At 64.7% G+C, this 447,051-nt stretch carries 439 protein-coding genes, 5 tRNA genes, 1 other RNA gene, 14 pseudogenes and 2 riboswitches (2 of these 461 cut by a window edge); of the genes and pseudogenes, 286 read left to right on the top strand and 173 right to left on the bottom strand.

The features are described from left to right. Window positions 1-743: the final stretch of a TonB-dependent receptor domain-containing protein gene (locus NUH86_RS13590; RefSeq protein WP_267249989.1), read on the top strand. It extends 1,927 nt beyond the left edge of the window; the window shows 743 of its 2,670 coding nt (coding positions 1,928-2,670); the start codon falls outside the window, past its left edge; its stop codon occupies window positions 741-743. 106 nt (window positions 744-849) lie between these two features. On the opposite strand, the gene NUH86_RS13585 is transcribed toward NUH86_RS13590, so the two are convergent. Then, complete coding sequence (locus NUH86_RS13585) at window positions 850-1,497, bottom strand: prolyl hydroxylase family protein (RefSeq protein WP_267249988.1); 648 nt, start codon at window positions 1,495-1,497, stop codon at window positions 850-852. A 296-nt stretch (window positions 1,498-1,793) separates the two neighbouring features. Here NUH86_RS13585 and NUH86_RS13580 point away from each other — a divergent pair. The 3 genes and pseudogenes from NUH86_RS13580 to NUH86_RS13570 form a co-directional block, all read left to right on the top strand. Next, window positions 1,794-1,925, top strand: a pseudogene (locus NUH86_RS13580) (IS5/IS1182 family transposase); the annotation flags it as partial. Then, entirely contained in the window at window positions 1,906-2,319 is a 414-nt protein-coding gene (locus NUH86_RS13575) for a hypothetical protein (protein WP_267249987.1), read from the top strand. The pseudogene NUH86_RS13580 and the gene NUH86_RS13575, both read left to right, overlap by 20 nt. A 512-nt stretch (window positions 2,320-2,831) precedes the next feature. After that, entirely contained in the window at window positions 2,832-4,082 is a 1,251-nt protein-coding gene (locus NUH86_RS13570) for a Fic family protein (RefSeq protein ID WP_267249986.1), read from the top strand. A 200-nt stretch (window positions 4,083-4,282) separates the two neighbouring features. Here NUH86_RS13570 and NUH86_RS13565 read toward each other — a convergent pair. From NUH86_RS13565 to NUH86_RS13550, 4 genes and pseudogenes are all read right to left on the bottom strand, one after another. Continuing rightward, a pseudogene (locus NUH86_RS13565) lies at window positions 4,283-4,429 on the bottom strand (nicotinate phosphoribosyltransferase); the annotation flags it as partial. Window positions 4,430-4,460: 31 nt separating this feature from the next. Then, window positions 4,461-4,595, bottom strand: a pseudogene (locus tag NUH86_RS13560) (integrase); the annotation flags it as partial. 30 nt (window positions 4,596-4,625) lie between these two features. Beyond that, the gene (locus tag NUH86_RS13555) at window positions 4,626-5,009 is read right to left on the bottom strand and encodes an ArsR/SmtB family transcription factor (RefSeq protein ID WP_267249985.1); all 384 of its coding nucleotides are present in this window, start codon (window positions 5,007-5,009) and stop codon (window positions 4,626-4,628) included. Then, window positions 5,006-5,629, bottom strand: coding sequence for a peroxiredoxin (locus tag NUH86_RS13550; RefSeq protein WP_267249984.1), 624 nt, complete (start codon window positions 5,627-5,629; stop codon window positions 5,006-5,008). The genes NUH86_RS13555 and NUH86_RS13550 overlap by 4 nt, the downstream gene beginning before the upstream one ends. A 101-nt stretch (window positions 5,630-5,730) precedes the next feature. On the opposite strand from NUH86_RS13550, the gene NUH86_RS13545 reads away from it, so the two are divergent. From NUH86_RS13545 to NUH86_RS13505, 9 genes and pseudogenes are all read left to right on the top strand, one after another. Further along, on the top strand, window positions 5,731-6,648 hold the full coding sequence (locus NUH86_RS13545) for an MBL fold metallo-hydrolase (RefSeq protein ID WP_267249983.1): 918 nt from the start codon (window positions 5,731-5,733) through the stop codon (window positions 6,646-6,648). Beyond that, the gene (locus NUH86_RS13540) at window positions 6,645-7,082 is read left to right on the top strand and encodes a YeeE/YedE family protein (protein ID WP_267249982.1); all 438 of its coding nucleotides are present in this window, start codon (window positions 6,645-6,647) and stop codon (window positions 7,080-7,082) included. The genes NUH86_RS13545 and NUH86_RS13540 overlap by 4 nt, the downstream gene beginning before the upstream one ends. Further along, window positions 7,082-7,492, top strand: coding sequence for a DUF6691 family protein (locus NUH86_RS13535; RefSeq protein ID WP_267249981.1), 411 nt, complete (start codon window positions 7,082-7,084; stop codon window positions 7,490-7,492). Before NUH86_RS13540 ends, NUH86_RS13535 begins: the two co-directional genes overlap by 1 nt. Before the next feature lie 31 nt (window positions 7,493-7,523). Continuing rightward, window positions 7,524-9,101 carry a bifunctional protein tyrosine phosphatase family protein/NAD(P)/FAD-dependent oxidoreductase gene (locus NUH86_RS13530; RefSeq protein ID WP_267249980.1) on the top strand — a complete coding sequence of 526 codons (1,578 nt, stop codon included), beginning with the start codon at window positions 7,524-7,526 and terminating at the stop codon, window positions 9,099-9,101. After that, window positions 9,098-9,895: a sulfite exporter TauE/SafE family protein gene (locus NUH86_RS13525; protein WP_267249979.1), complete on the top strand. Its 798-nt coding sequence runs from the start codon at window positions 9,098-9,100 to the stop codon at window positions 9,893-9,895. Before NUH86_RS13530 ends, NUH86_RS13525 begins: the two co-directional genes overlap by 4 nt. 54 nt (window positions 9,896-9,949) lie before the next feature. Continuing rightward, window positions 9,950-11,355 (top strand): annotated as a pseudogene (locus tag NUH86_RS13520) (cytochrome ubiquinol oxidase subunit I). Continuing rightward, window positions 11,352-12,350 carry a cytochrome d ubiquinol oxidase subunit II gene (gene cydB / locus NUH86_RS13515; RefSeq protein ID WP_267249978.1) on the top strand — a complete coding sequence of 333 codons (999 nt, stop codon included), beginning with the start codon at window positions 11,352-11,354 and terminating at the stop codon, window positions 12,348-12,350. The pseudogene NUH86_RS13520 and the gene cydB overlap by 4 nt, the downstream one beginning before the upstream one ends. Further along, complete coding sequence (locus NUH86_RS13510) at window positions 12,350-12,454, top strand: DUF2474 family protein (protein WP_267249977.1); 105 nt, start codon at window positions 12,350-12,352, stop codon at window positions 12,452-12,454. The genes cydB and NUH86_RS13510 overlap by 1 nt, the downstream gene beginning before the upstream one ends. Before the next feature lie 164 nt (window positions 12,455-12,618). Next, window positions 12,619-13,119: a hypothetical protein gene (locus NUH86_RS13505; protein ID WP_267249976.1), complete on the top strand. Its 501-nt coding sequence runs from the start codon at window positions 12,619-12,621 to the stop codon at window positions 13,117-13,119. A 466-nt stretch (window positions 13,120-13,585) separates the two neighbouring features. Here NUH86_RS13505 and NUH86_RS13500 read toward each other — a convergent pair whose 3' ends face one another. Beyond that, window positions 13,586-14,785: an MFS transporter gene (locus tag NUH86_RS13500; RefSeq protein WP_267249975.1), complete on the bottom strand. Its 1,200-nt coding sequence runs from the start codon at window positions 14,783-14,785 to the stop codon at window positions 13,586-13,588. Between the two features lie 108 nt (window positions 14,786-14,893). On the opposite strand from NUH86_RS13500, the gene NUH86_RS13495 reads away from it, so the two are divergent. Next, on the top strand, window positions 14,894-15,778 hold the full coding sequence (locus NUH86_RS13495) for a LysR family transcriptional regulator (RefSeq protein ID WP_267249974.1): 885 nt from the start codon (window positions 14,894-14,896) through the stop codon (window positions 15,776-15,778). Window positions 15,779-16,316: 538 nt separating this feature from the next. Here NUH86_RS13495 and istB read toward each other — a convergent pair. Further along, a complete protein-coding gene (gene istB, locus NUH86_RS13490) occupies window positions 16,317-17,051 on the bottom strand; it encodes an IS21-like element helper ATPase IstB (protein WP_267249973.1) in 735 nt (244 codons plus the stop codon). After that, on the bottom strand, window positions 17,038-18,549 hold the full coding sequence (gene istA, locus NUH86_RS13485) for an IS21 family transposase (protein WP_267249972.1): 1,512 nt from the start codon (window positions 18,547-18,549) through the stop codon (window positions 17,038-17,040). The genes istB and istA overlap by 14 nt, the downstream gene beginning before the upstream one ends. Window positions 18,550-18,680: 131 nt before the next feature. Here istA and NUH86_RS13480 point away from each other — a divergent pair, with 131 nt between their 5' ends. Genes NUH86_RS13480 through NUH86_RS13455 form a run of 6 tightly spaced genes read left to right on the top strand, consistent with a single transcriptional unit; the run spans window position 18,681 to window position 22,738 of the window. Continuing rightward, entirely contained in the window at window positions 18,681-18,992 is a 312-nt protein-coding gene (locus tag NUH86_RS13480) for a hypothetical protein (RefSeq protein WP_267249971.1), read from the top strand. A gap of 6 nt (window positions 18,993-18,998) precedes the next feature. Next, complete coding sequence (gene trbF / locus NUH86_RS13475) at window positions 18,999-19,847, top strand: conjugal transfer protein TrbF (RefSeq protein ID WP_267249970.1); 849 nt, start codon at window positions 18,999-19,001, stop codon at window positions 19,845-19,847. Then, a complete protein-coding gene (trbG, locus tag NUH86_RS13470) occupies window positions 19,844-20,812 on the top strand; it encodes a P-type conjugative transfer protein TrbG (protein ID WP_267249969.1) in 969 nt (322 codons plus the stop codon). The genes trbF and trbG overlap by 4 nt, the downstream gene beginning before the upstream one ends. Next, entirely contained in the window at window positions 20,809-22,122 is a 1,314-nt protein-coding gene (locus NUH86_RS13465; protein WP_267249968.1) for a TrbI/VirB10 family protein, read from the top strand. Before trbG ends, NUH86_RS13465 begins: the two co-directional genes overlap by 4 nt. A gap of 14 nt (window positions 22,123-22,136) precedes the next feature. Further along, the gene (locus NUH86_RS13460) at window positions 22,137-22,355 is read left to right on the top strand and encodes a DUF2274 domain-containing protein (RefSeq protein WP_267249967.1); all 219 of its coding nucleotides are present in this window, start codon (window positions 22,137-22,139) and stop codon (window positions 22,353-22,355) included. A 2-nt stretch (window positions 22,356-22,357) separates the two neighbouring features. After that, entirely contained in the window at window positions 22,358-22,738 is a 381-nt protein-coding gene (locus NUH86_RS13455) for a DUF736 domain-containing protein (protein WP_323748989.1), read from the top strand. A 446-nt stretch (window positions 22,739-23,184) separates the two neighbouring features. Here NUH86_RS13455 and NUH86_RS13450 read toward each other — a convergent pair whose 3' ends face one another. From NUH86_RS13450 to NUH86_RS13440, 3 genes are all read right to left on the bottom strand, one after another. Further along, window positions 23,185-23,937, bottom strand: coding sequence for an SIMPL domain-containing protein (locus NUH86_RS13450; protein WP_267249966.1), 753 nt, complete (start codon window positions 23,935-23,937; stop codon window positions 23,185-23,187). A 70-nt stretch (window positions 23,938-24,007) separates the two neighbouring features. Further along, on the bottom strand, window positions 24,008-26,170 hold the full coding sequence (locus NUH86_RS13445) for a TonB-dependent receptor (protein WP_267249965.1): 2,163 nt from the start codon (window positions 26,168-26,170) through the stop codon (window positions 24,008-24,010). Between the two features lie 36 nt (window positions 26,171-26,206). Then, entirely contained in the window at window positions 26,207-28,252 is a 2,046-nt protein-coding gene (locus tag NUH86_RS13440; RefSeq protein WP_267249964.1) for a TonB-dependent receptor, read from the bottom strand. Window positions 28,253-28,439: 187 nt separating this feature from the next. Here NUH86_RS13440 and NUH86_RS24855 point away from each other — a divergent pair. Further along, window positions 28,440-28,735, top strand: a pseudogene (locus NUH86_RS24855) (recombinase family protein). Beyond that, window positions 28,735-28,884, top strand: coding sequence for a hypothetical protein (locus NUH86_RS13430; RefSeq protein ID WP_267249962.1), 150 nt, complete (start codon window positions 28,735-28,737; stop codon window positions 28,882-28,884). The pseudogene NUH86_RS24855 and the gene NUH86_RS13430 overlap by 1 nt, the downstream one beginning before the upstream one ends. Before the next feature lie 160 nt (window positions 28,885-29,044). On the opposite strand, the gene NUH86_RS13425 is transcribed toward NUH86_RS13430, so the two are convergent. Beyond that, window positions 29,045-29,131, bottom strand: a tRNA-Leu gene (locus NUH86_RS13425). 142 nt (window positions 29,132-29,273) lie between these two features. Here NUH86_RS13425 and NUH86_RS13420 point away from each other — a divergent pair. The 5 genes from NUH86_RS13420 (at window position 29,274) to NUH86_RS13400 (ending at window position 32,632) form a co-directional block, all read left to right on the top strand. Continuing rightward, a complete protein-coding gene (locus NUH86_RS13420; protein WP_267249961.1) occupies window positions 29,274-30,029 on the top strand; it encodes an alpha/beta fold hydrolase in 756 nt (251 codons plus the stop codon). Beyond that, window positions 30,029-30,889, top strand: coding sequence for a hypothetical protein (locus NUH86_RS13415; protein WP_267249960.1), 861 nt, complete (start codon window positions 30,029-30,031; stop codon window positions 30,887-30,889). Before NUH86_RS13420 ends, NUH86_RS13415 begins: the two co-directional genes overlap by 1 nt. A gap of 112 nt (window positions 30,890-31,001) precedes the next feature. After that, on the top strand, window positions 31,002-31,436 hold the full coding sequence (locus NUH86_RS13410) for a VOC family protein (protein WP_267249959.1): 435 nt from the start codon (window positions 31,002-31,004) through the stop codon (window positions 31,434-31,436). Between the two features lie 2 nt (window positions 31,437-31,438). Beyond that, window positions 31,439-32,161 carry a hydroxyacylglutathione hydrolase gene (gene gloB / locus NUH86_RS13405; protein WP_267252142.1) on the top strand — a complete coding sequence of 241 codons (723 nt, stop codon included), beginning with the start codon at window positions 31,439-31,441 and terminating at the stop codon, window positions 32,159-32,161. A gap of 54 nt (window positions 32,162-32,215) precedes the next feature. After that, entirely contained in the window at window positions 32,216-32,632 is a 417-nt protein-coding gene (locus NUH86_RS13400; RefSeq protein ID WP_267249958.1) for a hypothetical protein, read from the top strand. 4 nt (window positions 32,633-32,636) lie between these two features. Here the strand turns inward: NUH86_RS13400 and NUH86_RS13395 are convergent, their stop codons facing one another. The 3 genes from NUH86_RS13395 to ruvA all read right to left on the bottom strand — a co-directional run bounded on the left by NUH86_RS13395 (window position 32,637) and on the right by ruvA (window position 36,238). Continuing rightward, window positions 32,637-34,406: an AMP-dependent synthetase/ligase gene (locus tag NUH86_RS13395; protein ID WP_267252141.1), complete on the bottom strand. Its 1,770-nt coding sequence runs from the start codon at window positions 34,404-34,406 to the stop codon at window positions 32,637-32,639. Between the two features lie 207 nt (window positions 34,407-34,613). Further along, complete coding sequence (gene ruvB / locus NUH86_RS13390; protein ID WP_267249957.1) at window positions 34,614-35,633, bottom strand: Holliday junction branch migration DNA helicase RuvB; 1,020 nt, start codon at window positions 35,631-35,633, stop codon at window positions 34,614-34,616. After that, entirely contained in the window at window positions 35,630-36,238 is a 609-nt protein-coding gene (gene ruvA / locus NUH86_RS13385) for a Holliday junction branch migration protein RuvA (RefSeq protein WP_267249956.1), read from the bottom strand. The genes ruvB and ruvA overlap by 4 nt, the downstream gene beginning before the upstream one ends. A 137-nt stretch (window positions 36,239-36,375) precedes the next feature. On the opposite strand from ruvA, the gene NUH86_RS13380 reads away from it, so the two are divergent. The 3 genes from NUH86_RS13380 to NUH86_RS13370 all read left to right on the top strand — a co-directional run bounded on the left by NUH86_RS13380 (window position 36,376) and on the right by NUH86_RS13370 (window position 39,035). Beyond that, a complete protein-coding gene (locus NUH86_RS13380) occupies window positions 36,376-36,951 on the top strand; it encodes a peptidase S14 (RefSeq protein ID WP_267249955.1) in 576 nt (191 codons plus the stop codon). A 42-nt stretch (window positions 36,952-36,993) separates the two neighbouring features. Further along, the gene (locus NUH86_RS13375; protein ID WP_267249954.1) at window positions 36,994-37,620 is read left to right on the top strand and encodes a DUF1345 domain-containing protein; all 627 of its coding nucleotides are present in this window, start codon (window positions 36,994-36,996) and stop codon (window positions 37,618-37,620) included. A gap of 122 nt (window positions 37,621-37,742) precedes the next feature. Continuing rightward, window positions 37,743-39,035, top strand: coding sequence for a methyltransferase family protein (locus NUH86_RS13370; protein ID WP_267249953.1), 1,293 nt, complete (start codon window positions 37,743-37,745; stop codon window positions 39,033-39,035). 39 nt (window positions 39,036-39,074) lie between these two features. On the opposite strand, the gene NUH86_RS13365 is transcribed toward NUH86_RS13370, so the two are convergent. Next, window positions 39,075-40,448 carry a glutamate--cysteine ligase gene (locus NUH86_RS13365; RefSeq protein WP_267249952.1) on the bottom strand — a complete coding sequence of 458 codons (1,374 nt, stop codon included), beginning with the start codon at window positions 40,446-40,448 and terminating at the stop codon, window positions 39,075-39,077. A 127-nt stretch (window positions 40,449-40,575) separates the two neighbouring features. Next, window positions 40,576-41,322: a 16S rRNA (uracil(1498)-N(3))-methyltransferase gene (locus tag NUH86_RS13360; protein ID WP_267249951.1), complete on the bottom strand. Its 747-nt coding sequence runs from the start codon at window positions 41,320-41,322 to the stop codon at window positions 40,576-40,578. 100 nt (window positions 41,323-41,422) lie between these two features. On the opposite strand from NUH86_RS13360, the gene ubiA reads away from it, so the two are divergent. Beyond that, window positions 41,423-42,337 (top strand): 4-hydroxybenzoate octaprenyltransferase, encoded by a 915-nt coding sequence (gene ubiA / locus NUH86_RS13355; RefSeq protein ID WP_267249950.1) that lies wholly within the window; start codon window positions 41,423-41,425, stop codon window positions 42,335-42,337. Continuing rightward, entirely contained in the window at window positions 42,334-43,791 is a 1,458-nt protein-coding gene (locus NUH86_RS13350; protein ID WP_267249949.1) for a phospholipase D-like domain-containing protein, read from the top strand. The genes ubiA and NUH86_RS13350 overlap by 4 nt, the downstream gene beginning before the upstream one ends. Window positions 43,792-43,808: 17 nt before the next feature. On the opposite strand, the gene smc is transcribed toward NUH86_RS13350, so the two are convergent. From smc to NUH86_RS13330, 4 genes are all read right to left on the bottom strand, one after another. Then, window positions 43,809-47,252: a chromosome segregation protein SMC gene (gene smc / locus NUH86_RS13345; RefSeq protein ID WP_267249948.1), complete on the bottom strand. Its 3,444-nt coding sequence runs from the start codon at window positions 47,250-47,252 to the stop codon at window positions 43,809-43,811. A 97-nt stretch (window positions 47,253-47,349) separates the two neighbouring features. Continuing rightward, window positions 47,350-48,084: a thioredoxin domain-containing protein gene (locus NUH86_RS13340; RefSeq protein ID WP_267249947.1), complete on the bottom strand. Its 735-nt coding sequence runs from the start codon at window positions 48,082-48,084 to the stop codon at window positions 47,350-47,352. A 45-nt stretch (window positions 48,085-48,129) separates the two neighbouring features. After that, a complete protein-coding gene (locus NUH86_RS13335; protein ID WP_267249946.1) occupies window positions 48,130-48,789 on the bottom strand; it encodes a thioredoxin domain-containing protein in 660 nt (219 codons plus the stop codon). 266 nt (window positions 48,790-49,055) lie between these two features. Then, window positions 49,056-49,616 (bottom strand): DUF721 domain-containing protein, encoded by a 561-nt coding sequence (locus NUH86_RS13330; protein ID WP_416365327.1) that lies wholly within the window; start codon window positions 49,614-49,616, stop codon window positions 49,056-49,058. A 26-nt stretch (window positions 49,617-49,642) separates the two neighbouring features. Between NUH86_RS13330 and NUH86_RS13325 the strand changes: the two genes are divergently transcribed. Genes NUH86_RS13325 through NUH86_RS13310 form a run of 4 tightly spaced genes read left to right on the top strand, consistent with a single transcriptional unit; the run spans window position 49,643 to window position 53,820 of the window. Further along, on the top strand, window positions 49,643-50,713 hold the full coding sequence (locus NUH86_RS13325) for an A/G-specific adenine glycosylase (protein ID WP_267249944.1): 1,071 nt from the start codon (window positions 49,643-49,645) through the stop codon (window positions 50,711-50,713). Next, window positions 50,700-51,641 carry an NAD(+) diphosphatase gene (nudC, locus tag NUH86_RS13320; protein WP_267249943.1) on the top strand — a complete coding sequence of 314 codons (942 nt, stop codon included), beginning with the start codon at window positions 50,700-50,702 and terminating at the stop codon, window positions 51,639-51,641. Before NUH86_RS13325 ends, nudC begins: the two co-directional genes overlap by 14 nt. A 48-nt stretch (window positions 51,642-51,689) precedes the next feature. Next, window positions 51,690-53,036, top strand: a complete 1,347-nt coding sequence (locus NUH86_RS13315) for a TldD/PmbA family protein (protein ID WP_267249942.1) — start codon at window positions 51,690-51,692, stop codon at window positions 53,034-53,036. Further along, complete coding sequence (locus tag NUH86_RS13310; protein ID WP_267249941.1) at window positions 53,023-53,820, top strand: inositol monophosphatase family protein; 798 nt, start codon at window positions 53,023-53,025, stop codon at window positions 53,818-53,820. The genes NUH86_RS13315 and NUH86_RS13310 overlap by 14 nt, the downstream gene beginning before the upstream one ends. A 132-nt stretch (window positions 53,821-53,952) precedes the next feature. On the opposite strand, the gene NUH86_RS13305 is transcribed toward NUH86_RS13310, so the two are convergent. Next, window positions 53,953-54,480: a hypothetical protein gene (locus NUH86_RS13305; RefSeq protein ID WP_267249940.1), complete on the bottom strand. Its 528-nt coding sequence runs from the start codon at window positions 54,478-54,480 to the stop codon at window positions 53,953-53,955. A 78-nt stretch (window positions 54,481-54,558) separates the two neighbouring features. Further along, window positions 54,559-55,842, bottom strand: coding sequence for a phosphoribosylamine--glycine ligase (purD, locus tag NUH86_RS13300; RefSeq protein WP_267249939.1), 1,284 nt, complete (start codon window positions 55,840-55,842; stop codon window positions 54,559-54,561). A gap of 7 nt (window positions 55,843-55,849) precedes the next feature. Between purD and xseA the strand changes: the two genes are divergently transcribed. The 4 genes from xseA to NUH86_RS13280 all read left to right on the top strand — a co-directional run bounded on the left by xseA (window position 55,850) and on the right by NUH86_RS13280 (window position 61,603). Continuing rightward, window positions 55,850-57,349, top strand: coding sequence for an exodeoxyribonuclease VII large subunit (gene xseA, locus NUH86_RS13295; protein WP_267249938.1), 1,500 nt, complete (start codon window positions 55,850-55,852; stop codon window positions 57,347-57,349). Between the two features lie 31 nt (window positions 57,350-57,380). Then, the gene (locus NUH86_RS13290; RefSeq protein WP_013848005.1) at window positions 57,381-57,590 is read left to right on the top strand and encodes a DUF2093 domain-containing protein; all 210 of its coding nucleotides are present in this window, start codon (window positions 57,381-57,383) and stop codon (window positions 57,588-57,590) included. A 16-nt stretch (window positions 57,591-57,606) separates the two neighbouring features. Next, window positions 57,607-58,440, top strand: coding sequence for a M23 family metallopeptidase (locus NUH86_RS13285; protein WP_267249937.1), 834 nt, complete (start codon window positions 57,607-57,609; stop codon window positions 58,438-58,440). 322 nt (window positions 58,441-58,762) lie between these two features. After that, a complete protein-coding gene (locus tag NUH86_RS13280; protein WP_267249936.1) occupies window positions 58,763-61,603 on the top strand; it encodes a TonB-dependent receptor in 2,841 nt (946 codons plus the stop codon). Window positions 61,604-61,818: 215 nt separating this feature from the next. Here NUH86_RS13280 and clpB read toward each other — a convergent pair whose 3' ends face one another. Next, entirely contained in the window at window positions 61,819-64,398 is a 2,580-nt protein-coding gene (gene clpB / locus NUH86_RS13275; RefSeq protein WP_267252140.1) for an ATP-dependent chaperone ClpB, read from the bottom strand. A 103-nt stretch (window positions 64,399-64,501) separates the two neighbouring features. Then, complete coding sequence (locus NUH86_RS13270) at window positions 64,502-66,136, bottom strand: M28 family metallopeptidase (RefSeq protein WP_267249935.1); 1,635 nt, start codon at window positions 66,134-66,136, stop codon at window positions 64,502-64,504. 135 nt (window positions 66,137-66,271) lie between these two features. Here NUH86_RS13270 and NUH86_RS13265 point away from each other — a divergent pair, with 135 nt between their 5' ends. Further along, window positions 66,272-69,139 (top strand): M16 family metallopeptidase, encoded by a 2,868-nt coding sequence (locus NUH86_RS13265; RefSeq protein WP_267249934.1) that lies wholly within the window; start codon window positions 66,272-66,274, stop codon window positions 69,137-69,139. Between the two features lie 23 nt (window positions 69,140-69,162). Then, window positions 69,163-69,465 (top strand): hypothetical protein, encoded by a 303-nt coding sequence (locus tag NUH86_RS13260; RefSeq protein ID WP_267249933.1) that lies wholly within the window; start codon window positions 69,163-69,165, stop codon window positions 69,463-69,465. Window positions 69,466-69,580: 115 nt separating this feature from the next. Here the strand turns inward: NUH86_RS13260 and pal are convergent, their stop codons facing one another. The 6 genes from pal to NUH86_RS13230 form a co-directional block, all read right to left on the bottom strand. Next, window positions 69,581-70,090: a peptidoglycan-associated lipoprotein Pal gene (gene pal, locus NUH86_RS13255; RefSeq protein WP_267249932.1), complete on the bottom strand. Its 510-nt coding sequence runs from the start codon at window positions 70,088-70,090 to the stop codon at window positions 69,581-69,583. 238 nt (window positions 70,091-70,328) lie between these two features. Further along, window positions 70,329-71,678, bottom strand: coding sequence for a Tol-Pal system beta propeller repeat protein TolB (gene tolB / locus NUH86_RS13250; RefSeq protein ID WP_267249931.1), 1,350 nt, complete (start codon window positions 71,676-71,678; stop codon window positions 70,329-70,331). Beyond that, window positions 71,675-72,583 carry a cell envelope biogenesis protein TolA gene (locus NUH86_RS13245; RefSeq protein ID WP_267252139.1) on the bottom strand — a complete coding sequence of 303 codons (909 nt, stop codon included), beginning with the start codon at window positions 72,581-72,583 and terminating at the stop codon, window positions 71,675-71,677. Before NUH86_RS13245 ends, tolB begins: the two co-directional genes overlap by 4 nt. Before the next feature lie 18 nt (window positions 72,584-72,601). Then, entirely contained in the window at window positions 72,602-73,066 is a 465-nt protein-coding gene (gene tolR, locus NUH86_RS13240) for a protein TolR (RefSeq protein WP_267249930.1), read from the bottom strand. A gap of 148 nt (window positions 73,067-73,214) precedes the next feature. Next, a complete protein-coding gene (gene tolQ, locus NUH86_RS13235; protein WP_267249929.1) occupies window positions 73,215-73,934 on the bottom strand; it encodes a protein TolQ in 720 nt (239 codons plus the stop codon). Beyond that, on the bottom strand, window positions 73,931-74,401 hold the full coding sequence (locus NUH86_RS13230; protein WP_267249928.1) for a YbgC/FadM family acyl-CoA thioesterase: 471 nt from the start codon (window positions 74,399-74,401) through the stop codon (window positions 73,931-73,933). Before NUH86_RS13230 ends, tolQ begins: the two co-directional genes overlap by 4 nt. Window positions 74,402-74,583: 182 nt before the next feature. On the opposite strand from NUH86_RS13230, the gene NUH86_RS13225 reads away from it, so the two are divergent. Continuing rightward, complete coding sequence (locus NUH86_RS13225) at window positions 74,584-75,462, top strand: 3-hydroxybutyryl-CoA dehydrogenase (RefSeq protein WP_267249927.1); 879 nt, start codon at window positions 74,584-74,586, stop codon at window positions 75,460-75,462. A gap of 38 nt (window positions 75,463-75,500) precedes the next feature. On the opposite strand, the gene pspF is transcribed toward NUH86_RS13225, so the two are convergent. Beyond that, window positions 75,501-76,517 carry a phage shock protein operon transcriptional activator gene (gene pspF, locus NUH86_RS13220; RefSeq protein WP_267249926.1) on the bottom strand — a complete coding sequence of 339 codons (1,017 nt, stop codon included), beginning with the start codon at window positions 76,515-76,517 and terminating at the stop codon, window positions 75,501-75,503. A gap of 149 nt (window positions 76,518-76,666) precedes the next feature. Here pspF and NUH86_RS13215 point away from each other — a divergent pair, with 149 nt between their 5' ends. The 8 genes from NUH86_RS13215 to NUH86_RS13180 all read left to right on the top strand — a co-directional run bounded on the left by NUH86_RS13215 (window position 76,667) and on the right by NUH86_RS13180 (window position 79,960). Next, on the top strand, window positions 76,667-76,858 hold the full coding sequence (locus NUH86_RS13215; protein ID WP_267252201.1) for a hypothetical protein: 192 nt from the start codon (window positions 76,667-76,669) through the stop codon (window positions 76,856-76,858). Between the two features lie 38 nt (window positions 76,859-76,896). Next, complete coding sequence (pspA, locus tag NUH86_RS13210) at window positions 76,897-77,565, top strand: phage shock protein PspA (RefSeq protein WP_267249925.1); 669 nt, start codon at window positions 76,897-76,899, stop codon at window positions 77,563-77,565. Window positions 77,566-77,568: 3 nt separating this feature from the next. Continuing rightward, window positions 77,569-77,835 carry an envelope stress response membrane protein PspB gene (gene pspB, locus NUH86_RS13205; RefSeq protein WP_267249924.1) on the top strand — a complete coding sequence of 89 codons (267 nt, stop codon included), beginning with the start codon at window positions 77,569-77,571 and terminating at the stop codon, window positions 77,833-77,835. A 1-nt stretch (window position 77,836) separates the two neighbouring features. Then, window positions 77,837-78,217 (top strand): envelope stress response membrane protein PspC, encoded by a 381-nt coding sequence (pspC, locus tag NUH86_RS13200; RefSeq protein WP_267249923.1) that lies wholly within the window; start codon window positions 77,837-77,839, stop codon window positions 78,215-78,217. Window positions 78,218-78,358: 141 nt separating this feature from the next. Beyond that, complete coding sequence (locus NUH86_RS13195) at window positions 78,359-78,610, top strand: hypothetical protein (RefSeq protein ID WP_267249922.1); 252 nt, start codon at window positions 78,359-78,361, stop codon at window positions 78,608-78,610. 24 nt (window positions 78,611-78,634) lie between these two features. Further along, entirely contained in the window at window positions 78,635-78,868 is a 234-nt protein-coding gene (locus tag NUH86_RS13190; RefSeq protein ID WP_267249921.1) for a hypothetical protein, read from the top strand. 107 nt (window positions 78,869-78,975) lie between these two features. Continuing rightward, a complete protein-coding gene (locus tag NUH86_RS13185) occupies window positions 78,976-79,398 on the top strand; it encodes a SufE family protein (RefSeq protein WP_416365369.1) in 423 nt (140 codons plus the stop codon). Between the two features lie 67 nt (window positions 79,399-79,465). Next, window positions 79,466-79,960, top strand: a complete 495-nt coding sequence (locus tag NUH86_RS13180) for a hypothetical protein (protein WP_267249919.1) — start codon at window positions 79,466-79,468, stop codon at window positions 79,958-79,960. A gap of 34 nt (window positions 79,961-79,994) precedes the next feature. Here the strand turns inward: NUH86_RS13180 and ggt are convergent, their stop codons facing one another. Further along, the gene (gene ggt / locus NUH86_RS13175; protein ID WP_267249918.1) at window positions 79,995-81,695 is read right to left on the bottom strand and encodes a gamma-glutamyltransferase; all 1,701 of its coding nucleotides are present in this window, start codon (window positions 81,693-81,695) and stop codon (window positions 79,995-79,997) included. A gap of 48 nt (window positions 81,696-81,743) precedes the next feature. Further along, on the bottom strand, window positions 81,744-82,793 hold the full coding sequence (locus NUH86_RS13170; RefSeq protein WP_267252137.1) for a quinone-dependent dihydroorotate dehydrogenase: 1,050 nt from the start codon (window positions 82,791-82,793) through the stop codon (window positions 81,744-81,746). Window positions 82,794-83,258: 465 nt separating this feature from the next. On the opposite strand from NUH86_RS13170, the gene NUH86_RS13165 reads away from it, so the two are divergent. The 11 genes from NUH86_RS13165 to NUH86_RS13115 all read left to right on the top strand — a co-directional run bounded on the left by NUH86_RS13165 (window position 83,259) and on the right by NUH86_RS13115 (window position 91,248). Beyond that, a complete protein-coding gene (locus NUH86_RS13165) occupies window positions 83,259-84,089 on the top strand; it encodes a helix-turn-helix domain-containing protein (protein ID WP_267252136.1) in 831 nt (276 codons plus the stop codon). Between the two features lie 106 nt (window positions 84,090-84,195). Then, window positions 84,196-84,606, top strand: coding sequence for an RrF2 family transcriptional regulator (locus tag NUH86_RS13160; RefSeq protein WP_267249917.1), 411 nt, complete (start codon window positions 84,196-84,198; stop codon window positions 84,604-84,606). 13 nt (window positions 84,607-84,619) lie between these two features. Beyond that, entirely contained in the window at window positions 84,620-86,104 is a 1,485-nt protein-coding gene (sufB, locus tag NUH86_RS13155; protein ID WP_267249916.1) for a Fe-S cluster assembly protein SufB, read from the top strand. 58 nt (window positions 86,105-86,162) lie between these two features. Further along, complete coding sequence (locus tag NUH86_RS13150) at window positions 86,163-86,618, top strand: hypothetical protein (RefSeq protein WP_267249915.1); 456 nt, start codon at window positions 86,163-86,165, stop codon at window positions 86,616-86,618. A 3-nt stretch (window positions 86,619-86,621) separates the two neighbouring features. Beyond that, window positions 86,622-87,383 carry a Fe-S cluster assembly ATPase SufC gene (gene sufC, locus NUH86_RS13145; protein WP_267249914.1) on the top strand — a complete coding sequence of 254 codons (762 nt, stop codon included), beginning with the start codon at window positions 86,622-86,624 and terminating at the stop codon, window positions 87,381-87,383. After that, entirely contained in the window at window positions 87,380-88,147 is a 768-nt protein-coding gene (locus NUH86_RS13140) for a SufD family Fe-S cluster assembly protein (RefSeq protein WP_267249913.1), read from the top strand. The genes sufC and NUH86_RS13140 overlap by 4 nt, the downstream gene beginning before the upstream one ends. Beyond that, window positions 88,144-89,373 (top strand): cysteine desulfurase, encoded by a 1,230-nt coding sequence (locus tag NUH86_RS13135; protein WP_267249912.1) that lies wholly within the window; start codon window positions 88,144-88,146, stop codon window positions 89,371-89,373. The genes NUH86_RS13140 and NUH86_RS13135 overlap by 4 nt, the downstream gene beginning before the upstream one ends. Beyond that, complete coding sequence (locus NUH86_RS13130; RefSeq protein ID WP_267249911.1) at window positions 89,366-89,830, top strand: SUF system Fe-S cluster assembly protein; 465 nt, start codon at window positions 89,366-89,368, stop codon at window positions 89,828-89,830. The genes NUH86_RS13135 and NUH86_RS13130 overlap by 8 nt, the downstream gene beginning before the upstream one ends. Then, the gene (locus NUH86_RS13125; protein ID WP_267249910.1) at window positions 89,830-90,189 is read left to right on the top strand and encodes a HesB/IscA family protein; all 360 of its coding nucleotides are present in this window, start codon (window positions 89,830-89,832) and stop codon (window positions 90,187-90,189) included. Before NUH86_RS13130 ends, NUH86_RS13125 begins: the two co-directional genes overlap by 1 nt. Before the next feature lie 14 nt (window positions 90,190-90,203). Next, a complete protein-coding gene (locus tag NUH86_RS13120) occupies window positions 90,204-91,001 on the top strand; it encodes an SDR family NAD(P)-dependent oxidoreductase (protein ID WP_267249909.1) in 798 nt (265 codons plus the stop codon). A gap of 91 nt (window positions 91,002-91,092) precedes the next feature. Beyond that, entirely contained in the window at window positions 91,093-91,248 is a 156-nt protein-coding gene (locus NUH86_RS13115; RefSeq protein ID WP_267249908.1) for a hypothetical protein, read from the top strand. Window positions 91,249-91,262: 14 nt separating this feature from the next. Here the strand turns inward: NUH86_RS13115 and NUH86_RS13110 are convergent. The 7 genes and pseudogenes from NUH86_RS13110 to NUH86_RS13080 all read right to left on the bottom strand — a co-directional run bounded on the left by NUH86_RS13110 (window position 91,263) and on the right by NUH86_RS13080 (window position 99,514). After that, window positions 91,263-92,191, bottom strand: a pseudogene (locus NUH86_RS13110) (IS110 family transposase). A gap of 579 nt (window positions 92,192-92,770) precedes the next feature. Beyond that, entirely contained in the window at window positions 92,771-93,754 is a 984-nt protein-coding gene (locus tag NUH86_RS13105; protein ID WP_267249907.1) for a TerC family protein, read from the bottom strand. Window positions 93,755-93,992: 238 nt separating this feature from the next. After that, the gene (locus NUH86_RS13100; RefSeq protein ID WP_267252135.1) at window positions 93,993-95,852 is read right to left on the bottom strand and encodes an ABCB family ABC transporter ATP-binding protein/permease; all 1,860 of its coding nucleotides are present in this window, start codon (window positions 95,850-95,852) and stop codon (window positions 93,993-93,995) included. A gap of 182 nt (window positions 95,853-96,034) precedes the next feature. Further along, on the bottom strand, window positions 96,035-96,886 hold the full coding sequence (gene dapD, locus NUH86_RS13095; RefSeq protein ID WP_267249906.1) for a 2,3,4,5-tetrahydropyridine-2,6-dicarboxylate N-succinyltransferase: 852 nt from the start codon (window positions 96,884-96,886) through the stop codon (window positions 96,035-96,037). Beyond that, the gene (locus NUH86_RS13090; protein ID WP_267249905.1) at window positions 96,883-97,554 is read right to left on the bottom strand and encodes a pyrimidine 5'-nucleotidase; all 672 of its coding nucleotides are present in this window, start codon (window positions 97,552-97,554) and stop codon (window positions 96,883-96,885) included. Before NUH86_RS13090 ends, dapD begins: the two co-directional genes overlap by 4 nt. 344 nt (window positions 97,555-97,898) lie before the next feature. Then, on the bottom strand, window positions 97,899-98,777 hold the full coding sequence (locus NUH86_RS13085) for a TIGR00730 family Rossman fold protein (protein WP_267249904.1): 879 nt from the start codon (window positions 98,775-98,777) through the stop codon (window positions 97,899-97,901). 41 nt (window positions 98,778-98,818) lie between these two features. Beyond that, window positions 98,819-99,514, bottom strand: coding sequence for an extensin family protein (locus NUH86_RS13080; RefSeq protein WP_267249903.1), 696 nt, complete (start codon window positions 99,512-99,514; stop codon window positions 98,819-98,821). A 161-nt stretch (window positions 99,515-99,675) separates the two neighbouring features. Here NUH86_RS13080 and NUH86_RS13075 point away from each other — a divergent pair, with 161 nt between their 5' ends. The 5 genes from NUH86_RS13075 (at window position 99,676) to NUH86_RS13055 (ending at window position 105,337) form a co-directional block, all read left to right on the top strand. Beyond that, window positions 99,676-100,833, top strand: coding sequence for a phosphoserine transaminase (locus NUH86_RS13075; protein WP_267249902.1), 1,158 nt, complete (start codon window positions 99,676-99,678; stop codon window positions 100,831-100,833). A gap of 123 nt (window positions 100,834-100,956) precedes the next feature. Next, window positions 100,957-102,537, top strand: a complete 1,581-nt coding sequence (gene serA / locus NUH86_RS13070) for a phosphoglycerate dehydrogenase (protein ID WP_267249901.1) — start codon at window positions 100,957-100,959, stop codon at window positions 102,535-102,537. Window positions 102,538-102,598: 61 nt separating this feature from the next. After that, complete coding sequence (locus tag NUH86_RS13065; RefSeq protein ID WP_267249900.1) at window positions 102,599-103,729, top strand: ATP phosphoribosyltransferase regulatory subunit; 1,131 nt, start codon at window positions 102,599-102,601, stop codon at window positions 103,727-103,729. 130 nt (window positions 103,730-103,859) lie between these two features. After that, window positions 103,860-105,149, top strand: a complete 1,290-nt coding sequence (locus NUH86_RS13060; RefSeq protein ID WP_267249899.1) for an adenylosuccinate synthase — start codon at window positions 103,860-103,862, stop codon at window positions 105,147-105,149. A 5-nt stretch (window positions 105,150-105,154) separates the two neighbouring features. Next, a complete protein-coding gene (locus NUH86_RS13055) occupies window positions 105,155-105,337 on the top strand; it encodes a hypothetical protein (RefSeq protein ID WP_267249898.1) in 183 nt (60 codons plus the stop codon). Here the strand turns inward: NUH86_RS13055 and NUH86_RS13050 are convergent. The 3 genes from NUH86_RS13050 to pdxH all read right to left on the bottom strand — a co-directional run bounded on the left by NUH86_RS13050 (window position 105,330) and on the right by pdxH (window position 108,779). Continuing rightward, window positions 105,330-106,637 carry a dicarboxylate/amino acid:cation symporter gene (locus NUH86_RS13050; RefSeq protein ID WP_267249897.1) on the bottom strand — a complete coding sequence of 436 codons (1,308 nt, stop codon included), beginning with the start codon at window positions 106,635-106,637 and terminating at the stop codon, window positions 105,330-105,332. The two genes, NUH86_RS13055 and NUH86_RS13050, sit on opposite strands and share 8 nt — an antisense overlap. A 93-nt stretch (window positions 106,638-106,730) precedes the next feature. Next, window positions 106,731-108,059, bottom strand: a complete 1,329-nt coding sequence (locus NUH86_RS13045) for a dicarboxylate/amino acid:cation symporter (RefSeq protein ID WP_267249896.1) — start codon at window positions 108,057-108,059, stop codon at window positions 106,731-106,733. Between the two features lie 144 nt (window positions 108,060-108,203). Then, window positions 108,204-108,779, bottom strand: a complete 576-nt coding sequence (pdxH, locus tag NUH86_RS13040) for a pyridoxamine 5'-phosphate oxidase (protein ID WP_037448375.1) — start codon at window positions 108,777-108,779, stop codon at window positions 108,204-108,206. 125 nt (window positions 108,780-108,904) lie between these two features. On the opposite strand from pdxH, the gene NUH86_RS13035 reads away from it, so the two are divergent. The 5 genes from NUH86_RS13035 to NUH86_RS13015 all read left to right on the top strand — a co-directional run bounded on the left by NUH86_RS13035 (window position 108,905) and on the right by NUH86_RS13015 (window position 113,908). Then, window positions 108,905-109,825 (top strand): DnaJ C-terminal domain-containing protein, encoded by a 921-nt coding sequence (locus NUH86_RS13035; RefSeq protein ID WP_267249895.1) that lies wholly within the window; start codon window positions 108,905-108,907, stop codon window positions 109,823-109,825. 15 nt (window positions 109,826-109,840) lie between these two features. Continuing rightward, window positions 109,841-110,809, top strand: a complete 969-nt coding sequence (locus NUH86_RS13030) for a YihY/virulence factor BrkB family protein (RefSeq protein WP_267249894.1) — start codon at window positions 109,841-109,843, stop codon at window positions 110,807-110,809. Beyond that, the gene (gene fabI / locus NUH86_RS13025) at window positions 110,806-111,612 is read left to right on the top strand and encodes an enoyl-ACP reductase FabI (RefSeq protein ID WP_267249893.1); all 807 of its coding nucleotides are present in this window, start codon (window positions 110,806-110,808) and stop codon (window positions 111,610-111,612) included. Before NUH86_RS13030 ends, fabI begins: the two co-directional genes overlap by 4 nt. 89 nt (window positions 111,613-111,701) lie before the next feature. Next, window positions 111,702-112,790 carry a chorismate synthase gene (gene aroC / locus NUH86_RS13020; RefSeq protein WP_267249892.1) on the top strand — a complete coding sequence of 363 codons (1,089 nt, stop codon included), beginning with the start codon at window positions 111,702-111,704 and terminating at the stop codon, window positions 112,788-112,790. A gap of 329 nt (window positions 112,791-113,119) precedes the next feature. Further along, the gene (locus NUH86_RS13015) at window positions 113,120-113,908 is read left to right on the top strand and encodes a PhzF family phenazine biosynthesis protein (protein ID WP_267249891.1); all 789 of its coding nucleotides are present in this window, start codon (window positions 113,120-113,122) and stop codon (window positions 113,906-113,908) included. A 93-nt stretch (window positions 113,909-114,001) separates the two neighbouring features. Here the strand turns inward: NUH86_RS13015 and NUH86_RS13010 are convergent, their stop codons facing one another. Beyond that, complete coding sequence (locus NUH86_RS13010) at window positions 114,002-115,123, bottom strand: serine hydrolase domain-containing protein (protein WP_267249890.1); 1,122 nt, start codon at window positions 115,121-115,123, stop codon at window positions 114,002-114,004. Between the two features lie 37 nt (window positions 115,124-115,160). On the opposite strand from NUH86_RS13010, the gene NUH86_RS13005 reads away from it, so the two are divergent. The 4 genes from NUH86_RS13005 (at window position 115,161) to NUH86_RS12990 (ending at window position 118,991) form a co-directional block, all read left to right on the top strand. Beyond that, entirely contained in the window at window positions 115,161-115,475 is a 315-nt protein-coding gene (locus NUH86_RS13005) for a hypothetical protein (RefSeq protein ID WP_267249889.1), read from the top strand. A 56-nt stretch (window positions 115,476-115,531) separates the two neighbouring features. Further along, entirely contained in the window at window positions 115,532-117,304 is a 1,773-nt protein-coding gene (gene recQ, locus NUH86_RS13000) for a DNA helicase RecQ (protein WP_267249888.1), read from the top strand. 74 nt (window positions 117,305-117,378) lie between these two features. Next, window positions 117,379-117,807, top strand: a complete 429-nt coding sequence (locus NUH86_RS12995; RefSeq protein ID WP_267249887.1) for a TIGR01244 family sulfur transferase — start codon at window positions 117,379-117,381, stop codon at window positions 117,805-117,807. Then, window positions 117,807-118,991: an NAD(P)/FAD-dependent oxidoreductase gene (locus NUH86_RS12990; RefSeq protein ID WP_267249886.1), complete on the top strand. Its 1,185-nt coding sequence runs from the start codon at window positions 117,807-117,809 to the stop codon at window positions 118,989-118,991. Before NUH86_RS12995 ends, NUH86_RS12990 begins: the two co-directional genes overlap by 1 nt. Before the next feature lie 222 nt (window positions 118,992-119,213). Here NUH86_RS12990 and NUH86_RS12985 read toward each other — a convergent pair whose 3' ends face one another. From NUH86_RS12985 to NUH86_RS12975, 3 genes are all read right to left on the bottom strand, one after another. Continuing rightward, complete coding sequence (locus NUH86_RS12985) at window positions 119,214-119,369, bottom strand: hypothetical protein (protein WP_267249885.1); 156 nt, start codon at window positions 119,367-119,369, stop codon at window positions 119,214-119,216. A gap of 207 nt (window positions 119,370-119,576) precedes the next feature. Next, window positions 119,577-120,563, bottom strand: coding sequence for a CDF family Co(II)/Ni(II) efflux transporter DmeF (gene dmeF, locus NUH86_RS12980; RefSeq protein WP_267249884.1), 987 nt, complete (start codon window positions 120,561-120,563; stop codon window positions 119,577-119,579). Next, a complete protein-coding gene (locus NUH86_RS12975) occupies window positions 120,560-120,832 on the bottom strand; it encodes a metal/formaldehyde-sensitive transcriptional repressor (protein WP_267249883.1) in 273 nt (90 codons plus the stop codon). The genes dmeF and NUH86_RS12975 overlap by 4 nt, the downstream gene beginning before the upstream one ends. A 75-nt stretch (window positions 120,833-120,907) precedes the next feature. Between NUH86_RS12975 and crtY the strand changes: the two genes are divergently transcribed. The 4 genes from crtY (at window position 120,908) to NUH86_RS12955 (ending at window position 125,166) form a co-directional block, all read left to right on the top strand. After that, complete coding sequence (gene crtY, locus NUH86_RS12970) at window positions 120,908-122,071, top strand: lycopene beta-cyclase CrtY (protein WP_267249882.1); 1,164 nt, start codon at window positions 120,908-120,910, stop codon at window positions 122,069-122,071. 10 nt (window positions 122,072-122,081) lie between these two features. After that, window positions 122,082-123,563: a phytoene desaturase gene (locus tag NUH86_RS12965; RefSeq protein WP_267249881.1), complete on the top strand. Its 1,482-nt coding sequence runs from the start codon at window positions 122,082-122,084 to the stop codon at window positions 123,561-123,563. Window positions 123,564-123,569: 6 nt separating this feature from the next. Continuing rightward, window positions 123,570-124,151: a TIGR00730 family Rossman fold protein gene (locus NUH86_RS12960; protein WP_267249880.1), complete on the top strand. Its 582-nt coding sequence runs from the start codon at window positions 123,570-123,572 to the stop codon at window positions 124,149-124,151. A gap of 94 nt (window positions 124,152-124,245) precedes the next feature. After that, window positions 124,246-125,166 carry a phytoene/squalene synthase family protein gene (locus NUH86_RS12955; protein WP_267252134.1) on the top strand — a complete coding sequence of 307 codons (921 nt, stop codon included), beginning with the start codon at window positions 124,246-124,248 and terminating at the stop codon, window positions 125,164-125,166. A 101-nt stretch (window positions 125,167-125,267) separates the two neighbouring features. Here NUH86_RS12955 and NUH86_RS12950 read toward each other — a convergent pair whose 3' ends face one another. The 11 genes from NUH86_RS12950 to lptB form a co-directional block, all read right to left on the bottom strand. Next, on the bottom strand, window positions 125,268-126,692 hold the full coding sequence (locus NUH86_RS12950) for an ammonium transporter (protein WP_267249879.1): 1,425 nt from the start codon (window positions 126,690-126,692) through the stop codon (window positions 125,268-125,270). A 13-nt stretch (window positions 126,693-126,705) separates the two neighbouring features. Then, on the bottom strand, window positions 126,706-127,044 hold the full coding sequence (locus tag NUH86_RS12945) for a P-II family nitrogen regulator (protein ID WP_267249878.1): 339 nt from the start codon (window positions 127,042-127,044) through the stop codon (window positions 126,706-126,708). Between the two features lie 152 nt (window positions 127,045-127,196). Continuing rightward, entirely contained in the window at window positions 127,197-127,772 is a 576-nt protein-coding gene (locus NUH86_RS12940; RefSeq protein ID WP_267252133.1) for a DUF924 family protein, read from the bottom strand. Window positions 127,773-127,826: 54 nt separating this feature from the next. Beyond that, complete coding sequence (gene tldD, locus NUH86_RS12935; RefSeq protein ID WP_267249877.1) at window positions 127,827-129,269, bottom strand: metalloprotease TldD; 1,443 nt, start codon at window positions 129,267-129,269, stop codon at window positions 127,827-127,829. Window positions 129,270-129,357: 88 nt separating this feature from the next. After that, complete coding sequence (locus NUH86_RS12930) at window positions 129,358-129,585, bottom strand: zinc-finger domain-containing protein (protein ID WP_013847861.1); 228 nt, start codon at window positions 129,583-129,585, stop codon at window positions 129,358-129,360. A gap of 56 nt (window positions 129,586-129,641) precedes the next feature. Continuing rightward, complete coding sequence (locus NUH86_RS12925) at window positions 129,642-129,815, bottom strand: hypothetical protein (RefSeq protein WP_267249876.1); 174 nt, start codon at window positions 129,813-129,815, stop codon at window positions 129,642-129,644. An 88-nt stretch (window positions 129,816-129,903) separates the two neighbouring features. Next, a tRNA-Val gene (locus NUH86_RS12920) sits at window positions 129,904-129,979 on the bottom strand. Window positions 129,980-130,064: 85 nt separating this feature from the next. After that, window positions 130,065-131,069, bottom strand: coding sequence for a MarR family transcriptional regulator (locus tag NUH86_RS12915; protein WP_267249875.1), 1,005 nt, complete (start codon window positions 131,067-131,069; stop codon window positions 130,065-130,067). 256 nt (window positions 131,070-131,325) lie between these two features. Beyond that, window positions 131,326-132,177 carry a D-amino-acid transaminase gene (locus tag NUH86_RS12910; protein ID WP_267249874.1) on the bottom strand — a complete coding sequence of 284 codons (852 nt, stop codon included), beginning with the start codon at window positions 132,175-132,177 and terminating at the stop codon, window positions 131,326-131,328. A 290-nt stretch (window positions 132,178-132,467) separates the two neighbouring features. Next, complete coding sequence (gene rpoN, locus NUH86_RS12905) at window positions 132,468-133,979, bottom strand: RNA polymerase factor sigma-54 (protein WP_267249873.1); 1,512 nt, start codon at window positions 133,977-133,979, stop codon at window positions 132,468-132,470. Between the two features lie 48 nt (window positions 133,980-134,027). Further along, window positions 134,028-134,813, bottom strand: a complete 786-nt coding sequence (gene lptB, locus NUH86_RS12900) for an LPS export ABC transporter ATP-binding protein (protein ID WP_013847841.1) — start codon at window positions 134,811-134,813, stop codon at window positions 134,028-134,030. Window positions 134,814-135,046: 233 nt separating this feature from the next. Between lptB and rmuC the strand changes: the two genes are divergently transcribed. From rmuC to gltB, 16 genes are all read left to right on the top strand, one after another. Further along, window positions 135,047-136,468 (top strand): DNA recombination protein RmuC, encoded by a 1,422-nt coding sequence (gene rmuC, locus NUH86_RS12895; protein WP_267249872.1) that lies wholly within the window; start codon window positions 135,047-135,049, stop codon window positions 136,466-136,468. A gap of 283 nt (window positions 136,469-136,751) precedes the next feature. Beyond that, a complete protein-coding gene (locus tag NUH86_RS12890) occupies window positions 136,752-137,381 on the top strand; it encodes a nicotinate-nucleotide adenylyltransferase (protein ID WP_267249871.1) in 630 nt (209 codons plus the stop codon). Between the two features lie 12 nt (window positions 137,382-137,393). After that, entirely contained in the window at window positions 137,394-137,783 is a 390-nt protein-coding gene (gene rsfS, locus NUH86_RS12885; protein ID WP_267249870.1) for a ribosome silencing factor, read from the top strand. A gap of 43 nt (window positions 137,784-137,826) precedes the next feature. Beyond that, the gene (locus NUH86_RS12880) at window positions 137,827-138,249 is read left to right on the top strand and encodes a 23S rRNA (pseudouridine(1915)-N(3))-methyltransferase RlmH (protein ID WP_267249869.1); all 423 of its coding nucleotides are present in this window, start codon (window positions 137,827-137,829) and stop codon (window positions 138,247-138,249) included. A gap of 75 nt (window positions 138,250-138,324) precedes the next feature. Further along, entirely contained in the window at window positions 138,325-139,560 is a 1,236-nt protein-coding gene (locus tag NUH86_RS12875) for a murein hydrolase activator EnvC family protein (RefSeq protein ID WP_267249868.1), read from the top strand. Window positions 139,561-139,648: 88 nt separating this feature from the next. Then, window positions 139,649-140,998 carry a S41 family peptidase gene (locus NUH86_RS12870; protein ID WP_267249867.1) on the top strand — a complete coding sequence of 450 codons (1,350 nt, stop codon included), beginning with the start codon at window positions 139,649-139,651 and terminating at the stop codon, window positions 140,996-140,998. Window positions 140,999-141,265: 267 nt separating this feature from the next. Further along, a complete protein-coding gene (locus NUH86_RS12865; RefSeq protein ID WP_267249866.1) occupies window positions 141,266-141,751 on the top strand; it encodes a disulfide bond formation protein B in 486 nt (161 codons plus the stop codon). Then, complete coding sequence (locus NUH86_RS12860; RefSeq protein WP_267249865.1) at window positions 141,748-142,314, top strand: demethoxyubiquinone hydroxylase family protein; 567 nt, start codon at window positions 141,748-141,750, stop codon at window positions 142,312-142,314. The genes NUH86_RS12865 and NUH86_RS12860 overlap by 4 nt, the downstream gene beginning before the upstream one ends. Window positions 142,315-142,322: 8 nt before the next feature. Continuing rightward, complete coding sequence (locus NUH86_RS12855; protein ID WP_267249864.1) at window positions 142,323-142,886, top strand: hypothetical protein; 564 nt, start codon at window positions 142,323-142,325, stop codon at window positions 142,884-142,886. 90 nt (window positions 142,887-142,976) lie between these two features. Then, window positions 142,977-143,366 carry a hypothetical protein gene (locus NUH86_RS12850; protein ID WP_267249863.1) on the top strand — a complete coding sequence of 130 codons (390 nt, stop codon included), beginning with the start codon at window positions 142,977-142,979 and terminating at the stop codon, window positions 143,364-143,366. 123 nt (window positions 143,367-143,489) lie between these two features. Continuing rightward, window positions 143,490-143,600, top strand: a riboswitch (yybP-ykoY riboswitch). A gap of 96 nt (window positions 143,601-143,696) precedes the next feature. Beyond that, window positions 143,697-144,275, top strand: coding sequence for a TMEM165/GDT1 family protein (locus NUH86_RS12845; RefSeq protein WP_267249862.1), 579 nt, complete (start codon window positions 143,697-143,699; stop codon window positions 144,273-144,275). Between the two features lie 75 nt (window positions 144,276-144,350). Then, the gene (locus NUH86_RS12840; RefSeq protein WP_267249861.1) at window positions 144,351-145,289 is read left to right on the top strand and encodes a complex I NDUFA9 subunit family protein; all 939 of its coding nucleotides are present in this window, start codon (window positions 144,351-144,353) and stop codon (window positions 145,287-145,289) included. Between the two features lie 150 nt (window positions 145,290-145,439). Then, window positions 145,440-146,249, top strand: a complete 810-nt coding sequence (locus tag NUH86_RS12835; protein WP_267249860.1) for an undecaprenyl-diphosphate phosphatase — start codon at window positions 145,440-145,442, stop codon at window positions 146,247-146,249. Window positions 146,250-146,414: 165 nt separating this feature from the next. Beyond that, entirely contained in the window at window positions 146,415-147,866 is a 1,452-nt protein-coding gene (locus NUH86_RS12830) for an NAD(P)-dependent oxidoreductase (protein ID WP_267249859.1), read from the top strand. Further along, window positions 147,866-148,597, top strand: a complete 732-nt coding sequence (locus tag NUH86_RS12825; RefSeq protein WP_267249858.1) for a DUF2059 domain-containing protein — start codon at window positions 147,866-147,868, stop codon at window positions 148,595-148,597. Before NUH86_RS12830 ends, NUH86_RS12825 begins: the two co-directional genes overlap by 1 nt. Beyond that, window positions 148,597-153,147 (top strand): glutamate synthase large subunit, encoded by a 4,551-nt coding sequence (gene gltB / locus NUH86_RS12820; RefSeq protein WP_267249857.1) that lies wholly within the window; start codon window positions 148,597-148,599, stop codon window positions 153,145-153,147. The genes NUH86_RS12825 and gltB overlap by 1 nt, the downstream gene beginning before the upstream one ends. 9 nt (window positions 153,148-153,156) lie before the next feature. Here the strand turns inward: gltB and NUH86_RS12815 are convergent, their stop codons facing one another. Then, on the bottom strand, window positions 153,157-153,627 hold the full coding sequence (locus NUH86_RS12815; protein ID WP_267249856.1) for a hypothetical protein: 471 nt from the start codon (window positions 153,625-153,627) through the stop codon (window positions 153,157-153,159). Between the two features lie 148 nt (window positions 153,628-153,775). Between NUH86_RS12815 and NUH86_RS12810 the strand changes: the two genes are divergently transcribed. Continuing rightward, window positions 153,776-153,862, top strand: a tRNA-Leu gene (locus tag NUH86_RS12810). 425 nt (window positions 153,863-154,287) lie between these two features. Here NUH86_RS12810 and NUH86_RS12805 read toward each other — a convergent pair. Then, on the bottom strand, window positions 154,288-155,733 hold the full coding sequence (locus NUH86_RS12805) for an MFS transporter (protein ID WP_267249855.1): 1,446 nt from the start codon (window positions 155,731-155,733) through the stop codon (window positions 154,288-154,290). Between the two features lie 114 nt (window positions 155,734-155,847). Here NUH86_RS12805 and NUH86_RS12800 point away from each other — a divergent pair, with 114 nt between their 5' ends. From NUH86_RS12800 to NUH86_RS12790, 3 genes are all read left to right on the top strand, one after another. Continuing rightward, a complete protein-coding gene (locus NUH86_RS12800; RefSeq protein ID WP_267249854.1) occupies window positions 155,848-157,020 on the top strand; it encodes a serine hydrolase domain-containing protein in 1,173 nt (390 codons plus the stop codon). Between the two features lie 3 nt (window positions 157,021-157,023). After that, window positions 157,024-157,980 carry an alpha/beta hydrolase gene (locus NUH86_RS12795; RefSeq protein WP_267249853.1) on the top strand — a complete coding sequence of 319 codons (957 nt, stop codon included), beginning with the start codon at window positions 157,024-157,026 and terminating at the stop codon, window positions 157,978-157,980. A gap of 155 nt (window positions 157,981-158,135) precedes the next feature. Further along, on the top strand, window positions 158,136-159,107 hold the full coding sequence (locus NUH86_RS12790; protein ID WP_267249852.1) for a LacI family DNA-binding transcriptional regulator: 972 nt from the start codon (window positions 158,136-158,138) through the stop codon (window positions 159,105-159,107). Window positions 159,108-159,166: 59 nt separating this feature from the next. Here NUH86_RS12790 and NUH86_RS12785 read toward each other — a convergent pair whose 3' ends face one another. Beyond that, window positions 159,167-160,108 (bottom strand): ROK family protein, encoded by a 942-nt coding sequence (locus NUH86_RS12785; RefSeq protein ID WP_267249851.1) that lies wholly within the window; start codon window positions 160,106-160,108, stop codon window positions 159,167-159,169. After that, window positions 160,098-161,291, bottom strand: a complete 1,194-nt coding sequence (locus NUH86_RS12780) for a glycoside hydrolase family 68 protein (protein ID WP_267249850.1) — start codon at window positions 161,289-161,291, stop codon at window positions 160,098-160,100. The genes NUH86_RS12785 and NUH86_RS12780 overlap by 11 nt, the downstream gene beginning before the upstream one ends. A gap of 16 nt (window positions 161,292-161,307) precedes the next feature. Between NUH86_RS12780 and NUH86_RS12775 the strand changes: the two genes are divergently transcribed. The 8 genes and pseudogenes from NUH86_RS12775 (at window position 161,308) to tnpC (ending at window position 168,745) form a co-directional block, all read left to right on the top strand. Further along, a complete protein-coding gene (locus NUH86_RS12775; protein WP_267249849.1) occupies window positions 161,308-163,599 on the top strand; it encodes a TonB-dependent receptor in 2,292 nt (763 codons plus the stop codon). A 106-nt stretch (window positions 163,600-163,705) separates the two neighbouring features. Then, a complete protein-coding gene (locus tag NUH86_RS12770; RefSeq protein WP_267249848.1) occupies window positions 163,706-163,828 on the top strand; it encodes a hypothetical protein in 123 nt (40 codons plus the stop codon). A 275-nt stretch (window positions 163,829-164,103) separates the two neighbouring features. Further along, on the top strand, window positions 164,104-164,400 hold the full coding sequence (locus NUH86_RS12765; RefSeq protein WP_267249847.1) for a hypothetical protein: 297 nt from the start codon (window positions 164,104-164,106) through the stop codon (window positions 164,398-164,400). Beyond that, complete coding sequence (locus tag NUH86_RS12760; RefSeq protein ID WP_267249846.1) at window positions 164,397-166,028, top strand: AMP-binding protein; 1,632 nt, start codon at window positions 164,397-164,399, stop codon at window positions 166,026-166,028. Before NUH86_RS12765 ends, NUH86_RS12760 begins: the two co-directional genes overlap by 4 nt. Before the next feature lie 83 nt (window positions 166,029-166,111). Then, a pseudogene (locus NUH86_RS12755) lies at window positions 166,112-166,264 on the top strand (IS6 family transposase); the annotation flags it as partial. An 81-nt stretch (window positions 166,265-166,345) separates the two neighbouring features. Further along, on the top strand, window positions 166,346-166,768 hold the full coding sequence (gene tnpA / locus NUH86_RS12750) for an IS66-like element accessory protein TnpA (RefSeq protein ID WP_267249845.1): 423 nt from the start codon (window positions 166,346-166,348) through the stop codon (window positions 166,766-166,768). Next, window positions 166,765-167,118, top strand: coding sequence for an IS66 family insertion sequence element accessory protein TnpB (gene tnpB, locus NUH86_RS12745; protein ID WP_253345114.1), 354 nt, complete (start codon window positions 166,765-166,767; stop codon window positions 167,116-167,118). Before tnpA ends, tnpB begins: the two co-directional genes overlap by 4 nt. Window positions 167,119-167,185: 67 nt before the next feature. Continuing rightward, on the top strand, window positions 167,186-168,745 hold the full coding sequence (gene tnpC, locus NUH86_RS12740) for an IS66 family transposase (protein WP_267249844.1): 1,560 nt from the start codon (window positions 167,186-167,188) through the stop codon (window positions 168,743-168,745). Window positions 168,746-169,118: 373 nt separating this feature from the next. Here tnpC and NUH86_RS12735 read toward each other — a convergent pair whose 3' ends face one another. After that, a complete protein-coding gene (locus NUH86_RS12735) occupies window positions 169,119-169,388 on the bottom strand; it encodes a DNA -binding domain-containing protein (RefSeq protein WP_323749022.1) in 270 nt (89 codons plus the stop codon). An 84-nt stretch (window positions 169,389-169,472) separates the two neighbouring features. On the opposite strand from NUH86_RS12735, the gene NUH86_RS12730 reads away from it, so the two are divergent. The 3 genes from NUH86_RS12730 to NUH86_RS12720 are packed head-to-tail and all read left to right on the top strand — an operon-like array spanning window position 169,473 to window position 173,814. Further along, a complete protein-coding gene (locus NUH86_RS12730; RefSeq protein WP_267249842.1) occupies window positions 169,473-171,734 on the top strand; it encodes a TonB-dependent receptor in 2,262 nt (753 codons plus the stop codon). 23 nt (window positions 171,735-171,757) lie between these two features. Further along, the gene (locus NUH86_RS12725; protein WP_267249841.1) at window positions 171,758-172,309 is read left to right on the top strand and encodes a hypothetical protein; all 552 of its coding nucleotides are present in this window, start codon (window positions 171,758-171,760) and stop codon (window positions 172,307-172,309) included. Continuing rightward, window positions 172,306-173,814, top strand: coding sequence for a PepSY-associated TM helix domain-containing protein (locus NUH86_RS12720; RefSeq protein WP_267249840.1), 1,509 nt, complete (start codon window positions 172,306-172,308; stop codon window positions 173,812-173,814). Before NUH86_RS12725 ends, NUH86_RS12720 begins: the two co-directional genes overlap by 4 nt. 69 nt (window positions 173,815-173,883) lie before the next feature. Here NUH86_RS12720 and NUH86_RS12715 read toward each other — a convergent pair whose 3' ends face one another. Next, the gene (locus NUH86_RS12715; RefSeq protein WP_267249839.1) at window positions 173,884-174,393 is read right to left on the bottom strand and encodes a site-specific integrase; all 510 of its coding nucleotides are present in this window, start codon (window positions 174,391-174,393) and stop codon (window positions 173,884-173,886) included. Between the two features lie 470 nt (window positions 174,394-174,863). Continuing rightward, entirely contained in the window at window positions 174,864-176,051 is a 1,188-nt protein-coding gene (locus NUH86_RS12710; protein WP_267249838.1) for an aminotransferase, read from the bottom strand. A 111-nt stretch (window positions 176,052-176,162) separates the two neighbouring features. Between NUH86_RS12710 and NUH86_RS12705 the strand changes: the two genes are divergently transcribed. Beyond that, the gene (locus NUH86_RS12705) at window positions 176,163-176,324 is read left to right on the top strand and encodes a DUF6356 family protein (protein WP_267252132.1); all 162 of its coding nucleotides are present in this window, start codon (window positions 176,163-176,165) and stop codon (window positions 176,322-176,324) included. 551 nt (window positions 176,325-176,875) lie between these two features. Here the strand turns inward: NUH86_RS12705 and NUH86_RS12700 are convergent. The 10 genes and pseudogenes from NUH86_RS12700 to rpsM all read right to left on the bottom strand — a co-directional run bounded on the left by NUH86_RS12700 (window position 176,876) and on the right by rpsM (window position 187,106). After that, window positions 176,876-178,066, bottom strand: coding sequence for a type II toxin-antitoxin system HipA family toxin (locus tag NUH86_RS12700; protein WP_267252131.1), 1,191 nt, complete (start codon window positions 178,064-178,066; stop codon window positions 176,876-176,878). A 41-nt stretch (window positions 178,067-178,107) separates the two neighbouring features. Continuing rightward, the gene (locus tag NUH86_RS12695) at window positions 178,108-178,485 is read right to left on the bottom strand and encodes a helix-turn-helix domain-containing protein (RefSeq protein ID WP_267249837.1); all 378 of its coding nucleotides are present in this window, start codon (window positions 178,483-178,485) and stop codon (window positions 178,108-178,110) included. A gap of 185 nt (window positions 178,486-178,670) precedes the next feature. Next, window positions 178,671-179,489: pseudogene (locus tag NUH86_RS12690) on the bottom strand (tyrosine-type recombinase/integrase); the annotation flags it as partial. 294 nt (window positions 179,490-179,783) lie between these two features. Then, window positions 179,784-181,343, bottom strand: a complete 1,560-nt coding sequence (gene guaA / locus NUH86_RS12685; protein WP_267249836.1) for a glutamine-hydrolyzing GMP synthase — start codon at window positions 181,341-181,343, stop codon at window positions 179,784-179,786. 247 nt (window positions 181,344-181,590) lie between these two features. After that, complete coding sequence (locus NUH86_RS12680) at window positions 181,591-182,127, bottom strand: hypothetical protein (protein WP_267249835.1); 537 nt, start codon at window positions 182,125-182,127, stop codon at window positions 181,591-181,593. Window positions 182,128-182,215: 88 nt separating this feature from the next. Further along, entirely contained in the window at window positions 182,216-184,399 is a 2,184-nt protein-coding gene (locus tag NUH86_RS12675) for a prolyl oligopeptidase family serine peptidase (RefSeq protein ID WP_267249834.1), read from the bottom strand. 113 nt (window positions 184,400-184,512) lie between these two features. After that, entirely contained in the window at window positions 184,513-184,938 is a 426-nt protein-coding gene (gene rplQ / locus NUH86_RS12670; RefSeq protein ID WP_066553334.1) for a 50S ribosomal protein L17, read from the bottom strand. 122 nt (window positions 184,939-185,060) lie between these two features. Further along, a complete protein-coding gene (locus NUH86_RS12665) occupies window positions 185,061-186,125 on the bottom strand; it encodes a DNA-directed RNA polymerase subunit alpha (RefSeq protein WP_267249833.1) in 1,065 nt (354 codons plus the stop codon). Window positions 186,126-186,246: 121 nt separating this feature from the next. Further along, entirely contained in the window at window positions 186,247-186,636 is a 390-nt protein-coding gene (gene rpsK, locus NUH86_RS12660; protein WP_004208752.1) for a 30S ribosomal protein S11, read from the bottom strand. 101 nt (window positions 186,637-186,737) lie between these two features. Beyond that, window positions 186,738-187,106, bottom strand: coding sequence for a 30S ribosomal protein S13 (gene rpsM, locus NUH86_RS12655; RefSeq protein ID WP_021244175.1), 369 nt, complete (start codon window positions 187,104-187,106; stop codon window positions 186,738-186,740). A gap of 335 nt (window positions 187,107-187,441) precedes the next feature. Between rpsM and NUH86_RS12650 the strand changes: the two genes are divergently transcribed. Then, window positions 187,442-187,978 (top strand): hypothetical protein, encoded by a 537-nt coding sequence (locus NUH86_RS12650; protein WP_267249832.1) that lies wholly within the window; start codon window positions 187,442-187,444, stop codon window positions 187,976-187,978. A gap of 574 nt (window positions 187,979-188,552) precedes the next feature. Here the strand turns inward: NUH86_RS12650 and NUH86_RS12645 are convergent. The 3 genes from NUH86_RS12645 to NUH86_RS24850 all read right to left on the bottom strand — a co-directional run bounded on the left by NUH86_RS12645 (window position 188,553) and on the right by NUH86_RS24850 (window position 189,792). Then, window positions 188,553-188,813: a 3TM-type holin gene (locus NUH86_RS12645; RefSeq protein ID WP_267249831.1), complete on the bottom strand. Its 261-nt coding sequence runs from the start codon at window positions 188,811-188,813 to the stop codon at window positions 188,553-188,555. A 13-nt stretch (window positions 188,814-188,826) separates the two neighbouring features. Next, window positions 188,827-189,366, bottom strand: coding sequence for a glycoside hydrolase family 108 protein (locus NUH86_RS12640; protein ID WP_267249830.1), 540 nt, complete (start codon window positions 189,364-189,366; stop codon window positions 188,827-188,829). A gap of 216 nt (window positions 189,367-189,582) precedes the next feature. Then, window positions 189,583-189,792, bottom strand: coding sequence for a hypothetical protein (locus NUH86_RS24850; protein ID WP_416365326.1), 210 nt, complete (start codon window positions 189,790-189,792; stop codon window positions 189,583-189,585). 89 nt (window positions 189,793-189,881) lie between these two features. Here NUH86_RS24850 and NUH86_RS24845 point away from each other — a divergent pair. Continuing rightward, a pseudogene (locus tag NUH86_RS24845) lies at window positions 189,882-189,968 on the top strand (hypothetical protein); the annotation flags it as partial. Between the two features lie 301 nt (window positions 189,969-190,269). After that, a pseudogene (locus tag NUH86_RS12630) lies at window positions 190,270-190,584 on the top strand (integrase core domain-containing protein); the annotation flags it as partial. Window positions 190,585-190,718: 134 nt separating this feature from the next. Here the strand turns inward: NUH86_RS12630 and NUH86_RS12625 are convergent. From NUH86_RS12625 to iolG, 3 genes are all read right to left on the bottom strand, one after another. After that, the gene (locus NUH86_RS12625; RefSeq protein WP_267249828.1) at window positions 190,719-192,452 is read right to left on the bottom strand and encodes a CocE/NonD family hydrolase; all 1,734 of its coding nucleotides are present in this window, start codon (window positions 192,450-192,452) and stop codon (window positions 190,719-190,721) included. Between the two features lie 138 nt (window positions 192,453-192,590). Continuing rightward, complete coding sequence (locus tag NUH86_RS12620; RefSeq protein ID WP_267249827.1) at window positions 192,591-194,939, bottom strand: TonB-dependent receptor; 2,349 nt, start codon at window positions 194,937-194,939, stop codon at window positions 192,591-192,593. A gap of 304 nt (window positions 194,940-195,243) precedes the next feature. Continuing rightward, entirely contained in the window at window positions 195,244-196,227 is a 984-nt protein-coding gene (gene iolG / locus NUH86_RS12615) for an inositol 2-dehydrogenase (RefSeq protein ID WP_267249826.1), read from the bottom strand. A gap of 182 nt (window positions 196,228-196,409) precedes the next feature. On the opposite strand from iolG, the gene NUH86_RS12610 reads away from it, so the two are divergent. The 11 genes from NUH86_RS12610 to NUH86_RS12560 all read left to right on the top strand — a co-directional run bounded on the left by NUH86_RS12610 (window position 196,410) and on the right by NUH86_RS12560 (window position 208,464). Further along, complete coding sequence (locus NUH86_RS12610) at window positions 196,410-197,264, top strand: MurR/RpiR family transcriptional regulator (protein ID WP_267249825.1); 855 nt, start codon at window positions 196,410-196,412, stop codon at window positions 197,262-197,264. Between the two features lie 90 nt (window positions 197,265-197,354). Further along, window positions 197,355-198,641 carry a serine hydrolase domain-containing protein gene (locus NUH86_RS12605; protein ID WP_323748987.1) on the top strand — a complete coding sequence of 429 codons (1,287 nt, stop codon included), beginning with the start codon at window positions 197,355-197,357 and terminating at the stop codon, window positions 198,639-198,641. Next, entirely contained in the window at window positions 198,638-198,874 is a 237-nt protein-coding gene (locus tag NUH86_RS12600; RefSeq protein WP_267249823.1) for a hypothetical protein, read from the top strand. The genes NUH86_RS12605 and NUH86_RS12600 overlap by 4 nt, the downstream gene beginning before the upstream one ends. 69 nt (window positions 198,875-198,943) lie before the next feature. Further along, window positions 198,944-200,875, top strand: a complete 1,932-nt coding sequence (locus NUH86_RS12595; RefSeq protein ID WP_267249822.1) for a bifunctional 5-dehydro-2-deoxygluconokinase/5-dehydro-2-deoxyphosphogluconate aldolase — start codon at window positions 198,944-198,946, stop codon at window positions 200,873-200,875. After that, window positions 200,872-202,707: a 3D-(3,5/4)-trihydroxycyclohexane-1,2-dione acylhydrolase (decyclizing) gene (gene iolD / locus NUH86_RS12590; protein WP_267249821.1), complete on the top strand. Its 1,836-nt coding sequence runs from the start codon at window positions 200,872-200,874 to the stop codon at window positions 202,705-202,707. The genes NUH86_RS12595 and iolD overlap by 4 nt, the downstream gene beginning before the upstream one ends. Further along, window positions 202,704-203,597, top strand: a complete 894-nt coding sequence (gene iolE / locus NUH86_RS12585) for a myo-inosose-2 dehydratase (RefSeq protein WP_267249820.1) — start codon at window positions 202,704-202,706, stop codon at window positions 203,595-203,597. The genes iolD and iolE overlap by 4 nt, the downstream gene beginning before the upstream one ends. Beyond that, a complete protein-coding gene (gene iolB, locus NUH86_RS12580; protein ID WP_267249819.1) occupies window positions 203,594-204,421 on the top strand; it encodes a 5-deoxy-glucuronate isomerase in 828 nt (275 codons plus the stop codon). Before iolE ends, iolB begins: the two co-directional genes overlap by 4 nt. Next, entirely contained in the window at window positions 204,357-205,370 is a 1,014-nt protein-coding gene (locus NUH86_RS12575; protein ID WP_267249818.1) for an alpha/beta hydrolase, read from the top strand. Before iolB ends, NUH86_RS12575 begins: the two co-directional genes overlap by 65 nt. Before the next feature lie 10 nt (window positions 205,371-205,380). Next, complete coding sequence (locus NUH86_RS12570) at window positions 205,381-205,974, top strand: TonB-dependent receptor (protein WP_267249817.1); 594 nt, start codon at window positions 205,381-205,383, stop codon at window positions 205,972-205,974. Between the two features lie 167 nt (window positions 205,975-206,141). Next, window positions 206,142-207,818, top strand: a complete 1,677-nt coding sequence (locus tag NUH86_RS12565) for an AMP-binding protein (RefSeq protein WP_267249816.1) — start codon at window positions 206,142-206,144, stop codon at window positions 207,816-207,818. A 10-nt stretch (window positions 207,819-207,828) separates the two neighbouring features. Further along, window positions 207,829-208,464, top strand: coding sequence for a glutathione S-transferase family protein (locus NUH86_RS12560; protein ID WP_267249815.1), 636 nt, complete (start codon window positions 207,829-207,831; stop codon window positions 208,462-208,464). A 377-nt stretch (window positions 208,465-208,841) separates the two neighbouring features. Here the strand turns inward: NUH86_RS12560 and NUH86_RS12555 are convergent. Next, window positions 208,842-208,918: transfer RNA gene (locus tag NUH86_RS12555), tRNA-Pro, on the bottom strand. A 183-nt stretch (window positions 208,919-209,101) separates the two neighbouring features. On the opposite strand from NUH86_RS12555, the gene yajC reads away from it, so the two are divergent. The 7 genes and pseudogenes from yajC (at window position 209,102) to NUH86_RS12520 (ending at window position 216,081) form a co-directional block, all read left to right on the top strand. Next, on the top strand, window positions 209,102-209,437 hold the full coding sequence (gene yajC, locus NUH86_RS12550) for a preprotein translocase subunit YajC (RefSeq protein WP_267249814.1): 336 nt from the start codon (window positions 209,102-209,104) through the stop codon (window positions 209,435-209,437). Between the two features lie 8 nt (window positions 209,438-209,445). Then, a complete protein-coding gene (secD, locus tag NUH86_RS12545) occupies window positions 209,446-211,047 on the top strand; it encodes a protein translocase subunit SecD (protein WP_267249813.1) in 1,602 nt (533 codons plus the stop codon). 132 nt (window positions 211,048-211,179) lie between these two features. Continuing rightward, a complete protein-coding gene (secF, locus tag NUH86_RS12540) occupies window positions 211,180-212,169 on the top strand; it encodes a protein translocase subunit SecF (protein WP_267249812.1) in 990 nt (329 codons plus the stop codon). Between the two features lie 53 nt (window positions 212,170-212,222). Next, window positions 212,223-212,567, top strand: a complete 345-nt coding sequence (locus tag NUH86_RS12535; protein ID WP_323749021.1) for an MTH938/NDUFAF3 family protein — start codon at window positions 212,223-212,225, stop codon at window positions 212,565-212,567. Between the two features lie 101 nt (window positions 212,568-212,668). Then, the gene (locus NUH86_RS12530; RefSeq protein WP_267249811.1) at window positions 212,669-213,787 is read left to right on the top strand and encodes a Ppx/GppA phosphatase family protein; all 1,119 of its coding nucleotides are present in this window, start codon (window positions 212,669-212,671) and stop codon (window positions 213,785-213,787) included. Window positions 213,788-213,797: 10 nt separating this feature from the next. Beyond that, window positions 213,798-214,469 carry an RlmE family RNA methyltransferase gene (locus NUH86_RS12525; RefSeq protein WP_013847772.1) on the top strand — a complete coding sequence of 224 codons (672 nt, stop codon included), beginning with the start codon at window positions 213,798-213,800 and terminating at the stop codon, window positions 214,467-214,469. Between the two features lie 103 nt (window positions 214,470-214,572). Continuing rightward, window positions 214,573-216,081: pseudogene (locus NUH86_RS12520) on the top strand (YifB family Mg chelatase-like AAA ATPase). A 159-nt stretch (window positions 216,082-216,240) separates the two neighbouring features. Here the strand turns inward: NUH86_RS12520 and NUH86_RS12515 are convergent. After that, window positions 216,241-216,627: a bactofilin family protein gene (locus NUH86_RS12515; protein ID WP_267249810.1), complete on the bottom strand. Its 387-nt coding sequence runs from the start codon at window positions 216,625-216,627 to the stop codon at window positions 216,241-216,243. Continuing rightward, the gene (locus NUH86_RS12510; protein ID WP_267249809.1) at window positions 216,608-217,783 is read right to left on the bottom strand and encodes a M23 family metallopeptidase; all 1,176 of its coding nucleotides are present in this window, start codon (window positions 217,781-217,783) and stop codon (window positions 216,608-216,610) included. The genes NUH86_RS12515 and NUH86_RS12510 overlap by 20 nt, the downstream gene beginning before the upstream one ends. Window positions 217,784-218,220: 437 nt before the next feature. Between NUH86_RS12510 and rpsL the strand changes: the two genes are divergently transcribed. The 29 genes from rpsL (at window position 218,221) to NUH86_RS12365 (ending at window position 237,071) form a co-directional block, all read left to right on the top strand. After that, window positions 218,221-218,592, top strand: a complete 372-nt coding sequence (gene rpsL, locus NUH86_RS12505) for a 30S ribosomal protein S12 (protein WP_007686591.1) — start codon at window positions 218,221-218,223, stop codon at window positions 218,590-218,592. A 13-nt stretch (window positions 218,593-218,605) separates the two neighbouring features. Further along, window positions 218,606-219,076: a 30S ribosomal protein S7 gene (gene rpsG / locus NUH86_RS12500; protein WP_066560556.1), complete on the top strand. Its 471-nt coding sequence runs from the start codon at window positions 218,606-218,608 to the stop codon at window positions 219,074-219,076. A gap of 151 nt (window positions 219,077-219,227) precedes the next feature. Further along, a complete protein-coding gene (gene fusA / locus NUH86_RS12495; RefSeq protein WP_267249808.1) occupies window positions 219,228-221,300 on the top strand; it encodes an elongation factor G in 2,073 nt (690 codons plus the stop codon). A gap of 134 nt (window positions 221,301-221,434) precedes the next feature. Beyond that, on the top strand, window positions 221,435-222,625 hold the full coding sequence (gene tuf / locus NUH86_RS12490; RefSeq protein WP_267249807.1) for an elongation factor Tu: 1,191 nt from the start codon (window positions 221,435-221,437) through the stop codon (window positions 222,623-222,625). 208 nt (window positions 222,626-222,833) lie between these two features. Then, window positions 222,834-223,142: a 30S ribosomal protein S10 gene (gene rpsJ, locus NUH86_RS12485; protein WP_007686587.1), complete on the top strand. Its 309-nt coding sequence runs from the start codon at window positions 222,834-222,836 to the stop codon at window positions 223,140-223,142. A 273-nt stretch (window positions 223,143-223,415) separates the two neighbouring features. Then, a complete protein-coding gene (gene rplC, locus NUH86_RS12480; RefSeq protein ID WP_150291263.1) occupies window positions 223,416-224,171 on the top strand; it encodes a 50S ribosomal protein L3 in 756 nt (251 codons plus the stop codon). Between the two features lie 2 nt (window positions 224,172-224,173). Further along, the gene (gene rplD / locus NUH86_RS12475; RefSeq protein WP_267249806.1) at window positions 224,174-224,797 is read left to right on the top strand and encodes a 50S ribosomal protein L4; all 624 of its coding nucleotides are present in this window, start codon (window positions 224,174-224,176) and stop codon (window positions 224,795-224,797) included. Beyond that, window positions 224,790-225,107, top strand: coding sequence for a 50S ribosomal protein L23 (locus tag NUH86_RS12470; protein ID WP_267249805.1), 318 nt, complete (start codon window positions 224,790-224,792; stop codon window positions 225,105-225,107). The genes rplD and NUH86_RS12470 overlap by 8 nt, the downstream gene beginning before the upstream one ends. A gap of 2 nt (window positions 225,108-225,109) precedes the next feature. After that, the gene (gene rplB / locus NUH86_RS12465; protein ID WP_021239761.1) at window positions 225,110-225,946 is read left to right on the top strand and encodes a 50S ribosomal protein L2; all 837 of its coding nucleotides are present in this window, start codon (window positions 225,110-225,112) and stop codon (window positions 225,944-225,946) included. Between the two features lie 5 nt (window positions 225,947-225,951). Beyond that, window positions 225,952-226,230 (top strand): 30S ribosomal protein S19, encoded by a 279-nt coding sequence (rpsS, locus tag NUH86_RS12460; RefSeq protein ID WP_007686576.1) that lies wholly within the window; start codon window positions 225,952-225,954, stop codon window positions 226,228-226,230. Further along, window positions 226,230-226,616, top strand: coding sequence for a 50S ribosomal protein L22 (gene rplV, locus NUH86_RS12455; protein WP_013847761.1), 387 nt, complete (start codon window positions 226,230-226,232; stop codon window positions 226,614-226,616). The genes rpsS and rplV overlap by 1 nt, the downstream gene beginning before the upstream one ends. 4 nt (window positions 226,617-226,620) lie before the next feature. Beyond that, window positions 226,621-227,316 carry a 30S ribosomal protein S3 gene (gene rpsC, locus NUH86_RS12450; protein ID WP_267249804.1) on the top strand — a complete coding sequence of 232 codons (696 nt, stop codon included), beginning with the start codon at window positions 226,621-226,623 and terminating at the stop codon, window positions 227,314-227,316. A gap of 35 nt (window positions 227,317-227,351) precedes the next feature. Continuing rightward, the gene (gene rplP / locus NUH86_RS12445; protein ID WP_267249803.1) at window positions 227,352-227,783 is read left to right on the top strand and encodes a 50S ribosomal protein L16; all 432 of its coding nucleotides are present in this window, start codon (window positions 227,352-227,354) and stop codon (window positions 227,781-227,783) included. A gap of 3 nt (window positions 227,784-227,786) precedes the next feature. Further along, window positions 227,787-227,990, top strand: a complete 204-nt coding sequence (gene rpmC, locus NUH86_RS12440; protein WP_267249802.1) for a 50S ribosomal protein L29 — start codon at window positions 227,787-227,789, stop codon at window positions 227,988-227,990. Between the two features lie 14 nt (window positions 227,991-228,004). Continuing rightward, window positions 228,005-228,268 (top strand): 30S ribosomal protein S17, encoded by a 264-nt coding sequence (gene rpsQ / locus NUH86_RS12435; protein ID WP_006960320.1) that lies wholly within the window; start codon window positions 228,005-228,007, stop codon window positions 228,266-228,268. Between the two features lie 179 nt (window positions 228,269-228,447). Then, window positions 228,448-228,816 (top strand): 50S ribosomal protein L14, encoded by a 369-nt coding sequence (gene rplN / locus NUH86_RS12430; RefSeq protein ID WP_007686569.1) that lies wholly within the window; start codon window positions 228,448-228,450, stop codon window positions 228,814-228,816. Beyond that, complete coding sequence (gene rplX / locus NUH86_RS12425) at window positions 228,816-229,127, top strand: 50S ribosomal protein L24 (RefSeq protein ID WP_267249801.1); 312 nt, start codon at window positions 228,816-228,818, stop codon at window positions 229,125-229,127. The genes rplN and rplX overlap by 1 nt, the downstream gene beginning before the upstream one ends. Then, window positions 229,127-229,699 (top strand): 50S ribosomal protein L5, encoded by a 573-nt coding sequence (gene rplE / locus NUH86_RS12420; protein ID WP_267249800.1) that lies wholly within the window; start codon window positions 229,127-229,129, stop codon window positions 229,697-229,699. The genes rplX and rplE overlap by 1 nt, the downstream gene beginning before the upstream one ends. A 52-nt stretch (window positions 229,700-229,751) precedes the next feature. Next, on the top strand, window positions 229,752-230,057 hold the full coding sequence (rpsN, locus tag NUH86_RS12415) for a 30S ribosomal protein S14 (RefSeq protein ID WP_007707881.1): 306 nt from the start codon (window positions 229,752-229,754) through the stop codon (window positions 230,055-230,057). 12 nt (window positions 230,058-230,069) lie between these two features. Continuing rightward, window positions 230,070-230,465 (top strand): 30S ribosomal protein S8, encoded by a 396-nt coding sequence (gene rpsH, locus NUH86_RS12410; protein ID WP_013847757.1) that lies wholly within the window; start codon window positions 230,070-230,072, stop codon window positions 230,463-230,465. Further along, window positions 230,465-230,998, top strand: coding sequence for a 50S ribosomal protein L6 (rplF, locus tag NUH86_RS12405; protein ID WP_013847756.1), 534 nt, complete (start codon window positions 230,465-230,467; stop codon window positions 230,996-230,998). The genes rpsH and rplF overlap by 1 nt, the downstream gene beginning before the upstream one ends. A 1-nt stretch (window position 230,999) precedes the next feature. Then, window positions 231,000-231,353, top strand: a complete 354-nt coding sequence (gene rplR, locus NUH86_RS12400; protein WP_013847755.1) for a 50S ribosomal protein L18 — start codon at window positions 231,000-231,002, stop codon at window positions 231,351-231,353. 2 nt (window positions 231,354-231,355) lie between these two features. After that, on the top strand, window positions 231,356-232,066 hold the full coding sequence (rpsE, locus tag NUH86_RS12395; RefSeq protein WP_013847754.1) for a 30S ribosomal protein S5: 711 nt from the start codon (window positions 231,356-231,358) through the stop codon (window positions 232,064-232,066). 5 nt (window positions 232,067-232,071) lie between these two features. Next, the gene (gene rpmD, locus NUH86_RS12390) at window positions 232,072-232,251 is read left to right on the top strand and encodes a 50S ribosomal protein L30 (RefSeq protein WP_267249797.1); all 180 of its coding nucleotides are present in this window, start codon (window positions 232,072-232,074) and stop codon (window positions 232,249-232,251) included. Window positions 232,252-232,515: 264 nt separating this feature from the next. Next, window positions 232,516-233,052 (top strand): 50S ribosomal protein L15, encoded by a 537-nt coding sequence (gene rplO, locus NUH86_RS12385; RefSeq protein WP_267249795.1) that lies wholly within the window; start codon window positions 232,516-232,518, stop codon window positions 233,050-233,052. A gap of 189 nt (window positions 233,053-233,241) precedes the next feature. Beyond that, window positions 233,242-234,606 (top strand): preprotein translocase subunit SecY, encoded by a 1,365-nt coding sequence (secY, locus tag NUH86_RS12380; protein WP_267249793.1) that lies wholly within the window; start codon window positions 233,242-233,244, stop codon window positions 234,604-234,606. 46 nt (window positions 234,607-234,652) lie between these two features. Beyond that, window positions 234,653-235,309, top strand: coding sequence for an adenylate kinase (locus NUH86_RS12375; protein WP_267252129.1), 657 nt, complete (start codon window positions 234,653-234,655; stop codon window positions 235,307-235,309). Between the two features lie 88 nt (window positions 235,310-235,397). Continuing rightward, window positions 235,398-235,937, top strand: a complete 540-nt coding sequence (locus tag NUH86_RS12370; RefSeq protein WP_267249792.1) for an SRPBCC family protein — start codon at window positions 235,398-235,400, stop codon at window positions 235,935-235,937. 93 nt (window positions 235,938-236,030) lie between these two features. Continuing rightward, window positions 236,031-237,071, top strand: coding sequence for an acyltransferase family protein (locus NUH86_RS12365; protein WP_267249791.1), 1,041 nt, complete (start codon window positions 236,031-236,033; stop codon window positions 237,069-237,071). A gap of 307 nt (window positions 237,072-237,378) precedes the next feature. Here NUH86_RS12365 and NUH86_RS12360 read toward each other — a convergent pair whose 3' ends face one another. Continuing rightward, window positions 237,379-238,149 carry a CsgG/HfaB family protein gene (locus tag NUH86_RS12360; protein WP_267249790.1) on the bottom strand — a complete coding sequence of 257 codons (771 nt, stop codon included), beginning with the start codon at window positions 238,147-238,149 and terminating at the stop codon, window positions 237,379-237,381. A gap of 187 nt (window positions 238,150-238,336) precedes the next feature. Between NUH86_RS12360 and lepA the strand changes: the two genes are divergently transcribed. The 3 genes from lepA to NUH86_RS12345 all read left to right on the top strand — a co-directional run bounded on the left by lepA (window position 238,337) and on the right by NUH86_RS12345 (window position 241,567). Further along, window positions 238,337-240,142, top strand: a complete 1,806-nt coding sequence (gene lepA / locus NUH86_RS12355) for a translation elongation factor 4 (protein ID WP_267249789.1) — start codon at window positions 238,337-238,339, stop codon at window positions 240,140-240,142. Window positions 240,143-240,324: 182 nt separating this feature from the next. After that, entirely contained in the window at window positions 240,325-240,711 is a 387-nt protein-coding gene (locus NUH86_RS12350) for a PH domain-containing protein (RefSeq protein ID WP_267249788.1), read from the top strand. 172 nt (window positions 240,712-240,883) lie between these two features. Beyond that, entirely contained in the window at window positions 240,884-241,567 is a 684-nt protein-coding gene (locus tag NUH86_RS12345; protein ID WP_267252128.1) for a hypothetical protein, read from the top strand. Between the two features lie 68 nt (window positions 241,568-241,635). Here NUH86_RS12345 and NUH86_RS12340 read toward each other — a convergent pair whose 3' ends face one another. Continuing rightward, complete coding sequence (locus tag NUH86_RS12340) at window positions 241,636-241,929, bottom strand: I78 family peptidase inhibitor (protein WP_267249787.1); 294 nt, start codon at window positions 241,927-241,929, stop codon at window positions 241,636-241,638. A gap of 12 nt (window positions 241,930-241,941) precedes the next feature. Next, window positions 241,942-243,108 carry a ribonuclease D gene (rnd, locus tag NUH86_RS12335; protein WP_267252127.1) on the bottom strand — a complete coding sequence of 389 codons (1,167 nt, stop codon included), beginning with the start codon at window positions 243,106-243,108 and terminating at the stop codon, window positions 241,942-241,944. 127 nt (window positions 243,109-243,235) lie between these two features. On the opposite strand from rnd, the gene aspS reads away from it, so the two are divergent. The 4 genes from aspS to NUH86_RS12315 all read left to right on the top strand — a co-directional run bounded on the left by aspS (window position 243,236) and on the right by NUH86_RS12315 (window position 247,540). After that, window positions 243,236-245,020, top strand: coding sequence for an aspartate--tRNA ligase (aspS, locus tag NUH86_RS12330; protein WP_267249786.1), 1,785 nt, complete (start codon window positions 243,236-243,238; stop codon window positions 245,018-245,020). A 79-nt stretch (window positions 245,021-245,099) separates the two neighbouring features. After that, window positions 245,100-245,885 carry a polyphosphate kinase 2 family protein gene (locus tag NUH86_RS12325; protein WP_267249785.1) on the top strand — a complete coding sequence of 262 codons (786 nt, stop codon included), beginning with the start codon at window positions 245,100-245,102 and terminating at the stop codon, window positions 245,883-245,885. Window positions 245,886-245,973: 88 nt separating this feature from the next. Beyond that, a complete protein-coding gene (locus tag NUH86_RS12320) occupies window positions 245,974-247,287 on the top strand; it encodes a methyl-accepting chemotaxis protein (protein ID WP_267249784.1) in 1,314 nt (437 codons plus the stop codon). Between the two features lie 67 nt (window positions 247,288-247,354). Beyond that, the gene (locus tag NUH86_RS12315) at window positions 247,355-247,540 is read left to right on the top strand and encodes a hypothetical protein (RefSeq protein ID WP_267249782.1); all 186 of its coding nucleotides are present in this window, start codon (window positions 247,355-247,357) and stop codon (window positions 247,538-247,540) included. Between the two features lie 84 nt (window positions 247,541-247,624). On the opposite strand, the gene greB is transcribed toward NUH86_RS12315, so the two are convergent. Continuing rightward, window positions 247,625-248,110, bottom strand: a complete 486-nt coding sequence (greB, locus tag NUH86_RS12310; RefSeq protein ID WP_267249781.1) for a transcription elongation factor GreB — start codon at window positions 248,108-248,110, stop codon at window positions 247,625-247,627. A gap of 20 nt (window positions 248,111-248,130) precedes the next feature. Next, complete coding sequence (locus tag NUH86_RS12305) at window positions 248,131-250,167, bottom strand: transglycosylase SLT domain-containing protein (protein ID WP_416365368.1); 2,037 nt, start codon at window positions 250,165-250,167, stop codon at window positions 248,131-248,133. Window positions 250,168-250,326: 159 nt separating this feature from the next. On the opposite strand from NUH86_RS12305, the gene dapA reads away from it, so the two are divergent. The 6 genes from dapA to recA all read left to right on the top strand — a co-directional run bounded on the left by dapA (window position 250,327) and on the right by recA (window position 256,476). Next, on the top strand, window positions 250,327-251,205 hold the full coding sequence (gene dapA, locus NUH86_RS12300) for a 4-hydroxy-tetrahydrodipicolinate synthase (RefSeq protein ID WP_267249778.1): 879 nt from the start codon (window positions 250,327-250,329) through the stop codon (window positions 251,203-251,205). A gap of 115 nt (window positions 251,206-251,320) precedes the next feature. Next, entirely contained in the window at window positions 251,321-251,803 is a 483-nt protein-coding gene (gene smpB / locus NUH86_RS12295; protein WP_267249777.1) for an SsrA-binding protein SmpB, read from the top strand. Beyond that, entirely contained in the window at window positions 251,803-252,396 is a 594-nt protein-coding gene (locus tag NUH86_RS12290; RefSeq protein WP_267249776.1) for a DUF2062 domain-containing protein, read from the top strand. The genes smpB and NUH86_RS12290 overlap by 1 nt, the downstream gene beginning before the upstream one ends. Before the next feature lie 27 nt (window positions 252,397-252,423). Further along, a complete protein-coding gene (locus tag NUH86_RS12285; RefSeq protein ID WP_267249774.1) occupies window positions 252,424-254,853 on the top strand; it encodes a PAS domain-containing sensor histidine kinase in 2,430 nt (809 codons plus the stop codon). 90 nt (window positions 254,854-254,943) lie between these two features. Next, the gene (locus NUH86_RS12280) at window positions 254,944-255,303 is read left to right on the top strand and encodes a response regulator (RefSeq protein ID WP_267249773.1); all 360 of its coding nucleotides are present in this window, start codon (window positions 254,944-254,946) and stop codon (window positions 255,301-255,303) included. 99 nt (window positions 255,304-255,402) lie between these two features. Continuing rightward, entirely contained in the window at window positions 255,403-256,476 is a 1,074-nt protein-coding gene (gene recA, locus NUH86_RS12275; protein ID WP_323748986.1) for a recombinase RecA, read from the top strand. 197 nt (window positions 256,477-256,673) lie between these two features. On the opposite strand, the pseudogene NUH86_RS12270 reads toward recA, so the two are convergent. Next, window positions 256,674-256,898: pseudogene (locus NUH86_RS12270) on the bottom strand (IS481 family transposase); the annotation flags it as partial. Between the two features lie 108 nt (window positions 256,899-257,006). Here NUH86_RS12270 and NUH86_RS12265 point away from each other — a divergent pair. Continuing rightward, a pseudogene (locus tag NUH86_RS12265) lies at window positions 257,007-257,343 on the top strand (IS481 family transposase); the annotation flags it as partial. Here the strand turns inward: NUH86_RS12265 and NUH86_RS12260 are convergent. The 5 genes from NUH86_RS12260 to aroQ form a co-directional block, all read right to left on the bottom strand. After that, window positions 257,331-257,813, bottom strand: coding sequence for a hypothetical protein (locus NUH86_RS12260; RefSeq protein WP_267252200.1), 483 nt, complete (start codon window positions 257,811-257,813; stop codon window positions 257,331-257,333). The pseudogene NUH86_RS12265 and the gene NUH86_RS12260 sit on opposite strands and share 13 nt — an antisense overlap. Before the next feature lie 174 nt (window positions 257,814-257,987). Then, the gene (gene arsC, locus NUH86_RS12255; protein WP_267249771.1) at window positions 257,988-258,332 is read right to left on the bottom strand and encodes an arsenate reductase (glutaredoxin); all 345 of its coding nucleotides are present in this window, start codon (window positions 258,330-258,332) and stop codon (window positions 257,988-257,990) included. Further along, the gene (gene accC, locus NUH86_RS12250; protein WP_267249770.1) at window positions 258,329-259,681 is read right to left on the bottom strand and encodes an acetyl-CoA carboxylase biotin carboxylase subunit; all 1,353 of its coding nucleotides are present in this window, start codon (window positions 259,679-259,681) and stop codon (window positions 258,329-258,331) included. The genes arsC (NUH86_RS12255) and accC overlap by 4 nt, the downstream gene beginning before the upstream one ends. A gap of 14 nt (window positions 259,682-259,695) precedes the next feature. Continuing rightward, a complete protein-coding gene (gene accB / locus NUH86_RS12245; RefSeq protein ID WP_267249769.1) occupies window positions 259,696-260,175 on the bottom strand; it encodes an acetyl-CoA carboxylase biotin carboxyl carrier protein in 480 nt (159 codons plus the stop codon). An 83-nt stretch (window positions 260,176-260,258) separates the two neighbouring features. Further along, the gene (aroQ, locus tag NUH86_RS12240; RefSeq protein ID WP_267249768.1) at window positions 260,259-260,699 is read right to left on the bottom strand and encodes a type II 3-dehydroquinate dehydratase; all 441 of its coding nucleotides are present in this window, start codon (window positions 260,697-260,699) and stop codon (window positions 260,259-260,261) included. Between the two features lie 111 nt (window positions 260,700-260,810). Here aroQ and thiS point away from each other — a divergent pair, with 111 nt between their 5' ends. The 6 genes from thiS (at window position 260,811) to NUH86_RS12210 (ending at window position 267,798) form a co-directional block, all read left to right on the top strand. Beyond that, window positions 260,811-261,809 carry a sulfur carrier protein ThiS gene (thiS, locus tag NUH86_RS12235; protein ID WP_267249767.1) on the top strand — a complete coding sequence of 333 codons (999 nt, stop codon included), beginning with the start codon at window positions 260,811-260,813 and terminating at the stop codon, window positions 261,807-261,809. A gap of 341 nt (window positions 261,810-262,150) precedes the next feature. Beyond that, complete coding sequence (locus tag NUH86_RS12230; RefSeq protein ID WP_267249766.1) at window positions 262,151-262,591, top strand: HIT family protein; 441 nt, start codon at window positions 262,151-262,153, stop codon at window positions 262,589-262,591. A gap of 30 nt (window positions 262,592-262,621) precedes the next feature. Then, on the top strand, window positions 262,622-263,920 hold the full coding sequence (locus tag NUH86_RS12225) for a glycosyltransferase family 4 protein (protein WP_267249765.1): 1,299 nt from the start codon (window positions 262,622-262,624) through the stop codon (window positions 263,918-263,920). A 108-nt stretch (window positions 263,921-264,028) separates the two neighbouring features. Continuing rightward, window positions 264,029-265,675: a beta-3-deoxy-D-manno-oct-2-ulosonic acid transferase gene (locus tag NUH86_RS12220; protein ID WP_267249764.1), complete on the top strand. Its 1,647-nt coding sequence runs from the start codon at window positions 264,029-264,031 to the stop codon at window positions 265,673-265,675. Continuing rightward, window positions 265,668-266,951, top strand: coding sequence for a capsule biosynthesis protein (locus NUH86_RS12215; RefSeq protein WP_267249763.1), 1,284 nt, complete (start codon window positions 265,668-265,670; stop codon window positions 266,949-266,951). The genes NUH86_RS12220 and NUH86_RS12215 overlap by 8 nt, the downstream gene beginning before the upstream one ends. 1 nt (window position 266,952) lies before the next feature. Continuing rightward, a complete protein-coding gene (locus NUH86_RS12210) occupies window positions 266,953-267,798 on the top strand; it encodes a phosphotransferase family protein (RefSeq protein ID WP_267249762.1) in 846 nt (281 codons plus the stop codon). Here the strand turns inward: NUH86_RS12210 and NUH86_RS12205 are convergent. Both NUH86_RS12205 and modB read right to left on the bottom strand, forming a co-directional pair. Then, window positions 267,780-268,388 carry an ATP-binding cassette domain-containing protein gene (locus NUH86_RS12205; protein ID WP_267249761.1) on the bottom strand — a complete coding sequence of 203 codons (609 nt, stop codon included), beginning with the start codon at window positions 268,386-268,388 and terminating at the stop codon, window positions 267,780-267,782. The genes NUH86_RS12210 and NUH86_RS12205 overlap by 19 nt on opposite strands. Beyond that, window positions 268,378-269,076, bottom strand: coding sequence for a molybdate ABC transporter permease subunit (modB, locus tag NUH86_RS12200; protein ID WP_267249760.1), 699 nt, complete (start codon window positions 269,074-269,076; stop codon window positions 268,378-268,380). Before modB ends, NUH86_RS12205 begins: the two co-directional genes overlap by 11 nt. A gap of 110 nt (window positions 269,077-269,186) precedes the next feature. On the opposite strand from modB, the gene NUH86_RS12195 reads away from it, so the two are divergent. Then, window positions 269,187-269,933, top strand: coding sequence for an HAD-IIB family hydrolase (locus NUH86_RS12195; protein WP_267249759.1), 747 nt, complete (start codon window positions 269,187-269,189; stop codon window positions 269,931-269,933). A gap of 3 nt (window positions 269,934-269,936) precedes the next feature. On the opposite strand, the gene modA is transcribed toward NUH86_RS12195, so the two are convergent. Then, window positions 269,937-270,710 (bottom strand): molybdate ABC transporter substrate-binding protein, encoded by a 774-nt coding sequence (modA, locus tag NUH86_RS12190; RefSeq protein WP_267249758.1) that lies wholly within the window; start codon window positions 270,708-270,710, stop codon window positions 269,937-269,939. Window positions 270,711-270,815: 105 nt separating this feature from the next. Here modA and NUH86_RS12185 point away from each other — a divergent pair, with 105 nt between their 5' ends. Continuing rightward, entirely contained in the window at window positions 270,816-272,468 is a 1,653-nt protein-coding gene (locus NUH86_RS12185; RefSeq protein ID WP_267249757.1) for a molybdopterin oxidoreductase family protein, read from the top strand. Here NUH86_RS12185 and NUH86_RS12180 read toward each other — a convergent pair. Both NUH86_RS12180 and NUH86_RS12175 read right to left on the bottom strand, forming a co-directional pair. Further along, on the bottom strand, window positions 272,456-273,631 hold the full coding sequence (locus tag NUH86_RS12180; RefSeq protein WP_267249756.1) for a glycosyltransferase: 1,176 nt from the start codon (window positions 273,629-273,631) through the stop codon (window positions 272,456-272,458). The genes NUH86_RS12185 and NUH86_RS12180 overlap by 13 nt on opposite strands. Before the next feature lie 70 nt (window positions 273,632-273,701). Beyond that, window positions 273,702-274,265, bottom strand: coding sequence for a helix-turn-helix domain-containing protein (locus tag NUH86_RS12175; protein WP_267249755.1), 564 nt, complete (start codon window positions 274,263-274,265; stop codon window positions 273,702-273,704). Between the two features lie 98 nt (window positions 274,266-274,363). Between NUH86_RS12175 and NUH86_RS12170 the strand changes: the two genes are divergently transcribed. Next, window positions 274,364-274,819, top strand: coding sequence for a DUF6456 domain-containing protein (locus tag NUH86_RS12170; RefSeq protein ID WP_267249754.1), 456 nt, complete (start codon window positions 274,364-274,366; stop codon window positions 274,817-274,819). 300 nt (window positions 274,820-275,119) lie between these two features. Here NUH86_RS12170 and NUH86_RS12165 read toward each other — a convergent pair whose 3' ends face one another. From NUH86_RS12165 to NUH86_RS12150, 4 genes are read right to left on the bottom strand one after another with little or no spacing between them, the layout of a single operon-like run. Further along, window positions 275,120-275,662: an NUDIX hydrolase gene (locus NUH86_RS12165; RefSeq protein ID WP_267249753.1), complete on the bottom strand. Its 543-nt coding sequence runs from the start codon at window positions 275,660-275,662 to the stop codon at window positions 275,120-275,122. Next, window positions 275,659-276,336, bottom strand: a complete 678-nt coding sequence (locus NUH86_RS12160; RefSeq protein ID WP_267249752.1) for a TPM domain-containing protein — start codon at window positions 276,334-276,336, stop codon at window positions 275,659-275,661. Before NUH86_RS12160 ends, NUH86_RS12165 begins: the two co-directional genes overlap by 4 nt. Beyond that, window positions 276,336-277,142, bottom strand: a complete 807-nt coding sequence (locus tag NUH86_RS12155; protein WP_267252126.1) for a TPM domain-containing protein — start codon at window positions 277,140-277,142, stop codon at window positions 276,336-276,338. The genes NUH86_RS12160 and NUH86_RS12155 overlap by 1 nt, the downstream gene beginning before the upstream one ends. Window positions 277,143-277,149: 7 nt before the next feature. After that, window positions 277,150-277,752 carry a LemA family protein gene (locus tag NUH86_RS12150; RefSeq protein ID WP_267249751.1) on the bottom strand — a complete coding sequence of 201 codons (603 nt, stop codon included), beginning with the start codon at window positions 277,750-277,752 and terminating at the stop codon, window positions 277,150-277,152. 101 nt (window positions 277,753-277,853) lie between these two features. Here NUH86_RS12150 and mscL point away from each other — a divergent pair, with 101 nt between their 5' ends. From mscL to NUH86_RS12095, 11 genes are all read left to right on the top strand, one after another. Continuing rightward, window positions 277,854-278,282 carry a large conductance mechanosensitive channel protein MscL gene (gene mscL, locus NUH86_RS12145; RefSeq protein WP_267249750.1) on the top strand — a complete coding sequence of 143 codons (429 nt, stop codon included), beginning with the start codon at window positions 277,854-277,856 and terminating at the stop codon, window positions 278,280-278,282. A gap of 135 nt (window positions 278,283-278,417) precedes the next feature. Continuing rightward, complete coding sequence (locus NUH86_RS12140; RefSeq protein ID WP_267252125.1) at window positions 278,418-278,693, top strand: hypothetical protein; 276 nt, start codon at window positions 278,418-278,420, stop codon at window positions 278,691-278,693. Window positions 278,694-278,829: 136 nt separating this feature from the next. Continuing rightward, window positions 278,830-281,199: a chemotaxis protein CheA gene (locus NUH86_RS12135; protein WP_267249749.1), complete on the top strand. Its 2,370-nt coding sequence runs from the start codon at window positions 278,830-278,832 to the stop codon at window positions 281,197-281,199. Between the two features lie 13 nt (window positions 281,200-281,212). After that, the gene (locus NUH86_RS12130) at window positions 281,213-281,650 is read left to right on the top strand and encodes a chemotaxis protein CheW (protein WP_267249748.1); all 438 of its coding nucleotides are present in this window, start codon (window positions 281,213-281,215) and stop codon (window positions 281,648-281,650) included. A gap of 82 nt (window positions 281,651-281,732) precedes the next feature. After that, a complete protein-coding gene (locus NUH86_RS12125; RefSeq protein WP_267249747.1) occupies window positions 281,733-282,098 on the top strand; it encodes a response regulator in 366 nt (121 codons plus the stop codon). 67 nt (window positions 282,099-282,165) lie between these two features. Then, entirely contained in the window at window positions 282,166-283,239 is a 1,074-nt protein-coding gene (locus NUH86_RS12120; RefSeq protein WP_267249746.1) for a chemotaxis protein CheB, read from the top strand. Next, a complete protein-coding gene (locus NUH86_RS12115; RefSeq protein WP_267249745.1) occupies window positions 283,239-284,138 on the top strand; it encodes a CheR family methyltransferase in 900 nt (299 codons plus the stop codon). The genes NUH86_RS12120 and NUH86_RS12115 overlap by 1 nt, the downstream gene beginning before the upstream one ends. Before the next feature lie 114 nt (window positions 284,139-284,252). Then, window positions 284,253-284,951, top strand: a complete 699-nt coding sequence (locus NUH86_RS12110; RefSeq protein WP_267249744.1) for an N-acetylmuramoyl-L-alanine amidase — start codon at window positions 284,253-284,255, stop codon at window positions 284,949-284,951. 43 nt (window positions 284,952-284,994) lie between these two features. After that, window positions 284,995-285,381, top strand: an RNA gene (gene rnpB, locus NUH86_RS12105) — RNase P RNA component class A. Window positions 285,382-285,671: 290 nt separating this feature from the next. Then, entirely contained in the window at window positions 285,672-286,220 is a 549-nt protein-coding gene (locus NUH86_RS12100) for a J domain-containing protein (RefSeq protein WP_267249743.1), read from the top strand. Then, entirely contained in the window at window positions 286,193-286,534 is a 342-nt protein-coding gene (locus NUH86_RS12095) for a (2Fe-2S) ferredoxin domain-containing protein (RefSeq protein WP_267249742.1), read from the top strand. The genes NUH86_RS12100 and NUH86_RS12095 overlap by 28 nt, the downstream gene beginning before the upstream one ends. A gap of 96 nt (window positions 286,535-286,630) precedes the next feature. On the opposite strand, the gene NUH86_RS12090 is transcribed toward NUH86_RS12095, so the two are convergent. Further along, window positions 286,631-287,245, bottom strand: a complete 615-nt coding sequence (locus NUH86_RS12090; protein WP_267249741.1) for a superoxide dismutase — start codon at window positions 287,243-287,245, stop codon at window positions 286,631-286,633. A 214-nt stretch (window positions 287,246-287,459) separates the two neighbouring features. Here NUH86_RS12090 and NUH86_RS12085 point away from each other — a divergent pair, with 214 nt between their 5' ends. Then, complete coding sequence (locus NUH86_RS12085; RefSeq protein ID WP_267249740.1) at window positions 287,460-288,017, top strand: urate hydroxylase PuuD; 558 nt, start codon at window positions 287,460-287,462, stop codon at window positions 288,015-288,017. Between the two features lie 34 nt (window positions 288,018-288,051). Here NUH86_RS12085 and ispZ read toward each other — a convergent pair whose 3' ends face one another. Genes ispZ through NUH86_RS12060 form a run of 5 tightly spaced genes read right to left on the bottom strand, consistent with a single transcriptional unit; the run spans window position 288,052 to window position 293,244 of the window. Then, window positions 288,052-288,702: a septation protein IspZ gene (gene ispZ / locus NUH86_RS12080; protein ID WP_267249739.1), complete on the bottom strand. Its 651-nt coding sequence runs from the start codon at window positions 288,700-288,702 to the stop codon at window positions 288,052-288,054. 37 nt (window positions 288,703-288,739) lie between these two features. Then, window positions 288,740-289,678, bottom strand: coding sequence for a signal recognition particle-docking protein FtsY (gene ftsY, locus NUH86_RS12075; RefSeq protein ID WP_267249738.1), 939 nt, complete (start codon window positions 289,676-289,678; stop codon window positions 288,740-288,742). Beyond that, window positions 289,675-291,003 (bottom strand): tRNA (N(6)-L-threonylcarbamoyladenosine(37)-C(2))-methylthiotransferase MtaB, encoded by a 1,329-nt coding sequence (gene mtaB / locus NUH86_RS12070; protein WP_267249737.1) that lies wholly within the window; start codon window positions 291,001-291,003, stop codon window positions 289,675-289,677. The genes ftsY and mtaB overlap by 4 nt, the downstream gene beginning before the upstream one ends. Next, window positions 291,003-291,803 (bottom strand): diaminopimelate epimerase, encoded by an 801-nt coding sequence (gene dapF, locus NUH86_RS12065; protein ID WP_267249736.1) that lies wholly within the window; start codon window positions 291,801-291,803, stop codon window positions 291,003-291,005. The genes mtaB and dapF overlap by 1 nt, the downstream gene beginning before the upstream one ends. Before the next feature lie 40 nt (window positions 291,804-291,843). Beyond that, the gene (locus NUH86_RS12060) at window positions 291,844-293,244 is read right to left on the bottom strand and encodes an amino acid permease (protein WP_267249735.1); all 1,401 of its coding nucleotides are present in this window, start codon (window positions 293,242-293,244) and stop codon (window positions 291,844-291,846) included. A gap of 195 nt (window positions 293,245-293,439) precedes the next feature. Here NUH86_RS12060 and NUH86_RS12055 point away from each other — a divergent pair, with 195 nt between their 5' ends. The 9 genes from NUH86_RS12055 to NUH86_RS12015 all read left to right on the top strand — a co-directional run bounded on the left by NUH86_RS12055 (window position 293,440) and on the right by NUH86_RS12015 (window position 301,923). Then, on the top strand, window positions 293,440-294,159 hold the full coding sequence (locus NUH86_RS12055) for a hypothetical protein (RefSeq protein WP_267249734.1): 720 nt from the start codon (window positions 293,440-293,442) through the stop codon (window positions 294,157-294,159). A gap of 202 nt (window positions 294,160-294,361) precedes the next feature. After that, the gene (ffh, locus tag NUH86_RS12050; protein WP_267249733.1) at window positions 294,362-295,813 is read left to right on the top strand and encodes a signal recognition particle protein; all 1,452 of its coding nucleotides are present in this window, start codon (window positions 294,362-294,364) and stop codon (window positions 295,811-295,813) included. 42 nt (window positions 295,814-295,855) lie between these two features. Continuing rightward, the gene (gene rpsP / locus NUH86_RS12045) at window positions 295,856-296,302 is read left to right on the top strand and encodes a 30S ribosomal protein S16 (RefSeq protein ID WP_267249732.1); all 447 of its coding nucleotides are present in this window, start codon (window positions 295,856-295,858) and stop codon (window positions 296,300-296,302) included. A gap of 5 nt (window positions 296,303-296,307) precedes the next feature. After that, window positions 296,308-296,802: a ribosome maturation factor RimM gene (gene rimM / locus NUH86_RS12040; protein WP_267249731.1), complete on the top strand. Its 495-nt coding sequence runs from the start codon at window positions 296,308-296,310 to the stop codon at window positions 296,800-296,802. A gap of 129 nt (window positions 296,803-296,931) precedes the next feature. Beyond that, window positions 296,932-297,204 carry a hypothetical protein gene (locus tag NUH86_RS12035; RefSeq protein ID WP_267249730.1) on the top strand — a complete coding sequence of 91 codons (273 nt, stop codon included), beginning with the start codon at window positions 296,932-296,934 and terminating at the stop codon, window positions 297,202-297,204. Beyond that, window positions 297,201-297,932 carry a tRNA (guanosine(37)-N1)-methyltransferase TrmD gene (gene trmD / locus NUH86_RS12030; protein WP_267249729.1) on the top strand — a complete coding sequence of 244 codons (732 nt, stop codon included), beginning with the start codon at window positions 297,201-297,203 and terminating at the stop codon, window positions 297,930-297,932. The genes NUH86_RS12035 and trmD overlap by 4 nt, the downstream gene beginning before the upstream one ends. A gap of 10 nt (window positions 297,933-297,942) precedes the next feature. Next, complete coding sequence (gene rplS / locus NUH86_RS12025; RefSeq protein WP_013847582.1) at window positions 297,943-298,311, top strand: 50S ribosomal protein L19; 369 nt, start codon at window positions 297,943-297,945, stop codon at window positions 298,309-298,311. A gap of 344 nt (window positions 298,312-298,655) precedes the next feature. Then, window positions 298,656-301,283, top strand: coding sequence for a TonB-dependent receptor plug domain-containing protein (locus NUH86_RS12020; protein ID WP_267249728.1), 2,628 nt, complete (start codon window positions 298,656-298,658; stop codon window positions 301,281-301,283). A 103-nt stretch (window positions 301,284-301,386) separates the two neighbouring features. Then, window positions 301,387-301,923, top strand: a complete 537-nt coding sequence (locus tag NUH86_RS12015; protein WP_267249727.1) for a GNAT family N-acetyltransferase — start codon at window positions 301,387-301,389, stop codon at window positions 301,921-301,923. Here the strand turns inward: NUH86_RS12015 and NUH86_RS12010 are convergent. The 9 genes from NUH86_RS12010 to NUH86_RS11970 form a co-directional block, all read right to left on the bottom strand. Then, window positions 301,895-303,214 (bottom strand): MFS transporter, encoded by a 1,320-nt coding sequence (locus NUH86_RS12010; RefSeq protein ID WP_267252124.1) that lies wholly within the window; start codon window positions 303,212-303,214, stop codon window positions 301,895-301,897. The two genes, NUH86_RS12015 and NUH86_RS12010, sit on opposite strands and share 29 nt — an antisense overlap. Beyond that, window positions 303,214-304,011, bottom strand: a complete 798-nt coding sequence (locus NUH86_RS12005; RefSeq protein ID WP_267249725.1) for a TrmH family RNA methyltransferase — start codon at window positions 304,009-304,011, stop codon at window positions 303,214-303,216. The genes NUH86_RS12010 and NUH86_RS12005 overlap by 1 nt, the downstream gene beginning before the upstream one ends. 322 nt (window positions 304,012-304,333) lie before the next feature. After that, window positions 304,334-305,329 (bottom strand): sensor domain-containing diguanylate cyclase, encoded by a 996-nt coding sequence (locus NUH86_RS12000; RefSeq protein ID WP_267249724.1) that lies wholly within the window; start codon window positions 305,327-305,329, stop codon window positions 304,334-304,336. Between the two features lie 117 nt (window positions 305,330-305,446). Continuing rightward, the gene (locus NUH86_RS11995; RefSeq protein ID WP_267249723.1) at window positions 305,447-305,719 is read right to left on the bottom strand and encodes an HPr family phosphocarrier protein; all 273 of its coding nucleotides are present in this window, start codon (window positions 305,717-305,719) and stop codon (window positions 305,447-305,449) included. Continuing rightward, window positions 305,716-306,120 carry a PTS sugar transporter subunit IIA gene (locus NUH86_RS11990; protein ID WP_013847575.1) on the bottom strand — a complete coding sequence of 135 codons (405 nt, stop codon included), beginning with the start codon at window positions 306,118-306,120 and terminating at the stop codon, window positions 305,716-305,718. The genes NUH86_RS11995 and NUH86_RS11990 overlap by 4 nt, the downstream gene beginning before the upstream one ends. Window positions 306,121-306,152: 32 nt before the next feature. Further along, window positions 306,153-307,085 (bottom strand): RNase adapter RapZ, encoded by a 933-nt coding sequence (gene rapZ, locus NUH86_RS11985; RefSeq protein ID WP_267249722.1) that lies wholly within the window; start codon window positions 307,083-307,085, stop codon window positions 306,153-306,155. Further along, complete coding sequence (locus NUH86_RS11980) at window positions 307,082-307,531, bottom strand: HPr kinase/phosphorylase (RefSeq protein WP_267249721.1); 450 nt, start codon at window positions 307,529-307,531, stop codon at window positions 307,082-307,084. Before NUH86_RS11980 ends, rapZ begins: the two co-directional genes overlap by 4 nt. 151 nt (window positions 307,532-307,682) lie before the next feature. Further along, the gene (locus NUH86_RS11975; RefSeq protein ID WP_267249720.1) at window positions 307,683-309,278 is read right to left on the bottom strand and encodes a stimulus-sensing domain-containing protein; all 1,596 of its coding nucleotides are present in this window, start codon (window positions 309,276-309,278) and stop codon (window positions 307,683-307,685) included. Beyond that, on the bottom strand, window positions 309,244-309,951 hold the full coding sequence (locus NUH86_RS11970; RefSeq protein WP_267249719.1) for a response regulator transcription factor: 708 nt from the start codon (window positions 309,949-309,951) through the stop codon (window positions 309,244-309,246). Before NUH86_RS11970 ends, NUH86_RS11975 begins: the two co-directional genes overlap by 35 nt. Before the next feature lie 293 nt (window positions 309,952-310,244). Between NUH86_RS11970 and NUH86_RS11965 the strand changes: the two genes are divergently transcribed. The 3 genes from NUH86_RS11965 (at window position 310,245) to NUH86_RS11955 (ending at window position 313,262) form a co-directional block, all read left to right on the top strand. Then, window positions 310,245-311,840, top strand: coding sequence for a phosphoenolpyruvate carboxykinase (locus NUH86_RS11965; protein WP_267249718.1), 1,596 nt, complete (start codon window positions 310,245-310,247; stop codon window positions 311,838-311,840). 114 nt (window positions 311,841-311,954) lie between these two features. After that, on the top strand, window positions 311,955-312,272 hold the full coding sequence (locus NUH86_RS11960) for a hypothetical protein (protein ID WP_267249717.1): 318 nt from the start codon (window positions 311,955-311,957) through the stop codon (window positions 312,270-312,272). A 174-nt stretch (window positions 312,273-312,446) separates the two neighbouring features. Then, complete coding sequence (locus NUH86_RS11955; RefSeq protein WP_267249716.1) at window positions 312,447-313,262, top strand: ferredoxin--NADP reductase; 816 nt, start codon at window positions 312,447-312,449, stop codon at window positions 313,260-313,262. A 147-nt stretch (window positions 313,263-313,409) separates the two neighbouring features. Here NUH86_RS11955 and NUH86_RS11950 read toward each other — a convergent pair whose 3' ends face one another. Further along, entirely contained in the window at window positions 313,410-317,603 is a 4,194-nt protein-coding gene (locus NUH86_RS11950; protein WP_267249715.1) for a translocation/assembly module TamB domain-containing protein, read from the bottom strand. After that, complete coding sequence (locus tag NUH86_RS11945) at window positions 317,603-319,693, bottom strand: autotransporter assembly complex protein TamA (protein ID WP_267249714.1); 2,091 nt, start codon at window positions 319,691-319,693, stop codon at window positions 317,603-317,605. Before NUH86_RS11945 ends, NUH86_RS11950 begins: the two co-directional genes overlap by 1 nt. 139 nt (window positions 319,694-319,832) lie before the next feature. On the opposite strand from NUH86_RS11945, the gene recJ reads away from it, so the two are divergent. The 4 genes from recJ (at window position 319,833) to NUH86_RS11925 (ending at window position 323,321) form a co-directional block, all read left to right on the top strand. Next, window positions 319,833-321,599: a single-stranded-DNA-specific exonuclease RecJ gene (gene recJ / locus NUH86_RS11940; RefSeq protein ID WP_267249712.1), complete on the top strand. Its 1,767-nt coding sequence runs from the start codon at window positions 319,833-319,835 to the stop codon at window positions 321,597-321,599. Window positions 321,600-321,720: 121 nt separating this feature from the next. After that, window positions 321,721-321,795 (top strand) — tRNA-Glu (locus tag NUH86_RS11935). 111 nt (window positions 321,796-321,906) lie between these two features. Beyond that, the gene (locus NUH86_RS11930) at window positions 321,907-322,572 is read left to right on the top strand and encodes a peptidylprolyl isomerase (protein ID WP_267249711.1); all 666 of its coding nucleotides are present in this window, start codon (window positions 321,907-321,909) and stop codon (window positions 322,570-322,572) included. An 8-nt stretch (window positions 322,573-322,580) separates the two neighbouring features. Next, window positions 322,581-323,321 (top strand): DUF72 domain-containing protein, encoded by a 741-nt coding sequence (locus NUH86_RS11925; RefSeq protein ID WP_267249710.1) that lies wholly within the window; start codon window positions 322,581-322,583, stop codon window positions 323,319-323,321. 305 nt (window positions 323,322-323,626) lie between these two features. Here the strand turns inward: NUH86_RS11925 and NUH86_RS11920 are convergent, their stop codons facing one another. Next, window positions 323,627-323,812 carry a PspC domain-containing protein gene (locus NUH86_RS11920; RefSeq protein WP_267249709.1) on the bottom strand — a complete coding sequence of 62 codons (186 nt, stop codon included), beginning with the start codon at window positions 323,810-323,812 and terminating at the stop codon, window positions 323,627-323,629. Between the two features lie 312 nt (window positions 323,813-324,124). Here NUH86_RS11920 and NUH86_RS11915 point away from each other — a divergent pair, with 312 nt between their 5' ends. Both NUH86_RS11915 and NUH86_RS11910 read left to right on the top strand, forming a co-directional pair. Further along, window positions 324,125-324,511, top strand: coding sequence for a gamma-glutamylcyclotransferase family protein (locus NUH86_RS11915; RefSeq protein WP_267252123.1), 387 nt, complete (start codon window positions 324,125-324,127; stop codon window positions 324,509-324,511). Between the two features lie 64 nt (window positions 324,512-324,575). After that, window positions 324,576-325,472, top strand: coding sequence for a dienelactone hydrolase family protein (locus NUH86_RS11910; RefSeq protein WP_267249707.1), 897 nt, complete (start codon window positions 324,576-324,578; stop codon window positions 325,470-325,472). Here the strand turns inward: NUH86_RS11910 and NUH86_RS11905 are convergent, their stop codons facing one another. After that, window positions 325,473-326,009: a peroxiredoxin gene (locus tag NUH86_RS11905; RefSeq protein ID WP_416365325.1), complete on the bottom strand. Its 537-nt coding sequence runs from the start codon at window positions 326,007-326,009 to the stop codon at window positions 325,473-325,475. It lies immediately after the preceding gene. A gap of 11 nt (window positions 326,010-326,020) precedes the next feature. Next, window positions 326,021-326,401 (bottom strand): VOC family protein, encoded by a 381-nt coding sequence (locus NUH86_RS11900; RefSeq protein WP_267249705.1) that lies wholly within the window; start codon window positions 326,399-326,401, stop codon window positions 326,021-326,023. Between the two features lie 36 nt (window positions 326,402-326,437). On the opposite strand from NUH86_RS11900, the gene NUH86_RS11895 reads away from it, so the two are divergent. The 4 genes from NUH86_RS11895 to NUH86_RS11880 all read left to right on the top strand — a co-directional run bounded on the left by NUH86_RS11895 (window position 326,438) and on the right by NUH86_RS11880 (window position 329,473). Then, window positions 326,438-326,980, top strand: coding sequence for a hypothetical protein (locus tag NUH86_RS11895; RefSeq protein WP_267249704.1), 543 nt, complete (start codon window positions 326,438-326,440; stop codon window positions 326,978-326,980). Between the two features lie 40 nt (window positions 326,981-327,020). Further along, window positions 327,021-328,091, top strand: coding sequence for a DNA replication/repair protein RecF (recF, locus tag NUH86_RS11890; RefSeq protein WP_267249703.1), 1,071 nt, complete (start codon window positions 327,021-327,023; stop codon window positions 328,089-328,091). Window positions 328,092-328,199: 108 nt separating this feature from the next. Next, entirely contained in the window at window positions 328,200-328,715 is a 516-nt protein-coding gene (locus NUH86_RS11885; RefSeq protein WP_267249702.1) for a CHAP domain-containing protein, read from the top strand. Window positions 328,716-328,789: 74 nt separating this feature from the next. Continuing rightward, entirely contained in the window at window positions 328,790-329,473 is a 684-nt protein-coding gene (locus NUH86_RS11880) for a CHAP domain-containing protein (RefSeq protein ID WP_267249701.1), read from the top strand. A gap of 133 nt (window positions 329,474-329,606) precedes the next feature. On the opposite strand, the gene NUH86_RS11875 is transcribed toward NUH86_RS11880, so the two are convergent. The 7 genes from NUH86_RS11875 to NUH86_RS11845 form a co-directional block, all read right to left on the bottom strand. Continuing rightward, window positions 329,607-329,882 (bottom strand): DUF3297 family protein, encoded by a 276-nt coding sequence (locus tag NUH86_RS11875; RefSeq protein WP_267249700.1) that lies wholly within the window; start codon window positions 329,880-329,882, stop codon window positions 329,607-329,609. Between the two features lie 31 nt (window positions 329,883-329,913). After that, complete coding sequence (locus NUH86_RS11870) at window positions 329,914-330,771, bottom strand: S1 family peptidase (protein ID WP_267249699.1); 858 nt, start codon at window positions 330,769-330,771, stop codon at window positions 329,914-329,916. A gap of 4 nt (window positions 330,772-330,775) precedes the next feature. After that, complete coding sequence (locus NUH86_RS11865) at window positions 330,776-331,198, bottom strand: DUF350 domain-containing protein (protein ID WP_267249698.1); 423 nt, start codon at window positions 331,196-331,198, stop codon at window positions 330,776-330,778. Window positions 331,199-331,331: 133 nt separating this feature from the next. Beyond that, window positions 331,332-331,628: a hypothetical protein gene (locus NUH86_RS11860; RefSeq protein ID WP_267249697.1), complete on the bottom strand. Its 297-nt coding sequence runs from the start codon at window positions 331,626-331,628 to the stop codon at window positions 331,332-331,334. 108 nt (window positions 331,629-331,736) lie between these two features. Then, window positions 331,737-332,978 (bottom strand): SAM-dependent methyltransferase, encoded by a 1,242-nt coding sequence (locus NUH86_RS11855; protein ID WP_267249696.1) that lies wholly within the window; start codon window positions 332,976-332,978, stop codon window positions 331,737-331,739. A gap of 31 nt (window positions 332,979-333,009) precedes the next feature. Continuing rightward, entirely contained in the window at window positions 333,010-333,762 is a 753-nt protein-coding gene (locus NUH86_RS11850; protein ID WP_267249695.1) for a molybdopterin-binding protein, read from the bottom strand. Next, the gene (locus NUH86_RS11845; RefSeq protein WP_267249694.1) at window positions 333,759-334,475 is read right to left on the bottom strand and encodes a cytochrome b/b6 domain-containing protein; all 717 of its coding nucleotides are present in this window, start codon (window positions 334,473-334,475) and stop codon (window positions 333,759-333,761) included. The genes NUH86_RS11850 and NUH86_RS11845 overlap by 4 nt, the downstream gene beginning before the upstream one ends. Before the next feature lie 399 nt (window positions 334,476-334,874). On the opposite strand from NUH86_RS11845, the gene NUH86_RS11840 reads away from it, so the two are divergent. Beyond that, the gene (locus NUH86_RS11840; RefSeq protein WP_267249693.1) at window positions 334,875-335,378 is read left to right on the top strand and encodes an outer membrane protein; all 504 of its coding nucleotides are present in this window, start codon (window positions 334,875-334,877) and stop codon (window positions 335,376-335,378) included. 52 nt (window positions 335,379-335,430) lie between these two features. On the opposite strand, the gene NUH86_RS11835 is transcribed toward NUH86_RS11840, so the two are convergent. The 3 genes from NUH86_RS11835 to NUH86_RS11825 form a co-directional block, all read right to left on the bottom strand. Beyond that, window positions 335,431-335,856: a hypothetical protein gene (locus NUH86_RS11835; protein ID WP_267249692.1), complete on the bottom strand. Its 426-nt coding sequence runs from the start codon at window positions 335,854-335,856 to the stop codon at window positions 335,431-335,433. Between the two features lie 106 nt (window positions 335,857-335,962). Then, complete coding sequence (rlmN, locus tag NUH86_RS11830; RefSeq protein WP_267249691.1) at window positions 335,963-337,222, bottom strand: 23S rRNA (adenine(2503)-C(2))-methyltransferase RlmN; 1,260 nt, start codon at window positions 337,220-337,222, stop codon at window positions 335,963-335,965. 60 nt (window positions 337,223-337,282) lie between these two features. Beyond that, window positions 337,283-337,762, bottom strand: a complete 480-nt coding sequence (locus tag NUH86_RS11825) for a hypothetical protein (protein WP_267249690.1) — start codon at window positions 337,760-337,762, stop codon at window positions 337,283-337,285. 169 nt (window positions 337,763-337,931) lie between these two features. Between NUH86_RS11825 and dnaN the strand changes: the two genes are divergently transcribed. Beyond that, window positions 337,932-339,044 carry a DNA polymerase III subunit beta gene (gene dnaN / locus NUH86_RS11820; RefSeq protein ID WP_267249689.1) on the top strand — a complete coding sequence of 371 codons (1,113 nt, stop codon included), beginning with the start codon at window positions 337,932-337,934 and terminating at the stop codon, window positions 339,042-339,044. A gap of 340 nt (window positions 339,045-339,384) precedes the next feature. On the opposite strand, the gene NUH86_RS11815 is transcribed toward dnaN, so the two are convergent. Then, window positions 339,385-342,072, bottom strand: a complete 2,688-nt coding sequence (locus tag NUH86_RS11815) for a TonB-dependent receptor (RefSeq protein ID WP_267249688.1) — start codon at window positions 342,070-342,072, stop codon at window positions 339,385-339,387. 164 nt (window positions 342,073-342,236) lie between these two features. Here NUH86_RS11815 and pip point away from each other — a divergent pair, with 164 nt between their 5' ends. From pip to NUH86_RS11800, 3 genes are all read left to right on the top strand, one after another. Beyond that, window positions 342,237-343,190: a prolyl aminopeptidase gene (pip, locus tag NUH86_RS11810; protein ID WP_267249687.1), complete on the top strand. Its 954-nt coding sequence runs from the start codon at window positions 342,237-342,239 to the stop codon at window positions 343,188-343,190. A 2-nt stretch (window positions 343,191-343,192) separates the two neighbouring features. Then, complete coding sequence (locus NUH86_RS11805; RefSeq protein ID WP_267249686.1) at window positions 343,193-343,519, top strand: hypothetical protein; 327 nt, start codon at window positions 343,193-343,195, stop codon at window positions 343,517-343,519. A gap of 87 nt (window positions 343,520-343,606) precedes the next feature. Further along, window positions 343,607-344,827 carry an MBL fold metallo-hydrolase gene (locus NUH86_RS11800; protein WP_267252121.1) on the top strand — a complete coding sequence of 407 codons (1,221 nt, stop codon included), beginning with the start codon at window positions 343,607-343,609 and terminating at the stop codon, window positions 344,825-344,827. Window positions 344,828-345,011: 184 nt separating this feature from the next. On the opposite strand, the gene uvrB is transcribed toward NUH86_RS11800, so the two are convergent. Further along, window positions 345,012-347,195, bottom strand: coding sequence for an excinuclease ABC subunit UvrB (gene uvrB, locus NUH86_RS11795; protein ID WP_267249685.1), 2,184 nt, complete (start codon window positions 347,193-347,195; stop codon window positions 345,012-345,014). 52 nt (window positions 347,196-347,247) lie between these two features. Between uvrB and NUH86_RS11790 the strand changes: the two genes are divergently transcribed. Continuing rightward, entirely contained in the window at window positions 347,248-347,784 is a 537-nt protein-coding gene (locus NUH86_RS11790; RefSeq protein WP_267249684.1) for a DUF3617 domain-containing protein, read from the top strand. Window positions 347,785-347,965: 181 nt separating this feature from the next. Next, window positions 347,966-348,463 (top strand): DUF3617 domain-containing protein, encoded by a 498-nt coding sequence (locus tag NUH86_RS11785; RefSeq protein ID WP_267249683.1) that lies wholly within the window; start codon window positions 347,966-347,968, stop codon window positions 348,461-348,463. A gap of 115 nt (window positions 348,464-348,578) precedes the next feature. Here NUH86_RS11785 and NUH86_RS11780 read toward each other — a convergent pair whose 3' ends face one another. Together NUH86_RS11780 and gltX are read right to left on the bottom strand one after the other, a co-directional pair. Further along, the gene (locus NUH86_RS11780; RefSeq protein WP_267249682.1) at window positions 348,579-349,865 is read right to left on the bottom strand and encodes a citrate synthase; all 1,287 of its coding nucleotides are present in this window, start codon (window positions 349,863-349,865) and stop codon (window positions 348,579-348,581) included. 17 nt (window positions 349,866-349,882) lie between these two features. Continuing rightward, complete coding sequence (gene gltX, locus NUH86_RS11775) at window positions 349,883-351,337, bottom strand: glutamate--tRNA ligase (RefSeq protein WP_267249681.1); 1,455 nt, start codon at window positions 351,335-351,337, stop codon at window positions 349,883-349,885. Window positions 351,338-351,384: 47 nt separating this feature from the next. Between gltX and NUH86_RS11770 the strand changes: the two genes are divergently transcribed. Next, on the top strand, window positions 351,385-353,529 hold the full coding sequence (locus tag NUH86_RS11770; RefSeq protein WP_416365367.1) for a ComEC/Rec2 family competence protein: 2,145 nt from the start codon (window positions 351,385-351,387) through the stop codon (window positions 353,527-353,529). Here the strand turns inward: NUH86_RS11770 and lexA are convergent. Beyond that, window positions 353,520-354,206: a transcriptional repressor LexA gene (gene lexA / locus NUH86_RS11765; protein ID WP_267249679.1), complete on the bottom strand. Its 687-nt coding sequence runs from the start codon at window positions 354,204-354,206 to the stop codon at window positions 353,520-353,522. The two genes, NUH86_RS11770 and lexA, sit on opposite strands and share 10 nt — an antisense overlap. A gap of 154 nt (window positions 354,207-354,360) precedes the next feature. On the opposite strand from lexA, the gene NUH86_RS11760 reads away from it, so the two are divergent. Next, entirely contained in the window at window positions 354,361-354,519 is a 159-nt protein-coding gene (locus NUH86_RS11760; protein ID WP_267249678.1) for a hypothetical protein, read from the top strand. 88 nt (window positions 354,520-354,607) lie between these two features. Here the strand turns inward: NUH86_RS11760 and NUH86_RS11755 are convergent, their stop codons facing one another. The 8 genes from NUH86_RS11755 to NUH86_RS11720 form a co-directional block, all read right to left on the bottom strand. Beyond that, entirely contained in the window at window positions 354,608-355,789 is a 1,182-nt protein-coding gene (locus NUH86_RS11755) for a molybdopterin molybdotransferase MoeA (protein WP_267249677.1), read from the bottom strand. Beyond that, entirely contained in the window at window positions 355,786-356,286 is a 501-nt protein-coding gene (moaC, locus tag NUH86_RS11750) for a cyclic pyranopterin monophosphate synthase MoaC (RefSeq protein WP_267249676.1), read from the bottom strand. The genes NUH86_RS11755 and moaC overlap by 4 nt, the downstream gene beginning before the upstream one ends. Then, on the bottom strand, window positions 356,283-357,074 hold the full coding sequence (gene trpC / locus NUH86_RS11745) for an indole-3-glycerol phosphate synthase TrpC (RefSeq protein WP_267249675.1): 792 nt from the start codon (window positions 357,072-357,074) through the stop codon (window positions 356,283-356,285). The genes moaC and trpC overlap by 4 nt, the downstream gene beginning before the upstream one ends. Further along, complete coding sequence (gene trpD / locus NUH86_RS11740) at window positions 357,071-358,063, bottom strand: anthranilate phosphoribosyltransferase (RefSeq protein WP_267249674.1); 993 nt, start codon at window positions 358,061-358,063, stop codon at window positions 357,071-357,073. The genes trpC and trpD overlap by 4 nt, the downstream gene beginning before the upstream one ends. 77 nt (window positions 358,064-358,140) lie before the next feature. Next, complete coding sequence (locus tag NUH86_RS11735) at window positions 358,141-358,731, bottom strand: anthranilate synthase component II (RefSeq protein WP_267249673.1); 591 nt, start codon at window positions 358,729-358,731, stop codon at window positions 358,141-358,143. Window positions 358,732-358,859: 128 nt separating this feature from the next. Then, the gene (locus tag NUH86_RS11730) at window positions 358,860-359,264 is read right to left on the bottom strand and encodes a RidA family protein (RefSeq protein WP_267249672.1); all 405 of its coding nucleotides are present in this window, start codon (window positions 359,262-359,264) and stop codon (window positions 358,860-358,862) included. Between the two features lie 64 nt (window positions 359,265-359,328). Then, the gene (locus NUH86_RS11725) at window positions 359,329-361,893 is read right to left on the bottom strand and encodes a TonB-dependent receptor plug domain-containing protein (protein WP_267249671.1); all 2,565 of its coding nucleotides are present in this window, start codon (window positions 361,891-361,893) and stop codon (window positions 359,329-359,331) included. A gap of 278 nt (window positions 361,894-362,171) precedes the next feature. Further along, the gene (locus tag NUH86_RS11720) at window positions 362,172-362,759 is read right to left on the bottom strand and encodes a TlpA family protein disulfide reductase (RefSeq protein ID WP_267249670.1); all 588 of its coding nucleotides are present in this window, start codon (window positions 362,757-362,759) and stop codon (window positions 362,172-362,174) included. Window positions 362,760-362,814: 55 nt separating this feature from the next. Between NUH86_RS11720 and argH the strand changes: the two genes are divergently transcribed. From argH to NUH86_RS11695, 5 genes are read left to right on the top strand one after another with little or no spacing between them, the layout of a single operon-like run. Continuing rightward, window positions 362,815-364,194 (top strand): argininosuccinate lyase, encoded by a 1,380-nt coding sequence (argH, locus tag NUH86_RS11715; protein ID WP_267249669.1) that lies wholly within the window; start codon window positions 362,815-362,817, stop codon window positions 364,192-364,194. Beyond that, the gene (locus tag NUH86_RS11710; protein WP_267249668.1) at window positions 364,194-364,457 is read left to right on the top strand and encodes a hypothetical protein; all 264 of its coding nucleotides are present in this window, start codon (window positions 364,194-364,196) and stop codon (window positions 364,455-364,457) included. Before argH ends, NUH86_RS11710 begins: the two co-directional genes overlap by 1 nt. Before the next feature lie 34 nt (window positions 364,458-364,491). After that, window positions 364,492-365,772 carry a diaminopimelate decarboxylase gene (lysA, locus tag NUH86_RS11705; RefSeq protein WP_267249667.1) on the top strand — a complete coding sequence of 427 codons (1,281 nt, stop codon included), beginning with the start codon at window positions 364,492-364,494 and terminating at the stop codon, window positions 365,770-365,772. Next, entirely contained in the window at window positions 365,772-366,530 is a 759-nt protein-coding gene (locus NUH86_RS11700; protein ID WP_267249666.1) for a precorrin-2 dehydrogenase/sirohydrochlorin ferrochelatase family protein, read from the top strand. The genes lysA and NUH86_RS11700 overlap by 1 nt, the downstream gene beginning before the upstream one ends. Continuing rightward, complete coding sequence (locus NUH86_RS11695) at window positions 366,527-367,480, top strand: zinc transporter ZntB (protein ID WP_267252120.1); 954 nt, start codon at window positions 366,527-366,529, stop codon at window positions 367,478-367,480. The genes NUH86_RS11700 and NUH86_RS11695 overlap by 4 nt, the downstream gene beginning before the upstream one ends. Window positions 367,481-367,501: 21 nt before the next feature. Here the strand turns inward: NUH86_RS11695 and NUH86_RS11690 are convergent, their stop codons facing one another. Beyond that, window positions 367,502-368,125: a response regulator transcription factor gene (locus NUH86_RS11690; protein WP_267249665.1), complete on the bottom strand. Its 624-nt coding sequence runs from the start codon at window positions 368,123-368,125 to the stop codon at window positions 367,502-367,504. Between the two features lie 49 nt (window positions 368,126-368,174). Next, a complete protein-coding gene (locus NUH86_RS11685; RefSeq protein WP_267249664.1) occupies window positions 368,175-368,816 on the bottom strand; it encodes a TetR/AcrR family transcriptional regulator in 642 nt (213 codons plus the stop codon). Between the two features lie 89 nt (window positions 368,817-368,905). On the opposite strand from NUH86_RS11685, the gene NUH86_RS11680 reads away from it, so the two are divergent. The 10 genes from NUH86_RS11680 (at window position 368,906) to cobA (ending at window position 383,366) form a co-directional block, all read left to right on the top strand. Further along, complete coding sequence (locus NUH86_RS11680; protein ID WP_267249663.1) at window positions 368,906-370,441, top strand: efflux transporter outer membrane subunit; 1,536 nt, start codon at window positions 368,906-368,908, stop codon at window positions 370,439-370,441. Continuing rightward, window positions 370,434-371,585, top strand: coding sequence for an EmrA/EmrK family multidrug efflux transporter periplasmic adaptor subunit (locus tag NUH86_RS11675; protein WP_267249662.1), 1,152 nt, complete (start codon window positions 370,434-370,436; stop codon window positions 371,583-371,585). Before NUH86_RS11680 ends, NUH86_RS11675 begins: the two co-directional genes overlap by 8 nt. A gap of 11 nt (window positions 371,586-371,596) precedes the next feature. Beyond that, on the top strand, window positions 371,597-373,126 hold the full coding sequence (locus NUH86_RS11670) for a DHA2 family efflux MFS transporter permease subunit (RefSeq protein WP_267249661.1): 1,530 nt from the start codon (window positions 371,597-371,599) through the stop codon (window positions 373,124-373,126). Between the two features lie 105 nt (window positions 373,127-373,231). After that, on the top strand, window positions 373,232-373,810 hold the full coding sequence (locus NUH86_RS11665; protein WP_267249660.1) for an ANTAR domain-containing response regulator: 579 nt from the start codon (window positions 373,232-373,234) through the stop codon (window positions 373,808-373,810). Next, entirely contained in the window at window positions 373,810-375,012 is a 1,203-nt protein-coding gene (locus NUH86_RS11660) for an ABC transporter substrate-binding protein (protein WP_267249659.1), read from the top strand. The genes NUH86_RS11665 and NUH86_RS11660 overlap by 1 nt, the downstream gene beginning before the upstream one ends. A 446-nt stretch (window positions 375,013-375,458) precedes the next feature. Continuing rightward, window positions 375,459-376,721, top strand: coding sequence for a nitrate/nitrite transporter (locus NUH86_RS11655; RefSeq protein ID WP_267249658.1), 1,263 nt, complete (start codon window positions 375,459-375,461; stop codon window positions 376,719-376,721). A 299-nt stretch (window positions 376,722-377,020) separates the two neighbouring features. Then, window positions 377,021-379,537, top strand: coding sequence for a nitrite reductase large subunit NirB (gene nirB, locus NUH86_RS11650; protein WP_267249657.1), 2,517 nt, complete (start codon window positions 377,021-377,023; stop codon window positions 379,535-379,537). A 5-nt stretch (window positions 379,538-379,542) separates the two neighbouring features. Then, a complete protein-coding gene (gene nirD / locus NUH86_RS11645) occupies window positions 379,543-379,878 on the top strand; it encodes a nitrite reductase small subunit NirD (RefSeq protein WP_267249656.1) in 336 nt (111 codons plus the stop codon). 109 nt (window positions 379,879-379,987) lie between these two features. Beyond that, entirely contained in the window at window positions 379,988-382,597 is a 2,610-nt protein-coding gene (locus NUH86_RS11640; RefSeq protein ID WP_267249655.1) for a nitrate reductase, read from the top strand. Then, on the top strand, window positions 382,584-383,366 hold the full coding sequence (gene cobA, locus NUH86_RS11635; RefSeq protein WP_267249654.1) for a uroporphyrinogen-III C-methyltransferase: 783 nt from the start codon (window positions 382,584-382,586) through the stop codon (window positions 383,364-383,366). The genes NUH86_RS11640 and cobA overlap by 14 nt, the downstream gene beginning before the upstream one ends. A 2-nt stretch (window positions 383,367-383,368) precedes the next feature. On the opposite strand, the gene mobA is transcribed toward cobA, so the two are convergent. Continuing rightward, window positions 383,369-383,908, bottom strand: coding sequence for a molybdenum cofactor guanylyltransferase (gene mobA / locus NUH86_RS11630; RefSeq protein ID WP_267249653.1), 540 nt, complete (start codon window positions 383,906-383,908; stop codon window positions 383,369-383,371). A gap of 80 nt (window positions 383,909-383,988) precedes the next feature. Next, window positions 383,989-384,203, top strand: a riboswitch (cobalamin riboswitch). Between the two features lie 170 nt (window positions 384,204-384,373). Between mobA and NUH86_RS11625 the strand changes: the two genes are divergently transcribed. Next, window positions 384,374-386,188, top strand: a complete 1,815-nt coding sequence (locus NUH86_RS11625) for a TonB-dependent receptor plug domain-containing protein (RefSeq protein ID WP_267249652.1) — start codon at window positions 384,374-384,376, stop codon at window positions 386,186-386,188. Between the two features lie 7 nt (window positions 386,189-386,195). Here the strand turns inward: NUH86_RS11625 and NUH86_RS11620 are convergent, their stop codons facing one another. Then, window positions 386,196-387,005 carry an ABC transporter substrate-binding protein gene (locus NUH86_RS11620; RefSeq protein ID WP_267249651.1) on the bottom strand — a complete coding sequence of 270 codons (810 nt, stop codon included), beginning with the start codon at window positions 387,003-387,005 and terminating at the stop codon, window positions 386,196-386,198. A 38-nt stretch (window positions 387,006-387,043) separates the two neighbouring features. Here NUH86_RS11620 and NUH86_RS11615 point away from each other — a divergent pair, with 38 nt between their 5' ends. Continuing rightward, the gene (locus NUH86_RS11615; RefSeq protein WP_267249650.1) at window positions 387,044-388,039 is read left to right on the top strand and encodes a FecCD family ABC transporter permease; all 996 of its coding nucleotides are present in this window, start codon (window positions 387,044-387,046) and stop codon (window positions 388,037-388,039) included. Further along, window positions 388,033-388,812: an ABC transporter ATP-binding protein gene (locus tag NUH86_RS11610; RefSeq protein WP_267249649.1), complete on the top strand. Its 780-nt coding sequence runs from the start codon at window positions 388,033-388,035 to the stop codon at window positions 388,810-388,812. Before NUH86_RS11615 ends, NUH86_RS11610 begins: the two co-directional genes overlap by 7 nt. 9 nt (window positions 388,813-388,821) lie before the next feature. On the opposite strand, the gene NUH86_RS11605 is transcribed toward NUH86_RS11610, so the two are convergent. Next, window positions 388,822-390,021: a penicillin-binding protein activator gene (locus NUH86_RS11605; RefSeq protein WP_416365324.1), complete on the bottom strand. Its 1,200-nt coding sequence runs from the start codon at window positions 390,019-390,021 to the stop codon at window positions 388,822-388,824. A 23-nt stretch (window positions 390,022-390,044) separates the two neighbouring features. Between NUH86_RS11605 and rsmI the strand changes: the two genes are divergently transcribed. The 4 genes from rsmI to NUH86_RS11585 all read left to right on the top strand — a co-directional run bounded on the left by rsmI (window position 390,045) and on the right by NUH86_RS11585 (window position 392,965). Then, window positions 390,045-390,887, top strand: coding sequence for a 16S rRNA (cytidine(1402)-2'-O)-methyltransferase (gene rsmI / locus NUH86_RS11600; RefSeq protein ID WP_416365323.1), 843 nt, complete (start codon window positions 390,045-390,047; stop codon window positions 390,885-390,887). Beyond that, entirely contained in the window at window positions 390,884-391,237 is a 354-nt protein-coding gene (locus tag NUH86_RS11595) for a YraN family protein (RefSeq protein ID WP_267249647.1), read from the top strand. The genes rsmI and NUH86_RS11595 overlap by 4 nt, the downstream gene beginning before the upstream one ends. Window positions 391,238-391,371: 134 nt before the next feature. Further along, a complete protein-coding gene (gshB, locus tag NUH86_RS11590; protein ID WP_267249646.1) occupies window positions 391,372-392,349 on the top strand; it encodes a glutathione synthase in 978 nt (325 codons plus the stop codon). Window positions 392,350-392,365: 16 nt separating this feature from the next. Then, entirely contained in the window at window positions 392,366-392,965 is a 600-nt protein-coding gene (locus tag NUH86_RS11585; protein ID WP_267249645.1) for a DedA family protein, read from the top strand. Here the strand turns inward: NUH86_RS11585 and NUH86_RS11580 are convergent. After that, window positions 392,962-393,858 (bottom strand): tyrosine recombinase XerC, encoded by an 897-nt coding sequence (locus NUH86_RS11580; protein ID WP_267252118.1) that lies wholly within the window; start codon window positions 393,856-393,858, stop codon window positions 392,962-392,964. The genes NUH86_RS11585 and NUH86_RS11580 overlap by 4 nt on opposite strands. A gap of 66 nt (window positions 393,859-393,924) precedes the next feature. On the opposite strand from NUH86_RS11580, the gene NUH86_RS11575 reads away from it, so the two are divergent. From NUH86_RS11575 to nadC, 4 genes are all read left to right on the top strand, one after another. Next, window positions 393,925-394,803, top strand: coding sequence for an MBL fold metallo-hydrolase (locus NUH86_RS11575; protein WP_267249644.1), 879 nt, complete (start codon window positions 393,925-393,927; stop codon window positions 394,801-394,803). A 99-nt stretch (window positions 394,804-394,902) separates the two neighbouring features. After that, window positions 394,903-395,889: a quinolinate synthase NadA gene (gene nadA / locus NUH86_RS11570; RefSeq protein WP_267249643.1), complete on the top strand. Its 987-nt coding sequence runs from the start codon at window positions 394,903-394,905 to the stop codon at window positions 395,887-395,889. Beyond that, entirely contained in the window at window positions 395,889-396,074 is a 186-nt protein-coding gene (locus tag NUH86_RS11565; RefSeq protein WP_267249642.1) for a hypothetical protein, read from the top strand. The genes nadA and NUH86_RS11565 overlap by 1 nt, the downstream gene beginning before the upstream one ends. Beyond that, on the top strand, window positions 396,071-396,919 hold the full coding sequence (nadC, locus tag NUH86_RS11560) for a carboxylating nicotinate-nucleotide diphosphorylase (protein ID WP_267249641.1): 849 nt from the start codon (window positions 396,071-396,073) through the stop codon (window positions 396,917-396,919). The genes NUH86_RS11565 and nadC overlap by 4 nt, the downstream gene beginning before the upstream one ends. A 47-nt stretch (window positions 396,920-396,966) precedes the next feature. On the opposite strand, the gene NUH86_RS11555 is transcribed toward nadC, so the two are convergent. The 3 genes from NUH86_RS11555 to NUH86_RS11545 all read right to left on the bottom strand — a co-directional run bounded on the left by NUH86_RS11555 (window position 396,967) and on the right by NUH86_RS11545 (window position 400,253). After that, window positions 396,967-397,686, bottom strand: coding sequence for a dienelactone hydrolase family protein (locus NUH86_RS11555; protein ID WP_267249640.1), 720 nt, complete (start codon window positions 397,684-397,686; stop codon window positions 396,967-396,969). A gap of 79 nt (window positions 397,687-397,765) precedes the next feature. Beyond that, on the bottom strand, window positions 397,766-398,782 hold the full coding sequence (locus NUH86_RS11550) for a 50S ribosomal protein L11 methyltransferase (protein WP_267249639.1): 1,017 nt from the start codon (window positions 398,780-398,782) through the stop codon (window positions 397,766-397,768). 139 nt (window positions 398,783-398,921) lie between these two features. Continuing rightward, entirely contained in the window at window positions 398,922-400,253 is a 1,332-nt protein-coding gene (locus NUH86_RS11545) for a methyl-accepting chemotaxis protein (protein WP_267249638.1), read from the bottom strand. 254 nt (window positions 400,254-400,507) lie between these two features. Here NUH86_RS11545 and sdhC point away from each other — a divergent pair, with 254 nt between their 5' ends. The 7 genes from sdhC to aat all read left to right on the top strand — a co-directional run bounded on the left by sdhC (window position 400,508) and on the right by aat (window position 405,530). Next, window positions 400,508-400,840 (top strand): succinate dehydrogenase, cytochrome b556 subunit, encoded by a 333-nt coding sequence (gene sdhC, locus NUH86_RS11540; RefSeq protein ID WP_416365322.1) that lies wholly within the window; start codon window positions 400,508-400,510, stop codon window positions 400,838-400,840. Further along, on the top strand, window positions 400,840-401,229 hold the full coding sequence (gene sdhD, locus NUH86_RS11535) for a succinate dehydrogenase, hydrophobic membrane anchor protein (RefSeq protein WP_267249636.1): 390 nt from the start codon (window positions 400,840-400,842) through the stop codon (window positions 401,227-401,229). Before sdhC ends, sdhD begins: the two co-directional genes overlap by 1 nt. Further along, on the top strand, window positions 401,229-403,031 hold the full coding sequence (sdhA, locus tag NUH86_RS11530; protein WP_267249635.1) for a succinate dehydrogenase flavoprotein subunit: 1,803 nt from the start codon (window positions 401,229-401,231) through the stop codon (window positions 403,029-403,031). The genes sdhD and sdhA overlap by 1 nt, the downstream gene beginning before the upstream one ends. Window positions 403,032-403,094: 63 nt before the next feature. Then, window positions 403,095-403,568 carry a metalloregulator ArsR/SmtB family transcription factor gene (locus NUH86_RS11525; RefSeq protein ID WP_323748985.1) on the top strand — a complete coding sequence of 158 codons (474 nt, stop codon included), beginning with the start codon at window positions 403,095-403,097 and terminating at the stop codon, window positions 403,566-403,568. After that, window positions 403,565-404,260 (top strand): aquaporin, encoded by a 696-nt coding sequence (locus tag NUH86_RS11520; RefSeq protein WP_267249634.1) that lies wholly within the window; start codon window positions 403,565-403,567, stop codon window positions 404,258-404,260. Before NUH86_RS11525 ends, NUH86_RS11520 begins: the two co-directional genes overlap by 4 nt. Next, entirely contained in the window at window positions 404,226-404,633 is a 408-nt protein-coding gene (arsC, locus tag NUH86_RS11515; protein WP_267249633.1) for an arsenate reductase (glutaredoxin), read from the top strand. The genes NUH86_RS11520 and arsC (NUH86_RS11515) overlap by 35 nt, the downstream gene beginning before the upstream one ends. Window positions 404,634-404,765: 132 nt before the next feature. Next, window positions 404,766-405,530 carry a leucyl/phenylalanyl-tRNA--protein transferase gene (gene aat, locus NUH86_RS11510; protein ID WP_323748984.1) on the top strand — a complete coding sequence of 255 codons (765 nt, stop codon included), beginning with the start codon at window positions 404,766-404,768 and terminating at the stop codon, window positions 405,528-405,530. Between the two features lie 35 nt (window positions 405,531-405,565). Here the strand turns inward: aat and NUH86_RS24725 are convergent. From NUH86_RS24725 to NUH86_RS11490, 4 genes and pseudogenes are all read right to left on the bottom strand, one after another. Beyond that, window positions 405,566-405,736: pseudogene (locus NUH86_RS24725) on the bottom strand (DUF2155 domain-containing protein); the annotation flags it as partial. 227 nt (window positions 405,737-405,963) lie between these two features. Continuing rightward, window positions 405,964-406,362: an NADH:ubiquinone oxidoreductase subunit NDUFA12 gene (locus tag NUH86_RS11500; protein WP_267249631.1), complete on the bottom strand. Its 399-nt coding sequence runs from the start codon at window positions 406,360-406,362 to the stop codon at window positions 405,964-405,966. Window positions 406,363-406,407: 45 nt separating this feature from the next. Further along, a complete protein-coding gene (locus tag NUH86_RS11495) occupies window positions 406,408-406,917 on the bottom strand; it encodes a DUF192 domain-containing protein (RefSeq protein ID WP_267249630.1) in 510 nt (169 codons plus the stop codon). A gap of 78 nt (window positions 406,918-406,995) precedes the next feature. Beyond that, entirely contained in the window at window positions 406,996-407,520 is a 525-nt protein-coding gene (locus NUH86_RS11490; RefSeq protein ID WP_267249629.1) for a regulatory protein RecX, read from the bottom strand. Between the two features lie 150 nt (window positions 407,521-407,670). On the opposite strand from NUH86_RS11490, the gene NUH86_RS11485 reads away from it, so the two are divergent. Next, window positions 407,671-409,431 (top strand): fatty acyl-AMP ligase, encoded by a 1,761-nt coding sequence (locus NUH86_RS11485; protein ID WP_267249628.1) that lies wholly within the window; start codon window positions 407,671-407,673, stop codon window positions 409,429-409,431. A gap of 387 nt (window positions 409,432-409,818) precedes the next feature. Here the strand turns inward: NUH86_RS11485 and NUH86_RS11480 are convergent, their stop codons facing one another. The 4 genes from NUH86_RS11480 to cysS form a co-directional block, all read right to left on the bottom strand. After that, complete coding sequence (locus NUH86_RS11480) at window positions 409,819-410,568, bottom strand: ParA family protein (RefSeq protein WP_267249627.1); 750 nt, start codon at window positions 410,566-410,568, stop codon at window positions 409,819-409,821. 123 nt (window positions 410,569-410,691) lie between these two features. Next, window positions 410,692-412,062 carry a class II 3-deoxy-7-phosphoheptulonate synthase gene (locus NUH86_RS11475; protein ID WP_267249626.1) on the bottom strand — a complete coding sequence of 457 codons (1,371 nt, stop codon included), beginning with the start codon at window positions 412,060-412,062 and terminating at the stop codon, window positions 410,692-410,694. Window positions 412,063-412,162: 100 nt separating this feature from the next. Then, window positions 412,163-412,480 (bottom strand): Rap1a/Tai family immunity protein, encoded by a 318-nt coding sequence (locus NUH86_RS11470; protein ID WP_323749020.1) that lies wholly within the window; start codon window positions 412,478-412,480, stop codon window positions 412,163-412,165. A 188-nt stretch (window positions 412,481-412,668) separates the two neighbouring features. Continuing rightward, entirely contained in the window at window positions 412,669-414,186 is a 1,518-nt protein-coding gene (gene cysS / locus NUH86_RS11465; RefSeq protein WP_267249624.1) for a cysteine--tRNA ligase, read from the bottom strand. Window positions 414,187-414,779: 593 nt separating this feature from the next. On the opposite strand from cysS, the gene NUH86_RS11460 reads away from it, so the two are divergent. The 3 genes from NUH86_RS11460 to NUH86_RS11450 all read left to right on the top strand — a co-directional run bounded on the left by NUH86_RS11460 (window position 414,780) and on the right by NUH86_RS11450 (window position 417,321). Further along, window positions 414,780-415,472 (top strand): Bax inhibitor-1/YccA family protein, encoded by a 693-nt coding sequence (locus NUH86_RS11460; RefSeq protein WP_267252116.1) that lies wholly within the window; start codon window positions 414,780-414,782, stop codon window positions 415,470-415,472. Window positions 415,473-415,477: 5 nt separating this feature from the next. Further along, the gene (locus NUH86_RS11455; protein ID WP_267249623.1) at window positions 415,478-415,750 is read left to right on the top strand and encodes a zf-TFIIB domain-containing protein; all 273 of its coding nucleotides are present in this window, start codon (window positions 415,478-415,480) and stop codon (window positions 415,748-415,750) included. A gap of 110 nt (window positions 415,751-415,860) precedes the next feature. Continuing rightward, entirely contained in the window at window positions 415,861-417,321 is a 1,461-nt protein-coding gene (locus tag NUH86_RS11450) for a mannose-1-phosphate guanylyltransferase/mannose-6-phosphate isomerase (RefSeq protein ID WP_267249622.1), read from the top strand. Window positions 417,322-417,424: 103 nt separating this feature from the next. On the opposite strand, the gene polA is transcribed toward NUH86_RS11450, so the two are convergent. From polA to NUH86_RS11435, 3 genes are all read right to left on the bottom strand, one after another. Continuing rightward, window positions 417,425-420,211 (bottom strand): DNA polymerase I, encoded by a 2,787-nt coding sequence (gene polA, locus NUH86_RS11445; protein WP_267249621.1) that lies wholly within the window; start codon window positions 420,209-420,211, stop codon window positions 417,425-417,427. Window positions 420,212-420,906: 695 nt separating this feature from the next. Beyond that, entirely contained in the window at window positions 420,907-421,365 is a 459-nt protein-coding gene (locus NUH86_RS11440; protein ID WP_267252115.1) for an NfeD family protein, read from the bottom strand. Then, a complete protein-coding gene (locus NUH86_RS11435) occupies window positions 421,365-422,333 on the bottom strand; it encodes an SPFH domain-containing protein (RefSeq protein ID WP_267249620.1) in 969 nt (322 codons plus the stop codon). The genes NUH86_RS11440 and NUH86_RS11435 overlap by 1 nt, the downstream gene beginning before the upstream one ends. A 79-nt stretch (window positions 422,334-422,412) precedes the next feature. Between NUH86_RS11435 and NUH86_RS11430 the strand changes: the two genes are divergently transcribed. Continuing rightward, entirely contained in the window at window positions 422,413-423,228 is an 816-nt protein-coding gene (locus tag NUH86_RS11430) for an HpcH/HpaI aldolase/citrate lyase family protein (RefSeq protein WP_267249619.1), read from the top strand. A gap of 148 nt (window positions 423,229-423,376) precedes the next feature. On the opposite strand, the gene NUH86_RS11425 is transcribed toward NUH86_RS11430, so the two are convergent. Beyond that, complete coding sequence (locus NUH86_RS11425) at window positions 423,377-423,769, bottom strand: hypothetical protein (protein WP_267249618.1); 393 nt, start codon at window positions 423,767-423,769, stop codon at window positions 423,377-423,379. Between the two features lie 18 nt (window positions 423,770-423,787). Here NUH86_RS11425 and NUH86_RS11420 point away from each other — a divergent pair, with 18 nt between their 5' ends. After that, window positions 423,788-424,141 (top strand): hypothetical protein, encoded by a 354-nt coding sequence (locus NUH86_RS11420; protein WP_267249617.1) that lies wholly within the window; start codon window positions 423,788-423,790, stop codon window positions 424,139-424,141. 132 nt (window positions 424,142-424,273) lie between these two features. Here NUH86_RS11420 and ubiG read toward each other — a convergent pair whose 3' ends face one another. After that, window positions 424,274-425,011 carry a bifunctional 2-polyprenyl-6-hydroxyphenol methylase/3-demethylubiquinol 3-O-methyltransferase UbiG gene (gene ubiG, locus NUH86_RS11415; RefSeq protein ID WP_267249616.1) on the bottom strand — a complete coding sequence of 246 codons (738 nt, stop codon included), beginning with the start codon at window positions 425,009-425,011 and terminating at the stop codon, window positions 424,274-424,276. Between the two features lie 162 nt (window positions 425,012-425,173). Between ubiG and NUH86_RS11410 the strand changes: the two genes are divergently transcribed. From NUH86_RS11410 to NUH86_RS11400, 3 genes are all read left to right on the top strand, one after another. Continuing rightward, window positions 425,174-426,439: an aspartate kinase gene (locus NUH86_RS11410; RefSeq protein WP_267249615.1), complete on the top strand. Its 1,266-nt coding sequence runs from the start codon at window positions 425,174-425,176 to the stop codon at window positions 426,437-426,439. Window positions 426,440-426,594: 155 nt separating this feature from the next. Then, the gene (locus NUH86_RS11405) at window positions 426,595-427,620 is read left to right on the top strand and encodes an NAD(P)H-dependent flavin oxidoreductase (RefSeq protein WP_267249614.1); all 1,026 of its coding nucleotides are present in this window, start codon (window positions 426,595-426,597) and stop codon (window positions 427,618-427,620) included. A 113-nt stretch (window positions 427,621-427,733) separates the two neighbouring features. Then, on the top strand, window positions 427,734-428,573 hold the full coding sequence (locus NUH86_RS11400; protein WP_267249613.1) for a hypothetical protein: 840 nt from the start codon (window positions 427,734-427,736) through the stop codon (window positions 428,571-428,573). Between the two features lie 3 nt (window positions 428,574-428,576). Here NUH86_RS11400 and NUH86_RS11395 read toward each other — a convergent pair whose 3' ends face one another. Then, window positions 428,577-429,011 carry a winged helix-turn-helix transcriptional regulator gene (locus tag NUH86_RS11395; protein WP_267249612.1) on the bottom strand — a complete coding sequence of 145 codons (435 nt, stop codon included), beginning with the start codon at window positions 429,009-429,011 and terminating at the stop codon, window positions 428,577-428,579. 102 nt (window positions 429,012-429,113) lie between these two features. On the opposite strand from NUH86_RS11395, the gene NUH86_RS11390 reads away from it, so the two are divergent. The 5 genes from NUH86_RS11390 to NUH86_RS11370 all read left to right on the top strand — a co-directional run bounded on the left by NUH86_RS11390 (window position 429,114) and on the right by NUH86_RS11370 (window position 432,211). Then, entirely contained in the window at window positions 429,114-429,854 is a 741-nt protein-coding gene (locus tag NUH86_RS11390) for an SDR family oxidoreductase (RefSeq protein ID WP_267249611.1), read from the top strand. Window positions 429,855-430,077: 223 nt separating this feature from the next. Then, a complete protein-coding gene (locus NUH86_RS11385) occupies window positions 430,078-430,440 on the top strand; it encodes a DUF1428 domain-containing protein (protein WP_267249610.1) in 363 nt (120 codons plus the stop codon). 12 nt (window positions 430,441-430,452) lie between these two features. Beyond that, window positions 430,453-431,247 carry a VOC family protein gene (locus NUH86_RS11380; RefSeq protein WP_267252114.1) on the top strand — a complete coding sequence of 265 codons (795 nt, stop codon included), beginning with the start codon at window positions 430,453-430,455 and terminating at the stop codon, window positions 431,245-431,247. Window positions 431,248-431,258: 11 nt separating this feature from the next. Continuing rightward, the gene (locus tag NUH86_RS11375; RefSeq protein ID WP_267249609.1) at window positions 431,259-431,750 is read left to right on the top strand and encodes a VOC family protein; all 492 of its coding nucleotides are present in this window, start codon (window positions 431,259-431,261) and stop codon (window positions 431,748-431,750) included. Further along, window positions 431,747-432,211 (top strand): SRPBCC family protein, encoded by a 465-nt coding sequence (locus tag NUH86_RS11370; protein WP_267249608.1) that lies wholly within the window; start codon window positions 431,747-431,749, stop codon window positions 432,209-432,211. The genes NUH86_RS11375 and NUH86_RS11370 overlap by 4 nt, the downstream gene beginning before the upstream one ends. A 123-nt stretch (window positions 432,212-432,334) precedes the next feature. On the opposite strand, the gene NUH86_RS11365 is transcribed toward NUH86_RS11370, so the two are convergent. Both NUH86_RS11365 and NUH86_RS11360 read right to left on the bottom strand, forming a co-directional pair. Then, window positions 432,335-433,504 carry a pyridoxal phosphate-dependent aminotransferase gene (locus NUH86_RS11365; protein ID WP_267249607.1) on the bottom strand — a complete coding sequence of 390 codons (1,170 nt, stop codon included), beginning with the start codon at window positions 433,502-433,504 and terminating at the stop codon, window positions 432,335-432,337. Between the two features lie 121 nt (window positions 433,505-433,625). After that, the gene (locus NUH86_RS11360; RefSeq protein ID WP_267249606.1) at window positions 433,626-434,783 is read right to left on the bottom strand and encodes a pyridoxal phosphate-dependent aminotransferase; all 1,158 of its coding nucleotides are present in this window, start codon (window positions 434,781-434,783) and stop codon (window positions 433,626-433,628) included. A gap of 143 nt (window positions 434,784-434,926) precedes the next feature. Between NUH86_RS11360 and ptsP the strand changes: the two genes are divergently transcribed. From ptsP to thrS, 11 genes are all read left to right on the top strand, one after another. Continuing rightward, complete coding sequence (gene ptsP / locus NUH86_RS11355) at window positions 434,927-437,203, top strand: phosphoenolpyruvate--protein phosphotransferase (protein ID WP_267249605.1); 2,277 nt, start codon at window positions 434,927-434,929, stop codon at window positions 437,201-437,203. A gap of 91 nt (window positions 437,204-437,294) precedes the next feature. After that, the gene (locus NUH86_RS11350; protein WP_267249604.1) at window positions 437,295-438,188 is read left to right on the top strand and encodes a helix-turn-helix domain-containing protein; all 894 of its coding nucleotides are present in this window, start codon (window positions 437,295-437,297) and stop codon (window positions 438,186-438,188) included. A gap of 99 nt (window positions 438,189-438,287) precedes the next feature. Next, a complete protein-coding gene (locus NUH86_RS11345) occupies window positions 438,288-439,193 on the top strand; it encodes a tetratricopeptide repeat protein (RefSeq protein ID WP_267249603.1) in 906 nt (301 codons plus the stop codon). Window positions 439,194-439,200: 7 nt separating this feature from the next. Then, window positions 439,201-440,145 (top strand): tRNA lysidine(34) synthetase TilS, encoded by a 945-nt coding sequence (gene tilS, locus NUH86_RS11340; protein WP_267249602.1) that lies wholly within the window; start codon window positions 439,201-439,203, stop codon window positions 440,143-440,145. 130 nt (window positions 440,146-440,275) lie between these two features. Next, on the top strand, window positions 440,276-440,467 hold the full coding sequence (locus NUH86_RS11335) for a hypothetical protein (RefSeq protein WP_267249601.1): 192 nt from the start codon (window positions 440,276-440,278) through the stop codon (window positions 440,465-440,467). Between the two features lie 64 nt (window positions 440,468-440,531). After that, window positions 440,532-442,481, top strand: a complete 1,950-nt coding sequence (ftsH, locus tag NUH86_RS11330; protein WP_267249600.1) for an ATP-dependent zinc metalloprotease FtsH — start codon at window positions 440,532-440,534, stop codon at window positions 442,479-442,481. 497 nt (window positions 442,482-442,978) lie between these two features. Beyond that, window positions 442,979-444,223, top strand: coding sequence for a bifunctional phosphopantothenoylcysteine decarboxylase/phosphopantothenate--cysteine ligase CoaBC (gene coaBC / locus NUH86_RS11325; RefSeq protein ID WP_267249599.1), 1,245 nt, complete (start codon window positions 442,979-442,981; stop codon window positions 444,221-444,223). After that, on the top strand, window positions 444,198-444,656 hold the full coding sequence (gene dut, locus NUH86_RS11320; protein ID WP_267249598.1) for a dUTP diphosphatase: 459 nt from the start codon (window positions 444,198-444,200) through the stop codon (window positions 444,654-444,656). The genes coaBC and dut overlap by 26 nt, the downstream gene beginning before the upstream one ends. Window positions 444,657-444,658: 2 nt before the next feature. Then, on the top strand, window positions 444,659-445,420 hold the full coding sequence (locus NUH86_RS11315; RefSeq protein ID WP_416365321.1) for a HesA/MoeB/ThiF family protein: 762 nt from the start codon (window positions 444,659-444,661) through the stop codon (window positions 445,418-445,420). Next, window positions 445,408-445,773: a DsrE family protein gene (locus NUH86_RS11310; protein WP_267249597.1), complete on the top strand. Its 366-nt coding sequence runs from the start codon at window positions 445,408-445,410 to the stop codon at window positions 445,771-445,773. The genes NUH86_RS11315 and NUH86_RS11310 overlap by 13 nt, the downstream gene beginning before the upstream one ends. A 240-nt stretch (window positions 445,774-446,013) precedes the next feature. Then, on the top strand, window positions 446,014-447,051 hold the 5' portion of the coding sequence (thrS, locus tag NUH86_RS11305; RefSeq protein WP_267252112.1) for a threonine--tRNA ligase. The gene runs 945 nt beyond the window's last position; 1,038 of the gene's 1,983 nt are visible here — the first part of the coding sequence; its start codon is at window positions 446,014-446,016; the stop codon falls past the right edge of the window.

Raw genomic sequence — 447,051 nt, 5'->3', positions numbered from 1 at the left:
GCAATCCCTTCCTGCAGGACAGTGAACTGTGGAACGGCGATATCCGTGCGGAATGGTATATGGGGCGTGACGAGCGGCTGACGGCGGCGGCCTTCTACAAGAAGATCAAGAACCCGATCGAAACCTTCACCACCATTACCGACACCTATGCGGTGACGACCAGCTTCGCCAACGCTCCCGAAGCGCAGTTGTACGGCGTCGAGTTCGAAGCGCAGAAATATATACCGCTCGACGGCTGGAACAGCGACTTCTTCCAGAGCAGGCGGATCGTATTGATCGGCAACTATACCTACACCCAGTCGGAACTGAAGGTGAGCGCCGGGGACACGACCGTCCCCTACAGCTATACGACCGGGCCGTTGCCCGCCGCGTCAGACTATTTCGTGGACGGCGCGCCGCTGACCGGCCAGTCGGACCATCTCGTCAATTTTCAGATCGGTCTGGAGGACACGGACAAGCTCTCGCAACAGACGCTGCTTGTCACCTATTCCAGCCCGCGCGTGACCAGCCGCGGTCCGAACCTGCAACCGGACATCAAGGAAAAGCCCGGCCTGACACTGGACTTCGTCGCGCGCCAGGCCGTGAAGCTGCCCGGCGGCGTCAACAGCGAGCTGAAGTTCGAGGCCCGCAACATCACCGGGCGGAAATATCAGGAGTTCCAGGAAGCAGGCGGGAACAAGGTGTTCTACAATCGCTACAAGATCGGCACGACAATCGCCGCTTCGCTGACCGTAGCCTTCTGATCGTCTTATCCGGGGAATGACCGGCCGGTCCGCCATGCGGGCCGGCCGTTTCATGGGGGCCAATGTCATTCCGCATCCGCAAGGACGGCAGGACTCGCGCCGGCGGCTAACCCCAGGCGCGTTCGCGATACCATTTGGTGATGATATATTTGACGCCGCTGCGCACCTTCATGCCGTGGTGCAGGCTGGCGTCATTATATCTGCCCGGCCCGAGGCGATTGTTCCAGGCGAGCAGCTTGCCTGTTTCCGGTTGCACCGTCTTGCCGATCTTGACGAAACGGGTGGCGCCGCCCGCGGCGGGCACGTTGAGATAAACCATCAGCGTCCATGTTCGATTGCCTGCGATCGAGCAGAAGCGCGCAAAGTCCGCGCCATGGGGATCGAAGAAATCGGTATGCGGTTTGAATTGCTGGCCGACATCGTAGCGTTGGCCCTGAATGGGTTCGCCAAAGGCGGGATCGATGCCCGCAAAGGCCGCGAGCCTGTCGTCAACTGCGGCGATCAGGGGATCGGCAGGGTCTAGGTCGCAGGTTTCGCTCGTGCGGAAGGTGGTGTCGCCATTGGCGTCGGCTATCGTGGACGGGCGGCGGATCGCGTCGATGCGGGCGATCAGTTGCGCGCACTCCGCCTCGCTGAGGAAGCCGCGCTGCATGAAAAGAACCAGGTCACGGCTGGGAACCCGCTGAACGCGCGGATGCGCGGCGATCCGCGCGGGATCGGCGTCACCGGTAGCAGCGGCGGAAAGGTTCAACATGGCAAGCCCCGGTCGAGACGCGCTCGATAGCTCGATAAACGCTAAAATGGCAAGCATCTTCGCGTCGGGATAAACGGTCATGAAAGAGGCTTATCGAACCAGGAAAAAAAGGCGGGTGGAAGAGCGGAATTGTCGCTGCGGACGCCGCGCCTATCGGCCGCTTCGCAGCGATCCCGCACGGTTTATCCTCTGAGTGTCTGATCGGAAATTAAGTTGATTGGTATCAGCAGGTTAGCTTGACGGCTTGGCCTGTCGTTGATTCAGGGGTTTCGCCAAAAACTACCGTGGATTCAACGATGTGGACTGATACCACTCGCGCCCTTCATGCGCGAAGCGGGCTGACTTTGCCAAGTGATATGACCGATGCCGAGTGGGCGGTTCTGGAGCCACTGCTGCCACCCGCGTCGCATGTTGGGCGACCTCGCAAATGACCGAGCGGCGGGATCATCTCGACTATCTGCAACGCCGTTTCTCACGGTTTGTGCGCAATCTCGTCGTTCTGCGGGGAGGCTGTCGGCGACCGAACGCAAGGCTTCGCAAGCCGCGTTGCGCGTATCGGACGATGAGGAGCGTCTGATTCTGGCAACCGGACGTTACATCGGAGAGGGATTTGACGACCAGCGGCTCGACACGCTTTTCCTGACGATGCCCATCTCATGGAAAGGCACTTTGGCTCAATATGTCGAACGACTGCACCGTCAGCATGCCGGCAAGACGGAAGTTCTCGTTGTCGATTATGTCGACGAAACGGTTCCGATGCTGGCCCGTATGGCGGCAAAGCGGCGAACCGGATATCGAGCACTCGGTTATACGATCGAATAATATAGATCTTGGGTGAACGACCAAGGCACGCATCGCAACCTTGCAAATCCGGAATCACGTTCCGCAAATGCGGGGATGATCGGAGGCGTTTCCTGCTGATTTTTGAGTGATACCCACGCCGATGCCCTGGCAATTTTTTGGGCCCAAGTTCGAGTCCCTTTAGGCCGTAGAAATGCCTTTCCGCCGGGCGATTCGACTTGCGGCCGTGGTGCCTCGGCAAGAGCTCGAAGAGATGGTGCGGGGCGATTAGCGGGATCAATTGCCGCAAGGCATGCGTTCAAATACAGCCTGCCATGAACGAGAAGGTTGGTCCGTCTTCGGCAGGAGCACAGAGAATCTTGCCACCAAACTTGTCGCTGTCTGCCATCGGCAGGGGTTGTCGTGCTCAATCTCCGGTTGAAGGCTTCCAGGTTGACGTATCGCTGCCGTTCACAAGGATCGGCCAAAGGATCGGCCAAATTTAGTTATGCATTGAGCAAAACATAAGATATTCGGCGATTATTCCACCTCAGATGATCGGCCAAAGCATGAATTCAGAGGCGCCTGACACGATAGAGCCCGCGCGTATAGACGCACCCGATGGCGAACTTCCCGACCTTATCGCCGAGGTGGCCGCAAAGGGCGAGGCGCTGGGGCAAAAACTGCATCCGCGAACGGCGGAAAATCTCGCCGGTTTGGTGCGCATCATGAACACCTACTACAGCAACCTCATAGAGGGTCATAATACGCGGCCGCGCGACATCGAACGCGCCTTGGCCCGGATCGATGAGGAAGATGAGAAGCGCGATCTTCTTATCGAGGCGGTCGCTCATGTTCGCCTTCAGGCTCGGATCGATGCGCTGGCTTCCGCAGGGTGCCTGCCCGACCCGGCGGCTCCCGATTTCCTGCGGCAACTCCACCATGATTTCTATGAGGGGGCGACCAAAGAGATGCTGGCCATCAAGGGCCGGGGCCGATCCTTTCAGATGATCCCCGGGGAGTGGCGCAAGGGCGAGGAGCAGGACGTCGAGATTGGCCGCCATCTTCCGCCGCCGAGTGACCGCGTTCCCGATTTCATGAACTACTTTTACCGGCGATTTGCCTTTGAACCCACTGACAACCTGTTGCTGGCTGTCGGCCCCGGGAAGGGCAAACGCATTCTCGCGATGGCGACGGCGCATCACCGCTTCAACTACATTCACCCGTTTCCGGATGGCAACGGGCGCGTCAGTCGCTTGATGAGCCATGCAATGGCACACAAAGCCGGGATCGGAGCGCGTGGTCTTTGGTCGATATCGCGCGGGCTCGCCCGCGGATTGTCGGACGGTCCCGAGGGCCGGTTGGAATACAAGCAGCACATGGCGTGGGCCGATGAACAGCGACAGGGTGATCGCGACGGCAGGGGCAACCTGTCACTCAAGGGGCTCAGCGTATTCGCTACATGGTTCCTCAAGGTTACCCTCGACCAGCTCGAATTCATGACGCAACTGTTCGACCTCGATACGCTCGCCAAGCGCATCGAGCGCTTGGTTACGCGGCAAGAAAAATTCGCTCCGGAGGCCGTTTACCTGCTCCTTGAGGCACTTCGGCGCGGTGAGTTCGAGCGTGGGGAAGCGGCGCGTCTTACCGGTATGCCGGAGCGAAGTGCGCGCAGAGTGCTCAAGGACCTGACTGAAGCGGGCCTGCTCGCATCTTCGACCGAGAAAGGGCCCGTCTCGCTGCGCTTTCCAAGTCATACCCTGGAGACGCTGTTTCCGAAACTGTATCCTGATGCAATGGTTTAGGAGGGCGGGAAATGACGGCAGGATCGGCCAAGGGATCGGCCAAATCATTCTGTCGTCGTGCGTAATAGACGATATTACTTGATTTTTTCAAAGATCAAAAGCGGCCAGATGAGCGTTCGCCCGGCAAAATTCCGATTCTCTTCCTCAAGAATCGCGGCATTCAACGCGGCTTGACGTAAACACCGTGGAGCTTTCCCTGTTCACACCGCAACAGCGGACGCTGTGCGACCGGCAGAACCCAACACTCTCAAATAGCGCTCGATTTCCTTCGGATCGCCAGTCGCCTTGGCGGGATTGTCGGACAGCTTCACCGCCGGGCGGCCGTTGGCCGATGTCACTTTGCACACCGCGCAGTTGCGCGGAGCCAGGCCGACATTGGATTTCTGTGCCTTCTGCCAACGTCAAAGCGTCCTCTACATCAACTCCGAGATATCGGACCGTGCTTTCAATTTTCGTGTGTCCAAGCAGAAGCTTGACCGCCCGGAGATTCCTGGTCGCCTTATAGATCAAACTGAACCGGCCGCCCGGTCTTTAATTCTGCAGTCAAAGGACGCGGGCAAAACCTGCGACGCCGCGGGCTGGTGGCAACTGTGAAGCTGGCTTTGCCGCTGGCGGCAATACAGGGTTACCCTCGCTGCCAAAGATCGCCTCTATATTGCGGACACACAGCGCTACGTTGTCGTCTGCCAGCATATACCAAACCAGTTTGGCTTCCTTGCGCGTCTGGACGAGATCCGCGCGGCGCAATTCGGCCAATTGCTGGCTCAGCGCGGGCTGGCCGATGCCGGTGACATCCGCGATCTCGCCCACATTGCGTTCGCCGCGCAGCAGGCAGGACAGGATCATTAGCCGCTGCGGCTGGGCGAAAATCTTGATCTTTTCGGCGGCAACAGTGGCGGCTTCGCGATTCTCATGAAGCGCGCTCATGGCTGAAACTCCAGCCGACAGAACCAGTCGGATGCTGCGTCGGCGCTTTCTGCGGCAGGCAGCAGTGTGGGTTGACCCGGTACCCATCCTTCAGGTGTCAGGCTGCTCCCGCCATCGACCCGTTGCAGCGCGTGCAGCAGGCGGAGCATCTCCTCGACCGACCGGCCGACATTATGGGGATAGGCGGTCGTGGCTCGGACGACGCCCTGCGGGTCGATGAAGAAGGTCGAACGCATGGTCATGCTGTTGGTCGCATCCTCATCAATCATGCCATAGGCACGGCCCACGGCCATGCTGGGATCTTCGATGATCGGGAAGCCGACCTGCACGTCGAACAGATCGTTCAGCGCCCGAACCCAGGCGATATGGGCGTAGAGGCTGTCCACTGACAGGCCGACCAACCGGCAGTTGAGCGCGTCAAAATCCGCCTGCCGCCGCGAAAGGGCCGCGAATTCAGTGCTGCATACCGGTGTGAAGTCAGCCGGATGGGAAAAGAAAATCACCCAATGGCCGCGCAGCGCTGACAGCTGAAAATCGCCCATGGTGGAACGCGCCCGAAAATCAGGCGCTGGGGAGCCGATACGGAGCGGGGTCGAGCGGGCGGTCGTAATCTCGTTCATGGCGCTGTCCTGCAATCGTCAGAGGAATGTGGCAAGCCCTTGACGGTTGAAAATTATATAAATACATGATACATGTAAATATGAAATCAAAGGAAAGTCGCGTGGCCGACCCTGCACTTGAGAAAGCGTATGTCCAAGTCTCTGTCGCCAGGAGCGGCGTACCCGTCGTCAAGGCTTTCTTCGACGCACCGACCTTCACCGTGACCTATGTGGTGCATGATGCGGAAACCCGTCGCGCCGCGGTGATCGACAGCGTGCTGACCTATGACCCCGCCGCCGGTCGCACCGGGCATGAAGCAGCCGATCCCGTCATCGCCTATGTGGAAGAGCAGGGGCTGAGTGTCGACTGGCACCTGGAAACCCACGCCCATGCGGATCATCTGTCGGCTGCACCCCATCTTCAGCAGAAGCTGGGCGGAAAGATCGCGATCGGCGCGCATATCTGTGAGGTGCAGCAGACCTTCGGCACGCTGTTCAACGCAGGCCCAGATTTTCAGCGCGACGGATCGGACTTCGACCATCTCTGGGCTGATGGCGACCAGTTCATGATCGGCACTCTGGCCGTGACGGTGCTGCACGTGCCGGGCCATACTCCCGCCTGCGTCGCTTATGTCATCGGAGACGCGGTGTTCGTGGGCGACACTATGTTCATGCCAGATTATGGCACGGCCCGCGCCGACTTCCCCGGCGGCGACGCGCGCACCCTGTTCCGGTCGCTCCGCCGACTACTGGAATTGCCGTCCGAAACCCGGTTGTTCCTATGCCACGACTATCTGCCTGAAGGGCGCGATCATTATGTCTGGGAAACCACGGTCGCAGAGCAGCGCCGTGCCAACATCCATGCTCATGACGGGGTGAGCGAGGATGATTTCGTCGCCATGCGCGAGGCGCGCGACGCCACGCTGGCGATGCCGCGGCTGATCCTGCCGTCGGTGCAGGTCAATATGCGCGCGGGCCATATGCCGCCGCCCGACGACAATGGCGTCACCTACCTTAAGATTCCGGTCAACCAGCTATGATCCCCGACTTTCCAGAGGTGCAGCCGGTTGCAGGCCTCATCGGTGGGCTGATGATCGGGCTGGCGGCGGCGATCATGCTGTTGGGGCTGGGGCGGATCGCGGGGGTTAGCGGGCTTACAGCGCGGGCCACCGGCCTGTCGACAAGTGGCACGCCGCGCGGCGTGGCGATAGCGTTCGTCGTCGGACTGCCATTGGGCGCGTTCCTGGTGGCGCTGCTGGCAGGCGGTGTTCCCGCGACCTTTCCCGCTCCCGGACTGATGATCGGCGCTGGCCTGATCGTTGGCTATGGCACCCGGCTGGGATCGGGGTGCACCAGCGGCCATGGCGTGTGCGGCCTGTCGCGCCTGTCGCCCCGCTCGATCATGGCGACGGCCTTGTTCATAGGCAGCGGTTTTGCGACCGTGGCGCTGATGCGCCTGACCGGAATGGTTTGATGCGGATCATGATCGCCTTATTGTCGGGTGTGCTGTTCGGTGCCGGACTTGCCATTTCGGGCATGGCTGATCCTATGCGGGTGCGTGCCTTCCTTGACCTGCTGGGGACATGGGACCCGACGCTCGCCTTCGTCATGGGCGGGGCGATCATCCCGATGGCGCTGGCCTGGGTAGCGCAGAAACGGCTTGATCAACCCCTTGCCGGCAGTGATTTCGCCTTGCCCGAAACGCGCGCGATTGATGGCAGGCTGGCGGTGGGCGCTATCCTGTTCGGCGTTGGCTGGGGCATTGGCGGGCTATGCCCCGGTCCCGCGATTGCCAGCCTTGCGCTGTCCCCGGCGGCCGTCGCGCCCTTCGTGCTCGCCATGCTGGGCGGCATGGCGATCCATCGCTTCACCACTCAATCATAACCGGCTCCGTGCCGGACCGAGAAGGTTCATCATGGCCATCAAGCAACTGACCCCGACGCTGAGTGTCACCGCGCAGCTCATGCCAGCCGATGTGGCGCAAGCAGGGGCGGCAGGCTTTCGTGCGATCCTCTGCAACCGGCCTGATGGCGAAGGCGCGGAGCAGCCGACGGCGGCCCAGATTGGCGCAGCGGCGCGTGCCGCGGGACTTGGCTTTGCCTATGTCCCGGCGGTGGCAAGGTCGCTAACCGATGCCGATGCCACCGCCATGCGTGTGGCGCTCGACAGCCTGCCGGGTCCGGTACTCGCTTATTGTCGGTCAGGTGCGCGGGCGGAACAGCTTGCGAAGATGGCAGGGGCATTGAACAGCAAGGATGCCGCCCATTATGATATTCTGATCGTTGGCGGTGGCAGCGCCGGTATCGCCACCGCCGCCAGCATCCTCAAGCGGCGGCGTAATATCCGCCTCGCGATTATCGAACCCAGTGACGCGCATTATTACCAGCCCGGCTGGACCATGGTTGGCGCAGGCGTGTTCGAGAGCCGCTTAACCCGGCGGGGCGAGGCCGGGCTGATCCCGCGCGGCGCTGAATGGATCAAGGCGTCGGCAAGCGCCTTCCTGCCCGACGACAAGATCGTGATGCTCGATGACGGCCGACGGATCGGCTATGGCGTTCTGGTCGTATGTCCTGGCATCGCGCTGGACTGGAACGCCATCCCCGGCCTGTCCGACGCATTGGGGCACGATGGGGTGACGTCCAACTATCTCTATGACCTGGCCCCCTATACCAACCGGCTGGTCAAGCAGTTCAAGGGCGGTCGCGTACTGTTCACCCAGCCGCCCATGCCGATCAAATGCGCGGGCGCGCCGCAAAAGGCGATGTATCTGTCCTGCCACCGCTGGGAAAAATCCGGCGTGCTGGCGCAGAGCGTTGTGCAGTTTCATACTGCCGGAGCTGTACTGTTCGGCGTCCCGGCCTATGTCCCGGCACTGATGGACTATGTCGATCGCTATGGCATCCATCTCAACTTCGGATCGAAGCTGGTCGAGATCGACGGCGCTGCCAAGACCGCAATTTTCGAGCAGGCAGATGGCAACGGGGTGAAGCGCGTCGCAGAGCGGTTCGACATGATTCATGTCGTGCCGCCGCAGGTCGCGCCCGACTTCATCCGCGCCAGCCCGCTGGCTGCGGCGTCGGGCTTTGTCGAGGTGGACGAAGCCACGCTGCGGCATCCGCTCTATCCCGACATTTTCGCGCTAGGCGACGCCTGTTCGACCTCCAATGCCAAGACGATGGCGGCTGCGCGCAAGCAGGCTCCCATCGTGGCGATCAACGCGCTGGCGGCACTGGAAGGCCAGCCGCCGGTCGCGACCTATGACGGCTATGGCAGCTGCCCGCTAACGGTTGAGGCGGGCAAGATCGTGCTGGCCGAGTTCGGCTATGGAGGAAGGTTGATGCCCAGCTTCCCCAACTGGCTGATCGACGGCACCCGGCCTTCACGCCTGTCCTGGTTGCTCAAGGATACGATCCTCCCGCCAATCTATTGGCACGGGATGCTCAAGGGGCGGGAGTGGATGGTCAAGCCGCAGATGATCGACGCGCGGCCATGATGACGGCCGCACAATATCTGCTGGGTGGCGTGTCCGGCGGGCTTGTCGGCTTCGTACTCGGCCTGGTCGGCGGGGGTGGTTCCATTCTTGCCGTGCCGTTGATGGTCTATCTCGTCGGCGTACCCAACGCCCATGTCGCCATCGGCACCAGTGCGCTCGCGGTCGCGGCCAATGCAGCGGCGGGTCTGGCGAGCCATGCCCGCGCCCATCATGTCAAATGGCGCTGCGGTGGCATCTATGCCGCAGCGGGCATCGTTGGCGCGCTGGCTGGATCGAGCTTCGGCAAAATGGTCGATGGCGACAAATTGCTGGCGCTGTTTGCACTGGTGATGCTGCTGGTCGGCGCGCTGATGTTGAGGGGGCGCGGCAATCCAGGCAATCCGGGGGCTGAGTGCAATCGGGAGAAAGCGCCCAAGGTCGTCGCCTATGGGTTGGGATCGGGATTATTCTCCGGTTTTTTCGGCATCGGTGGCGGCTTCCTGATCGTGCCGGGCCTGGTCGCTTCGACGGGCATGCCGATACTCATGGCGGTCGGGACCTCGCTGGTCGCGGTGACTGCATTCGGCCTGACGACCGCAGCGAACTATGCCTTCTCCGGGCTGATCGACTGGCCGCTGGCTGCGGTGTTCGTCGTCGGCGGCATCGCGGGCAGCGTCGGCGGCACGCGGCTGGCAGAGACAATGGGCGGAAAGACCGGCCGGTTGACCACCTTGTTCGCCATGCTGATCTTCGTCGTCGCGCTCTACATGCTCTGGCGCAGCGCCGCTGCCTTTCTGCCCGGCATGACAATCTGACCAATCCCGCTCACCCCGCACGCCTGCTACAAGGGCGCGCGAAAGGACATGTCCATGTTCGATTCCCTTGACGCCCTGCTTCTCGCTCGCGCGCAATTCGCCTTCACCGTCAGTTTCCATTTCCTGTTTCCGGCTTTTTCGATCGGCCTTGCCAGTTACTTGACGGTGCTGGAAGGAATTTGGCTGGCCACAGGTAAGGGCGTCTATGCCAATCTGTTCCGCTACTGGCTCAAGATCTTCGCGGTCGTGTTTGCCATGGGCGTGGTGTCGGGTATCGTCATGTCCTACCAGTTCGGCACCAACTGGTCGGTCTTTTCCGACAAGGCCGGGCCGGTCATCGGCCCGCTGATGGCCTATGAAGTGCTGACCGCTTTCTTCCTGGAGGCCGGGTTCCTGGGTGTCATGCTGTTCGGCATCAACAAGGTCGGGCGCAAGCTGCATTTCACCGCAACCTGCGCGGTGGCGGTCGGCACCTTCATTTCCGCCTTTTGGATATTATCGGTCAACAGCTGGATGCAGACCCCGACAGGCTATGAGATGGCCGCGAATGGCCAGTTCCTGCCCGGTCCCAGCTGGATGGCGATCATCTTCAACCCCAGCTTCCCCTATCGGCTGGTCCATACCGTGCTGGCGGCTTACCTGACCACGGCCTTTGCCGTCGGCGGCGTGGGAGCATGGCACCTGCTCAAGGACCGGACCAATCCGGGCGCACGCACCATGTTCTCGATGGCGATGTGGATGGCGGCGATCGTCGCACCGATCCAGATTTTCGCGGGCGACATGCACGGCCTCAACACGTTGGAGCATCAGCCGGTCAAGGTGATGGCGATGGAAGGCCATTATGAAAGCCATCCCGACGGTGCGCCGCTGATCCTGTTCGGCATCCCTGACAGTGCCAACAAGCGGGTCGATTATGCCATCTCAATTCCAAAGGCGTCTTCGCTGATCCTCAAGCATGATCTCAATGCGCCAATGAAGGGGCTGGATAGCGTGCCAGACGGCGACAAGCCGCCGGTCGGCATCGTCTTCTGGGCGTTTCGGGTGATGGTGGGGATTGGCTTTGCGATGCTGGGCCTTGGCCTGTGGAGCCTGATCGCGCGCGCGCGTGCGGCAAATTGCATGAATGGCCATGGCTGCACCGCGCCGCCTTGGTCATGGGGCCAGCGGGGTTCATTGCCGTCCTTGCGGGTTGGGTCGTGACAGAGGTGGGTCGGCAGCCCTTCACTATCTATGGCCTGCTCCGCACCGCCAACAGCGCATCGCCCCTTGACGCACCTGCGGTCGCGGCATCGCTGCTGGCGTTCGCGCTGGTCTATTTCAGCGTGTTCGGCATGGGCATCTGGTATCTGTTGCACCTGATGAAGAAGCCACCGGAAGCGCATGAAAGCGCGCTGGACGGCGCGCCGATCCGCACCGCAGGCATCACGCCCGCGCCCGCCATCGAAGGAGGCAAAGGATGATTGACCTGACTGTCATCTGGGCCGGAATCATCGGCTTTGCGATTGTCGCCTATGTTGTGTTGGACGGGTTTGACCTGGGCATCGGTATCCTGTTCCCGCTGTTCAAGGTGGGCAAGGACCGCGACACCGCGATGAACAGCATCGCGCCGGTATGGGACGGCAATGAAACCTGGCTGGTGCTGGGCGGCGGGGGGCTGCTGGCGGCCTTTCCGCTCGCCTATGCCATCATTCTGCCCGCACTCTACGCCCCGTTGATCGCGATGCTGCTGGGCCTTGTCCTGCGCGGCGTCGCGTTCGAGTTTCGCTGGCGCGACCCGGCACACCGCGCGATATGGGACCGTGCCTTTACGGGCGGATCGGCGGTCGCGACCTTTGCGCAAGGTGTCGCGCTGGGCGCGCTGTTGCAGGGCATCAGCGTGAAAGGACGCGCCTATTCCGGCGGCTGGTGGGAATGGCTGTCGCCTTTCTCGCTACTGACCGGGGTGGCGCTGATGGTCGGCTACGCCCTGCTGGGGGCCTGCTGGCTCAACTGGAAGACCGAAGGCGGATTGCAGCGGCAGGTTGTGACCTATGCCGGACGGCTGGGCGTCGCGCTGCTCATCCTGATCGGCGCGGTCAGCTTGGCCACGCTCACGCTGGAGGCGAGCTACCAGAGCCGCTGGCTCTCCTGGCCCGGCGTGCTTGCTACGGCGCAGGTGCCGCTCGCGACGGTCATCGTCACCGCGCTTTTCTATCGCAGCCTGTCACAGCGCAAGGATGCCCAGCCCTTCCTCTGGGCGCTGGCGCTATTCGGCCTGTGCCTGCTGGGGCTGGGCATATCGATCTGGCCCTATGTCATCCCTGCGCGCGTCACTATCTGGGCAGCGGCCGCGCCATACCGCAGCCAACTGTTCATGCTGGTCGGCGGCGCGGTGCTCGTGCCGGTGATCCTGGCTTACACCGCCTGGGCCTATTGGGTGTTCCGGGGCAAGGTCGGCAGTGAGGGCTATCATTGATGCGCGGGCGGATGACCCGGCTTGGCTGGTTCGTGGGGATATGGACCGCAAGCGTGGTGGCGCTGCTGCTCGTGTCGCTGGGAATACGCTATTGGCTGGTGTGACGCTTGTTTGCGCCAACTTCCGCGGTTAACTTGAAATACCCTTTCGACGCATAAATAATTCTGGCCGGGCGTTTGCAGGATCGACCCATTCCGGCCGCTCAGGGCCCGATTTTTCCATTCCAGTTAGCCGACGTTCCGCTTGTCCGGCAGCTCGACAACGCCAGTTGGCGCACATTGCTTATTGTCCTAGTGGAGTTGAGGCGCTGGCTGCGGCGGCATTCGCGGATGTTTACCTTGCGGTCTATGACGATGCCCTGAGCAAGAATGCCAAGGGTGCCCTCGGCGCGTTCCAGAAGAATGCGACCGGATTGCCCGAAAGCGCCTTTGACGCCGCATCGATCAAGAATGCTTGGGGCTATCAGTTTGGGCGGATGCCGGAACCGGCTTGGCTGATCGATGTCTCGTGTAAGGGCGAGGCCCCCAAATATGGCGGTACGGCGCGATCGCTGGGGATGAGGATCGCAGTCGTCGACGACGATGGTTACCCTGAGAACGACCTCGTCCCAGCGCTTCGCGGCCCGATCGTCGTTGGTGGAAAATCGTTCCGCCCCGACAAAGATGAACGGGCTTTACTGGAACGGCATGGCAAGGCTTTGCTCAAGCGATCCAAGGACGCGCCACTACCGATCGCGAAGGTGGTCGCGTTCATTGACAAATGGTCGTGATCCGACGCGACCGGTCATTCCCGCCCCAAGGGTGGGATCAGCAGAATTGCGCTAGATTCCGCCGATCCTCTTCCCGGACGCTCAGCTCCAAGATTTCGCTTCCAAGGTGCAGACCTTCCGCTTTCCGGCGGCTGGCGACCAGACCCGGTCGTTCGATTGACGACTCGCGTATGGTGGGAATCGACGAAACCGGCCTTTCGCTCAAGGTGGCAAAAGCATAAGCTGACCACACCGTGTAGCTTTGCGCCTTCCTAAGAGACCTACCGGATTTGACTATCATCTGTCTGCAAAGACTGACAAACTGTTCACGATAGGCCGGCAAATGCGCCTTCCGGCTTGATGCAAAACACGCAGGTTTCGCAGCATGCCCACCATATGGGGTCGCGGGTCAGGTTCCACCTCCGTTGAATCCTTCATACAAGTGGCAAAAGCGATCACGGCCCCGTCGCTATAGCGGTCAATCAGCTTAGCTATCGTAATCCCTATTGGGGGAGACAGCGAGCTGAAGCAGCACACCTGCCATCGACAACGCCGCACCCAGGATCACTACAGCGGTCCAGCCGTTCGCATTCCACGCCCAGGTCGCCGCAGCAGAGCCGGCTGCGCCGCCGAGGAACATCGCTCCCATGAATATAGTGTTGAGACGAGCACGCGCCTCCGGTCGCAGCGCATAGACGACGTGCTGGTTCGAAACCAAGGCGCTCTGCACTCCCAAGTCGAGCAAGATTACGCCTGCTGCAAGACCGGCGATTGAACCCCAAAGACCGAAGATGAGCCACGAAAACAGGGTTAGCGCGGCACCGAGAAGAATGACAAGGCGCGGGCCATGGCTGTCTGCAATACGTCCAGCCACGGGGGCGGCGAGAATACCGACGGCGCCGATCACGCCGAACAGTCCCGCAACGTCAGGCCCCAGACCGAAGCGCGGCTGCTGCAACCGCAGCGCCAGGATTGTCCAGAATATGCTGAAAGCCCCGAACAACAGAGCCTGGGTGATCGCCGCCTTGCGGAGCGCGCTGAACTCGGTCCAAAGTCCGCCTAGCGAGCGGATCAGCTCGCCATAGCTTGGACCGGCGACAGGCGCACTCCTTGGAAGGCGTACCGCCATTATTGCACCAGCGCCGAGCGCCATCGGCACGCCGAGCCAGAACATTTCGCGCCAACCGGCGTGCGTCGCGACGAACCCGGCCAGCGTACGGCTGAGCAGGATGCCGCCTAGCAGGCCCGCCATAACTGTGCCGACCGCCGCGCCTCGCTTCTTCGGTGTCGCCAGATGCGCAGCGAAGGGTACGATCTGCTGCGCGACGGTGGACAGGATTCCCACGAGCAGAGACGCGGCGATGACCATGCCGGCCCCAGGTGCGACGGCGGCGATGGCGAGGGCAATCGCAAGACCGACGAACTGGACGACAATGAGGCGTCTGCGATCAATCCGATCGCCGAGCGGCACCAGCAGAAACAGCCCGGCTGCGTAGCCGAGCTGCGTGGCCGTAGGCACCAGCGACGTCAAAGGTCCGGGCAGATCGCGTTCGATGATACCCAGCATCGGTTGGTTGTAATAGATGTTGGCGACCGCCACGCCGGCCGCTGCCGACATCGCAAATGTCAGCCCTCGTCCCAACTGACCTTTCGCCATTGTGCCTGTATCGTACGCCACCGTTGTCATTCGAACCTCCTGCGTCAACATTGCTGCAGATTGGTATGAGCCTATTCGCCGTGACGCATAAGTGGCGCAATTTGTGAAGTCGGCTTATCAGTTTCGGATATGATAGAATTGAAAGACCTGTTGGTGCTCGTCGAAGCCGTTCGGGAAGGCAGTCTCTCCGCCGCCGGACGCAGCCTTGGCCTGACACCCGTGGCTGCGTCGCGACGCCTGGCCGCGCTGGAAGCGAAATTGAATACGCGGTTGATCCATCGCACCACCCGTTCGCTGTCATTGACACCGGAAGGTGAAGCCTTTCTTCCCCATGCCGAAGCCATGCTCGCACAAGCAGAGGAGGGCATAGCCGCCGTGACGCCCGGCATCGCTGGTGCGACAGGTTTGCTCAGGATCACCGCGTCAGTACCGTTTGGACGCAAGGTGATTACGCCCATGCTGGCCGACTTTCTGGCCGCCAACCCTCATACTCGCGTCGAATTGCGATTGAGCGATGCAGTGGTCGACATAGCCGCGCAAGGCATCGACATCGCGTTGCGGCTGAGTGAATTGCGGGACAATTCACTGATCGCTCGTCGATTGGGTGCAAACCCTCGTGCGCTCTATGCATCACCCGATTATCTAGCCCGCTGCGGCTGGCCGGCAACGCTTTCCGATCTGGGTAATCACGAATGCCTGACTGTTCCCGGCACGACACATTGGTCATTCGATTATGGCGGCCGAGCGGTACGGCAAGCTGTCGGCGGCCGTTTCGTAGCGGACAGCCTGGAAGTCCTGCATCAGGCAGCGATCGAAGGACTTGGTATCGTCTCTTTATCCGAATGGAATGTAAGAGCGGACGTGACCGCCGGTCGGTTGGTGCCGGTGCACATCGAGGGGGCGATCGTGCCCGACAGGGGAATCTGGGCCGTTCAGCCCACCCGTCGCTTCACGCCGCCCAAAGTGCGTCTGTTCCTTGATGCTTTCGCCGAATACATATCCCAGTTACCGACGCGAATTTGATGGGCAGTGGCCAAAGCGTCGCTAAAGCGGCTTCGCCGGGATTGCTCTGCATCAAGTTTCTCGCAGATTCCCAGCCCTCTCTGTCGATACATCGGTTCGCGTGGCAATGAACCTCCACCGCGCGGTCCGGTTTGAGCGCGCGCTCTGCGCCACCTGTCAGGCCAGTGGACTGTTCGTACCCAAACATGGCCCATCATTCGATAAAATAGAACGATGGGCCATGTTTTATAGGACTGCGCAGGAGTAATGCGGGCCGCTACAACTCCAATCACACCGGAACGAACCGAGTGTACGACATTCGATTGGAGACCGACATGACCATCAAAGCGACCCCGACCCCCGGCAAATCCCTCATTAACGCGAATGATCACACCCTGGTGATGATCGACTGTCAATCGGCCCCGGATATTCACCCCTGATAAGCGCCCAACATTGACCCCCTGATAGTGCGCCAGGATCGTCGGCATGGGGGTGAGGCGGCGGAGGGCGTAGCCCGGAGCCGGCTCACCCCCATGCCGATGGCGTTTCTCCTGGGCTATCAGGCAGCTTCGCGGTTCTTGAAGCGCCAGCTCTCGTTGCCGGTTTCGATGATATCGCAATGGTGCGTCAGCCGGTCGAGCAGCGCGGTGGTCATCTTGGCGTCGCCGAACACCGAGGGCCATTCGCCGAACGCGAGGTTGGTGGTTACCATGATCGAGGTCTGCTCGTAGAGCCGGCTGACCAGGTGGAACAGCAACTGACCGCCAGACAGCGCGAACGGCAGATAGCCCAGTTCGTCGAGGATCACCAGGTCGAGCCGGGACAGATGATCGGCAATGCGCCCCGCTTTTCCTGCGCGGGTTTCAGCTTCGAGCCGGTTCACCAGGTCGATGGTGTTGTAATATCTGACCCTGGCGCCGGTGCGCACACAGGAGCGTCCGATCGCAATGGCAAGGTGGGTTTTTCCGGTCCCGGTCCCTCCGACCAGCACGGCATTGCGCTGGTTGGCCAGGAAGGCGCCGGTGGCCAGATCGCGCACCAGCCCTTCGTTGATTGGCGTTTCGGCAAAGTCGAACGCCGTAATTTCCTTGGCCAGCGGCAGCTTGGCGATCGTCATCTGATATTTGATCGAGCGCGCCTGCTTTTCGTCGATCTCGGCCTTCAGCAGATCACCGACCACGCGGCTTGGGCTATGTTGTCGCTTCACCGCATCGGCGATCACCTCATCATAGGCGTGCCGCATGCCCGCGAGCTTGAGCGTCCCCATCATCTCCAGTATCTCATGGCGTTCCATAGAACCTCCTCAGGCTATCGTAACGGGCGCAGTCGGCGACGGGCTCGTGACGGAGCCGGAGCGCCTCGGGCGTGGCGATGGTCAGCGGCGCCGATGGCTGGCGCTGACGGGTCAGGATATTGAGCACGACATCGCGGCTGACGGTGCCGCCGATCAGCGCCTCGGCGCACGCTGCCTCGACCGCATCAAGCCCATCGCTCAGGACCGCCGTCAGGATGCCGACCATCTGGCGGTCGCCATCAGAATGGCCACTCAGGCGGCGACGTACCCGCTCGATTGCGGGTGGAAGCGCCCAGTCCTTGAACGGTGCGCCGTTGCGCAGCGCGCCGGGCTTTCTCGCCAGGACAGGGACGTAATGCCAGGGATCATAGATCGTCTGGTCACGGCCGAACCGGCGGTCATGTTCGCCGACTATCTCGCCTTCCTGCCGGATGACGATGCGGTGGGCATAGGCGTGGATATCCACCGGCCGCCCCGCTGCCGCCGCATGTACCGAGTATTTATTATAGTCGAACCGCACCAACAGCGTCTTCGATACCGACGCGGGCAAAGCGTGGAAGCCGTCGAAGGGTCCGCGATAGGCGATCAGGGCGGGACGGTCCGCGGTCTCGAACACCTCCCAGACCGTCCGGTCCTTCAACTCGGGATGCGCCGCGTGCTTCGCCCGCGTGACACAGCGATCCTCCAGCCATGCGTTCATCTCGGCGTAGCTCTTGAACCGCAACCGGGGTGTGAAGAAGCGTTCGCGCACCAGGCCCACCTGATTCTCGACCTGGCCTTTTTCCCACCCCGACGCCGGCGTGCAGGCAACCGGCTCGACCAGATAATGCCCGCACATCTGTTGGAAGCGGCGGTTATACTGGCGCTCGCGACCGGCAAAGATCGCGTCGACCGCCGTCTTCATGTTGTCGTAAATACCGCGCTGGCAGGCGCCACCGAAGAAGGCGAACGCCTTGTCATGAGCATCGAAGACCATCTCCTGGCTCTCACGCGGATAAGCCCGCACGTAGAACATCCGGCTATGGCAAAGCCGCATGTGCGCGACCTTCACCGTGGTCGTCGCCCCGGCAATGACGACGATCTCATGGCTCCAGTCGAACTGGTAGGCTTCACCAGGTGCGAAGCTCAGCGGCACATAGGCCGCCGCTGTCACCGCTGAGCGCTCTCGATGCCAGTTTGCCGCATACCGTCGGACCGCGTCATAGCCGCCACGATAGCCAAGACCCTGCAACTCCTCGAACACCCTGACCATCGTCAGCCGCTCGCGCCGGACCTTGTGGTCGTTCGCCTCCAGCAGCTTGTTCAGATCGGAGGCCCAAGGCCCCAACTTCGGCAAGGGCTGCACGCTGCGTTCGTATGTGAAAGCCGTCTCGCCCGAGCGCAGCACCTTGCGAACCGTGTTCCGCGAAACGCCAAGGTCCCGCACGATCTCCTTGATCGACTTGCCCTTGACGAAAAACTCGCGCCGGATGCGCGCCACCGTCTCCACGATCAGCATCTCCCACCCGCTCCCGCAGCAAAGTGCAAGAGCCTGAACCGCAACCGTTCAGGGGGTCAACTTTGGACGCCCATCACCCCAAAACTGGGGTCAACATTGCAGGCTTATTCACAGGCGCCGGCCTTGGCGGCATGGCGAGCGCAGCGGGCGGCGCGGCGATGCAGGGCGCGCGGTCATTCGCATCCCGCGTGGCGACACCTTTCCGGGAAAGCGCTGAACGCGGACAGCAGGCGGCATGGAATGCCGGACGGACTTCCCCAGCACCCGCTGCTTCCGCCGCTTCAGGCTCCGGCGCGGGCGCGCCGGATAGTGCGCCCGCCTGGGCGCGCAGCCTGCGTGCGCAGCAGACCGCCCGTCATCACCGCCACATGGCGATGCAGACCATCAAGGACGGCGATCGTCCCGGTTCCGCCGCCAATCCCAACCTCAGCGACAAGGAGTAAGTGTCCATGATCTTCAAACGAGCCATCCAGCGTTATGGGCACAGCCCGCAGCCTGAAACCCCCTACCAACGCGCGGGCCAGCTCTGGGACGAGCGCATCGGTTCCGCCCGCGTGCAGGCAAAGAACTGGCGGCTCGTCGCCTTCGGATGCTTGGGCCTGACCGGGGTGTTGATCGGCTCCAACGTCTGGCAGTCGATGCAAAGCCGCGTCGCGCCCTATGTCGTGGAGGTCGATCGGCTCGGAGAGGCGCGTTCAGTCGCGCCCGCGATCCAGAACTACCAGCCCACCGACGGGCAGGTCGCATGGCATCTCGGCCGGCTCATATCGAACGTGCGGTCCGTTTCCACCGACCCGGTATTGGTCAAGCGCAATTGGCTCGACGCCTACGACTTCGCGAGCGATCGCGCGGCGATCTTCCTCAACGAATATGCCCGCAGCAATGACCCGTTCGCCGGGATCGGCCAGCGCAGCGTATCGGTGCAGGTAACGAGCGTGGTGCGTGCATCCGACACCAGCTTTCAGGTCAAATGGACCGAGAGCATCTACGAGCGGGGCAGCCTGGCAAAGACCGAGCGCTGGACCGCCATGCTGACCGTGATGCTCCGACCGCCAAAGACCGCCGATGCGCTGCGCAAGAACCCGCTAGGCCTGTTCGTCAATGCGATCGACTGGGCTCGCGAACTGGAAGGGCAGCCCTCATCGTCGGGCCAGAACGGGCCACGGCCTCAGGTGGGTGCTATGCCCGCAGCGCCCACACCTGCGCAGCCAACACCGACCGCGCCGGCCATCCCGGAGGCCGCGCCGCTCCCGGCCGCGCCCGCCATCCCCACCCATGAAGGAGAACCCGAACAATGACCCGGACCATGTTCCTGTGCGCCTCGACGCTGGCGCTTGCCGCCTGTGCGGGCAAGACCCCGCCGCCCGCGATCAGCTATGACGCGGCCGAGTTCCGGCCCGCCGCAATCGAGGCCGAACCGCCCCGGCCCGTCGAGATCGTCGAACAGCCGGTGCCGCTTCCGCTTCCCGGCCAGCTTCAGCCCCCGCCATCGGTGAAGGGCGAGACGCGCGCGCCCATCGCGCGGATAGAAGCCGCGAACCGGGCCTCGACGCGCGAGCCATCGAGCGCCGGCTACATCAACGCCGTGCAGGTCTATCCCTGGGCCGAAGGCGCGCTGTACCGGCTTTACACCGCCCCTGAGCGGGTCAGCGACATCGCCTTGCAGGCCGGTGAGAAGCTGGTAGCGGTGTCGGCCGGCGATACGGTCCGCTGGATCATCGGCGATACGACCAGCGGCGCGGGCGATGCGGCGCGCGTGCATGTCCTGGTGAAGCCCTTCGCCGCCGGCCTTGTCACGAACATGGTCATCACGACCGACCGCCGCGCCTATCACCTCGCGCTCGAAAGCACCGACGCCACCGCGATGGCGGCGATAAGCTGGACCTATCCGCAGGACCGGCTGATGGCCTTGCGCGGCCAGAATGCCCGTGCCGAGCAGGCGCGGCCGGTCGCGGAGAATATCGCGCTCACCAGTCTCAGGTTCCGCTATGAGATCAGTGGCGACAGTCCGCCTTGGCGGCCGGTGCGTGCATGGGACGACGGCGCGAAGGTCTATATCGAGTTTCCGGGACGGCTCGATCAGGGCGAGGCGCCGCCGCTGTTCGTCGTCGGGCCACTGGGTGACACGCAACTGGTCAACTACCGCGTCAGCGGCAACCACTACATCGTCGATCGCCTGTTCGCGGCGGCGGAGCTTCGCCTTGGCGAGAAGCCGCAGCAGGTCGTGCGGATCGCCCGCACGGACGGGAGGGCCCGCAAATGAGCGCCGCCCCGAACCCGCCCGTCGATCCCGACGCGCCCGAACCCACGGCACCCACCGCGCCGGTGCCGGAATCTGCGCCGCAATCCAAGGCCCCGCCAGAAACCCTCATGCTGCGCGCGGCCCCGCGCCGCGTCGTCCGCTTCCGGCGCGGCGTCATCATCGGCGGGGCCGCCGCCAGTTCGCTCGCCATCGCAGGCGTTGCATGGATGGCGCTGGGGCCGAAGACGCTTCATATCGTCAACGCCGCCGATGAGCGCGCCATCAGCGACCGCAAGACACCTGCCGATGCGGTTGCCAACCTTCCCGGCAATTACGGCGAGGTCGCGCCCGGAATCCCGATCCTGGGAGCGCCGCTCCCCGGTGATCTCGGGCGGCCGATCCTCGAACGCCAGCGCCAGCTTGAGGCAGGCGGCGGGTTACCCGGCGATAGCGCGATGCCGCCAAGCATGACGCCGCAGGAACAGGCGGCCGAAGCCGAGCGCCAGCGCATCGCGGCGCAGGCGGCACAGGCGCGCGAAGCCGGCGTCATGGTGCAATCGTCCGGCCGCGCGGTGGCAGCGGTCTCCGCCCCAGCGGAAGCAGAAGCAGCGGGCGCAACCCCGATGGCAGGCGAACCAGCTCAAACAGACCGGCTGGCGCTGGACCCCGAGCGCGACCAGAACAACCAGCAGCGCAAGCTGGATTTTGTCGGGCAATCGGCATCGGGCGGCATTTACAACGCCCATGCGCTCCAGACTCCGGCCTCGCCCTATCAGGTGATGGCCGGCAGCGTGATCGCCGCCAGCCTTCTCACCGGCCTCAACTCGGACCTCCCCGGCATGGTCGTCGCGCAGGTGACGGAGAATGTGTTCGATACCGTGACGGGCCGCACGCTGCTGATTCCGCAAGGCTCCCGACTGATCGGCAGCTACGACAGCGTGGTGGCGTTCGGGCAGAGCCGCGCGCTGCTCGTCTGGCAGCGGATTATCCTGCCCGATGGCAGTTCGATCCAGATCGACAATCTGCCCGCCACCGACGCGGCAGGCTATGCCGGCCTGTCCGACAAGGTGGATCACCACACCTGGCGCTTGCTCAAGGGCGTGGCGCTATCGACGCTGCTCGGCGTCGGCACCGAATTGTCGATCGGGGACGATGAGAGCGACCTTGTACGGGCGCTCCGCCAGTCCACTCAGCAGTCCGCCAATCAGGCGGTCCAGCAGATCGTCTCGAAGAACCTCGACATCCATCCCACCATCACCGTCCGTCCCGGATGGCCGCTCCGCGTGATCGTTCACAAGGATCTGGTCCTCCGGGAATGGGGCGGGCGCTGACAGGAGACGCCCCCATGCTCAAAATCGCCAAGCTCCCCGACCGCACGCCGGTCAAAATCGGGATCACCGTCACGCCCGACCTCGACGCCGACTTGCGCGCCTATCTAGCCCTCTACCGCACCACCTATGAGGATAAGGCAGCGACGGTCGCCGACCTGATCCCCGCGATGCTCGAATCCTTCCTCGCCAGTGACCGCGCGTTCGCCAAGGCGCGCAAGGTGGCAGAGGCCTGAACATGATGAGACGGAGGATCATCGGTCGATTTAAACGGTCTAAGCAGGATGGTTGGGAGGGCGAAATTCACACCCTCACGATTCAGCGCAAAGTCCGTCTGGTCCCGAGTGACAATCGCGTGACTGATAGCGATCCGGCGTTCCGGGTCATGATGGGTTGGCAAGCGATTGGGGACGCTTGGGAGCGGCAGTCGCGCACCGAACCTCCGCGCGATTACCTGCGCGTTCTGATCGACGATCCGCTTTGCCCGATCAGTGCTGCGCTATTTCCCGACCCCGAAGGGATATCAGCACAACTGGTTATGACTTTCGGTGAGCCCTGCCGGCCGCAGAGAAAACAGCGGGATCATCAAGCGAGAAACCTTGGTGATGGAAGACGATAGGCTCTGGACGCCCAGGGAGCTATCGAAGTTCTTGGGCTATTCTGAAAGCACCATCTGCCGGATGGTATCGCAATGTCCTGAAAAACTGCCACCGCGCGTTGCTGCGCTGGCAAGGCCTCGTTGGCTCCCAGAGATTGCTCGCGAGTGGGCGCGCATGAGCAGCGATCCCCCGATTCAGCGGGGCGGCCGTCCTCGGCACATCCGCTAGCGTCTGGTAGCTCGTGTCGCGATTTCAGATGCCGTCCAAACCTTCAGAATCTCAGCGACACTATGTGACGGGGCGTGGGAGAAAACGGTCGTTCCGTGGACGGACCTACAACCTCCGCTTTCGGCACAGCCCGCCTCTGCCCGCGCTGACTGAAGCTGCGGATGCCCGCGTGGTGCTAAAACCAGCGTTTTCGGACGCGGAGAAACGACGGCTTCTGACATGCCGGGTGCGGGTAACGTCAGGGTTGAATTGCGTAGACCACTTGTACTTTCACCTGCGTTTCGATCGCGCGGGGCTTCAGTCCGATTGCGACCGGCGGCGGCGGTGGAGGCGGGGGCGGCGCGCTGACCCGCTGCGCTGTGACGGCGATCTCATCATACGGGCCTGGGCCGTTGAAACTGAGGTTGGAGACGCTGAGGACGCCGCCCAGCTTAACGCCGGAGGCGCGCGCAATAGCTTCCGCCTGAAGCCTCGCTTCGGCCAGCGCCTCCGTGACCCCGCGCCGCCGTATCTCCTTGTCCTCGGCGAGGAAGAAGCGATCGATGCGGGGGTTAGTCGCGCCGAGACGTCCCGCCAGCGACACCATCGTGCCGGCCTCGTTCACCGCTGCGGTGCGTATCTCCATCTGGAGATCGGCTGTATGGCCAATGATTGCGCATTCGCCGGTCGAGAGGCGCGGATTGCCGTAGATGTTGCGATTGCAGTCAGGCCCACGCACCTCGGCGATCCCTATCTGCGCGGCGCGTATGTCGGGCCGGCCGAACACGCCTGCCAATCCCTTCTCGATCGCGTCCCGTTTCGTGACGAGGGCGCGCACGGCCTCGTCACTGGTTGCACCCTCGCCGTGGACGGAGAAACTGATCACGGCACGGTCGGGCGAACTCGGAATCGTAGACGCACTGGTGACAACGATCCTGGGGCGGGCATCATCGGATTGCGCGATAGCGGCGGATGGTATGAGGATCGGAATAAGGGCGGCAATGCGGTGCATACATGTCTCCAATTATGGTGCAGGCAGTGTGGGCGGCCTAAGATAAGTTACCTATGCCATTCATTGTCCGTTACAGCTCTACAGCAGCGGAAAATGAAAGTGTTCTCGGATTGCCTTGAAAAAATGTTCCGAAGGAAGCAACGCCGGTCCAGTATTTGTTGTTCGTCACATTGCTTACGTTCGCTCTTAAAGTAATATCACGCTGCCCAACCGGAGCAACATATCCCAACCCGACATCCATCCTGGCCCAGGCTGGTAAGGCATGGCGGTTAGCGGTGTCGATGAATTGCCGCCCAGTCCAGATGATCGAACTATTCACTGAAAACCGCTGCCATGGCTTCCAGTCCGCGCCCATGTTGACCTGCAATTTGGGCACGCCAATAGGCCGATTTCCGATGTTGGTCGTGAGAGCTGTCTTGCTGAGGCTGGCGTCGAGAACCGTTGCCCCGCCTATTACAGACAAGCGTGAAGTCAGATTGCCATATACACTGGCTTCAACACCCCTGACGCGCTGTTCACCTGTCTGGGCATAGATTCGGGGCGAATTGGCGTCGCCAGAACTGAGTTCCCCGATCGGCCGAGTTATGCGGAAAAGGCTGATTGCGCCGCCAAACTGGCCAAAGTCGAACTTGACTCCGGCTTCTATCTGTTTGGCAACATAGGGAGCCAGAATCTCTCCCGAATTTGCTGCCAAAGCTGGCGCAACGTCTCCCCGGCTCAATCCTTGGACGTAGTTGCCGTAGAGGGAGATTTGCTCATTTGGGCGGACAACCAGGCCAACCACCGGCGTCGTGGCGCTTCGATCGTAGGATGCGGCAAGCGTCCCGACATTGGCTAAGAAATTTTGTGCCTTGATGTTCTGGCGGCGCAATCCGATTGTCAGGAGAATACGCTCATCCATTGCCATCATGGTATCAGCAATGGTGAACCCCTCCAGCCTGCTGTCCGACAGGCGCGGCCTAAGGCCAATATCGGCGGGCGCAATGTAGGGGGCGCGACCGGGCAAATAAATGTTTGACCGATAGGGGGTGGTTGTTGGTGATAGGTACCGATGGAAAACGTCGTCATACAAAGAATATTGCGCGGCCAGCTTGTGCCGGATGATACCTGTTGCGATCTCTGCCCGGATGCCAGTTTCGACCGCGTAGGACTTGATGTTGCCGACATAGAGGCCGGGGGCCGTAATCGTATCCCCCTGGGCGTTGAGGATCGAGCGCGACGAAGCGAAATAGCGGTTCACGTCCGATCGCTTGCCGCCGAAATTGGCGAATATGGTCACGGCCCGACTAAGATCATATTCGGCTTTGAACAGGCCGCCGCGATCATCGATTTTCGAAAATTCCCAACGCTGGGTCAGATTGGTGCGCCCACTCGGTGCCTGAGGTATAGAAGCACCAGTGGCCAGGGAATAGGGCCGCAAGGGTGCAGTAATATGATCGATCTGCCCATATACGGACAGCGATGCGCGTAAACGACGTCCCTGATGGTCGAGCGTCAGCATGGTGACTGCGCTTCTCTCCGCCTGACGGCGGAATGCGGTATCGCCGTCTGCGATGCTAGCGACGATCCGGACGCCCCATTGGCGTTGGTCGCCAAAGCGCCGCCCGACGTCTAGCTTAGTGCCTAAGCGCAGGGCCGATGTGTAATTGACGGTGGCTCTTGTCAGATCGTCTTCGGCCCGCTTGGGCACGACATTGACGACACCGCCAATCCCCCCATTCGGTGAAGCGCCGGTCAAAGCGGCCGATGGTCCCTTGAGCACTTCGATCCGCTCCACATAATCGGTGAAAATGCGAAAGCTGGGGCCGACGCCGAATACGCCGTCATAGGCGAGCTCGCCGCTCGTCCCTTCGTTGATGGGAAAGCCTCGAATGTAGAAGGTATCGAAAGGCGAGCCGGCCCCTTGCGTCGTGCGGATTGACGGGTCCAGTTCCAATGCCTTGGAAACCGTGTTGGATTGGCGATCAAGGATCAACTGCTCAGTATAGCTCGCAACGCTGAAGGGAGACTTTTTCGTTTCGACGTCGCCCAACAGACCAAGCCTTGCGCCTGTCGCGACCTGCCCTCCAGCATAGGGCTTTACGATCTCATTAGAGCGACCGGTTACGATGATGTCGCCGCGATCCGCGCTGGACGGCTCGCTTACGTCCTCTACGCGGCGATGCTGTTCGCCTTGATCCCGAACGCTCTGCGCGTGCGACGGGGCAGTGACCCCTACGATGGTCGCAGCCATTATGTACGCGCGGATCATAGACACCTCTGGATCAAGTCAGAAACTGAAACGGGCCGTGCCGATGACCGAGCGCGGCGCTCCCGGAAGGTTTAGGATCGGCGAGGTGCCGTGGCCTGCGATGATGTACTGCTTGTTGGTCAGGTTGTAGGCGTTGAGTTGAAGCCGCACAGGACCGAGCTGCGCCCAGGCAAGGGCGTCGAACGTCACGTAGGATGGGAGGACCGTCGTATTGGCTGGGTCGGCCCAGCGGTCGCCGACATAATTGACCCCGCCGCCCAGGCCATAGCGGGCAGCGATTGTCTTGGTAACGAACAGGTTCGCGGAATTAAGCGGCGTCAGCGTGGCGCGCTTGCCCACGAGGCTGGGGGGCGCGGACTCCGTGACGCGTGTGTCGAGATGGGCATAGCCCGCGATCGCGCGGATGTTCTCCGGCAGGTCGAGCGCTGCGGACAACTCGATACCGCGCGTCCGCTGCGTGCCGATCGGGACGATACGCTGCGTGACCGGATCGGTACCCTTGATCCCTGTTCGCCGGAGGATGAAGGCGGCCGCCTGCACCGACAGCCGGCCTCCGAACAGCGTGTATTTCGCGCCGACTTCCTTGTTGGTGGTCTGTTCCGGTTCGATATCGGTGTTGTTGGCCGCCAGTGCGAAGGTCTCGGCCGAAGGCTGGAAGCTGCGGCTCCACGAGACATAATAAGATTGGGCCGTATCGGGCTGGAATAGCAGTCCGGCGCGCGGACTCCAGTTGCGATCCGTTCGGGCCAGGTCGGTTTGGCCCGGCAGACGCCTGTCGGTCTTCTGGATGAACCAGTCGTGCCGTAGGCCCAGCATCGCCTTGATGCCATGCCCGAAGTCGATCAGATCCTGCACATAGAGGCCGCGCGTATCGAGGCGCGTGACGCTGTTATCGGTGAATGTGTTGAAGCTGTCATTATCGACCACTGGCAGGACGGGATCGAAGATCGACGTGACCGCGACCGTTCGGCCGGCGAAGCGCAGACTGCCCTTGTTCTGATGCGCAATCTCGAAGCCATAGAGGATGGTATGCGCCGTGCCGAGGAGGTTGAGCTTCTGGGTAAGCTCGGTCTGATTGGACCAGCCTTCCTCGTCGCGGTCGAAGCGGCTATGTTCCAGCGTCACCGTCAGCGCTGCGGCATTTACCGCCGAAGGGATCGTGCTTTGCCGGTCCAGCGTGTAGCGATAATGGTTAAAGCCGTTCCGCAGGCTGAGCGTGTCGGAAAAACGGTGGGTGACGGCCACCCGCTGCGATAGCACTTCCGAATGCGCGAGATCGGCGTCACGGGCATTGGCCGCCCCATAATAGGTAGAACGCGGCACATCGACGGGGCGGCCATTCAGGGCCGGTATACCAAGATCCATCAAACGGCGATCGTTCACATAGTCGGCCTGGATCAGGATGGCGGTATCCTGGCCGGCGCCGATCAGCACCGATGGCGCGAGAGCAAAGCGCTTGAGGAACTGTTGCTCACGGAAACTGCCATTGTCCTCAAGCGCACCGGTCAGCCGAAAGCCGACATGCGACGTCTGATCCAAGCGACCGATATCGACTTCACCTCGGTAACTTTCGAACGAGTCCGCCGAGAGGACGAAGGCGATGATGTCGCCATCGGGTTTCTTGGTCACGCGATTGATGAGACCGCCCGACGATCCCCGGCCATACAGCACTGCCGCCGGCCCCTTGATGACCTCGACCCGATCCACGTTCGACAGGTCGCGATAATAGAGGGCATCGTCCCGGAAGCCGTCGACGAATTGGTCGGCGATCGCCGTGAAGCCGCGTATCCGGAACTCGTCACGCTGTCCGTCGCCCGATGCGAGGGTGACGCCGGGCACATTCCTGACGGCATCCTGTAGCGAGAGTGCCCGCTGGTCGCGCAGCACCTCGGCAGGCACCACCGCAATGGACTGGGGGATGTCACGGAGCGGGAGCGCCACCTTCGCGGCGGAGCTGTCCTGCGGCACGTAGCCGTCCCGCAGCCCTGTAACGATAATGTCGGTGCGCTGTTGGTCTTCGCTGGGCTCGTTGGCGTGAGCCGCCACCCCTATCGTTATTGCCATGAGGACGCACGAAATGTGCAGACCTTGCCGAAACTTCATATGCCCCCCGCACTTGACCAACCTACATTAACCCGCCCTTAGTGCGAATGATTATCAGACGCAAGTATTCGTGTGGGACTGGGAACCCTTGTTGTTGGACGATCTCGAATGACCGTTGATGCTAGTCACCCCAACATAGGAGGCGAGTATGATTATCAACGAAGCAGGCAGCGCCGGCATTCGGATCGGCTATGCGCATGTCTCGACAAACGACCAGAACCCAGCCCTTCAACTGGATGCGCTGGCACGGGCAGGCTGCGAAACAATCTACGAAGAATATGCGAGTGGGAAGCGTGACGATAGCGCCGAGCTTGCCCATGCCCAGAAGGCCTGCGCCCCGGCGACAGCCTTGTGGTCTGGCGTCTCGATCGACTTGGCGGATCACTGCCGCATCTTGTGAGCATCGTTTCCGAACTCAAGGCGACAGCCAGTTCGAGAGCCTGATGGAAAAACTGGATACCGCCAGCGCAGTGGAAAAACTGACATTTCATATTTTCGCCAGCCTCGTAGCGCATCAGCGAACGGACAAAGGCGGGTTTGGCGGCGGCCCGCGCGCCGCGACGCTGTATGGTTCGAAGCTCGTCGAAAACTGACGAACCAGTAGGCAGCGATTCTTGGCGCATCCGCCAACTCATCTGAGGGCTGCGACCTCTGCTGATCGCAATTTTGAAACGGCCTGAGGCGTCCACCGAGGGGGTCAGTGTGCCAAATTGTGCCAAACCCCCGGGAAAATCCTTGTTTTTCAAGGGGATATGGTGCCCAGAAGAGGACTCGAACCTCCACGACCTTGCGATCGCCAGCACCTGAAGCTGGTGCGTCTACCAATTCCGCCATCTGGGCACGGGGTAGGAGCGCGCAACTAGCCGCTGGCCGGAGGGCTGTCAATCACGGCGGGCGCATTATTTTTGATTTTTCTGGTTTCCCGGCCAAGAGCTTTTTACGGCCCTTTTTTCAGGCCAATGCCGCTGAACTGGAGAATAGCATGGATCGCCCCGACGCCGCGCCGCCCGCCTTTTTCGCTTGCCCGAATGGCCTGCGGCTTGCCTATCGTCAGCGGACCGGCACCGGCCCCACGATCGTCTTCCTGCCCGGCTACATGTCCGACATGGATGGCGGAAAGGCGGTCGCGCTGGATGGCTGGGCGCAGAGCCAGGGCCGGGCGATGCTGCGGCTCGACTATGCGGGCAATGGCGCGAGCGAGGGCCGGTTCGAGGACGGGACATTGGCGAGCTGGCGCGACGATGCGCTGCTGCTGATCGATTCGCTGACTCAGGGGCCGGTCGTGCTGGTCGGGTCTTCCATGGGCGGGTGGCTGGCGCTGCTGATCGCGCTCGCCCGGCCGGATCGGGTGGTGGGGCTGGTCGGCATCGCCGCGGCGCCAGACTTCACCCAATGGGGCTTTACCGATGCGGACAAGGCGCTGCTGGCGACGGAGGGACGGATCGTGGAGCCGACCTCCTATGGCGACGATCCCTATGTCACTACCCTGGCCTTCTGGGAATCCGGCCAGTCGCTCCGGCTGCTGGAGGGGGAGATCGCGATCGACTGCCCGGTGCGGCTGCTGCACGGGCAGGAAGACCCCGACGTGCCCTGGCGGACGGCGCTGCGGATCGCGGAGCGGCTGCGTTCATCCGATGTGCAGACGCTGCTGATTAAGGATGGCGACCATCGTCTTTCCCGCGACCCGGACATCGCCCTGTTGATCCGCACCGTCGCCAGCCTGTTGGACAGCCTCTGATGCCCTTTCTGCTCCCGTTGCTGCTGCTGGCGCCGCAAGCCTATGATCCGGAGATCGAGGCGGTGATGAACCGCAAGCGAAAGGAAAGGGCGGAAGCGGCGGCTTCGGCCTCCGCTGCTCCGGCGACGACCGCGCCAAGCGACGGCCGCATCCCCGTGCCGGCCAAATATGCCGCGAAGTTCCAGGCCTGCCTGGACCAGGCGGTAGAGGCGCCGGACAAGGGCATCGCCTTCGCGCAGCAATGGCGGATCGATGGCGGCGGCTTCTATGCGCGCAACTGCATGGGCTTTGCCTATGCCCGCGCCGAACGTTGGGCGCCTGCCATCGTCGCCTTCGAACAGGGGGCTGACGAGGCTGAACGCAACGGCGAAATGATGCAGAGCGGCCGGCTCTGGGCGCAGGCGGGCAATGCCGCGCTGGCCGGTGGCGATGCCGCCAAGGCGCGGGACGATTTCGACGCGGCGCTGGCGCGGGGTCTGCCCGACGGCGTGGAGAAGGGGGAGGTCCATCTGGACCGCGCCCGCGCCCTGGTGGCGTTGAACGATGCCAAGGGCGCCCGCGATTCGCTCGATGTCGCGCTGGAGCAGGTGCCGCGGGATCCGCTGGCCTGGCTGCTCTCGGCCACTTTGGCCCGCCGTGCCGGGGAAATGAAGCTGGCGCAGGCGCATATTGCGCGGGCGGTGCAATTGTCGCCGGACGACGCCTCCGTCGCGCTGGAGGAGGGCAATATCGCCATCCTCACCGATCAGGAGGATATCGCCCGCTCCGCCTGGCAGCGCGCCGTGAAGCTGGCGGCGCCATCGCCCGCGGGCAAGGCGGCGGCCGACAATCTGTCCCGCCTGCCACCCCCCGCCAGATAATCGCCGCGAACCACATCCCCCTTTCTTCCCCGCCCCTCGCATCTTATCTTGGGGGCGTTCCTGAGTTTACAGTGAAGACCCGTCGCTTCGCGGCGACGAATGGAGTGAGGCCTTGCCCAAATATCTGCATACGATGATTCGCGTGACCGACATCGACCGGACGGTCGACTTTTTCCGGCTGCTCGGCCTGAAGGAGCAGAAGCGTGTCGACAATGCGCAGGGGCGCTTCACCCTGGTTTTTCTCGCCGCACCGGGGGATGAAGAGGCGCAGGTCGAACTGACCTACAACTGGCCCGCCGAGGACGGCGCGCCGCCCGAAATCTATGGCGGCGGACGCAATTTCGGGCATCTGGCCTATCGGGTCGAGAATATCTACGAAACCTGCCAGCGGCTGATGGATGCGGGCATCACGATCAACCGCCCGCCGCGCGAAGGCCATATGGCCTTCGTGCGCACGCCCGACAATATCTCGGTCGAACTGTTGCAGGACGGGCATCTGGACCCGGCGGAACCCTGGGCCTCCATGCCCAATGTGGGAGTTTGGTGAGCATGCTGGAAGTCGTCCGCATCCCGGTGCTGAGCGACAATTATGTCTGGCTGCTGCACGACGACGCCAGTGGGGAGACCGTGGTGGTCGATCCCGCCGTGGCGGAACCGGTGCTGGAGGCCGCCAGCCGGAGAGGCTGGAAGATCGGCCAGATCTGGAACACGCATTGGCATGGCGACCATGTCGGCGGCAATGCGGCGATCAAGGCCGCGACCGGCTGCATCATCACCGGCCCCGCGGCGGAGGCGGAGAAGATCGGCACGCTGGACCGCATAGTGCGGGAAGGGGACAGCGTCCGGATCGGCGATCATCAGGCCGCCGTGCTGGAGGTGCCCGCCCATACCGCCGGCCATATCGCCTATCATCTGACGCAGGATCGACTGCTGTTCGTGGGCGACACCCTTTTCGCCATGGGCTGCGGCCGTTTGTTCGAAGGGACGGCGGCCCAGATGTTCGCCAATATGCAGCGTTTCGCCGCCATGCCGGACGATACGACCGTCTATTGCGCGCATGAATATACCCAATCCAACGGCCGTTTCGCGCTGACGGTGGAACCCGACAATGCCGCCTTGCGCACCCGCATGGCGGCGGTCGACGCGGCGCGGGCGCGGGGGGAAGCCACGGTGCCGACCAGCATCGGGCTGGAGCGCGCGACCAATATCTTCATGCGGGCGCGCGACGTTGCGCAACTGGCCGAACGGCGCGCCGCCAAGGACGCGGCGTGACGGTTTTCGCGCCGGGTCTGCGTCTTTTCAGCGGGGCGAATGAGGAGAGGTGTCATGCGTCGATGGATGTCGCGTTCCGGATTATGTCTCGCCCCGCTGTTGCTGGCCGGATGTTCGGGCAGCCATGAACCGCCCAGGCTGACGGAAAAGCAGACCAGCGAACTGGAACGCGCCCTGGCCGGCAAGGTCGCGGGCGAAAAGACCAGTTGCGTCAATCGCGTGTCCCAGGCCAATCTGACGGCGATCAGCAACAACGTGCTGCTCTACCGGGTCAGCCGGCGGCTGGTCTATCGCAACGACCTGATCGGCAGTTGTTCCGGCCTGTCGCGGGGCGACACGCTGATCATCAGGACCTGGGGATCGCAATATTGCCGTGGCGATATGGCGACCAGCGCGGACCTCATGACCGGCATGGTGACGGGAAGTTGCGCGCTGGGCGATTTCACGCCCTACCGCTCGCCGGGGAAATAGGGCGCTACCCTTTATACAGCGCGTCCAGCCGTTCCTGATAGCGGGCGCGGATGACATGGCGGCGGATCTTCATCGATGGCGTCATTTCGCTATTCTCGATGGTGAAGGGCTCGTCCGCCAGGATGAAGCGCCGCACCCGTTCCATCACCGACAGATCGTCATTCACCCGGTCGACCGCTGCGCGCAATGCAGCCTGATAGGCGGGGTCGGCGTCAATTCCCTCGACCGTCCGCCCCTGCGCCTCTGCCCATTCCCGCGTCCATTCGGCATCCGGCACCAACAGCCCCACCAGATGCGGGCGGCGGTCGCCATGGACCATCGCCTGCCCGATCTCCGGCTGCAGCGTCAGCATCCCTTCCACCTTCTGGGGCGAGACATTGTCGCCTTTGTCGTTGACGATCAGATCCTTCTTGCGGTCGGTGATGCGGATGCGGCCGCGCGCGTCGATCTCCCCGATGTCGCCGGTGTGCAGCCAGCCATTTTGCAGCGCCTTCTCCGTTTCCGCCGGATTGCGCCAATAGCCGTGCATCACCAGTTCGCCGCGCACCAGAATCTCGCCATCCTCCGCGATCCGGACTTCCACCCCGTCCAGCGGCGGGCCGACCGTATCCATGGCGATCCCCGCGCGCGGGCGATTGCAACTGATCACCGGTCCCGCCTCCGTCTGGCCATAGCCCTGCAGCAGCGTCAGCCCCATCGCGTCGAAGAACAGGCCGACATCGGGGTTGAGCGGCGCGCCCCCGGATACCAGCGCCTTCATGCGCCCGCCGAAGCGCGCCGCGATCTTGGGCTTCAGCGTGCGCGCCAGCAGAGCCTTCATCGGCAGGTCGAGCAGCGATTTGCGCCCCCGCTGTTCCTTCGCCGCGATGCGCAGCGCCTGGTTCAGCAGATAGGCGGGGAATTTGCCCTGCTTCTCGATCGACTTGATGATGCGCGCGCGCAGCACTTCGAACAGGCGGGGGACGACGACCATGATTGTCGGCCGCGCTTCCTCTATATTGCTGGCGAGCTTTTCCAGCCCCTCCGCATAATAGATCTGCCCCGCGATCATGATCGGCAGGAACTGGCCGCCGCTATGTTCATAGGCGTGGGACAGCGGCAGGAAGGACAGGAACACTTCCTGGCCCCGTCCGAAATCCTCCTCCAGCAATTGATTGGCGCCCTCGATATTGCAGAGGATGGAGCCATGATGCTGCATCACCCCGCGCGGCGCGCCGCCGGTGCCGCTGGTGTAGATGATGCAGGCCAGATCGTCGCGTCCCGCCTTCTGGCTGGCGGCGCAAGCGTCGATGTCGGTGGGATAATGGGCGATCAGGTCGCTCCACAGATGGCAGGCGACATGGCTTTGCATGCCGCGCAACGGCTCCATGCCGATCACCAGGCTGGCCTGGGACCGCAGCACGGCGGGCATCAGATTCTGCGCCAGCTTCGCGGTGGAGACGATGACGGCGCGGGCGCCGCTGTCGGTCAGGATATGCTGGTGGTCGCGGGTGGTGTTGGTGGTATAGGTCGGCACCGTGACGCATCCCGCCGCCATGATGGCAAGGTCCGCGATGCAGAATTCCGGCCGGTTCTCGCTGACCAGCATCACCGGGTCGCCCGGTTTCAGCCCCTGGGCCTGCAACGCGCTGGCGAGCGCGGCGACCTCATGGGCGACCTCGGTCCAGCTCAGCGATTGCCACTGGCCGGCGGCCTTGCGCCAGAGGAAAGGGGCGTCGCCCATCGCCTTGGCGTTGGCGAAGAACATGGTCACCAGATTGGGAAAACGCTCCATCGCCTTCAAAACGGCATCTCCTCACTCGCGGCGCGTCTCCGGCGCTGTTCGGCAGGCTATAACCCCGCCATGCCGTAACGGCCATGATTTTTAGCGGATTTCCTGAGATTCGCTTTGGGCGGGGCGGACATCATTTCCGTCATCCCCGCGAAAGCCGGGATGACCGCTTTCAACGCCCCCCATTGGCCAACTGCAACCGCCCCAACCCTAATCGAACAGCCCATCCTGCACATTGGACGGCGGGTTCAGCCCCAGATGCTTCCAGCCCGGCCCATTGAGGCAGCGCCCCCGCGCCGTGCGGGCGATCAGGCCGAGCTGGATCAGATAAGGCTCTATCACTTCCTCGATCGTGTCGCGGGCTTCGGAAAGGCCCGCCGCCAGCGTCTCGACCCCCACCGGCCCGCCGCGATAAATGTCCGCGATCATGGTCAGATAGCGCCGGTCCATCAGGTCCAGGCCCAGATGGTCGACCTCCAGCCGCGTGAGCGCCGCGTCGGCCACCTTGGCGTCCACCGCCGGCGCGCCCGCCACATTGGCGAAATCGCGCACCCGCCGCAGCAGCCGCCCGGAAATGCGCGGCGTGCCCCGCGACCGCCGGGCGATCTCGACCGCCCCGTCAGGGGTGATGGCCAGGTCCAGCAGCCGCGCGGCGCGCCGCACGACCAGTTCCAGTTCATCGACGGTGTAGAATTGCAGCCGCACCGGAATGCCGAAGCGGTCGCGCAGGGGCGTCGTCAGCAGCCCCTGCCGCGTGGTCGCGCCGACCAGGGTAAAGGGCGGCAGGTCGATCCGCACCGACCGGGCGGAGGGGCCTTCCCCGATCATCAGGTCGAGCGCCCGGTCCTCCATGGCGGGGTAGAGCACTTCCTCGACGGCGGGGTTCAGGCGATGAATCTCGTCCACGAAGAGGATATCGCCCTCGTCCAGATTGGTGAGCAGCGCGGCCAGGTCGCCCGATTTGGCGATGACCGGGCCGGATGTGGCGCGAAACCCCACGCCCATTTCGCGGGCGACGATCTGCGCCAGCGTCGTCTTGCCCAGGCCGGGGGGGCCGAAGAAAAGCACATGGTCCAGCGCTTCGCCGCGTCCCTTGGCGGCCTCGATGAAGATACGCAGATTTTCCCGCGCCGCCTGCTGGCCGATGAATTCGGCAAGCGACTTGGGGCGCAGCGCGACGTCGGCATCCTCGATGCGGCGGGTGGAGGAGATCAGGCGATCCTCGCTCATTTCGCCGCCTTCCTGAGAGCGAGGCGGACCAGAGCGTCCAGCGACGCATCCTCACCCAGTTCCTCTTCGGCGGCGGCGACGGCGCTGCTGGCTTCGGCGGGCTTGAAGCCCAGATTTTGCAGTGCGGAGATCGCATCGGCGCCATGGCCACCGGTCGGGACGACCGCGAATCCGCCGCCGACCGCACCGGTGGGCATGGGCACTGCGCCGATCTTGTCCTTCAATTCATTGGCGATGCGCTGGGCGAGCTTGGGACCGACGCCATTCGCCCGCGCGATCATCGCCTTGTCGCCGGTCGCCACGGCGCGGTGCAGTTCCGCCGGCTCCAGCGCGGACAGGATGGCCAGCGCCACCCGCGAACCCACGCCCTGCACGCCGGTCAACAGGCGGAACCAGTCGCGTTCCTCCGCCCGGGCGAAGCCGACCAGGCGGATCGCATCGTCCGACACCAGCATTTCGGTGTGGATCGTCACCGCTTCCCCCACCGGACCCAGCGCCGCGAGCGTGCGGGAGGATGCGCCGACCAGATAGCCGACCCCGCCCACATCGATGATGGCATGGTCCAGGCCCGTGCTGTCCAGCCGTCCCTTGAGTTTCGCGATCATGCGCCCCGCCCTTTGGTCATGATCTGTTCCTTAAGGGTCTCTCCCGCGCGGCGCCAGTCAAAAGCGATGGGGACGGCACCATTTGCCGGCCCATGCGTAGAGCAGCGGCGGGGATATGCCAAAAGGAGCCGTTTTTCATGTCGATGCAGGCGCCGCTGCTGGGCCCCAAGGATTTCGAATATCCCGCGATCATGCTGTCGGGCATTGTCGATCACGGCATGTATCTGCATTTCCGCAACTGCCTGTCGACTGCGCCGCAGCAGGGGCTGGTGGTGGTGGAGATCGCAACCCTGGGCGGCGATCCGGAAATTGCGCGGATGATGGGGGAGGATATCCGTTTCCATTCCGACCTTTATCCGGACCGGCGGCTGGTGTTCCTGGGCAAGACGGCGGTCTATTCGGCGGGCGTGACCTTCATGGGATTCTTCGCGGCGGAAAACCGCTATCTGGCGCGGGGAACGCGGCTGATGATCCATGAACGGATCATCATGCGGGACATCCATCTGGAAGGGCCGCTGTCGACCTGCATCGCATCCCTCAAGGCGACGCTGCATGAGATCGAGGCGTCGATCGCGATCCAGAATGAAGGTTTCGCGAACCTGATCCTGGGATCGCAGGTGTCGCTGGAAGACCTGCTGAAGCGCGCGCCGGAGAATTGGTATCTGGAGGCGAATGAGGCGCAGGCGCTCGGGCTGATCGCGGCGGTGATATAAAGCGGCTTGTGCGGGGCGCCGATAATGCCTTTGATGCGCGGCATGATCCGGTCGCAAATCTTTCCCTGGCGCTACGGCATGTTCCTGGCCCTGCTGATCAGCATGGCGCCGCTGGGTTTTCTGCTGCCCTGGCATGAGGCGGTGATGGCGGGTTTCGACGTTGCGGCCCTGGCTTTCATCCTGTCGGTCTGGCCGTTGATCGACGCCGATCCGGATTCGATGCGGCGCAAGGCGGCGGAGAATGACGCGAACCGGCAATTGATGCTGCTGCTGACCGCGATCGTTTCGGTGGTGATCCTGATCGCCGTGGGTGTCGCCGTCAGTCAACATGGCGGGCTGAGCGCGGCGGCGATCGCGCTGGTGCTGGGGACGCTGGCGCTGGCCTGGCTGTTTTCCAACCTCGTCTATGCGATGCATTATGCGCATATCTTCTATCGGGGCGATGGGAAGGGCCAGGATAGCGGCGGGCTGGAATTTCCCGATACGCGGGAGCCGGGCTATTGGGATTTCCTCTATTTCGCCTTCACGCTGGGGATGACGTTCCAGACGTCCGACGTGGCGGTGACGAATGGGGGAATGCGGCAGACAGCGCTGTTCCATTGTCTGGCGGCGTTCCTGTTCAACCTGGGGATATTGGCGTTCACGATCAATGTGCTGGGTGGGGGCTGATGAAGGGGAGCCTATTGGCCATGAGCGGACGCTAATAATATCGGGATGACGGAAATGATGTCCGCCTTCCCCTCGATCCGCACCTTCGGGGGTTGTTTACCAATTTCCGCTAGGGCCACGGCATGAGCGATAATGCCGATCCCTGTCCGAAATCCGCCGTCAGCCATGGCGTTGGCATGGCCGGGTTGGCGGGGTTGGGGCTTTGGACGCTGGTGGCGCGGCACTATGGGATGGACGGGCCGAATGCGGGCTTTGCCGCCGTGGTGGCCTGCGGCGTGCCGATGCTGCTGTGGTCGCTGCTGGTCGACAAGGTGCATCGGCGCGCATCGACCGGGATCGACTGGACCGGGCCGGCGCGGCCCTGGCGGTCGGTGCTGGACGTCAGCATCGTCAAGATCGCGGGCCTTTGGGCGACATGGCTGGCCATCGCGGTCTTCTATTGCATCGCGCGCTGGTATTGGAGCGGGGATTATCGCTTTTCCATGAACCTGTTCATGGGCGCGGCGCCCTGGTTGCTGGTGGCGTCGGTGCCTTATGTGATCTGGCTGGACCGGCGGCTGGTCGAACCCAGGGATGCAAGCTACGCCTTCGGCCAGTGGGTGATCGGCGGGGCGGCGGATCGCGCGGAGGTGGCGCATCATGCACGGGCCTGGGCGGTGAAGGGCTTTTTCCTGGCCTTCATGTTGTCGATCGTGCCGGGCAATTTCGCCAGCGTGGTGGCATGGCGGGTCGAGGATGCGTTCAGCCATCCGGTGGCGCTGGCCAGTTTCCTGATCGCCGTCATGTTCATGATCGACGTCTGCATGGCGACGGTGGGCTATATATTGACGTTGAAGCCGCTGGATTCGCATATCCGCACGGCCAATCCGCTGCTGGCCGGATGGGTGGCGGCGTTGATCTGCTATCCCCCCTTCGTGCTGATGGGGAATGGCGGGCCGCTCGACTATCATGCGGGCGGGGCGGAGTGGGATGTCTGGACGCGGGGGCATGGCGTCCTGCAATGGCTGTTGGGCGGGTGGCTGGTGCTGCTGACGGCGGTTTATGCCTGGGCGACGGTGGCCTTTGGCTTGCGCTTTTCCAACCTGACGCACCGGGGGATTTTGACCCACGGCCCTTATCGCTGGACGCGGCATCCGGCCTATTTGTCGAAAAATCTGTTCTGGTGGTTTTCGGCGCTGCCGTTCCTGAGCGTGTCGGGAAGCTTGACCGACGTCGTGCGGAACTGCGCGCTGCTGGGGGTGACCAATGCGGTCTATTATTGGCGCGCCAGGACGGAGGAGGCGCATTTGAGCGCCGACGCGGATTACCGGGCCTATAGCGACTGGATGGAGCGGAACGGCGTGGTGCCGCGCTTCTTCGGGTGGGTCGTGGGCCGGAAGGCCCGGCAGGAGGGCGGGGTTCAGCCTGCTGAGTAAGCGTTTTATCCTTCTCCCATCGAGGGAGAAGGATATATTTCAGAAGCTTTCTTCGGCGTAGATTTTGCTGAGGTCGCCCTTCCACTCCTCATGGTAGCGGGCGAGCAGGCGTTCGGCATGGGTCTGGCCCGACGCCACGATCTCATCCAGCGGAGCGAGATAGCCGGTTTCATTGTCACCCGACGCATTGAGCCGGGCGCGGGCTGAAAGACCGCTACGGGCAATGTCAAGGACTTCGCCCGCTATGTCGCGCAGCTTGCGCCCGCCTGCGATGGGCGCGTCCAACGCCAGTTTCGGCACGGAATCGCGCAGGATCTGCCGTTCCTCCATGCTCCAGCCCTTCACCAGATCCCAGGCGGCGTCGAGCGCGCCTTGGTCGTAGAGCAGCCCGACCCACAGCGCCGGAAGCGCGCAGATGCGGTTCCACGGCCCGCCGTCCGCGCCGCGCATCTCCAGGAAGCTCTTCATCCGCACTTCCGGGAAGGCGGTGGAAAGATGGTCCTCCCAATCCTTCTCCGTCGGCTTCTCGCCGGGAAGCACGGCCAGCTTGCCTTCGAGGAAGTCGCGGAAACTGTGCCCCGCCGCATCGATATAGCGGCCCTCGCGATAGACGAAATACATCGGCACATCGAGCGCATAGTCGGCATAGCGTTCATAGCCGAAGCCGTCCTCGAACACGAAGGGCAGCATGCCGGTGCGGCCGGGGTCGGTGTCCGACCAGATATGGCTGCGATAGGACAGGAAACCGTTGGGCTTGCCCTCCGTGAAGGGCGAATTGGCGAACAGCGCGGTCGCCAGCGGCTGTAGGGCGAGGGAGACGCGGAACTTCTGCACCATGTCCGCCTCGCTGCCATAATCCAGGTTGGTCTGGATGGTGCAGGTGCGCAGCATCATGTCCAGTCCCAGCGACCCTACGCGGGGCATATGGCGCAGCATGATGTCGTAGCGGCCCTTGGGCATGATGGGCAGCTCTTCGCGGCTCTTGTCCGGCCACATGCCCAGGCCCAGGAAGCCCAGGCCCAGCATGTCGCCGACATATTTCACCTGTTCCAGATGGCGGCTGGTTTCCGCGCAGGTCTGGTGCAGATTTTCCAGCGGCGCGCCGGACAGTTCCAGTTGTCCCGCCGGTTCCAGGCTGATGGTGCCGTCCGCGCCGGACAGGGCGATGATATTCTCCCCCTCGAACACCGGATTCCAGCCATAGCGGGTCAACCCGATCAACAGCGTGTGGATGCCGCCGCGCTCGTCATAGCTGGGGGCGTGATGATCCTTGCGGCTGTAGACGAATTTTTCGTGTTCCGTGCCGATGCGCCATCGGTCCTTGGGCTTGGCGCCCTTGGCGAAGGCCGCGATCAGTTGCTCGCGGCTCTCGATGATGGGATCGATCCCTCCTGAGTCTGTTCTGGTGCTCATGCCCCGCCTTAATCTTTCCCCCGGTCGCGTCAAAGGCGCAACGTTCCGCGCTCAAATAAGCTGCGTTGATGACAGCTTCAATCCCATTGCGGAATGAAACGATATTTGGCGACGCCATGTGGCGCCTTCATCGCCAGTCACCGTTGATCGTCATCCACGCGGCGGTCGCGGCGATGGCGGCGGTTTCGGCGCGTAAAATGCGCGGCCCCAGCGAAACCGGGACGGCTTTCGCCACCCCGCGAATGGCCTCTCGTTCGGCAGGATCGAAGCCGCCTTCGGGACCGATCAGGAAGGCCGCGGGTCCGGGATGGGCCTTCAGCGTATCGGCCAGCGGCTCTCCGCCCGTCTCATCCGCAAAGAAAAGCCAGCGATTGTCCGGCCAGTCCCGGATCAGCGCGTCCAGCTTCACCATGTCGCTGAGGTCGGGCAGGGCGGTGCGGCCGCATTGTTCGGCCGCCTCGACCAGATGGGCGTGCAGCCGGTCGAAATTCAGCTTGTCCACCACGGCGCGCCGCGTGAGCACGGGCTGGAGCTTCGCCACGCCCAGTTCGCAGGCCTTTTCCGCGATCAGGTCGATCCGCCCCTTCTTGATCGGCGCGCAGCAGAGCCAGAAATCGGGCACGTTCTCCGGCGCTTTGGTCTGGCTGACGACCTCCAGCACCAGATCGCGCTTGCGGATGTCGCGGGCTTTTGCGGCCCACTCGCCGGAGCGGCCGTCGAACAGCAGGACGATATCGTCGGGCTTCACCCGCATGACGCTGATCAGATAATGCGCCGGATTGCCGTCGACGGGCACGGCGACGCCCTCGCCCAGCAGGGTCTCGACATGCAGGCGTGGCGCGCTTTGCGGCGGCCAGGCGGGGGTTGCGGTCATCAAAAAATCCATCATCCGTTCGGGCTGAGCCTGTCGAAGCCCTTTTTTTCCTTCTAGAGAAGAACGGTCCTTCGACAAGATCAGGACGAACGGAGTAAATGTGGCAAGTAGCATCGTTCCCGACAGCGAAGCGCGCGGTCTGGTCGCGCGCCTGCCGGATGTCCCGCGCGCCCTGGCCTTGCTGGCGCGATTCGACCGGCCCATCGGCTGGTGGCTGCTGTTCTGGCCGGGGGCCTGGGCGGTGGCGCTGGCGGGCGGGGCAGGGCAGCACTGGCCGCTGATCCTGTGGCTGCTGCTGGGCAGCGTCGCCATGCGCGGGGCGGGATGCGTGTTCAACGATATCGTCGACCGCGACCTGGACCGGCAGGTGGCGCGGACGGCTTCGCGGCCCCTGGCGAGCGGGGCGGTTTCGGTGAAGACCGCCTGGGTCTGGCTGCTCGCCCTCTGCCTGATCGGGCTGGTGGTTCTGCTGCAACTCCACCTCTACGCGCAGGCCGTTTCGCTGGGGTCGCTGGCGCTGGTGGCTGCTTACCCCTTCATGAAGCGGATCACCGGCTGGCCGCAAATCTGGCTGGGTCTGGTCTTTTCCTGGGCGGCGCTGGTCGGGTGGAGCGAAGTTGCGGGGTCGCTCACCCTCTCGGCATTGGGGCCGGGCCTGCTGCTCTATGGCGGCTGCATCTTCTGGGTGGTAGGCTATGACACCATCTACGCCTTGCAGGACCGGGAGGATGACGCGCTGATCGGCATCGGGTCGAGCGCCCTGTCCATGGGGCGGCACGTGCGCGGCGGGGTGACGCTCTGCTATGCGCTGGCGCTGGCGCTTTGGGCGGGCGCGATCTGGCAGGTCCGGCCGCAGGGGCTGGCGCTGGCGGCGCTGCTGCCGATGGCGGTGCATCTGGGCTGGCAGGTGGCGACCTTGAAGGAGGACGGGGTCGATCCCTTGACGAAATTCCGGTCCAACCGCTTTGCCGGACTGCTCATGTTCCTGGGTTGCCTGGTGGTGGGCAGCGCATGAGCGGCCCGCGCGAGGGCGAGGATTGCTGGCGTATCGAGCGCGCCCTGAAGGCGAGCGTGATCGTCGATGCGGATGCCTATTTCCAACATGCCCGCGCCGCGATGATGAAGGCGAAGAAGCGGATCATGCTGGTCGGCTGGGACTTCGACGCCGCGATCAGCCTGATCCGGGAGGATGAGGCGGCCGATGGCGCGCCGGTGGTGATCGGCGACTTCATAAGCTGGCTGGTGGAACGGACGCCGGAGCTGGAAATCTATCTGCTGCGCTGGGACGTGGGGGCGATGAAATCGATGGTGCGGCCATCGAACCTGTTCACCACGGTCCGCTGGATGGCCCATTCGCGCATCACGGTAAAGCTGGACAGCCATCATCCCACGGCCGCCTCCCACCATCAGAAGATCGTGGTGATCGACGATTGCTTCGCCTTTTGCGGCGGGATCGACATGACGAGGGATCGTTGGGACACCCGGCATCATCGCGATGACGATCCGGGGCGGCGGCATCCGGACGGGTCGGCCTATGGGCCGTGGCACGATGCGACGACGGCCTTGCAGGGGCCGGTCGCGGCGGCCCTGGGCGAACATGCCCGGAACCGGTGGAAGGGGGCTGGCGGAGGGGCGCTGGAGCCGGTCGGGCGCGTGGACGATTGCTGGCCCGACGCGCTGCCGGTGCAGTTCGAGGATGTGGACGTCGCCATATCCCGCTCCGCGCCGGAGATGGAGGATCAGGAGCCGCTGGTCGAGATCGAGCGGCTTTTCGTGAACCAGATCGCGTCGGCCCGGCGATATATTTACGCGGAGAGCCAATATTTCGCGTCCCGCCGCATTGCCGAGGCCATCGCCGCCCGGCTGGGCGAGGAAGACGGGCCGCAGATCGTCATCGTCAATCCGGAGCAGGCCGATGGCTGGCTGGAGCAGCAGGCGATGGATACCGCGCGTGCGCGCCTGTTCGAGGCGTTGAAGGCGCGGGATGCGCATGGGCGGCTGCGATTATACCATCCCTTCACCGCGCGCGGGGCGCCGATCTATGTCCATGCCAAGATATTGATCGTCGATGACCGGGTGTTGCGGGTCGGGTCGTCCAACATGAACAACCGGTCGATGCGGCTGGATACCGAATGCGACGTGACGATCGATGCGGCGCTGGCGGCCAATGCAGGGCGGGAGGATATGATCCGGGCGATTCGCGACGATCTGGTCGCCGAGCATCTGGACCTGCCGGTCGAACGGGTGGCGGCGGTGATCGCGGAGCGCGGACTGATCGGCGCGATCGACCAGTTGCGGGAAAAGGCGGGGCGGACCCTGCGGCCCTATGTGACGCCGGACTTGAACGATGTTCAGGCCTGGCTGGCGGATAATGAGGCGCTCGATCCCGAAGGGCCGGGCGAAATGCTGGAGCCTGTCGCGGAGCGGGGCCTGTTCCGGCGGATGCGGGGGTGGATGGACCGGGATTGAACTTCAGGAGCCGCGCTTCATTCGGCGGCCAGAAGCGCCTCCGCGCCGCCCAGGTTGACGGAGACGAGGCGGCTCACCCCCTGCTCCACCATCGTCACGCCGAACAGGCGGTGCATGCGGGCCATGGTCACGGCATTGTGGCTGACGATCAGGTAACGGGTGTCGGTCTGTCCCACCATCGCGTCGAGCAGGTCGCAGAAGCGTTCGACATTGGCGTCGTCCAGCGGGGCGTCGACCTCGTCCAGCACGCAGATCGGCGCGGGATTCGTCAGGAACAGCCCGAAGATCAGCGCCACGGCGGTCAGCGCCTGTTCGCCCCCTGAAAGCAGCGTCAGGGCGGCGAGCTTCTTGCCCGGCGGCTGGGCCATGATCTCCAGGCCCGCCTCCAGCGGATCGTCGCTATCGATCAGTTCCAGATGCGCCTGGCCGCCGTTGAACAGGGTGGTGAACAGGCGGCGGAAATGGCCGTCCACCGCCTCGAACGCGGCGAGCAGGCGCTGGCGGCCTTCGCGGTTGAGGCTGCCGATGGAACCGCGCAGGCGGTTGATCGCCTGGCTCAACTCCTCGCTTTCGGCGCGGCTGTTGGCCTGGGTGGTTTCCAGTTCCTCCAGTTCCTGCGCGGCGACCAGGTTGACCGGGCCGATGCGCTCGCGCTCCGCTGCCAGGCGGTCATGCTCGGCCTGTTCGGACTGGGCGATGCGGATGTCGGCGCTGGCGAAGCCCAGTTTTTCCGGCAGGACCGGGGGCGGGCATTCGAAGCGTTCGCCCGAGAGGCGGTTGGTTTCGACGCGCTTTTCGTCGGCGGCTTCGGCGCGGGCGACGGCGGTGGCGCGGGCCTCCCGGCATCCGGCGAGGGTTTCGCCAGCCTGAGCGGCGCGCTGTTCGGCGGTGCGCAGGGCGGCTTCGGCCTCGCTTTCCTCGCGGCGGGCGGCGTCGGCGGCTTGGGTCAGCGCATCGCCCTGTTCGCTGAGCGTGGCGATGGTGGCGGCAAGCTGGTCGGGCTGGTCCGCGATTTCGGCGCGTTCCCGGGCGATGGCGTCGTTGCGTTCGACCATGGCGGCGATGCGCTTGGCGGCTTCCCCTGCGCGGGCGCGCCAGCCCCTGGCTTCGGCGTCCGCGGCGGCCATGCGTTCGCGGTCGCTGGCGAGCGCGCGGTCGGCCAGCGCCTGATCGGCCTGAAGCTGGCTGACGGCAAGGCGGGCCTTTTCGCTGGCCTGTTGCAGCGTGGTGACGAGGGTGCGGGTTTCCTCGCCATCGGGCATGGCCGTGCGGGCGGTTTGCGCCTTGTCATGTTCGGCCTGTGCGGAGGCAAGGTCGGCGCGGGCTTCGGCGAGGCGTTCTTCAATCGCCTCGCGGCGGTCGGTCAGGCGTTCCAGCGCGGCGGCGGCTTCGTCGGCGGCGCGCAGGGCGGTGCGCAGGCGCTGGTCCGAATTGCCAAGTTGCGTGCGGCCGGTGGCGAGCGTCTGGGCGGCGTCGCGCTCGCGGGCGGCGGCAGCGTCCTGCGCTGTGCGGGCGGTCTCGACTTCGGCCTCGGCGGCGGGGCGAGCGGCGGCGATGGCGTCCAGGCGGTTGAGGCGGATCAGGCGTTCGGCGGCGGCCGCGCCCCCTTCCGCCGCGACATAGCCGTCCCAGCGGCGAAGCTGGCCATCCCTGGTGACGAGGCGCTGGCCGACGGCCAGGGGCTGGTTTTCGTCGCTCTCCGCCACCGCGACCTGGGCAAGGCGGCGGGCCAGTTCGGGCGGGGCGGTGACGTGGGTGGACAGCGCCGTGCAGCCCGCGGGCAGAGCGGGGTCGCTGTCGAGTGCCGTTGCGCCTGCCCAGCGGCGTTTGCCCTCGGCGGCGATAGGGGCCTCCAGATCGTCGCCCAGCGCGGCGGCAAGGGCGCGTTCATAGCCGGGGGCGGCCTTCAACCGGTCGAGTGCGCGGCTGCGGTTGCCGGTGCCATTTTCCACCGCGCGTTTCAGGGCAGCGGCTTCGCTGTCCAGCGCGGCGAGGGTGGCGCGGGCGGAAGAGAGTGCGGTTTCGGCGGTGGCGCGCTGCTCGGCGGCTTGCGCGCGGCTGGCTTCGGCGGTGCGGATCGCGGCTTCGGCAGAATCGCGGTCGGCGCTGGCCTGTTGCTGGGCAGCAAGGGCTTCGGCGCGTTTGGCCTCCAGCGGGGCGGCGTCGGGCAGGGCGGCGGCTTCGGATTCGAGCCTTTGCGCCTCGCGGGCAGCGCGGTCGAGGCGGCTGCGGGCGGCGGCGAGAGCGGCCTCCGCCACGCGCAGCTCGGCCTGCTCGCCCGCCTGTTTCGCCATCGCCTTGGCAAGGTCGAGTTCGGCGTCGCGGGCGGCATCGTCGGCGCGGGCGATGCGGCCGGCGAAATCGGGGCGCATCGCTTCGGTTTCGGTGATGCGGGCCTTGAGCGCGGCGATTTCGTCGGTGAGGCGGGCGATCGCCTCCGCCGCGTCATTGGCCAGCGTGCCTTCGCGGTCCCGGTCTTCCTCCAGCCGGTCCGCCTGCTGGGCCAGGTCGTGGAGGCGGCGAACCACGCCGTCGCGTTCGGTGCGCAGCGCCGTGAGCCTGTGTCCTGCCTCGCTGGCCGCGTCGCGGGCAGCCTGGGCGGCGGCGCGTTTTTGCGCCAGCGCTTCGACGGCGGCATTGGCGTGGACGGCGGCGGCCTGCTGGGCTTCCTGCGCGGCGGCGACGGCGGTTTCGGCCTGTTTCGCCTCGGCACGGGCGGCGTCGGCGGACGCGGCAGCTTCGCGCCAGCGGGCGAAGATCACGCGGCCCTCGGCAATGCGGATCTGTTCGGACAGGCGGATATAGCGTTCCGCCGCCTTGGCCTGACGGCGCAGGCTGTTGGCGCGCGCCTCCATGTCGGAAAGGATTTCGTCCAGCCGCATGAGATTGGCTTCGGCGGCGCGCAGCTTCTGCTCGGCATCCTTGCGGCGGACGTGGAGGCCGGAAATGCCCGCCGCTTCCTCCAGCATGGCGCGGCGTTCCTGCGGGCGGGCGGCGATGACGGCGGCGATGCGGCCCTGGCTGACCAGAGCCGGGCTGTGCGGCCCGGTGGCGGCGTCGGCGAAGATCAGCGCGATGTCCTTGGCCCGGACGTCGCGGCCATTGGCGCGATAGGCGCTGCCCGCGCCGCGTTCGATGCGGCGGGTGACTTCCAGTTCGCCGTCGGCGGCGACTTCTACCGCGTTGAACAGTTCGCCCTGTTCCTGCACGGTCATCAGCGAGACTTCGGCAAAATCCCGCTGGGGGCGGGTGGCGGTGCCCGCGAAGATCACATCCTCCATGCCGCCGCCGCGCATCGACTTGGCGCTGGATTCGCCCATGACCCAACGGATCGCTTCCAGCAGGTTCGACTTGCCGCAGCCATTGGGACCGACAATGCCGGTCAGGCCGGGTTCGATGCGCAACTCCGTCGGGTCGACGAAGCTCTTGAAGCCGGAAAGTTTGAGACGCTTTATCTGCATCGGACAAGATCAGGGCAGCGCAAAGCCGCCCCGCCCCCAGCGGGACGCCGCATCGATGTCGTCATCCCCCTCTTGTCCAATCCCAAATCCCTGATTTTTAGAGTCCCGCTTCCTTGAGCTTGGTGCGCAGCGCCGGCCAGGCGGCGGTATTCTCCACCATCACGCCGTTCAGGATGAAGCTCGGCGTGCCCTCGATCTTATATTGGGCGTTCGCCTCTTCCACGCCCTTGGCCAGCTTTTCGGCGGCGGCGGTGTCGGCCAGGCACTGTTTTGCCTGATCTTCCGCTATGCCGCGCTGCTTGGCGAAGTCGACCAGGCCGATCGCCTGGGCAAGCTGGCCGAAACGCTCGGCCGGGGGGGCGCTCATCAGCGCCTTGTATTTCTCGTCGCCCAGCGCCTGCGCCTTTTCGAACATCGCGTTCTGGTTGGCGAAGAACTGGTCGGACAGGGGATAGAATATGTCCTTGCCGCCGCAGCGCGCTAGCAGCGCGGTCGAAATGTCGATGGGATCGCGCACATAGTTGCGGAATTCGAAGCTCATCTTGCCGCTGTCGACGATCTGCTTGATCTCCTCGGCCGATTCAGCGGCGAAATCGCGGCAGTGCGAACAGGTGTAGGAACCATATTCGATCAGCTTCACCTTCGCATTGGGGTTGCCCATGATGAAATGGCCCTCGGGCGTGGTGGCGACGGTTTCGGACCATGTCGTGCCCGCAGGCGCGGCAACGGCGGCGACCGGTTCGGCTGAAGTGGTGCCCCCCGCATCCTTCTTGCCGCAGGCGGCGACGGTCAGGCAAAGGGCGATGAGGGCAAGTCCGGAAAGGGCTTTCACGTTATTCAGGCTCCGTTTGTCGGGCGTTATCCTGCACGGTTTAGATCAGGGCAATGCCGCCTGCAACCGCGTCCAGTCAGACCCCTGGACCAGCGTGCCGTTCACCGTGAAGGAAGGCGTGCCGCCAATCCGCACCTTGTTCCACGCTTCGTCGGTCATGGCCAGGATCTGCTTCATGGAGGCGGGATCGTTGATGCAGGCGTCCAACTGCGCGGGCTTGAAGCCGCGTTTCGCCATCAGGGCATAAAGGCCGGTCTTCTGCCCGATGTCGCGCAGGGCGGCGTTCTGATCGGCCGGCTTGGCCGCGTCCTTTTCATAGGCGATCAGCTTTTCCATCCATGCGCCCTGGTTGGCGAACAGGGCCTCATGATTGCCGAAGAAGCGACCAGGGCCGCCGCAACGGGCAAGCAGGGCGGCGGCCAGGTCATATTTGTCGCGCACCGCATTGCGCACCTCTACGCTGAGCTTGCCGCCCTTCACATAATCGGCGCGCAGGGGGGCGCTGGCCTCCGCCACGAAATGGGCGCAGTGGGAGCAGGTGTAGCTCACATATTCGACCAGCTTGGTCGGCGCGGCGGGATTGCCCAGCACATGACCCCCGATCGGGGACAGGGCGACCCGGCTCACCCAATTGGCGGCGGGGGCTGCGATAAGGCCCGCCGGAACGGCGAGCAGGGAGAGGAAAGCCAGGCGAAATTTCGTCATGCGGTGGTCCGTTGATGCGCCGCCCCTGTCACGGCAAAGATGGCTATGATGTATACTTCCTGTCCCCAAGCGCAACGTGCGAAGGCAGGAAATGGCCATGAGCGATCATCATTCCTCCCTACGCGCAGCGTGGGGAGGGGGACCGCCGCCGAAGGCGGTGGTGGAGGGGAAATTCGGAGGTCGTGCCCCGTTCCCCTCCACCATGCTTCGCATGGTCCCCCTCCCCATCTTCCGATGGGGAGGAATAGGATAGGTCCGCAAACACCCTAGCCGATCTTGGGCAAACCCCCGCTATTCGCCAGCCCCTGCGCCAGCGATTCCAGCACCGCCCGCAGTTCGGGGTCGCCAATGTCGCGCAGGGAATCGCCCAGTTCGACCGGAATGGGCTTCAGGTTGCGCGGTGGGGGGCGGCGTTCCGGCTGCCGGGGCTGAACCATGCCCTGCCTCATCGCGACCTTGGCGACGGCGGCATAGCCGAAGAAGCGGTTCACCCGGTCGATAATGTCGGGCAGCACATGCTGGATCATCGGCGCATGGCCGCTCATGACGGTCAGTTGCAGCGTGCCGCCTGCCTTCTTGCCCGCCGGGAAACGGATCGATTCGGGTTCGCTGATCCCGGCATAATGGGCACCCACAATCTCCGCCCAGCGAGTGACGATGCTGGACTGGACGAAGCCGAATTTGCGGAAGGCGGCGGCGCCGATGGCGGGCATCAGGTCCGCGATCCGGCGCGGCGCGCCGATGCGCGGGCGGTCCTGAGCCTGCTCCTTGCGGCTTTTCGTTTTTGGGGTCGCCATTTTTTTAGGGGTTTCTGGGCGTTCCGTCATGGGCTTCTTAATGGCATAGGGTCGCCATGCGCGTCGAGGGAAACATCCGGAAAATAGCATCCGATCTGCTCGCCCATTATGATGTCCATGCGCGCAAGCTGCCCTGGCGCGCCCCGCCGGGCGCCAATGCGGCCGACCCCTACCCCGTCTGGCTGTCGGAGGTGATGCTCCAGCAGACGACAGTGGCGGCGGTCGGACCTTATTTCGCGAAATTCACGCAGCGCTGGCCCGATGTGGCGGCGCTGGCGGCGGCGGCGGATGCGGATGTCATGGCCGCCTGGGCAGGCCTTGGCTATTATGCCCGCGCCCGCAATCTGCTGGCCTGCGCGCGGGCGGTGGCGGGCGACCATGGCGGCGTCTTTCCCGATACGGAGGATGGGCTGCGCGCTTTGCCGGGCGTGGGCGCCTATACGGCGGCGGCGGTAGCGGCGATCGCCTTCGGACGGCGGGCCGTGGTGGTCGACGCCAATGTGGAGCGGGTGGTGGCCCGGCTCTACGCCATCGCCACGCCCCTGCCCGCGGCGCGGGCGGAAATTCGGGCGGCGACCGACGCGATCACGCCCGACCTACGCGCCGGGGACTTTGCGCAGGCGATGATGGATCTGGGCGCGACCATCTGCACGGCGCGCAACCCCGCCTGCGGGATTTGCCCCCTGCGGCAGGATTGCGCGGCTTTCCGGACCGCCGATCCCGCCGCCTTCCCGGTCAAGGCGGCGAAGAAGGCCAGGCCGCACCGGCTGGGCCATGGCTGGTGGATCGAGCGGCCGGACGGACATGTCTGGCTGGTGCGGCGGCCCGACAAGGGGATGCTGGGCGGCATGCGGGCTTTGCCTTCCTCCGAATGGAACGACGCGCCTGACGCGACGCCGCCATTGTCCGCGCCCTGGCGGCGGCTGGCGGAGCCGGTCGCCCATGTTTTTACGCATTTCTCCCTCGCATTGACGGTGCACCATGCCCATGTGGGGCCGGACGTGACGCCGCCCGGCGAGGGTGAGTGGTGGCCGGTGGCCGAAATCGGGAAGGCGGGTCTGCCGACCCTGTTCGCCCGCGCCGCCGAAATGGCGATGAAGGAGAGTAGGAACGATGCACGGCTCTAATATCCCGGAATCGCGGCTTGTGGCCTTTGGCGGGGGACGGCTGGACCGGGTCGACCATGTCCGCAGCAATCCCGCCCTGCTGGCAGAGGCCTTCGCCTCCCCGCTGGCCCGCAGGCTGGTGCTGGACGGGCTGGAGCCGGTGGTCGAGGACGGCCATCTGGTGATGGAGGCGCTGCCGGGCGATGCCTGGATCGAACATCATGCCCTGCTGGGCGTGGACGAGCAGCAACGGCCGATCTTCGCGGAATTGCTGGCCGACGCGCCGCACAGCCTTGTCGCCACGCCGCGCAGCCGAACCTTGCCGGACGAGGTGCCGGGGCATGAGGTCGCCCTCTACGGTGCGGCGCGCAGCCTGTTGGCCTGGCATGCGCGGCACCGCTTCTGTTCGGTGTGCGGGCAGCGCAGCGCCCCCGCCAAGGCGGGCTGGTCGCGGCAATGCGGGTCGTGCAAGGCGGAGCATTTTCCCCGTGTCGATCCGGTCGTGATCATGCTGGCCGAGCATCGCGGGCGGGTGTTGCTGGGGCGGCAGCATAGCTGGCCCGCGGGGCGCTATTCGGCGCTGGCCGGGTTCGTGGAGCCGGGCGAAACGCTGGAGGAAGCGGTCGTCCGGGAGATCAGGGAGGAGGCGGGCATCGCAACCCATAAGGTGCGCTATGTGACCAGCCAGCCCTGGCCCTTCCCGTCATCGCTGATGATCGCCTGCACGGCGCAGGCCGACGACGACGCGCTGAAGATCGACGAAAATGAGATCGAACATGCCTTCTGGTGCGATGAGGAGGGCGTTCGCGCCGCCATGGCCGGGGAGGAGGGCGCACCCTTCCTCGCCCCGCCCCCGATGGCGGTCGCCTGGCATCTGCTCCGGCATTGGCTGGATGAGCGGGAACTGGCCGGGCGCTGGCAGGTTGCCGACCGCGACCCAAGCGCGTAAGGCCGCCCCTTCGCCCTGCACCCCCCGTCACAGGAATCGACAAAGTCCATGCTCAGCCTAGAAGAAGCCCAGTCCCGCGCCCAGGATCTGGTGACGGCGGCGCGCCGGGCGGGGGCTGACGCGGCTGACGCCATCTATGCCTGCAACGCATCGACCAACGTGTCGGTCCGGCTGGGCGCGCTGGAGGATGTGGAACGGTCGGAGGGCGAGGAAATCGGCCTGCGCGTCTTCATCGGCAGCCGCTCCGCCAGCATTTCGGCGTCCGACATGAACCCCGCGACATTGGCGACTCTGGTCGACCGCTGCATCGCCATGGCGGGGCAGGCGCCCGAAGACCCCTATGCGGGCCTCGCGCCTGAAGATCGGCTGCTGAAGGGCGCATTGCCCGCGCTCGACCTGGCCGACCCGTTCGAGCCGGAACCGGCGGACCTGCGCGCCCGCGCCCTGCTGGCCGAGGAAGCGGCGCGGGCCGTGCCCGGCGTCACCAACAGCGAGGGCGGCGGTGCCGCCACCGGACGCAGCCAGATGGCGCTCGCCACCAGCCACGGCTTTGCCGGGGCCTATGCCGGGACCAGCCATTCCACCTGGGCCAGCGTCCTCGCCGGAACCGGCGCGGACATGCAGCGCGACCATGCCAGCCACAGCGTCCGCCATATAGTCGATCTGGACGATGCCGATGCGGTCGGAACCCGCGCCGGACAACGGGCGGTGGCGCGGTTGAACCCGGTGAAGGTCGGCAGCGGCATGATGCCGGTCATTTTCGATCCGCGCATCGGCTCCAGCCTGGTCGGCCATCTGATCGGCGGCATGGTCGGCCCCGCCATTGCGCGCCGGTCGAGTTTCCTGCTGGAATCGCTGGGCGAGGCTTTGTTCGACGCAGGCGTGACGATCATCGACGATCCGCTGCGCCTGCGCGGCTTGCGCTCGCGCCCCTTCGACGGAGAGGGGCTTCCGGTCGGACGGCGCGCCTTGATCGACCGGGGCGTGCTGACCGGCTGGCTGATGGACAGCGCGTCGGCGCGGCAACTGGGGCTGGAGCCGACCGGCCATGCCAGCCGGGGCGGAAGCGGCGCGCCGGGCGCGGGCGTCACCAATGTGCATATGGAGCCGGGCACGCTGTCGCCCGGCGAACTGATGGCGGACGTGAAGCGTGGCCTCTACATCACCGAACTGATCGGCATGGGCGTCAATGGCGTGACCGGCGATTACAGCCGGGGCGCGGCGGGTTTCCTGATCGAAAATGGCGCGGTGGGCCAGGCGGTGTCGGAAATCACCATCGCCAGTAATTTGAAGGACATGTTCCGGGCGCTGGTCCCGGCCAACGACCTGGCCTTCCGCTATGGCATGAACGTGCCGACGATCCGCGTCGACGGGATGACCGTTGCTGGCGGCTGACATCCCCCTGCGCGACGTTGTGGCGGCCGTTTCCGACGCCGCCGACCGCGCCCTGACGCTCTGGGCGGGCGGGGAGACGCGCGTGCGCCAGTGGGAAAAGGTGCCCGGCCATCCGGTGTGCGAGGCCGATCTGGAACTGGACGCGATGCTGCGGGAGCGGCTCTACGCCATCGATCCGTCGGCGGGCTGGCTGTCGGAGGAGACGGCGGATACCGTCCACCGGCTCGGCCTGCCCCGCGTCTGGGTGGTCGATCCTATCGACGGCACGAGGGACTATCTGCGCGGGCGTCCCGGCTGGGCGGTATCGGTGGCGCTGGTGGAACATGGCGCGGTGCGCTTCGGCATATTGGCCGCGCCCGCCCGCAACGAATTGTGGATCGCCCAGTCCGGCGCGGGCGCGACCCGCAACGGACGAACCTTGCAGGCGGGATCGCGTGCCGTTCTGCCCGGTTCGCGGGTGCCCGCCGACCAGCTTCCCCGCTACGACCGCGATCTCGTCACCGTGCACAAGCCCAACAGCATCGCGCTGCGCATGGCGATGGTGGCGGCGGACGAGGCCGATCTGGTCGCGACGGTGCGCTGGGGCAATGAATGGGACGTCGCCGCCGCCGCGCTGATCGCGCAGGAGGCGGGGGCCATCGTCACCGACGCGCTCGGCAACCCCTTTTCCTTCAACCGCCCGCAGCCGACCGCCTTCGGCCTGCTATGCGCCGCGCCGGGCGTCCACGCCGCAGCGACGGAACGGCTGGCCCCGCGAGCGCAGGAAATATTGGGGCGCGCCTAGCCCAATATTCCCTCTCCCAGCGGGAGAGGGAGGGAGCCGTGCACGGCACGGCGGAAGGGTGAGGGCGAAACGGCGCGGATCACTCGCCATCTTCTCCCGCGCTGCTGAAAGCGCCGCTACTGGTCTGATCGCTCAGATCTTGCCATATTTGGCTTCGAATCCGGCCAGGTCGCCCGCGGCCAGATATTTCGCCTGGTCGATCCATTGGTCGCGCACCGGGCGGCCCTTGAAATTGCCCAGCTTCGCATCGATTGCGGCGATGTCGCTGTCGTTCCACCCGGCGATCTGCGCATAGCGGGTGACGCCCAGTTCGATCAGCAACATGTTCAGCTTGGGCCCCACGCCCTTCAGCTTCAACAGGTCGTCCGCACCGCTGGAAAGGGTCGTGACGGCGGGCGAAACCGGGATCGGCTGCGGCGCTGGCGCGACAGGTTCGACCGGAGCAACGGCGGCGGGTTCAGGCACCACCGGCTCGGCGGGAGCGGCGAGGGGGGGCGCGGCGACAGGCGGCGCGGCAACGGGAGCGGCGGCCTTCTTCACCTCCACAGGCACAACAGGCTCGCTCGGCCGATTGCGTCCGGACAGCAGGAAAACGACGCCGATAATGACCAACAGCGCGATCAGCAGCCACAGGCCATAGTCCATGAAAAATTCCTGCATCGCTCGTCCCTCCCCTTAGAATTTGGCCCGTCTGAATTTGGCCTATTTAAGGATGGTTGCGGGCGCGCCGCAAGGGGATCAGCGCGCTGCTTCCTCCCGCGCGACTTCCCGCCAGCCAATATCCCGGCGGCAGAAGCCGGTCGGGAAGCCGATGGCATCCACCGCCTTATAGGCCGCTTCCTGCGCCGCCTTCACCGTGTGGCCGGTCGCGGTGACGTTCAGCACGCGGCCGCCATTGGCGACGATCGCGCCGTCCTTGTCCGCCGTGCCCGCATGGAAAACCCGCGCCCCGCTGGCTTCCGCCGCGTCGATGCCGCTGATCGCGCCGCCCTTTTCCGGTGTGCCGGGATAGCCGTTCGCGGCCATGACGATGGTGAGCGCGGTGCGATCCGCCAGTTGCACCGGCCCCTGTTCGGCCAGCCGCCCCTCCGCCACCGCGAGCAGCAACGCGACCAGATCGCCGTCGAAGCGCATCATCAGCACCTGGCATTCGGGATCGCCGAAACGGGCATTATATTCGATCAGCTTCGGCCCTTCGGCGGTCAGCATCAGCCCCGCATAGAGGACGCCGCTATAGGGCGTGCCCTCGGCAGCCAGCGTGTCGACGGTGGGGCGGACGATCTTCTCGATCACTTCCGCCTCCAGTTCCGGGGTCAGCACGCGGGCCGGGCTATAGGCGCCCATGCCGCCGGTATTGGGACCGGTGTCGCCGTCGCCCACGCGCTTGTGGTCCTGCGCCGATCCGAAGGGCAGGATCGCGCTGCCGTCGGTCAGGGCGAAGAAGCTGGCTTCCTCCCCGGTCATATACTCTTCCAGCACCACTTCCTCGCCCGCCGCGCCGAACGCGCCGGAGAACATGGAATCGAGCGCCTCCAGCGCTTCCTCGCGGGTTTCCGCGATGATCACGCCCTTGCCCGCCGCCAGCCCGTCCGCCTTGATCACCACCGGCAGCGCGAAATCGTCCAGCGCGGCGATCGCGCCGTCCTTGCTGGTGACGCGCTCATAGGCGGCGGTGGGGATGCCCGCCCGCTTGCATAAATCCTTGGTGAAGCCCTTCGATCCTTCCAGTTGCGCCGCCTTCTTGCCGGGGCCGAACACCGGATAGCCCTTGACCCGCAGATTGTCGGCCAGCCCGTCGACCAGCGGCGCTTCCGGCCCGATCACCACCAGCCCGATGCTGTGGCGCAGGCAGAAATCCACGACGGCGCGATGATCCGTGGCATCCAGGTCGACCAACGTCGCATGCTGCGCTATGCCGGGGTTGCCCGGCGCGGCATAAAGGGTGCTGAGGGCGGGCGATTGCGCCAGCTTCCACGCCAGAGCATGTTCGCGGCCGCCGCCGCCCAACAGAAGGATGTTCATTTCGCCCATGTCCCCGGAATATGAAGCTGGATATGATGTCTCGGGGCGCCTGTTAGCCGAGGAACGCGCTGGCGACAACGCGCCGCCGCTCAGCGTGAGCGAATTGTCGGCCCTGCTGAAGCGCACGGTGGAGGACCGTTTCGGCCATGTCCGCCTGCGCGGCGAGATTTCCGGGTTCAAGCGGGCGGGGTCGGGGCATATCTATCTGTGCCTGAAGGACGACAATGCCGTGATCGACGGCGTGATGTGGAAGGGCGGGGCGGCGCGCCTGCCCTTCGCGCCGCAGGACGGGGTGGAGGTGATCGCCACCGGCAAGCTGACCACCTATCCGGGGCGCTCCAAATATCAGATCGTGATCGAGCGGATGGAATTGGCGGGCGAAGGCGCGCTGATGGCCCTGTTGGAAAAATTGAAGCAGAAACTGGCGGCGGAGGGGCTGTTCGACCGATCCGCCAAGCGCCGCCTGCCCTTCATGCCACGGGTGATCGGCGTCGTGACGTCGCCGACCGGCGCGGTGATCCGGGACATATTGCATCGGCTGGCGGATCGCTGCCCGACGCAGGTGCTGCTCTGGCCGGTGCTGGTGCAGGGGCAGGGCGCGGCGGAGCAGGTGGCGCGGGCGGTGCGCGGCTTCAGCGCGATGCAGCCCGGCGGCCCCATCCCCCGGCCCGATCTGGTCATCGTGGCGCGGGGCGGCGGATCGATCGAGGATCTGTGGAGCTTCAACGAGGAGATCGTCGTCCGGGCCGTGGCCGAATGCTCCATCCCGATCATCTCCGCCGTGGGGCATGAGACGGACACGACGCTCTGCGACTATGCCGCCGACATACGCGCGCCCACGCCCACCGCTGCGGCGGAGATGGCGGTGCCGGTGCGGGCGGAACTGCTGGCGATGCTGACGGAGCAGGGGCTGCGCATGGACCGGGCCGTGCGGCGCGGCGCAGCGCAGGCGCGGGAACGGCTGGAGATGCAGGCACGGCTGATGCCGACACCCGACACGCTGCTTGCCCCCCAGCGGCAGAGGCTGGATCAGTTGTCGGACGGCCTGGGCAGCGCCTTGCGGCATCGCATTGCCGATGCGCGTACGCATCTGGGCCAGGCGGGCGGGGCGTTGCGCCCGGCCCTGCTGCGCCAATATGTCAGCCGCGCCGCCGAGCGCGTCGCCCGGCTGCACCTGCGCCCGGATTATCTGGCGCGGGTGTATCAGGACCGGGCGACGGCGTTCGACCGGGTGTCGCGCCTGTTCCTGTCGGTCAATCCCGACCTGCCGCTGCAACGCGGTTTCGCCAGGGTGATGGCAGGCGACCGGCTGGTGAAATCAGTGGCGGATGCGCAGGCGGCGGGCGCCGTCACCCTGCATTTCCGCGACGGCGCGGTGGATGCGACCATCGATGGCGCCGCCCCCCTTGAGAAGCCGCCAACCGAAGCTATATCGAACCCGTCACGCCCCCCGCGCAAACCCCGCGAGGGCAGGGAAACCGGCCAGCAGGACCTGTTTTCCCGATGACGCCGTTGCGCAAGAAAGGCCGAGTTATCCCATGCTGATGTCCAACCGCGACCGCCCGGCCCGGCTGCATTATATGGCCTACAGCTTCCGCGTGCTGCAAACCGGCGACCATGTCGTCTGCGCCGTCAGCGGCCGGAAAATTCCGCTGGACGATCTGCGCTATTGGAGCATCGCCCGGCAGGAACCCTATGCCAGCGCCGAAATCTCCGCCCAGGCCGAATTGAAGGCGCGTGGCCTGTAAGATGCCGGGGTCGTAAATGAAGCGCCGGATCGCCGCCGCCGCTGCGCTGGCGATGGCTGGCATGACGGTTGCCGCAGCGCCGCCCACGACGGAACTGGCGCTGACCGGCGCGCCCGTTCAGGGCGGCGTCCTGCTGGGCACGGCGCCGAAGGGGACGGTCGAACTGCGCTTCAACGGGCAACTGGTGCCGGTCGATGCCGATGGCCGCTTCCTGATCGGCTTCGACCGCGATGCCGCGCCGCAGGCCCGGCTTACCGGACGCCTTGCCGATGGCGCGCTGCTCGACCGCGCCCTCACCGTCGCGCCCCGCGCCTGGCGGATCGAGCAGGTGAACACGCCGCTGCGCCCCACGAAAAGCACGGAAGCCTTCCTCGCTCTGCGCAGGCCGGAACTGGAACGGATCGCCGCCGCGCGCAACATGGTGACGGATGCGCAGGGCTGGCGCCAGCGGTTCATCTGGCCGCGCATCGGACGCATATCCGGCCTGTTCGGTGCGCAGCGCATCTATCAGGGCCAGCCTGGCGCATATCATGGCGGCGTCGACGTCGCTGGCGCACCGGGCGAACCCGTCGTCGCACCGGCTGACGGGGTGGTGATCCTGGCCGCCGACCGCCCCTTCACGCTGGAGGGCAATCTGTTGATGATCGACCATGGCCATGGTCTCAACAGCGCCTTCCTGCATCTGTCGCGGATCGATGTGACGAAGGGGCAGCATGTGGTCCAGGGGCAGCGCATCGGCGCGATCGGGGCCACGGGGCGAGCCACCGGACCGCATCTCCACTGGGGGATGAAGTGGAACGACGCGCGGATCGACCCGCTTTTATTGGCCGGACCCATGCCAGCGGGTTGAATTAATATTTCGCGGAACTATAATTTTCTTTATGTGTTTATGCGCGCCGGAATGCGAAAGTTTTTCCCGGAAACACGGGCCAATAACAAAGTTGTTATACGGGCGTTCAACGACCATTTTGCCCCATTGTGGCATATTTGCTACAGTTTCTGTCAAATGCGATTTTCGACCCCTGACCCTGCTTTACACTGATAAAACGACTGCGCAGAATATCGCGCAGTACGTGTGAAGAGGGTTTGCTGTCGGGCTCTTTCGCCCTCTTCACACGTCCAGAAAAAGCGCGCGGGCCAATCCGCACGCCTCCAGAGCAAGGGACTGGATAGTGAAGACCATAACCAAGATCGGGCTGCGCGGTGGCGCGGCTCTTCAGGCGTTGACTCTCGTCGGCGCCGGCCTCGCGGCTTTCTCCGCACCCGCTTTCGCACAGGACGCGCCCCCTGCCGATGATGACAGCGTCATTATCGTGACTGGCTCGCGTATTGTGCGGCCTGATCTGGAAGCATCCAGCCCAGTCACTACTTTGAGCCAGGAACAGTTCAAGCAGAGCAACTCGCCCACTGTCGAAAAGCTGCTCGCGCAAAATCCACAATTTGTTCCTGCCATCGCCTCCACCGTCAACAACGGCAACCCCGGCGTGGCTACCGTCGACCTGCGCGGTTTGGGTGACAATCGCACGCTCGTGTTGGTGAACGGCAAGCGACAGGTTTCATATGATTCGCAGGGCACTGTCGATGTCAACGCGATCCCTGTCGCACTGATCAAGCGGGTTGACGTACTGACCGGCGGTGCTTCGGCCGTCTATGGATCGGATGCCGTCGCCGGCGTGGTCAACTTCATCCTCAACGATCGCTTCACTGGCCTTCAGGCGGATGCCTCGACCCAGATCACGCAAAGCGGTGATGGCCAAGTCTATGATTTGTCATTGACCGGGGGGTTGGAATTCGGCGGCGGTCGCGGCAACATCGTCCTGTCGGGTGGCTATACCAAGCGTGAAGTTGTCTATCAGGGCCAGCGGTCCTTCGCCAACCCGGCGCGCTTTTCCGACGACCTTTCGCCTGGCGGCAGTTCGACGTCCGTGCCGACTGTAATCGACAATACGTTCGACGATAGCAATACGAATTATTACCAGATCGGCGCGAATAATGATTTCGTCCCATATTACCAACCCTATAATTACGCGCCGCCCAATTATCTGGTCGTCCCGCAGGAGCGCTACACTGCAACTGCGCTGCTCCGCTATGAACTGACGGATGGGATCGAATTTTTCGGCCGCGGCAATTATCTGAGTTCCAAGGTGAACAGCCAGTCGGCGCCTACCGGAACCTTCGGCTATACTTTCGATATCGCTCCCGACAATGCGTTCCTGACCGCTCAGCAGCGTGATCTGCTGTTCAACAGCCCATTGTCCCAGATCAATGCGGACGGCACGACGACCATCGGCATACGTCGGCGCATCGTCGAAAGCGGCGGCCGCACAACGACCTATGACAATGAAGCGTGGCAGTTCGTTGGCGGATTCCGCGGACAGGTCAGCGAGATGAATTGGGAAGTGTTTGCCCAGTACAGCGAGTCCAAGCGCGATATTGCCTATCTTAACGACATCACCTATGCGCGCACCGCGCAGGCACTGGATGCCGTGATGGGCCCCAACGGCATTCAGTGCCGTGACACGTCGAACGGCTGTCAGCCGCTCAATCTTTTCACGACCACCCCGATTTCGGGTAGCGTGCTGGATTTTATCCTGACGAGCGGTCGGCAGAAGGACAAGACCACCCAGTTCGTCGCCGGGGGCTCTCTGTCGGGTGATATTGGCGGTCTCGTCAGTCCTTGGGCCGAAAACCCGGTCGCCTTCGCGGTTGGCGCGGAATATCGGCGTGAAAGCGCGCGGACGGACGTCGATGCAGCCTATGCTTCAGGCGATCTGATCGGTTACGGTCAGGGTTTCAATCTGGCTCCCTATCATTTCGATACCAAGGAAATTTACGGCGAACTTCGCGTTCCTTTGGTCACGGACCGTCCCTTCTTCAATTCGCTCAGCCTGGAATTGGGCTATCGTTATTCGGACTACTCCACCGTGGGTGGCGTGCATGCCTATAAAGCCGGCGGCGACTGGTCGCCGGTCGAGGGCATTCGTTTCCGCGGCCTGTATCAGCGGGCCGTGCGCGCGCCGAATATCTATGAACTGACCGCGCCGCCAGTCTCTACGATTGACAATCTCGCCATAGATCCCTGTGCTGAAGGGGCTCCGGTCGGCAATGCCACGTTGACGGCGCTTTGCCTGGGCACCGGCGCACCGGGTTCGACCTATTCTGTAGCGAATATTCCGGAACCCGTCGCAGGTCAGATCAACGCTTTCAGCGGCGGCAATCTGAACCTGAAAGCCGAAAAATCGGATACCTATACGCTGGGTGTCGTACTGACCCCCGGCCAGGTGCCGGGTCTTTCGGTGTCGGTCGACTGGTTCGATATTACCATCAGCAATGCCATCGATGCGCTGGGCGGATCGCCGCAGAATGTGGTGAACGGCTGCTATCTCGTGGCTCAAGACCTCAATAGTGCCTATTGTCAGGCGATCACCCGCAATGCGCTGACGGGATCGCTCAGCGGCAACATCACCTATGGTGTCGATCAGGCCTATGCGAATAGCGCTTTCATCCAAACCAAAGGCATTGATGTTGGCGTCAATTATGACCACCGCGTCGGGGCCGGGCAAATCAGCTTCACGCTGAACGGCACATGGCTGGACACATATGCCAAGCAGGGCGCGACCTTCGCGCCGGTGACTGAATGCGCAGGTCGTTTTGGCTTTGCCTGTAACCTTGCTCCCATTCCCAAGTGGAAGCACGTCGCTGCGATGACCTATTCCAACGGCGGCGTGACGCTGATGGGCCGCTGGCGTTATTTCGGCAAGGTAAAGCAGGACGTCGGTACGGACATTCTGGTGTCGAGCATCAAGGCCCAGAACTATTTCGATGCGACCCTGTCTTTCAACATCGAAAAATCGTTCACCTTCCGCGTTGGCGCCGAAAATCTTTTCAACAAGCGTCCCCCGATTGTCGGTTCGGAAGCGGGAAGCACCACGCATAATGCGGCCAATACCTTCCCGACGGTTTATGATGTGCTGGGACGGCAGTTCTTCGCGGGCATCACCGCCAAGTTCTGATGCTATCCCGAAGGCAGGAGCATCAAAGCCTGCCAACTGACTTGCCGTCAGAATCGGAAGCCCCCCGATGTTTGATCATCGGGGGGCTTTTTTTGAGTATCGCGCAGAAAAGTGGATCCGATTTTTGCAAAAGCCGATGCGGCAACAAAGCTCTATTCCTTTGTTTTAACGCGATTTCTTAAACATCAGATGATGCCATCTGACTGGAAATCGCTCTAAGCCAGGTCCAGCTTCAACCCCCCATCCCCCTCATCAACCCGCACCGTCGCCCCATCCGGCACCTCCCCGCGCAGGATCAAATCCGCCAACGGGTCCTGCAAATAACGCTGCACCGCCCGTTTCAGCGGCCGTGCGCCATAGACCGGATCGTACCCGACTCTGCCCAGCCACGCCCGCGCGCCGTCTGTCAGGTCGAGCGTCACCTTGCGATCCTTCAACAGCTTCCCGATCCGCGCCACCTGAATGTCGACGATCGGGGCCATATGGCTCGCGCCCAGGCGGTGGAACAGGATCACCTCGTCCAGCCGGTTCAGGAACTCCGGCCGGAAATGCGCCCGCACGATGTCCATCACCTGGTCCTCGACCTTCTCGACCGGCTCGTCGTCGGCCAGGCTGGCGATGAACTGGCTGCCCAGGTTCGACGTCAGCACGATGATCGTGTTGGTGAAGTCCACCGTGCGGCCCTGCCCATCGGTCAGGCGACCGTCATCCAGCACCTGCAGCAGCACGTTGAACACGTCGCTATGGGCTTTCTCCACCTCGTCGAACAGGACGACCTGATAGGGGCGGCGGCGGACGGCTTCGGTCAGCACGCCGCCTTCCTCATAGCCGACATAGCCCGGAGGCGCGCCGATCAGCCGGGCGACCGAGTGCTTCTCCATGAACTCGCTCATGTCGATCCGCACCATCGCGCTATCGTCGTCGAACAGGAATCCGGCCAGCGCCTTGGTCAGCTCCGTCTTGCCGACGCCGGTTGGGCCGAGGAACAGGAACGACCCCAAAGGCCGGTTCGGATCCTGCAACCCCGCCCGCGACCGGCGCACGGCGGTCGACACGGCCTTCACCGCATCGGCCTGCCCGATGACGCGCTTGGCCAGTTCCGCCTCCATGGCGAGCAGCTTCTCCCGCTCACCCTCCAGCATCCTGTCGACAGGGATGCCGGTCCAGCGGGAAACGACCGAGGCGATGTCCTCGCTCGTCACTTCCTCGCGCAGCATCGCGCCCTGCGTGACATTCTGGGCCTCTTCCAGCTTGCGCTCCAGTTCGGGGATGCGGCCATAGGCCAGTTCCCCCGCCTTGGCGAGATCGCCCGCCCGCTGCGCCTGGTCCAGTTCGACCCGCGCCGCGTCCAACTGTTCCTTGAGCTTGCTTTCGCCCGCAATCTTGTCCTTTTCGGCTTGCCAGCGCTGGGTGAGTTCGGCCGACTGCTGCTCCAGATTGGCGAGGTCTTCCTCCAGCGCCGCCAGACGGTCCTGCGAAGCCTTGTCGGTTTCTTTCTTCAACGCCTCCCGCTCGATCTTGAGCTGGATGATCCGCCGGTCGAGCGTCTCGATCTCCTCCGGCTTGGACTCCACCTCCATGCGCAGGCGGCTGGCGGCCTCATCCATCAGGTCGATGGCCTTGTCCGGCAGGAAACGGTCGGTGATGTAGCGGTTGGAAAGCGTCGCCGCCGACACGATCGCGCCATCGGTGATCCGCACGCCATGGTGCAGTTCATATTTCTCCTTGAGGCCGCGCAGGATGGAGATGGTGTCCTCCACCGTCGGCTCGCCCACGAAGATCGGCTGGAACCGCCGCTGGAGCGCCGGGTCTTTCTCCACATATTTGCGATATTCGTCGAGCGTGGTCGCGCCGATGCAATGCAGCTCGCCCCGCGCCAGCGCAGGCTTCAGCAGGTTGCCCGCGTCCATCGCCCCTTCGGATTTGCCCGCACCGATCAGCGTGTGCATCTCGTCGATGAAGAGGACGATCTGGCCTTCCGCGCCCTTCACCTCGTCCAGCACGCCTTTCAGCCGCTCCTCGAACTCGCCGCGATATTTGGCGCCCGCGATCAGCGACCCCATGTCGAGCGCCATCAGCGTGCGGTCCTTCAGCGTGTCGGGCACGTCGCCATTGGCGATGCGCAGCGCCAGCCCCTCGGCGATGGCAGTCTTGCCGACGCCGGGATCGCCGATGAGGACAGGGTTGTTCTTGGTCCGGCGCGCAAGGATCTGGATCGTGCGCCGGATTTCCTCGTCGCGGCCGATCACCGGGTCCAGCTTGCCCGCGCGCGCCGCTTCGGTCAGGTCGCGGGCGAATTTCTTGAGCGCGTCATAGCGATCTTCCGCGCCCGCCGTGTCGGCGGTCCGGCCCCCGCGCAGATTGTTGATCGCGGCGTTCAGCGCCTCCGCCTTCACGCCCGCGGCGCTCAGCGCCTTGCCCGCCGCCGTGGTGGTGGCCAGGGTGAGGGCCAACAGCAGCCGCTCCACCGTGACGAAGCTGTCGCCCGCCTTGGCCGCGACCTGCTCCGCGCTGTCCAGCAGGCGCACGGCGTCATTGTCCAGGCCGGGGGTCTGCTGCGCGCCGCTGCCGGAAACGGACGGCACCTTGGCCAGCGCCGCATCGGTTTCGCGCAGCGCCACGCCCGCATCGCCGCCCGCCGCCTTGATCAGGCCGGACGCCATGCCCTGCTGGTCCTCCAGCAGCGCTTTCAACAGATGCTCCGGGCTGATGCGCTGGTGGCTCATCCGGATCGCGACGGTCTGCGCCGACTGGAGAAAGCCCTTGGCGCGGTCCGTAAATTTTTCGAGGTTCATCATGTTCCCCTTCGTGAAGTTGGATCACGATGTAATGTTGCATAAAAGCCACACAAGAGGCCCTACGCAAATATCCTTATCCTCTCTCAATTCACCAAGTCATTCATGGTTTCACCGCCTTGGGCGCATTCGGCGCAAAGGCATCCCCAAAGAAATCGCCCTTGTACCAGCGCGGCGCCTCCGGCTCATCGGCAATCTCGCGGGCGATGGCGTAGTTCACCTTGGCGAACTTGGCCGCCGCCTCCCAACGGAAGGGCAGGCTCATCTGGTCGGAGAGCTGGTGATAGTCGGTCTTGAGGAAATGTTCGAACGCCTCTTTCCCCGGCCCGGCGAACCCCGTCATCAGGAACACCGCCGGCACCCCCTCCTGCACGAAGCGATAATGATCGGACCGGGTGAACAGTCCCTCCGCGGGCAAGGGGTCGGGTGAGAGCGAGATGCCCTCGGACCTGGCCGCCTTCTCCACGATCGGCCCAAGGGTCGAATGCTCGGCGCCGAAGGCGATCACGTCCCGAAAATCATAGGTCAGGATCGGCATGTCCAGATTGACCACGCCCACCAGCTTTCCACCCGCTGGCAGGACCGGATTCCTGGCGAGATATTGCGAACCGAGCAGCCCGTCCTCCTCCGCCGTCACCGCCGCGAACAGGATGGAGCGTTTCGGCCGCTCCCCGCTTTCCGCAAAGGCCTTCGCCACCGCCAGCATGGTCGCCACGCCCGACGCATTGTCCATCGCGCCATTATAGACCTTGTCCGGCCCCTTGCCGTCTTCCTTGACTCCCAGATGGTCGAGATGCGCCATCAGCAGCACATATTCATGGGCAAGCGCCGGGTCGGAACCGGGCAGCACCGCCAGCACATTGCGGCTGGGCGCGGTCTCGACGGTGCTGGCGCGGTCGATGCGGATGCCGGGCTTGAGCGCGAAGCCCCTGGGCCGCGCGCCCTTCTTCTCCGCCTGCGCCCGGATCGCGGCGATGGTCTTGCCCGATCCGGCCAGCAGCGCGTCGGCGGCGGTCCCGGTCACGGTGGCGGTGCCCCGGATGGCGGGCGTGCGGACATAGGGCTGACCGTCCTTGCCGATCCAGCTTACCGTCGGATGCTGCGCCCGGTCGCGCAGCTTTTCCCAGGGGGTGCGGGCCAGCATCGTGGCGCTGGGAATGGTGATCAGGCCGATGGCGCCCGCCTGTTGCGCGGCCAGCGACTTTTCGGCGGCCAGATGCGCGCCGATCTCGCTCGGCATGCCGAGCGGCGAACCGGACAGCGCCACCGCGAACTTGCCCTTGAGGTCGAGACCGGCATAGTCGTTGATCTTCTCGCGGTCGGATTTCAGGCCATAGCCCACGAACACCGCCTGCGCTTCGATGCTCTGCTTCGGCTCGCGGCCGAAGGCGCCGACTGCGACATCGTCCCCGTTGGCGAACCGCCTGCCGCCGATGCTGACCGACGGAGCGGCGCCTTTGTCGAGCCGCGCCACGGCGAGCGTCATGGGCTGATACCAGCTATCCGGCACGGCCTGTTTCAGCCCCAGAGTCTCGAACCGGGCGGCGACATAGCGGGCGGCGACGTCATAGCCGCGCGTGCCCGCGTCGCGCCCCTCCAGCAGGTCGTCGGCCAGGAAGCCGATGTCGGCGCGAATGCCCTCCCCGGTGATGGCGGGGACGGTATCGGCGGAAGCCGGGCCAGATGCGGCGAGTGCAAGGACGAGGGTGGAGGCAAGGGCGAAGGAGCGAAGGCGCATCGGGCGCGAAACCTTTTTTCATTGGTTGAGGGCAAAGCCTATCGCGCCCGTCCGGCCTGTCCAGCGGAAAGCGTATTGCGCGGCTAAAACGCCCCGCTATGCTGCCCGCCCAACCATGATCATCATGAGGCGCGCATGACCTTCTCCCCTTTTTCCCGCCGGTTCGCCCTGATGCTCGGCCTGTCCTCGCTTGCGCTCCTGCCCCCGATGCAGGCGGTGGCGGCCCCCGCATCCCAGGCGGCCAGCGCGCCCGCGCCGCTTTCCAGCCTGGTGGCGGCGGTGGACATTCCCTATGAGGAATTCACGCTGAAGAACGGCCTGCGCGTCATCGTCCACACCGACCGCAAGGCGCCGGTGGTGGGCGTGTCGATCTGGTATCATGTGGGATCGCGCTTCGAACCGGCGGGCAAGACCGGCTTCGCCCATCTGTTCGAGCATCTGATGTTCTACGGTTCGGAAAATGCCGATGGGCCGTTCTTCGGGCGTCTGGAGGATATCGGCGCGACCGACTGGAACGGCACGACCTGGTTCGACCGCACCAATTATTTCGAGACGGTGCCGACCGGCGCGCTGGACCGGGCGCTGTTCCTGGAATCGGACCGGATGGGGCATCTGCTGGGCGCCGTCACCCAGGCCAAGCTGGATACCCAGCGCGGCGTCGTCCAGAATGAAAAGCGCATGGGCGAAAATGAACCCTATGGCCTGGTCGAATATGCGCAGTTGGCCGCGATGCTGCCGGAGGGGCACCCCTATCGCCACTCGACCATCGGTTCGATGGCGGACCTGAATGCCGCCAGCCTTGCCGACGTGCAGACATGGTTCAAGACCCATTATGGCCCGAACAACGCCGTGCTGGTGCTGGCGGGCGACATCGACGCGCCGACGGCGAAGGCGAAGGTCGAAAAATGGTTCGGCAACATTCCCGCCGGTCCCGCGCCCCAGGATGTGGACGCCACCGTTCCGACGCTTGGCCAGGATGTCGAGAAGGTGATGCACGACAATGTCGCGGCCACGCGGCTTTACCGCAACTGGATCGTGCCGGGGGTGAATTCGGACGATCTGACGCCGCTCAATCTGGCGATGGCGGTGTTCGGCGGGCTCAAATCCTCGCGGCTCGACAATATATTGGTGCGCGACGAGAAGGTGGCGGTCGGCGTCAAGGCCAGCATCCAGCCCTTCGAGAAGCTCTCGCTCGCGGAGATTACCGTGGATGTGAAGCCGGGGCAGGATGCGGCGGCGGTGGGCAAGCGGCTCGACCAGCTTCTGGCCGATTATCTCGCCAAGGGGCCGACCGCCGACGAGGTGCAGCGCGCCGCCACGCAGCAGCTTTCCGGGACCATCGGCGGGCTGGAGAAGGTCGGCGGTTTCAGCGGCAAGGCGGTGACGCTGGCCGAGGGGGCGGTCTATTCCAACGATCCGGCCAAATATAAGAAGGATTTGGCCGCCGCCGCCGCCACGCCGCAATCGGTGAGCGAGGCGGCGCGCAAATGGCTGGGAAGGCCGGTATTCCGCCTGACCGTGGCGCCGGGCGAGCGCTCGGCGGAGGATAATGCGCTGGCGGGCAATGCCACCCATCATCCCGCTTATTTCCGCGATCCCAAGAAGCCCGCGCCGGTGGCCGCGACCCCGCCGCCGCCCACGAAGATCGCGGAACCGGGGATCGAGCCGGTCAAGGATCTGGAATTCCCGGCGGTCGAGCATGCGACCTTGAAGAACGGAATTCCGGTCGTCTTCGCGCGCCGCGCCACGGTGCCGGTGGTGCGGGTATCCGTATCCTTCGACGCGGGCAACGCCGCCGACGACAAGGCGAAGCTGGGCACGGCGGGGCTGACCACGGCGCTGCTGGACGAAGGCACGACGACGCGCAGTTCGGTGCAGATCGCGGAGGAACAGGAGCGGCTGGGCGCCTCGATCAGCGCGGGCAATGGCATGGACGCCACCAATGTCGGCCTCTATGCGCTGAAGCCCAATCTGGATGCTTCGCTGGGCCTGCTGGCGGACGTGATCCGCAACCCGGCCTTCGCGCCGACCGAGGTGGAACGCCTGCGCGGGCAGGTTCTGACCCGGATCGCGGCGGAAAAGACCGAACCCATGCCGATCGCGCAGCGCCTGCTGCCGCCGCTGCTTTACGGGCAGGCGCACCCCTATGGCATCCCCTTCACCGGCTCCGGCACGGAAAGCGGGGTCAAGGCGGTGACACGGGCCGATCTGGTCGCCTTCCATGGCAAATGGCTGCGGCCCGACAATGCGACCATCTTCGTGACCGGCGATACCACGCTGGCCGACGTGATGCCGCTGCTGGAAAAGCGCTTCGGCAACTGGAAAGCGCCCAAGGCCGCCAAAGGGACCAAGCTGTTCCGCATGGACCGCATGATGCGCCCCTCGCGCATCATCCTGGTCGACAAGCCGCAAAGCCCGCAGTCGATGATCCTGGCCGGGCTGCTCACCAACAAGGCGGGCACCGACAATCCGGTGACGCTGCTGACCGCGAATGAAGTGCTGGGCGGCAGTTCGACGTCCCGCCTGATCATGGACCTGCGCGAGACCAAGGGTTGGGCCTATTATGCGGGCAGCGCGCTTCCCGGCGTCAAGGAGACGATCCCGCTGCTCGTCTATGCCCCGGTGCAGACCGACAAGACCGGCGAATCCATCGTCGCCGCCCGCAAGGACATCAGCGATTTCCTGACCGCCAAGGGCACGACCGAGGCGGAGCGGAACCAGACGATCAACAGCCAGATCTTGTCGCTGCCGGGCAGCTTCGAAACCTCGTCCGACCTGCTGGGCGCGATGATGCGGAACCGGATGCTGGGGCGGCCGGACGATTATTATGCCAGCCTGCCGGGCGTCTATCGCGCGATGACGGCGGCCGACCTCGACAAGGCGGCGCGGGAGGCGATCAATCCCGACCGGCTGATCTGGGTCGTGGTGGGCGACGCGAAATTGGTGAAGCCGCAGCTTGACGCGGTCGGCCTTCCGGTAGAAATGGGCACATTGGCGGATTGACGCTAACGTAAAGGAGAAGTGCTATGGCAGCAGTGGACGGCGCCTATGATTGCGTGGCGAAGACCCCGATGGGCGACCAGAACGGCGTGTTCACCGTCATCAGTTCGGGCGACGGCTTTCACGGCACCTTCGCCGGCATGATGGGCTCGCTCGACGTGGCGGAGGGCAAGGTCGACGGCAACAAGCTGAGCTGGAAGATGAACATGACCATCCCGATGCCGATGACGCTGGAATGCGAGGCGGAGGTGAGCGGGGACAGCATCAGCGGCACGATGCAGCTTGGGGCGTTCGGCGCGGCGGGCTTTTCGGGAACGCGCCGGGGCTGATCGGTTCGGCAGGATAGAGGAAGGAGCCGGGAACGGAAGTTCCCGGCTCCTTTTTTATGCCGCATTGATCCTCCCCAAGGCCGATCTGGCGCGACCCCAGGGTTTCGATCAGCCGTCAATATTGGACGGTGACCGTCACCGCGCGGCGGTTCTGCGCCCAGGCGGCCTCGTCCGAACCCAGCGCGGCCGGGCGTTCCTTGCCATAGCTGACGGTAGTGATGCGGCCCGCGTCGATCCCCAGCGAGGCGAGGTAATTCTTCGCCGCATTGGCCCGGCGCTCGCCCAGCGCGATATTATAGTCGCGGGTGCCGCGCTCGTCGGCATGGCCCTCTATGGTCACGCGGACATTGGGGTTCTGCTGCAACCAGGCGGCCTGGCTCTGCAGGATCTGCTGGTCCTGCGCGTCGACATCATATTGGTCGGTGTCGAACAGGATGCGGTCCGACGATACCGACGCGACGAAATCTTCCTGGCTGCCCTTGACCGGGCCGGACGGCGTGGCGGGAGCGGTGGTCTGGGTGGAGGTGTCGGCGGGCGGAGGCGGCAGTTCCTTCGGCGCCTTTTTGGAGCAAGCGGCGAGAGCGACGATGGCGGTCGCCACCAGCAGGGTACGGGAAAGTTTCATCGGGTTGCTCCTCAACACATATTCTAAAGTCGTTACGCAGTCGGGACGTTTCGGTTCCGGATTAATGCGGAACAGGATGTGTGGCCATCCAGCTCAGGGTGGAGCGAAAATGGTGGATTCCGAGAACCTCGAAACGAGGCGCGTGACTCGTTTCGACGCAGCATACTTCAGTACGTGAGCACCGGAAGCGCAGAAAGCCGCCATTTGCAGCCCGCCCTGAGTTGGATGGCCGCACATCCTAGGGCAGCAATGGACCCCAGGCCGGGTCGGACCCGCTGAGCGGCGTCGGAATCCGCCGTTCGTTCACGCCGGTCAGGTCGACCTGCCACACCTGGCTGTTCCCGTCGCGGCCGGGCGTGGTGCGGAAATATTGCAGTACGCGGCCATTGGGCGACCAGCTTGGCTGCTCATCCTGCCAGCCATTGGTCAGGATGCGCTCATTGTCGCCCGTGGGCGTCATCACCGCGATCTTGAAGTCGCCCGAAATCTTGGTGAAGGCGATCAGGTCGCCGCGCGGACTCCATTCCGGCGTCGCATAACGGCCGCCGCCATGGCTGATCCGGCGCTGGCCCGAACCGTCGGCGTTCATCACATAGACCTGCTGGCTGCCCGACCGGTCGCTTTCGAACACGATCTGGCGGCCGTCCGGCGAAAAGCTGCCGCCGACATCGATGCCCGGCGCGGTGGTCAGGCGCATCGGCGCGCCGCCGCTGGCGGAGACGCGATAGACGTCGGTATTGCCCGCGATCGCCATGGAAAAGAGGATGTTGCGGCCATCGGGCGACCAGCGCGGCGCGAAGGTCGGGTTGTTGCTCTCCGTCACCAGCCGCTGCTTGCCCGTGCCGATGTCATAGACATAGATGCGCACCCGGTTGTTCAGATAGCTGACATAGACGATCGACTTGTAATCGGGCGAGAAACGCGGGGTCAGCGCGATCGATTGTCCGTTGGTGATGAAGCGGTGGTTGGCGCCGTCCGAATCCATGATGGCCAGCCGCTTGGTGCGGTTCCCCTTGGGGCCGCTTTCCGCGATATAGGCGATGCGGCTGTCGAAGAAGGGGCTTTCGCCCGACAGGCGCGCATAGATGGCGTCGGCGCATTTATGCGCGGCCCGCCGCCAGTCGCGGGGCGCGACGACATAGCCCTGCCGCGTCAGTTCCTGCTTTAGCGCAACGTCGTAGAGATAGCAGCCGACGGTGATGTCCGCCTCCCCCCCTGTGGTGCGCACGAAGCCCTGCACCAGCGCCTGATAGGCGCCCCATTTGTCATAAGCGGGGCTGGTGACTTCGGGAAAGGCGATGGTGGGGATGCCGCTGGGGCCGGAGGGTTCGAACAGGCCGGAACCCTTGAGGTCCGACGCGATCACTTCGGCGATCTTGCGGCCCAGTTCGGTGGAGCCACCGGCGGGCGTCGAAACTTCCGCCTGCGCGGGCAGCGCGGGGACGACGATCTTGAGATTGGAGGAGGATTCGTCGGTCACGTCGACGCTCAATTGCGCCGAAGCGGCGGGCGCGAACGCCAGCAGCAGCGCCCCCAGCGCGGCCCCAATGGCGGATCGGGCTTTTCCTGTCCTGAAGGATGGGGTCATTGCGATAGCCTCTTGTCGAAGGAGATGCGGAGGGATTTCCAGCCGTCGTAAAGAGCGGGCGGCAGCTTGAAGGGCGCGGCCAGGCGGATCGCCTTGACCGCCAGTTCCTGATGCAGCGTCACCTGCGCGCGGTTGCTGGCGGTGATGCCGGTGGTGTTGAAGACCTGCGGCTGTCCCGCGAGCGATCCGTCGCGGGCGAGCTGCACGTCGACATAGGTGCGAAGCTGCTCGATATCCGCGCCGCTCGGCGATTTCCAATAGGGCTTGAGCTGGCGGCGGATTTCCGCGTCCAGCGCGGCCTTCTGCGCCGGTCCCATGGCCGCGGCGGGCGGCGGCGCGGGTTTGCGCGGCGCGTCGTCCTCCGCATCGATGCCTTTCAGGAAATCCTTGCCCAGCAGCGAACCCTTGGGCTTGTCCGCCTTGCCCTCACCCGAGGCGCGGGCAGGAGAATTGGGCTTGGCAGCGGGCTTCTGCGACGCTTTGGCGGGCACGGCAGCGGCGGCTTTGGGTTTTTCCGGCGCGGGCTTGGGCTTCTGCCTGGCGGCGGGCACGTCCTTTTTCGGCGGCGCGGGCGTCGGCTTGGCGGGCGCGGGCTTTGCCACCGGCTTGGGCGGCGTAGGCTTGGGCGGGGGCGGGGCGGGCGTTGGCGCGGGTTCAGGCTCCGGCGCGGGCGCGGCGTCCTCGGTCGGGCCTTGTTCCGGCGCAACGCTGGGCGGGGGCGGCTGGGTCGACACCCGCGGCGCCATGGATTTCAGCGCCACCTCGTCCACCAGGCTGACGTCCATCGGCGGCGAATGGAGCTTGAGCGGGTTGGGAGTGGCCAGAAAACCGGACGAGAGCAGGCCGAACAGCAGCACATGTCCCGCCGTCGCCACGCCAAGGCCGATTTTCTCCGCGCGATCCATTGCCAAGACCTATGGCCCCTATTCTGAACCGCTGCTTACGGCAGCGTCCTCGGCCCCGGTGCTGACCAGCGCGACCTTGTTCAGGCCCGCCCGGTTCAACTCACCCATGACCAGCATCACACGGCCATAATCCAGCCCCTTGTCGGCGCGCAGGAATATCTGCGGCGGCTCTGCCTTGCCCGCGTTGGCGGACATGATCTCGGCCAGGCGGCCGGGCAGTTCGGCATCGCTGATCTGCGCATCGTCGATGAACACGCCGCCGTCGCGGTCGACGGAGACCACGGTCGGCTTCTGGTCCTGGTCCAGCCCCTTGGCGCGGGTTTCGGGCAGGTTCACCGGCACGCCGGTCACCAGCAGCGGCGCGGTCACCATGAAGATGATCAGCAGCACCAGCATGACGTCGACCAGAGGCGTGACGTTGATGTCCGCCATCGGCGCGCGATGGCGTCCGCGGCGGCCGGATGGAGGACCGGACATGGCCATCAGAAGCGCCCTTCAATATGGCTGGCGCCACCTATCTCCGTTCGGGCTGAGCCTGTCGAAGCCCATGCCTGAACGAAGTGAAGGCGCTTGCCCTGCGGCTCAGCGGTGGCCTTCGACAAGCTCAGGCCGAACGGGAGGGAGATGGCCGTCACCGCTGCGCCTCCAGCTCGCGACTCAGCGTCGAATAGAAATTGTCGGCAAAGCGCGTCAGCCCGGATTCCATCCGGTTGATGCCATGGCTGAAGCGATTATAGGCGATCACCGCAGGGATCGCCGCGAACAGGCCGATGGCGGTGGCGAACAGCGCCTCCGCAATGCCCGGCGCCACGACCGCAAGGCTGCTGTTCTGCTCGGCGGCGATGCTGGTGAAGGCGCGCATGATGCCCCACACCGTGCCGAACAGCCCGACGAACGGCGCGACCGACCCGATGGTGGCCAGGATGTTCAGCCGGTCCGACAGCCGGTCGACCTCCGCGCCGATGGTGCTGGTCATGGCGGTGGACAGGCGGTCGCGGGTGCCGTCGCGGTCGATCACCTTCTGCGCGGTCGACCGGCGCCATTCGGTGACGCCCGCGGCCATCACCTTGGCGGCGGGGAATTCGGACTTGCCCCGCGCCTCGTAGAAGCGGTCGATATCCTCCGCCTTCCAGAAGTCGCGTTCGAAGGCGGCGCTCTGCCTGCTGGCCTTGCGCAGCGTGAAGCTGAAACCGATGATCATCGCCCAGGTCCAGATGCTGGCCAGCAGCAGGCCCAGCATCACCACCTTCACGACGATGTCGGCCTGAAGGAACAGGGCCAGCGGCGAAATGGTGGCGGATTGCGCGGCGGTGCCGACTGCAAGGCCAACGTCGGGCATCGAAAGGCTCATGGGTTGATGTCTTCCCCTCTCATCAAACGGCTGAAAATGTCGATCCAGGGCTTTGGTTGCCGGCGCGGGCGGCCCTGGGGTGTCAGAAAGGCGACGGAAACGTCGCCTTGGGTCAGTATTTCCTCATCGCGCATGACCGTCTGATGAATGGAACATGAAGCGGCGCCGACTTTCGTGACGCGGCTCACCACCATCAGGTCATCGTCCAGCTTCGCCGGGCGGCGATAGTGCAACTGGAGGTCGGTGACGGCATAGACGCCCTCTCCCCCCTCCAGATTGCCGCGCTGGTCGATCCCGGCGATGCGCAGCATGTCCGACCGCGCCCGCTCCATATAGCGCAGATAATTGGCGTGATAGACCAGCCCCGAAAGATCGGTATCCTCGAAATAGACGCGCAACGGAAAGTGATGCGCGGCGTCGATGAACCTTCCGGTTGCCGGCGCGGGCAGCAAGTCTGAAACGGACATGCCGGGGCTTTTAACCATCAAGCAGGCGCGGCGCAAAGCCGGAAATCGCAGAAAGATCAGCGCTCCGCCGACTGTCCGGGGCTTTCCGTCCGCTTTCGCGCCGCGTGGAAGCTCTGGCGGTCCGCCCGCCATCACGCTACGGGGGCAGGCGAAGAGCGATTCAGCGCAGGAGAGTTTCAGCAATGACGGATATTCGGACCGTGGGCGTGATCGGCGCGGGCCAGATGGGCGCGGGCATCGCCCAGGTGGCGGCGCAGGCGGGTTATGATGTGATCCTGTCGGACGTCGACCTGCCCCGCGCGCAAAAGGGCCGGGACGGCATCATCCGCCTGCTCGCCAAGGCGGTGGAAAAGGGCAAGCTGGCGCAGGCCGACGCCGACGCCGCCATCGCCCGCATCACCCCGGTGGGCGAAGTCGCGCCGCTGGCCGCCTGCCAGTTGGTGATCGAGGCCGCGACCGAGCGGGAAGAGATCAAGCGGACCATCTTCGCCAATGTCGGCGCGCTGCTGGCCGATGATGCGATATTGGCGTCGAACACCTCTTCCATCCCGATCACCCGGCTGGCGCAGGCAGCCCCGGATGCGGGCCGCTTCGTGGGCGTGCATTTCTTCAATCCGGTGCCGGTGATGGCGCTGGTGGAGGTCATTCGCGGCCTCGCCACCAGCCCTGAAACCGTCGCGGCGGTGGAGGGCTTCGCCGCCAGCCTGGGCAAGCAGGTGGTCCACGCCTTCGACGCGCCGGGCTTCGTGGTGAACCGCATCCTGCTGCCGATGCTCAACGAAGCGATCTTCGCGCTGGGTGAGGGCGTGGGCAGCGTGGTCGACATCGACAAGGGCGTGATGCTGGGCCTCAACCATCCCATGGGGCCGCTGACGCTGGCGGATTTCGTGGGCCTGGATACCTGCCTGGAGATTTGCAAGGTGCTGCAGGGGACGACGGGCGACCCCAAATATCGCCCCGCGCCGCTGCTGGTGAAATATGTCGAGGCAGGCTGGCTCGGCCGCAAGACGGGCAAGGGCTTCTACGACTATTCCGGCGCGGAACCCGTTCCGACGAGGTAAACAGGAGATAGTTCCCCCTCCCGCTTGCGGGAGGGGAGTTACCCAGCGCTCAACCCATGCTTCTTCATGCAATGGCGAAGCTGGTCATAGGTCAGGCCCAATCCTTTCGCCGTGGCGCGCTGGTTATAGCGATAGCGCTCCAGCGCCGCGCGCACGATGGCGGCCTCATGCGCGTCGACGGCGGATTTAAGGTCGGTGATCGCGTCATGGCCGTTGGCCGCGGGTGCAGCCGAAGGCGGTGTAATGGTCTCGACCTTCGCAGCCATCAGCGGCCTGGGTTTCCACGGCGAGGCGAAGGGATCGAACATGATCGCCGCGATGGGCCGCCCCGGTTCGTTCCAGCGATAGACGGCCCGCTCCACCACGTTGCGCAGTTCGCGCACATTGCCGGGCCAGTCATGCGCCTCCAGCTCCGCCATGCAGGCGGCGGAAAAGCCCGGCCATTGCGGCCAGCCGATCTCCGCCGCCATGCGCCGCCCGAAATGGTCGGCCAGCACCGCGACATCCCCCTCCCGCGCCCGCAGCGGAGGCAAAGTGATCACCTCGAAACTCAGCCGATCCAGCAGGTCGGGCCGAAACCGCCCGGCATCGGCGGCGGCGGGCAGATCCTCATTGGTCGCCGCGACGATGCGCACGTCGACGGTCATGGGCTTCGACGCACCGATCCGCGTCACCTCGCCATATTCGATCACGCGCAGCAGCCGTTCCTGCGCCGCCATGGACAGCGTGCCCAATTCGTCCAGGAACAGCGTGCCGCCATCGGCTTCCTCGAACCGTCCGGCCCGCGTCCGCGCCGCCCCGGTGAACGCGCCCTGCTCATGGCCGAACAGTTCCGCCTCGATCAGCGTTTCCGGAAGCGCCGCGCAGTTCATGACGATCAGCGGTTCGTCCCAGCGGGGCGACAGGTGGTGCAGGCGTTCCGCGATCAGTTCCTTGCCGGTCCCGCGTTCCCCGACCACCAGGATCGGCCGGTTGAGTTCGGCGGCCCGTCCGGCCTGCTCGACCGCGTCCAGAAAGGCCAGCGACTGGCCGACGAACTGGGTGTTTTTCTCCATGCCCAACTTATGGTGAAATTTCCCACCTTTCGGCAAGCGTTATTCTTGTACAATCGGCAAAAAGCGGCACAATTCCGCCATTTCCGGAATTTGGCACGCCTTCTGCAAAGTCGGAATGCGAAGCCGCTGACCTATCAAGCGGCACATCGATGAAGGCCAAGGTTCAGGAGTTCACCATGGAAAAGCAAAGCAACAGCGTTCGCGAAATCGGCCAGTTCCTGTCCGTCGCCATCGCCTCCGTCCTGTTCGGATCGACCCTGATCCTTTCGGCGGTCGGCCCGGCGCGCGCGAGCGAAATGCCCAACCATGATTGCCCCGCGGCCCTGCATTATCTCGCTTAAGGCCGCGTCCCGAAGTTCGTACCAGGAGTGAAGTTCAAATGGGTATTTTCTCCCGCACCCGCGACATCATCGCCGCCAATGTCACCGACCTGCTCGACAAGGCGGAAGACCCGGCGAAGATGATCCGCATGATCATCCTCGAAATGGAGGAGACGCTGGTCGAGGTGCGCGCCTCCGCCGCCCGCACCATCGCCGACCAGAAGGAGATGCGCCGCCACATCGCCAAGCTGGAAGGCCTGCAGCAAAGCTGGACGGAAAAGGCCCAGCTCGCGCTCAGCAAGGATCGCGAGGATCTGGCCAAGGCCGCGCTGGTCGAAAAGCAGAAGGCGACCGACATGGCGGAACAGCTTTCCCACGAGATCGCGGTGCTGGACGAAGCGCTGCACGCCGCCGAGGAGGATATCGCCAAGCTCCAGGCCAAGCTGCGTGAGGCCCGCGCCCGCCAGAACAGCCTTGTGACCCGGATGGAAAGCGCCCAGAATCGCCTGCGCGTCCGCGAAGCCTATGCCGGAGAGAAGGTGAACGACGCCTTCGCCCGCTTCGACATGCTGGAACGCCGGGTGGACATGGCGGAGGGGCGCGCAGACGCCGCAACTCTGGGCCAGCAGCCCAAGACGCTGGAGGAAGAGATTGCCGAGCTGAAGGCGTCCGACAAGGTCGACGCCGAACTCGCCGCGCTCAAGGCCAGCATGAACAAGGGAGAGTGACGCATGGAAGACGTGTTCCTGCCCATCATGATCTGCGGCATGCTGTTCATCGGCATGCCCTGGCTGATCTTCCACTATGTCACCAAGTGGAAACAGGCGCCCAAGATCACCGATGAGGATGAGAAACTGCTGGACGATCTCCACCTGCTCGCCCGGCGGCTGGAGGAGCGGTTGCAGACGGTCGAACGGATCGTCGCCGCCGACAATCCTGATTTCCGTCCCGCCCGTCCGTCGCAGGACGATGGTTATGAATTCGACAGGAGGAACTGAGATGACGGCCCGTCGCACCAAATTCTATCTCGACAAGCAGAACGGCAAATGGATGGGCGTGTGCGCCGGCATTGCCGACTATACCGGGATCGACGTGATCTGGGTTCGGGTCGGCGCCGTGCTGGTGACGCTGATGGGGGCCTTTCCCTGGACGCTGATCGCTTATTTCGTCGTCGCCTATTTTGCGGAGAACAAGCCGCTGGGCCTTTATGCCGACCGCGATGACGAGAAATTCTGGCAGGGCGTGCGCACCAACCCGGCGCGCTCCACCCGCGATGTGCGGTCCAAGTTCCGCGACATCGACCGCCGCCTGGCCGACATCGAAACCTATTATACCAGCCGCAACACGCGCCTGGCCAATGAGATCGACAGCCTGCGGTGAGCCGCACGGGGACGCCGTTCATCGAACCGATAGCGGCGCCGGTCGAAACCAGGCTGCGTCACTTCATGAAAACGAAAAGCTGAAGGTGCCGCGTCGGTTGCCGCCCAGGGCGCGCGAAGGCGGAGCAAGGGAGACAGACAGATGAATCCGTTCGAAATGGTCGTCGCCATCGTCGCGATCGCCGCCATCGCCAGCGTCGTGCGCGCCAAATATGGCATCGTGCGCCGGCACAAGGGCGAAGATTTCATCCAGCGCGGCCCCGATCCGGAATCGGACCGGCTGCGCGCGGAGGTGAAGGCGCTCAAGGATCGGGTCGCCGTGCTGGAACGGCTGGCGACCGACAGTTCCACCGCGCTGGAGCGGGAATTCGACAAGCTTCGGAACCGCGACTGACGCGAGAAGCTTAGGGAGGACATTATGCAAGACCCCCTTATCACTCTGACATTGGCGGTGGCGGGTTTGTCGGGACTTGTCATCGTCGCCATGACCGCCCTGCGCGGCTGGAACGGCTGGCTGGACCTGAAGCGCGCGGAACTGACGCGGCGGACGGATGACACCGCGCCGCCCTCGGCCGCCACGCGGATCGAGGTGGCGGACCTCAAGGAACGCATCCGCAAGCTGGAAGCCATCGCCGCGGGCGTGGATCTGTAAAGGCAAATGCAGCTCCCCCTCCCTTTCCAGGGAGGGGCCGGGCGCGGGTGCGAGCGCAGCGAGCCATCTGCCCTATAGCGGCTTCCCCCGCCCGATTTTCCCCCTATATGGCGGCTATGACCGATCACGCCGCCCTTGCCGATCTTTACGAAGAATATGAATTCCTCGACGCCGACGACCGCTATCGGCTGCTGATCGATCTTGGCCGGGCGCTGGAACCCATGCCCGACGCGCTCAAGACGGACGCGACGCTGGTCAGGGGCTGTTCGGCGGCGGTGTGGGTCTATCCCACCGTCCTGGATGACGGACGGCTGCATTTCCTGGCGGACAGCAATGCGGCCATCACCAAGGGGATCATCGCCCTGGTGCTGCTGACGGTGCAGGATCAGGCGCCCGCCGCCATCGCCGCGACCGACATCGAATCGGCGCTTTCACCCTTCGATCTGCGCAACCAGCTCAGTTCCAACCGGACCCAGGGCATTCCCAACATGATCGCGCTGATCCGGGAAACCGCTTCGCGCTATCGCTGAACCGAGGGAAACCGGGCGGCGCTGATGCGTTCTCCTCCCGTCATGACGACGGGATAGGAGATATGCGATGCGAACCCTCTGGGCACTGGCTGCCATGGGACTGGTCGCGGCCTGCTCCTCGCCGGAGGACAAGGCGCCGACCCAGCGCGACCAGATCGGGCAGGTCTGGAAATATGAGGGCGGCACCGGCGGCAAGGCCAGGCTCGCCTATATCGGCAGCGCCAACAGCGTGCAGACCATGACGGCGGCGGACACTTTCTCCGTCCTGCTGGTCCAGCCGATGGAAACGGGCGCGGCCGACGTCACCGTCAAGCTGGTGGGCGCGCCCTTCGCCTGCGATCTGTCCGATTGCAGCGTCACGGCCACCACGGATGACGGAAAGACCCATGAATGGAAGGGGCGGATGACGGAGAATAAGGACGGCATAGAGGTGCTGCCCGCCGCCAAGGCCTATGATGCGATCAGGAAATCCGGGACGATCAAGGTCGATCTGGTGGTCGGCCCGAACGAGAAGACCTTCCCCTTCCAGTTCAACGTGGCGGGGTTGGATTTGAAGGGCTGATTCCGTCATCCCGGTTCGCTAACGGAGTAAAGATTTACTCCTGCAACGAAACGCCCGGACTGCGCGGATCGGCGCCGCCGACCCAATGGCCGTCGGCCTTCCGCTCCGCCGCATTGGCTTTCAGGCCGAAGCGGTTGATCGACACCTTATGTCCCAGCTTTTCCAGCGGCGCCTTCATCGCCTCCAGCGACGTGCCCTGTTCCAGCACCAGCCCGTCCTTGTCGAAGAATTCGAACCCCAGCGCGATCGAATCCTGCGCGGACAGCCCCCAGTCGAAATGGGCGATCAGCGCCTTGGCGACCTGCATGATGATGGTCTTGCCGCCTGCCGCGCCGATGGTGAAGACGGGCGTCCCCGCCGCGTCATAGACGATGGTGGGCGACATGGACGACAGAGGCCGCTTGCCCGGCTCCACCCGGTTGGCGACCAGCGCGCCGTCCTTTTCGGGCGTGAAGCTGAAATCGGTCAGTTCATTGTTCAGGATCACGCCGTTGGCGATCAACTGGCTGCCGAAGAAGCTTTCGATGGTGGATGTCCAGGCGGCGATGTCGCCATTGCGGTCCACCGCGACGAAATGGCTGGTGCCCGCTTCGGGCTGGGGCAGGGCGGCGGTGCGCTTCTCCGCGCCCGGCGGGGTGCCGGGGCGATAGTCGTTGAGCGCCTTGCCCAAGCTGATGAGGCCTGAGCGCCGCTTGAGATAAGCAGGGTCGATCAGCCCGGCGATCGGCACCTGCACGAACGCGGGATCGCCCAGCCATGTCTCGCGGTCGGCATAGGCGAGCCGCATCGCCTCCCCGATCACATGCCAGGACCGGGGATCGTCCTTGCCCCATTGCGCCAGCGGGAATCGCTCGACCATGCCCAGCACCTGCAACACGGTGATCCCGCCCGCCGATGCCGGCCCCATGCCGCACACCGTATAGACGCGATAAGGGCCGCAGACCGGCTTGCGCGGCCTGGCCTGATAGGCCGCCAGGTCAGCCTCCGTCATCGGCACCGGATTTTTCGGCGCGTTGGTGACGGTCTCCGCAATCATCCTGGCATTGTCGCCCAGATAGAAGGCGTCCGGCCCCTCCGCAGCGATTCGCTTGAACAGGGCGGCCAGCGGCGGATTCTTCAGGATCGTCCCCATCGGCGCGGGCTTGCCGTCGATCCAGAAATATTTCTGGATTTCGGGAAAGTCCGCCCAGACCGGCGCCACCGCCCTCATCGCCGTGTCGAGCCGTTGCCGCACCTCGAACCCCTGTTCGGCATAGCGGATGGCGGGCTGGAACAGCTCCGCCCAGGGCAGCTTGCCCCATTTGCGATGCGCGTCCCATGCCAGCCGCAAATTGCCCGGCACGCCCACGGAATAGCCGCCCGGCCAGGCCTGGCGGAAGGGCAGGGGCTGGCCGTCCGCCCCCATGAAGCGGTCGGGCCGCGCCGCCGCCGGGGCCGTTTCCCGCCCGTCGATCGACTCCAGCACGCCGGTCCGCCCGTCATGGTGCATCAGGAAGCCGCCGCCGCCGATGCCGCTATTATGCGGTTCGACGACATTCAGCGTCAGCATCATGGCGATGGCGGCGTCGGTGGCGCTGCCGCCCTTGCGCAATATCTCCTGCCCCGCCTCGGCGGCGCGGGGATCGGCGGCGGAAACGGTCGCATTGACCGAAACCGGCTCCCGCGCGGCGAGCGGGGCGGGAAGGAGGGCGTAAAGGGCGAGGGGAGCCAACAGGCCGGAAAGGCGAGAAATCATGTCCGGCACCCTAATCGCTGCGTTGCGCTCTGCAACCCATATGACGGATCAGGCGTCGATACCCACTATCTCGCCGATATTCTTAACCCCGTCGCGGACCATCAGCCTTTTCAGCCCCGCGTTGATCCGCCGGGCGAGATAGGGGCCTTCATAGACCAGCGCGCTGTAAAGCTGGATCAGGCTGGCCCCGGCGCGGACGCGGGCATAGGCCTGTTCCGCATTGGCGATGCCGCCCACGCCGATCAGCGGCAGGCGCGTGCCCAGCGCCTTGCGGAAGTCGCGCAGCCTTTGCAGCGCCAGGTCGTGCAACGGCGCGCCCGACAGGCCGCCCGCCTCACCGCCCAGCGCCGACCGCAGCGGAGGCCGGGAAATGGTGGTGTTGGAAACGATCAGCGCGTCGATCCGGTGATCGATGCAGGCGGCGGCGATGTCGTCGACATCGGCCGGTTCCAGATCGGGAGCGACCTTCAGGAAAATGGGGGTGCGATTCGCCCCCCGCGCCGCCATCACCGCGCCCAGCAACTGGTCCAGCGCCGCCCGGTCCTGAAGCGCCCGCAGCCCCGGCGTATTGGGGGAGGAGATGTTGACCGTCAGATAATCGGCCAGCGGCGCCATGCAGGTCACGCCCGTCGCATAATCCGCGATTCGGTCGGTCGCGTCCTTGTTCGCGCCAATATTGATGCCGATCACGGGGGTTTGCCCGTTGCTGGCGGGCCGCTTGCGCTTCGCGATCCGCTCCGCCGCCGCCGCCTGGCCGCCATTGTTGAAGCCCATGCGGTTGATCACCGCCCGGTCCTCCTTCAATCGGAACAGGCGCGGCAGGGGATTGCCCGGCTGCGGCAGCGGGGTCAGCGTCCCCAGTTCGGCAAAGCCGAAACCCAGGCCGTGCATCTTGTGGGCGACCAGCCCTTCCTTGTCATAGCCCGCCGCCAGGCCCACCGGATTGGGAAAGACGATGCCCGCCACCGTCTGCGCCAGCATCGAATCGGGTTCCGGCGCGGAGGAAACCGGCATCAGGCGCAACAATTTGACGGACAGATGATGGGCGCGCTCGGCGTCCAGCGCGAAAAACAGGGGGCGGATCAGGCTGTATGACATGGCCGCGCTATGCCAGTGCGAACGGCGCGCGTCGAGTCGCTGTTGCAACGCGGCAACAGTAGGGGAGGAACGGCATTTCTTAACAAGATTCATTGGGATTCGTCCCGTTTTGGTCCGCCTAATGTCCGATCCATCCAATAAAATTTCCCCGATTCGGACGTAAGAGAGTCCCGCGACCCGAAGGCTCTAAGCCATATGGCTGACGAGACCTTTTCCTGACCCGGCGGTGAAAACCGCCGGGTCATTTTTATGGAAAACGCCTTCCCATCGACTCCATCCGTACGGAAAGAGATATTCCATTAAGCATAGGCCTTGCACCTTTGCCGCGATGGCGCATATTGGGCTTTGGGGTGAGATATGCGGTCGCGTAACGGCGAAGCGCCCGGGGGGGCGCCAAACATTACGGCAACAGATGGGCAGGCGCCATTATCCTATAGCGTCGATGCGGCGCACGGACTGGTACGGTTGCGTTATTTCGCGCCGCCCCGACAACTCAACGCCCATTTCGGATCGCTTTACATCTTCACCGAAACGGCCGATCATTATTCCGACGTGACCCGCGCCGACGTGCCGCAACTTCGCTTCATGCTGGACAATAGCGGCGATTATCATTTTCATGACGGAACGATCGCCCGGACGCCGGAAGTCTGCCTGCTGGGGCCGACCCTGGGCGCGACCCGGTTCGAACTGGACGGCCCTGGCCGGGTGGTCGGCATTTCCCTGCTTCCGGCGGGATGGATCGCGCTGCATGGCGGCGACGCCAGCATATTGACGGACCGGGTGAAGGAAATGGGCCAGATTCCGGAATATCGGGATCTGCTGGACAAGCTGCGCGCCGCCCCCGATGCGGAGGCGATGGCGGCGCTTTGCTGGTCGTTCCTGGCGGAAAAGCTGGTTCCGCTGCCCGAATCGACATGGCGGCTGCTGGAGGCGGTGGACGGATGGCTGATGGGGGAAGGATCCCCGCGGATCGAGACGCTGGCGGACATCACCGGCTTGTCGCCGCGCCAGCTCGCCCGGCTCACCAACAAATATTATGGCTGCCCGCCCAAGCTGCTGGCCCGAAAATATCGGGCGTTGCGGTGCAGCGCGCGGATCGCGCTCGACCATGAAAGCTGGCAGGCGCTGTGCGATGACGGGCGCTTCTACGACCAGTCGCATTTCATTCGGGAGATCAAGCATTTCATCGGCCTGACCCCGCATCAGTTGCAGACCGAACCCAGCGCCGTGGCGCAGCTTACCCTGCTGCGCCGGTCGCTGGGGGGAGACGTGGCCGTGATCAACCGTTTCAGCTAAGCTGCCTTCCCAAGCAAAAATGCCTTGATTCCGCGTGCGTGCGGGACCACATGCGCAATCGGATTGATTCGATCCGATTTGAGAATGGTTCGCAAAGACGCAGGTCATGAGGCTGTCGAGTTTCGCAGATTATGCCGTGGTGCTGATGTCCGCCGCCGCCCGCCATTGCGGCGGGACGCGGATGAACGCGACCACGCTTTCCGCCGAAACCGGCATTCCCCTGCCCACCGCGCAGAAGCTGGTGAGCCGCTTGTCGGCGGCGGGCCTGCTCGAATCGAGCCGGGGGACCGGCGGCGGCGTCCGCCTCAGCCGCCCGCCCGCCGCGATCACCCTGGCCGACGTGGTGGAGGCGGTGGAAGGCCCCATCGCCATGACCGCATGTACGGAAATGGGCGCGCATGACTGCTTGCTGGAGCAGGACTGCCGCGTCCGCCCGCATATGAATGTGGCGAACAACGCGATTCGATCGGCGCTTGCGGGCGTCACGATCGCCAGTTTGACCCAAGAATTGGCCTGACACGAGAAATGGCATGACAGAAGAAGCAACCACCGTTCGCAATCTCGAAGCGCAGGAGGCCGCGGACCGCGCCTCCACCTACGAACATGGCTGGTCCTCCGCCATCGAGCAGGATTTCGCGCCCAAGGGGCTGAACGAGGATACGGTTCGCTTCATTTCCGCCAAGAAAAACGAACCGGAATGGCTGCTGGAATGGCGGCTGAAGGCCTTCGCCATGTGGCAGAAGATGGAATCGCCGGACTGGGCAAAGCTCAACATCCCGCCGATCGACTATCAGGACGCCTATTATTATGCCGAGCCGAAGAAGAAGGCGGAGCTGAATTCGCTGGATGAGGTCGACCCGGAGATATTGGCGACCTATCAGAAACTGGGCATCCCCATCGCCGAGCAGGAAATGCTGGCCGGAGTGAAGGGCAGCCGCAAGGTTGCGGTCGACGCGGTGTTCGATTCCGTGTCCGTCGCCACCACCTTCCGCAAGGAACTGGAGGAGGCGGGCGTCATCTTCCGCTCCATCAGCGAAGCCGTGCGCGAATATCCCGATCTGGTGAAGAAGTGGCTGGGCAAGGTCGTGCCGATGCACGACAATTATTTCGCGACTTTGAATTGCGCGGTCTTTTCCGACGGCACCTTCGTCTACATTCCGAAGGGCGTGCGCTGCCCGATGGAACTCAGCACCTATTTCCGCATCAACGCGGAAAATACGGGGCAGTTCGAACGCACGCTGATCGTCGCGGACGAGGGCAGCTATGTCAGCTATCTTGAAGGCTGCACCGCGCCGATGCGCGACGAGAATCAGCTTCACGCCGCCGTGGTCGAACTGGTCGCGCTGGACGATGCGGAGATCAAATATTCCACCGTCCAGAACTGGTATCCGGGTGACGAGAACGGCAAGGGCGGCATCTATAATTTCGTGACCAAGCGGGCGCTCTGCCAGGGCCGCAACAGCAAGGTGAGCTGGACCCAGGTGGAAACCGGCTCCGCCATCACCTGGAAATATCCCAGTTGCGTGCTGAACGGCGAAAACAGCGTGGGCGAATTCTACTCGGTGGCGTTGACCAACAACATGCAGCAGGCCGACACCGGCACCAAGATGATCCACAATGGCAAGGGGTCGCGCTCGACCATCGTGTCGAAGGGCATCAGCGCCGGGCGTTCGAACAACACCTATCGCGGCCTCGTCCGCGTCGCGCCCGGCGCGGAGGGCGTGCGCAACTTCACCCAATGCGACAGCCTGCTGCTGGGCGACCAGTGCGGCGCGCACACCGTCCCCTATATAGAGGTGCGCAACCCCTCCGCCCAGATCGAGCATGAGGCGACCACCAGCAAGATCAGCGACGACCAGCTTTTCTACGCGATGCAGCGCGGGCTGGATCAGGAAGCGGCGGTCAGCCTGATCGTCAACGGCTTCGCGCGGGAAGTACTGCAACAATTGCCGATGGAGTTCGCCGTAGAGGCGCAGAAGCTGCTGGGCATTTCGCTGGAGGGGTCGGTCGGGTGATCGACAAGGGCCAGCCCTTGAACTCCCCTCTCCTTTCCAACTCTCAAGGACAAGAATTTTGAGCGACGAAGACGATATCCAGGACGCCCTCGCCGATTTCGCGGAGGATGTCGGCAATGGCCAGGCATGGACCGCCGCGATCCGCATCCTGACCGAGGATTATGAACTGGAGGATGGCGAGCTTCAGGCCCGCGCCGCCAAGGATTTCGGCGACCTCGACGCCTATCAGGCCGAATGCCGCGCCGCGCTGGAGAAGGGCGACCTCGCCTTCACCGAGAAGCTGAAATCCGACAAGGCGTTCCACAAGGCGAAGGCCCCCAACCTTGCCCGCATGGGTCCGGTGACCGAATTCGTGACCGGCATATTGGAAAAGGGCGCGCCCGAACCCGGCGCCGACTGGTGGCCCTATATGCCGATCAAGCGCCATATCGACACGCTGTTCCCCGCGCCGGGCGACGTGCGGGACATGGCCTTCTGGACGGCGCGGACGCTCCAGCGCGCGCATAAGGGATAAGAGATGCTGACGATCGACAATCTGACCAATGAAATCGACGGCAAGGCGATCCTGAAGGGCCTGTCGCTCACCATCAAGGCGGGCGAGATCCACGCGATCATGGGGCCGAACGGCGCGGGCAAGTCGACGCTGGCCTATACGCTGGGCGGCCGCCCAGGGTATCAGGTTACCGGCGGCGATGCCTCTTTCGACGGTGTGAACTTGTTCAGCCTGGACCCGCATGAGCGCGCCGCCGCAGGCCTGTTCCTGGGCTTCCAATATCCGGTCGAGATACCCGGCGTCTCCAACCTGCAATTCCTGCGCGAGAGCCTGAATTCGCAGCGCCGCGCGCGGGGCGACAAGGAACTGAACGGCGGCGAATTCATCAAGCTCGCCAAGGAAAAGGCCGCCCTGCTGGGCCTCGACATGGAGATGCTGAAGCGCCCGGTGAATGTCGGCTTTTCGGGCGGAGAGAAGAAGCGCGCCGAAATGGTGCATATGGGCATTCTCGACCCCAAGCTCGCGATCCTGGACGAAACCGACTCCGGGCTGGACATCGACGCGCTCAAGATCGTGGGTGCGGGCATCAACGCCATCATGCGCAAGCCGGACAAGGCGGTGCTGCTGATCACCCATTATCAGCGCCTGCTCGACTATGTGAAGCCGGACTTCGTCCATGTTCTCGCAGCGGGCCGGATCGTGAAGTCGGGCGGCCCCGAACTGGCGCTGGAACTGGAGCGCGAGGGCTATGTCGATGTCGTCGGGGCGGAGGTGGCTGCGGCGTGACCACGCTGACCCTTCCCACGCGCCCCCTCCCTACACGCAGGGCCGAGGAATGGCGCTACAGCGACCTCGACGCGCTGGCCGCCATCTGGCCGACGCCCGCGCCGACGCGCATCGATGTCGCCGCCGGGGAAACCGCGCGCCACCATCTGTTGCAGGATGCGGCCGACGGGGCTGCGGCGGTGCATGATTATGCGATCCACATCGCGGACGGCGCGCGTTGCGATTTCCACGTCCTCAACATCGGCGGGAAGTTCGGCCGCGTGACCTTCACCGTCACGCTGGGCAAGGGTTCGCATTTCGAGCTGAACGGCGCGATCATCGGCGGCGGCGACCAGACGCTGGAAATCATCACCGCCGTCACCCATGCGCAGCCGGACGCGACCAGCGGCCAGACGATCCGATCGATCCTGGGCCAGCACGCCACCGGCAGCTATCTCGGCTCCATCAACGTCGCCCGCGACGCGCAGCGCACCGACGCCTTCCAGTCGGTGAAGGCCATGCTGCTGGACCGCACGGCCACGGCCAATGCCAAGCCGGAACTGGAAATCTACGCCGACGACGTGAAATGCGCCCATGGCGCGACCGTGGGCGAACTGGACCGCCAGGCGTTGTTCTACATGGCCTCGCGCGGCATGGACCCGGCGACGGCCAAGACTCTGTTGCTCAAGGCCTTTGTCGCAGGCGTGTTCGACGATGTGGCCGATGAAGCGGTGAAGGACAGGCTGGAAGCCGCCGCGATCGCCAAGCTGGAGACGCTGGTATGACCGATCCCGCCATTCCTCCGTTGAAGCTTAGAGACGATTTCCCCGGCCTTTTGAATGGAGAAGGGGGCGACTGGCATTATCTCGACAGCGCCGCCACCGCGCAGAAGCCCAATGCCGTGATCGATGCCATCGCCCGCGCCTATGGCCCGGATTATGCGACGGTCCATCGCGGCGTCTATGAGCGCTCGGCAAACATGACGCTCGCCTATGAAGCTGCCCGCCGCAAGGTCGCCGGCTTCATCGGCGCGGCGTCGGACAGCGAGATCGTCTATGTCCGCGGCGCGACGGAGGGCATCAACCTCGTCGCGCAAAGCTGGGCGGGGACGCAGTTGAAGGCGGGCGACCGCATCCTGCTCTCGATGCTGGAACATCACAGCAATATCGTCCCGTGGCAGATCGTGGCCGAGAAAGTCGGCGCGCAGATCGACGTCGTCCCGCTCACCGCCGACGGCAGGATCGACCTGGACGCCATGCAGTCCATGATCACCCCCGCGCACAGGATGGTCGCGCTCGCCCATGTGTCGAACGTGCTGGGCAGCGTCCTCGACGTTCGCCGCGCCGCCGACATCGCGCACAGCGTCGGCGCGAAGATATTGATCGACGGCTGCCAGGCCGTGCCGCGCCTCGCCGTCGATGTGCAGGCGCTGGACTGTGATTTCTACGTCTTTTCCGCGCACAAACTCTACGGCCCGACCGGCATCGGCGCGCTCTGGGGGCGGAAGGAACTGCTGGACGCCATGCCGCCCTATCAGGGGGGCGGGTCGATGATCGACAAGGTGACGTTCGAGAAGACGACCTACGCCCCCGCGCCGACCCGGTTCGAGGCGGGGACGCCCCATATCACCGGCGTCGTCGGCCTGTCGGCGGCGATCGATTATGTGCAGTCCATCGGCCTCGACGCAATCCATGCCCATGAATGCGCGCTGGTCGCAAAGGCGCGGGCCGCGCTGGAAAGCCTGAACAGCGTGCGCGTCTTCGGGCCGGACGACAGCGCGGGAATCCTCTCCTTCGAAGTGGAGGGGGTGCATCCGCACGATGTCGGCACCATATTGGACGAAACGGGCGTGGCGATCCGGGCGGGGCATCACTGCGCGCAGCCGTTGATGCGCCACCTGGGCGTAGAGGCGACCGCGCGGGCCAGCTTCGGCATCTACAGCGACGAGGGCGATGTGGACGCTCTGGTCAAAGGCATTGAACGAGTGAGGAAGATCTTCGGTAATGGCTGAGGAACGGAAGATATTGGTGGAAGAGGTCGAGGCGGTGAATAATCCGCCCAAGGCGCGTGTCGAGGAAGCCGCTGAATCCGGCCCTCGCCAGCGCGACTATCTCGACGGTTTCCTGAGCGCCAAGCCCGCCGAAACGCCGAAGGGCGAGCCGGGCGGCAGCGTCTATGACGGCGTGATCGATGCGCTGAAGGAAATTTACGACCCGGAAATCCCGGTCAATATCTATGATCTCGGCCTGATCTACGGCGTGGACGTCACCGGGGATGGCCATGTCGTCGTCACCATGACGCTGACCACGCCGCATTGCCCGGTGGCGGAATCCATGCCGGGCGAAGTCGAATTGCGCGTCGGCGCGGTGCCGGGCGTGGGCGATGCGCAGGTGAACCTCGTCTGGGATCCGCCATGGGATCCGCAGAAAATGTCGGACGAAGCCAAGCTCGAACTGGGAATGCTCTGATGACTGCTGAAACGAAGATCCGCGCCCGCCCCGCCGCCGTTATCCTGACGCCCAGCGCCGAACGGCGCATCGCCGACCTGATGGCGCAGGCGCCCGAAGGCGCCATCGGCGTCAAGCTGTCGACGCCGCGCCGGGGCTGTTCGGGCCTTGCCTATTCGGTCGACTATGTAAGCGAAGAGGCGAAGTTCGACGAGAAGATCGTAACCCCCGGCGGCACCTTCTACATCGACGGCGCGTCGGTGCTCTATCTAGTCGGATCGACCATGGATTGGGTGGAGGACGACTTCACCGCCGGTTTCGTCTTCAACAACCCCAATGCCAAGGGTAGCTGCGGCTGCGGCGAAAGCTTCACGGTCTGAAGGGGTAGCGGTTCATGCCCCATATGCTCATTCTGGGGCAGGGCTACACCGCTTCCCGCCTGGCCGCCCGCCTGCGCGCCGAAGGCTGGCACATCACCGGCGTCCGCCGCACCGCCGACGCCGAAGCGCTCGCCTTCGATGACGAAAGCGCGGTCCGCGCCGCCATCGCGCAGGCCAGCCACATCCTCTCTTCCGTCCCGCCCGAAGGCGATGCCGACCCCGTCCTCATCCGCTACGGCGCGGCCATCGCCGCCGCGCCCGCGATCTGGACGGGCTATCTCTCCTCCACCGGCGTCTATGGCGATGCGGCGGGCGCATGGGTGGATGAAGCCACCCCCGTCCGCCTTGGCCGCCGCGCCGCCAGGGCGCGGGCCGACGCCGGTTGGGGCGCACTGCGCCCGGACATGCGGCGCTTCCGCCTGCCCGGCATTTACGGTCCCGGCCGTTCCGTGCTCGACCGCGTGCGGGAGGGGCGGGCGCATCGCATCGACCTGCCCGATCAGGTCTTCAGCCGCGCCCATGTGGACGACATCGTCGCGGGCATCGCCGCCTCGCTCCACCGGGGACCGCCGGGCATCTACAATCTTTCGGACGACCTGCCCTGCGCGCAGAACCGGCTGGTCGAAACCGCCTGCGCCATGCTTGGCCAGCCTCTTCCGCCGCTCCTGACGCTGGAGGAAGCCCGGCTCTCACCCATGGCGCAATCCTTCTACGCCGAAAACCGGCGCGTCGCGAACGGGCGGGCGAAGCGCCTGCTGGACTGGTCCCCCCGCTATCCGACCTATCGCGAAGGGCTGCCCGCCTGCCTCTGACTCGGTTCGGCGCAAAGCCCGGATATCGCTAATATCTTCTTAACCATCCGTGCCCGATGGCAGTCCCGTCAGCTTTTCGGGGACTAAAGAGATGGACCGCTTCGACCACGCCTTCACCGCCTTGGGGCAGCGCATCAACGGCCTGACCCTGCCCGAACGGGCCGCATCGGCGCCGGTCCCGCTCGCCAGCCTGATCGACAGGGTGAACGCGGCCAAGCGCCTCTACCGATCGGACGCCCGCCGCTAGAGTATCCGTGATGGTCAACCCTGAGATTGTGCCCAGCACCTATCGGCCTTGAGCAGTGCGTTTGCGGTGACGACGAGCTTTCGCATGACGGCGGTGATCGCGATTTTGGCGGGCTTCCCAGCGTCGACGAGTTGTTGATACTTAGCCTTGAGGTCAGGGTTGTATCGGGCGGCGACGAGTGCCGGCATATAGAGAGCCTGCCTCACGTTGGCGCGTCCGCCACGGATGAAGCTTTTGCCTTTCCATTGTCCGGACTGTCGCGCGACGGGGGCGAGACCAGCAAGCGATGCGGCCTGTTTGTTCTCAAGGCTGCCGAGTTCGGGCATGGTGGCGATGAGCTGGTTGGCGGTCAGCGTTCCCACACCCGCAATGCTGGTCAGGATCTGGTGCCGGCGCGTAAGTACGGCATCGGCGGCGATCAGGTTGGAGATCTCGGTGTCGAGAGCCTCGAGATGCCGATCGATTTGTTCGAGCCGCTGGCGACACTGGCGCTTGAGAAAGGCGATGGTGAGATTTTTCTCGCGATTCTTGAGCGCCGTGCGGTCACGAACCAGGCCGTCGCGGGCATTGATGAGCTCCGCCATGTGGGCCTGCTGTGCGCTTCGAGCGGGTCTGACCGGTGGTTGCAAGGTTGCGGCCATACGAGCCAGCAGGATGGCGTCAATGCGATCGGTCTTGGCCAGCGTGCCAGTCGCCTGGGCGAAGCGCCGGGCAGCTTTACACAGGGCCAGTTGGTCAGCGCCGCCTCCAGTGCGCGATGATAGGTGCCGGTTGCCTCATAGGCGATCCGTTCGACCGGCCATTGTCGTAGCCAGGCGATCAGCGCCTTGTGGCCCCTGGCCGTGTTGGCGAACTGGCGCTCGAAGCCGGCGGGGTAGGCATGGCAATCAAGGCTCGCTTTGGAGATGTCGATGCCGATCGTCTGTGGTAGATTGTCGCTCATCTTTTCCGCTGTCCCATGCTTGTCATCCGGGTCCAAAACCCTGGTATCCGTTCGGGCCTGATGGAAAAGAAAGGGGCGATCCTACTCTAACCCGGTCCCTGAACGACCCGCGGTTTTGCGATCCGTCCCCTTCCGCCCGGGCCGGGGTGGCCACCCCGGCCCGGGCAATCCAGCATGACCCAAACGGATGGCAATGTCATAAGACAAGCGATTTCCAGTCAGATGGCATCATCTGACGTTTAAGAAATCGCGGTAAAACAAAGGAATAGAGCGGTCGATCTGATTCAATCAGATCGAAAACCGCTCTAGGCGGCGGGGATCAATTCGGAACGCCGGGAAATGGCCATTAACGGTCACAAGAAAACCGTTCGGGCTGAGCCCTTCGACTGCCTGCCAGGGCAGGCGCTCAGGATAAACTTGCCTTCGGCAAGTCGAAGCCTTCAGCCGAGCGAAGCGAGGCTCCCTTTGCTTCGCCTCCGCTTAGCAAGGCCCTTCGGCAGGCTCAGGGCGAACGGAAACTGAACGTCCGCCCTCCACCCAAACCGGCCAACCCGCCGATCCCGGAATTTGCCCACACCGCTAGGCGAGCCGCTTCTCCTCTGCCCTCGTCTTCCACAACGACCATCCCACACCCGCGCCGATCAGCGCGAAGGTCACGCCCAGGCTCAGCGCCGGAGGGAATTTCCCTTCATCCAGCAGGAAGTCCGCCACGAAGATCTTCGTCCCGATGAACACAAGGATCGCCGCCAGCGCATATTTCAGATAGTGGAAGCGATGCACCATCGCTGCCAGCGCGAAATACAGCGCCCGCAGGCCCAATATCGCCATCACGTTCGACGTATAGACGATGAACATGTCGGTCGTAATCGCGAAGATGGCGGGCACGCTGTCCACCGCGAATATCAGGTCGGCGAAATTGATCACCACCAGCGCCAGCAGCAGCGGGGTCGCCGCCACGACCGTCTTGCCGGTCTTCGGATCGGTCATGCGCGCCAGGAAATGCTCGCCATGCTGCTCCGGCGTCACCCGCATATGCCTTGAAATGAAGCGGATCAGCGGATTTTTGCCGACATCCATCGGCTCGTCGTCCGCGAACATCATCCTGATGCCGGTGAAGATCAGGAAGGCTGCAAACAGGTACATCACCCAATAGGCCTGATGCAGCAGCATCGCCCCGCCCGCGATCATCAGGCCGCGCAGCACGATCACGCCGATGATGCCCCACAGCAGCGCCCGATACTGATATTTCGCCGGAATCGCGAAATAAGTGAAGATCAGACTGATGACGAAGACATTGTCGATCGACAGCGCCTTCTCGATGAAGAAACCGGTAAAATATTGCATCCCCGGCTCCGGCCCGCGCACGAACCAGACCCAGGCGCCGAAAGCGCAGGCGATGCCGACGTAGAAAATGGAGAGTTTCAGGCTCTCCCTGATGCCGATTTCCTTATTCTCCTTGTGCAGGAAACCGAGGTCGAACGCCGTCAGCGCCACGACGATGGCGAAAAAGGCGAGCCAGAACCAGGCCGGTGTCCCCAGCCAGTCCGTGAAGAGAAATTCCATGCGCTATGCTCCTCTCGTTCAACGACAAAAGTCGATCGGAGAATCCGTTGCGATGGATGGAAAGGGATCAAGCCATGCCGTCAATCGCATCGGATAGTCCGATGCGGTCCGACATCACGCGCTGGGAAAAGCGCGCCAGAGGGGCCCGGTCCGCAAGGGGGAGAATAGACGCAAAAGCGTATAAAATCAACGGAGGTCTAAATCCTGCCCATCTCCCGATGGGAAGGAATTGGACAAGTCACGCCCTGCCGCCGGGCGCTTCCACCACTTCGAACATATCCTCGATCCCCGGCTCGACCGGCATATCGTTCCGCTCGGTTGCCTGCCGCGCCCACATGGCGGCGTATAGCCCATCCGCCCGCACCAGATCGCCGTGCCGCCCGCGCTCGACGATGCGCCCTTTCTCCATGACGATGATCTCGTCCGCGTCGACCACGGTGGACAGCCGATGCGCGACGATCAAGGTCGTCCGCTTGCGCGCTATGCTGCGCAGCACGTCCTGGATTTCCGTCTCCGTCCGGCTGTCGAGCGCGCTGGTCGCCTCGTCCAGCACCAGCACCGGCGGGTCTTTCAGCAAAGTCCGGGCAATAGCCACCCGCTGCTTCTCGCCCCCGGAAAGCTTCAGCCCCCGCTCGCCCACCCGCGTGTCATAGCCCTGCGGCAGGCCCATGATGAAGTCGTGGATGGCCGCCGCCCTGGCCGCCGCCTCAATCTCTTCCTGCGTCGCCCCTTCGCGGCCATAGCCGATATTATAGCCGACCGTATCGTTGAACAGCACCATGTCCTGCGGCACGATCCCGATGGTCGAACGCAACGAAGCCTGGGTCACGCCGGATATGTCCTGCCCGTCGATGCTGATCCGCCCGCCCTGAATGTCGTAGAAGCGGAACAGCAGCCGCGCGATGGTCGATTTGCCCGCGCCCGAAGGCCCGACGATGGCCAATGTCCTGCCCGCCGGCACGGTGAAGCTGACCCCGTGCAATATCTCGCGTTCCGGATCGTAACCGAAATGCACATGGTCGAAACGCACTTCGCCCGCCTCCACATGCAGCATCGGCGCGGCCGGCGCGTCGGCGATCTCCGCCTGCGTATCGATCAGCCTGTACATCGCCTCCATGTCGATCAGCCCCTGCCGGATCGTGCGATAGACCATCCCCAGCAAGTCCAATGGCCGGAAAAGCTGGCTCAGCAGCGTGTTCACCAGCACCACGTCGCCGGTCGAGAACTGTCCCCGGCTCCACCCCCAGACGGTATAGCCCATCGCCCCCGCCATCATCAGGTTGGTGATCAGCGACTGGCCGATATTGAGCCAGGCCAGGCTGTTCTCCGACTTGACCGCCGCATTGGCATAGCGCCGCATCGCCTTGGCATAGCGGGCCGCTTCGCGCTCCTCCGCGCCGAAATATTTGACCGTCTCGAAATTCAGCAGGCTGTCGACGGCATGGGCGACGGCGTTGGTGTCCATGTCCACCATGTCGCGCCGAAGCTGGTTGCGCCATTCGGTGATCATCCGGGTGAACCAGATATAGAGCGCCACCATCGCCAGCGTCGCCGCGACCAGTCCGGGGCCGAATTTCACGAAGAAGATGACGCAGACCGCCGCCAGTTCCAGCACCGTCGGCGCGATGTTGAACAGCAGGAAATAGAGCATCGTGTCGATGCTCTTCGTGCCGCGCTCCACGATCTTGGTGACGGCCCCGGTGCGCCGGTCCAGATGGAAGCGCAGCGACAGCCGGTGCAGGTGGACGAACACGTCATCGGCCAGCCGCCGCCCGGCTTCCTGCCCGACCCGTTCGAAAATGGCGTTGCGCAGATTGTCGAACAGCACGCTGCCGAAGCGCGCGCCCGCATAGGCGACGACCAGCGCGACGGCCAGGCCCGCGCCTGATTCCATGCCCGGCGTCATGCGGTCGATCGCGCCCTTATAGGCGAAGGGCATGGCGAGGCTGACGACCTTCGCAATCAGCACCAGCGCCATGGCGATGGCGACGCGCCGCCGCAGCGCAGGGGCGTCGGCGGGCCAGAGATAGGGGAGGAAACGCCGCATCGTCGCCCAGACGGGCGGAAGGGGGCTATTGTCGGGCGTGGATGGCGGCATGGGGGTTATGTAGGGCGAGCCTGCGCCAAATGCCACTTATAAGCCCCTCCCTTCCAGGGAGGGGGAAGGGGTGGGTGCGGCCGCGAAGCGGTCGCCCGCAACCTCCCGGTCGGCGCAACGCTCGCTCCGCTCGCGACCCACCCCCAACCCCTCCCTTGAAAGGGAGGGGAGCAATCAGCGAGTCAATCCCGCAGCAGTTCGTTGATCCCGGTCTTCGACCGCGTCTGCGCGTCGACCCGCTTCACGATCACCGCGCAATAGAGGCTCGGCCCCGGCGTGCCGTCGGGCAGCGGCTTGCCGGGCAGCGACCCCGGCACGACCACCGAATAGGGCGGCACTTCGCCCATGAAGACTTCGCCGGTGGCGCGGTCGATAATCTTGGTCGACTGGCCGATGAACACGCCCATCGACAGCACCGAACCCTTGCCGATGCGCACGCCTTCCACCACTTCGGAACGGGCGCCGATGAAGCAGTCATCCTCGATGATCACCGGATCGGCCTGCAACGGCTCCAGCACGCCGCCGATGCCGACGCCGCCCGACAGATGGACATTCTTGCCGATCTGCGCGCAGCTACCCACCGTCACCCAGGTATCGACCATCGTGCCTTCATCCACGAACGCGCCGATGTTCACGAAGCTGGGCATCAGGATCACATTCTTCGCGATGTGCGAACCGGCGCGGGCGAAGCTGCCCGGCACGGCGCGGAACCCGGCGGCGCGGAAGGCGGCCTCGTCCCATCCGGCGAACTTGCTCGGCACCTTGTCCCACCAATGGCCCGCGCCCGGCCCATTGTCGATCATGACATTGTCGTTCAGGCGGAAGGACAGCAGCACCGCCTTCTTCGCCCACTGATTGACCTGCCAGCCCCCCGAACCCTCGGCACCGGTCGGTTCGGCCACGCGCAGTTCGCCGCTGTCCAGCATCGACAGCGCCTTGTCGACCGCCTGGCGCACCGCACCCTGCGTCGACAGGTTCACATTGGCCCGGTCCTCCCAGGCGGCGTCGATGGTCGCGATCAGTTCGTTGCTCATGGCTGTTCCCCAAAGATATCCGCCAGAAACGGCGTCAGATGGTCGGTTTCGAAATCGATGAAATCGGGATGATGCTCGTGATCGCCCGCTTCGGAGCCGTTATTGACCCAGATGGTGGTCATGCCGATCGCCTTGGCGGGCTTGAGGTTGCGGGCCATATCCTCGAAAAAGGCGGCGCGGGCCGGATCGACCGCATGCATCCGGCACAGTTCCGCATAGCCCGACGGATCGGGCTTGGGCACATATTGGCAGGCGTGGATGTCGTGGATCAGCTCAAACGCGCCGGTCAGGCCCAGCCTGTCCAGCACTCGCGTCGCATAGGCGCCGTCGCCATTGGTGAAGATCAGCCGCCGCCCCGGCAGCGCCGCGATATGGGCGTTGAGCGCTTCGTCGACCTCCAGCCGGTCCATCGAAATATCGTGGACATAGTCCAGGAAGGCATGCGGCTCGATCCCGTGATGGTGCATCAGGCCTGACAGGGTCGTGCCATGCTCCAGGAAATAGCGCTTCTGCGTTTCCCTGGCGATGACCGGATCGCAGCCGAGCAGGCCCTGGATGAACTCGCCCATCTTCACGTCGATCAGCGCGAACAGGTCCGCCTTCGCCGGGTAGAGCGTATTGTCCAGATCGAAGATCCAGGTATCGACATGGGCAAGGTCGCGACGCATGGCCGCGCCCTAGTCCCGTGCGACGGGGAGGGCAAGGGCAATAGCCCCATCCCCCCGCCGTGCTCCTGCGAAGGCAGGAGCCCAAGTTCAGACGGTCGTGCATTTATCAGACGGCGGAACCAGGTCGCGTGGACAAATTCGAAAATGTCGTGGAATGGCCAGTTGCGGACATTAGATATCCGTTCGCCCTGAGCGAAGTCGAAGGGCTCTGCTGAGCGGAGGCGAAGCATGGAAGCCCTTCGACTTCTCTCAGCCCGAACGGAAACTGAACGTCCGCTCTCCACCCAAATCGGCCAGTCAGGCGAAAGAGGGGGCAGGCTTGGCGTTAAAGGGGCGAGGATGAATTACCCGAACCCCGGCACTTCGCTGTCCTGATAGAAGGCCTGCACCGCCTCCCACGCATCCTCGGCCGTCTCCACCCAGGTCAGCAGGTTGAGGTCGGACGGAGAGATCACGCCTTCGTCGGCCAGCGCCTCGAAATCCACCACCCGCGTCCAGAACTCCTTGCCGAACAGCAGCACCGGGATCGGCTTCATCTTGCCGGTCTGGATCAGGGTCAACAGTTCGAACATCTCGTCGAACGTGCCGAAGCCGCCCGGAAACACCGCCAGCGCCCGCGCCCGCAGCAGGAAATGCATCTTGCGCAGCGCGAAATAGTGGAACTGGAAGCTCAATTCCGGCGTGACGAAGCGATTGGGCGACTGTTCATGCGGCAGGACGATGTTCATGCCGATGGTCGTCTGGCCGACATCCGCCGCGCCGCGATTGGCCGCCTCCATGATGGAGGGGCCACCGCCCGAACAGACGACGAAATGACGGCCTCCCGCCGCGTTCACCGGATATTGCGCCGCGATCCGCGCCAGCTTGCGCGCCTCCTCATAATAGCGCGCCTTGCGACCCAGATTTTCGGCGATGCGCTTCTGCTCCGGCGTGGGGGCGGCGTCGATCCGCACCTGCGCCTGATCGGGTTCGGGGATGCGCGCCGATCCGTAGAAGACGAAGGTCGATTCGATCTTCGCCTCATCCATCAGCAATTGGGGCTTCAACAGTTCCAACTGGAACCGCACTGGCCGCAAATCCTCCCGCAGCAGGAAATCCGTGTCCTGAAAGGCCAGGCGATAGGCGGTGCTGTTGGTCTGCGGGGTTTCCGTCCTCAGCCGGGCGTCGGCTGCTTCCTGTCGGGCGGGGCGGAACTTGCGTTCCTCGATTTCTTTTCTGGTCATTGCCGGAAAGGTAGGATGCCGGGGTGACAAAGCCAAGCCGCTTATCGGCAAAACCCACCTTTTCCGCCCATATCGAAGTGAAAATGATCGTGATGCGCGGCGTTGTAATCCGGGCTGAGCACGGTGCGGAACCGCTTGCAGGCGCTGGCGCGGACGATTTCCAGAAACTGGCGCGTCCGCCTGTCGCCGTTCCAGTCCTTTTCGATGGAAATGCGCCGCCCGTCGCTCAGCACGAAGGCGGACACGTCGACCGCGTTGCTGTGCGCATGTTCGGACAGCTTGCCGCTGCCCGCGATGGGTCGGCAATTATAGGTGCCGAACGTCTCGATCCGCTCGATCTCCGCTCCCAGGATCAGCCGGGCGGCGGGCTGGACCCCATAGCGCGCCCAGGCCGCGAAATTGGCGGCAAGGCCACATGTCATCGCACCCAGATTGGTCGCGGGCACGCCGATATCGATCAGCTTGACGCTGCCCGTCGCGCTGCATCCGCCGCCGAAATTCTGGTCGGGCAGGGGGGTGAAGAGCACCGATTGGGATGTCAGCTTCGCCATGCACTGGCGCAACTCCATCGGCGGCGGCGCGGTGGGGCGCGCCGTCCGGACCGGCTTCGAATGCCGCTCCACGCGCCCGCGCGGCACCAGGTCGCCGCCGCAGCCCGCCAGCGTCAGCGCAGTCGCCGTCAGGGCCGCAAGACCCATGCCGCGAAGGATCGCATTCCCCCAAACCCGCTCGATCATGACGGCATGATTTACCACGTCCGGCTGGCCCAAGGGTTAACGGCGGCAACGTTTCATCGCATCCAGACATTCAGCTTGACTCTTCTTCCGCGATCTTTAGGGCGGCCAGCGGGCCACGCGGTCCCAACGCCGCGCGTGCTCTCTGTAAGGAGACGCATACCATGACTGATATGATTGCCGCAGACGCCACCATTGCGCCTGCGAAGCCCGCGACCAAGCCAGCTCGCCCCTATTTTTCTTCCGGTCCCTGCGCCAAGCCTCCAGGCTGGAGCGCCGACAAGCTGAGCGCTGAATCCCTCGGCCGCTCGCACCGCGCCAAGATCGGCAAGACCCGCCTCGCTTATTGCATCGACCTGATGCGCGAACTGCTGAACCTGCCCGAAACCCACCGCATCGGCATCGTCCCCGGTTCCGATACCGGCGCCTTCGAAATGGCGATGTGGACCATGCTGGGCGCCCGCCCGGTGACGACGCTGGCCTGGGAAAGCTTCGGCGAGGGCTGGGTGACGGACGCCGCCAAGCAGTTGAAGCTCGACCCCACGATCATCCGCGCCGATTACGGCCAGTTGCCCGACCTGGACGGTGTGAACTTCGCCCATGACGTGCTGTTCACCTGGAACGGCACCACCTCCGGCGTGCGCGTGCCGAACGCCGACTGGATCCCCGCCGACCGCGAGGGGCTGACCTTCGCCGACGCCACCAGCGCGGTCTTCGCCTATGACATCGACTGGACCAAGATCGACGTCGCCACCTTCTCCTGGCAGAAGGTGCTGGGCGGGGAGGGCGGCCATGGCGTGCTGATCCTCGGCCCCCGCGCGGTCGAGCGTCTGGAGAATTACACCCCGGCCTGGCCGTTGCCCAAGGTGTTCCGCCTCGTGTCGAAGGGTAAGCTGGCCGAAGGCGTGTTCAAGGGCGAGACGATCAACACCCCGTCCATGCTGGCGGTCGAGGATGCGATCTTCGCGCTGGAATGGGGCAAGTCGATCGGCGGCGCCGCCGGCCTGATTGCGCGCAGCAACGCCAATGCGGCGGCGCTGAACAAGATCGTCGAGGAACGCGACTGGCTCGGCCATCTCGCCGCCGATCCCGCGACCCGCTCCACCACCAGCGTCTGCCTGACCGTCGAGGGCGCGGACGAAGCCTTCATCAAGAGCTTCGCCGCCCTGCTGGAGAAGGAAGGCGCCGCCTATGACGTCGCGGGCTATCGCGACGCCCCGGCGGGCCTGCGCATCTGGTGCGGCGCGACGGTCGAGACCGCCGATATCGAGGCGCTCGGTCCATGGTTCGACTGGGCTTATGCGACCGTGAAGGCTGCTTAACACACATCCCCCATATTCCCGTCATCCCAGCGAAAGCTGGGATCTCGGGCCTCTAGGTCGAACCTGGCTGCCTGAGATCCTGACTTTCGTCAGGATGACGAATTGCAAGAAAGGCAATTCGTCATGCCCAAAGTCCTCATTTCCGACAAGATGGACCCCCGCGCCGCCGCGATCTTCCGTGAACGCGGCGTGGAAGTCGATGAAATCACCGGCAAGACCCCCGAAGAGCTGAAGGCGATCATCGGCCAATATGACGGCCTCGCCATCCGCAGCTCGACCAAGGTGACGAAGGATATCCTCGATCACGCGACCAACCTGAAGGTCATCGGCCGCGCCGGCATCGGCGTCGACAATGTCGACATCCCGGCCGCCTCGTCCAAGGGCGTGATCGTGATGAACACCCCGTTCGGCAACTCGATCACCACCGCCGAACATGCCATCGCGCTGATGTTCGCGCTCGCCCGCCAACTGCCGGAGGCCAACGCCCAGACGCAGCAGGGCCTGTGGCCGAAGAACGGCTTCATGGGCGTGGAAGTCACCGGCAAGACGCTGGGCCTGATCGGCGCGGGCAATATCGGCTCCATCGTCGCCAGCCGCGCATTGGGCCTGAAGATGAAGGTCGTCGCGTTCGACCCCTTCCTGACCCCGGAACGCGCCGTCGAAATGGGCGTGGAAAAGGCCGATCTGGACACGCTGCTGGCGAAGGCGGACTTCATCACGCTGCACACGCCGCTGACCGACCAGACCCGCAACATCCTGTCGAAGGAAAATCTCGCCAAGACCAAGAAGGGCGTGCGCATCATCAACTGCGCCCGCGGCGGCCTGATCGACGAAGCCGCACTCAAGGAAGCGATGGATGCGGGCCATGTCGCGGGCGCCGCGCTCGACGTGTTCGTGCAGGAACCGGCCAAGGAATCGCCGCTGTTCGGCACCCCCAATTTCATCTGCACCCCGCATCTGGGCGCATCGACCGACGAAGCGCAGGTCAATGTGGCGTTGCAGGTGGCCGAACAGCTTAGCGACTATCTGCTCGACGGCGGCATCACCAATGCCCTCAACGTGCCGTCGCTGTCGGCGGAGGAGGCCCCGAAGCTGAAGCCCTATATGGCGCTGGCGGAGGAACTGGGCAGCCTGGTCGGCCAGCTTGAAGGCGACCGCATCCGGAGCGTCTCGGTAGAGGTCGAGGGCCATGCCGCCGAACTGAACCAGAAGCCGATCACCGCCGCGGTGCTGGCGGGCCTGATGCGCGTCTATTCGGACACGGTGAACATGGTCAACGCGCCCTTCCTGGCGAAGGAACGCGGCCTCGATGTTCGTGAGGTCCGTCATGACCGCGAGGGCGACTATCAGACCCTCGTCCGCGTCACCGTGAAGACCGAAAGCGGCGAAAAGTCGGTCGCGGGCACGCTGTTCGGCAATGCGCAGGCGCGCCTCGTCGAACTGTTCGGCATCAAGGTGGAGGCCGACCTTGCCGGGGACATGCTCTACATCGTCAATCAGGACGCGCCGGGTTTCATCGGCCGCCTGGGTTCGACGCTGGGTGAGGCGAACGTCAACATCGGCACCTTCCACCTCGGCCGCCGCAATCAGGGCGGGGAAGCGGTGCTGCTGCTTTCGCTCGACGGCGCGGTCACGGAAACCGTTCTGGCCGACATCTGCAAGCTGGCAGGCGTCAAGACGGTGAAGCTGCTGCGCTTCGCCTGATGGTTCGGGCCTGATATGGTTCGGGCTGGCCTTGCGCGCATAATCCGCTAAAGGCCAGCCCATGACCACGATTCCATCCGGCCTCCTGCCTGAAGGGCTTTCCGACCGCCTGCCGCCGCTGGCGGAGGCCTCCGCCCGGCTTGCGCGCCGTGTGCTCGATACTGTCGCCAGCCATGGCTATGAGCGCGTCATGCCGCCCATCGCGGAGTTTGAGGACACGCTGGTCGGCCGCCTGAAATCGATGAAGGCGCAGGATCTCGTCCGCGCCATCGACCCGGTGTCGCAGCGCAGCCTGGCCCTGCGCCCGGACATGACCGCGCAGGTCGGCCGCATCGCCGCCACGCGCCTGGCCTCCGCCGCGCGCCCGCTGCGCCTTTCCTATGCCGGCCCCGTCATCCGCCTGCGCGCCAACCAGCTCCGGCCGGAGCGGGAACGGTTCCAGGTCGGTGCCGAACTCATCGGCAGCGACAGCGTCGCAGCCGCCGTGGAAATCGTGAACGTCGCCATCGAAGCGCTGCAGGCGGCGGGCGTCACCGGCATCACCATCGACTTCACCCTGCCGGACCTGATCGACGCGCTCGCCGCCGGTCCTCTGCCGCTCGCCCCGGAAGAGATAGAGGCGGTCCGCACCGAACTGGACGCCAAGGATGCGGGCGCGCTCGCGGCCATCGGCCCGGCCGCCGCCGCCTATCTGCCGCTGATCGAGGGCACCGGCCCCTTCCACGCGGCGATGGAACGGCTGGAGGCGCTGAACGCCGACCTTGGCGGCGCCATCGACAGCCGCATCGCGGGCCTGCGCGCCATCGCCAAGCCCATCGGCTGGGACATCACCCTGACGCTCGACCCGACCGAACGCCATGGCTTCGAATATCAGAACTGGTTCGGCTTCTCCATCTTCGCAGAGGGTTTCACCGGCGAAATTGGCCGGGGCGGCAGCTATGCGATCATCCGCGCCGACGGGTCGGAGGAACCGGCCATGGGCTTCTCCCTCTATCCCGATCCGCTGATCGACGCGGGCTTCGGCGGCGAAGCGCCCAGGCGCCTGTTCCTTCCCCTGCATCATGACGCGGATCGCGCCGTCCAGTTGCGGGCGGAAGGCTGGCAGACGGTCGCCGCGCTGACAGGACAGGAAAATGGCGAGGCTCTGCGCTGCTCGCACTGGCTCGACGGCGCGGAACCCCGCGCCTATTGACTTGACGGGACCGGGGCAGCGCGGCTAACGCGCCCCCGCAACAGGGCGACACGCCCATTTGATCCCACCGGCATGCCGAGTCCCGTCGAAGGGCATGGCCGGTCCGCGCGGCGGGCGGAGGACTGTATCTGTGGCAAATGTTACGGTGATCGGCGCCCAATGGGGTGACGAAGGCAAGGGCAAGATCGTCGACTGGCTGTCGGAGCGCGCCGACGTCGTCGCCCGCTTCCAGGGCGGGCACAATGCCGGCCACACGCTGGTCGTGGGTGAGAAGGTGTACAAGCTTTCGCTGCTCCCGTCGGGCATCGTGCGGGGCACGCTGTCGGTGATCGGCAATGGCGTCGTGCTGGACCCCTGGCACTTCCGCGACGAGGTGGCGAAGCTGAAGGGCCAGGGCGTGGAGATCACCCCCGAAAACCTCCAGATCGCGGAAACCTGCCCGCTGATCCTGCCCTTCCACCGCGACCTCGACGGCCTGCGCGAGGATGCGTCGGGCGCGGGCAAGATCGGCACCACCCGCCGCGGCATCGGCCCGGCCTATGAGGATAAGGTCGGCCGCCGCGCCATCCGCGTCTGCGACCTTGCCCATCTGGACGATCTGGGGCCGCAGCTCGACCGGCTGACCGCGCACCATGACGCGCTGCGCGCCGGTTTCAACGAAGCGCCCATCGACCGCGAAGCGCTGATGGCCGAATTGCGCGACATCGCAGGCTTCATCCTGCCCTTCGTCAAGCCCGTCTGGCTGACGCTCAACAAGGCGAAGGCGGAAGGCAAGCGCATCCTGTTCGAAGGCGCGCAGGGAACCCTGCTCGACATCGACCACGGCACCTATCCGTTCGTCACCTCCTCCAACACGGTGGCGGGCACGGCAGCCAGCGGCACCGGCCTTGGCCCGTCGGGCGCGGGCTTCGTGCTGGGCATCGTCAAGGCCTATACCACCCGCGTCGGCTCCGGTCCCTTCCCGACCGAGCAGGAGAATGACGTCGGCCAGCGGCTGGGCGAACGCGGCCATGAATTCGGCACGGTGACGGGCCGCAAGCGCCGCTGCGGCTGGTTCGACGCGGTGCTGGTGCGTCAGTCGGTCGCGGTGTCGGGCGTCACCGGCATCGCGCTCACCAAGCTGGACGTGCTGGACGGTTTCGAGGAATTGAAGATCTGCGTCGGCTACAAGATCGGCGACCAAAGCTTCGACTATCTCCCCGCCCATGCGCAGGATCAGGCGAAGGCGGAGCCGGTCTATGAAAGCATCGAAGGTTGGCAGGACACGACGGCGGGCGCTCGTAGCTGGGCGGAACTCCCGGCGCAGGCGATCAAATATATCCGCCGCATCGAGGAACTGATCGGCTGCCCGGTCACGCTCGTCTCCACCAGCCCCGAGCGCGAGGACACCATCCTCGTCCGCGATCCTTTCGCGGATTGATCGATATGGCGGGCGATCGCTTCGAGCGGCACAAGCAACCCTGGACGGCGGACGAGTTGCAGAAGCTCCACACGCTGGCGAAGAAGGGCATGGCGCTGAAAGCGATCGCCAAGGCCCTGACCCGCAGCGAGGAATCGGTGAAGACCCGCGCCAAGCAGGACGGGCTGAATATCGCCAAGCTCAGATAGCAGGGCGCGCCTCTTCCTCGCCCGCCGCGATCACCGTCGCCGCGACCAGATCGCCGGTGACGTTGATCGCGGTACGGCACATGTCCAGGAAACGGTCGACCCCCAGCACCAGCCCGATCCCCTCCACCGGCACGCCGACCATGCCCAGGATCATCGCCACCACCGGCAGCGATCCCGCGGGCACCCCGGCGGTGCCGACGCCGCCCAATATGCAGACCAGCATCACCATGACCTGCTGCATCAGGGTCAGGTCGACGCCGAAAAATTGCGCCAGGAACAGGACGGTGATGCCTTCGAACATGGCCGTCCCATTCTGGTTGGCGGTCGCGCCGATGGTCAGGACGAAGCGGGCGATGCGGCGCGGCAGGTGCAGATTTTCCTCCGCCACGCGGATAGCGGTGGGCAGGGTCGCGTTGGAGGAAGCGGTGGCGAAGGCCATGACCGTCGCCTCCTGCACCGCCGCGAAGAAGCGCAGGGGCGACCGCTTCGCCAGCAACGCGATCAACAGGGAGAAGACGCCGAACATCTGGATGGCAAGCGCCAGCAGCACCACCCCGACATAGGCCGACAGCCGCGCCAGCAAGTCCCAGCCGAACAGCGCGGCCAGGTTGAACATGAAGCAGGCGATGGCGACCGGCGCCAGGCGGATGACGATGCCGATCAGGCGCATCGTCACCTCGAACAATCCCTCCATCGCCGTCAGCAAGATGCGCGACTGATCGGTCCGCACCAGCACCAGCCCGATGCCGAAGAACAGGGCGAAGACCATGACCGCCAATATGTCGTTGTTGGCCATGGCCGCGACGATATTGTCGGGAATGATGCGCAACAGCGCCTGCATGCCCGTCGGCGTCTCGCCGCTGCGCGCCAGGATCGCCTGCGCGCCCTGACCGGCGTCCGACAGCATCGCCCGCGCCTGGGCGGCGTCGACCCCGCCGCCCGGACGCAGCAGATTGACGAGCAGCAGGCTCAACACGACCGCGATGCCCGATACGACGACCGTATAGGCCAGGGTCCGCACACCGATCCGGCGCAGCGACCGCAACTCCCCCATCTCGGCAATGCCGACGATCAATGCGGACACCAGCAGCGGGATGACCAGCATGAACAGCAGCCGCAGGAATATCTGCCCAATGGGTCGGGTGACATAGGTGGTGACGCCATCGACCCAGGCGGCACCGGGCGCGGTCATATAGACGGCCAGGCCCAGCAACAGCCCAGTCAGGAAACCCGCCAGCATCTGCCACTGGAGGGATAGCGCCGCTGTCTTCCGCTCGGCTTCGGGCGCGTCGCTGGTCATTGGCGTCTCCTGTTGGCCTGACCGCTCAACGGATCGCGCCGCATGCGGTTGCGCGAGGGAGACGCATTCCGCCCGAAGCGGATGGACGAGGCTCTAAGCCTTCGGCTCGTCCACCATGTCCGACGCCAGTTCCAGCCCGGCGCGGCCATGGGATGGCGTATGCGCCGGCGCCTTGGGATGGGGCACATATTCCGGCTCCTCCACCTCCAGCATGCCTTCCCATTTGGTGATGACGGACGTGGCGATGGCGTTGCCCAGCACGTTGGTCGCGGTGCGGCCCATGTCCATGAAATGGTCGACCGCCAGGATGAAGGCCACGCCCTCCACCGGCAGGTCGAACTGCCCCAGCGTCGCGGCCACCACCACCAGCGAAGCGCGGGGAACGGCGGCGATGCCCTTGCTGGTCACCATCAGCACCAGCAATATCGTGATCTGCGTCGCGATCGGCAGGTCGATGCCATAGGCCTGGGCGATGAAGATGGTGGCGAAGGTCGAATACATCATCGACCCGTCCAGATTGAAGCTGTAGCCCAGCGGCAGCACGAAGCTGTATATGCGGCGCGGCACGCCGAACCGGTCGAGCTGCTCCAGCATCTTGGGATAGGCCGCTTCGGACGATGCGGTGGAAAAAGCGATCAGCACCGGTTCGCGCACATAACGGATCAGCGTCACCATCCGCTTGCCCAGGAAGGCCGATCCCGCCGCGAACAGCAGCAGCCAGAGCGCGATCAGCGCCAGGTAGAATTCACCCACCAGTTCGCCGAAGGTCTTGAGCACGCCCAGCCCCTCGGTCGAGATCGCCGACGCCAGCGCGCCGAACACCGCCAGCGGCGCCATGCGCATGACATAGCCGGTCACCTGCAGCATCAGTTCGACCATCGACTCGATCACGGTGACGATGGGCTTCCCCTTCTCGCCGATGGCGGTCAGCGCGACGCCCACGAACAGGGAGAAGACGACGATCTGCAGGATCGAATTTTCCGCCATCGCCCCGACCATGGAGGTCGGGAACACATGCAGGATGAAGTCGCGGAAATTGAGCGCCTCCGTATTCACCCCCGCGTCCGCGCCGGACCGGACCAGATTCAGCCCTTCGCCGGGCGCGAAGAAATTGACGAAGACGAGGCCCAGGGTCAGCGAGATCAGGCTGGCGATGATGAACCAGGCGATGGCGCGACCGCCGATCCGCCCCAGCGCCGCGCTGTCCCCCATGTGCGCGATGCCGGCGACCAGCGTGGAAAAGACCAGCGGCGCGATGATCATCTTGATGAGGTGGAGGAAGATGTCGGCCAGCAGGTGGTAATAACCCGCCACATCCTTCGCCAGGGCCTTGTCGCCGCCCGCCCAGATATTGGTGGCGAAGCCCGCGATCACCCCTAATATCATGCCCGTCAGGATGAACGCCGTCAGTCGATTTCGCATGCAGTTCCTCTAATCGTGCCCAACCGGACACCTAACAGGCGCCCGGCGCCCTCGCAACGGAATGGGTCGGACCCCTTATCTCGCTGAACGAACGAAGCGGCATATTCCGCGAGCGTTTATTTCACGGTGCGGGAACGCGCCGCATCATGGATACAGCAACCCCTCGCGCCAGCCGTCGCCGCTGCGTTCGAACAGGCGGCGTTCATGCAGGCGATGTTCGCGATCCTGCCAGAATTCGATGCGTTCCGGGGTGAGGCGGAATCCCGACCAGTGCGGCGGGCGCGGCACCGGTCCGCCCTCGAACCGCAGGCTGGCTTCGTCGTAGCGGGCCATGAACAGGTCGCGCGATTCCAGCGGGCGGGACTGGTCGGACGCCCAGGCGCCCAACTGGCTATCGCGGCTGCGCGTCGCGAAATAGGCGTCGGCGGTGGCGTCGTCCACCGGACCCACCGGCCCCTCGATCCGGATCTGCCGCCGCAGCGACTTCCAGTGGAACAGCAGCGCGGCATGCGGATTGGCGTGCAGTTCCTCCGCCTTGCGCCCCTCGAAATTGGTGTAGAAGATAAAGCCGTCCGGCCCATGCCCCTTCAGCAGCACCATCCGCAGCGATGGCCGCCCGCGCGCGTCGGCGGTGGCGAGCGCCATGGCGTTGCTGTCGTTGATCTCGGTTTCACGGGCCTCGACATACCAGGCGTCGAACAGGACGAAGGGATCGGTCATGCGCGGTGATGTACCCCCCTCATAAAGCCGTGTCGATAAGGGCTTTACCACGCTTGAACGATCCCGCGCCTTTCGCCACATAGGGCGCGACCGGATTTTTTCTGCAAAAGGATATATTGGCGGCAATGGCTGATCCCTACTCCACCCTGGGCGTCGCGCGCGGCGCGAGCGAGGCAGAGATCAAATCGGCCTATCGTAAGCTGGCCAAGGAACTGCATCCCGACCGGAACCGGGACAATCCGAAGGCGGCGGAGAAATTCTCCGCCGTCACCGGCGCCTATGACCTGCTGTCCGACAAGGACAAGCGCGCCCGTTTCGACCGGGGCGAAATCGACGCAGAGGGCAATCCGACCTCTCCCTTCGGCTTCGGCGGCGGTGGCGGCGGCTTTCGCGGCCATCCCGGCGGCCAGGGCGGCGGTTTCGAATTCAACGGCGGCGGCGGGGACTTCGGCGATATTTTCGAAGGGCTGTTCGGCGGAGCGGGGCGCCGGGGCGGCGGGGGCTTCGGCCGCGGCGCGCCCCCGCAAAAGGGCGCGAACGTCACCTATCGCCTGGCCGTCCAGTTCATCGACGCCGCCACCCTGGCGCCGCAGCGGATCACGCTCCAGGACGGCAAGACCATCGACCTGAAGCTTCCCGCAGGAGTGGAAACCGGCACGCAGATGCGGCTTTCCGGCAAGGGACAGCAGGGTCCGGGCGGCGCGGGCGACGCCATCGTCACGATAGAGGTCAGGCCGCACGCCTTCTTCACCCGCGACGGCGACAATGTGCTGCTGGAACTGCCGATCACCCTGGACGAGGCGGTGAAAGGGGCGAAGGTCAAGGTGCCCACCGTCGACGGCCCGGTGATGCTGGGCGTGCCCGCGGGCACATCCTCCGGCAAGACGCTGCGCCTGCGGGGCAAGGGTTTCACCGGCAAGGACGGCCAGCGCGGCGACCAGCTCGTCACGCTGATGATCGACGTGCCCGCCGACGATCCGGCGATCAAGGCGCTGGTCGAAAGCTGGCAGGACAGACGCGCCGTCCGGACCCATCTGGGCGTCTGAGGGGTTAGGGGGAGAATGCCGCAACCGTCCCCCTTATCTCCCGAATCCCGCCGCAGGCACATCGCGCAAGAAGCCCGCGCCCATTTCAACCGCCATATGGACCGGGTGCGCCCGGGCAGCCATGCCTTTGAAATCGCGAAGCGCGTGGCCGTCGGCACCTATAGCGACGGGTTCATCCATGCGGGGAACCTTGCCTATCTCTCGCTGATGACGCTGTTCCCCTTCTTCATCGTGGCGGCGGCGGTGGCCAGCATCTTCGGCCATTCGCAGGATGGGCTGGCGGCGGTCAGGGCCTTTCTGGAAACCGTGCCCCCCGGCGTGGCGGACGTCGTGCGGCAACCGATCATCGACGTGCTGAACGCCCGCACCGGGCCGCTGCTCTGGCTGGGCGGGCTGGTCGGGCTGTGGACGGTGGGCAGCCTGATAGAAACGATCCGCGACATCCTCCGCCGCGCCTATGGCACGAAGAGCACGCGCTCCTTCTGGCATTATCGGCTGACCGCCATCGGCATCACCCTGGTCAGCGTCTTCGCGGTGATGTTCGCCTTTTCGATGCAGGTCATCATCATCGGCGTCGAACAGTTCCTGCGCCAGATATTGCCCTTTGCCGACCAGGCGATCCAGATCGTCGCCATCACCAAGCTGGCGCCGATGGCGATATTGTGCGTCGCGCTCTATTATCTCTACGTCTCCCTGACCCCCAGCCTGTACAAGGATCCGCGCTTTCCCAAATGGCCCGGCGCCATCGCCACGGCCCTGTGGTGGTATGGCGTCACCCTGCTGCTGCCGGCCACGCTTTCGCTGCTGGGCGGCTATGACTTGACCTATGGCAGTCTGGCCGGCGTGATGATCACCCTCATTTTCTTCTTCCTTGTCGGGCTTGGCGTGGTAATTGGCGCGGAATTGAATGCTGCGCTGGCGGAGTTCCCGGAAGAGGAAGCCGCCGCCGCGCAGGACGACAAAGGGAATGGGACGACGGTATGACAGGCTTGATGGCGGGAAAACGCGGTCTGATCATGGGGCTGGCGAACGACAAGTCGCTGGCCTGGGGCATATCGAAGGCGCTGCATGCGCAGGGTGCGGAACTGGCTTTCTCCTATCAGGGCGAGGCGCTGGCCAAGCGCGTGAAGCCGCTGGCGGAGGAACTGGGTTCCGATTTCCTGATCGACTGCGACGTGTCGGACATGGAGAAGCTCGATACGGCCTTTGAAGAGATCAGGGCGCGTTGGGGCAAGCTGGACTTCGTGGTCCACGCCATCGGTTTTTCCGACAAGAATGAACTGCGCGGCAAATATGTCGACACCAGCCTGGAAAATTTCCTGCTGACGATGAACATCTCCGCCTACAGCTTCGTGGCCGTCGCCAGGCGCGCCCGCCCCCTGATGGCGGAGGGCGGCAGCCTGCTGACGCTCAGCTATTATGGCGCCGAGAAGGTGATTCCGCATTACAACGTCATGGGCGTGGCGAAGGCGGCGCTGGAAACCAGCGTCAAATATCTGGCGATGGACCTGGGGCCGGAAAATATCCGCGTCAACGCCATCTCCGCCGGGCCGATCAAGACGCTGGCGGCCAGCGGCATCGGCGATTTCCGCTACATCATGAAGTGGAACGAACTGAACAGCCCGCTCCGCCGCAACGTGACGATCGAGGATGTGGGCGGCGCGGGCCTGTACCTGCTGTCCGACCTGGCATCGGGCGTGACCGGCGAAGTCCACCATGTCGACGCGGGCTACAACGTCATCGGCATGAAGGCCGAAGACGCGCCCGATATCGCATTGGACAAGTAACAAAACCCCTCTCCCGCCGGGAGAGGGAGGGGCCCGCCGCAAAGCGGCGGGAGGGTGAGGGCGAACCACCTCACCCACGAAAGGCAGATATGAGCTTCAACACCTTCGGCCGCGTCTTCCGCTTCTCGACCTGGGGCGAATCCCATGGTCCCGCCATCGGCGCGATGGTCGACGGCTGCCCTCCCGGCCTGCCCCTGTCCGAAGCCGACATCCAGCCCTTCCTCGACAAGCGCAAACCCGGCACCTCGAAATTCACCACCCAGCGCCGCGAACCGGATGAGGTCCGCATCCTCTCCGGCGTGTTCGAGGGGCGGACCACCGGCACCCCGATCAGCCTGATGATCGAAAATACCGACCAGCGCTCCAAGGATTATAGCGAAGTCGCCAAGGCCTATCGCCCCGGCCATGCCGACTATGCCTATGACGCCAAATATGGCTTTCGCGACTATCGCGGCGGCGGCCGTTCCTCGGCGCGGGAGACGGCGAGCCGCGTGGCGGCGGGCGCGGTCGCCCGGCTCGTCATCCCGGATGTCGACATCTTCGCCTATGTCAGCGAGATTGGCGGCGACCCCATCGACTATGCCCGCTTCGACGCGGGCGAGATCGACAACAACCCCTTTTTCTGCCCCGACCCGGAAGCGGCGAAGCGCTGGGAGAAACTGGTGGACGACGCCCGCAAGGACGGCTCCTCGCTCGGCGCGGTGGTGGAATGCATCGCCAGCGGCGTTCCGGCGGGCTGGGGCGCGCCCCTTTATGCCAAGCTCGACAGCGAACTCGCCGCCGCGATGATGAGCATCAACGCGGTCAAGGGCGTCGAGATCGGCGACGGTTTCGCCGCCGCCCGCCTGCGCGGCGAGCAGAATGCCGATCCGATGCGGCCGAGCAGGGACGGGGGCAAAGACGGCGCGCCTGTCTTCCTCGCCAACCATGCAGGCGGCATCGCGGGCGGCATCTCCACCGGACAGCCGGTCAAGGTCCGCATCGCCTTCAAGCCGACCAGCTCCATCCTGATCCCGGTCGAAACCGTCACTCGCGAAGGCGCTGCGTCGGACATCGTCACCAAGGGCCGCCACGACCCCTGCGTGGGCATTCGCGGCGTGCCGGTGGTGGAGGCGATGATGGCGCTGGTGCTGGCCGACCAGAAACTGCTCCACCGCGCCCAGTGCGGTGAGGGCTGAACGCGCCGAATCGAGGCATAATTCCGGCAAAGCCGCGATTCCCGCGAGACGACTCAGCCAATCTGCGATACCATCCCCGTCACAGATCGCCCGCGGGAGGGCGAGCGGCAGCGCGTAAGCCTGGGGAGCGTCACCATGGTTTCCATGGATTGACGGTCAAAACGTCCCCTTCAGCCGCGAACACGGGCCAGCCATGCTTGCATGGCTGGCCCATTTCCTTTCATCGCCGCCGGAAACGGGGCGTTCCGCCATGACCAGTTCCGCCCGACCGGCCCTGTTCCGGTGCCGGTCGCGACGGCATCATGACGGGAAATGCCAAAGGACCGCCCGTGACCAGCCTGCCCTTCATCCAGGTCGACGCCTTCGCCGACGCTCCCTTTACCGGCAATCCGGCCGCGGTCATGCCGCTGGGCCAATGGCTCGACGACGCCACGCTTCAGGCGATCGCGGCGGAAAATAATCTCTCCGAAACCGCCTTCACCGTGCCCACGCCCGATGATCCGGACGCGGACTATGCGCTGCGCTGGTTCACGCCCGAAGTGGAGGTCAAGCTGTGCGGCCACGCCACGCTGGCCAGCGGCCATGCGCTGATGGGCGGTCGCACCGCCGTTCGCTTCCGCACGACGCATGCGGGCATACTCACCGTGTCGCGCGACCGTGACGGTTATGCGCTCTCGCTCCCCGCCTGGACGACCGAGCCAAGCCCGCTGCCGGACCTTGCCGCGGCCATGGGCGGCGACGTCCTCGAAACCCGTTGGCGCGACGGCGGCTATGCGATCTTCGCCTATCCCGACGACGCCGCGATCCGCGCCCTGCAACCGGATTTCGCGACGCTGAAAAAGGCCGGAAGCATCCTCCTGATCGCCACCGCCCCCGGCGAGGACAGCGACATGGTCAGCCGCGTCTTCGCCCCCGGCGCGGGCATAGACGAAGACCCCGTCACCGGCTCGGCCCATTGCCTGCTCACCCCCTATTGGGCCGGGCGGCTCGATAAGGCGAAACTCACCGCCTATCAGGCATCGCATCGCGGAGGACGCCTGCTATGCCGCCTTTCCGGCGACCGCGTGATCCTGACCGGCGCCTGCCGCACGGTGATAGAAGGCAATTTCCTGCTCTAATAACCTAATCCTCCCCATCGATAGATGGGGAGGGGGACCAGGCGAAGCATGGTGGAGGGGAAAATTCGGAGGTCGCGCCCCATTCCCTACCCCTCAACGCGCATAAAGCCCCACCAGCTTCGCCAATCCGTCCTTCACGACCCCGCGCTGCTCCTTGTCGGGCGACATGCCCAGCCGCACCACGGTCAGCCGCTGCGATGGCGACACCAATATATATTGCCCGCCATGCCCGACGCAGCCGAACAGGCTGCGCGGCGCCCGCCCCGGCATCAGCGCGCTTTCTTCGCTTTCCCGGTTGAGCCACAGATGCGCCCCATAGGCCGCGTTGCGCGGCGAAGGCGCGCGCATATGGTCGATCCACTTTTCCGGCACGATCTGGTGCCCCGCCACCCCGCGCCCATGGTTGCGCAGCAATTCCCCGAAGCGCGCATAATCCCGCGCCGTCATATGCATGAAGCTGCCGCCGATCATCGTGCCCGCCGCATCATATTCGACGGTCAGGCTGTCGAGCCGCGCCGGAATCTTCAGCCGCCCGTCGATGAACATCTGCATCGCCCGCCGCCGCACATCGGGATCGCTACTGTTGGTCAGCATCCGGGCCATCAGGTCGGTCAGGATGATCGTGCTGCCGGTCGAATAGGAAAAGACCGAACCCGGCGCATGGGCGAGCGGCTTGGCCTCCGCAAAGGCGCCCATGTCCTGCGCCCCGTCGGTGAACAGCATCCGCACCGTATCGGCCTCGGCCAGGGGTTCGGCATCCTCGACATGATCCAGGCCGGATGTCATGGCCAGCAACTGCCGCAGGGTGATGCGTCCCCGCGGATCGCCCGGCTGGCCCCAGGCCGCCACCGGCGCGGGCGAATCGAGCGCCAGCCGCCCGTCCGACACCATCAGCCCGATCAGCACCGCCGTCACGCTCTTGGCCGTGGACCAGGATGGCAGCCTGGTCTGCGGCCCATAGCCCGGCGCATAGCGCTCGGCCACGATCTCCCCGTCGTGCATGACGATCAGCGCCCGCGTCTCGCCCGCCTGATCCTCGAACAGCGGATCGATCGCCGCCCTCAGCGCCGCCGCGTCCACATCCGAATCTCCGGCGATATGGACGACCGGCTCCGGCCCGGCGGCGCGCACGGTCCACAGGCCGGCCACCGCCAGCATCGCCAAAATTCCGCCGATCGCGCCAAGGCGCTTTACGCTGTTCCGCTCAACCCTCATAAGCTGCGCCTTAACACGGAGCGCGGGAAAGGGGAGCATGTCCGTCCGCCGGAAATGGATTTATGGAGCGCTGGCAGCGGCCCTGCTGCCGCTCGCCCTGTTCGCCTGGAACTGGAGCGCCCTGCGCGCCCATGCCCAGGTCGGCGCGGGCTTCGGCGCGCGCGTCGCCTGCTCCTGCCGCTATGTCGAGGGCCGCTCGATGGAAAGCTGCAAGGGCGACAAGGAACCCGGCATGTGGGCAGTGTCGCTGAAGGACATGCCCGAATCCCAATCGGTCAACGCGGCGGTCCCCTTGCTCGTCTCCCGCACGGCGCGCTATCGCAAGGGCTGGGGCTGCCTGCTGGAACCGTGAGTCCTCCGATAGAGGGAAGCTGGCCCCACCGCCCTCAAATCGCTACAGCCCCACCCATGCGCCCCGACATCCCGACCCTCCTCCACGATATTTTCGGCTTCCCCGCTTTTCGCGGCGTGCAGGAACAGGTGGTCAGTCGCATCATGGCGGGCCAGCCGACGCTGGCGATCATGCCGACCGGCGCAGGCAAGTCGCTCTGCTACCAACTGCCCGCCGTGGCGCTGGACGGCTGCTGCGTCGTCGTCTCCCCATTGATCGCGCTGATGCACGACCAGCTTCGCGCCGCGCAGGCCGTCGGCATCCGCGCCGCCAGCCTCACCAGCGTCGATACCGACTGGCGCGAGACGCAGGACCGGCTGCGCAACGGTGATCTCGACCTGCTCTACGTCGCCCCCGAACGCGCCAGCGGGGAAGGGTTCCGCAACCTCCTGCGCGCCGCGAAAATCGCCCTCTTCGCCATAGACGAGGCGCATTGCGTATCCGAATGGGGCCATGATTTCCGCCCCGACTATCGCCTGCTGCGCCCGCTGCTGGACGAATTTCCCGACGTTCCCCGCCTGGCGCTGACTGCCACCGCCGACCATCACACCCGCGACGACATCCTCGTCCAGCTCGGCATTCCCCGCGAAGGCCTGATCATCGCGGGCTTCGACCGGCCGAACATCCGCTACGCCGTCCACCCTCGCGACGGCCTGCCGCGCCAGCTTTCCGACCTGATCGCGGGCCAGACCGGCCCCGGCATCGTCTACGCCCCCACCCGCGCCGCGACCGAGAAGCTGGCCGAAACCCTTGGCAAGACCGGCCGCCCGACCCGCGCCTATCATGCCGGGCTGGCCCCCCAGATGCGCGCCGCCAACCAGGCCGCCTTCATCGCCAGCGAGGATATGGTGATGGTCGCCACCATCGCCTTCGGCATGGGCATCGACAAGCCCGACGTCCGCTTCGTCGCCCATGCGGCGCTGCCCAAGTCGATCGAGGGCTATTATCAGGAATCCGGCCGCGCGGGCCGCGACGGCGAACCCGCCGAAGCGCATCTTTTCTGGGGCGCCGATGATTTCGCCCGCGCCCGCCAGCGCATCGGCGAACTCGACCCCCTCCGCCAGCAGGGCGAGCGCGCCCGCATCACGGCGCTGGGCGGACTGGTGGAAACCGGCACCTGCCGCCGCGCCATATTGCTCCGCCATTTCGGGGAAAATCCCCCGCCGGGCTGCGGCAATTGCGACAATTGCCTCAATCCCCCGCCCAGCATCGACGCGACCCAGACCGCCCGCAAATTCCTGTCCGCCGTCTACCGCACCGGCCAGAGCTTCGGCGTCGGCCATATCGAGCAAGTGCTGACCGGCGCCGTCAGCGACAAGATCCGCGAGCGGGGCCATGACAAGATTTCGGTCTACGGCATCGTCGACGGGGAGGAGACGGCGCTGCTGCGCCCCGTCTCCCGCGCATTGCTGGTCCGCGACGCGCTCCAGACGAACGAACATGGCGGCCTGGAATTCGGTCCCAACGCCCGCCCGATCCTGCGCGGCGAGGAAGAGGTCAGCCTGATCCTGCCGCCCCGCAAGGAACGCCGCCGCAAGAGCGCCCGCAGCGGCAGCGCCGAAAATCCCGTGGGCGATCCGCTGTTCGACGCGCTGCGCGCCTGCCGCCGCGAACTGGCGCAGGAGGCGGGCGTGCCGCCCTATGTCATCTTCCACGATTCGACCCTGCGCGAAATGGCGGAGCAGCGCCCGACGAGCCTTGCCGAACTCGGCAACATCAGCGGCGTGGGCCAGCGCAAGCTGGACGCCTATGGCGACGCCTTCCTGGCGGCGATCCGGCCTTATCTGTAAATCATAGACTGGCGCGCTCCCCCTTGAATCCTGCGCCCCACAAGCGCAAGGAGACCCGCAAAGGAGTCCCGCCCATGTTCCGCCAGCTCACCAAGAACCTCTACGTCGCCCCGCAGATCAGCGTCGATCAGGTGGCGGAGGCCAAGGCGCTGGGCGTGACGATGATCGTCAACAACCGCCCCGATGACGAGGAACCGGGCCAGACCAACGGCGCGGAGATAGAGGCCGCCGCCAAGGCCGCAGGCATCGCCTATGCCGCGGTCCCGGTCGCCCATGGCGGCTTTGCTCCATGGCAACTCGACGGCATGGCCGCCGCGCTCGAACAGGCGGGGGAGGGCAAGATACTCGCTTATTGCCGTTCCGGCACGCGCAGCACCCTGCTCTGGGCGCTGACCCGCGCCCGCGCGGGCGACCACCCGGCGGCGCTGACCGAACAGGCCGCATCGGCCGGTTATGACGTCGCGCCCGTCCGCCAGATCATGGACGCGCTAGCCGCCGGTTGATGGCTTCCAAAGCGGAAAATTATGACGCCATCGTCCTGGGCGCTGGCGGCGCCGGCCTCATGTGCGCGGCCATGGCGGGCCAGCGGGGCAGGCGCGTCCTCGTCATCGACCATGCCGACCAGGCCGGGAAGAAAATCCTGATCTCCGGCGGTGGCCGCTGCAATTTCACCAATATCCACACCGCGCCCGACCGTTACCTCTCGGTCAACCCGCATTTCGCCAAATCGGCGCTGGGCCGTTACACGCCGCAGGATTTCCTGGCGCTCGTCGAACGCCATGGCATAGCCTGGCATGAAAAGACGCTGGGCCAGCTTTTCTGCGACCGGAGCGCCCGCCAGATCGTCGCCATGCTGCTGGCCGAATGCGAAGCGGGCGGCGTCACGATCCGGCTCGACCACGCCATTTCCTCCGTCACCCATGCCGATGGTCGGTACAGCGTCACCCATGGCGGCAGGACCGCCACGGCCCCCGCGCTGGTCATCGCCACCGGCGGCCCCGCCATCCCGAAGATCGGCGCGACCGGCATCGCCTACGACCTTGCCCGCCAGTTCGGGCTGAAGGTCGTGGAGCCGCGCCCCGCGCTCGTCCCCCTGACGTTGGGCGGCGAAGACCTGCTGTTCCGCTCGCTCTCCGGCGTCTCGACCGAAGTCGTCGCCCGCCACGGCAAGACCGCCTTCCGCGAAGCCGCATTGCTCACCCACCGGGGGCTGTCCGGCCCGGCGATTTTGCAGATTTCCTCCTATTGGCGGCATGGGGAGGCCATCGCCCTCGATTTCCTGCCCGACCGGCCGCAAGGCTGGCTGATCGACGCGAAACGCAGCAGGCCCCGCGCCACGCTGACGCAATGCCTGCGCGGCCATCTGCCGGATCGTCTGGCCGATGCCCTGGCGGAACGGCTCGCGCTTCCCGGCGACCTCGGCAATATGCCGGACCGCAAGCTCCAGGACGCCGAACGCCGCCTTTCGGCCTGGTCCTTCACCCCCAACGGCACCGAAGGCTTCGCCAAGGCGGAAGTCGCCATCGGCGGCATCTCGACCGCCGGACTATCGTCCCAGACGATGGAGGCGCGCCACCTCCCCGGCCTCTACGCCATAGGCGAAGCGGTCGACGTCACCGGCTGGCTGGGTGGCTATAATTTCCAATGGGCCTGGGCGAGCGGCTGGGTAGCGGCCCAGTTTCTTTGATCCTCAAAAAAAGCAGCCCCGGCGCAAGGGAACGCCGGGGCCACAATGATGGGTGTCCCGGCGGGAGGGGGGGAGAGCCGGGACAAGACGGAAATAGGAAGGCCTATTCCCGTTTCAAGATGCCACTGAGAATTTTCTCATACGCGCCTTGCCTTGCCATAGGCCGCCGCATGACGAATGAGGATGGAGCTGGCGCCAGTCACCCGCCCTAAAATATCGACCTCAGGACGCTTCCATATGCAGCTCCGAAGGCGCCGAACCGAACGCCATCAACGCCGCGTTGATCATCTGCCGGTGCGCGTCGCTTCCCTTGGCGACATCCCGCCAATTCTGCCCCGTCATCGATCCATGGCTGTCCTGCCAGATCTGGGAAGCCACCGAGTCCACTTCCTCGTCGGTGGGTGGACGCTGCTGGGCGAAACATTCCCTCAACAGGGCGTGAAAAATCTTTCCCGCAAAAGGCTTCGCTATAGGCATAAGGCCTCCTCTCCGACGGTATTTTTTTGATTTTCGCAGGGGAAGCTGGATGACCCGCCGAGTCGAGTCAAGTGATCCAGATCAGGTTGGGCCAGCCCTTGCCCGATTCTATCCGCACTCCACCGTCACATGCTCCATGCGCGGCAGGGCGCGGACCTGGCGGCGCACGGCAGCGACGTCCGCGCCGGGGGCCAGGCTGACGATCGCGGCATGGGCATGCGGCCCGATGCGCCAGACGTGCAGGTCGCGGATGGTGGCCCCTTCCGCCTCGGCCAGCCCCTTGATCCGCGCCGTCAGCGCCGGTTCGGCGGTGTCGAGCAGGATCGCGGCGGTATCCCGCATCAGCCCCCAGGCCCAGCGCGCGATCACCACCGCGCCCAGCAGGCCCACCGCGGGGTCCAGCCACCACCAGCCGATAAAGCGCCCCGCCAGCAACGCCACGATCGCCAGCACCGATGTCAGCGCATCGGTCAGCACATGGACATAGGCGGCGCGCAGATTATTGTCGGCATGGCCCTGTTTGGGGTCATGCCCATGCCCATCGTCGCGGCTATGATCATGGCTATGGTCATGCCGCAGCAGCACGGCGCTGATCAGGTTGATGACCAGGCCGGTCACCGCGACCAAAGTCGCTTCGCCAAAGGCCACCTTCACCGGTTCGAACAAGCGCATCACCGATTCGACGGCGATGAACAGGGCGGTGAAGGCCAGGATCAGCGCCGATGCGAAGCCGGACAGATCCCCCACCTTCCCGGTGCCGAAGGTATAGCGCGGATTGCGCGCATGCCTCCGCGCATAGCCATAGGCCGCCGCCGCCACCGCCAGCGCGCCCGCATGGGTCGCCATGTGGAAGCCGTCGGCCAGCAACGCCATCGACCCGGTCAGCCAGCCGAAGACGATCTCCACCACCATGGTCGCCGCAGTCAGCCACACCACCCACATCGTCTTGCGGGCATTTTCGTCATGCCCATGGGTCAGGTAGATATGGTCGAAATAATGGTTTTCCTCGTCCCCGCCGACTGCCGGCAGGGCATGCGCATGATCATGCCCAGGATGCGGGTGGCCGCCATGGTCGTGATCGTCATGCATGCTCACTTCCCGTAGCGCCGGATCAGCGCCAGCATTTCCTCCGCCGCGGCCTGTCGCGTTTCGTCGCTGATATCCGGGCGGGCGACATGTTCCCGCATATGCTGCTCGATCAATTCTTCCATCAGGCTGCCCACGGCCCCCCGGACGGACGCGACCAGTTGCAGCGTTTCCGAACAGCCCGCATCGCCCGACAATTGCCGTTCGACGGCGCCGATCTGCCCGGCGATGCGCCGCACCCGCGCCAACAGCTTGTCCCGGTCCGCCACGATATGCATAGGATACCCCCCTACCCTATAATGGGCCGGAAATCAATCCGTGCATTTCCCCGCATGCGCTCTAACAAGGATGCGATGGCGACCATGACCGATTTCGATCTGGCGATAGTGGGCGGCGGCCTGGCCGGCAGCCTGACGGCGCTTGCCTTCGCGGCGCGCCATCCCGACGCGGCGCTGCTGCTGCTGGAAAGCGGCGACACGCTGGGCGGCAATCATATCTGGTCCTTTTTCGACAGCGATGTGGATGCCGGGGATCGCTGGCTTGTCGACCCGCTGATCGCCCATCGCTGGGCCGAAGGCTATGAGGTTCGCTTCCCCGGTCACAGCCGTCGACTTGCCATGCCCTATAACAGCATCACCTCGACGCGCCTCGACGCCCATGTCCGCCAGGTGCTGGGCGACGCCGTGCTGACCGGCGCGCAGGCCGCCGAATTGACGCCCACCGCCGTCACCCTGTCCGACGGCCGCATCATCCGCGCCAGGGCGGTGCTCGACGCCAGGGGAGGGGGCGATCTGTCCGCCCTGCGCTGCGGCTGGCAGAAATTCGTCGGCCAGACGCTGCGCCTGCGCGCCCCGCACGGCCTGACCCGCCCGGTCATCATGGACGCCACCGTCGATCAACTGGACGGCTATCGCTTCGTCTATCTGCTGCCCTGGGACGACCGCACCCTCTTCGTCGAGGATACCTATTACAGCGACACGCCGGACCTCGACATCCCCGCATTGGAAGCCCGGATCGCCGCCTATGCACAGGCGCGGGGCTGGCAGGTCGAGGGGGTCGTCCACAGCGAAAGCGGCGTCCTGCCGGTCGTCCATGGCGGCGATTTCGACCGTTTCTGGCTGGATGCGGACGCTGTGGCGCGGACGGGGGTGAGGGCCGCGATGTTCCAGCCCATGACCGGCTATTCCCTGCCCGACGCGGTGCGCTTCGCGCTGCGCCTGGCGGACGAATGGCCGATGGAGGGCCGCCTGCTGGCGCATGTGACGCGCGAATGGGCCGCCATCCACTGGCGGCAGGGGCGCTATTACCGGCTGCTCGGCCGCATGCTGTTCGGCGCGGCCCGGCCCGCACAGCGCTGGCGCATCTTCGAGCGTTTCTATCGGCTTGGCCCTGCGCTGATCGGGCGCTTCTATGCCGGGCGCTCGACGCTGGGGGATCGCATCCGCATCTTGTGCGGGCGGCCCCCCGTGCCCATAAGGGACGCCATGCGAACATTGTTGAGCCCACCCGCCCGATGAACAGGCCGCGATGAACCGGAAAGCGATCGTCATCGGCGCGGGCTTTGGCGGCCTCGCGCTCGCCATCCGCCTGCAATCCGCCGGAATCGACACCACGCTGGTCGAGGCGCGGGACCGGCCGGGCGGACGCGCCTATATGTGGGAAAAGGACGGCTTCGTCTTCGACGCCGGACCGACCGTCATCACCGACCCGGATTGCCTGGGCGAACTGTGGCGCCTGTCCGGCCACGACATGGCGGAGGATGTCACCCTCATCCCCGTCTCCCCCTTTTACCGGCTCAACTGGGGCGACGGCACGAATTTCGACTATTCCAACGACGAAACCGCCCTCCGCGCCGAGATCGCCAAGCTCAACCCGGAAGATGTGGCGGGCTATGAGAGCTTCCTGGACTATGCCGACGGCGTGTATCAGGAGGGGTATCGCAAGCTCGGCTCGGTCGCCTTTCTCGACTTCGCCTCGATGGTGCGCGCCGCCCCGGCGTTGATGAAGCATCAGGCGTGGCGGTCCGTCTATTCGGTCGTCTCTTCCCATGTGAAGAATGAGAAGCTGCGCCAGGCGCTTTCCTTCCACACGTTGCTGGTCGGCGGCAATCCGATGCAGACCAGTTCGATCTACGCCCTGATCCACAAGCTGGAGAAGGATGGCGGCGTCTGGTTCGCGAAGGGCGGCACCAACCGCCTCGTCCAGGCGATGGCGACGCATTTCGAACGTCTGGGCGGCACGCTGCGCCTGGCCGATCCGGTGACCAGGATCGAAACCTATGGCGACCGCGCCGTCGCCGTGCGCACCGCTTCGGGCTGGCGGGGGGAGGCGGACGCCGTCGCCTCCAACGCCGACCTGATGCACAGCTATCGCGACCTGATCGGCCACCATCCGCGTGGCCAGAAACAGGCGGAAAAGCTTTCCCGCAAACGCTGGTCGCCCAGCCTGTTCGTGCTGCATTTCGGCATCAAGGGAAGCTGGCCGGGCATCCCGCACCATATGATCCTGTTCGGCCCGCGCTATAGGGGGCTGCTGACCGACATTTACGATTATGGCGTGCTGCCGCAGGATTTCTCGCTCTATCTGCACCACCCGACCGTCACCGATCCCGGCATGGCGCCGGACGGCCATTCGACCTTCTACGCGCTCGCCCCGGTGCCGCATCTGGGCAAGCTGCCGATCGACTGGGAACGGTTCGGGCCGGTCTATGCCGAACGCATACTGGACGAAATCCAGCATCGCCTGATCCCCGACATCCGATCGCGCATCGTGACGCAGTTTCACTACGCCCCGCCCGATTTCCGCCAGGATTTGTCGGCCCATCTCGGCAGCGCCTTCAGCCTGGCGCCGCTGCTCACCCAAAGCGCCTGGTTCCGCGCCCATAATCGCGACGACGTCATTCCCAACCTCTATCTGGTGGGGGCGGGCACGCATCCGGGCGCAGGCATCCCCGGCGTGGTCGGCAGCGCGAAGGCGACCGCCGCGTTGATGCTGGAAGATCTGGTGTAGGGAAAGATGAAGAGACTGGCTGTCTATTGCGGCTCGGCCACCCCGGCGGACCCCGCCTATGTCGAATCCGCCCGCCATGTCGGGCGCACCCTGGCCCAGCGCGGCATCGGCGTCGTCTATGGCGGCGGCCGCCTTGGCCTGATGGGCGCGGTGGCCGACGCGGCGCTGGAAGCGGGCGGCGAAGTGATCGGCATCATCCCCGAAGCGCTGGTCGGCGCCGAAGTCGCCCATCGCGGCTGCACGGAACTGCACGTCGTCCAGACGATGCACCAGCGCAAGCAACTGTTCACCGACCTGTCCGACGGCTTCGTCACCCTGCCGGGCGGCGTCGGCACGATGGACGAATTATGGGAAGCGATCAGTTGGGCGCAGCTTGGCTATCACCAGAAGCCGGTCGGCCTGCTCAACGTCGCGGGTTTCTACGACCAGCTCATCGCCTTCAACCAGCATATGGTGGAGGCTGGCTTCATCCGCGCCCAGCACGCCAATATCCTGATCCACGCCAACGCCATCGAAGCCCTGCTCGACAGGATGGCGGCCTATCAGCCCCACGAAACCATCTTCGCGATGAAGGCGGACCGCCTCTGACTTTTTCGCTCTCCTCCCGCTTGCGGGAGGGGTCGGGGGAGGGCATGTCAGCAATGTGCCCTCTTCCTCTTCTTTTCCCGACCGCGCAACCCTCATCGCCCAGGCCCGCGAGAGCATCGCTCGCGGCTCCAAATCCTTTGCCCTTGCCTCCAAACTCTTCGACCGCCAGACCCGCGAACGGGCCTGGCTGCTCTACGCCTGGTGCCGCAAATGCGACGACATAGCGGACGGGCAGGACCATGGCGGCACGATGCGCGGTGTGGCTGACGGTCAGGCGCGCCTGTCCTCCATTCGCGTCCTCACCGCTGCCGCGCTTCGGGGCGAACCCACAGGCGATCCGGCCTTCGACGGCTTCGGCCTGGTCATGCGCGAATGCGCGATCCCGGAACGCTACGCCCATGACCTGATCGAAGGCTTCGCCCTGGACGCCCGCGAATGGCGCCCCCGCAGCGCAGCGGACATGCTGCGCTATTGCTATCATGTCGCGGGCACGGTCGGCTGCATGATGGCGATCCTGATGGGCGTCGACCCCGATGACGAAGCCACGCTGGACCGTGCCTGCGACCTGGGCCTCGCCTTCCAACTCGCCAATATCGCCCGCGACATCAGCGAGGATGAAGCCGCCGACCGCTGCTACCTGCCGGAGGAATGGCTGGTCGAAATGGACATCCCGCCGGGCGAGCATATGAAGCCCTGGGTCCGCCCGCGCCTGGCGATCCTGGCCCGCCGTCTGGCCGACATGGCCGCCGCCTATGAGGAAAGCGCCCGCCACGGCACCGGCGCCCTGCCGCCGCGCGCCGCCTGGGCGGTGCTGGCCGCCGCGGGCATCTATGGCGACATCGCCCGCGAAGTCGCCCGCCGGGGCGAACATGCCTGGGACCACCGCGTCGCCACCGCGAAGAGCGACAAGATCCGCTGGGTCGTCAGCGCAGGCCTCCAGATTCCAGGCCGCGCCAGCCGCTGGCCCGCCGGAACGCCGCGCCCGAACAGGCTCTGGACCCGTCCCCGCGACTGACAAAAAAAGGGACCGATACTTTCGTACCGGTCCCGAGGCATGTTCGCAGGAGGAACAAGGTGAGGCGGACGGGCCGTTCTTTCCGGCCCGCCCTGCCAATCTCAGTAGTTGTAAGCGCGTTCGCCGTGGCTGGAGAGGTCGAGACCTTCCATTTCGGCTTCCTTGCTCGGACGCAGACCCAGGGTCTTGTCGATGATGAAGTAGAGGATCGCGCTGCCGATGCCGGAGAAGAGCAGGGTGAAGACCACCGCCTTGACCTGGATCCAGACCTGGGTCGGGATGCTGTAGGCTTCCGGATGGAAGGCCGCAGGGAAGACGGTGTAGTCGAACACGCCCTGGCCGCCCAGCGACGGAGCCGCGACGATGCCGGTCGCGATGGCGCCGACGATCCCGCCGATGCAGTGCACGCCAAACACGTCCAGGCTGTCGTCATAGCCGACCTTGCCCTTCACGAACGCCACGAAGATGTAGCATATCGGGGAGACGATGAAGCCGAGCGCGATCGAGGTCATCGGAGCCGCGAAGCCCGCAGCCGGGGTGATCGCGACCAGACCAGCCACCGCACCGGTGACGGCGCCCAGCAGCGAAGCCTTGCCATGGTGGACCTGTTCGACCAGCGACCAGCTCACCGCCGCCGCGCAGGTGGCGACCATGGTGTTGATGAAGGCGACGCCGGTGACGGCATTGGCTTCCAGGTTGGAACCGGCGTTGAAGCCGAACCAGCCGACCCACAGCAGGCTGGCGCCGATCATGGTCATGGTCAGCGAGTGCGGCGGCATGGGTTCCTTGGGGAAGCCGACGCGCTTGCCGATCATCAACGCGCCCACCAGACCGGCGATACCGGCGTTGATGTGCACCACGGTGCCGCCCGCGAAGTCGAGCGCGCCCCAGCCCCAGAGCAGGCCATAGTCGGTAGGCGCATCGACCAGGAAGTCCGGGCCGGCCCAATACCAGACCATGTGGGCCATCGGGAAATAGATCACGGTCAGCCACAGCACGACGAACACGATCAGCGAAGAGAATTTCACACGCTCCGCGAAGGCGCCGACGATCAGCGCCGGGGTGATCATGGCGAAGGTCATCTGGAAGACCACGAACACGAATTCGGGCAGATAGACGTTGTTGCTGAACGTCGCGCCATAGGTCGTGCCGTCGACGCCCATCAGGAAGGCCTTGGACAGGCCGCCGAAGAACGGGTTCGAGCCGCCCGACGTGAAGGCGATGGAATAGCCCCAGCAGCACCAGACCAGGCCGGCGACGGAAACGATCATGAACACCTGCATCAGGATGCTCAGCATGTTCTTGGTACGGACCAGGCCGCCGTAGAACAGGGCCAGGCCCGGCACCGACATCATCAGCACCAGCGCGGCCGAAACCAGCATCCAGGCGACGTCGCCCTTGTTGACCATGGCCGCCATGGCGGCGGCGTCCGGTCCCTTGATCGGCGCGGCCAGCGCCGGTGCGGCTGCGAGCAGGGACAGGCCGACTGCCCCCATCGCGCCGCAAAGCTTCTTGGAAAAGGTCATCAATTCCCCCTTCTTACAGTGCGGTTTCGCCGGTCTCGCCGGTACGGATACGCACCGCCTGCTCGACATCGAGGACGAAGATCTTGCCATCGCCGATGGCGCCCGAATTGGCGGCTGCCTGGATGGCTTCCACCACACGCGGCGCGAGGTCGTCGTCGCAGACCACCTCGATCTTGATCTTCGGAACCATGTTGGTCGAATATTCGGCGCCGCGATAGATTTCGGTCTGCCCCTTCTGGCGGCCGAAGCCCTTCACTTCGCTCACCGTCATGCCGGCGATGCCGAGCGAGGAAAGTGCCTCGCGGACATCGTCAAGCTTGAACGGCTTGATGATAGCCATGACAAGTTTCATGTCGCCCCCTATTACTGGTGTGCGGGGACACACTCAGCAAGAGGCGTGCCAATTCGTAAAAGGCGGGTTAATGCGGGGTTCCGATGCGGTGGGTCAAAAGACGCCGCCGAAAAAACAGGCACGGAACGCCATCTGCCTAAAAATTGAGCAGCCTACCAGCCCGCGCCCCGCGCCGCAGCCTCGGCCTCCTCGGGCAGGGTGGGACGCCCCAGCACGGCGTTGCGATGGGGAAAGCGGCCAAAGCGCTCGATCACGGCATGATGTTCCCGCGCGAAGGCCAGCGATTGCGCGTCGCCCGCCCCTGCGAAAAGGCTGAGCGACAATTTCTGATCCTCCATCGCTTCGCTATGCTGAAAGGGAATATAGAAGAACAGCCGCCCCGCGCCGCCAATCTGTATGTCATAACCATGGGCGATCGCCCCGCGCGCCACGTCGCGGGCCAGCGGATCGGTGGAAAATGCGGTCGCCGAACCCCGGAACATGTTGCGCGGCAACTGGTCGAACAGCAGTACAGCGGCCAGCGCGTCGTCGGCGCGATCCAGAAACGCTTCGGCGGGCAACAGGCGCTTTTCCTCCCACAAGGTCCGGAAGCGCGCCTGGCACGTCCGGTCGAACGCCGGGTCGTGACTCCACCAGCCCTGCTCGCCGGTCTGGTTGAACCAGAAATCCAGCAAGGCGGCCGCCCAGTCCGCGGTCACCGCATCATGGCTGTCGGTCAACATGTTCATGAAGGGATAAAGACGGACCGTGGCGCTGGTTCCTCCGCCCATGGCGTAAGTGGCTCAGGTCGCCGTACCGCCAACCGTAAGGCCCTCCATCAGCAGCGTCGGCTGGCCCACGCCCGCGGGCACGCTCTGTCCGCCCTTGCCGCACATGCCGATGCCTTCGTCCAGCGCCCAGTCGTTGCCGATGCCGATCACCTTGGTCAGCGCCGTCGGCCCATCGCCGATCAGCGTCGCGCCCTTGATCGGATCGCCCAGCTTGCCATTCTCGACCTTATACGCCTCGGTACAGGAAAAGACGAACTTGCCCGACACGATGTCGACCTGCCCGCCGCCGAAGCTTTTCGCGAAAATGCCCGTCTTCATGCGGGACAGAAGCTCTTCCGGATCGTCATTCCCGCCCTTGATGAAGGTGTTGGTCATGCGCGGCATCGGCGCATGGGCATAGCTTTCGCGGCGGCCGTTCCCGGTCGGCTCCACGCCCATCAGCCGGGCGTTCAGCCGGTCCTGCATATAGCCCTTGAGGATGCCGTCCTCGATCAGCACATTTTCCCTCGTCGGCGTGCCCTCGTCATCGATGGAGAGCGAGCCGCGACGGCTCATGATCGATCCGTCATCGACCACCGTGACGCCCGACGCCGCGACCCGCTGACCCACGCGGCCTGAAAAGGCGCTGGTGCCCTTGCGGTTGAAGTCGCCCTCCAGGCCGTGCCCAATGGCCTCATGCACCAGCACGCCGGGCCAGCCCGGCCCCAGCAGCACGGTCATCTCGCCCGCGGGCGCGGCCACGGAGCGCAGATTGACCCGCGCCTGCGCCAGCGCTTCGTCGATGGCTCGGTTCCAGATCGCCGGGTCCATCACCTCATCGTAGAGATAGCGCCCGCCAATCCCGAACACGCCCGTCTCGCGACGGCCATTCTCCTCCAGGATGACGGAGATGTTGAGCCGCACCAGCGGGCGGATGTCGGTCGCGGTGAAGCCGTCTGCGCGCACGATCTCCACCACCGACCAGCTTCCCGCCAGGCTCACCGACACCTGCGCCACACGCGGATCGCGGGCGCGGGCGGCGGCGTCGATGGCCGCGCACAGCGTCACCTTCTCGGCAAAGGGCACGATCTCCAGCGGATTGACGTCGGTGTAGAGATGGCGGTTGGTGTGCTGCGGCGGCGGCGCGGGCTGGCCCTTGGCCGGATCGAGCAGCGTCAGCGTCTCGGCGGCGCGGCGGATCGCCGCTTCGCTGATGTCGTTGGCATGGGCGAAGCCGGTCATCTCGCCCGACACGCCGCGCAGGCCGAAACCCGCGTCGGTCGAATAATCGGCGGTCTTCAGACGCCCATCGTCGAATCCGAAACTCTCGCTCGCCCGATATTGCAGATAAAGCTCGCCATCGTCGCAGCTTTTCAGCGCCTCGGCGGTCAGGCGGCGGGCGCCGTCGGGATCGAGCAGGCCGGGGCGATAAAGCAGGCCACGGGCATCGGTGAACTGGGGAGCGGCATCGGTCATGCCGCCTGATATAGGAGCGGCAGGCGGCAAGCCCAATCAAAAATCGAAGCTACGCCATTCTGACGAGCGACAGCCCATGAAATGAAGATTAAAGGCTGGCGCCCGAAGAAATATCCGGCAGCCCGGCGATTTCCGGCGTATCGGCGACGCCGCCGGCCAGCACGAAGCGGCGGTCGCAATAGCCGCAGTCGACATAGCCATGCTCATCGATCTCAAGGAAGACGCGCGGATGGCCCAGCGCGGCGGGAATTTCGCCCGAACCGTCGCAGGAGACGCGGGACTTGGTGACTCGGATGATTTCAGGCGGCTGGATCATGGCGGCACCGATTAGCAGCGCTGACGCCGCGCCGCAATATCCGTGGCGAAGGGCGTTTACATCAGCAGGAGCGGCGGCTTCTTTTTCGGGCAGGGCTTTTCCACCGCGACGTCGACCGCCTTGGCCGGGGCGTCCCAATCCAGGCAATCGCGGGCGGTCGCCAGCGAAACCGGCGACAGGATCAGCAGGAAAGGCGCTATCGCACCGGCAAGGAGAAGCGTGAGAGACATGATGCCATGCGCCTCGCAAAAGCGTTCGGTGGCGGCGACCCTACGCCACTTCGGTCCAGGCGGGAACAGATTTCTGGAAAGGGGGATATGGTGGGCGATGACGGGCTCGAACCGCCGACATTCTCGGTGTAAACGAGACGCTCTACCAACTGAGCTAATCGCCCGATGCCTTTGTTGACCGCAGGCGTCCGGTGCGCGCCTATCTACGGCAATCGGGACGCCGGTCAAGCGGGGATGACCGGATATTCGTCACGCGCACAGGAAACGGCGGCTGGCGGTGAACCATCGGCTCAACGCCTCTGCCGTATGATCGGCCAGCGCGATGAAGACCCGCCGCCCGTCATGCGGATCGGCCTGGCGGTCGACGAAGCCCTTTTCCGTCAATGTCCTTATCCAGCGCAGCGCCGTGGTCGGCGGCACCGCCGACGCGATGCACAGGCTGGACACGGACACGCGCTCATGCTCCAGCCGCGCCGCCAGCAGGTCCAGCAACATGTCCCAGGCGGGGTCCGCGAACAGATCGGCGGGCAGGAAATCGTCGCGCAGCCGCCGCGCCCGCAGCAGGTCGCGTACCTGCGCCGCATCCACGACGGCGGCATCGCCGGACTTGTCGGCGCTGCCGATCGGCTCCAGCGACGGCATGCCGATATAGTCGCTGGGTTCGTCCGATATGCGCGGCCCCAGTTCGAAGGACGGCGTCGCATGGCGGGGACGCAGCGTCAGCGCCTCCAGCGTGCGGGCCAGGCGGCTCACCTCGTCGCTCAATTGCTGGAGCCGCAGCCCTTCATTGTCCCGGTTGGCCTCATGGAACGCGCCGGAGCCGGTCTGGCGGGCGGCGGCCAGAAGGGCGGCGGCCAGGTCCGTATGCCCCGGCCTGCAAAGCAACTGGGTCCGCTCGCTGCGCAGGCAGGCATAGGCTAGGTCGACGGTCTCCAGGTCCGCCACCAGGATGACGGGCATGTCGTTCTGCAACGCCAATGTCTCGATCTGCACCAGCAGCCGTTCGATCATCGCGTCGGGCGTCGGGCAGAAGCACAGGATGATGTCGCAGCCGATCTGCACGTCCAGCCGGGTCGACGCCTGGTCCAGCGGCACCGTGCCCAGCAGGCGAAGCCCCGCCGCCCGGCTCAGCATCGCGGCGTCGTCCAGATAGACGTCATCCGCCAGGATCAGCAGGCCCGGCCGGTCGTCCCGCGCGCCGAAGGGCTGGTCCAGGGATGCGCCGAAACCGATCTCATCATGATCCAAACCCACGCCGAAACCTCCCATCCTGTTTGGTCCAGCTAAACTTAACGCCGTCGTTACGCAGCCAGGCCATTCTCCATTATGGAGATAAAGGCCGCCCATCGCGTCCATCGACCGCCTTGTAAACGGGTCTTTTCCGGTCCCGCCGTAACGAACCACCAAAATGGAGGCTCGATCCCCGCCGAAATGGGGAATGGCGGCGTTCCGTTCTTTCATCCGAAACGGATCAAGTTTTGCGCGCTCTTTTGCTCAAACGCCCTCTTGCTCAAACGGCCGTGCGCCGGGCAAAGTCGATATAAAGAGCGCGCAGCCGCATCGCGACCGGACCGGGCGTGCCGTCGCCGATGGCCTGACCATCGATCCGCACCACCGACTGGCAGAGCGTCGAGGCGCTGGCGATGAAGGCTTCCTTCGCCGCCAATGCCTCCGCGACGGTGAAGGGGCGGCGGACGATGGCGATGCCGCTTTCCTCCGCCAGCGCGGTCAGCGCCGCGCCCGTGCAACCCGCCAGCACCGCCTGGCTATAGGGCCGGGTGACGATGCCCTCCTCCGTCACGATGAAGGCGGTGGAGGACGCGCCCTCGGTGACGAAGCCGTCCTCCACCATCCACGCCTCCTGCGCGCCCGCTTGCGCGGCGGCACGCTTGGCCATGGCCTGGGCGAGCAGGCCCACGCTCTTGATGTCGCGCCGCGCCCAGCGCAGGTCGGGCATGGTCGCCACCGCGATGCCGTCGCGCGCGGCAGGCACGTCCAGGAAAGGCCTGGCCTGGACGAACATCACCAGCGTCGGCTGGATATCGGGCGAGGGCAGGAAATCGCGAGTCGCGTCGGCGCCCCGCGTGATCTGAAGATAGACCAGCCCTTCCGTCAGCGTATTGCGCGCCACCAGTTCCTTCTGCGCCGCCTCTATCTCCGCAAGGGAGAGGGGTAGGGCGATGCCGATTTCCCCGGTCGACCGTTCCAGCCGGGCGAGATGGGACGCGCTGTCGACCAGCTTGCCGTCGATCACCGCCGCGACCTCGTAAATGCCGTCCGCGAACAGGAAGCCGCGATCCAGCACGGAGACCTGGGCTTCGGCCAATGGCAGAAAACGACCGTTCAGATAGGCGATGGACATGGGGCGGCGACGAAATCCCTTAGGGTGAAGAAATGCCCGATGTCGCCGCTTGTGTCGGTCGGGTCAAGCTTATGAACGGATTTCCGTCCCCTCCTCATCCGTCATGCTGAAACAAGTTTAGCATGACGAAAGTAAGAGAATCCCCGCTAGGACCAATCGCCATTCAGTTCAGGGCGAGCCGAAAATGGTAGTTTTTCGTGACCCGGAGCGCAGCGTACTTAAGTACGTGAGCACCGGAAGCACGGAAAAGTGCCATTTGCAGGCCGCCATGGGCTGAATGGCGATTGGTCCTAAGCCGCCTGCCCCCGCAACGCCTTCTGCCGCCGCCGCTGCACGGAGGAGCCGATCCCCATCGCCTCCCGATATTTGGCCACGGTGCGGCGGGCGATGTCCATGCCCTTGGCGCGCAGCAGGTCGACCAGCGTGTCGTCGGACAATATGGCGTCGGGCGTCTCCGCCGCGATCAGCGCCTTGATATGGCTCTTCACCGCCTCGGCCGACACCGCGCCGTCGCCGCTGGCCGCCGCCACGCCGCTGGTGAAGAAATATTTGAGTTCATACATGCCGCGCGGGCAGGACAGATATTTGTTCGACGTCACCCGGCTGACGGTCGATTCATGCATCTGGATCGCGTCGGCCACGGTCTTCAGCGTCAGCGGCTTCAGATGCTCCACGCCCTTGCGGAAAAAATCCTCCTGCTGGCGGACGATCTCGCTCGCGACCTTGACGATGGTCTTCTGCCGCTGGTCCAGCGCCTTCACCAGCCAGTTGGCGCTGGCCAGGCAATCCGCCAGCCAGGCTTTCGACGTCCTGTCCTGCGGCCCTGAAGCCAGTTCGACATAATAGGTCCGGTTGATCAGCACGCGGGGCAGGGTGGCGCTGTTGACCTCGATCGACCAGCCCTCCCGCGTCGGCCGCACGAACAGGTCGGGCGTCACGGGCGCGGCGCTCTCCGTGGAAAAGCGCAGGCCGGGCTTGGGATCATAGCCGCGCAACTCGCGGATCATGTCCGCCATATCCTCCTCATCCACGCCGCAGATCCGCCGCAACTGCGGCAGCGCCCCCTTGGCGAGCAGGTCCAGATTGGCGAGCAGCTTCGCCATGCAGGGGTCGTACCGGTCCGCCTCCCTGGCCTGCAAAGCCAGGCATTCCGACAGGGACCGCGCCCCGACCCCGGTGGGATCGAAGCCCTGGATCACCGCCAGCACCTGCTCGACCCTGTAGAGCGCCACGCCCATGCCATGGGCGGTTTCCAGCAGATTGGCCTCCAGATAACCGGCCTCGTCTATCTGCCCTATCAACTGGGTCGCTATGGTCAGGTCCATGCCCGACAGGGCGCTGCGGGCCTGATCCATCAGATGTTCCTGAAGGCCCTGTTCCGGATTGGCGAAGCTGTCGAAATCGGGCGCCTCGCCGCTGCCGGACAGAATGTCCATGCCGCCGGAGCCGATGGCGGCGCTCGCCACCCGGTCGCCCGGCCCATCGTCGATGAAGGTTTCCGCGCCATAATCGACATCCAGCGGCGAATCCGCAGCGCCCAGCCCCTGGCCGATCAACCGGTCGGCATCGCCCGTCTCCGCGCGCAGGTCATGCTGTTCCGCGGCCCGGTCCACACCGTCGGCGGGCGGCGCGAAATCATCCGCCCCGCCAGCCTCCAGCAGCGGGTTTTTCTCCAGCTCGCCCGCGACGAACGCCTCGATCTCCAGATTGGACAGCGCCAGCAGCTTGATCGCCTGCTGAAGCTGCGGCGTCATGACGAGCGACTGGCTCTGCCGCAGGTCGAGACGGGGTGCGAGCGCCATCAGCTCTTCCCCTCGCCGCTGTCAGGAAGGGGCTGCTCCTCCATCATGTCAGAGCGAGAAATTCTCGCCCAGATAGAGCCGCCGCACATCGGCATTGGCGACAAGCTCGGTCGGGCTGCCCGCGAACAGCATCTTGCCGTCGTAGATGATGCAGGCGCGATCCACGATCTCCAGCGTCTCGCGGACATTATGGTCAGTGATCAGCACGCCGATGCCGCGGGTCTTCAACTGCTTCACCAGGCCTCGAATATCGGCGATGGACAGCGGATCGATGCCCGCGAAAGGCTCGTCCAGCAGCACGATCGACGGATTGGCCGCCAGGGCGCGGGCGATTTCGCAACGGCGCCGCTCGCCGCCCGACAGCGCCATGGCCGACGAATCGCGCAGCCGGGTCAGGCCGAATTCCTCCAGCAACTGTTCCAGCCGCGCCTGCCGCGCCGCCTTGTCCGGCTCCGCCAGTTCCAGCACCGCGCCGATATTCTGCGCCACCGTCAGCCCGCGAAAAATGGAGGTTTCCTGCGGCAGATAGCCCAGCCCCAATATCGACCGGCGATACATGGGCAGGCCGGTGATATCCTGCCCGTCCAGCACGATGCGGCCATGGTCGGGCCGCACCAGCCCCATCACCGAATAGAAACAGGTCGTCTTGCCCGCGCCATTGGGGCCTAGCAGGCCGACCACCTCGCCCTTGCCGACGGTCAGCGACACATCGGCCAGCACGACGCGCTTGTCATAGCTTTTGGCGATGGAGATGACGGACAGGCCCTCTCCCACTTCCTGCGGGGGAAGGGGCGATGCCGGTGCTGTCCGGTCCTGCATCATCACGTCGTCCATCATTCATCCTTGCTGCCGCATGGTTGATCGCCGGTAAATCCTGCCCCGGCCGCGACAATTGGCAAGCTTTGTGCATGGGATAGCCGCCGGGGCAAGGGGAAAATGCTAGATGGGGCAGGCAGAGCCGCTTTCAATGCCGTCGCGCGGGCCGGTTCCGGCCGTCGGGCGGGATGAGGCTTGCGCCGATGCCGTCACGCCGCTATGTTCACCTTTCGTTCCATAAAGGGGTTTTCATGGACAGTCTGTCCGCCATTTTCGTCATCGTCGCCCTGGCCGTGGGCCTTGGCCTGGGCTGGCTGTTTCGCGGCAGGGCGGCCGCGCCCCTCGCGGCGGAAAAGGCGGAACTGGCGGCGAAGCTCGACATCGCCACGGCGCAGCGCAACGGCGCGATCCAGGAACTGGCGGTGGCGCAGGAACGCGCCGCGCAGGCGGCTGACCTGGCGCAAAAGCTGGAGGGGGAGCGTATGGCGCGGGAACTGGCGGCACGGGAACTGGCGGCGCTCCAGTCCGACACGCAGGCGCGGGCGGAGGCTTTCGAGGCGCAGATCGCCGCGCTCAAGGACGCCAAGGAACAGCTTTCGGCACAATTCAGCGAGATTGGCGGCAAGCTGCTGCATCAGGCGCAGAGCCATTTCCTGGAACGCGCCGACCAGCGCATGACGCAGGCGCATGAGAAGAGCGAGGCGCAACTCAAGCAGTTGCTGCACCCGGTCAATGAGACGATCCAGCGCTACGACCAGAAGATCACCCAGATCGAGCAGCAGCGCACCGAAGCCTATGGCATTTTGCGCGGTGAGATCGAATCGATGAAGAGCGGCCAGGAAGCAGTGCGCGCAGAGGCCCAGCGGCTCGTCGATTCGCTGCGCCACGCCCCCAAGGCGCGGGGCCGCTGGGGCGAACAGCAGTTGCGCAACGTGCTGGAAACCTGCGGCCTGTCCGAACATGTCGATTTCCAGACGGAGGTCAGCGTGGAGGGGGAGGATGGCCGCCTGCGTCCCGACGCCATCCTGCGCGTGCCGGGCGGCCGGGCGCTGGTGATCGACGCCAAAGTGTCATTGAACGCCTATCAGGACGCCTATGGGGCGGAGGGGGATGAGGAAAGGAAACGCCTGCTTTCCGCCCACGCCGCCGCGATGCGCGCCCATGTCGATACGCTGGGGCGGAAAAGCTATGCCGACCAGTTCGATGACGCCCCAGACTATGTGATCATGTTCGTGCCGGGCGAACATTTCCTGTCCGCCGCGCTGGAACATGATCCGCAGCTTTGGGACCATGCCTTCGGAAAGCGCGTGCTGCTGGCGACCCCGACCAACCTCATCGCCATAGCCCGGACCGTGGCGGCGGTCTGGCGGCAGGAAAAGATGGCGGACGAGGCCAAGCGCATCGGCATGCTGGGCAAGGAACTCTATGAACGGCTGGCCGGCGCGGCGGGATCGCTCAAGAAACTCGGCAATCGCCTCACCGGCGCGGTGGGTGACTATAATGCCTTTATCGGCAGCTTCGAAGGCCGGGTATTGGTGACGGGACGCAAGCTGCGCGACCTCAATATCGAAACCGGCGGCAAGGAACTGGAAGAATTGGAACCGGTGGAAGCGCTGGTGCGCGAACCGGCCTCGCCGGAAGCGGTGCGGGCATTGCCGGATGCTGCGGAATAACGGCCCGACCATCTCCCTCTTACGATTCCGCCACGTCCGCATGGGACAAGTTCGAAATGTCGGGAAATGGCCATTATCTGACGTGAGATATTCGTTCGGGCTGAGCGAAGTCGAAGCCATCTGCCGAGCGGGGCGAGGCTTCTATGCTTCGCCTCTGCTCAGCATGGCCCTTCGACTTCGCTCAGCCCGAACGGAAAACTGAACGTCCGCCCTCCACCCAAATCGGTTAATCCCGCAAACCCCGAATTTGCCCGAACCCCGATCAACTGGCATGGGCCGAATCATGAAACGCATCGGCCTTCTGGGCGGCTCCTTCAACCCGGCGCATGGCGGGCACCGCGCCATTTCCCTGTTCGCGGCACAGGCGCTCCGACTGGACGAAGTCTGGTGGCTCGTCTCCCCCGGCAACCCCCTGAAGCCGAAGGCGGGCATGGCGCCTCTCCCCGCCCGCCTCGCCCACGCCCGAAAAGTCGCGCGCCGCGCCCCCATCCGCCCCACCGCGATCGAAGCGCACCTTCGCACCCGCTACACCATCGACACGCTCAAGGCGCTCAGGCCACGCTATCCCCGCCATCGCTTCATCTGGCTGATGGGCGCCGACAATCTGGCCCAGTTCGGCCAGTGGAGGGACTGGCGCGGCATAGCCCGGATAATGCCCATTGCCGTTATCGCCCGGCCCGGCTATGATGAAGCCGCCCATGGCTCACCGGCCATGAGCTGGCTGCGGCGCTTCGTCCGGCCCGCGCGCCAGAGTGCAGACTGGACGGATTGGAGACTTCCGGCGCTCGTGCTTTTGCGCTTTCGCCCTGATCCAAGATCGGCGACCCTGCTGCGGCAGGCGGACCCCCTCTGGCATCGCGAATATAGTGAAATGCGTGCGCGCGACCCGCTCACGCGCCGGATGATCGTCTAGAATGGAGCACTTTTGACCAGACCCAACCCCGCGAACGACACGGCCCATAATGCCGATAGCGTTGCCGCCCTGCATGACCTTGTCCTGAAATCGCTCGACGACGACCAGGCGCAGGAAACCATTTCCATCCCCCTCGAAGGCAAGAGCAGCATTGCCGACCATATGGTGATCGCCAGCGGGCGTTCGTCCCGCCAGGTCGCATCGATGGCGCAGAAGCTGGCCGAGCGGATCAAGCAGTCGACCGGGCGCTCCGCCCGTGTAGAGGGGCTTCCCGTGGCCGACTGGGTGCTGATCGATGCCGGCGACGTGATCGTCCACCTGTTCCGCCCGGAAGTGCGCAGCTTCTACAATCTGGAACGGATGTGGGGCTTCGTGGACGCGCCGGTCGCGGGCACCGCCTAAAGCGCCTTCGACAAGCGCGCGATGAGCCTTTAGGGGGGTAGGCATGCTCCTCCACATCATCGCGCGCGGAAAGATCGGGCGCTCGCCCGAGGCGGAACTGGTCGATCGCTATGCGAAGCGGCTGACCATGCCTTTCAGGATCACCGAAATGCCGGATCGCGGCGGCAGGCTGCCGCCCGCGCCCCCGGGCACCGTCACCGTGATGCTGGACGAAAAGGGCAAGCAGCTCAGCTCGATGGACTTCGCCCGCCGCATCGAGGGCTGGCGCGATTCGGGCAAGCGGGAATGCCGGTTCCTGATCGGCGCGGCGGACGGCTTCGACGATGCGGAGCGGGACGACGCCGACCTGCTGATCGCCTTCGGGGCGATGACCTGGCCGCATATGATGGCCCGCGCCATGCTGGCGGAACAATTATGGCGCGCCTGCTCCATTTTGGCGGGCCATCCCTATCATCGGGAGGGGTGACCCTCTTCCCTTCCACCGGGACAGGGCCTAGTCAGGACCGGTCGGTCCCAACCGGGAACCGGCCGGGGGCCAGGCTTGAAACGGACGGCGATCATCGCGGCATTCCTCGCGGGCGCGGCAGCGCTCGCCGCGTCGCGCCTGCCCGCCGCCGACGGCCAGGCGATCGTCCTGCAGGGTACGGCGGGCACCAGCCTTTCCGAAGAACAATCCGCGCTCAAGACCGCCCGCCGCCAGTCGGACGAAGCGCGCGAACGTTCCGAACGCCTCGAACGGCAGGCCGCCGCCGCCCGCGACGAAGCCGATCAGGCCCGCCGCCGCGCCGCCGCCATGGCGGCCCGCATCCAGCAGGCGGAGGCGGACATCCAGGCCGCACAGGCCCGCATCGCCATCATCGCCCGGCTCCAGCGCGCCCAGGCGGCCCGCCTCGCCGCCAAACAGGAACCCGTCGTCCGCCTGACCGCCGCGCTCCAGATGATGGCGCAACGCCCGCTGGCGCTGGCGCTGGTGCAGCCCGGATCGATCGGCGACGCCATCCATATGCGCGCCGTGCTGGGGCAGGTGCTGCCCGTCATCCGCGAACGCACGGCGGGCCTGCGCGCCGAACTGGACCGCAGCCGCGCCCTGCGTGCTACCGCCGAACAAGCGGCGGCTTCCCTCGCCCAAAGCCAGCAGGACTTGAAACAGCGGCAGGCCGCTCTCCAGACGCTGGAGGCGCAAAAGCGCCTCGCCGCCCGGGATTATCGCGCCAACGCCGATCTGGAAAGCGACCGCGCCCTGGCCCTGGGCGAGCGGGCGCGGGACATAGTCGACCTGATGGACAAGCTGGAGGAAGCGGGCGACCTGCGCGACCGGCTGGCCGCCCTGTCCGGCCCGCTGCCGCGCCCCGCCCGCCCCGACCAGACCCGCGCCCCCGCGCCCGAACGCCCGCGCGGCCCCGGCGCGCCGCCGCCCTATCGCCTGCCTGTCGTCGGGCAGTTGGTGACCGGCATGGGCGAGGTGTCGGAAAGCGGCGTCCGCTCCCGCGGCCTCACCATCATTACCCGGCCGGATGCTCTGGCGGTGGCGCCCACCGCTGGACGCATCGTCTTCGCCGGGCCGTATCGTGGCTATGGGCAGATCGTGATCATCGACCATGGCGGCGGCTGGACGACGCTGATCACCGGCCTGCTGCGCCTGAACGCGGCGGTGGGGGACAGCGTGCGGCAGGGCGATCCCATCGGCAATGCCGGACCGGGGCGCCCCAGCATCACCGTCGAACTGCGCCGCAATGGCCGCCCGGTCGACATCGTGCCGCTGGTGGGACTGGGCTGACGGGATTTTGCGCCACCCCATCCAAGATTTTTGCGTCTGCACGGAAATGCCCTATACTCATCCTTCGATGCCAGGACTCAGGACACGCATGAAATCCAATTTCTTCCGGGGCGCGCTCGCCCTCGGCGCGCTCGCGCTCATTCCCGCCACCACCGCGGCGCTCGCCGACGGGGAAGCGAGCAGCTACAAGGCGCTGGACGAGTTCATGGACGTGTTCCAGAAGGTCCGCAGCGACTATGTCGAGAAGGTCGACGACGAAAAGCTGATCAAGGGCGCCATCGACGGCATGCTCGCCAGCCTGGACCCGCACAGCAGCTTCCTCGACGCCCGCGATTTCCAGAATCTGCGCACCCAGACGGAGGGCAGCTATGGCGGCCTGGGCCTCTCCGTCACGCAGGAGGATGGCGCGGTCAAGGTGATCGCCCCCACGCAGGACACCCCCGCCTGGCGCGCCGGGATCAAGGCGGGCGACTATATCACCCATCTCGACGGGCAGCTCATCTATGGCGGCACGCTGGACGAGGCGGTCGACAAGATGCGCGGCCAGCCCGGCACGCAGATCAAGCTGACCATCGTCCGCCCCGGCCGCGACAAGCCCATCGACCTGACCCTGACCCGTGAGATCATCCAGTTGAAGCCGGTGAAGTGGGAAGTGAAGGACGGCATCGGCGTCATCAACATCGTCAGCTTCTCCGCCAATACCGGCGCCGACGTGCGCCAGGCGATCCGCAGCATCGACAAGTCGCTGGGGCGCAAGCCGACCGGCTATATCCTCGACCTGCGCTCCAACCCCGGCGGCCTGCTGGACGAAGCCGTGTCGGTCAGCGACACCTTCCTGGAACGCGGCGAGATCGTGTCGCAGCGCGGCCGTCAGAAGGGCGATGTCGAACGCTATTACGCCAAGCCGGGCGACGACGCGAAGGGCCTGCCGATGATCGTGCTGGTCGACGCGGGGTCCGCTTCGGCCTCCGAAATCGTCGCGGGCGCGCTCCAGGACCAGCATCGCGCGCTGGTGATGGGCGAACGCAGCTTCGGCAAGGGCAGCGTGCAGACCATGCTCCCCTTGAGCAACACCACCGCGCTCAAGCTGACCACGGCGCGCTATTACACCCCGTCGGGCCGTTCCGTGCAGGAAGGCGGGATCGAACCGGATGTGAGGGTGCCGCAGCTCAGCGACCCCGATTACAAGAACCGGCCCAAATTCCGCGAAAGCGACCTGCGCCGCCACCTGATCAATGAGATCAAGACGGACAATGCCGCGCTGGAAGAGGATAGCAAGGAAGATCCCCGCTTCGCCGCCTCCGCCGAGGAACTGAAGAAGAAGGGGATAGAGGATTTCCAGCTCGACTATGCGCTCAAGACCCTGTCCCGCCTCGCGGCCAAACCCGGCGCGGTGATGGCGCAGGCCCAGCCCGCCCGCAAACCCGCGACGCCCTAGAGCGGTTTTCGATCTGATTGAATCAGATCGACCGCTCTATTCCTTTGTTTTGTCGCGATTTCTTAAACGTCAGATGATGCCATCTGACTGGAAATCGCTCTAGATATTGCAATAGGCTGGAGGTTGCAGGCCAACGCGCTCCTGCGCAGGCAGGAGTCCAGTCCCGCCCTCCGAAAAGCCGGGCAACGTCCGAACGGGCTTCCCGCCTGCGCGGGAACACCGCAAGTTCAGCATGACGAAAGGTCCGGGACGGTCTAAGCGAAGCTCATGAAAAGCCTGCCCCTCGCCCGCGCATTGGCGCTGATCCTTCCCCTCGCCATGTTGGCCGGCGCCTATGCGTTCCAATATCTCGGCGGCCTGCACCCATGCGAGATGTGCTGGTGGCAGCGTTATGCCCATATGGCCGCGATCCCGCTGGCGCTGGCCGCCTATGCGATGCGCGGCAGGGCCTGCGTCAGCGCGCTGTTCACCGGCCTGGCGGGCCTGGCCATCGGCATCAGCGGCGGCATCGGCCTGTTCCACGCCGGGGTCGAATATGGCTGGTGGCAGGGGCTGACCGCCTGCTCCACCAGTCCCACGGGCGGCAGTTCGGCGGATATCCTCAACCAGATCATGGCGACCCCGATCACCCGTTGCGACGTTTCGCCGTGGAACCTGTTCGGCATTTCGATGGCGGGCTATAACGGCCTCTTGTCGGGAGGGGGCGCGCTCCTCATCTTGGCGCTGCTGCTCGGAAAAGGGAGCAAGGCATGAGTGTGAAGCATTTTCCCAGGCCCGATTTTCCCAGGCCTGGCCGCCGCGTCACCGACCGGCAACGCGCCTCCATGCTGCGCGTCGATCAGGCGGGCGAGTTCGGCGCGACCCGCATCTATGCCGGGCAGCTTGCCATGATGGGGGATCGCCATCCCGACTCCCGCCTCATCGCCGGCATGGCCGCGCAGGAGGAACGGCACCGCCAGCATTTCGACGCGATGATCGCCCGCCGGGGCGTGCGGCCGACGGCGTTGCAGCCGATCTGGAAGGTGGCGGGCTTCGCGCTGGGCGCGGTGACGGCGGCCATCGGCCCGCGCGCCGCCATGGCCTGCACCGCCGCGATCGAGACGGAAATCGACCGCCATTATGCCCAGCAGCTTGAACAATTGGGGCAGGACGATCCGGAACTCTCCACCGCCATCGCGGATTTCCAGGCGGAGGAGGTGGAACATCGCGACGCCGCCATCGCCCATGGGGCGGAGCAGGCTCCGGCCTATCCCTTGTTGTCCGGCGCCATCCGGTTGGGCTGTCGCGCCGCCATCGCCCTTTCCAGGCGTATCTGAGGAGAAGCATGATGAAGACCAGTCTGATCGCCGCCATGCTTTTGCTGGGCACGGCTGCGCCCGCGCTGGCGCAGCAGGGCCCCGCGCCGGAACAGCCCGCCGCTGCGGCGCAGCCCGCGTCCGAGCGCGTCAATCTGGTCATCGTCTATGGCGACGATCCCTGCCCGCAGAGCCAGGGCAGCGACATCGTCGTCTGCGCCCGCAAGGGGGAGGAGGAACGCTATCGCATTCCCGAACCGCTGCGCGGCGACCCGAACCAGCCCAGCCACCAGGCCTGGGGGGAACGGGTGAGGTCCATGGAATATGTCGGCCGCAGCGGCACAGAAAGCTGCTCCCCGGTGGGCGGCGGCGGCGCGACCGGCTGCTTCGCGCAACTGGCCCGGCTCGCCAAGGCGGAGCGGCAGGCGGCCGACAATGCAAGCTGGAAGGATCTGGTCGAGGCGGAAAGGACGCGCCGCCTGTCCACCATCGACGCGGAGAGCAAGGCGATCGAAGCCCGCGCCGTGGCCGAGGAAAAGGCCCAGCAAAATGCGCCGCCCGCCCAGCAGCCGACGACGACGCCCCAGCCCTGACGGCTGTTGCCGTCACGCGGCGTCTGAACGACATGGCCGCCGGAACCGGGACATCCGGGCGGCGGAACAGGGGACGAAAGGATATATTCGATGCGTCTCCCTGTTGCCCTGGCCGCTTCGCTGCTGACGCTGCTGTCTGTCGGCGGCGCGGCCGATGCTCAGCCGCCGCAGACAATCTTCAATCTGGTCGTCTATGGCGACGACCCCTGTCCCAAGGCGAAGGACGACGAGATCATCGTCTGCGCCCGCAAGCCCGAATCCGAACGCTATCGCATCCCGAAGAAGCTGCGTGAAAAGCCCGAACCGGCGGGCGGCCCCGGCTGGGGCAGCCAGGTCGCGACGATGGAACAGGCGCAGCGCCAGACCCTGCCGGGCAGTTGTTCGGCCATCGGCAGCAACGGCTTCACCGGCTGCACCGCCAAGGCGCTGGAACAATGGTTCGCCGAACGCCGCATGCAGGAATCCAGGGGCGAACCCTAAATCCTCCCCATCGATAGATGGGGAGGGGGACCGCCGCCAAAGGCGGTGGTGGAGGGGAAGATACGCAGGTCGCGCCTCCTTCCTCCCAAACCCTTGCCATCCTCCCCCTTCTCCCTTAAATCCCCCCTCGTCATCTGGGGAGTAGCCAGCCGTTCCGCATAAGGAACGGGCCGTTCGTCAACATATTTGGCCGAGAGGCCATGGCGGGCGGGATGCGGAAGGATATTCCGCATCGGGCGAGACCAATGGCATCGCCTTCTTCGTCCGGCCGGGCGGGGGAGGGCGGTGGCATTGCGTCTTCAGTCTTCGCCCGGCCCTGGAACGACCCGCATGGAAGCCATCCTCACCTCCACCGCTCTCGTCGCGCTCGCGGAAATGGGCGACAAGACGCAATTGCTGGCGATGCTGCTCGCCACCCGCTTCCGCAAGCCCGCGCCGATCATCCTCGGCATCCTCTTCGCGACGCTCGCCAATCATTTCCTCGCCGCGCTGGTCGGCCATTCGGTCGCGGGCGCGCTGACCCAGCCCTGGTTCCGCTACGCCGTCGCGGCCAGCTTCATCGCCATGGCCGCCTGGACGCTGATCCCCGACAAGCTGGACGAGGACGAACCGCTGAAGGCCCCCTCCAAAGCGGGCGTGTTCATGACCACCCTGATCGCCTTCTTCCTGGTCGAAATGGGCGACAAGACGCAGGTGGCGACGGTGATGCTGGGCGCGCGCTTCGACAATATCCTGGCCGTCACCGCCGGGACGACTCTGGGCATGATGATCGCGAACGTTCCCGCCGTGCTGTTCGGCGACGCGCTGGCGAAGAAGGTGCCGATGCGCGCGCTCCAGATCGGCGCCGCCCTGCTGTTCCTTGGCCTCGGCCTGTGGATGATTGCTGATTTGCGCGGCTGGATCGGGTAAAGCGCCGGTAAAGCAGTTGTCAGCGGGCGGCGGCTGTTGCAAGGGGATGCGCAGAGTCATCCCCTTTAGACAGGCATGGGACGCATGATGAAGGACAGTCTGGTTACGGTGTTCGGCGGCGGCGGCTTTCTGGGCCGGCAGGTCGCGCAGGCGCTGATGGCGCGCGGCGCGCGGGTGCGCGTGGCGCAGCGCGACCTGGCGACCGCCCTGCGCGTCAAGCCGCTGGGCGGCCTGGGCCAGACCCAGTTCGTCGCGGCAGACATCCGCAAGCCGGAAAGCGTCGCCCGCGCCATTTCGGGCAGCGATATCGTCATCAATCTGGTCGGCGTCCTCTCCGGCGATTTCGAAGGGTCGCACCATGACGGCGCGGCCAATGTCGCCAGGGCGGCGGCGGATGCGGGCGTCAAGGCGCTGGTCCACATCTCCGCCATCGGCGCGGACGCGCAAAGCCCCTCCGCCTATGGCCGGTCGAAGGCCGCGGGCGAAGCGGCGGTCAGGGCCGCCTTCCCCGACGCCACCATCATCCGCCCGTCGATCGTCTTCGGCCCGGAGGACCAGTTCCTCAACCGCTTCGCCGAAATCATCCGCCTTGCCCCGGTGGTGCCGGTGATCGGCGCGAACACCAAATTCCAGCCCGTCTATGTCGCCGACGTGGCGCAGGCCATCGCCAACGCCGCCGAAAAACCCGGCGTCCATGGCGGCAAGACCTATGAACTGGGCGGGCCGCAGATTTATTCGATGCTGGAACTCAACGCCTGGATCGCCAAGGCCATCGGCCGCCAGCGCAGCCTGTGCGCGGTTCCCGCTTCGCTCGCCTCGTTGATCGCGATGCTGCCGGGCGGTCCCATCACGCGGGATCAACTGGCCATGCTGGGCAGGGACAATGTCGTCGCCCCCGGCGCGAACGGGCTGGCCGATCTGGGCGTAGCGGCCACGCCGATGGCGGCGGTCGCGGAAAAATGGCTGATCCGCTATCGCAGGCATGGCCGCTTCGCCGGGCGGGTCCAGGCCTGACAGGCTGGACCGGCAACGGACCGCGACCGGCCGTGCGGCAACGGCTTGCCTCACCTCTTCGCACCTGCACAATGGCAGCAAATCCCTCCGCCCTCTCCCGTCCGGGGGAGGGCTTTCCCTTTGCTTGCCCATTAAGGATCTGACCTACCCATGGACCTGCATTATCTGACAGTCATCCTGCTTGGCATCGTGGAGGGGTTGACCGAATTCCTGCCCGTATCCTCGACCGGCCACCTGATCCTGGCCAGCGAGCTGCTGGGTTATGATGCGTCCACCTGGGCGATGTTCAACGTCATCATCCAATTGGGCGCGATCCTGGCGGTGGTGGTGCTTTATTGGCGGACCTTCTGGGCGGTCGGCATGGGCCTGCTGCACAGGGAGCCGACAAGCTGGCGCTTCCTGCGCAATCTGCTGGTCGCCTTCATCCCGGCGGCGGTGATCGGCCTGGCGCTGCATAAATATATAGAGGAACTGCTGGGCGCGCCGAAGGTGGTCGCCTGGGCGCTGATCGCGGGCGGCATCGCGATCCTGGGGATCGAGCGGATGGTGAAGGAAAACCGCTTCCACGGCATCGCGGACATCCCCTTCGTCCGGGTGGTCGGCATCGGTTTCATCCAGTGCCTCGCCATGATTCCGGGCGTCAGCCGGTCGGGCGCGACCATCATGGGCGCGCTGACCCTGGGCGTCGAACGGCGCACGGCGGCGGAATTCAGCTTCTTCCTCGCCATCCCGACCATGTTGGGCGCTACCGTGCTGGAACTGCTGAAAAACGGCGACAAGCTGACCTCCGCCGTGGTCGGCTGGGACAGCATCGCGCTGGGATTCGTCGTTTCCTTCATCGTCGCGGTGCTGGTGATCAAATGGTTCGTCGGGCTGGTGTCGCGCCATGGCTTCACCCCCTTCGCCTGGTATCGAATCATCGCGGGAATCACGGCATTGGCATGGCTTTCCCTCAGGTAAGTCCGAACCGGACCTAATTTGCGCAAGATTATTTCAGGCCCGCCGCATTCTCGCGAAATATCCCCGGAAATTAGGACATAAATACTGACTTAAAGCGCAGAATCCACGTGACTCTGCGGGCTTTTATGCTATGGGGCACCCTGCAATTCATTTCAGGGACTCGCCATGGCTGACAATCCAATGCTGAAATTCGTGGGAACGGGCCAGGCCTATCCTGAGAAGCGTTCGGCCGACGATCGCGCCGACGATTTCCTGGAAATCAGCCGCAGCTTCATCCTCGACAGGGCGGAGGAACAGGCGTCGCGCTGCTCGCAATGCGGCGTGCCCTATTGCTCGACCCATTGCCCTCTGCACAACCATATCCCCGACTGGCTGCGCCTGACCGCCGAAGGCCGCCTGCGGGAGGCTTATGAACTCAGCAACCTGACCAGCACCATGCCGGAAATCTGCGGCCGCATCTGCCCGCAGGATCGGCTGTGCGAGGGCAATTGCGTCATCGAATTTTCCGGCCATGGCTCCGTCACCATCGGATCGGTTGAAAAATTCATCACCGACACCGCCTGGAAGGAAGGCTGGGTCGAACCGCTCGTCCCCGGCGCGCCGCTCGGCCAGTCGGTCGGCGTGATCGGCGCGGGGCCCGCGGGCCTGACGACCGCCGAATATCTGCGGGTCGCGGGCTATGAGGTGCATGTCTACGACCGGCACGACCGCGCCGGCGGGCTGCTGACCTACGGCATTCCCGGCTTCAAGCTGGAAAAGGACGTGGTCATGCGCCGCATCCAGCGCCTGAAGGACGGCGGCATCACCTTCCATGAAAGTTTCGAGGTCGGCCGCGACGCCACCATGGAGGAACTGCGCAGCCGCCACGACGCCATCCTGATCGCGACCGGCGTCTACAAGCCCCGCGACATCAAGGCGCCGGGCGTCGGCGCGCCGGGCGTGGTCAAGGCGCTCGATTTCCTGATCGCCTCCAACAAGGCCGGTTTCGGCGACGCCGTGCCGGAACATGAGGACGGCACGCTGCACGCCAACGGCAAGAAGGTGGTCGTCATCGGCGGCGGCGACACGGCGATGGACTGCGTCCGCACGGCGATCCGCCAGGGCGCGACCTCGGTCAAGTGCCTCTACCGCCGCGACCGCGACAATATGCCCGGCTCGCAGCGCGAAGTCGCCAATGCGGAGGAGGAGGGGGTCGAATTCGTCTGGCTCTCCGCCCCCATCGCCTTTGAGGGCACGGACCATGTCACCGGCGTCAAGGTGACGAAGATGCGCCTCGGCCAGCCCGACGCATCGGGCCGCCGCGCCCCGGAACCCGATCCGGGCACGGAACACACGCTGGAGGCCGATCTGGTCATCAAGGCGCTGGGCTACGATCCGGAGGAACTGCCCAGGCTGTTCGGCGCGGAGGATCTGTCGGTCACCCGCTGGGGCACGCTGCGCGTCGATCACAAGACGATGATGACCAGCATGGACGGCGTGTTCGCCGCTGGCGACATCGTGCGCGGCGCTTCGCTGGTCGTCTGGGCCATCCGCGACGGCCGCGACGTGACCGAACATATGCACCGCTATCTCAGGGCCAAGGCGAAGGCTGCGGCCGGGGAAAGGCAGGCGGCCTGATGCGCGCCCTCCGGTCATCCCTGATCGGGCTGGCGCTGCTGGCCGCGCAGGTCGCGCAGGCGCAAGGCGCGCCCGACGCGGCGCGCATCGCGGCGGCGCGTCCTGTCGTGGACAAGATTTTCCCCGTCGGCACCTATCGCCGGATGATGGACGGCACCCTGTCCAAGATGATGGACGGGATGATGGACGGCGTCATGAAGATGCCGGTCGCCCAACTCGCCCGCATCGGCGGCGTGCCGCAGGGCAAGCTGTCCAGCATGGACGAAACGTCGATGGAGCAGATCAGCGCAATCATCGACCCGAATTTCCGGGAACGCACAAAGCGCGGCATGGACGCGATGATGGCGTCGATGGCCGACCTGATGGACGGCTTCGAACCCAAGGTGCGCGACGCGCTGGCCCGCGCCTATGCGCGCAGGTTCGACGGCGGGCAGCTCTCCGAACTGGCGGCCTTCTTCCGGACGCCGACCGGTGACCTTTATGCCCGCGAGTCCATGATGATGTTCATGGACCCGGAGATCATGAGCGAGATGCAGGCCCTGATGCCTGAGATGATGAAGAAGATGCCCGATATGGCGGCCAAGGCGGAGGCGGCGACGAAGAGCCTGCCGCCGCCGCGCAAGATCGCGGACCTGTCGCAGGAGGAGCGCGGCAGGCTGGCGAAGCTGTTGGGTGTCAAGGCGAGCGACCTGCATGACGGCGCCGCCACGCATGACGAAGGGACGAAGTGATGACTGACCAGACCCTCCAGCAAAGCTATATGGCCAGCCCCGAAGAACGTGCCCGCATCGCGGCCGAGGGCATGTATCATCCGGAGATGGAGGGCGACGCCTGCGGCGTCGGCCTGGTCGCCGCCACCGATGGCCGCCCGTCGCGCCGCGTGGTTGCCTCCGCCATCGACGCGCTCAAGGCCGTGTGGCATCGTGGCGCGGTCGACGCGGACGGCAAGACCGGCGACGGCGCGGGCATCCATGTCGACCTGCCGGTGCGCTTCTTCGACGACGCCATCGCCGATTCCGGCCACAAGCCGCTGCCCAACCGCCTCGCCGTCGGCATGATCTTCCTGCCGCGCACCGACCTCAGCGCGCAGGAAACCTGCCGCACCATCGTCGAGGCGGAGATCATCGACGCGGGCTACACCATCTATGGCTGGCGCCAGGTGCCGGTCGACGTCTCCGTCATCGGGGAAAAGGCGCAGCGCACCCGTCCGGAGATCGAACAGATCATGATCGCCGGTCCCATGCCGGAAGAGCGCGACCAGGCCGAGTTCGAAAAGGATCTCTACCTCATCCGCCGCCGGATCGAGAAGAATGTGATCGCCGCGCAGATCCAGGATTTCTACGTCTGCTCGCTGTCCTGCCGGTCGATCATCTACAAGGGCCTGTTCCTCGCGGAATCGCTGTCGGTCTTCTACCCCGACCTTCAGGACGAACGGTTCGAAAGCCGCGTCGCCATCTTCCACCAGCGCTATTCCACCAACACCTTCCCGCAATGGTGGCTGGCCCAGCCCTTCCGCACGCTGGCGCATAATGGTGAGATCAACACGATCCGCGGCAACAAGAACTGGATGAAGAGCCACGAGATCAAGATGGCCTCCCTCGCCTTCGGCGAGCAGTCGGAGGACATCAAGCCGGTGATCCCGGCGGGCGCGTCCGACACCGCCGCGCTCGACGCCGTGTTCGAGGCGATCTGCCGTTCGGGCCGCGACGCGCCGACCGCGAAGCTGATGCTGGTGCCCGAAGCCTACCAGTCGGCGGACGCCGAACTGCCGCAGGCGCATGTCGACATGTATGAATATCTCGCCTCCGTCATGGAGCCGTGGGACGGCCCCGCCGCCCTCGCCATGACCGATGGCCGCTGGGTCGTCGCGGGCGTGGACCGCAACGCGCTGCGCCCCCTGCGCTACACGCTGACCGGCGACAATCTGCTGATCGTGGGTTCGGAAACCGGCATGGTCGTCGTGCCCGAAACCACCATCGTCAAGAAGGGCCGCATGGGTCCGGGCCAGATGATCGCCGTCGACCTGGCCGAAGGCGTGATCTACGACGATCATGAGATCAAGGACCAGATTGCGGGCGAGCGCCCCTATTCGGAACTGATCAAGGACTTCATGACGGTGGGCGATCTGGCCGACGCCCCCAGCGCGCTGCCCGCCTGGGACAAGGCCGAACTGACCCGCCGTCAGGTCGCCGCCAACATGACGCTGGAGGATATGGAACTGATCCTCGCCCCGATGGTCGAGGATGCGAAGGAAGCCGTCGGCTCCATGGGCGACGACACGCCGCTGGCCGTCATTTCCGACAAGCCGCGCACGGTCAGCCATTTCTTCCGCCAGAATTTCAGCCAGGTCACCAACCCGCCGATCGATCCGTTGCGGGAACGGTACGTCATGAGCCTGAAGACGCGCTTCTCCAACCTCCACAACATCCTGGAGCAGGACGCGCAGAACAGCCATGTGCTGGTGCTGGATTCGCCGGTGCTGACCTCATCGGAATGGGCGAAGCTCAAGGGGCATTTCGGTCCCGCCGTGGCCGAAATCGACTGCACCTTCCCGGCCGAAGGAAGCCAGGAGCAGCTTCGCGCCGCCATCGCCCGCATCCGGGAGGAAGCGGAACAGGCCGTGCGCGAAGGCCGCACCGAAATCTTCCTGACCGACGAGCGGGTGAATGCGGATCGCGTCGCCATCGCCGGGGTGCTGGCGGCGGCGGCGGTGCATACGCATCTCGTCCGCAAGGGGCTGCGCAGCTACGCCTCCATCAACGTGCGCTGCGCCGAAGCGCTCGACACCCATTATTTCGCGGTGCTGATCGGCGTCGGCGCGACCACGGTGAACGCCTATCTGGCCGAAGCCAGCATCGCGGACCGCCATGCACGCGGCCTGTTCGGCGACCTGACGCTCGACCAGTGTTTCGAACGCTACCGCATCGCCATCAACGAAGGCCTGCTGAAGATCATGTCCAAAATGGGCATTGCGGTCATCAGCAGCTATCGCGGCGGCTATAATTTCGAAGCGGTCGGCCTCAGCCGCGCCCTGGTCAACGATCTCTTCCCCGGCATGCCCGCGAAGATTTCGGGCGAGGGCTATGCCTCGCTCCACTACAGCGCGAAGCTGCGCCACGACACCGCCTATGACAGCGCCGTGGTGCGCCTGCCGGTCGGCGGCTTCTACCGCCAGCGCAATGGCGGCGAGACGCACGCCTATTCCGCGCAACTCATGCATCTGTTGCAGACCTCGGTCGCGACCGACAGCTATTCGACCTATCTGCAATTCTCGCGCGGCGTGCGCGATTTGCCGCCGGTCTATCTGCGCGACCTGCTGGAGTTCAACTTCGCCCGCGAAGCCGTACCCATCGACGAGGTCGAGGCGACCACCGAAATCCGCAAGCGTTTCGTGACGCCGGGCATGTCGCTGGGCGCGCTCAGCCCCGAAGCGCATGAGACGCTGGCCATCGCCATGAACCGCATCGGCGCCAAGGCGGTGTCGGGCGAAGGCGGCGAGGATGCGAACCGCTTCAAGCCCTATGAGAATGGCGACAACGCCAATTCGGTGATCAAGCAGATCGCGTCGGGCCGCTTCGGCGTCCATGCCGAATATCTGGGTTCCGCCGAGGAGATCGAGATCAAGGTGGCCCAGGGCGCCAAGCCCGGCGAGGGCGGCCAGCTTCCCGGCTTCAAGGTGACCGAGTTCATCGCCAGGCTGCGCCATGCGACGCCCGGCGTGACGCTGATCTCGCCGCCGCCGCATCACGACATCTATTCGATCGAGGATCTGGCGCAGCTCATCTACGACTGCAAGATGATCAATCCCCGCGCCCGCGTCTGCGTGAAGCTGGTCAGCCAGGCGGGCATCGGCACGGTCGCGGCAGGCGTGGCGAAGGCCCATGCCGACGTCATCCTGGTCGCGGGCCATGTCGGCGGCACCGGCGCCTCGCCCCAGACGTCGGTGAAATACGCAGGCACGCCCTGGGAAATGGGCCTTTCGGAAGCCAATCAGGTGCTGACCCTCAACGGCTTGCGCCATCGCGTCAAGCTGCGCACCGACGGCGGCCTCAAGACCGGGCGCGACATCGTGATCGCGGCGATCCTGGGCGCGGAGGAATATGGCATCGGCACGCTGAGCCTCGTCGCCATGGGCTGCATCATGGTGCGCCAGTGCCACTCGAACACCTGCCCCGTGGGCGTCTGCGTGCAGGATGAACGCCTGCGCCAGAAGTTCACCGGCACGCCGGAGAAGGTCATCAACCTCATGACCTTCATCGCGGAGGAGGTTCGCGAAATCCTCGCCCGCCTGGGCTATCGCAGCCTCGACGAGGTGATCGGGCGGACCGAACTGTTGAAGCAGGTCAATCGCGGCGCCGAGCATCTGGACGATCTCGACCTCAACCCGATCCTGGCCAAGGTGGACGCGCCCGACGATCAGCGCCGCTTTTCGCTGACCGAATGGCGCAACGCGGTGCCCGACAGCCTGGACGCGCAGATGATGCGCGACGCCAAGGCCGTGTTCGAACGCGGCGAGAAGATGCAGCTCACCTACACGGTGCGCAACACGCATCGCGCCGTGGGCACCCGCCTGTCCGCCGCCGTGACCGAACGGTTCGGCATGTCGACGCTGGCGGACGGCCACCTGACCGTGCGCCTGCGCGGCAGCGCGGGCCAATCGCTGGGCGCCTTCCTCTGCAAGGGCATCAAGCTGGAAGTCTTCGGCGACGCCAACGACTATGTGGGCAAGGGCCTGTCGGGCGGCATCATCACCGTGCGCACGACCGTCTCCAGCCCGTTGTCGAGCAAGGACAACACCATCATCGGCAACACCGTCCTCTACGGCGCGACCAGCGGCAAGCTGTTCGCGGCGGGGCAGGCGGGGGAACGCTTCGCCGTCCGCAATTCGGGCGCGCAGGTGGTGGTCGAGGGCTGCGGCGCGAACGGCTGCGAATATATGACCGGCGGCACGGCGGTCATCCTGGGCAAGACCGGCGCGAATTTCGGCGCGGGCATGACCGGCGGCATGGCCTTCATCCTGGATGAGGACGGCAGCTTCCCGACCCGCGCCAACCCGGAAAGCATCGTCTGGCAGCGGCTGGAAAGCAGCCATTGGGAAGCGGAGCTGAAGGCCCTGATCGCCCAGCATGCGGTGGCGACCGACAGCAAATGGTCGAACACCATATTGGACGATTGGGACCGCTGGCGCCGTTATTTCTGGCAGGTCTGCCCGAAGGAGATGGTCAGCCGCCTCGCGCACCCGCTCAGCGACACCCCCGCAGAGGTGGTCGCCGCCGAATAAGCGGTCGGCTCAATAAGGCATGGCAGCGTCCGCCGGGGGTTCCTCGGCGGGCGTTTTGCCGTCCGGGGCCTGGGCGATCCGGACAGGCTGGAAACGGCCCTCGCTCTCCCCCGCCGCGAAGCGTTCGACCGATGCAGGCAGTATCCGCACGTGTGGAGGCGGTTCGGCATAGCCGGTCCGGTCCTCATCCTCCCGCGCCGCATAATCGCGCCATGCCGGATCATCCGCGCCGTCCCATCCCGCCATGTCCGCGGCCATCTGCCGGTCGGCCAGCGTCGGGCCGCACCCTTCGCAGCGGATGGTTGCGGGACCGGTCAGCCCCGCCGGATCATGGCCGGCCTCCTCCGGCACGGCCGCTTCCGGCAGGGGCGTCTCCATCCCGGCCCTGGGTTGGGTCGTGGCGTACAGGCCCAGCCCATAACCCCCGGTCAGCGCCGTCCCTGCGCAAACCAATGAAAATAGCCAGAAGCGCGCCGACATGGGCCGATCCTTCCCTATCCTTCCATCGTTCCCCGACTTTCTCTGCCCAAAACAACGCAGATGCAGATAGGTTGTTGCATGGCCCGAAAGCCTTTGCTAAGGGCCGCCTCCTACCAAGGCACCGGCCCCGCCGGTTCCCGGAAAATGTGCGGTCGTGGCGGAATTGGTAGACGCGCAACGTTGAGGTCGTTGTGGCCGAAAGGCCGTGGAAGTTCGAGTCTTCTCGACCGCACCAATCCCTTGAATTCATCGAAGAAATTCAAGTGGTTAGCGGGGTAGGTAAAATCCAGCCCACCCTCAAGCCCACCCAAAATCATGCGTTGTAGCGGCCCGATATGCGCACCTATGTGCAGCGCGTTTGGCGTCTCCCTCCGATCCTGATAGCGTCACCCCGCCTGGGCATTGTCGTAACCGGGGCATCGCGATGCTCTCTTCATGGGAACACCGTGATGAGGATACTGTCAAAGCGTCAGCACTCACCTCCATGTCAGGATTCCGTACGCAAGCGCCCGAAATCCTTAGACTTACCCGCCGTTCCCTATGGCGGCGGCGCAAGACAGCTCTTGGCAAGAGCGGAGGCTTGGCCACCGCCGTAGAAGGCTTTGATTCAACGAATAATGCTCTTCTTTGCGAGAGAACTGGTGAGCCGTTTCGGCCGGTTCAGGTGGCGCGAGCTGCTCGAAGATGTTCAAGCGACTGCAGCAGTTGCTGATGACGTGCGCGGGTCAGGCGATGGCCGGCAAGGAAGGGGAGCACAAGCAGGAACGCCGCGCCGTGCCCGGCGCCCCAGAGAAGGCCGAGTAGCGTCGCCGATTCCGCAGGGATCCGCGCACTAGCGCCACCCGCCGTCGTGAGGCCGACAGCGGTAAGCACGAGCCCGGCGATCAGCGACCCGATGCCGACAGCGGCTTTCGCGGCGAATACGAGCGAACTGAAGTACAAGCCTTCGCAGCGTTGTCCGAACCTCGCCTCATGCTCGTCGACCGCATCGGCGATCATTGACGAGAATGCGATGAAGAACAGGGAATTGCATCCGCCAAAAATGGCGCTTGCGATCACCAGGATCGTGGTCGCCGTCAGGTTCGGCATATCGCCAAAGAAAGCGTAGGCGAGCAGCACGGACAAGGTCTGGCTCAACGAGATGACAGCGAGCCCACCAATTACGACATCGCGCTTTTCGAAACGGTTCAGCAACAGCGCGGTGGTCGGGATCCCAAGCAGGAGGCCCATCTGGAAGCCGAGCAGTGGGGCCTGGTTCAGGGACGCGGGGAGCTTCCAAAAATAGCTGTACGCATAGAGGTTGAGCGCGTTCATGCTGCCTCCGATGATCAGGGCGGTCAGACTGGCCATGAACAGCCGGATGAAGGAGCCATTCTTCAGCAGGTCTCGCAAGTCGCCCGCGAACGACTTCGCGGTCGCGGCGGGCGGGAGGTGTTCGGCCGGGCTCGCGGCGACGGCACGGCGAACGCCAAGGATGCAGATCAAGCCCATGACCAGCACCACGGCGGACAGCAATCCGCCGAGCTGCAGGTAAGCGTCACGCGAGGCATAGGCCTCCTTGGTGGCGAAGATAATCCCGAATGCCGGAGCGATGGTCACCACCGTGCCGAGGAATCCGAAGATCATCCGGTAGGCGGTCACGCTGGACCGCTCGTCATAATCGCTGGTCAACTCGGCGGTGAGCGCGGCATATGGGAGGGCGTATAGCGACGTCCCGACGCGCAGAAGAATGTTGAGAAGCAGCGCCAGCACCACCGTAAAGCCGGCGCCCCCTGTCAGCGGTATCGAAAACAGTGCGACTGAGGCGACGCAGATGACCGGCAGGCCGACCACCATGAAGGGAAGCCGTCGACCCCACCTCGACCGCGTCCGGTCGGACCAGGAGCCGATGAACGGATCGGCGATGGCGTCGACAACGAGCGACAGGAAGATGATGGTGCCAGCGACCGCCGGAGAGACGCCTGCGACACTGGTCAGATAGAAAAGCAGAAAGGTGTTCGCCACGAAGGTCGCGGAGACTTCAACACCCTGACCGCAGCCGAAAAGCAGCTTCGTCCGGATCGGCAGGCGATCCGCCTCGGAGCGGCGCAGGGTACTGGCGGTCATGCTTTCCTCTCATCCCAGCAGCAATGCCGGGCTCATATTGCAATGCATTGCATAAAGGTTGGATTGTGGTTATGCAAGTCGCATCACCGCACAGGCAGAACTGGGAGTCGAAGCATGATGACGAAAGCGGCGATTGAAGGGAGAGTCGCTCCAGGTTTCGAAGCCTGTGCCGATGCGTTCGAGGCGAATCTCGCAAGTGGCGAGATTGGAGCGGGGTGCGCCATTACCGTCGGCGGCAGGCTCGTGGTGGATATTTGGGGCGGGTTTGCCGATCGCGATCGCGAACGGCCATGGCGGCGGGACACGATCGTGCCTGTCTTCTCGGTTTCCAAGGGCGTCGCGGCGGTCTGTGTTCTCGCACTGGCTACACGGGGACTTATCGACCTGAATGAGCCAATCGCTCAATACTGGCCGGAGTTCGCGCAGCACGGAAAGGATAATGTGACCGTTGCGCAGGCTCTGGGTCACCGCGCGGGTGTCCCCTTCATCGACGGAAAGATCGACTTCGCAGAATTAGGCGACGTCATGCACATGGCAGCTCGACTTGCCGCGCAAGAACCGATCTTCGAACCCGGCAAACACCATATATATCACCCGGTGACGATCGGCTGGATTACGAGCGAACTGGTCCGCAGGGTGACGGGCAAAACGCTGGGCCGCTGGTTCGCGGAACAGGTTGCCGCTCCGCTCGACCTGCCGATGTTTTTCGGTACGCCTATGCACGAGCGCGAACGCGCAGCGCGTCTGATCTACCGTGATCTGGAAGCCGCAAAGGGTATCGAGGCGAGTCTGACGCCCGGTTCCCTCCCTTGGAAAGCGATGACACTGAATGGTGCCCTGTCCTTTGCCAGTGATTGGGGGGAGCATAGTCTGGACGATCCCGCTGTGCAGGCGCTCGAACTTGCTGGCGCGGCACTGCTCACGGATGCCGCTTCGCTCGCGACTTTCTACGCAGCTTGCCTCAACAAAGTCGATGGTGTGCGACTGCTTTCGGATGCTGTGATTGCCGACGCGATACGGCCGGTCTCGACGGGGCCGCAATTCGGACTTGAGGAGGACGGGCCGTCGTGGGGCGCAGGCGTCATGATCCCCTGGAGCGTGCAGCCGATGCTGGGTGGATCGAGCTTCGGCCATGACGGCATGGGCGGCAGCCTGGCCTTCGCCTATCCTGAGCGAAACGTCAGCTTCGCCTATGTCCGCAACGGCCACGTTTCTGGCGGAGTCCGAGATCCCGAGGTCTATGCCGTCGTGGACGCATTGTCCGCCATTCTCGAAAAGGTGACCTGACCCATGACGCTCGACCCTGTGCTCAATGCGCTGTTGCAAGCCGCTCCTGTTGAAGTTGCCCTGCCAGTCGATTGGCCGGCCCAGCGCGCTGCAGCCGCGTCCGTCCTACCGCTCATTCTGGGGTCGGAGCCAGCGACCGAGGTCGCCTCCGTTGAATCTGTGGAGATCGAGGGTATTGGTGGCCCCGTCAGGCTACGCGTCTATCGCCCAACGACACCGACCTCCACGACCCTGCTCTACATTCATGGCGGAGGCTGGACGATCGGCGACCTCGACACGGTCGACCATACGGTCCGTTATCTGTGCGAGGCCCTCCCGGCAGTTGTCGTCTCGACAACATATCGCCTCGCGCCGGAACATCCGGCCCCGGCGGCGTTCGACGATTGCCTAGCCGCAGCGCATTGGACGATCGCGCAGGCCGTGCAGCTTGGCGGCGACGATCGTCGGGTCGCCATCGCTGGCGATAGTGCCGGCGGCAACCTCGCCGCAGCAGTGGCGATCGCGCTTCGCGACGAAGCAACGCAGCGTGGCGATTCCGCCGGGCACCCGCTGAAGGCGCAGCTGTTGTTGTACCCGGCAGTGGATTTGCGACCCGATTCCTGGAACCTTCCGTCGCGCGTGGCGGACGCAGACCCCGGCTTACGCATCGCGGCCATGCGCGCCACCGTTGAGGCCTATCTTGCAGACAGTGATCCGCGCGATTGGCGCATTTCTCCGTTGGCGCATGATGACCTCTCCGACTTGCCAGCCGCGCTGGTGGTCGTGCTCACCGTCGATCCAGTCAGGGACGAAGCGATCGCCTATGCGCGGAAGCTGCAGGAAGCCGGGGTCGAAGCCGAGGTGATGGAGTTCTCGAATCTGACGCATGGGTTCACGCATCTCCGCCGGATCGTGCCGGCCGCCGCGGAGGCGAGCGATCAGATTCTCGCCCGGTTTCAAAAGCTACTTGGCGCGGCGTGATGTCCCCGGCGTCGAAACGAGTTGCCATCAGCCGCGCCCTCTGGTTTTGATCGGACGTGGCAAAGAGCGATCGATCGACGAAAAGTCCTGCCGGGGGCAGTGACCCCGAGGCAGGGCCAGGGAAGGATGAGCAGCGGCCGCGAACATTGCAGGCGATGGCGAAGCTGGCCGGCGTGTCGACAGCGACGGTTTCGCGGGCGCTTGCCAACAGTGAGCTAATATCGGAGACGACGCGGCAGCGTATCCAGGAACTGGCGCGTCAGACAGGCTTCACCGTGAACCCGGCCGCGCGTATGCTACGAACGCGCCAGTCGAACACGATCGCGCTCGTACTGCCGCTCGGTCACGAGAAGGGCCAGCACCTCAGTGATCCCTTCTTCATGGCGATGCTCGCCTATCTCGCCGACGCGGTTTCGCAGCGCGGCTACGACCTCCTGCTCAAGCGCATCGAACCGCACCAGGACACCTGGCTCCGCAAGATCATCGACTCCAGCCGTGTCGACGGCGTGCTCGTAATCGGTCAGTCGGACCAGGCGGCGGTTCTTCAGGATGTGGGCGACAGTTACGAGCCTATGATTGTATGGGGGCAATGGGCGCCCGGCCAGAGCTACATCTCGGTCGGAGCGGACAATGTCGGCGGCGGCCGGCTGGCCGCAGAGCATCTGCTCAGCCGGGGACGACGTACGCTCGGCTTCTTCGGCAATACCGATGCCCCCGAGTTCGCCGCACGGTACGAAGGCTTCAGGAAGGTGCTGCCGCCCGAAGCTCATGACGCTCATGTTCTGGTCCCCGCCCACATGACCTCGCATGACGCCTTTGCGGCAGCCCAGCGGCTGTTTCGCGATCATCCCGACATAGACGGCGTTTTCGCTGGCTCCGACGTTGTCGCCATGAGCGTGATCCGCGCTGCGGTCGCGGTGGGTCGAGCGGTGCCCGAGGACTTGTCCGTGGTGGGATTCGACGACGTCCCGATCGCGGCGCAAAGCAATCCTCCGCTCACGACGATTCGCCAGGATCTCGAACGCGGGTCCACGCTGATGTGCGAACTGCTGTTCAACCGGATGAAGGGTGAACCCTGCTCCTCCATACTGCTTCCGCCCGAGCTCGTCGTCAGGAGCTCGACCTAGAGTTTTCGATCTGATTGAATCAGATCGAAAACTCTATTCCTTTGTTTTACCGCGATTTCTTAAACGTCAGATGATGCCATCTGACTGGAAATCGCTCTAGCCGCCGCTGCAGCCCGCCGAGCGAGCAGGAGAGCGCCTTCCAATCCGGCGACGGATCCCAGGCGAGGCTCCTCGATTTTCGTGCGATTGCCGCCGCTCGAAATGAGATAGTCGCCAGCAACGCGCAGCGCCTGAGCCCGCACGCGGTCCATCAGGCCCGGGGTGGCCATCACTCCCCCGCCGAACACAATGCATTCTGGCGACAGCACGGCAAGAATGGTGGAGGCGAGATGACCCAGATACCAGGCGATGATCTCGTGGGCGGGGTGCCCGTCAGGAAGGTCAGACAGCGGCTTGCCCCAACGCGCCACAATTGCGGGGCCACTGGCAAGGCCTTCGACGCATGATCCATGATAGGGGCAGCAGCCTGCATAATCTGCGTCAAGGGGATGGCGTGGCGGAATCAGATGCCCCATTTCCGGATGGCTGCGTCCATGAATCGCTTGCCCCCGGAAGACAGCGCCGCCCCCGATCCCCGTTCCGACCGTAATGTAGACAAGGCTGTCAATGGACGAGTTCGCTCGCATCTGCGCTTCGGCCAGGGCAGCGGCATTGACGTCCGTATCCAGCGCGATCGGAACTGCAAAGGCCTGCGTGAGAGGCCTGACTAACGATATTCCGCTCCAGCCTGGCTTCGGGGTTGCGAGCAGCGAGCCCCAATGTTCCGAGGCGCGATCGAGCTCGATCGGACCGAAACTGGCAATGCCGATCGCGGCGAGTTCGCCATGTCGCGCTTGACCGCCGGCCAGGAATCGCGTCACCTGACCCAGCGTGGAGACCGGGTCGGTTGTCGGAAACCGCTTCTGTTCCAGCCACTTACCAGAGCTGTCGGCAATGCCGCAGACAAATTTGGTTCCGCCCGCCTCGATACAGCCATAGAGAAGCCTGGGACTATCCTTCACGGTGTGCTCCGCTAGTTGCAAAGATCGGCACGACTGCATCGCCATCGAATTGCAGCCGGAATCGCGGAGCGATTGTGCCGCCAAAACTTCCTCGGCGCTGCTCCAAATCCGTTGGAGGATCGGTTTGCGCAAAGCCCGGATAGTCGACGAAGCTCATCACCTCGCCTTCGCCCGTGACCCACCAGCAATAGGCCTGCATGGGCGAGGCGGGCGGGTTCGCGGCCACCAGGGTCGACCCGTTGATCGGTCGCCAGGGTGCGTCGAGGCTGTCGGCAACCATGCCGTATAGGCCGGAAGGCGCGCCGATCGCGGGAGCGAAGCGCCGCGCATGCGTGGACCAGAACAGATAGTAGCGGCCGTCTTTGATCACGATATGGGGCCGCTCAAGCTCGCTGCTCGTGCCGAGCGCCTCAACGATGGGAGGCTGAAGCTTCCATTCTCCGGCAACGCGCGTCGCCAGCCCTATGACGCCGTCGAGCGTCCGATCTGTCCAGCCCGCTGAGCCCGCGAAAACCAGATGTTCGGCTCCATTCGCTGGATCCTGAAAATATGCCGGATCGCGAAATCCCCATATCCCATGCGCCGGGGCCGTGGCCTGATCGGCAATCTTGTACCAGTTCCCGTCAGCCGCCACCGATTCCAAAGGCATGGTCCAGTCCGAAAGAACCGGCTGATCGCGATCGAGCTGAAAGCGACACTTTGCCTCGAACAGACGTTGTTCGAAGCTGTGGTTGCCGCCCCGGCGGCCTGCGGCAGTGAAATACAATGTCAGCCTGTCACCATCGAGGATAGAGCAGCCAGACCACTCTCGGGTGCCGGGGGTAAGGTGTTCCGGCAGCACCCATCCGTGATCCGTCCATCCCTCGGCCGCCCGGCTCGTCAGGCGGATGCGCGCGACGTCGTGGCGACCTTCGGGATCGCTTTGTCGTGCGGCTGCAAGGAAGAACCAGAAGGTGCGGTCGCCGACCGACACGGTGGACCCATCAGGCCGGGCAAGGTGCCACATGTCCCACGCGTCTAGTCCTGTGACCACCTCCTTCAGCTCGGCCGGATCGATCAGAGGTATACGACTGCCAGGTCGCGCCGCTGCGGCGGCGATGCCCTCGTCCGACCAGTGCGTCGGGACCCGCTCCTGCGCGTTAGAGGTGCCCCCCTCCCCGTTGTCTCCACGCGATGCCGTCATCCTAACCCCATCTGTCTTGTCCGAGCCCTTGATCCAATGTGATCACAAAACCGCTTGCAATGGATTGCATGTAGCACTATTGTGCAATCCATTGCAATGCCGAATTACGGCAGATTCTCAAGGGAGATGTAGGATGCGACTCGCACTGACACTGACAGCTTGTGTGTCTGTGATGGCACTGGCTACGGCGGCGAATGCTGAAACAGAGAGCGCTGCCGACGCCGGGAGCGCGCCGGTTGTGAATACGGGGAGCGGGCAGAAGGAGGCGAATACGGACGCAGCCCAATCCGCGACTGAGAGCATGGATGTCACGGATATCGTCGTCACGGCATCCAAGCAGGGCGCGCAGACTCTGCTGAAGGCACCGCTTGCCATTCAGGCATTCAGCGGCGAAATGCTGAAGGAGAAGGGCGTCGCCGATGTGGGAAATCTGATCTTGGCGATCCCGGGCGCTTCGATCAGTCAGGAGACGGCCGCCGGTATCAAATCATACAGCATCCGGGGGGTGGGTGCGAATGGGACGAATGGCGAAGCGCCGATCGGATATTATCTCGACGACACGCCCTTTGTCGTAACCAATTTCGGGATCGCGCCGCCGATCCGGTTCCTGGACATCGAGCGCGTCGAGGTTCTGCGCGGGCCGCAGGGCACGCTTTATGGGCAGGGTTCCGCTGGCGGAACCATGATCTTTCACACGCGTCAGCCTGACCTCGAATCCGTGCAGGTGATCGGCGAGGCAGCCGTATCCAATACGCGGGATGCTTCCGGCCTGAACTGGGATTTTTCGGGCGCGGTATCGGTCCCGTTGATCAAGGATGTCCTCGCCATTCGGGCCAGCGGAGGAATTTCACGGCAGCAGGGTTATGCCGATGTCTATTATGGCGCCAACGATGGCTCGCCCGACGAGACGAACGTCAACCGCCAGAAGATGACGGACTGGCGGATCGCGGTTCTGTTCAAGCCCGCAAGCAACATCACTCTTCGCGGTCAGGTCTGGCAGTTCAGACCGGAGCAGCGGTATCAGTCCATATATAGCTCGGTCAAACCCTACACATATGAGCAAACGGCGGGCATCAAAGGGTTCACGGAGGGCAAGTACACCATCTACAGCCTGGTCGGCGATGTCGATCTCGATGGTGTGACGCTGACAAGCTCGACCAGCTATCTCAAGGGGACATTCGGCTACCGCACGCCGCTTGGCGTACTTGGTGTTCCTGGCGGCAAATTCGACTCCTTCTTTTTCCCCAAGAATTTCGGGCAGGAGGTGCGTGCTCGTTCAAACGGCACTGGCCCCTTCCACTGGGTCGTTGGCGCAACATATCAGGACGGCGAAGGGCCGCAGAGCAACACCCTCGACTTCGTTGTTGTAACCGTCGGGGCGGACACCAATGCCAAGACGAAGAATTGGGCGACCTTTGGCGAGATCAGCTATGATCTGTTCGACGGCAAGCTGGTTCCTCTCGTTGGGCTTCGCTACTATCACGACCGGCGCGCCTATGTGGACGCCACGACCTACGCTCCCTCGACTTTGAAAAAGACGACCTGGCGCGCGAATCTGTCCTATTTCCCGAACGACAATCTGACCATGTTCGCAACGGTATCGACCGGCTTCCGGGTGAACACCATTCAGTCGGCATTGCAGGCCCAACTTCTGCAAGCTGATGGAATAAGCACCTCCGTCCTGCTCGATCCGCTCTCGCTCACCAATTACGAAGCGGGCATCAAGGCGCGCCTGTTTGGCGGCTCGCTCAGCCTCGCGGCGAATGTCTATCATATCGACTTCAAGGGGCTTCAGACGGGCATTACCAGTTCCGCAGGCATCGGCGGCTTCGCGATCCTGGGTAGCGCTCACAGCACGGGCGTCGATCTGGACGCAACGTGGCGCACACCGTTGAAAGGTCTGACGCTAAGCGCGATCGCGAATGTAAACTCAAGCAAATTCGATGAGGTGAATCCCGGCCTGCAGGTGCAGCGCCCACAAGTTCGCCGCGGTGCGCAGCTGACAGGCACGCCCAAATATAATTTCCGTTTGGACGCCACCTACGAGCGTGCTGTGTCCGCCGATCTGAATGCCTTCGCCAATGTCAGTTTCAGCCAGACGGCATCACGTCCCACCATTAACGACGTAACAGCCAAGGCCTACGAGATACTCGGTGCGAGCATCGGTGTTCGCCACGGGCCATATGAGTTCGCCATTTTCGGTAACAACCTTACCGACCAACGCGGCCCCACCGATTATTTCGGGCCGACCATCGTTAACGGTCCGATCCCGCGGACGGTCGGCGTCCGGCTGCGGAAAAGCTACTGATATCGGAGAGTAGTAGCCTGGATGTGGCGTGGAGGACGCGCTCTAAGATGTTCTATTGGTACACAATCGATTGCATAATCTTAATGCGTAGATTGGGGAGGACAGGATGAAGGATATCAATTTTCTGGTTTCAGCGGCGTCAGCTGCGGCCTTGGCAACAGCCTATACGGCGCATGCGCAAGGTACGAGCGGTGCTGCAGCAGTCAACCCGCCTGTCATCACCAACTAGGGCGGGTGATCGGCGCCGGTCCTGCACGCCGGCGCCGATTTTTTAATGGCATATGAGCTTTGCAATAACATGGTGCCCACAGCGGACTCCCCCCAGCGATGCCATGTTGAATTCCAATAAGATCCCCCAGCGGGTCGCAAGGAGGGCGGGGAAAAATCTCCGCCCTCCACACCCGACAGGCTTTGGCACGGTGAATATCAGACGGCGGGAGCGTGCACGCGCTTAGCCCAGTTCTGAGGTACGTCGAGCAGAAGACCATAGCGCGGAATTTTATAATGCGCGATCTTGCCTCGGCAGAATGCGACGACCCGGTTGAGCGCAGCGTTGCTCAAGGACGAAAAACATATGACGACCCAGGATTGATGCAGAACATGCCGCTCAACATTTCGCGGATATTCCAGTTTGCGGCGACGGCGCTCACGCGTGCAGCCTCCTGCGCACAGTGGCTTGCGAGTCTCGGGCCGGAAGTGGATTATGTCTTGCACACCGCCAATCCGCGCCTGCCGATCGAGCAATCGGTCGAAGGGCTAGCCGAATATGCACAGCTTAAGGGAGTGAACATCGCGCGATGACTGGTCTTGGCTACGCGAGGGGGCCCGTCGATGCCCCGCTTCTGGAAATGAGTATAGGCGAAGCCCTGCGCCGGGCCGGCACACAATGGCCTGATGCGATGGCGCTGGTGTCCCGTCACCAAAGCCTGCGCTGGACCTGGGCCGAACTGGACCGCGAGGTGGACCGCGTTGCTTGCGGGTTGCTCGACCACGGCGTTGCCAAGGGGGACCGGGTCGGCATCTGGGCACCCAACTGCGCCGAATGGGCAGTGATCCAGTTCGCCACAGCAAGGATCGGCGCGATCCTCGTCAACATCAACCCGGCCTATCGGCTGTCCGAGGTGGAGTACGCCCTCAACAAGGTCGGCTGTTCGGTGCTGGTGACGGCGTCCCGGTTCAAATCCAGCGACTATATCGCGATGCTACGCGAACTCGGACCGGAGCGCCTGCCGCACCTGCGACTATTGGTGTCGCTTGGCGAGGAGGTGTACGAAGGATTCTTGCCCTGGTCGGCCTTGCGCGCCGAGCCTGAATCGCCGCGCCTTGATGAAATGGCGCTCGGGATCGACCCCAACGATCCCATCAACATCCAGTTCACGAGCGGAACCACCGGCTTTCCCAAGGGCGCGACACTCACCCACCGCAATATCCTGAACAACGGCTACTTCGCGGCTCGGACCATAGGTCTCTCGCCAGCGGACCGGATCTGCATTCCGGTGCCACTCTATCATTGTTTCGGCATGGTTCTGGGCAATCTTGCCGCAGTCACCAGCGGCGCGGCCATGGTCTATCCCGGCGAGGCGTTCGATCCGGGCCTGGTGCTCGAGGCCGTCGCGGCGGAAGGTTGCTCCGCGCTCTACGGAGTGCCCACGATGTTCATCAGCGTGCTGAACCATCCAGATTTCGAGCATTACGATGTCTCCACCCTGCGCACCGGGATCATGGCTGGCGCCACGTGCCCGGTCGCGCTCATGCGGCAGGTGATCGAGCGGCTCAACATGCGGGAAGTGACGATCGGTTACGGCATGACCGAGACCAGCCCGCTCACTACCCAGACCGCCACCGATGATCCGTTGGAAGAGCGCGTCTCCACGGTTGGCCGCGTTCATCCGCATGCCGAGGCCAAGGTCATCGGACCGGATGGCGCAACTCTGCCCGTCGGCGAACAGGGCGAATACTGCTCGCGCGGCTATGCCGTGATGCTGGGCTATTGGGACGATCCGGAACGCACTGCCGAGGCCATCGATTCCGAAGGCTGGATGCATTCGGGCGATCTCGCGGTGATGGACGAGCACGGCTACGTCCGGATTACCGGCAGGATCAAGGACATGATTATTCGCGGCGGCGAGAACATCTACCCGCGCGAGATCGAGGAGTTTCTGCTCGCGCATCCATCGATTGCGGATGCCCAGGTCTTCGGTGTCGCGAACGAGAAGTATGGAGAAGAAGTCTGCGCCTGGGTGATCCCCAAGCCGGGTGCGGTCCTCTCGGAGCAGGATGTGCTCGATCACTGCCGCGGACGGATCGCCCATTTCAAGGTGCCTCGCTACGTGCGCATCGTCGAGCGCTTCGAAATGACCGTCACCGGCAAGGCCCAGAAGTTCGCAATGCGTCGGATCATGGAGACAGAGCTGGGCGTCCTGCCGTGACCACCTGCCATTAATTGGGATGGCTCTTTTGCAAAAATTCCGAATGGAGGCGAAGCGTTTCCTTTGTGGGAACGTACCGACGGTTGACAGATTTCAAGTGGCGTCATTTTCAAGGCGAAGTGATCCTTTAGGCGGTCCGATGGTACCGCCGTTACCCGATCAGCTATCGTGATCTGATGGAAATGCTCGCAGAGCGCGGCGTCGCAGTCGACCACATCACGATCGACCCCTGGGTCTAGAGTAAGCGCGAAAACCTCCCCACATTTTCGTAGGCGCTGATCTGGCTATGTTTCGCCCCTCATCCGAGGGGTATCGTAGTGGCTGATGATGTAAGAACCTTCGAAACAGGTTTCGAAAGGCAGGAGGGTCAGCGGCCCTCGCGTATGGATGTCATTCCAGCAGGGCCGATGCGGCGGCGCTGGTCGGCCGAGGCCAAGGCACGGATCATCGCGTCGAGTTTTGAACCCGGCGCCAACATCGCGGAAATTGCGCGAACGCATGGGCTGCTGCCGCAGCAGCTCTACGCATGGCGGCATGACAGCATTCCGGGCAAGCGCCTGGCGAGCAAGAAGCTGGGCTTTGTTCCGGCGGTGATCGAAGATGCGGGTGGTCCCAGCTCGGCTGATGGTGGAGGCGATGAGATCGTGATCCGCACGGCCGCCATCGCGATCCACGTGCCGTCGGGCGCGAGCGAGGAACATATCGCCCGGGTTCTCGCCGCTGTGAGCCGGTCGGGATGATCATTCCGCCAGGGCCGCTCAAGGTGATGGTGGCGACAAAGCCGGTCGACTTCAGAAAAGGCGCGATCAGCCTGGCGGCGCTGGTCGAGCATGAACTCGGACTCAAGCCCTTCTCGGGGGTGGTCTTCATCTTCCGCTCGAAGCGGGCGAACAGGATCAAGCTGCTGGTCTGGGACGGCACCGGCCTGGTGCTTGTGAGCAAGGTCTTGCAGACCGGAGGCTTTCATTGGCCGCGGGCGCACGATGGCGTGATGCGGCTGTCGGCATCGCAGGCGTCGGCCTTGTTCGAAGGGCTGCAATGGTCGAAAATGCACACGCCGCGCACCCAGGTTCCGGTGACGACGCGATAGGTCGCACGCCTGATTCCCTTGATCGAAAGGCCATTGCGGACCGATCCAAAACTGCCAGAAATGGGGCATGTCCGCCACGGCAGCCGACCTTCCCGACGATGTCGCCACCCTCAAGGCGATGGTCCTGGCCGGCCTCGATCGTGAAGCCCGGATGCAGCATATCATCGACCATATCACCCGCACGACCTTCGGGAAACGGTCGGAGAAGCTGAGCGAAGATCAGTTGGCGCTTGCCTTCGATGATCTTGACGTCGCCCGTGCTGAACTGGAGGCGCTTGGCGAGCAGGCGGCCGGTCAGAAGAAGGAACGGGCACGAAGGGAAAGCGGGACAGCACGGGCGTCGTTGCCCGCGCACCTGACCCGCATTGAGGAAGTGATCCTTCCAGACGAGAAGGAATGTCCCTGCTGTGGAGGCGCGCTGCACTGCATAGACAGCGACATATCGAGCCGGCTTGATGTCATCCCGGTACAATATCGCGTCATCGTCACGTCCCGACCGAGAATGGCGTGCCGCGCCTGCAGCGAGGGCGTGTTCCAGGCGCCCGCGCCTAAGCATGTGGTGCCAGGCGGCCTGCCCACCGAGGCGCTGATCGCCGATGTTCTGGTCAAGAAATATGCCGATCACATGCCCTTCTATCGGCAAGCGCAGGCGCTGCGGCGGCAGGGCATCGAGGTCGACCGGGGAACCATGTGCAACTGGGCGGGTCGAGCTGCGGCCTGGCTTGGTCGCCTGACCAGCCGGATGAAAGTGGATCTGCTGTCGGGCGCGAGGCTGTTCGTCGATGAGACCACCGCCAAGGTCCTGGCGCCTGGCACCGGCAAGGTGAAGACGGGATATCTCTGGGCGATCGCTCGTGATGATGGCGCGCATGGCGGCACCGATCCACCGGCGGTCGCCTACACCTACATGCCGGGTCGCGGGAAAGTCTGGGCGGAAAAGCTGCTCGGGGACTTCACCGGCATCGTCCAATGCGATGGTTATGGTGCCTATAAGCACATAGAGGCGCCGGACCGGAAAGGCGGCCCGGGAACGCTCGCCTTCTGCTGGGCGCATGTCAGGCGTGGCTTCTTTGACGACGCCAAGGGTGGCAACGCTCCGGTCGCCGATGAGGCGCTGCGGCGGATCGCCAGCCTCTATAAGATCGAGGCGCGTATCCGAGGCTCCAGCCCCGAACACAGGTTGGCGGTGCGCCAGGCTGAATCCGCCCCGATCATCGCCGACATGCGGCCCTGGCTTGAGGAAATGCTGCCCAAGCTGCCGCGGAGCTCCAACACGGCTGAGGCTATCGGCTACACCCTCAACCACTGGAAAGGCCTCGTCCGCTTCCTCGAGGATGGACGGATCGAGCTGGACAACAACACCGTTGAGCGGTCAATCAGGCCGCTTACCCTCCAGCGGAAAAATGCCCTGTTCACAGGTCATGATCTGGGGGCTGAAAACTGGGCGACGTTCGCCAGCCTCATCGAAACCTGCAAACTGAGCGGTATCAACCCGCAGGCTTACCTCACCGACGTCCTCGCCCGTATCGTCCTGCGCGGCGACGCAGATCCGATCGATGATCTGCTCCCCTACAACTGGCTAGATAGCCGCACCCCCGTCAGCGCCGTCATCGATCAGGCCGCCTAACGCCTCCCAGTGGGAGTGTTTTAGCGCTTACGGTCTAGAGCGGTTTTCGATCTGATTGAATCAGATCGGCCGCTCTATTCCTTTGTCTTACCGCGATTTCTTAAACGTCAGATGATGCCATCTCACTGGAAATCGCTCTAGCAGTATGCTCCGGAGATGGAGAAACGGCTGCGTTGGTTCTGGCGGTGCGGCTTTGGGCGCGCCGGGGTGCGATCGGGCAGGCCCGTTTCAGCCAGCCCCCGGATTCGGGCGAACCAGAAATTGGATGCGCCGAAGCCCCCGCGCCGGAGAGGACGCGGGGGCCTGCGAGCCTGGCGGAATAGAGCGCGACCGTCCGCAAGCGGACGGGACGCCATGGAAATCAGCCTTCGTGCTACCAATCTTCATCCGACAGGAATCTTCGATATCCAATCTCGACACGTTGTTCGGCCAGTTTCAGCAGCCGTCCGATCTTCTTGCGCGAAGAATCGAAGCTCACCGCGTCGGCCATTTTCGGTCCCAGAACGGCGATGACGGTTTCCCGCTGGCCCGCACCGGCTTGGTGCGCATCGAGCACCTGCAGCGCCTGGACCCTTCGGGCTACGACCGGGTCGGCAGGGAATAACGGGCGCGGCAAGCGCCGAAGGCGCCAAAGCGCGGACAGTCGTCGCAGCGTCTACGATGCATAAATGCAATTGACTATCAATAGCGAATCAAACTAGGCCGTCTCGCAACGCATGGGGGAAATATGAAACATCACTGGTTGCATTCCGTATCGTTGTTCGCCGCAATGGCGACGCCGTCGCTCGCGTTTGCCGAGGACGGGCTGCCCACGAACGATCAGAATGGGATCATCGTCACTGGCGAAAAGGCATCGCGCAGCCTTCAAGAAACGACCGCTTCGGTGAGCGTCACGACCGACAAGGGGCTGGCTGAAGAGAATATCCTGACCATCCAGGACGTCTACAACCGCACCGCCAATGTCTCGGAAACCTACGGCGCCTCCGGCTTCTCGATCCGTGGCATTGACCAGCGCGGCGTTTCGGGCGGCGGCGACGCGGCGACCGCGACGGTGTTCGTCGATGGCGCGCCGGTGCCGCAGGATGTGCTCTCGAACGGCCCGACCGATATGTGGGATGTGGCGCAGATCGAGATCTTCCGCGGACCACAATCGACCATCCAGGGCCTCAACGCGCTCGCCGGCGCGGTGCACATCCGCACGCAGGATCCGACCTTCGACTGGAGCCTGAAGGGCCGCGCGCTCGTCTCCTCTTTCGACACGACGCAATTCGCCGTCGCGGGCGGCGGCCCGCTGGTGCCCGGTGAACTCGCTTTCCGCGTCTCGGCCGAGAAGCGGGACTCGGACGGATATATCCGCAACATCACCCGCAACGAACCGGAAAGCCCGGTCGATTCCATCTCGATCCGGGGCAAGCTGCTCTGGACGCCATCCGCCCTTGCGGGTTTCGAAGCGCGCCTCGGCTATCATCATTTCGAGACGAAGGGTGGCTACCTCTTCACCTATGTCGACCGGTCGGTCGGGGATTATTTCGACAACCGGACCAATCCGTCGGATTATCCCAACAGCAGCGATGTCGATAACGATCAGGTGACGCTGAACCTGCGCTACGATCTGGGTAGCGGTCTGTCGCTCAGTACGCTCGGCACCTGGACAGACACCGACTTCATCCGCAAATATGACGGCGATTCCTCGGCCGCCAGCAGAGCATATAGCGATATTGCCGGTGGCGCGGAAACCTTCACGCAGGAACTGCGGCTCAACTATGAGGGTGATCGGCTGAGCGGTCTTGCCGGGCTGTTCTACTATAATCGCGACCAGTATCGGCGCGCGCATCAGGTGACGCTGGTGCCGACGCCCGGCCCGACGATCGCGAACCTGTTGACTCCCGCGCTGGGTGCCCAGACGGCAGCGCAGGTCGCGGCGCTCTACACCGCCGCGCTTCCCAATATCCCGGTCGACTACACATCGGATTTCCCGACCAAGGTGGAGACGATGGCCGTGTTCGCCGACGCGCGCTATCGCCTGACCGACCGACTCTCGCTGCTGGGCGGTTTCCGCTACGATCGGGAGCGCAACAAGATCGGCGGAGAGGCCATCGCCACCTTCGTCGGCACCTTGCCCGATCCGGCCGCTTACGGCCCGCTGGCGCCGGCCTTTGCCGGGGTCAATGCCGCGGTGCTCGGTCTGGTCGATGACGCCAATGGTTCGGCGCCGGTGGGCACGCGCACGTTCAATGCCTTCCTGCCCAAGGGCGGCGTTGAGATGGCGTGGACGCCCAATCTTTCAACTGCCTTCGTTCTGCAGCGCGGCTATCGTTCGGGTGGCAGTGGCTTCAACACCGCGCGCTCGCAGCTCTTCCCATACAATCCCGAGTTCACCTGGAACTACGAATTGTCGCTGCGCTCGGCCTGGCTCGACGGTCGCCTGACGGTGAACGCCAACGCCTTTTACATCGACTGGGCCGACCAGCAGACCACCGCCAATTTTGGCAACGGCACCTATGACACGCACACGGTCAACGCCGGCAAGTCGCATCTCTATGGGTTCGAGCTGGAACTGGCGCATCGTGTGTCGTCGGTTTTCGACTGGTACGCAAGCGTGGGCCATACCCGCACCAAGTTCGACGAATTCGTCACCGATGTTGGCTCGATCACCGACCTGTCAGGCCTGGAGTTCCCCTATGCGCCTAGATGGACGCTGGCCGGCGGGGCCAATGTGCGGTTCGGCGGCGGCTTCAACGCCAATGTCAACGCCAGCTACCGCAGCGCCGTCTATGCCGACGTGTCGATCCCGCAATCGGACAGCCGTGTCGGTGGGCGCACGCTGGTCAACGCCCGCATCGGCTATGAAGCCGACCAATGGAGCCTGTCGCTGTTCGCCAACAACCTGTTCGACGAGAAATACGACCAGTATATCAACAGCTTCACCAACTTCGCCATCATCGGCGCGCCGCGCAGCGTCGGCGTGATCCTGGAAGCCGGGTTTTGACCGGCGCGGCGCTTCTTAGCGCAATGACAGTCATTTTCGGCGGTGCCGTCGCAGGAACCTGGATGCTGCGCCGGGCCTGGAGTTTCAAAACCGGCAAGGCGCCGTGGCGATGGACCGGACTTTCCCTGCTGTCCCTCAATATCTTCTGGCCCGCGTGGATATTGGGAGAAGCGCGCGGGCCGTTCATCGCGATGACGCTGCTGTCGGTTGCAGCCGTCGGCGTCATTGCGTGGGGCCATACCCTGCGACCCGCCAAAGCCGCTCGCACAGCGCGTGAAGGTCTCGCGCCGGAACCGGCGGAACGCGCGCCAAGTGCGTGGCGGACCACGCTGCGCTGGTTGCTGGCCGGCCCGATCGGCATGGTGGCGGCAATGGCGCTCGGCATCAGCTACGCCGTTTGGGCGCCGGGAGTGCCGCAGACGCGGCTGCTGATCGGCGGGCTGATCGTGCCCGTCGCTTGGGGTGGCGCGATGACGTGGACGCTGGCGGACAGTCGCATCCTGCGTGCGACCGCCATGCTCGTTGGAACGGCCATCGCCGGTTTTGGCGCGGCGATGCTGCGGGGGTTCGCATGACCAAGACAAAAAAGGGCGCGGGCTTTCCTTCACCCGATCTCGTGCGCGCGGTGCTCAAGGGACATAGCGGTCTCGGCCTCGCCTTCGCCGCCATTCTCTATCTGGTCTGCCTGACCGGCGCGATCTCGGTCTTTGCCAACGAGTTCCAGCGCTGGGAAAACCCCGGCGTCGAGCGCATGGAGAGGATCTCCGCGAAGGCCGTTCAGGCCGCCTATCGCGCCGCGATAGACCGCACAAACGGGCCTGTCGAGCATGTGCTCATCGTGATGCCGAGCGAGGATCGCCCATGGCCGACGCTGCGGGTCGATGCAGAGGACGCAACCCAGACGACCTGGATCGCCGACAGCGCGGGTCACATCACCGGCGAAATCCGCGAGGGCTGGACCAAGTTCCTGACGCGCCTGCATATCAACCTGCACCTGCCGCAAAGCTGGGGCATCTTCATCGTCGGGTTGACCGGCGTCGCGCTGCTCTCCTCGCTCATCTCCGGTCTGCTCGCGCATCCGCGCATCTTCCGCGACGCCTTCCACCTGCGGCTGGGCGGTTCGCGCCGCTTGCAGGAGGCCGATCTGCACAACCGCATCGGCGTATGGGCGCTGCCCTTCCACCTCACCGTATCGCTGACCGGCGCGCTGCTTGGCCTGAGCACCGTCATCATCGGCGCGATCGGCTTCGCCGTGTTCAACGGCGATACCGACAAGGTCTACGCCATCTTCGTTGCGCCGCATCCGGCAGAGGACGCGCGCCCGGCCCCACCGCTCGACCTGGCGCCGCTGTTCGCCAAGGTTGCCGAACGGACATCGGCCCAACCATCGAAACGCATCGATTACCTCATCGTCGAACATCCGATGGAGCAGGGCGCGGCGGCGATGTTCGAGGTGGAGGACGGCTCCACACGGCTCGCCAGCGCGGACAGCTATGCCTTCGACCGCAACGGCAGGCTCTACTACGAACACCAAGCGGCGGACAACAATATCGGCCAGCAGATACTGGGTTCGCTCGGGCTTCTGCATTTCGGTTGGTTTGGCGGCGGTGCAATCAAGATCGCCTACGCCCTGCTGGGCCTTGGCCTCACCTATCTCGCGGCGGGGGGCGTCAACATCTGGCTGGCGAGGCGGCGGGACAAGGGCAGACCGGCACCGGGCTGGGAGCGCGCATGGACCGCGACTGTGTGGGGGCAGCCGGTAGCACTGGCAGGCGCTGCGCTCGCCGCGCTGTTCGCATCGTCGATCGCGCCGTTGATCTGGACCTGGGCCGCCGTCAGCATCGCGATGCTCGGCAGCGCGGTTTTCCTGTCGCAGGTCGCGCTTTCGCGGATCGGGCGCGCCGGAACGGGGATTGTCTTGATCGTCCTTGCAGTCGCTCATCCTGCCTTCATGGGAATAGGCGATCCTATGGTTCTGATTGTGGATGGCACTTTCGGTCTGATCGGCCTTGGCCTGCTTGCAACCGTCATCAGTAAGATTTCTATCCTTGGAAGAACCCGAAGGCTGCAGGCCGCATAGTCGCCATCGTCTTACAGTGCGCGGAATGGCCCGGAGATTGGACTGCCTGACCGTCCTCTTGCTTCCGCCTCAAGCGTCAAGGCGCGCCGCGAGATCCGCTGCTTTGGGTTTATAGTAGACCTGAAGCATCGAAAGGGACTTGTGCCCTGTGATCGCCGCCAACTGGAGCACGTTGGACAGCTTCGGGGCCATTGTCGTGGCGGCTTCCCGCCGACTGTCGTGAAAGTGGATGTGGGACAGACTGGCTTCCCGCTTTGCGCCGCGAAACAGCTTGTCGAAGTGCCCCGTCCGCACAGGGACGACCGGCGCCGTCGGTTCCTGCTTCCTTACGATTCGTAGCAGAGTCATTGCGGCCTTGGACAACGGCACGTCGCGTTCGTCACCATTCTTCGTCATGTCGAGGTGCGCGTGGCGGGCGTCGAAGTCGATGTCCGACCACCGCAGCGAGAGGATTTCACCCTTGCGCATAGCGGTTTCGAGCGCGAGGTAGAAAGCGAAGGCGACCCATTGCCCCGATGTCGTTGGCTCGGATGTTCCGTCCCAGCCGAGTTTGGCGATGATGGCCTTGCGGTCCGCCACCGTGACACGCTGCGTGCGTGGCATCGGTTTGCGTGGTTTGGTGATCAGGGCGCAAGGGTTGCGGGTCAAGCTTCGGCTTCGGCCTTTGTGTCGAAGGTGGCAGACATAGTCCGGTCCTTGCGGCGAACCTGAACGCGGCACGATTTCTTTCGCTTCTGAATGGTCGCCATTGTGCCAAATCCTGCTATTTTTGTGCCACGCCACCGAATGGGTGCGGTTTGCCTGACTCGGCGTAGGCAGCTTGGCACAAATGGCACAAGGGGCGGTCAGAACAGGTCATTCAGAGTAAAAATTTGTCAGAGCAAATATATTGAAAACAATATGTTAACGGAAATCCTGGGCTCGTAAAGGCATCTCGACCGCACCAAATAATCTGTAATGGAAGCTGATCTTCGCTCTCGGGCGCCCTTCGCCTGCGAAATCGCGCCGTTCCACGTGGGCTGGCCGCTGGCGGCAGGGGCGCGGCAAGGTCAGCCCAGCGACGAACGAAACGCCGCCAGCCGCGCCACCGCCTGATCCAGCACCTCGTCCCCCTTGGAAAAGCAGAGGCGCACGAGATGCGTCACCGGCTCTGCGGGATAGAAGGCGGAAATCGGGATCGCCGCGACCCCCGCCTCACCGATGATCCGCTCGCAAAAGCTGACGTCGTCCATATCGATGCCCGACGCAGGCAGGTCGACGGTCACGAACCAGGTCGCCGCGCTGGCGTTCATGGCATAGCCCGCCCCGCGCAATCCCTCCGCCAGCCGGTCCCGCGACGCCTGATAGCCCGCCCGCATGGCCGCGAACCAGCTTTCCGGCTTCCCCAACCCCTCCGCCACCGCCCATTGCAGCGCAGGCGGCGTGGTGAAGGTGACGAACTGATGCGCCCGCGCCAGCAGCGTGGCGATGGGCGGCGCGGCGCACATCCAGCCGACCTTCCAGCCCGTGACGGAGAAGATCTTCCCCGCCGACCCGATCTTCACCGTGCGTTCCCGCATGCCGGGAAAGCCCATCAGCGGCTTGTGCGCGATGTTGTCGAAGGTGACATGCTCCCACACCTCGTCGCAGATCGCGATCAGCTCATGCTCCACGCAAAACGCGGCCAGCAGCGCCAGCTCCTCGTCGCGCAGGGCGATGCCGGTCGGGTTCACCGGATTGTTCATCAGCAGGAAGCGGGTATTTTCAGTGACGGCCGCTTCCAGCGCCTCCCGCCCGATCCGCCAGTCGGGCGGGGTAAGGCGCAGAACCCGCGCCACGCCGCCCGCCCGCTCGATCAGCGGCAGATAGGCATCGTAGAGCGGCGCCAGCACCAGCACCTCGTCGCCGGGCCGGACCAGCGCGAGCAGGCTGTCGGCAATCGCCTCCGTCGCGCCGGAGGTGACGATGACCTCCTGCGCGGAAAGGTCCAACCCCTGGTGCCGCGCATAATGCGCCGCCACCGCCTCCCGCAATTCGGCCAGCCCCGCCATCGGCGGATATTGGTTGGACCGGGTCAGCAGCGCATCGGCGGCGGCGCGCAATATTGCCTCCGGCCCCTGCGAATCGGGAAATCCCTGCCCCAGATTGATCGCCCCGGTTTCGCGTGCGCGGGCCGACATTTTCTCGAAAATGGTGGTGGGCATGTCCCGATAGACGGGATGGCCAATGGGATTGCGGGCGTTCATGCCGGTCGACATGCCGGTTTTTGGGCCGAGCGGTCAAGTTGCATCAGATCGGCTCTCTGCTTCCGCCTTCCCATGCTTTAAAGTGCCGCTTTCCCATGATCATGAGCGAGCAGAGATGCGGGGCTGGCCTGCATGATCCACGGGCTGGTGCCGGCCCTTTTTACCCGCACCGGCAGCGCGACGGTCAAGCGCCTCTACGGCGAGATGCGCCAGCGCCAGCCCGATCTGGCGGAACGGCAACCCGCCTATCTCAGCCCGCAATGGCGCCCGGAATATGAGATTTGAGGGGAAAGAGCCTCCCCAACCATCAACGCTCCGTGCTCCTGCCTGCGCAGGAGCACGATGCACTTCATTCCCCGATGCCCCACTCGATTATTTGAACAGTATATAATCACTTGAAATTACTGCCAAATTCTTGCTGACGCCGAGGAAATTCCGACCCTAAGGCCGTCAAAATGTTACGCTTTTGATTTTAAAGGGAAATCGCCGCGGAAATTTTTTCGTCGGTTACGGCATCTATCGGCACCAATTGCCTTCAAAATTGATTTTTGAAGGCAGATGGCGCGCTCCGACGTTGGCAGAAAAGTACTGCCACGGTCTCTATAGCACGTTTCCATCCTCGAGCGAGGATCGCGAGTGAAGAATCCCCGACTGGCAGATACAAATCCTCGGACTTCAGCCCTCGGAATTCTAGGATTCGTATCATAATCGGTGAGGTATCTGACTGCCCGAAACCTGCCCCATCGCCCGTGCAGTAATCACCACCATAAGCATCGCCCTTCAGATAATACATCATATCTGACCATTTAAGTGATTTTATATGTCATATTTGAAACTCAGAGAGCCAGAGCAATCTCCGTCTGGTCATTGATGAAAGCCCCCTCATACTCCCGCGCTTGGCTTCCCAGAACGCCCGCTGATCGCAGCGTTTCGCGCCAGCCATCGGAAACACGCTGCGCCGTCTCCCGGATTATCCGGCGAGCATCGTGGTCGGCGATCTCGAAAAACTCGCACGCCTCAAGAGCCAAGCGGATCGAGCGATCATGCGCACCGCCTTCGATAATCGCCGTTTCGAGATGCGGATTGCGGTCCGGCGCCGGATTTACATCGAAAACCGGAGATAACCGCCAGCGGCCCGATCCCACGTAGAGGAAGCCGTGGTTCTTCAGATGATCATCCTTGTTCGACACGAGGATCGTGAAGAGCAATCGCAGGAAGAGTTCCTGGAAATCAGCCTGCGGATCGGCGGCGTTCGCCCGTATGAAATCGACGATCTCGGTGTAGGAGCCAAGTTCGGTCCCAGTCTTGCCTAGAGCAGTGCGGGCCGAGATGTATGGAATCCGTGTGGCACCACGCCGATCGAATCGCTGGATCAGCGCCACGGGAAAGGGCGTGTCAGCCAGTTCCAACCTGACGGCTGGCGTGCGGATACCACAAGCCTGTGCCAGACGAAGCGTCGCCACCTCGACACGCTCAATCGGCTGTTGGTCATGAACCGACGTGAACTTGGCCAGCCAGAGTGTATCGCCATCCCGGACGTTGGCCTTGGGACGCGCGCCACCGGATCCGCCCGCGCCGGCGAGCGCCTGCAGTTCTTCGGCGGCGATCTCCTTGCCCTGCTCATAGGCGCGGGCGATGGCGGTGATCGCCTGCAGATCGACCAGACGTGGCACCGCGTCAGCCGCCCTGCCGCGGATGATCCTTCCTGCGTCGTCGAGAAACCGCAGCGCGCCTTGCCGGCAACTGTCGTCGGACAGCGTCAGATACTCGAATTCGGAAAGACCATTGCCATAAGCGCGTTCGAGAAGCCTGCGGCCCCATGTATCCGGCGCAGCGTCAGCAAAGGCACCGGCCAGCGCATCGCGCATGTTTCCGGGCTGCCCGGACGTATGGAAAGGTCCTCCCTCAAGAGGGAAATCCGGCTGCACGGCAAAGGCACGCGGGTTCTCTATCCAGGCCGGATCATAGGCGAAGGTCGAAAACTGACGCGGCCCGTTCCGCGTGAAACGCAACTGGCCGACTGGCATCAGGCTTTCGCCGAGAACGACATGCGCGGTAAAGTCGGCCATCAGAAGGCCGCGCCGTCAGGATCGATGATATCTGCGCCATCCTGTGGGGGCTCCACACTGGCCTTCTGTCTGCGCAACTTAGTCGCAAAGGTCCGGCCGCGGCGCGGCAGGCGCTCATCGGCCAGCGCCAGCCCCAAATCGTCCTTGCGGATGTCGATCAGGTCAGCCAGCCGCTCCACCAGGCCCAGGACGACCAGGACATCGGCAAGCGTGCCAATGGCGACGCCAGCGTCGCCCTTCTCGAGCCGCCCGACAGAACTGGGCGACGTCCCTGCGCGTATCGCCAGATCCGCTACGGCGATTCCACGCCGCAAACGCGCGCCACGGATGTCGCGGCCGAGCCTCTCAAGTGCAGCTTTCGACTTCGGGGAGCCCATAGCAACAATCCATATACGAAGAACAAACTCTCTTTGTCTATCATATATGACTAGTTGGTAGATTCATCAAGAGCCAGCTGAGGGAGTGTCGAAAGGCCGGCCGCGGCACCTGCTTGCATAGCGCCGCGATTCTCCAGCTCCTTGCTGGCGGCTAATTGGGAGTGAACGTCCCGCTAGTTGGAAGCGTAGACGTTGTGCGGCTTCGACCGCTTCATGCGCTCCTTCGGGATCGTCCAGACGGCGTTGTCGAAATCGATCTCGTCCCATACTGCATCCTGCAGCTCGCTCTTCCGGACCATGGTGAGGAGGTACAGCTTCATGCCGAGGCGGATCGTCGGCAGCGTCGCGACATGCTCGAGCTGTTTGAACATGATGCGGATCTCTGCGGGCGAAAGAGCGCGGTCCTTCGGCGTAAAGGTGGCGATCGAGGCCGGACCGACGTCATCGGCCGGGTTGGCGACCTTCTCACCGTGGAGAATGGCGAAGCCGTAGATTTGCTTCAGGATATCCCTCACGTGGATGGCGGTCGCAGGCGCACCCCGTTCGACGATCTTGCCGCAGTGAGCGCGCAGATCGTCAGGTGTGATCTCTGTCAGGAGGCGATTCCGCCAGACGGGCATGAGTTCGCGCTCGAAGATGGAGCGGCGCATCGCGCGGGTGCTATCAGCCATGGTCGCGTTGGTCAGCCATTTCTCGCCGAACTGGCCGAAGCTCTTTGCTTCCTTGATCCGTCGCTTCTCCCGCTGCTTCTCAATGGCGGGGGACCGCCCCTCGGCGATCGCGCGCCGCGCGTCGATGCATAACTCGCGAGCCCTGGCGAGTGATATTCCGTCACGGGCATATCTGCCGAGATAAACAGTCTCCCGCCTGCCGTTCAGCCGATAGTCGAGCCTGAACGAGATAGCGCCCGACGGCGCGACGCGCACGTACATGCCGTCACGATCAGATACCTTATACATTTTGTCTTTTGGTTTCAGACACTTAAGTGCTGAATCGGTCAACATTTCGGGCCTCCTCGCGGAAAAGTACCGTCACGCGGCTTTTAGAGGCTGGTGGCGTCGAAAACGCTTTTAGTTCAGCGTCTTAGATCAAAAAAAGTACCGTCAAGAGCCTCATTGCTCCTGACGGTACTTTCGTTTTTCCGGTTGATCAATGGGGGCGAGGCCCGTCAGCGAGGCCGCCGAACGCGATCTATGCCCACCGATAGTTGTCGATAGGCATAGGAGGAATTTATTTTTGTTTTCAGTTCGTTATGTCGTATCGCAGCGCGAATTCTGCGGCGTTTGGAGGGGTCTGAATCATTCCCATTCAATCGTCCCCGGCGGCTTCGACGTGTAGTCATAGACCACCCGGTTGATGCCCTTCACCTCATTGATGATCCGGGTCGCCACGCGGCTCAAAAAGGCGGCGTCGAAGGGATAGATGTCCGCCGTCATCCCGTCGGTCGATGTCACCGCCCGCAATGCGCACACGCTGTCATAGGTGCGATGGTCGCCCATCACGCCCACGGTCCGCACCGGCAGCAGCACCGCAAAGGCCTGCCAGATCGCGTCGTACAGCCCGGCGTTCCGGATTTCCTCCAGATAGACCGCATCCGCCTTGCGCAATATGTCGCAGCGGTCCTTGCTCACCTCGCCCGGAATGCGGATGGCCAGGCCGGGGCCGGGGAAGGGGTGCCGTCCGACGAAAATCTCCGGCAGGCCCAGTTCCCGGCCCAGCACGCGCACCTCGTCCTTGAACAGTTCGCGCAACGGCTCGACCAGCTTCATATTCATGCGTTCGGGCAGGCCGCCGACATTGTGGTGCGACTTGATCGTCACCGAAGGCCCGCCGGTGAAGCTCACCGACTCGATCACGTCGGGATAAAGCGTGCCCTGCGCCAGGAAATCCGCCCCGCCGATCTTCTTCGCCTCTTCCTCGAACACGGCGATGAACTCGCCGCCGATGAACTTGCGCTTCTTCTCCGGATCGGTGAGGCCCGCCAGCCCGCCCAGGAACCGTTCCTCGGCGTTCACATGGACCAGCTTGATGCCATAATGCTCGCGGAACAGGCTCACCACCTGCTCCGCTTCGCCCAGCCGCATCAGCCCATGGTCGACGAACACGCAGGTCAACTGGTCGCCAATCGCCTCATGGATCAGCACGGCGGCCACGGCGCTGTCGACGCCGCCCGAAAGCCCGCATATCACCCGGCCTTCGCCCACCTGCGCGCGAATGTCCGCGATCTTGGTGGCGCGGAACTCCGCCATGGTCCAGTCGCCCGCCAGCCCGCAGACATGGCGCACGAAATTGGCGAGCAGCTTCGCGCCGTCCGGCGTATGCACGACCTCCGGGTGGAATTGCGTCGCGTAGAAGCGCTTTTCCTCATTCGCCGTGATCGCGTAGGGCGCGCCCTCGCTGACCGCGACGACTTCGAAACCCGGCGCAAGCTGCGTCACCTTGTCGCCATGGCTCATCCAGACCTGATGCTTTTCGCCCTCGGACCAGAGGCCGTCGAACAGCGCGCAGCCCTTCTTCACTTCGATGAAGGCGCGGCCGAACTCCCCGCTCTCGCCGCCTTCGACATTGCCGCCAAGCTGCTGCATCATCGTCTGCTGGCCATAGCATATGCCCAGCACGGGCACGCCCGCGTCGAAGAAATGCTGCGGGGCGCGGGGGCTGTCTTCCCACATGACGGAGGATGGCCCGCCGGAAAGGATGATGCCCTTGGGCTTCAGCCGCTCGAAGGCTTCAGCGGCGCTGTTGAAGGGCGCGATCTCGGAATAGACGCCCGCCTCGCGCACGCGGCGCGCGATGAGCTGCGTCACCTGGCTGCCGAAATCCACGATAAGGATGGAATCCTGAAGGGGCAGCGTCATCGAATCGCCTTTACTTGTCCTGAGGAGGGTAGGGATTCGCGCCCGGTTAGTGCGCTTGCGCGCCCTTGTCCAGCGAAGCCTCCGGCCCCGCTATTTGCGCTAGGCCGCCCGCCCGAAATCGCCCCGGCCGCATGGACAAATTCGGAGAAGTCGGGAAAGGGCCATGAGGACGTGAGATATCCGTTCGGGCTGAGCGAAGCTCCTATGCTTCGCCTGCGCTCTCGACTTCGCTCTTCCCCCAACCCAATCAATCCTGCCGCCTGCCCCGATCCCCACGGAACCACACGTCCGCCACCCGGCCGTTCCGGATCGAACAGGTGAAGTGCCGCGACGCGCCGTCCTGCATCCGCCAGCCGGACCGGACCTCGACATCGCCCTCCACATCATATCCGTCGCGGGTTTCACGCGGCTCCTGCACCTGCCGCACCTCGGCATAGCCGCCGTCGCGCTCGGCCTCGTCGCGGGCGGCTAGGGCGCAGTGGGTGATCGCCTCCTCGCTCTCCGGGGCGCCGGGCGCGGCGTCGGCCGGATCGTCCCGTCGGCCATAGCGCTCGTCGCCGGATGCGGCGCCGTTCCGGTCGGCCCCCACCACGTCGGAAAAATCATCGTCGGCGCGGGCAGGATTGGCCTGATCGGCTTCATCGGCGGGCGGCAGGGCCTCGTCCCCCAGCTCGTCCTGCTCCTGGGGATAGCTTTGCGGAGGCTGCATCTGCGCCGCCGCCGCGCCGCCGGTCAGCAGCACCAGCGCCATCAGCGATCCCGTCACCCACCTTGCCTTGTTCATGACCTGCGTCCCTCAACCAGTTCGGCCCGATGGCTAGGACTGTTCGGCTGTCGGGGGGCTGAACGACGCCTTCAGCCCAAAGCCGTCCCTATTTCGCCCCATCCCCGATCCGCAGCCCGGTGAACCGCGCGGCGAAGGCATAGCTGTCGGCATATTCGTCGATCAGCTTGTCGACCGGCTTGCCCGATCCATGGCCGGCCTTGGTATCGATGCGGATCAGGCGCGGTTTCGGCCCCAGTTCCGCCGCCTGCAACGCCGCAGCATATTTGAAGCTGTGCGCCGGAACCACCCGGTCGTCGGTATCGCCCGTCGTCACCAGTATCGCGGGATATTCCTTCCCGCCGGTGATGTTATGATAGGGCGAATAGGCGTAGAGCAGGCGGAAATCCTCCTCCCGGTCGGGCGATCCATAATCGTCGATCCAGTAACGCCCGGCGGTGAAGCGGTCGAAGCGCAGCATGTCCATCACCCCCACGGCGGGCAGGGCGGCGGCGAACAGGTCGGGCCGCTGGTTCACCACCGCGCCGACCAGCAGGCCGCCATTGGACCGCCCCTCGACCGCCAGCCCGTCGCGGGTCGCATAGCCATTGGCCTTCAGATATTCGCCCGCCGCGATGAAATCGTCGAACACATTCTGCTTGTTGGCCAGGCGGCCCGCGTCGTGCCACGCCTTGCCGAACTCTCCGCCGCCGCGCAGATTGGCGATGGCATAGACGCCCCCCTGCTCCAGCCACGCCATGCGCGTCGCCGAATAGCCGGGCGTCAACGCGATGTTGAAGCCGCCATAGCCGTAGAGGATGGTCGGCGCCGGGGTCTTGGCCAGCGCCAGCGCCTTCTTGCGGATCACCGTCATCGGGATCATCGTGCCGTCCTTCGACGGATAGCTGACCTGCTCTATGCCGTAATCGTCGGGGTCGAAGGGCAGGTCGGGCCGCGCGAACAGCTCGTACCGCAGCGTCGACGTGTCGAAGCGGTAGATGCTGGACGGCGCGGTGAAGCCGGAAAAGCTGAAGAACGTCTCCGGATCGCCGTCGCGCCCGCCGAAACCGGCCGCCGTGCCCATGCCGGGCAGCGGCACGTCGCTGACCTTGCGCCCGTTCAGGTCGACCAGCTCCGCCACGGTTTCCGCGCCGGACAGATAGGCCAGGATCAGCCGGTCCCCGACCAGCGATCCGCCCGCCAGCGTGTCCATGCGTTCGGCCACGACCTGCGTGCCGCCGCGGCGGGGATGGCGGGCGTCGATGCTGACGACGCGCAGATGCGGGGCATATCGATCGGTGATGAAATAGAGCGTCCGGCCCCGGCTGCCGATCAGCCGCCAGTCGTTGGTCATGCCCTTGACCAGCGACCGGACCTTCACCTTCCCCCCGGTCAGTTCCGCGACATGCAGTTCGCGGCGCGGGTCAGTGCCCTGGAAACTGCCGATGACCAGCCAGCGCCCGTCCTGCGTCACTTGCGCGGTGTGGCTCAGCCGGGGCCGGTCCGGGGTGGCGTAGATCAATTGGTCCTGCGCCTGCGCCGTGCCCAGGCGATGATAGAAAAGCTGCTGCCCCATGGTGGAGGATTGCAGGCCCGCCCCGTCCCGCGGCGCGGCGAAGCGGGAATAGAAGAAACCCTGGCCCCGCCCGTCCCAGGCGAGTTGGGAAAATTTCACCCATTGCACCGCGTCTTCCAGCGGCTTTGCCGTGGCGACGTCCAGCACCTTCAGCGTGCGCCAGTCGCTCCCGGCCTCCTGCACGGCATAGAGCAGGAAGCCTCCGTCGGGGGAGGGCGCCCATTCCGCCAGCGCGTCCGACCCGTCCTCCGCCCAGTCATTGGGGTCGATCAGCAGCCGCTGCGCGCCGTTCAGCCCCTCGCGCACATAGAGCGGCGTCTGGTTCTGCAGCCCCTTGTTGAAGCCGTAGAAATAGCGCCCGCCCGCCTTGCGCGGGATGGTGTAGCGGCCATGGGCGAAGAGCGCCTGCATGCGCTTCTTCAGCATGTCGCGTCCCGGCAGGCCATCGATGAAGCGGCGGGTGAGGGCGTTTTCCTTCGCCACCCAGTCGCGCACGGCGGGATCGCCGCGCAGGTCGTTTTCCAGCCAGCGATAGGGATCGGTCGCCTTGACGCCGAAATGATCCTCGACCAGATCGATCCGCTGGGCGGCGGGATAGCGCAGTCCGGAAGCCTTCGCGCCGTCCCTTGCGCCGGTGATCGCCGCATCCGGCTCGGCCCGCGCGGGGAGGACGGCCAGCAACAGCGCCGCCGATATGAGGCAGCCAAGGGCGCGCATCCTCTCCTTTCCCCTATCTTTCATGAAGATAAATGAAACGGGCCGCGGCTTTTATCAAGCCACGGCCCATCCCGAAATCAGGTTACCACTTGCGAACCCGTGGTATCAGCGGATCAAGCCGCTTCCAGCTCGTCGGCGTCGGCGCTCTGGACCGGACCCGAATCCTGGCCCTTGGCGTCGACGTCGCGGTCGACCAGTTCGATGATCGCGATCGGCGCCGCGTCCGAAGCGCGGATGCCGGCCTTGATCACGCGGGTATAGCCGCCGTTGCGATCCTTGTAGCGCTCGGCCAGGACTTCGAACAGCTTGGTAAGCTGCGTGTCGTCCTGCAGACGGGCATGGGCCAGACGACGGTTCGACAGGCCACCCTTCTTGGCGAGGGTGATCAGCTTCTCGACGTAGGGACGCAGTTCCTTCGCCTTGGGCGTGGTCGTCAGGATCTGCTCATGCTTGATGAGCGAAGCGGCGAGGTTGCGGAGCAGCGAATTACGATGCCCGGCGCTGCGCTGCAGCTTACGATGACCGACCTTGTGACGCATAATGTCTTCCTTCCGTTCGTTAAGGGGCCGTTTCAGGTACCCCAGACCAGGCGGTGATAAGGGCCACCGCCCAACAGCCCGTCAGTTCGTCATCCCAGCTTTCGCTGGGGTGACGGTTATTTTCAGCCCAGCAGCTCCTGTTCGAGCTTCTTGGCCATCTCCTCGATATTTTCCGGCGGCCAGCCGGGGATGTCCATGCCCAGGCGCAGACCCATGGACGACAGCACTTCCTTGATTTCGTTCAGCGACTTGCGGCCGAAATTGGGGGTGCGCAGCATCTCGGCCTCGGTCTTCTGGACCAGATCGCCGATATAGATGATGTTGTCGTTCTTGAGGCAGTTGGCGCTGCGGACCGACAGTTCCAGTTCGTCCACCTTCTTGAGCAGATAGCGGTTGATCTGGTTCGCGTCGCTCTCGCCCTCGCTGGCCGAACCGCCGGCGGCGGCGCCGGCAGCCGGAGCGGCGGCGGGCAGCGCGTCCTCGAAGTGGACGAAGAGCTGGAGCTGGTCCTGCAGGATGCGGGCGGCATAGGCCACCGCGTCTTCCGGCGTGACGGTGCCGTCGGTCTCGACAGTCAGCGACAGCTTGTCATAGTCCAGTTCCTGGCCGACGCGGGTATTGTCGACCTTGTAGGCGACCTGACGGACCGGCGAGTAGAGCGCGTCGATCGGGATCAGGCCGATCGGGGCGTCCGCCGGACGGTTGGCGACGGCGGGGACATAGCCCTTGCCGACGTCAGCGGTCAGTTCCATGTTCAGCGTCGCGCCCTGGTCCAGGTGGCAGATCACCAGGTCGGGGTTCATCACTTCGATGTCGCCGACGGTGGTGATGTCGCCCGCGCGCACTTCGGCGGGGCCGGTGGCGGAAAGCTGAAGACGGCGCGGACCGTCGCCTTCCATGCGCAGCGCGACCTGCTTGATGTTGAGGACGATGTCCGTCACATCTTCGCGGACGCCGGCGAGCGAGGAAAATTCGTGCAGGACGTTCTCGATCTTGATCGAGGTGACCGCCGCGCCCTGGAGCGAGGACAGAAGAACCCGGCGCAGCGCATTGCCAAGCGTCAGCCCGAAGCCGCGCTCCAGAGGTTCGGCGACGAACGTCGCCTTGCGCTTGCCGTCGCCCGATACCTTGATCTCAAGGCTGTTGGGCTTCTTCAATTCCTGCCAGTTCTTCATGTTGACAGTCATGTATTTCCCCTGGGGATGGGGCCGAAACGCTTAAAATCCTGACCCGACAGGACGTTCCGACCGATGCAGATGGGTAAGCGGGCGGCGCGTCCGCCGCCCGCCGAAACCTTGACGCCGGCGGTTAGACGCGGCGGCGCTTGGAAGGACGCACGCCGTTGTGCGGGATCGGCGTCACGTCGCGGATGGAGGTGATGTGGAAACCGACGGCCTGCAACGCGCGCAGGGCCGATTCACGGCCCGAACCCGGACCCTTCACTTCGACTTCCAGGGTGCGCACGCCATGTTCGGCGGCCTTGCGGCCCGCGTCTTCGGCGCAGACCTGCGCGGCGTAGGGGGTCGACTTGCGGCTGCCCTTGAAGCCCATCATGCCCGCCGAGGACCAGGAGATCGCGTTGCCCTGGGCGTCGGTGATGGTCACCATGGTGTTGTTGAAGCTGGCGTTGACGTGCGCGACGCCGGCCGAGATGTTCTTGCGTTCGCGGCGCTTGATGCGCTGGGGTTCGCGTGCCATTTTTGCTCTATCCTACTGAAACTTGTGTTGCTGGAGGCGTCTCGCTTGGGGAGAGCTGCCTCCGGCGGAGAAGAAGACGAAATAGTCCCTCGGACTATTCCTTACTTCTTCTTGCCTGCGATCGGCTTCGCCTTGCCCTTGCGGGTGCGCGCATTGGTGTGCGTGCGCTGGCCGCGAACCGGCAGCCCCTTGCGGTGACGCAGGCCGCGATAGCAGGCCAGGTCCATCAGGCGCTTGATGTTCATCGCGGTTTCGCGGCGCAGGTCGCCCTCGACCGTCAGGTCGGCGTCGATGGCTTCGCGGATCTGCAGGACTTCGGCGTCCGACAGGTCCTGAACGCGGCGGCTGTGGTCGATGCCCAGCTTGGTGGCGATGTCGACGGCGGTCTTGCGGCCGATGCCGTGAATGTAGGTGAGCGCGATGATCACGCGCTTGTTGGTCGGGATGTTGACACCCGCAATACGTGCCATGGTAATCTGTACTCCTGCTCCACGGGGCGGTTGGCGCCGACCCATCTCAAAGCGTCCGGGCTGAAATCCCTTGATAAGGACTTGCAGCCGATTCGATAGACCCCAGGACGCAAAAAGGACGGCCAGTGCCGTTGCACTGCCGCTCTCCAGCGAATTGGGAAGGGGTGCCCTTACCGATTCGGTTCCCCACTGTCAATGACGAGCCGGCGCAAAAGCGGTGAAATCCGGCGCTTCCCCGCTCCCGCTCCCGCGGTCCGGCCGGGCGCTGCGTCCGGCCCTTTCCGGCCGCCCTTTTCCGGTTGCTGCCATCCCTTTCCCTGGGGCATGGAGGGGGGATGCGCTTTCCTCTGCCCTCCGCCGTCCTGGCGCCCTCGCTTCTGCTGGCCTCCTGCGTCGGCGCGCCCGACCGTCCTGCGCCCGCCCCGGCTCCCGCGCCCAGGCCCGCCCCCGCGCCCAGGCCCGCCCCTGCGCCGCCCGCGCCGGTCGAATGGCAGGACCGCGACACCACGCCCGGCGACTGGCGCTATCAGGTCGACGGCGCGGGATCGGTCGCGCTGTTCGGCGCCGATGCGCAGGGCAGCCTGTTCGTCATCCGCTGCGACCGGGCGGCGCGGCGCGTCAGCCTGCTGCGTCCCGGCGTCGCGGCCACGGCGATGACGGTGCGGACCAGCTATGGCGCGGTGAACTGGCCCGCCAGCGCGCCCTCCGGCACCGTTCCGGCGACCCAGGCGATCCGCGCCGCCAACGATGCGGCGCTCGATCAAATCGCCTATAGCCGGGGCCGTTTCGCGGTCGAGGTGCAGGGCTTGCCCATGTTGATCCTGCCCGCCTGGGCGGAGGTCGGCCGCGTCGTGGAGGATTGCCGCGCCTAAGCCTTTGATTTCCGGGAATTTCCGCTGATTTCGAAGCAAATCGCCTGGGAAATGCGGACGTAGAAGTATGATTCGAAAAAAGAATTTTACAAGCCTTGATCATGCGGCTCGTCTGATTCACATTTCCTTTCATAGGCGGCGAAGGACCAGTACCGGGAACGGCTATAGGGGCTTCAACTAGCGAAAGGAGGTGATCCGATGTCTCATGGTTCAGCAATGGGGTCGGTCAAGTCCATTCGGGGAACGCGCCGCTGAGCGACGCCATAGCGTCGGTTTTGCAGAAAAAGGGCCATTGTCGACCGCGGTTTCGCGGGCGAAATGTCCTATCTGGAAAATAGCGCGATCAACGTTTCCCATGGGCGGCGCTTCCGGCCGCTGACCATGTCAATGACGGGCCGTTGGAGGAAACCCTCCAACGGCCCCTCTCATGCGTGGGGTCGTCGGGATTCTGCCTGGACGAAATCCCGACAACCCCATGGCGACGTAATTCTCTCTCTTCCCCCGCGGGCCGAGCCTGTCGAAGCCGCTGCCTCTCCGGGGCCGGGCGCGGTCCTTCCCGACAGCATATCCGCCTTTAGCGCTCCACTCCCTTGACCTTCCCCCAGGCCCGCGCCGCCGTATAGCCCAGATAACCCGTGCCGAAGAGCGCGTAGAGCGGCTCCGGCAGGGCGTTGAAATAGGCCCGCATCGCCCGGACGATCGCCGCCGCCACATCGGGCCGCGCCCCTCCGATCAGCCCCAGCGGCACCGACCAGAGCAGCAGGCCGTACATGACGTAGAGAAAGGCCGGCCGCGCCCGCCGCGTCCACCGGTCCCCCGCGTTTCGCCTTGTCATGGCATTCTCCCCTCTAACCGATCCGGTTCGCCAGCCAGCCATAGAGAAAGGCCTCGTTGGCCGGGCGGCTTTCCGCCAGCGCCAGATAACGCTCCCCCTGAAGCGCTTCGAGCGCCTTGAGCAGCACCTTCTCGCCTGAACGTCCGCGAAATTTCAGAAAGGCGCCCAGGGCCGCCAGCGTCTTCGCCCCCACCGCCTGGTCGACCTTCAGATCGGGATAGTCGGCCCCATTGCGATTGAACGCATTCAACGCCCGCTGGAGAAAGCCGCCGGCGGTCCCCGGCCCCATGTTCACCGCCGTATCGAACAGTTCCTCCGCGACGAGGGGCGCCAGTTCCGCGACAAAGGCAAAGCCCGGCCTCTCCCAATAAAGCCGCCGATAGATGGCGACGGCCACGCCGCGGGGCAGGGCGCGCATATCGCCCATGAAGCCGTTCGCCCGCGCCACCGCCTGGGTGATCCCGAAATTGGTAGGCCCGCCGCGATCCGCCGGATGGTTGCCATACCCGCCTTCGCGCGCGATCACCTCGTCGATCAGAGCCGAAATATCCATGAAACCGCCTCCCAGTGCAGAAAGGCGGATCACTTATCCCATTTGGTTCGCTGTAGGACAGCGCAAAACCGCCCCACCCGCGAAATAGGAAAAATAGGATTTTGGGAAAATCCGACGAAACCGTTTCAATTGACGATTTCGTTCATGGATTTTTGGTCGGGACGAGAGGATTTGAACCTCCCGACCCCCACACCCCCAGCCCGCCTTTTTGATGACTCATAATACACCGGAACTAAACAATAAACCTTGAAAAATGTGGTCTTTCTGCCAGTCTGTCGATATGTCTGGTGGTGCAGATTGTCCCGTTATGTTCCGCTCTGTTGCAGCAAGTTGCACCACCAGCGCACCACCAGAACGATGCGATTCGGGATTTGATTTTTTGGCAGGCGAGGCCGGAATAATGCGAACTGCTTTGACACAATCCATGGTCGATAAGTTTCCCCATATCGGTTAAAGTCAAAGATTATAGGGATGCCCGGCTGAAAGGCTTGATCCTGCGCATAACGCCCGCCGGGGTGAAGTCCTTCTATTGCGAATATGCGCGGGGCAAGCGGGTGTGGCTGGGCAGGGCCGATGCGGTGGGTTTGTCCGAGGCCCGCGAGAGCGCCCGCGTCATTCTCTCCGAAGTCTATCGCGGCATTGATCCCATCGAAGCGCGCAAGCCCAAGCGGGAGGTGCCGACCTTCCGCGCCTTTCTCGCTAGCGACTATGGGCTTTGGGCCAAGGCCAATCAAAAAGCGCATAAGCAAAACCTCAACCGGCTGGCGACCGCGTTCAAGGTGCTGCTGGACAAACGCCTCGATCCCCGTCTGACCAGTCTGGAACTGCAGGCAGCCGTGCCGGTGCCGGGCGAGCATCCAGTCGAAATGGGAGGCCATCGCCAACGGCGAGATCTTCCGCGCTCATGCCTTCGAATATGCTTGCGCCCTCAGCGACATCGATCACCGCACCACCAAGCCCAAGCATCCCTGGACCAATGGCCAAGTCGAGCGGATGAACCGCACCATCAAGGATGCCACCGTCAAGCGGTTCTACTACAAACACACGATCAGCTGCGCGAACATCTTGCCAACTTCGTCGCCGCCTACAACTTCGCCAAGCGGCTGAAGACCCTCCAAGGGCCTTACCCCCTACGAGTTCATCTGCAAATGCTGGACAAAAGAACCCCAGCGCTTCACATCAGACCCGCACCATCAAATCCCGGGACCAAACATCTAGTCGTTCTTGGCGGTCGACTAGCTATCAACCCGGACAGATCCTGCCGGTTACTGGTGGCGCAGGCGTCAAAAGCGCTGGCGGACGCGAACCCTATGGCGTCGGACATCACTAAAGCTGCGGAAACTCTGTTCCGCTTAGCGCTCTATGATCGGCAGGATCAGACGGCTGGGGCAGGTTGGCCCACGATGGATGCGATTTACCGCCACGACCATGTCGGCTTCGCGCTCTGCGCTGATGTTGCCTCCGGTATTGCTGTTGCGGTCGTAGCGCGGGAAGTTGCTGCTCGAGACTTCGAGCCGGAGGCGGTGGCCGGGAAGAAAGACGTTCGACGTCACGCCCACATCGATCGTGATCTCGAAAACTTCACCTGGGGACATCGTTACCGGCTCCGCAAGCGACTTGCGGTACCGCATCCGCAGAATGCCCTCACAGAGCGGGATAACCCGTCCGTCCGGGAACACGTCGACCAGCTTGGCGGTGAAGTCCGTATCCACCGCCGAAGATGACACGAAGAGCTTGAGCGAGATGGGTCCCGTGACTTCGAGTGGGCGATCAAGAACGGCGCTGCTGAAGCAGAGAACATCGTCGCGGGCTTCCACTGCCGACTGATCGACCGGTCCGTTGAATCCGAAAGCCAGCGTGTTGCCGCCGACGGAGGGCACCGGACGGCGAGGATCGTAGAGATAGTGATCGGCCTCGTCGCGCGTGGCGGGATCGACAGTGAGCAGGCCGTTGCCATTGGCGGTGTTGGCCGCGCCCACCCCATCCAGATGATAGTCGACGAACTTCGTGTCGTGGAGCGGCCAGGACTGCTCGTCCCGCCACTGGTCGACACCCATGACGAAGAGGCGCACCGGTGACGAGCCGTCCAGGGCATCCTCCCTTCCTTTCAACCACCGGTCGAAGAAGGCGAGGTGCGCGGGTGTCAGCTGGGCCGCCATCGCGCTCGCCGCCGCACCGAAATCGCGATCAGGGAACACGCCGTTGCAACCGACGGTCTGGCTGTGACTCCACGGCCCGACAATGAGCCGTTGTCCGTTGCGCGCGCCCTCGGAACCAGCGCGCTCTTGCATCGTCACGTAATCGGCAAGCTGCTGCGTCACGAAAAGGTCATACCATCCGGAAATGGACAGCGCCGGCGTCTTGATCTGTTGGGCCTTGTCGACCGCTGATTGTGACGTCCAAAACTCGTCGCGGCTGGGGTGCGCCAACATCTCGTTGAGCCAGGGTATATATTTGGTGACCAATGGCTTGTCGGCCACCGGCGTCTCCCACATGATCCGATCGATGTTCTGCAGCATGGCGGCGAGCTGTTGGACATCCGCTGGCTCACCCTCACCTTGGGAAAGCTTGCGAACTGCTGCGTTCATCGCCATCGCTACGCTCCACGTGATTAAGCTATGGAGCGACAGCGCGCCGCCGGGCGAATACCAGGGCGCGCGGTAGAGATCGGCGCTCGTGACAACCGGAACAATCGCCTTGAGAGCGGGCGTCCCCGTCGCGGCCGCCTGCCATTGAACGAGCCCGAGGTAGGATCCTCCCCACATGCCCACCGAACCGTCACACCATGGTTGTTCGGCCAGCCAGCGGATCGTGTCCTCGCCGTCGTCTACGTCGTGTACATGCGGTACGAACTCGGCGTCGGAATTAAACGTCCCCCGCACATCCTGCATCACGACGGCATAGCCGGCGCGCACGAGGGCAAACACGTTCGGTGCAAGGCCGTGCGCCACCTCTTCTTTTCCATAGGGGCTACGCAGCAGCAAGGCGGGCACCCGCTCGCCCCCTTCAGGTCGCCAGACGTTCGTGGCAAGCCCGACGCCGTCGCGCATGAGGATCTTTACGTTATCTTCGAATATGGACTTCATATGTTTTCCTGCGCGGCAGCTGGTAAACGGTGAAACACCGTTTACCAGCTGGGGGGCGTCCTCCAAAGTGCTGGAGGACATCGGCTGTAGGCAGATCAGTACCGACTACGCGTGCAGACGATGCCGGCACCTTTTCACCTACATCCGGTAATTCACCGTCACGCCGACCGTGCGAAATGAATTCGGTCCGAACTGGCTCCAGTAATTGCCGCCCAAGGCAGCGTCGCTAACGCCCGACGGACCCACGTAAAAAGCTGACACCGGATCCTGGAGAATGTAACTTGGGACTCGCTTGTCGAACAGATTGCGCACGAAAGCGGTAATCGACAGCCGGTCGTCCTGGGTATGGGCGCCAGCCGATAATCCGAAGATCGCGTTGGCCCCGACGCGCAGGTGTGGATCGCGCGTCTGGCCGAAGTAGAAGCTGCTGCGATGATAGACGTCCCCCTGCAGGAAGCCGACCCATTCGCTCGACACAGGACGTTCGTACCGCGCGGTGAATGAGGTGGTCCAGCGCGGAGCATTATCGAGCTGGTTCCCACTGACATCCGTTGTATTGGTACTGGGATCACACTGGTTCCTGCCAGTGCCTGCCGGAAGCCCGTAAGTACAGGGGATGCCAGAGAGACCGACGTACTTCGTGTCGTTAAAGGTGGTCCCACCGCTTATGGTCAGGCCATCGAACGGCAGTGCGGTGAACTCGACCTCTACCCCGCGGGACTTCAACTGCCCTGCATTCAGGGTCATAAAGCCCGCTGCGGTACCGGGTCGTTGGGCCTGCGTCTGGAACCCGTCGAAGGTGGTGTCGAACAGGGCCATGTTGAGCCGGAGCCTGCGATCAAAGAGCGTGGATTTGACGCCAAGCTCGTAGCTCTTCGGAATTTCCGGATCCACTAAAGTACCGGTCAACTGGTCGAAAGTCGGCCCCTTGTAGCCCCGCGAGTAGGTGGCATAGACGAGCACGTCAGGCGCAATCGTGTAGTCAGCGCCGAAGCGATAGGAGAAATTGTCCTTCTTCGTTTGGACCGAAAAATGCTTGTCGGGGCCATAAAGGGGCAGCAGAGCTGCCGGGTTCGTTAGATCCAGATGGTAGCGAAGATCGTCATGGGTGTAACGGCCGCCTGCGGTCACCCGCAGGGAGTCGGTAAGTTTATACTGTCCTTCAAAGAAACCGGCATAGCTCTTGATGAGCGCAGTACCGTCGGCGTAGCCTCCCAAAAAGGAGAGACCGGGACCGGGAGAGGGCAGGCCGAGATTTGCCCCTTGCAGGAGAAACTCGCGCGCGTTGAGGTCCAGATAGAAAAGGCCGAGCTGATAGCTGAACCGGCCGTCCGCCGGTGAGGTCAGACGCAGTTCTTCCGTAGTCTGGTGACGCCGCAAGCCCCCCGTATTGACGCTGAACAGGTCCGCCGTCGTCGTGTCGGTGTCGATCGAGGTGTTTGTCTTGGCACGGCGGTGTGCGAGCACGTTCGTCAGCGTATATCCGCCGCCAAGCTCGATCTCTGCCTTCAGCGACACCCCGTACACATCGGAGCCGTTGGTGTTCGCTATATCGGTCGCCATGCTGGTGTTCTTTGGCGAGGCAAACACCCCATTGCTGGCGTTGATCGTGGAGATCAGCCCGCCGGGCGCGGTGAAACGGTGCACGAGCACGCCTTCGCCGGGGCCTTTCGAATTCTGGTAATCGCCTGCAACCGTCAGACGGATGCTGTCGCTCGGCTCCCAAAGAAATTTCAAGCGGCCGCCGACCGCCGTGTTACCGAGATTCTGGCGGAGACTGGTGTCGCGCACAACCGCGTCCTGCCGCGTAACAAAGCCGGAAACGCGCAGTGCGGAATTGCCGGTTATCGGCATATTCCCGGCGACCTGAAGCGACGCGACATTGCCGGCACCAGGAGCCGTCGTGTTGCCATATTGAATATTTGCCAAGAATTCGGTGCGGTTCAGCCGGGGCTGGGCCGTGACGATGTTGATCAGGCCGGCCGAGGCATTCTTGCCGAACAGCATGCCTTGCGGACCACGCAGCACCTCGACCCGGTCAAGATCGAAGAACTGGACATTGCCGAATTGCGGCCGGCTCATCACCACGTCGTCGATCACGACGCCGACGCTGGATTCGACCTGCGGACCAAAAACGGACGTGCCGATACCGCGAATCGTGAAGTTGAGAGCGCCCGTCTGCTGATTGGTCGATCGCACCTGAAGGCTAGGGGTCAAATTCACCAGCTGATAGGCGTTGAGAACCTGATGCTGCTCAAGGCTGGCTGCTGACGCGACGCTGACCGCGACGGGCACGGTCTGGGCGCTCTCACTGCGGCGCCGCGCCGTGACGATGATGTCTTGCAGTCCCTTGCGGCTGGTCGATTCGGTTTGCTCCGCGCCGGCTGGAGCAGAGTTGGCGGACGCTTCCGCTCGCGCAGGAGCAGAGACTGCTCCAAGTGTGCCGACCAGGGCGACGCTGCCCAGCAGAACAACCTTGCTTCTCATTAAATCCTCCCATGTCCTTGCCGATTCTGCGCGGCTGTCCTTTTTATAAGAATGGAATATATATTCTGTCAATGTTAATATGGAAATATTTTTGCAAATACCGTAGTCCAACTTGGCCTTGGAGAGCACGCCGAAGGCAAGGCGGCGCTGACGGCTCCGGTGCGGATCACCACGCTTTTTTTCTTCAGCGAAAGATCCGGCTAGCGATCACCGCCGTCATGCGAAAGCTCGTCGTCACCGCAAACGCACTGCTCAAGGCCGATAGGTGCTGGGCACAATCTCAGGGTTGATCATCACGGATACTCTAAACCGCAACCGATGCGCCCCTGGCCAGCGAACGCCGCGCCGCGTCGGCCAAGGCCAGCGCCGCGACACCGTCATGAAAATTGACGAGCGGCAGCGCGCGTCCAGCGAGAATGTCGGCAAAATGGCTCAGTTCATTGCGAAACGCCGCAGCGTAGCGCTCGAGGAAGAAGTTCTGGAATGGCGCGGCACGAGCGCCGTCCTCGCGCCAGACCTGGACCGTTGACTCGGTCATGTTGCCGGCCGCGACGAGGCCCCGGGAGCAAAAGGCCTCCACGCGCTGGTCGTAGCCGAAGCCGCTGCGCCGGCTGTTGGCAATGACCGCAAGCTTGCCCGATGCGGTGCGCAGCAGAACGCGCGCCGTATCGATGTCGCCGGCTTCGCCGATTGCCGGGTCGACCAGGCAGCTTCCCCAGGCGAACAATTCGACAGGTTCTTCGCCGAGCAGGAACCGTGCCATGTCGAAGTCATGAATGGTCATGTCGGCGAACAGTCCGCCCGATGTCCGTACATAGTCGACGGGCGGTGGCGACGGGTCGTTGCTCGTGACTTGCAGCGACTCGAGCGCACCCGCCTCGCCCGAGACGAGCTTCGCCTTCAGCGCGGCGAAGTTAGGGTCGAATCGGCGATTGAAGCCAACGAAGACTGGGGCGTCGCCGAGCGTTTTTGCGGCGGCGCGTGCGCGAGTAAGGTCTAGATCGACCGGCTTCTCGCAGAATACCGCCTTGCCCGCCTGATTCGCGCGCAGGCTGAGATCGAGGTGGGTGTCGGTATTGGTCGCCACCAGGACTCCCGTCACTGCCGAATCGGCGATGGCTTCGTTTGCTCCGCCGACGCGCGCCCCAAAGCGCGACGCGAGTTCCTGAGCAGCCTCCACATTCCTATCGCAAACCCAGGCAAGCCTCAGTTCAGGGTGTGCTGCGATGTTGGTCGCATGGATGCGCCCTATTCTGCCAGCGCCAAAGAGGGCCACGCTGTATGTCATAATGTCTCAATCCTGCCGAGATGCACGGGAGAACCGTGCGCGTCATATAGAAGGATAATTCTACATGAAGATGATATGAAATTCTAGGTGGCTTGGAACATTCTTCAGAACGCGTTACTCATTGCGTTATCCAACGGAACGGGTGTTCAGCAGAACTTGCCGCGGGAAGGAATGATAGCAAGATGAATGAGACGGTTTCGGCCCCTAGTGACCTCGACGAGTTCCTGACCGCGATCCGCGAGCGTTACGACGAGCTCAGCGACCGATTGCAGCGGATCGCCCGCCATGTCCTGGAGGAGCCCAACGACATGGCGTTCGAGACGCTCGCGGTGATCGCCGAGCGAAGCAAGGTCCAGCCTTCGGCAATCGTCCGTTTTGCCCAGGCCTTTGGCTTTTCCGGCGCTAACCCGATGCAGCGGCTGATCCGGGAGGGGCTGCTGCGGGAGGACCGCTCGCTCGGTTACGCCGAGCGCATCCGCCAGCACCGCTATGCAGCTACCGGGGATCTGGAGGGTCCACGGCACCTGCTCTCAGAGTTCGTCGAGGGCAATATATTGGCGCTTGAGAACCTCAATCACGCGCTCGGCCAACGTGAACTCTCCGAGGCCATCGACCTGCTCGATCGAGCGCGCACGGTGTTCATCGCTGGCTTCCGTCGATCCTTCCCGGTCGCCAGCTACCTCGCCTATCTGCTGGCGCAAACCGACAAGCGCATCGTGCTCGTAGATGGCGTCGCGGGACTCCACCTCCAGCAGACCGGCGGCCTCGAAGCGAGTGACCTGATCGTCGCAATCAGCTTCGCGCCCTATAGCTCGGAGACCATCAGCCTCGTCGAAGCGGCCGCAGGAAGCTGCCCCATCATCTCGATCACCGACAGCGTCATCGGGCCCATAGCCAAGAACGCGAGCCTCGTGCTGCAGGTTCGGGAGTCGGAGGTACGCGGATTCCGTTCGCTCGCCGCTTCGATGTGTCTGGCGCAGTCGCTCGCTATTGGCTTCGCGGCCCGCAAGGCCGAGCCGACGTTGGCCGCCTCATAGGGGCTGCTCGCGGCGGCGCAAAGCACCGCTTGCACTCATCATTCTGAGGCGCTATAAAATGGAAAGTACATTCCATTAGAGGAGCGCCTCGTGACGTTAGCGGCGGAGAATCCCGTATCAGCCTTGCCCGGGCGGGCGAGGTCCGGGCCATGGTGCGCTGCCGACGCGCCTGTTCAAGACGTGGTCGACCGCCGACTGCTGAGCGGCGCGGTGACGATGGTGTGGCACAAGGGCGCGGTCGCGCACGCCTCGGCCATCGGCCGGCGCGATGTGGCGGCTGCCGAGCGGATGCAGGCGGATAGCATTTTCCGGCTCTTTTCGATGACCAAGCCGGTTACCGCGGTCGCGATGATGATATTGTGGGGCGAGGGCAAATGGTCACCGTCGGATCCGATCGCCAAGCATCTTCCCGAACTCGCCGGCTTGCAGGTGCTACGCCGGTCTGAGCCCGATGGTGCCCTCCTGCTCGCTGCGCCCCATAGGCAGCCGACGCTCGAACATCTTATGACACACCAGGTGGGCTTCTCGTACGGCTTTACCGACGAGCCGGTCGATGGCGCCTTCCATGCGGCGGGCGTTCCCATCATTCCACACGATATCACGGCCGAGGAGTATCTGACTCGACTGGCGAAGGTTCCGCTTGCCTTCGATCCGGGCACGGGCTGGCGCTACAGCGTGGCCATGGACGTGCAGGGGATCATCGTCGAGCGCTTGAGTGGCATGCGCTTGCGCGACTTCATGCTGGAGCGCATCTTCGAACCGCTCGGCATGGTCGACACAGACTTCATGGTGCCGGCAAGCAAGCGTGACCGCTTCGCCGCTCTCTACTCGTTGGCCGGCGACGAACTCGTCGAGATGAGTTCGGACGCCGACAGCCTCCACTATGACAATGTCGCAGCGCTGTCGCCCAGCGATCTGGTGCTTCCCTATGACAGGCTCCCAGTCCTCGCCTCGGGGGGGGGCGGTTTGGTGTCGACCGCACCCGATTATCTGCGCTTCGGCCGGATGCTGCTCGGCCGCGGGGAACTCGACGGCCGGCGAATTCTAAACTCCGAGGCGGCCGCGCTGATGATGAGCAGCCACACGCCGCGGCATCTGTTGACAGGCGGCTTCGGCACGGCGCCCCACTGGCTGCGACCCGGCTACGAATATGCGTATAACGGCGTGGTCATCACGGACCCGCAAGCCGCCGGCGTGGCCTTGGGACGCGATACCTATTTCTGGGACGGTGCAGCCGGTTGCTGGTTCTGGGTCGACCCGACCAACGACCTGGTGTTCGTCTGCATGGTCCAGCTCCTCGCCGATGCAGAACGGCTGTCGCTACAGTTCCGCAGCCGGGACGTGGCGGCTGACATCCTGGCGGGACAGCAGGATTGAAGACCGAGAATAATTTCGAGCTCGTCGAGCGGAGATGGCCAAGCCGCGGAGGCAGTATATGGCGCAACAACCAGAATATGCCGGATGTTCGGCACCTTCGATATGCGGTCGCGACCACGACATGTCGCAAGACGGTCGCTGTCATGCAGGAGATGCTGCGTGAGGCCGAAGATCAACTGCAAAGCTGCACGGCGTCGAACGACGTTTTGCTCAAGAAAGCTTTAGACGCGTGAAATCTTGCGGGTCGTCGAGAACGAGCGGCCACGCAGAATCAGAGGGGCGGATATGAAGAAGGAACTGAAGTGACCAGCAAGCATGGCCAGGAACATGTGCTCGATCTGATCACGCTCGGCCGGTCGAGCGTCGATCTGTATGGCGAGCAGGTCGGCGGTCGGCTCGAGCGCATGCGGTCATTCGCGAAATATATCGGAGGCAGCCCTACCAACACGGCGGTCGGGGTCGCGCGCCTCGGCCTCAAGTCAGGGCTTATAACGCGTGTCGGCTCTGACCACATGGGCCGCTTCATCCGCGAAGAGTTGCTCCGCGAGGGCGTGGACGTATCAGGCGTGATCAGCGATCCCGAGCGGCTGACGGCGCTGGTGCTCCTGGGAATTCGTGATGCCGACAGCTTTCCTTTGATCTTCTACCGCGAGAACTGCGCCGACATGGCGCTATGTGAAGCCGACATCGACCCGGGACTCGTCGCATCTGCCGGCGCGCTGCTCATCAATGGCACCCATCTGTCACGCCCTGATGTTTATGCTGCAAGTCTCAAGGCGGCACGGGCAATGAAGGCAGCCGGTGGCCGGGTCATATTCGATATCGACTTTCGCCCGGTTCTGTGGGGATTGGCGTCCAAGGAGAACGGCGAGGATCGCTTTGTCGCGAGCGCAGCGGTCACCGCCGAACTCCAGAGCGTCCTTCCGCTGTGCGATCTCATCGTCGGTACCGAGGAGGAGATCCATATTCTCGGCGGCACGACTGACACGGTCGCGGCGCTCCGCACGATCCGCGCCGCGAGCAACGCGCTACTGGTGTGCAAGCGCGGAGCCGATGGCTGTGTCGCCTTCCCCGGCGCGGTGCCGGACAGCCTCAACGAAGGGGTCGTAGGCCAAGGCTTCAAGATCGAGGTGTTCAACGTGCTCGGGGCGGGCGACGCGTTCATGGCTGGCTTCCTGCGCGGTTGGCTACGCGACGAGCCGATCGAGCTTTGCTGCACATATGCCAATGCGTGCGGCGCCATGGTCGTGTCACGGCACGGCTGCGCGCCCGCACAGCCAAGCTGGGACGAACTTCAGTGCTTCCTGTCGCGCAGCGACTGGCCGCGCCGGCTGCGGGATAGTACGACCCTCGAACATATACATTGGGCGACGAACCGCCATCCGAACTACGACGAAATGACAGTGCTCGCAATCGATCACCGCAGCCAGTTCGACGACCTTGTGTCCACGCTCGGTACGGCGAATCTCGACCGGGTGCCCCGCTTCAAGGAGTTGGCGCTAAAGGCGCTCGAACGCGTGGCGAGCGACAACCCGGGCTTCGGGCTGCTGGCGGATGGGCGCTACGGCATGCGTGCGCTGGAGGGGGCGGTCGACACGCGCTACTGGATCGGACGCCCGATTGAGCAGCCCGGGTCGCGGCCGCTGACGTTCGAAGGCGGGTTCGAGGCGGCGACGATCCTCGCCGACTGGCCGCTCGATCACGTCGTCAAATGCCTCGTCTTCTACCACCCCGACGATCCGGCCGATCTGCGGGCGCAGCAGGACCGCCAGATCCTCCGGCTGTTCGAGGCCTGTCGGCACACGCGCCACGAGCTACTGCTCGAGATCATCGCCTCGAAGCATGGGCCAATCGCCACCGACACGGTGGCGCGTGTCGTTGAGCACATCTATGATCTCGGGGTGTATCCGGACTGGTGGAAACTCGAGCCCGCTGCCGAGCCTGGTGCGTGGGCGGCTATCGAGCGGGTAATCGAGGCGCGCGACCCGCATTGCCGCGGTATTGTGCTCCTTGGCCTCGCGGCTTCCGAAACCGAACTGCTGGAGAGCTTCGCCGCCGCCGCCGCAAGCGCTCTTGTCAAGGGCTTCGCGGTCGGGCGAACCATCTGGTCCGAGCCGGCGGCGCGCTGGCTGAAGGGCGAGATCGACGACGAGGCGGCGGTCGGCGAGATGGCGGGCAACTTCGCCGTGCTTGTCTGCGGATGGCGCGCGGCGCGCCGGGAGCAGGCGGCATGAGCGTGCGAACCATCCGGCTGACCACAGCGCAGGCGCTCGTCCGCTGGATGGCGGCGCAGCGCGTCGAGATCGACGGCAAGGAGCTGCCCTATTTCGCCGGTGTCTGGGCGATCTTTGGCCACGGCAACGTCGCGGGGCTGGGCGAGGCACTCGCGGGCATGTCCGACACGATGCCGACTTACCGTGCCCACAACGAGCAGGGTATGGCGCATGCAGCAATAGCCTTTGCCAAGGCCAATCGCCGCGAGCGCGCCATGGCTTGCACAAGCTCGATCGGACCTGGCGCGACGAACATGGTCACCGCCGCGGCGCTGGCCCACGTCAACCGGCTACCGGTGCTGTTCCTGCCCGGCGACGTCTATGCCAGCCGGCGGCCTGATCCGGTCCTCCAGCAGATCGAGGACTTCGGTGATGCAACGGTGAGCGCTAACGACTGCTTTCGGCCTATAAGCCGCTACTTCGACCGCATCATCCGGCCCGAGCAGATTCTCGATGCTGCGCCGCGTGCCATGGCCGTTCTGACTGACCCGGCCACCTGCGGCCCGGTCACGCTCGCCCTCTGCCAGGACGTTCAAGCAGAGGCGTTTGACTATCCGGTGAGCTTCTTCGAACCGCGACTATGGCGGCAGCGGCGTGTACGGCCTGATGAGGCGGAGTTCGACGCAGTCGTTGAGGCGCTCCGTTCCGCCCAGCGCCCGCTGATAGTTGCCGGCGGGGGCGTGCTCTATTCGCGCGCCGAGGCGGTGTTGGCGTCGTTGGCGGGTCAGGCGGGCATACCGGTCGCCGAGACCCAGGCAGGGAAGGGCGCGCTCGCCTGGGATCACCCGCAGGCACTCGGTGCGATCGGCGTGACTGGCACGAGCGCCGCCAATCGCGCAGCGCGCGAAGCCGATCTCGTCATTGGCATCGGCACCCGTCTGCAGGACTTCACCACCGGTTCGCGCACGCTCTTCGACGGGACATTGTTCCAGGTCAATGTCGCCCCGGGCGATGCAGCCAAGCATGGGGCACAATGCGTCGTGGGCGATGCCCGCACGGTTGTGGCTGCGCTGGCACAGACGCTGGCGGGCTGGCAGGCTCCGAAGGCATGGCAGGAAGCCAATGCAGCGGCGGTTGCAGAGTGGAACCGGGCCTTCGACGTCGCGACGGCACCAGGCGGCGAGCTTCCGTCCGATGCGCAGGTGATCGGCGCGGTGTGGCGGCAGGCGGCGGACGATGCGGTGGTTGTCTGCGCGGCCGGCGGACTGCCGGGCGAGTTGCACAAGCTGTGGCGCGCGAAGGCGCCTGGCGGCTACCACGTCGAATACGGCTATTCGTGCATGGGATACGAAATCGCCGGCGGACTCGGCGTCAAAATGGCTAGCCCGGATCGCGACGTGTTCGTCATGGTCGGCGATGGCAGCTACCTCATGCTCAATTCGGAGCTCGCCACCTCGGTGATGCTGGGCGCCAAGATCGTCGTCGTGTTGCTCGACAATCGCGGCTATGGCTGCATCAACCGGTTGCAGCAGGCGACTGGTGGACGGCCATTCAACAACCTGCTCGCTGATACGCGGCACGATAAGCTGCCTGCGATCGACTTCGCCGCCCACGCCCGCAGCCTTGGTGCCGAAGCCGAGAAAGTCACCGGCATCGCCGAACTGGAAAAGGCGCTCGCCCGCGCGGCAGCCTCGACGACGAGCTATGTCATCGTGATCGACACCGATCCGATGATCACGACCAAAGAAGGTGGCCACTGGTGGGACGTGGCGGTGCCGGAAATATCCATCCGCAGCGAGGGCGCTGCTGCCCGTGCAACTTATGAAAAGATGAAAAAGGGACAATCTCGATGACGATCCGCTGGGGCGCCAGCCCGATCGCCTGGGCTAATGACGATCTGCCTGAACTGGGCGGCGATACGACTCTGGACGAGCTGCTGACCGATGTAAAGGAGATCGGCTTCAACGGTGTCGAGCTCGGCAACAAGTTTCCCCGCGATCCCGCCACGCTGAAGCCGATCATGGCGGGTTACGGCCTCGACGTCGTCGGCGGCTGGTACTCGTCGAACCTGCTGGTCCGCGCCGCCGATGGCGAGATGGAAGCAATGGTGGATCATTTGGCGCTACTCGAAGCCATGGGGTCGAGTGTCTTCATCCTCGCCGAAACCTCGAACGCGGTGCACGGCGACCGATCAAGCCGGCTCGACACGCATCCGCAGCTAGCCGACGATGCATGGGTGCGTTTCGGCGAGCGGCTGGATGCGGTCGCGGCCTATGTCAACGAAAGGGGCATGCGCTTCGCCTATCACCACCATCTCGGCACCGTTGTCGAAACCGATGCCGATCTCCGCCGCTTCTTCGAGGTGACCGGCGACCATGTCGGGTTGGTGCTCGACACCGGCCACGCACTTTACGGCGGGATCGACCCAGTCACGGTCGCGCACGAGCGGCCCGAACGCATCAACCACGTCCACTGCAAGGACGTGCGCGCCGCCCGGTACAAGGCGTTCCTCGCCGACGGCACCAGCTTTCTCGATGGAGTGGTTGGCGGCATGTTCACGACACCGGGAGATGGCGACTACGACTTTGCACCGTTCATGCGCGAGCTTGCCCGGATCGACTATACGGGCTGGATCGTGATCGAGGCGGAGCAGGACCCTGCGGTCGCGAACCCTCGCTCCTACCAGCAGCTCGGGTTGGACACGCTAAAGCGTCTCGCCCGCGATGCCGAGCTGGTGGCATGAGCCTGCGCGTCCGCAGTAAAACGCCCGACGCAAGCGGCGTCGTGCTCGACATCACGCCCGAAAGCGCCGGCTGGAACTATGTCGGTTTTCGCGTCGTCCGGCTGGCTCCCGGCCGGGTTTACGAGGGTAACGAGCCGGGCCGAGAGGCTTGCCTCGTCATCCTTTCGGGTACGATCAGCGTAACCGGCGGCAAGGAGCACTTCGTCGGCCTGGGTGCGCGCGCGGGCGTCTTCGACGGTCCGCCTACCTCGGTCTATGTGCCGGCTGGAACGCGCTACCGGATCGAGACTGTCGGCGTTGCCGAGATCGCTATCTGCACCGCACCCGCTACGGGCAAGGGCCAGCTTCGCGTGATCCGGCCGGAGGATGTCGGCCTCGAAACGCGGGGGCAGGGCACAAATACGCGCTTCGTACGCAATATTCTTGACGACAAGGCGGAAGCCGAGAGCCTGCTTGTGGTCGAGGTGATCACGCCCGGCGGTCACTGGTCGAGCTACCCGCCGCACAAGCATGATCGCGACGCCTATCCCGAAGAGACCTTCCTCGAGGAGACCTACTACCACCGGCTGTCGCCGCGGCAGGGCTTCGCATTCCAGCGCGTCTACACCGACGATCGCTCGATAGACGAGACGATATCAGTCGAGGACGGCGACGTCGTCATGGTGCCGCGTGGCTACCACCCGGTCGGCGCGCCACATGGCTACGATCTCTACTATCTGAATGTGATGGCAGGACCTCGCCGAAGCTGGGTGTTCGCCAATGACCCCGCGCATGAGTGGATCTTGCGCTCGTCGGCAAAACCGGCTGCAACTAAAGGAAACTAACTTTATGGCGCTCGATCCAGCACTCCAGCAAATTCTTGACCAGCTGCCGATCCCTTCCGGGGAGATCGACTTTCCAGCGTTGAGAAAACAAACATTGTCCATGACATCCCTTTTCCATGGGCCGGAGGGACCAATTGAGATCGGCCATGTTGAGAACAACGATCTCCCAAGCCTCGCTGGCAGCGTGCCGATCCGCATCTTCCGTCCGGCGGGCACGCCCAGGGGCACTTTGCACCTCCTTCATGGTGGTGGTTGGGCAATGGGCAGCATCGATTTTATCGAACCACTTGCCCGGCGCCTGACGCGCGACCTCTCGATGGTCGTGGTCGCGAGCGGGTATCGGCTGGCGCCTGAGCATCCATTCCCGGCAGGCTTCGAGGACTCGCTCGCCGCCGCCCGATGGGTCCTCGATCATGTCGGCGAACTCGGCGGCGCGGCTCACCCGGTCGTCATCGGAGGCGAGAGTGCGGGCGGCAATCTTGCCGCCGCCATCGCCCTGGAGCTGCGCAGCGGCGCCAGCAAGAACTTCGACGCTCAGTTGCTCTTCTATCCCGCCGTCGATCTTCGCAGCGAAGCGGATGCCTATCCGTCTCGCCTCGCCAACGCGGATCCGAGCCTGCGCACCGAGACTTTCCCGCAGATGATGGGAAGTTATTGCGGCGGCCATGATCGCGCCGACCCGCGCATTTCACCGCTTGCCGCGGAACGCCTCGACAGCTTGCCTCCGGCTGTGGTCGTCGTGCTGACCGTCGATCCGCTGCGCGACGAGGCTGTCGCCTATGCCGATCGGCTGCGGGAGGCGGGGGTGGTGGTCGATCTCGTCGAGTTCGAGCATCTGACGCATGGATTCCCCAATCTGTCCGCGCTCGTGCCGGCTGCCGCCAAAGCGACGGCCGCCGTTGTTGAGCGCCTCGAGGAACTGCTCGCGAGAGCGGCAATGACCGCTTAGAGTATCCGTGATGATCAACCCTGGCGTGGATAATTCGAAGAGTGCGTATGATGGGCTGACCTTCTATGATCTGAAGGTCGGGGGCGGCCGCCTGAAGATATCGTACCAATTCGACAGTGGCCTGAGCCTTACGAGCATCGCGGCTTATCGCGGTTTCAAAACATCGCAGGCATTCGATGCCGACTATAGCCCGCTTCCGCTTGTCCTGTTTTTTGGCGGAGGTATCACGACGAAGCAGTTTTCCGATGAGCTTCGCCTGACGTCGCCGACCGGAGGTGCTTTCGAATATCAGGCCGGACTGTTCTTCCTGAAGGCGCGCGTCCGGGAGGATGCCCTGTTGGCGGCCACGCTCGGACAATCGCCCCCTCCCGGATTCACGACGTTCCTGGGATCGGACAGTTTCTGGCAACAGCAGCTGGGCAGCTATGCCGCCTATGGGCAGGGCACCTATCGGCTCACGGACAAACTGCGGCTGACCGCTGGTGCGCGCCTCACGCACGAAACGATCGAGATGCGGTATGAAACGACCAATGGAAGCGGGGTGCTGGGGCTGATCCCGGCCAGCCCCGATCGCAGCGAAGACCTTGGACGTGAGCTTCTATGATTACCGGAGGTACGTTTTCCCGGGTAGCAATTTGGTCGCAGCGCCCGGGGGAATAAGGAGACCTCCAAAATGGTGGCGGCGCACTTGTCAAAACGGTAAGCGCGCCGCCATAACTTTCAGAGCTCTCGATGAGAGCTCAACGACCTCAGGGGATAGGTGTCAATTGGATGAAGGTAGAGCAACTCAGCCACGTCGTCGGCGCCACTGAGCCGCCGCTGATCGACCACACGATCGGCGCCGCGCTGGAACTGGCGGCACAGCGCTGGCCCGCGGCCGAGGCGCTGGTATCGCGCCACCAGAACGTCCGCCTCACCTGGGCTGGGCTCAAGGCGGCGGCCGATGCATTTGCGGCGGGGCTGCTGGCGCTCGGACTTCGTCCCGGCGACCGGGTCGGGGTTTGGGCGCCGAATTGCGCTGAGTGGACCATCGCTCAGTTCGCCACTGCGCGCGCGGGCATGATCCAGGTCAACATCAACCCGGCCTACCGCGCATCCGAGCTTGAATACACGCTGCGGAAAGTTGGGGTGAAGGCGCTTATTTGCGCAGCCTCGTTCAAGACGAGCGACTATGTCGCGATGGTGGAGACGCTGATCCCAACGGGCGCAGGCTCGCCGAGCGAGGTCCGGTCAGACAGTCTGCCGGCACTGTCCCATATCATCAAGATCGGCGGCGACCGGCGCCCTGGTTGGCTCGAGTTCGACGAGGTCGCTGCGCTGCGGAAGGACGCATCAGAGCGGGAACTCGCCACCATCACCGCGGGCCTTCAGCCGGACGATCCCATCAACATCCAGTTCACCAGCGGGACCACCGGTTCGCCCAAGGGCGCGACGCTGTCGCACCGCAATGTGCTCAACAATGCCTATTTTGTCGGCCTTGGTATGGGGTTGGGAGAGGGCGATCGGCTGTGCATCCCGGTGCCGCTCTATCATTGCTTCGGGATGGTGATGAGCAACCTGGCCTGCCTGGTACACGGAGCGACGATGGTCTATCCGTCGGCGGGCTTCGAGCCGCTCGCCGTCCTCGAGGCGGTCGAGACCGAGCGCTGCACGGCGCTGCACGGCGTGCCGACCATGTTCATCGCCGCGCTCGAGCATCCCGAGTTCGGCCGCTTCGACCTGTCGAGCCTGCGCACCGGCCTCATGGCCGGCTCGCCATGCCCGGTCGAGGTGATGCGCAAGGTCATGACCCGCATGCACATGCGCGACATCGGAATTGCTTACGGCATGACTGAGACCAGCCCGGTCAGCTTCCAGACGGCGCTAGATGACTCCATCGAGCGGCGGGTCGGCACGATCGGACGCGTCCAACCGCACCTCGAGGTGAAGATCGTCCACCCGGGCACGGGCGAGACCGTGCCGCGGGGCCAGCCGGGCGAGCTGTGCACGCGCGGTTACTCGGTCATGCTCGGCTACTGGGACGACGCTGACAAAACCGCCGACGCTGTCCGCGACGGCTGGATGCACACCGGCGACCTCGCCGTCATCGATGAGGCCGGGTACGGCCGCATTGTTGGACGCATCAAGGACATGATCATTCGCGGAGGCGAGAACATCTACCCGCGCGAGATCGAGGAGTTCATCTACACCCACCCATCGGTCGAGGACGTGCAGGTGATCGGCGTGCCCGATGCGAAGTTCGGCGAGGAGGTTCTCGCCTGCGTCAAGCTCCGCGTCGGAGCGTCGGCGGATGCCGACGAAATCATCGCCTTCTGCCGCGGGCAGATCGCCCACTATAAGGTTCCGCGTTATGTCCGCTTCGTAGAATCCTTCCCGATGACCGTTTCCGGCAAGGTCCAGAAATACCTGCTGCGCGAGGCAATGATCGCTGATCTCGGGGAGTGCTGAAAGGCTGTTCATGCTTAAGCTCTATCATTGCCGGGAGGCGCGTTCCCTGCGCCCGCTTTGGACTCTGGAGGAGATGGGGGTCCCGTATGAGCCGGTCCTGCTTCCCTTCCCGCCCAGAGCCCTTGCGAGGGAGTATCTGGCCATCAATCCTATCGGCACCATACCGTTTTTGGTGGACGGCGAGGTCCGGATGACGGAGTCGACTGCGATCTGCCTATACTTGGCTACGCGCTATGGTCCGACGCCGCTGGCGGTATCTCCGGATGAAGGAGACTATCCGTTGTTCCTGAATTGGTTGTTCTACAGCGACGCAACGCTGACCTTCCCGCAAACCATCGTCTTGAGATACCGGCAGCTCGAAGCGCCTGAAAACCGAGCTGAACAGCCGGCGGCGGATTACGAAAGGTGGTTCAGTGGCCGGCTCAAGGCTGTCGAGTCAGCGCTGGCGGATCGGGAGTGGCTCTGCGCCGGGCGGTTCACGATCGCCGACATCGCGATCGGCTACGCATTGTATCTCGCAGACCGCGTTGTTGGCCTCGGCGGCAATTTCGGACCGCACGTCCGCGCTTACCTCGAGAGGGCGTGCGCACGACCGGGTTTCCGGCGCGCGAGCATAGTGGACTCGCAGGCGCCCGCCTGGCGCTAGTTGTTTAGTCCCGGCATCTGGTGGATCGGATTGATGCTGAATCGATCTGGGTCAGAAGTCCAGATTTTGCAGATGTATTCGTAGTGATTAGAGGAAGCGGAGAAGCCGAGACCATCGCCGTTCACGCTTCTGTTCGGGTCGTTTGACGCATGGGTTGAGCGCGAGGTGCTGCCCGGTATCCAAAGCGGTGCGCTGGACCGGCGGGACATGGTGGCGGTCGTCGCTGCCCTGCGGGCATGGGAGCGCGATGGGACATGGGAGCAAGCATATGAATGCGGCGATTCACGGGCAACTCTTACAAGCCTCTTACACGAAGCGCGCAAAGCAAAACGGGCAGCTTTCGCTGCCCGCTAAGTGCTTGTAAAAGCTAGAAATATTGGTCGGGACGAGAGGATTCGAACCTCCGACCCCCACACCCCCAGTGTGATGCGCTACCAGGCTGCGCTACGTCCCGACCGGAGCGGCGCAATTAGAAGCAGTTTGCACTTTATGCAACCCCGTCGATGAACGCTTTTTGCGCTTTCGCCCGAAACCCTAATCATGTTGCCTCCCCCGGCCCATCTGTGTTAGCCGCGCCCCCTTGGTTTGCAGGCGCTTCGCGTCTGCTGGACAAGACAAAAAGGCGAAAGTCCCAAGCATGTTCATATCTTCAGCCTTTGCCCAGACTGCGGGCGGGGAATCGTCCGGCGCCTCGATGCTGGTTCAGATGGCCCCGCTGGTCCTCATCTTCGTCGTCTTCTATTTCCTGCTGATCCGTCCGCAGCAAAAGAAGATGAAGCAACATAAGGCCAAGATCGACGCTGTGAAGAAGGGCGATCAGGTCGTGACCGGCGGCGGTCTGGTGGGCAAGGTGGTCCGCGTCGACGAATTCTACGCCGAAGTCGAACTGGCCCCGAACATGAAGGTCAAGGCGGTGAAGTCGACTCTGACCGACGTGATCGACCCCGCGACCGCCAAGCCCGCGAACGACTGAGTGGCCCGATGCTGAACTTCCCTCGCTGGGCGGTCGCCGCGATCCTGCTGCCGCTGCTGATCGGCATCGCCTGCGCCGTGCCGAGCTTCCTGCCGGACCGCATGGTCGAGCACATGCCCAAATTCATGCAGACCCGCGTGAATCTGGGCCTCGACCTGTCAGGCGGCAGCCATTTGCTGCTGGAAGCCTCGACCCAGGACGTGGCCAAGCAGCGGATCGCCAATATGGAGGAGCAGGTCCGCACGGAACTGCGCCGCGGCGACACCAAGATCGCGATCGGGGATATTTCCAGCCGCGACGGGAAGCTCAGCTTCATGATCCGCAATCCGTCGGAGGTCGATGCCGCAGTCGAACGCATCCGGCCGCTGACCCAGGGAGCGGGCCTGACCGGCCAGCGCGATTTCAATGTCGAGGTGGTGAACAGCTCCACCATCGTCATCACCCCGACCAAGGCAGGCATCGACAATGCGGTGAAGGGCGCGATGGAAGTCGCGACCGAGGTCATCCGCAAGCGCATCGACGAAATGGGCACGCGAGAGCCGACCATCCAACAGCAGGGCGACAACCGCATCGTCGTGCAGGTGCCGGGGCTTCAAAATCCCCAGGCGCTGAAGGATCTGCTGGGCCAGACCGCGAAGCTGGAATTCAAGCTGGTCGACGTCAACGCCAATCCATCCGAGGTGGCGCAGGGCCGCGCACCGGTGGGCAGCGAGGTGCTGCCCTATCCGACCAATCCAGCCGGGCCGCCGGTGATCGCCGTCTACCGGCAGGTCATGGTGTCGGGCGAAGACCTGACCGACGCGACCCAGGGCTATGACCAGCAGGGCAACGAGCCGATCGTCAACATCCGCTTCAACGGGGCGGGCGGGCGCAAATTCGGCCAGGTGACGTCGCAGAATGTCAACCGGCCGTTCGCCATCATCCTGGACGGAAAGGTGTTGTCGGCGCCGAACATCAACGAGCCGATTCTGGGCGGCAGCGCCCAGATCAGTGGCAGTTTCACCGTGGAAAGCGCCAATCAGCTCGCCATCGCGCTGCGGTCGGGCAAGCTGCCGGTCGATCTGACGGTTGTCGAGGAACGCACGGTCGGGCCGCAGCTCGGCGCCGATTCGATCAAGGCGGGGCTTACCGCATCGATCATCGCGGTCGTGGCCGTCGCGGCCTTCATGTTCCTCAGCTACGGCCGTTTCGGCATCTATGCCAACATCGCGGTCGCCATCAACGTGCTGGTGATCCTGGGCGTGATGGGCATATTGGGCGCGACGCTGACCTTGCCCGGCATCGCCGGTTTCGTGCTGACCATAGGTACTGCGGTCGACGCGAACGTGCTGATCTATGAGCGTATCCGCGAGGAACGCCGCCGTGGCCGGAACGTGATCCAATCGATCGAACATGGCTATAAAGAAGCCAGCCGCACCATTTTCGAGGCGAATGTGACCCACGCCATCGCGGGCGGGATCATGCTCGCTCTTGGGTCGGGTCCGGTGAAGGGCTTTGCCATCGTGCTGCTGATCGGCATCGCGACCAGCGTGTTCACCGCCGTCACCTTCACGCGCCTGCTGGTTTCCTACTGGGTCCGCGCCAAGCGCCCGACCGAAATCCACATATGATGGGGGCGTCCACCTCGTTTCCGTTCGCCCTGAGCTTGTCGAAGGGCCTGGCTGAGCCGCAGGCGAAGCCACTTCGCTTCGCTCTGCGCCGGGCTTTGACTTCGCTCAGCCCGAACGGGTTAGGGTAATCTCATGAAACTGCTTAAGCTCGTCCCCGACAATACGAATCTCGGCTTCGTCAAGCTGCGCCATTGGGCCTTCGGCCTGACGGCGCTGCTGACGGTGCTGGCGGTCGGCGCCACCTTTTACAAGGGGCTGAACCTGGGCGTCGATTTCGTCGGCGGTCTGATGATCGAGGCGAAGTTCTCGGCTCCGCCGCAAACCGACAAGGTGCGCGCGGTGATCGACCGGCTGGGCGTGGGCGATGGCTCGCTCCAGCAATTCGGCGATCCCAGGACGGTGCAGATCCGCCTGCCCCTGCCTGAGCAGGGCGGCGCGGGCGCATCCAACGCCATCGTCGAAAAGGTGCGCAAGGCGATGACGGCGGAATTTCCCGGCGTCACCTTCTCCCGCTACGACACGGTGTCGGGCAAGGTGTCAGGCGAACTGATCCAGAATGGCGTTCTGGCGGTGATGCTGGCGGTGATCGGCATCGCGATCTTCTCCTGGTTCCGCTATGAATGGCAGTTCGGCATCTCGACTTTTGTCGCGATCATGCACGACGTGCTGATGACGCTGGGCTTTTTCGCCATCACCCAGTTGGAATTCGACCTCAACATCGTCGCCGCCGTACTGACGATCGTGGGCTATTCGATCAACGACAAGATGGTGATCGACGACCGCATCCGCGAAAATATGCGCAAATATCGCAAGATGGACATGAAGGCGCTGATCGACCTGTCGGTCAACGAAACCTTGCCGCGCACGGTCATGACTTCCGTCACGGTGCTGCTGGCGTTGGGCGCGCTGCTGCTGCTGGGCGGCCATGTGCTGCGCGGCTTCACGGCGGCCATGATGCTGGGCATCATCGTCGGCACTTATTCGTCGGTCTATGTGTCCTCCTCGCTGCTGATCACCTTGGGCCTGTCGCCCGCCACGGCCGAGAAGAAGGCGGCGGCCAGGGCAAATATCGCCGCCCAGGCCGAGCGCACCGGACCGCGCGATGATGGAGCGCGGCCCTGAACGGCAAAGGGACAGGCATCGAACTGCGCCGCGATGAATCGGGGCAGGGGCCGATCGTCACTGGCTTTCAGGGGCGGGGCTTTCGGGTCAGGGACGATGTCTTTCCCGACGGTCTGCTGCTCTCCCCGGTGCGGGCGCTGGCCTGGCAAGGCGCGCCGGCCATCGATGCGTTGACGGTGGCGGACCTGGGCGATCTGTTCGATCTTGATCCGTTGCCCGAATTTCTGCTGGTCGGCACGGGCGCGGGCCTGCGCCAGCCGCCGCGTCCCTTCGTGCGCGAACTGGAGGCGAGGGGCATTGGCGTCGAAGTCATGGACAGCCGAGCCGCCGCCCGCGCCTGGGGCGTATTGCGTGCCGAGGAACGCTGGATCGTGGCCGCGCTGATGCCGATCACCTGAGGGCTTTTCCGCGCCTTCTTGCGCTTTCTTTTTCCTTTGCCTAATCTTGGGGCAAGTTCCGGCGCCTTTCGGCGCTGGCGAAGAAGAAAAGAGATACGGCCATGGTGCAGCAAAGCCGCCCATCGCCGCAGAGTTCCGGCCCGGCCGGCGGCGTTTCGGACAAAGGGGTCCGTTCCGGTCAGGGCAATGGGAGCAAGGCTGCGGCCCTCACTCCCCCGTTGAAATCGCGGGGCCTTTCGCCTCATCCGCTGCGCGGACGCCGTTCTTATGCGGCCATTGATCTTGGCACCAATAATTGCCGCCTGCTGATCGCCAAGCCATCGGCTGACGGTTTCGTCGTCATCGACGCCTTTTCCCGAATCGTGCGGTTGGGGGAGGGGCTTGCCGCTTCGGGCCGGATCAGCGACGAAGCCATCGATCGGGCCATTTCGGCACTGTCGGTCTGCGCCGACAAGCTGCGCCGCCGTCATGTCACCCTGGCCCGGTCGGTCGCGACCGAAGCCTGTCGCCGGGCGTCCAACGGCGCCGATTTCATCCAGCGCGTCTATCGCGAAACCGGCATCGCGCTGGACATCATCAGTGCGCAGGAAGAGGCGCGGCTGGCGGTGCTGGGCTGCCATGCGCTGCTGGAGCCGGGCGACGGCCCGGCGTTGATCTTCGACATTGGCGGCGGATCGACCGAATTGGTGCTGGTGGACGCCAATCGCGAAGGTGCGCCGCATATCGTCGATTGGGTGAGCGCGCCCTGGGGCGTCGTGTCGCTGACCGAAAGCGAGCCTTTCGATCATGCCGATCCGATGGACCGGCTGTCGGCCTATGGGCGGATGCGTGCGCGGGTGGCGGAGGCTTTCGCGCCTCTTGCCCGGCGCCTGCCTGATTCGCGGGCGGATATTCGTCTGCTCGGCACATCGGGGACGGTGACGACGCTGGCCAGCCTGCACCTTGACCTGCCGCGCTATGACCGGCAGGCGATAGACGGGCTGATCGTGCCGTCGACGTCGATGCGATCGATTTCGGCGCGGCTTTCCTCCATGCCTTTGGCGGAGCGGCAGAAGCTGCCCTGCATCGGGACGGAACGGGCAGATCTGGTCGTGGCGGGCTGCGCCATATTGGAATCGATCCTCGACATCTGGCCCGCGCAGCGACTGGGCGTGGCCGACCGGGGCATTCGCGAAGGCATATTGCGCGGTCTGATGGACCGCGACGGAGTGAAGATGTGAGGGGTAGGCTTTGAGAGGCACTGGCGCCGGCAAGGTGCGCGTCAAGACGGCGAAGGGACGGACGGCGCAGTCCACCCGCTGGCTCGAACGGCAGTTGAACGACCCCTATGTCCGCCGCGCCAAGGCGGAAGGGTGGCGCAGCCGCGCCGCCTTCAAGCTGATCGAACTGGACGAGAAATTCCACTTCGTGAAGGGATCGCGGGCGGTGGTCGACCTGGGCGTGGCGCCCGGCGGCTGGGCGCAGGTGGTGCGCAAGCTTTGCCCCAAGGCGAAGGTGGTGGGCATCGACCTGCTGCCCACCGATCCGATTCCGGGCGTCACCCTGTTCCAGATGGACTTCATGGACGACAAGGCGCCCGTCCTGTTGGCGGAGGCTCTGGGCGATGCGCCGGACCTGGTGATTTCCGACATGGCGGCGAACACGGTCGGCCATGCGGCGACGGACCATCTGCGCACCATGGGTCTGGTCGAGGCAGCGGCGATGTTCGCTGTCGAGAATCTGCGCAAGGGCGGTACCTTCGTCGCCAAGGTGTTTGCGGGCGGTACGGATGCAGACCTGCTCGCCATCCTCAAGAAGCATTTCACGACGATCAAGCATGCCAAGCCGCCAGCCAGCCGGAAGGGCAGCGTCGAATGGTATGTCGTGGCGCAGGGGTTCAAGGGGCGGCCTGAAGAAGGCTGATCGGCCTTCTATCTTCCCATGCCAAGAGATTGAAATGGCTGCCTGTTCCTGCGAAGGCAGGAACAGGGCGGCGTAGGCGGAATGGGCGCAGGGGGATTTGGAATTGGTTTCGACGGTATCGACGGTCGCCTATCTGGGACTGGAAGCGCGGGGCGTAGAGGTTCAGTGCCAGCTTGTTCCGGGGCTGCCCAATTTCATCGTCGTCGGCCTGCCTGACAAGGCGGTGGCCGAGAGCCGCGAACGGGTGCGTAACGCCATCGCCGCCATCGGCCTTTCGCTGCCGCCCAAGCGGATCACGGTGAACCTGTCGCCGGCCGATCTGCCCAAGGAAGGGTCGCATTTCGACCTGCCGATCGCGCTGGCCTTGCTGGGCGCGATGGGGGTGATCGATGCCGAGACGCTGGCGGGCTATGTCGTCGTCGGGGAGTTGGGGCTGGACGGCCGCATCGCGCCGACGCCCGGCGTGCTGCTTGCGGCGTTGCATGCCGGGGAGCGGGAATTGGGCCTCGTCTGTCCAGTGGCGCAGGGCGCGGAGGCGGCCTGGGCGGGGCAGGTCGAGGTCGTCGCCGCGCCGGACCTGTTGACCATCCTCAACCATTTCAAGGGGACAGCCGCGCTTTCGCCCCCGCAGCCGGGCGAGGTGGAACCGCCGGTGCGGACCGCCGACCTTCGCCAGGTGAAGGGGCAGTAGACGGCCAAGCGGGCGCTGGAGATTGCGGCGGCGGGCGGTCATAATCTGCTGATGATCGGTCCGCCGGGTGCGGGCAAGTCGCTGATGGCGAGTTGCCTGCCCGGCATCCTGCCCGAGCTGACGCCGGGTGAGGCGCTGGAAACCTCCATGGTGGCGAGCGTTGCCGGAACGCTGGAGGGCGGGCGGATCAGCCGGTCCCGGCCTTTCCGCAATCCGCATCATAGCGCGTCGATGGCGGCGTTGGTCGGCGGCGGGCAGAAGGCGCGGCCGGGCGAGGTCAGCATGGCGCATCTGGGCGTGCTGTTCCTCGACGAATTGCCGGAGTTTCAGCGGACTGTGCTGGATTCGCTGCGACAGCCGCTGGAGTCGGGCGAGGTTACGGTGGCGCGGGCCAATGCGCATGTGACCTTTCCGGCGCGGGTGCAGTTGGTGGCGGCGATGAATCCGTGCCGTTGCGGGCATCTGGGCGATCCGGCGCTGGCTTGCTCAAGGGCGCCGCGTTGTGCGGCGGATTATCAGGCGAAGGTGTCGGGGCCTTTGCTGGACCGTATCGATCTGCATGTCGAGGTTCAGGCGGTGACGGCGGCGGACCTGGTGTTGCCGCCCCCCGCCGAAGGTTCGGCCGAGGTTGCCGCGCGGGTCGCGGTGGCGCGGCATGTGCAGACGCGGCGTTATGAGGGAACGCGCGTGCGGACCAATGCGGAGGTGGATGGCGAGCGGCTGGAGGATGTCGCCGGGCCGGATCAGGCGGGGCGTGAGTTGCTGGCGCAGGCCGCGGCGGCGATGAAGCTGTCGGCGCGGGGCTATACGCGGGTGTTGCGGGTGGCGCGGACCATTGCCGATCTTGCCGGGGCCGAGCGGGTCGGGCGCGTGCATGTGGCGGAGGCGCTGAGCTACAGGCGTCGGGCGCCGGTGAATTGATCGGGCTGGGTTGGAAGGCGGACATTCAATTTCCGTTCGCCCTGAGCGAAGTCGAAGGGCCATGCTGAGCAGAGGCGAAGCATGGAAGTCTCGCTCCGCTCGGCTAATGAGACCTGTGCCCGCAATTGGCCAAAACTGGTCGTAGGACCGGTCGAATCCTCAGCCGGCGCTCTCGCTCGTGATCAGCTTGAGTTCACTCACCGCCATAGGCCCATTTTCCTTGTGGGTGAAGCGCCCTTCGATGCGGCTGCCCGGTGCGATCGAGATGCTGTCATAAATGACGTCGCCGGTGATCCGCGCGCTGCTTTCCACCACCAGTTCCTCCGCCGTGATGGATCCGTCGACCAGTCCCGCAAGCCGCGCGCTCTGCGCCACGACATGGCCGGTGATGCGGCTGTCCGGCCCCTGCACCAGGGCGGCGCAGCGTATGTCGCCCTCCACCATGCCGTCGATATGCAGGTCGACGCTGGCGGTCAGGTTGCCGCTGATCATCACGTCGCCGCCGATCAGGGAGAAGGGGGTGTTCTTAGCCCCGGTCGCCGACATCTGCGAGGCGCGCCGTGGCGATTTGCTGGATCTGGAGAACATCTTTGCGGGCCTCTAGGAAGCGGCGGGGATTGATGGCATTGCCGTTCACGCGCACCTCGAAATGAAGATGCGGGCCGGTAGAGCGTCCGGTCGAACCCATGCGGGCGATCTTTTCGCCGCGTGCGACTTGCTGGCCGACGCGCCGTTCGAAGCCGGACAAATGGGCATAGCGGGTCATCAGGCCGTTGCCGTGCGTGACCTCCACCACATTGCCATAGCCGCTGCGCTGGCCGACGAAGCTGACCTTGCCTGATGCGGCGGCCAGGATCGGCTGGCCCATGCTGCCGGGGAAATCGAGGCCCGCATGGAAGGCGGCATGGCCGTTGAAGGGATCGCTGCGATAACCGTAGCTGCTGCTCAGCATCGGCGTCGCGGTGGGCTTGCCGGAAGGGATGGCGAGCAGGCTGGCTTCCAGAAATTCCATACGGGACAGCGCCTTGGCCAGCTTTTCAAATTCGTCCGGCATGGCGTCCTGCCCTTCCCACGGGACGAAGGGGCCGCCCTGGGCGCGGGCGGCGCTGCGCGCAAGGCTGTCGGGGTTGAGACCGAAGCTGCGGATCGCGGCGGCCGCCTTGTCGGCGCGCTGCTCGACCGCGCCGGTCAGCAGGGCGGCGAAGCGGCGCTGGCGCGCGTCGATCTTGAGCAGCGGGGCCGCTTCGGGGGCGGCGCTGATCTTGGTGTCCAGCTTGGGCGCGCCCGTTCCGGTCCCCGCATCGGGCTTGCCGATCACATTCTGGGCGGGCGCCGCGTCCTCCTTGCCGAAATGGGTGCGGTAGAGATCGTCCATGAAATCCTGCCGCTCTTCCAGTTCATGGGCGAGTTGGTCGACGGACTTGCGATAGCTGGCGACCTGACTGGCGGTGCTGGCGACGGCCTTCCCCTGTGCGGTGAGGGCGGCGCGATCCTGTTCGACCTTCGCGCTGCCGATGGCCATGGACAAGGTGAGGCCCACCCAGCCGATCAGCGCGGAGGAGGCGATGGCGGCGGCGAACTGCGCCTTGCGCGAGATGCGAATGAACTTCACCTGGCCGCCGGAGCGCAGAAAAATCTCCCGCTCCGGGCACAGTTTCGACCACAGGGCAATCATCCTGGCCCGGAGGACGGCTGTCCCCATCTTATTCTGTTGCGACAATTGCGACCCCGTTCTTTTAGTGAACGGGGCGCTAACAAAAGGAATCGAGTCGCGCGAATCCTGGAGAGCGGACTCGTGACGAATCGAAAGATGAGCGGGACGAAACGTGGAGCCGTGATTTTGGTTCCGGCCGATTCAAAAATTTTCGGGAGCGGAAGGCCCCGGTTGGCCTCGTCCTTGACCCGTGGGACGGCCATGGCTATAGGCGCGCCAGCCCGAAGGCCCGGAATGGACGGATTCGTTCGCACCCTATCCGGTTCTGGGGGCATCAGAGCTGAACATTGCCGGTGCTCTTGCGGCTCCGGGCGGGTTTCCGCCGGGGCCTTTGCTGTTTGGAGGCGATTCGTTTGAGGCGGGTCGCTTCGGGAGCAAGGAACGCGGGAATGCAGGTAAAGTAACTGAAAAAGGTGAAGGGCTTCATGCCAACGATCAACCAGTTGGTCCGCAAGGGCCGCGAACTGCAGAAGACCAAGTCGAAGGTCCCTGCCATGGAAGCGAACCCGCAGAAGCGCGGCGTTTGCACCCGTGTCTACACGACGACCCCGAAGAAGCCGAACTCGGCTCTCCGCAAGGTGGCGAAGGTGCGTCTGGTCAACCAGCGCGAAGTCATCACCTACATTCCGGGTGAAGGCCACAACCTTCAGGAGCACAGCGTCGTGCTGATCCGCGGCGGCCGCGTGCGCGACCTTCCCGGTGTGCGTTATCACGTGCTGCGCGGCGTTCTGGATACCCAGGGCGTCAAGGACCGCAAGCAGAGCCGTTCGAAGTACGGCGCCAAGCGTCCGAAGTAAGGGAGACTAAAGCATGTCACGTCGTCGTCGCCCCGAAAAGCGCGTTATCCTGCCCGATCCCAAATTCGGTGATATCGTGCTGTCGAAGTTCATGAACAGCATCATGCAGGATGGCAAGAAAGCCGTCGCCGAGTCCATCGTTTACGGTGCGCTCGAAACTGTCGAGACGAAGTCCAAGAAGGACCCGATCGGCATGTTCCATGACGCGCTGAACAATGTGAAGCCCGGCATCGAAGTCCGCAGCCGCCGCGTCGGCGGTGCGACCTACCAGGTTCCCGTCGAAGTGCGCCCCGAGCGCGCCCAGGCGCTGGCGATCCGTTGGCTGATCACGGCTTCGCGCAACCGCAGCGAAACCACCATGGCCGCCCGCCTGTCGGGTGAGCTGCTGGACGCCGCCAACAACCGCGGCAATGCGGTCAAGAAGCGCGAAGACACGCACCGCATGGCGGAAGCGAACCGCGCCTTCTCGCACTACCGCTGGTAATCGGGGCGGGCGCTCCGGCGCCCGCTTCGCCTTTCTGGTTTTGAATATCGGTCCGTTCGCCGTGGGGCTACCCATGGCGGACGGATTGGTTTAGGGGCCAGCCGCAAGACTCATTCACTCACCGCCGGCGTGCCGGCAACGGAGAAGCATCATGGCCCGCAGCCATCCGCTCGAACGCTATCGCAATTTCGGTATCATGGCGCATATCGACGCCGGCAAGACCACCACGACCGAGCGTATCCTTTATTATACCGGCAAGTCCTACAAGATCGGCGAAGTCCATGACGGCGCCGCCACCATGGACTGGATGGAGCAGGAGCAGGAGCGGGGCATCACCATCACCTCGGCCGCGACGACCTGTTTCTGGAACGACCACCGGCTGAACATCATCGACACCCCCGGCCACGTCGACTTCACCATCGAAGTCGAGCGTTCGCTGCGCGTGCTGGACGGCGCGGTCGCCGCGTTCGACGGCGTCGCGGGCGTGGAGCCGCAGTCGGAAACCGTGTGGCGCCAGGCGGACAAGTACAAGGTGCCGCGGATGTGCTTCATCAACAAGCTCGACCGCACCGGCGCCAATTTCTATTATTGCGTGCAGACGATCATCGACCGTCTGGGCGCCACCCCGGCCGTCCTCTATCTGCCCATCGGTGCAGAGTCGGACTTCAAGGGCCTGGTCGATCTGGTCGAGAACCGCGCCATCATCTGGAAGGATGAGAATCTGGGCGCCGAGTTCAGCTATGAGGAAATCCCGGCCGACCTCGCCGACAAGGCTGCCGAATATCGCGAAAAGCTGATCGAACTCGCCGTCGAACAGGACGATGAGGCGATGGAAGCCTATCTGGAAGGTAATCTACCCGATACCGCCACGCTCAAGAAGCTGATCCGCAAGGGTACGCTGGAGCAGGCCTTCGTGCCGGTGCTGTGCGGTTCGGCATTCAAGAACAAGGGCGTTCAGCCGCTGCTCGACGCGGTGGTCGACTATCTGCCTTCGCCGCTGGACATTCCCGACGTGCAGGGCATCAATCCCGACACCGAAGAACCCGACAGCCGCAAGACCGCGGATGACGCGCCCTTCGCCGGTCTGGCGTTCAAGATCATGAACGACCCGTTCGTTGGATCGCTGACCTTCCTGCGCGTCTACTCGGGCACCCTGACCAAGGGCACCTATCTGAACTCGGTCAAGGACAAGAAGGAAAAGATCGGCCGCATGCTGCTGATGCATGCCAACAGCCGTGAAGACGTCGAAGCCGCCTATGCGGGCGACATCGTCGCGCTGGCCGGCATGAAGGAAACCACCACCGGCGATACGCTGTGCGCGGAGCGCCAGCCGATCATTCTGGAGCGGATGGAATTCCCCGAGCCGGTGATCGAACTGTCGGTGGAACCCAAGACCAAGGCCGACCAGGAAAAGATGGGTGTCGCGCTCAACCGCCTGGCTGCCGAGGATCCGTCCTTCCGCGTCACGACCGATCACGAATCGGGCCAGACCATCATCAAGGGCATGGGCGAACTTCACCTCGAAATCCTGGTCGACCGCATGAAGCGCGAGTTCAAGGTCGAGGCGAATGTCGGCGCGCCGCAGGTGGCCTATCGCGAATATCTCAAGAAGCCCGTCGACATCGACTACACCCACAAAAAGCAGTCGGGCGGCACCGGCCAGTTCGGCCGCATCAAGGTGAAGCTGACGCCGGGCGAGCGCGGCGCTGGCATCATCTTCAAGGACGAGATCAAGGGCGGCAATATTCCCAAGGAATATATCCCCGCGATCGAAAAGGGCATGCGCGAAACGGCGGCCACCGGCTCGCTCATCGGCTTCCCGATCATCGACTTCGAAATCAACCTGTATGACGGCGCCTATCACGACGTCGACTCGTCGGCTCTGGCTTTCGAAATCACGGGCCGCGCCGCGATGCGCGAAGCGGCTCAGAAGTCGGGCATCACGCTGCTTGAACCGGTCATGAAGGTCGAAGTCGTCACCCCGGAGGAATATCTGGGCGACGTCATCGGCGACATGAACAGCCGTCGTGGCCAGATCCAGGGCACCGACACCCGCGGCAACGCGCAGGTGGTCGAGGCGATGGTGCCGTTGGCCAACATGTTCGGCTACGTGAACTCGCTGCGGTCCTTCACTCAGGGGCGCGCGAACTATTCGATGATCTTCTCGCACTATGACGAAGTGCCGCAGAATGTGGCGGACGAAGTCAAGGCGAAGATGGCCTGAAGAATCCTCTGGCCGAACCGGGCAACCGGTTCGGTTAGGGCTGGTAATCTGTAAATTTGCTGCTATGGACGCGCCTTCGCGAGGCGCGGCCGAGCGGTCAGACCAAAGCTGATTTGATTAGAAGGTAGGATAAAATGGCTAAGGCTAAGTTTGAGCGGAACAAGCCGCACTGCAACATCGGCACCATCGGTCACGTCGACCATGGCAAGACCTCGCTGACCGCGGCGATCACCAAGGTTCTCGCCGAAACCGGCGGCGCGACCTTCGTTGACTATGCCAATATCGACAAGGCTCCCGAAGAGCGCGAGCGCGGCATCACCATCTCGACCGCCCACGTCGAATATGAGACCGAAGCCCGTCACTACGCGCACGTCGACTGCCCGGGTCACGCCGACTACGTCAAGAACATGATCACCGGTGCGGCCCAGATGGACGGCGCCATCCTCGTCGTTTCGGCCACCGACGGCCCGATGCCGCAGACCCGTGAGCACATCCTGCTCGCCCGCCAGGTCGGCGTGCCGCAGCTCGTCGTGTTCATGAACAAGGTCGACCTGGTCGACGACGCCGAAATCCTCGAGCTGGTCGAGCTGGAAATCCGCGAGCTGCTGTCGTCCTACGACTTCGACGGCGACAACATCCCCGTCATCCCCGGCTCGGCCGTGAAGGCGCTGGACGGCACGAACGACGAAATCGGCAAGCAGGCCGTTCTGAAGCTGATGGAGGCGGTCGACACCTTCATCCCGCAGCCGGAGCGTCCGATCGACAAGCCCTTCCTGATGCCGATCGAAGACGTGTTCTCGATCTCGGGCCGCGGCACCGTCGTGACCGGTCGTGTCGAAACCGGCATCGTCAAGGTTGGTGAAGAAGTCGAGATCGTCGGTATCAAGGATACCCGCAAGACCACCGTCACCGGCGTCGAGATGTTCCGCAAGCTGCTCGACGAAGGTCGTGCGGGCGACAACATCGGCGCGCTGATCCGTGGCGTGGGCCGTGAAGAAGTCGAGCGCGGCCAGGTTCTGGCCAAGCCCGGCACCATCACCCCGCACACCGAGTTCGACGCGGAAGTCTATGTTCTGTCGAAGGAAGAAGGCGGCCGTCACACCCCGTTCTTCGCGAACTATCGTCCGCAGTTCTACTTCCGCACCACCGACGTGACCGGCGAAGTGATCCTCCCCGAGGGCACCGAGATGGTCATGCCCGGCGACAATGTGAAGCTCGGCGTCAAGCTGATCGCTCCGATCGCTATGGACCAGGGTCTGCGCTTCGCGATCCGCGAAGGCGGCCGGACCGTCGGCGCAGGGGTTGTCGGCACGATCTCGAAGTAATATAGGACCGCAGCGGCGCGAATCGCCTGATTCGCGCCGCTGAGTTTTTTACCGCCCCGGATCGCCTTTCTCCGGCTCGCATGAGCTAGAAGGGCAATGAACGGGGCGGATATTTTTTGGTTGGCGCATTTTCACAAATCATCGGCTGCTCCGGCTGATTTTTGAAAATGCTCTGAGTTTTTGGCTCTTTCGCATCGGTACAGGAACAATGGACAGCAACATCCGCATTCGCCTCAAGGCGTTCGATCATCGCGTGCTTGATCAGGCGACCGGCGATATCGCCGACACCGCCCGCCGCACCGGCGCCCTTATTCGCGGTCCGATTCCCCTTCCGACGCGCATCGAAAAGTTCACGGTCAACCGTGGTCCGCACATCGACAAGAAGTCGCGCGAGCAGTTCGAGGTCCGCACCTACAAGCGTATGCTTGACATTGTGCAGCCGACGCCGCAGACGGTCGACGCGCTGATGAAGCTGGACCTCGCGGCCGGCGTCAACGTCGAGATCAAGCTGGCTTAAGTCAGCAAGTCCCTGCTTTCCTCAAGGAGGGCAGGGTATCGGGCATTCCGGGCAATCGGAAGCTCAAACGACACAAGGGATACCGCACGGCCCTTCCGGTGAACCGGAAAGGCGCGTGGTCCTGGTCCCCCGTCGCTGGTCCCGGTGAGGGGTCGGCATCCAACCCGGACGGGGTGATCTATACTTGGGTTGGGCCGCGAAGGAGAGATCCTGAGCGGTTTTTTCGTTGGATACGCCCGCTGCTAAGGCGGGCCTCTATGGGAGTAATCGGTGATGCGCACAGGCGTGATCGCTAAGAAAGTCGGGATGACCCGTCTGTTCCAGGAGGACGGACGTCATATTCCGGTTACGGTTCTGGCCCTTGAGGGCAATCAGGTCGTGGCCCGCAAGGAAGTCGATCGTGACGGTTATGTCGCGGTTCAGCTCGGTGCGGGTGTCGCGAAGGTCAAGAATGTCGCCAAGCCGCAGCGCGGCCACTTCGCCAAGGCGGAAGTGGAGCCGAAGGCGCGCCTGGTCGAATTCCGTGTCGCCGAGGACGCGCTCCTCGATGTCGGCGCCGAGATCGCGGCCGATCATTTCATCGCCGGCCAGTTGGTCGACGTCGCCGGTCACACCCAGGGTAAGGGTTTTGCTGGCGCCATGAAGCGCTGGGGCTTCGGCGGCATGCGCGCCACCCACGGCGTGTCCATCAGCCACCGTGCCCATGGTTCGACGGGTAACCGTCAGGATCCGGGCCGCGTCTTCAAGAACAAGAAGATGGCGGGTCACATGGGTGACCGTGAGCGGACCCAGCAGAATCTCGAAATCGTCCGGACGGACGTCGAACGCGGTCTGCTGTTCGTGAAGGGCAGCGTTCCGGGCGCCAAGGGCACCTGGCTGACCGTCAGCGACGCCGTCAAGGTGAAGCGTCCGGCGGATGCCCCGTATCCGGCGAGCCTGAAGCAGGCCGCCAACAGCAACAACGCTCCGGCCGAAACGCCTGCTGAAGAAGCAGTCGCTCCCGAAGCGACCGAAGGCCAGGAGGGCTAATCATGAAGGTCAATGTACAGACCCTCGATGCCGCAGCCGCCGGTGAGCTGGAGCTGAACGATGCCGTGTTCGGCGTTGAGCCCCGCACCGACATTCTGCACCGCGTCGTCACCTGGCAGCTGGAAAAGCGTCGTGCGCCTGCCCGTGCTACCCGTGAACGTTCGGACGTTGCCCGCACCGGCAAGAAGTTCGGTCGTCAGAAGGGCGGGGGTACGGCTCGTCACGGCGATCGCCGCGCTCCCGTCTTCATCGGCGGTGGTAAGGCTCACGGCGCCCGCGCCCGCGACTTCGGTCACGACCTCAACAAGAAAATTCGTGCGCTAGGCCTGAAAATGGCCCTGTCGTCGAAGGCGAAGGACGGTTCGCTGATCGTTCTCGACAATCTTGATGTGGCGGAAGGCAAGACCAAGGCTCTGGTCGCCCACCTTGCCAAGCTGAACCTGACCAAGGCCCTGTTCATCGACGGCGACGCGGTCAACGTCAGCTTCGCGAAGGCTTCGGCCAACATCGTCGGCGTGAACCTGCTGCCGGCCGTTGGCGCCAACGTATACGACATACTGAAGGCCGACTCGCTGGTGCTCACCCGCGCCGCGGTCGAAAAGCTGGAGGCCCGTTTCAATGGCTAAGAAAGAAGCCGCGACTGTGAGCAACCGTCATTACGATGTGGTTGTAGCGCCGGTCATCACCGAGAAGTCGACCCTTCTCTCAGAGAATAACGCCGTCGTCTTCAAGGTTGCCAATGACGCGACCAAGCCGGAGATCAAGGCTGCCGTCGAAGCGCTCTGGGGCGTGACCGTCAAGAGCGTGAACACGCTGGTCGTCAAGGGCAAGACGAAGAAGTGGAAGGGCAAGCCCTACACTCGCTCGGACGTCAAGAAGGCGATCGTTCGCCTGGCTGATGGCCAGTCGATCGACATCACCGAAGGAGTGCGCTGACCATGGCGCTTAAGAGCTATAATCCGACGAGCCCGGCGCAGCGCGGCCTGATCCTCGTCGACCGCAGCGGCCTGCACAAGGGCAAGCCCGTCAAGGCGCTGACCGAAGGCAAGCGCAAGACCGGCGGCCGCAACAACAAGGGCCATGTGACCTCGCGCGGCATCGCCGGCGGTCACAAGCAGCGCTACCGCATCATCGACTTCAAGCGTCGCTTGTGGGACGTCGAGGGCACGGTCGAGCGTCTGGAATATGACCCTAACCGCACCGCCTTCATCGCGCTGGTAAACTATCCCGACGGCACCCAGGCCTATATCCTGGCGCCGCAGCGTCTGGCGCCCGGCGACAAGGTCGTCGCGGGCAAGAAGACCGACGTGAAGCCGGGCAATGCGATGGAACTGGGCCAGATGCCGGTCGGCACCATCATCCACAATATCGAGATGAAGCCCGGCAAGGGCGGTCAGCTCTGCCGTTCGGCTGGCACCTACGCCCAGTTGGTCGGCCGCGATCGTGGCATGGTGATGGTCCGCCTGTCCTCGGGCGAGCAGCGTTACATCCGTTCGGACTGCATGGGCACCGTCGGTGCCGTGTCGAACCCGGACAATGCCAACACCAACCTTGCCAAGGCCGGCCGTAACCGCTGGCTCGGCAAGCGTCCGCTGACGCGCGGTGTGGCGAAGAACCCGGTCGATCACCCGCATGGCGGTGGTGAAGGCCGGACCTCGGGCGGCCGTCATCCGGTCACGCCCTGGGGCAAGCCGACCAAGGGTGCGCGCACCCGCCACAACAAGGCGACGGACAAGTTCATCATCCGTAGCCGCCACGCGAAGAAGAAGAGGTAAGCGAGATGGCTCGTTCCGTCTGGAAAGGTCCGTTCGTGGACCTCAGCCTTCTGAAGAAGGCGGAAGTGGCGCAGGACGCCGGTGGCCGTTCGGGTCCGATCAAGACCTGGTCGCGCCGTTCCACCATCCTGCCGCAGTTCGTTGGCCTGACGTTCAACGTCTATAATGGCCGCAAGCATGTGCCGGTCTCGGTGAACGAGGATATGGTGGGTCACAAGCTGGGTGAATTCGCCCCGACCCGCTACTTCCCCGGCCATGCCGCCGACAAGAAGGGCAAGCGCTAATGAGCAAGGAAAAGGCTCCCCGTCGCGTCGCCGACAATGAAGCGCTGGCCGTTGGCACGCAGATCCGCGGTTCGGCCCAGAAGCTGAACCTGGTCGCCACGCTCATCCGCGGCCGCAAGGTCGAGGACGCGCTGAACATCCTCGCCTTCTCCAAAAAGGCGATGGCGGTCGACGTGCGCAAGGTGCTGGCTTCGGCCATCGCCAATGCGGAAAACAATCACAATCTGGACGTCGACGCGCTGGTCGTGGCGGAAGCATCGGTGGGCAAGAGCTTCACCCTGAAGCGCTTCCACGCCCGCGGCCGCGGCAAGTCGACCCGGATCCTGAAGCCCTTCAGCCGCGTGCGCATCGTGGTGCGTGAAGCTGCTGAAGAAGCGGAGGCGTAAGACTATGGGTCACAAGAGCAATCCGATCGGTCTGCGCCTGCAGATCAACCGCACCTGGGACAGCCGCTGGTTCGCGGAAGGCGCCGATTACGGCCGCCTGCTGCTGGAGGATCTGAAGATCCGCCAGTTTATCATGAAGAACCTGCCGCAGGCCGCGATCTCCAAGGTCGTGATCGAGCGTCCGGCCAAGCTGTGCCGCATTTCGATCTATGCCGCCCGTCCGGGCGTCATTATCGGCAAGAAGGGCGCGGACATTGAAAAGCTGCGCAAGAAGCTGGGCAGCCTGACCTCTTCGGACGTCAGCCTGAACATCGTCGAAATCCGCAAGCCGGAAGTCGATTCCAAGCTCGTGGCGCAGGGCATCGCCGATCAGTTGGAGCGCCGCGTGGCGTTCCGCCGCGCGATGAAGCGTGCGGTGCAGTCGGCTCTTCGTCTGGGCGCCGAAGGCATCAAGATCACCTGCGGCGGCCGTCTGGGCGGCGCGGAGATCGCCCGCGTGGAATGGTATCGCGAAGGCCGCGTTCCGCTGCACACGCTGCGCGCGAATGTAGACTATGCCGAAGCCGAGGCCCACACCGCTTATGGCGTGTGCGGCATCAAGGTCTGGATCTTCAAGGGTGAAATCCTTGGTCACGATCCGATGGCCACCGATCGGCTGATGCTGGAGGCTCAGACCTCCGGCGTGCGGCCTGCTCGCTGATTTCGGCGCGCTGAAGATAAGAAGGTAATAGCGTCATGCTGCAACCGAAGAAAATGAAGTTCCGTAAGACCTTCAAGGGTCGGATCAAGGGCGACGCCAAGGGCGGTTCGGACCTGAATTTCGGCTCCTATGGTCTGAAGGCCCTGGAACCCGAGCGCGTCACCGCACGTCAGATCGAAGCGGCTCGCCGCGCGATCACTCGCCACATTCGCCGTCAGGGCCGTCTGTGGATCCGCGTGTTCCCCGACGTTCCGGTTTCCAAGAAGCCTGCCGAAGTCCGTCAGGGCAAGGGTAAGGGTTCGGTCGAATATTGGGCGGCGCGCGTAAAGCCCGGCCGCATCCTGTTCGAACTGGACGGCGTGCCCGGCCCGCTCGCAGCAGAGGCTTTCTCGCGCGCCGCGATGAAGCTGCCGATCAAGACGAAGGTTGTCGCTCGCCTCGGCGACACCTCCCACCTGGAGGGTTAATCCGTGGCGAATGTAGCTGACCTCAAGACCAAGTCGGACGACGAACTGTCGACCGAACTGAACAACCTGAAGCGCGAGCAGTTCAACCTGCGTTTCCAGGCGGCCACCAACCAGCTGGAAAAGCCCAGCCGCGTGAAGGAAGTCCGCCGGTCGATCGCGCAGATCAAGACGCTGCAGACCGAGCGTTCGCGCTCGGCCGCGAAGTAAGAAGGGAACACACGATGCCCAAGCGCGTGCTGACGGGAACGGTGGTTTCCGACAAGACCGACAAGACGGTGGTGGTTCGCGTAGAGCGCAAGGTAAAACATGCGCTCTATGGCAAGATCATCCGCCGTTCGAAGAAGTACCATGCCCATGACGAGGGCAATGTCTACAAGGAAGGCGAAACGGTCCGCATCGAAGAGACCGCTCCGATTTCCAAGCTCAAGACCTGGAAGGTCATCGAGCGCGTGGACACCCACAAGTCGCCGGAAACGGCGGCTTGAGGGAGGCTCGTTGAGCCTTTGAACTAAAAATGCGGCGCGGGGCTGGCCTTTTTCTCATGGAAAGGGTACAGGCCCGCGCTTCGCGTAGAGTCAAAGGTTCGGCTTAGGGGACTCTAGGCAGTGAAATTCGGAACCGCCGGGAATTGCCCCGGTAGGCCAAATAAGAAGGAACCGGATCCATGATCCAGATGCAATCCAATCTTGACGTCGCTGACAACAGCGGCGCCAAGCGCGTCCAGTGCATCAAGGTGCTGGGCGGCTCGAAGCGTCGCTTCGCGAGCGTAGGCGACATCATCGTCGTCTCGATCAAGGAAGCTGCGCCTCGTGGCAAGGTGAAGAAGGGTGACGTGCATCGCGCCGTCATCGTGCGCACCGCCAAGGACGTGCGTCGCGCTGATGGCAGCGTGATTCGCTTCGACGGCAATGCCGCTGTGCTCATCAACAAGAACGAGGAGCCGATCGGCACCCGTATTTTTGGCCCGGTCGTTCGCGAACTGCGCGCTAAGAAGCACATGAAGATCATCTCGCTTGCCCCCGAGGTGCTGTAATGAGCGCTGCGAAGATCAAGAAGGGCGACAAGGTCGTCGTCCTGGCCGGCAAGGACAAGGGCCGCACCGGCGCCGTCCTGCAGGTGCTGCCCAAGGACGACAAGGTTCTCGTCGAAGGCATCAACGTGCATGCGCGTCACCGCAAGCCCGACCAGGCGAACCCGCAGGGCGGCATCGAGCGCAAGCCCGCGCCGCTCCACATTTCGAACGTCGCTGTCGCCGACAAGGATGGCAAGCCGACCCGCGTCCGTTTCGAGGATCGCGACGGCAAGAAGGTCCGCGTCGCCGTCAAGTCCGGTGAGGTGCTGTAATGAGCGACAAGTACATTCCGCGCTCGAAGGCGCAGTATGACGCCGAAATCGTCAAGGCGATGACCGAGAAGTTCGGTTATGAGAACGTCATGCAGGTGCCCAAGATCGAGAAGATCACGCTCAACATGGGCGTGGGCGAAGCGACCCAGGACAAGAAGAAGGTCACTTCGGCCGCCGAGGAGATGGAACTGATCGCCGGCCAGAAGCCGGTCATCACCAAGGCCCGCAAGTCGATCGCGCAGTTCAAGCTGCGTGAAGGCATGCCGATCGGCGCCAAGGTCACGCTGCGTCGTGAGCGCATGTACGAGTTTCTTGATCGTCTGATCAACGTTGCTCTGCCCCGCGTGCGCGACTTCCGCGGTCTCAACCCGAAGAGCTTCGACGGCCGTGGCAATTATGCCTTCGGCATCAAGGAGCAGATCATCTTCCCCGAGATCAACTATGACCGCATCGACAAGGTGCGCGGCATGGACATCATCGTGACCACCACGGCGAAGACGGACGATGAAGCGCGCGAACTGCTGCGCCTCTTCGGTTTCCCCTTCCCGCTCGAAGAGAAGCAGGCGGCCTGAAAGGGCCCCGCTTCTCTCCCAAACGCTTAAGCTAAGGAAGAGAACTTAAGTCATGGCGAAACTGAGTTCGATCAACAAGAACGAGCGTCGCAAGAAGCTGGTGAAGAAATATGCCGGCCGTTATGCGAAGCTCAAGGCGATCGCGAATGATACCGCGGCCGATGACAGCGATCGTCTGATCGCGCGTCTGAAGATGGCGGAGATCCCCCGCAACGGCAATCCGACCCGCGTTCGGAACCGCTGCGAACTGACGGGGCGTCCCCGCGCATATTACCGCAAATTCCGTCTCTGCCGCGTGCAGTTGCGTGATCTGGCCAACAAGGGCCTGATCCCCGGCGTCACCAAGTCGAGCTGGTAAGGATCATTTGAAATGGCATTGACCGATCCCCTGGGTGATATGCTCACCCGCATCCGCAACGGGCAGCAGGCGAAGAAGGACAGCGTGATGTCCCCCGCTTCGAAGCTGCGCGCCCGCGTGCTCGACGTGCTGCAGCGCGAAGGTTACATCCGTGGCTATTCGGAGGAATTGCTCGGCAACCATCCCGGCCTGCGCATCGAGCTGAAATATTTCGAAGGCCAGCCGGCGATCAAGCATGTCGCCCGCGTGTCCAAGCCGGGCCGCCGCGTTTATTCGGGTTCCAAGGAACTGCCGGTGATCCGCAACGGTCTGGGCATCACGATTGTCTCGACGCCCCGTGGCGTTCTGTCCGACGCGGAAGCGCGGGAACAGAATGTCGGCGGCGAAGTGCTGGCGGAGGTGTTCTGATGAGCCGTACTGGTAAAAAGCCGGTCGCCGTCCCTGCGGGCGTGACCGCTGCCATCGCTGACGGTGCGCTGTCGGTGAAGGGCCCCAAGGGTACCCTGTCGCTGCCGCTGGCCGACGAAGTGACCTACAGCATCGAAGACGGCTCGATCGCCGTGCAGCCTGCAAACGACAGCAAGCGCGCCCGCGCTTTCTGGGGCATGCAGCGCACGCTGATCGCGAACCTGATCACTGGCGTGACCGAAGGCTTTTCCAAGAAGCTGCTGATCACCGGTGTCGGTTACCGTGCCAACTCGCAGGGCAAGACCCTGAAGCTGCAGCTCGGCTATTCGCATGACGTCGATTTCGAGATCCCCGAAGGGATCGAGATCAAGACCCCGGATAACACCACGGTCGAGATCAGCGGCATCGACAAGCAGAAGGTGGGTCAGGTTGCTGCCGAAATCCGCCGCTGGCGCAAGCCCGAACCCTATAAGGGCAAGGGCATCAAATACGCCGGCGAGTTCATCTTCCGCAAGGAAGGGAAGAAGAAGTAAGATGGCAAAGCTTTCCCTCTTCGCGCGGCGTCGCCGCCGCGTTCGCACCTCGCTCAAGGCAGTGTCGGGCCACAAGCCCCGCCTCAGCGTCCACCGTTCGGGCCGTCACATCTACGCCCAGGTCATCGACGATGCGCAGGGCAAGACCCTGGCCGCCGCGTCGACCCTGGACAAGGATGTGCGTGGCCAGACCGGCGCCACCTCGCAGGCCGCCGCCGAAGTCGGCAAGCGCGTCGCCGCCGCGGCGACCGCTGCCGGCGTCACCAAGGTCGTGTTCGACCGTGGTGGTTTCCTGTTCCATGGCCGCGTCAAGGCGCTGGCCGATGCGGCCCGTGAAGCCGGGCTGGAGTTCTGATCATGGCTGACGAAAACACCAACGAAGTCGTCGCGCCCGTCGAGGGCGTTGAAGCGGCACCGACCGAAGGTCGTGGTCCCGGCCGTGGCCGTGGTCGTGGCGGCGATCGCAACCGTGGCGAGCGTGGCGGCCGTGGCCGTCGCGACGACCGTCGCGGCAACCGCGACGAGGAACAGGGCGAAGAGCTGATCGAGAAGCTGGTTCACATCAACCGCGTTTCGAAGACCGTCAAGGGCGGTAAGCGCTTCGGTTTCGCCGCTCTGGTCGTCGTCGGCGACGGCAAGGGCCGCGCGGGCTTCGGCCATGGCAAGGCGCGCGAAGTGCCTGAAGCCATCAGCAAGGCGACCGCTTCGGCCAAGAAGGCGATGGTTCGCGTTCCGCTGAAGGAAGGCCGCACGCTGCACCATGACGGCCTGGGCCATTTCGGTGCGGGCAAGGTGACGGTTCGTTCGGCGCCTGCCGGTACGGGCATCATCGCCGGCGGTCCGATGCGCGCCGTGTTCGAAAGCCTCGGCGTCGCGGACGTCGTGACCAAGTCGAACGGCACGTCGAACCCCTATAACATGATCCGGGCGACCTTCGCGGCGCTGGGCGAGCAGACCAGCCCCAAGTCGGTGGCGCAGCGTCGCGGCAAGAAGGTCGCCGACCTGCTTCGTCGCGGTGGGGCCTCGGCCGAAGTCGCTCAGGCCGACGCCGAAGCGATTGCGGAGTAACTGATATGGCGAAGATCAAGATCAAGCAGATCGGTTCGCCGATCCGCCGTCCCGAAGCCCAGAAGAAGATTCTGATCGGCCTCGGCCTTGGCAAGATGCACCGCGTGGTGGAGCTGGAAGACACTGCGGAAGTCCGCGGCGCCATCGCCAAGCTGCCCCATATGGTGGCGGTGGTCGAAGACTGAGCCTTTCGATCATCAAGGAATGAAGCGGGAGAGGGGGGAACCCCTCTTTCGTTTTATGAAAGCGGGCAATATGCCCACTTTCGTCATCCCGGCGGAGGCCGGGATCTCAGGCCAGATGGCGCGTCCTCGATGAGGAGACCCCTGGCCGCAGGATGACTTCCGCGAGGAAGCGTCCAGATCAACCCGGCCCCAGCTTTCGCTGGGGCTTCGGTTCGATCCGAGAGGATCGAACCTCCGCGCGAACATAGCGAAAGCGAGTGCACAATGACGAAGCTTAACGAACTCAACGACAATGCCGGCGCCCGCAAGGGCCGGATGCGCGTCGGCCGTGGTATCGGCTCGGGCAAGGGCAAGACCGCCGGTCGCGGCCAGAAGGGTGCGAAGGCACGTTCGGGCGTTGCCATCAACGGTTTCGAGGGTGGCCAGATGCCGCTCCACATGCGTCTGCCGAAGCGCGGCTTCAACAACATCTTCGCAAAGGATTACGCGATCGTGAACCTGGGCGCGGTGCAGAAGGCGATCGACGCCGGGAAGCTGGACGCCAACGCCACCATCGACCATGCGGCGCTGAAGGCTGCTGCCCTGGCCCGTGGCGGCAAGGACGGCGTGCGTCTGCTCGCCAAGGGTGAACTGACCGCGAAGGTCAGCTTCCTGGTCGCGGGCGTGTCGAAGGGCGCCGTCGAAGCGGTCGAGAAGGCTGGCGGCAAGGTCGACGTGATCGAAGTCGTTCCGGCGGCGGAGAAGGCCAAGGCCAAGAAGGGCACTGCCCTTGCCGCGAAGAAGGCTGCTGCAAAGGCCTGATCTGGCCTTACAAGTCTTGCAAGCGTGACCCCGCTGCCCGATATGGGTCGGCGGGGTCATGTGCATCGGGGGTGCTATTTGTCGCAAGTGCGGCAATTCCCGGTTCGACAGCGCCCCATGGCCCCGCTAAGGGGTTAGCGATTCAGGCTGGAGCGTGACTCCGGCAAGATGTTTTGAAGGGCAGCCAAGATGGCATCGAGAGCCGACCAGCTCGCATCCAATCTCAGCCTGGCGAAGTTCAGCCAGGCGACCGACCTCAAGAAGCGCCTGTGGTTCACGCTGGGCGCGCTGATCGTTTTTCGCTTCCTCAGCTTCGTGCCGCTGCCGGGCGTCGATCCGACCGCCCTGTCGCAGCTTTACAAGCAGACCAATGGCGGCATCCTCGACATCTTCAACACCTTCTCCGGCGGGTCGCTTTCGCGCATGAGCCTGATCGCGCTCGGCGTGATGCCCTACATCACGGCGTCGATTGTGGTGCAGCTCGCCGCCAGCCTCTCGCCGCAACTCGCGGCGATCAAGAAGGAAGGCGAGAGCGGGCGCAAGAAGCTGAACCAATATACCCGCTACGGCACCGTCGGCCTGACCGCCGTTCAAGGCTATTTCATCGCCGTGGGGCTGGAGAGTTTCGGCGCCCAGTCGGGGGTGCAGGCGGTCGTCGATCCGGGCATGTTGTTCCGCGTCGCGGCGGTCATATCGCTGATCGGCGGCACCATGTTCCTGATGTGGCTGGGTGAGCAAATCACCTCGCGCGGGATCGGCAATGGCGTGTCGCTCATCATCATGGCGGGCATCGTCGCGCAATTGCCGGTGACGCTGAGCAACCTGTTCAAGTCGAGCAGCACGGGCGCGATTTCGGGTCTGGTCATCTTCCTGGTGATTGTGTTGGGCTTTGGCCTGATCGCCTTCATCTGCTTCATGGAGCGGGCGCAGCGGCGAGTGCTGATCCAATACCCCAAGCGCCAGACGCGCCAGGGACTGATGCAGGCGGACCGCAGCCATCTGCCGCTCAAGGTCAACACCGCCGGCGTGATCCCGCCGATCTTCGCCAGTTCGCTGTTGCTGATGCCGCTCACCGTCTCCCAATTTGCGGGACAGACCGTCGCGGGTGAGAGCAAGCTGGGCGATTTCGTGCTGACGCTGAACCAGTATCTGTCGCATGGCAGCCCGGTCTATATGGGGCTTTATGGCCTTGGCATCGTCTTCTTCTGCTTCTTCTACACCGCCGTGGTGTTCAATCCGGAAGAGACGGCCGATAATCTGAAGCGCAACGGCGGTTTCATCCCCGGCATTCGTCCGGGAAAGAACACCGAAAACTATCTCGACTATGTGCTGACCCGGATCACGGTGATCGGCGCGGCCTATCTGGCCTTCATCTGTCTGGTGCCGGAATTCGTCATCGCCCGCGCAGGCATTCCCTTCTACCTTGGCGGGACTAGCCTGTTGATCGTGGTCAATGTTACGGTCGACACTGTGACGCAGATTCAGAGCCATTTGCTGGCCCATCAATATGGGGACCTGATCAAGAAGGCAAAGCTGAAGGGGCGTCTGCGCTGAAGATGCAGCGCGGTTGGAAGCGCGAAAACAGGGGAGAATGCGCGACATGAATATCATATTGCTCGGCCCTCCGGGCGCCGGCAAGGGAACGCAGGCTACCCGTCTGGTAGACAGCCGGGCCATGGTGCAGCTATCGACGGGCGACATGCTGCGCGCGGCGGTGAAGGCCGGAACGCCGATCGGCCTTAAGGCCAAGGCCGTGATGGAGGCGGGCGAACTGGTGTCGGACGAGATCGTGTCGGGCATCATTGGCGAGGCGCTGGATGCGCTGTCGGCAGAGACCGGCGTGATCTTCGACGGTTATCCCCGGACCGAGGCGCAGGCCCATTCGCTTGACGGAATTTTGGCGGACCGCGATCGCACGCTCGACCATGTGATCGAGTTGGAAGTGGACGAAGACGCGCTGGTCGAGCGCATCACCGGCCGCTTCACCTGCGCGACCTGCGGCGAGGGGTATCACGACAGGTTCAAGACGCCGAAGGTCGAGGGTAGCTGCGACAAATGTGGCGGCCATGAGTTCAAGCGCCGTCCGGACGACAATGAGGAAACCGTGCGGACCCGCATGGCCGAATATCGCGCCAAGACCGCGCCGATCCTGCCGATCTACGAAGCGCGCGGCATCGTGTCGCGGGTCGACGGCATGGCCGACATGGACGATGTGACCGTCGCCGTCGGGGCCATATTGGACGGCAAGAACGGCTGAACCGAATTTTTCCGCGTCGGAAGCCATAACGGACGACTCGGAAAATCCGGCGAACCCCATTATCCTGCCCCCTGCATGGGAGGGCGTGATGAAGCGACATGGATCTTGGATATGGGCTGGTGTGGCGATGGCCGCGCCGGCCCATTCTGCTGTTACGGGTAGCAGCGATATCGGCTTTGCGGTGGAGAATAGCGTCGATGTCGCCGCCGATGCGGCGACCGTTTACCGGCTGTTGGGGCAACCGGCCCGCTGGTGGAACGGGGAGCATAGCTATAGCGGCGATGCGGCCAATCTCAGCCTTGATCCCGTGGCGGGCGGCTGTTTCTGCGAAAAGGTGCCGGGCAAGGATGGGCAGGCTGGAAGCGTCGAGCATGGCCGCGTGATCCATGCCGCGCCGGGCAGGCAATTGCGGCTTTCAGGAGCGCTGGGGCCGTTGCAGGCGGAAGCCGTGACCGGGACGCTGACTTTCGACATTGCTCCCGCTGGGAAGGGCGTGCGGGTCGAAATGAGCTATGTCGTGGGCGGCTACATGCGGGTCGGGGCGGCCAAGATCGCTCCACTTGTCGACAAGGTTCTGGCCGAGCAATTGCAGGGGTTGAAGCGGGCGGCGGAGGCGGAGCGGCCTTAGGGGGACGGGAGCATTGTCAGCCCGTCAGAGATAAGTGCCGTCTTAACCACGATATTAACGGAAAGATTGCTGTTCTGTTGCTATGGCGCGGGCATGACGGGGGCGCACCCTTCCACTCGCCGCTTGACGGAACTGGACGCCTTGCGCGGTCTGGGCGCACTGTGCGTGCTGGTTTTCCATTATTCCACCCGCTTCCATGAACTGTTCCCGCAGGCGGCCCATGTGCCCTTCAACTTCCTGGGCGGCAATTATCGGGTGCTGCTGTTCTTCGCCATTTCGGGCTTTGCGATCTTCTTCACGCTTGAGCGCATCCGGACCGTCGCGGATTTCCTGATCAACCGCTTCGCCCGGCTATATCCGGCCTATCTGGTTGCGATGCTGCTGACGCTGGGGGTCGAATATCTGGCGCGGGTGTCGCAACTGTTGATCGGGCCGGGCGCGATCCTGGCCAATTTCACCATGTTGCAGGGCTTCGCCTTCCTGCCGGAGGTTGACGGCGCCTATTGGACGCTGACGGTCGAGATCGCCTTTTACTTCTGCATGCTGTCGATCTGGAAATGGACGGGCCTCAGGCGGCTGGAGCCGGTGCTGGCTGGTTGGCTGATGCTGCGTTGGCTCTATGCGCTGTGGCCGGGCATGCCGGAGCGGATCGTGATGCTGCTGGTGCTGCGCTATCTGCCCTTCTTCATCATCGGCATATTGTCCTATCGCGTTTGGGCGGGGCAGCGGCGCTGGCGGGACCAGGCACCCCATGCCACACTGGCGCTGCTGTCGATCGCCACCGTCGACAGTTGGGACATCACTCTGACGGGTCTGATCCTGCTGGCGGTTTTCGCGGCGTTGATCGCCGGGAGGCTGCGGTTTCTGCGCTTTCCGCCGCTCGTCTGGATGGGCGGGATCAGCTATTCCTTCTATCTGATCCACCAGCATGTCGGCTTTGTCGTGATGCTGAAAATGGCGGACGCGGGATATAATCCGTGGGCGGGCTTTGCGGCGGCTTTTGCGGTGGCGCTGGCTTTGGGGACGATCATCAACCGGGCGGTCGAACGACCGGTGGGGGAGGCTATTTTGACTTGGTGGCGGCGGCGTCGGGAGCGGGCGGTGCTGACGGAGGTGGCGTCGGGCCGAGTGTGAGCGGGCTTCTTGTGGCTTAGATGGGTGGAGCGCGGACGTTCAGTTTCCGTTCGGGCTGAGCCCTTCGACTGCCTGCCAGGGCAGGCGCTCAGGATAAACTTGCCTTCGGCAAGTCGAAGCCTTCAGCCGAGCGGAGCGAGGCTTCCATGCTTCGCCTCCGCTCAGCAGAGCCCTTCGACTTCGCTCAGGGCGAACGGATATCTAATGTCCGCCATTGGCCAAAAGCAGGCGGATCGATCGAGCTAAGGCCGACACAAAAAGGGCGCCGCCGGCATCTCCGGCGGCGCCCTTTCCGTAATAACGTCGCTTACTGTGCGCGAGGCGCCGCTGCGGCCGCATTGGCGGGCAGGCCGCCTAGCTGCGTCACCAGCTTGGTATAAGCGTCGAGATAGGCCAGCACGATCACCTGCCCGATCTCCGTATTCTGATAGCCACCGCCGCCGACCGCAGCGAGACCGCCCCACCAGCCTGCACCGCCACCGCCGCCGAAGCTGAGGTCCGACTTGCGGGAATAGCCCTCCGTCAGCGCCTCTTCCTCGGTCGTGCGGGCGTTGACGATCGAAAGCGTCACATTGGCCTCGCTCTTCTTGATCGAGATGCCGCCGGCCAGCGCGCCGAAGGTCCGGCCGCCGAGCATGCCGCCGAGCATGCCGCCCAGCGCGTTGCCGCCCGAATTCTTGTTAGAGGAGACGATGTCGGGCTGCAGGTAATAATCCGCCGCCTTCACCTGGCCCTTGCCCAGGTTCGACCCCGCCTGCAATTCGCCGGAGTCGGCCATGGCGCGCTCCAGGTTGCGGCTGGCCATGGCGCGGCCCCGATTGACGATGCCGAAGCAGCCCGACTGCTGGATGAACACCTTGAGGATCGCCTCCGGGCTGCCCAGGTTCAGTTCACGCCACCACTGATTGTCCGGCTCGACAATCGCCACCGTGCCGATGCGGCGGGTGCAATGAGGAATTTCGGCGGTTTTCTTGGCCTGCTGCTGCCGGGCGGACGAACCCTTGTCGGCGGCCATCGCCGGAGAAGCCGCGACAGCCAGCCCGGCTGCGGCAGCGACGAATTTCGCGAACACACGCATTGTCATGCACCCCTGAAAGTTGCGGAAGTCGTTTTGCTTTTGTGGCGCCCCGATATTGGACCCAAGCTCTAGCACAACCGTCTGGGCGCGCAAGCAATGCGAATGGTTATCATCGCTATGCCCTTAGCGGGCGCGCCGATACGCGTGCCTGCTGACATGCCCGCAAATGGCTGCTATCGGCGCGGCCATGACCGATCTCTCGCACATCCGTAATTTCTCGATCATCGCCCATATCGACCATGGCAAGTCGACCCTGGCCGACCGCCTGATCCAGCGCACCGGGGGGCTGACCGACCGGGAGATGAGCGCCCAGGTTCTCGACAATATGGATATCGAGAAGGAACGCGGCATCACCATCAAGGCGCAGACCGTGCGCCTCGATTATGTTGCGAAAAATGGCGAAACCTATGAGCTGAACCTGATGGACACGCCGGGCCATGTCGACTTCGCCTATGAGGTGAGCCGGAGCCTTGCAGCGTGCGAGGGCGCGCTGCTGGTGGTCGACGCGGCGCAGGGCGTGGAAGCGCAGACGCTGGCGAACGTCTACCAGTCCATCGAGCATGATCATGAGATCGTGCCGGTGATCAACAAGATCGACCTTCCCGCCGCCGAGCCGGAGAAGGTGAAGGCGGAGATCGAGGAAGTGATCGGCCTCGACGCATCGGAAGCGGTGCTGGCCAGCGCCAAGTCGGGCATCGGCATCGACGACATATTGGAAGCGGTGGTCGCCAAGATTCCCGCGCCCAAGGGCGACCGCGAAGCGCCGCTGGAAGCGATGCTGGTCGATAGCTGGTACGACCCCTATCTGGGCGTCGTCATCCTGGTGCGCGTGATGAACGGCGTCATCAAGAAGGGCCAGAACATCAAGTTCATGATCGGCGGCACCGAGCATCTGATCGACCGCGTCGGCTGTTTCCGGCCGAAGATCGAGCAACTGGCGGAATTGGGGCCGGGCGAGATCGGCTTCATCACCGCGCAGATCAAGGACATCAGCCAGACCCGCGTGGGCGACACCATCACCACGGTCAAGAACCCGGCCAAGGAAGCCCTGCCGGGTTTCAAGGAAGTGCAGCCGGTGGTGTTCTGCGGCCTGTTCCCGGTGGACGCCAATGATTTCGAGAAGCTGCGCGATTCGATTTCCAAGCTTCGGCTGAACGACGCCAGCTTTTCCTTCGAAATGGAGACGTCGGCGGCGCTGGGCTTCGGCTTTCGCTGCGGTTTCCTGGGGCTGCTGCATCTGGAGATTATCCAGGAGCGGCTGACGCGCGAATATGATCTGGACCTCATCACCACCGCGCCGTCGGTGGTCTATGAAATCCATATGAATGACGGGACGACGCGGCACCTCCACAACCCGGCCGACATGCCCGACGCCAACCATATCGATTTTATCGAGGAACCGTGGATCGAGGCGGTGATCTACTGCCCCGACGAATATCTGGGTAGCATCCTCAAGCTCTGCCAGGACCGGCGCGGCATTCAGAAGAATCTGACCTATGTCGGCGGGCGGGCGCAGGTGACCTATGAACTGCCGCTCAACGAGGTGGTGTTCGACTTTTACGACCGGCTCAAGTCGATCTCGCGCGGCTATGCCAGCTTCGACTATCACCAGATCGGCACGCGAGAGGGCGATCTCGTCAAAATGGGCATCCTCGTCAATAACGAGCCGGTCGATGCGCTCTCCATGATCGTTCACCGGGGCACCGCCGAATCGCGCGGACGCGGCATGTGCGAGCGGCTGAAGGATCTGATCCCCCGCCATCTGTTCAAGATTCCGATTCAGGCGGCGATCGGGGGCAAGGTGATCGCTCGCGAAACCATCGCGGCGATGCGCAAGGATGTGACCGCCAAATGCTATGGCGGCGACATCACCCGCAAGAAGAAGCTGCTGGAGAAGCAGAAAGAGGGCAAGAAACGGATGCGCGAATATGGGTCCGTCCAGATCCCGCAGGAGGCCTTCATCGCCGCGCTGCGCATGGGGGATGAGGGCTAGCGGTTTTCGATCTGATTGAATCAGATCGACCGCTCTATTTCTTTGTTTTACCGCGATTTCTTAAACGTCAGATGATGCCATCGGACTGGAAATCGCTCTAGGGCCGCATCCCGCTTGACCGTGGCGCTGCTTCCATGGTCAATGCTTGCGCCTATTCAGGCGGTAAGCGACAGGGGAATGGCGTGAGCGAGACATGGCTGTACGATGAGCATCCCGCGATGTTCCGTGCGCATCCCTTCCTGTTCATCCTGCTGCTGATTTCCGTCGTCGGCATCCTGGCCATCGGCGTGTGGTGGGTGTTGCGCAAGGGCGAGCGGCTGGCGCTTTCCGACCGGGAAGTGCTGTTGGAGCGCGGGCTGCTGGCCAAGCAGCGGACGGAGATCGCGCTGTCCAGCATCCGCAGCGTGCGTATTACCCAGACGTTGGGCCAGCGTATATTCAACGTCGGCAATGTGGAGCTGTTCAGCGCGGGCGATGTGGCGGAAATCGCGGTCAAATCCATGCCCCGGCCGGACCGCATCCGGGCGATTGCCGCGTCCCGCAACCTCGATCTGCTGCCCCAGCGATAGGAGAATGGTGAACAGCCTCTTGACTTGTCCGCATTTATTTCAACGATAGTGCAACAGCGAGAAGGGGTGCTTTGGAGCGCCCCCAGACCAGCAGGAAGGACGCCGGAGGAAAGCCGGTCCGCAGTGGCGCGGGCAGGCGTGCAAGGGGTCGTCGTGCATGGGCTTTCGTGTGATGCCGTCGCTGCCGGAACTGACCGTGCAGCAGCAGGACGAAGTCCGTCAGACTTGCGGTTTCGCTTGTGTCCGCTGCGGCGTGACCATTTACCGTTATCTGCAACTGCCTGAAAGCCATGGCGTGACGCTGCTTTGCCCGACCTGCCATGGGTTGGTCGAGGAAGGGCGGCTGACGCCGACGCAGGTGCAGGGCTTCCATGCCAACCCGGTCGTGCGGCAGCGCCATTTCGCGCGCGACCGCCTGCCCTTTTCGCCGGAATTGCCGACGCTGATCATGGGCGGTTCGCAATTGCTGAGGGACACGCCGATCCCGCTGATGCTGGATGGGGAGCCGATCCTGATCTTCGCCCCGCCGCGCCGGAGCAATGGGGCGACGCGAATCAGCGTGCGCATGGGCGGCCCCGATGGCGAGCCGGTGCAGGTCGTGAACGGCAATGAATGGATGCCGGTCGACGGTAGCTGGCACTTCCTGCTGCGCGGCGACCGCTACAGCATGATGGCGGCGCGGGGCGAGGGGTTGGCGGTGCTGCGCATCGTGGCGCGCAACCGGATCGCGGTGGAGCATCTGCGCACCACCATCAGGGGACGGCGGCTGGAGGTGACGCCCGACTGGCTGGAGATCGACGGCAAGCGCTATGTCGGGCGGATCGGCAGCGGGACGTTGATCGGGCTGGAGTGTTGAGCGCGACGGCGGCGCGGATATGCCCAAGCATCTCTCCGTGATCCGCGTCGTTTCGGACGGGGGAGGATTCAGCCGCAGCGGGCGGAGGTGATCGCCATGTTCCCATCATAGCTGACGGTCAGCCGGTCGGGGCGGAAATCCATGGTCATCGCCATGCCGGGCGCGCCCCAGCGAAGGGTGCGGGCGCCCGACGCCTTGAGCAATCGCGCGCCAAGATCCGCGCTGGCGGTCTGGCCCACGAACCGGTCCAGCCCTTCGTCGCGGCACGATCTTTCGGCTGTGGGCGGCGGTGGCGTGGCGGGGCCTTGGGCGCCTGTGCAGGCGGCCAGCAGAGGAAGCAAAATCAGCCCCGTCGTCCGCATCCGTCCTGGCTCCTATTCCGTGCGGGTCATCTTGAGGCGACCGTTCCGGACTGCGAAGGCGAGGCGGCCTTCGACCAGATCGACGGCATCGCGCCCAAATTGCTCATAGCGCCAGCCCTCCAGGATCGAGAGATCCTCGCGCACGCCCGCCGCCAGCGCGTCGATATCGTCGCTGCGGGCGATCAGGCGCGCCGCGACATTGATGTCGCGTGAGCGGATTTTGAGGAGCAGCTTCAAAAGGTCGGCCACCAGCGCGCCGTCCTTGCCCAGGCCGGGGCGCTTGGGATCGCGCTCAGGCATCTCCTCCTTGGCGAGCGGCGTGTGGCTTGCGAGCGCGAGCATCAGGCGGTTGCCGATATCGTTGGTCTTCCAGGTGGCGGAGAGGCCGCGTACTTTGCCCAAATCTTCCTGGCTACGCGGCGGGTGGCTGGCGATGTCGGCCAGCGTCTCGTCCTTGACGATGCGGCCGCGTGGCAGGTTCTTGTCCCGCGCCTCTATCTCGCGCCAGGCGGCAAGGGCCTTCAGGCGGCCAAGGACATCGGCCTTGCGGCTGGCGATGCGGACGCGCTGCCATGCTTCCTGGGGGTCGTTCTCGTAATTGGAGGGATCGCTGATCCGCTCCATCTCCTGGTCCAGCCAGTCGCCGCGCCCGGTGCGCCGCAGTTCCTCCAGCATCTTGGGGAAAATCTGGATCAGATAGGTGACGTCGCCGATGGCGTAATCGATCTGCCGCTTGTCCAGCGGGCGGCGCGCCCAGTCGGTGAAGCGCGCGCCCTTGTCGAGCTGCACCCCCAGCCAGGCGTCGACCAGGTTGCCGTAGCCGATCTGCTCGCCCAGCCCTAGCGCCATCGCCGCGATCTGCGTGTCGAACATCGGGTGCGGCGTCTTGCCGGTCAGATTATAGATGATCTCCAGATCCTGCCCACCGGCGTGAAAGACCTTCAGCACATCCTCATTGTCGACCATCAGGTCGAGCAGGGGGGAAAGGTCCAGCCCCGGCGCCTTGGGATCGATGGCGGCGGCTTCGTTCGAATCCGCGACCTGCACCAGGCAGAGGTCGGGCCAATAGCTGTTTTCGCGCATGAACTCGGTATCGACCGCGATGTAGGGCGACTTGGCGATCCGGGCGCAGAATGAAGCGAGAGTCTTGCTGTCGGTAATCAGCGGATGGATTTGCATATGGTCTTCGATCTTATTATGGGCTGGCCCGTCGCGCACGGGCTGGTCAATGCTTGACAAGACTGCCCATAGCGGCGCTGCAACAATTTGTCATTTCCGTAAAACGTAGCTGAAAGAATAGATCGCCATGCATGCCTATCGCACCCATAATTGCGGCGCCCTGACCTCGGCCGAAGTCGGCGACGAGGTGCGCGTGTCCGGCTGGGTGCACCGCAAGCGCGACCATGGCGATCTGGTCTTCATCGACCTGCGCGACCATTATGGCATGGTGCAGATCGTCACCGAAGTCGACGGGCCGGTGTTCCAGGTGATCGAATCGCTGCGCGCCGAAAGCGTCGTGACCGTGACCGGCAGGGTCGTCGCCCGCGCCAGGGAGGCCGTGAACCCGAATCTGCCCACCGGGGAGATCGAGATTCGCGCTCTGGACGCCGTGGTGCTTTCCGCCGCCGCCGACCTGCCGCTGCCGGTGGCGGGGGAGCAGGAATATCCCGAGGACATCCGCCTGCGCTACCGCTTCCTCGACCTGCGGCGCGAGACGTTGCACGCGAACATCGTCAAGCGGACGAAGATCATTTCCGACATGCGCCGCCGCATGGAAGGCATCGGCTTCACCGAATATTCGACGCCGATCCTGACCGCGAGCAGCCCCGAAGGCGCACGCGACTTCCTGGTGCCCAGCCGCATCCATCCGGGGAAATTCTACGCCCTGCCGCAGGCGCCGCAGCAATATAAGCAGTTGCTGATGGTCGCGGGCTTCGACCGCTATTTCCAGATCGCGCCCTGCTTCCGCGACGAAGACCCCCGCGCCGACCGCCTGCCGGGCGAATTCTACCAGCTCGACCTCGAGATGAGCTTCGTCACGCAGGAAGATGTGTGGAACACCATGGAACCGGTGATCGCGCAGGTGTTCGAGCAGTTCGCCGACGGCAAGCCGGTGACTCCCGCCGGCAGCTTCCCGCGCATCCCCCATGCCGAAGCGATGCTGAAATATGGCAGCGACAAGCCCGATCTGCGCAACCCGATCCTGATCACCGACGTCACCGATCATTTCGTGGAGTCGGGCTTCGGCATCTTCGCCTCGCTGGTGGAGAGCGGCAGCGTGATCCGCGCCATCCCGGCGCCGGGTGCTGGCGCTGGCAGCCGGAAATTCTTCGACGACATGAACAATTGGGCGCGGACCGAAGGTTATTCGGGCCTTGGCTATATCAACATCAAGGATGGCGTGCCCGGCGGCCCCATCGCCAAGAATCATGGCGAGGAGCGGACGGCCAAGCTGATCGAGGCGCTGGGGCTGGGACCGAATGACGGCGTGTTCTTCGCGGCGGGCAAGGAAAGCCAGGCGGCGAAGCTGGCGGGTCTGGCGCGGATTCGGGTGGGCGAGCAGCTCGACCTGATCGACAAGGACCGGTTCGAACTGTGCTGGATCGTCGACTTCCCCTTCTACGAATATGATGAGGACACCAAGTCGATCGACTTCGCGCATAACCCCTTCTCCATGCCGCAGGGCGGGCTTGACGCGCTGAACGATCAGGATCCGCTGACGATCAACGCCTATCAGTACGACATGGTCTGCAATGGTTATGAAATCGCTTCGGGTTCGATCCGCAACCAGTCGCCGGAACTGATGGTCAAGGCGTTCGAGAAGGTGGGTCTCAGCCAGGCCGATGTGGAGGAACGTTTCGGCGGGCTTTACCGGGCGTTCCAATATGGCGCGCCGCCGCATGGCGGGATGGCGGCAGGTGTCGACCGCATCGTGATGCTGCTCTGCGGGGCGCAGAATCTGCGGGAGGTCACGCTGTTCCCAATGAACCAGCGCGCAGAAGACCTGCTGATGGGCGCGCCCAGCGCGGCGGAGTTCAAGCAGTTGCGGGAACTGAGCATCCGGGTCGTGGAGCCGCAGACGAAGGCCTGACCGCTTTCATTCGTCCCTTGTTAAAGCCCCGCCCCCATAGTCTAACGGGGGCGGGGCTTTGCTTTTGCCGGAGGGACGGATGGCCATCGACCTTGCCGATTATGAGAAGGGCGCGAAGTTCAAGGGCGACTATGAGGCGACATTGGCCGAATTGCAGAAACGGCTCGCCAAGATTCAGGTCGCGCACATCATCCACGACCGGCGCAGCGTCATCCTGCTCGAAGGGTGGGACGCGGCGGGCAAGGGCGGCATCATCAAGCGCATGACCGCGCAATGGGATCCGCGCTATTACAGGGTCCATCCGATCTCCGCGCCGACCGAGGAGGAGGGCGACCGGCATTTCCTCTGGCGTTTCTGGACACGGCTGCCGGCGGGGCGCAACATCGCGATCTTCGACCGGAGCTGGTATGGCCGGGTGCTGGTCGAGCGGGTGGAGGGCTTCTGCTCCAAGGGCGAATGGAAGCGCGCCTATGAGGAGATCAACGCCTTCGAAAAGCAGCAGGTCGATGCCGGGACCAACATCGTCAAACTGTTCGTCCACATTACGCAGGAGGTGCAGGACGAACAGCTTGCGCAGCGGCTCGACACACCCTGGAAGCGGTGGAAAACGGGTGCTGAAGATTATCGCAACCGGGCGAAGCGGGCGGACTATCTGGGCGCCATGCACGACATGTTCCGCAAGACCGATACGAAGGCGGCGCCCTGGCAGGCGATCGACAATAATCATCGCGGCGCCGGGCGGATCGCGGCCCTGGATCATGTGGCCAGGCGATTGGAAAAGCTGGTCCCGATGGATTTTCCGGAGGCCGACCCGGAAGTCGTGAAGCTGGCCGCCAAGGCCTATGGTTATAAGAAAATATCGTAAAAACAATCATTTGTAACAAAATTGTCATCAAATCCTAACGGCTCGTTTACCATTAGGGGCTTATTCGGCGTTTATGTACGCGCCGCCAATGCTCGACCGATCCCCGCGGACGCCGATCCCGCCCCATGGGACGGGCCTTGTTCCCGTGACGCCCAGTCCGGCGATCCGGTTGGGGCGGCCGCTCAGCGAGGCGGTCGATCATTTCCAGCATGACCCCGCGCTGCGGCTGCTGCCGGTGCTGGATGGGGCGGACCGGCCGGTGGGCGCGATATACGAGCGTGACATGCGGCGCATCCTGTTCAATCCCTTCGGTCATGCGCTGTTGCGCAATCCCAGTTTCGGCGGGCGGCTGGACGATCATGTGCGGCCTTGCGCGACGGTCGAGCGGCGCGCCAGCATAGAGACGCTGATCGACCTTTATGCCGCGCAGGGGCAGGGTTGCGAAGGGCTGATCGTGGTGGATGGCGACTGCTATGCCGGGATTGCCGGAGGGCAGCTTCTGCTCAAGCTGGCGGCGGAGCGGGATGCGCAGGTGGCGCTGGCGCGGGTCGAACGGCTGGAAATGGTGACACGTGAGAGTGCGACCTTCCGGGGCGATATCCAGACTCTGATCGCGGACCTTGTGTCCATGGCGGACATGCTCTCACGGCTGGCGGAGGATGCGGCGGAGCGGTCGGCGCATAATGGCCATGCTTCGGCGGGCATGGCGGTGGCGGCGGCCCAGACGGCGGACAATCTGTCAGGCATCGCGGCGTCCGGACGGGAATTGGGGCTGCTGTTCCAGTCGATGGAGGAGGAAGTGCGCGAGGCGGGAGCCGCCATTCGCGACGCCGTCGACCAGACGCAATCGGGCGCGGCGCAGACGCGGACGCTGAGTGCGCAGGCCGACGGGATCGGTGAAGTGACCGCGCTGATCGACGCGATTGCGCGGGCGACGACGACCTTGGCGCTCAATGCGGGGATCGAGGCGGCGCGCGCAGGGGATGCCGGGCGGGGTTTTGCAGTGGTCGCGCGGGAAGTGAAATCGCTCGCCGGGCAGACTCGCGACGCGGCGGCGGAGATTGCGCGGCGGATCGACCATATCCGCGCCACGGTCTGCCATGTGGCGCAGGGCCATGCGCACATGGATGCGGCGATCGCGACGGCCGACCGGCTGTCGGCTTCCGTATTCCAGGCGGTGGCGCGCCACGGCGCTTTCAGCCGGGCGATCGCAGGCAGCGTGGAGGAGGCGGGGGAGGCCAGCGGGCACATCCGCGCCAGCGCCAGCCAGATCAGCGTCAATGCGGGCGCGGCGGTGGAAGGTGCACGGGCCATGCGTGACGCGGCGAGCCGTCTGTCGGACGAAGCGCACCGGCTGGATGATCGCGCCAGCGCGTTCATCCGGGCGATTCAGGCGGCGTAACCGGAAAAGGGCTGGCTTCGGACGGGTTTCGGGTTAGGCTCTCCTTCCATCAAGAAGGAGAGGATGCATGCTCGTCATGTTCGTTGGCGCCGACCGGACCGAAACCGCCGTCAATGCCGCGCAGGTCACCTTCGTTTCATCGGTCACAGACGGGACACGCATTCGTTTCGGAGAGGGACGCAGCGTGACGGTGGTCGAACCGATCGCCGAGGTGATGGAGCGGCTCAACGTGATATTGCGGCGGGATGATTAGCGGGGATGCTTCGACGGTTTTGGGTAGTCAGCCGTCGTTCCCCCTCCCGTTTACGGGAGGGGAATGCCTTGGATTGGCCCGTCATCACTCCGGATAGCTGATCGCCATCACCTCATATTCCTTCTCCCCCGCCGGGAGCGTCACGCGGCGCAGGTCGCCGACTGCCGCGCCGCGCAGGGCGCGGGCGATGGGGGTGGTCCAGCCGATGCGGCCTGCGCTGGCCTCCGTCTCGTCATTGCCGACCAGGGTGACGGTGCGGTGCTTGTCGTCCTCGTCCGCGATGGTGACGGTGGCGCCGAAATAGACCTTGCTCTTGTCGGGCTGCTGGCGCGGATCGACGACCTTGGCGTCCTTCATCTTGCGGGACAGGCGCTTCAATTGCCCGTCGATCTCGCGCATCCGCTTGCGGCCGTAGAGATAGTCGCCATTTTCGCTGCGGTCGCCATTGCCCGCGGCCCAGCTTACCACTTCCACGATCTTCGGACGCTCGACGCCGAGCAACTGGTCATATTCGGCGCGCAGCTTCGCGAAGCCTTCGGGGGTGATGTAATTGGGGTGGGCGGTGCTCATGCCCAGCCCATAAACCAAGTTCAGCCCGGTGTCTGCTTGCCGAGATATCTGGACAGCGGCGTCGACGTTCCCCGGAAACGGGCGCGCCCAGGGTTCATCGCCTCATAGACCACCGCATTTTCCAGCACGCGCTGGACATAGTTGCGCGTCTCGAAGAGCGGGATCTGCTCGATCCAGCGCAGCATGTCGGCGCCCGGCAAGCGGGGGTCGCCATTGGCGGCGATCCAGCGGTTCACATTGCCCGGCCCGGCATTATAGGCCGCGACCGCCAGCGGATAGCTGCCGCCATAATAGTTGAGCATCCGCTGGAAATAGGAGGAGCCGAGCATGATGTTGTAGCTGGGATCGTTGAGCGCGCTGGCATCATAGCTCAAGCCCAGCTTGCCCGCCTGCTCGCGCGCCGTGCCGGGCATCAACTGCATCAGGCCGCGGGCGCCCGCATGGCTGACGATCTGCCGGTCGAACTGGCTTTCCTGCCGGGCGATGGCGTGCACCATGGTCCAGTTGGATTGCGCTTCGGATGGCACGGGCACGCGGGGGAAGGCGCTTTCCCCATAGCCGGTGAGGCCGCTCGACACGGCGCGGCGGCCGACCATAACGCCCATGTCGGGGCGGCCGATGCTCTGCGCCAGTTCCACCGCCAGATAATGGTCGGCGTCGCTGTCGGCATTGTTCGCGATGGCGCGGGCGAATTTGCTCTGATCCTCCCAATAACCCATCTGGCCCAGCGCCTTCACCGCGCGGACGACCGAGCGATTGGCGAAGGCGGCGCGCTCCGCCGCGGAGATTTCGACCGGGCGCTCGACAGCGGCAGGGGCGGGGATGGGGCTGCCCAGCCGCTCAAGCGCGAGTTGGCCGTAAAACTGGTCCGGGAAGGCGCCGGCACGGGTGAAATAGCTGTTCGCCGTTGCGGCGTCGCCCGCCTGGAGCGCGGCGCGGCCCGCCCAATAGAAGCCCTTGGACTGGGTCTGCGGCGATTTGGCGGCGGTGGCGTAGCGGCGGAACATCTCCACCGCGTCCTTCGGCTTGTTGAGATTGTAGAAGGCCGTCGACCCTGCCAGCCAGGCGAGGCTGGTATAATCGTCGCGCTCGCCGATGGGCCGCGTGTTGACGTCGGTGCCGGGCAGATAGGCGTCGTCCAGCTTGCTGGCGATGCCGTAGGCGAAGCTCCACTGGCTGTCGTTCGCGGCGGCGCGGGCCTGGGTCAGCAGCACCTCATACCATTTTTCCGCATCGCCCGGCCGGAAGGTCAACGCCGGGCGGTTGGCGAGATATTGGCGTCCGGCGATCCAGTTGCCGGTGTTGAGCAGCCAGCTTGCCTTGTCCGCAATGAAGCCCGCGTCGGTCGCGCCCACGGCTTCGGCCAGTTGCATCTTCGCCGCGGCGTCGGGCGCCTTCTGGCGGAGGGCGATGCGCGCATCATAGACCGGGCGGCGGGCGGGGGAGACATAGGCCAGCATCCGCTGCGCGCCGAACATGTCGCCCTTCCACAGCAGGGCGTCGGCGCGCAGGTCATGCTCCACCGAGGTCCAGCCGGAGCCGAAGAGCGAGAGCAGCCGCGTTTCGTCATCGGGCGAGAGCGTGCCGCCGACCCAGGCGTTGCGCGCCGCGATCCGGGCTTCGCCGGTGCGGCCCTGCTGCAACAACGCCAGCGCGTAACGGGCGTTGCCGGTCGCGGTGCGCGGCGGGAAGCGGGCGAAGAAGGCGACGACTTGCCCCGGATCGTAGCTGTTGGGGTTGATGCCCGTTTCCGCCAGCCGCCGCATCCGGTCCTCGCCCGGCCAGCCGGGGTTCGCCATGATGAAACTCATATAGGTCGAAGCCCCCAGCCCGTCGCTCTGCTGAAGCGCGCGCCACTGGCTGATCGTGCCGGAGATGGCGGGATCGCTCGCCACGCCGATTCGGCTTTGCGCCTGCTGCCAGGGACTCGGCTCCGTAGAGCGGGGAATCGGCTGCACGACCGCGCCCCGCGGATAGGCCGAAGCGGGCGGAGGCGCGGGCGTCTCCGTCTGGGCGCTGGCACCTGCGGTGAAAAGGAGAAGGGCAATCAAGGGCATACGAATCATGACAGTTTCAGAAGAGGAGGGCGACAGCCTACTAGACATGATCGCAAATGCATCCTTATCAGGCCATGAATGACGCGCTATAGCGCGCCGTTCGTGTATTTGACGCTATGATGCCCCGGAATCCCGGTGAATTGAAGGAGTTTCTTTGCCATGTTTTCCGGGTCGATTCCGGCGCTGATCACACCCTTTCGCGACGGGGCGGTGGATGAGGCGGCTTTTCGCGCCTTTGTCGACTGGCAGATCGAGGAAGGCAGCAGCGCGCTCGTTCCCTGCGGCACCACCGGGGAAAGCGCGACCATGACGGTCGAGGAGCATAATCGCGTCATCGCCATCTGCGTTGACCAGGCGGCGGGCCGCGTGCCGGTGATTGCGGGCTGCGGGTCGAACGACACGCGAATCGCGCTGGAACATATGTTCGCGGCGCAGGCGGCGGGCGCCGATGCGGCGCTGGTGGTCGCGCCCTATTACAACAAGCCCAATCAGGAGGGGGTCTATCAGCATTTCGCCTATCTGGCGGAGCGCTGCTCCCTGCCGATCCTGCTCTACAATGTGCCCAGCCGCACCATCACCGATATCGGCGTGCCGGTGATCCACCGCCTGTCGGAGGAATTTCAGACTATCGTCGGCATCAAGGACGCCACCGGGAATCTGGGGCGGGTCACCGCGCAGCGTCTCGCCTGCCGTCCCGACTTCTGCCAGCTTTCCGGGAATGACGAAACCGCGCTGGGATTCAACGCCATGGGGGGGAAGGGCTGCATTTCGGTCACGGCCAATGTCGCGCCGCGCCTGTGCGCCGATTTCCAGAAAGCGATTGCGAGCGGCGATTGGGATGGTGCCTTGGCGCTCCAGGATCGTCTCTATCCGCTGCACGATGCCCTGTTCAGCGACTCTTCACCCGGCCCGGTCAAATATGCCCTTACGCGCGTCCGGCCCGACATGCCCGGCGACGTCCGACTGCCGATCACCTGGCCGACGGAATCGAGCCGCGCCGCTGTCGACCGGGCTTTGGAGATCGCCGGACTGGTATAAGGCCGCGCCGTCCCCATATCCTGTCCTTTCGGGACGCGTGCCTGGAATAAGGACCGGGCGCGGTGCGTCCGGGATGCAACTGCGCTCGACACGAACGGAAGTTTAGAAAAGACTGATGGCCCGTCCCCGTCCCGAAGCCTTCGACAAGAAGAAGATCGTCGCCGAAAACCGGCGTGCGCGTTTCGAATATTTCCTGGAGGATGTGTTCGAGGCGGGCATCGCCCTGCAAGGAACCGAGGTCAAATCGCTGCGCTTTGGCGAGGGCAATATCGCGGAAAGCTATGCCGAGGTGAAGGGCGAGCAGGTGTGGCTGGTCAACAGCAACATCCCCGAATTCAGTCATGGGAACCGCTTCAATCATGAACCGAAGCGCCCCCGCAAGCTGTTGCTGCACGAGCGGGAGATCGCCCGCATGCACGGCGCGGTGGAGCGCAAGGGCATGACGCTGGTGCCGCTGTCGATCTATTTCAACAGCCGGGGCAAGGCGAAGGTCGAACTGGCGCTGGCCAAGGGCAAGAAGACCCATGACAAGCGCGAAACGATCAAGGAACGCGACTGGAAGCGCGATCAGCAGCGCATCATGAAGGCGCATGGCTGATGGATAACAGGCTCAGTCGCTGGTGGCATGCCAATGCCCCGACCCGCGAGTCTCTGGAGGAAAACCGCTTTTTGGCCCCGGTCGCGCATCGGGTGCTGGAGCCTTCCTTGTGGCGTTTTACCCGGCGGTCGGTGCCGCGTGGCGTGGCGCTGGGGTTGCTGGTCGGCATCTTCCTGCTGATCCCCGGCGTGCAGATTGCGGGCGCGGCGCTGCTGGCGCTGCCGTTTCGGGCGAATATCCCGCTGGCGGCGGCGATGACCTTTCTTTCCAATCCGGCGACGACACCGCTGTTCCTGATGGCATCGGTCTGGATGGGCAACTGGATGCTGGGGCGGACGGCGGATGCCTCCGGCTTCATGGCGCTGGTCGACAAGCATGCCTCCATCCGCGACTGGTGCGCCTGGCTCTTTTCCGAAGCGGCGCCGGCGATGCTGGTGGGGCTGGCGCTGATTTCGCTGGCTTTCGCGGTGGTCGGCTATTTCCTGGCCGACTGGATCTGGCGCCATCGCATGGGCCGGAAATGGCATGCGCGCAAATTGAGGATTGGCAAGGCACGCGAAAGCAGCGCATTGGAGGAAATCGCTTCGGCCTGATGCCGGGGACGAGGCAATCCATTGTGAATGCAGGGGGCGCGTGTGATCAGGGATGGAGACGCTTGGGCGGCTGACCGGCCATCGCCTCTGGGTCTGCCCCTGCTGATCGGATTGGCGCTGATTTCCGCCGGGCTGGTCGTCTATGCCGTCGGGAACTGGACGCTGGGCGCTGGATTCGGCGCCGCGGTGTTGGCCGGGGCGGCTCTGCTGAGCTGGTATCGCAAGCTCCATCCGCAGGAAGCGGCGGTGGGAGAGGCGGTGCCTGACTGGACAGTGGCGCGGGCGGCGGCGGACGCATCCAGCATGGCGATCGCCGTCACCGACCGCGCCGGACGGCTGGTCTGCGCCAGCGATTTGTTCGGGGAGTGGTTCCCCGGATTTCCCACGCCGCCGCTCATCACCGGCGATGCCGCCCTGGCCGACCATCTGGGCAATGCCGCCCGCGCCGCCTGGCGCGATGGCGAGGCGCGGGTCGAGGGGATCGTTCAGGGCGCGTTGCGGCTGGACGCCTTCATCGGCCGCACGGGCCGGTCGGAGGATTATCTGCTGTGGCGCTTTTCGCCGGTGCGCCAGCCCAGCGCGCTGGACGACGTGTATCGCCTGCTGACCGGGGAGGCCGGGCGCCAATTGGGCGAAGCGGGCATCATGGCGGTGATGATCGGCGGCGAAGGGCGCATCCGGGCGGCCAATGGCGCCTTCCTGCTGCGCGCCGCCGGACGGATCGATGCCAACATCACCGGGCGCGATTTCGCCGCGCATATGCGAGTGGACGACAAGGCCCGGCTGTTCCTGGCGCGGGAGGAATCGGGCGGCATTCCGCTGCGGCTGTTGCAAGTGCCGTTGAAGCGCGCGGCTCAGCCGGTCGGTGCGCAATCGGGCGCGCAGGATGGACCGATGCTGCTGCTGTTGATCGATGAACCGGCGGGCAATGCGGGCGGGACATCGGCGCTTTCCTATATCGAGACGCTGCTGTCGCTGCTGCCCTTTGGTCTGGCCATGGCGGATCGCGACGGGCGGGTGCTGTTCCTCAACAAGGCCTTTTCGCGGGCGGCGGGCCTCAAGGAAGGCGAGAAGCCGAGCTATCCGGGCGATCTGGTCGTGCGGGAGGATCAGGCGGCGGTGGCCGACGCGGTGCGGCGCTTTGCCGTGGGCCCGCAAATGTCGGGCGACGTGGCCGTGCGCATGCGCGAGCAGCCCGACGAGCCGATCGCGCTCAGCCTGGCGGGCGTGCGCGGGCTGGGGGAGGCGGCAGTGCTGCTGTCCCTCAAGGACAATAGCGAGGAGAGCAAGCTCAAGCGACAGGTGGCGCAGGCGACCAAGATGCAGGCCATCGGCCAGCTTGCGGGCGGCGTGGCGCATGACTTCAACAATATCCTGACCGCGATCATCGGCCATTGCGACCTGATGCTGATGCGCCATACGCCCGGCGACAGCGACTATGACGACATTCAGCAGATCAAGTCGAACAGCAACCGGGCGGCGGGGCTGACGCGGCAATTGCTGGCCTTTTCCCGCCAGCAGACGTTGCGGCCGCAGATATTGCAATTGCCCGACATCGTCGCGGACGTCTCCAACCTGCTGAAGCGCCTGCTGGGCGAGAGCGTGAAGCTGGAAGTCACCCATGGCCGCAACCTGGGCGCGGTACGGGCGGATCCCGGCCAGTTGGAGCAGGTGATCGTCAATCTGGCCGTCAACGCCCGTGACGCCATGCCGGACGGGGGCACGCTCAACATCCAGACCTATGCCGTGCCTGCCGCCAAGGTGCGGGAGATGCGGTCGGACATATTGCCGCCCGCCGACTATACGGCGGTGCGGGTGTCGGACACGGGCCTGGGCATTCCGCCCGACATCCTGTCGAAGATTTTCGAGCCTTTCTTCACCACCAAGGAACTGGGCAAGGGGACGGGCCTTGGCCTCTCCACCGTCTACGGCATCGTCAAGCAGTCGGGCGGGTTCATCTTCGCGGAGTCGGAACTGGGGCGCGGGGCGAGCTTCGTCATCTACCTGCCGGTCTATCAGGGCGCCGATGCCGATCAGGCCGCCCAGCCCAAGGCGCCTGTCCGTCGCAGCGAAACCTGGGGCACCGGCACGGTGCTGCTGGTGGAGGATGAGGATATGGTGCGCGCCGTCGCCGAACGCGCTTTGACGCGGCAGGGCTATAAGGTGCTGACCGCCAATGACGGCGAGCAGGGGCTGGAGGTGCTCAATGGCGGGGAGAAGATCGACCTGCTCATTTCCGACGTGGTGATGCCGAACATGGACGGCCCGTCCATGGTGGCGCGGGCCAGGGCCGCCCATCCCGACCTGCCGGTGCTTTTCATGTCGGGATATGCGGAGGAACAGTTGCGCAAATCGATCGACATCGCCAATGTCGCTTTTCTGCCAAAACCCTTTTCCGTCAGTCAGTTGGCGGAAGCGGCACGGGATGCACTGGCGACGCGACCGACGGCGGAATGAAGTGGGGAATGAACTTCTCCGTCCCTTCGGCGATTATGCTGGGGGAAACCGCGTCAGGGGCGATGGGAGGCATAATTGGGGACCGCAAGCATGTCTGACGGCAAGACCATCCTGATCGTCGAAGATGAAGCAATGATCGGCATGATGCTGGAGGATTATCTCGACACGTTGGGATACCGGCTGCACGCCATTGCCGAGTCGGTCGATGAGGCTTGCGCCAAGGCGCGAGAGGGCGGGTTCGACGCGGCGCTGCTCGACTGCAACCTGCATGGCGAGAAAAGCTGGCCGGTGGCGGACATATTGGCGCAGAGCGGCATCCCCTTCATCTTCGCGACGGGCGGCATGGCCGACGATCTGCCCACCGGTCACGCGACCCGGCCGACCTTGGCCAAGCCCTTCACGATCGGCGCGGTCGAACGGGCGCTGAACAAGGCCCTGGGGGTCGGATAAGAAATTTCCGTTCCCCTCTTGTTCCATTAGAACAAACAGGATACATGGTGGCCACGCGCCACATGAATCGGCGTGTTCCGCTTGACAGGGGATAGGCCGATGACCGCAATGCTCTCACTCATCGATTCCAAGAAGACAGGGACAATGGACAGACAGAAAGCATTGGAAGCGGCCCTTTCCCAGATCGACCGTGCCTTTGGCAAGGGTTCGGCGATGAAGCTGGGCAGCCGCGAGAAGATTGAGATCGAATCGATCTCGACCGGATCGTTGGGGCTGGACATCGCGCTCGGCATCGGCGGCCTGCCGCGTGGGCGCATCGTGGAAATTTACGGCCCGGAAAGTTCGGGCAAGACCACCCTGGCGTTGCACGCCATTGCCGAAGCGCAGAAGATCGGCGGCATCGCGGCCTTCGTTGACGCGGAACATGCGCTCGACCCCGGTTATGCCAAGAAGCTGGGCGTCGATATCGACGAACTGATCGTATCGCAGCCCGACACCGGCGAACAGGCGCTGGAGATCGTGGACACGCTGGTGCGGTCGAATGCGATCGACGTGCTGGTGATCGACTCGGTCGCGGCGCTGGTGCCGCGCGCCGAAATCGAGGGCGAGATGGGCGACAGCCATGTCGGCCTGCAGGCCCGCCTGATGAGCCAGGCGCTGCGCAAGCTGACCGGCTCCATCTCCCGCTCGCGCTGTCTGGTGATCTTCATCAACCAGGTTCGCATGAAGATCGGCGTCATGTACGGCAATCCGGAAACGACGACCGGCGGCAATGCGCTCAAATTCTACGCCTCGGTTCGCCTCGACATCCGCCGCACCGGCCAGATCAAGGACCGCGAGGACATTGTCGGCAATGCGACCCGTGTGAAGGTGGTCAAGAACAAGGTTGCCCCACCCTTCAAGCAGGTCGAATTCGACATCATGTATGGCGAGGGCGTGTCCAAGATCGGCGAACTGCTCGACATCGGCGTGAAGGCCGGGCTGGTCGAGAAGTCGGGTGCCTGGTTCTCCTATGACTCGGTCCGCATCGGCCAGGGTCGGGAAAATGCGAAAACCTATCTGAAAGAACATCCCGAAATGGCGGAACGCCTGGAAAAGGCGATCCGCGGCAAGACCGAGGAAGTCGCCGAAGGGATGATGGCCGGACCCGAAGCGGAGGATGATGGCGAATAAGCACTGACAGCCCTTCGGCCAGATCAGCCGGAGAGTTCCAGCGCGGCACTGCCCGCCTGCTGCTTCACGCACTGAAAAGGCCCGCTGCGCGACTGGCGTAGCGGGCCTTTTACCGTTGCGGTCGAATGCGATTTCGTGGCGGGCTGGTTGGTGAACGGGGTGCCATTGTCTGTCAGCACGGTGTGAATGGCGTAAGGCAGGCAGTGATGCAGGGACGAGCGCGGCAGGCGCGGGATATTCGCCTGCAAGACGTGGAGACAGTCGTCCTATGGGAGCAATATGTGCTTGCGGACGTGACGATAATCGCCTCATTCTCGATACTCAGCACCGTCGAATGAACATCGGTGGGGCCAGTTGGGAAAATCCTCGACTGCCGTGCGCTTTTTCCCCTTGGCGACGCTCTTCTGGTTGATCCCGTACCCTCTTGGACAAGGCGCCAAACTACTCCTGCCTCCCGTTAAGGGATGTCCTAGGTGTTTGATCCCAGGGTTTAATGGTGCATTATTCACTGTCATCTGGCAGGAAGCGCTATGGGCCAGGTACTCCATGGGAGCGCCACAACGACTGAGGCAGTGCGTCGAGCGATACAGCATAGTCAAGCGAGCCTAAGGACGCTGGCCAAGCGCTACGGCATCAACCAGAAGACCGTCGCCAAGTAGGAAGAAGCGGACTGCCCCCGCCGATCTACCCACCGGCCCCAAGGTCGCGAGATCGACCGTGCTGTCAATCGAGGAGGAAGCGGTGATCGTCGCCTTCCGCCGGCACACGCTGCTTCCGCTGGACGACTGCCTCTATGCCCTGCAGGCCAGCATTCCGCACCTGACGCGCTCGTCACTGCACCGCTGTCTCCAACGTCACGGCATCTCGCCCCGGCGGCAGCGGCCATGCGTGCGGGTCATGTTGGTTTTGGCCCACGTCTCATCGATGAAGACGAGCCTGCGCGGATCGAGCCGACCCTGATATCGTTTCCAGCTCGCCCGTCGGCGGGCAACGTCACGCCGATCCTGTTCGCTGGGCAGCACGCTTTTTTTGAAGCTGATACCTTCGCCGATGAAGAAGCGCGATAGCATGCTCGTGTCCGCACGGACCCCCCGCTCGACCAAAAGCTTTGCTGACAGGGCCGACAGCGTGATGTCCGGCTCGGTCGCGATCGCCGCCAGAAGCCAGTCTCGTTCGGGCTTCACCTTCGATGGACGATGCCCGCCCGTTCCCGCACAGCGCCGGTCACCAACGCGCTCGTAGCGCTGCGCCCACTTGATCGCTGATGCCTCGCTCACGCCAAAACGGCGTGAGGCCGAGCGTCGGCTCTCGCCGCCCCGCACCACAGCGTCGACCACCCGATCTCGCAAATCTTGAGAATAGGATCGTGGCATAAGGGCTGGCCTCCATACCCAGCCCTCAGCTTGAATCACATCCAAACAGCCTTGGAAATCCCGCAATTCAATCTATTCACCGAAGGCTCTAACTGATCGGCAGAAGCTATGTAGACTGGGAGCCGCAGAACATATCCCTTAGAGGACTTCGCTCACCCGTTCCGGCGGCCGCGCAATCACTGCGCCCTTCTCCGTGATGACGATGGCGCGTTCGATCAGGATCGGGCGCTGCGCCATCGCGTCGAGGACAGCCTTGTCGTTCGTGACGTCAAGGCCGATTTCCTTCACCACAGCTTCGCCCTTCCGGACGGCTTCGGAGGGGCGGACGCCCGCCTTGGCCAGCACCGTTTCGATTTCGGCGCGGCTGGGCGGGGTCTTCAGATATTCCACCACCTCGACCTCAACCCCCGGCGTCCCTTCCAGGATCGCCAGCGCGGCCCTCGATTTCGAGCAGCGTGGGTTGTGCCAGATGGTGGCCTTCACGCCTGCTCGTCCTTCGCCAGCCAATCCTCCAGCCACTTGATCGTATAGTCGCCGTTGAGGAAATCCGGGTCGGTCAGCAGCTTCTGGTGGAGCGGGATCGTGGTCTTCATGCCCTCGATCACATATTCCTCCAGCGCGCGCTTGAGGCGCATGATGCAGCCTTCGCGGGTGCGGCCATAGACGATCAGCTTGCCGATCATGCTGTCATAATAAGGCGGCACCTTATAGCCCTGATACAACCCGCTATCGACGCGGACATGCATGCCGCCCGGCACATGATAGCTGGTGACGGTTCCCGGCGACGGCGCGAAGGTGCGGGGATCTTCGGCATTGATGCGGCATTCGATGGCGTGGCCGGAGAAGACCAGATCCTTCTGCTCGACCGACAGCGGCCTGCCCTCCGCCACGCGGATCTGTTCGCGGACCAGGTCGACGCCGGTGATCATCTCCGTCACCGGATGTTCCACCTGCAGGCGGGTGTTCATCTCGATGAAGTAGAATTCGCCATCTTCCCACAGGAATTCGATCGTGCCCGCGCCGCGATAGCCCATGTCGGCCATCGCCTTGCGCACCACTTCGCCCATCCGGTCGCGCTCGGCGGCGGAAAGGACGGGGGAAGGCGCTTCCTCCAGCACCTTCTGGTGGCGGCGCTGGAGCGAGCAGTCGCGCTCGCCCAGATGGATCGCATTGCCGTTGCCGTCGCCGAAGACCTGGAATTCGATATGCCGGGGGTTGCCCAGATATTTTTCCATATAGACGGTGTCGTCGCCAAAGGCTGCCTTCGCTTCCGAACCCGCCTGCTTCATCGACGTTTCGAGCAGGTCTTCGGATGGCACGACCTTCATGCCGCGACCGCCGCCGCCCGACGCGGCCTTGATGAGGACGGGATAGCCGATCTTCGCGGCCACTTCCTTCGCTTCCTCGATGCTGCTGAGCGCGCCGTCGGAGCCGGGGACCAGCGGCAGGCCGAGCGCGCCCGCGGTGCGCTTCGCCTCCACCTTGTCGCCCATGATGCGGATATGTTCGGGCTTCGGCCCTACGAAGGCGATGTTGTGCGCCTCCACGATTTCCGCGAACTGGGCATTTTCCGACAGGAAGCCGTAGCCCGGATGGATCGCGTCCGCGCCGGAGATTTCGGCGGCGGAGATGATCGCGGCGACGTTCAGATAGCTGTCCTTGGCCGCGGGCGGGCCGATGCAGATCGCCTCGTCGGCAAGGCGCACATGCATGGCGTCGGCGTCGGCGGTCGAATGGACCGCCACCGTCTTGATGCCCATTTCATGGCAGGCGCGATGGATGCGCAGGGCGATTTCGCCCCGGTTTGCGATCAGCAGCTTTTCGATGGCCATAAGATTGCGCGGCCTTATTCGATGACGATCAGCGGCTGGTCATATTCGACCGGCTGGCCGTTATCGACCAGCACGGCCTTTACCGTGCCGGCATGGGGCGCGGTGATGGCGTTCATGACCTTCATGGCTTCGACGATCAGGACGGTATCGCCCGCCTTCACGGTCGAACCGATGGCGGCATAGGGCGCGGCGCCGGGTTCGGCGGCGAGATAGGCGGTGCCGACGATGGGCGAGCGGATCGCATTGGCGGCCGCGGCAGGGGTGGCGGCCTCCGCAGGAGCGGCGGCGGCGACCGGGGCGGCGGTCACCGGAGCGGGCGCGGCGATATAGGCCGGCGCGCCATGGCCGTTGCCGGCCTTCCGCGCGACGCGAATCTTGCGGTCGCCGTCCTCCACCTCGATTTCCGTCAGGTTGGTGTCATCGAGAAGGGCGGCGAGATCGCGCACCAGTTGAACATCCACCTGCATTGCGCCCTTTTCAGCCTTGTCGTTCATTATGTGTCCCTGGACGGTGAATTTCGTTTCTGACGGTCGCGCCTATGCGCATTTCAGGCGAAGCGCAACTTTTGAGCGATGAGCTACAGTTCGAGGGCAGCCTCCAGCGCCAGCATATAGGACATCGCGCCGAAGCCCGCGATGGTTCCCTTCGCCGCCATGCCGACATAGCTTTTGTGGCGAAAAGGCTCGCGCGCGTGAGGGTTGGAAAGGTGGATTTCGATCACCGGAACCGTGATGCCCTTGATCGCATCGTGCAGCGCGATGGAGGTGTGGGTAAGGCCGCCGGGATTGATGAGCACGGCATGGGCACCCTCCGCATGCGCCTCCTGCAGCCAGTCGATCAGATGGCCTTCATGGTTGGACTGGCGGAAATCGATCTCGACATGGGCGCGGCCAGCGGCGTCCTCCATCCGCTCGGCGATGTCGTCCAGCGTGTCGTAGCCGTAGATTTCCGGCTCGCGCGTGCCCAGCATGTTGAGATTGGGACCGTTCAGGACATAGATTTTGCGCGTTTCGGCCATGGCGGTCCCCTTATGGTTGCGAGCGGGGCACTGCAGCCCCTATATGCGCGCTGATCTTTAGCCCTTCGTGTCGCGCCAAGTCGAGACACCTTGTTTGACAGGACAGAGCATTTGAGCGTCGACGGAACTATATCGATCCACATCAATGGCGAGCATCGCCGGGTGCGCGGCGGCATGACTCTGGCGGAACTGGCGAGCGAACTGGGCTTCGCGCCGGAAAAGGTGGCGGTGGAGCGCAATCTGGAGGTGGTGCCGCGTTCGACGCTGGCGGACGTGCGGGTGGAGGACGGCGATGAGCTGGAGATCGTGCATTTTGTGGGGGGTGGCGATTTGTCTTCGGTCGAGGATAGCTGGACCGTTGCGGGCCAGACCTTCCGCTCGCGGTTGATCGTCGGCACGGGCAAATATAGGGATTTCGAGCAGAATGCGGCGGCGGTCGCGGCTTCGGGGGCGGAGATCGTCACCGTGGCGGTGCGGCGCGTCAACGTGTCGGACCCCAAGGCGCCGATGCTGACGGATTTTATCGATCCCAGGAAGATCACCTATCTGCCCAATACGGCGGGCTGCTATACCGGGGAGGAAGCGATCCGCACGCTGCGCCTGGCGCGCGAGGCGGGTGGTTGGGATCTCGTCAAGCTGGAAGTGCTGGGTGAGGCGCGGACGCTCTATCCCGACATGGTGGAGACGCTGCGAGCGACCGAAATCCTTGCGAAGGAAGGCTTCAAGCCGATGGTCTATTGCGTCGACGATCCGATCGCGGCGAAGCGGCTGGAGGATGCGGGCGCGGTGGCGATCATGCCGCTGGGCGCGCCGATCGGTTCGGGGCTGGGCATCCAGAACCGCGTGACGATTCGGCTGATCGTCGAGGGCACGAAGCTCCCGGTGCTGGTCGATGCGGGCGTGGGCACGGCTTCGGAAGCGGCGCAGGCGATGGAATTGGGCTGCACGGGCGTCCTGATGAACACCGCCATTGCCGAAGCGAAAGACCCGGTGCTGATGGCCGCCGCGATGAAGGCGGGGGTTGAGGCGGGCCGCATGGCCTATCGCGCCGGGCGCATGGGCAAGCGCATGTATGCCGACCCGTCCAGTCCTCTGGCTGGGCTGATCTAGGGCCGATTTGGGTGGAGGGCGGACGTTCCAAATCCCTCTCCCTTGAGGGAGAGGGTTGCGCAGACTTGGCAGCTTGCTGCCTTAGTCGTAGCTGGGTGAGGGGGGTGCGATCCACAGGATCGCGCGGGCCGCAGGCCCGCTCCCCCTCATCCAACTCCGCCTAGGCTCCTTCGTCGCCAAGGCTTCGTATCCTTCTCCCTCAAGGGAGAAGGAATGTCCTGGTCTGGCCACTTCCTGACATTTCGCATCTGTCGCTTCCGCTCATCAGGCTCGCTCCGGGCGTGACGGCGGGGAAAGTCGCCGCTAAGACAAGCGCGCAATATCTTGTTTGAGGAAGCGCGATGAGCCTCGACGGCACCTATGACGAGGGCAATGTCTTTGCCCTGATCCTGGCTGGGAAAATCCCTTCGACCAAGCTTTATGAGGACGAGCATACATATGCCTTCCTCGACATCCAGCCGCAGTCCAAGGGGCATAGCCTGGTCATTTCCAAATGGTCGAAGGCGCGCAACATCCTGGAGGCCGAGGACGAAGCGCTGGCGCAGGTCATGGCGACGGTGAAGAAGGTCGCCAACGCCACCCGCAAGGCGCTGGACCCCGATGGCATCCATGTCGCGCAGTTCAACGGCACGCCCGCCGGGCAGACCGTGTTCCACCTGCACTTCCATATCGTGCCGCGCTGGGAAGGGCAGCCGCGTGGCTTCGTCGCGCATGCGCAGGGCGATTTTGCAGATCCGGCGGCCTTGCAGGCGATGGCCGAAGAGATTCGCGCTCAGTTCTGATGCGCCAATCCCCTGTAAAAGCGCTCTGACATGGCGCTCAAGCCCTTCAAGGCCCCTGGTGCGCGGATAGCCTTGCGTTCCAAGCGGGAGAGCCGCCGCTTTGTTGGCGGCGAACGGCCTGCGGAAGTGATCCTCGACATTTCGCGGCTGCTCTCGCGCAGCTTCCATGCCGCGCCGACCGGGATTGACCGGGTGGAATTCACCTATGCCCGCGAATTGCTGGAGCGGATGCCCGACCGGCTGGCCTTTGCCGCCGTGCATCCGGCGGGCGGCTATTATGGGCGGTTGAAGGACGCGGCTGTGCGCCAGTTCCTGGCCTTCACGGCGGCGCGCTGGCGCAACAAGGGGCCGGTGGATGACAAGGAAAGCAAGGCGGCCGTCATCCGCCATCTGATCGCGCTGCGGCCCCGCCCGGTGCCGGTGGCGCAGGGGCCGCGCATCTATTTGCAGGTGTCGCCGCATCATCTGGACGATGCGGAGCAGGTCGGCGCGATCCTGCGGGCGGAAGGCGCGCGCTTCGTGACGCTGGTGCATGACGTGATCCCGCTCACCCACCCGGAATTCGCCCGGCCCCAGGGCGCACAGGAGCATCTGAAGCGGGTGCGGACGATCGACCGCTATGCCGACGGCATCATCGGCAACAGCCAGGCGACGATCGACGCGCTGGCGCCGCATCTGACGCGGGGCCTGGACGGGCGCGTGATCCGGGTGGCGCATTTCGGCGCGGATGCGCCGGACATGGTGGTGGAGGGCAGCCATGCCGTGCCGGATCGGCCCTATTTCGTCTATATCTCTACCATCGAACCGCGGAAGAACCATCTGCTGCTGCTGAATATCTGGCGGCGGCTGGTGGAAAGGCTGGGCGATCGGGCGCCGGTCCTGGTGCTGATCGGCCGGCGCGGCTGGGAAAATGAGAATGTCGTCGACATGCTGGAGCGCGCCGAAATATTGCGCGGCCATGTGATCGAGGCGGGCAGCGTGCCCGACAATGAAATGAACGCGCTGGTCGCGGGCGCGCGGGCGATGCTGATGCCCTCCTTCGAGGAAGGCTATGGCATGCCGGTGATCGAGACCCTGTCGGCAGGCGTGCCGGTGATTTGCAGCGATATCGTCGCGCATCGGGAGGTCGGCGGCGATGCGCCGGATTATCTCGATCCGCTGGATGGTCTGGGCTGGCTCAGGGCTATCGAGGCTTACAGCAGGCCGGATTCGCCGGAACGGGCGGCGCAACTGGCGCGGATCGCGGGCTGGCGGGCGCCCACCTGGGAAGCCTATTTCGACATCGTAACCGACATGCTGGAAGAGATGACGGCTTCCGCCCTTGCTTGACGTCTTCCCATCGGGCGCGCAAGAAGCTGATGTGATTGCGTTTTTTGGCGGCTGTAAGCATCGCTCCATGCGCGCAGGGACTGGACGGGGCAGGGGACGGCTTTTTACGTGAACGCGCCAGCTTTTCTGCGCTCTCCACCCTTTCCGGGAATCAAGTCCGCGACGGCCGCGATCAGCCATGCACGGCAGACCGGGGACGCGCCTGTCGCGGTGACCGACGCCGTGCTGGATGCCATTGCCGATGCGCGGGTGGGCGGCGCTTTCTGGGGCCACAGGCCGGAAGGAATCAGGCTGGTGGCGCGGGCCGGGATCGCCGTGCCGCCGGAAGCGCTGGACGGGCTTTCTCCGCAGGAAATCGGCATAGTCGGCGGCGGTCGGCACGGTAATGGCGTCGCGAGGCGCGATCTGCCCTGGCCCGCAGACCTTTGGACGGTGATTGCCGGTGCGCGGTCTGTGCATGCGGCGGCGGACGATGAGCTGGCGATCGTCGCGGGCTTGCTGGGGGTTCCGGTCTATGGGCCAGACTTGCGCCCGGTTGCGGCGGAGACGCTGCGGGAGGCGGCCCGGTCTGCCGTGGCGGCGGCCCGCTATCGCGATTGTTTCAGCGGCGAGCCGGTCGATGTCCTGCATGCGGTGGCGCAGCTTTCCGACTGGCGGCGGCATCTGGACGGCAATCATGGAATCGCTGCGGCCAGCGGCATGGCCTTCTGGAAGCGGGAGGCGATCCGTCATTTCCTCTGGGACGGGGTTTGCTCGCCACCCTTCCTGTCGGCGGAGAAGGGGTTGAGACTAGCGGTCAGGCGAGGCGGCGCGCTGGCGGTTTGGCCTTCCCGCGTGTCCTCCGCCGCGATGGACGAAGCGCGGCGGCAGGGCGTGACCGTCGCCAAGGTCGAGGACGGCTTCCTCCGGTCGAAGGGGTTGGGGGCCGCTTTGCATCCGCCGGGGTCGGTGGTGGTCGACCGGTCGGGCATCTATTATGATGCGCGCTTCCCCAGCGACATGGAAAAACTGCTGGCGACCCACGGCTTTACCCCGGCGCTGGAGCAGCGTGCGGCGCGCCTGAGGGCGATGATCAGGGCCTCCGGCGTCACCAAATATGGCAAGGATATGGGGCAGATGATCGCTCTGCCCCAGGGCCGCCGGACGATATTGGCCGTGGGGCAGGTCGAGGATGATCTGTCGGTTGAATATGGCGGCGCGGGCGTGACGGGCAATCTGGACCTGCTGAAGCGGGTGCGCGCCGCGGAGCCGGACGCCTTCATCGTCTACCGCCCCCATCCCGATGTGCAGGCGGGGCTGCGCAAGGGGCATCTGAGTGACGCGGCGGTGCTGGAACAGGCCGACGCCATCGACACCGGGTCGCCGCTGATGGACCTGGTGCAGGCGGTGGACGAGGTGCATGTGCTTTCCTCCCTCACCGGGTTCGAGGCGCTGATGCGAGATCGGCCGGTCACGGTCCATGGCATGCCCTTTTATGCGGGCTGGGGGCTGACCCGGGATCTCGCCGCACCCAATGGGCGGCGTGGGCGTCAGCTCACCCTGGATCAGCTTGTCGCGGGCGCCTTGATTCTCTATCCACGCTATCTGGACCCGGTCACTCGCCTGCCTTGCGGACCTGAAATCATGGTCGAACGTTTGGCAAGCGGGGCGCCGTCGTCCATGTCATGGCCGGTGTCATGGTTGATCCGACTGCGCACTTTACAGGGGAAGTTGCAGAGATTTATGACCTTGTCCGCCGAGTATTTCCATGGTTGATGCGTCCCCCAAATCCTTCCTGTTTCTCCAGGGACCGCATGGACCCTATTTCGCCATGCTGGCCGATGCGCTGCGGGTGCGGGGGCATCGGGCGCTGCGGATCAACCTCAATGGCGGCGACAAGGTCGACTGGCCGGGCGAGGGCGCGACCGACTATCGGGGCACGTTCCGTAACTGGCCGCTCTTCTTCGACGATTATATCGTCAACCATGGCGTGACCGACCTGATCCTCTATGGCGACTGCCGCCCCTATCATGCCTCTGCGCACAAGATGGCGCGGCTGCGCAACCTGCGCGTCCATGTGGTGGAGGAAGGCTATATCCGCCCCGATTTCCTGACGTTGCAGGACGATGGGGTGAACGGCAATTCGACCCTGCCGCTCGATCCCGACTGGTTTCTGGAACAGGCGAAAAGCCTGCCGCCCGAGGAGAATGGGCTGCAACCGCAAATCCCATCCACCTTCCGCCAGCGCGCCTTCAACACCGGGCGCAATGGCATGGCGTCGGCGCTGATGCGGCCGGCCTTTCCCTTCTACCGGACGCACCGGCCCAACAGCTTCCTTTGGGAAACGGTGGGCTGGTTCAAGAAGCTGAACCTGCGTCAGGCCGAGCGGCGCAAGTCGCGGGAGGAATGGGCCAAGGTCGCGGACCGGCCCTATTTCACTTTGCCGCTGCAACTGGATTCGGACTATCAGATCCGGCTCCATTCGCCCTTCGGCACGATGCGGGCGGCGCTGCGTTTCGTGATCAAGAGCTTCGCCGCCCACGCCCCGGCCAATACCGCGCTGGTGGTGAAGCGCCATCCGCTCGATCCGGGGCTGGTCGCCTGGGGGCGGCTGACGCGGCGGCTGGCGGCGCAATATGGCGTGGGTGACCGGGTCTTCTACCTTGCGGACTGGGACATTGCGGAGGTGGTCGGCAATTCGCTGGGCGTGGTGACCGTCAACAGCACGGTGGGCACGCTGGCGCTGAACGCGGGGAAGCCTGTCGTCGTGCTGGGCCATGCGGTCTACAAGGTGCCGGGCGTGGTGCATAAACGGTCGCTGGACGAATTCTGGTCCGCGCCGGGTGCGCCCGACATGGCGCTTTATTCGGCCTTCCGCCGGGTGCTGATCGACCGATGCCTGATCCGGGGCGGATTGCTGAGCGAGGAAGGGCTGCGCCTGCTGGTCGACAATGCGGTAGAGCGGCTGACCCGCAGACCGCCGGCGCAGGCGCCTGTCCGGCGCGGGCCGGTGGTCCATGATCTGAACAGCGCCCGCTCAGCCGTTCGCTAGCATGGCGGGGGTGCCGCCGACGCTTTCGGGGATAGTGGAGGACAATCTGGCGACGCTGGCGTCGGGCGCCAGCGCGCGGGTTTGTCGTGTCGGGGAGCGGTTGGTCGTCAAGATCTTCCACGCCGCCGTGTCTGAGGAGATGATCGACCGCGAATTTGCGGCCGCGACGCTGGCGGCGGAGTGCGGCATCGCGGTCGCCCGGCCGGTCGAGCAACTGCGGCTGAGTGCGGGGCGGGCGATCCTCTATCCGGAGGTCGAGGGGCCGACGATGATGCGGCAACTGCGCCTGCGCCCGTTGCGCAGCGGCGCGATGCTGCGGGAAATGGCGGCATTTCATCGGCGGATTCACGATTGCGCGGCGCCAGGGCTGCGTTCCTTGCGGGAGGTGTTGCGGACGGACATCGTCTATGGCCCGGCGGATGGGGGCTTGCAGCAGGCGGCGCTTCGGCTGCTCGACGGGCTGCCCGATGGCGACCGGCTGCTGCATGGCGATTTCCATGTGAAGAATATCCTGATGGCGGATGGCGGGCCGGTTGCGATTGACTGGTCGAAGGCGGCGCGGGGGCCGGTCACGCCGGATATCATGCGCACGGAAATGCTGATGCGCTTTGGCGAGGGGCCGCAGGATTGGCTGACCAACAGGGTGCGGGATTGGGCGGCGCGTTGCTATGCGGACCATTATCGCCGGATTTCGCCGGGGCATTTCGCGCAGGTGGCGCAGTGGCGGGCGGTGGTCGCGCTGGCCTGGCTGCGGGCGCGAGCGCCGGTGCGGCAGCGGGCTTTTCTGGCCTATCTCAATCGCGCGCTGGCGGAGGCGGGCCTGCCTGCTTATAGCGCGATGACGTGATCGGCGAGCCGTTCGACCTCCGCCCGGTCGTGGCTGACATAGAGCATCGGCATGGCAAGGTCGCGCTTCATCCGTTCGATGACGGTCAATATTTCCTCCCGCCTGGCCGGGTCGAGCGAGGAAAGCGGTTCGTCCAGCAGCAGGAATCTGGGGCCTGACAGCAGCGCCCGGCCGATGGCGACACGTTGCGCCTCGCCGCCGGAAAGCGTGGTGGGCCAGCGGTCGAGCAAATGGCCGATGCCCAGGAAATCGAGCACCGCCTCGAACGGCAGGGGCGCGTCGCCATGCCGCCCATAGAGCAGGTTGGCGCGCACCGGCATATGGGGGAAAAGGCGTCCGTCCTGGAAGACATAGCCTGCCCGGCGCTGGGCGGCGGGAATATTGATGGCGACCGCGCTGTCGAACAGCGTTTCGCCTGCGACCGCGATCCGGCCCCGGTCCGGGGTGATGATGCCTGCGACCATGTTGAGGATGCTGGTCTTGCCCGCGCCGGACGGGCCGAACAGGGCGATGAGCCCCGCGCCCGCGCGGGCGTTCAGGACGATGTGGCGTTCACCGATGCGGTGGTCGATCTCCAGGTCAAAGGACATGGTTGGTCCTTCCGCCTCCGGCCCGGCGGGCGAGCGCTTCGGAAGCGACCAGCGCGGCCAGCGACAGCAGGATCGAAATGACGGCAAGGCGCGTCACCGCGGTTTCCGCACCGGGCATTTGCAGCGCGGAATAGATGGCGATGGGCAGGGTGCGGGTTTCGCCGGGGACGTCGGACACGAAGGTGATGGTCGCGCCGAATTCCCCGATGGACCGGGCGAAGCCAAGGACCAGTCCGGCCAATATGCCGGGCAGCGCCAGCGGAAGGGAGATGGTGAGGAAGACGCGGCGGGGCCTGGCGCCCAGGGTCTGGGCGGCCTGTTCCAGCCGCCGGTCGATGCCCTCGATCGACAGGCGCATGGCGCGCACCATCAGCGGCATCGCCATGATCGCGGAGGCGAGCGCGGCGCCGGTCCAGCGGAACATGAAACTGACGCCCAGCGCCTGTTCGAACCACCTGCCAAGCGGCCCGTTCGCGCCGAACAGCAGCAGCAGCAGCCATCCGGTCACGACCGGCGGCACCACCAGGGGCAGGTGCACCAGGGCGTCGACGAGCAGCTTGCCCGGAAAGCGCGACCGGGCCAGCAGCCAGGCCAGCGCGAAGGCGACCGGCAGCATCAGCCCCACCGCGACCAGGCTGACTTGGAGCGACAGCGCGACGATGCCCCATTCTTCGGGAGACAGGATCATGCCGACCTCTTTCGGACAGGAGAATGGAAAAGGCCAGCCCCCGTCATGCGCATTGCATCGCGCCGGTTCACAGGGCAAAGCCGCACTCTGTCCCATCCGGAGCATTGCGCATGAAATTGTTGATCGCCTTCGACCTTGATGGAACCCTGGCCGAGAGCAAACAGCCCTTGGGCGAGGCTATGGGGGAAGCATTGGCGCGGCTGCTGGAGGTTGCGCATGTCGCGGTGATCTCCGGCGGCGACTGGCCGCAGTTCGACAAGCAGGTGGCGAGCCGCCTGCCGGATCGGGCGGACCGCTCGCGGCTCTGGCTGATGCCCACGACAGGGACGAAGCTCTACACCCATCGCGACGGGCAATGGACGCCGGTCTATGCCGAACTGTTCGAGGAGGCGCAGAAGCAGGCGATCCTGGCGGCGTTCGACGCTTCGCTGGAGGCGACCGGCTTCGTGCCGGAGCAGGTGTGGGGCGAGCGGATCGAGGATCGCGGCAGCCAGATCACCTTCTCCGCCCTCGGCCAGCAGGCGCCGATCCACGCCAAGGAGGTGTGGGATCCCGATTTCGCCAAGCGCAAGGTGATCCAGGCCGATCTGCGCGAGCGGTTGCCGGGACTGTCGATCAACATGGGCGGGGCGACCTCCATCGACATCACGCGGGAGGGGGTGGACAAGGCCTATGGCCTGAAGAAGCTGCGGGATGCGAGCGGGATCGCGCTGGACGCGATGATGTTCATTGGCGATGCGATCTTCCCCGGTGGCAATGATTATCCGGCGAAGCAATTGGGGCTGGATACGGTGCGGGTGCGCGATCCGCAGGAGACGTTGGCGGTGATCGACGCCATTGTGGCTTGCCAGAGGTGAAGATCAAGGCCGGCTGAAACCGTAGCGGGCGAGAATCGCCTGCCCGGTCCGTGACAGCAGGAAGCGGCGGAAACCCTCCGCTTCCGGGTTCCGGTTCGCGCTCAGGCGGGCGATGGGGTAGCGGATCGGCGCATGGCTGCCCGCCGGGAAGATGCCCGCCACGATCACATCCTTCGATGCGCGGGCGTCCGTCGCATAGACGATGCCCAGCCGCGCTTCGCCACGCTCCACCAGGGTCAGGGCCGACCGCACATTGTCGCCCAGCGCCAGCCGGTTCGCGACACCGGGCCAGACGCCCAGCGCGGTGAGCACCGCCTTGCCATATTTGCCCGCAGGCACGCTGTCGGGATTGGCCATGGCGAGCCGGGAATCGCCCAGCGCCCTGGCGATCGGCATGCCGCGCGCGATGCGCAGCCGCAGCGGCGCGCGCGCCGGGGCGACCAGCACCAGCCGGTTGCCCGCCAGATTTGCCCTGGTGCCGCGCTGGAGCAATCCCGCCTTTTCGACATCGTCCATCCAGCCTTCATCCGCCGATACGAACAAATCGGCCGGAGCGCCGCTCCTGATCTGGCGTGCGAGGGCGGATGAGGCGGCGAAGGACAGGACCGGACGGGCATGGCGCTGCGCGGCCCAGGCGTCGGCGGCGGCGTTCATCGCCTCCTGCATGCTGGAGGCGGCGAGCACCAACGGGCCGCGCTGCTGCGCCATGGTCGGGGCCAGCAATATATGAATGAATATAGCGACGAACGCGACGGCACGGAGAATCACTTTCAGCATGGCTTTGCTTCTGCCAGCTTCGCGCCCTTTTGTCTTGCTCCGCCTTGGGTTAAGCGGTGTCCATGACATTTCGTCCGACCCCGCCGGCCCTGGCCTGATCGCATCGTGGCGGTCATCCGTTCGCTTTGTGGTCAATGCGGCGTGGGATGCGGCATCCGTGCCGTGACCGGCGAAGGGCGGGATGTCCGGATCGAAGGCGATCCGGTGCATCCGGCGAATGGCGGCCTGCTCTGCACCCGCAGCGAGGCGTTGAGGGATTTGCTGGCGCTGGACGGCCGGTTGCTGCGGCCGATGGTGGATGGCCGGGCGGCCGGGTGGGATCGCGCCGTCGATCAGGCTGCGCGCCGTTTGTCCGACGTCATGGCCCGCCATGGCCCCGGCAGCGTGGCGATGCATGTGCCTGGCGGCCTGCTGACAGAGGATTATTATGTCGCCAACAAGCTGATGAAGGGTTTCATCGGCTCCGCCCATATCGACGCGCCTTCCAGCGAGGCGGGCGGCATGGCGGCGGCGCAGCGGGCCGCCTTTGGCGAGGATGTGATGCCCGCCGTCTATGAGGATCTGGCGCAGGCGGACATGTTGCTGCTGGTGGGCGAAGCGACGGCCCGCCGTCATCCGGTGCTGCATGAGCGCATCGCGGAGGCGCGCGCGGAGCAGGGCGCGCGCCTTGTCCTGATCGCGGGCCGGGATGAGGGGCAGGAGGTCGAGGCCGATGAGCGGCTGACGGTCGCGCCGGGCAGCGAGGCGGTGCTGCTGAGCGGACTGCTGCTGCATTGTCATGACAATGGCGTGCTGGACCGGAGTCTGGCGCCGCCGCCGGGCTTTTGGGCCGGGTTGCGGCGGGACCATGATCTCTGGTCGGTGGCGCGGGCCTGCGGGCTGGCGCCGGGCGAGGTGCGGGGCTTTTACGAGCAGGTGGCGGCCACGCCCCGGCTGGTGACGCTGTTCAGTCCGCAAGGCGCGGGTGAGGCGGCGGCCCGCCTGTCGGCTGCCGTCCTCAATCTCCATCTGGCGACCGGGCGGATCGGCAGGCCGGGCGCCGCCCCCTTCGCGGTAACGGATGCCGCCAATGGCATGGGCCAGCGGGAAGTGGGATGCCGGGCCGGGGAACTGGCCGCGCATCGGGATTTTTCAGCGGAGGATTTGGCGCAGGTCGGTCGCTTCTGGGGGGCGGCGGCGCTGGCGGACACACCGGGCCTGTCCGGCGCCGCGCTGGCGGACGCCATCGAGGCGGGGCGCATCAAGGCGATGTTGATGCCGGGGGGGTTGCCGCCGTCTTCGCATCCGATCCGGAGCTTGCTGGAGCAGGTGCCGCTTATCATCCTGACCACGCCGTGGAGCGAGCCGGAGATGGAGGCGCTGCGCATGATCGCGCTGCCGTCGCCGGTGTGGATCGAGAAGGATGGGACGCTGACGGGAGCGGACCGGTTGATCAGCAGGCAGCGCTGGCTGTTCCCGCTGCCCGGAGAAGCGAAGCCCGACTGGTGGATATGGACCCGCATCGCCCAGGCCATGGGCTGGCGCGACGCCTTTCATTATGAACGGCCGGCGGAAATCTATCGCGAGCATGTGCGCCTGACCGCCTATCGCAATCAGGGGGCGCGGCTGCTGAATCTCAGGCGGCATGCGCCCATTTCAAACCCGGCCTATGACGAATTGACGCCATGGCGCTGGGGGGAGGTGCCGTTCGATGAAGGGCGTTTTCCGACGCCGGACGGGAAAGCGCGGCTGGTCGCCTTTTGGGATCAGGATTCCTGACCGGCGATTGCGCGGAGATGGTCCAGCAGCGTGTCCCCATTGGCGGCCCAGGTAAAGCGCAGCGCGGCTTCGCGAACGGCTTCCCGTTCGGGCGGGTTGACCAAAATTGCGCTGATGGCGGCGGCAAGGGCTTCGGGTTCGCGGGCCACGATCTGCCCCGCTTCGGGCCGGTCGAGCAGTTCGCGCGCGCCGCCGACATCGCTGATCACGATGGGGGTGCCGCAGGCCAGCGCCTCCACCCAGGCATTGGCCAGCCCTTCGGAGGAGGAGGGCAGCGCCATGACGTCGGCGGCGGCATAGATGCGCGGCAGCCGGTCGTGCGGCACGGACCCCAGGAAACCGATGCGCCGGTCCACGCCCAGTTCCTCCGCCTGCTTTTCCAATGCGCGGCGATATTGTCCCTGTCCGGCGAACAGCAGCGTGACGCCATGGAGTTGCGGCAGCGCCCGCACCAGCAATTCCTGCCCCTTACGGGGGATCAGCGCGCCGACGCACAGCACCACCGGCCCTTCGAAACCCAGGCTTTCCTTTGCCGAAGCGCGGTCGGCCGGTTCGAAGCGGTCGAGGTCGACGCCGGTATAATGGACGCGGATCTTGTCCGCATCGATGCCCATGCGCGCCATCGAACGGCGCATCGCGTCCGACACGGCGAGCAGCCCGGCGGCGTCATCGGCGGCGTGCTTCACCATTTTGCGCGTGCCCCTGCGCATGCCCCAATAATGGATGTCCGCGCCGCGCGCCTTCACCGAATAGGGGATGCCGAGCGCGCGCGAAAGCCGCTGCGCCACCGGGCCGTCAGGGAAGAAGAAGCTGGCGTCGATGACGTCGAAGGGGCGCTGCGCATGCAGGCGTCTGACCAGCGGCAGGATGGCGCGGGTCATGCTGTGGACGTTGAAGCGCCCGCCGAATTTGGGGATGATCGGAAAGACCGGGCGGTGGACGGTCAGATCCTTCCACCGTTCCGTGGCGGGCAGGGCGCGCAGGGGGGCGTAGCGCTTCGCCTTCGACAGTGGCCAGGGCGGAATGCCGAGCGGCGCGACCACCGTGACCCGGACGCCGTCCCGGCTCGCCAGTTCGCGTGCCTGCCGTTCGACGAACACGCCGAAATTGGGACGGCTCATATCCGGGAACAGGGTCGACAGCATCAGGACGTTCAACGTCATCGCATCTTCCTAGAAACTCTCTTTCCGGTAGCCATCGTCAATGCAGGGTTAAGGATGAAACCGCCTTTGTCTACAGTCGTCTCACCAGTTGGACCGCCACGGCGCCCCAGGGTGGGTCACTTATCACCTGCTGGCGGCTGCCCATGCCCAGGGGAAGGATGTGCAGCCGGTCGTCTTCGCGTCCGATCAGTCGCCCGAACAGGAAGCGTCCGGCGTGGCGCGGCAGCAGCAGGTCGCGGTTGAGCACGCTGGAAAATTCGTCCGGCATGATGCGGCGGCACCAGATTTCATCACCGCTGCGGTAATCGCCGATACTGCCGGATACCTGCACGCCGACCATCGCATCGACAGGCGCCGGCGGGGGAAGGGAGAGCGGCCGGGTTGGCGCGCGGGCGCCCTCCGGACCCAGCAGCGCGGCAACCGGCACGACATTCTGGCCGGGCAGGGCCACCAGTTCGGAAGAAGCGACGCCCAATGCCCTGGCGATGCGATTCAGCCAGTTGACCGATACGGTTCGGGTACCGGTTTCCAGCCGGCCGATGGTCTGGGCGGTGGTGGGTGGTACGCATAATGCGCCGACCTGTTCCAGCGTTAGTCCCTTGGCTTTGCGTACCTCCCGGATGCGGGTGATCATATCTTGTCCTGTTTTCACCTATTTGGTTTTTATGCTTTCCTACAAAGCAGCATGCATGGCAAGTCCCCTTGCATCCGATTCCAGCAGGGAGGCACGTCATGGCCACGCAATTTGTCGAGCAGATCATAGAAGACCCATTCGGCCGGGCGCAGAAGGTGGCGGTCAATCTGCATGAGTCGCCGCTCGCCTGGCTGCATGCGCGGGGGCATTTGAGCGAGCGGCATTATCTCGCCGGGGACAGGCTGCGCGCCGATTGGGAAAAGGCCGGGCTGGGGCCGCGAATCACCATGCGCTGGGATGCGGCGCCGGGGCAGCGGCGGGGCGGAGGCGCGGGGGCTGTCGAGCCGGGCCTGGCGCAACTGTCGGCGCGGAAGCGGTTCGACGGCGCGATCCGTGCGGCGGGGCCGGGGCTGGCCGATGTGTTGTGGCGCGTCGTCTGCGCGGGGGAGGGGCTGGTCGCCGCGGAAAAGGCGCTGGGCTGGCCAAGCCGCGCTGGCAAGCTGGTGCTGACGTTGGCGCTGGATCGGGTGGCGGGGTGGTATCGGGTGGGGTAGTGGTATGCGGCGGCTGGTGGCCAATGGCGGACATTCCTTCTCCCTTGAGGGAGAAGGATACGAAGCCTTGGCGACGAAGGAGCCTAGGCGGAGTTGGATGAGGGGGAGCGGGCCTGCGGCCCGCGCGATCCTGTGGATCGAGCGAACAGGTAAGGGCTGCCCCGCAGCCCTTAGATCATGCCGGGGGCATGATCGACCTGTTCGCTCCCCTCACCCAGCTACGACTAAGGCAGCAAGCTGCCAAGTCTGCGCAACCCTCTCCCTCAAGGGAGAGGGATTTGGAACGTCCGCTCTCCACCCCTAGCCGACGATATTGGCGCCCAGCAGCAACAGCAGTTTCACGTCGATGGCAAAGCCTTCGGCCCGCCAAGCCGCGATCTGCTCCTGAATCCCATTCAGCGGCACGCGGTGGACGCGGATATCCTCCTCCTCGACGCCGCCGCCTTCCCCGGTTTTCACCAACTCATGGGCGCGGAATAGGGTGAAGCTTTCCGACACCATGCCGGGCGAGCTGTAGAACTCCCCCAGCGGCTCCATCCGGCCCGGAAGATAGCCGGTTTCCTCCTCCAGTTCGCGGGTGGCGGCGAGAATGGCTTCCTCGCCCTCGTCATGGTCGCCCACCAGTCCCGCAGGCAGTTCGATGCAGCGGCGGCCCAGCGGTACGCGATACTGGTCGACCAGCAGCACATGGCGGCCATCGGCGGCTTCGTCGACGGCCAGTATGACGGCGGCCTGGATGCCCCGCGCCCGGCCGACATATTCCCACTTGCCTCTCCGCTTGGCGGTGATGAAGCGGCCCTCCCACATGATTTCTTCAGGCGAGATCATGTCCCGTTCACTCATAATTCGATCAACCTGTCGGGCAATTCATTGGGATTGTCGCTCGTCCCCGGGAAATGTTGGGCCAGCACCAGGCCGACCTGATGCACTGCCTGCGCCATGCCGTCGGCGGCGCGGCCTTCCCGCACGCCGTCGATCAGCGCGGCCATGGCCTCGCCCCAGATTTCGGGCGCGACCTTTGCGTTGATGGCGGCATCCGCGACCAGTTCCGCCCGATGCTCGTCCAGCGAAAGGTAGATGAGCACGCCGGTTCGCCCGCGCGTGCGCCCCTGGGCGACGGCGCGGAACAGGGTGATGGCGCGGCGGCGCACGCGGCGCGCCTTGGTGGCTTTCGGGGTCAGCGCCATGCGCAGCGGCATCCAGGCCAGCGCATAGCGGACGATCAGGAATTTGAGGATCAGCACGCCCAGCAGGACCGTCAGCAGCTTCCAGTCCTCGACCTCATGCTCCCAGCTTTGCAGCAGCCAGGAGCAAAGCGCCCGGAAATATTGCGGAAAGGCCGCCGCCGCCGACAGGGCGAGAAACACTATGCCGATGGCCCAGTGCAGCCCCGCGTCATGATAGGCGTCCGACCGGCGGGCGACGATGGTGACGATTTCGCCATCGGTAGCCTTCTCCGCTTCCGCCACCGCGGCGGTCACGCGGTCATGATCGGCTTCGTTCAAATGCAGACGCATCACCAGTCCCCCGAAGCGCCGCCGCCGCCGAAGCTGCCGCCGCCGCCCGAAAAGCCACCGCCGTTTCCGCCACCCCAGCTTGATCCACCGCCGCCGCCCCAGCCGGAATCGCCCGGTCCCCAGAGGATGATCGGGCCGGAACCCCCGCGATAGCGCCGTCCCTTGCCCCGGCTGGAAAACATGGAAAGGACGATGATCGCCACGACGAACAGCCAGAAGACGACCATGAAGCCGCCGCCATCGTCCGACGCATCGCGGGCCTTGGCCGCCGCCTGCGCCGCCAATGCCTTTGCCTCTTCGGGCGGAAGCGTCAGCAACTTGCCGATCGCGTCCACGCCCGCATCGATTCCGCCGGGCATGTCGCCCGCCTTGAAATGGGGCGTGATGTCGTTGCGGATAATCTGGGACGACAGGGCATCGGTCATGATGCCCTCCAGGCCGTAGCCGACCTCGATCCGCAGCTTGCGCTCATTGGGTGCGACGATCAGCAGCGCGCCATTGTTCTTTTCCTTGTCGCCGATCCCCCAGGCGCGGCCAAGCTGGTAGCCATAATCGGATATGTCATAGCCCTGGAGGTCGGGAAGGGTCGCGACGACCAGTTGCCGTCCGCTCTGCCGCTCCAGCGCGGCGAGCTTGTCGGTGAGGGCCTGTTCCTGCTGGGGGGAGAGCAGGGCGGCGTCATCCACCACCCGCCCCGTCAGCTTGGGAAAGGTTTGCGCCTGAGCCGGAGGCGGAAAACCCAAAAGCGCTGCCGCCGCCGGGATGAACAGCAGCAGCGACAGGATCAGGAACAGGCGGCGAAACATCACCGGATCAATTGCCGAAATCGACCTTCGGCGCTTCTTCCGCGCCGGGCGTGGTGGCCTGGAACGGGGTCATCGGCTTGGCGCCATGGATGATCTTGGCGCCGATCGCGTCGGGGAAGGTGCGGATGCGGGTGTTATAGGCCCGCACCGCCTCATTATAGTCGCGGATGGCGACAGCGATGCGGTTTTCCGTCCCTTCGAGCTGCGATTGCAGGTCGAGGAAATTCTGGTTGGTCTTGAGGTCCGGATAGGCTTCCACCGAAGCGAGCAGGCGGCCCAGGCCTTGCGACAATTGCGCCTGCGCCTGCTGGAACTGCTGCACCTTGGCGGGGTCCGACAGATCCTCCGCATTGACCTGGACGGAGGTCGCCCTGGCGCGGGCCTCCGTCACCTTGACCAGCGTATCCTGTTCCTGCTTGCCCGCCGCCTTCACCGTGGCGACGAGATTGCCGACCAGATTGGAACGGCGCTGATATTGCGCCTGCACGTCGGCCCATTTGGCCTTCGCGACCTCCTCGGCGGCGGGGACGCTGTTGATGCCGCAGGCGCTGAGCGCAAAGGCGCCCAGCAGCGGCAGAAGGATCAGGCGGAAGCGGCGTAGGATCGTCATGGAGCATCCTCGTCATTGTTACGCCGATGGAAATAGGCGGTTGTCGAACCCCGCGCAACGGGCCATGCTTTCATTATTGCCATCGGGACAAGGGGTTCACCATGGGGCTGATTTCCGAATTCAAGACCTTCATCAACCGCGGCAACGTCATGGACCTGGCCGTCGGCGTAATCATCGGCGGCGCTTTCGCCACCATCACCAAATCGCTGACCGACGACCTGATCATGCCGGTTGTCGGCTATGTCTTCGGCGGCGCGGACTTTTCGCGCTATTTCATCCGGCTGGGCGATCTGCCCGCCGGGTTCAAGGGCGATCCGGAAAGCTATGCCGATCTGAAGGCGGCGGGCGTCGCCATGTTCGGCTGGGGTGAATTCCTGACCGTGTTCGTCAATTTCCTGATCCTGGCCTTCGTCATCTTCCTGCTGGTCAAGGCCGTGAACAAGCTGACGGCAAAGCCTGAACCGGCGCCGGAGGCGACGCCGGAAGATGTGTTGCTGCTTCGGGAAATCCGCGATTCCCTGAAAAAATAAATCGTTTCCGCGACGAAAGGAGCGTGCGGTGGGAACCATCCTTCGCGCGACCGGTTGATGGGCGTCAGGGTTCCGGGCTTCCGGTCCCCTTGCCGCATGACGTCAGCCCATGGGGGCGCAACAGGAGAAAACGCCGTGAAAACCTTCGTATCAGTCCTTGGCCTTGCCAGCCTGATCGCGCTTGCCGCGTGCGATTCCAAGCAGGAAGACAAAGTCGAGAACGCATATGAGAATCAGGCGGACGCCATCGACAACCAAGCCGGCAATATGGAAGCGATGGCCGACAATCTGAGCGGCAATGCCGAAAACGCAGCCGAAAACGCCGCCGACGCGCTGGAGAACAAGGCTGAAGCCACCCGCGAGGCTGGCGAAAGGGCCGCTGATGCGGTCGAAAAGACCGAAAAACAATAATCCAGGGCTGCCAGCCGAACCGCAAGGGGCGTCGCGACGAGCGGTCGCGGCGCCCCTTTCATTACGGATTTCCGGCCTTTAACGGGGATTTAACCACGGTCCGCCATTGTCCGCCCGCAATCCATGAGGCGCGGGAATGGACGAGTTACTCCAGGAATTCATATCCGAAACGCAGGAAACGCTGGAGGCGTTGGCCGGCGAAGTCGTCGCGTGGGAGGCCGATCCCACGGATCGCGACCGGCTGGACGCCATTTTCCGCTTCTTCCATACCGTGAAGGGAAGCTGCGGTTTCCTGAACCTGCCGCGTTTCGAACGGCTGAGCCACGCGGCCGAGGACGTGCTGGCCGAGATACGCGCGGACAAGCGCATCGCCGACCCCGCCACTGTCAGCGCCGTTCTGGGCATCATGGACCGCATCGCCGAACTGGCCGAAGCGGTCTCTATCGGCGCCGCGCTGCCGCAGGAAAATGACGATTATCTGATCGCCGCCCTGACCGAGAAGGAGGTGGCCGCATCGGAGGAAGGTGAGGCCGCGGCAGCCCCGGTCGCCGTGGCGCGAACATCCGGCGGGCAGGCGGCGCCGCGCACCATCCGCCTGCCGTTGTCGCTGATAGACCAGTTGATGAATGGCGTGTCCGACATGGTGCTGGCCCGCAACGAACTGTCGCGCAAGCTGCGCGAGCGATCGGCGGACCCTGAACTGGAAAGCGCCTTCGAACGGCTTTCGACCTGCGTCGCGGACATGCGCGACGCCATTTCCAAGACGCGGATGCAGCGGGTCGACCGCCTGTTCACCGCGATCCCGCGCATGGTCCGCGACCTGGGCCGGGATCTGGGCAAGCGCATCGACCTGACGCTGGAGGGCGGCGATGTCGAGATGGACCGCGAAATGGTGGAGATGGTGGTCGATCCGCTCACCCATATCGTCCGCAACAGCATCGACCATGGCATAGAGACGCCGGAAAAACGCCTTGCGCTGGGCAAGCCCGAAGCGGGGCGGCTGAAGCTGGAGGCGCGCCAGTCGGGCAACCAGATCGTCATCGAGATTTCCGACGACGGGCAGGGCATCGACACGGGCCGCCTGGCCGAAAAGGCGATCGCGGCGGGCCGCCTGACGCCGGAATCGGCGGCGCGCATGAGCGAGGCGGAGAAGCTGGACCTGATCTTCCATCCCGGCCTTTCGACGGCCAGCGCGGTGACGGCGATTTCCGGGCGGGGCGTCGGCATGGACGTGGTCCGCGCCAATGTGGAACGGATCGGCGGCATCATCGCGCTCGACAACCGGCCAGGCCGTGGGTTGACGATCATGCTGCGCGTGCCGCTGACGCTGACGATCATTCCCGGGCTGATCGTGCGGGCGGGCGGGGTGCATTTCGCGATTCCCCGCGCCGCCGTGGTGGAAATCCTGCACGACAATAATGAAACGCTGAACATAGCGGAAGTCGGCGGCGCCAAGATCGCGACGATCCGGTCCGTCCGCCATTCGATGATCGATCTGGAGGAGGTGCTGGGCATGGAGCGGATCGCGCAGCCCGGCCCGCGCGCGATCATGGTCGTGCGTTCGGCGAGCGGCATTCCCTTCGCCATGGGCGTGGCGGCGGTCGAAAATCATGAGGAGCTGGTGATCCGTCCCGCATCGCCGCTGGTGATGGCATCGGGCGTTTATGCGGGCATGACCCTGCCCGACAATGGCAGGCCGATGCTGCTGCTGGATGCGGCGGGCCTGGCCAATGCGGCGGGCCTGCCCACTATTATCGACGATCGGGCAGCGCGCCAGGCGGAAGAGACTCAGGAGGAGCAGGGCGGCGTCGAAATGGTGTCCGCCCTGCGGTTCGAGGAATATTCGGGCGAACGGCGGCTGCTCAAGCTGTCGCTGATCGAGCGGGTCGAGGATATCGACGCGCAGATGTTCGGCCGGTCGGGCGGGCATAATTTCGTGCGGTTGGACGGGCGGCTGGTGCCGGTCGTCAACGGCCATCATGATTTTGCCGGAGAGAAGATCGCCGCGCTGCGCCTGCGCGACGGCACGCGGGAGGCCTGCTATCCGGTCGCGGCGGTGCTGGACATAGTGGACATGCCCGCCGTGCCGGACATGGTGGCGATGCATGGCCTGCTGAGCGGCGTCGCCGTCATCGATGGCGAGCATCTGGAGGTGATCAATCCCTTCGCCCTGTTCGCCGCCCTGCCGGATGCGCCGATTGTCGAACGGAGCGGTGGCCGCTGCCTGCTGGCCGACAGCGAGGATGGCTGGACGCGGGAGATATTGGCGCCGCTGCTGCGCCAGGCAGGGCATGAGGTGGTGATGGGCCTGCCAGCCGATGCGGCGGTCGACCCGCAGGACGTCGTGCTGTTCACCGGAACGGAAGCGTCGCAGGCGAGCGAATTGCTGGGATGCCGCGTGGTCCATCTGCGCGCCACGCCCCGGCCCAACGGTCCGCAGGACGGCAGCATCTACCGCTATGATCAGGACGCGCTGATGGCGGCGCTCGCCGGATCGCGGCGGTAAGGGGAATAAGGATATGAACCAGCTTTATCTCTTCGCCACTCTGGCGGGCATCAGGGTGGCCGTGGAGGCCCGGGAAGTCGAGGCGGTGGTCAAGCTCACCGACATCTCGCCGGTGCCGGGCATGGGCGCGCATGTCGCCGGGCTTTCCGCGCTGCGCAGCCGGGTGCTGACCATCATCGACGTCGCGGCGCTGGTCCGGGGACGGCCGACGCCGGTGGACCAGAGGAGCTTCGCGATCATCGCGGACATCAGCGGCCACAGCTACGGCCTGATGGTCGATGCCGTCTATGACATCTGTCAGGTGCCGGAAGGCGAACTGCCGCTGCGCGGCCAGCTCGATCCCGTCTGGTCGCCCTATGCCCGCGGCCTGGTGGAGCATGAAGGCCAGCCCTATCTGCTCGTGTCGCTGAGCGGCTTCATCGAGGCCGGCGCCGTGGCCCAGGCCGCCTGACGATCTTGTGCCGGCGTTTACCAATTCCTCGCCTTTGCCGGTTAAGGCTGTTGAAGATGGGACGCAAAACAAGGGACGCTCTATGAAAAACTGCCTGGTCGTGGATGATTCGAAAGTTATCCGCAAAGTTGCCCGTCATATATTGGAATCGCTCGATCTTGCGGTGAGCGAGGCGGTGGATGGCCGTGACGCCCTGACCCAATGCGAATCGTCCCTGCCCGATGTGGTGCTGCTCGACTGGAACATGCCGGTGATGACCGGCATGGAATTCCTGCAGGCGCTGCCCGGCGCCAAGCTGACCGGGCGGCCCAAGATCATCTTCTGCACCACCGAAAACGGCATCGGCCATATCAAGGCCGCGGTCGAGGCGGGGGCGGACGAATATGTGATGAAGCCGTTCGACCGGGAAACGCTGGAAAGCAAATTGTCGATCGTCGGCGTGATCTGACGCCCGCCCGGCTTCGTCGCCCTTCGCCTGACCCGTTACCCGCCTTCGTTAAGAAAGACTGCCCCAGATGAGTGTTCACGTGCCGATCATGGCCAGCAACCGTGACGAGGACAGGGCGTTGCGCGTCCTGATCGTCGACGATTCGGTCGTGGTCAGGACGGTCATCGAACGGATATTGAACGCAGACCGGAGATTTTCCGTCTCCCACAAGACCAACAGCGCCGAACATGCGCTGGCCTATCTGAGCGAGCATGAGGTCGATCTGATCCTGCTGGACATCGAACTGGCGGGGCAGAGCGGGCTGATGGCGCTGCCCGCGATCCTGCGGATCAACCCACGCGCCAAGGTCGTGATCCTGTCCGGCAATTGCGAGGAGGGCAGCGCCGCGGCGGTCGAGGCGCTGGCGCTGGGCGCAAGCGATATATTGGCCAAGCCCGGCAGCGGCAGCTTTGGCGAACAATTCCCCCAGGCCTTGATCGAGCGGCTGTCCCGCCTGTCCAGCGGGGGGGCGCCCGTCATGCGGTCCGCGTTGCGAATCGAACCGGAACAGGCTGCCCAACCGCTCGCCTGTCTGGGCATCGGCGCGTCGACTGGCGGCATTCATGCGCTGGGACGGCTTTTTGCCGGTCTGGCCGCGCCGCTGGGGGTCCCGATCCTGTTGACCCAGCATCTGCCGGCCAGCTTCACCCATTATTTCGTCCAGCAATTGGGCCGCATGACCGCCCTGCGCGTCAAAGTGGCGGAACAGGGCGAGATACTGGCCCCCGACATCGTCTATGTCGCGCCGGGCGACGCCAATCTCCAGTTGCGGGCGGGTCTTTACGGCCGGGTGTCCGTGATGCTGAATCCGGATCGCACCCCGGCGGGCAACCTGCCCGGGGTGGACCCGATGTTCGCCAGCATGGCGCATGTCTATGGCGCGGGGGCGGCGGGCGTGGTGCTGACCGGCATGGGCCGGGACGGCACGGTCGGCGGGCGGGATATCGTGGCGGCGGGCGGCTGGATCGTGGCGCAGGACCAGCCAAGCAGCGTCGTCTGGGGCATGCCCGGATCGATCGCGAGCGAAGGATTGCACTGCGCCCTGCTGGAACCCCATGCGATCATGGATTTCGTGGCGCGAAGAGGAAAGAACGGAAACTGATGGCATTGCCCCCTTCGGCCCACCCCATCCCGTCCGGTTCCCCTTCCTCCTCTCGCGGGGCGGCGCGCATCTTTTCCGGCCTGCTGGAGGCGCGCACCGGGCAGATTCTGTCGGAAAGCCGCGCCTGGCGAATGGAAACGGCGCTGAAGCCGGTGCTGCGCGCCCAGGGCTTGCCGGACATGGACGCGCTGGCATCCCGGCTGATGACGCGCAAGGACGCGGCGCTGGAAAATGACGTGGTCAACGCGCTGCTCAACAATGAAAGCAGCTTTTTCCGCGATCTCCAGATTTTCGACATGATCCATCGCCATATCCTGCCGCACATCCAAGCGCAGCGGTCGGACCGGACGCTGCGCATCTGGAGCGCGGGCTGTTCGACGGGGCAGGAAGTCTATTCGCTGGCGATCCAGCTTTGCAACGACATGGCGCGCTGGCGCGGCTGGCGGATCGAGATATTGGCGACCGACATCTCAACCGCCGCCATCGCCCAGGCGAAAGCGGGCATCTTCACCCAGATGGACGTGCAGCGGGGTCTGCCGGTGGGCGACCTGCTCAAATGGTTCGAGCCTTCGGGCGACGACTGGTGCGCCAATGGGGCGCTGCGCCAGATGATCGATTTCCGCACCGACAATCTGTTCGATGCGCGGGCGCCCATGGGTGAATATGATCTGCTACTCTGCCGCAACGTGCTGCTCTATTTCACGCCGGAGCGCCGCCAGAGCGTGCTGCGCCTGCTGGCCCGGCACAGCCATGCCGGGTCCGTCCTGCTGCTGGGCGCGGGGGAGACGGTGATCGGGCATAGCGACGACTTTGTCCCCCATGCCGATTTCCGCGGCGGTTATGGACGCCGTGCCGACGCGACGGCGCGGCAGGACGGGGCGATGCGCCGGGCGCTCTGATCCCTCCGGCTGGAAAATGCAGCGCGCCGCTTGATTGGCCTGCCGCTGTCGGTCATGGTCTGCCTGCCGCCCCGGCGGCGCTGACAGACGAGTGCGAGTGACTGGCCCTTCGCGATGAACGACTTTCCGATGATCGATACGCCGTCGCCCAATTTCGACGAGCGCAGCCTGCCCATTTCGATGCTGGTGCTGCACTATACCGGCATGGTCGACGCGGCGACCGCGATCAACTGGCTGGTCAGTCCGGAATCCAAGGTGTCCGCCCATTATGTCGTGACGGAGGATGGGCAGGTCATCCGCATGGTCGATGAGGAGAAGCGCGCCTGGCATGCGGGGCGGGCGCACTGGCGCGGCATCGACGACATCAATTCCGCCAGCATCGGCATAGAGATCGTCAATCCGGGCCATGAATGGGGCTATCGGCCCTTTCCGGACGCGCAGATGGGGTCGCTGATCCCGCTGATCCATCAGATCGTCCAGCGGCACAGGATCACGCGCGGCAACATCGTCGGGCATAGTGACGTCGCCCCTGCGCGCAAGCAGGATCCGGGCGAGCTTTTCCCCTGGGGGCAGTTGGCGCGGTTGCGGCTGGCCCTGCCGCGCCCGACGAAAAACCTCATGGACCCGCATTGGAGCGATGGCGGCTTCATGCTGGCGCTGGAGCGCTTCGGCTATGACATTGCCGAGCCGCAGGCGGCGGTGGTGGCTTTCCAGCGGCGGTTCCGGCCCGAACTGATCGACGGGATCATCGATGGCGAGTGCCGGGCGATCCTGCTGGCGCTGTTGCTGCCCAAGCCGACAGGGGATGATTGAACGGGGATGACGGGGAGGATCGACCTGTGTATAGGCCCCTGTGCCAGAGGGCCGGGCGGCCGCGGCGTGGCGGGTAACTTCCACGGCGAGGAAAGTCCGGGCTCCACGAAATGACGGTGCCGGCTAACGGCCGGCTGGAGTGATCCAAGGGACAGTGCAACAGAAAGCAGGTCGCTACAGCTTCGGCTAAGCGAAATTGAAAGGGTGCGGTAAGAGCGCACCGCGTCTCCGGCAACGGAAGGCGGCACGGTAAACCCCACCGGGAGCAAGACCGAATAGGGGCGGCGCGCAGCTTGACTGCTAGGCTAAGTTTCGGCTGAGATCGCCCGGGTTGGTTGCTTGAGGGACGGAGCAATCCGTCCCCTAGAGGAATGGTCGCCACTCTCCTTTACGGGGAGGACAGAACCCGGCTTACAGGCCCTCTGGCATTTTGACCGGATGAACCCGGATTTCGGCTTTTGGCCAATTGCTGACGTGAGATATCCGTTCGGGCTGAGCCCTTCGTCTGCCTGCCAAGGCAGGCGCTCAGGATAAACTTGCCTTCGGCAAGTCGAAGCCTTCAGCCGAGCGGAGCGAGGCTCCCTTTGCTTCGCCTTCGCTCAGCAGGACCCTTCGACAGGCTCAGGGCGAACGGAAATTGAATGTCCGCCCCACACCCATAACCGCAATTTCATCGTTGCCGGGGTGGCGTTCCGGCTGTCGCTTGCCTAACTAGGGCCAATGGCAAGAAGCAGCCGATCAAATGACTGGGGCTTTCCCCGCTGGCGCAGCTATGGCGCATCGCGTGAGGCGCAGCAGGTGCGCCTGTGCGACCGCTATGGCTGCGACCGGCCCGGCGACTGCCCCGCGCCCAAATCGCCCAACAGCCCGGAGCGCTGGTATTTCTGCACCGATCATGCGGGGGAATATAACCGCAACTGGGATTATTTTCAGGGCCTCGACCAGGAGGAGCGCGAGCAGCGGGAACGCAATGAGCGGCGCGATGCGGGCGGCTATCAGAACAGCGCCTATCATGGCTGGGGCGGGCCGGGCGACGGCACGCGGTCGCGGGACGAGATGCACGCGCTCCAGGCGCTGGAACTGGAGGACGACGCCGATTTCGAGGCGGTGAAGAAAAGCTGGCGCCGCCTCGCCAAGGAATATCATCCCGATGTGAAGCCCGGCGACGCGCAGGCGGCTGTGCGCTTCCAGACGATCCAGGCCGCCTATGAAGTGCTGCGCGCAGCGGAGGAACGGCGGACATGGAAACCGCGGGAGCGGGCGGATTGAAGGATCGCGTCCGGTCCAACTGGGACCATGCGGTGCTGGTCTGCCGCAAATGTTCGAAGAAGCTGGACGGCGGTTTCGGTCCGGACGGCGGCGAGCGGCTGGCCAAGGCGCTGCGCCGGCATCTCTCGCTGAAAAAGGGACGCAAGGCGGCGGCGGGGATCGTGGAGGTCAATTGCCTTGGCGTCTGTCCCAAGGGCGCCGTGACGGTCGTGAATGGCGCGCGGGCGCGAGACTGGTTGCTGGTACAGCCGGGCGCCGATCTGGATGAACTGGCCGCGGCGCTGGAACTGGCTCCGGCGATCACCCTGGATTAGCATGATGGATGGGCGCTAAACCAAGCGCCCGATCGGCTTCGCGAGGATTTGGGTGGATCGCCCGCCGCGCGTCCCGCGCGGCGGGCGATTCGTCGTTCAGGCCGGCTGGTCGGCGCGGCTGACGCCCTGGCCGTCCAGATTCTGCGCGGCGAAATCCCAGTTGATCGCTTCCTTGAGGACGCGGTCGGCATAGTTGGGGCGGGCGTTGCGATAGTCGATATAATAGGCATGTTCCCATACATCGAGGATCAGCAGCGGCGCATGGCCTTCATGCGCGACCGGCGTGTCGGCGTCGTGGTAGCTGGTGACTTCCAGCTTGCCGTCCTTCAGGATCAGCGCGGCCCAGCCGCTGGCGAAATGGCCGACGGCCTCGGCCTTCAGCTTCTCGATCAGGGCGTCGACCGAACCGAAAGCCTCTTCGATCTTGGCCAGCAGTTCGCCGCTGGGCGCGGTCTTGGTGGGCGAGAGCGACTGCCAGTAGAATGTGTGGTTCCAGATCTGGCCGACCTGGTTGAACAGGCCGCCCTTGCTGGACTTGATCAGCTCGACCAGCGACTTGCCCTGGAGCGAGGCGTCGGCGGCGACCAGTTCATTGGCCTTCACGACATAGGCGTTGTGATGCTTGCCATGGTGAAAATCGAAGGTTTCGGCTGTCAATATGTCGCCAAAGGCGTCCTTGGGGTAGGGCAGGGGGGGCAGAACAAAGGCCATGTCGGAACTCCTCGGATTCTTGGGTCGGATGGCCGCATAACGATGATGCGGCCGGAAGGCTCCCCGCCCCTAGCAGTGTTATCGGCTCACAGAAAACAGGATATTTTCGTCCAAGATGCGGAAATATCCATGTGACAGCGGCGTAACGATGGCATAGCATCACCGGTCAGGTCGCCCGGAGAATGCGGCGGTCGGAACTTGGGGGAAGGGTCCAATGGCAAAATTCTTCGGCAATCTGAATCTTGTGCTGGTCGCGGGGCTGTTGCTCGCGATCGCGGTCATGTTCGGCGCGCATGCTGGGCTGGTCGACGCCAACGGCATCTTCCGCTGGCTGCACCTCTTCTTCGGCATCACCTGGATCGGGCTGCTTTATTATTTCAACTTCGTCCAGATCCCGACCATGCCGAAAATCCCGGCAGAATTGAAACCGGGCGTTTCCAAGCATATCGCGCCCGCCGCTTTGTTCTACTTTCGCTGGGCGGCGGCCTTTACGGTTCTGACGGGCCTGATCGTCGCCTGGCTGGCGGGTTATATCCATCAGGCGTTGCTGGTGCAGTCGCCCTATACGCTGATCGGCATCGGCATGTGGCTGGCGCTGATCATGGCGTTCAACGTCTGGTTCGTGATCTGGCCGAACCAGAAGAAGGCGTTGGGCATCGTTCCGGCGGAGGATGATGTGAAGGCGAAGGCGGCGACCACCGCGATGATGTTCAGCCGCATCAACACCCTGCTGTCGCTGGCGATGCTCTATTGCATGGTCAATTTCAGTTGAATGGACAGGGGTGGGCGCCAGGCGCGTCCGCCCTTCAACCCTGCGGCGGGGTGGTTTCGCCGATCTCTTCGCTGTCCAGCTTGTCGCCCAGATCGAGGCCGTGGCGCATCAGCATCGGGATGTTGGCGCCCGCGAAGACGACCGACACGATGGTCACGCCCCACACCTTGACGGCTAGCCAGCTATCGAAGCTCATCGTCCGGCGCATGATTTCGTTGGCGAGCGCCATGGCGACGAAGAAAAAGGCCCAGTTGCGCGACAGCTTGCGCCAACCCTCTTCGGTCAGCCCGTCATAGGCCGCCTGAAGCAGATATTTGAGCAGCGCCTTGCCGCGCATCAGTCCCGCGAACAGCATCAGCGCGAAGAAGCTGTAGATGATGGTCGGCTTCAATTGGATGAAGCTCTGGTCGCGAAAATAGATGGTCAGGCCGCCGAAGAAGAGGATCAGCAGCGCGGAAAGCCAGAGCATCGGCGACACCCGGCCCAGCTTCACCTTCGAGACGATGACGGCGATGACGATGGCGGCCATGAAGGCGGATGTGCCGAATGTCATGGCGGTGATCGGATTGCCCGGCCCCCAGAGCCAGCCCGCGCCCTTGTAGGTCAGGAAGAAGACCAGCAGCGGCCCGAAATCGAGCGCGAGGCTGAGATTGCCGCCATGGGCGGGTTTTTTCGGGTCAGCCATATATGTTCACTCCGCCAGGATGACGAATGATGTGCGATCACCGCGCATAGGCCGTCCCCGCAATCGCCCGCGCCATGTCGCCCGGATCGAAGGGGCGCAGATCCTCGATCTTCTCGCCCACGCCGATGGCATGGATGGGCAGGCGGTATTTCTCCGCCGCGGCGACCAGCACGCCGCCGCGCGCCGTGCCGTCCAGCTTGGTCATCACCAGCCCCGTCACCTGCGCGACTTCCTTGAACACCTCGATCTGGCTCAACGCATTCTGTCCCGTGGTGGCATCCAGCACCAGGACAACGTCATGCGGCGCCGCCGGGTTCAATCGGCCCAGCACGCGGCGGATCTTCGCCAGTTCGTCCATCAGTTCGGTCTTGTTCTGGAGCCGGCCCGCCGTGTCGACGATCAGCACGTCGATGCCGGTCGCCGTCGCCTGCTTGACGGCGTCGAACACGATGCCCGCCGCGTCGCCGCCTTCCTTGCCCGCGACGATGGGGATGCCCAGCCGGTCCGCCCAGACCTTCAATTGGCCGATGGCGGCGGCGCGGAAGGTGTCGCCCGCCGCCAGCATCACGCCATAATCCTGCTCCAGGAAATTATTGGCGAGCTTGGCGATGGTGGTGGTCTTGCCGGAACCGTTGACGCCGATGACGAGGATGACCTGCGGGCGCGGGAAAGCCTCTATTTCCAGCGGGCGGGCGACCGGTGCGAGCGTCTTCTCTATCTCTTCCGCGATGATCTCACGCAGATAGTCTTCGGTCAGTTCGCGGTTGAAGCGCCCTTCGGACAGGCGGTCGCGCACGCGGGCGGCCATGGCGGGGCCAAGGTCGCTGACGATCAGCGCTTCCTCGATCTCGTCCAGTGTCTGCTCGTCCAGCGCGGCCTTGGTGAAGAGGCCGGTCAGATTCTCGCCGAGCTTGTCGGAAGTGCGCTTCAGGCCGCCGAAAAGACGATCGCGCCAACTTGTGCCGGGTTCAGTCATTGCTGTGCCTCTTGCGCGATCAGCGCGCCATTCTCAAGGCCCGTGATGGCTGCGCGGACGATGGAGGAGGGGGATTGCGGCTGCGCGAACCGTACCGGGGCGAAATTTTCGGCGTGGCCGGAAAGGCCGTTGCGCTCGACCAGCACGGATTGGGTCGAGCCGATGAGGCTTTGGAGCCAGCCCTCCCGTTGCGACTCGCAGGCCGCGCGGAGGCGGGCGGCGCGGGCCTTGATCACGGCGCGGTCGACCTGCGGCATGCGGGCGGCGGGGGTGCCTGTGCGGGGGGAATAGGGGAAGATATGGCCGTGGACGATGGTGCATTCCTCCACCAGCTTCAGGCTGTTTTCGAACATCGCGTCGTCCTCGGTCGGGAAACCGGCGATGATGTCCGCGCCGATGCTGATGTCGGGGCGGGCGGCCTTGAGCCGTTGCACGATGCGGACGGCGTCGGCGCGGCTGTGGCGGCGTTTCATCCGCTTGAGGATCATGTCGTCGCCCGCCTGGAGCGAGAGGTGGAGGTGCGGCATCATGCGCGGCTCATGGGCGATGAGGTCGAACAGGCGCTCATCGATCTCCACGCTGTCGAGCGAGGAGAGGCGCAGGCGGGGGAGGCTGGGGACGCCCTTCAATATGCGCTCGATCAGCAGGCCGAGCGAGGGTGCTCCGGGCAGGTCGGGGCCGTAGCTGGTGACGTCCACGCCGGTCAGGACGATTTCCTTATAGCCCGCATCGACCAGTTGTCGGGCCTTGTCGATCACCGCGCCTGCGGGAATGGAGCGGCTGTTGCCCCGGCCATAGGGGATGACGCAGAAGGTGCAGCGATGGTCGCAGCCATTCTGCACCTCCAGGAAGGCGCGGGCATGTTCGGCGAAGGCGCTCGCCATATGGGGGGCGGTCTCGCGTACGGCCATGATGTCGGAGACCTGGACCTTTTCCGTCACGCCCCCACCCGTCATCCCAGCGAAGGCTGGGATCTCAGGTCCAACGCCGCGCCCTCTTGCCTGAGATCCCAGCCTTCGCTGGGACGACGGATAATGGGTGGGGTCCATCTTCTCCCGATTGCCGATCACAGCGTCGACTTCGGCCATGGCTGCGAAAGTCTCCGGCTCGGTCTGCGCCGCGCAGCCCGTCACCATGATCCGGGCATTGGGGCGGTCCCGGCGAGCGCGGCGGATGGCCTGGCGGGTCTGGCGCACAGCCTCCGCCGTCACGGCGCAGCTATTGACGACGATCAGATCATCCTGCCCGTCCGCCATTTCGCGGATCGCCTCGCTCTCCGCGATGTTGAGGCGGCAGCCGAGGGTGATGATCTGCGGGCCGCTCATCAGAAGCGCGCCCAGTCAGCCTCGCCGTCGAAGACATGGGTGGCGGGGCCGGTCATCATGATATGCCCGCCCGGCGCCCAGTCGATCACCAGATCGCCGCCCGGCAGGCTGACCGTGGTCGGCCCGCTCACCAGCTTGCGCCGCACCGCCGCCACCGCCGTCGCGCAGGCGCCCGTACCGCACGCCCGCGTCAGGCCCGCGCCGCGTTCCCAGACGATCAGGCGGATGTGATTTGCGCCGACCATCTGCGCGAAATTGACGTTCACGCGGGCGGGGAAGAGCGGATCATGCTCTATCAGCGGGCCCAGACGGTCGAAGTTCACACCGTTCAGATCGTCCACGAAGAAGATCACGTGCGGATTGCCGACATTGACCGCGACCGGGGCGGGAAGGTCTTCCCAACTCACCGGCATGGTCAGCGTGTCCATGGCGTAGGAAAGGGGAATCGCGTCCCATTCCAGCCGGGGTTCGCCCATGTCGACGCTGGCCCCGCCGTCGACGGCCTTTGCGTCGAGCAGGCCTGCTTTGGTTTCGATCAGCACGTCGCGGCCGACGAACAGGGGCACGCAGCGGGTCGCGTTGCCGCAGGCCTCGACCTCGCTGCCGTCGCTGTTGAAGATGCGCATCGACACGTCGGCGCGATCCGAATGGCCGATCAGGATCAACTGGTCGCAGCCGATTCCGGCATGGCGGTCGGCAATGGCCATGGCGCGCGCCTCCGTCATGTCGAGCGGGGTGTCCCGCGCATCGATCACGACAAAGTCGTTGCCCAAACCATGCATTTTCGAAAAACGGCCCATAGCGCGGCGCATGTAAGGCTTGCGAGGCGAAAAGACCAGCCTATGCCGCGCCAAGCGCCGCCCGCTTGCGCCCGTAGAGGAAATAGACGGCCAGCCCGACGGCGTTCCACAGGAGGCAGGCGAGGATGGTCTTCACCGGCAGGCTGACGAACAGATAGGCGCAGCCGCTGATGGCGCCGAGGCCGACCAGCCATCCGGCAGGCGTGCGGAAGGGGCGTTTCATGTCGGGCATGCGCCGCCGCAGGATCAGCAGGCAGGCGCCCACGGCGGTGAAGGCGATCAGCGTTCCCGCATTGGCCAGCGCCGCGATCTCGTCGATGGGCAGCACGCCCGCGATGATGGCGACCAGCACGGCGGTGACGGCGGTGATCCGGGAGGGCGTTCCGCGTTTTGAAATCAGCGCCAGCCGCCGCGGCAGGAAACCGTCGCGGGCCATGACCAGGAAGATGCGGCTTTGCCCGTAGAGGAAGCCCAGCAGGACCGTGGGCAGGGCGATCACCGCCGCGATGGCGACGATCCGGGCCACCTGTCCCTGGCCCATTTCGCGCAGGATCAGCGCCAGCGGCTCCGGGCTGTCGGCGAAGCGGGTGAAGGGCATTGCCCCCACCGCTGCCGCGGCGACAGCCACATAGATCAGCGTACAGACGACCAGCGATCCGACGATGCCGATGGCCAGGTCGCGCTCCGGATTCTTCGCCTCCTCCGCCGCCGTGGAGATGGCGTCGAAGCCGTAGAAGGCGAAGAAGATGATCGCCGCCGCCGCCATGACGCCGCGTTCCACCCCGTCCGGTCCCATCGACTTGGCGAAGCCGAAGGGCATGAAGGGGTGCAGGTGCTGCGCGTCGAAGGCGGGCAGGGCGACGGCGACGAACAGGCTGAGCGTCGCGATCTTGATGAGGACCAGCAGGGAGTTCAGCCGCGCGCTCTCATGCGTGCCCATCATCAGCAGCCCGGCGACCACGGCGATGATGAAGATGGCGGGCAGGTTGACGATGCCGCCCAGTTCCGGCCCCCTGGTCAGCAGGTCCGGAAACCCCATGGAGGTCAGCAAGGGCGCGGCATAGCCCGACCAGCCCACCGCCACCGTCGACACCACCAGCGAATATTCCAGGATCAGGCTCCATCCCACGATCCAGGCGAAGCCCTCGCCCAGCACCGCATAGCTGTAGCTGTAGGCGCTTCCGGCGGCGGGCATCATGGTGGACAGTTCGGCATAGGCCAGCGCCGCGCAGGCGCAGATCGCGCCCGCAATGGCGAAGGACAGCAGCACGGCCGGTCCCGCCCGGTCCGCGCCCACGCCGATCAGCGTCAGGATGCCGGTCCCGACGATCGCGCCCACGCCGAGCGCCAGAAGGTGCGGCCAGGACAAGGTGCGCGCCAGCCGGCGCCCTTCCTGCGCGGGCATCATCGCCTCCATCGGCTTGCGGCGCGTCCAGCTCATATCGTCTTCTTCCCTTCTGGTTCTTCCCTTCTGGCGAGCAACTTGCCGACGCGGGTGCGGCTGGCAAGGGGAATTGTACAGGCGTAAGGCTGTGGCAGCCGCCCCTCCCCCCCCCCTCGCGACTTCTGGGATATTCTGTTACAGGGGCGTAAACAAAGGTCGCGAGGGCTTTAATCTTCTGGGGGGGGGCGTCCCATGGATGCTGCTGCGTCGACGGTCCCGGCATCGGTTCGGGATAACGGCTTTTATCTGGGAATGTCGGTCGCCATTGCGGTGGCGGTGATCGGGGGCTTCGGCTCCTTCGCGTTGCGCGGTCTGGTGGATGTGGGACGCGCGCCCTATTGGGTGCATGTCCATGGCGCGATGTTCGTGAGTTGGACTTTGCTGTTCGTGATGCAGAACGCCTTCGCCCATCGCGGGTCGATGGCCCTGCATCGGCGCATGGGATGGGCCGCCGTCGGGCTGGCGACGGCGATGGTGCCGCTCGGCGCCTTCACCGCCTGTATGGCGGTGGTCCTCGATCGCGTGCCGCCTTTCTTCACGACGCCGGAATTTCTGGCGTTGAGCGCGCTGGAGCTGATTGCCTTCGCCGGGCTGCTGACGGGCGCGATCCGGCTGCGGCGGCGAACCCAATGGCATAGGCGACTGATGCTGTGCGCGATGGTTGCGATCATCGGGCCGGCCTTTGGACGCCTTCTGCCGATGCCGCTGTTGGGGCCTTTGGGCGGGCTGGCGGTGATGGGTGGGCAGATGCTGTTCGTGGCGGTCGGCATGGCCCATGATCTTGTTTCGCGGGGCCGGATGCATCCGGCCTATGGGGTGGGCGCGGCGGTTATCCTGGCCGAAGGGCTGGCTGTGCCGATCCTGGCCGCGACGCCGCCGATCCTTTGGCTGGCATCCGCCCTGGCCGGTTGAAGCCGCTTTCGGTTGCGTCCGGGGCGTGCTTGCGCTAAGGGCGCCCTGCAATCGGGCGGTCCGCCGTCCGATACCCTGACAGATCCATGGCGCCCAGATGGGACACCGGATGGACGCTGGCCGGCGAGGTTTCGCCCGCCGGCGATTTTGTCGTTTGGCGGGGTAAGCGCAGTTTTCCGGGCCTTTCGGCCCAAATGAGGTGATGATGTTCGATTCGCTAAGCGATCGTCTCGGTGGGGTATTCGACAAGCTGCGTGGGCGCGGTGCGCTTACGGAGGACGATGTCCGCGCCGCGATGCGCGAGGTGCGAATCGCGCTGCTGGAGGCCGACGTCGCGCTGCCGGTGGTGCGTCAGTTCGTCGAGCAGGCGACGGAACGGGCAGTCGGCAGCGACGTGCTGCGGTCGGTCACGCCGGGGCAGATGGTCGTCAAGATCGTCTCCGACACGCTGACCGAGACGCTGGGTTCCGAAACCAGCGACCTGCTGATCGACGTGACCCCGCCCGCCGTCATCATGATGGTCGGCTTGCAGGGGTCGGGCAAGACCACCTCCACCGCGAAGATCGCCAAGCGCCTGAAGGAAAAAGAGCGCAAGAAGGTGCTGATGGCGTCGCTCGACGTGCAGCGCCCCGCCGCGCAGGAGCAGTTGGCGGTGCTCGGCACCCAGGCCGATGTGGCGACCCTGCCCATCGTGCCGGGCCAGCAGCCGGTCGACATCGCCAGGCGGGCGTTGCAGGCGGCGAAGCTCCAGGGCTTCGACGTGGTGATGCTCGATACCGCAGGCCGCCTGCACGTCGATCAGGCGCTGATGGACGAGATGAAGGCGGTGGCCGACGTCTCCAACCCGGCGGAGATCCTGCTGGTGGTCGACTCGCTGACCGGTCAGGATGCGGTGAATGTCGCGACCAGCTTCACCCAGCAGGTGCCGCTGACCGGCGTGGTGCTGACCCGCATGGACGGCGATGCCCGTGGCGGCGCGGCGCTTTCGATGCGGGCCGTGACCGGCCGTCCGATCAAGTTCGCGGGTACGGGCGAAAAGCTCGACGCGATCGAGCCATTCCATCCGGCGCGTGTAGCGCAGCGCATATTGGGCATGGGCGACGTCGTGTCGCTGGTCGAGAAGGCGGCCGAGTCGATCGACGCCGAGGAAGCCGACAAGCTCGCCAAGAAGATGGCCAAGGGTCAGTTCGACATGAACGACCTGCGCGCCCAGCTCGGTCAGATGCGCCGCATGGGCGGCCTTGGCGCGCTGGCCGGGATGCTGCCGGGCCTGAAGAAGGCGCAGGCGGCGATGGCGAACAGCGGCGCCAACGACAAGACGCTGATCCATCTGGACGCGATGATCGGGTCGATGACGCTCAAGGAGCGGGAGAAGCCAGCCCTCATCAACGCCAAGCGCAAGATCCGCATCGCCAAGGGTTCCGGCACGACCGTGCAGGAAGTGAACCGTCTCCTGAAAATGCATCAGGAAATGGAAACGGCGATGAAGAAGATCCGCAAGATGGGCGGCCTGAAAGGGTTGGCCAAGATGTTCACCGGCGGTGGGCTGGACGGCATGCTGGGCGGTGGCGGCGCGCCGCCGCAGGGCTTGCCGGGGCTGGGGGGCAATATGCCCAACCTGCCGCCCGGTTTTCAGAATTTCATGAAGAAATAAGCAAATCCGACAATCTGGTTTAGAGTAGAAAGGTCAATTTCCATGGCAACGTCCATCCGTCTGTCGCGTGGCGGCTCCAAGAAGCGCCCTTATTATCGCATCGTCGTGGCCGATAGCCGCGCCCCGCGTGACGGCAAGTTCATCGAGCGCATCGGCAGCTACAACCCCGTCCTGCCCAAGGGCGACGAGAAGCGCGTCGTGATCGACGTCGAGCGCGCCAAGCACTGGGTCGCCGCCGGCGCCCAGGCGACCGACCGCGTCGCCCGTTTCCTGGACGCCGCGGGCGTGAAGGAGCGCGCCGCCCGCAACAACCCGAAGAAGGCCGAGCCGGGTCAGAAGGCCAAGGATCGCGCCGAAGACCGCGCCGCCAAGGCCGCGGAAGCGGAAGAAGCCGCGAAGGCTGCTGCTGAAGCGGCTGCCGCTCCGGTCGTTGAGGAAGCCCCGGCCGCTGAAGAAGCCGCTCCGGCTGAAGAACAGGCTGAAGGCTGAATCCTTTGACCGACACGCCCGTCACTCTCGCCGTGATCATTGGTGCGCACGGAGTGACGGGAGAAGTCCGTCTGAAGCTTTTCGGGGAGGGGGCTGAGGCCCTCAAATCCTATGAGGGCTTCGATGCGGCGGGGCGCAGGCTGACGCTGAAGTCGGTGCGCCCCGGCCCCAATGGCGCCGTCGCGCGCTTCGCCGAGATTGGCGACCGGAGCGCCGCCGAAGCGCTGCGCGGGACCGAGCTCACCGTGCCCCGTTCCGCCCTGCCTCCACTGGGGGAGGGCGAATATTATCATGCCGATCTCATTGGCTTGCCTTGCTTTTCCGGCGATGGCGAGGGGGTGGGCCATATCGTCGCGGTCGAAAATTTCGGCGCGGGCGACATCATCGAAGTCGAACGGCCGGCTATGGGCGGCAAGAGCGGCAAACGCTTCATGGCGCCGATGCATGCGGTGACGATTGCGGAGGGGCGGGCGGTGATCGAGGCGGCATTCGCCGTTTGATCGATCAGCTTTAGGTAAGCATAGAAGATCGTGCTCCTGCGCTGGCGGGAGGCCGGATGAGACGGTGGAACCCGGCTCCCGCCTGCGCAGGAGCACGCATAGTTGAACGCCATAGTGAAGGGCCGAGCCATGCCGAAAATCCTTGCCGCCCTTTATTTGTTGCTGATGGTCGCCGCTGGCTGGCGGTTGTTCACCATGCCCTGGGCGCGCGGATGGAAGGTCGGGGCGGCGGTGGCGCTCATCATTCCCATCCCGATGCTGTTCCTGGTTCCCGCCCTGATGCAGCCGGACCGGCCATTCGCGGACTTGCTGCGCGCGATCGGCGTTGCCCTGATGCTCGGCGGCGGCGTGTCGCTGCTGGGTGGCGCGGCGGGGGCGTGGCTCAAGGCGCGCAGAGCGTGAGCTTTCAGGCGCAGATATTGACGCTTTATCCGGAGATGTTTCCAGGGCCGCTCGGCCTGTCGCTTGCGGGACGGGCGCTGGTCGAAGGCAAATGGGCCTGCGATCCCATCCATATCCGCGACTTCGCCACCGACAGGCATCGCACCGTGGACGATACGCCTGCGGGCGGCGGCGCGGGCATGGTGCTGCGCGCCGACATCCTTGCCCTTGCCGTCGATCATGCGCTGGAAAGGCGCCCAGACCTGCCCGTCATCGCCATGACGCCGCGTGGCGCGCCGATTACACAGGGACGGATTCGCCAGCTTGCCGCCGGTCCGGGAGCCACCATCCTCTGCGGCCGGTTCGAGGGTTTTGACGAGCGGATTTTCGACGCTCGGCCCATCGAGCAGATCAGCATGGGCGACATCATCCTGTCCGGCGGGGAAATGGGCGCTTTGATGCTGCTGGATGCTTGCATCCGCCTGCTTCCTGGGGTAATGGGCGCCGCTTCCAGTGGGGATGAAGAGAGCTTCGAAAGCGGCCTTCTCGAATATCCGCACTATACCCGGCCCGCTGAGTGGGAAGGGCGCGCGATCCCTGAAGTGTTGCGATCGGGGGATCATGCGAAGATCGCCGCCTGGCGGAAACAAAGGGCGGAAGAGGACACACGGCTAAGGCGGCCGGACCTTTGGGAACGCCATATCGGCGTTCGGGACCAGTCGCCCTCTGGTGCGCAACGCGAAAAGTAGGACTTGAGTTATGAACTTGATCCAGCAGATCGAGGCCGAGAACATCGCGGCCCTGGCCAAGGATATTCCGGAATTCCGTCCGGGTGACACGCTGCGCGTCGGCGTGAAGGTCATCGAAGGTGACCGCAGCCGCGTCCAGAATTATGAAGGCGTCTGCATCGCCCGCTCGAACAAGGGCATGGGCAGCAACTTCACCGTGCGCAAGATCAGCTTCGGTGAAGGTGTGGAGCGCGTCTTCCCGCTCTATTCCCCGAACATCGATTCGATCACCGTCGTCCGCAAGGGCGTGGTGCGTCGCGCGAAGCTCTATTATCTGCGCGGCCGCACCGGCAAGCGCGCTCGCATCGCCGAGCGCCGCGACGTGCGCAGCGAGGGTTAATCGCTTCAAAACTATCCTTGACAGTTGTAAAAAAGATACAGGCGGCACCTCGTGCGGGTGTCGCCTTTTTCTTTATATTTCAATGGTTTGATCCGATCCTGGCGGCCTTTCTCCATGCCTTGCCGGAAATGATTACGCATGCTCATCGAAATTCGTTTTTGCTCGATAGCGGCTTTGTGTCAGCGTTCCGTTTCCAGAGATTGCTCAATATTTCGAACGATCAGACCTGTGGGTCTGGCGCAAGGGAAGTGTGTCTCGAAGAGATTTGGAGAAGTAGAGTCAGTTAAACAAGAAAATATCTGTCGGGAGAGGCTCTTTTAATAGCAAAAGCAAGGGGCCTGTTCATGAACTCAAAGAGTTTCGTTTCTCGTGCCGCCATGATTATTGCGCTATCGTCTCCGGCGGCCGCTCTGGCCCAGACCGGTGATCCGCAGGCGGCCTCCACCACGGACGGAGCGGCGATCATCGTCACCGGCACCCGCCTCACCGGCATGCGGGCGGTCGACAGCCCAGCGCCGATCCAGCTTTTGAGCGCGGAAACGTTGCAGCGCACGGGGTCTCCGGACCTGATGCAGAGCCTGGCGCAGCAGCTTCCCTCGGTTCAGGCGCAATCCTTCGGCGGTGACCTTCAGGCGCATAACCTGCAGATGAAGCTGCGCGGCCTCAGTCCGAACCACACGCTGATCCTGGTCAACGGCAAGCGCCGCCACGGCACCGCCAACGTATCTGTCGCGGGTGGCCCTTATGGCGGCAGCGCGGCGCCGGACGTCAGCTTCATCCTGCCTGAATCGATCGAGCGCGTCGAAGTGTTGCAGGACGGCGCAGCCGCGCAATATGGCACGGACGCGATCGCGGGCGTCATCAACTTCCTTCAGAAGAAGGCCGATCATGGCGGGTCGATCAACCTGACGGGCGGCGAATATTACGACCAGGGCGGCAAGACCTACGCGATCGGCGGCAATATCGGCTTGGCCCCCTTCGACGGCGCCTATCTGAACATCTCCGCGCAGAAGAAGCACAAGGGGTTCAGCTTCCGGGGCGACATCAACCCGCAGGCGATCCGGCTGTCTTCGACCTATCCCGAAATCAGGAATCTGCCCGGCTATCCCTATACCAACCGGATCATCGGCGATCCGCACATCGACCAGACCGTCGTGAACTACAATGCCGGCTATGAATTCGGCGATTATGAAATCTACAGCTTCGGCAGCTATGGCCACAAAAAGGCCGCCGCCTATGAAAACACCCGCCCGCCGACGACGGTCGTCAGCGCCAGCGGTGTGCCCTATTATGCGGGCGGTTTCCAGCCGCAGGAGCGGATCGACGAAACCGACTATTCGGTGACCGGCGGCTTCCGAGGCGCGATCGGCGACACGACCTTCGACCTTGCCTCCACCTACGGCAAGGATGTGGTCGAGGTCTATGTCTACCACTCGGCCAACGCCCAGCTCTACGCCGATACCGGCTTCACGCCAGAAACCTTCCACAATGGCGATTTCTTCAATACCCAGTGGAGCAACACGCTTGACCTGACGCATGCGTTCGACGTCGGGCTGTCGGAGCCGGTCAACGTCGCGGCGGGCCTGGAATTCCGGCATGAAACCTTCGGGATTCGGTCGGGCGATCCGGCGTCCTATTATGGCGGCGGCGCTCAGTCCTTCTTCGGCTATAGCCCCAATGACGCGGGCAAGTACAAGCGGGACAATTTCTCGCAATATCTGGACATCAGTTTGAAGCCGGTCGAAAACTGGCTGGTCGACGGTGCGGTGCGTCACGAACATTATAGCGATTTCGGCGACACGACCGTCTTCAAGCTGACCACCCGCTACGACTTTTCCGATGCCTTCGCGTTGCGCGGCACGGTCAGCACCGGTTTCCGCGCGCCTACACTGGCGGAGGGGGGCTATTCGGGCCTGAACGTCGGGCCGGGCTTTGTCGGCGGCGTGCTGCCGCCCGCTTCGGCTGCGGCGGGCGCGCTGGGCTTCGGGGGACTCAAGCCCGAAAAATCGACCAACTTCAGCCTGGGCACCGTCTTCAACCCGGCGCGCAACTTCACCCTCACGCTCGACGCCTATCAGATCACGATCCGCAACCGCATCATGACCTCGACGGCCTTTTCGGGGTTCACGGGCAATCGCTGCCCTTCGGGTTATGCCGGCGGCAATGCGGCCGCCTGTTTGCCCTTCGATGCGGACCAATATGCCATCTACAACCAGCTAGCGGTGCTGAGCGCGGTGAATGCGGCGCTGGGCGGCAGCAGCACGGTGACGGATTGGCGGACGGCTGATGCGATCCCGGCCTATGTGCTGTTCGCGGACAATGGCGTCGACCGGAACACCGAAGGCGGTGTGTCGGTGCAGAGCTTCGTCAACGGCGTGAAGATGCGGACCCGCGGCGTCGATCTGGTGGCGAGCTACCTTGGCGATCTGGGTGAGATGGGCAAGCTGGACCTGACCCTGACCGCCAATTACAACGAGAATAAGGTACTGGGCATCAATCCGCTCCCCTCGGCGCTCTACTCCAGCACCATCAATCCCGAGCTGACCCGCCTTATCGACGCGACGAGCGAGGTGGAACTGGAACATAGCACGCCACGCTTCCGGGCCACGTTCAACGCCTTCTGGACCTGGGGCAAGTTCACTGCCAACCTGCGCGAAAGCTATTATTCGGAAGTCTACACGCTGGAAACCGCGCGTAGCGGCCCGGATGCGGGCGATTTGATCAAGGTGCCGGTCAAAGAGGCGTTCATCACCGATCTTGAACTCGGCTATCAGATCGCAAAGCCGATCAAGATCTCCATTGGCGCGAACAATCTGTTCAACAAATATCCGACCCAGCGGTCCCGGGAGTTCATCCGCAACGCCGAACTGGCCAATAATGAACGCGGCTATTCGACAAGCAAATATCCGACCTTCTCGCCCTATGGCATCAATGGCGGTTATTATTATGCACGCGTGAACGTGACCTTCTAAGGGCACAGGGGCGGGTCGCTTGATCCGCCCTTATTCGACAGGAGAGGCGGCGAACGGCATAGTCCATCGCCGCCTTTTCCTTCATCAAGTGATGCATCAACCTATGCCGCTTCTGCATCGTCTCGCCATCGCCGCGGATGAACCGGCGCTTGCCCATGTCATGGCGCTGGCCATCGACCGCCTGCAATCGGGCTTCCTGACGCCGGAACAGGTGCGGGCAAGCCACGCCTTCATGGGGCTGGACAGCCGCCTGATCGCGGACGGCACTTATTTCGTCATCGAGGCCCAGGGACGCATCGCCGGTTGCGGGGGCTGGAGCCGGCGCGCGACGGCCTATGGCGGCAATCATAGCGACGGACGCGACGACCGGCTGCTCGATCCGGCGACAGAAGCCGCGAAGGTGCGGGCGATGTACACCCATCCCGATCATGTGCGCAAAGGTGTCGGCACGCTGATCCTGTCGCTGTGCGAAGCGGCGGCGCGGGCCGAGGGTTTCGTGGCACTGGAACTGTCCGCCACCATGGCTGGCGTGCCGCTTTACCGCAGCTTCGGCTTTGTCGACATACGGGCCTTCGAGGATCGCGGCGTGCCGCTGATCCTGATGCGCAAAGCTATTTCCGGCCAGAGTCCCGACTCGTGAACCACAGGCCGATCAGGCTGAGCGCCGCCGCCGCCGACATATAGAGGCCGACCAGTTCGACGCCCTGGACCTGGATCAGCCAGGTCGCGACGATGGGCGCCAGCGCGCCGCCGATGATCCCGCCCATGTTGAAGGCGAAGGACGCGCCGGTATAGCGAAGCTGCACCGGGAAAAGATGCGGCAGATAGGCGCCCAGCGGGCCATAGACGAAGCCCATCATGAGCAAGGCGAGGCTGAGGATCAGGAAGATCGGCAGCAATTGCCCGGTGCCCATGGCGGGACCGAAGACGATGCCCATCGCCACCGTGCCGATGCAGCCCGCGACCAGCACGCGGGTCGGGCTGCTCTTGTCCGCCCACCAGCCGGCGATGACGATGCTGAGCGCCATGAACAGGATCGCGCCCAACTGGATCGCCAGGAAGGTTTCGCGGTCGATCTTGAGCGTGGTGGTGCCGTAGCCGAGGGCAAAGGCGGTCGCGATATAATAGACGGCGAAGCAGGCGGCGCAGGCGAAGGTGCCGGCGACCGCCGCGCCCAGATGGTTCTGGAACAGCGTCGCGAGCGGCACGGCGGGCGGCGGGGCTTCGGCTCTGGCGGCGGCGAATTCCGGCGTCTCGGTGAGTTTCAGGCGAATCCACAGGCCCAGCAACACCAGCACCGCGCTGCCCAGGAAGGGCAGGCGCCAGCCCCAGGCGAAGAAATCCTTTTCGGTGAGGAAGGTGCCGAGGATCAGGAACAGCCCATTGGCGGCGAGAAATCCGACCGGCGCGCCCAGTTGCGGGAACATGCCGAAGCGCGCGCGCCAGCCCGGCGGGGCGTTCTCCACCGCCAGCAGCGCCGCGCCGCCCCATTCGCCGCCCAGGCCGAGGCCCTGACCGAAGCGCAGGGCGCAGAGGATCAGCGGCGCCCACCAGCCGATGCTCTGATAGGTGGGCAGGAACCCTATCGCCAGCGTCGATCCGCCCATCAGCATCAGCGACGTCACCAGCGTCGCCTTGCGCCCGATGCGGTCGCCATAATGGCCGAACACCGCCGCGCCCAAAGGCCGGGCGAAGAAGGCGAGGGCCAGGCTGCCATAGGCGGCCAGCAATTGCGCGGAGGGGGAGGAGGCGGGGAAGAAGAGCGGCCCGAAGACAAGGCTGGCGGCGGTGGCGTAGATATAGAAGTCGTAAAATTCGACCGCCGTGCCGATCAGGCTGGCCGCCAGCACCCGCTTGTGGCGCAGCATCGCGTCGATCCCGCGCATTTCCGCTGAAGATGCTTCCACTGCGTGCGTCGCCCCCGTCGCCATCATTTCGCTCTTTTCTGGTTCAGCAATTCATAGGCCATGACCGCGCAGGCGACCGCTGCGTTCAGGCTGTCGGCCTTGCCCAGCATCGGCATCTTCACCAACAGGTCGCATTCGGCCTCATAGCTTTCGGGCAGACCCTGCGCTTCATTGCCGACCAGCAGGAAGCTGGGGCTTTGATAGCGCGGCTCCTGATAGTCATGGGTCGCCTTCAGGCTGGTGCCGATCAGTTCGCCCGGGCCCTGCCGCAGCCAATGCATGAACTCGCCCCAGCGCGCCTGGGTGATGCTCTGGGTGAAGAGGGCGCCCATGCTGGCGCGCACGGATTCGACGGAGAAGGGGTCGACGCAATCGTCGATCAGGATCAGCCCGCCCGCGCCCACGGCATCGCCGGTGCGCAATATGGTGCCCAGGTTGCCGGGATCGCGCAGCGACTGGGCGACGATCCAGATGTCGGCCTTGCCGCGGTCCAGCTTCGCCAGCGGGGTCAGCCGGTCGCGATAGACGCCGACCACCGCCTGCGCATTGTCCTTGCCGGAGATTTTGGAGAGGATGTCGGGCGTGGTTTCGATGACGTCGCCGCCCGCCGCCTCCATCGCCGCGATCAGGTCGGTGGCGAGGGGATGGGTCGAACCGGCGTGGAAAAGCATTTCCGGCAGCACGCCTTCCTCGCGCGCTTCGGTCAGGATGCGGAGTCCTTCGGCCAGGAACAGCCCCTCGGCCTTGCGGAATTTCTTTTCCCGCAAGGAACGGACGCGCTTCACCAGCGGGTTGGAAAATCCGGTGATTTCTCGCGCCACGATCCCGTCTCTTGCCTTTTTCGAAGGTCCACAGAAGCGGCCTCTCTATAGGGGGAGCGCGGAAAAGGGTAGGGGGCTTGGGTGGGGAGGGGGAGCAGAATTTGGCCAATGGCGGACATTAGATATCCGTTCGCCCTGAGCGAAGTCGAAGGGCTCTGCTGAGCGGAGGCGAAGCATGGAAGCCTCGCTCCGCTCGGCTGAAGGCTTCGACTTGCCGAAGGCAAGTTTATCCTGAGCGCCTGCCCTGGCAGGCAGTAGAAGGGCTCAGCCCGAACGGAAAACTGAACGTCCGCCCCACACCCAAATCAGCCGGGCTTGCCCCCTAAGTCGCGTGGGATGCGTCATGCCGCGCCACCGCGATCCAATTGCGGCCGGATCGCTTGGCTTCGTAAAGCGCCATGTCCGCCACCGCGAGCCAGCTTTCGCTGGTCGGCCAGTCGCCGCGCAGTTCCGCCACGCCGAAGCTGACCGTGACGCGCAGCGGCGGCGTGCCGGGGATTTCGGTCGCGGCAATCGCCTCGCAGAAACGTTGCGCCGCGCTGGCGGCATCTTCCTCGGCGGTTTCGGGCAGCAATATGCCGAATTCCTCGCCGCCCAATCGGCCAAGCGAATCGCTGGGCCGTTGCAGGCCGGTGCAGAGTTGGGCGATGCCGCGGATCACCTGATCGCCGGCGGGGTGGCCATGCGTATCGTTGATCCGCTTGAAATGATCGATGTCGAACAGCAGCAGGCTGGCGGGCCGCTCATGGCGTTCGAACAGGGCGATGGCGCGGTTCATTTCGCTCAGGAAGGCGCGGCGGCTGAGCGCGCCGGTCAGATGGTCGCGTTCGGCGATGCGGCGCAGTTCCAGTTGTTCGACCACCAGCGCGGCGAGATTCTTCAGGATGGCGATCTGGCCGGGATCGAACTGGCGCGGCACGGTGTCGATCGCGCAGAGCGATCCGATATTATAGCCGTCGGGCGTCTCCAGCGGGATGCCCGCATAGCTGCGGATATTGGGATCGCCCGTGACGAGGGGATTGTCGCTGAACCGCGCATCTTCACGGGCGTCGTTGACGACCATCGGCGCGCGCTGCCGGATGCTATGGTCGCAAAAGGCGACGTCGCGCGGCGTTTCGCTGACGGCGAGGCCGGGATGCGACTTGAACCATTGCCGGTCCTTGTCGATCAGCGACACGGCGGAAATCGGCACGCCCAATATGCTGCGGACCAGTTCGGTGATCCGGTCGAAGCCGGTTTCGCTCGGCGTGTCCAGAACATCGTAGCGATCGAGCGCGGCCATGCGCGCCGGTTCGTCCGTCAGCTTGGGATCGACCATTGCCAATGCACCTCAATGGGGCGGCGCACCCCGTCCTGCGCCCGCGTTTTTCGTTAAACCTTGTCCCGCGATAATGGCTTGGCGATACTTAACAAAGGTTTGGCGGACGCGGCCGCCTTATTCCTCGCCGAACTTGTCTTCGACCAGCGTGACCAGCTTGCCCAGCGAATCGACCGCTTCGGGACCGGTGGCGCTGATGGTGATGCTGTCGCCCATCGCCGCGCCCAGCATCATCAGGCCCATGATGGAGGTTCCCGTGACTTCGCTGCCGTCCTTGCGCACGGTGATCTGCGCGGGCAGGCCGCTGGCCAAGGTCACGAACTTCGCGCTGGCGCGGGCATGCAGGCCACGCCGGTTGCTGATCCTGACTTCCTGGCTGATTTCGCTCATGTGGTGCTGCCCAACAGTTCGGATGCGACGCTGATATATTTCTGGCCCGCTTCCCGCGCGGCGGCGACGGCCTGGCGCACGTCCATGACCTTGCGCGCGCTTTCCAGGCGGATCAGCATGGGCAGGTTGATGCCCGCGATCACCTCTATCTCGCCCGCCTTCAGCAGGGAAATGGCCAGGTTGGACGGGGTGCCGCCGAACAGGTCGGTCAGCAGGATCACGCCCGCCCCGTCATTGACGCGGGCGACCGCGTCCGCAATGTCGGCGCGGCGCATCTCCATGTCGTCCTCAGGACCGATGCAGATGGTTTCGATCTGCTGCTGCGGACCGACCACATGTTCCATCGCGACGACGAATTCCGTCGCCAGCGCCCCATGGGTGACGAGTACCAATCCAATCATCTTGCTTACGTGGCCCACCTGTTTTTCATGGATTACGCTTTCGGGCCTCCCGGTCTGCGCTTCTCCAGGGCGTCCTGGGGCGCTGATTCCATATTGCGGTGCGAGACCGTGGGCGAAAAGCCCGCATCATGCAAGTCTCTGGCGATGCGTTCGGCGACATGGACCGAACGATGGCGGCCCCCGGTGCAGCCAAAGGCCACGGTAATGTAGCTTTTTCCGCCCTCCGCATAGCGGGGCAGCAGCAGGGTCAGCAATTGTTCGATCCGCTGAATGGCCTCCTCATAGGCCGGATCTTCCACGATATAGGCAGCGACATCGGGGTCGAGACCGGTCTTCGGCCGCAATTCCTCCTCCCAATGCGGATTGCGCAGGAAGCGCATGTCGAACATCAGGTCGGCGTTCAGCGGGACGCCCCGCGAATAGCCGAAGGACAGGATGGTCAGCACCGGGTCCGACAGCCCCTCGCGGGAGAAGCGGTTGCGGATTTCCTGCTGCAACCCGTTGCTGGTCAGGCTGCTGGTGTCGATCACCTGGCTGGCCCAGCGGCGCAGCGGTTCGGTCAGTTCCCGTTCGCGGGCGATGCCGTGGCGGGCGGGGCGGTCGGTGGCCAGCGGGTGGCGGCGGCGGGTCTCGGCGAAGCGGCGCTCCAGTTCCGCGCCGGAGCAGTCGAGGAACAGCGTTTCCACATCATGGCCGTGGCGGGACCGCAGCGCCTTGATCCGCTGGACGATGGCGGCGGCGTCAAAGCCGCGGGTGCGCGCATCGATGCCCAGCGCCAGCGGACGGTCCGTCCCCTCGTCATGCCCCTCCGGCAGCGGGGTGTCCAGCAACCGGTCGAGCAGCACCAGCGGCAGATTGTCGACCACTTCCCAGCCCATATCCTCCAGCGTCTTGAGCGCGGTGGTCTTGCCCGCGCCCGCCAGGCCTGAAACGAGCAATATGGTCTTCGGCGTCTTGAAACTCACGACAGGCTCACGCTCTTCAGGCCCATGGTCCTGACGGCAAGTTCCACCTTGATCGGGGCGGAGGCTTCGAACGGGGCCAGGCGGACGACGGGGACGTCGACGCCCGCGATCGACCGTCGCGCCGGTTCCAGCGGCATGCGCTCCACCGCGTCGCTGAGGTCGACGGCCAGGGCGACAGGGGCGTTGTCCGCATGGGGCATGTCGACCAGGCCCAGGCCGCGCACTTCCATCATGCCGACGATGCGGTCCGGGGCGCGGGCGAACAGCCTGCCCTCGATCTCAAGCAGGCGGGTATAATCGTCGCTGACCAGCACGGCGCCGCGATCGATCAGGCGCAGCGCCAGATCGGACTTGCCCATGCCGCTGGGGCCGCAGAGCAGGACGGCCTGGCCATCGATCGCCACGCTGGTCGCATGCAGGGTTTCGGAAGAAGGTGTCGACGCCATATCGCCTTATCGCTTTGACGTCATATTAGCTCTTGTTGGCGCTGGTGGAAATCGAATTAACCGGGGGGAGGTCTCATTATGGTGCGGTCATTAATCCTCCCCATCTTTCGATGGGGAGGATTTGGATGGGTTCGCTCTACCCTGCGCCGCCTTACTCCGAAACGATGCCCGGATCGCGTTCCACCGCCATGGGCAGGCGCATGATGAAGCAGGCGCCGCTTTGCGCGTCCTGGCGGTCGGCGATGCTGATCTTGCCCTGATGCCCCTCGACGATGGAGCGGGCGATGGCCAGGCCCAGGCCGCTATGCTTGCCGAACGCCTCATCTTCCGGGCGGACGCTGTGGAAGCGGCGGAAGACATGTTCGCGTTCGGATTCGGGGACGCCCGGTCCCTGATCCTCGACGCTGACCAGCACTTCATTGTCCGCCACCGTCGCGACGATCTGGACCAGTCCGCCTTCGGGGGAGAAGGACACGGCATTGTCGATCAGATTGTCGAGCACGCGGATGATCCGCTGTTCCTCGCCCAGCACCACCGCCACATTCTTGCGCGGGCGGGCGAAGGCCAGGCGCACGCCGCGGGGGACGCCCCGCGCCTCGCGGGCGACGACCATCCTCTCGATCAGCAGGCCAAGGTCGATCGGTTCGAACCGGGTGCGCGACAATTGGGCGTCGATGCGGGACGCTTCGGCAATGTCGGTGACCAGCCGGTCGAGCCGCCGCACATCGTCCTGCGCGATGGCCATCAACTGGGCGCGCAGTTCCGGCTTGTCCACCCGGTCCAGCGCGTCCAGCGCGGAGCGCAGCGAGGCGATGGGGTTCTTCAGTTCATGGCTGACGTCGGCGGCGAAGGCGTCGGTGGCGTCGATCCGCTGGCGCAGCGCATGGCTCATGTCCGACAAAGCGCGGGCCAGCATGCCGATCTCGTCGCGCCGGTCGGGCAGGCGCGGCACGGTGACTTCGCGCGCCCGGCCGAGGCGCACCCGCACCGCCGCGCGGGCCAGCCGCTGCAACGGCTGCACGATGGTCCGGGCCAGGAACAGCGAAAGCAATACCGACGCCAGCACCGCCGCCGCCAGCACCATGCCCAGGCGAAAGCGTTCGGCCCGGACGATGCGGGTGATGTCGCGGGCGTTTTCGGTCGCGAGCAGGCTGGAGCCGTCCTGCACATTGACGGCGGCCGAAATCATGAAGGTGCGGTCGGGCGCATAGCGGTTCACCGCCTGGGTCCGGCCGCTTTTTCGCGCCACCACCAGTTCGGGCCAGGCCTGCGCCCGGTCGACCGCCGGTTCCCTGAAATTGGGCGGTCGGTCGGCGGATACGATGCGGTCGATCAGCTTGTCGAGGAAGCGGGCGACATGGCGCTGCCATTCCTCCTCCTCCGGCAGGCGCAGGCGATAGCGGGGGACGTCCATGGCGAAGCTGTCCGCGATCAGCCGTCCTTCCGGGTCATAACGGCGGACGCGATCCTGGGTCTGCCGCGCATAGGCGGCGATCAGCGCGTTCTGCCGGTCGGCGGGCGCATTTTCCAGGCCGATGGCCAGCAACTGGAGTTCGCGGGCCGACTGTTGCAGCCGGTCGTCGACGATGCGCGTGCGATAGCTGTCGAGATAGAAGAAGCCGCCCGCCAGCAGCGCCAGCGCGAACACATTGACCGCCAGGATGCGCGGGGTCAGGCTGATCCGGCCGGACCAGCTCAACCCCGGACCCGCGTCAGACTTCTTCTGAGAAGCGGTAGCCGGCGCCATAGAGGGTGTCGATCGCGTTGAATTCGGGGTCGGCTTCGCGGAACTTGCGGCGAAGGCGCTTGATGTGGCTGTCGATGGTGCGGTCGTCGACATAGACGTCATCCTGATAGGCGGCATCCATCAACTGGTTGCGGTTCTTGACCACGCCGGGGCGCGCGGCGAGCGTTTCCAGGATCAGGAATTCGGTGACGGTCAGCGTCACGTCCCGGCCCATCCATTTCACCCGGTGGCGGGCCGGGTCCATCTCCAGCCGCCCGCGCACGATGGGTTCGGCGACCGGCTCGTCCGGTGTGGCGTCCACCTTGCGGGCCTCCGACCGGCGCAGGATCGCCCGGATGCGCGCGATCAGCAGCCGTTGGGAGAATGGCTTGCTGATATAATCGTCCGCGCCCATGGCCAGGCCCAGCGCCTCGTCCAGTTCATCGGCCTTGGACGTCAGGAAGATGACCGGCATATGGCTCTTCTCGCGCAGCCGTCGCAGCAGTTCCAGGCCGTCCATGCGCGGCATCTTGATGTCGAATACGGCCAGGTCGGCGGGGTTTTCGACCAGCGCCTTCAGCGCCGCCTCCGGGTCCGAATAGAGGCGCGTCAGAAACCCCTCCGTCTGCAAGGCGATGGAGACGGAGGTCAGGATATTCTTGTCATCATCCACCAGAGCGATGGTTGCGGTCATGCTGTGTCCCGGGAAATCGTCGGCATGGGAATGCTCCTGCGTTAGACGATGGCGGCTCCCCCCGCAAGGAAGGTCCGCCAGTGCGGGTTATGCGGCGTAGCCGTGGGAATTCGGGATTAACGCCGGGGACATGGCCTTTTCCGGGGTTTGACGCACCTTGTCCAAAGCCTTATGCCCCCTCTGTCTGCAGCAGACGGCGCCCCGCGGCGTGAAGAATCGCGGCGCCAGGAGGCGGACCGGTCGTGAACATGATAAGATGGCGGCCGGACATAATGATATTCAGGAGCAAAGGCGTGCAGGCCAAATCCTCTTTCACCCTCGATCAGCAGGGCATTTCCACAAGCGCTGTTCAATATTGGAATCTGGGCACCGCTCCGCTGGTCGAAGCCGCGCTCGCCAATGGCGAAGGCATTTTGGCGAAGGACGGCCCGCTGGTCGTCAAGACCGGCAAGCATACCGGCCGGTCGGCAAGCGACAAGTTCATCGTGCGCGACGCGGAAACCGAATCCGCCGTCTGGTGGGGCAAGACCAACGTGCCCATGACGCCGGAGCATTTCGCCGCGCTGAAGGCCGATTTCTTCGCCGCCCTGGGTCAGAAGGACAAGCTCTACGTCGCCGACCTGTTCGGCGGATCGCAGCCTGAACATCGCGTCAACGTGCGCGTCATCAACGAATTCGCCTGGCATAACCTGTTCATCCGCACGCTGCTGGTTCGTCCCGGCGCGGACGAGCTGGCCGGCTTTGCGCCTGAATATACGATCATCGACCTGCCGACCTTCCAGGCCGATCCGGCCCGCCATGGCAGCCGCAGCGAAACCGTGATCGCGGTCAACTTCACCGAGAAGCTGATCCTGATCGGCGGCACCCGCTATGCCGGAGAGATGAAGAAGTCGGTGTTCGGCATCCTCAACTATCTGCTGCCGACGCAGGGCGTGATGCCGATGCATTGTTCGGCCAATATCGGCCCGAACGGCGACACCGCCGTCTTCTTCGGCCTGTCGGGCACGGGCAAGACCACCCTGTCCGCCGACGCCAGCCGCACGCTGATCGGTGACGACGAGCATGGCTGGTCGGACACCGCCGTCTTCAATTTCGAGGGCGGCTGCTACGCCAAGATGATCAACCTGTCGGCCGAGGCCGAGCCGGAGATCTTCGCCACCACCAAGCGGTTCGGCACGGTGCTGGAAAATGTCGTGATCGACGAGGAAACCCGCGAGATCGACCTGGACGACAACAGCCTGGCGGAAAACAGCCGCGGTTCCTACCCGATCGATTTCATCCCGAACGCATCGGAAAAGAATCTGGGTCCGGTGCCGAAGAACATCATCTTCCTGACCGCCGATGCTTACGGCGTCCTGCCGCCGATTGCGCGTCTGACGCCGGAACAGGCCATGTACCACTTCCTTTCGGGTTATACCGCGCGTGTCGCGGGCACCGAAATCGGCGTGACGGAGCCGACGGCGACCTTCTCCACCTGCTTCGGCGCGCCGTTCATGCCGCGTCACCCCTCCGTCTACGGCAATCTGCTGAAGGAGCGGATCAACAAGGGCGGCGTCACCTGCTGGCTGGTCAACACCGGCTGGACCGGCGGCAAATATGGCGTCGGCAAGCGCATGCCGATCAAGGTGACTCGCGCCCTGCTGAACGCGGCGCTGGACGGCAGCCTCAACAGCGCCGAATTCCGCACCGATCCGAATTTCGGTTTCCAGGTGCCGGTGGCGGTGCCGGGCGTCGAGGCGACGATCCTGGATCCGCGGGCGACCTGGGCCGACAAGGCGGCCTATGACGAGACCGCCGGCAAGCTGGTGAAGCAGTTCGTCGACAATTTCGCGCAGTTCGAGGACCATGTCGACGCTTCGGTGCGCAGCGCCGCGCTGACGGCCGCCTGATTTTATAGCGATACGCAACGAAAGGGGCCGGGGGAGCGATCTCCTGGCCTCTTTCGCTTTCTGTCGGCGGCGCGCAATGCTATCCTGCATCGAATTTTCAGCGGGATATAAGCTATGGCACAGTTTGACGATTTGCTGGGCAATCTGGGTGGTCTGGAGGCGGTCGCCGCGAAGATCGGCCTTCAGCCCGAACAGATGCAGGCGCTGATGAGCGAAATCGGCGGCAAGATCGCTTCGGGCGAAACCGATGTCGCCGCCCTGGCGACCACGGCGGCCGAATATGGCGTGTCGGCGGACAAGTTGCAGGAACTGTTCGCGCAATTCGGCGGACCCGAAGCCATATTGTCGAAGATAGGCGGCCTGTTCGACCGCGACGGCGACGGCAATCCGCTCAATGAACTGGGCCGCCTGGCCAAGGGCCTGTTCGGCTGACCTCCATCATCCCGGCTTTCGCCGGGATGATCGCCAGCTTTCCCGCCGACAAGTTTTTTTCGCCTTGCCTTGGAACGTCCCAGGGGGCATTCGCGCTGCACAGCTTATTGCGAAGCCCACGCAACTGACGTCCTTTCAGGCGGCGGTCGCCCTGGATTTGGCAGGGGAAAAGGTTTGAACGACGTGACGATCGAAAAGCCGGTACTGGAACCGACCGGCGCGCTTTCAGTGGAAACCGTGCTGTCCGTGCGGCATTGGAACGAGCATCTTTTCAGCTTCCGCATCACCCGCCCGGCGAGCTTCCGCTTCCGTTCGGGCGAATTCGTGATGATCGGGCTTCAGGGCGACAATGGCAAGCCGCTGCTGCGCGCCTATTCGGTCGCCAGCCCCGCCTGGGACGAGGAACTGGAATTCCTGTCGATCAAGGTGCAGGACGGTCCGCTGACATCGAAGCTGCAATTGATCCAGCCGGGCGACCAGATTTACCTGGGCCGCAAGCCGACCGGCACGCTGGTGACCGACGCGCTGTTGCCGGGCAAGCGGCTGTTCATGCTGTCGACCGGCACGGGCCTCGCGCCTTTCCTCAGCCTGGCGCGCGATCCGGACGTCTATGAATTTTACGAGCAGGTCGTGGTGGTGCATTCGGTTCGCCGGGTGAGCGACCTGGCCTTCCACGACGAATTGTCGGGCAAGCTGGCGGAAGACCCGCTGGTGGCCGAGCAGGCGGCGGCGCAATTCCATTATGTGCCGACCGTGACGCGCGAGCCGTTCCGGAACAATGTGCGCATCGACAAGCTGGTCGAAACGGGCGCGCTGTTCGAGGGCATAGCGGGCGAGGCGAAGTTCAACCCGGAAACCGACCGGATCATGATGTGCGGCAGCATGGAAATGATCAAGCAGTTCGGCGCCTGGTTCGAGGAGCATGGCTTTGCCGAAGGCTCCAATGCGGCGCCGGGCGCCTATGTGATCGAGCGTGCTTTCGTCGGCTGATCGGTTGTCGCGATAGGGGAAGAAGGGCCGGCGGTGACGCTGGCCCTTTTGTTTTGGGTGGACTGACTGATTTTTGGCCAACCCAAGACATTCCCCTCCCGCAGGCGGTAGCGGGAATGGCTAACCACCCAAAATCATCGGGAAGGTTCAATAATCCTTCGAATAGCGCAGATTGGCAGACGATCCCGCGTTAGTGCCGGTCTTCGACAGCAGGCTGAGCGTCTTGGAGAGCGAGATTTCCAACTGGGTCGCCGTGAAGCCCTTGGGATCGGTGATCACCTCCACATAGATATTGTTCGAGATGTGCTGCCCGACCGCCAGCGATGTGCCGCGCCCGGTGGCTTCGTCGCCGCCGACGATGCCGATGCGGTCGACGCCGGAGGCGTTTTGCAGCTTGCCCATCGGATTGAGCCCGCCGCCGCCGCCGCGCAGCCCGTTGAGCGCCGCCGCCAACTGGATCGCCTGGGTCGCGGAGAGGTTCGCCACATTGTCCCCGAACAGGATGCGCGCCAATATCTCATCCTGCGGCAGCGTCGGGGTGGAAACGAAGGCGATGTCCGGCCGTTGCGCCGTGCCGCCCACTGCTATGCCCGCCGTCACCTCGCTGATCTTCGTATCGGCGCGGATCGCCAGCGTCGGGTTCATCATCGGCCCGTTGAAGGTGATGATGCCCTGCTGCAAATCGAACTGATGGCCGGAGAAGCTGTACCGGCCCCGGATCACCTCTATCTTGCCGACCACGCGAGGATCGGTGGCGGTTCCGGTGACGCGCATGTTCGTCTTCCATTCGGAATCGAGTCCCATGCCGGTCACGTAGATCTCATTATCGGCGCGCAGGCGGATGTCGAGTTTCCATGCCGTGGGCCTGGCCGCCGCCTGCCGCGTGGCGAGACGCTGGTCGAGCAGGTCGGCGCCCTCGCCCCTGCGCCGCACCCCGGTAAGCTGGCGGATGTCGCTGCCCCCCTGCCAGGCGACGCGATAGCGGGTTTCGGGCAACCACAGATCGCCCTTGATAAGGCCGCCATTGGCCGGGCTGTTGCTGATATTCAGCGTGCCGCTGACGACGCTGGTGATCGCCTCGCTGCGGGCGATGCGGGCGCGGTCCAGCTTCACGGCGATGTCCATGGGATAGCCGTTCTCCGCCGCCAGCCCCACAGTGCCGCTGGCCTGCACCGTGCCGTCGCCAGCGCGCCCGGAAAAGTCGCGCAGGTCGAGCCGGTCGTTGGTGAAGCGCCCGTCCAGCCGCATCTGCGTGACGCGGGTGCCGAAGCTTTCATTTTCATAGGTCAGCGCTTTGGCGCGCACGATACCGTTGAGGCGCGGCGCGCCCAGCCGTCCGCCGAAATCCGCCGCGACCGCGACCGGCCCGGATAATTGCTGCCCCGCCAGCCCCGCAAAGGAGAAAAGCACCTCGGCCGGCCCGGCATAGCGGATGCCGCCGCCCAAGGGCGCCGATTGCAGCCGTTCGACCCAACTCGCCCCCGGTCCCGGCGGGGCCAGCGTCGCGACGAAGCGGCCCAGCGTCGCATTGCCGCGCCGGATGAGGCCGCGCATGTCGCCGCCCGCGCCGGACAGTTTGCCCTCGACCGCCATCGACACCGGATCGGACACGGTGGTCAGGCTGGATCGGCGGAAGCCGCTGATCGCAAGGCGCGTGGTCGCGGTGGGAAAGTCGCTGCCGCTCTGGGCGAAGTCCAGCGTGCCGGTCGCCTTGCCGCTGACGCCCAGGCCCGGCGTCGCCATGTTGACGATGGCCAGGTCGAAATCCTTGAAGCGCGCCTGCATCGCGGTCTGCTGGCCGAAACGGCCCGCCAGATCGACCCGGCCCTGCGGCAGCACCAGGGTTGCGGGTTCGAGACGATAGCCCGCCTTTTCGATGCGGATTATGGCGGGCTGGGCGAAGCGGAAGGGGATGTTGCTCGCCTTGCCCTCCAGCGCGACGGCATAGAGGGTGGGGCGTAGCGCCGCGTTCACCGCGAGGGAGAAGGGCACGCCGGTCGATCCGTCGGCGACCAGTTGCGCCCGCCCGCGCCCGCCCTGATAGTCGATCCGCCCCCGCGCCTTGCGCACGACATAGTCGCCATAGGCGGCGTTGGCCATTTGCAGGTCGGCGGTGATCCGCGGCTGGTCTGTCAGCACCATGTTGGCCGTGAGCAGTGCCCGGCCGATCATCACATCGGCCTCGCCCGGCAGCCTGGCGTTGCTGGCGGTGGCGTCGATCCGCGCGCCCTGGGCCTTGCCCACAGCCGTCAGCCGGGCCGTGCCGGTAATGCCGGACCCGTTCATCGCCAGTTGCCCGGTGAAGGGACCGGCGGCGCTCTGCTGCACGGTGCCATGCATGTCGACCCCGGCGAAGCGCGCCTTGCTGATGTCGATGGTCAGCGGACCCCTGGCCGTGCGGATCAGCACATTGGCGAAGAAGGGACCATAGGGCGACCCGCCGGTGGTTTCGAGCCGATAGCCCGCCGCCTCGCCGTTCAGCTTCGCCACGACGTCATGCAACTGCACGCCGACATTGGGCCGGGCGGCGCGCAGCACGGCCTGCGGCCGTTCCATCGTGCCGCGCACGGTAAGGGCCAGCGGCCCATATCGGTTCGATGTCGCGGCGGCGTCGAACGCGATGGCGCCATCGGTATCGTAGCTGCCGGAGCCGCTATGGACCCGGAAATTGGGGGCCGCGCCTTTCAATCCGGCAAGGGTGAACTTCCCCTGCGGCGTCATGCCGATGCGGCCGGACATGACCGCGTTGCCGCCCAGGAAATCGCGGACGGAGGCGTTCTCCCACCGCGCCGTGCGCACGCCGAACCTGCCGTCCAGGCCGAAGCCGCCCTTCGGCCCCGGCACCAGATGCACATCGGTGTTGAGGTTGACGATGCCGACGCCGTCGATCCTGTAATCATTGACCCGGCCCTTGAGCGCGCCGCGGTAAATGGCGTTGTCCAGATCGGCCAGCACGATGGCCGTGGCGTCCACCCGGTCGCTGTCGATCTTCAGATTGTCGCTGATCAGCTTGCCGGCGGCATAGGCGAAGTCGCCCTTCACCCGCAGATTGCGCAGCAGGCCGCCCGCCGCCGCGTTCAAGCCGGTGACGCGGCTGGCGGTGGCGCTGACCGGAATGCGGATGCGGTCGACGTCGATCACGGCGCGCCCGCTGGCCTTCAGATTCTCTATCCCCGTGGCGTCGAAGGCGAGTTGCTTCGCCGTGAGGTCATAATCGATGAAGGGCGTCGCCATCGGCCCGTCCAGAATGACGGAGGCACGGACGTCGCGTCCCTTCACCTTCTCCATGATTGCGCCGGGGGTGAGCAGAACGGCGTCGATCCTGAGCGCGCTGAACCGGCTCTTGCCAAGGTCGATCAGGCCGTTCGCCGTGGCGGAAAGGGCAGGCGATTTCAACGACCCTTTCAGGTTCACCCGCCGTTCGTTGACGCCCGCTAGCAGGTCCACATCCAGTTGCGGCGTCGTCAGCCGGTCGACCGTTCCGGCAAGGACCAGGCCGGGGCGCACCGGCCCCTTCGCGGTGAAATTGCCGTCGCGGGCCGCGAGCGCGATGTTGGCCAACTCACCCCTGGCCGAGGTCGCGACCAGCCGCCCGTCCCAGGCCTGCCATGTCCCCCTGCCGTCCAGCCGCGCGGTGAAGCCGTCGGTCAGGCCGCTCATCGCCGCGATCACGCCATTTTTGGGCGCGGTCAGCGTGCCCTGCATGGACAGGCGGTTCTGCGCGGGCACGGCGTCCAGCTTCGCCTGCAAACGGTCGCCGCTGTCCACAACCGCGTCGGCCGACAGGATCGCCCGGCCATCGGCGATGTGCGTCACGCCGTCGATGGCGATTTCGCGCTTCTGGCCGATGACCGGCCTTGCGACCAGGAATTTGGCGATTTTCAGCCGGTCGACGTCGATGTCCAGGTCGGGCAGGATGGGGGCGTTGGGATCGGTCTTCGTGATGTTGAACTGCGGGCTGCGGGCCAGCACCACCAGCGGGCTTTCCAGCAGCCGCACCGAAATATGGTTGTCGATGTAGCGGAAGGGGTTCCACACCACATGCACTTCCGGGCTGACCGCGAAGATGCCCTTGGGGTCGCGCAGCACCAGATTGCGGATGGTCATGTCGCTGTAGATCGACCCGTCGATCCGGCCGACCTCTATGGCCATGCCGGATTCCAGCTTCAGCGCGGCGATCTGGCGAATGAGGAATGTCTTGCCCGGCTGGGTGTTGAGGAACAGCAGCAGGCCCGCCGTCAGCACCACCAGCGCGACGGCAAGGCCGACGACGCCCAGCGCGATCCTTTGCCAGAGGGGCCGCCCTTCGCGGATGATGGTGGTGGGGGTTTCCTCAGCCATCAGAATGCCTGCCCGATGCCGATATAGAGCGCGAATTTGGATTCGCCCGGCTGCCGGTTGATCGGCATGGCGATGTCGGCGCGGAACGGCCCGAAATTGGTGTAGAAGCGCCCGCCTACGCCGACGCCGTACCGGATATTGGAAAATTGCGGCATCGAACTTTCATAGACCTGGCCCGCATCGACGAAGGCGACCACGCCATAATCGCCGAAGCGGTAGCGGCCCTCGACCGCGAATTCATTGACGGACCGGCCGCCGATGGGATCGTTGTTCACGTCCTTCGGCCCCAGTTCCTGATAGCCATAGCCGCGCACCGACCCGCCGCCGCCCGCATAGATGCGCCGCGACGGCGCCACATCGTCCCGCTTCGCCCCGCTGATCGTGCCGACCCGCGTCCGCCCGGCGATCACCAGCGCGTCGGACAGCGGATAATAGCCCGTCAGGTCGAAGGTCGCCCGCAAATAGGGGGAAAAGCTGCCCTGCAACGACCCCTCCGGCTCTGCCCGCAAATTGGCGCGGAATCCCCTGGTCGGGTTCAGCAGATCGTTGGATCGGTCATAGCCGATCTGCACCGGCAGGCCGCCGATGAAATAGGTCCGCCGCGTCTTGTCCGCCGTCGCCGGATCGACCACCACCTGCTCGTTGGTCAGCAGCACCTCCGCCCCATAGCTGTAGGTCCAGCGTTTCTGGAAGATCGGCGTCGACTGGCGCGACCAGCCGATATTCAGCCCGACGGTATAGGCTTCATAGGCGTCGTAATTCTGGTGGTTGACCGCAATGCCGGTCTGGAAGCTCTTGTCGCGCTTGCCCGCATTGGACCGGCGGAAGGTGCCGGACGCGCCCTGTTCCTGCGTCCCGGCGACGACGCTGGCGATCACCGCGCCTTCGGGCGGGAAGAGGTTGCGGTGCGTCCATGTCCCCTCGGCGCGGAAGCCCTGTCCCGTGCCATAGCCCAGTTCCCCCGCCAGCGTGCGCGGCTTGCCCGCCTCCTGCACGACGTTCAGGTCGACATATTCGGTGCCGTCCGGGCCGGGTTCATTGGTTCTGACCGGGTCGACCGCAATGCTGGAAAACAGCCCCGTCGCCACCAGCGCCCGGCGCAGATCGTCCACCTTGCGGCTGTCGTACAACTCGCCCGGCTTGAAGCGGCTGATGACCTTCATATGGTCGGCGCCGAAGGCCTGCTTGCCGCCGGTCGTCGTGATCCCCCGGAACGACCCGCGCGGCCCCGTTTCGACCGGCAGGCTATAGTCGCCCGTCGCCGTCGCGGGATCGAGCAATATGTCGCGCTGCCCCACCTGGGCGAAGGGATAGCCCTTTTCCGGCAGCTTGACGCCGACATTGGCTTCCGCGCCCTCGACCGCCGCGGCGATGATGAAATCGCCCGTCCTGAGCGGCAGGCTGTCGCGGATCAGGCCCGGCGGCACGGTCGGCCCGGCATGGATGACGATATCGCCGATCTTGTAGCGCTTGCCCGGCGTGACGGAGACGATGGCCTTCAGCGTCCCGTCGCCAGCCTGATCCAGAGAGGCGAGGGCGGTCCCGTCATAATAGCCCTCCGAATAAAGCAGCCGCACGGCCAGCGCCTCATCCTCATGGGCGCGGGCCTGGAGCATGGCCGCCGTGTCCGCCTTGCCCCCGCCGTCGACCAGCGAAGAGGAATCGCGGAACGCATCCTCCAGCCCCGTCCTGCCGAAACCCTCTATCGCCACCGAATAGCGGACCGCTTCGGTCTTTTCCCCGGGATCATTGTCGGTCGCGACCTGCAACGGCACCTGCACGCTGTCGAGCGGCGGTAGCGGCTGCGCCAGTTCGCGTTCCTCCAGCGGTTCGACCGCGGGCGGCAGTTGCTGCGCCGCGCCTGGTGGCGGCATCTGCCGGTCGATCCATTCATCGATGGAGGGCAGGGGGGCGTCCGCTTCGCCGGGCTTGGGCAGCCGCGCCTCGAACTCGCCGTCGGGCAGGATCGGCTCCTCCTGCGGAGGCGGCGAAGGCGCGGGGGGCGACTGGGCCATCAGGGGGAGGGGGGAGGCCGCCAACATCATCAGACCCAAGGCTTGCCGAACCCGCTTCGCCTGCCTGGAACCCATGGAAACCGCCGTGCCCCTTTTTTTGTCCGGCGCCCATTCGGGCGGGAGCAATCAATACGCGCAAGCGGTTGTTTCGGTTCCCGCCCGCGCCATGACAGGGGCGCTTCCCCTCGAATCCCAATGCGTCTAGACCGGCGGGATGACTATTGCGCTCAACGTCACCCGTTCGATCCTTGGCCAGCCGTGGCGGTGGCGCGGGGGTAATGGTGATGGGCGCGATCCGGGCTATCGGCCCGACGATCTGGTGACGCAATTGCTGTTGGCGCGCGGCTGTCCGCGTGATGGGGTGGAGGCGCATCGCAACCCCACCATCCGCCACTTCATGCCCGACCCCAGCCTGTTCCGCGACATGGACGCCGCCGCCGAACGGCTGGCCGACGCGGTGGTGCGCGGGGAGGATGTGCGCATCTTCGGCGATTATGACGTGGACGGCGCGACCAGCGCGGCGCTGCTGATCCGCCTGCTGCGCGATCTGGGGCTGGCGGCCCGGCCCTATATTCCCGACCGGCTGATGGAGGGTTACGGCCCGTCGGGCGAAGCGCTGGTGCGGCTGGCGGGCGAGGGGGCGACATTGATCGTCACGGTCGATTGCGGCGCGCAGGCTTTCGACGCGCTGGCGCAGGCGAAGGCGGCGGGCGTCGATGTGGTGGTGGTCGACCATCATAAATGCACCACCCTGCTTCCCGAAGCCCTGGCGCTGGTGAATCCCAATCGCCTCGATGAAGGGGAGGAAGCCGCCGCCCATGGCCATCTGGCGGCGGTGGGGGTCGCTTTCCTGCTGGGCGCGGCGTTGATCCGGGTGCTGCGCCAACGCAACTGGTTCGCCGCGCGGGCGGAGCCGGCGCTGATGGAACTGCTCGACATCGTTGCCTTGGGCACGGTGGCGGATGTGGCGCAATTGAAGGGCCTGAACCGCGCCTTCGTCGCGCAGGGCCTGAGGATCATGGCCAAGCGCCGCAATATCGGCCTCTCTGCCCTGATCGACGCCAGCCGCCTGACGCGGGCGCCGCTCTGCCACGACCTTGGCTTTGCGCTCGGCCCGCGCATCAATGCGGGCGGGCGCGTGGGGAAGGCGGACCTCGGCGTGCGGCTGCTCACCACCGAAGACCCGGCGGAGGCCGCGAAGATCGCCGCCGAACTCGATCTGCTCAACGAAGAACGCCGCGCCATAGAGGCCGCCGTTCAGGCGGAGGCGGAGCAACTGCTCGCCGCGCAGGGCAACCGCGCCGTTGCGATCGTGTCGGGCGCGGGCTGGCATCCGGGCGTGATCGGCATCGTCGCCGGGCGCATCAAGGAAAAGGCGGGCCGCCCCGCCATCGTCGTCGCCATCGATGAAGAAGGCGTGGGCAAGGGATCGGGCCGTTCCATTTCCGGCGTCGATCTGGGCGCTGCGGTGCTGGCGGCGAAGGACAGCGGATTGCTGGTCGCGGGCGGCGGCCATGCCATGGCGGCGGGGTTGACGGTCGCGGCGGACAAGCTGGATGCGCTGGCCGATTTCCTGGACGAACGGCTTTCCGGCGCGGTCGCCAGGGCGCGGGACGACCGCGCCTTGCTGATCGACGCGGTGCTGGCCCCGGCGGGGGTCAATCCGGACTTCGTCGCCGCCATCGATGCGGGCGGCCCCTATGGTGCGGGCTGGCCCGCGCCGATGATCGTCTCCGGCCCGATGCGGGTCATCAAGGCCGATGTCGTGGGTAACGGCCATTTGCGCGCGATCATGGCGGGGGACGATGGCCGGTCGATCAAGACCATCGCCTTCCGCCAGGCTGAATCCGACCTGGGCCAGGCGATATTGGGCGCGCCCCGCGACCGGCGGCTATGGGTCGCAGGTCGTGCAAAGATCGACGATTGGGGGCCGCGCCCGGCGGCCGAATTGCACCTGGAGGATGCCGCCTGGGCCGATTGACGGGCGGGTCTGCAAATTTTTCCTCCGCGTCATTTTCAGGACGAAAAGGGGGTTGACCGTTCCGGAGCCACCGCCTAATGCCCGCCTCACTTCGCAGCAACGCCCACGCGGTTCTGCATGTGGCCCCTTCGTCTAGCGGTTAGGACGCGGCCCTTTCACGGCTGAAACACGGGTTCGATTCCCGTAGGGGTCACCACCTTCCTCCATGGGAAAGCGGTGAAAAGCGGGTTTCCACCCGGTTGCGCCGTGCGTGCAAGCGCTCTAGCCTTGGGTCATATCCCTCTTTCATGAGCGTGCCTTCCTGCCGATGCGTCCTGTCGTCCTGCGTTGCCTCATCCTGCCGATTGCCCTTGTTTCCGGTCCTGCCATCGCGCTGCCCGCCAACCGGCCGACGCCGGGCTACACCCGTGTGGCGATCGAAACCTCCGTCGGCAGGATCGTCGTGGCGGCCGACAACCGCCGGGCGCCGGTCACCGCCGCCAATTTCCTGACCTATGTCGATGATGGCCGCTTCGATGGCGTCACCTTCTATCGCGCGGCGCGGCGCAAGAGCGATCCGAAGCTGGGGCTGATCCAGGGCGGGATCGACACCGATGCTCGCCGATCCCTGCCGCCGATCCGGCATGAGCCGACGACGCGGACCGGGATCAGGCATCTCGACGCGACGATTTCCATGGCGCGGCCCAATCGCGCCAATTCGGCCATGGGCAATTTCTTCATCACCGTGGGGCCGACGCCCAATATGGATGCGCGGGGCGATTATATCGGCTATGCTGCCTTCGGCCATGTGGTGGGCGGCATGGATGTGGTGAGGAAAATCCTTGCCGTGCCCACCTGTTGCGGATCGGGTCCGATGCGCGGGCAGATGATCGTCAAGCCTATCGCCATCATCCGTGCCAAAAGGCTCGACGGCACGCCGCATCCGACGCGGGGGGTGAAGCCCTGGTTGTTGGGCCTCCACCGGAAACCTTAGGATGCGGCATGAGCGGAAAGATCAGGATCGGGATCGGCGGTTGGGTCTTCGAACCATGGCGCGGCGCCTTCTATCCTGAAGGGCTGCGGCAGAAGGACGAACTGGCCTATGTGGGCGAGCATCTGACCGCGACGGAAATCAACGCCACCTATTACAGCACGCAAAAGCCCGCGACCTTCGCCGGATGGGCCAAGGCGGTGCCCGATGGCTTCCAGTTCGCGGTCAAGGCGTCGCGCTTCTGCACCAATCGCCGGGTGCTGGCCGATGCGGGCGAGTCCATCGCCAAATTCGCCCATCAGGGGCTGGTCGAGCTGGGCGACCGGCTGGGACCGATCCTCTGGCAGTTCATGCCGACCAAGAAATTCGACGCGGAGGATTTCGGCGCTTTCCTGCAATTGCTGCCCGCCAGCGTGGACGGCGTGCCGCTGCGCCACGCGCTGGAGGTGCGGCATGACAGTTTTGACGATCCCGCCTTTTTCGATCTGGCGCGTAAGGCGGGGGCGGCGGTCGTCCATGCCGATCATCCGGAATATCCGGCACTGCATGGCGCGGATGTCGGCTTTTCCTATGCCCGGCTGATGCGCACGCGGGAGGAGGAGCCGACCGGCTATTCGCCCCAGGAAATCGAGCGCTGGGCTGACCATGCGCGGGAGCGGGCCGCGAAGGGCGACGTCTATGCCTTTTTCATCAGCGGCGCGAAAATCCGCGCGCCTGCCGCTGCCCAGGCGATGATTGTGGCTTTGGGGTAACGGTGACTGTTGCATTTGCTGCAACTGCGAAATCGTCCTTTGCGATTGTTACAAGATCATGTCGGGCGCATAGGCCTGCTTGCCCTAGGGGCAACCAGAAGAAAATGATTGCAGGACGAAGAAAATGAGACACACGGTTCAGGGCGTTGCCCTCATGGTTGCGGTCGGCGCGCAGATGCTGACCTTCTATTCGGTGCTGTTTGCCTGAGCGCGACATGACCCGATCCATACCGTCACTGACGGACAACAGAAGAGCCGCCCCGGATATGTTCAAGGGCGGCTCTTTTCATTATGGCTGTTCCTGATCAGCCTTCCGCCAGCCAACCCGCCAGCAGATAGGCGACGACGCCGACCGGACCCAGGGCGCACAGCGTCAGCAGCACGACCGCGATGCGGATCAACGTGACATCCAGGCCGGTACGGTTGGAAAGCCCGGCGCACACGCCCATGATCTTTCCATTGCGGCGGTCGAGGGTGAAGCTGTTGTTCATGAACCTGGCCTTCTTGAAAAATTATGGGATCAGGCGATCGGCGTGACCGGGACGGCGGCACCGATGAAGAGGCCGGCGACCAGCAGCGCACCGGTCATCGCGAAAGCGGCGTTCTGAAGCTTGGCGAACATGATATATACTCCCTGAAAATATATGGGCCGGACCGTCCGGCCGTGATGCCAGGATATTTGCAGGAGCCGTGCCAATTCCCGTTCAGCCCGCAAATTCCGGGATTTCAGGCCGTCTCGCGCCATTTTCCCGTGAAAATATTTCCATCAGTTGGGAAAATTCCCCGCTAATGGGGAATATTTTCTGAACGCGCCGCTGCTCTTCGTCTATGGCACGCTTCGTCCCGGCTTTGACGATCCGATGGCGCTATGGTTGCGCGAAGCGGCGCGCCATGTGGGGCCGGCGACGGCGCGGGGCAGGCTCTATCGCGTCGACAGCTATCCCGCCTTCGTGCCGGGCCGATCGGATGCGGTGACGGGTGACCTGTTCGCGCTGGTTGATCCCATGGCGACCCTCGCCATCCTCGACGATTATGAGGAATGCGCCGCGCATTTCCCCCAGCCGCATGAATATCGCCGCGAAAGGCTGATCGTCCGGAGCGAAAATGGTCCGGTGGAGGCATGGACCTATATCTACAACCGGGATGTCGGCGGTCTGGCGCGGATCGAGAGCGGCGATTTCCTTGCCTGAGAAAGACTTGCGCCCGGCGCGGACCTGATTAGGCTCCCGCGCCATGGCTTGAGGAGAGACGCGCATGACCGGCACGAAGGATCAGCCCGACCGCTTACCCGAAGACCGCAACTGGATCGGCTCCACCGGTCTCGACCGGCGCAAGCTGCTGGTGGGCGGGGCGTTCGCCGCCGGTTTCGCCGCTGCCTGCCGCCCCATTTCGAGCAGCGCCGTCCAGACGCCTGGCGAAGGGCTGAAGGAGGAGACGGTGTCGATCGAGGCGAGCGACGGCTTTGCCATGCCCGCTTTCGTCGCTCGTCCCGCCGCTGCCAAGGCCGCGCCGATCGTCGTCGTCGTGCATGAGATTTTCGGCGTGCATGAATGGATTCGCGACATCTGCCGCCGCTTCGCCAGGGCGGGCTATTATGCCGTCGCGCCCGACCTGTTCGCCCGCCATGGCGATGCGACCAAGGTGGCGGATTTCAAGCAACTGATCGCCACCATCGTGTCGAAGGCGCCCGACGCGCAGGTGCTGAACGACATCGACGCCACCTATGGCTGGGCGGGCAGCCATGGCGGCGACGGCAAGCGGCGCGGCATCACCGGATTCTGCTGGGGCGGGCGGGTCGTGTGGCTCTATGCCGCCCACAGCGCGGCGCTGGACGCGGGCGTCGCCTTTTACGGCCGCCTGATCAGCGACAAGACGCAATTGCAACCGCTGAACGTCATCGAGCAGGTGAGCGCGCTCAAGGCCCCGGTGCTTGGCCAATATGGCGCGCTGGACAAGGGTATTCCGGTCGCGGATGTCGAAAAGATGCAGGCCGCGCTGAAGATCGCGGGCAAGGCGCCGCCGGATACGATCACCGTCCATCCCGGCGCCGACCATGGCTTCATGGCCGACTATCGCCCCAGCTATAACGAAGCCGCCGCAAAGGCCGCCTGGGAGGCGACGCTTGGCTGGTTCGGCAAATATGTGAAGTGACTATTTCTGTTTCATCGCCTCCACGGCGGCCAGCGTGCTCTTCACATGGCCGGCATAGTTCATCTCGCTATGGACGAAGGCGATGCGGCCGCTGGGCGCGATGACATAGGAGGTGCGGTCGGTCATGCCCGGCCGCATCTTCAACGCCACGTCATAGCCCGACACGATATTCGGCCCGGCCGACGCCACGGCGAACTTGCCCGCGCAATCCTTGGTGGAGAAGGCGACCAGATCCTCCACCGGATCGGCCGACATGCCGATCACCGTGGCGCCCGCCTTCTTGAAATCCTCGATATGTTCGGCAAACTCGCGCGCCTCGGCGGAGCAGCCCGGCGTGAACGCCTTGGGGAAGAAATAGAGCACCACCGGCCCGCGCTTCAACTGGTGCGACAGGGTCAGGGTGAAGGTCTTGCCCGCCAACGCGCCGCGGGTGGTGAAGTCGGGCGCCTTGGCCCCGATGGCCAGTGCCGCCATGGCCGCTTGCGAACCCAGCGCGGCGGCGGCAAGAGCAAGGGCGATCTTCACGCTTTTCATCATCGGCTTCCTCTTCATAGCGGCGGCTCCCATAATTCGATGGCATTGCCTTCGGGATCATGGATGCGGGCGAAGCGGCCCACCTCCGGATGATCCCATTCGGCCCTGGTGATGACTGCAACGTTCGCGGCGCGCAAGTCCGCCAGCAGCCCATCCAGATCGGAAACGCGGAAATTGATCATGAATGCCTTGTCGGCGGCGAAATAGTCGCTGTCGGCGGGGAAGGGAGCGAAGACCATCGGTCCGCCCTGCGCCGTCCATGTGTGGATGTTGGCCGCGACCTGCGGATCGGCCGAACAGCCCGCGCCGACGCCCAGATGCGCGCGATACCAGCCGGAAAGCGCCTCCGGATCGCGGGCGCGAAAGAAAAATCCACCCATTCCCAGCACGGCCATGGCATATCTCCCTTGTCGGGAAGGAGTATAGCAGGGATGGATCAGTTATGCGCGGTGGCGGGAACCCATTGGCGAAACCCCGGTTTCTCTTCCATGCGCGCGATGATTCTCCTGCCGCTGATGGTCCTTGCGGCCTGTGGCGACCAGCAAGGCGACCAGTCCGGCATCGCGACCAACATCGTGGATGAGGCGACGACGGGCGTTCGCGAAGCGCCGCAGGGCGAGAACGGCATCCAGACCGCCGAACCGGCGCCGGACATTTCGCCGCCATCGGGGCCGGTCGGCGCGACCATCCCCGCCAGCATACAGGGGCGCTGGGCCGGTCTTGACGAAAGCTGCGCCGACCGCGCGACGGAGATGGAACTGACGATCACGCCAACCAGCCTGGTTTTCATGGAAAGCGAAGGCAAGGTCACCGGCGTGTCTCACGGCCCGGATGGGCGCATCCGCATCGACGCCGCCTTTACCGGCGAAGGGCAGAGCTGGAACAGGAAACTGGAACTGCGTCCCTCGGCCGGTGGTCGCGAATTGACGGTGATCGATGACGGGCGGGCGGTGACGCGCAAGCGGTGTAGCTGAACCGCTTCCCCATTGCCGCTGGTATCGCTAGAGCCACCCCATGATCGGCCGTCTTACCTTGAGCGATTTCCGCAATCATGCGGATGCGCTGATCCTGCCCGATCATGCCTTCATCGTGCTGACTGGCGACAATGGCGCGGGCAAGACCAATATCCTGGAAGCCGTGTCGATGCTGGCCCCCGGCCGGGGCCTGCGCGGCGCGGCCCTGCGCGACATGGTGCGGCAGGGCGGGGCGGGCGGCTTCGGCATAGCGGCGGAAGTGGACGGCGTGATGCTGGGAACCGGCGTGCTTGCCGCCGCCCCCGACCGGCGGCAGGTGCGGATCGGCGGCGTCTCCTCCTCCGCGAACGCGCTGGCGGATCATCTCTCCATCGTCTGGCTCACGCCCGCGATGGACCGGCTGTTCATGGACAGTCCCGGCGGGCGGCGGCGTTTTCTCGACCGGCTGACGCTGGCGCTGCATCCCGCCCATGCCGCGCACAGCGCCCGTTATGAAGCGGCGATGCGGGCGCGCAACCGGCTGCTGAACGATCTGTCCGCCGCCGATCCTTCCTGGCTGAGCGCCCTCGAAGCGCAGATGGAGGAGCATGGCGCGGCTCTCTCCGCCGCCCGCGCCGATCTGGTCGCCCGCCTCGGCACGGCATTGGAGGACCAGCCCGACCATCCCTTCGCCCGCCCGCTGCTGGCGATCGAGGGGGAGGGGGATGGCGACGAACCGTTGGGGATACGCCTGGCCCGCGAACGCCGCCGCGATGCCGCCGCCGGGCGCAGCCTGTCCGGTCCGCACCGGCAGGATCTGGCCGTCACCCACGCCGCCAAGCGCCAGGCCGCCGCGCTTTGCTCGACCGGCGAGCAGAAGGCGCTGCTGCTCTCCGTCCTGCTCGCCCATGCGGCGCTGGTCACGGCCCATCGCGGCCAGCCACCGGTGCTGCTGCTGGACGAAGTGGCGGCGCATCTCGACCCGTCGCGACGGGCCGCGCTGTTCGACCGGCTGTGCGAAACCGGCGGCCAGGTCTGGATGACCGGCACGGAAGACAGTCTTTTCAATGATTTACCTGTGGCCAGCCGGTTTTGCGTAACGGCGGGACGAGTCTTTCGTTCCGCAGGTTGACGCACTGCAACAACGATTCGTCGCGGGCTGCTTTTCAACTCGTCCGGCGTCTGCCCTAAGTCTTTTCACGGGTTTAGTTCCAAAAAGATGGTCGGGGGTCGCATTTCTATGATCGGTGGTTTTCGCGCTTTTGTCGCAGCGGCAACGCTCGCACTGGGCGCCCTGATCACGACTTCCGCCGCCGCCGGCACGCTCCAGTGCGCGCCCTTCGCCCGCCAGGTTTCCGGTATCGAACTATACGGCAACGCCAATAGCTGGTGGGGCCAGGCCGAGGGCCGCTACGACCGTGGTCATGAACCGCGCGTCGGCGCCGTCCTGGCCTTCGCCGCCAGCCGCTCCATGCCGGTCGGCCATGTCGCCATGGTCAGCAAGGTGATCAGCGACCGCGAAGTGCTGCTGACCCACGCCAACTGGTCCTATCGCGGCGGTATCGAGCGCAATGTCCGCGCCGTCGACGTGTCGCCCAACAACGACTGGACCGACGTGCGCGTCTGGTACGGTCCCATCGGCGGTCTGGGCCTGCGTCCCAACCCCGCCAAGGGCTTCATCTATGCGCATAAGGCCGTCGATGCGCCCGTGCAGATCGCCATGGCCGATCACGACGCCGCCCGAGGTGCTTTCTGACATTTTAACCATTTCCTAAGGGCCGCTGCCTAATTTCATCGGCAGTGGGGCGATTCAAAGATTTTTGGGGTCGCATGAAATTGGGAAAGATGCGCTGGGCGGCCTTGCTGCTGACCAGTCTGACGACAACACCTGTGCTGGGCGCGACCATGCTGCAATGCGTGCCCTATGCGCGCATCGTGTCCGGCGTTCAGATCTATGGCGACGCGCTGACCTGGTGGGACCAGGCGGAAAATCACTACAGGCGCGGTCATATGCCCCGCAAGGGCGCGGTGCTGGCATTCCGGCCCGTGGGACCGATGGTGCTGGGTCATGTCGCCGTGGTCAGCAAGGTGCTGGACGAGCGGCGCGTGCTGATCCGGCATGCCAACTGGTCGGCGCCCGGCGCAATCGAGGAAGATGTGCTGGCGCTCGACGTGTCGGAAGAGGGCGACTGGAGCGAGGTGCGCGTCTGGCACAGTCCGACCAATCGGATGGGCGCGCGCAGCAACCCGACCTTCGGCTTCATCTATCCCGACAAACCGCAATTGCGGGAGTTCCGGCCTGATCCGGCGCTGGGCGGCAGCACGCGCTTCGCCAGCCTGAATGTCGCCAGGGACAATCCGGAGGAGGATGCCGTTCCGCCGCGCAGAAACGCAGGTGGGCAGCCGCGACTGACGGTGGACCTTCGCGCCATCCGCTATGCCGATGCGACGCCCTCCGCCCGTTCGCTGCGCGACATCATCGCGGACGTGAAGCGCGATGCGGCGTTGCGCTAGAGCGATTTCCAGTCAGATGGCATCATCTGACGTTTAAGAAATCGCGGTAAAACAAAGGAATAGAGCGGTCGATCTGATTCAATCAGATCGAAAACCGCTTTAAGGTGTAACGCGGCTCTGCCTCAGGCGAAAATTATTCCGCCTTGTCCGTCGTTTCTTCCGCGCCCTCTGCCGAATTCTCGAACCAGGCCTCGACCGGTCCCGACAGCTTGATCGTCAGCGGTTGGCCATGACGGTCGCGGCTCTTGCCCGCCGCGACGCGAATCCAGCCTTCGGAAATGGAATATTCCTCGACATCGTTGCGCACCCGGTCCTTGAACCGGATGCCGATGCCGCGCTGAAGCACGTCCATGTCGAAAAAGGGGCTTTTCGGGTTGGTGGAAAGGCGGTCGGGGGGCGTGTCGCTCATGATGGTCCAAATCCTGTCAATCTGGCGCGACCTAGCCTTTCGGCCTGCCCGCCGTCAACCGCCCTGGTCCATCGTCGACATCGCAGAAGATGCGCCGGATCACCCCCTGCGCCAGCCAGGATTCGAAGCGCGCCTGCGCATCGGCCAGATCCAGGAAGGGATAGGCCACCGGTCGGTCGCTCACTGCCCGGCTGGCGACGACCAGCCGCATCATCGCATCGGGCGCGGTGGTCAATATCCGCCCGCGCCGGTCGGTGGCGGCGCTGTTGACGCCGACCACATGCCCGTCCTCCGCGAAGACCGGCCCGCCGCTGATGCCCGACAGCGTGCCGTCGCCCATCGGAAGGCGCGCATGTTCGGCCCAGGCGAGCACGGGCTGCGTCTCCTCCCCCGCGCCGCGCCGGGCGCGGGCGGCGCCGATCAGCTCGGATATGACCAGCGTCGGCTGTCCCCCCGGAAAGCCCATATGATAGCCGACCGATCCCGGCGGCGGCATCTGGTCCGACAGCGGCAGGGCATGGTCGCTCGCCACGCCGCCCCGCACCAGCGCGGCGTCCGCTTCCCGGCTTTCGACCAGCCGGGACACGGGCCGGGCAAAGCCGCCCTGCTCTATGCCGACGCGGGTGCAGCCATGGGTGACATGCTCGGCCGTCAGCCATGCCCCGCCGCGATCGACGGCGAAGGTCGTGCCCATGCTGTCGGCGGGCGCTTCGGCCCGTTCCTCGATGACGAAGCTTTCGTCGCTCCATTGCGGCATCGGACGGCGGGGCGTGCGGGGATCGAACGCCTCGACATGCAGGGGCGTCGGTTTCGTGACCTCGCTGATCCACAGCAGCGCAAGGATGATGCCAAGCAGGCCGGGCAGACAGCCGAAGCGCCGTGTGCCCACGACATCAACTCGCTATGGCGCCGGCGGTGAGGCAGGCGATGGCGGCCTTCATCATCGCCAGGAAAATGGCGGCCGAGCGTTCATTGGACTCGATCCGGGTGGAAAGCTGGCCCAGCAGGAAATCGACGACGCGAAAGGCGATGAGTTGCAGGATCAGCGTCACGCTGCCCCAGATCATGATGTCCCAGACATTGACCGACCCGGCGAGGCAGAAACCCAGCGGCACCGCCAGCCCAATTGCCGCGCCGCCCAGCGAAATGGCAGCGGCGTCATTGCCCGCCCGGATCAGCGCGAATTCGTCATGCGGGGTGATCCACATATAGAGCGCCAGCGCCGCCACCCAGGCCAGAGTCGCGCACGCCAGATGCAGCAGGAAGATCGGCAGGCCCGACAGCAGGCTCTGGATGACGGGCATGGGATCGGTCATGCCGGTCAAAATGCCCTAAGCCATGGCCGGACGCAATTGCAGACGGCCTATGTCCAAGGGCGGAAAAGGGGTGGCTTCGTCCCCCCTCCCGCCTGCGGGAGGGGGAATGTCCCGGATTGGCCAAATAATCAGCTTAGTTGCAGACCCGCACCTTCACGCGCCGGTCGCGATAGTGATTATACCGCCACTCGGTCCAGCAACGCTGGCGATAATGGCCGCGCCAGTAACGCCGGTCGCCCCGCCAGTGACGGCGGTCGTCATTCCGCCAGTCGCGACGCCCATCCCAGCGTCGGTCGTCGTAGCGGTCGCCGCGATAGCCGTCCCAATAGGCGTAACCGCCATAATATTGCGCCTGTGCAGGGGCTGCGCTCACCCCCATGGCGGTGATCGCCAAGCTCAGTGCCGCCGCGCCCTTCCACAAGATATTCATGTCCGACTCTCCTCAACATGCGCCCGCCGCCGGGCCATGAAGGGAAAGATGCACATGGCCGACTGAACCGTCCGCGAACGGCGCCGTCAGCCAATATTCATGGATCGATCAGCGCCCTCGCAGGGCGTTTTCCGCCGCCAGCATATAGTCGCGTGTGATCGGCAGCGAACGGCGATCCCGGACATATTGGACCTGATAATTCACCATTCCGCCATGTTCGAACACGGTTGCCGCCCCGGCCAGATAGAAGGTCCACAGGCGAAAGAACCGCTCGTCATAAAGCGCCACGATATCCGCCTTGTGCGCCAGCGTCCGCTTGTACCAATCGCGGATGGTGAGGCCGTAATGCAGCCGCAGCACCTCCACATCCGTGACCATCAGCCGCGTGCCCTCGCTGCCCTGGATCATCTCCGACAGTGCGGGGATATAGCCGCCGGGGAAGATATATTTCTGGGTGAAGGCGTCGGTGATGCCCGGTCCGTCGATCCGCCCGATGGTGTGGATCAGCATCACCCCGTCAGGCGTCAACAGGTCGCGGCATTTGTTGTAGAAGGTCCGGTAATCCTTTGTCCCGACATGTTCGAACATGCCGACGGACACGATCCGGTCGAACGGCCCCTCCATATCGCGATAGTCGATCAGTTCGAACCGCACATGATCGGCCACGCCCGCATCCTGCGCCCGTTGCCGCGCCACCTTCAACTGCTCCTCCGACAGGGTGATGCCGGTCACGTCGACGCCGCAGGTGCGGTGCAGGTACAGCGCCATGCCGCCCCAGCCGCAGCCTATGTCCAGCACCTTCATGCCCGGCTTCAGGTGCAGCTTGGCGGCGATATGCGCCTTCTTGTCTTCCTGCGCCTGTTCCAGGCTGATGCCGGTCTCATTGTCGGCATCGGGGAAATAGGCGCAGCTATATTGCTGGTCGCGGTCCAGGAACAGCGCGTAGAGCGCCCCTGAAAGATCATAATGATGCGCCACATTGGCCTTGGCCCGCGCCCGGTGGTTGGCGGCCCATAATTTGCGCCGGACCGCCTTGAACCCGCGCTTGACCGATCCCAGGTCGCTGATCGACTTGCCGCTTTCCCACGCATTGTTGCTGCGGATCAGCGAGATGAGTTCCATGATCCCGCCGCCCTCTATGGCGACGCGCCCGTCGATAAACGCCTCCGCCATGCCGAGGCGCGGGTCCTTGATGATGTCGAACGGCACCCGCGCATCGTGGAATTTCAGCGCCAGCGACGGAAAGCCCGGTTCGGACGCGCCGACCGTGATCTTCCTGCCGTCATGATAGTAGATGCTGAGTTGGCCCCGCGTGACCAGCCGCTTGATGACCCGATCGAACAATTTCATGCGCGCACCCTGTCAGGTGATTCGGCCCGCGTCAAATACTCGCATACCAGTCATAACCGGCATGATCCTCCCAGAAGCCGCCCTTGCCCCCGCCTATGCGCTCCAATGACGCAACTGCCTCAATCCGCATCAAATATTTCGCGTGCTTGTACCCCAGTTGCCGCTCCACCCGCAGCCTGAGCGGTGCGCCGTTCGCTACCCTCAAGGGCTGGTCGTTGAGCGCGAAGGCGAGGATGGTCTGCGGGTGAAAGGCGTCGATCAGGTCGATGCTTTCATAATAGGCACGCCCGCCGCCCATGTCGTCGGCGCAGCGAAAGACGATGTATCGCGCCCCGTCCCGCAGCCGCGCCGCATCCAGAACCCGCTTCAACGGCACGCCGCGCCACTTGCCGATGGCGCTCCACCCCTCGACGCAATCGTGGCGGGTGATCTGTTCCCGATGGGGAAAGGCATGGAGGTCCGCCAGAGAGAGCGACAAGGGCCGTTCGACCAGCCCACCCACCTGCAACCGCCAGTCGGCAAAGCCGTTGCGCCACAGCGCCTTATATTCGGGCGTGTTGGGATTGGCGGTGCCGTTGGGCCGGAAGAAGGGGGAAATCTGGTCCGGGCGGAACTCCTGCGCCAGCGCGTCCCGCGCCATCAGGCTGCGTTGCGCCCATTTGTGGAAATTCTCGGCGGAAAACAGCGCTTCCCGCACAGCCTCCTTCTTCGCCAGCCGGTCGCAGCCCGCCAGGCTCGCCGCGGCGCCCAGCACCAGCGCCCGGCGGCTGAGGATCAGGGTCATGGCTTCTTCCACCCGCTGATCATCGACCGGACCTCGTTCACCGGCCCCGCCAGCAGCACCATCGACATATGCACCAGGAAGAAGGCCGCCAGGGCGAAGGCGGCGATGAAGTGGATCGACCGCGCCGACTGCCGCCCGCCGAACAGTTCGACCAGCCAAGGCCAGGCCGCGTTCATGCCCGGCGACATGGTGAGGCCCGTCAGGATGATGAGCGGCAGCGCGACGAAGATCACGCCGATATAGCTCGCCTTTTGCAGCATATTGTAGCGCAGCGCCGCCTCCCCGGACGGAAAGCGCAGCCGCGCATGATCCTTGATGTCCTGCCAGATCGAACGGGGCGCCAGTTCCCCGCGCCGAAAGGCGAGGTCGCGCCCCAGATGCCCGCCGAGCAGGCTCCAGAGCATGTAGAAGAGCAGCGCGAAGGCGAAGATCGGGGCGGCGGTCAGGTGCCAGTGCCGCGACATCGCCAGATCATAATGAGCGGGCAGGGTGATCCAGCTACCGAACCGCTCCAGCACGAGCCAGCCATGGTCGTAATTCGCGCCATATTGCCCCCAATAAAGCCGGGGATGCGCGTTGAAGATGCCCAGGCCGCTGGTGAACAACGCATAGAGCAGCAGCGCATTCAGCCAGTGCCACAGGCGCGTCGGCCATTTGTGGCGCAGCACCAGCCTGGGTTCGGCGGGTCTCGGCTCGGATAAGGCGCGATCCATAGGCGATGGTTACCCTTTTGCATCAACAGCGTCAAAAATGGCGATCATGATGGGCGGATGAAGCTTTTTTCATGAGCCCGTTCATGTGGGAGCCAGATTGCCGGTTCATAAGCGCCGCTGCCTGGGGTACGAACCCCCGGTCCTTTTCCATTGCAAGTCAAACTGTTGCGAAAAAACATCATGCGGCTGTAAAATTCATATCCAACTTGCAACAACCACAATCGCATTACATATGCGCACCGTCAGCGACACATATCGCTGCATGCAGGACGGGAGGATAAGCCGAATAAAATCGGATTTCCAAGTGACGATGAAATAAAAACGCAACGTCATCCCGTAAAAAGAACAAAACGCCTGCCCTGTTCATGGACTGCGCGTTTCTCGTAATATGAGGACTATATGAAGACTGTGATTTTCGCAGCCCTTGCTGCTGCCGCCGTTTCCGCTCCCGCTTTCGCTCAGGACGCTGCGCCCTTCACCGGGCCGCGCGCTGGCGTCATCGGTGGCTATGACAAGCTGGGCGGCAACGACGGCTTCGCCTATGGCGTGAGCACCGGCTATGACCTGGCTGTCACCCCGAACGTCACCTTCGGCCCGGAAGTGTCGTTCAGCGACACCACCGTCGGCGGCGGCGGCACGGAACTCAGCCGTGACCTGGCCGCTTCGGTCCGCCTTGGCTACATCCTGACCCCGCGCATCCTGGCGTTCGGCAAGGTCGGCTATGCCAACACCCGCTTCGATGTCGGCGGTGCCGGTTTCTCGATCGAAGGCGTGCGTTACGGCGGCGGCGTGGAATTCGCCGTGACCGGCAACACCTACATCTCGGCTGAATATCAGCGCAGCGAGTATGAGCTGAATACGAGCCGTGACGCTGGCGTGGTCGGCATCGGCTTCCGTTTCTAATCCCTCTCGGATAGAACAGGGAAAGGGCGGTCCCGTCGGGGCCGCCCTTTTTCTATGTCCAGGGAAGGGGCTTCAAATCCGGCTCCGCCCAGGCCCGGCGCGCCTCCGCCGACATCAGCCGTCCGCGCGACCAATAGGCGAACAGCCAGTCCTTGTGGGCCATGGGCGAGGCGATCAACGCAGCGAACGCTTCCTCCGGCGTGACGCCTTCCGGCTGGCCCGCCAATACGGCCCGCGCCGCGCCCAGCGACGCCTGCGTGATCGTCTCATGATAGCCGGACGTGTCGCTGTTCACGCCGCCCACGCTTTCATTATAAGCCGCGATCATCCCCGGCATGTCGCGCTCCGCCACCAGATCGCTCCGCCGCAGCATCAGCCATAATGCCGTCGCGAAATGGGCCATATGGGTCCATTCCTCCCTGGGCAGCGTTCTCGCGCAAAAGCCCAGCGCGATCCGTTCGATCTCTTCGTCCGTCATTGTCCATCCTTCTCATGCCGCCCGGACGAAACTCACAAGAAAAACCCCGCCGTTCCGGGCGGGGTTTTCATCTCGCGCCATCAAGGCGCACGTCATCGGCCCCGCTCTATCCGAGCGCGGCTTGCTTCTCCGCCGCCAGCCGGTCCAGTTCGGCCCGGCTCTTCTTCTCGCTCGCGGATTTCAACTGCCCGCAGGCCGCCATGATGTCCCGCCCACGCGGCGTTCGAACGGGCGCGGAAATCCCGCCTTCGAACACGATTTCGGAAAAGCGCCTGATCCGCTCCGGCGTCGAACATTCATAGTCGGTGCCCGGCCAGGGGTTGAACGGGATCAGATTGACCTTGGCCGGCAGCTTATACTGACGCAGCAGCCGCACCAGTTCCCGCGCATCCGCGTCGCTGTCATTCTTGTCCTTGATCATCACATATTCGAATGTGATGCGCCGCGCATTGTTCGCGCCCGGATAATCGGCGCAGGCCTGCAACAGATCCGCAATGCCATATTTCTTGTTCAGCGGCACCAGTTCGTCGCGCACATCCTTGGTCACGGCATGCAGCGACACGGCCAGATTGACGCCGATCTCTTTCCCCGCCCGCGCCATCATCGGCACCACGCCGGAAGTCGACAGCGTGATCCGCCGCCTGGACAGGGCCAGCCCATCGCCGTCCATCACGACCTTCAGCGCGTCGCGCACATGGTCGAAATTATAAAGCGGCTCGCCCATGCCCATCATCACGATGTTGGTCAGCATCCGCCCGTCGGGGCTATATTGCGAAGCGTCGTCCGTTTCATCGTCATTGGCCGATGCCATGCTGCCTTTGGGCCATTCGCCCAGCGCGTCGCGGGCCAGCATGACCTGGCCCACGATCTCGCCCGGCGTCAGGTTGCGCACCAGCCGCATCGTCCCGGTATGGCAGAAGCGGCAGTTGAGCGTGCACCCCACCTGACTGGAAACGCACAGCGTCCCCCGGTCCGCATCCGGGATGAACACCATCTCATAATCCTGCCCGTCATCGGAGCGCAGCAGCCATTTGCGCGTGCCGTCGCTGGACACCTGCGCCTCGACAACCTCGGGGCGGCCCACGATGAAGCGCTCCGCCATCCAGCCGCGCATCGGCTTGGCAAGGTCGGTCATGGCGTCGAAATCCGTCTCGCCGCGATGATAGAGCCAGTGGAACAACTGCTTGGACCGCAGCTTCGCCTGCTTCTGATCGAGCCCCGCTTCCTCCAGCGCGCCCTTGATCTGCGGCCGCGACAGCCCCATCAGGTCGACGCGCCCGTCTTCACGAGGCGTCACGGCGCGGGGCACGGGCACAGGATCGATAGCGCCGGGAATCGGCATCAAGGGGTTGGCGGCTGTCTGCATGGCCGCGCCCATAGCCGATTTCGCGGGAATTTGAAAGCATGACGAACGGGGGAGGGGCGTTCACCGCAACCGCGCGCACCCCAGCGCCGCCGCATCGATCGCCGTAGCCGCGCCCCGCAACGCATAGGTATCCGCAAAGCCCCGCCCGCGCGCATCCCGCGTCTGCACGCTCATGCTGGTCGCGGACCGCATCGCCGCGACGATCGCCGCGTCGGCCCGCGCATCCGGCGCCCAGGCGTCCACCTGCCCCGCCGCCAGCGTGAAGCGACGTTCCCCAACATTCAGGATCACCGCGGCCTCCTTCGCCCGCATCCGGCTCAGGCGGAAATGCACCTGGCCCCGCACTTTTTGCCGCGGCCATGTCCCGACCGCCGCGAAGCCCTGCGACTTCGCCGCGACCGGCAGGGCGATCGCATAACAGCGCGGAGTCCCCGGATCGCGAAACGCCCCCCAAGCCTCGAACACGCCCAGCGAGTCCCGCGCCTGCGCGGCGCCGCCGATCGTCAGCAAGGAAAGGGCGAGGGGCCACAGAGCTTTCACATGCTCCGGCAAAGCGCAAGCCGCTCCTTTTTGCAACCCTTGCCGTAACAAAGGGCCACCCGGCGCTTGCAGGGGCCGCAACAGCGGCTATGAAGGATCATCCATCATTGTCGTCCGGATTCGACTGTCTCCGGGCTTTCGCAAGAAAAGAAACGGACAGAACAGGGACATGAAGGCCACTATCGAACGCGCAACGCTGCTCAAGAGCCTCAGCCACGTCCAGTCGGTGGTCGAGCGGCGCAACACGATTCCCATCCTGTCCAACGTGCTGATCGAAGCGTCGGCGGACGGCGCGATCAAGCTGATGGCGACCGACCTCGACCTCCAGATCGTCGAAAGCGTCTCCGCGCAGGTGGAACAGCCCGGCGCGACCACGATCAGCGCGCACACCCTGTTCGACATCGCCCGCAAGCTGCCCGAAGGGTCGCAGGTGTCGCTCCAGGCGGCGGACGGCAAGATGCTGATCCAGGCGGGCCGCGCCCGTTTCAACCTGTCCACCCTGCCCCGCGACGACTTCCCGGTGATCGCGGAAGGCGACCTGCCGACCAGCTTCGAACTGCCGGCTGAAACGCTCAAGCAGATCATTGACAAGACGCGCTTCGCCATCTCGACCGAAGAGACGCGCTATTATCTGAACGGCATTTATTTTCACGTTTCCGACGACGGCCAGCCCGTGCTGAAGGCCGCGGCGACGGATGGCCACCGCCTCGCCCGCGTCACCGTGCCCCGTCCCGACGGCGCGGACGGCATGCCCGGCATCATCGTGCCCCGCAAATGCATCGGCGAACTGCGCAAGCTGCTGGATGAAGTCGAGGGTTCGGTGCAGATCAGCCTGTCCGCCAGCAAGATCCGCTTTGGCCTGGGCAGTGCGATCCTGACCAGCAAGCTGATCGACGGCACCTTCCCGGATTACAGCCGCGTCATCCCGACCGCCAACGACAAGCTGCTCAAGATCGACCCGCGCAGTTTCGAGGAAGGCGTGGACCGCGTCGCCACCATCGCCACGGAAAAGACCCGCGCCGTCAAGATGACGCTGGAGCGGGACAGGATCATCCTGTCCGTCACCAGCCCGGAAAACGGCACGGCGGCCGAAGAAGTCCCCGGCGCTTTCCAGGGCGAAGGCTTCGATATCGGCTTCAACGCGCGCTATCTGCTCGACATCCTCGGCCAGATCGACAGCGACCTGGTGGAACTCCACCTGGCCGACGCCGCCGCCCCGACGCTGATTCGCGAAGACGACCGTAGCCCGGCGCTCTACGTGCTGATGCCGATGCGGGTGTGATTGCGGCTGCTATTGGCCAATCCAGGACATTCCTTCTCCCTTGAGGGAGAAGGATACGAAGCCTTGGCGACGAAGGAGCCTAGGCGGAGTTGGATGAGGGGGAGCGGGCCTGCGGCCCGCGCGATCCGTTGGATCGCAACCCCCTCACCCAGCTACGACTAAGGCAGCAAGCTGCCAGTCTGCGCAACCCTCTCCCTCAAGGGAGAGGGATTTGGAACGTCCGCCCCACACCCTTTCCTGCCGCTCGGCTGACCTTCCTTCAACGATTGGTCCGCCATCAGGCAAACATGACTTCCTTGCCGGGCATGTCCGGACCGTCGCCGATGCGAGAAAAGGTTCCTCAGAAGAACAGCTTGCGGAAGCTGATGGTCACGGCTCGCCCGATCGGGTCCAGATAGCCCGGCTGGTAGCGCACCGGCGTCATTCCGTTCGCGTCGGTCACTTCCCGCCGCTGGTTGAAGAGATTGTCGATGCCGATCGACACCCGCGTACCCCGCAGGAAGGGATGCCGCTTCACCAGCGACGGCATCTGGCCCAGATTGGCGAACAGCCGCAGGTCGACCGTCGCCAGGCTGCCGAAGTTCAGCCGCGAAGCCCCGCCCGGCGTTCCGCTGAGGGCGCCGTCGACATGGGTGCCGCTTTCCCAATCGACGCCCAGCCGCGCGCCCAGGCCGTTATTGGTATAGCCGACCCGCGCATTGAGTTCATGCCTTGGCTGGCCGCCCGACGATCCGGTCGCATCGCCGTTCAGCAGATCAAGCTTCGGCACGCCCGGCGCGATCAGGATGCTCTCCGTGAAATGCCAGGTGTGGTAGAGGCTGAAGCTGAGCCGCCCGCCACCCCCGCCACCACGACCGCCGCCTCCGCCGAAGCCGCCCGGCCCGCCGAAGCCGCCACCCGGTCCCCGCTGGCCGCCTCCACCGAAGCCGCCGCCGCCTTGGCCGCCCTGACCCCCTTCGCGACGCGGCCGGTCGCCGCCATCCTGCCCCTGCGGCGGCTGCCCCCCGCCGGGTCCGCGATTGCCGAACAGGCCGCGCAGATCCTGCAATTCCTTGGGCCGCTCTTCGGGCTTCGCGCCCGCCGCGCGCCACGCCTCGACCACCTTCTGGATGTGGGATTTCAGCGGAATGCTAAAGTCGAAGCCCCAGCGCAATTGCTCGCTTTGCGAGCGCAGATAGTTGACGGGGAAGGTTCTGATCTCCGTCAACACGCCGCCGCTGCGAACGAACTGATTTGGAAAGGCGTCCTCAATCGCTGGCGACGGCGTCGGGAAGGCAGAAATCGGATTGCGCGTCCGGCTGTTGGTATAGGTTGCCGTCAGCGTCAGGTTGGGCTTTTCGAACGGCTTGATATTGGCGCTGAGGCGGAACTGGTCGCGCACGCTTTCCTTGAGATTCGGATTGCCGCCGCTGACCTGCGTGACAAATACCGTCTGTCCTGTCGCATAGTCGAACACCGACACATTGGGCGTGCGGATTTCCGGATCGGTGATCTGCGTGCCCGTAGGCGCGGCGCGATCCTGATTGGCCGACACCAGCAACTGGACGGCGGGCACAGGCCGCCAGCGCATGCCGTAACCCAGCGTCGACAGCGTGCCGAAGTCGGAATAACGCTGCGCCGCCGCGTTCACATTGACGCCGATGTCGCCCACCGCGCCCAGCACGCCCTTCGACCGGCTGGTGATCGGCATGTCCAGGCTGATCTGCCCGCTGCCGATTTCCCGGTTGTAGCTGCCGTTGCGCTCCACGCCCGACCGGATCGACCGGCTATCGAAGCCATTGGCCGATCCGCCCAGCCGCACAGCCGTCGTCACCGCGCCTGCGGGCAAGTCGAACAGCGATCCTGACAGCAGCAGGTCGCCCTGCACGGCCCTGGATTCGGCCTTTGCCCGGTCGATCACCCGCGTCGACAGCAGGTCCGGTGAAAAGCTGCCGAAGGGGTCGGCGCCCGCATTGATCGCGCCTTGAACCGCATCCTGGCCGAAACCGCGATCGGTGGAGGTGCGGGTGTTGGAATAATCGCCATTGCCGGTGAAGGACCATTGCCACCCGCCGCCCAGCAGCCCGTTCAGCGTCACGCCGACATGACCGGTCGTGCCCTTGATCTGCTGCCCCAGCACGCCCGCCTGACGGAGGTAGCGATAGAAGTTCGTTTCGTCGGCAAAGGGGGAGAAGGGGTTGCCCGCCGCCAGCGTAAGCTGTTCCGCCTCATAGCCTTGCAGGCTGTCGCTGTCCGACAGTTCCAGCCGGCCATTGATGGTCATCGACACCTTGCCCAGAGCGCGGGAGAGTGTCGCGTTGGTCGCGAAGCTCTCCGTCGCCGGGCTGAGCGTGCGGTGGTGCGCCAGTTCGCTGCCGGTCATGGCGTTTTCGCCCACCAGAAACGCATCGATGCCCGAAAGCCGGTTGGCCCGCTCGCCCTGCACCGTCGGCACCACGCCGCGCTCGCTTTCCAGCAGCGAGGCGGCGGTCTTGTACTGCATGTTCAGGGTGAAGCGATTGTCGCCCCGGATGCGCAGCAGCCCGCCTTCCACCGTTCCGTTGTCGCGTCCGCCCTGCGTCGTCGTGCCTGCGCGCAGGTCCACCGTCTCGGCGCGGAAGCGCTGGCGCAGCACGATGTTCACCACCTTCTGCGTCGGCGCATAGCCATAGGCCAGCGCGGTTTCCTCCGGCAGGATGTCGACCCGCGCCACCGCTTCGGATGGGATGTCCTGTATCTCCGAAAAGCTGGAAATCCGCTTGCCGTTCAGCAGGATCACCGGGCTGCCATTGGTCTGCGGCGACAATTCGGTGATCATCTCGGCAATGGAGGTGACGCCCAGGGCGCGGACGTCGGCGGGGGAAAGCTGCTGTTCCGGCTTGATATTGCCGACCACCGCGCCGCGCTGCGGCTGGCCGGTGACGATGATCTCGTCGGCATCGTCCAATGGACCCGCCGGTCCCCTGGGTTCCTCGGTCTGCGCCATCAGCGCGCCGGGCGCCGCGCTCATCATCAACGGAAACAGTATGCAGGCTAGGGAACGGCGCACTTTCAACCCCTTGGAAAGACCTTCAGGCATTCCCCTATAGGGGTGATTTGTCGCAAAATCCTGGCAAGGTCGACAAAGATTTGTCGCAAAATGTAATCCCGCAAATCCCACGGCGTCCCCCTCCGCCAATTGCATTGCCCACCAGAGTTTCTACAGCTTGGCATATGCGCACGCTCTATCCGCCCGTCGAACCCTTCGCTTCCGGCCATCTCGACGTAGGGGACGGCCACCGCCTCTATTGGGAGCGCGCCGGAACGCCCGGCGCCAAGCCTGCCGTCTTCCTGCATGGCGGCCCCGGCGGTGGCATCTCCCCCGACCATCGCCGCCTGTTCGATCCGGCGCGTTATGACATCCTCCTCTTCGACCAGCGCGGCTGCGGCCGTTCCACGCCCCATGCGGAGTTGGAGGCCAACACCACATGGCACCTCGTCGCCGATATCGAACGGCTGCGGGAGATGATGGGCGTCGATCGATGGCTGGTCTTTGGCGGAAGCTGGGGGTCCACCCTGGCGCTTTCCTACGCCCAGACCCACCCCGGTCGCGTGACGGAACTGGTGCTGCGCGGCATCTTCACCATCCGCCGCCAGGAAATCGACTGGTATTATCAGCAGGGCGCCAGCCGCATCTATCCCGACAAATGGGAACGCTTCGTCGCGCCGATCCCGGATGCGGAGCGCGGCGACCTGCTCCACGCCTATCGCCGCATCCTGACCGGCGAGGACCGCGCCGCCCAAATCGCCGCCGCCAAGGCGTGGAGCGTGTGGGAGGGCGAAACCATCCGCCTGCTCCCCGACGAAGCGCTCTCCGCCACGCATGAGGCCGACGATTTCGCGCTCGCCTTCGCAAGGATCGAAAATCATTATTTCGTCCATGGCGGCTGGCTGGAGGAAGGCCAGCTCATCCGCGACGCGGGCAGGCTGGCGGCCATACCCGGCGTCATCGTCCAGGGCCGCTATGACATGGCCTGCCCGGCGGAGACCGCCTGGGCGCTGCACCGCGCCTGGCCGCAGGCCCGGTTCGAGATGATCGAAGGCGCGGGCCACGCATATAACGAACCCGGCATATTGGACGCGCTCATCCGGGCGACGGACGATTTCGCCGCCCAAGCGAAAGGATAGGCATGCGCAATTGGATGGTGCTGGCGGGGGTGTTCACCCTGATGGCCTGCGGAGGCGGCGGCGAGAAAATCACTGCCGTCGACAATCGGACGGCCCCCGAAACCGGCGCCGCCGCCGAGGTGGCCAGGCTGGACGAAAGCCAGCGCAACGGCGTGCTGGAACGGGCTGTGCGGGCGTCCGGGGCGGATTGCCCGACCGTCAGCAAATCGGAAAGGACCGAAGTGCGCCATGGCGTCATGGGCTGGAAGGCCCAATGCAGCAACGGCACCGCGCACCTGATCGAAATTCATGCCGACGGCACGGCCAACGTCACCAGCCGCACGCATTGAACGGTGCGCGACGGCCCTGCGAACGGGCGTTTCCAACCACCTGAAAAACCCTCTATGCCGCTTCCCGACATCATATCGGGAGACGGCATGGGCCGCATAGCAGGAAAAATCGTGAAGGCTTTGGGTGTCGGGCTGCTGTTCCTGGTGGTCGCGCTGTGCCTGGCGGTGACCATCGTTCCGCCCTTTCTCGACCGCATCTATTATGAAGGACCGGTCAGCCGCCACTATGACGGCGCGCGCTTCTTCAATCCCGACGGGGAAATCCAGTTTCCCGCGCCGCCGGGCAGCAACCGGCAGGGCTTCATGGCGCGCTGGCTGATGGGGCAGGACGATCGCCCCTCCTGGCCGGATATGGTGGCGGTCAAGCCCTCTCGTCCGCCCGCTTTCGCCGCGCCTCGCGGCATGGCGGCGACCTGGGTGGGCCATGCGACCGTGCTGGTGCAGGCGGCGGGCCTCAACATATTGACCGACCCGATCTGGTCGGACCATGCCAGCCCCTTTCCCCCCATCGGGCCGAAGCGGGTGGCGCCGCCGGGGGTGCGCTTCGACGATTTGCCGAAGATCGACCTCATCGTCATCAGCCACGATCATTATGATCATATGGACATTCCCACGCTGAAAAAGCTGTGGGAGCGGGACCGGCCGAAGATCGTCACCAGCCTGGGCAACGATACGATACTGAAGGCCAACGGCATCCCGTCGACGGCGCTGGACTGGGGCCAGTCGGTGTCCGGCGCGGCGCTGAACGGCCTGGGCGGCGGCACGGTGATCCAGTGCGAGAATTACGAGCATTGTCCCGATTATCGCGTCCATGTCCTGCGCAGCCATCATTGGAGCAGCCGCTGGGGCACGGACCGCCGCCGGGCGCTGTGGTCGAGCTTCTTCATAGAAACGCGGGCGGGGAACATCTTCTTCACCGGAGACACCGGCGCGGGGGACATGGCCTGGCCGGAGGAAGCGGCCCGGCTGGGGCCGATCAGGCTGGCGCTGATTCCGATCGGGGCCTTCCGTTTCTATCCGGGGCAGATGCAGTCGGACGCGCATGTCGGGCCGGAACAGGCCGTGCGGGTGTTTGAAAAGCTGCAGGCGGCGACCGCGATTCCCATCCATTGGGGCACGTTCCGCCTGTCCTATGAGAAATGGGATACGCCGCCCCGGATGCTGGAACTTTATCTGCGCTGCGAAGGGATCGAACGGAAACGCTTCGCCCCGCTCAGGATCGGACAGTCGATCCTGGTGCCGGCCTATTCCCCCGTCCCGCAAGGCCCCAAACGCTGCGATCAGAGAGCCATCGCCGCACTAAAATAAAAATTCCTCCCTACGCGCAGCGTGGGGAGGGGGACAGCCGCCGAAGGCGGTGGTGGAGGGGAAATTCGGAGGTCGTGCCCCATTCCCCTCCACCACCGCTTCGCGCGTCGAAGAGAGTCACGTGCCTCCCTTCGACCCTCCCATCTCCCGATGGGGAGGAACAGGCCAGGTCCGCACCCATCCGCTACCGCCCGAATTTCTTCTGCACCTTCCCGTAGCGCAGCTTGCGCGTCCCCGGCTTCCCCTCCGTAGCCCGTCCCCTCGGCGCCGCCACCTGCTGATCGGCGGGCAGCCCAAGCTCCTCCGCCTCCAGCTTCCGGATTTCATCGCGGATCCGCCCGGCTTCCTCGAACTCCAGGTCCGCCGCCGCGGCGCGCATCTTCTTCTCCAGATCCTCGATATAGGCGCGCAGATTATGGCCGACGAGATGCGGCCGATCCTCCAGCCCCGTTTCCACCGTCACCTGATCCTTCGACGCGACATGGGCGATGATGTCGCCGATATTGCGCTTGATGGTGGTCGGGGTGATGCCATGCGCGGCATTATATTCCATCTGCTTCTCGCGCCGCCGCGACGTTTCGCCCAGCGCCCGCTCCATGCTGCCCGTCACCCGGTCGGCATAGAGGATCACGCGCCCCTCGACATTGCGCGCCGCCCGCCCGATCGTCTGGATCAGCGAGGTTTCGGACCGCAGGAAACCCTCCTTGTCCGCATCCAATATCGCCACCAGCCCGCATTCGGGAATATCCAGCCCCTCGCGCAGCAGGTTGATGCCGATCAGCACGTCATAGACGCCCAGCCGCAAGTCGCGGATCAACTCGATACGCTCCAGCGTCTCGACATCCGAATGCATGTAGCGGACCTTGATGCCCGCCTCATGCATGAACTCGGTCAGGTCTTCGGCCATCCGCTTGGTCAGCGTCGTGACGAGCGTGCGATAGCCCTGCGCGGTGACCTTGCGGCATTCGTTGATCAGGTCGTCCACCTGATCCTCGACCGGCTTGATCTCGACCGGCGGGTCGATGAGGCCCGTGGGGCGGATGACCTGCTCGGAAAATACGCCCCCCGTCTGCTCCATCTCCCACGGGCCGGGCGTCGCCGAAACCGACACCGTCTGCGGCCGCATCGCGTCCCACTCGTTAAAGCGCAAAGGCCGGTTGTCGATGCAACTCGGCAGGCGGAATCCATATTCGGCCAGCGTGATCTTCCGCCGATGGTCGCCCCGCGCCATCGCCCCGATCTGCGGCACGGTCTGGTGGCTTTCGTCCACGAACAGCAGCGCATTTTCCGGCAGATATTCGAACAAAGTCGGCGGCGGCTCGCCCGGCAGACGCCCGGTGAGGAAGCGCGAATAATTTTCGATCCCCGCGCAGCTTCCGGTCGCCGCGATCATTTCCAGGTCGAAATTGGTCCGCTGCTCCAGCCGCTGCGCCTCCAGCAGCTTGCCCTCGCCGGTCAGTTCCTTCAGCCGCTCCGCCAGTTCGAAACGGATCGCCTCCATTGCCTGCTTCAACGTCGGCCCCGGCGTCACATGGTGCGAATTGGGAAAGACCTTCACATAGTCCAATGAAGCGATCTTCTTCCCCGTCAGCGGATCGAATTCGACAATCTCCTCGATCTCATTGCCGAAGAAGCTGACCCGCCACGCCGTATCCTCATAGTGAGAGGGGAATATCTCCAGATTATCCCCCTTCACCCGGAAATTCCCGCGCGCGAAGGCGGCGTCGTTGCGCTTGTACTGCAACGCCACCAGCTTGCGGATGATATCCCGCTGGTCCTCGATCTGGCCCTTCTTCATCGCGAAGGTCATGGCCGAATAAGTCTCGACCGATCCGATGCCGTACAGGCAGGACACGGACGCCACGATGATCACATCGTCCCGCTCCAGCAAGGCGCGGGTGGCCGAGTGGCGCATCCGGTCGATCGCCTCGTTTACGCTGGACTCCTTCTCGATATAGGTGTCCGACCGCGCCACATAGGCTTCGGGCTGGTAATAGTCGTAATAGCTGACGAAATATTCGACGGCGTTTTCGGGGAAGAAGTTCTTGAACTCGCCATAAAGCTGCGCCGCCAATATCTTGTTCGGCGCCAGCACGAGGGCAGGCCGCTGCAAAGCCTCGATCACCTTCGCCATGGTGAAGGTCTTGCCCGAACCGGTGACGCCCAGCAGCACCTGGTCCTTCTCGCCCTGGAGCGCCGTATCCACCAGTTCGGCGATGGCGGTCGGCTGGTCGCCCGACGGTTCATAGTCGGAAACCAGCTTGAACGGCCGCCCGCCCTCGCTCTTTTCCGGGCGCGCGGGGCGGTGTGGGACGAAGCCTTCGCCGGTCTCCGGCTCGTCCAATGTAGTGCGGATTTGAATTGTCATCGTCCCTTGATATGGTCCCGCCTCAAGCGGGGCGCAACAGGGAGGATAAGCCATGCGCAAAACCATGTGGGGCCTGATGGGAACGGCAATTCTGTTGGGGTCTTGCGGCGACAAGCCGTCTGGCCAGCCCCAGACCAAGGAAGAAGTCAGGCAAGAGGTGCAGAAGGTCCAGCTCAAGCCCGGCCAGTGGGAGGGCACTTATGAACTGATCGACATCGACATGCCCAACATGCCGGGCGGCGGCGATCAGATGAAAGAGCAGATGAAGAAGATGATGAGCCGCACCTCGATCAAATATTGCGTCTCGCCGGAAGAAGCGGCCAACCCCAGCGGCAAGATGTTCTCCGGCCAGGAGAATAAGGACTGCACCTACAAGGGCTTCGACGCCAGCGGCGGGTCGGTGAAGGGGGAGATAAGCTGCAAGTCGCAGGGCGGCACGATGAACGCCGTCATGTCCGGCGATTATGCGCCCGAAAGCTATCAGATGAACATGGACATGAAGATGAGCGGCGCGCCCAACGGCATGAACATGAGCATGAAGGCCAGGACCAGCGGCAAGTGGATCGGCACGGCCTGCGCGGCGAAATGAGCGCAGGCCCGGCGCGCCGGTTCTGCGAGCCATGGCATCCTCCGGTGCGATGAGAAATTCCTCTTGCGCTTTTCGAGACTTGGCGCGAGCGTCTCCCGGTTCCGCCAAAGCATTTTGAAGTCGGCAGGAAACGGCCGGCGGCTCGCAAAATGCGTGAACCAGCGAGAACAGGGGAGAGGATATGCAGAAAGTTGCGCTGGCGGCGTTGCCGCTCGCTCTCGGCTTGGCGGCCTGTGGCGGCAAGCCGGAACCCGCACCCGAAACCGCCGAAGCGCCCATCGTCATGAAGGCGGGCGAATGGACGCTCACCCGAAAGACCACCGGATACAACACCCCCACCGTCACCCCGGCCGAATATCAGGTCGCGTTGAAGCAGGTCAGCGAGGAAAAGATCTGCATCGCCGTGGATGCGGCGGGCGTGCCCGACGCGAACGCGCTCGCGGGGGCAGAGGGCAAGGACTGCACCTATAAGGACAAGCTGATCCGCAAGGGCCGGTTGATCGCGACGCTCGCCTGTACTTCGGGCAAGGGCACCTCCGAAATCGTGCTGGAGGGCAATTTCACCGCCGACACGCTGACTTTGGGCAGCACCATGACCAAGACGGAGGGCGGAAGCCCCGTCCTGCGCACCACCCATGACGTCACCGGCAAGCGCGACGGGGAATGCACCAAGAGCTGAGGGGGCTCTTTGCCGCTCCGGGGCAGACATGGCAGAGCGTGATCCGCCTATGTTCGGCTGAAACAAAAACGGCGCCCGATGGGCGCCGTTTCCGTTTTTTCGCTGTCAGCGCCGTTTAGCGCTTTTCGACCGGCACATAGTCGCGCTGCGCGGGACCGGTGTAAAGCTGGCGCGGACGGCCGATCTTCTGCGCTGGGTCGGAAATCATTTCGTTCCACTGCGCGACCCAGCCGACGGTACGGGCGAGCGCGAAGAGCACGGTGAACATCTCGGTCGGGAAACCGATGGCCGACAGGATCACGCCCGAATAGAAGTCGACATTCGGGTAGAGCTTCTTCTCGATGAAATAGGGATCGTTGAGCGCGATCTGCTCCAGTTCCTTCGCCACGTCGAAGATGGGGTCGCTGACGCCCAGCTTGGCCAGGACGTCCTTCGCGGTCTTCTGCATGACGGTCGCGCGCGGATCGTAATTCTTGTAGACGCGGTGGCCAAAGCCCATCAGGCGGAACGGATCGTCCTTGTTCTTGGCGCGGGCGATATATTCCGGAATGCGGTCGACGGTGCCGATCTCACGCAGCATGTTGAGCGCGGCTTCGTTCGCGCCGCCATGCGCCGGACCCCACAGGCAGGCGATGCCCGCCGCGATGCAGGCGAAGGGGTTGGCGCCCGAAGAACCGGCCAGACGCACGGTCGAGGTCGATGCGTTCTGTTCATGGTCGGCGTGGAGGGTGAAGATCTTGTCCATCGCGTCCACCACGACCGGATCGATGACATATTCTTCCGCCGGGACGGAGAAGGTCATGTTCAGGAAGTTGGCGGTGTAGCTGAGGTCGTTGCGCGGATAGACGAAGGGCTGACCCACCGAATATTTATACGCCATGGCCGCGATCGTCGGCATCTTGGCGATCAGGCGGTGGCTGGCGATCCTGCGCTGCTCCGGATCGTTGATGTCGGTCGAATCATGGTAGAAGGCCGACAGCGCGCCGACAACGCCGCACATGATCGCCATCGGGTGCGCGTCGCGGCGGAAACCGCGGTAGAATGTGGTGAGCTGTTCGTTCACCATGGTGTGGCGCGTGATGGTACGGGTGAAATCCTCCAAATCCTTCTTCGACGGCAGTTCGCCGTTGAGCAGGAGGTAGCTGACCTCCATGAAGCTGGACTGTTCGGCAAGCTGGTCGATGGGATAGCCGCGGTGCAGCAGCACGCCCTTGTCGCCATCGATATAGGTCAGGCCCGAATCGCAGCTTGCGGTCGACGTGAAGCCGGGATCGTAGGTGAACATGCCGGTGTTGGCGTAGAGCTTGCGAACGTCGATGACCTGCGGGCCAACCGTGCCGTTCAGAATGGCATAATCCTTGGCCTCACCCCCGACGCTCAAAGTGGCATTGTTATCCGACATGCTGTTCTCCTGATACTTTAATTGGCCGGTGCGTGCCTCACAGCGGCCAATCGTTCCAAGCTCTCCGCCTTCCCCAGAAGGAAAAGGACGTCGAAAATTCCCGGCGAAACCGCGCGTCCGGTCAACGCCGCGCGCAACGGCTGCGCGACCTTTCCAAGCCCGAGGCCGGCATCCTCTGCCACGTGGCGTATTGCTTCCTCGATCGCTTCGACCGTCCAGGACTGGATGGGTGCAAGAGCGTCGGCTGTCTGTCCCAGCAGCGCACGCGCGGAGTCGTCTAGCAGAGCAAGGGCCTTCTCGTCAAAATCGAGCGGGCAATTTTTGAACAAATACTCCGCGCCTTCGGCAATTTCGTTAAGCGTCCTGGCGCGGGGCTTCAGCGAAGCCATGGCGTCGGTCAGCAGTTTCTCGCCGCCATCGGGCAATGCGATGCCCAGCCTTGCCGCGATCCGGGGCGCGACCAGCGCTGCCAGGCGCGCATCGTCGGCTTCGCGCAGATAATGGCCGTTCAGATTTTCCAGCTTCTTGATGTCGAAGCGCGAAGGCGAGCGGCCGACGCCCGCTATGTCGAACAGTTCGACGGCCCGGTCGCGGGAGATGATCTCCTCATCGCCATGGCCCCAGCCCAGACGCAACAGATAGTTGAGCACCGCTTCGGGCAGCATCCCCATTTCGTCGCGATAGGCATCGACGCCCAGCGCGCCGTGCCGCTTGGACAGCTTGGCCCCGTCCGACCCGTGGATCAGCGGGATATGGGCGTAGACGGGTTCTTCCCAATTCATCGCCCTTATGATGCCTAGCTGGCGGAAGGCGTTGTTGAGATGGTCGTCGCCGCGAATGACGTGGGTGACGCCCATGTCATGATCGTCGACCACCACGGCCAGCATATAGGTGGGCGTGCCGTCGGAGCGCAGCAGGATCATGTCGTCCAGCTCCGCATTCTGGACGACGACGCGGCCCTGCACGGCGTCCTCTATGACGGTTTCGCCTTCACGGGGCGCTTTCAGGCGGATGACGAAGGGCGCGCCTTCGGGCGCTTCGGAGGGATCGCGGTCGCGCCAGCGTCCGTCATAGCGCATCGGTTGTCTGGCGGCGCGCTGCTGTTCGCGCAATTCGGCCAGTTCCTCCGGTGTCGCATAGCAGCGATAGGCATGGCCGCCCGCCAGCAACTGGTTCGCCACTTCGGCATGGCGCGGGGTGCGCTCGAACTGGAAGACGGCGGGTTCGTCGCCGCCCAGGCCCAGCCAATCGAGGCCGTCGAAAATGGCGGCCACGGCTTCCTCCGTGGAGCGGGCGCGGTCGGTATCCTCGATCCGCAGCAGGAACCTGCCGCCATGATGGCGCGCGAACAGCCAGTTGAAAAGCGCGGTGCGCGCGCCGCCGATATGCAGAAAACCGGTAGGCGAGGGCGCAAAACGGGTTACTACCTGTTTGTTCGAACCCGTGGCGCTCACCGCTTCATTCCCTGACATTCGCCCCGATTCCACTTGGCCCATTCATGATCGCGTCGCCCCCTAGCATGGCTTTCGAGCCACGACAAACCTCCGATGTCACTTCCGTCCGGGCGGGAGCGGGACGGCTTTGGCGCGGCCTGGAACTTTGGCTGGAGGAAGAGCGGGAGCGGCTGCCGCTTTGGGTTCCGGTCGCTTTGGGGACGGGCATCGCGGCCTGGTTCGTCCTGCCCAACAGGTTGGAATGGCTTGCCTTTTGTTGCGCCATGCTGGCGGCGGCGTGCGGCGCGCTTGTCCTGCCGCCCGGTGGACGGGTGCGCCGGGCGATTCTGGCGGGCAGCCTCTTGGCCTGCGCGGGGTGCCTGCTGGTCTGGGCGAAAGCGATGATGTGGGGGGCGCCGCCCTTGCCTCATGCGGCCTTTGTCGAACTGACGGGGGAGGTCCGGTCGGTCGACAGGCTGCCTGCGCGGCAGATGAGTCGCGTGCTGGTGCGTCCTGTCGGCATGCCTGCGCTGCCGTCCCTGATACGCATCAATCTTGACGACGCGATTGCCCCGGCGGGCGTGGGGGATGGGGCGATCATCCGTTTCCGGGCGAGGCTGATGCCGCCCGCGCCGCCAAGCCTGCCGGGTGGCTATGATTTTGCGCGGCGCGCCTATTTCGACGGGATCGGCGCGACCGGGCGCGCCCTGCGGCCCATTTCCGTCCTGCGGCCAGCGACGGCGGAACCGCCGCTGCGGGCGCGGCTGTTCGCGCATATATTGGAACGGGCGCCGGGACAGGGGGCCGGCATCGCCGCCGCTCTGGCGACTGGGGATCAGGGGGCGATCGCCGAAGCCGATGCCGCGGCGATGCGGCGGAGCGGGCTTGCCCATCTGCTGTCGATCAGCGGGCTGCACGTCACGGCGTTGATCGCGGCGGTGATTTTCCTGTCGATGCGGGTGATGGCGCTCAGCCGGCGGGCGGCGCTCGATTGGCCGTTGATGCTGGTCGCGGCGTGCGGCGGCGCTTTGGCGGGCATTGGCTATACGCTGCTGACCGGGGCGGAAGTGCCGACCGTGCGGTCCTGCGTCGCCGCCATGCTGGTGCTGGGCGGGCTGGCGATGGGGCGGGATGCGATCACGCTCAGGCTGGTGGCGGCGGGGGCGCTGGCGGTGCTGCTGCTCTGGCCCGAAGCGCTGGTGGGGCCGAGTTTCCAGATGAGCTTCGCCGCCGTGGTCGCCCTGGTGTCGCTGGGGGAGCATCCCCGCTTCCGCGCTTTCCTGTCGGCGCGGGACGAGGCGATGTGGCGCCGGGTGGCGCGCAATCTTGTCGGCATGCTGGCGACCGGGTTGGCCGTCGAACTGGTGCTGGCGCCGATCGCGCTTTTTCATTTTCACAAGGCGGGCGTGCTGGGGGCTGTCGCCAATCTGGTGGCCATACCGCTGACCACCCTGGTCGTCATGCCGCTGGAGGCGACGGCTTTGCTGTTGGACCTGGGCGGATGGGGCGCGCCCTTCTGGTGGCTCACGGCGCGGGCGCTGGACCTGTTGCTGCTGGTCGCGCATGGGGTGGCGTCCAGCCCCTGGGCGGTGGTTCTGGCTCCCGCGCAATCGGGGCTGGCGTTCGGCCTGATCCTGTTGGGCATGCTGTGTTGCCTGTTGTGGCGAAGCCGGTGGCGCTGGGCGGGGCTGATGCCGGTGACGGCCGGGGTGGCGATGGTGCTGACAAGCTCCGTGCCTTCCATCCTGATAAGCGGGGACGGTCGCCACGTCGCGGTCCGCACCGCGAATGGCGGCATGGCGATGCTGCGTGAACGGGCGGGCCGCTATGTGCGCGACGCCATGATGGAGAGTGTCGGTTATGACGGCGCGCTGGAGGCGATGGCGGCGCTGCCGCAAGCGCGCTGTTCTGCCGATCTCTGCGCTGTCCGTCTGACGGGCGGGGGCCGGAACTGGAACCTGTTGCTGACGCGGAGCGGCATGCGGATCGACAATGGGATATTGACGCGGGATTGCGCGCGCTCCGACATCGTCGTCAGCGACCGGCGCTTGCCGGGTTTCTGCCGCCCCCGCTGGCTGAAGGTCGATCGACAGTCCCTGGCCTCGACCGGCGGCCTTGCGATCGATCTCGACCATGGCGGCATAAGGCGGGTGAAGGCCTGGAATGACGAGCATCCCTGGGTGGCGCGGCCCGCGACCCGGCCGCGCCGATTCCCCGGACGTCAGTTATAGCGCCGCAGCAATCCGGCCAGCTTGCCCTGTATGCGGACCTGCCGGGGATCGTAGATTTGCGGTTCATAGGCGCCATTGGCGGGATCGAGCCGAACCTTCTGCCCCTCCCGCCGGAAATATTTGAGCGTAGCCTCATTCTCGTCGATCAGCGCGACCACGATCTGCCCCTCCCTCGCCACGTCGGTCCGTTGGATGAGGGCGAAGTCGCCGTCGAGTATGCCCGCTTCGACCATGGAATCCCCCGCCACTTCCAGCGCATAATGATCCCCGGTGCCCAGCAGGGCGGCGGGCACGGAGAGCATATTCTGCCCCTCCAGCGCCTCTATCGGCACGCCCGCGGCGATGCGGCCGTGCAGCGGAATCTCCACTATGTCATTGGCGGCGACCGGCGGCTTGCTTATCGCCGACCCGGTCGCCAGGGCCGTGGTGGCAGGCGCGACGGGCTTGGGCGCGCGATGCATGGCGTCGGGCAGCTTGAGCACTTCCAGCGCGCGGGCGCGATTGGGCAGGCGGCGGATGAAGCCGCGTTCCTCCAATGCGTTGATCAGGCGGTGAATGCCGGATTTGGACCGCAAATCCAGCGCTTCCTTCATCTCCTCGAAAGAAGGGGAGACGCCTCCCTCCTCCAGCCGGGTCTGAATGAAGCTCAGCAATTCCTGTTGCTTGGGTGTCAACATCTCGCCTTACCCTCTTTAGAACGGATGGAGAACGCATAGGAAACGGACAGGGGTAAGTCAAGCGCCTAACGGTTCGCCGCATTTGCGGGAACGCGGCGGCGAGCGGGCCGTTTACACGACTGCCTTCCTGGAAGAAGGCGAATAGGAGAGTAAGATGCCCAACCAGAATAATCAGGGCGGCGGTCAACGCCGCGATCAGCAGGGCGGCGACCGCTCCAGCCAGGGCGGACGTCAGCAGCAGCAGGAAAATCGCCAGGGTCAGATGGGCGACGAAAGCCGCAAGGACAAGGCGCCCGATAAGCAGCAGCGCTGAAAAGGGTTGGCCGTCGTTCAGGACATGATCTGAATGCAGCCGCTTCAACAGGACTGCACTGGAAGGGGTCGCTTCGCGGCCCCTTTCCTTATGTAAGGGGCAGGACCGTGACGGAAGCGCCGGCCTGGGCGGCGGTTGAACCGGCGGCGCGCAAGATGAGACAGTCGGCCATCGCCAGGGCGGCCGTGGCGGCGCTGTCCTGCGAGGTTACCGAAACGACGCCCGCTTCGGTGCGGAAGGCGCGCAGATAGTCATCCCGTTCTCCGGTGGCGGGAAGGGGAGCGGAGAGGGTTGCTGGCGCCGTGCGGGGCAGGGGCGATGCGGCGCCCATCAAGTGGCGGACCAACGGCAGCAGGAACAGCGTCGCGGTGACGAAGGCCGACACGGGATTGCCGGGCAGGCCCAGGAAGATGGCGGACCCCAGCGTGCCTGCCATGAGCGGCTTGCCGGGGCGCATGCGGATCTTCCAGAAATCGAGCGAGCCACCCGCGCGGGCGAAGGCCGGGCGGACGATGTCATGATCCCCCACCGACGCGCCGCCGGTCGACACGATGATGTCGGCCTGCCCGGCGCGGGCGAAGGCCTGGGTCACGTTGTCGAGATCGTCGGGCACGATCCCCAGGTCGATGACGTCGCAGGGCAGGCTGCCCAGCAGCGCGGCCAGCATGGGGGCGTTGGAGGAGGGAAGCTGGCCCTCCACGGCAGGCGCGCCGGGCGGGACCAGTTCGTTGCCGGTGGAAATCAGGGCGATGCGCGCGCGCCGGGCGACGGGCAAGGCGCCATGGCCGCCCAGCACGGCAAGGGCGATCTGCGCGGGGCCGAGCGCAGCGCCCCTCTTCAAAAGAAGGCCGCCCTTGTGGAAGTCCGAGGCGGCGGCGCGGACATTGCGGCCGAGCGCCAGCGCGCCGCCCAATCCCCGCAGGAGCGTTTCGTCCCGCGCCGCATCCTCCTGGATCAGGACGCTGTCCGCGCCCTGGGGCAGGGGAGCGCCCGTGAAGATGCGGCAGGCTTCACCGGGGGCCAGGGGCGGAGGAAGCGGCCCGCCCGCCGCGCTTTCGGCGGCGACCCGCCATGGCCCAGGCCATTCGCTTGCGCGGATCGCATAGCCGTCCATCGCCGACAGATCGGCCCAGGGCTGGTCGCGCAGGGCGGCGATATCTTCGGTCAGCCAGCGACCGGCGCAGGCGGCAACGGCCACATGCTCCGTCGGCAGCGGCGTCGCGAGCGCCATCAGGCGGCTTTGCGCTTCCGCGACGGGGAGCAGGCTCATGCCGCTTGCCCGTCCCCGCCGGTCCGGTTCCCCGCGGTCCAGTCGCCGGACTTGCCGCCGGTCTTGGCGAGCAGGCGCACGTCGCCGATGATCATGCCCTTGTCGAGCGCCTTCGCCATGTCGTAGACGGTCAGCAGCGCCACCGTCGCGGCGGTGAGCGCCTCCATCTCGACACCTGTCTGGCCCGCCGTTTTCGCGGTGGCGGTGACGGTGACGCCGCCCTCGTCCAGATCGAGGTCGATGCTGACGGAACTGAGCGCGATCGGATGGCAAAGCGGGATCAGGTCGGCGGTCCGCTTGGCGGCCATGATCCCGGCCACGCGGGCGACGGCCAGCACATCGCCCTTCTTCACCAGCCCCTGCGCGATGGCGGCGGCGGCTTCCGCGCTCATGCCGATGCGGCCGGTGGCGACGGCCTGACGCGCCGTCACCGCCTTGGCCGAGACGTCGACCATATGGGCCGAACCGTCATCGTCCAGATGGGTGAGCCTGCTCATCGCCCTGTCAGCAGATTGCGGGTGGCCGCTTCGACATCGGCCTGTTTCATCAGCGTTTCCCCGACCAGGAAGCAGCGCACGCCATGGTTCGACATGGCGATCAGGTCGTCATGGCCGCCGATGCCGCTTTCCGCGACGAAGGTGCAGCCTTCCGGCGCCCGCTCGACCAGTTCATAGGTGCGGGCGAAGTCCACGGTGAAGTCGCGCAGGTCGCGATTGTTGACGCCGATCAGGCGGGAGCGCAGCTTCATCGCCCGTTCCAGTTCCTGCGCGTCATGCACTTCGACCAGCGCGTCCATGCCCAGGCCAAGGGCCGCGTCCTCTATTTCCGCCATCTGATCGTCGTCCAGCGCGGCGACGATGATCAGGATCGCGTCCGCGCCCAGCGAGCGGCTTTCCAGCACCTGCCACGGATCGACGATGAAATCCTTGCGCAGCACCGGCAGGGCGCAGGCGGAACGGGCGGCCATCAGATAATCGTCATGGCCCTGGAAATAGGGTTCGTCGGTCAGCACCGACAGGCAGGCCGCGCCCCCGGCGGCATAGGCCTGCGCATGGGCGGGCGGGTCGAAATCCGGGCGGATCAGGCCCCTGGACGGGCTGGCCTTCTTGACCTCCGCGATCAGGCCGAAGCCGGAGCGGGCGGCATCGTCCAGCGCCTTGCGGAAGCCGCGCGGGGGCGTCTGCTCGGCGGCGCGGGCGTGCAGCGTGGAAACGGTGATCGCGGCCTTGCGGCGGGCGACTTCCTCCCGCTTCACATCGCAGATTTCGATCAGCTTGTTGGTCATGGGTAGGCAATCCAGCAATTGAGGAGCGCGTTGGCAAGGCCCCGGTCGATGGTTTCGGCGGCTTCCTCCACCCCTTCGCGGAAATCGGATACGGCGTCCGCGACGACAAGGGCGGCGGCGGCGTTCAGCAGCACCGCGTCCCGGTAAGGCCCCGCTTCGCCTTGCAGCAGGGCGCGCAGGGCGGCGGCGTTATAGGCGGGATCGCCGCCCTTGATCGCTTCGACCGGGTGGGTGGATAGGCCGAGTTCGGCGGCGGTCAGTCGACGCATGGCGACCAGCCGGTCGCCTTTCACTTCCGCCAGTTCATTGCCCCCTGCCAGCGACAATTCGTCCAGCCCCTCGTCACCGGACACGATCAAGGCATGGTCGACGCCGAGTTCCGCTATCGCCTCCGCATAGACGGGGACATAGTCGGGGCGGGCGATGCCGACCAGTTGACGGCGCACCCCCGCCGGATTGGCGAGCGGACCCATCAGGTTGAAGATGGTGCGTTCGCCGATCGCCTTGCGGATCGGACCCAGGCGTTTGAGCGCGGGGTGATAATTTTGCGCGAAGAGGAAGCAGATGCCAAGGTCGGCCAGCGTCGCTTCGGCGGTTTGCGCGGCGCGGTCGAGATCGAGGCCGAGCGCTTCGAGCGTGTCGGCTGCCCCTGCCTTGGAGGAGGCGGCGCGGTTGCCATGCTTGGCGACGGGCACGCCTGCGGCGGCAACCACCAGGGATACGGCAGTCGACACGTTAAGGGTGTGGTGGCCGTCTCCGCCCGTGCCGCATACGTCTATCGCGCCGGGCGGAGCAGCGACCGGGATCGTGCGGGCGCGCATGGCACGGGCGGCGGCGGCGATTTCCGTGGCCGTCTCGCCGCGCCGGGCCATGGTGACGAGGAAGCTGGCGATCTCCCCTTCGGGCAGGTCGGCATCGAACAGCAGGTCGAAGGCCGTGGCGGCCTGTTGCGCGTCGAGCGGAGTAGCGGGATCGGGCAGGCGTGTCATCGACGCTGCCTTAATCATGGGATGGCGCCGGAGTCGAGTGGGCGGGGTTGCAAGACAGGAAAAAGCGCCTCAGGCCCTCAGGCCGCCACGCGCTGCTGAACGGGGATGCCCGCGATCCGCATGAAATTCGCCAGCATGTCATGGCCATGTTCGGTGGCGATGCTTTCCGGGTGGAACTGGACCGAATGGATCGGCAGGTCGCGGTGGCGGAAGCCCATGACGGAGCCGTCCTCGCTGGTGGCGTTGACGATGAGGGTGTCGGGAATATTCTCCACGATCAGCGAGTGGTAGCGGGTGGCGGTGAAGGGCGAAGGCAGTCCTTCGAACAGGCCGGTGCCGTCATGGCTGACGGGGGAAGTCTTGCCGTGCATCAGGCCGCCGCGCACGACCTTTCCGCCGAAATGCTGGCCGATCGACTGGTGGCCCAGGCACACGCCCAGCAGCGGCGCGCCCGCATCCGCGCAGGCGGCGACCAGGTCCAGGCTGACGCCCGCCTCATTGGGGGTGCAGGGGCCGGGGGAGAGCAGGAACGCCTGCGCGCCGGTGGAAAGCGCCTGGCCCGCGGAAATGGCGTCGTTGCGGACGACCTCCACCTGCGCGCCCAGTTCCATGAGATAATGGACCAGGTTCCAGGTGAAGCTGTCGTAATTGTCGATGACGAGGATCATGGGGAAGGCTTTAGCGCGCTATGGGGAGTTGGGGAAGTGGGAGTGGAATGGCGGAATCCGGATGATGTCAACCATTTCCCGCCATGACCCCAGCACCTTCTTCCCAGCGGGGGCCGGACGGCCTTCGCCTATTTGAAGCTCGCGATGCACTCGATTTCCAGCGGCGCGCCCCTTGCCAGGCCGTCGGCGCCGAACGCGCTGCGGGCGGGCAGCCGCTTGCCCTGGAAATAGCCGACATACACGTCGTTGAAGCGGGGCCAGTCCGCCATATCGTCCAGCATCACCGTGCATTTGACGACATGGCCGAAATCCAGGCCATTATCCTTCAATATCCTGCCGATCGAATCCATGGAGGAACGGACGGCGGCGTCGAAGCCTTCCTTATGCGGGTCCATGCCGGCGGGCGCCTGCCCGATCTGGCCGGAAAGATAGAGAATATCGCCTGCGCGCACGGCGGGGGAGAAGGGCAGCGGCTGTTGCGCCACCGATGGCGCGGCGCTGAAAGCCAGGAACAGGACAAGCCATTTCTTCATGCGCATGTTTCCCCGATGCGAAAAGGGCCGGTCCGTTTCCGGACCGGCCCCCCTTCGTGACGCTTTAGAACTTGAAGTCGAGACGGGCGTAGTAATAGCCGCCCGCCGAGCCGTAGGCGCCATGGCCATAATAGCCGTTCCAGGCCGTCGAACCATTTTCATAGGGCGACTGGCCGGGAAGGACGGTAACGCCGCTCAGCAGCTTGGGCTTTTCCGGGCGCTTGTCGAACAGGTTGTTCGCGCCGATAGAGAACGTCACGAAATCGGTGAAGTCATAGCCCAGTTCCAGATCGGTGATGCCCGTCGCCTTGACCACGCCATCGCGTTCAAGCGGCTGGCCGTTCATTGCCGCGGCGGTCAGGGCCGACCGGACGAGGATGCTGGTCTTGCCGTAGAAGGTCTGGCGCAGATTCGCGGAGAAGGGGCCGCTGGAGAAATTCAGGCCTGCAACGATCTTATATTCCGGCGAAGCGTCCTCGATATAGCTTTCGGACTGGGCGCTGAACAGTGCCGGGTTCTTGTTGTCCGTGATCTTCGTCTTGTTGTAGTTGGCATTGAGCGACAGGTCGAGCTTGCCGAAATCGAGCGCCACCGGATAATGGGCGGCGAAGTCGACGCCGTAGGTCTCCGTGTCGATCAGATTGGTGAAGCTGGCCACGCCCAGCGTCTGCAGCCCGGTGTCGAGCACCAGCCCGGTGGAAGCGATGGCGGCCAGGATATTCTGTGCGCCCGGCACTGGCTGGCCACCCTGGATGGCGGGTAGCGATGCGGTGGCGGAGATGCGATCCTTGATCTTGATATAATAGCCGTCGATCGTGATCGCCAGTTTCGGAACCGGCCGCAGAACGATGCCGGCCGAGAAGTTGGTTGATTTTTCAGGCCGCAGCGAATTGAAGCCCAGCAGCGTCGCGGCGGGCGAACCTGCCGGAAGCTGGAGGACGGCGCTGGTCGGGCCGACATTCACGGTCGAATAGAAAGATTCAGCCAATGTCGGTGCGCGGAAACCGGTGCTCGCCGTACCGCGGATCGCGAAGGCATCCGAGAAGTCGTAGCGCGTGGTGATCTTGCCGATCTTCGTATCGCCGAAATCGGTGTAATCCTCGTACCGGCCGGCGAGGTCGACCGTCCAGCCATCGACCGGCGAGACGATCAGGTTGATGTACGCTGCCTTGGAGCTGCGGCTATGCTTGCCGGCATCGACATCCTTGTATCCGGGGAAGGACTGAACGCCTTCCTTGTAGGTGGAAGCGTAGTCGCCCGCCACGATCTCGTACGTGTCGCGGCGATATTCGCCGCCGAAGGCGAGGGTCAGCGGTTCTGCCATGCCGACGTCGAATTCCTTGCGGATGTCCAGCGTGTTGGTCAACTGGCTCAGTTTGAATCCGCCGTCATAAGCGTCGGTGATCGTGCTGGGCGTTTCGGTTGAGCCGGGCTGGATGGAACGCAGGTAGGATTCGATCCAGAGCGCGCGGTGAGCGGAACCTATGGTCCAGATCTTGTTCTGGTCCGATCCGTAGGTCGTGCTGACGTCATAGTTCCAGCCCGATGCCTCGCCCTTAACCCCGATGGTCAAGCTGTATTCCTTCTGCTCCACCTTTTGCTGGGGGACCATGCCGAAGGTGCCCGTATCGCCGAAGCAGGTCGTCAGGTCGGTCGCGCTGCCGCAGATGCGGTTGGGCGGGCGATATCCCTGCTTCGCATAGCCCACGCGCCGGGACACGTCGCCGAAGCTGTAGAGTTCGATGCCGCCAAAATCATAGCCCATATTGTAGAACAACAGGTTGAGCTGCGATTTGGCCTGGCCGCCATTGATGCCGTTGAGGTCCAGATCGGCCCAGGCGGGATCGTAATAATTGTTGGTCGATCCGAACTGGCCGGGATAGGTGCCCGCGCTGTTGACATAGGGGTTGCCGTTGATGTCGGCCATGGTGACCTGACCGGTGCCGGTCGAGGTATAGCTCTGGCGGCGATGGAAACCGGTCAAGTTGAAATAGCCGTCTTCGCCCAGCTTGAAGCCGACATTGCCGGAAGCGGAGAAAAGTTCGCCCTCGCTGTTATAATATTGGCCGCCCGTCACCTTGAACGAGCCGCCCTCCGTCTGGTCCTTGAGGATCAGGTTGATGGCGCCCGCGATCGCGTCCGTGCCATAAACGGCGGCCGCGCCGTCCTGCAGCACTTCGATGCGTGATACCGCGTCCGGCGGGATCAGGTCGATGCTGGGCGCTGCCGAACCCTGGAACGGGCCGGCGATCACCTGAAGGATAGCCGAACCATGGCGGCGCTTGCCGTTGACCATGACCAGCGCGTGGTTGGGGCTGAGGCCGCGCAGGCGGGCCGACAGCGAGAAATTCGACATGTCGGTGCCCTGCGTCTGGGCAGTGAAGGACGGGACCATCTGGGTCAACGCCTGGTTGAGATTCGGCTGGCCGACATGGCTCAGCGCTTCCTCGCTGAACACCTGGACGGGCGCGGCGCTTTCGGCCGCCTGCATGCCGACGGCGCGGGTGCCGGTGACGATGATGGCGCCGCCGTCATCGCCCTGCGGCGATTGCGCTTCCTGGGCCATCGCGCAGGCCGACCAGGACGAGGCCAGCGCAAGTGAAAGTTTAAGAGCGGTCAATCTTGTCATCTATGCCCCCTGTTGCATTTTATCTTTGACAAGGGGGTCAACGAACAATTTGAGTTCAACCTCTACTGCGCCGCACAAAAAATTAAAGGAAATGAAATATTTCCGCGCTGTTTTAGGAAGAAAATCAGACGATATTGCTATGCTGCGAGGCGGGTTGACAATTGATAAGGACGCATCTGGCCATGCGCATTTTGCAAGAAACGCGCATGGCGGATTTTTGATATAGATTCGTTATATATCAATTCAGCTCAGCATGACGAATGGGGTGGGATCAGGGATCAACTTTTCAGCGCCGCCTCTATCAGCGCGCGTCCTTCCTTGCTGGCCCAGTCCATCGCGCCGATCACGCGGACCATTTCCTTGCCCTGCGCGTCATAGATGACGGTCGTCGGCAGCATACCCGTATTGTAATGGAAGCCGAACTGGTTTTCCGGGTCGATCCACCCCTTCAGATGCGGCAGCGGATGCTTTTCGAAAAAGGGCTTGATCACTGTTTCGCCCTGATTGTCCTGCGAGATGGTGAGGACGGCCAGGCCCTTCTTTCCATAATCCGCCGCCACCGCGTCCAGCGTCGGCATCTCCGCCACGCAGGGCGCGCACCATGTCGCCCAGAGATTGACCAGCATCGGCTTGCCCGTAAAATCGCTCAGCTTCGCATCGCTGCCGTCCGGGTTCTGGAAGGTGAAGTCGGGCGCGGGGGCGCCGGCCTTCGACCTGTCCAGCGTATAGCTGAATTCGCCGCCCTTGCCCGGAGCGCCGCTCTGCGCGGGGCCGGTCGCCTCTCCGCTGATGGCGTTCGGCCCTTGCCCGGCGGGCGGGGATTGCTTATCGCACGCGCCAAGGCCAGCCAGCAGGAGCAGTGTCATCACGCAAGGTAAAGATCGGAACGGGGAAGATCGCACGGGTAAAAGCTCCAACAGCATGTGGGGCGGACGCTTCGCGGCCGGTCCGGCTTCGGTCATGCGGGAGATAAATGCCTCGATCCCCTTCGACAAGCGCCTGTGGAAACAGGATATCGCCGGATCGAAGGCCCATGTCGCGATGCTGGCCAAGCAGGGCATCGTCGATGGCGAGGACGCGCAGGCGATTACCGAGGGGCTGACCCGCATCGCCGCCGAATATGAAGCCGATGGCGTGCCGGTGAACCTGGACCTGGAAGACATCCACATGGTCACGGAGTCGCGGTTGGCCGAACTGATCGGTCCGGCGGCGGGGCGGCTGCATACGGCACGCTCGCGCAACGACCAGGTGGCGACCGACTTCCGCCTCTGGGTGCGGGACGCCATCGATGAGGTCGAGGCGGGGCTGGAAGGCCTGCAGGCGATGCTGCTGACCCGTGCCGAGGAACATGCCGATACGGTGATGCCGGGCTTCACCCATCTCCAGTCCGCGCAGCCGGTGACTTTGGGTCATCATCTGATGGCCTATTATGAGATGGTCCGCCGCGACCGCAGCCGTTTTGCCGATGCGCGCGAGCGGGCGAACGAATGCCCGCTGGGCGCGGCGGCGCTGGCCGGGACCGGATTTCCCATCGATCGGCATGCGACGGCGGCGGCGCTCGGCTTCGCCAAGCCGACCGACAACAGCCTGGACAGCGTGTCGGACCGAGACTTCGCGCTCGATTACCTGATGGCCGCGACCCAGTGCAGCCTGCACCTCTCGCGCCTGGCGGAAGAGTTCATCATCTGGGCGAGCCAGCCCTTTGGCTTCGTCAAGCTGCCCGACGCCTATTCGACTGGCAGTTCCATCATGCCGCAAAAGCGCAATCCCGACGCCGCCGAACTGGTGCGCGGCCATGCCGGGCGGATCATGGGCTGCATGAACGCGCTTTGCGTGACGATGAAGGGCCTGCCGCTCGCTTATTCGAAGGACATGCAGGACGACAAGCCGCCGGTGTTCGAGGCGCATGACCTGCTGGGCCTGTCCATCGCGGCGATGACGGGCATGATCGAGACGGTGACGTTCCGCACCGACCGGATGCGCGGGCTGGCGGAAAGCGGCTTCGCCACCGCCACGGACCTGGCCGACTGGCTGGTGCGCGAGGGCGACGTGCCCTTCCGCGAGGCGCATCATATCACCGGCCGCGCCGTCGCGGCGGCGGAGGCGGCGGGCGTGCAGTTGGCCGATCTGCCGCTGGAAACGCTCAAGGCCATTGATGCGCGGATCGATGAGCGTATCTATGCGGTGCTGACGGTCGACGCCTCGGTCGCCAGCCGCAAGAGCCATGGCGGCACCGCGCCCGATCAGGTGCGGGCGCGGATCGCCGACGCTCGGAAGAACGCGAAAGGGCAGGACAAGTGATGACGGCACGGATCGCCAGGGGATGTGCGCTCGCCGCGCTTGCGCTGGCCTTGGCGTCCTGCGGCGGTCGCCAGCCGTTGAAGCCGGTGGCGGGCCAGAAGCTGCCCGCCGTGCCGGTGGGCGCGGCGACGGCGCCGACCGCCGCGCAACTCACCACGCCCACGGTTCAGGCGCGGCCGGAACGAAATGTCGAACTGCTGACCCAATCGAGGGTGCGGGGCGACGATCCGTTCGACCTGCCGCCCGAGAGCGATCCCCGCTAGATTTCGGCGCTGAGAATTTTAGGATAGACTGAACTTGGACCATTTTACCTATGTCGATGGCGCGATGCTGGTGGAGCAGGTGCCGATGGCGGAAATCGCCGCGCAGGTCGGCACGCCCGTCTATATCTATTCGACCGCGACCCTGACCCGCCATGTCGGCGTGTTCCGCGAAGGCCTGTCGCAGCTTGCCGATCCGCTGATCGCCTTCGCGGTGAAGGCCAATCCCAACGCCGCCGTGCTGGCTACGCTGGGAAGACAGGGTCTGGGCGCGGACGTGGTGTCGGCGGGCGAATTGCTGCGCGCCATCGCGGCGGGCATTCCCGCGGACCGCATCGTCTTTTCCGGCGTCGGCAAGACGGCGGCTGAGATGCGCATCGCGCTGGAAAAGGGCATCTACCAGTTCAATCTGGAAAGCGAACCGGAAGCGGAGATGCTGTCCGAGGTTGCGCTCTCCATGGGCAGGAAGGCGCCGGTCGCCTATCGCATCAATCCCGATGTCGATGCGGGCACCCATGCGAAGATTTCGACCGGCAAGTCGGAAAACAAGTTCGGCATTCCCTATGACCGGGCGCTGGCCAGCTATGCCGCCGCCCGCGACCTGCCGGGTTTGGATGTGCAGGGCGTGGCGGTGCATATCGGCAGCCAGCTCACCGACCTGACCCCGCTGGAAGCCGCCTTCGTCAAGGTCGGCGCGCTGATCGAAAAGCTGCGCGGTGAAGGTCATGACATCCGCACCGCCGACCTGGGTGGCGGCCTGGGCGTGCCCTATGATCCCTCGCAGCCCCTGCCGCCCAGCCCCGCCGACTATGGCGCGATGGTGACGCGGATCACGCAGGGCTGGAACGTCCGCCTGATGTTCGAACCGGGGCGTCTGATCGTCGGCAATGCGGGCGTGCTGCTGTCGCAGGTGGTGCGGGTGAAGCAGGGCGCGCAGGCCCCGTTCGTGATCGTGGACGCGGCGATGAACGACCTGCTGCGCCCCAGCCTCTACGATGCCTGGCACGACATCCGCGCCGTCCAGCCGAGCGGCGAGCGGGCCGCCGCCAATGTGGTGGGGCCGGTGTGCGAGACGGGCGACACCTTCGCCATGCATCGCGACATGGATGTGGTGGGCGCGGGCGATCTGGTCGCCTTCATGACCGCGGGCGCCTATGGCGCGACGATGGCGAGCACCTATAACAGCCGCGCCCTGACCCCAGAAGTGCTGGTGTCCGGCGACAAATGGGCCGTGGTCCGCGCCCGTCCGCCTATCGAGACGCTGATCCAGGGCGACAATATTCCGGCCTGGATAGCATCAGAGGGCGTGCAGGACTGATGCAAAGCCTGCCCGTCTTCCTGCGGCTGCACGGGCGGGCCGTCATCCTGACCGGCAAGGGCGAGGCGGCGGAAGCCAAGCGCCGTCTGCTCGAACGGGCCGGCGCGCATGTCGTGGGCGAGGCGGAAGAGGCCGCGCTCGCCATCGTGTCGGATGGCGACGAGGCGGCGGTGGCCCGGCTTCGGGCGCGGGGCATATTGGTGAACGCCACCGACCGGCCGGACCTGTGCGATTTCACCCTGCCAGCGATTGTCGACCGCGATCCGGTGCTGATCGCCATCGGCACGGGCGGCGCGTCGGCGGGACTGGCCAAGGCGCTTCGGCAACGGATAGAGGCTTTGCTGCCGGCGCGGTTAGGCACGCTGGCGACGGCGCTGCATGATGCGCGGGGCGCGATCCGGGCGCGCTGGCCCGACGCGGCGGCGCGGCGGCGGGCGATCGATGCCGGGCTGGCGGCTGGTTGCGTGATCGACCCGCTGTCGGACAAGGCGGCCGATGCCGTGCCGGACTGGCTGGCCCAAGGCGCCGATGCGCAGGCCGATCGGCTGGAAAGGATAAGACTGCTCTCAGCCGATCCCGACGACCTCACCCTGCGCGCCGCGCGCCTGCTGGGCGAAGCGGATCGCCTCTACCACATGCCCGATGTGCCTGCGGCGATCCTCGACCGCGCCCGCGCCGACGCTGTGCGCATTGCGGCGAACAGGCCGCCCGATCAACCGGGCGCGGGCTTGTCGCTCTGGCTGGAGATCGCGCCATAAGCCGGGTCTTCCTCATCGACGGCGGCGAGGCGCATGAAATCTCGCTGGACGCTTTTTGCACGCGGACAGAGGATGCCCCGTTCAGTTGGGTCCATGCCGATGGCTGGCGGGAGGATGCCCGCGCCGTGGCGCTCCGCTGCGATCATATGCCCGAAGCCGCGCTGTCCGCCCTGTTGGCGCAGGAAACCCGGCCGCGCTGCACGCTGATGGCGCATGGCGCGCTGGTGAACCTGCGCGGGCTGGGCGCGGAGGAGGACGGGGTGGGCGATCCACTCGTGTCGATCCGCCTGTGGGCCGAACAGGCGCGGGTCATCTCCGTCAGCTATCGTCCGCTCGCCGCGATGGAGCCGGTGACGGCGCAGATGCTGGCGGGCAAGATCCGCGATCCGGGCGACCTGATCGCCGCCTTCGCGCAGCAGATCACCGAAGCGCTGGACCCCGAAGTCGCCGATCTGGGCGATGGCCTGGACGAGATCGAAAGCGCGCTAACTGAACATGGCCCGACCGAGGCCCGCCGCCGCGTGTCGGAAATCCGTGCGACGGCGATCAGCTATCGCCGCTTCATCGCGCCGCAGCGGCAGGCGCTGGAAAGATTGTCCGCCGCCGACGCGCCCTGGCTGGAGCCTGACGACCGGCTGCACCTTCAGGAAGCCGCCGACCGCTGCGCCCGCATGGCCGAGGAACTGGAGGCGGTGCGCGAGCGATCCGCGCTCGCCCATGAAGAGCTGACCGACCTGCGCGCCGAGCAGATGAACCGGCAGGCGCTGATCATTTCGGTGGTGGCGCTGGTTTTCCTGCCGCTGACCTTTGTGACCGGCCTGCTGGGCATGAATGTCGACGGGATTCCCTATGCCCATGAACCCTGGGCCTTTTGGGGCGTGGTCGGGGTCTGCGGCGCCATGGCGGCCGGGATCAGCGGCTGGTTCGCCGCGACGCAGTGGTTGAAGTAGATGAGGCTGAAGTGAAGGGCGTCAGTTCCGCGTCGCGTTGAGCCGCGCAATCTCGTCATGCAGCGCCTGGATCGAGGACACCAGCCGCGCCCGGTCCGCCTGCATTTCCGCCAGCGCGTCCCGCGTTTCCCCCAGTTCCAGAGCGCGGCGGGCGATGCGGGCGTCCAGTTCGGCGTTATGCCGGGCCAGCGTGTCGACCTGCTCGGCCCGGGCGCACAGATGGCGCAGCCGCGCATCCAGCAGGTCGAAATCGAAGGGCTTCACCACATGGTCGTCGGCGCCCGCTTCCAGCGCTTCGACGGCGGACGGCTTGTCCTGCCGCCCGCCGATCATGACGAAGCAGGCATTGTCGGCCAGGCCCGCGGCGCGAATCTTCCGCATCGTCGTCAGGCCGGGCATCAGGGTCATCCCCATGTCGATCAGGATGATGTTCACGGGACGGCCGACCAGCATGTTGAGCGCGGTGAAGCCGTTTTCGGCCAGAGCCACGTCATAGCCCAGATGGGACAGGCGCCGCGCCACGACCGCCCGCGACGTGGCGTCTTCGTCGATCAGCAGAAGACGCGGCCGCCGCGCCGCTCGCGCTGCTTCCTGGGCCTGTGCCGGTCGCGGCCGGCTGATCCTGTCGGGTTTCCAGAATTGCATAAGTCCCACCTTTTGCCGCGCAGAATAGGATGGGCGCGCAAAGAAATGGTTAACGCGGGTCCGGCGCATAAATGCGCATGAAACAGTCCAGCCCATGGGCGACGTCGGCCTCGATCTGGGCGGGCGTCACCTGATCGACCTGGCCCCATACCAGCATTTGATGGCATCCCGAAAACATCAGCGTGGCGAAGGTGCGTGCCGCCCGTTCCGCATCGGCCCGGCGCAGCAGGCCACGATCCATGGCCCGTTCCATGAAATCGGTGACCAGCCGCCGGGTCTGGCCGGGGGCATATTGGTAGAAGAGGGCGCCCATTTCGGGAAAGCGCCCGGATTCGGACACGACCAGCCGGTAAAGCGCAACGTTGTCGGGCGACGTGATCGTCGTGAGCAGGTTCAGCCCCAGCGTGCGCAAAGTCCGCTCCAGATCGTCGTCAACGTCCAGTATTTCGGCCAGCCGCGCGTGATAGGCCGTGGTCGCGTCCTCCAGAAAGGCGGCGAACAGCGCTTCCTTGGAGGGGAAATAGCTCCACAACGTGCCCTTCGACCCCCCCAGCGCGGCGGCGATCGCCGACATCGTCGTGGCGGCATAGCCATATTCCAGGAAGGACCGCGAGGCGACGTCCAATATCGCCTTGCGCCGTTCGCGACGGCGCGTTTCCCGGCGGTTGAGAGGAGGAGCGGACTGTGTCATGAAATCGTACCATATAGTACGATATTTCTGTTGACAAGGGTTTGCAACCAGCGCAAATGCCGAATTCATACTATATGGTACGGTTTAACATGTTCGCGAGTCGCTTCTCGAATCTTTCCATCAGCTCCGGTCGTGCCGGGATTCTCGCCGGGTGTGTGGCGCTGCTGTCCGCCTGCGCGGCGGTGCCGGATCTGGGGCCTCAACCGGCGGTGCGCGCACCCGGCAGCATCGCCGCGGAACGCAGCCTTCAGGCCGATAATGCCGCCCAATGGCCGTCCGAAGGCTGGTGGAAGGCCTATGGCGATCCGCAACTCGACGCCTTGATAGAGGAGGGGTTGAAGGGATCGCCGGACGTGACCGCCGCCGCCGCCCGCTTCGCCCAGGCCAATGCGGTCGCGCAGCAGGCCGGGGCGCCGTTGTTGCCGTCGGTCGACCTGGACGCCAATGCCGGCGTGACCAAATCCAGCTACAATATGGGCATGCCCAAGGAATTCGTGCCCAAGGGGTGGCTGGGCACTGGCCGGGTGGGGCTGAATTTCGGCTTCGACCTGGATATCTGGGGCAGGAATCGCGCCGCGCTCGCCGCGGCCACATCCGAAGCGCGTGCGGCGGAGATCGACGCCCGGCAGGCGCGGCTGGCGCTGGCGACCGGCGTGGCCGACGCCTATGCCGATCTCGCCCGGCTGCATGACGAACGGGACATTCAGGCGCGGGCGCTGGAGATACGCGCCGCCAGTCAGAAACTGGTGGCGGATCGCCGCGCCAACGGGCTGGAAACCCGCGGCAGCGAGCGGCAGGCCGACGCCACCGTCTCCTCCGCCAAGGCGCAGCTTGCCGCCGCCGATCAGGCGATCGCGGTGCGGCAGCATCAGATCGCGGCGCTGATCGGCGCGGGACCGGACCGGGGCCTGGCCATCGCCCGGCCGCACCTGGGCAAGCCCGGCCCGCTTGGCCTGCCCGCCGACGTGACCACCAATCTGGTCGCCCGCCGTCCGGATATCGCCGCGGCGCTCGCCCGGACGGAGGCGGCGGCCAGGCGGATCAAGGTGGCGCGGGCCGATTTCTTCCCCGCCATCCGCCTGAACGCGCTGATCGGCGTGCAGTCGCTCGGCTATCGGACCGTCCTCCAGGGCGCGCAGTTCGCGGGCGGGCCCAGCCCCTTCACCGACACGCTGTTCAAGAAGGATTCGCTGTTCGGCAATGCCGGTCCCGCGATCAGCCTGCCGATCTTTCAGGGCGGCGCGCTCAGCGGCCAATATCGTGGCGTCCGCGCCGTCTATGACGAGGCCGTGGCCAATTATGACAAGACCGTTCTTGGCGCCTATCAGCAGGTGGCCGACGCCGTGACCGGCCGCCGGGCGCTGGACCAGCGGCTAACCGACGCCCGCGCCGCGCTGATCGCGTCGGAGGAAGCCTATGGCATCGCCCGCCAGCGTTATGAAGGCGGCCTCAACACCTATCTCGACGTGCTGAACGTGGAAAATCAGCTTCTGGCCGCCCGGCAGACCGTCGCGGAACTGGAAGCCAGCGCCTTCACGCTCGACATCGCCCTCATTCGCGCGCTGGGCGGCGGCTTCGCCGCCGGCGAAGCGCAACAGTTGCCCAAGGATACGCCCCATGGCTGACGCAAAGCCCGAATTCAACTCCGAGACCAGCAAGGCCGAAGCGGCGGCGCAGCGTCAGGAAACCCGCAGGAAATGGCTGGTGCGCCTGGCTTTGGTCGTGCTGGCCGTGGGCGCGCTCTACGCGATCTGGTATCTGCTGATCGGGCGCAACCATGTCGGCACCGACAACGCCTATGTGAATGCGGAGGTGGCGCAGGTGACGCCGCTGATTTCCGCCCAGGCGGTCGAGGTGCTGGTGACGGATACGCAATCCGTCAAGCGCGGCGACATATTGGTGAAGCTGGACCCGACCAACGCCCGCATCGCCATCGCCCAGGCGGAGGCGGACCTGGCCGAGGCGCGGCGCAGGTTCCGCCAGACCGTGGCCACCAGCGGTTCGCTCGCCGCGCAGGTGGAGGCGCGGGGCGCCGATATCGACCAGGCCCGCGCCCAGCTCGCGACGGCGCAGGCCGATTTCGACAAGGCCCGCATCGACCTGCGGCGGCGGGAGGCGCTGGCCCCCAACGGCGCCGTTTCGGGCGAGGAATTGACCAGCGCGCGCAAGGCCTATGCCGCCGCGCAGGCCGCGCTGGACCTGGCGCGCGCCGGGGTGACGACCGCCGAAGCGACGCGCGGCGCGGCCAGCGGCCAGCTTGCCGCCAATGACGCGCTGGTGCGCGGGTCGACCATCGACACCGATCCCGCCGTGCTGGCCGCCAAAGCGAGGCTGGACAATGCCCGGCTCGACCTCGACCGCTCCGTCATCCGCGCTCCCATCGACGGCGTGGTGACGCGGCGGCAGGTGCAGGTCGGCCAGCGCGTCGCGCAAGGGACGCCGATCATGAGCATCGTGCCGCTCGCCCAGGTCTATGTCGACGCCAATTTCAAGGAACGCCAGCTTGGCCGGGTGAAGGTCGGCATGCCCGCGACCGTCACGTCCGATCTTTATGGCGGCGATGTCGTCTATCACGGCAAGGTCGTCGGCTTTTCCGGCGGCACGGGCGCGTCCATGGCGCTGATCCCGGCGCAGAACGCGACCGGCAACTGGATCAAGGTGGTGCAGCGCCTGCCCGTGCGCATCGCGCTCGACCCCAGGGAACTGGCCGAACATCCCCTGCGCGTCGGCCTTTCGATGGAAGCCGAGATCGACCTTTCCGGCGAATAAGGAAGCGTCCAGTGAGCCGCCAGGCCGATATATTCTCGCTCCTGTCGCCCCGTCACCGCCTGCTGGCGGGCATGACGCTGGCGCTCGCCAATTTCATGGTCGTGCTCGACCTCACCATCGCCAATGTGTCGGTGCCCCATATCGCGGGCAATCTGGGCATTTCGGCCGATCAGGGCACCTGGATCATCACCAGCTACGCCGTGGCGGAGGCGATCTGCGTGCCGCTGACCGGCTGGCTGGCGCAGCGTTTCGGCGCGGTCCGGCTGTTCACCATGAGCATGTTGGGTTTCGGCCTGTTCTCCCTGCTGTGCGGCCTGTCGGTGACCCTTGGCATGATCGTGGTCTGCCGCATCGGCCAGGGCCTGTGCGGTGGCCCGCTGATGCCGATGTCGCAGACATTGCTGATGCGCATCTTTCCGCCGGAACAGCGCGGGCGCGTCATGGCCCTGTGGGCGATGACGACGCTGCTTGGCCCCACCCTTGGTCCCATCGTCGGTGGATATATCAGCGACAATTGGAGCTGGCACTGGATCTTCTTCATCAACCTGCCGATCGCGGCCCTGTGCATCTTTTCCGCGCTGACGCTGCTGCGGCCGGTGGAAACGGAGCGGGTGAAGCTGCCCATCGACTATATCGGGCTGGCGCTGCTGGTCTTCTGGATCGGGTGCCTTCAGATCATGCTGGACATCGGGCGCGACCATGACTGGTTCGGCGATCCGCTGATCGTCGCGCTGGCGGTGCTGGCGGTCATCGGCTTCTGCGTCTTCCTGATCTGGGAATTGACCGAGGAACATCCCATCGTCGACCTGCGCGTGTTCCGCCATATCGGCTTCACCTCCGGCGTATTCACGCTGGCGCTCTGTTTCGGCGCCTATTTCGCGGGCATCGTCATCATCCCGCAATGGTTGCAATTGTCGATGGGCTATACGGCGACCTGGTCGGGGCTGGTGACGTCGTTCACCGGCGTGTCCGCCATGTTCGTGGCGCCCATCGCCGGACGTCTGATCGGCAAGGTCGATGTGCGCCTGATGATTTCGGGCGGGGTCGCCTGGATCGGCTTCGCGACGCTGTGGCGGACGCAGTGGACCGCGGACGCCGATTACTGGACGCTTGCGCTGCCGCAACTCATCCAGGGCATCGGCATGCCCTTCTTCATGATTCCGCTGACGACGCTGACCCTGGGGTCCGTCCGGCCGGAGGAAACCGCATCGGCCGCCGGCATGCAGAATTTCCTGCGCACCATGGCCATCGCCATTTCCACTTCCATCGTGCTGACCGGCTGGGGCGACGGGCAGCGCGTGTCGCGCAACGAGATCGTCGGGACGCTCCATTCCGATCCTACCCTGGCCGACCTGGCGAGCCGTGGCTTCACGCCGGAACAGGGACGGCAGGTGGTGGCGAATCTGGTCGACGCCCAATCGCTGGTGGTGTCGATGAACCATGTTTTCTTCACCGCCGCGCTGGGGATGTTCATGGCCGCGACGCTGGTGTGGCTCGCGCCGCGCCCCACGGGAAGGGTGGACACTTCGGCGGCGCATTGATCGGGCGCTTATTCAGGGCCTTGCCTCGCGCCCGATGCCGTTACGTCCGCGCCCGATTGACGCGGCGCGGCATCATCGCCACTGAGTGGCAAAAAGGTGGGGTCCATGCGAATCGTCATCATCGATGACAGCGGCCTGCGCGCGACGGTACTGGAAGAAGGGCTGCGCGAAGCGGGCTATGACGATATTCACATCGTCCCTCCGCGCGGCGGCTTCGTCGCGCGGCTGGAGCGCATGGCGCCCGACGTCGTCCTGATGGACCTGGGCAGCCCCAGCCGCGACACGCTGGAGGAAATGCTGACCGTCAGCCGGGCGCTGGCGCGGCCCATCGCCATGTTCGTCGACCAGTCGGACGAAAGCATGATCGGCGCGGCCATCGATGCGGGCGTGTCGGCCTATGTCGTCGACGGGTTGCGCAAGGAGCGGGTGAAGCCCGTGCTGGAACTGGCGGTGCGGCGTTTCAACGCCTTCGCCCGGCTTCAGACCGAACTGGACGAGGCGCGCACGGCGCTGTCCGACCGCAAGATCATCGACCGCGCCAAATCCATATTGATGAGCCAGCGGGGCCTTGGTGAGCCGGAGGCCTATGCCCTGCTGCGGTCGAGCGCGATGAATCAGGGAAAGAAGATCGTGGACGTCGCCCAGGCCCTCATCACGGCCAGCGACCTTTTGGGAGGAGTGTGATGACCACCGACCTGCGCATCGCTTTCCTGCCGCTGACCGACGCCGCCGTGCTGGCCGTGGCGCGTGAGAAGGGCTTCGCGGAGGAGGAGGGGCTGCATCTCGACCTGGTCCGCACGACGAGCTGGGCGACGTTGCGCGACCGGCTGGCGTTCGGGCAGGTGCAGGCCGCGCATATGCTGGCGCCGCTGGCCGTCGCCGTGACGCTGGGATTGAGCCAGCAGGCCGCGCCGCTCTCCGCGCCCTACAAACTGAACGTCAACGGCAATATGCTGGTGATGGCAGGGGAGTTCGCGCAGGCGCTGGACCCCGACATAGCGGCGCGGCTGGACGATCCGCTGGGCACCGCGCATGATTTCGCGGCGGCCATCGGCTTGTGGAAGCGCAAGCCGGTGATCGGCGTCGTCCATCGCTATTCCAGCCATTCGGTGATGCTGCGTTATTGGCTGGCGAGCGCGGGCGTGGATCCGGATCGCGACGTGGTGCTGCGGGTGCTGCCGCCGTCCCTGACCGTGGAGGCGATGCGCGCCGGGGAGATAGACGGCTTCATCGCGGGCGAACCCTGGGGCAGCGCGGCGGTGGACGGGGGCCTGGCGGAGGCGGTGGCGATCGGTGAGCGCATCTGGCGGCGCGGCGTGGAAAAGGTGCTGGCCTTCCGCACCCCCTGGCTGGAGGAAAATCCCGACAGCGTCGACCGGCTGCTGCGGGCGCTGGTGCGGGCGGGCGCCTGGTGCGACGAGCCGGACCATCATGAGGCGCTGGCGCATCTCCTGTCGCAGCCGCACTATGTCGACCAGCCTGCCGCGCTGATCCTGCGCGCCCTGTCTGGTGGCATCGTTCCCCGCGTGGACATGGCCCCCCTGTCCATGCCCGATTTCATGCTCTTCTCGCGGGAGGCGACGCCCTTTCCGTGGCGCAGTCAGGCGTTGTGGATCTATTCGCAGCTCGTCCGCTGGAAGATGGTGGACCATAGCCCGGAAAACGCCGCCAAGGCCGCATCGGTGTTCCGCCCCGACATCTTCCGCCGGGCGCTGGCCGACAGCGACGTGGCGATGCCGGGCGCCAGCATGAAGGTGGAAGGCGCGGTCGCCTCTCCGCTGGCAGTGGGATCGAAGCGGGGCGAACTGACGCTGGGGCCGGACAGTTTCTTCGACGGACGGGTGTTCGACCCGGAGCGGATCGAGGATTTCCTGGCGAGTTTTTAAGGGTGGAGAGCGGACGTTCAGTTTTCCGTTCGGGCTGAGCCCTTCGTCTACCTGCCAGGGCAGGCGCTCAGGATAAACTTGCCTTCCGCAAGTCGAAGCCTTCAGCCGAGCGGAGCGAGGCTTCCATGCTTCGCCTCCGCTCAGCAGAGCCCTTCGACTTCGCTCAGGGCGAACGGATATCTAATGTCCGCCATTGGCCATTTTCCGACCTGCGGCGTAACTCCCCTCCGCTCCCCGAAAATTTTGTGCCTTGCAACATGGATCGAATCGCGAGATAAGATAGGAGTCGCGCGACGAGGCGCGTTTTATCGGGATGAGCCTTTTCCAAGGTTGGAGCGGCGCTCTCCCATCAGTTTTACAGCAAAGCCGCTGGCCGGATTTCGCGAGGAGCGATGTCCGGAGGCGGCTTTTTTCGTGTCCATTTCACAAGATTGAGGGACGTTATCATGGCAACTGCTTATTGGGAGCGCCCTGAAGGCGAGGGCGAAGGGCCGGAAGGCCAGGGAACAACCGGCCAGACCAGCTTCTGGAAGGCCGGACACACGCCGACCCTGATCGCCGCTTTCCTGTATTTCGACCTGGCCTTCATGGTGTGGGTGCTGCTGGGGCCGCTGGCGCCCTCCATCTCCAAGACGCTGGGCCTGACCCCGGCTGAAAAGGGCCTGATGGTCGCCGTGCCGACGCTGGCGGGGGCCTTGCTGCGCGTCGTCAACGGCCTGCTGGTCGACCGGATCGGCTGCAAGCAGGCGGGCGCCATCAGTCAGGTGATCGTCATCCTGGGCCTTGCCACGGCTTATTTCATGGGCGTCAACAGCTTCGGCGGCACGCTGGCGCTGGGCGTGATCCTGGGCTTTGCGGGGGCCAGCTTCGCGATCGCGCTGCCGCTTGCCAGCCGCTGGTATCCGGCCGAACATCAGGGCAAGGCCATGGGCCTCGCCGGCATGGGCAATTCGGGCACGGTGCTGGCTTCGTTGTTCGCGCCGATGCTGGCCAAGCTGTTCGGCTGGAACGCGGTGCTGGGCCTGGCCTGCATTCCGCTGACGATCGTCTTCATCGTCTATATGCTGATGGCGAAGAACGCGCCCAACGCGCCCGCGCCCAAGAAGCTGGTCGATTATTTCCACCCGTTGAAAAGCGCGGACGCCTGGTGGCTGATGGGCTTCTACTCGGTGACTTTCGGCGGTTTCGTGGGGCTTGCCGCCTCTCTGCCGATCTACTTCACCGACCAGTTCGGCCTGACCCCGGTGGTCGCCGGTTACTGCACGGCGGGCTGCGTCTTTGCCGGTTCGCTGATCCGTCCGATGGGCGGCGCGCTGGCCGACCGGATCGGCGGCGTCAAGGCGCTGATGATTGTCTACGTCATGGCGGCGCTGGCTCTGTCCGGCGTCGCCTATGCGCCGACGCTATTCTCCTCCCTCGGCTTCTTCGTCGCCGCGATGCTGGCGCTGGGCGTGGGCAATGGCGCGGTCTTCCAGCTCGTGCCGCAGCGCTTCCAGGAAGAGATCGGCGTCATGACCGGCCTGGTCGGCATGGCGGGCGGCATTGGCGGCTTCTATTTGGCGTCCTCGCTGGGCATCGCCAAGCAGTTCACCGGCAGTTTCGCGCCCGGCTTCCTGATCTTCGCGGGTCTGGCCATGGTCGCATTCCTGGGCATCTCGCTGGTTCGCGCACGCTGGCGCGCGACCTGGACCAGCGCCGCCCGCATCTGATCGGTTCACGCTCTGACAGGAGGGGAGGCGGCGGCCCGCGAAGGCCGCCGCCCTTTTCGCGTTTGCGATACGATGCGCAGGCATCGCAGCAAAAATACATCGTTCTGCGAGGAATCGCTTGACCCGAATCGTCAAACGCATATGCTGCGATGCAAAGGACAGGGTTGTCCTTCTTCCATAGCCGCGATGGTCCAGGGACGGACGATCAAGGCGCTTATGATGGCAAGGCCGCCATCCAGACTCTCGGTTTCAAAGCTGAGGGTCTGGATGGCGGCCTTTTTCTTTTCTGGAGTCAAGGGATGGATTTTCAGAACAACGGACCGGAAGCGAACGAAGAGACCCTCTTCGTGCCGTCCGAGGATGTTCAGGAACATCTGGTTGTCGTGGGCAACGGCATGGCCGGTTGCCGCGCGGTCGAGGAACTGCTGGCGCGGGACAAGGCCCGCTATCGCGTCACCATCTTCGGCGCGGAACCCTATGTGAACTATAACCGCATCATGCTCTCGCCGGTTCTGGCCGGGGAAAAGAGCTTCGATGACATCATCATCAACAGCCGCGAATGGTATTCGGAAAATAATATCGAACTGATCGCGGGTGATCCGGTGACGGCCATAGACCGCACCGCCAAGACCGTCACGAGCCAATCGGGTCGCACCGTCGGCTATGACAAGCTGCTGATCGCCACCGGGTCGGACCCCTTCATCATCCCGGTTCCGGGGAAGGATCTGCCCGGCGTCATCAGCTTCCGCGACATGAAGGATGTCGACACCATGCTGGAAGCCGCCGAAGCTGGCAGGGCTTTGGGGGGCGGCAGCGCGGTGGTGATCGGCGGCGGCCTGCTGGGGCTGGAGGCGGCCCATGGCCTGACCCTGCGCGGCATGAAGGTAACCGTCATCCACCTGATGGACACGTTGATGGAACGTCAGTTGGACGAAGCGGCGGGCTGGCTGCTGAAGTCCGCGCTGGAAGGACGCGGCCAGACCATCCTGACCGGCGCCAATACCGAAGCCATTTACGGCGACGGCAAGGTCGAGGGCGTCCGCCTGAAGGACGGAACGGAAATCCCGGCCAGCCTGGTCGTCATGGCGGTGGGCATCCGCCCTTCGACCGCTCTCGCCCGCGAAGCCGGGCTGGAGGTCAATCGCGGCATCAAGGTGGACGATCACATGGTCACCAGCGACCCGGACGTGCTGGCGGTCGGCGAATGCGTCGAGCATGACGGCAATGTCTATGGCCTCGTCGCGCCGCTCTGGGACATGTGCCGCAGCCTGGCGGACGGGCTGACGGACCAGCATACGGGTTACAAAGGCTCGGTGACGTCGACCAAGCTCAAGGTCGCCGGGCTGGACGTGTTCTCCGCCGGTGATTTCTCCGGCGGCGAGGGGTGTGAGGACATCGTACTGCGCGACGCCTCGCGCGGCGTCTACAAGCGCGTGGTCGTCAGGGACGACAAGGTCATCGGCGCCGTGCTCTATGGCGACACGGCGGATGGCGGCTGGTATTTCGACCTGCTCAAGAAACAGGAAGATGTCGCTGAAATCCGCGACCTGCTGATCTTCGGCCAGGCCTTCGCCTCCGGAGGGGGCGCGCTGGACCCTAAGGCGGCCGTTGCGGCGCTCTCGGACGATGCCGAGATCTGCGGCTGCAACGGCGTCAGCAAGGGCCAGGTCGTCGCCTGCATATCGGCGGGCAATGGCAGCCTGGACGCGGTGCGCGCCACCTGCAAGGCGTCGGCAAGCTGCGGAAGCTGCACCGGCCTGGTCGAAAATCTGCTGGCGGTGATGCTGGGCGATGACGTCCAGTCCGGCCCGAAGACCATGTGCAAATGCACCAGCTTCACCCATGACGATGTCCGCCGGGAAATCGTGGCGCAGAATATGCGCTCGATCCCGGAGGTGATGCAGTTGCTGCACTGGTCGACCCCGGACGGCTGCTCCTCCTGCCGCCCTGCGCTCAATTATTATCTGCTCTGCGCGTTGCCCGGCGAATATCAGGATGATCAGCAGAGCCGCTTCGTCAATGAACGCATGCACGCCAACATCCAGAAGGACGGCACTTATTCGGTCGTCCCGCGCATGTGGGGCGGTCTCACCAACCCGCGTGAACTGCGCGCCATTGCCGATGTGGTCGAGAAATATGATGCGCCGATGGTGAAGGTCACTGGCGGCCAGCGCCTCGACATTTTCGGCATCAAGAAGGAAGACCTGCCGGCCGTCTGGGCCGACCTGAATGCCGCGGGCATGGTGTCGGGCCACGCCTATGGCAAGTCGCTGCGCACGGTGAAGACCTGCGTCGGCAGCGAATGGTGCCGCTTCGGCACGCAGGATTCCACCGGCCTTGGCGTCAAGATCGAGCGGATGACCTGGGGGTCGTGGATGCCCCACAAGTTCAAGATCGCGGCCTCCGGCTGCCCCCGCAATTGCGCGGAGGCGACGATCAAGGATTTCGGCGTGGTCTGCGTGGATTCGGGCTATGAACTGCATGTCGGCGGCAATGGCGGCATCCATGTCCGCGCCACCGACCTGCTGTGCAAGGTCGCGACCGAGCAGGAGGCGATGGATTATTGCGCCGCCTTCATCCAGCTCTACCGCGAGGAAGCCCGCTATCTGGAGCGCACCGCGCCGTGGATCGAGCGGGTCGGCGTCGACTATGTGAAGCAGCGGATCGTGGAGGACGATGCGGGCCGGGAGGCGCTCCGCTCCCGCTTCCTCTATTCGCAGAGCTTCAGCCAGGAAGACCCCTGGGCGCAGCGTGCAGCCGGCGCGGACAGCGAATTGCACCAGCCGCTCGCCCCCATTGCCATCGCTGCGGAGTGAACGACATGACCGATTGGATCGACATCGGAACGCTGGCCGACATTCCCCAGCGCGGCGCCCGCACGGTACAGATTGATGGGCAGAAGGAAATCGCCGTCTTCCGCACCGGCGACGACCAGATTTTCGCTTTGGTCAACGAATGCCCGCACAAGAAAGGCCCGCTGAGCCAGGGCATCGTCCATGGCCACAGCGTCGCCTGCCCGCTGCACAACTGGAACATCGCCCTGAAAACGGGTGAGGCGCAGGGCAATGACGAGGGCTGCACGCCGACCATAGAGGTGAAACAGGAGGGCGGCCGCATCCTGATCGCCCGTCCGGCGGCGATGAAGGCGGCTGCATGAAATTTCGGTCCCCACTTTCAGCGGGGATCCGGGTGGAGGGGGCGTACTGGCTATCCCTTGCGGCACGCGCCTCCACCCCATTCTTCACCCAGGACGATGAGGTAAGGGCATGACAGAGGCCATCCGCACCACCTGCGCCTATTGCGGCGTCGGCTGCGGCATATCGGCCACGCCGACCGGCAACCGGTCGGTCGAAATCAGGGGCGATGAGGCGCACCCGGCCAATGGCGGCCGCCTCTGTTCCAAGGGCACGCATCTGGGCGAGACGGTGGGGCTGACGGGCCGCCTGCTGCACCCGATGATCGGCGCCAGGCGCGCAAGCTGGGACAAGGCGCTGGACCTGGTCGCGAAGAAATTCCGCGAAACCGTCGACCGCCACGGTCCCGACAGCGTGGCCTTCTACGTCTCCGGCCAGTTGATGACCGAAGATTATTATGTCGCCAACAAGCTGATGAAGGGTTTCATCGGATCGGCGAACATCGACACCAACAGCCGCCTCTGCATGTCGAGCGCGGTCGCCGGGCAAAACCGCGCCTTTGGCGAGGATGTGGTGCCCGCCAGCTATGAGGATCTGGAGCAGGCGGACCTGATCGTGCTGGTCGGCTCCAACACCGCCTGGTGCCACCCGATCGTCTATCAGCGCATCCAGGCCGCTCGTGCGGCACGGGGCACGAAGCTGGTTGTCATCGACCCGCGCCGCACCGAAACCTGCGAAGGCGCCGACCTGCATCTGCCGGTGAAGCCCGGCACCGACGTCGCGCTGATGAACGGGTTGCTGGCATGGTGCGATGCCGAGGGGATAACGGACCCTGTCTTCCTGGGCGACCATGTGAACGCCGCAGAAGGCTTCTGGGAGCATATCCGCACTGGCCACGATCTCTGGACGACCGCGAAGACCTGCGACATCGCGCCCGCGCTGCTGGAGCAGTTCTACAAGCTGTTCGCCGCCACCCCGCGCACGGTCACGATGTTCAGCCAGGGCATCAACCAGTCGATTCGCGGCACCGACCAGGTCAACGCGATCATCAACGTCCACCTGGCCACCGGCCGCATCGGCAAGCCGGGCGCGGCGCCCTTCTCGATCACCGGCCAGCCCAACGCCATGGGCGGGCGGGAGGTCGGCGGCCTCGCCTCGACGCTTGCGGCGCATATGGATTTCGCACCGGAAAATGTGGAGCGGGTCGGCCGCTTCTGGGCCGCCCCCGCCATGGCGACCAAGCCGGGCCTGAAAGCCGTCGACCTGTTCCGCGCCATCAATGAGGGCCGGATCAAGGCGCTGTGGGTGATGGCGACCAACCCTGCCGTCTCGCTGCCCGATGCGGGCCGCGTGCGCGAGGCGCTGGAGGCCTGCCCCTTCGTCGTCGTGTCGGACATCATGGCCGACACCGACACCGGCGTTCATGCCCATGTCCGCCTGCCCGCCGCCGGGTGGGGGGAGAAGGACGGCACCGTCACCAATTCCGACCGCACCGTCAGCCGCCAGCGCCCCTTTCTGGCGCTGCCCGGAGAGGCCATGCCCGACTGGTGGATCGTCAAGGAAGTCGGCCGTCGCATGGGCTGGCGCAACGCCTTCGCCTATGACCGTCCCGCCGATATCTGGCGCGAACATGCCCGCCTGACCGCCTATCAGAATGACGGGCAGCGCGTGCTGAACCTGCGGGCGCAGGCCACGATCGGTAATGACGCCTATGACGCCATGGAGCCGTTCCGCTGGGGCGGCACGCCCTTCGCCGATGGCCGCTTCCCCACGCCCGACGGCAAGGCGCGGCTGGTCCTGACGAAGCAGATGGAGATTCAGGCGCCGCTCAAGGACTGGCCAATGACGCTCAACACCGGGCGTTATCGCGACCAGTGGCACACGATGAGCCGCACCGGGCTTTCCCCCAAGCTCGCCCGCCATCGCGAGGAACCGATGGTGGAAATCCACCCGCAGGATGCCGAGGTGCTGGGCATCGTCGACCGTGATCTGGCGCGGGTGCAGACCGCCCAGGGCAACAGCCTTTTCCGCGTGGCGATCAGCGAAGGCCAGCGCCCGGGCGAGATATTCACCCCCATCCACTGGACCGACCAGATGTCGAGCGGCGGCCGCACCGGATTGCTGCCCCGTCCGCTGGTCGATCCGCATTCGGGCCAGCCCGGCTTCAAATCGACCCCCGCCAGCGTCGAGAAGGTCGCGACCGAGTGGAAGGGATTCCTGATCCTGCGCGGCGATGAGCCGGTAAAGCTGCCCTGCCTCTGGTCCACCCGGATCACCGTGCCGGGCGGCGCGCTGTACGAGATTGCCGGCAATGGCGACCCGTCGCGGCTGGACGCCTTCCTGCCGATGGGCGACCGGGTCGAGGCGATGGACGCATCGCGCGGCACCCGCCGCGTGGCGACCATCGGGGAAGGCAGGCTGAACGGCGTGCTGTTCGTGACCCGCACCGGCCTGCTGCCCTCACGCGACTGGCTGATCCGGCAGTTGGAGGCGGAAGGCGTGGGCGGCTCCGTGCTCGCGGCGCGGGGTCCGGGTAGCCAGCCCGACAAGGGCGCGACCATCTGTGTCTGCTTCGACATCGGCCTCCATCAGATCGTCGCCGCCATTCGCGAGCAGGATCTGGTCGACGTCGCCGCCATCGGCAAGGCGCTGGGCGCGGGGACCAATTGCGGTTCCTGCCGCCCCGCGCTCGCCAATATCCTAGCCCAGACATCGCAGGAGACGCTTCATGCAGCCGAATGAGCTTATCGCCCCCGGTGAAGTCTGGCTGGTCGGCGCAGGCCCCGGCGACCCGGACCTGCTGACCCGCAAGGCCGAAAAGCTGATCGCGGCGGCGCAGATCGTCTTCTACGACGCGCTGGTCGGGCCGGGCGTTCTGGACCTGATCCCGCTGGGCGTGGAGCGGGTGAGCGTCGGCAAGCGTTCCGGCCGCCACAGCAAGGCGCAGGAGAGCATCAACGATCTGCTGCTCGCGGCGGCGAAGGCGGGCAAGCGCGTGGTGCGGTTGAAGGGCGGCGACCCCTCCGTCTTCGGCCGTTCGGCCGAGGAGATGGCGCATCTGGCGGCGGACGGCATATCCTTCCGCATCTGCCCCGGCATCACCACGGCCAGCGCGGCGGCGGCGAGCGGCCATGCCTCGCTCACCCTGCGCGGCGTGGCGCGCGGGCTGACGCTGGTGACGGCGCATCTGAAGGCGGGCGAGCCGCTGAAGCTGGACTGGGAAATGCTGGCGCGGCCGGGCGGCACGCTGGGCATCTATATGGGCCGCGCCGCCGCGGGGGAGATCAGCCGTTCGCTGATCGCCGCCGGGCGCGATCCCGAAACGCCGGTGATGGTGGCGGTGAACGTATCGCTGCCCAATGAGCGGCTGATCCGGGGGAAGCTGTCCGCGCTGGCTTTCCTGGTGGCGACGATCAGCGATGAAGATCCGACATTGCTGCTGATTGGCGAAGCAGTGGCGGGAACGAATGTTCCGGCGGAAGCCGTTGCAACTATCGCCCTGGAGGCTTGACCTCAGCTCGAACGGGGGAGGGTGAAGCTTTCCAAATCCTCCGGCCGGTTGATATTGGGCAGCGCGAACTCCGGACGGTCTACGATCCGCGCCCTCACCCGCTCCAGCCAGCCATAGATCGACCGGTTATTCTCCTCGGCCAGATGCGCGTCCAGTTCGGTCCCCAGTGAAGCGGGCCAGAACCCCGCCAATTGCTGTCCCTTCAGGATCGCCGCGCCTTTCCCGATCAGAGCCTCCGCCAGCCCGTCCGGATAGACCGGAACGTCGCATCCGGTCGTCAGCACGGCATCGAAGCCCTGCGCCGCCGCATGGTGCAGCGCCGCGTTCAGCCCGCCCAGCGGCCCCATATCCGCCTCCGGCCGGTCCGCCAGCCCGGTCATCCCGGGAACCTGCCGCCCGCAGACCACGACCGCCTCGACATGGCGGCCCAGCGCCGCTGCTGCATGATCCAGCAGGCTTCGCCCGTCGAGCATCGCCAATGCCTTGTCGCTGCCGAAGCGGCTGGAGCGTCCCCCGGCCAGCACGGCCCCCAGCAATCGCATTTCCGTCCCTCCTCAAGCCGCTTGGCATCAGCCTCGCTTTCCCTTATGGCGCGCGGCGCGGGCGGGGACAAACCCTCCCGCGCAAAGAAGATCGCGCCGGTGCCCAATAGGGCTGAAAACGGGAATGCGGTGCGGACGGGCAACCGTCCCATTCCGCGGCTGTCCCTGCAACTGTAAGCGGTGAGCGCGATGCACTTCGGTCGCAAGACCGGCCACTGGGCCACAAGTCCGGGAAGGCGTGCATCGCCGCATTGACCCGCGAGCCAGGAGACCTGCCGGCGCATGGTCGCTCTTGCCCTGACCCAGGGGTTGGTCATGGCACGGTGTTTTCCGTCTGAGCGACGAAGCGGCGCAGGGCCGCATCGGTGCGGGGGCGGGCATTGGCGTCGACTTCCCCTTGTTCCGACCGCGTCAAGCGGATGCCCTGAGCCATGAAGTCGCAGCGGCGCTCAGGGAAACAAGATAATGTTGAAAGCCACCATCTCTCTCGCCGCGCTGCTCGCGGCCACCCCCGCGCTGGCGGAGGATGAGATCATCGTCACCGCTCTGGGCATCGAACAGCCCAGCGACGAAGTCGGCCAGGCCGTCACCGTCATCGACGCCGACACCATCCGCACCCGCCAGAGCGTCAGCGTCGTCGATCTGCTCGCCACCACGCCGGGCGTGCGCTTCAACCGCAGCGGCAGCCTGGGCGGCGTGACGGGCGTTTCGCTGCGCGGCGCGGAGACGACGCAGACGCTGGTGCTGATCGACGGGGTGAAGGTCAACGATACCAGCGGCATCGGCGACATGTATGATTTCGGCAATCTGCTGACCGGCAATATCCAGCGGATCGAGATACTGCGCGGCTCCAACTCGGTCGCCTACGGCAGCCAGGCGGTGGGCGGCGTCGTCAATGTCATGACCGGCACGCCCGCCACCGGTTTCGCGGGCAACGCATCCGTCGATTACGGCTATAGCGACACGCTGAACGCCAAGGCGGATATTTCCGGCGGCAGCGGCATCGCATCGGGCGGCGTCGGCCTTGCCTATTTCAACACCGACGGCATTTCCTCCGCCGCCAACGGCACGGAAAAGGACGGGTATGAGAATATCGCCGCCAACGCCAAGCTGAAGCTGGCCTTCACCGAAACGCTCAGCCTCGACCTGCGCGGCTATTATATCCATGCCGACCTGGAGACCGACAACGGCGTGGTAGACAGCATCGCGGACTCCTCGAAATCGGATCAATATGTCGGCTATGCCGGCCTCAATCTGGCGCTGTTCGACGGCAAGCTGACCAATCGGGCGGCCGTGACCTGGTTCCGCATGGACCGCGACTATGCCTCGGCATATGGCGACTATGGCTATTCCGGCACCAACCTGCGCTTCGAATATGAGGGCGTCTATCAGCCCGTGGACCAGGCCAGGCTGATCTTCGGCTATGAGCATGAACGTCCGGACTATGACTTCTCCGGTTTCGGCTCCGTGGAAAGCCACAAGGTCGATATCGACAGCATCTACGCGCTGGCGATTGTGAAGCCCTTTGCCGGGCTGTCGCTGACCGGCGGCGTGCGGCATGACGATCACAGCCAGTTCGGCGGCGCGACGACCTTCGGCGCCAATGCCAACTACACGCCCAACCAGGGCGCGACCAACATCCGCATGAGCTATGGCGAAGGGTTCAAGGCGCCCTCGCTCTACCAGCTTTACGGCACGGATGTCGGCAATGCGGGCCTGCGCCCGGAACGGTCGAAAAGCTATGATATCGGCTTCGACCAAAGGCTGGGCGGCGAACGGGCGATCCTTTCCGTCACGGCATTCCGGCGCGATACGAAGGACCAGATCAATTACGACTATTCGATCGGTCTTTACGGCGGCTACAATAATCTCGACCGCACCCGCGCCAAAGGGGTGGAGGCGATGCTGACCCTGAAGCCGGTCGATGCGCTGACGTTCACAGCCGCCTACAGCTATGTCGATGCGCGCGACCGCAATACGGATGCCCGCTTGCCGCGCCGCGCAGCCAATGCGGTGAGCGTTTCAGCGGACTATGTCTGGCCCTTCGGCCTGTCGACCGGCGCGACGGTGACGATGGTGGGCGACAGCTTCAACGATGCGACCAACGCGGTCCGGCTGGACGGCTATGCGGTGGCGGATGTGCGGGCGTCCTTCCCGATCATGGAAAATCTGGAAATCTATGGCCGCATCGACAATCTCACCGATGAGAAATATGCCACGGTCCATGGCTATGGCACTTATGGCCGCTCGGCGTTCGGCGGCGTGCGTGTCCGCTTCTGAAAATACCCTAATGCCGTGGCGCAGCGTTGAGCTGCGCCACGATAGAGCGCGCGGCCTCGACATAAGCGGGGCCGCCGCACACGGTCCATGCCTGGGGCAGGCGGATGCGCGGGATCGAGCGCAGGATCGGGTGGTGCAGCATTTCCGTCCCCTGATCGACGACCTGTTCGCTGCCGCTCTCCACGATCAGCCAGTCCGGGCGGGCGGCGATCATCTCTTCCAACGGAAGCTGCGTCAGAGCGGGCTTCCCCAGCTTCCCCGCCAGATTGACCAGGCCCGCGCGCCGCATCAGGTCATCGACCAGCGTGCCGGTGCCGGTCATATAGCCGCGCCGCTGATAATAGGCGGCAACCCCGCCGCGCCCGGCCCGGGGCAGGGCCGCAAGATCGCGGCTCATCTTCGCGATCAAGGCCTCGCCCCGTTCGGGATGGCCGACCGCCGCCGCCACCTGCCGGATTTGCGTCAGGATCATGGGATAGCTGTCCGCGCTGGCCAGTCCCAGAGTTCGCCACTGTCCCGGAGGCGCGCCCACGACGCTGTCGCCGGAAGGAAAGCCGACCAGCAGATCGGGCCGGAGCGCCAGCACTTCCTCGGCAGGCCGGTTGAGCGTCCGAAAACGGCGCGCCTTGCCGATGGCAGCCGACAATTCCGGATCATGGCCATAGGGGCTGAGCGCGGCGATCTGCGCCGCGTCGGCCAGCGCCAGCACATATTGGTCCGCGCAGGTGTTGAGCGATACGATCTTTTTTGGCGGCGCGGGCGCGGCACCGGTCAGAGCCAGTCCGAAGAATATCGCCAAGATCGCCTTGCCCCGCATGACGCAGGCCTTAGCAAGCCTATGCCGGGACGCAAGCCGTGAGCACCCGGCGCCATCCTCTGCTGATCCCCGCCCTCATCCTGCTGGCCCTGCTTGCCGCCTTGGGCTCCCTCACCCTCGGCGCGGTGCCGCTCTCTCCGGCGCGCATCTTCGCGGTCCTCAGCGGCGGCGGCGACGATGTAGCCCGCGCCATCCTGATCGACCTGCGCCTGCCGCGCATGCTGCTGGGCCTGATCGTCGGCGCGATGCTGGGCCTGTCGGGTGCGGCGCTTCAGGGCTATCTGCGCAATCCCTTGGCTGAACCGTCCGTGCTGGGCGCATCCAATGCCGCAGCCCTTGGCGCTGTCGGCGCGCTTTATTTCGGCCTGGCGCAGATGCACCCGCTGGCGCTTCCGGCCTTGGCCATAGTGACCAGCCTGATCGGCATCGGCGCGCTGTTCCTGCTGGCCGGTCCTGCGGAAAGCCCGCTCACCCTGATCCTTGCCGGTATCGCCATCGCCACGCTGGCGGGGGCGGGGATCAGCCTGTCGCTCAATCTTTCGCCCAATCCCTTCGCGGCGATGGAGATCATGAGCTGGCTGATGGGCAGCCTGGAAAACCGCGCCTATGGCCATGTCTGGATCGCGCTGCCCTGCGTGGCGGTCGGGGCGGCGCTGCTGATCGCGGACGGGCGCACGCTCGACGCGCTGACGCTTGGCGAGGATGGCGCGCAGGCGCTCGGCATCGATCTGCGCCGGGCGCGGCTGCGGCTGATGCTGGGGGTGGCCATCGGGGTCGGCGGCGCGGTGGCGGTGTCGGGGGCGATCGGCTTCGTCGGGTTGATCGTGCCGCATCTGGTGCGGCCGCTGACCGACCGTTCGCCCTCCGCGATCCTGCTGCCCTCCATGCTGGGCGGCGCTGCGCTGCTGACGCTGGCGGATATCGGCGTGCGGCTGATCCCGACCAGCAGCGAACTCAAGCTGGGGGTGTTGACGGCGTTGCTGGGCGTGCCCGTCTTCCTGATCCACCTGATGCGGGAGCGGCGGCTATGGTGACGATCCACGCGCAGGGCCTGTCCGTCCGCCTTGGCCGTCATCCGGCGGTGAACGGCATCGACCTTCATCTGGAGCCGGGGCAGCTTGTCGGCGTCATCGGTCCCAATGGCGCGGGCAAGTCGACGCTGATTCGCGCCATGCTGAGCCTCGTAAAGCGGGAGAGCGGTTCCGTCCTGATCGACGGCGCCGCCAGTGCACGATTGACCCGGCGGGAAATCGCCAGGCGCATCGCCTATCTGCCGCAGGGCCAGACCCTGCACTGGCCGCTGGCGGTGGAGCGGCTGGTGGCGCTGGGCCGGATGCCGCATCTGGGGCCTTTGTCGCGCCTCTCGGCGGAGGATGAAGCGCTGATCGACGCCGCGCTGGCCCGCGCCGATGTGCTGCATCTGAAGGGGCGGGTGGCGACCGAACTGTCAGGCGGGGAGCGTGCCCGCGTGCTGCTGGCCCGCGCCCTGGCGGTCGGCGCGCCCGCTTTGATCGCGGATGAGCCGCTGGCCGCGCTCGATCCGGGGCATCAGATCGATGTGATGGATCTGCTCAAGGGCGAGGCGAAGGCTGGTTCGCTGGTCGTCACCGTTTTGCACGATCTCAGCATGGCGGCACGCTATTGCGACCGGCTGGTGCTGATGGATCGCGGTTCGCTGGTGGCGGACGGCGCGCCTCTGGACGTGCTGACGGAGGAGAGGCTTGCCCGCGTCTACGGCATTTCCGCCCGCATCGACGCGAGCGGAGACTGGCCGCTGATTTTGCCCACCGGGCGGGTCAAAGGCTGACCTCAGCCGCTACTCCGCGAAGGCTCTGGGCGCTGGCGCGACCACCGTGAAAGCGCCGGCCCCGATTTCGGAAACCTCCAGCGCCCGCTCGGCAATGCCGTCGCGTCCGAAGCGGAACGCCCCGTCGATCCCCGCAAAGCCGCCCGCATCGCGCAGCCGCGCCGCCGGGAAGGTCGTGCCCGGCTTCCAGTCCCGCGCGATCCGCACCGTCAGCAGCACCGAATCATAGCCCAAGGCCGACAGCCGGAACGGCGCATTGCCGTAGCGCGCCCGATATTTGGTCGCGAGCTGGCCGTAGAGGCCGTCCGAAACGCTGGCGAACCACGCCCCGCGCAGCACCGGGCTGGACGCCAGGCCGCTGTCGGTGTTCCACAATTCCGTGCCCAGCAGCCGCGCCGTCCCGCCGCCATTCTTCCGCACGATGGGCGCGACCTGCATCGCCACCCGGCCGCTGTCCGCGATCAGCAGCGCGTCATAGCTGGACGAGGCCTGCAATTTCCTGACCGCCGCCGTGATCGAGGCGGCCGACCGGTCGAAGGTCTGCATCGACACCACGGTCCCGCCCGCACCCTCTACCGCGCGCAGCAGGGCGGTGCCCGCCCGCTCGCCATAGACGCCCTTGGGCACCAGCGCGGCGAAATGCGACAGCCCCTTGCCCTTGGCGAATTCGACGACGCGCTCGATCGACTGGTTGGGGTTGTAGCCCATGATGTAGACGCCGTTGCCCGCGACGCTGGTGTCGTTGGAGAAGCTGATCACCGGCACGTTCGCCCGCGCCGCGATCGGCCCGACGATCCGCGCATCTTCCGCCAGCAGCGGCCCCAGGATCAGCTTGTTGCCGTCCGCCAGCGCCTTGTTCGCCGCCGCCGCCGCGCCCGTGCCGGTGTCATAGGTGGTGATGCGCACCTTGTCGGCCTTGGTATCCAGCAGCGCCAGCGTGGTCGCGTTGGCGATGGATTGACCGACGCCTGCATTGGGACCGCTCATCGGCACCAGCAGCGCGACCCGGTGGCGCAGCGTGTCGGTGGGCAGGCCTTCGGTCACGTCGGGGCCGGTCTGGGTCGGGCCGGTCTGGACCGGGCCTGGCCCCTTGGGCACGATGGACTGACAGGCGGCGACCAGCAAAGCCGTCGCGGCGAACAAAATCCGCCCGGCGCGTTGCATTGAAGCGAACAAGTCCGCTTGCCGGGGGGCATCCGTCTCTGTCATCTGGCGTCCTTATGGAAACTGATATGAATCTGGGTTCTTCGGGGCTTGAGGCTGGGCTTTACATCGTTGCAGGGCCGATCGGCAACCTTGGAGACCTTACCCCCCGCGCGGCGGAAGTCCTGCGGCTGGCCGATGTGGTCGCCGTGGAAGATACACGGGTCAGCGCGCGTTTGCTGCGCCATGCCGGGTCGGACCGGCCGATGGTGCCCTATCACGACCATAGCGCCGAAGGAGTGCGCGCCCGGCTGATCGAGCGGATGGCGAGCGAATCGGTGGCGCTGCTGTCGGACGCGGGCACGCCGCTCATCTCCGATCCGGGTTACAAGCTGGTCCGCGATGCCCGCGCCGCCGGTCGCAGGATCACGACGTTGCCCGGCCCCAGCGCCGTCATCGCCGCGCTCACCCTGTCGGGCCTGCCGACCGACCGTTTCCTGTTCATGGGCTTCCTGCCGTCGAAGCAGAAGGCGCGGGGCGATGTGTTGGGTGAGGTGGCTTCCCTGCGCGCCACGCTGGTCTTCTACGAAAGCGGCCCGCGCCTCTCGGAAAGCCTTGCCGCCATGGCCGAGCATCTGGGCGACCGCGAAGCCGCCGTCTCCCGCGAGATCAGCAAAACCTTCGAGGAAACGGCCACCGGCACCTTGAACCAACTTTCCGCCCGCTATGCCGACGCGCCGCCCAAGGGCGAGATCGTGGTCATCGTCGGCCCGCCGGGAGAAGCGCCCCCGGCCAGTGCGGAGGATGCCGACGCCGCGCTTCTGGAAGCGATGGAGCGCCTTCCCATCTCCAAGGCGGCGGGCGAGGTCGCGAAGAAACTCGGCCTCGACCGCCGCGCCCTTTATGACCGCGCGCTGGAACTCAAAGCTTGAAGAAGCAGGTAGCCGAAAAGCGGGGACGGCAGGCGGAACGCATCGCCGGCTGGTGGCTGCGGCTGAAGGGCTGGCAGATCGTCGGCCGCCGGATGCGCACGCCCGCGGGCGAGGTCGATCTGGTCGCCCGGCGCGGCAGGATGCTGGCCTTCGTCGAGGTGAAGGCCCGCGCCACCGGCGCCGATCTCGACCTCGCCATAGACGAACGCCGCCTTTCGCGGGTGGCTGCGGCGGCGGAAATCCTCTTCCACGACCTCGCAAAACCGGGGGATGACATGCGAATCGACGTGATGCTCCTTGCGCCGGGCCGTCCGCCGCGCCATCTGGCGAATGTCTGGCATGGGGGATAGCGTTCTATCACTCATCCCGTTCGCCCTGTTCCAGCGAGCCGCTTGTCTCGTTGGAATGTCGAAGGGTTGTACTTCTCTTCAAGAAAGGGAGGGGCTTCGAAAGGCTCAGCCCGAACGGTAGGAAAAGATAGTCGATGACCACGCAGCTCAACCCGCTCACCGTCGCCGTGCAGATGGACCCGATGGAAGGGATCAGGATCGGCGGCGATTCGACCTTCCACATCATGCTGGCGGGGCAGGCGAGGGGGCACAGCCTTTATCATTATCTCGCCACCGACCTCACTTACCGCGACGGCCGCGTGCTGGCCAGGGCGCGCCCGGTGAAGGTGCAGAAGGTCGAGGGCGATCATTATGTCTTCGGTGAGCCGGAGATGCTGGACCTGGGCCGCGATGTCGATGTGGTGCTGATGCGGCAGGATCCGCCCTTCGACCTCAGCTACATCACCGCCACGCACCTTCTGGAGCGGGTGCAGGAAGAGACGCTGGTGGTGAACGACCCTGCCTCCGTCCGCAACGCGCCGGAAAAGCTGTTCGTGCTCGATTATGCGCGCTTCATGCCGCCGACCATGATCACCCGCGACCTGGAGGAGGTGAAGAGCTTCCTTGCCCAGCATGGCGAAGTCGTGGTGAAGCCGCTTTACGGCAATGCGGGCAACGCTGTCTTCCATGTCGGGCGGTCCGGCGCGAATCTCTCCGCGCTGGTGGAACTGTTCAACGCCTCCTGGGTCGAACCCTTCATGGTGCAGGCCTTCATTCCCGGCGTCGCGGAGGGCGACAAGCGCATCGTGCTGGTCGACGGCGAAGTCGCGGGCGCGGTCAACCGCATCCCCGGTGCGGGCGAAATCCGCTCCAACCTCGCCGTCGGCGGTTCCGCCGCGAAGACCGTACTGACCGATCGCGAGCTGGAAATCTGCGAAGCCCTTGGCCCGGAACTCAAGCGGCGCGGACTGCTGTTCGTCGGCATCGACGTGATCGGCGGCGAATGGCTGACGGAGATCAACGTGACCTCGCCCACCGGCATCGTCTCCATCGACGCCTTCAACGGTACGGATACCGGTGGCATGATCTGGGACGCCATCGACGCTCGGCTGGCGGCGCGGGCGGCCGCTTGAACCGTCCCGCCGGATCATGACCGACTGGGTTCTCCGCCTGATCGACGCGGGCGGCTATTGGGGCATTTTCGCCCTGATGATCATAGAGAATGTGTTTCCGCCGATCCCGTCCGAACTCATCATGGGCATTGGCGGCATCCGCGTCGGGCAGGGGCGGATGGACATGGGCTGGCTGTTGTTCGCGGGCACGGCGGGCACGACCGTCGGCAATTATTTCTGGTATCTGATCGGCCATATATTGGGTTTCGGCCGCCTGAAACCGCTGGTCGACCGTTATGGCCGCTGGGCGACGCTGGAATGGCATGACGTCGAAAAGCTCGATCACATCTTCGGCAAATATGGGCAGATCGTGGTGTTCGTCTTCCGCTTCATGCCCGCCTTCCGCACGATGATATCGCTGCCCGCCGGGCTGTTCCGCATGGGGCATGCGCGCTTCCTGCTCTGGACCATGGGCGGCGCGCTGGTGTGGAATATCATCCTTGCCTATGCGGGCTACATACTGGGGCAGAATTTCCGCGACATCGACAAATATGTGGGGCCGGTGGCGACGGCCTGCGTGGTGGGGGCCGTCATCTTCTATCTCTGGCGACTGGCGACCTGGAAGCCGCGCGGCTAAGCCCGCGGATGCGCGTTCCGGTAGATATCGAGGAGATGCGCCGCATCCACCTGCGTATAGATTTGCGTGGATGACAGGCTGGCATGGCCCAGCAGTTCCTGCAACGACCGTAAATCCGCCCCGCGCCCCAGCAGATGCGTCGCGAAACTGTGCCGCAGCGCATGCGGCGTCGTCCGGTCGGACAACCCCAGCCGCCCCCTGGCCCCCTGCACCGCCCGGCGAATCAAAGCGGGGGACAGCGGACCGCCCCGCGCCCCCCGGAACAAGGGCGCGTCCTTCTCCTGCCTGAAGGGACAGAGCGCCACATAGCCCTCCATCGCGCTCCGCACCTGGGGCAGCAACGGCACGATGCGCGTCTTGCCCCGCTTGCCCGTCACCCGCAGCGTCTCGCCCAGCGGCAGCACCACCCCGGTCAGACCCAGCGCCTCCCCGATGCGCAGGCCCGCCCCATAGAGCAGCAGCAGCACCGCCCAGTCCCGTGCGCCGATCCATTCTTCCCGCGCCGTTTCGGCAATGTCCCCGGCCAGCGCCACGGCCTCGTCAGGGGATATCGGGCGGGGCAGGCCGCGCTTCACGCGAGGCCCCTTCAGCATCGGCACCCGCGCATCCTCGCCGCCGACGAACCTCAGGAAGCCGCGCACCGCCGACAATTCCCGCGCCGCCGACACATTGCCGATGCCGTCCATCCGCCGCACCGTCAGGAAGGCGCGCAGGTCGGCCTGATCGATCCCCGCCAGCATCGCCGCCGTCACCGTTTCGCCGCGATGCTCCTCCAGAAAGGCCACCAGCCGCTCGGCGGTCGCCACATAGGCGCGCACCGTATGCACCGAACGCCGCCGGTCGAGCGCCAGATGCCGCCGCCATTGTTCGCAAAGATCGCCCGAAGCCGCCATGGCGACCATAGTAGAGCAGGGGATCGCCCTTGAAAACCGCCCGAAAATGGGCACATGGGATGGGATATGGCAACTCCCTTCGATCTGGCCGACCTTCCGACCGGCACGCTGATGCGGCTTTCCCCGCTGGTGGCCCGCGTGCTGGCGCCCAACCCCTCGCCCTTCACCTATACGGGCACGCAGACCTATGTGGTGGGCGGGGATGATGTGGCGGTGATCGATCCCGGCCCGGACGACCCCGCGCATCTCGACGCGCTGCTGGCGGCGATAGGCGGCCGTGCGGTCAGGGCGATCCTCTGCACCCACACCCATCGCGACCACAGCCCCGCCGCCGCGCCGCTGAGCGCGCTGACCGGCGCGCCCGTCATCGGCTGCGCGCCGCTGACGCTGGACGATGACGGCCCCCGCGCCGACGCCGCCTTCGACGCCGCCTATCGCCCGGACCGGGTGCTGAAGGACGGCGAACAGATGGGCGGGGAGGGCTGGACGCTCGCCGCCGTGGCCACGCCCGGCCATACCTCCAACCATCTCTGCTTTGCGCTTCTGGAGGAAAGGGCGCTCTTCACCGGGGATCATGTGATGGGCTGGTCCACCAGCATCGTTTCGCCGCCCGACGGGGACATGGCCGCCTATATGGCCTCGATGCAGCGGCTGCTGGAGCGGACCGACAAGGTTTATTATCCGGCCCATGGCGATCCGGTCGACAATCCGCAGCGGCTGGTGCGCGGCATGATGGGCCACCGCAAGCAGCGCGAAGGCCAGATTGTGCGCTTCTTGGAACGCAACGGCGCGTCGGAAATCCCGGCCATGGTTACCGAAATGTACAAGGGCGTCGACCCGCGCCTGCACAGCGCGGCGGGGCGCTCCGTCCTGGCCCATCTGATCGACCTCGACGGACGCGGCATCGCCGCCGTGACGGGGGACGGGCGATGGCAGTTGCGCTGAAAAACGCCATGCCGTCCCGATCCCCCGTCAACGAGATGCTGGCCAACGAGCGCAACCCCCGCTAGGGGCGCGCATGGAGGCCTGAGAGGAGTGAGGCACATGACTGCGATGACCACCATCCCGCAGGGGATCGACCTGCGCGCGGAGATCGACCGGCTGCGCAAGGAACGCAACGCCGTCATCCTGGGCCATTATTATCAGAAGCCGGAAATCCAGGATCTGTCGGATTTCGTCGGCGACTCCCTCGAACTGTCGCGCAAGGCGGCGGAGACGGACGCGGACGTCATCGCCTTTTGCGGCGTGCGCTTCATGGCGGAAACGGCGAAGATTCTCTCCCCGGAAAAGATCGTCGTCCTGCCCGACATGGACGCCGGTTGCAGCCTGGAGGACAGTTGCCCGCCCGCGCAGTTCAAGGCCTTCCGCGAGGCCCATCCCGATCATATCGCGCTCAGCTACATCAACTGCTCGGCGGAGGTGAAGGCGCTCAGCGACATCATCGTCACCAGTTCCTCGGCGGAAAAGATCCTGTCCCAGATTCCGAAGGAGCAGAAGATCATCTTCGGCCCCGACAAGCATCTGGGCGGCTATCTGAAGCGCAAGCTGGGCCGCGACATGCTGCTCTGGCCGGGCGTCTGCATCGTGCATGAGGCGTTCAGCGAGACCGAATTGCTGAAGCTGAAGGCCCAGCACCCGCAAGCGCCCATCGCCGCGCACCCGGAATGCCCGCCCTATATCGTTGACCATGCCGATTATGTCGGATCGACCAGCGGCATATTGGAATTTTCCAAGACCATGCCCGGCGATACGCTGATCGTCGCCACCGAACCGCACATCATCCACCAGATGCAGAAGGCGGTCCCGGACAAGACTTTCATCGGCGCGCCCGGCGCGGACGGCAATTGCAACTGCAATATCTGCCCGTACATGGCGCTCAACACGATGGAAAAGCTGTACCTTGCGCTCCGCGACCTCCAGCCGCGCATCGAGATGGACGAGGAACTGCGCCTCGGCGCGAAGAAGAGCCTTGACCGTATGCTCGCCATGGCGAGCGGCACGGTGGGGCAGGGGGATTTGGGGGCGCGCTGATGGAACCCATGGTCACGGCTGTGGGGGTCGCGCGCCGCCATAATATATCGGACAAGAGATTGCGGGGCATCTTGCGCCGGGATTGGCCATGGGCCAGGCGCAAGAATGACTTCTGGACTTTCCCGGCCGACAGCGAACAGGCAGCCATGATGGAAATGATCGCGAAACGGCTGGCCGGATCATGAGCTTTGCGCTTCCCGGCTTCGACCTCGACGCCTTCGTCGCCTCCACTCTGGCGGAGGATCTCGGCCCCGACGGCCGCGATGTGACCAGTGAGGCGGTGATCCCCGCCGACGCCATCTTCGACGGAGTGATGGACAGCCGCGACGCGGTGACGCTGGCGGGCCTGCCGATCGCCGCCGCCTTCTTCCGCGCGCTGGACCCGGATGTGGAGATCGAACTGCTGAAGCAGGATGGCGACCGTGTCGCGGCAGGCACCGACATCATGCGCATCCGGGGCAAGGCCCGCGCCATGCTGACCGCCGAGCGATCCGCGCTCAACACCGTCCAGCATCTGACCGGCATCGCCAGCCTGACCCGCGCCTATGTCGACGCGATCCTGGGCACCGGCGCGACCCTGCTCGACACGCGCAAGACCATTCCGGGCCTCCGCCTGCTGGAGAAATACGCTACCCGCATGGGCGGCGCGACCAACCACCGCATGGGGCTATGGGATGCGGCGATGATCAAGGACAATCATGTCGCCGTCGCCGGATCGGTCGAGGAAGCCGTCCGCCGCGCCGCCGCCGCCGGCATCGCCAGCATCATCGTGGAGGTCGACCGCGTCGACCAGATCGAACCCGCGCTCGCCGCGGGGGCCACGCACCTCCTGCTCGACAATATGGACGCGCCCACCCTGCGCGGCGCGGTCACGCTGGTCGGCGGACGGGTGCCGACCGAAGCGTCGGGCGGCGTCACGTTGGAAACCATTCGCGCCAAGGCGGAAACCGGCGTCACCTATATCAGCGTCGGCCGCCTGACCCAGTCGGCGCCCGCCGCCGATATCGGGCTGGATTTCGCCTTTGCTTAAAGTTGCGGCGTCCCCCACCTGAAGAGCCGCCGCCATCGGCTGTCAGTTCATGCGAATAGGTCGCCCAGGAAATCGACCATCGAACGGAAGCTGCGCCGGTCGGCGTCGGGCTGATAGGCCAGGCCCCTTTCCGGCATTTTCGCATCATGGTCGGTGAAGGCGTGGCCGGTGCGGCCATAGGCGTGGATTTGCCAGTCGCAGCCGGCGTCGGTCAGTTCCTTCGCCAGTGCGACGGTGGATTCCGGCGGGGCGATCGGGTCGTCCCAGCCGTGGCAGACCAGCAATTTCGCCGTGATCCTCGCATTGGGGAAGGGCGGCGCTTCGTAGACGCCGTGGAAGCTGACGCCGCCCGCGATGTCGGCGCCGGAACGGGCCAGGTCGAGCACGCATCGACCGCCGAAGCAGAAGCCGATGGCGGCGGTGCGGCTCTCGTCCGCTTCGGGCAGGGATTTCAGCAGGGCATGGGCGGCGTTCACCCGGTCGCGCAGCAGGGCGCGGTCCGCGTTCAGTTCGGCCATGTAGCGGCCCATGTCGGGATCGGCGCGGGTGGTGCGCTTGCCCTGACCGAAGACGTCCACGACCAGGACGGTGTAGCCCAGCGCCGCGACCTTTTCGGCATAGGCGAAATCGGCTTCCTTGGTGCCCAGCACATTGGGGAAGAGCAGAATGGCAGGGCGTGGGGAGGGGGCCGCATCATCGAGCACCGCCATGCTCTCGAACAGGCCGCCGGGGCCTTCATGCATGGTGACGCGGCGGACGATGGTCATGGCGTGGTTCCTCATTTCTAGGTGAGTCGGGAGGCGGTAATAGGAGGCATTGGGGTCGGCAGGTTTGGCGGATAAGGCGTCAAAGACTGCCATATCCCGGAGCTTCGCCCCGCGCGTTGCCGTCGATGCGGGTCGGGCGTTTCCAGCCGATGCGGGGGCGTTTGCGCAGGCGAAGCGTCGGCCAGTCGCCCCGGTCGGCGCGTTCGGCAAGGCGCATGCCCTGGGCGCGATAGGCGGCGAGGACGGCGTCGGCCTGTTCCTTGAGCAGGCCCGCCAGCACGATCGTGCCCCCTTCCTCCACCAGCGCGCAGAGCGACGGCGCGAGTTCGATCAGCGGCCCGGCCAGGATGTTGGCGATCAGCAGGTCATAGGGCGCGCGCGTGGCGATGGCCGGGTGATCGACGCCCGCCGCCGTATAGAGGGCGAGCTGGCCCTGCCCCTTGCCCGTCGCGATGCCATTGGCGGCGGCATTGGCGGCGCTGATCTCCACGGCGACCGGATCGATGTCCGACGCCGTCGCATAGGCCCTGGGCCAAAGGTGCAGCGCCGCGAAGGCGAGCAGGCCGGTGCCGGTGCCGATATCCGCGACATTGCCGAATCGCATGCCGACGCGGCGCATCCGGTCGAGCATGACCAGGCAGCCCGCCGTGGTTTCATGCTGGCCGGTGCCGAAGGCGCGGCTGGCCTCTATCAGGAAGTTGACGTGGCCGGGCGCCGCCGGGTCGCCGGGAAGGTTGCGGACGTGGAAGCGGCCTGCGGTGACGGGTTCCAGGCCCTGCTGGCTCAACGTCACCCAATCTTCGTCGGGCAGTTGTTCGACCTGCGGCCTTGTGCCGGCGGCGCTGGGGACGAGGGACCGGAGCAGCTTGATCGCGGCGGGGCCGGGCTGGCCCTCGAAATAGGCGTCGAGGCGCCACTTGTCTTCATTGTCCGGTTCCGCCTCGCTGGTCATCAGCACGGGCGGGCGGTCCATCAGCGCGAAGGCGGCGATATCGCCGTCCAGCGCTTCCGCCTCGGCGCGGGTGCAGGGGAAGGTGACTTTCCAGCTTTGCGCCTTGGACTCGCCGGGCGCGGTGGGGGGGACGGCTTCGTTCATGCCGCCGCCTTTAGACCTTTGCGGGAAAGAGGGAAAGCGGGTGGTGGATTGTAAGCTTTGGGTGGAGAGCGGACGTTCAGTTTTCCGTTCGGGCTGAGCGAACGGATATCTAATGTCCGCCATTGGCCAAAACCGGCCGTCAGGCTACCTGCTTGCCGAAGTCGGAGGAGGCGGCGCGCAAGCTGGAGAGCTTGCCTTCCACGCTCATGAAGCCGCGTTCGAGCTGGTCGATTTCCGACGCCACCACTTCCGTATCCTGGCGGATCGCGCTGATGGTCGAGGACATGGAGTCGGCGGCCAGCGCGGTTTCGTCCACCGCCGCCGTGATCATCGTCACCGTCTGCGCCTGCGCGTCCATGGCGTGGCGGATGCGTTCGGCGCTGGCCTGAACCTCTCCCACCGTGTCGCGGATGCGTTCGTTGGTTTCGACCGACTGGCGAGTCGACGCCTGGATGTCGGCGATCTTGCCCGCAATCTCGTCCGTGGCGCGGGCGGTCTGGTTGGCGAGGCTCTTCACCTCCTGCGCGACCACGGCGAAGCCGCGTCCGGCGTCTCCGGCGCGGGCCGCCTCGATCGTGGCGTTGAGCGCGAGCAGGTTGGTCTGGCCCGCAATGTCGCGGATCAGGCCCAGGATCGATTCGATCGACTTGGCATGTTCGGACAGGGTGGTGGACATGGCGACGGCATCGCCGGACTGGCGCGCGGCGCGCTGGGCGACGCCGGCGGCGCTTTCCACCTCGGTCCGGGCATCTTCGATGGCGCGGATCAGGCCGGCGGACGTGCGGGCGGCTTCGCGCATGGCGAGGGCGGATTGCTCGGCGGCGGCGGCGACTTCCGACGCCTTGCCCAGCATGCCGCGGGTGGCGGCCGACGCATCCTTCGCCTGTTCACGCAGCGATTCGCCCAATTGCGACGCGCCGTCGATTTCTCCCACGATCCGCTGTTCGAACATCGTGCCGAAGCGCTGGCGCTCGTTGCGCTGGGCTTCGGCCTCGTCGCTGGCGAGCACATTTGCCATCAGGCCAGCGTCGACCATGCTCACCTGCATCATGATATGGATCAGCCGGCGGCGGTCCGCTTCCACTTCCGCGCGTTGCCAGATAAGGTCGATCAGCTTTTCGTTTGCCGCCGCCACGGGCAGCAGCACCGCGCGCAGCGGCGCGCCCTGCTTGCGGGCATGGCGCACGCAGGCGACGGAGGACAGCGCCCATTCGCCCGCTTCATAATAGCCCAGCTTCTGGCGCACATATTCATGCGCCTCCGTCTCGATCTTGGCGAGCGTGGACGGGCTGAGCTTGTTCCGCAAATTCGCGTGATCAAGATAGGAATCGAAAAAGGTGCGCGCAGCCACCGTCATATTCTCGCCCACCAGGTCGCGGATCTGGCGCAGGCCCTTCGCCAGCTCCCCATGCGGGTCGACCTCCCTCATCATCGTCAGGATGGTGCTTTTGGGAATGGCGGCTGAAGTCATGTGCGGCAGAACCCCAAATTGGTCTCTTGGTCCCGTCGGGTGATAGCGCCATTTGGTTAATCACTTCTTAGCCCATGACGGCCTGCTGCCCTTTATCGATCCATCGCCTGGTCAGGGCGGCTTGCCCTCTTCGCGGATCGCTCCTAAGGGGACGGGACTCGAGGGACAAACATCAGGGACGTAGGGAAGATATGGCGCGAACCACGAGCCGGCCGCTCTCGCCGCATTTGACGATCTGGAAATGGGGCCCCGCAATGGCCGTCTCCATCATGCACCGCGTGACCGGTAACGGTCTGGCGACGGCGGGGGCATTGGGTCTGGTCTGGTGGCTGATGGCCGCCGCCTCCGGCCCGGAAGCCTATGCGACCTTCGTGACATGCGCGACATCGCCTATCGGCTATCTGGTGATGGCGGGATTGAGCTGGTTCTTCTTCCAGCATCTCTGCTCCGGCTTGCGCCATTTCGTGCTCGACATGGGCGCGGGCTATGAGCTGACGAACAACAAGCTCTGGTCGGTGCTGACCTTCGTCCTGTCGACGCTTCTCACCATCGCCTTCTGGGCCGCCATCTGCACGGGGAAATTCTGATGGGTAACGGAACCGGAATCGGTCGCGTCCGCGGTCTTGGATCGGCCAGGCATGGCGCGCATCACTGGCTGGCGCAGCGCTATACCGCCATCGGCAACCTGTTGCTGGTGCTGTGGCTGCTGTTCAGCCTGATCGCCCTGCCGGGCCTGGATTATCACAGCGTCGTGGGCTGGATCGCCCATCCGCTGGTCGCGGTGCCGCTGATGCTGATGGTCGTCAGCATCTTCTGGCACCTGCGCCTGGGCATGCAGGTGATGCTGGAGGATTATGTCCATGACAAGGGTCTGGCGTTCCTCTCCATGCTGCTGCTGAACTTCTATGCCTTTGGCGGCGCGGCCGCGGGCGTCTTCGCGATCGCCAAGATCGCCTTCACGGGGATCGTCGAATAATGAGCGAAGCCTACAAGATCATCGACCACACCTACGACACGGTCGTCGTGGGTGCTGGCGGCTCCGGCCTGCGCGCCACCATGGGCAGCGCGGAGGCGGGCCTGAAGACCGCCTGCATCACCAAGCTGTTCCCGACCCGCAGCCACACTGTGGCGGCGCAGGGCGGCATCGCGGCGTCGCTGGGCAACAACTCGCCCGACCACTGGACCTGGCACATGTACGACACCGTCAAGGGGTCTGACTGGCTGGGCGACCAGGATGCGATCGAATATATGGTGCGCGAGGCGCCCGCCGCCGTGATCGAGCTGGAACATGCCGGCGTGCCGTTCAGCCGCAACGACAATGGGACGATCTACCAGCGTCCCTTCGGCGGCCACATGCAGAATATGGGCGCCGGGCCGCCGGTGCAGCGCACCTGCGCCGCCGCCGACCGTACCGGCCATGCGATGCTGCACGCTCTGTATCAGCAGAGCTTGAAGTACGACGCCGACTTCTACATCGAATATTTCGCCCTCGACCTGATCATGGAAAATGGCGAGTGCCGGGGCGTGATCGCCCTCTGCATGGAAGACGGCTCGATCCACCGCTTCCGCAGCAAGGCGGTCGTGCTGGCGACGGGCGGTTATGGCCGTGCCTATTTCTCCGCCACTTCGGCGCATAGCTGCACCGGCGACGGCGGCGGCATGGTGCTGCGCGCTGGCCTGCCGCTCCAGGATCTGGAGTTCGTGCAGTTCCACCCGACCGGCATTTACGGCGCGGGCGTACTCATCACCGAAGGCGCGCGCGGCGAGGGCGGCTACCTCACCAATTCCGAGGGCGAGCGCTTCATGGAGCGCTATGCGCCGTCCGCGAAGGATCTGGCGTCGCGTGACGTCGTCTCGCGCTCGATGGCGATGGAAATGCGCGAGGGGCGCGGCGTGGGGCCGAACAAGGATCACATCTTCCTGCACCTCGACCATATCGATCCCAAGGTGCTGGCGGAGCGTCTGCCGGGCATTACCGAAAGCGGCAAGATTTTCGCGGGCGTGGACCTCACCCGTCAGCCGCTGCCGGTGACGCCGACCGTCCACTACAATATGGGCGGCATCCCCTGTAACTATCATGGACAGGTGGTGACCAAGGTCGGCGACGATCCGGAAGTCGTCGTGCCGGGCCTCTATGCGGTCGGCGAAGCGGCCTGCGTGTCGGTCCATGGCGCGAACCGCCTGGGTTCCAACTCGCTGATCGACCTTGTCGTGTTCGGCCGCGCCACCGGCCTGCACCTCAAGGAAACGATCAAGCCCAACGGCTCGCACCGTCCGCTGCCGAGCGATGCCGCCGATCTGGCGCTGAGCCGCCTCGATCATTATCGCAACGCCAAGGGCGGCTCACCCACGGCGAAGATCCGTCTCGAAATGCAGCACACCATGCAGAAGCATGCCGCCGTGTTCCGCGACAGCGCGCTGCTGGCCGAGGGCGTCACCAAGATGACGCAGGTCAACCAGAGCTTGGCTGATGTTGGCGTATCGGATCGCTCGCTGATCTGGAACACCGACCTGATCGAGACGCTGGAGCTGGACAACCTGATGTCGCAGGCGGTCTGCACCATGGTCAGCGCCGAAAACCGCAAGGAAAGCCGCGGCGCCCACGCGCATGAGGATTTCCCGAACCGCGACGACGCCGAATGGATGAAGCACACCGTAAGCTGGTTCGAAGGCTGGGGCGGCAAGAGCGGCAAGGTGACGCTCGATTACCGCCCGGTGCACGATTACACGCTCACGGACGAAGCGGAATATATCAAGCCCAAGGCCCGCGTTTACTAAGATGCGCTGTCATGGGAGATGAGAAGAGGGCGGGCCGCAAGGTTCCGCCCTTTCTTTTCGGGAATGCCGCACGCCTTCACTCATCCCGGATGCTTGCCACATCAACATTTCTATATTATTCGAAATATCGAAATGAAGAGAGACGATTCCGCGATGTCGCAAATGCGCATGGACTCGCCGGATGGGCGTGCGCCGATGTTTCTGCCCGATGCCGTCGAAGCTCTTTCGGCGCTTGCTCACCTGCACCGCCTGGCCGTTTTCCGGCTGTTGGTGCAGGCTGGCCCGGATGGCCTTCCAGCCGGTGAAATTGCTCGTGAAGTCGGGGCGTTGCCCAACACCTTGTCCACCCATCTGACGATTCTGGCCCAGGCCGGATTGATCCAGTCACGCCGGGAAGGGCGGTCGATCATCTATTCGGCCGACTATGACGGCATGCGCCGCCTGCTGGCCTTTCTCGTCGCCGATTGTTGCGCCGGGCGCCCGGAAATTTGCGGTTTCCTTACCGGCATGGCGGCAAGCTTTTGCGAACCCCGATGAATCAGGCAAGGAGATTCGCGGCCGAATGCGTCGGAACGGCGATGCTGCTCGCCGTCGTCATCGGTTCGGGCATCATGGGCGAACGCCTTGCCGATGGAAATATCGCCCTGGCCCTGCTGGGCAACAGCATCGCGACCGGAGCGGCCCTTGTGGTATTGATCCAGATATTCGGTCAGGTGTCGGGCGCGCACTTCAACCCAGCCGTCACCATGATCGCCGGCCTGCGTCGTCAATTGCCCCTGTCGACAACCGCACTGCATGTCGCGGCGCAATTCGTCGGCGCCGCCACTGGCGTCTGGATGGCGCATGCCATGTTCGCGGAACCGCTGATGCAGATTTCCCCAAAGCTGCGCGATGGCCCAGCGCAGGGATTTTCGGAGTTCGTGGCGACCTTCGGCCTCATCGGCACCATCCTTGGAACGGAACGGTCGCGGCCGGCCTTCGTCCCGCTTGCCGTGGGTCTTTACATCACCGCCGCCTATTGGTTCACGGCTTCGACATCCTTCGCCAATCCGGCGGTGACGGCCGCCCGCACCCTCACCGCCAGTTTCGCCGGGATTGCGCCAGCCTCCGCACCCTTGTTCATCGCGGCGCAGCTTTTGGGCGCGCTGGCGGCGACCGTCTTTTTCACATGGTTATTCCAAGAGGATGTTCGCGATGAACGATGCATTCCCCATCACGATCTACCATAATCCCGATTGCGGCACGTCCCGCAATGCGCTGGCGATGATCGAGGCGGCTGGATATCGCCCGGAGATCGTCGACTATCGCCTCATCGGCTGGACCCGTCCGCAACTGGAGCAATTGTCCGCCGCCATGGCCATGGCGCCTCGCGCCCTGTTGCGTGAAAAGGGAATGCCCACGTCGCAATTGGGCCTGCTGGAGGATGGCGTATCCGACGCCGACATCATCGATGCCATGGTTGAACATCCGATTCTGGTGAACCGGCCGATCGTCGTTACGCCCAATGGAGTGAAGCTGTGCCGCCCATCAGAACGGGTGCTTGACCTTCTCGACAAACGGCCGGAGCATTTCGTCAAGGAAGATGGCGAAATCCTGTTCTGAACGGATGGAGCAGATTCCGATCCGGACCGCATCGGTTCGGCTGCTCCAGGCTTTTGCTTTGCCGCGGTTTGCCTGGAAAACGTTCCATATCGGGCTGGCGCACCGCGTCATCTCGTTCTAAGTCTTTCCCTGATGACGATTGATCCGCTGGTGCTGTTGCAGGCCTATGCCATCGGCGTGTTTCCCATGTCGGATGACCGGGAAGCGGACGAGGTGTACTGGATCGAACCCAAGCGCCGGGCGATCATGCCGCTCGACGGCTTCCATATCTCCCATTCGCTTGCCAAGACGATCCGTCGGGAGAGGTTCCGCGTCACCGCCAATCGCGACTTCGCGGGGATCGTCCAGCTTTGCGCGCAGGCCGCCCCGGACAGACCCTCGACCTGGATCAACCATCCGATCGAGCGCGCCTACCGCCATTTGCATGAAATCGGTTTCGCCCACAGCGTCGAGGTGTGGGAGGGGGAGGAACTGGTCGGCGGCCTTTATGGCGTGGCGCTGGGCCGGGCTTTCTTCGGCGAAAGCATGGTGTCGCGGCGGACCGATGCGTCGAAGGTGGCGCTGGCCTGGCTGACGGCGCGGATGCGGTTCGGCGGCTTCACCCTGCTCGACTGCCAGTTCATGACCGATCATCTGCGATCGCTGGGCGCGATCGAAATCAGCCAGCGCGACTATCTTCAATCGTTGGAAGGGGCGCTCGACGGCGTGGCGCTGGGGGCGGGACGCGGCGTGTTGGCGGGCGGCTCCGGGGTCTGGGCCGCGCTGGCATTTTCGCCGCTGGCCGGGGATGACTGGGCAGGTCCGCCAGCCGATACCTCCCCCTTGTCGCCCAGCTTCACCGTGTCGGGGCCGGTTTCGGGCCATGACATCGTGCAGCTTCTGACCCAGACGTCATAGATCGGGTGCTGCACCACATTGCGGTCGGGCCGTTCCCTGAACAGCCAGCCGGAGAAATTGCGGCGCCATTTATTGTCGGCAGTGCTGCGCACGTCCAGTTGCACGAAAGCGCCGGTTTCCTGGACATTTTCCCAGGGCGCTGTTGTTTCGCAGGCTTGCAGCCGGACGATGGCGTCGCCCACGCGCAGCGCTTCGCCGGGCTTCATCCGCAGGTCGGTGGTGATGCCGTTGCGCTTGTTGAGCAGGCCGATCACCGCCACCCGCTCGTTCATCGGCGTGCCGGTCAGGGCCGACTCGCCGCCATCGCGGATCTTCTGCCCTTCGATGCGGACGGGGCCGGTCCGGTTTTCCGTCGGCATGTCGTCGCCGCCGCAGCCCGCGAGGATCAGCGTGCAGCCGAGAATCGGCAGGAAGCGTCCCGCCGGGCGCCGCGTCATGATGCGTCGGGGCTCCACGCCTCATAGTCGCCGGTCGCCTTCTGGCGCTGGCCGCCCTTTTCCAGCGCGCCCGATGGGCGATAGGCCTGGGCCGTGCCTGTGGCGTTGGGGGTGAAGTCCTTTTCCCAGATGCGTGGCGGCGGCAGGAAGCTTTCCGGTACGCCCTCGATCGAATGATGCAGCCAGCCGTGCCATTCGGCGGGCACGCGGCTGGCGTCATTGGGGCCGTTATAGATGACCCAGCGGCGGGTCAGGCCATTGGGGTCGGTGCCGCCTTCATAATAGACATTGCCCTGATGATCCTCGCCCACCTTGCTGCCCTTGCGGGAGGTGTAGAGCGAAGTGCCGATGGTCGCGCCATCCCACCAAGTGAAGATCTTGCCAAGGATTCCCATGGGCGAAGCGCTTAGCCGCTGGGGCTGGCGCTTGGCAAGGGCGGATCAGTCGCCGGGGCAGAAATTGAGGGGGTTTGACGGTGCGGGGGCGTCGCAATCGCCCCAGTTGACGCGGTCGCCTTCCCGGATGTCGAGTTCAGCCGCGCGGCCGCCGCGCAGTTCCAGGACGGCGGCGACCGGGATGCCCGCCGATACCGGCTCGCGGGAATAGGGGGCGGCGTTGGCCTTCAGATAGGCGATGCTGCCGTCGGTGTGGATGAACAGCATGTCGAGCGGGATCAGCGTGTTCTTCATCCAGAAGCTGGCGGTGCGGGGCGGTGACATGGGGAAGAGCATGCCGGAATCGGGTGCGAGCGATTTGCGGAACATCAGGCCCTGTTCCTGCTGCTGTTCGGAAAGGGCGACGTCGACGGTGAAGCGGTGGGTGGCCTTGGCGGTGCGGATGGTGAGTGGGATGCTGGTCTGCCGGGCGGCGATGGTCGTGTTTTCGGCTTTGGGAGCGGACGGGGAGCAGGCGGTGAGGAGGGCCGCGAGGAGGAGGGGGAGGGGCTTCATGATTATGGCGTATCGCAGCTTCACCATTAAAAACAGCGTGCTCCTGCGAAGGCAGGAGCACGCCGTGCTTCATGTAATTTATTCCTCCGCTTCCGGCACCTCCCCCGGCGGGGCGTCGGTCCAGCGGCGGGCGGTGGCGTAATTGTGACCGGCGCGCAGGAAGGCGGCGATCCATTTTGCGCGCTGTTTCGGGTCCGGGCGCGCTTGCGCATAGGGGCCGATGCGCTTGCGGCGGGCAAAGCGGTCGGCGGCGCTCCAGGCTTCGTTTTCCGTCTGGCTGTCGGCTTGCTCGCGGTCAGCCTCCGCTATGCCGTCGGCGCGCAGCGTTTCGGCAACGCGGCGAGCGCCATAGCCGCGGCGGGCAAGCGAGGCGCTCTTCATCACGGCATAGCTGGCGTCGTCGACATAGCGCAGTTCGCTCAGCCGATCGACCAGCGCCTGCGGGTTGGCGGGGTCTTCGCCCCCCCAGCCGCGTTCCTTGACCTTGCGGCTCAGATAAGCGAGCAATTTGGCGCGGCTGGTGGCGAAACGGCTGACATAGCGCAGCGCCAGTTCGCGCAGCGCCTCTTCATCGAGCGGGGGAGGGAGGCGTTTATCGGCCATGGCAATGCTTCATGCCCGTTGCGCCTTGATTATGCCACAGTCGGGCCGGAATTTTACCGCCCCTTTCAGGGTAAAAGCCCAAGCTGGAATGCAACTATCCGGTGCAATGCGGCTTGAAAGCTGTTAGCGGCGCGCCGGAATATGACAAACATGACATTGGGTGACACCAATATGACGGGTTCGCAAAGCATGATGGCACCTACGCCGACCACCGACGATCTGCCCCGCCGCTTCTCGGACTTCGAGACGCTGGGCGAAGCGCTGGACTATGCTGCGGCCGGGCGGCGCGGCCTGAATTTCCATGATGCGCGGGGGAATCTGGCGCGGGCCTATCCGTTTTCCGAACTGCGTCAGGACGCCATCGCCTGCGCCTACCGTCTGATCGCCCATGGGGTGAAGCCGGAAGATCGCGTGGCGCTGGTGGCGGAAACGGGCGCTGATTTCGCGATGCTGTTCTTCGGCATCGTCTATGCGGGCGGCTGGCCGGTGCCGCTGCCGCTGCCGACCAGCTTCGGCGGCAAGGAAAGCTATATCGACCAGCTCAATGTCCAGCTATCGAGCTGCGACCCGATGCTGTTCCTCTTCCCCAGGGAACTGGAGGAGATGGCGGGGGAATCCGGCCGTCAGAAGGCGGTCGAAAGCATCGCTTTCGAGGATTTCATCGCGCGGGAGGCCGTGCCCTGCGAGCTGCCGCAGGCGAAGGGTGAGGAAATCGCCTATCTGCAATATAGCAGCGGGTCGACCCGCTTCCCCCATGGGGTCGCGGTGACGCACCATGCGCTGCTGAGCAACCTCGCCGCGCACAGCCACGGCATGGAAGTGCAGGACAGCGACCGCTGCATCAGTTGGCTGCCCTGGTATCATGACATGGGGCTGGTCGGCTGCTTCCTGTCGGTCGTCGCCAACCAGGTGTCGACGGACTATATGAAGACGGAGGATTTCGCCCGCCGTCCGCTCGCGTGGCTGGACCTGATCAGCCGCAACGAAGGCACGTCGATCAGCTATTCCCCGACCTTCGGCTACGACATCTGCGCCCGCCGCATGTCCAGCCAGACCAAGGCGGCCGACCGCTTCGACCTTTCCCGCTGGAGGCTTGCGGGCAACGGCGCGGACATGATCCGGCCGGACGTGATGCAGAGCTTTGTCGACGCCTTCGCAGACGCCGGGTTCAGCCCCGGCGCGTTCCTGCCTAGCTATGGCCTTGCGGAAGCCACGCTGGCCGTCACCATCATGCCGCCGGGCGAAGGTATCATCGTCGAACTGGTCGAGGAAACCGACCTGTCGGGCGGCGACGCGACCGAGGGGCGCCCGCAGCGCTTCCGTTCCATCGTCAATTGCGGCAAGCCTGCCCGCGACATGATCGTGGAAATCCGCGACGAGGATGGAGCCAGGCTGAACGAGCGCCAGATCGGCAAGGTGTGGACCACCGGGCCGAGCCTGATGGTCGGCTATTTCCGCGATCAGGAGGCGACCGACGCCTGCATGGCCGACGGATGGCTGGACACCGGCGACATGGGCTATCTGAGCGACGGCTATCTCTACATTGTCGGCCGCGCCAAGGACATGATCATCATCAACGGCAAGAATCACTGGCCGCAGGATATCGAATGGGCGGTGGAGCAGCTTCCCGGCTTCAAGCAGGGCGACATCGCCGCCTTCGCCATCACCACGCCGGGCGGAGAGGAAGCGCCCGCCGTGCTGGTGCATTGCCGCACCTCCGACAATGACGAGCGCACGCGGCTGCGCGACCAGATTCGCGAGCGGGTGCGGGCGATCACCGGCATGAACTGCGTGGTCGAACTGGTGCCGCCGCGCACCCTGCCGCGTACCAGTTCGGGCAAGCTCAGCCGGTCGAAGGCGCGCAACCTGTATCTTACCGGTGAAATCCGGCCCTACGACATCGCTGCCTAGAGCGGTTTTCGATCTGATTGAATTAGATCGACCGCTCTATTCCCTTGTTTTACCGCGATTTCTTAAACGTCAGATGATGCCATCTGACTGGAAATCGCTCTAGGCCTTCGCGGGTTTATCGTGATCCGCTTGGCGGGAAGTCGATAGGCTGAACGCGGGCCAGGATCATCCTCGCTTCGAGAAACCGACCTATCCTATTCCTCCCCATTGATAGATGGGGAGGGGGACCGCGCGAAGCGTGGTGGAGGGGAAGGGGCACAACCTCCGAATTTCCCCTCCACCATCGGCTGCGCCGACGTCGAAGAGAGTCACGTGCCTCTCTTCAACCCTCCCCACGCTTCGCGTAGGGAGGATTTAACGTCATGCCCGGTCAGCTTCCAGAACCCCTTAACGCCGCTGCACCTGCCGTTCGATGGTCGTCCATAACCCTGCAAAGGCCTGGGCGGACGGGGAAGAGGCCGCGAAGGCGCCAAGCGGCTTGCGGCGCACGGCCATCTGCTCGACGGCGCTGGCCATGGGGATGGCGGGCCAGCCGGGCTGCGCGTCCAGCGCGGCGCGGTGCAGGGCGCGGCGGCGGTCGACCATGGAATAGACCGGCATGATCGGCGGATGGCTGCCCCCACGCTGCACCAGATAGCGGGCGACCTCCCCCATGGCGCGCTGGGCCAGCGGGGACGGGATGACGGGGATCACGATCATGTCGGCGGCGCGCAGCACCTGCTCGCTGGTTTCGGTAAGGCCCGGCGGGCAATCGAGGATGATGCGGTCATAATCCTTGCCTAGGCTCTCGATCAGCTTGGCGAGGCGTTTCTTCTTGTCCATCTCCCGGAACAGATGGTCCAGGCTGCGCAGCGAGGTGTCGGCGGCGATCAGGTCCAGGCCCGGCACGGTCGACGGCTGGATCAGCTTGCGGACTTCCACATCCTTGCTGAAGATCGCCTGCGCGGCGTCGCGGCTTTCGCTGTCGGTGGAGATCAGCCAGCTCGCCGCCGCCTGCGGATCGAGATCCCAGAGCAATGTTCGCCGTTTCGATATGCTGGCGGATGCCCAGGCGAGGTTGATCGCGAAGGTGGTCTTACCCACGCCCCCTTTTAGGCTGTAAACGGCGATGGTCGCCAATACCGGTTCCTTTGCCATGCGCGGAGGCTATCTTGCTGCACCGCCAAAGCAAGGACTGAATCAGGGCAATGTTACGTCCGTGTGACGAAAGGCCTGGCGATACATGGTCCCGCCCGCGCAGGACCATGTGTCGCGATCCCCTCAGGCCGCGGCGCGGCGTTCCTTCAATTCCTCGTTCAGCATCTCCGCGAGCAGGAAGGCGAGTTCGAGGCTCTGGGCCGCGTTGAGGCGCGGGTCGCAATGCGTGTGGTAGCGGTCCGCCAGCCCTTCGTCGGTGATCGCCACGGCGCCGCCGGTGCATTCCGTCACATTCTGGCCCGTCATTTCGGCATGGATGCCGCCGCCGAAGCTGCCCTCCGCCCGGTGCACGGCGAAGAAGCCGCGGACTTCGGCCAGGATGCGGTCGAACGGGCGGGTCTTGTAGCCATTGGCCGCCTTGATGACATTGCCGTGCATCGGGTCGCAGGACCAGACCACCGGATGGCCTTCGCGCAGGACGGCGCGGACCAGCTTGGGCAGGCCCGCCTCGATCTTGTCATGGCCGTAGCGGGTGATGAGCGTGATCCGCCCGGCCTCCCGCGACGGGTTGAGGATGTCGAGCAGGCGGATGAGCGCGTCCGGCTCCAGCGACGGGCCGCATTTCATGCCGATCGGATTGCCGATGCCGCGCAGATATTCGACATGGGCCGACCCTTCGAACCGGGTGCGGTCGCCGATCCACAGCATGTGCGCGGACGTGTCGTACCAGTCGCCGGTCAGCGAATCCTGCCGCGTCAGCGCCTGCTCATAGGGCAGCAGCAGCGCCTCATGGCTGGTGTAGAAGCTGGTGCCTCCAAGCTGCGGCACGGTTTCCGGCGACAGGCCGCAGGCACGCATGAAGTCGAGCGCCTGGCCGATCTGGTCCGCCATCGCCTCGAACTTCGCGGCCCAGGGGCTGCGGCCCATGAAATCCAGCATCCAGCCATGCACCCGATCCAGGCTGGCATAGCCGCCGGTTGAGAAGGCGCGCACCAGGTTCAGCGTCGCCGCCGACTGGTTATAGGCGCGGATCATGCGCTGGGCGTCGGGTTCGCGGGCTTCCGGCGTGAAGGCGATGTCGTTGACATTGTCGCCGCGATAGCTGGGCAGTTCCACGCCGCCGATCGTCTCCGTATCGGCGGAGCGGGGCTTGGCGAACTGGCCCGCCATGCGGCCGACCTTCACGATCGGCAGCTTCGACGCGAAGGTCAGCACCACCGCCATTTGCAGCAGCACGCGGAAGGTGTCGCGGATGTTGTTCGGGTGGAACTCCGCGAAGCTTTCGGCGCAATCGCCGCCTTGCAGCAGGAAAGCCTCCCCGGCGGTCACCTTGGCCAGTTCCGCCTTCAGGCTGCGCGCTTCGCCGGCAAAGACGAGCGGGGGAAACTGGCTGAGCTGTGCCTCCACCGCGCCAAGCGCCTGGGCATCACGATAGAAGGGCATCTGAATGCCCTTATGTTCCCGCCAGCTTTCCGGCGTCCACTTCGCCGCCACTTTGAGTCTCCCAAAGATCATAAAATAGGGGCCGCACCTACGCGCAACCAGTGGCTAACGCAAGTTTATAGCGGCAGCGGCGCGACCGGGGCGACGGGCGTTATTTCTGGCAGGAATATTGTTCGTTGAGCGCGACGCTGATCAGAACGGAGGCGGGCGCCTTTCGCTGGTCGGGATAGCGGTTGAGATAGGCGATGACGATGGCGCGCACCTTGGCGGCGTCGAGTTGCGCGGGCCAGCAATTGGGCTGGGCGCGGCCGATGAACACGTCCTTCTTGATGCCGTCCACCGCGCCGACGACATAGGCGGTGCAGGCCAGCGCATATTCCGGCGCCTTGTTGCGGCACTTGGCAAGCAGGGTGTCGCCCGTTTCGAACATGAAGGTTTGAGCAGGTGCAGCAACCGGAATTGCCGCCATTCCACTGAGAGCGATGAACGCTGCCATTGCGTGTCTTAGCATGTGCGGAATCTGCCCGTTTTGGAGTGATCTGTCCAAACGGACGGACCTGCCCCGCGCACATCCTGCCGTAGATGGAGAATTTTTTCCAGCGGAGGGAAGTATAGGGTCCGCGACTAAAAATTGCCGAATAGGGAGGCGGGCGCCCTTTAGGCCAGCGTCAGCCGCCAGTCCCAGCGGAGCGGATCGCCGTCCATCACCTCCACCCCGCGCGCGATCAGAGCATCGCGGATTTCGTCCGAAAGGGTGAAGTTCTTTTCCACGCGGGCGGCCTGGCGGCGGTCGAGTTCGGCTTCGATCTCTTGCGGGGCGATTTGCGCATCCTTGGGCTGGACGCGCAGGTCGGCGCGGCTGATCGTCAACAGATTGAGGCCCAGCGCCTGATCGAAAGCCGCGAGCAGGCACAACTTTTCGTCCACCGGCACTTTCTTCATCCCGATCGTCTCTTCCAGCAGGGGAAGGGCGCGGGGCGTCATCAGGTCGTCGCTGATCGCGGCGTCGAACTGTTCGAGCAGCGGGGCGAGCCTGGGGTGGAGATTGGCGCGCAGCCAGTCGAGGCGCAGCGATTGCCAGGTGATCCCCTCGGCGCGGGCCTTGAGGTTTTCCACGCCCATGACCAGGCGTTTCAGGCGGGTCAGCGCCGCGCTGACGCTGTCCGCGCTGAATTCCAGTTCGCTGCGATAATGGGCGCCCAGGCACAGCAGGCGATAGGCGAGCGGGTGCACGCCCGCGTCGATCAGCGAGAAGAGGGTGGTGAAGCCGCCCTTCGACTTGCTCATCTTGCCCTGGCGATCCACCAGGAAGTTGTTGTGCATCCACCATTGCGCACCAGTGAAGCCGGGCTGGGCATCGTTGCAGCCGCAATAGGCCTGATTTTGGGCGATCTCATTGGGATGATGGATTTCGCGATGGTCGATGCCGCCGGTATGGATGTCGAAGGGATGGCCAAGCCGCGCCTCGCTCATCACCGAACATTCCAGATGCCAGCCCGGCGCGCCCTTGCCCCAGGGGGAGTCCCATTCCATCTGGCGCTGCTCGCCCGGCGGGGACTTGCGCCAGATGGCGAAGTCGCTGGCGTTGCGCTTGCCTGCCACGGGGTCGATTCGGGCATGGGCGGCATCGTCGCGGCCACCCGCCAGCGCGCCATAATCGGGCACGGTGCTGCTGTCGAAATAGAGACCGGTTTCCAGTTCGTAGCAATGGGCCGGGGCGATCTTCTCCGCGAAGGCGATCATCTGCGGCACATAGTCGGTGGCGACGGTCCATTCGCTGGGAGCGAGGATGTTGAGGTCCGCGATGTTGCGCTTGAAGGCGTCGGTATAATGGGCCGCTATGTCCCAGATGCTCTTCGCCTGGGCGCGGGCTGCGGCCTCCATCTTGTCGTCGCCGGCGTCGGCGTCGCTGGTCAGATGGCCGACATCGGTGATGTTGATGATGTGGGTGACATCAAGGCCCTTCCACAGCAGCGTACGGCGCAGCGTGTCGGTGAAGACATAGGCGCGCAGATTGCCGAGATGGGCATAATTGTAGACGGTCGGGCCGCAGCTATAGACGCGAGCATGGTTCGGCTCGATCGGCGTGAAGGGTTCGATGGTGCGCGTCAGGCTGTTGAACAGGCGCAGGGGGGCGTCGGCATGCTGCTCGGCGGGGGTGAACGGGTCGCTCATGGGGTGATGCCATGCGGCGGTTCGTTCGAAGCGTCAACAGCCCTCGCGATCCGCGAGCGTTCAGCTTTAAAAATCGACCGCGCGTCCGACGGGGCGCCCATGCTATGCTTGGCGGCAGGAAAGGGAGGCAGGACGATGAAAGCAGGCTCTGTCGGTTTAGGCGTGGCGTTGGGCGCCAGCATGGGGGCGGCAACCGGCAATGTCCCACTGGGCGTCGCGCTCGGTTTGGTGTGCGGCGTCGTGATCGGCGCGGCGCGGAGCAGGGGGAGTGAGCCGCCTCAAAATCCGGAGCAGACACTGGCCAGAAATTGTAACAAATTGTTGCTGAGTGTCCGATCCCTGTGCCGACCCTTGCGCTGAAGCATTGTCCCCCCGATATTGCTTGTGCGGGCCGGGCCCCTCTGGCGGTTGGATGTGGTGACCACATGCAACCGTGATGTCGGACCGCATCGAGTGTGCTCGGTGCAGGTTCGTGAGTGTTTGTCCCCCCTTTAAGCCTCACGAAGACCGCGCCGAGCCACTCGATCCAAAGGCTGCATTGGCCGTAACTGATGTTTGGATGGAGTATTGACGCCGTGAATAATCCCGTTCGTATGCCGGGCTATGGTGCGAGCCAGACGGCGCAGACCGACGCCGGGCTGCGCGCGCACATGCTGGGCGTTTTCCGCAATATGGGTATCGGCCTGGTCATCACCGGGCTGGTCGCCGCCTTCATCGGCAATACGCCGGTGCTGGCCGCCGCGATCTTTGGCACGCCCTTGAAATGGGTGGCGATCTTCGCGCCTTTGGCTTTCGTGTTCTTCTTCAGCTTCCGCATCGAAAAGATGACGACGGCGGGCGCGCGCATGGCCTTCTACGCCTTTTCGGCGGTGATGGGCGTGTCGCTGGCTAGCATCTTCCTGGTGTTCACGGGCGGGTCGATCGCGCAGGCCTTCTTCTCCGCCGCCGTGATGTTCCTGGCCATGGCGCTGTGGGGCTACACCACCGGGCGCGACCTGTCGAAATTCGGGTCGTTCCTGATCATGGGCCTGATCGGCATATTGGTGGCGAGCCTGATCAACATCTTCATCGGCTCCTCCGCCATGCAGATGGTGATTTCGATCATCGGCGTGGTGGTGTTCACGGGTCTGACCGCCTGGGACGTGCAGCGCATCAAGTCGGAATATTTCGCTTATGCCGGTCATGAAGTGGCGCAGAAGATGCAGGTGATGGGCGCGCTGTCGCTGTACCTGAACTTCGTCAACCTGTTCCAGATGCTGCTGAACCTGACGGGCGAGCGGGAGTAATCCCGATGCGGGATCAGGCTGCGGTGTCGGCCATGCTCTGCCCGGTCTGTCATGTGGGCCTTTCCATGACGGACCGGCAGGGGGTGGAGATCGACTATTGCCCGCAATGCCGGGGCGTCTGGCTGGACCGGGGCGAACTGGACAAGATCATAGAGCGTTCGGCGGGAGGCGTTCCGGCTCCGCAGGCCAGTTATCGGCCGGATCGGGACTATCGCGACGACGGGCGCCATTATCCCAGGAAACGGAAGAAGAGCTTTCTCGAAGAGCTGTTCGACTGACGAAAAGGCGGCCCCCATATGGGCCGCTTTTTTTATGGCTGCATCATGGCTGCTTTCACGGAATGGCGATAAGAGGGGGCGGACATGGTCCCATCGTTCGAGTGAGTTGCATGCCAGGTACCGAAGAGAAAGTGTTTCAGCAGGTTACGCCGGTCATATTGGCGGGCGGATCGGGGACGCGGCTCTGGCCGTTGTCGCGCAAATCCTATCCCAAGCAGTTCGTGCCCTTGCTGGGCGAACAGACGCTGTTCCGTTCCGTCGTGGAGCGGTTGTCCGGCGCTGGGGAGGGTTTTGCCTTCGGACGTCCGGTCGTGCTGACCAACGCGACCTTCCGCTTCATCGTGGCTGAGCAACTGGCGCAGGAGGCGGTGGACCCGCGCGCCATCATCATAGAGCCTTCGGTGCGCAACACCGCGCCCGCCATATTGGCGGCGGCGCTGCACTTGGCGGCGGGCGACCCGGATGCGGTGATGCTGGTCGCGCCGTCCGATCATGTGGTGCCGGATGCGGAGGCTTTCCGGGCTGCCGTCAGCCAGGGGCTGGCCGCTTCCCGTACTGGCGATCTGGTGACTTTCGGCATTCAGCCGGCTCGGCCGGAGACGGGCTATGGCTATTTGCAGGTCGTGGCCAAGCCGGATGGATCGGGCGCGCCGATCACGCTCAAGCGCTTCGTGGAAAAGCCGGATGCTGCGCGCGCGCAGGAAATGCTGGCGAGCGGCGACCACCTCTGGAATGCGGGCATTTTCCTGTTTGCGGCAAGGGATCTGATCGCGGCGTTCGAGCGTCACGCGCCCGATGTGCTGGCGGCGGTGAGGCCCGCCGTGGATGGAGCGGAAGGCGATCTGGGCTTCCTGCGGCTGGCCGCGGAGGCGTGGGACGAGGCGCCGGATATCTCCATCGACTATGCGATCATGGAGCGGGCCGACAATCTGTCGGTCGTGCCCTATGATTCCGGCTGGTCCGACCTGGGCGGCTGGGACGCGGTGTGGAGCCATGCGGGGCCGGACGGGGACGGCGTGGCCGTGAGCGGCGGGGCGACGGCCATCGATTGCGGCGACACGCTGCTGCGCTCCGACAGCGAGGGCATGGAACTGGTCGGCATCGGGCTCAACAACATCATCGCGGTGGCGATGAGCGATGCGGTGCTGATCGCCGACAAATCGCGTTCCCAGGACGTGAAGCTGGCCGTCGAGGCGCTCAAGAAGAAGGGCGCGGTCCAGGCGGAGGCTTTTCCCAAGGATCACCGGCCATGGGGCTGGTGGGAACGGCTGGTCATGGGCGAGCGGTTTCAGGTGAAGCGGATTTCCGTGCTGCCGGGCCAATCGCTGAGTTTGCAGAGCCACTTCCATCGGTCGGAACATTGGATCGTCGTCGAGGGGACGGCCCGGGTCACGGTGGGCGAAGAAGTGACGCTGCTGACGGAGAACCAGTCGATTTACGTGCCCGCCGGGGCGAAGCATCGGTTGGAAAATCCGGGCAAGATTCCCGTGGAGTTCATCGAGGTGCAGACCGGAACCTATCTGGGGGAGGACGATATCATCCGTTATGAGGATCGGTACGCACGGAAATAAAAGTCGGCCCGTCATCCCAGCGAAAGCTGGGATCTCGTGAGGCTATTCTGTGCCCTATCGCCTGAGATCCCAGCTTTCGCTGGGATGACGGACTAAGAGGGTTTTAATGCGCCGCGCCCCAACTTGGACCATGGCCGATTTCGACGCCTAGCGGCACGCTGAGTTTCACGATCGGCTCGGCGGCGCCTTCCATCACGCGGCGGATGACCGCGCCGGCCTGCTCGACATCGCCTGCGGGCAGTTCGAACACCAGTTCGTCATGCACTTGCAGCAGCATCTTGACCTTATGCAGCCCCTCCGCCGCCAGCGCCGGTCCCATGCGGGCCATGGCGCGCTTGATGATGTCGGCGCTGGTGCCCTGGATCGGCGCGTTGATCGCGGCGCGCTCTGCGCCCTGCCGTTCATGCTGGATAGATGCCTTGATGCGCGGGAACCATGTCTTCCGTCCGAAAAGGGTCTCTGTATAGCCCCTTGAGCGTGCCTTTTCGATCGTGTCGGTGATGTAGATGCTGATGCCGGGGAAGCGCTCATAATAGCGGCTGATCATGTCCTGCGCTTCGTCGGCGCTGATCTCCAGCCGTCCGGCCAGGCCCCAGCGGCTGATGCCGTAGAGGATCGCGAAGTTGATCGTCTTGGCCCGGCCGCGGGTGTCGCGGTTGACTTCCCCGAACAATTGCTGGGCGGTGGCGGCATGGATGTCCTCGCCATTGGCGAAAGCTTCCTTCAGCGCGGGTACGTCCGCCATATGGGCGGCGAGACGCAGTTCGATCTGGCTATAGTCCGCCGCCAGGATGACATTGCCCGGTTCCGCGACGAAGGCGTGGCGGATCTGGCGGCCCACTTCGGTACGGATCGGGATGTTCTGGAGATTGGGGTCGGTCGAGGACAGGCGGCCGGTTTGCGCGCCGGACAGGCTGTAGCTGGTGTGGACGCGGCCGGTGTCCCTGTTGATCTGGGCCTGGAGCGCGTCGGTATAGGTGGATTTCAGTTTCGAAAGCTGGCGCCAGTCGAGGATTTTTCCGGCGATTTCGGCACCCTGGGCCTTCAATTGCTCCAGGATGGTGACGTCGGTGGAATAGGCGCCGGACTTGCCCTTCCGGCCGCCCTTGTAACCCATTTTGTCGAACAGGATCGCGCCCAGTTGCTGGGTAGAGCCGATGGCGAAGGGCTGGCCTGCCAAGCCATGGATTTCCGTCTCCAGCGCGGCGATGCCCGCGGTGAATTCGGCTGACAGGCGGGACAGCGCCTCGCGGTCGACCTTGATGCCTTCATGCTCCATCTTCGCGATGACGCCGACGAGCGGGCGGTCGACCAGTTCATAGACGCGGGTCGCGCCTTCGTTGGCGACGCGGGTCTTGAACAGCTTCCACAGGCGCAGCGTGACGTCCGCATCCTCCGCGGCATATTCGGTCGCCTTGTCGAGCGGGACTTCCGCGAAGCTGATCTGGCTCTTGCCGGCGCCGCACACATCCTTGAAGCTGATGCATATATGGCCCAAGTGGACCTTCGCCGCCTCGTCCATGCCGTGGCCCGCCAGGCTTTGCCCGGCGTCCAGGTCGAAGCTCATGACGATGGTGTCGTCATAGGGGGCGATCTCTATGCCCAAGCGGCGCAGGACCGTCATGTCATATTTGAGGTTCTGGCCGATCTTGAGGACGCTGTCGTCCTCCAGCAGCGGCTTCAATTTGCCGAGGACGAGGGCGAGGGGAAGCTGGTCCGGCTTCTCCGCGAACATGTCCTTTCCACCATGGCCGACGGGGATGTAGCAGGCGGCGTTGGGACCGACGGCCAGGCTGACGCCGACCAGCGCGCAGGACACGCAATCCAGCATGTCGGTCTCGGTATCGACCGCGACCAGCCCCTCCGCATGGGCGGCGGCGATCCAGCGGTCCAGCGCTTCCTCCGTCACCACCGTTTCGTAGAGGCTGCGGTCGATGGGCGGTTCTTCCTCATGGACCGGGGCGGCGGGGGGCGTGGCTTCGCTGACGGCGGCGGCCGCGGTCGCTACCGCCACGGCGGCGGCGGGCGCGCCCGCGCGGGCGAGCAGCGACTTGAAGCCATGATGTTCGAGGAAGGCCTGCAGCGGTTCGAGGGGGATGCCCTTGAGCGTCAGATCGTCCAGCGGCTCAGGCAGGTCCATCGCATCGTGCAGCGCGACGAGGCGGCGCGAAAGGCGCGCCATGTCGGCATGGGCGATGAGATTTTCCTGCATCTTCGACTTCTTCATCGAAGGCGCGGCCTCCAGCGCGGCTTCCAGATTGCCATATTCGCTGATCAGCTTGGCGGCGGTCTTGGGACCGATGCCGGGGATGCCGGGAACATTGTCGACGCTGTCGCCCATCAGGGCCAGGACGTCGCCCAATTGTTCGGGCTGGACGCCGAATTTGGTCATCACATAGTCGGCGCCGCGCCGCTCATTCTTCATCGTGTCGTACATGTCGACGCCGGGCTGGATAAGCTGCATCAGATCCTTGTCGGAACTGACGATGGTGACATGCCAGCCTGCCGCGACGGCGGCTTTCGTGTAGCTGGCGATGATGTCGTCGGCCTCGAACCCCGCTTCCTCGATGCAGGGGAGGGAGAAGGCGCGGGTGGCGTCGCGGATCATGGGGAATTGCGGGACCAGATCTTCCGGCGCGGGTGGGCGGTTCGCCTTATACTGGTCGTACATGTCGTTGCGGAAGGTGTGGCTGCCCTTGTCCAGCACGACCGCCAGATGGGTCGGCCCCTCGGCCTTGCCCAGTTCGTCGGCCAGCTTCCAGAGCATGGTGGTGTAGCCATAGACCGCGCCGACGGGCTGGCCATGCTTGTTGGTGAGGGGCGGAAGCTGGTGATAGGCGCGGAAGATATAGCCGCTGCCGTCGACGAGGTAGAGATGATTCTGGGGCATGGCGGAGGGGATAGCGGGTTATGCGGGGTGGCTCCAGTGGGGTTGTGGGATGGGGGGATCGTTCCTGATTCGCAGCGCCGGAGTCCCGCTTGCGCTTTCGTGGCCGGGTCAGCCTTCGCAGGTGGAATTTCCGCTCAAAACCGCCAGATTTTCATCGAAGTTCACAGTGTATGCGCGCGCGTGCCTGAGCGCGCGTGTGCGCGAGGGCGTGATTGCAGGACGTTTCAAAGAGCGCTGGGGGATAGGCCCGTTGGTGAGAAATAGGACAGGCTAAAATCGCGCCTTTTTTTCGGGATAGGATGTTTTTTCAGGATGCTGTGGCCATTCGGTTACGCTTGAATTTTGTTGAAGGGCGCTGGGGGCGGGTTTGGAAGTGGCCAATCCAAGACATTCCTTCTCCCTTGAGGGAGAAGGATACGGAGCCTCGGCGACGAAGGAGCCTAGGCGCAGTTGGATGAGGGGGAGCGGGCCTTTGGCCCGCGCGATCCGCAGGATCGAGCGAACAGGTAAGGGCTGCCCCGCAGCCCTTAGATCATGCCGGGGGCATGATCGACCTGTTCGCTCCCCTCACCCAGCTACGACTAAGGCAGCAAGCTGCCAAGTCTGCGCAACCTCGGCCAGAGTCACGTGCCTCTGGCCGACCCTCAAGGGAGAGGGATTTGGAATGCCCGCCTTCCACCCAAATCGGCCCGTCCTCAGGCCAACTCCACCTTCAACTCGGAGGCTTCTGCGCCGATCACCCTGACCCTCGCGCCGACCGGCGCGTCAGGGCCGCGGCAGGACCATACGCTGTCCCCCACCTTCACCCGCCCATGCCCATTGTCGATCGGTTCGACGACGGTGACGATCTCTCCCACCAGCCGCGCCGTGCGGTCGTTGAGCAGCGGGTCTTGCGAATCCACCGGATTGGCGGTGTACCAGCGCCGTCCGCCCCATACCGAGACGAGGCAAAGGCCCGCGAAAAGCAGCAATTGGGAAGGCACGGAGATCGGAAAGGCGAGGGCGATGAGGCCCGTCACCGCGGCGGCCAGCGCCACCCAGATCAGGAATACGCCAGGCATCAGCACCTCGCCCACGCCGAGCAGCGCGGCGAAGACCAGCCAGCCCCAATGGTCGTCCAGCATGGCGAGCCAGTCCGTCATGCCCGTTCCCATCATGTCTGGGCCTGCCCGAACGGGCCGCGGCGCGGCGCGGTGGGCGTTGGGGGCGGCGGCGCGTCACCCAGCGCCTCCTTCGCCAGCGCGCCGATGCCGCCCAGCGTGCCGATCAACTGGGTCGCCTCGACCGGGAAGAGGATCGTCTTGGCATTGGGGGAGGTGGCGAACTGGCTCACCGCCTCCACATATTTTTGCGCGATGAAATAGTTGATCGCCTGCGCGTTGCCGTTCGCGATGGCGTCCGACACCATCTGCGTCGCCTTGGCTTCCGCCTCCGCCTCGCGCTCGCGGGCTTCGGCGTCGCGGAAGGCGGCTTCGCGGCGGCCCTCGGCTTCCAGTATCTGGCTCTGCTTCTGTCCTTCGGCCTTCAGGATTTCCGAAGCGCGCAGGCCTTCCGATTCCAGGATGAGGGCGCGCTTTTCGCGTTCGGCCTTCATCTGGCGGCCCATGGCGTTGACGATGTCGGCGGGCGGGCGGATGTCCTTCAATTCGACGCGGGTGATCTTGATGCCCCATGCGTTGGTGGCGTGATCGACCACCGACAGCAGGCGGGCGTTGATCTCGTCGCGCTTGGACAGGGTTTCGTCCAGGTCCATCGACCCCATCACCGTGCGCAGGTTGGTGGTGGCGAGCTGCATGATCGCGACATAGAGTTCCGACACTTCATAGGCCGCCTTGGCCGCGTCCAGCACCTGGAAGAACACCACGCCGTCGACCGACACCATGGCATTGTCCTTGGTGATGATTTCCTGCCCCGGAATGTCGACCACCTGCTCCATCATGTTGATCTTCCGCCCGACGGCATAGAAGAAGGCGGGATAGAAATTCAGGCCGGGGCGCGCGACTTCGGTGAAGCGGCCGAAGCGTTCGATGGTATATTGATAGCCCTGGCGCACGACCTTGACGCTCACCGCCAGATAGAAGAGCACCAGGAATGTCACTGTCAGCGCGAATGTCGTCAGCATGCCTGCCCTCCCCTGAAATCCGCTTGGACTATGACGCGAAATCATGAATGGGGAAAGGCAAAGTGATAGGAGTTTCATCATGTTGTTGCGCCACGCCCGATCGCTGCTTTTCCTGCCCGCGTCCAACCCCCGCGCCATCGCCAAGGCGCGGACCTTGCCCTGCGACATGGTGATACTGGACCTGGAGGATGCGGTGCCCGACGACCGCAAGGAAGAGGCGCTGGCCAATGCGGTCGAAGCCGTGGCTGAAGGCTTTGGCGGGCGTCTGGCGGCGGTGCGCATCAATGTCGAGGGCGCGCCGTCGCATGGGCGGGAGATGGTGGCGCTGAAAGGGTCCGCCGTCGATTATGTCGTGCTGCCCAAGGTGGAAACGCCCAAGCAGGTGAAGGATGTGTTCAGCGTCTGCCAGAAACCGGTGATCGCGATGATCGAAAGCGCCGCGGGCGTCGTCGCGGTACAGGCGATCGCGGCGGCGGAGGGCTGCGCGGGGCTGTTCATGGGCAATAACGATCTGCGGCAGGATCTGGGAATTCCGCCGTCTGCCGGACGGGACGGTCTGGCGCTGTCCCTGCAATCGGCCATATTGGCGGCGCGGGCAGCCCGGATCGCGGTGTTCGACGGGGTGTTCAATCGGCTGGACGATGAGGCCGGGTTCGAAAGCGAATGCGCGGCGGGGCATGTTCTGGGCTTTGACGGCAAGACGCTGATCCACCCGAGCCAGGTGCCGGTCGCCAATCAGGTGTTCGGTCCCGATCCCCAGGCCGTGGCGGATGCGCGCCGGCTGATCGAGGCGGCGACCGGCGGCGCCGAGCGCTTCGAGGGACGCATGATCGAAAGCATGCATGTGGAGGAAGCCAGGGCGCTGATCGCCAGGGCCGAGGCTGTGACGAATTAGCCGCTCCCCCGCGCGATGAAGTTATCCGGATGGATAATGGTTATTTGATAGCGGGATGTCGATGAAAGGACGTAATTCCGCGATGCTTCCGGATGCGTCATAAATGTCACTGTCAACAAATAATTAATGGCATTTTTGTGGCAAACTGTTAATATTCAATCTGCGGGGTCCAGCCGATTCTGCGAGGTCCATCATGTCTAGGTTGAGGATGGCGGCGGGTGCCGCCAGTTGTTTCGTCGCGCTCTTTTTTGGCGGTGCTGCGTCTGCGGGGGAGGCACAGTGCTGGCAATCCTATGAAGTCGAAGCGGCGCGAGTCAGAGATCTGCAGATCATGCTGATGCTGGGATCGCTGAAATGCCGGTCGACCAATAGCGAAATAACGGCGAAATATGATAAATTTAATGAAAGAATGGGAAGCGCCGATAAATATAATAGCGCGCTGAAACTGCGTTTCATGCGTGAAAATGGCATAGCCGACGGGCAGCGTGCTTATGACGACTTCATAACCAGGCTTGCCAATAGTCATGTCGATGGCGTTCAAACAGCGGGTTTCTGCCAGATGGCCGATACCTTGCTGACCTTGGCGACCAATGCCGGTGAAAATGAGCTTCCGATGCTGGCCCGGAATTTCTCGGAAAAACCGGCGGGGGTTGGCGAAATATGTGCATTGACGACCGCTGTGGCGGCGGTTCCGGTGAGCGATCCGGTGACGCCGACGGCAGTGGCCGAGGCGGCAGCGCCGCCGCCGGTCACGCCGCAATCCGCCGCGGCCGCGCTGGAGGCGGCTGCGGTCGCGCTCCAGTCGGCTGCGGCGAGCCTCAAGACCCAGCCCGGTGCGGCCAACGCGGTGACGAATGACGCCGCGTCGGATGCGCAACCGACGCTGGTGGCGGTGGCGAAGCCTGTAAGCTGAGAGTTGGAGAGGTGCCGCGCCTTTTGGGGGAGCGCGGCATGGGGGCACTCAGGCCCCGGAGCGCTTTTCAGTCCCCGCTGCGTTCCCTTCGCTTCAACTCCGGTTTGCCGGTCCGGATAAGGCGGCGCGCCTTCACCTCCGCCGATGGCGGGCGGTCAGCAGATAGTTGATCGCCTTGTTGGGCGACAGGATGAAGCCCTTGGCGGGCGTGAAGCTGAGGCCGCTACTGTCGGTGACTTCCAGACCCGCATCTTCCAGCAGCTTCGTCAATTCCTCAGGATTCAGGAATTTGCGCCAGTCGTGCGTGCCCTTGGGAATGCCGCCGATGCTTTCGCCGATGGTGATCATGGCCAGCCGGGACAGCGGCGTGCGGTTAGGGGTCGAGAGGATCAGCAGGCCGTCCGGCGCCAGCTTTTGCGCCAGGGCGGCGATGAAGGCGGCAGGATCCGCGACATGCTCGATCACTTCCATCGATGTGACGAGGTCGAAGCCGCTTTCCTCCAACTGCTCCACCGGGGTCGCGCGATAATCGATGGCGAGGCCTTGCCCGTCGGCATGGCTGCGCGCCACCGCGATATTCTCCTCCGCCGCGTCGAGCGCCGTCAGGGTCGCCCCCATGCGCGCCAGCGGTTCGGAGAGCAATCCCGCGCCGCAACCCACATCCAGTGCCCGCCTGCCCGCGAGAGGGTGGAAGCTCTGGTCATGCCCCGGCCAATGCCGGTCGACGGCGTCGCGGATATAGCGCAGGCGCACGGGGTTGAGTTTGTGCAGCATGGCGCTGCTGCCCTTTGGATCCCACCAGTCGGCGGCCATGCTGCCGAAATGCGCGGCTTCGCGGGGGTCGATGGTGTTGGAAGCTGTGTTCGCCATAATGGTCCTGCTACCAGCGTCCGCCCATCCGCGCCATATGCTCCGCGCCATATGCGCTTTGCGGGTGAGGTTGCCATATTCGCCGCTGCTGCTATAGCGGCGCCGTTTTTGCCCTGTGGGGCGATATTTTCTTTCTTACAATCAGGCAGGCTCGACAGGCAAATGGCGCGCATCGTGATGAAATTCGGCGGCACCTCCATGGCGGGGATGGAGCGAATTCGCAACGTGGCCGCGCGCGTCAAACATGTCGTGGAGCAGGGCCATGAAGTCGCCGTCGTCGTGTCCGCCATGGCGGGCGAGACGGACCGGCTGGTCGGATTCTGCAAGGAAGCCTCGCCGCTTTACGATCCGGCTGAATATGACGTGGTCGTCGCCAGCGGCGAGCAGGTGACGAGCGGCCTGCTCGCCATGACGCTGAAGGCGATGGGCGTGGACGCGCGCAGTTGGCTGGGCTGGCAGCTGCCGATCCGCACCAACGAAGCCCATGCCAAGGCGCGCATCGGGGAGATCGACACGACCGATCTGCTCGCGTCGATGGCATCGGGCACGGTCGCGGTCATCCCCGGCTTCCAGGGCATGATGGAGGATGGCCGCATATCGACCCTGGGCCGGGGCGGTTCGGACACCTCGGCCGTGGCCGTGGCGGCGGCCTTGAAGGCGGATCGCTGCGACATCTATACCGATGTCGACGGCGTCTACACTACCGATCCCCGCATCGTGGCGCGGGCGCGCAAGCTCGACCTCGTCACTTATGAGGAAATGCTGGAACTGGCCTCGGTCGGGGCCAAGGTGCTCCAGACCCGCTCGGTCGGCCTCGCCATGAAGGAAGGCGTGGTCGTGCAGGTGCTTTCCTCCTTCGATGATCCTACCCAGGACGACCTCCCCGGCACGCTGATCGTCAGCGAGGAGGAACTGGAAGCCAAGCTCAAGGAAGACAAGATGGAACGTCAGCTCATCACCGGCATCGCCCATGACAAGAATGAGGCGAAGATCACCCTGACCCGCGTGCCGGACCGTCCGGGCGCGGTGGCGCACATCTTCGGGCCGCTGGCCGCCGCCGCGATCAACGTCGACATGATCATCCAGAATGTCGGCCGCGACAAGGGCGAGACGGACGTGACCTTCACCGTGCCGGGCGCGGACCTGGCGCGGGCGCTGGACGTGCTGGAAGGCCAGAAGGACGTGATCGGCTTCAACCGGGTGATCCCCGATACGAAGGTGGCGAAAGTGTCGGTGGTCGGCGTCGGCATGAAGAGCCATGCCGGCGTGGCTTCGGCCATGTTCCAGGCGCTGGCCGATCGCGGGATCAACATCCTCGCCATCTCGACCAGCGAGATCAAGGTTTCGGTGCTGATCGACGAGGATGAGACGGAACTGGCGGTGCGCGTGCTGCACACCGCCTACGGTCTGGACGCGCCGGTCGGGTAAAAACTGTTCCCCTCCCTCCCAGGGAGGGGCTAGGGGTGGGTGCGAGCGTTAGCGAGCCTCTACCCTGACCGGATAGCTGGGGACGGCGCTGGCGCGCCGACCCACCCCAACCCCTCCCATGAAAGGGAGGGGCTTTTGATTCGATGGAACCAACTATGACGAACGCCAAACTCGCTTCCCTGATGGCTCGCGGCACTGAATTTCTGGGCTGCGATGTCGCGATCCTGTGCGGGGCGATGAGTTGGGTGTCGGAGCGGCATCTGGTCGCGGCCATCTCCAATGCGGGCGGCTTTGGCGTGATCGCCTGCGGCGCGATGACGCCGGACCTGCTCGACAGGGAGATTGCGGCGACCAAGGCGCTGACCTCCAAGCCGTTCGGCGTCAATCTGATCACCATGCATCCGCAGCTTTTCGACCTGATCGATGTCTGCGCCCGGCATGAGGTCGGCCATGTGGTGCTGGCCGGGGGCCTGCCGCCCAAGGGCAGCATAGAGGCGATCAAGGCGCCAAGAGCAGGAGGGGGCGGCGCGAAGCTGATCTGCTTTGCTCCGGCGCTGGCGCTGGCGAAGAAGCTGGCGCGGTCGGGCGTCGACGCGCTGGTGATCGAGGGGATGGAGGCGGGCGGCCATATCGGCCCCGTGTCGACCAGCGTGCTGGCGCAGGAAATCCTGCCGGAAATGGCGTCTCAATTGCCGGTGTTTGTCGCGGGCGGCATCGGGCGCGGCGAGCTGATCGCGGGCTATCTGGAAATGGGCGCGGCGGGCGTGCAACTCGGCACCCGCTTCGCCTGCGCGACCGAAAGCATCGCTCATCCCAATTTCAAGAAGGCCTTCTTCCGCGCTTCGGCCCGCGACGCGATTGCCAGCGTGCAGATCGATCCCCGGCTGCCGGTCATTCCGGTGCGCGCGCTCAAAAATGCGGGCACCGAGGCCTTTACGGTCAAGCAGCGGGAAGTCGCCAATCTGCTCGACAGCGGCGCGGTCGACATGGGCGAGGCGCAGTTGCAGATCGAACATTATTGGGCAGGTGCGCTGCGCCGCGCGGTGATCGACGGCGATGTCGAGGGCGGGTCGCTGATGGCCGGGCAGTCGGTCGGCATGGTCGCCAGGGAGGAACCGGTGGCCGACATCATCGCCCAGTTGATGGACGAAGCGGCGGTGGCGCTGGAGCGGCGCGGCTAAAACAGGACGAGGCGAATCCCTCCCCGGACGAACCGAGCCTTGTCTCGGTCGCCAGGAACGCATGGCTTTGCCATGAGTTTGTTCTGTCCGGATAATGATCGAGGGATTTCAGGGTGCCGTCGCGACCCGTCGTTCGCCGTTTTTTTGAACTTGCATCCGTGACGGCGCTCGCGCTGGTCGCCGGCTGTTCCACGCCGAAGAAGGCCCCGCCCACGCCGCCGCCGCCAGTCGTGCCGACGATCAAGCCGCTGCCGCCCATGGGCGCGGTCGAGGAGATGAGCATTCCGGAGGTTGCGGCGGACGGCAGCTATCTGACCCCCAATCGCGGCGTCACGGCCAATACGGCACTCTGGCACGTGCGCATGGCGCTGAACGTGGCGGCATTATCCTGTTATGGCGTCAACGAACCGGCCCGCATCCAATATAACCGGATATTGCATGTGCATCAGGCGGCGCTGCGGGAGGCGAATGCGGCGGTCGACCGCAATTATCTGGCCGCCTACGGGACAGGCGGGTTGAAGGCGCGGGAGTTGCTGAACACCGTCGTCTATAATTTCTTCGCCCTGCCGCCGGTGACGAAAAGCTTCTGTCCGGTGGCGATCGACGTCGGCGCGAAGATCCTCGCCATGCCCTCCAGCCAGTTGCTGGCCTATGCGCCCGAAGCGCTGACGACGCTGGAAAAGCCGTTCCAGGATTTCTACGCCGCCTATGCCGATTATCTGAAGCGTCTGGCGGAGTGGCAGTCGCGCTTCGGCGGAACGGTGACGGTGGTGGTGTCGCCCACGCCGCTGCCGCCGCCGCCGATGGCGCCCAGGGAAGTCGCGTCCGGCTTCGTGCCCGGTGTGGGCGCTATGACGCCGCCATCGGCCATGGCGCCGGGCACGCCGGTGCGGATCGAGGTGCCGACATTCCCGCTGACGCCCATGCGCGAGACGTTCGTTCCGGTGGAATAGCTGTCAGTCGCGCGTGTCGAACCGGCGGCGCGATTCCTCCACCGCTTCCAGATGGCGCTCCGCCCACACCCAGACGCCGCAAAATGCGGCGCTCAGGCTGTTGCCGAGCGGCGTCAGCGCATAGTCGACGCGCGGCGGCACGACGGGATGAACCGTGCGGGTGACAAGGCCGTCGCGCTCCATCTGGCGCAGCGTCTGGGTCAGCATCTTCTGGCTGATGCCCTCCACCTGTTCCGCGATGCGGGTGAAGCGCAACGTGCCCTTTTCCTCCAGCAGTTCCAGGACCAGCAACGTCCATTTGTCGGCGATGCGGCCGATCAGGTCGTTCACGAGTCGCTCGATTCGCGGGTCGAGCGGCGCTTCGGGATTGGCCTCGATAAAGGCTTCCGCTTCGGCGATTTCATGGGGAGCGAAGCGCTTTTCCAGCGGATTTTCCATTTCTCACTTTCCGGTATGTATAGAACTTTATGGTGCCTTCTTTCCAAAAGAGAGTAAAGGCATAAATTGCCGGTCACATCATGGCTTCAAAGGAGACGACCCATGCGGAAAAGCGGCAACACCATCCTCATCACCGGCGGCGGATCGGGCATCGGCGCGGCGCTGGCCCATGAATTATATGCGGCCGGCAATCAGGTGATCATCGCCGGACGGCGGCAGGCGGCTTTGGATGCCGTCGTGGCGGATCATCCGGGCATGGCGGCTTTGACCGTCGATATGGGGGACGCGGCGGCGATCGCGGCCTTTGCCGACAGGCTGGTCGCGGATTTCCCGGCGCTCAACGTCGTGATCCACAATGCCGGGATCATGGTGGTGGAGGACCGGATCGACCTGGCCATCGCGGAGGCGACCGTCGTCACCAATTTGCTGGGGCCGATCCGGCTGACCCATGCCCTGTTGCCGCATCTGCTGGCGCAGCCCGCCGCGACGCTGATGACGGTGACGTCGGGCCTGGCCTTTGTCCCGCTGGCGGCGACGCCGACCTATAGCGCGACCAAGGCGGCGCTCCATAGCTGGTCGCAGTCGATGCGCTGGCAGCTCAAGGGGACCGGCGTCGAAGTGATCGAACTGGCGCCGCCGGGCGTGCAGACCGACCTGATGCCGGGGCATGCGGAAAACCCGCAGATGATGCCGCTGGACGAATTTATCGCGGAGGTCATGGGGCTGCTGCGGCAGGAACCCGCGCTGGAGGAAATCTGCGTCGAGCGGGTGAAGTTCCTGCGCGAAGCGGAGCGGCGCGGTGAATTCGACCAGGTGTTCGGGGTGCTGAACGCGGGGCATTGAACGAAGCGCCCGCCGCCGCTTGCAGAGGCGGAGCCAGCCTCCTATCCTGGCAACAGCCTTTCACGAGGCGGTGGGCGCGGCGCCGCGCAAATCCCCGACGCGCATGCAACCGCGCACGTGCTGCTGGCGTTGAGCGAAGCGAGCCGGGCGGATGTCGAGGCGGCGATGGCGGCCACCAGCCAGGGGGGGCGCCTGCACTCTGCCTTTCATGAGGAGAGACGTCATGAGCTATATGGACGGTTTCGTGATCCCGGTGCCGAAGGGCAACAAGGAACGGTACAGGGAAGTGGCGGCCTATGCCGCGCCGATCTTCATCGAACATGGCGCGCTGCGGATCGTGGAATGCTGGGCGAACGACATCAAGCCGGGCAAGGTCAACGACTTCCGCACCGCCGTCATCGCGGAGGAGGATGAGGATGTCGTCTTTTCCTGGATCGAATGGCCCGACAAGGAAACGCGCGACGCAGGCGCGGAGAAGGTCATGAACGACCCCCGGATGCAGCCGAAGGAGGGGGAGGATATGCCCTTCATCGGCGCGCGGCTGATCTATGGCGGTTTCGAGGTGTTGCTGGACGCCAAGGCTTGAGGGAGAGGGATGATGACCGATCTGAACGGCAGATTCTTCTGGTATGAACTGATGACCAGCGATCCGGCGGCGGCCCTGGCCTTTTACGGCGATGTCGTCGGCTGGACGGCGCAGGCCTTTGGCGGCGGCCATGACTATCAGGTGGTTTCGGGCAGCGCCGGGCCGACCGGCGGGATCATGGCGATCCCGGCGGAGGCGGCGGCACATGGCATGACGCCATGGTGGGGCGGCTATATCGGATCGGCGGATGTGGATGCCGATGCCGAAAGGCTGACCGCGGCGGGCGGCAGCGTGAAGCGCGCGCCGGAGGATATAATCGGCGTCGGGCGCTTCGCGGTGATGGCCGATCCGGGCGGGGCGGCGTTCATGCTGCTCAAGGGGTCCAGTCCGGACGGGATGGATGCGCCGTCGCCGATGGCGAACGGGCATATCGGCTGGCATGAATTGTACAGCGGCGATTTCGACGCCGATCTGGCCTTCTACACATCCCAGTTCGGATGGGGGAAGGGCGAGGCGATGGATATGGGCGAGATGGGCAGTTACCAGCTTTTCTCGCAGGACGGGTCGACGGACTTTGACGGCATGAGCGGCGGCATGATGGCGCGACCCACGGAAATGCCCGTGCCGCTTTGGCTGTTCTACTTCGTCGTGCCGGATATCGATGTCGCGACCGACAAGGTGAAGGCGGGCGGCGGCACCGTGCTGAACGGGCCGATGCAGGTGCCGGGCGGGGCATGGATCATCCAGGCGACCGATCCGCAGGGCGCGATGTTCGCGCTGGTCGGCATGCGCGCGGTCGAGGGATAAGGAGAAGGGCCATGTCCAGTATTTCACCCTGCCTGTGGTATAATGGGCAGGCGGAGGAAGCGGCGCGCTTCTACGTCTCCATCTTCGGCGGGTCGGTGGATTTCATCAACCGCTTTCCGCCGGATCAGCCCACGCCTGCCCCCTTCAAGGGCGGGGATGTGCTGATGGTCGAATTCACCCTGTTCGGCGACAGCTATCAGGCATTGAACGGCGGGCCGGAATTCGGCTTTACCGAGGCGGTTTCGCTGTCCGTCGCGTGCAGGGATCAGGCGGAGATCGACCGCTATTTCGACGCCCTGACCGCCGATGGGGGGTCGCCGGGGCCGTGCGGTTGGCTGAAGGACAAATATGGCCTGTCCTGGCAATTGGTGACGCAGGAGATCATGGACCTCTACAAGACCGGCGACGGGCCGGGCATCCAGCGGATGATGACGGAGATGATGACCATGCAGAAGCTGGATACCGCCCGGATGAAGGCGGCTTTCGAAGGCGCGGCGTCATGAGCGCGGAATATGAACTGTCGGTGACATGCCATATCGCCGCGCCGCGGGGGATCGTATGGCGGGTGTGGACGGACCTGAAGGACGAGTGGTTCTGTCCCAAGCCCTGGCGCGCCGAGGTGATCGAGGAGGATATGCGGCCCGGCGGGCGGAGCGCGGTGCGCATGTTCGGTCCCGATGGCGAGGATACGGGACCGATGGAGGGCGTGTTTCTGGAGGTGGTGCCGCAGGAAAAGGTCGTGACCACCGACGCCTATGCTTCGGGATGGATTCCGCAGACGCCCTTCATGACGGCGATCTGGAGCTTTGCCGATGAGGGGGAGGGAACGCGCTTCACAGCCACGGCCCGGCATTGGGATGCGGAAACGCTGAAGAAGCATAAGGAAATGGGCTTCCATCCTGGGTGGGACCAGATGGCGGAGCAGTTCAAGGCATTATGCGAGGCGTCGGCGGCGAGCGCTTAGGGAGGGGCTTTCTAATCCTCCCCACGCTTCGCGCAGGGAGGATTTGGCGTAACGCTGTCGATGCAAAGAAAAAGGGCGCCCGGCACATGCCGGACGCCCTTCGTGCGGCCCTTGGGAACAGGATCAGCCCTTGTAGACCTTCTCCACCGCCGAGCGGAATTTCGCCATGTCGTCCGCCGAACCGACGGTGACGCGGGATACGGTGGGCCAGATCGGCCAGTTGCGCCCGATCTGCACCTTTTCCGGCGTGGCGAGGAGGGCGGCCTGCATCTCCTTGGCAGGCTTGGTCTTCCAATCCACCATGAACATGTTGGCGTGGCTGCCGGGATGCACTTCTATGCCCTTCTTGGCGAGCCAGGCGATGGTTTCGTCGCGGTTGGCGATCATCTCCGCGCGGCGGGCCTTGATCAGGCCCGTTTCGGAATAGACCGCGTTGCCGCAGGCCATGGCGGTGATCGACAGGCCGCCCGCCGTGGGGCCGAACAGGCTGATGCGCTTCTGCACTTCGGGGTCCGCGAAGGTCAGGCCCAGCCGCACGCCCGCCATGCCGAACAGCTTGGAGAAGGTCCGCATGACGATCAGGTCCTTGCGGCCCGCCACCAGCTTCGCGGCGTTGGGGCCGTCATACCAGTGGATATAGGCTTCATCGACCAGCAGGAAGGAATCCTTGGGCTTGTTCGCCAGCAGCCATTCGATGTCGGCCATCGGCGTGATGGTGCCGGTGGGGTTGTTGGGCGTGCAGATATAATAAAGCCCGGCATTGGGATTGGCGGCCAGCATCGCCTTGACGTCATGGCCCTGGCCGATGGCCTGGGGCGCCTTGGCGATGGGGGCCTTCAGATAATCGGCGGTGCGCCAGGCGGATTCGAAGGTCGGATCGGCGGTGACCAGCCCCTTGGTGGGCGAGCAGAAGGCCGCCACCGTGCTGACCAGCGGGCCGCCCGAACCCGGCCACAGCATGACGTGGGATTCCGGAATGCCCTCCACCTTGGCGACGGTGGCGATCAGGTCGCCCTTGTAATTGTCCGGATCGTACCAGTTGCCGACCGCGGCGGCCTTCGCGGCGGCCTGCACGCCGGGTTCGAACGGGCCGGTCCAGCATTCGTTGGCGCCGATCCGCACCGCGCCCTTGATGCCGCGCCCCGCCTGCTGCTGCGCGAGGGCGGGCTGGACCAGCAGGTTGCCGGCCGCCGCGCCGGCAGCCATGAGGGCGGAAATCTTGCCGATCGTGCGGCGGGAATAGCCCCGTTCGAGCAGGTCTTCGCGGGCGTCCTTATCCAACATCATGGTCATGTCGTCTGTTCCCCTTTTCGTTCCACAACTGCGCATATTCCAAAGGGGAGGAACGAAAGGGGCGGCGCATTTCCGCAATGCGCCGCCCCCGGATTTCAAAATTTTATGCGTTTTCCCGCAGTCAGGCTTTCCAGACCTTGTCCACGGCGTCGCAGAAGGCCTTCATCTCTTCCGCCGAGCCGACGGACACGCGGGAAACCGTGGGCCAGATCGGCCAGTTGCGCCCGATCTGCACATTTTCGGCCAGGAGCGTGGCCTGCATCTCCTTGGCGGGCTTGCCCCAATCGACCATGAACATATTGGCCTGGCTGCCGGGGATCACCTTGATCCCCTTCTTCTTCAGATGCGTGACGGCCATTTCGCGGTTGGCGATCATTTCGGCGCGGCGCGCCTTGATAAGGTCGGCCTGCGCCACCGACACGGTGCCGCAGGCGACGGCGGTCATCGGCAGCATCGCCGTCACCTGGCCCCCGTCATAGCGCATCATCTTTTCCATGATGGCGGGGCTGGAGAAGGTGAGGCCCAGGCGCATGCCCGCCATGCCGAACAGCTTGGAGAAGGTGCGCAGGATCAGCACGTCGTCGCGGGTCGCGGCCATCTTCGCGGCGTTGGGGCCGTCGAACCAGTGGATATAGGCTTCGTCGACGACCAGGATCGCGTCCTTGGGCTTGTTGTCGGCCAGCCACTGGATGTCGGCGAGCGAGGTCATCGTGCCGCTGGGATTGTTGGGCGAGCAGATATAATAGACGCCCGCATTGGGGTCTGCCGCCAGCATCGCCTTCACGTCATGGGCGTAATCCTTGGTCAGCGGCACCTTCGTCACCTTCGCGCCCAGCCAGTCGCCGGTGCGCCAGATGGCTTCATAGGTCGGGTTGCCGGTGACGATGCCGCGCGTGGGCGAGGCATAGGCGACAGCGACGCGGCTCAGCGGATCGCTGGAGCCGGGCCAGGCGGTGATGCGGTCGGCGGGAATGCCCTCCACGGCGGCGACGGCGGCGAACAGCTTGGCATGTTCGTCATTGGGCTCGTAACGATTGCCCTCCTGCACCAGCTTGTAGGCGGCTTGCGCGGCGACCGGGAAGGGGCCGGTCCAGCATTCGTTGGCGCCGATGCGCACGGCGCCCTCGACAGCCTTCGCGGCCTGCTGCGCCACGGCGCCGGTGACGCGCAGGGCAGCCGCGCCCGCGCCCAGCAAAGCCGCGACCTTGCCCATCTGGCGGCGGGAATAGCCCCGTTCGATCAAATCCTGTTCGAACGCCTTGTTGTCGATTTCTGCCATATACTCATCTCCCTGAATCTCGAGATTTTACGGCTGTAAACGAAAGCATCGTCCATTTCCGCCATAACCGTCCAGGGAAAATCCGCCGGAACCGCACATATTCGCCTTGGAAAGCGGAGGCGCGATCTGTTAGCGCTTTACCCATGCCCAGCACGCCCGCCGCCGCCGCCCGCCAGATACTCATCCGCCTGCAGGAAGTCATGGCGGCGCGCACCAGCGCGCAGGCGAAGCTGAACAAGGTGGTGGAGATCATCGGCGAATCCCTGTCGAGCGAGGTCTGCTCCATCTATCTGGTGCGCGAAGGGCTGCTGGAACTGTTCGCCACCCGGGGTTTGAAGCAGGAGGCCGTCCACGTCACCCGCATGGCGATGGGCGAGGGGCTGGTCGGCATGATCGCCACCAATGTGGAGACGCTGAACCTGGACGAGGCGGCGTCCCATCCCGACTATAGCTATCGCCCGGAAACGGGGGAGGAACTGTTCCACAGCTTCGCCGGCGTGCCGATCGTGCGGCGGGAGCGCGCCATCGGCGTGCTGTGCGTCCAGCATGTCGAGCCGCGCCGCTATGAGGAAGTGGAGATAGAGGCGTTGCAGACCGTGGCGATGGTGATGTCCGAATTGATCGCCAATGCGGAACTGGCCGATGACGGTCCGCTGGACAGCCGGGTGCAGGATACGGGCAGTTTGGTGCTGCACGGGTTGCAGCTCGTCATGGGCATGGCGCGGGGGCATGTGGTGTTCCACCAGCCGCGCGTGCATATCGAACATACCGTCGCCGAGGATACGGAGGCGGAGCGCGCCCGCGTCATTTCCGCCTTCACCAAGATGCGCGAGCAGATCGACCGCATGACCGGCGCGGCCGAATTCGGCACGGAGGGCGAGCATCAGGAGGTGCTCGAAACCTACAAGATGTTCGCCTATGACGAGGGTTGGGCGCGGCGCATCAACGAAGCGATCGACAGCGGCCTGACCGCCGAGGCCGCCATAGAGCGCGTGCAGCAGCGCACCCGCATGCGCATGCGGCAGATAGACGACCCCCTGCTCCAGGACCGGATGCACGATCTGGAGGATATGGCGAACCGGCTGCTGCGCATCGTGTCGGGGCAGTTGGGCACGGCGGCGCAGCTTGGATTGCGGCAGGACGCCATCCTGATCGCCCGCAACCTGGGGCCGGCGGAACTGCTGGAATATGACCGGCGGCGGCTGAAAGGGGTGATATTGGAGGAAGGGTCGCTGACCGCCCATGTCACCATCGTCGCCCGCGCGATGGGCGTGCCGGTGCTGGGCCGCGTGCGCGACATCCGCCATCAGGTGAATGAGGGCGACCTGATCCTGATGGACGTGGCCGACAACAACCTGCTGATCCGCCCGACGCCCGACATGGAGGAGGCGTTCGAGAACAAGCTGCATGTGACGCAGAAGCGCCGGGCCGAATTCGTGGCCATGCGCGACCTGCCCTCCGTCACCGTCGACGGGCAGCGGATCGAATTGATGGTGAATGCGGGTCTGCGCGAGGATGCGCAGGCGCTGGACCTGGTCGGCGCGGACGGCATCGGCCTGTTCCGCACCGAATTCCAGTTCCTGGTGTCCGCCACGCTGCCGCAGCGGGAGAAGCAGCAGCGGCTCTATCGCGACGTGCTGGACGCGGCGGGCGACCGGCCGGTCATCTTCCGCACCGTCGACATCGGCGGCGACAAGGCGCTGCCCTATATGTCCCGCGACGCGGAGGAGGAGCTGGAGGACAATCCCGCCATGGGCTGGCGCGCATTGCGGCTGGCGCTGGACCGGGATGGCCTCATGAAGGCGCAGGCCCGCGCCCTGCTGGAGGCGGCGGCGGGCAAGGTGCTGCACGTCATGTTCCCGATGGTGTCGGAACCCTGGGAATATGAGCAGGCGAGGGCGCTGGTCGAACATCAGCGCGAATGGCTGGTGGCGCAGAAGAAGAAATTGCCGGTCGCGATACGCTATGGCGCGATGCTGGAGGTGCCCGCGCTGGCGGAGGTGCTGGACCTGCTGCTGCCCAGGCTGGATTTCCTGTCGATCGGCACCAATGACCTGACGCAGTTCCTGTTCGCCGCCGACCGCGCCCATCCCCGGCTGGCGGAGCGTTACGACTGGCTCAGCATCGCCATATTGCGCTTCCTGGACCGCGTGGTGCGCGCCTGCGAGGCGCATGAGGTGCCCGTCGGCGTCTGCGGCGAGATGGGCGGGCGCACGCTGGAGGCGATGGCGCTGATCGGTCTGGGCGTGCGGCGTCTGTCGATCACCCCGGCGTCGGTCGGGCCGGTCAAGGCGATGATCCGCACGCTGGATGCGACCGAACTGCGCGGCGTCATGCGCGACCTGCTGGACAGGGGCGTGGTCGATATTCGTTCGGCGCTGGTCGACTGGGCCGGTGAACATGCTATTGAATTGAATTAAAGGGTTTGTGGCGGTACGTCGGGCCTACGCAGCGTTGACAACCCCTGTCCCGCAATGAGACAAGACCGGCCTTCATAAGTCGCGGAGCAGCATGGCAGAAGAAGCGGAACAGGAACCCGGCGTCGCGGCGCCGGAACAGCGGCCCGGCACTCCCGGCGCGCGCCTGCGCGCCGCGCGGGAGGCGCAGGGATTGTCGATACAGGATATCGCCACCCGGACGCGCATCGCCCAGCGGCAGTTGGAGGCGATCGAGCGCGATGATTATGCCGCCCTGCCCGGCATTCCCTATGCGGTCGGTTTCGCCCGCGCCTATGCCCGCGCCATCGACGTGGATGAGGTGGCGATCGCCGCCGACGTGCGCAACGCCGTGCATAATGCGGACCTGGGCAGCAACCGTTATGAAGCGTTCGAACCTGCCGATCCGGCGCGCGTGCCATCCCGCGCGCTGGCCTGGACGGCGGCGGCCATCGTCGTGGTCCTGGTGGTGGGCTTCGCCGTCTGGCGCACGCAGGTGATGACGCCGCCGACAGGGGAGGAGATTGCCGCCCAACAGGCCGCGCCCGTGCCTGCGACGGTGAAACCGGCGGGCGCGCGCCCTGCCGCGCCGGTGGTGCAGGCAGTCGTGTTCACCGCGAATGACGATGTGTGGCTGCGCATCTATGACGAGGCGGGCGAGCGGCTGAAGGACGGGCTGATGAAGAAGGGGGAAAGCTTCACCCTTCCCGCCAATGCCCGCAATCCGATGATCCTGACCGGGCGGCCGCAGGCGCTGAGCGTGACGGTCGGCGGCAAGCCCATCGCGCCGCTGGGACCGCCGGATCGCACCATCGCCGACGTGCCCGTCAGTGCAGAGGCGCTGCTGGCGCGCGCGGCGCCTGCTGCGGTGACGGGGCAGGCCGCTCCGGCCCCAGCCCCCACTCCTCCAGCTTCCTCTCCTCCGGTCTCCTCTGCTCCGGTCGCGCCCGCGCCCGCCGCTGCCGACTGATCCGTTCAGGGGCGATTCAGCGGAATTTGGCGCAAAGTCATGCTTTACCGGGCGGATTATCGCCTTATGGTTAAGGCCGAATATTAGTCGGGGATCATCATGCGTAACGCTTTTTTCGCGACGGCCGCACTGGCGCTGATCGTGCTCGCGCCGCCGGCCGCGGCCCAGAATGTCAGCGTCGACGTTCGGGTCGACCGGCTGGAAAAGGAAATGCGCGCCGTGCAGCGCAAGGTGTTTCCCGCCGGCGCGCCGCTGGAGGCGGAGATCACGCGCCCCGCCGCGCCCGCCATCGTGCCGGGATCGCCATCCTCCACGCCGGTCGCTGACCTGACGGCGCGGGTGAACGCGCTGGAATCGCAGCTTGCTTCCGTCACCGGGCAGGTCGAGGAAAACAGTTTCAAGCTGAAGCAGCTGGAGGATGCCTTCAACCGCTACAAGGCGGAGCAGGAAAGCCGCGCCGCGCCCGCCGTGGTGCCGCCGCCTGCCGTCGCCCCCTCCGCTCCGGCGGCGGCGGCGGCGGCGGCCCGGCCCACCGCGCCGCGCCCGGCGGCCAATGGCGCAAGCGAGGAGCGCAAGACCGCCGTCGCCGCGATCGAGCGGCCCTTGACCGGGAACGAGGCGGACGACGCCTATAGCTATGGCTTCCGCCTGTGGAGCGCGAAATTCTATCCGGAGGCGCAGGCGCAGTTGAAGGCCACGGTCGACAAATATGGTTCGACCCCCGTCGCCAGCAAGGCCGCGAACCTGCTGGGCCGCGCCTATCTGGACGACGGCAAGCCCGCGCTGGCGTCTGTCGCCTTCTACGAAAATTACCAGAAGCGGCCCAAGGGCGACCGCGCCGCCGACAGCCTGGCCTATCTGGGCGAGGCGCTGATCCAGCTCAAGAAACCCGCCGACGCCTGCAAGGTCTATGCGGAGCTGGAGCAGGTCTATGGCGGCAGCCTGTCGACCGGCCTGCGCGGCATGATGGACAAGGGCCGGGCCAGGGCCAAGTGCACGGCCTGAGCGCCGCATGGCCGAGGGCGATCTTGAAACGCAACTGAGGCAAGCGGTCCAGGCTCTGTTGGACAATGCCGCCAGCGCCCGTTTCGGTGTAGCGGTGTCGGGCGGGCCGGACAGCATGGCCTTGCTCGATCTGGCGGCGCGGGTCTTTCCGGGACGGGTCGAGGCGGCGACGGTCGACCATGGCTTGCGGGAGGCTTCGGCGGACGAGGCGGCGATGGTCGCGGACTGGTGCATGGACGCGGGGATCGCGCATGCGACGCTGCATCCGCACGGCGCGGTGCGGGGCAATGTGCAAAGTTGGGCGCGGACGCAGCGCTATGCCCTGCTGGAAGAGTGGCGGGCGGCGCGGGGGCTGGACTGGCTGCTGACCGCGCATCATGCCGACGACCAGTTGGAAACGCTGCTGATGCGGCTCAACCGGGGCGCGGGGGTCGGCGGGCTTGCGGGTGTGCGGGCGCGGCAGGGCGTGGTGCTGCGGCCTTTGCTGGGCGTGCGCAAGGCTCAATTGCTGGCCTATGCGCTGGAGCGGGGCCTGCGGTATGTGACGGACCCTTCGAACAGCGATCCGCGCTTCGACCGGGCGGCGTTGCGTGCCGCCCTGGCGGACGTGGACTGGATGGACGCGGCTGCGGCGGGACGCAGCGCGGCGGCGCTGGCGGAGGCTGAGGAGGCGCTGGACTGGATGGTCGACGGGATCGAGGCGAATCATGTCCGGCCGGACGGAGAGGGGCTGGCGCTGGATCGGACGGACCTGCCGCGCGAACTGCTGCGCCGGTTGGTCCTGCGGATGATCGAGCGTTTGCAGCCCGATGCCCCGCCGCCGCGGGGGGATGCGATCGACCGGCTGATCGCGGCGGCGCGCCGGGGCGGGAAGATGAGCATCGGCCGCCTCGTGCTCAAGGGCGGGTCATGCTGGACCCTGAAGGTTGCACCGCAGCGCAAGTGGCAATGAGGTCGTTACGCAAAGGTTCCACGGCCCGGCGCGCCAGCCCCACAATCCGTCGATTCGACCCCGTGCAATGACCTTTCCTTAACGTCTTTGGTGGTTAATGAAGAGGTTTGAGCGTGGGAATTTTCGATTCATGATGGAATTTGCGGCACTGACTTATGGTCTGCTGGCCAGTGTCATCCTTTCGGCGGCGCAGCGTAACCGGCGCCTGGCGCAGCCTCATCCGCCGATGCTGCTTTATGCGGGCTATCTGCTGTGCGGCATATCGGCGGGGATGGCGGCGATCCTGGCCTATATCGCCCTGTCGCAAATTGTCGGCGGTTGACGCGGGGGCGTCGCGCTTGCGATTTTGCGGCGGCACCCTATCTTGCGGGTGAAAGAGAGTGTGAATGAACGACGAGAAAGACCCGCAGGGCAATCCCTGGATCAAGAGCGCGATGATTTGGGCGGGGGTGATTGTCGCCCTGCTGCTCTTCGTCTCGATGTTCGACAGCCGCACGGCGTCGGGCGCGGGGACCGGCATCGCCTATTCCGAATTCCGCGCCAAGGTGCAGGAAGGGCAGGTCAAGGACGTCGCCGTCGCCACCGACCGCATCACCGGCACGCTGTCCAGCGGACAGAAATTCAGCACGGTGCCTGTGAACGATCCGGGCCTGACCGGCCTGCTGGACGATTATAACGTCAAATATTCCGGCCAGGCGGAGGAGCAGCCGAGCTTCTGGATGATCCTGATCTACCAGTCGCTGCCGTTCCTGCTGATCCTGGGCATCGCCTTCTTCGTGCTGCGCCAGATGCAGAAGGGCGGCGGCGCAGGCGGCGCCATGGGTTTCGGCAAGTCGAAGGCCAAGCTGCTGACCGAAAAGCATGGCAAGGTGACGTTCGATGACGTCGCCGGTATCGACGAAGCGCGGGAAGAGCTTCAGGAGATCGTGGAATTCCTGAAAGACCCCAGCAAATTTGCGCGGCTGGGCGGCAAGATTCCCAAGGGCGCGCTGCTGGTCGGTTCGCCGGGTACGGGCAAGACGCTGCTGGCTCGCGCCATCGCGGGCGAGGCGGGCGTGCCCTTCTTCACCATTTCGGGTTCCGACTTCGTGGAGATGTTCGTCGGCGTCGGCGCGAGCCGGGTGCGCGACATGTTCGAGCAGGCGAAGAAAAACGCGCCCTGCATCGTCTTCATTGACGAAATCGATGCGGTTGGCCGCCATCGCGGCGCTGGCTTGGGCAACGGCAATGACGAGCGCGAGCAGACGCTGAACCAGCTTCTGGTCGAGATGGACGGTTTCGAGGCGAATGAGGGCATCATCATCGTCGCGGCGACCAACCGCCCCGACGTGCTGGATCCCGCATTGCTGCGTCCGGGCCGTTTCGACCGGCAGGTCGTCGTGCCCCGCCCGGACATCGAGGGCCGCGAGAAGATTCTGGCCGTCCACATGAAGAAGGTGCCGCTGGCCCCGGACGTCAATCCGCGCACTATTGCGCGGGGCACGCCCGGTTTCTCCGGCGCGGACCTGGCGAACCTCGTCAACGAAGCGGCTTTGATGGCCGCTCGCCGGGGCAAGCGTCTGGTCGCCATGGACGAGTTCGAAGCGGCCAAGGACAAGGTCATGATGGGCAGCGAGCGCCGCTCCATGGTCATGACCGACGATGAGAAGAAGATGACCGCCTATCATGAGGCGGGCCATGCCATCGTCGCGGTCCATGAACCGGCGTCCGACCCGATCCACAAGGCGACGATCATCCCCCGCGGCCGCGCCCTGGGCATGGTGATGCGCCTGCCGGAACGGGACAGCTACAGCTATCACCGCGACAAGATGCACGCGAACATGGCCGTCGCCATGGGCGGGCGCGTGGCGGAGGAGATCATCTTCGGCTATGACAAGGTGTCGAGCGGCGCTTCGGGTGACATCCAGTACGCCACCAAGCTGGCGCGGGACATGGTCACCCAATGGGGCATGTCCGACAAGCTAGGCCCGCTGCAATATGAGGAGCAGCAGGGCGAAACCTTCCTCGGCTATTCGCAGAGCCAGCGCGTCCACATGTCGGACGAGACGGCGAAGCTGATCGACAAGGAAATTCGCGGGCTGGTCGAACAGGGCTATGCGCGGGCGCAGGAAGTGCTGAAGGGTCATGAGGACCAGTTGCACCTGCTCGCCAACGCGATGCTGGAATATGAGACGCTCTCCGGCGAGGAGATCAAGACGCTGCTCGACAAGGGGGAGATCACCCGCGACGACGGCACGACGATCAAGCCTTCGGCGATCCCGGTGGCGGGTTCCTCCATCCCCAAGACGCGGCGGCGGAAGGGTCCGTTCGGCGATCCTTCGCCTGCCGGAGCCTGATCCGGCAGACAGGTTGAAAAAGGGCGTCGCCGGAAGGCGGCGTCCTTTTTATTTTCGCGGTGTCGGCTGTGGGACATTTGCGGATGTCGTTCATCGTTGCCCTATCGTCATCCCCGCGAAAGCTGGGATCTCAGGCGGGAGGGCACAGAGTAGGCCGGGTGGACAAATTCAAGACCCGCTGGACTGAGATTTGGGTGGAGAGCGGACCTATCCTATTCTTCCCCATTGATAGATGGGGAGGGGGACCGGCCGAAGCCTGGTGGAGGGGAAGATACGCAGGTCACCCATTTCCCCTCCACCATGCTTCGCATGGTCCCCCTCCCCACGCTTCGCGTAGGGAGGATTAAAAGCGTCCGCTATTGACCATTTCCAGGCATTTCCTAATTTGTCCACGCGGCCTAGCCTCACGAGATCCCAGCTTTCGCTGGGATGACGGATGCAGGGCAGGGTATCCGGGCTGGACAAGTCCGCGCGTCGCGACCAAATGATGGCTTGTCATGACCAAGCGCATCCTTCTCATCATTTCAGGCGGCATCGCGGCGTATAAATCGCTGGAGCTGGTGCGGCTGCTGCGCAAGCGGGGAATGGCCGTGCGGGCGGTGCTGACCGAGAGCGCGGAAAAATTCGTGACGCCGCTGTCGCTGGGCGTGCTGACCGAGGACCATGTCTATGGCGACATGTTCGACCTGAAGGAAGAGCGCGAGATCGGCCATATCCAGCTTTCGCGGCAGGCCGATCTGGTCGTGGTGGCGCCCGCGACGGCGAATATCCTGGCCAAGATGGCGGGCGGCATCGCCGATAATCTGGCGACGACACTGCTGCTGGCGACCGATAAGTCGGTGCTGGCGGTGCCCGCGATGAACATCCGCATGTGGCATCATGCGGCGACCCAGCGGAACATCGCGCAACTCAAGGCCGACGGCGTGCATGTCATGGAGCCGGACAGCGGCGAGATGGCGTGCGGCGAATATGGCAAGGGCCGCCTGCCTGAGCCGCAGGCGATCGCGGCGGAGGTGGCGCGGTTGCTGGCATTGCCCCTGCCCGCCGATCCGCTGGCCGGGCAGCCGGATTTCGAAGGGGCCGACACGCCGCTTGCCGGGCGGCATGTGCTGGTGACGGCCGGACCGACGCATGAGCCGATCGACCCGGTGCGCTATATCGCCAACCGCTCTTCGGGGAAGCAGGGCTTCGCCGTCGCGGCGGCGGCGGCGCGGGCGGGGGCGCGGGTGACTTTGGTGGCGGGGCCGGTGCATCTGCCCACCCCTGCGGGCGTGCGCCGCGTCGATGTCGAGACGGCGCGGGAGATGCTGGCGGCGGTGGAGGCCGCCCTGCCCGCCGATGCGGCGATCATGGTGGCGGCGGTGGCGGACTGGCGCACGGCCGACGCCGCCGACCAGAAGCTGAAAAAGGATGGATCGGGCAAGCCTGCGCCGCTGCCGCTGGTCGAGAATCCGGATATTCTCACCACATTGGGAAAGCATGCGAAGCGGCCCGCCCTGCTGGTGGGCTTCGCCGCAGAGACGCAGAAAGTCGCTGAACATGCGCAGGCCAAGCTGGCGCGCAAGGGGGCGGACTGGATCGTCGCCAATGACGTTTCCGGTGACGTGATGGGCGGCGATTCCAACAGCGTGCATATCGTTTCCAGGGACGGCGTCGAAAGCTGGGAAAATCTGCCCAAGGACGCCGTCGCCACCCGTTTGATAGAAAAGGTCGCCCATGCCCTCTCCACTGGTTCCGATTGAAATCCGCCTGAAGCGCTTGCCCCATGGCGAAGGGCTGCCGGCGCCCGCCTATGCGACGGCGCATGCGGCGGGGATGGATGTGGTGTCGGCGGAGGACGTCATCCTGGTGCCGGGCGGGCGGCATGCGGTGTCGACGGGCTTCGCCATGGCGATTCCGGAGGGGTATGAGGTGCAGGTGCGGCCCCGGTCGGGCCTGGCGCTGAAGCACGGGATCAGCCTGCCCAACACGCCGGGCACCATCGACGCCGATTATCGGGGCGAATTGAAGGTCATCTTGATCAATCTGGGGTCCGAGCCTTTTGTCATCGCGCGCGGCGACCGGATCGCGCAACTGGTGGCCGCGCCGGTCCAGATGGCCTGTTTCGAAGAGGTGGAGGAACTGGACGAGACGGTTCGCGGTGCGGGCGGTTTCGGGTCGACAGGGGTGAAATAGCCATGACCGACGAGCAGTTGGAGCGCTACGCCCGCCATATCGTGCTGAAGGAGATTGGCGGCGCGGGGCAGGCCCGGCTGCTGTCGGCGGATGTCGCGGTGATCGGCGCGGGCGGGATCGGCAGCCCGGCGATCCTCTATCTGGCGGCGGCGGGCGTCGGCACGATCCGGGTGATCGACGACGACGCGGTCGCCCTGTCCAATTTGCAGCGGCAGATATTGTTCGGGACCGACGATATCGGATCGCCCAAGGCCGAGTTGGCGATGGCGGCGGTGGCGCGGCTCAATCCCGATGTAAAGCTGATCCCGATCAACGCCCGGATCGATGCGGACAATGCCGCGCTGATGCTGCGCGAGGCGGATGTGGTGCTGGACGGTTGCGACAGTTTCGCGACGCGGCTGGCGGTGGCGGACTGTGCGCGGAAATTGCGGATTCCGCTGGTGTCGGCCGCGGTCGGGCCGTTTGAGGGGCAGCTATCCACCTATCGCGGGTGGGAGGCGGACAAGCCCTGCTATCGCTGTCTGGTCGGATCGCCGGAGGATGCGCCGGAGCGCAATTGTTCCGAAACCGGTGTCATCGGCGCGCTGACCGGCGTGATGGGCAGTCTGGCGGCGCTGGAGGTGATCCGGGCGCTGGTGCCCTTTGGCGAGGATATGGCGGGACGGTTGCTGCTGGCCGATCTGCTGTCGATGCGGTTCCGCACCGTGGCGGTGCCCAAAGACCCGGCCTGCCCGGCCTGCGCCGTGGAACTATGCGCGCACTGAGGATCGTCGTCGCGTCGGCGGATGCGGAGCGGCTGCGCGGGGCGCTGGTGATGGCGGCGGCGCAGGCGGCGCTGGGCGGCGCGGCGGCTGTGTTCCTGCAACTGGACGCCGTGGCATTGCTGCGCGCGCCGATGGCGGCGCCCCAGGACGAGGCGCATCGGGTGGCGGGATTGCCCACGCTGGCGATGCTGGTCGAAGAAGCGCTGGCGCTGGGCGTGGCGTTGACGGTATGCCAGAGCGGGCTGGCGCTCTCCGGCCTGACCGTCGCGGACCTGCCGCCGGGTGTGGAGGTCGGCGGCCCCATCGCCTTCCTGCAGGCGACGGACGATCAGGCGCGGCTGCTGTTCGCCTGACCGTCTCTCTCCGGCCTCAGAAGCTGGCGTAGCGTTCGTTGCCGATGAAGCCGAGTTTCTTGACCCCGGCGCGGCGGATGAGGCCCTGCGCATCTGCTTGCCGCGTTCTGCGAGTCATCGGCTGTTCCAGCCGACTTCGGAACGCTCTATTGACAGGCCGGGCGGCCCATTTATGGGGAAGGCGCGGCTTTTTTCGGCTGCTTGCCTCTCATTTCAACAGAAAGACCGTCCGTGTCCGCCATGCTCAAGATCACCCTGCCCGATGGTTCCGTGCGTGAAGTCGCGCCCGGCACTACCCCGGCGGACATTGCGGCGGCGATCGGGCCGGGTCTGGCCAAGGCCGCCATCGCGGCACGGGTCGATGGCGAACTGCGCGATATCATGCGCCCGCTGGAGGCCGACGCGCAACTGGCGCTGGTGACAAGCAGGGATGAGGCGGACGCGCTGGAACTGGCGCGGCACGACTTCGCCCATATTCTGGCGGAGGCGGTGCAGGCGCTGTTCCCGGGGACGCAGATCACCTTCGGGCCGTCGACCGACGATGGCTTCTACTATGATTTCGCGCCGAAGGACCGGCCCTTCACCGAGGAGGATCTGCCCGTCATCGAGGCGAAGATGCGGGAGATCATCGCCGCCGACAAGCCGTTGCGCCGCGAAGTGTGGCGGCGCGAAGATCTGATCGCCCGCTGGCAGGCGGAGGGCGAGACGTTCAAGGCCGAATGGGCCGCCGAACTGCCGGAGGGCGAGGAACTGACGGTCTATTGGTCGGGTAACGAATGGCTCGACATGTGCCGGGGGCCGCACCTCGCTTCGACCGGCAAGCTCGATCCGGCGGCGTTCAGGCTGACCCGCGTGTCGGGCGCCTATTGGCGCGGCGACCAGAAGAATGCGATGCTCAGCCGCATCTACGGCACCGGCTGGCTGAACAGGAAGCAGCTCGACGCGCACCTCACGCGGCTGGAGGAGGCGGGCAAGCGCGACCATCGCAAGCTGGGCGCGGAGATGGACCTGTTCCACCTCCAGCAGGAGGCGCATGGGTCGGTCTTCTGGCATCCCAAGGGCTATCTGATCTGGCGGGAACTGGAAGCCTATATGCGCCGCGCCATCGACGATGCCGGCTATCGCGAGGTCAAGACGCCGCAGGTGATGGACGCCCGCCAGTGGGAGCAGTCCGGCCATTGGGGCAAATATCGCGAGAATATGTTCGTCATCCCCGACGAAGTGCCCAATGTCGAGGATGAAGGACCGCTGGTGTCCGACGGCGCCGACTGGATGGCG

Source organism: Sphingobium sp. JS3065 (assembly GCF_026427355.1).
Classification (GTDB): domain Bacteria; phylum Pseudomonadota; class Alphaproteobacteria; order Sphingomonadales; family Sphingomonadaceae; genus Sphingobium.
Note: the sequence above shows the minus strand (reverse complement) of the source record. Positions and strands in the feature narration are given on the sequence as shown.

What these genes read in the sequence shown, in the direction of transcription:
- NUH86_RS13585 (WP_267249988.1), bottom strand. Translation starts at nt 1,497, where the DNA reads ATGTTGAACCTTTCCGCCGCTGCTACCGGTGACGCCGATCCCGCGCGG.
- NUH86_RS13575 (WP_267249987.1), top strand. Translation starts at nt 1,906, where the DNA reads ATGTTGGGCGACCTCGCAAATGACCGAGCGGCGGGATCATCTCGACTA.
- NUH86_RS13570 (WP_267249986.1), top strand. Translation starts at nt 2,832, where the DNA reads ATGATCGGCCAAAGCATGAATTCAGAGGCGCCTGACACGATAGAGCCC.
- NUH86_RS13555 (WP_267249985.1), bottom strand. Translation starts at nt 5,009, where the DNA reads ATGAGCGCGCTTCATGAGAATCGCGAAGCCGCCACTGTTGCCGCCGAA.
- NUH86_RS13550 (WP_267249984.1), bottom strand. Translation starts at nt 5,629, where the DNA reads ATGAACGAGATTACGACCGCCCGCTCGACCCCGCTCCGTATCGGCTCC.
- NUH86_RS13540 (WP_267249982.1), top strand. Translation starts at nt 6,645, where the DNA reads ATGATCCCCGACTTTCCAGAGGTGCAGCCGGTTGCAGGCCTCATCGGT.
- NUH86_RS13535 (WP_267249981.1), top strand. Translation starts at nt 7,082, where the DNA reads ATGCGGATCATGATCGCCTTATTGTCGGGTGTGCTGTTCGGTGCCGGA.
- NUH86_RS13530 (WP_267249980.1), top strand. Translation starts at nt 7,524, where the DNA reads ATGGCCATCAAGCAACTGACCCCGACGCTGAGTGTCACCGCGCAGCTC.
- NUH86_RS13525 (WP_267249979.1), top strand. Translation starts at nt 9,098, where the DNA reads ATGATGACGGCCGCACAATATCTGCTGGGTGGCGTGTCCGGCGGGCTT.
- cydB (WP_267249978.1), top strand. Translation starts at nt 11,352, where the DNA reads ATGATTGACCTGACTGTCATCTGGGCCGGAATCATCGGCTTTGCGATT.
- NUH86_RS13510 (WP_267249977.1), top strand. Translation starts at nt 12,350, where the DNA reads ATGCGCGGGCGGATGACCCGGCTTGGCTGGTTCGTGGGGATATGGACC.
- NUH86_RS13500 (WP_267249975.1), bottom strand. Translation starts at nt 14,785, where the DNA reads ATGACAACGGTGGCGTACGATACAGGCACAATGGCGAAAGGTCAGTTG.
- istB (WP_267249973.1), bottom strand. Translation starts at nt 17,051, where the DNA reads ATGGAACGCCATGAGATACTGGAGATGATGGGGACGCTCAAGCTCGCG.
- istA (WP_267249972.1), bottom strand. Translation starts at nt 18,549, where the DNA reads ATGCTGATCGTGGAGACGGTGGCGCGCATCCGGCGCGAGTTTTTCGTC.
- NUH86_RS13480 (WP_267249971.1), top strand. Translation starts at nt 18,681, where the DNA reads ATGGCGAGCGCAGCGGGCGGCGCGGCGATGCAGGGCGCGCGGTCATTC.
- trbF (WP_267249970.1), top strand. Translation starts at nt 18,999, where the DNA reads ATGATCTTCAAACGAGCCATCCAGCGTTATGGGCACAGCCCGCAGCCT.
- trbG (WP_267249969.1), top strand. Translation starts at nt 19,844, where the DNA reads ATGACCCGGACCATGTTCCTGTGCGCCTCGACGCTGGCGCTTGCCGCC.
- NUH86_RS13465 (WP_267249968.1), top strand. Translation starts at nt 20,809, where the DNA reads ATGAGCGCCGCCCCGAACCCGCCCGTCGATCCCGACGCGCCCGAACCC.
- NUH86_RS13460 (WP_267249967.1), top strand. Translation starts at nt 22,137, where the DNA reads ATGCTCAAAATCGCCAAGCTCCCCGACCGCACGCCGGTCAAAATCGGG.
- NUH86_RS13455 (WP_323748989.1), top strand. Translation starts at nt 22,358, where the DNA reads ATGATGAGACGGAGGATCATCGGTCGATTTAAACGGTCTAAGCAGGAT.
- NUH86_RS13450 (WP_267249966.1), bottom strand. Translation starts at nt 23,937, where the DNA reads ATGCACCGCATTGCCGCCCTTATTCCGATCCTCATACCATCCGCCGCT.
- NUH86_RS13445 (WP_267249965.1), bottom strand. Translation starts at nt 26,170, where the DNA reads ATGGCTGCGACCATCGTAGGGGTCACTGCCCCGTCGCACGCGCAGAGC.
- NUH86_RS13440 (WP_267249964.1), bottom strand. Translation starts at nt 28,252, where the DNA reads ATGGCAATAACGATAGGGGTGGCGGCTCACGCCAACGAGCCCAGCGAA.
- NUH86_RS13430 (WP_267249962.1), top strand. Translation starts at nt 28,735, where the DNA reads ATGGAAAAACTGGATACCGCCAGCGCAGTGGAAAAACTGACATTTCAT.
- NUH86_RS13420 (WP_267249961.1), top strand. Translation starts at nt 29,274, where the DNA reads ATGGATCGCCCCGACGCCGCGCCGCCCGCCTTTTTCGCTTGCCCGAAT.
- NUH86_RS13415 (WP_267249960.1), top strand. Translation starts at nt 30,029, where the DNA reads ATGCCCTTTCTGCTCCCGTTGCTGCTGCTGGCGCCGCAAGCCTATGAT.
- gloB (WP_267252142.1), top strand. Translation starts at nt 31,439, where the DNA reads ATGCTGGAAGTCGTCCGCATCCCGGTGCTGAGCGACAATTATGTCTGG.
- NUH86_RS13400 (WP_267249958.1), top strand. Translation starts at nt 32,216, where the DNA reads ATGCGTCGATGGATGTCGCGTTCCGGATTATGTCTCGCCCCGCTGTTG.
- NUH86_RS13395 (WP_267252141.1), bottom strand. Translation starts at nt 34,406, where the DNA reads ATGGAGCGTTTTCCCAATCTGGTGACCATGTTCTTCGCCAACGCCAAG.
- ruvB (WP_267249957.1), bottom strand. Translation starts at nt 35,633, where the DNA reads ATGAGCGAGGATCGCCTGATCTCCTCCACCCGCCGCATCGAGGATGCC.
- ruvA (WP_267249956.1), bottom strand. Translation starts at nt 36,238, where the DNA reads ATGATCGCGAAACTCAAGGGACGGCTGGACAGCACGGGCCTGGACCAT.
- NUH86_RS13380 (WP_267249955.1), top strand. Translation starts at nt 36,376, where the DNA reads ATGTCGATGCAGGCGCCGCTGCTGGGCCCCAAGGATTTCGAATATCCC.
- NUH86_RS13375 (WP_267249954.1), top strand. Translation starts at nt 36,994, where the DNA reads ATGATCCGGTCGCAAATCTTTCCCTGGCGCTACGGCATGTTCCTGGCC.
- NUH86_RS13370 (WP_267249953.1), top strand. Translation starts at nt 37,743, where the DNA reads ATGAGCGATAATGCCGATCCCTGTCCGAAATCCGCCGTCAGCCATGGC.
- NUH86_RS13365 (WP_267249952.1), bottom strand. Translation starts at nt 40,448, where the DNA reads ATGAGCACCAGAACAGACTCAGGAGGGATCGATCCCATCATCGAGAGC.
- NUH86_RS13360 (WP_267249951.1), bottom strand. Translation starts at nt 41,322, where the DNA reads ATGACCGCAACCCCCGCCTGGCCGCCGCAAAGCGCGCCACGCCTGCAT.
- NUH86_RS13350 (WP_267249949.1), top strand. Translation starts at nt 42,334, where the DNA reads ATGAGCGGCCCGCGCGAGGGCGAGGATTGCTGGCGTATCGAGCGCGCC.
- smc (WP_267249948.1), bottom strand. Translation starts at nt 47,252, where the DNA reads ATGCAGATAAAGCGTCTCAAACTTTCCGGCTTCAAGAGCTTCGTCGAC.
- NUH86_RS13335 (WP_267249946.1), bottom strand. Translation starts at nt 48,789, where the DNA reads ATGACGAAATTTCGCCTGGCTTTCCTCTCCCTGCTCGCCGTTCCGGCG.
- NUH86_RS13330 (WP_416365327.1), bottom strand. Translation starts at nt 49,616, where the DNA reads ATGACGGAACGCCCAGAAACCCCTAAAAAAATGGCGACCCCAAAAACG.
- NUH86_RS13325 (WP_267249944.1), top strand. Translation starts at nt 49,643, where the DNA reads ATGCGCGTCGAGGGAAACATCCGGAAAATAGCATCCGATCTGCTCGCC.
- nudC (WP_267249943.1), top strand. Translation starts at nt 50,700, where the DNA reads ATGCACGGCTCTAATATCCCGGAATCGCGGCTTGTGGCCTTTGGCGGG.
- NUH86_RS13315 (WP_267249942.1), top strand. Translation starts at nt 51,690, where the DNA reads ATGCTCAGCCTAGAAGAAGCCCAGTCCCGCGCCCAGGATCTGGTGACG.
- NUH86_RS13305 (WP_267249940.1), bottom strand. Translation starts at nt 54,480, where the DNA reads ATGCAGGAATTTTTCATGGACTATGGCCTGTGGCTGCTGATCGCGCTG.
- purD (WP_267249939.1), bottom strand. Translation starts at nt 55,842, where the DNA reads ATGAACATCCTTCTGTTGGGCGGCGGCGGCCGCGAACATGCTCTGGCG.
- xseA (WP_267249938.1), top strand. Translation starts at nt 55,850, where the DNA reads ATGTCCCCGGAATATGAAGCTGGATATGATGTCTCGGGGCGCCTGTTA.
- NUH86_RS13290 (WP_013848005.1), top strand. Translation starts at nt 57,381, where the DNA reads ATGCTGATGTCCAACCGCGACCGCCCGGCCCGGCTGCATTATATGGCC.
- NUH86_RS13285 (WP_267249937.1), top strand. Translation starts at nt 57,607, where the DNA reads ATGAAGCGCCGGATCGCCGCCGCCGCTGCGCTGGCGATGGCTGGCATG.
- clpB (WP_267252140.1), bottom strand. Translation starts at nt 64,398, where the DNA reads ATGAACCTCGAAAAATTTACGGACCGCGCCAAGGGCTTTCTCCAGTCG.
- NUH86_RS13270 (WP_267249935.1), bottom strand. Translation starts at nt 66,136, where the DNA reads ATGCGCCTTCGCTCCTTCGCCCTTGCCTCCACCCTCGTCCTTGCACTC.
- NUH86_RS13265 (WP_267249934.1), top strand. Translation starts at nt 66,272, where the DNA reads ATGACCTTCTCCCCTTTTTCCCGCCGGTTCGCCCTGATGCTCGGCCTG.
- NUH86_RS13260 (WP_267249933.1), top strand. Translation starts at nt 69,163, where the DNA reads ATGGCAGCAGTGGACGGCGCCTATGATTGCGTGGCGAAGACCCCGATG.
- pal (WP_267249932.1), bottom strand. Translation starts at nt 70,090, where the DNA reads ATGAAACTTTCCCGTACCCTGCTGGTGGCGACCGCCATCGTCGCTCTC.
- tolB (WP_267249931.1), bottom strand. Translation starts at nt 71,678, where the DNA reads ATGACCCCATCCTTCAGGACAGGAAAAGCCCGATCCGCCATTGGGGCC.
- NUH86_RS13245 (WP_267252139.1), bottom strand. Translation starts at nt 72,583, where the DNA reads ATGGATCGCGCGGAGAAAATCGGCCTTGGCGTGGCGACGGCGGGACAT.
- tolR (WP_267249930.1), bottom strand. Translation starts at nt 73,066, where the DNA reads ATGGCCATGTCCGGTCCTCCATCCGGCCGCCGCGGACGCCATCGCGCG.
- tolQ (WP_267249929.1), bottom strand. Translation starts at nt 73,934, where the DNA reads ATGAGCCTTTCGATGCCCGACGTTGGCCTTGCAGTCGGCACCGCCGCG.
- NUH86_RS13230 (WP_267249928.1), bottom strand. Translation starts at nt 74,401, where the DNA reads ATGTCCGTTTCAGACTTGCTGCCCGCGCCGGCAACCGGAAGGTTCATC.
- NUH86_RS13225 (WP_267249927.1), top strand. Translation starts at nt 74,584, where the DNA reads ATGACGGATATTCGGACCGTGGGCGTGATCGGCGCGGGCCAGATGGGC.
- pspF (WP_267249926.1), bottom strand. Translation starts at nt 76,517, where the DNA reads ATGGAGAAAAACACCCAGTTCGTCGGCCAGTCGCTGGCCTTTCTGGAC.
- NUH86_RS13215 (WP_267252201.1), top strand. Translation starts at nt 76,667, where the DNA reads ATGAAGGCCAAGGTTCAGGAGTTCACCATGGAAAAGCAAAGCAACAGC.
- pspA (WP_267249925.1), top strand. Translation starts at nt 76,897, where the DNA reads ATGGGTATTTTCTCCCGCACCCGCGACATCATCGCCGCCAATGTCACC.
- pspB (WP_267249924.1), top strand. Translation starts at nt 77,569, where the DNA reads ATGGAAGACGTGTTCCTGCCCATCATGATCTGCGGCATGCTGTTCATC.
- pspC (WP_267249923.1), top strand. Translation starts at nt 77,837, where the DNA reads ATGACGGCCCGTCGCACCAAATTCTATCTCGACAAGCAGAACGGCAAA.
- NUH86_RS13195 (WP_267249922.1), top strand. Translation starts at nt 78,359, where the DNA reads ATGAATCCGTTCGAAATGGTCGTCGCCATCGTCGCGATCGCCGCCATC.
- NUH86_RS13190 (WP_267249921.1), top strand. Translation starts at nt 78,635, where the DNA reads ATGCAAGACCCCCTTATCACTCTGACATTGGCGGTGGCGGGTTTGTCG.
- NUH86_RS13185 (WP_416365369.1), top strand. Translation starts at nt 78,976, where the DNA reads ATGGCGGCTATGACCGATCACGCCGCCCTTGCCGATCTTTACGAAGAA.
- NUH86_RS13180 (WP_267249919.1), top strand. Translation starts at nt 79,466, where the DNA reads ATGCGAACCCTCTGGGCACTGGCTGCCATGGGACTGGTCGCGGCCTGC.
- ggt (WP_267249918.1), bottom strand. Translation starts at nt 81,695, where the DNA reads ATGATTTCTCGCCTTTCCGGCCTGTTGGCTCCCCTCGCCCTTTACGCC.
- NUH86_RS13170 (WP_267252137.1), bottom strand. Translation starts at nt 82,793, where the DNA reads ATGTCATACAGCCTGATCCGCCCCCTGTTTTTCGCGCTGGACGCCGAG.
- NUH86_RS13160 (WP_267249917.1), top strand. Translation starts at nt 84,196, where the DNA reads ATGAGGCTGTCGAGTTTCGCAGATTATGCCGTGGTGCTGATGTCCGCC.
- sufB (WP_267249916.1), top strand. Translation starts at nt 84,620, where the DNA reads ATGACAGAAGAAGCAACCACCGTTCGCAATCTCGAAGCGCAGGAGGCC.
- sufC (WP_267249914.1), top strand. Translation starts at nt 86,622, where the DNA reads ATGCTGACGATCGACAATCTGACCAATGAAATCGACGGCAAGGCGATC.
- NUH86_RS13135 (WP_267249912.1), top strand. Translation starts at nt 88,144, where the DNA reads ATGACCGATCCCGCCATTCCTCCGTTGAAGCTTAGAGACGATTTCCCC.
- NUH86_RS13130 (WP_267249911.1), top strand. Translation starts at nt 89,366, where the DNA reads ATGGCTGAGGAACGGAAGATATTGGTGGAAGAGGTCGAGGCGGTGAAT.
- NUH86_RS13125 (WP_267249910.1), top strand. Translation starts at nt 89,830, where the DNA reads ATGACTGCTGAAACGAAGATCCGCGCCCGCCCCGCCGCCGTTATCCTG.
- NUH86_RS13120 (WP_267249909.1), top strand. Translation starts at nt 90,204, where the DNA reads ATGCCCCATATGCTCATTCTGGGGCAGGGCTACACCGCTTCCCGCCTG.
- NUH86_RS13115 (WP_267249908.1), top strand. Translation starts at nt 91,093, where the DNA reads ATGGACCGCTTCGACCACGCCTTCACCGCCTTGGGGCAGCGCATCAAC.
- NUH86_RS13105 (WP_267249907.1), bottom strand. Translation starts at nt 93,754, where the DNA reads ATGGAATTTCTCTTCACGGACTGGCTGGGGACACCGGCCTGGTTCTGG.
- NUH86_RS13100 (WP_267252135.1), bottom strand. Translation starts at nt 95,852, where the DNA reads ATGCCGCCATCCACGCCCGACAATAGCCCCCTTCCGCCCGTCTGGGCG.
- dapD (WP_267249906.1), bottom strand. Translation starts at nt 96,886, where the DNA reads ATGAGCAACGAACTGATCGCGACCATCGACGCCGCCTGGGAGGACCGG.
- NUH86_RS13090 (WP_267249905.1), bottom strand. Translation starts at nt 97,554, where the DNA reads ATGCGTCGCGACCTTGCCCATGTCGATACCTGGATCTTCGATCTGGAC.
- NUH86_RS13085 (WP_267249904.1), bottom strand. Translation starts at nt 98,777, where the DNA reads ATGACCAGAAAAGAAATCGAGGAACGCAAGTTCCGCCCCGCCCGACAG.
- NUH86_RS13080 (WP_267249903.1), bottom strand. Translation starts at nt 99,514, where the DNA reads ATGATCGAGCGGGTTTGGGGGAATGCGATCCTTCGCGGCATGGGTCTT.
- NUH86_RS13075 (WP_267249902.1), top strand. Translation starts at nt 99,676, where the DNA reads ATGACTGATATGATTGCCGCAGACGCCACCATTGCGCCTGCGAAGCCC.
- serA (WP_267249901.1), top strand. Translation starts at nt 100,957, where the DNA reads ATGCCCAAAGTCCTCATTTCCGACAAGATGGACCCCCGCGCCGCCGCG.
- NUH86_RS13065 (WP_267249900.1), top strand. Translation starts at nt 102,599, where the DNA reads ATGACCACGATTCCATCCGGCCTCCTGCCTGAAGGGCTTTCCGACCGC.
- NUH86_RS13055 (WP_267249898.1), top strand. Translation starts at nt 105,155, where the DNA reads ATGGCGGGCGATCGCTTCGAGCGGCACAAGCAACCCTGGACGGCGGAC.
- NUH86_RS13050 (WP_267249897.1), bottom strand. Translation starts at nt 106,637, where the DNA reads ATGACCAGCGACGCGCCCGAAGCCGAGCGGAAGACAGCGGCGCTATCC.
- NUH86_RS13045 (WP_267249896.1), bottom strand. Translation starts at nt 108,059, where the DNA reads ATGCGAAATCGACTGACGGCGTTCATCCTGACGGGCATGATATTAGGG.
- pdxH (WP_037448375.1), bottom strand. Translation starts at nt 108,779, where the DNA reads ATGACCGATCCCTTCGTCCTGTTCGACGCCTGGTATGTCGAGGCCCGT.
- NUH86_RS13035 (WP_267249895.1), top strand. Translation starts at nt 108,905, where the DNA reads ATGGCTGATCCCTACTCCACCCTGGGCGTCGCGCGCGGCGCGAGCGAG.
- NUH86_RS13030 (WP_267249894.1), top strand. Translation starts at nt 109,841, where the DNA reads ATGCCGCAACCGTCCCCCTTATCTCCCGAATCCCGCCGCAGGCACATC.
- fabI (WP_267249893.1), top strand. Translation starts at nt 110,806, where the DNA reads ATGACAGGCTTGATGGCGGGAAAACGCGGTCTGATCATGGGGCTGGCG.
- aroC (WP_267249892.1), top strand. Translation starts at nt 111,702, where the DNA reads ATGAGCTTCAACACCTTCGGCCGCGTCTTCCGCTTCTCGACCTGGGGC.
- NUH86_RS13010 (WP_267249890.1), bottom strand. Translation starts at nt 115,123, where the DNA reads ATGAGGGTTGAGCGGAACAGCGTAAAGCGCCTTGGCGCGATCGGCGGA.
- NUH86_RS13005 (WP_267249889.1), top strand. Translation starts at nt 115,161, where the DNA reads ATGTCCGTCCGCCGGAAATGGATTTATGGAGCGCTGGCAGCGGCCCTG.
- recQ (WP_267249888.1), top strand. Translation starts at nt 115,532, where the DNA reads ATGCGCCCCGACATCCCGACCCTCCTCCACGATATTTTCGGCTTCCCC.
- NUH86_RS12995 (WP_267249887.1), top strand. Translation starts at nt 117,379, where the DNA reads ATGTTCCGCCAGCTCACCAAGAACCTCTACGTCGCCCCGCAGATCAGC.
- NUH86_RS12990 (WP_267249886.1), top strand. Translation starts at nt 117,807, where the DNA reads ATGGCTTCCAAAGCGGAAAATTATGACGCCATCGTCCTGGGCGCTGGC.
- NUH86_RS12975 (WP_267249883.1), bottom strand. Translation starts at nt 120,832, where the DNA reads ATGCATATCGTGGCGGACCGGGACAAGCTGTTGGCGCGGGTGCGGCGC.
- crtY (WP_267249882.1), top strand. Translation starts at nt 120,908, where the DNA reads ATGGCGACCATGACCGATTTCGATCTGGCGATAGTGGGCGGCGGCCTG.
- NUH86_RS12965 (WP_267249881.1), top strand. Translation starts at nt 122,082, where the DNA reads ATGAACCGGAAAGCGATCGTCATCGGCGCGGGCTTTGGCGGCCTCGCG.
- NUH86_RS12960 (WP_267249880.1), top strand. Translation starts at nt 123,570, where the DNA reads ATGAAGAGACTGGCTGTCTATTGCGGCTCGGCCACCCCGGCGGACCCC.
- NUH86_RS12950 (WP_267249879.1), bottom strand. Translation starts at nt 126,692, where the DNA reads ATGACCTTTTCCAAGAAGCTTTGCGGCGCGATGGGGGCAGTCGGCCTG.
- NUH86_RS12945 (WP_267249878.1), bottom strand. Translation starts at nt 127,044, where the DNA reads ATGAAACTTGTCATGGCTATCATCAAGCCGTTCAAGCTTGACGATGTC.
- NUH86_RS12940 (WP_267252133.1), bottom strand. Translation starts at nt 127,772, where the DNA reads ATGAACATGTTGACCGACAGCCATGATGCGGTGACCGCGGACTGGGCG.
- tldD (WP_267249877.1), bottom strand. Translation starts at nt 129,269, where the DNA reads ATGACCGATGCCGCTCCCCAGTTCACCGATGCCCGTGGCCTGCTTTAT.
- NUH86_RS12930 (WP_013847861.1), bottom strand. Translation starts at nt 129,585, where the DNA reads ATGATCCAGCCGCCTGAAATCATCCGAGTCACCAAGTCCCGCGTCTCC.
- NUH86_RS12925 (WP_267249876.1), bottom strand. Translation starts at nt 129,815, where the DNA reads ATGTCTCTCACGCTTCTCCTTGCCGGTGCGATAGCGCCTTTCCTGCTG.
- NUH86_RS12910 (WP_267249874.1), bottom strand. Translation starts at nt 132,177, where the DNA reads ATGTCCATCGCCTATCTGAACGGTCGTTTTCTGCCATTGGCCGAAGCC.
- rpoN (WP_267249873.1), bottom strand. Translation starts at nt 133,979, where the DNA reads ATGGCGCTCGCACCCCGTCTCGACCTGCGGCAGAGCCAGTCGCTCGTC.
- lptB (WP_013847841.1), bottom strand. Translation starts at nt 134,813, where the DNA reads ATGGACGACGTGATGATGCAGGACCGGACAGCACCGGCATCGCCCCTT.
- rmuC (WP_267249872.1), top strand. Translation starts at nt 135,047, where the DNA reads ATGGACAGTCTGTCCGCCATTTTCGTCATCGTCGCCCTGGCCGTGGGC.
- NUH86_RS12890 (WP_267249871.1), top strand. Translation starts at nt 136,752, where the DNA reads ATGAAACGCATCGGCCTTCTGGGCGGCTCCTTCAACCCGGCGCATGGC.
- NUH86_RS12880 (WP_267249869.1), top strand. Translation starts at nt 137,827, where the DNA reads ATGCTCCTCCACATCATCGCGCGCGGAAAGATCGGGCGCTCGCCCGAG.
- NUH86_RS12870 (WP_267249867.1), top strand. Translation starts at nt 139,649, where the DNA reads ATGAAATCCAATTTCTTCCGGGGCGCGCTCGCCCTCGGCGCGCTCGCG.
- NUH86_RS12865 (WP_267249866.1), top strand. Translation starts at nt 141,266, where the DNA reads ATGAAAAGCCTGCCCCTCGCCCGCGCATTGGCGCTGATCCTTCCCCTC.
- NUH86_RS12860 (WP_267249865.1), top strand. Translation starts at nt 141,748, where the DNA reads ATGAGTGTGAAGCATTTTCCCAGGCCCGATTTTCCCAGGCCTGGCCGC.
- NUH86_RS12855 (WP_267249864.1), top strand. Translation starts at nt 142,323, where the DNA reads ATGATGAAGACCAGTCTGATCGCCGCCATGCTTTTGCTGGGCACGGCT.
- NUH86_RS12850 (WP_267249863.1), top strand. Translation starts at nt 142,977, where the DNA reads ATGCGTCTCCCTGTTGCCCTGGCCGCTTCGCTGCTGACGCTGCTGTCT.
- NUH86_RS12845 (WP_267249862.1), top strand. Translation starts at nt 143,697, where the DNA reads ATGGAAGCCATCCTCACCTCCACCGCTCTCGTCGCGCTCGCGGAAATG.
- NUH86_RS12840 (WP_267249861.1), top strand. Translation starts at nt 144,351, where the DNA reads ATGGGACGCATGATGAAGGACAGTCTGGTTACGGTGTTCGGCGGCGGC.
- NUH86_RS12835 (WP_267249860.1), top strand. Translation starts at nt 145,440, where the DNA reads ATGGACCTGCATTATCTGACAGTCATCCTGCTTGGCATCGTGGAGGGG.
- NUH86_RS12830 (WP_267249859.1), top strand. Translation starts at nt 146,415, where the DNA reads ATGGCTGACAATCCAATGCTGAAATTCGTGGGAACGGGCCAGGCCTAT.
- NUH86_RS12825 (WP_267249858.1), top strand. Translation starts at nt 147,866, where the DNA reads ATGCGCGCCCTCCGGTCATCCCTGATCGGGCTGGCGCTGCTGGCCGCG.
- gltB (WP_267249857.1), top strand. Translation starts at nt 148,597, where the DNA reads ATGACTGACCAGACCCTCCAGCAAAGCTATATGGCCAGCCCCGAAGAA.
- NUH86_RS12815 (WP_267249856.1), bottom strand. Translation starts at nt 153,627, where the DNA reads ATGTCGGCGCGCTTCTGGCTATTTTCATTGGTTTGCGCAGGGACGGCG.
- NUH86_RS12805 (WP_267249855.1), bottom strand. Translation starts at nt 155,733, where the DNA reads ATGACCGCCAGTACCCTGCGCCGCTCCGAGGCGGATCGCCTGCCGATC.
- NUH86_RS12800 (WP_267249854.1), top strand. Translation starts at nt 155,848, where the DNA reads ATGATGACGAAAGCGGCGATTGAAGGGAGAGTCGCTCCAGGTTTCGAA.
- NUH86_RS12795 (WP_267249853.1), top strand. Translation starts at nt 157,024, where the DNA reads ATGACGCTCGACCCTGTGCTCAATGCGCTGTTGCAAGCCGCTCCTGTT.
- NUH86_RS12790 (WP_267249852.1), top strand. Translation starts at nt 158,136, where the DNA reads ATGGCGAAGCTGGCCGGCGTGTCGACAGCGACGGTTTCGCGGGCGCTT.
- NUH86_RS12780 (WP_267249850.1), bottom strand. Translation starts at nt 161,291, where the DNA reads ATGACGGCATCGCGTGGAGACAACGGGGAGGGGGGCACCTCTAACGCG.
- NUH86_RS12770 (WP_267249848.1), top strand. Translation starts at nt 163,706, where the DNA reads ATGAAGGATATCAATTTTCTGGTTTCAGCGGCGTCAGCTGCGGCCTTG.
- NUH86_RS12765 (WP_267249847.1), top strand. Translation starts at nt 164,104, where the DNA reads ATGCGCGATCTTGCCTCGGCAGAATGCGACGACCCGGTTGAGCGCAGC.
- NUH86_RS12760 (WP_267249846.1), top strand. Translation starts at nt 164,397, where the DNA reads ATGACTGGTCTTGGCTACGCGAGGGGGCCCGTCGATGCCCCGCTTCTG.
- tnpB (WP_253345114.1), top strand. Translation starts at nt 166,765, where the DNA reads ATGATCATTCCGCCAGGGCCGCTCAAGGTGATGGTGGCGACAAAGCCG.
- tnpC (WP_267249844.1), top strand. Translation starts at nt 167,186, where the DNA reads ATGTCCGCCACGGCAGCCGACCTTCCCGACGATGTCGCCACCCTCAAG.
- NUH86_RS12730 (WP_267249842.1), top strand. Translation starts at nt 169,473, where the DNA reads ATGAAACATCACTGGTTGCATTCCGTATCGTTGTTCGCCGCAATGGCG.
- NUH86_RS12725 (WP_267249841.1), top strand. Translation starts at nt 171,758, where the DNA reads ATGACAGTCATTTTCGGCGGTGCCGTCGCAGGAACCTGGATGCTGCGC.
- NUH86_RS12720 (WP_267249840.1), top strand. Translation starts at nt 172,306, where the DNA reads ATGACCAAGACAAAAAAGGGCGCGGGCTTTCCTTCACCCGATCTCGTG.
- NUH86_RS12710 (WP_267249838.1), bottom strand. Translation starts at nt 176,051, where the DNA reads ATGTCGACCGGCATGAACGCCCGCAATCCCATTGGCCATCCCGTCTAT.
- NUH86_RS12700 (WP_267252131.1), bottom strand. Translation starts at nt 178,066, where the DNA reads ATGCCAGTCGGCCAGTTGCGTTTCACGCGGAACGGGCCGCGTCAGTTT.
- NUH86_RS12695 (WP_267249837.1), bottom strand. Translation starts at nt 178,485, where the DNA reads ATGGGCTCCCCGAAGTCGAAAGCTGCACTTGAGAGGCTCGGCCGCGAC.
- guaA (WP_267249836.1), bottom strand. Translation starts at nt 181,343, where the DNA reads ATGACGCTGCCCCTTCAGGATTCCATCCTTATCGTGGATTTCGGCAGC.
- NUH86_RS12680 (WP_267249835.1), bottom strand. Translation starts at nt 182,127, where the DNA reads ATGAACAAGGCAAGGTGGGTGACGGGATCGCTGATGGCGCTGGTGCTG.
- NUH86_RS12675 (WP_267249834.1), bottom strand. Translation starts at nt 184,399, where the DNA reads ATGCGCGCCCTTGGCTGCCTCATATCGGCGGCGCTGTTGCTGGCCGTC.
- rplQ (WP_066553334.1), bottom strand. Translation starts at nt 184,938, where the DNA reads ATGCGTCACAAGGTCGGTCATCGTAAGCTGCAGCGCAGCGCCGGGCAT.
- NUH86_RS12665 (WP_267249833.1), bottom strand. Translation starts at nt 186,125, where the DNA reads ATGACTGTCAACATGAAGAACTGGCAGGAATTGAAGAAGCCCAACAGC.
- rpsK (WP_004208752.1), bottom strand. Translation starts at nt 186,636, where the DNA reads ATGGCACGCGAACCCCAGCGCATCAAGCGCCGCGAACGCAAGAACATC.
- rpsM (WP_021244175.1), bottom strand. Translation starts at nt 187,106, where the DNA reads ATGGCACGTATTGCGGGTGTCAACATCCCGACCAACAAGCGCGTGATC.
- NUH86_RS12650 (WP_267249832.1), top strand. Translation starts at nt 187,442, where the DNA reads ATGCGCTTTCCTCTGCCCTCCGCCGTCCTGGCGCCCTCGCTTCTGCTG.
- NUH86_RS12645 (WP_267249831.1), bottom strand. Translation starts at nt 188,813, where the DNA reads ATGACAAGGCGAAACGCGGGGGACCGGTGGACGCGGCGGGCGCGGCCG.
- NUH86_RS12640 (WP_267249830.1), bottom strand. Translation starts at nt 189,366, where the DNA reads ATGGATATTTCGGCTCTGATCGACGAGGTGATCGCGCGCGAAGGCGGG.
- NUH86_RS24850 (WP_416365326.1), bottom strand. Translation starts at nt 189,792, where the DNA reads ATGGATTGTGTCAAAGCAGTTCGCATTATTCCGGCCTCGCCTGCCAAA.
- NUH86_RS12625 (WP_267249828.1), bottom strand. Translation starts at nt 192,452, where the DNA reads ATGAAGTCCATATTCGAAGATAACGTAAAGATCCTCATGCGCGACGGC.
- NUH86_RS12620 (WP_267249827.1), bottom strand. Translation starts at nt 194,939, where the DNA reads ATGAGAAGCAAGGTTGTTCTGCTGGGCAGCGTCGCCCTGGTCGGCACA.
- iolG (WP_267249826.1), bottom strand. Translation starts at nt 196,227, where the DNA reads ATGACATACAGCGTGGCCCTCTTTGGCGCTGGCAGAATAGGGCGCATC.
- NUH86_RS12610 (WP_267249825.1), top strand. Translation starts at nt 196,410, where the DNA reads ATGAATGAGACGGTTTCGGCCCCTAGTGACCTCGACGAGTTCCTGACC.
- iolD (WP_267249821.1), top strand. Translation starts at nt 200,872, where the DNA reads ATGAGCGTGCGAACCATCCGGCTGACCACAGCGCAGGCGCTCGTCCGC.
- iolE (WP_267249820.1), top strand. Translation starts at nt 202,704, where the DNA reads ATGACGATCCGCTGGGGCGCCAGCCCGATCGCCTGGGCTAATGACGAT.
- iolB (WP_267249819.1), top strand. Translation starts at nt 203,594, where the DNA reads ATGAGCCTGCGCGTCCGCAGTAAAACGCCCGACGCAAGCGGCGTCGTG.
- NUH86_RS12575 (WP_267249818.1), top strand. Translation starts at nt 204,357, where the DNA reads ATGACCCCGCGCATGAGTGGATCTTGCGCTCGTCGGCAAAACCGGCTG.
- NUH86_RS12570 (WP_267249817.1), top strand. Translation starts at nt 205,381, where the DNA reads ATGATCAACCCTGGCGTGGATAATTCGAAGAGTGCGTATGATGGGCTG.
- NUH86_RS12565 (WP_267249816.1), top strand. Translation starts at nt 206,142, where the DNA reads ATGAAGGTAGAGCAACTCAGCCACGTCGTCGGCGCCACTGAGCCGCCG.
- NUH86_RS12560 (WP_267249815.1), top strand. Translation starts at nt 207,829, where the DNA reads ATGCTTAAGCTCTATCATTGCCGGGAGGCGCGTTCCCTGCGCCCGCTT.
- yajC (WP_267249814.1), top strand. Translation starts at nt 209,102, where the DNA reads ATGTTCATATCTTCAGCCTTTGCCCAGACTGCGGGCGGGGAATCGTCC.
- secD (WP_267249813.1), top strand. Translation starts at nt 209,446, where the DNA reads ATGCTGAACTTCCCTCGCTGGGCGGTCGCCGCGATCCTGCTGCCGCTG.
- secF (WP_267249812.1), top strand. Translation starts at nt 211,180, where the DNA reads ATGAAACTGCTTAAGCTCGTCCCCGACAATACGAATCTCGGCTTCGTC.
- NUH86_RS12530 (WP_267249811.1), top strand. Translation starts at nt 212,669, where the DNA reads ATGGTGCAGCAAAGCCGCCCATCGCCGCAGAGTTCCGGCCCGGCCGGC.
- NUH86_RS12515 (WP_267249810.1), bottom strand. Translation starts at nt 216,627, where the DNA reads ATGTCGGCGACCGGGGCTAAGAACACCCCCTTCTCCCTGATCGGCGGC.
- NUH86_RS12510 (WP_267249809.1), bottom strand. Translation starts at nt 217,783, where the DNA reads ATGGGGACAGCCGTCCTCCGGGCCAGGATGATTGCCCTGTGGTCGAAA.
- rpsL (WP_007686591.1), top strand. Translation starts at nt 218,221, where the DNA reads ATGCCAACGATCAACCAGTTGGTCCGCAAGGGCCGCGAACTGCAGAAG.
- rpsG (WP_066560556.1), top strand. Translation starts at nt 218,606, where the DNA reads ATGTCACGTCGTCGTCGCCCCGAAAAGCGCGTTATCCTGCCCGATCCC.
- fusA (WP_267249808.1), top strand. Translation starts at nt 219,228, where the DNA reads ATGGCCCGCAGCCATCCGCTCGAACGCTATCGCAATTTCGGTATCATG.
- tuf (WP_267249807.1), top strand. Translation starts at nt 221,435, where the DNA reads ATGGCTAAGGCTAAGTTTGAGCGGAACAAGCCGCACTGCAACATCGGC.
- rpsJ (WP_007686587.1), top strand. Translation starts at nt 222,834, where the DNA reads ATGGACAGCAACATCCGCATTCGCCTCAAGGCGTTCGATCATCGCGTG.
- rplC (WP_150291263.1), top strand. Translation starts at nt 223,416, where the DNA reads ATGCGCACAGGCGTGATCGCTAAGAAAGTCGGGATGACCCGTCTGTTC.
- rplD (WP_267249806.1), top strand. Translation starts at nt 224,174, where the DNA reads ATGAAGGTCAATGTACAGACCCTCGATGCCGCAGCCGCCGGTGAGCTG.
- NUH86_RS12470 (WP_267249805.1), top strand. Translation starts at nt 224,790, where the DNA reads ATGGCTAAGAAAGAAGCCGCGACTGTGAGCAACCGTCATTACGATGTG.
- rplB (WP_021239761.1), top strand. Translation starts at nt 225,110, where the DNA reads ATGGCGCTTAAGAGCTATAATCCGACGAGCCCGGCGCAGCGCGGCCTG.
- rpsS (WP_007686576.1), top strand. Translation starts at nt 225,952, where the DNA reads ATGGCTCGTTCCGTCTGGAAAGGTCCGTTCGTGGACCTCAGCCTTCTG.
- rplV (WP_013847761.1), top strand. Translation starts at nt 226,230, where the DNA reads ATGAGCAAGGAAAAGGCTCCCCGTCGCGTCGCCGACAATGAAGCGCTG.
- rpsC (WP_267249804.1), top strand. Translation starts at nt 226,621, where the DNA reads ATGGGTCACAAGAGCAATCCGATCGGTCTGCGCCTGCAGATCAACCGC.
- rplP (WP_267249803.1), top strand. Translation starts at nt 227,352, where the DNA reads ATGCTGCAACCGAAGAAAATGAAGTTCCGTAAGACCTTCAAGGGTCGG.
- rpsQ (WP_006960320.1), top strand. Translation starts at nt 228,005, where the DNA reads ATGCCCAAGCGCGTGCTGACGGGAACGGTGGTTTCCGACAAGACCGAC.
- rplN (WP_007686569.1), top strand. Translation starts at nt 228,448, where the DNA reads ATGATCCAGATGCAATCCAATCTTGACGTCGCTGACAACAGCGGCGCC.
- rplX (WP_267249801.1), top strand. Translation starts at nt 228,816, where the DNA reads ATGAGCGCTGCGAAGATCAAGAAGGGCGACAAGGTCGTCGTCCTGGCC.
- rplE (WP_267249800.1), top strand. Translation starts at nt 229,127, where the DNA reads ATGAGCGACAAGTACATTCCGCGCTCGAAGGCGCAGTATGACGCCGAA.
- rpsN (WP_007707881.1), top strand. Translation starts at nt 229,752, where the DNA reads ATGGCGAAACTGAGTTCGATCAACAAGAACGAGCGTCGCAAGAAGCTG.
- rpsH (WP_013847757.1), top strand. Translation starts at nt 230,070, where the DNA reads ATGGCATTGACCGATCCCCTGGGTGATATGCTCACCCGCATCCGCAAC.
- rplF (WP_013847756.1), top strand. Translation starts at nt 230,465, where the DNA reads ATGAGCCGTACTGGTAAAAAGCCGGTCGCCGTCCCTGCGGGCGTGACC.
- rplR (WP_013847755.1), top strand. Translation starts at nt 231,000, where the DNA reads ATGGCAAAGCTTTCCCTCTTCGCGCGGCGTCGCCGCCGCGTTCGCACC.
- rpsE (WP_013847754.1), top strand. Translation starts at nt 231,356, where the DNA reads ATGGCTGACGAAAACACCAACGAAGTCGTCGCGCCCGTCGAGGGCGTT.
- rpmD (WP_267249797.1), top strand. Translation starts at nt 232,072, where the DNA reads ATGGCGAAGATCAAGATCAAGCAGATCGGTTCGCCGATCCGCCGTCCC.
- rplO (WP_267249795.1), top strand. Translation starts at nt 232,516, where the DNA reads ATGACGAAGCTTAACGAACTCAACGACAATGCCGGCGCCCGCAAGGGC.
- secY (WP_267249793.1), top strand. Translation starts at nt 233,242, where the DNA reads ATGGCATCGAGAGCCGACCAGCTCGCATCCAATCTCAGCCTGGCGAAG.
- NUH86_RS12375 (WP_267252129.1), top strand. Translation starts at nt 234,653, where the DNA reads ATGAATATCATATTGCTCGGCCCTCCGGGCGCCGGCAAGGGAACGCAG.
- NUH86_RS12370 (WP_267249792.1), top strand. Translation starts at nt 235,398, where the DNA reads ATGAAGCGACATGGATCTTGGATATGGGCTGGTGTGGCGATGGCCGCG.
- NUH86_RS12365 (WP_267249791.1), top strand. Translation starts at nt 236,031, where the DNA reads ATGACGGGGGCGCACCCTTCCACTCGCCGCTTGACGGAACTGGACGCC.
- NUH86_RS12360 (WP_267249790.1), bottom strand. Translation starts at nt 238,149, where the DNA reads ATGCGTGTGTTCGCGAAATTCGTCGCTGCCGCAGCCGGGCTGGCTGTC.
- lepA (WP_267249789.1), top strand. Translation starts at nt 238,337, where the DNA reads ATGACCGATCTCTCGCACATCCGTAATTTCTCGATCATCGCCCATATC.
- NUH86_RS12345 (WP_267252128.1), top strand. Translation starts at nt 240,884, where the DNA reads ATGCCGTCGCTGCCGGAACTGACCGTGCAGCAGCAGGACGAAGTCCGT.
- NUH86_RS12340 (WP_267249787.1), bottom strand. Translation starts at nt 241,929, where the DNA reads ATGCGGACGACGGGGCTGATTTTGCTTCCTCTGCTGGCCGCCTGCACA.
- rnd (WP_267252127.1), bottom strand. Translation starts at nt 243,108, where the DNA reads ATGCAAATCCATCCGCTGATTACCGACAGCAAGACTCTCGCTTCATTC.
- aspS (WP_267249786.1), top strand. Translation starts at nt 243,236, where the DNA reads ATGCATGCCTATCGCACCCATAATTGCGGCGCCCTGACCTCGGCCGAA.
- NUH86_RS12325 (WP_267249785.1), top strand. Translation starts at nt 245,100, where the DNA reads ATGGCCATCGACCTTGCCGATTATGAGAAGGGCGCGAAGTTCAAGGGC.
- NUH86_RS12320 (WP_267249784.1), top strand. Translation starts at nt 245,974, where the DNA reads ATGCTCGACCGATCCCCGCGGACGCCGATCCCGCCCCATGGGACGGGC.
- NUH86_RS12315 (WP_267249782.1), top strand. Translation starts at nt 247,355, where the DNA reads ATGCTCGTCATGTTCGTTGGCGCCGACCGGACCGAAACCGCCGTCAAT.
- greB (WP_267249781.1), bottom strand. Translation starts at nt 248,110, where the DNA reads ATGAGCACCGCCCACCCCAATTACATCACCCCCGAAGGCTTCGCGAAG.
- NUH86_RS12305 (WP_416365368.1), bottom strand. Translation starts at nt 250,167, where the DNA reads ATGCCCTTGATTGCCCTTCTCCTTTTCACCGCAGGTGCCAGCGCCCAG.
- dapA (WP_267249778.1), top strand. Translation starts at nt 250,327, where the DNA reads ATGTTTTCCGGGTCGATTCCGGCGCTGATCACACCCTTTCGCGACGGG.
- smpB (WP_267249777.1), top strand. Translation starts at nt 251,321, where the DNA reads ATGGCCCGTCCCCGTCCCGAAGCCTTCGACAAGAAGAAGATCGTCGCC.
- NUH86_RS12290 (WP_267249776.1), top strand. Translation starts at nt 251,803, where the DNA reads ATGGATAACAGGCTCAGTCGCTGGTGGCATGCCAATGCCCCGACCCGC.
- NUH86_RS12285 (WP_267249774.1), top strand. Translation starts at nt 252,424, where the DNA reads ATGCAGGGGGCGCGTGTGATCAGGGATGGAGACGCTTGGGCGGCTGAC.
- NUH86_RS12280 (WP_267249773.1), top strand. Translation starts at nt 254,944, where the DNA reads ATGTCTGACGGCAAGACCATCCTGATCGTCGAAGATGAAGCAATGATC.
- recA (WP_323748986.1), top strand. Translation starts at nt 255,403, where the DNA reads ATGACCGCAATGCTCTCACTCATCGATTCCAAGAAGACAGGGACAATG.
- accC (WP_267249770.1), bottom strand. Translation starts at nt 259,681, where the DNA reads ATGGCCATCGAAAAGCTGCTGATCGCAAACCGGGGCGAAATCGCCCTG.
- accB (WP_267249769.1), bottom strand. Translation starts at nt 260,175, where the DNA reads ATGAACGACAAGGCTGAAAAGGGCGCAATGCAGGTGGATGTTCAACTG.
- aroQ (WP_267249768.1), bottom strand. Translation starts at nt 260,699, where the DNA reads ATGGCCGAAACGCGCAAAATCTATGTCCTGAACGGTCCCAATCTCAAC.
- NUH86_RS12230 (WP_267249766.1), top strand. Translation starts at nt 262,151, where the DNA reads ATGAGCCTCGACGGCACCTATGACGAGGGCAATGTCTTTGCCCTGATC.
- NUH86_RS12225 (WP_267249765.1), top strand. Translation starts at nt 262,622, where the DNA reads ATGGCGCTCAAGCCCTTCAAGGCCCCTGGTGCGCGGATAGCCTTGCGT.
- NUH86_RS12215 (WP_267249763.1), top strand. Translation starts at nt 265,668, where the DNA reads ATGGTTGATGCGTCCCCCAAATCCTTCCTGTTTCTCCAGGGACCGCAT.
- NUH86_RS12210 (WP_267249762.1), top strand. Translation starts at nt 266,953, where the DNA reads ATGGCGGGGGTGCCGCCGACGCTTTCGGGGATAGTGGAGGACAATCTG.
- NUH86_RS12205 (WP_267249761.1), bottom strand. Translation starts at nt 268,388, where the DNA reads ATGTCCTTTGACCTGGAGATCGACCACCGCATCGGTGAACGCCACATC.
- modB (WP_267249760.1), bottom strand. Translation starts at nt 269,076, where the DNA reads ATGATCCTGTCTCCCGAAGAATGGGGCATCGTCGCGCTGTCGCTCCAA.
- NUH86_RS12195 (WP_267249759.1), top strand. Translation starts at nt 269,187, where the DNA reads ATGAAATTGTTGATCGCCTTCGACCTTGATGGAACCCTGGCCGAGAGC.
- modA (WP_267249758.1), bottom strand. Translation starts at nt 270,710, where the DNA reads ATGCTGAAAGTGATTCTCCGTGCCGTCGCGTTCGTCGCTATATTCATT.
- NUH86_RS12180 (WP_267249756.1), bottom strand. Translation starts at nt 273,631, where the DNA reads ATGACGTTGAACGTCCTGATGCTGTCGACCCTGTTCCCGGATATGAGC.
- NUH86_RS12175 (WP_267249755.1), bottom strand. Translation starts at nt 274,265, where the DNA reads ATGATCACCCGCATCCGGGAGGTACGCAAAGCCAAGGGACTAACGCTG.
- NUH86_RS12170 (WP_267249754.1), top strand. Translation starts at nt 274,364, where the DNA reads ATGGCCACGCAATTTGTCGAGCAGATCATAGAAGACCCATTCGGCCGG.
- NUH86_RS12165 (WP_267249753.1), bottom strand. Translation starts at nt 275,662, where the DNA reads ATGAGTGAACGGGACATGATCTCGCCTGAAGAAATCATGTGGGAGGGC.
- NUH86_RS12160 (WP_267249752.1), bottom strand. Translation starts at nt 276,336, where the DNA reads ATGCGTCTGCATTTGAACGAAGCCGATCATGACCGCGTGACCGCCGCG.
- NUH86_RS12155 (WP_267252126.1), bottom strand. Translation starts at nt 277,142, where the DNA reads ATGTTTCGCCGCCTGTTCCTGATCCTGTCGCTGCTGCTGTTCATCCCG.
- NUH86_RS12150 (WP_267249751.1), bottom strand. Translation starts at nt 277,752, where the DNA reads ATGACGATCCTACGCCGCTTCCGCCTGATCCTTCTGCCGCTGCTGGGC.
- mscL (WP_267249750.1), top strand. Translation starts at nt 277,854, where the DNA reads ATGGGGCTGATTTCCGAATTCAAGACCTTCATCAACCGCGGCAACGTC.
- NUH86_RS12135 (WP_267249749.1), top strand. Translation starts at nt 278,830, where the DNA reads ATGGACGAGTTACTCCAGGAATTCATATCCGAAACGCAGGAAACGCTG.
- NUH86_RS12130 (WP_267249748.1), top strand. Translation starts at nt 281,213, where the DNA reads ATGAACCAGCTTTATCTCTTCGCCACTCTGGCGGGCATCAGGGTGGCC.
- NUH86_RS12125 (WP_267249747.1), top strand. Translation starts at nt 281,733, where the DNA reads ATGAAAAACTGCCTGGTCGTGGATGATTCGAAAGTTATCCGCAAAGTT.
- NUH86_RS12120 (WP_267249746.1), top strand. Translation starts at nt 282,166, where the DNA reads ATGAGTGTTCACGTGCCGATCATGGCCAGCAACCGTGACGAGGACAGG.
- NUH86_RS12115 (WP_267249745.1), top strand. Translation starts at nt 283,239, where the DNA reads ATGGCATTGCCCCCTTCGGCCCACCCCATCCCGTCCGGTTCCCCTTCC.
- NUH86_RS12110 (WP_267249744.1), top strand. Translation starts at nt 284,253, where the DNA reads ATGAACGACTTTCCGATGATCGATACGCCGTCGCCCAATTTCGACGAG.
- NUH86_RS12100 (WP_267249743.1), top strand. Translation starts at nt 285,672, where the DNA reads ATGGCAAGAAGCAGCCGATCAAATGACTGGGGCTTTCCCCGCTGGCGC.
- NUH86_RS12095 (WP_267249742.1), top strand. Translation starts at nt 286,193, where the DNA reads ATGGAAACCGCGGGAGCGGGCGGATTGAAGGATCGCGTCCGGTCCAAC.
- NUH86_RS12090 (WP_267249741.1), bottom strand. Translation starts at nt 287,245, where the DNA reads ATGGCCTTTGTTCTGCCCCCCCTGCCCTACCCCAAGGACGCCTTTGGC.
- NUH86_RS12085 (WP_267249740.1), top strand. Translation starts at nt 287,460, where the DNA reads ATGGCAAAATTCTTCGGCAATCTGAATCTTGTGCTGGTCGCGGGGCTG.
- ispZ (WP_267249739.1), bottom strand. Translation starts at nt 288,702, where the DNA reads ATGGCTGACCCGAAAAAACCCGCCCATGGCGGCAATCTCAGCCTCGCG.
- ftsY (WP_267249738.1), bottom strand. Translation starts at nt 289,678, where the DNA reads ATGACTGAACCCGGCACAAGTTGGCGCGATCGTCTTTTCGGCGGCCTG.
- mtaB (WP_267249737.1), bottom strand. Translation starts at nt 291,003, where the DNA reads ATGAGCGGCCCGCAGATCATCACCCTCGGCTGCCGCCTCAACATCGCG.
- dapF (WP_267249736.1), bottom strand. Translation starts at nt 291,803, where the DNA reads ATGGGCCGTTTTTCGAAAATGCATGGTTTGGGCAACGACTTTGTCGTG.
- NUH86_RS12060 (WP_267249735.1), bottom strand. Translation starts at nt 293,244, where the DNA reads ATGAGCTGGACGCGCCGCAAGCCGATGGAGGCGATGATGCCCGCGCAG.
- NUH86_RS12055 (WP_267249734.1), top strand. Translation starts at nt 293,440, where the DNA reads ATGGATGCTGCTGCGTCGACGGTCCCGGCATCGGTTCGGGATAACGGC.
- ffh (WP_267249733.1), top strand. Translation starts at nt 294,362, where the DNA reads ATGATGTTCGATTCGCTAAGCGATCGTCTCGGTGGGGTATTCGACAAG.
- rpsP (WP_267249732.1), top strand. Translation starts at nt 295,856, where the DNA reads ATGGCAACGTCCATCCGTCTGTCGCGTGGCGGCTCCAAGAAGCGCCCT.
- NUH86_RS12035 (WP_267249730.1), top strand. Translation starts at nt 296,932, where the DNA reads ATGCCGAAAATCCTTGCCGCCCTTTATTTGTTGCTGATGGTCGCCGCT.
- rplS (WP_013847582.1), top strand. Translation starts at nt 297,943, where the DNA reads ATGAACTTGATCCAGCAGATCGAGGCCGAGAACATCGCGGCCCTGGCC.
- NUH86_RS12020 (WP_267249728.1), top strand. Translation starts at nt 298,656, where the DNA reads ATGAACTCAAAGAGTTTCGTTTCTCGTGCCGCCATGATTATTGCGCTA.
- NUH86_RS12015 (WP_267249727.1), top strand. Translation starts at nt 301,387, where the DNA reads ATGCCGCTTCTGCATCGTCTCGCCATCGCCGCGGATGAACCGGCGCTT.
- NUH86_RS12010 (WP_267252124.1), bottom strand. Translation starts at nt 303,214, where the DNA reads ATGGCGACGGGGGCGACGCACGCAGTGGAAGCATCTTCAGCGGAAATG.
- NUH86_RS12000 (WP_267249724.1), bottom strand. Translation starts at nt 305,329, where the DNA reads ATGGTCGATCCCAAGCTGACGGACGAACCGGCGCGCATGGCCGCGCTC.
- NUH86_RS11995 (WP_267249723.1), bottom strand. Translation starts at nt 305,719, where the DNA reads ATGAGCGAAATCAGCCAGGAAGTCAGGATCAGCAACCGGCGTGGCCTG.
- NUH86_RS11990 (WP_013847575.1), bottom strand. Translation starts at nt 306,120, where the DNA reads ATGATTGGATTGGTACTCGTCACCCATGGGGCGCTGGCGACGGAATTC.
- NUH86_RS11980 (WP_267249721.1), bottom strand. Translation starts at nt 307,531, where the DNA reads ATGGCGTCGACACCTTCTTCCGAAACCCTGCATGCGACCAGCGTGGCG.
- NUH86_RS11975 (WP_267249720.1), bottom strand. Translation starts at nt 309,278, where the DNA reads ATGGCGCCGGCTACCGCTTCTCAGAAGAAGTCTGACGCGGGTCCGGGG.
- NUH86_RS11970 (WP_267249719.1), bottom strand. Translation starts at nt 309,951, where the DNA reads ATGACCGCAACCATCGCTCTGGTGGATGATGACAAGAATATCCTGACC.
- NUH86_RS11960 (WP_267249717.1), top strand. Translation starts at nt 311,955, where the DNA reads ATGGCACAGTTTGACGATTTGCTGGGCAATCTGGGTGGTCTGGAGGCG.
- NUH86_RS11950 (WP_267249715.1), bottom strand. Translation starts at nt 317,603, where the DNA reads ATGGCTGAGGAAACCCCCACCACCATCATCCGCGAAGGGCGGCCCCTC.
- NUH86_RS11945 (WP_267249714.1), bottom strand. Translation starts at nt 319,693, where the DNA reads ATGGGTTCCAGGCAGGCGAAGCGGGTTCGGCAAGCCTTGGGTCTGATG.
- recJ (WP_267249712.1), top strand. Translation starts at nt 319,833, where the DNA reads ATGACTATTGCGCTCAACGTCACCCGTTCGATCCTTGGCCAGCCGTGG.
- NUH86_RS11930 (WP_267249711.1), top strand. Translation starts at nt 321,907, where the DNA reads ATGCGTCCTGTCGTCCTGCGTTGCCTCATCCTGCCGATTGCCCTTGTT.
- NUH86_RS11925 (WP_267249710.1), top strand. Translation starts at nt 322,581, where the DNA reads ATGAGCGGAAAGATCAGGATCGGGATCGGCGGTTGGGTCTTCGAACCA.
- NUH86_RS11920 (WP_267249709.1), bottom strand. Translation starts at nt 323,812, where the DNA reads ATGAACAACAGCTTCACCCTCGACCGCCGCAATGGAAAGATCATGGGC.
- NUH86_RS11910 (WP_267249707.1), top strand. Translation starts at nt 324,576, where the DNA reads ATGACCGGCACGAAGGATCAGCCCGACCGCTTACCCGAAGACCGCAAC.
- NUH86_RS11905 (WP_416365325.1), bottom strand. Translation starts at nt 326,009, where the DNA reads ATGATGAAAAGCGTGAAGATCGCCCTTGCTCTTGCCGCCGCCGCGCTG.
- NUH86_RS11900 (WP_267249705.1), bottom strand. Translation starts at nt 326,401, where the DNA reads ATGGCCGTGCTGGGAATGGGTGGATTTTTCTTTCGCGCCCGCGATCCG.
- NUH86_RS11895 (WP_267249704.1), top strand. Translation starts at nt 326,438, where the DNA reads ATGGATCAGTTATGCGCGGTGGCGGGAACCCATTGGCGAAACCCCGGT.
- recF (WP_267249703.1), top strand. Translation starts at nt 327,021, where the DNA reads ATGATCGGCCGTCTTACCTTGAGCGATTTCCGCAATCATGCGGATGCG.
- NUH86_RS11885 (WP_267249702.1), top strand. Translation starts at nt 328,200, where the DNA reads ATGATCGGTGGTTTTCGCGCTTTTGTCGCAGCGGCAACGCTCGCACTG.
- NUH86_RS11880 (WP_267249701.1), top strand. Translation starts at nt 328,790, where the DNA reads ATGAAATTGGGAAAGATGCGCTGGGCGGCCTTGCTGCTGACCAGTCTG.
- NUH86_RS11875 (WP_267249700.1), bottom strand. Translation starts at nt 329,882, where the DNA reads ATGAGCGACACGCCCCCCGACCGCCTTTCCACCAACCCGAAAAGCCCC.
- NUH86_RS11865 (WP_267249698.1), bottom strand. Translation starts at nt 331,198, where the DNA reads ATGACCGATCCCATGCCCGTCATCCAGAGCCTGCTGTCGGGCCTGCCG.
- NUH86_RS11860 (WP_267249697.1), bottom strand. Translation starts at nt 331,628, where the DNA reads ATGAATATCTTGTGGAAGGGCGCGGCGGCACTGAGCTTGGCGATCACC.
- NUH86_RS11855 (WP_267249696.1), bottom strand. Translation starts at nt 332,978, where the DNA reads ATGAAATTGTTCGATCGGGTCATCAAGCGGCTGGTCACGCGGGGCCAA.
- NUH86_RS11850 (WP_267249695.1), bottom strand. Translation starts at nt 333,762, where the DNA reads ATGACCCTGATCCTCAGCCGCCGGGCGCTGGTGCTGGGCGCCGCGGCG.
- NUH86_RS11845 (WP_267249694.1), bottom strand. Translation starts at nt 334,475, where the DNA reads ATGGATCGCGCCTTATCCGAGCCGAGACCCGCCGAACCCAGGCTGGTG.
- NUH86_RS11840 (WP_267249693.1), top strand. Translation starts at nt 334,875, where the DNA reads ATGAAGACTGTGATTTTCGCAGCCCTTGCTGCTGCCGCCGTTTCCGCT.
- NUH86_RS11835 (WP_267249692.1), bottom strand. Translation starts at nt 335,856, where the DNA reads ATGACGGACGAAGAGATCGAACGGATCGCGCTGGGCTTTTGCGCGAGA.
- rlmN (WP_267249691.1), bottom strand. Translation starts at nt 337,222, where the DNA reads ATGCAGACAGCCGCCAACCCCTTGATGCCGATTCCCGGCGCTATCGAT.
- dnaN (WP_267249689.1), top strand. Translation starts at nt 337,932, where the DNA reads ATGAAGGCCACTATCGAACGCGCAACGCTGCTCAAGAGCCTCAGCCAC.
- pip (WP_267249687.1), top strand. Translation starts at nt 342,237, where the DNA reads ATGCGCACGCTCTATCCGCCCGTCGAACCCTTCGCTTCCGGCCATCTC.
- NUH86_RS11805 (WP_267249686.1), top strand. Translation starts at nt 343,193, where the DNA reads ATGCGCAATTGGATGGTGCTGGCGGGGGTGTTCACCCTGATGGCCTGC.
- NUH86_RS11800 (WP_267252121.1), top strand. Translation starts at nt 343,607, where the DNA reads ATGGGCCGCATAGCAGGAAAAATCGTGAAGGCTTTGGGTGTCGGGCTG.
- uvrB (WP_267249685.1), bottom strand. Translation starts at nt 347,195, where the DNA reads ATGACAATTCAAATCCGCACTACATTGGACGAGCCGGAGACCGGCGAA.
- NUH86_RS11790 (WP_267249684.1), top strand. Translation starts at nt 347,248, where the DNA reads ATGCGCAAAACCATGTGGGGCCTGATGGGAACGGCAATTCTGTTGGGG.
- NUH86_RS11785 (WP_267249683.1), top strand. Translation starts at nt 347,966, where the DNA reads ATGCAGAAAGTTGCGCTGGCGGCGTTGCCGCTCGCTCTCGGCTTGGCG.
- NUH86_RS11780 (WP_267249682.1), bottom strand. Translation starts at nt 349,865, where the DNA reads ATGTCGGATAACAATGCCACTTTGAGCGTCGGGGGTGAGGCCAAGGAT.
- gltX (WP_267249681.1), bottom strand. Translation starts at nt 351,337, where the DNA reads ATGTCAGGGAATGAAGCGGTGAGCGCCACGGGTTCGAACAAACAGGTA.
- NUH86_RS11770 (WP_416365367.1), top strand. Translation starts at nt 351,385, where the DNA reads ATGGCTTTCGAGCCACGACAAACCTCCGATGTCACTTCCGTCCGGGCG.
- lexA (WP_267249679.1), bottom strand. Translation starts at nt 354,206, where the DNA reads ATGTTGACACCCAAGCAACAGGAATTGCTGAGCTTCATTCAGACCCGG.
- NUH86_RS11760 (WP_267249678.1), top strand. Translation starts at nt 354,361, where the DNA reads ATGCCCAACCAGAATAATCAGGGCGGCGGTCAACGCCGCGATCAGCAG.
- NUH86_RS11755 (WP_267249677.1), bottom strand. Translation starts at nt 355,789, where the DNA reads ATGAGCCTGCTCCCCGTCGCGGAAGCGCAAAGCCGCCTGATGGCGCTC.
- moaC (WP_267249676.1), bottom strand. Translation starts at nt 356,286, where the DNA reads ATGAGCAGGCTCACCCATCTGGACGATGACGGTTCGGCCCATATGGTC.
- trpC (WP_267249675.1), bottom strand. Translation starts at nt 357,074, where the DNA reads ATGACCAACAAGCTGATCGAAATCTGCGATGTGAAGCGGGAGGAAGTC.
- trpD (WP_267249674.1), bottom strand. Translation starts at nt 358,063, where the DNA reads ATGACACGCCTGCCCGATCCCGCTACTCCGCTCGACGCGCAACAGGCC.
- NUH86_RS11735 (WP_267249673.1), bottom strand. Translation starts at nt 358,731, where the DNA reads ATGATCCTCGTCATCGACAATTACGACAGCTTCACCTGGAACCTGGTC.
- NUH86_RS11730 (WP_267249672.1), bottom strand. Translation starts at nt 359,264, where the DNA reads ATGAAGAAATGGCTTGTCCTGTTCCTGGCTTTCAGCGCCGCGCCATCG.
- NUH86_RS11725 (WP_267249671.1), bottom strand. Translation starts at nt 361,893, where the DNA reads ATGACAAGATTGACCGCTCTTAAACTTTCACTTGCGCTGGCCTCGTCC.
- NUH86_RS11720 (WP_267249670.1), bottom strand. Translation starts at nt 362,759, where the DNA reads ATGACACTGCTCCTGCTGGCTGGCCTTGGCGCGTGCGATAAGCAATCC.
- argH (WP_267249669.1), top strand. Translation starts at nt 362,815, where the DNA reads ATGTGGGGCGGACGCTTCGCGGCCGGTCCGGCTTCGGTCATGCGGGAG.
- NUH86_RS11710 (WP_267249668.1), top strand. Translation starts at nt 364,194, where the DNA reads ATGACGGCACGGATCGCCAGGGGATGTGCGCTCGCCGCGCTTGCGCTG.
- NUH86_RS11700 (WP_267249666.1), top strand. Translation starts at nt 365,772, where the DNA reads ATGCAAAGCCTGCCCGTCTTCCTGCGGCTGCACGGGCGGGCCGTCATC.
- NUH86_RS11690 (WP_267249665.1), bottom strand. Translation starts at nt 368,125, where the DNA reads ATGCAATTCTGGAAACCCGACAGGATCAGCCGGCCGCGACCGGCACAG.
- NUH86_RS11685 (WP_267249664.1), bottom strand. Translation starts at nt 368,816, where the DNA reads ATGACACAGTCCGCTCCTCCTCTCAACCGCCGGGAAACGCGCCGTCGC.
- NUH86_RS11680 (WP_267249663.1), top strand. Translation starts at nt 368,906, where the DNA reads ATGTTCGCGAGTCGCTTCTCGAATCTTTCCATCAGCTCCGGTCGTGCC.
- NUH86_RS11675 (WP_267249662.1), top strand. Translation starts at nt 370,434, where the DNA reads ATGGCTGACGCAAAGCCCGAATTCAACTCCGAGACCAGCAAGGCCGAA.
- NUH86_RS11665 (WP_267249660.1), top strand. Translation starts at nt 373,232, where the DNA reads ATGCGAATCGTCATCATCGATGACAGCGGCCTGCGCGCGACGGTACTG.
- NUH86_RS11660 (WP_267249659.1), top strand. Translation starts at nt 373,810, where the DNA reads ATGACCACCGACCTGCGCATCGCTTTCCTGCCGCTGACCGACGCCGCC.
- NUH86_RS11655 (WP_267249658.1), top strand. Translation starts at nt 375,459, where the DNA reads ATGGCAACTGCTTATTGGGAGCGCCCTGAAGGCGAGGGCGAAGGGCCG.
- nirB (WP_267249657.1), top strand. Translation starts at nt 377,021, where the DNA reads ATGGATTTTCAGAACAACGGACCGGAAGCGAACGAAGAGACCCTCTTC.
- nirD (WP_267249656.1), top strand. Translation starts at nt 379,543, where the DNA reads ATGACCGATTGGATCGACATCGGAACGCTGGCCGACATTCCCCAGCGC.
- NUH86_RS11640 (WP_267249655.1), top strand. Translation starts at nt 379,988, where the DNA reads ATGACAGAGGCCATCCGCACCACCTGCGCCTATTGCGGCGTCGGCTGC.
- cobA (WP_267249654.1), top strand. Translation starts at nt 382,584, where the DNA reads ATGCAGCCGAATGAGCTTATCGCCCCCGGTGAAGTCTGGCTGGTCGGC.
- mobA (WP_267249653.1), bottom strand. Translation starts at nt 383,908, where the DNA reads ATGCGATTGCTGGGGGCCGTGCTGGCCGGGGGACGCTCCAGCCGCTTC.
- NUH86_RS11625 (WP_267249652.1), top strand. Translation starts at nt 384,374, where the DNA reads ATGTTGAAAGCCACCATCTCTCTCGCCGCGCTGCTCGCGGCCACCCCC.
- NUH86_RS11620 (WP_267249651.1), bottom strand. Translation starts at nt 387,005, where the DNA reads ATGCGGGGCAAGGCGATCTTGGCGATATTCTTCGGACTGGCTCTGACC.
- NUH86_RS11610 (WP_267249649.1), top strand. Translation starts at nt 388,033, where the DNA reads ATGGTGACGATCCACGCGCAGGGCCTGTCCGTCCGCCTTGGCCGTCAT.
- NUH86_RS11605 (WP_416365324.1), bottom strand. Translation starts at nt 390,021, where the DNA reads ATGACAGAGACGGATGCCCCCCGGCAAGCGGACTTGTTCGCTTCAATG.
- rsmI (WP_416365323.1), top strand. Translation starts at nt 390,045, where the DNA reads ATGAATCTGGGTTCTTCGGGGCTTGAGGCTGGGCTTTACATCGTTGCA.
- gshB (WP_267249646.1), top strand. Translation starts at nt 391,372, where the DNA reads ATGACCACGCAGCTCAACCCGCTCACCGTCGCCGTGCAGATGGACCCG.
- NUH86_RS11585 (WP_267249645.1), top strand. Translation starts at nt 392,366, where the DNA reads ATGACCGACTGGGTTCTCCGCCTGATCGACGCGGGCGGCTATTGGGGC.
- NUH86_RS11580 (WP_267252118.1), bottom strand. Translation starts at nt 393,858, where the DNA reads ATGGCGGCTTCGGGCGATCTTTGCGAACAATGGCGGCGGCATCTGGCG.
- NUH86_RS11575 (WP_267249644.1), top strand. Translation starts at nt 393,925, where the DNA reads ATGGCAACTCCCTTCGATCTGGCCGACCTTCCGACCGGCACGCTGATG.
- nadA (WP_267249643.1), top strand. Translation starts at nt 394,903, where the DNA reads ATGACTGCGATGACCACCATCCCGCAGGGGATCGACCTGCGCGCGGAG.
- NUH86_RS11565 (WP_267249642.1), top strand. Translation starts at nt 395,889, where the DNA reads ATGGAACCCATGGTCACGGCTGTGGGGGTCGCGCGCCGCCATAATATA.
- nadC (WP_267249641.1), top strand. Translation starts at nt 396,071, where the DNA reads ATGAGCTTTGCGCTTCCCGGCTTCGACCTCGACGCCTTCGTCGCCTCC.
- NUH86_RS11555 (WP_267249640.1), bottom strand. Translation starts at nt 397,686, where the DNA reads ATGACCATCGTCCGCCGCGTCACCATGCATGAAGGCCCCGGCGGCCTG.
- NUH86_RS11550 (WP_267249639.1), bottom strand. Translation starts at nt 398,782, where the DNA reads ATGAACGAAGCCGTCCCCCCCACCGCGCCCGGCGAGTCCAAGGCGCAA.
- NUH86_RS11545 (WP_267249638.1), bottom strand. Translation starts at nt 400,253, where the DNA reads ATGACTTCAGCCGCCATTCCCAAAAGCACCATCCTGACGATGATGAGG.
- sdhC (WP_416365322.1), top strand. Translation starts at nt 400,508, where the DNA reads ATGGCCGTCTCCATCATGCACCGCGTGACCGGTAACGGTCTGGCGACG.
- sdhD (WP_267249636.1), top strand. Translation starts at nt 400,840, where the DNA reads ATGGGTAACGGAACCGGAATCGGTCGCGTCCGCGGTCTTGGATCGGCC.
- sdhA (WP_267249635.1), top strand. Translation starts at nt 401,229, where the DNA reads ATGAGCGAAGCCTACAAGATCATCGACCACACCTACGACACGGTCGTC.
- NUH86_RS11525 (WP_323748985.1), top strand. Translation starts at nt 403,095, where the DNA reads ATGCCGCACGCCTTCACTCATCCCGGATGCTTGCCACATCAACATTTC.
- NUH86_RS11520 (WP_267249634.1), top strand. Translation starts at nt 403,565, where the DNA reads ATGAATCAGGCAAGGAGATTCGCGGCCGAATGCGTCGGAACGGCGATG.
- arsC (WP_267249633.1), top strand. Translation starts at nt 404,226, where the DNA reads ATGAACGATGCATTCCCCATCACGATCTACCATAATCCCGATTGCGGC.
- aat (WP_323748984.1), top strand. Translation starts at nt 404,766, where the DNA reads ATGACGATTGATCCGCTGGTGCTGTTGCAGGCCTATGCCATCGGCGTG.
- NUH86_RS11500 (WP_267249631.1), bottom strand. Translation starts at nt 406,362, where the DNA reads ATGGGAATCCTTGGCAAGATCTTCACTTGGTGGGATGGCGCGACCATC.
- NUH86_RS11495 (WP_267249630.1), bottom strand. Translation starts at nt 406,917, where the DNA reads ATGAAGCCCCTCCCCCTCCTCCTCGCGGCCCTCCTCACCGCCTGCTCC.
- NUH86_RS11490 (WP_267249629.1), bottom strand. Translation starts at nt 407,520, where the DNA reads ATGGCCGATAAACGCCTCCCTCCCCCGCTCGATGAAGAGGCGCTGCGC.
- NUH86_RS11485 (WP_267249628.1), top strand. Translation starts at nt 407,671, where the DNA reads ATGACATTGGGTGACACCAATATGACGGGTTCGCAAAGCATGATGGCA.
- NUH86_RS11480 (WP_267249627.1), bottom strand. Translation starts at nt 410,568, where the DNA reads ATGGCAAAGGAACCGGTATTGGCGACCATCGCCGTTTACAGCCTAAAA.
- NUH86_RS11470 (WP_323749020.1), bottom strand. Translation starts at nt 412,480, where the DNA reads ATGGCGGCAATTCCGGTTGCTGCACCTGCTCAAACCTTCATGTTCGAA.
- cysS (WP_267249624.1), bottom strand. Translation starts at nt 414,186, where the DNA reads ATGAGCGACCCGTTCACCCCCGCCGAGCAGCATGCCGACGCCCCCCTG.
- NUH86_RS11460 (WP_267252116.1), top strand. Translation starts at nt 414,780, where the DNA reads ATGCCGGGCTATGGTGCGAGCCAGACGGCGCAGACCGACGCCGGGCTG.
- NUH86_RS11455 (WP_267249623.1), top strand. Translation starts at nt 415,478, where the DNA reads ATGCGGGATCAGGCTGCGGTGTCGGCCATGCTCTGCCCGGTCTGTCAT.
- NUH86_RS11450 (WP_267249622.1), top strand. Translation starts at nt 415,861, where the DNA reads ATGCCAGGTACCGAAGAGAAAGTGTTTCAGCAGGTTACGCCGGTCATA.
- polA (WP_267249621.1), bottom strand. Translation starts at nt 420,211, where the DNA reads ATGCCCCAGAATCATCTCTACCTCGTCGACGGCAGCGGCTATATCTTC.
- NUH86_RS11440 (WP_267252115.1), bottom strand. Translation starts at nt 421,365, where the DNA reads ATGGGAACGGGCATGACGGACTGGCTCGCCATGCTGGACGACCATTGG.
- NUH86_RS11435 (WP_267249620.1), bottom strand. Translation starts at nt 422,333, where the DNA reads ATGCTGACGACATTCGCGCTGACAGTGACATTCCTGGTGCTCTTCTAT.
- NUH86_RS11430 (WP_267249619.1), top strand. Translation starts at nt 422,413, where the DNA reads ATGTTGTTGCGCCACGCCCGATCGCTGCTTTTCCTGCCCGCGTCCAAC.
- NUH86_RS11420 (WP_267249617.1), top strand. Translation starts at nt 423,788, where the DNA reads ATGGCCGATACCTTGCTGACCTTGGCGACCAATGCCGGTGAAAATGAG.
- ubiG (WP_267249616.1), bottom strand. Translation starts at nt 425,011, where the DNA reads ATGGCGAACACAGCTTCCAACACCATCGACCCCCGCGAAGCCGCGCAT.
- NUH86_RS11410 (WP_267249615.1), top strand. Translation starts at nt 425,174, where the DNA reads ATGGCGCGCATCGTGATGAAATTCGGCGGCACCTCCATGGCGGGGATG.
- NUH86_RS11405 (WP_267249614.1), top strand. Translation starts at nt 426,595, where the DNA reads ATGACGAACGCCAAACTCGCTTCCCTGATGGCTCGCGGCACTGAATTT.
- NUH86_RS11395 (WP_267249612.1), bottom strand. Translation starts at nt 429,011, where the DNA reads ATGGAAAATCCGCTGGAAAAGCGCTTCGCTCCCCATGAAATCGCCGAA.
- NUH86_RS11390 (WP_267249611.1), top strand. Translation starts at nt 429,114, where the DNA reads ATGCGGAAAAGCGGCAACACCATCCTCATCACCGGCGGCGGATCGGGC.
- NUH86_RS11385 (WP_267249610.1), top strand. Translation starts at nt 430,078, where the DNA reads ATGAGCTATATGGACGGTTTCGTGATCCCGGTGCCGAAGGGCAACAAG.
- NUH86_RS11380 (WP_267252114.1), top strand. Translation starts at nt 430,453, where the DNA reads ATGACCGATCTGAACGGCAGATTCTTCTGGTATGAACTGATGACCAGC.
- NUH86_RS11375 (WP_267249609.1), top strand. Translation starts at nt 431,259, where the DNA reads ATGTCCAGTATTTCACCCTGCCTGTGGTATAATGGGCAGGCGGAGGAA.
- NUH86_RS11370 (WP_267249608.1), top strand. Translation starts at nt 431,747, where the DNA reads ATGAGCGCGGAATATGAACTGTCGGTGACATGCCATATCGCCGCGCCG.
- NUH86_RS11365 (WP_267249607.1), bottom strand. Translation starts at nt 433,504, where the DNA reads ATGACCATGATGTTGGATAAGGACGCCCGCGAAGACCTGCTCGAACGG.
- NUH86_RS11360 (WP_267249606.1), bottom strand. Translation starts at nt 434,783, where the DNA reads ATGGCAGAAATCGACAACAAGGCGTTCGAACAGGATTTGATCGAACGG.
- ptsP (WP_267249605.1), top strand. Translation starts at nt 434,927, where the DNA reads ATGCCCAGCACGCCCGCCGCCGCCGCCCGCCAGATACTCATCCGCCTG.
- NUH86_RS11350 (WP_267249604.1), top strand. Translation starts at nt 437,295, where the DNA reads ATGGCAGAAGAAGCGGAACAGGAACCCGGCGTCGCGGCGCCGGAACAG.
- NUH86_RS11345 (WP_267249603.1), top strand. Translation starts at nt 438,288, where the DNA reads ATGCGTAACGCTTTTTTCGCGACGGCCGCACTGGCGCTGATCGTGCTC.
- tilS (WP_267249602.1), top strand. Translation starts at nt 439,201, where the DNA reads ATGGCCGAGGGCGATCTTGAAACGCAACTGAGGCAAGCGGTCCAGGCT.
- NUH86_RS11335 (WP_267249601.1), top strand. Translation starts at nt 440,276, where the DNA reads ATGATGGAATTTGCGGCACTGACTTATGGTCTGCTGGCCAGTGTCATC.
- ftsH (WP_267249600.1), top strand. Translation starts at nt 440,532, where the DNA reads ATGAACGACGAGAAAGACCCGCAGGGCAATCCCTGGATCAAGAGCGCG.
- coaBC (WP_267249599.1), top strand. Translation starts at nt 442,979, where the DNA reads ATGACCAAGCGCATCCTTCTCATCATTTCAGGCGGCATCGCGGCGTAT.
- dut (WP_267249598.1), top strand. Translation starts at nt 444,198, where the DNA reads ATGCCCTCTCCACTGGTTCCGATTGAAATCCGCCTGAAGCGCTTGCCC.
- NUH86_RS11315 (WP_416365321.1), top strand. Translation starts at nt 444,659, where the DNA reads ATGACCGACGAGCAGTTGGAGCGCTACGCCCGCCATATCGTGCTGAAG.
- NUH86_RS11310 (WP_267249597.1), top strand. Translation starts at nt 445,408, where the DNA reads ATGCGCGCACTGAGGATCGTCGTCGCGTCGGCGGATGCGGAGCGGCTG.